Genomic DNA, 461,373 nt, shown 5'->3' with positions numbered 1-461,373 from the left:
AAAAAACGTGGCAAATATACATTATTTACCAAACAATTAAAAAGAGTTTGTCCCTCTAAAAGGGTTATTTGTATAACTAAACAACCCCTAAGTTGGGCACATAACATTTTTTAAACACCTGTTACATGTTTGCAAATAGTGTAAGCCTATTTTGCTTTTTTGTCAGAAAATGTATTCGCAACATCTTGTTCAGAGATATGACGAACCACTTTTCCTTTGACAAAATAGATAACATATTCACAAATATTCTGACACCTATCCCCAATGCGTTCCAACGCACGAGCAGACCAAATGACCGACATGATGGTTGGAATTGAACGAGGATCTTCCATCATATAGGTCATTAACTGACGCATTAGCGCTTCGTATTCACGGTCAATGCGATCATCATTTTGATGAACTTTGAGCGCCGCATCAAAGTCCATTCGAGTGAACGCATCTAAGGTGTTCTGCAACGTGGTCAGTACCAATCGGCCCAAGTTGTCTAGGTTTTTTAAAAAATCTTGTTGTTTAGAGCTAAACTGCTCAAGCGCCACTTTAGAGATTTTTTCCGCCTCATCGGCAATCCTCTCTAAATCGGCAATAGTCTTAATGATGGCCATAACCAGTCGCAAATCACTGGCTGCTGGCTGGCGTTTGGCAATAATGCGCGTACACTCTTCGTCAATGGCAACTTCCATGCGATTGATTTTATAGTCACTGCTTAACACTTTTTGTGCCAGTTCTTCATCGTTGTCGTTAACCGCTTGTAAGGCATCTTTTAACTGCTGCTCAACCAATCCGCCCATATTCATAACATGGTTGCGAACCGCGTCTAGCTCGGCATTGAACTGACCAGAAATATGTCGACCTGTATCAATTGTTTCCATTTCAGGATTCTCCTAATTTAACCGTATCGACCGGTAATATAATCTTCGGTTTTCTTTTTAGTCGGGGTTGTAAATAGGGTATTGGTGTCGTTATATTCAATCAAATCCCCCATATACATAAATGCCGTACGATCGGACACTCGCGCTGCTTGTTGCATATTATGCGTAACAATCACCACCGTATATTTTTCTTTTAACTTTGAAATAAGCTCTTCAATCACTAGCGTTGAAATGGGGTCAAGCGCTGATGTAGGCTCATCCAGTAACAAAACTTCTGGCTCTATCGCAATGGCTCTGGCAATAACCAAACGTTGCTGTTGACCACCAGAAAGCCCTAATGCTGAGTCGTGAATTCGATCTTTAACTTCATCCCAAAGGGCGGCAGCGCGAAGTGACCTCTCGCAAGCTTCGTCTAAAACTCGGCGATTTTTTTCCCCTATTAAACGCAGGCCATAAATGACATTTTCATAAATCGATTTTGGAAATGGGTTTGGACGTTGAAACACCATTCCTACTTTACGTCTGAGCTGAGCGACATCTACGTCTTTTTTGTAGATGTTTTCACCATGCAGATTAATCGCCCCTTCGATTTTGCAGATATCAACCAGATCGTTCATTCGGTTAATACAACGCAACAGGGTCGATTTCCCACAACCTGATGGGCCAATAAACGCGGTGACCTGCCCCTTAGGTATTTTCATTGAAATGTTATTCAATGCTTTCTTTTCGCCATAATATAAATTTAAGCCATCAATTTCTAAAGCCACTTCACTTGCTGGTAGATCATTGATATCAACCACATTGTGTTCTGGCATGGTGATTTCAGGTTTTATATTAATCATAGTTTTCACGACTCAATATTGAATAAATTTTGGTTTAAATATCGTATTAGTGAGGTTTAGTGCTCAAGTGAACGATACTTTTCTCTTAAACGGTTACGAATAGCAACAGCGGTCATATTCAAGGCAACGATGATGGTAACCAATAAAAATGCGGTAGCATAAACTAAAGGTCTTGCTGCTTCGACATTGGGACTTTGAAAGCCAACGTCATAGATATGAAATCCTAAGTGCATAAATTTACGTTCTAAATGTAAAAATGGGAAATTGCCATCTAACGGTAATGTTGGTGCCATTTTAACCACGCCCACTAACATCAAAGGCGCGACCTCACCTGCCGCTCGGGCAATAGCCAAAATAATACCGGTCATGATTGCCGGACTTGCGATAGGCAAAATAATTCGCCATAAAGTTTCAGCTTTGGTAGCACCTAGTGCCAATGAACCATGGCGCATACTCGATGGAATACGGGCAAGTCCCTCTTCTGTTGATACAATAACCACAGGCAGCGTTAAAATAGCCAATGTAATCGCTGACCATAACACCCCAGGTGAGCCAAACGTTGGACTTGGTAATGACTCTGGATAAAAAAGACTGTCAATAGAGCCACCTACCATGTAGACAAAGAAGCCTAAACCAAATACCCCATAAACAATTGATGGCACTCCGGCTAAGTTAATCACCGCAATACGTAATAGTTTAGTGAATGCATTTTTACCCGCATACTCATGCAAATAAATGGCAGCAACGACGCCAAGCGGTGAGACGATAACCGTCATCAACAAAACCATCAAAACAGTACCGAAAATGGCCGGGAAAACGCCCCCCTCGGTGTTCGCTTCCCTTGGATCCTCGGCAATAAAGCCAACAATTTGCGCGAAGAACATACCCAACTTACTAAACCAGCCCATTTGGTTGTTGAAACTGACGTCAATCACATTTTCAAGTGGTATTGTTACCTTAGTGCCGTCCATCGCTCGCATCACAATACGGTCTCGCTTTACTTGCTCACGAATCACATTCAACTGCTGCTCTAAGGTTAAGTATTGGTCTTTTAAAACTTTTTCTTGAGCATCAAGCTCAGCTTGTAGCTTAAGCGTTAGTGTACCATCTAGCTCCGCTTTTCGAGTTTTTAGACGAATTCTTTCTAGGTCGTAGTTAATCGCACCAATATCAACCTTCTGTAACTCATCAATGTCTTGTTGTAAGTCTTGAACTCGGTCAATAAACATCTCTAGTTGCGCTATATCAACGGCTTTATCATCCATATATACCTGTTCAATAAAACCATAGAAATTGCCATTTTTACGACGTTCAACAACAGCGACATCTGTGGGCAATGAGCGCTCGATAATTTGTGGCTCTAAAATCCATTTAAAGTCCAAGTTGACCAATTCTCGGTTACCAATTTTAATTAAGTAACGGTCAATATTTTCCTGCCCTTTGGTGTCAATTTGAGTATGCGCTAATTGCTTGGCCGGAATCGTTTCTGTGTCGTATATTTCACCAATAACGGTACTTGCCTTACCAAACTCATCAACAATGCTAAATTGATGGATTTGCGAAGGCCAAAAGTAGGTCAGGCCTCGCGACGCAATTAAAAACAGCAAGCCAACAACCGAAACCAAACTGATGGTAACGCCTGCGGCACTAAGCCAAACCCAAGGTGCACCTGATTTAAACCAATCATTCATTATTCTAATTCCTACAGCGAACTATACTTTTCACGTAAGCGCTGACGCACAAATTCAGCTAACGTATTAAAAATAAAGGTAAATACAAACAATACAAAAGCTGCTAAGAATAAAATTCTGTAATGTGAACTGCCCACTTCAGACTCAGGCATTTCAACCGCAATATTGGCAGATAATGTTCGCATACCTTGGAAAATGCTCCAGTCAATAACCGGCGTATTACCTGTTGCCATAAGCACAATCATGGTTTCTCCAACGGCGCGACCAAGCCCCATCATAATCGCCGAAAAGATACCTGGACTTGCGGTTAGTAGCACAACTTTTGCTAACGTTTGCCATTGAGTAGCACCTAAGGCTAAAGAGCCACTGGTTAAGTGTTTAGGTACCGAGAAGATGGCATCTTCTGCCATTGAAAAAATAGTCGGGATCACGGCAAACCCCATCGCAATACCAACCACTAAGGCATTACGTTGGTCAAAATCTATACCTAAGTCGTTGGTAATGAATTGACGCATATCACCACCGAAGACATGAACTTCTAATACCGGAGATAATTCAAACGATAACCATGCCGCCAAAAGAAGAAACGGCAATAAGATAATCGGACTGAGTGACTCTGGTAGTAAAATCTTGATTTTTTTAGGTGTTTTGTACCATGCAAATGCCGTCATAAAAGTGGTTAACGGTAACAGTACCAACAACAAGAAAACCGCAGGTAAGTAGGCTTCGATGATTGGCGCTAACCATAAACCGGCTAAGAAACCCAAAATAACAGTCGGTAGGGCTTCCATCAATTCAATGGTTGGCTTTACGGTTTTTCGCATCGTAGGTGGCATAAAGTAGGCAGTATAAATGGCAGCAGCGATGGCGATTGGTACCGCAAATAGCATTGCATAAGCGGCCGCTTTCATGGTGCCAAATGATATTGGCATTAACGAAAACTTAGCCTCAAAGTCGTCTGAACCCGACGTTGACTGCCAAATATAATCTGGCTCAGGGTAGCCTTCATACCAAACTTCTTGCCATAGAGCTGACCACGTCACTTCTGGGTGTTCATTGCTGACATACAATAATTCAAGATTATCGCTATTGGCTAAAATAAGGCCATTGGCACGCGGTGCAATAACCATGGGCTGTTGCGCGTTGGCTAAAGCCTTACCCCGCCACAAATCAGCGTCACTGGTGGTATAAAATAGCCCTACCTCACCAGATGGCGTAACGGTAAAAAAGCTTTTGCGGTAGGTCTCTGGATAAATCTTACTGATAGCTTCGGTGTTACTGACCGCAAAGCTACGGATTTTTTGAAAGTGACGACCATTATCATCAGCAACTTCAAACCACTGTTGGACTTGACCATCACTGGTACCAATTAATATTGAACTGCTGCCCGATAACAAGGCCAATGACGTTAACTCACTACCACGTTGAGCAACCGGATCCCAAGACGCTTTTAGAGGAACATCCCAACTATCTTCAAGGTCATAGATATTGACTTGATTATTGACGGTAATCACTGCCATGGATAAGTCTGGGGTTATAGCTAATTCATCTAAGCGCCTAAAATCTTCAGCAATAGTTTGATATTCAATAGAAAATTCAGGATCGTAATTAAAATCATCTTCGGCAATTAACGAAGTTTTAATCAATCGTTTGTCCGTCGTATACGCTACAAATACGGCTTGTTCTTCGGTCATTGCAAATGCCAAGGCGTCAACGGCAGATTGGTCTTGAGCAATAAAAAAAGGCGTATCTCCTAAAGGATAATTTACCGCGGGTGTCACCATGCGCAGATCGCCAACGAAGTTCACATTAAAGGCCGGCTGAACAACGTTCACCGCCCCAGAATGCATTAATAATACGTAAAGATGGGTATTGGTAACATAAACAGATTTAAGTTTATCGTTTTCGTTGATTAAACGCTGACTGAGTAATAACTCACCTGCTTGGTGTTTCTTACTGTCGGTTAATTGATAAAAGTTAATGATACCTTGGGCGGTAATATGAAAAGCAATCTCTTGTAACTCATCAACCCCGACAGCCAAGGTGTTTTCGCTATTTTGCACTGCCACAGTTGCTTTAGGCTCAATGGTTGGAGATTCAAAAATCGGCTTTATGACATAAACAAGATATAGAAATATCAGTACTAGAGTAAATAGAACACTCACCCCACCAGCTGAAATAAGCCAACGGGCTATGGAATTTTTGATTTGCCTTGGCTCAAATGTTTTTGCAGAAATTGTCACTTCTTAACCTTAATAATCCGGTTTAATATCAAACGCAGAAAGTATAAGACACTATTATGACAGTTTTGTTACAGCACATTATATTCCCCCCTTTTCGGATAAATTGCGCTGTACCCTCTTATTTATTGTTCATTAAACAGGCAAAAGTCTTAATCACGGGTAAATTTACGCACTAAATATCTTAAAATAGAAAAAGCTTAAACTTAAATCTAACTTGATAAAACATTGATAAGTTAGCATTTTGGTCAATACTAGTAAGTATTTAACAAAGCTAAGCGCCTATTTTTTGTACTCCATCTTAAATACACAAATAATGGCGAAATTAGACACATTTAAAAAGAAGCAAGGGCAATGCACCAAAGCGTTCGCTGACACCAATCCCCAATGCATAGTAAAACGCTTTTTTACTCTAGAATTTTTAAAGGTATTCGATGACGCAGCTAAAAAACGGTCTAACCTTGGTGCTATCCACTTTAATTTTTTTGGTGGCGTTGATTTCTTTAAGTGTTATTTTAGGTTGGTACACCCAAAATGAGTTGCTCATTCGCTTAAACCCGTCTTTAACCCCAATGCAGTTTAATACCGCTGTTTGTTTCTTTCTTGTTGCCGTCGGAGCCCTTTGTACTATTAGGCAAATAACTTGGGGGCAAAAATGGCTCTCATTGCTGTTATTGTTTTTTAGTCTATTAACGCTATCTCAATACCTCTTTCAAGTTGATTTGGGCATCGACCAACTATTGATGGAGCACTACATAAAAACCGACTTAGTCAGTCACCCTGGTCGCATGGCACCCAATACGGCCGTGTGTTTTGCCCTGTCAGGGCTGATGTTATTGCTCGCTCAATCAAGCCTTAATACAGCTATAAAATTACGTTGGTTGTTATCTATTGCGGCTTTAATCTTAGCGCTATCGATTGTCGCATTTTTAGGCTATTTATTCGGTGTTCCCACAGCTTATGGTTGGCATCAATTAACTGCTATGGCGCTAAATACCAGTCTTGGGTTTATTCTCATTGGCATCATTTTTTTTCTTTTTTACAGCCATCATCCAGCCTTCAACAGTCACTTTATCAAATACCCATTACTGATTTTAATCATCACCATCACCGCGGCATTATGGCAAGCTTTGACCGCATTAGTCGAAACAACTCCCCAAGCAAAGATGTCTGCTCAATTCGTCCTTATAACCGGTGGTTTATGCGCTATTACACTCATTTATCTAGGTTTTTCTCAGAAAAAGCAAACAGCACAAAGTTTTGGCAAATACGTTGCTTGGGTAATTTTTTCTGTCGGTACAATCAGCGCAGTAACCCTTTATACCTTATTAGATTATGAGCAAAGAAAAAATGAACTGGAGCGGTTTACAGCTGAAGCTCAAAGCCAAGCGGTAAATTTACAAAGTGATTTCAACTCTTTGTTAGCGATTTTAAATAACATTCAATTGATAACCTTTGACACCCCAGGTAAACGCCTTAAAGATAAATTTATGCTTTTATCCGGTTTGTTTATTAAGTCGCACCCTGATGTAAAAAAAATAATCTGGGCACCAATCATTGATGATAGAGAAAGGTTTGAACAATCGCTCAAACGGGATTTTGAATTTCAAATTGAATTATATGGTATCGAAAGGGGAGAAAAGGTCGCTGTTGCAAATCAACCTCAGTATTTGCCCATTATGTATACCTACCCCCTTGCCCACGCCAAAAAAGAAGTCGGTTTTGATTTGCAGTTCAATAAGCAATTTTATCAACACCTTATACAAACCCCCAATTTAAGCCGTATTCGCCATTATGTTCCCGATAGCTCATTTCCTGGTTATTCACCAGCAACAAAGGGGGTGGTGATCGTTCCTATCCTGAAAAGTCCTTATCAAAAAGCCCATCAAATCACCGATATTCAGGACTTAAATGGCTATTTTATTGTTTATTACGACTTACCTAGCTTAGTGTCGAACGCCATGAAGACCACATCGCAGGGTAATAAACTGCACATGGAAATCGTTGATGAAAATTCCGGTTTTCGTTATTTTCACCAAGCTTCATCGCTTTCAAAATCCAACGTTCAACTTGATGCGCTCAACACCGAAAGAGCATTTCAAAGTAAGGTGACAATTGCAGATAATGATTTTATTCTCACGTTTTGGCCCGCACCTGCTTTTTATCATCAAGATCAAAACCATACCGCTTTAATTGTTTCAATATTAATTTTTATTTCTTGCTTTATCATCGCCATTTATCAATATTTAACCACCATTAGAGAGCAAAGCATTGGTGAAATTAAAGAGTACCAAGCCGCGTTAATTGATGCGATTCCAAGCCCTGTTTTAGTGATGGACCAAGATTTTCAATTTACCGACTTTAACGCTGCGTTTATGCACTTATTTGAACGCCCCATAAAGCTCGACTGTCATCTCGATAGAGCTGCATTATTTGATTCTATTCCAGAGTTAAAAAGGGTCAACCAAGAAGATGCCGAGCTTTTAAAAACCGGTGGAAAAAGAAAAAGTAACATTGAATTTGTTGATCACAAAGGGCTATTAAAATCTTTTATTTACTTAAGAAAAGTCGTTCACATTAAAAATAAGGTGCGATTAATTGGAACCCTGACCGATGTCAGCACCCAAAAACAAATTTCAATTGAACTGAACAATGCCTTGCGCAATTCAAAAGAGATGTTTAATTTCGCACCTGACGCGATGATTATGACCAAAGCCGATGGCGAAATAGTTGAAATAAACGACGCCGCCGAAAAGTTACTTGGCTACACCTCAGCAGAGCTTATCGGTCAGCCCGTAGAAGTGTTGGTACCCAAAGAAATCAGACAGCAACACATCCACTATCGAAACAGTTTTATTAAAGAACACCATTCCCGACCTATGGGTAGCGGTCTTGAGCTTACTGCGGTGGCAAAAGATAATCGTCAGATCCCGGTCGAAGTAAGCCTAAGTCCGATTCAAATGTCATCGGGTAAACAAGTAGTCGCGTCACTGCGCGATGTGTCACAGCGCAAGGCTTATGTCAAAGCCATTTACGAAGCCAAAATAGAGGCTGAGCGTGCCAATCAAATAAAATCCGATTTCTTAGCCAATATGAGCCATGAAATTCGTACGCCAATGAATGCCATCATTGGTTTTTCTCATTTGGTTCTAGAGTCCGAATTAAGTGCTCTTCAGCAGCGCTATATTAGTAAAATAAAAACCTCTGCTCATGCACTGCTTGGGATCATTAATGACATACTCGACTTTTCTAAAATTGAAGCGCAAAAGCTGGAAATTGAACACATTGAATTTAACCTATACCAAGACGTACTAGAGAACATATCCAATATCATTAGTCTTAAAGCCGGAGAAAAAAATATCGAATTAATTTTCGACTTTGACACCAATCTTCCAGAACACCTTCAAGGTGACCCATTGCGCTTAGGGCAAATACTGATTAATTTACTCAATAATGCGGTCAAATTTACTGAAGTTGGTGAGATATCACTGGGTATTCGCGTATTACAGCAAGACAATGATCACATTAACCTTCACTTTGAGGTAAAAGATACCGGTATTGGCATGTCCGACCAACAAATAGCCAGTTTGTTTAAGCCATTTACCCAAGCAGACAGTTCGACCACCCGAAACTATGGTGGCACCGGTTTAGGTTTGTCAATTTGCGCAAAACTGGTGGAATTGATGGACGGCAAAATTGGGGTTGAGTCTGCGGTAGGTCGAGGTTCAACTTTCTGGTTTGAGATTGACTTTCCAATCATTGAACGAGCATCACCACCTCTTGAGTTACCTGATAAAACCCTTAAAGTGCTTATTGTTGACGATAACCCCGCCTCTTTATTAATTATTAAAAGCTATATTGAATCCTTTGGCTATCTGGCTGAAATAAATATTTCAGCCCAAAAGGCGTTATCGACATTATTGGATTATGACGACATTCCATACGATTTGATTATTGTCGACTGGAAAATGCCAGGAATGGATGGGCTAGAGATGACCGCACGTTTACAACAGCATAGCCATAATAATGCCCCCGCCATTATTATGGTCAGTGCCTATGAGCGAGAAAAACTTGTTGAACAATCAAAACAGTTAGATATTGCTGCTATTTTAACCAAACCCTTTACCCCATCTACGTTATTAGACGCTATTGCCAATGCGTTTGGTGTGAAAAGCATTGTTAAACCCACCGATTTAGCCAACGTTAACCCTGAGATTTTTAAGGGCGTTACCATCTTACTGGTTGAAGATAATGAGACCAACCAAGAGTTAGCAACCGCATTACTTGAACGGGTTGGAGCAGAAATACATATTGCCGAAAATGGTCAAATCGCCATAGAGATGATTGCGCAAAATTCGTTTGACTTGGTGCTAATGGACATTCAAATGCCCGTAATGGATGGGCTAACGGCCACCCGAAAAATTCGCAGTAACACCAAGTTCGACCAGCTTCCAATCATTGCAATGACGGCAAATGCCATGGTCGGAGATAAAGAAGCTTCTATCGCTGCGGGGATGAATGATCACATTAATAAACCGATTGACGTCAAAGAGTTGTATGAGGTTATTCAACAGTTTCTACCTGAACATAGACAAGCAAGTACGGTTTCCATCGCCAAAGTAACTCAAATCAATCAAGATAGCTCTGAGTTATTTGTTGCCCTCAAGCAGCTAGGAATTGACATTGAAGGCGCCCTCACGCGATTAAATCGTGATGAAATTCTTTATCGTTCACTGTTGACCAAATTTACCCATCGTCAGCAACATAAAGTGGCCATACTCGTAAAGCTGTTAGCAGATGATGACATTAAAACCCTAGAACGAGAATTGCATTCATTAAAAGGGTTATTAGGAAATTTAGGCGCTAGTGGCTTAGCCGATAAATGTGCGCTTGTAGAGTCCAAGTTACAAGCTGAAAATATTGATAAATCAACCCTACTGCCTTTAGTTGAAACTATCGCACAACAACTTGAACAGTTCGTTGTCTCGTTAACAGAGACCTTGGCCAAAGATAAAGCATCAGAGAGCCAGCACCAAGATGGTGAATTCAATCCCATGGCGAGCATAACAGCGACAGAGTTCGAGCAAAAAATCAACCACATAACCGCATTGTTAGCACAAAACGACACCCAAGCCATCGACGTGTTAACCGAACTATTAGCGTATCGAACCGATTATTTTGCCCAATTGAAACAAGCCCTAGCGTACAGCCAAGAGTATGACTTTGAACAAGCTCTAAGAACATTAAATAATATTAAGTCTGATTAACAAGGTTGATATTTACTATCGCTACAGCCGCAACAGGGTTTAAATAATGTGTTTAGGGCTGCGTGCTTTCGCAGGATGTCTCGCTGTTTGCGCTAAAAAATTGGCTACAAAGAAGATAAGCGAAGCCCAAACAACCGACTCATAACGAAAAAAGCCTTTTCATTGCAAAACGTCCCTTATTATTTGTTACTTGCCCTAAATTAATGGCATCTTACCCCCTATTCGTTTACAAAGTCGCAGTGATAGGATAAAAACGATAGTGAATATTATTTTAAGACCAAAATGGTTATAAAAACGATAAGGAAGATTTATTTAATGAAAGCTTACGCTCTTACCCCAATTGCCTTAGCAATTGCTTTGGCTGGTTGTGGCCCAAAACAAGTAGAAACAACGACAACAGCCGTTACCGAACAAGTACAAACAGTCACAAACAGCAACCCTTTTTATCAAGAGTACGACACGCCGTTTGGCATCGCGCCATTTGAATCAATTAAACTTGAGCATTACAAGCCGGCAATGGACAAAGGCATTGCTGAGCAACGTGCCGAAATTGATGCCATTGTCAATAATCCAGATGCACCTACGTTTGCAAACACCATTGAAGCAATGGAAAAAAGCGGTGAGTTGCTTAATAAAGTAGCAAATGTGTTCTACGGATTGATTGGCTCAATGTCATCACCAGAAATGCAAGCTATTTCAAAAGAGATGGCGCCTAAGTTTTCGGCACTAAGTGATGACATCAACCTAAATGAAGACCTGTTTAAACGAGTTAAAGCCGTTTATGATGCCAAAGACAGTTTAGAGTTAAACACCGAACAAAAAACCTTGCTAGAAAACACCTACAAAGGTTTTGTTCGCGGTGGCGCTAACCTTAGCACAGAGCAAAAGGCAGAATTACGTCAACTTAATGAACAAATCTCTAAATTAAGCATTCAATTTGGCGAAAACTTATTGAATGAAACCAATGATTTTGAGCTCATCATTGAAGATGAAAAAGATCTTGATGGTTTACCTGACAGCATCATTGCAGCCGCTAAAGCAACAGCGAAAGAACGTGGCAAAGAAGGTAAGTGGGTATTTACCACTCATCGTCCTAGCTTTTACCCGTTTTTAACCTACTCGACCAACCGTGAGTTACGTGAAAAACTATTCTATGCCTATACTCACCGTGGCGATAACGACAATGCCAATGACAACAAAGCCATCGCAGCAGAAATTGCTTCTTTACGTTATCAACGTGCACAATTAATGGGGTATAAAACCCACGCCCATTTTGTGTTAGAAAACAACATGGCCAAAACACCAGAAAATGTTTACGGTTTATTAAACAAAGTATGGCCTGCATCTTTAGCTCGGGCGAAACAAGAAGTGGCTGATATGCAAGCATACGCCGATAGCGAAGGTGCAGATTACAAACTGGAAGCTTGGGATTGGTGGTACTTTTCAGAGAAAGTTCGTAAAGCTAAATACGACTTAGACGAAGAAGCAACCAAACCCTATTTTGAGCTTAACAATACCATGCAAGGGGTATTTTACACTGCCAATCAACTTTGGGGTGTTACCTTTAAAGAACGTAACGATTTACCTAAATATCACCCAGATGTGACTACCTATGAAGTAATTGACGGTGATGGCTCGGTCATTGGTGTGTACATGACTGATTTTTATGTTCGACCATCAAAACGTGGTGGTGCCTGGATGAGCTCTTTCCGTAAGCAACATAAAATGTATGGTGAAGAAGTTAAGCCAATCATTTATAACGTATTAAACTACCCTGCACCTGTTGACGGTAAACCCGTCTTATTAACCTTTGATCAAGCCTCTACCTTATTCCATGAATTTGGTCATGCTATTCAAGGCTTATTATCTGATGGTTATTACCGTTCATTAACAGGTACGGCTTTACCACGAGATTACGTTGAATACCCTTCTCAGGTAATGGAAAACTGGATGACAGAACCACAAGTTCTGGCTAACTTTGCTCGACACTACGAAACGGGTGAAGTTATTCCAATGGAAATGGTTGAAAAAATTCAAGCCTCAGGCAAGTTTAACCAAGGTTTTGCTACCACAGAATACATGGCAGCGGCGCTATTGGATTTAAAATGGCACACACTTGAAACGACCCAAGTTCAAGATGCGGATAAGTTTGAAGCCGATGCGTTAGCCGACATGGGGTTAATAAAAGAAATTGCCCCTCGTTATCGCACCACCTACTTCTCACATATTTTTGCCGGTGGGTACTCATCTGGTTATTACGGCTACATCTGGTCAAATATTTTTGATGCTGACACTTGGGAAGTATTTAAAGAGAAAGGTATTTTTGATCCAGCAACGGCCACCAGTTACCGTGAAAATGTACTTGAAAGTGGCGGTACAGAAGACCCTATGGAAATGTACAAACGTTTTCGTGGCAAAGAGCCAAACCCAATTCATTTATTAGAGCGACGTGGATTAGTAGGTAACACTCAATAAGTTATTTAACTTAAGCAGTCGCTTTTAGCCATTAAAAACCCCTTAGAGATCTAAGGGGTTTTTTATTTACAATAACAAAGAAGGTGAGCGCAGGGAGCTAACACTTACAGGGAGAGTCTTAATTCCCCTTCTGACATCGACCTACTAGCCATTTTATTGCGATAAAACCAAGCGCTATCCCCACTAAGTCGGCAGCGATATCGGCAATTGAGAAAAATCTATGGGGGGTAAAAGATTGCATCACTTCAATTAACACCCCATAACCAAGTAACAATGTAAAATAGCGCCAGCCCCGTAGCCAGTTTGATAAATACAACAAGGCCGCTAATACCGAAAACGCGACAAGATGATTTAATTTATCCCACACCTTTATCACGATAGTGCCTTCAAGTGGCATTAAGGCCAAAGCGGTCACACTTAGCACGGTAAATACAAAACAACATCTAAAAAATAACTGCATAATTTTATCACTATAAGAAACGGAACAATCAAGTGACACATTTTTCTGCGCCAACACTTTAAGCGCAGATCATACATACCTGGCTTAGATATAAAAACACTTAAAATCACCTCACTTGCAATACATTAAGTCGCAACTAAAAGTGCTGCCGATTTTGTTATTTCAGTGGTTATATCGGGCGATATTGAGAGTATTCTTTTAACTGCTGTGATAACTCTTCAATTTTCTGTTGTTGCCTTGCCATTTTTTTTGTCAGTTTGGTTTTTACTTTACGTTCTACCGTCATCCGATAAATCGCCAATACGACAAAGACCAATAAAATTGCCCCTATCAGTATGATGTTACGTTGAACGGCAGCTCTTTTTACTTGTAAGTCCTTTAGTTGAGTGTCTTTTTTCAAGTCTTCTAGCTGTTTATTTAAGCGCTCAGTATTAAAGCGAGCTAATTCGGTATTTAAGGTATGGTTACTGATGCGGTTAATGCTGACCTCAAAATCATGTAAGGCATTAACGGCTTCATTATAACGCCCTTGATGGGCATAGATAAGAGCAAATAGGCTGGCATTATTGGCTTGCAAAATTTGATTTTCTTGCTCTTTCGCTAAGGCATCAGAGCGTTCAACATACTCGATGGCATCACTGACTTTGCCTAGGCGAATCAGTCCTTTAGCTAAATCATGAAGACTGCCAGAAAGGGCTGCTCTATTATCTATCTTCATACCATACTCAACCCCTAACAGCCCATATTCTACGGCTTTTTCAGCATCGCCAATTTCATTGTAAAGTCCAGATAAGTTGTTTAAGCTGAGGGCGATATTGTAGTCATCTTTTTCAGCAACGTAGTACTCATATGCTTGTAGGTTATATTTTTCTGCTAAGTCAAACTGATGCGAATATTTATAGGCAATTCCCAAATCAGAGTAAACTAGGGCTAATCTGGCTCTATCTTCAATCTGTTCTCGTTTTCTTGCCACCTCTAATAACTTAGGAATAGCCACATCCATTCGTTTTAGAATCAAATACAAACCGGCAATATTAAAGGCAATGTCGAGAACATCTTGGACACTACCGTATTGTTGATACAAGGGCTCAGCTATTTCAAAGGCGGTTAAGGCATCGCTGTATTTATTCTGCCGACCATAACTCAAGCCTATGTTGTTTAATAGATTTGCCTGTTTTATCGGCTCATCTACGGTTTGAAAATACGACAAAGACTTTTTATATGCGACTAACGACGCATCGATATCACCATTAAAATAGTTAAGCACACCGATAAGCTTGTATGTTTCGGCTTCCTGTTCCGCTAGGCGCTCTTTATTGGCTAATAACCGCGCTTGCTCAGCGATGCTTAGCGCTAGGTTGAGTTGCCCTAACACTTGGTAATTTTTTGCTACTTGATGCAGAACTTCAAGTTCTTGCATAACAGATAATGCCTTTGAATCTCGAAGCGTTAGTAATGACGTAATGGCTTGCTGTTTATCCGTCATAGCGTAGATTTGGGTTAATTGTGTTTTGATATCACGGCTGTAGGACGGGGCACTAAAGAAGTAAAAAAAGCAGGTTGCTGCGATTATAATTTGGGGTAACACTTTGTTCATCTACACTTCCTTGGCGAGCATCAGCACGCATTTTAATCAATAAACCAAAACAGTTCATTTGTTCAAAGCTTTAGCTGATGTTAAAACGTTTACTGTATCTTGTTGGTTTTACGGTTAAAGCCACATCAGGCGAATATATCAGGCCTGACAAACAATCCATTTAGCAATATTTAAGGCCATTTTTTTTGGTTGCAAAAATGTCGCTAAAGAATCGAAATAGTTTGTTTTTAACACCAATATAGTGGCTAATAATCCTTACTAATCAAATCATTATATCGGTCTAAAATGAAAGCTCAATGGATATTTAGCGAACCTAGCAGATCGCTTATATCTTGGCCAAAATAAGGCTGATAAACAGACTGCCCACTAAAAACAATAAGAAAAATAAGGACGTAAAAGAAACAGAGCGTAAATCGCTCTGTTTCTTTTATTAAAGATTAAGGTTTATGGCGTAGATGAATGATCAATGGTTTGCCATTGACCATCTTGATACTTCACTTCATAAAATGGCCAATAATGGTTGTCCACTCGCAAAGCAATCACACTGGTGTTGTTGTTAAAGTCGAGCGTTTTCAGTAACACCGATTCACCATGTTCTTTGCCTTTAACCGCATTCACTAAATCGCGGGTACTTTGAATCGGTTGGCCATCAATTTCAGTGATCCTGCGCATTGCAAAAACACTGTAACGAGTCGCTGGTGAGCCAAAGTTATAACTGGCGACATAGACCCCCTCTTTACTCATACCGCGTCGCTGTGCACCTCGATGTGGGGCATGTAGGTATAAACCTGACCAAAAAAATACTTGTTCGATATCTTGGCCCATTAGTTTCGAGGTTTTCACCTTATTGGTATAAAGCTTACCTTCTCGAGCATAGGTCACCTCAACTTCAGGTATCTGAGTAAGGCGCTCAACTTGCCGAAATGTTGAGACGGCAACGTCGTTGATGGCCAATAAAACATCGCCGCGTTGAAAGATATTGTCACTGTCTGAGTCGGCGAATACATTGTAAATGGCCAACAGTTTTTTATTGCCTGTTGAGGCTTGTTGAACTTTGTCTATCCATGCTTTAGGCACCCCTTGTTGTAGTGCATACACTGGCGGGATTTGAGTAAGACCAACCTCAAGTGAATAGAGCTCGTGTTCGCCTTTGGCTAGGGCTATTAACTCATTTACATATTCACCATGAATGCCGGCTAAAAACGAACTGACGCCCTTACCATTGCTTTCACTTTGTTCAAAACTGGCCCATAATGCCGCTACTTCGTTGTTACTATTGACCAATATGCCATCAATACTGTTATTCGCATTAACCAAATGAATTCCTTCCATATTGGTTTGCAAATATTGAGGAACATTGTAATCTTGTAACCACAACTCTTGAATTGTATCGACGCTGGTTCTGCGATACTCAATTTCACCCTCAAAGTTAATGCCAATTTGCAGTACTTCATCTTCTTTGGTTAAGCGCTTATTAGTAAAGGTCACTTCACTGACTTCAATCTCATTACCTAACTCGTGAACAGGGTATGAAATTAACGCCAAATTATGAATTGGGTGGACATACTCGACTTTGCCGGTGATTTCCAACTGGTTATCAAAAACCAATTTGACGTCACCTAACATACTCACAACGATGGTTTTATCTACAACCACCAGACCTTTCTCGGCGTCAACAATAACACCAGTACCATAACCCATTCGATTGTTGCTTCGCCCTTGAATGGAATATGGCGAGGTATAATTCACCCGCACTAATGCTTTGGTAATTTGGGTAAAAGGATCGTCTATTTGCTTATTAACCACGTTTTGTAGCTTTGCTGTTACTGTCTGCTTTACTGGTTCTGGGCTTGGCAACGGTTGACATGGCCAATAACCTAACTTTTGATTTTGTTGACAAAATTTTTGCACAAACCAATTACGATTAACCTCCATTAAGCCATAGTTAGACTTGGTTGGGTTTTGTAAAGTCACATATCGTACATGTACCTTGGTGCCATCAGGGGTAGCGTTTAGAACCTTAACGTAATCGTTAATATTTTCAATGGCGACGCCATTAATGGAAGTAAGGACATTGTGATTGTTAATGCCAGCTCGTTGTAAAGCCGCGCCAGCAAAAGCGACGTATACCCCTTGCACTGGCTTATTAAAGTGACGAGCTTGTTGATACGATAGAGTATGATAAATACTGCCATCAAATTCTAAATACGCTGCAGGACTTAGCTGTTGTAAATCATTTACCGTTAAACGAACCGTCAACGACTGTCCTGCTCGTAAGATCTCTGCCTCAATGCTTTGATTTACATGGGCATTTAATTGAGTTTCTAGAGCAATAAAGTCCACCACTGATTGTTGGTTAATACTCAATAAAATATCACCTATAGCCAACACATCGGCGGCGCTTGATTGTGGTATTATCGATTCAATAACCAATAAACCTTTAAGATTTTGATATTTATTACGATACTCTGTTTCAAGTTGGTCCGTTAACCCTAAGCGTTTAAGCTCGGCATAAGGGGTAGATTTAAAGGTTGTTTGAATACTTCCACGAGCAATGTCTTTGCTTTGCTGCAGTTTATTGAGTGCTTCTTGGACAAAATGCAAGGGTAAGAAAAACGCATTGGCAGACTTGGTTTGGCTCCCGGCATTTAACGCTACCGCTTCACCTTTGATGTTAATCACGGGGGAGCCCGATGAACCGCCAGTTGATGAAGTCGCGGCCTGAATATAATAGGTATTAAAATCGTTATATTTACCTTTACCATATTCAGGAGCATCGCGGTCTAATCGTGAAATAGTACCGTCTAAAATTGACAATTTTTGGCCTGCATCATTACCAATAATTCGAATATCTTGGCCCACATGGGTACTGGCGGGATTTAATTTAAACTCATGCACATCAAGGTGTTTCACTTGAGAAGGATCGTACGAGAAAAAGCCAAAGTCGTGCACCGGATCAATATATAGAGGGGTTAAGTCGACTTCTTCGTTATTCACCGTGATCGCTTTAGCTGTAATTGGACCTGGCGTTACTACGTGACGATTGGTCAAGATGATCCCGCGTTTCGCATCTACCACAAACCCAGTCGCATAACTGCTGCGATTCCAATTTCCATCAAAACTTACCGGCACATCCGATTGAATGCTGACAATACCACTGGAAACGCGCTTTACGGTTTTATTCCAGCTGCTCTCTTCACTTTTTGCTGTCGTCGTACAGCCCGCGATCAAAAGCATAAGCAAATAACTGCTCAGTATTTGTCTAAACATCTTCAGATCAAGTCTCATTCTTTTTATCCTTAATTGACTGGCTCTATCATCAGCCTAATCCCATTAACGCCCTATAGCAAGTAAACAGTTGTATATATAAAACTTAAAAAAGTTATTTTTTTCATAGACTAAGGATGCAGTTTTGAACCTAAATCGAAGCTCGATAAATTATGGCCAAAAGGAAAAATCCCACTCCGCCTGCACTGCTGATTGACTCATGTGCCATACACTAACTACAATAGCTAGCAATTACTCAATACTAATAAGGATTTAGCATGGCATTGCCTGATAAATTTATTTATTCAATGCACCGCGTCAGTAAAGTGGTGCCACCGAAAAAAACCATTCTTAAAGATATTTCTCTTTCTTTCTTCCCTGGCGCCAAAATTGGTGTTTTAGGTCTAAATGGTGCTGGTAAATCAACCCTGTTGCGTATTATGGCAGGGGTTGATAAAGAATTTGAAGGTGACGCAAAGCTGCTTTCGGGTACCAAGGTAGGCTACTTACCACAAGAGCCACAACTTGATGAGCAAGCAAGTGTGCGGGAAGTAGTTGAAGAAGCCGTAAGCGAAGTGAAAAACGCGCTGGCGCGATTAGACCAAGTGTACATGGAGTACGCCGAAGAAGATGCCGACTTTGACGCCCTAGCGAAAGAGCAAGGCGAGTTGGAAGCGATTATAGCTTCTCAAGATGGTCACAACATTGATAACGTCCTTGAAAGAGCAGCCGATGCCCTGCGCTTACCAGAGTGGGATCAAAAAATAGCCGTACTTTCAGGTGGTGAGCGACGCCGTGTCGCCTTGTGCCGTTTGTTGCTTGAAAAACCAGATATGTTATTGCTTGACGAGCCAACCAACCACTTAGATGCCGAGTCGGTCGCATGGCTAGAGCGTTTCTTACATGACTACCCTGGTACCGTAGTGGCCATTACCCATGACCGTTACTTCCTTGATAACGTTGCGGGTTGGATTTTAGAGCTTGACCGCGGTGAGGGTATTCCTTATGAAGGCAACTACTCTTCTTGGTTAGAACAAAAAGATGCGCGTTTAGCGCAAGAAAAACGCCAAGAGAATGCGCTTGCCAAAACCATTAAACAAGAGCTTGAGTGGGTTCGTCAAAATCCAAAAGGCCGTCAAGCGAAATCAAAAGCTAGGATGGCTCGCTTTGAAGAATTGCAAAGCCAAGAAAACCAAAAACGTAACGAAACCAACGAGCTTTACATCCCTCCGGGACCGCGTCTTGGTGATAAAGTATTGGATGTTAGCCACCTTAAAAAATCTTACAACAACCGTGTGTTAATTGATGATTTAAGCTTTAGCATTCCAAAAGGTGCGATTGTTGGGATCATTGGTCCAAACGGTGCGGGTAAATCAACTTTATTCAAAATGTTATCGGGTGCTGAATCACCAGACTCAGGTGAAGTGAGCTTAGGCGATACGGTTAAACTTGCCAGTGTTGATCAGTTCCGTGACGACATGGTTGATACCAATACGGTTTATCAAGAAATTTCTGAAGGTGCCGATATCATTCGAATTGGCAATTATGAAATCCCGGCGCGAGCGTATGTCAGTCGTTTTAATTTTAAAGGCAATGATCAACAAAAGTTTATTGGCGATTTATCTGGTGGTGAGCGTAACCGGGTACATTTAGCAAAACTGGTAAAAACCGGTGGTAACTTGTTGCTTCTGGATGAGCCGACTAACGACCTAGACGTTGAAACCCTACGTGCACTTGAAGAAGCACTGTTAGAGTTCCCTGGTTGTGCCATGGTTATTTCCCATGACCGTTGGTTCCTTGACCGCATTGCGACCCACATTATTGATTATCGCGACGAAGGTCAGGTCAACTTCTTTGAAGGTAACTTTACCGAATACGAAGAATGGTTGAAGAAAACTCTTGGTCCAGCGGCCGTTGAACCTCACAGAATTAAGTACAAACGCATTACCGCTTAAAGCTTTGCGATAATAAAAAAGGGCCAAAAGGCATGGTCTGATAAAAAACGGGATCTATTTGATCCCGTTTTTTATTTCCATTTTAATTCAACCTATTGTATTTATTGTCTTTTAAATCCTTTCCAGTACGCGAATAACATAGGAAAAGTTAATTAAATCAGGTTAGGGGTTAACAAATTCGGGATCTGAATCGTTGGCGGCCATGACTATATTGTGCCACCCAGAGTCATTAACTAAATCAGAAAAATAAAGCCGTCATCCCATCATGGTTTTAGATGGAATCGCCTTCAGTTTCGATGTGAACTATTCGTCCGAGTTGTGCCATTCTGAATCAGTCACAATATCAGAAAAAGAACATCGTCATTCCATCATGTTTTTAGATGGAACCTCCTTCAGTTTCGATGTGGCTTGAGCTGCCGAAAAGTGCCATTCTGAGTCAGTCACATTTTCAGAAATAGAGCACCGTCATTGCATCATGTTTTTGGATGCAATCTCCTCAAGTTTCGAAGTGACTCGAATGTCGCTTTTGTGCCATTCAAAGTCATTAACTAAATCAAAAAAATTAAGCCGTCATCCCATCATGGTTTTGGATGGGATCTCTTCTAGTTTCGAAGTGACTCGAATATCGCTTTTGTGCCATTCAGAGCCATTCACATAATTAGAAAAATAGCACCAAAGAAGCACGCACACTATCGAAAACAGTGCACGTCATCCCACAATGTTTTTGGGTGGGATCTTTACCAGTTTCGAGGTGAACTGTACGGCCGAGTTGTGCCATCAACAGTCATTGATGAACCAATATTTAACTATCAAACTAAAACCTATTCTTTTGTATATTTTTAGTTCCCTCATTATTCTCTTTTTTGGTAGATGTAAAAACCGACACCACAAAAAACAATCAATATAATCATGAAAAATCCAGGGTCTTCGTCCAAATATATCAATCCGCTATTCGTCGGGAACATGCCGAAAAATAAGGCAAATAAAATAGCCAAAGGCCAAAAAATTAAAACATATTTGCGACTTTCTTTTGCTTCCTTTTCTTTTGTAAGTAATTTTTCAAAATCTTTACCCATCAATCGGTTTCTACATTTTTTAGAAAGATATTGAATAATATAATTAATTTGATAAGCGGAATCACTTTCAGAGATAAAATCAAACTTAAGCGCTTTTTCTAACTCTTCAACACTCCACGACTCAAGAGGTGAATATTGATAATTTTCAGAAGAAAGGGATAAATAAAAGGATTCTATGAATGGGATATGTTCTTTGCTTACATCTCCGTTGTATATGGTTAAGTCTCGATTATTCAACTCGGAAATAAGGGCGATGTAATTATCTAGATACTTCTCTTTATCTATAGTATTGAGAGTTTCATTTAAATCTTTGTAACTATAAAACGTATAATCTTGATGTATATTTTTATTCATTTACATAGCCTAATAAAACTTCTGCTCTTCGCTCATAACGGCCCGTCACGACCATCAAAAACTTGTTTTTAAACAATAACATCATGTATTGTGTATTTACAATTTTTAAAGCTGCCCAACGGCGGCTTTGAGCGATAAGCAGCCGTTAAGGCACTCCTAGTACGTATGGTTAAATAATGAAAAAATTGGCGCTTACTATATTTTTAATGAGCTTTAATGCTCTTTCTTCACCAATCTTTAGTGAATTCGAATGTGGAAAATACGATGAGGGCAAAGCCTTAGAGTTGGACCCTGATAAGTCTTATTTTGACGACCCTATTAGAAGGGGGCCACTTCCTAAAAAAGTTCAAGATTCTGAAATTTATGAATTTCATCAACATTTTGAGTTAAACGAACGACAACTTTTGATTGTGTCGAATCCGGTAATTGCAGCAGATGCTAATGCGCCTTTAGCCTATACAATGACCTTTTATAGAGATAGGTGGAAATATGCCTCGGCACCTGAAGGGCATTTGACTATTCAAGACGTAATTCCTCACGTAATTTATAGGACGCCTTTTGGGGTTTTGGCTGGTGATAATAGAGGAGAGTTTGGTGGAGAGTTGGTTTTCTTTGATCTCGAAAATAAAGTATCAATACTGGCTGACTTAAATGTCGAGGATATTTACAAATTTCCGTTTGGATATGTAATTACTGAGGGAATATCCCACATGTCGAGCGACAGAGGAAACTTATATATAATTACTTTTTCTAAATCTAATCCCGTCATAAATAAATTATATGGATTAATCGGTGCTCCTATAGCCTCTTATAAAACTAAGCCGAATGAGTTGTTAATAAAATCAAAGGGTGGGTACCAGTTGCTGGACGATGCTGGGAAATTAAGTCGTGTAGTTTGTAGCAAGCTATGACCCATACGGCAGAAAATGGTACATTTGCGCCTGTCGGTTAAATAGCGTAAGTATTGATTAATGGTCAGTAGCAAACGGCTGCTGTGAGCGATTTGAAGTCTGATGCGGGTATAGACAAAAAGCGCCGTCATCCCACCATGCTTTTGGGTGGGATCTCCTTCCGCATACAGTGAGTAAGAAAATCGATTTACTATAGTTCCTGATATAAATCTTTCCACTCAGGGTTTACTCTTTTAATAAGTCTTTCTTTCCATGACCTTTGCCACCGTTTCAACCTTTTCTCTCGATAAATAGCACTGTCCATGTCATCAAACAGTTCAAAATAAACTAACTTTTCTAGATTATATCTCTTGCTAAAGCCTTCAGTAAGTTTCTGTTTGTGTTGAAATATTCTTTGAAGTAGATTGCTAGTAACGCCAACATAGATAACATTATTGGATTCGTTTGAAATAATGTATATGGCTGGTTGTTTCATGTTTGAAGTCCTTTTCAAATATATGAACAACTATAGTCGATAATTAAACGGTGAAGTAAAATAGATACTTCGAAACTGGTAAAGATCCCACCCAAACACATGGTGGGATGACGTGCACGGATGCACTAATGCAGGAAGGCTTATGGATGAGCGTATTCTTTCTGTGACGTGCACGGATGCACTAATGCAGGAAGGCTCATGGATGAGCGTATTCTTTCTATGACGAGCACTGTTTTCGATAGTGTGCGTGCTTCTTTGGTGCTCTTTTTCTGAAAATGTGAACAACTCTGATTGGCACTTTTCGGCCGGTCAAGCCACATCGAAACTGAAGGAGGTTCCATCTAAAAACATGATGGAATGACGATGTTCTTTTTCTGATATTGTGACTGACTCTGAATAGTACTAAGCAGCCATAAAAAGAAGGGCTATGAATTAATAATTCATAGCCCTTTCATTAATGTTTAGTTTTATATTTGCACATCAAAATATGCACACGAAAGACAAATGGCTTGGCCAAAAGGCCCTTCTTTATACGAAAAAATATGCCAAATTATGGCCAATCCTTATTCACGAACAAACGGCTATTTATCTTTGCCCATACAGTTAGGCGAGTTTGGCACCATGGTGTCTTGCATGGATTGCCACTGCTCAGGCGTATAGGTATGAATCGCCAGTGCATGTACTGGCCCAGCAAGCTCCGCTGCCAGTGCTTGGTTCACCAACCGATGTCTAGCCAATAAACGCAAACCGTCAAATTGTTCACTAACGACCACTACCTTAAAGTGCGATTCGCTGCCTTTAGGAACATTATGCATGTAACTTTCATTTTGTACCTGCAAATGAACTGGACTAAGTGAATGATTCAGTTTATCAATGATTTGTTGTTCTACAGACATAGGGCTCTCAGCTTTTAATGGGATAACAAATGTTACGAAACGTCAAATTTATCCGCTGTTGCATCGGTTTCGCGGATTTAGGCACACTGTGTTGCCAGTGTTGTTGAAATTGATTTCGCATCAACAGTAAACTGCCTGATTGTAAATCGATTTGTTGCTTTTCACCACTGACTTTATGTCGAATATAAAACTTTCTACATTGACCAAACGACAGTGAAGCGATATTGGGCTGCTCACCCAGTTGTTTTTCATTGTCACTATGCCACCCCATTGAATCTTGTCCATGGCGATATAAATTACACAAAACCGAATTAAACGTCAGGGTTAAGTGATGCTCTAGGTCTTGCTTTATTTGAGCAAGGACATGATGCCATGGTTCAGGCTCAAGCAACAAACCAGAATATTTATAGTGCGCATTGTCATCACCATACCAAGCTTGTAACCTTGGTATCGCGACTTTTTTGCCAAACATACTGATTTCACCTTGTTGCCAGTTAAGGTCAATCAGTAAACGTTCAAAAGTTTGGCTTGCCTGTTGTGCAGGATAAAATTTGGGCCAGTACAGAAGGTCGCCCTGACACAGATGTTGACAGTAATTTCTGGCTTTATGTATCAATGCGTTACCCTCACTGGCGAAATTTTGCAATTTTTGTCATAATGCCCGTCACTTTTGGTCGTTAGGAAATTCCAATCAACATGGTGGGCACAACCATCGTGCTTATACTCGGAGTTTCCATCCACGCATGGATTTAAATTTAACACAATGCAAAGCCCTTTTTTATACAATGGCCGTGCCATCGAATTATCTCGTTTCCCTTTGGCGCAAGTTAATCGCAGTTTACAAGCTTGGGATGCTGCCGATGAGTACCTAATCAACCATCTTGAGCAACAAGACGTGTTGGCCAATGATCCATCCATTGTCATATTTAACGACAGCTTTGGCGCTTTGGCTCTTAATTTATTTGAACATCAACTGACCTTAGTGAATGACTCTTATATTGCCCATGCCGGTATAAAGCAAAATTTTCAAGATAATTTCATTCCGGATGACAACATTACCTACACCCAAAGTGTTGAACCATTGACTCAAAAAGTCGATTTAGTGATTTTGAAATTACCAAAAAGTAATAGTTACTTGGTTCATCAGCTGCAACAAATTCAACAAATTTGCCACAGTGAAACGAAGGTCATTGCGGCGGCAAGAGCGAAAGATATTCACTCAAGCACCCTTAAATTATTTGAAAAGCATCTTGGTGAAACCACAACATCGTTGGCGGTAAAAAAAGCGCGACTTATTTTCGCCGCTGTTGATAGTAATAAACAACAAGCCTTACCAGAACCTAAAGTTTGGTCATTAGACCCTAAGGTAACGAAAACTCAAGAGCTTAGTATTTCGAATCAAGCCAACGTTTTTTCCCGTGACAGCCTCGATATTGGCGCGGCCTTTTTGTTAGCACATCTACCAACTAACCTTGGCGCTCACACCAAGGTGGTTGACTTAGGGTGTGGTAATGGGGTGATTGGGTTAACCTTATTAGCCCAAAATCCGTCTGTGCATGTCGATTTTATCGATGAATCGTACATGGCCATTTCAAGTGCGAAAGCCAACGTCAGCAAGAACTTGCCTGAACAACTCGACCAATGTCAGTTTAAAGTAAACGATTGTTTGACCAATGTAGTTGAGAACTCCTTGGACTTGGTGTTGTGTAATCCTCCTTTTCACCAACAACAAGCGGTCACCGACCATATTGCCTGGCAGATGTTTAAGCAAAGTTATAAATCTTTGAAAGTTGGTGGTGAATTAAGGATAATAGGCAATCGTCAACTTGCTTATCATGTCAAACTAAAGCGCTTATTTGGCCATTGTGAAACCATTGCAAGTAATAAAAAATTTGTTATTTTATCAGCGAAGAAGTCATGAAATTAAAGTTAATCCCTGTTATCAGTATTGCTCTGTTGCTTGCTGCTTGTGCCAGTGAGCCCGAGACCATTACCTTAAAGCCTCAACTGACCAACAAGCCAATGCAGGTTTACAGCACCAAACCGGCATCCTTATCAGTCTATGACAACCGAGCACAATCGCACATTGTTGAAATTATTACCAGCCAAGAAAACAGCTCGGTGATCAACACGGATGTTCCATTAAGTTCGGTACTAGATCAACAATTTAGCCAAGAAATGGCGAATCAAGGATTGGTCTTCAGTCATGAAAACGCCGACTTATCGATTAACTTTCAGGTAAAGCGAGCTCGTACTTACGTCAATCAAGACGTGTTAGATTATCGCGCTAATACCATTATTAAATTAAATGTTATTGTTGAAAATCCGGCTCAAACCTTATCGAAAACATTTACCCTTCGCGCCACAAACCGCGGACCATTAAAAGCCAATGTGGACAAACTGCAAAAGGACTTTAATTTGCAATTATCGAAATTAATCGTCCAAGTTTTAGAAGATGAACAATTACAAAGCTTTATAAAAGGATAATTATGAAAGCCGCTATCTTTGCTTTATTTAGTGTTTTATTTGCTAGCCATTCTTTGGCGGCAGAAAAGAAAATCATTGACCCTAATAATATTTTCCCACAGGTAAAATTAGAAACGTCTATGGGGGTTATGATTGTTGAATTAAATCGAATTAAAGCACCAATCGCTGTTAATAACTTTTTATATCACGTGATCACCAAAGAATATGATAACACTCTATTTCATCGGGTGATTGAAGACTTTGTCGTGCAAGGCGGTGGCTATGATGTGAATTACATCCCTAAAAAAGTGGGCGACAAGCTGATTAATGAGTCTGGTAATGGCCTTAAAAATGAAACGTCAACCATTGCCATGGCTAGGGAGAATGATCCTCACAGTGCCACCAGACAGTTTTATTTTAATGTTTCCGATAATAACAACCTCGATCCAGGTCGCAATTGGGGCTACACCGTCTTTGGCGAAGTGACTTATGGTCAAGACATTATCCAACAAATGGCTCTGGTTGAGACTGGATTTAATGAAGAGCTTGGTTGGAAAGATGTCCCAGTAAAGCCTCTTGTGCTGTTAAAAGCCACCCTAATGCCTGCCGATTATATTCATCAGGCGGATTTAACGCCTTAAATAACTCCCTAATTTTCTTACTAATTAGCGCCTAAATAGGCGTTAATTAGCAAATTTTACATTTCAATTTGGCTGTCTGCTCATTTTTGTGCTTTCTTTAAAGGTGTTGATATAAACGATTGCACTAATAACAAATCAACTTGATATAAAACAATATCAGTAAAAACATTATCCTTAATACTGTTTTAATCCATAAACTAAATAAAACTTACATGTTATTAGGCAATTAGTTCGCATTTTTAATGGCGCAACTCTTTTTTGCCGAAGCATTTTAACGCGAAAATGGTTGAGATTAATAAGAGAAAAAAAACTTTGCACGTTGACAATTTTGTAAATGAGAAAATTTCACAATTGATTTTTTTTCTTACAGCCCTGCTTAGAAACGCAGTTCATCCCACCGAAGTTGAGCTTTTTATTTGGGATACGCTAGAAGAGTGGGCACAACTTAATGTGACCGACGAAATGCCGAGCAGTGCTCGTGAACGGGTGTTTTGGCACTTGATCCACGAACTAAAGTTAGCTTCATTAAACAACATTGATAACGATGCCAATTTAGTCAATGAAATTGAAAATTGCTTATTATTTCTAATTGGTAAGGGACACCATCCTATTCATTGCGTCGGTTGGCGCCCTCTTGCGTAAAACACCCTGCTCTTCTACTTCTTTTTTATCTGTGATTTTGATAGCCTAGAGACTATCAAAATTATTAAAACTTCATTTTTGACGGCGTCTGTCAGAGAAATGGTTGGTGTTTGAATGAATCTTGGCATTAACATTGGCTTAGTTAATTTTCATAACTTTGCTGTCGCTTTTTTGCGAATGAACAATCGAGCTCAAACACTATCATTTTGACGAACCTTGTCTAAGTTAAGTGGTCCACTTAGGTTTGCAATGACATCTTCTCCCACGTTCAAACAAGCGATTTTAAATAAGCACATGCTTATTTGTATTTTTACCGGCTTTTCTTCCGGTTTACCTTTATTCTTTTTATATCAACTGGTTCCTGGTTGGCTCCGCTCTGAGGGGATCAGCTTAGCTGAAATTGGCTTATTCTCACTTATTGGCATCCCTTATGTTTGGAAGTTTGTTTGGTCACCCGCTATGGATAGATTTCAATTTCCATTTTTGGGTCGACGCCGCGGTTGGATGTTAGTCACTCAGTTATTTTTATTGCTGGCAATTGGGCTTTTAGGTTACCTAAACCCCGTAAAGTCAATTTCGGCGATTGCCTATATTGCTGCTGCTATCGCTTTTTTTAGTGCCAGTCAGGACATTGTTCTGGATGCTTATCGGCGAGAATTATTAAAAGAGCACGAGTTAGGCTTAGGTAACTCTATTCATGTACAAGCCTATCGCTTAGCGGGATTAGTCCCCGGCTCTTTAGGGTTTATTCTCGCTGATCACTTACCTTGGCATATGGTGTTTGTTATCGTCGCTTTATTTATGCTCATTGGTATTTTGATGACCTTGTGTATCAAAGAAATGGACTCTGCGGCCAATGCACCGAAAACATTAGAACAAGCCGTCGTTTTGCCTTTTAAAGACTTTATTAACCGTGAAGGAATAAAATCCGCCTTATATATTCTATCGTTTTTATTTTTATACAAATTGGGGGATTCAATGGCGACAGCTCTACAAACCCCATTTTTTATTGATATGGGCTTTAGCAAAACCGAAATTGGGGTGGTTGCAAAATCGGCCTCTTTAATCGCCATGACCATAGGTTTAGCCGTAGGTGGTGTGGTGATGATCAAGCTAAGTATTAACCGAGCATTGTGGCTTTTTGGGGTGGTACAAATTGTTAGTATATTAGGGTTTGCTGCTTTAGCTGAAATTGGCCATAACACCATTGCTTTGGCCTTAGCGATGGGGTTTGAATACTTAGGGGTCGGATTGGGAACCGCTGCCTTTACCGCGTTTATTGCCAGAGCGACCAACCCGGCCTTTGCTGCCACTCAATTTGCCCTATTTACCGCATTAACGGCGTTACCTCGAACATTTGCCAATGCGGCTACCGGCTATATTGTAGAAATTACCGGCTGGACCTCATTCTTTTTCATCTGTACAGCATTGGCCGTTCCAGGTATGCTGATGTTGTTTAAAGTTGCGCCATGGGATCAGCAATCAGATTCAAAGCCTGCACAAAGCTAATTTAAAATTCTGTTCAAACTGAGGTATTATGATCTATCATAAAGAAAATCAACATAAGGACCTAAGTTAATGTTAATTCGCTTTTTTTTCGTACTCCCTATCCTAATGTGTTTAATTTGGTGGTGGTACTTAAAACAGCATAACTATACGTTAAAGCAAGGGCTCAAAGGATTTGGCTATATCTTTGCCTTTAACGCAATTTTAATAGGCTTTTTCGCCTTAATGATTTATATTACCCGCGAATAAACATCACATTGATATTCAACTCATTCTGACTATCGCTCAGAATGCTTCATTGATTGCTATACTAAACACCTGATGTAAAAAACATCAGGTTTAGCTTGCCAATAACCCCCTACATGAGACGACTATATGAGCTTTGACTCTTTAGGCTTAGCAGCCCCTATTTTATCGGCAATAAAAGAACAAGGGTACGACACCCCTTCCCCAATTCAAGCCCAAGCAATTCCTGCTATTTTAGAAGGCAAGGATGTTATGGCCGCCGCCCAAACAGGTACTGGTAAAACCGCTGGTTTTACCTTGCCTTTATTGCATCAACTGGCTGATTCAGGCCAAGTCAAAAGCAATCATATTCGCGCCTTGGTCTTAACGCCAACTCGTGAACTGGCAGCTCAGGTTGGAGAAAGTGTGGCAACGTACGGCAAAAACCTGAATTTGTCGTCTTACATTGTCTATGGTGGGGTTAAAATCAATCCTCAGATGATGGCACTTAGAAAAGGCGTTGATATCTTAGTGGCGACGCCTGGCCGATTATTAGACTTGTATTCGCAAAATGCGATTAAGTTCTCGCAAGTTAACACCTTGGTATTAGATGAAGCCGACAGAATGCTCGATATGGGCTTTATTCGAGACATTAAAAAAATCCTCGAATTACTGCCTAAAAAGCGTCAAAACTTGCTGTTTTCAGCCACCTTTTCAGATGAGATAAGAACGTTGGCGAAAGGCTTGGTAACAGATCCTGTCGAGATTTCGGTATCACCACGAAACACGACTGCCACTACCGTTGAGCAATTGGTATACACCACAGATAAAAATAAAAAACCACGTTTACTGTCTTATTTAATTGGCCATAATAATTGGCAACAAGTATTGGTTTTTACCAAAACCAAACATGGTGCTAATCGCTTAACCCGACACTTAGAAGCGGACGGCATCAAAGCCTTAGCGATTCATGGCAACAAAAGTCAAGGCGCTAGAACCAAGGCACTCGCTCAGTTTAAAGAAGGTGAAATTCGTGTATTAGTGGCTACCGATATCGCCGCGCGCGGTATTGATATCGACCAACTTGAGCAAGTGGTGAATTTTGAATTACCCCATGTTGCTGAAGATTATGTTCATCGAATTGGCCGTACTGGGCGCGCAGGAAGTAGCGGTCATGCCATTTCGTTGGTCTGCGCTGATGAGTTTAAATTACTCGTGGCCATTGAACGACTGACCCAAAAGCTGTTACCAAGAACCGAGGAAGCAGGTTTTGAAGCGGCAAACCCGGTACCAAAGTCGCATGATATTCGCCCGTTCAAAGCTAAAAAACCGAAAAAATCAAAACCGGAAAAGGTTGAACATCAAGATGGGCAACGCAGTGGTGAAGCCAGCAGTGGTCACAAAGTACCAAGTAAAAACAAGCGCCATCGAGTGGGCGATAACCCATATGCAAAAAACACCAGTGGCACCGGACGACGTCGCAAACCCAGTGCAAAGCCTTCAAATAGGCGCATTAAAGGCTAATACCCTGTAAAACGTTCCCCAAGTTTGGTTAACTTTCACTGGGGGAACGTTTTTTCACTGCGCACTATCCCCAAGTTAGCCAGTGAAATAACTGACTAGTACTGCTTATGTTTTATCAGTAATATGTGTTTTTGTCGGGGCGCCATATAATCAATTTTATTGCGAAAGAATATGGCGTTCTCTTCTAACATAAAGGTGATATCTTTTTGCCATTGCTCACTAAACATCGAAACATTAAGCTCGATCGCATAAGCGGTATTGTTGCGAAGTGGCAAATCACCACTGCCCGGAACGCCATATTGTGCATCCCAAAGGCCAATAACAGTCCCCGCTGAATGGCCATAATAACCGATTGGGTGGGAATAAATCTGTGGCCTCAAATTTGCCAGTAAAGCTTGTTCTCGAGTTCTCGATAATATTTCGTTACCGCTGCGCCCAGCCTTAAAATTACCCAACAACATATCTTGCAGTTGGTTAGCCTGTCTTAACCCTTGCGTAATAAAATCAGGCGCTTTGCTTTCACCGGCTTTTAACACATAAGCATGTTGTTGAATGTCTGAATGCAATCCTAAATATTCAAGGCCAAAATCCACATGCAGTAAATCCCCAGGTAAAATAATAACATTTGGGTCGTCACTCACCCCAACGCCTTTTCTTTGTCTTTGCACCCGAACAGAAGGCTGAAACCATGTGCTGAGCCCTAAAGAAGATGCCCTCTCACGAAACCACCAGATCAAATCTTTTATTTGCGTTTTTCGAGGTCGAATAGCGACATTTGACAAACCTTCATTAACAATTGCTTTGGTTAAAGCCACCAAATGTTTATATTGTTCTATCTCTTCTTGGCTTCGTGTTTGCAGCCAATCTATGGCTAAAGGCTGGGCAGAGACCAAACGCTGATGTAACGAAATCGGCAAATAAGCCAACAGTAAGTCTTTATCTGTAGCCACCAAACCATCGGCAAGGGCTATTTTTATTGATTGATTCACCCCAATTCGTTTAGGGTCTAGCTCGGTAATTAACTGACTGAGCGCTTTAAGTTGTTCAGGCTCTTGCTCTGGGTCCCAAGCTTTTTTATAAACCTCTCCGATGTCGTATTTTGCCATCGCAAAGGCTTCAAAACCGCGCGTTGGGTGCAAGCTAAACAACAAAATGGTGCGTCGCCTTGCGTTCATCCAACTCGCTGGCAGTAAGGTTTTTAATATTGGATCTTCGTTATACTCTCGCGACATGATCAACCACATATCGATATTATGTTGTTTCATCATCTCTGGTAGTAACCCTTCTACCCGAGCTTTTAACCAGCTATCTTGGAGCTCTGCTTGTTGCTGCAACGACATCAACTTGTCACCAAGCTCATTGGGTTGAGCAAAAACAACCTGAGATTTATAAAAGAAAACAAAGATTAACGTCAGTACTATTTTAAACCACATGTTTAGCCTCAATACTCCCAAAATTACTCATAACCACCAAATGAGCCCGCAGGCCCTGGAAACACCACTGGCGACTCAAAACCTTGTTTGCTCACACTGCTGACACCAAAAAAATAATTATCAATGACTAGGTTTTCAAGCTCAAACTCATCAACATTACCGACATAACGACTGTGAGTCCATTGTGGTTGCGTCGTTAAGCGCCAATACACTCGATAACCAGCCAAGTCTTCAGCCATTTTTCCGCTTAATTTTTGCCACTTTAAGGTCGTCGATGGTTTTACTGCGCCACTAATCTGAGTATTAGCAGGAGGCGCTACGGACCAACCTAAAGAGGCTAAAGTAACAGCATTTAACGACGTCAACTTAGCGGTAAAATCAAAATCAACACCATCTAAAACATCACCATAATCGATGCCATGTTGCTGCCGTAAATCTTGATGTTGACGAGTATAATCTTCATTGGTTTCCATAATTCTAACGGCAGGAAAACCGACTTGGTTAAAAGGACGGTGATGGCCTCCACGGCCAAATCTGTCAAGGCGATACACCATCATAACATCTAAGTTAGGAATATATTTATCCCCAATTTTATCGATGTAACGAGCCAGGTTTCGTGATGGCGAGTCAACTTCCCCACCGGTAAAACGTCGTAATCGCGCCTCTTCTGCCGTTTCAACAAAGCGAGTGCCCTCTGAAAACACCCGAGCAGTGCTGTTATTAATAACGCCATTTAGGCCTGAAATATTACCAATCATGTCATTATTGAGGACCGCTTCAACCCGCCATTTGTCTTTTATTGCACGTGCCGCCATCATTTTTCCACCGAATAAACCTTGCTCTTCACCTGATAACGCGGCATACACTATGCTGGCATTAAACTGATACTGACTAAGCACTCGTGCGCTTTCAAGTACCCCTGCAACCCCAGTGGCATTATCATTTGCACCTGGTGAGTCACTGGTGTGGTCAAGCGGATCTGATACCCGAGAATCAATATCTCCACTCATAATAATATAACGGTTTGGGTCGGTTACGCCCCGCTGAATGGCAATAATATTTACCACCTCTGTTGGCTTAGGGATCCGTTTTTCGCCACTGAAAGTCTGTCTTTGTTCTCGTATTTCCAAACAGCCACCACATTGGTCTGAGATACGCTGAAATTCAGCTTTAATCCAACGTCGTGCTGCCCCTATACCTCGAGTTTTAGATTCTGTTTCGGACAGCGTATGACGAGTCCCAAAGCTGACCAACTTAGTGACGTCTTGCTTTAACCTTTTTGCGCTCACCTGTTGTTGAATATCGCTTAAAATAAGTTGCTCTGACGGTGGTACCCTGACGAGTTCTTTCGCACTGACCGGTATAAACGTTACCAGCGCCAAAAGTGGTAGGACTTTATACAGGGTAAGCATCTGTTTCATATTTATTTTCCTAGCATGTTTTACCAATCCAATGGTTTATTGATAGCAAGTTGCTACTAAGTTTAAAAGTATTTTTTAATTTGATACCACCGATGCAAACACCTTATAGATATAAAAGTAATATAAAATAGCCAATTAATTCTATATTGTTATGAATAAAGCAGACTATGATTAATTTTATTTTTGCTAAATGATTTTGCTAATGACTGCCTTTTGTAAAATGAATCGCCATACTCAATTACAACCAAGCCAAGTTGCCATTGTCGGCGCAGGTCCTGGTGATCCTGAATTGTTAACCATTAAAGCATATCACTGTATCAGACAAGCAGAGGTACTGGTATACGATCGCCTCGTCAGCGCTGAAATACTGGCCTTGGCGCCAACAGATTGTCGTCGCATTTATGTGGGTAAATCACTAAAAAATCACTGCTTCAGCCAAGATAAAATTAACCAAACATTGGTCAAGTGGGCATTAAAAGGCAAAAAGGTAGTTCGGTTAAAAGGCGGCGATAGCTTTATTTTTGGCCGCGGCTCTGAAGAAGTAAATCATTTGTTAGAACACAAAGTGGCCAGTATTGTGATACCAGGGATCACCGCGGCGTCCGGTTGCACAACTTATGCGGGGATCCCGCTAACGCACCGAGAGTTAGCGCACAGTTGTAGCTTTATAACAGGTCACTTTAGTCACGACAGCCCATTAAAACTGCCTTGGCAACATTACAGTGATAACTTACAAACTCTGGTTTTTTATATGGGCATAAAGAGTGCATCAACCATCAGTGAGCAACTAATAAAACATGGTCGTAAGCCAAATACACCGGTTGCAATTATTTATAAAGGCACCCAAGCACAGCAAAAAGTGTGGCGAACGAGTTTGGTTAATTTAGCCGCTTGCATAGTAAAGCATGAAATCAAAGCACCAAGTTTATTGGTTGTTGGTGATGTTGTTGATGCGATTAATACTCAGAAGTTAACCAATATGGCAAGCTTTGCAAATCAAAGCTTGGTTGCAAATAGCGCATAAAAGCCTTACAAATAGATCAGCCCCAGCTTTTAAAGGGTAAAAAAAACGGATACCTGAGTATCCGTTTTTTATTCAGTATTGCAAGTGCTTGTTACAGACGAATTTCGTCTTGATCAGCGCCTTCTTTTTCAATCACTTCTGGGATCAAGTCTTCTTTAGAAATACCCAAACTTAGCGCCACCGTAGAAGCGATGTAGATTGATGAGTATGTACCAACGACAATACCAAACAGCAATGCGGTGGCAAAACCATGGATCAGCGCCCCACCTTTTAAGAACAAGGCCATTAATACTACAAACGTAGTAAATGAGGTGATCATGGTTCTGCTTAAGGTCTGGCTTAAAGAAATATTAATGATTTCTTCTGCCGTACCCTTGCGTACTTTACGAAAGTTCTCACGAATACGATCCGAGACCACAATGGTGTCATTTAACGAGTAACCAATAACCGCTAAAATCGCCGCCAAGACCGTTAAGTCAAATTCAAGCTGTAAGAATGAGAACAAGCCTAAAGTTAAGATAACATCATGCGTTAAGGCAATAACTGAGCCTAACGCAAAACGCCACTCAAATCGAAACGCAACATAGACCAAAATACAAATCAAGGCCGTCAGCATTGCTAAGCCACCTTGTTCTGTCAGTTCATCACCTACGTTCGCACCAACAAACTCGATACGACGCATGGTAATATCTTGGCCAGTGCCTTGTTTAAGGATCGACAGTACCTCATTGCCAAGCATTTCCGCTTTAACGTTTTCACGTTGACCTAAACGAATAAGAACATCTTCGGCACTACCAAAAAGTTGAACAACGGCGTCATCGTAACCAGCGCCTTCAAGTAGCAAGCGTACCTCTTTCAAGTTTGCAGGCTCTGAAAAGCCCACTTCAATTAAGGTACCACCGGTAAAATCAAGACCCCAGTTCATTTTTTGGGTAAACATTGATGTTAGCGAGGCGATAATAAGCACTATGCTCACTACCATCATAGGCTTGCGTAGTGACATAAATGGCACTGTTTTTTTCAAGTTTAAAAATTCCATACTTGGTTCTGCCTATATTGATAACTTATCTATTTTTTTGCCGCCCCAAATAGCATTAACCACCGTACGAGTACCGATAATAGCGGTAAACATAGAGGTTAAAATACCTATGGATAAAGTCACAGCAAAGCCTTTAATTGGGCCAGTACCAACTGCAAATAAGATAATTGCAGCAATTAAGGTAGTGATGTTGGCATCAATAATGGTTGAAAACGCCGAGTCATAACCGTGATGAATCGCTTGTTGTACACTTCGCCCTTCTTTAATTTCTTCACGAATACGTTCAAAAATCAGGACGTTAGCATCAACTGCCATACCAACGGTTAAAACAATACCTGCCATACCTGGTAGGGTTAACGTTGCGCCAGGAATGAGTGACATCACCCCAACAATCAACAATAAGTTGGCGGCCAAAGCAAGATTTGCCACGATGCCAAATTTACGATAATAAACCATCATGAAGACAAGAACGCCAATAAAGCCCCAGGTAATAGCCTGCAAACCTAGTTCAACGTTTTCAGCACCTAGAGATGGACCAACGGTACGCTCTTCAACAATGGCAATTGGCGCGATTAACGCACCGGCACGTAATAAAAGCGCCAAATTGTGTGCTGCTTGCGGTGTTGGCTGACCGGTAATACGGAAACTGCTGCCTAAACGCGCTTGAATAGTCGCAACCGAAATCACCTCTTGTTTTTGGGTGAAGCGTAAGCTGCCATCAGGATTTTTCTGCCCAGTTGCCTTGCTTTCAATAAATACCGTTGCCATCGGTTTACCGATGTTATCCTTAGTGGCATTAGAGAACAGGCTACCGCCTTTGCTGTCTAAGTCGATATTTACTTGTGGACGTTGAAACTCATCCATTGAAGAAGCGGCGCCAACGATATGCTCACCACGTAACATAATGCGTTTTTTCAGTAGTTGAGGGCGACCATCTTGATCGTAAACTAAAAACGATCCAGGTGGTACTCGGCCTTCAACCGCATCCATCACATCATGCTCTTGGTCAACCATGTGAAATTGCAAGGTGGCGGTCGCACCAAGGATCTCTTTGGCGCGAGCGGTATCTTGAACACCTGGTAATTCAACAACAATATGCTTAGCACCTTGTCGTTGGACTAACGGCTCCGCAACACCTAACTCATTCACTCGATTGCGAATAATGGTGATATTTTGTTGTAGTGCGTATTCCGAAGTTTCTTTGTACTTTTGTTCCGACATCGTCACTTTCAGTGACAAACGCTCTTCATCTTCTTCAAAGATATAACCTTGGTTATTACGCTCAAGTAACTTTTGACCTGCTTCTAAGTCTTCTGCGTTGCGAAAAACGACTTCAACGCCCTCGCCCAACTCTTTAACCGAGCGGTAACGAATTTTATCGCCGCGCAAGTCGGTTCGAAAACTACCGATCATGTTTTCTTGAGCACGCAACATTGCCGTTTTCATATCCACTTCCATTAAGAAGTGAACACCACCACTTAGGTCAAGACCAAGCTTCATTGGCACCCCACCTAAGTTTTCTAACCATTTCGGGGTTGCTGGTGTTAAGTTTAAGGCAACAGAATACTCGTCAGTCAAAGTGTTCAATAGAACGTCACGAGCTTTTTGTTGGTTTTCATAAGATTTAAAACGAACTAAGATTTGACCGTCTTCGAGTACGGCACTTGAATAATCTAGGTTGCTTTGAGCAAGAGAGCTTTTAATTGAGTCCAATACGCTAAGATCGGCGGCAACACCGCGCTTACCGGATATTTGAACGGCGGGATCTTCACCATACATATTAGGCAAGGCATAAAGCCCACCTAAAAATACGATGACGGCCACCATTAAGCTTCTCCATAATGGGTTTTTGTTTAACACAATCGTATCCTTACAGCGACTTCATTGTCCCTTTTGGTAGTACAGCACTAACCGCCGCTTTTTGTACAGTCAGTTCTGTACCTTCAGCAACACTTATCACGATAAAATCTTTTTCCGCTGATACTTTGGTAATTTTACCAACAACACCACCTTGAGTAAGTACTTCATCACCTTTTGATAGTGCTTCCATTAACCCTTTATGCTCTTTTACACGCTTGGCTTGTGGGCGGTAAATCATAAAGTAAAAAACCAAACCGAAGACCAATAACATGATCAACATTTCGAAACCACCACCTTGTTGTGATGCAGATTGTGCGTAGGCTTTGCTAATAAAAAAGTCCATAAATTCCTCTACTACTTATATAAAATTATTTTTAATGATGTTTATTTTGATGCTAACGGCGGCACATCTAACCCACGCGCAGCGTAAAACTGTTCAACAAATTCGTCTAATTTACCTTGCTCAATGGCATCACGCAATCCTTGCATCACCTTTTGGTAAAAGTGCAAGTTATGCAGGGTGTTAAGCTGTGAGCCTAAAATCTCATTACACTTATCAAGGTGGTGTAAATACGCTCTTGAGTAATTTTTACACGTGTAACAATCACATTGTGGGTCTAAAGGACCTGTATCTGTCTTGTGACGAGCGTTACGAATTTTAATAACGCCATCGTGAACGAATAAGTGTCCATTACGAGCGTTGCGAGTAGGCATAACACAATCAAACATATCAATACCACGACGAACCCCTTCAACGAGGTCTTCTGGTTTACCTACTCCCATTAGATATCGGGGCTTATTTTCTGGAATCAAGTCTGGGGTATGATCTAAAATGCGGATCATCTCTTCTTTTGGTTCACCAACTGATAATCCACCAACAGCGTAACCGTCAAACCCTATGTCAATAAGACCTGCCGCTGAGATTTCACGTAAGTCTTCGTACATACCACCTTGCACGATCCCAAATAACGCCGAAGGATTATCGCCATGTTCAGCTTTTGAGCGTTTGGCCCAACGCAATGACAACTCCATTGACTCTTTCGCTTCTTGGTGAGTTGCCGGATAGGGAGTACATTCGTCGAAAATCATCACAATGTCAGAGCCAAGGCTGCGTTGTACCTGCATTGACTTTTCGGGTGTAAGCATGATTTTTTCGCCATTAACTGGTGAGCGAAACTCTACCCCTTTTTCGGTGATTTTACGCATATCACCTAAACTGAACACCTGAAAACCACCAGAGTCGGTTAAAATTGGCTTATCCCAATTAATAAAATCGTGTAAATCACCATGCTGTTCAATGATATCAGTGCCAGGGCGTAGCATTAGGTGAAAGGTATTACCTAGAAGGATTTCTGCGCCGGTCGCCGCGACTTCGTCTGTTTTCATCCCTTTTACCGTACCGTATGTACCTACTGGCATGAAAGCAGGCGTTTCAACCGTGCCACGATTGAAGGTTAAGCGACCACGACGGGCTTTACCGTCTTTATTAATTAATTCAAATTTCATTTTCTATCCTTACCAAATGGCTAAACAGGCCAAAGGTTTCATATGACTTCAACAAACCATGCATTGATCTGCAAAGAGGGTTTATTGAACCTTGGCGATATGGCGGTTAATGCCATCGCCTAGACTATAGACGAAGATGTTTATGACTGCGTCTTACGAGTTAAAAACATGGCATCGCCGTAACTAAAAAAGCGATATTTTTGCTCAATAGCGGTTTTATATGCGTGCATAATGTTGTCATAGCCGGCAAACGCGCTTACCAGCATTAATAAGGTCGACTCCGACAAATGAAAATTAGTGACTAAGGCGTCAATAACTTTAAAGTCATACCCTGGGGTAATAAATATGTCGGTATCACCATAAAATTCAGCAATGCTATCGGTATCGGTCAAATTATTATTGATGGCTTTATTAGCCGCACTTTCGAGTGAACGCATGGATGTAGTACCCACAGCAATGACCCGATGGCCTGCAGCTTTCGTTGCTTTAATTTGCTCGGCCACGTCTTGCGACACCTCAACATACTCAGAGTGCATCACATGATCTTCAATCTTATCGACGCGAACAGGTAAAAATGTACCAGCACCAACATGTAAGGTAACAAACGCTAAGTTCACCCCTTTTGCGGCAATCTCTTCAAGTAATTTAGTTTCAAAGTGCAGACCCGCGGTCGGTGCGGCAACGGCACCTGGCTTTTCATTGTAAACGGTTTGATAACGTTCTCTATCCGATGACTCATCTGGGCGGTCAATATAGGGTGGTAATGGCATATGGCCAATATCTTCAAGCACATCTAGCCAGTTATCGTGTTCAACCAGCTCAAGCTCAAATAAGGCGTCATGGCGCGCGACCATAATGGCTTTAACTTTGCCTTCAAACAAAATTTCATTACCAATTTTTGGCGATTTACTGGCACGTATATGCGCTAACACATGAGTTTGGTCAACGATACGTTCAACCAATACTTCCAATTTACCACCGGTCGCTTTGGTACCAAACATTCTGGCTGGGATCACTCGAGTGTTATTAAACACCAACAAATCACCAGGTACTAGCTTGTCAAGTATCTGATTAAATTTCAGATGTTCTAATTCACCACTGTTACCGTTAAGGGCCATTAGACGACTGGCTGAACGCTCAGGTTGAGGATAACGTGCAATCAAGTCTTCTGGCAGGTCAAAAGAAAAGTCAGATAGGCGCATAGGATCTCATATTTACATGCTTAAAAAAAATCGAGTAAGTTTAGAACCGCCAAGGGATAATAGCAAGAGCAAATATATAATGCTCTTGCTCCAAACTTGTTTATATCAGTTTATTGAGGTTATAAGTAAAGAGGGTAAAACCACCGTAAAATAATAACTATATAACTATAATAAATAGATGGGCGTTATCCTTGCTACCGCCCCCATGTTATATTGTTATTCTCCGATTTAAAGTTCTAAAAGCTTTAAATTACCACTCTTGTGGTCAACTCTTCATTTGTTAAGGTGGACCTAGTGAGTTGGTCGTAACATTTATGCTACCCCTTAAGGTCAAATTTTGCTTTGATGAAACCTTTTTTAGAGCAATCAAGAGATACCTTTAATAGCAAACCTTTTCATTTTTTAATTTAACCGTTGCATTATTGTGTGTTATTTCGCCACCTTGAACACAATAAAACCAAGTCGAACACAAAATAAGCACTTAGAAAAAAATATGCATTTTTTGCTTTACAGTGAGAAAAGCATACGTATAATGCACAGCCATTGCAGGGGTGTAGTTCCAATTGGTAGAACGGCGGTCTCCAAAACCGACGGTTGGGAGTTCGAGTCTCTCCACCCCTGCCATCTTCTTCCTTATCTTGTTTTAAATCTATATTTTCGCTTTTCTATTTCCGTTATTATTCATTCTTTGATTCTATGTTTTGCTTTTCGCTAAGTAAAAATCATATAATTTTAATTCTTGTTTAAGCCTACTTGCGAGCAATAAATGGATAATCACAAAGCATTCGACTATTTAACCGAGATGGGCATACCTTTATGGACACCTAAAGCGGGGATGTTTGCAGGTACGTCGAAGCTTATTGAGCAGCCCTCTTCGGATTTACCTAAACCAGTTGCCAAAAACCAAGCGATTAAACCAAACGACAACCCGCAACAAGACGTTGAGGCAGAAACAGAATCAAAAGTAGCAATAGAAAACCCTCTGCCGAAGTTGCTTGAACAACAATTTTTTAAAGACATCTTGCTGAGTTTAAATCACTCTGAGCAAACCATTGTCTTTGATCAAGGTCGTTTATTATTTGAGAATTTTATTTGGGCTCTCAACGACGATTGCCAAAAATGTAGCCTTGAGCAAATACCAAAGCAACAACCATTGCTCACCACTCCAATGCTTAATACCATTGCCGATTCGCCGTCATTAAAAGCCAGTTTATGGCAAATGTTACAGCAACAGCTAATTTCCTATTAACGAGTAAATAAATGCAAAACCCTGTTATTTCTGACTTTAACACGTCTCATCAAGATGTAATTTACGCCATCGAGACAGCCGCTAATCCATTTCCATGGACATTAAAAACTTTGCTCAGTTGCATTGGTGGTCGTTACATAACCCGCCAAATCAGCATTGACGATAAAGTGGTTGGTTTTTATATCGCTGAGTTGGTGATTGATGAGCTCACGTTAATGGAAATTTGTATCGCGCCAGAACACCAAGGCAAAGGGTTTGGTAAACGATTAATGCAAGACTTTATTAATTTAGCCAAAGAACGCCAATGTGTGCTTTGTCACTTAGAAGTCAGAGCAAAAAATATTTCCGCGCAAATGCTCTACCTTAACCATGGTTTTATTCAAGTGCATCGACGTACGGGCTATTACCCTGCAAAAATAGGCTATGAAGACGCTTTAGTAATGAGTTTAAAACTATAAAGCACCCGCTCGATTAAAAGCTTTGTTTGAGTGTTCAAATGAGCGCTTAAACAATTAAAACAATTGGCCTGCATCTCGACTTTGTTTCATTTTTAGTTATTTTTAAACCCATACCCATAATAAGTCATGCATTAAGTCAGACTTTTGTTACAAAACATCAATTTATTTCATCATTGCATGGGTTAATTGATGCTCAAAGCCTGCAATTTGGTTATAATGTCGCATTTTTTAATGTGTGTATTTAACAAGCAACCCTGTGTCGCCTAATTGACTGGCGAATAATACGAGGGTATGTCTTTTAACACGGTCAATCATCGGGCAATAGCAACCATGACAATTCAACAGCAGGAAGTCGACAAACGCCGAACGTTTGCGATTATTTCTCACCCGGATGCGGGTAAAACCACCATTACCGAAAAAGTTTTACTATTTGGTCAAGCCTTACAAAAAGCCGGTACCGTAAAAGGTAAAAAATCTGGTCAACACGCCAAATCTGACTGGATGGAAATGGAAAAAGACCGTGGTATCTCTATAACTACCTCGGTAATGCAATTTCCATATGCCAATTGTTTGGTGAACTTGCTAGATACCCCTGGTCACGAAGATTTCTCTGAAGACACTTACCGTACTTTGACCGCGGTAGACTCATGTTTAATGGTTATCGATACCGCCAAAGGTGTTGAGGATCGAACCATTAAACTTATGGAAGTTACCCGTTTACGTGACACGCCTATTATTACCTTTATGAACAAAATGGACCGTGACGTACGCGATCCCATTGAAGTCATGGACGAAGTAGAAAGCGTGCTAAAAATTAAGTGCGCACCAATTACTTGGCCGATTGGCATGGGTAAAGAGTTTAAAGGTGTATACAATTTACTTACCGATGAGACCATTTTATACAAAACTGGCCAAGGTCATACGATCCAAGAAAAAGTGGTCGTAAAAGGGTTAGACAACCCAGAGCTTGATAACGCCATTGGTAATTACGCTGAAGATTTGCGTGATGAGCTCGAACTGGTTTTAGGCGCGTGTCATGAATTTGACCTAGAAGAATTTTTATCCGGTAAACTTACCCCTGTTTACTTTGGTACTGCATTGGGCAACTTTGGTGTCGATCACATGCTTGATGGTTTAACGCAATGGGCGCCTAAACCACAACCAAGACAAACCGATACCCGAGAAGTAAAAGCCGAAGAAGAAAAGTTTTCAGGCTTTGTCTTTAAAATTCAGGCTAACATGGATCCAAAGCACCGTGACCGTATCGCCTTTATGCGTATTTGTTCAGGCAAGTACACCAAAGGCATGAAAATGCGACAGGTTCGAATTGGTAAAGATGTAAAAATTGCCGATGCAGTAACCTTTATGGCCGGCGATCGCTCAAATGTTGAAGAAGCTTATGCGGGTGACATTATTGGTTTACATAACCACGGGTCGATTCAAATAGGTGACACCTTCACGGCCGGTGAAGAAATGAAATTTAGTGGTATTCCAAATTTTGCCCCTGAAATGTTTCGTCGTATTCGTTTACGCGATCCATTAAAAGCCAAGCAATTACAAAAAGGTCTGATCCAACTATCTGAAGAAGGGGCGGTTCAGGTATTTCGCCCTCTGGCGAACAATGACATGATTGTTGGCGCCGTTGGTGTTCTACAATTTGAAGTTGTGGTGCACCGATTAAAAACAGAATATAACGTTGATGCTTTATACGAACCTATTGCCGTTGCTACAGCTCGTTGGGTAAGTTGTGATGATGCGCGCAAGCTGAATCAATTTGAAAAGAAAGCATACGACAACTTGGCGCTTGATGGTGGTGATAACCTAACCTATATTGCGCCAACAATGGTGAATTTAAATCTGACTCAAGAGCGTCACCCAGAGATCGTGTTCCACAAAACACGCGAACACTAACAATGTAATGAACTAGATCGGACCAATATGAACATTCGTCAATTATTAAATGAAAAAGTAAAAGCGGCCATGATCGCATCGGGCTTACCCGAAGATACAAACCCTGCGGTTAATGCCTCAAACCGTCCTCAGTTTGGTGATTACCAAGCAAATGGTGTTATGGGTGCTGCGAAAAAGCTTAAAACTAACCCTCGTGAGTTGGCGCAAAAAGTGGTCGACAACTTAGATTTGTCTGACATCGCTGAAAAAGTTGAACTCGCAGGTCCTGGTTTTATTAACATACACCTAGACAAAGCTTGGTTGTCTTCTCAACTTGGCTGTGCAAACACCGATCCATATTTAAATGTTTCGCGTTCAAGCACACCCAAAAATGTGGTTGTAGACTACTCTGCTCCCAACCTTGCCAAAGAAATGCACGTAGGGCACCTTCGCTCAACCATTATTGGTGACGCTGTCGTTCGTGCCTTAGAGTTTCGTGGTGAAAACGTTATTCGCCAAAACCATATGGGTGATTGGGGTACTCAATTTGGTATGTTATTGGCTCATTTAAGTGACAAGTTAGCCAGCAACGAAGTAGCTGAAACGGCGCTGGCCGATTTAGAGAACTTTTATCGTGAAGCGAAAGTTAGATTTGACAATGAAGACGGTTTTGCGGATCGAGCTCGCAACTATGTAGTTAAACTGCAAAGTGGTGATCCTGAGTGTTTGGCTTTATGGCAACAGTTTATTGATATTTCAATTCACCATTCTGAAGAAATATACGAAAAACTAAACGTGACCCTAGCGCGCAAAGACATTATGGGTGAAAGTGCTTACAACCCCGATCTAGGTAATGTTATTGACGATTTAATGGCGCAACATATTGCGGTAGAAGATCAAGGTGCCAAAGTTGTCTTTCTTGATGAAATGGCCAATAAAGATGGTGAGCCATCGGTGTTTATCGTGCAAAAATCTGGGGGTGGTTATTTGTATGCAACCACAGATTTAGCCGCTTGTCGTTACCGTGTTAATGAATTAAATGCTGATCGCATCATTATTTTCACCGATGCCCGTCAGTCATTACACTTTAAACAAGTTGAAATTACCGCTCGCAAAGCAGGCTTCTTACCTGAGCACACCGCCTATGATCATTGTCCATTTGGGATGATGATGGGTGATGATGGAAAGCCATTTAAAACACGTACGGGTGGTACGGTTAAATTAGCCGAGTTACTTGATGAAGCGATTAGCCGAGCAGAACAGCTTATGGCTGAAAAAATCGCCGACTTTTCTGAACAAGAACGTAAAGAAATTGCTCGTAAGGTGGGTATTGGCGCCGTTAAATTTGCCGATTTATCGAAAAACCGCACCAGTGACTACATCTTTAATTGGCAAACGATGTTAAGCTTTGAAGGCGCTACAGCACCTTATTTACAATACGCTTACACGCGAATCCAAAGTATTTTCAAAAAAGCCAACATCGACCTATCCGCTACAGCACAAGCGATTCATATCGATGCTCCTCAAGAGAAAGCGCTTGCGGTTAAGTTATTACAATTTGAAGAAGTATTAAATGCGGTGATCAGTGAGTGTACACCAAACCTTCTGTGTAACTACTTATACGAATTAGCAAGCTTGTACATGAGCTTTTATGAAGCCTGCCCAATTTTAAAAGATGGCATCGACGAGCAAGTAAAACTGTCTCGCCTACAATTGTGTCAGTTAATTGGCAAAACTTTAGCTACGGGCTTAGATTTGCTGGGGATTGAAGTGATGGAGCGCATGTAAGCGCCACCACATTAAATACCGTTAAATAACTCAATTTAACAACCAAAAGCCAATGGACTGCCATTGGCTTTTTTATTGTTAATGGCCGTTTAATTATTGCTGCGAAACTGTTTTGTAACAAATGGAAAATTACTCTTGATTGTTTTATGACCAGCGCGTTAGACTAAGGAGATAATTTAATGATGTCTTGATCTTAAACTCGAACCTTCAAGATATTTTTTAACCAACACAGGTAACACGGATTGTTATATGAAGCAGGGACTTCTGGCTAAAATTCTCTTATTTACTATCATGTTTTTCTTCATCACTATTACTGCCATCTACTATGGTTGGTTTTTTGATGACTTTTCCCATTCGTCGCCAACCCAAGGTATTGCGTTGTTAGTAGCGCTTGTTTTTACCATTTTATTCTTCGCGTTTTATACTCTCGATTTCCTAAAAGACAAAGATTAGCGCCCTCCCCCGCGTTTAACTTCTGCCTTTTAGCAAAAGACTTATAACCCTGTCTTTTGCTACTGCCTTTAACTATGCTAAATTAGACCTATGCAATTTACTGATAGCCATTGCCATTTAGATTTTAAAGAATTCTCACATAATAAAGAGGCCCTTATACAACAGTGTCTCGATGCGGGCATCTCTCGTATTATTATTCCAGGGATCACATCCAAACGTTGGCCTAGAGTTTTGACCTTATGTCAACAATACCACCATCTTTACCCGGCATTAGGCTTACACCCTTGGTGGATAGATAAAGCCACAACCGCTGATTTGCAGATTTTAGAGCAACATATTCAACAAGATAAGCTGATTGCGGTGGGCGAGATTGGGATTGATGGAGCCATTAACGATATAGCCAAGCAAACCTTATTCTTTGAACATCAGCTCGAATTAGCCAAGCAATATCAATTACCGGTTATTGTCCATCATCGCAAAAGCCACCACCTTATTTTACCCATCCTTAAACGCATAAACTCACAACAAGGTGGTATTATTCACGCGTTTTCTGGCAATATGCAACAAGCTAAAGGGTATCTTGATTTAGGCTTTAAATTAGGTATTGGGGGCACGATTACCTACCCCAGAGCAAAAACCACTCGACAAACGGTGGTCAAATTACCCCTAGAATCTTTGGTCTTAGAAACCGATGCGCCTGCTATGCCACTATATGGCTTTCAAGGCAAAGACAATTCACCAATGCAACTGATTAGGGTGTTTGAACAATTAGCCACTTTAAGAGCCGAGCCAAAAGAGCTCATTGCTCGGCAAATTGAAGCCAACTTAAATGGTTTATTTTCGTTTGACGAACCGAGTTCCCTGACGTGATAACCGACTAAAGCCTCGGGTTAACAAAAAGCCTGTGGTAATGGCTGCAATTAAAATAATTCGCATAAGCTCTGATTGTCGGTCGAGTTGTTGATGTAAATCATCCACAAAGTGGTCTCGAGCTAAATTTAATCGCAAATAACCTTGCAATTCTTCGGTGCGGATCTCTTCGATAATGGTAATGTCGTTGGCAGCTCGATTGATACTGCCTTCTTCAATCCCATAAAGCTCTTTTATCACTCTAAAACCTTGTGAGTGGGCAACCACCTGCCCTTGCGCATCATATAAAATGGCTTCTAGCACCGCATCAGACTCCGCCAACGATTGCATAAACTTCGACAATTGTGATTTATCGTCTAGTTCTAAAAACACCTTGCTGCTGTTAACCGCCTGCACAATGATACTTTTACCGATTTTATCAAAATGCTGTTCTATTGTTTTTTCACCAGAGTTGATGTTCATTAAAGATACATTAAGCATCAACAATAACAGAATGACCCCTCCCCCAACTTGAAATAACTTGGTGAGCGGAGATTTAATAAGTTGATAATTTTCTTTTTTAGTCATTTATATAAAAAAATCCTACAAAATCTATATACACTATAGAGGGTTATTTGAGATTATAGAATCACTTTTTTAGACTCTAACTGTTTTGCCGACGCTGAATTCGCGACTTACCTTGCTCTGTTCGTGTCTGTATCAGGTTCGCGCAAAAGGCACTACTCATTTAATAAAGGATGAAAGTTTGTTTCTCTCTTCTATTGCTCTGTCAAATGAAAACCAGCAAGCACCATTAAGTCAATTTTTTAATACAACCTTATCTCAACCTGTGAGCGTGGCCATTGATGCCGATGAATTAATGCTCACCCCTATCACAGATAAGGTAAACGATACGGTTGAATTGGTTGTTTTTAATCATCTGACTTTAAAACAACTCTGTCAGTTGAGTCACTTAATAAATTGCCCCTCAATGATCTTAATGGCGATAAATGAACGTCTTGGAAAAACCAGTTTACGATTTGCCTTACCGACAGTCACCGACAACATAGCAGGGCTTAATAAAGCTGTAAATGAATTAGCGTTGCAATGGCAACACGAAATCGCGTTATTACAAAATGCACCAAGCCTATCAGAGCCCGGCCTTTTGGTTATGGATATGGACTCAACGGCGATTGAGATTGAATGTATAGATGAAATCGCCACCCTAGCAGGTGTCGGCGAACAGGTAAGCGAAGTCACCGAACTCGCCATGCAAGGCAAACTCGACTTTGCCGAAAGTTTAACAGCCAGAGTGAACGCATTAACCGGCGCCTGTGAGTCAATCTTAGCCAAAGTAGGTGATAGCTTGCCATTAATGCCTGGATTGGAAGATATCGTAAAAGCGCTGCACCAAAAACAGTGGAAAGTAGCCGTTGCCTCAGGCGGTTTCACCTACTTTACGCAAATATTAGCGGATAAATTAAACTTGGACGCTACCCAAGCAAACCAGCTTGACATAGTTGACGGTAAGCTGACCGGCAAAGTCATAGGTGATATTACCGACGCGAACGTTAAAGCACAAACCTTAGTCAAATTACAGCAACAATATCAGTTTGATAAACGTCAAACGGTGGCCATGGGCGATGGCGCTAACGATTTGACCATGATGTCGGTCGCTAATTTAGGCGTCGCGTATAAAGCCAAGCCAATTGTCCAACAAAAAGCAACGAGTGCCATTAATTTTAGTGGTTTAGATGTCTTATTACACTGGTTAAAGTAACTTTTAAAGGCACTTATCAAAGTGACTTCACTGTAATTAACCACGATTAGATTTAATATTAAGTATACATATGTCAAAAACAAAAGTAGCTTTCGTCTGCAGTGACTGTGGTGCCGATTATGCCCGCTGGAAAGGGCAATGCGATTGCGGTGCGTGGAACACCTTAGCTGAAATGAAGCTATCCCCTGCAAAAACTAAGCGCACCAATGCAACGTCCACCGCAACCGGTTATGCCGGTGCCGTTGGGGGAGGCTCAAAAAAAATTAATCAAGTAGAAGCCATTGAAGCGGAAAAAAGCCCGACCGGTATTGGCGAGCTTGACCGAGTACTTTGTGGAGGAGTGACCAGAGGCTCCGTCAATATAATCTCGGGCGATCCTGGTGCGGGCAAAACCACGTTGCTCTCTGATCTGATTGCCAGAATGTCAAAACTACGTGCCTCTTTATACTGTACGGCGGAGGAGTCGTTATCGCAGTTTAAAAACCGGGTACAACGATTAAAACTTGATTACGATGAAGATGCCCTGTACTTGCTTTCAGAAACCAGTGTAGAGGCCATTATTGAAGAGCTCGAAACGCATAAAATTAAGTTTGCGGTCATTGACTCGATTCAAGCGGTTGTCACAGATCGCGCCAATGGTAGCCCGGGTTCACCATCACAGGTAAAAAGCGCTGCCCAAGCCTTAACCCAATACTGCAAACAAAACGATGTCACCATGTTCATCATTGCGCATGTTAATAAAAACAATGAAATCGCCGGCCCTCAAACGTTAGTGCATATTGTTGATGCCTTATTGCATATCGACACCAATGACGGTCAGGTTAGAACCTTACGCGCCAATAAAAACCGTTTTGGAGATATCGACACCGTCGGTATTTTTAAAATGACTGAGCGCGGGATGATAAGTGTCGATAACCCCAGTGAAATCTTTTTATCGGGCTCGACCACCGAATCACCCGGTTCTACTATTACCTGTATACGTAAAGGTAACCGCAACCTTTTACTGGAAATTCAGTGTTTAACCACTGAAACCGAAGCCGAGTTTCCACAGCGGGTTTGTGTGGGGTTAAACATGAACCGGATAAAAATGTTAACAGGGATTTTGCGTAAACACACCAAAACCAAAATTTATCATGATACGTTTTTTAATATTGTTGGTGGTTTAAAAATTGATGAGTCTGAAACGTGTATCGATTTGGCTTTGGTATCGGCATTACTGAGTAGCTTAAACGAATTCGTCATTCCTCGGACCGCATGTATCATGGGCGAACTTAGTTTAAATGGTGATGTACGCCCAATAGACAGTGGTGTCCCTAGAGTAAAAGAAGCGGCACAACACGGCTTTGAGCAAATTTTTATTCCGTATAGAAATTATCACAAGTCGATGGAAGGCTTAGGGGCAAAAATCATCCCAGTTAAAACCATCCACGAGCTGATTGAATTTATTCGATAGCATCACAGATCCGTGCGGTAAGTCTATTTACCGCACCCTCTGTTATTTTAAGCCTTGATATTCCATCACAATATCTGCTCGTTGATATACAGGGTGCTGTCCTAACGAGACGGTCTTAAACTGGTTTTTACTATAAAGTGCCATAGCGGACTTGAGCTTGGTATTCGATACAAGGTACAGCCTATTAACTTCAATTTGAGCTAACTTGGCAAGACAAGCATCGATTAACATCTGCCCATACCCCTTGCCCTGATACTCGGGTGACACCGCCATCCGAGCAAGCTCAAACACCCCACTCCCTTGATAAAATAAAGCACACACACCCAGCACTTTATGATCAGATAAAAGGGTAAATATATAACCCCCCTTATCGATTATTTGATCAGGGTTTTTAGCAAGTTCACGATCAATCGCTTCTAATTTAAAGTACTTTGAAATCCACTGTTCGTTTAGGTGGATAAAATCATCAAGATATAGCGGGTTATTTTCTTCAATTCTCACCCTCGCTTGCATTGTTTAACTAGCCTCAAAGCTCACCAAGAGCTGCCGGTGTGGTCTGTAAATAATCGTCACTAACCTCAAGTTGATAGACGACCTTTGATTGCACCAAACATTCCCCCATTTGTTGACGAGCAAGCTCAAAAAGCCGATCACTGACATTGTGATCTTTTGCCCATTGTGCTTCACTTGGCCACTGCGCATACCCCACCATCACATGACTCTTATCTGAGTAATGAAGGCGAGAGCCCAAGCTACCACATTGCTGGTAAATCAATTTAGTGAGGCTAAGCCATGCTTGTCTAAACTTAAGTTCACTACCGGGTTTAATTTCAAATTCGTATATGGCTATAAACATATCGAGACCTAGTTCAATGCTATCTACAAAGTATATCGGCGTTTATTCGCTTTGATATGATTTAATTGCGCTTTACCCATTTTATAGGGCCAATATATAAATAAAAACAAAGATAATAACATCGCCTTATATAAGAAGACCTTAGGGTAAAGAACCGGTAAAAACCAACCTATAAAAAGAACAAAAAAGAAACTTAAAGCACACCAAGAGAAAAGTACGCAGGCAACAACGAAAAATGCTTTAACCACATTTTCTTGAGCAGACACTATATTTTGTTTCTCAACAAAGGTTATAAACCCGATAAAATATGATAAACAAACGATATTTGCGAAAAATAAATCCATCTTAGCACCAACTTTTGAACTGTCGGTTATAACATGCTGCGATTGCAGTATGTCGCCTTTTCAAACTCACTAACATTGATCGCAATATTGGCCATGTTAGGAAACAAAGCCACTAACTTACTGACAATCTGTTTTGACAAGTTTGCTTTTTGCTCAGCAGTCCTTCCCTGCATGATATAGCTAAAAACATGAATAAAATCTTCTCGTTTATTACCAACAGAATATTTTTTAAACGGGTTTAACCTAACCTTAATATCATTTTCACGAAACAACGACGTTGCGGTTGCGACCAAGTGCATTTGCTCAATAATAAAATCTTCATCGTAGTGTTCAAGAACACTGTCGGAGCAATCAATAACAAAATGTGGCATCTATTTTCTAATCCTATTTTTCATCATGTGCTTAACCTAAAAGGCCAAGCTAATTATAATATTGTTACATCAGTACCGTTGCCATTATCATGGTGAGATGCGCAACCATGTGGGCCAATATGGCGCACTCTAAGCCTTTTTTCCAAAACAAAAAGCCTGCAATAAACCCAAAACCCGCATTACCTAAAATAATGTAACTAATCAGAGGAACGGTTATCTCAGAAGATAGCGCAAAGGCCACCGGCAAGTGCGCTATACCAAAGATAAGGGCTGACAGAATAATCGCTAAGACATAGTTATGAGTGCCTATATCAGCGCCTTTTGGTTGCGTAAATCGATACGAAAGCCACACAATAAACGACATTAAACCCCAGCGCAAAAGCAACTCTTCGGTGATCCCGCCATATAATAATTTACTATACCAAGGCAAAACCAACTGCTCTGCAGAGCTTAAAAATTCAGCCGGAAGGTAAGGATGCATCAGAGCATAAAACAATAAAATCAATACGCCTCCTGCTACCCCGCCAATAATTGAGGGCTTAAGTTGAGGCTTTAATGCACTCAGTACGTTTTTAGACTCAACGAAAGCAAAAATAACCGGAGCTTTTAAATCAACCTTTTGGGAAAATATAAAACCAAGCACCAGCATAATGAGCAGTAATACGGACGATTGCACAGTGGAAATCAATTGAATGGCGATAAGTGGCATTGGCAGTGGCTCGGATTGAAGCGAAATTAATTGCGCTATTACAGGCATTAACGAGACAATGCCTAGAACCCCTAAGGTGAACAAAAGTATACCGGGTTTTAAATTTCTTTTTATATCCATAACATTCAAACGTCCTTCGTTATCTGTGGTGCTATTGCTAAGGCGAACAAATTCTTTATATATGATTTATGCTATAGCGTTTTAATTCTGTCTGTAGCCAATTTTGACGATTTACCGGCTGTTGCTTAAGACAGAGGATTTTATCGTGTTTGCCTAATATCTTACTTTTACTAGCGAAAATAAACTCTTCTGCGGTTGTTATTTCATCAAAAAGTATTCGTACTTTTCATAATATGTTGTTTAGCTTCTGCCCCCTTGTGCAATGTGCCATTGTGCTCATAAAGACAATCTATAGTGTTAACGTAGCTAAGAAGATGATTAATTTCATCTTCAAGGGAAGCCAAAACATTAAAGGTCAAAATCAATCATAAGGCGAAACATGTTTTGCTTATCTTGATCAAAATATCCCTATGCCTTTGTTTTAAAGGGCGAACTATATTCCATCAATTCATGGACTATACCGCAAGGGGCTTTAAATGCGGCGTAACGCCCCCATCGGTTTTGATTGGGCGATGAATGAATAAATTCAACGCCATATGATTTCAACTCGTCGATTTTTTCATCCAAATTATCAACAGTAAAAACCAAGGTAGAACAGGCATGATAACCATGCTCATAATCCACTGCTGTCATAGAGCCCTGAAACATCAATAAAACATGCTCTGCAACTTTCAACTTTATACCGTCATCATGCTCTTCTTCTAAGTTTGCGCCTAAAGCCTTAATGTAAAATTCTTTCGACGTTAAAAGATCATCAACGACTAATAATGTTGACGGGTTTTCCATGGTAGTGAGCATCTTATCTTTTACCGTTCTTTTTATAATTCAAGCAATAAGATATCAGACGCCAACAGACCAATAAAGGTTGTATTGGCGGTGATGAATTTAACCAACCAGCGGTCTTTAAGTACTTAACTATTAATACGTACGTCAAATTCTTTAAGTTAAGCCTAACAGTCTCAGTAAACCATTAATAACAATATCTTTTCAATTAAAAAATTACTCATTTTGAAAATAATGAAAACTAAAAAACCAAGGCATGGCCTTGGTTTTAAGGTTAAGGATTTAAGGCTTATAAGCCAGATAACAAAGTTTTAAGCCAACGCTCTTCGTTAATAAAATTCCAACTCCAGTCTTTGTATTTATCGCCTAAGCCCATGGTCAGAATTTGCTCATCGCTTTTGCCATCTTTTCGGCCTTGCTCTACCACAGCAATAGAGTATTCAATCATTTCAATCACCTTTTGCACCCCTTGCATATCGCTTAAGTCGCCATGTCCTGGAATGATTTTAACGTCATTTGGAAAGCGTTTGCTAATGCGTTTAATACTGTCTAAGTAGCCTTTTACTGTGCCACCGCCTTTTAAGTCAATAAACGGAAAACGGCCTTGAAAAAACAAATCGCCCATATGCAACACATTACTTTGTTTAAAGTACACCACGGAATCACCGTCTGTGTGGCTCTTAGGTAAATGCATAATTTGAATTTCTTCATTACCTAAGTAAATGGTCACCCCATCGTCATAGGTAACAACCGGTAAGGCTTGCTCAGATTGTTTGTTATCATTTTTTACCCGCGTGCGTACATTTTTATGCGCAAAAATAGGGGCATGTTTGCCAAAGTGGGCATTGCTGCCTGTGTGATCACCATGATAGTGGGTATTAACAATATATTTTAATGGCACCGACTTGATTGCTTGCATCGCGTTTTCAATTTTTGTTGCAAGGGGGGCAAATTGATCGTCCACTAACAATAAACCCGAATCGGTAGCTAGCACCCCAATATTTCCTCCCGAGCCGGTTAACATATAAACATCGCCAGACACAGCTTGTGCTTTTATTTCAACATTAGCAAATCTATCATCCGCGACCGCTTGAGTACAAAGTGCGAGACAAGCGCTAAGACTTGCCAATATTTTTATCATGCTTTTCATTTTGATCCCTTTTTTAAAATTAACGTTGTTAATATGACGTAAAATATGACAAAAGCCAAAATATGATGCTTAAACCACCCTACCTTGCTAGAGTATGTTTTATCATCAATTTTATTGATAGTAATAATAAGTTAATAAATCGAGGGTTTACCTCTCATCATTCGCTTACCTTCTCGTTTGATACAGTCAAGTAATGGGTTTTCGCTGCTATCGACTCGCCAAATAAACGATAACGTTCGTTCCATCTTTAATTCCGCTACATTTAAGGCAATTAATTGGCCCGCCGCAATGAACTTTTCAACGTCTAAAAAAGGTAAACAGCTTAAGTACAGACCATTAGCGACCATGGTTCGGATCACGGGCACATGATCGTATTCTCGCCAAACATCTAGGTCTGATATAAAAGGACTAATTGAACTATCAAAGATAGAACGGGTGCCTGAGCCAGGTTCACGCAACACCCATTTCGCTTGCTCTAATTGGGCTAAGCTGATTTTTTCTCGTTTAGCGTACGGGTGATGAGTGGCACAAACTACGGTTAGGTGATCTTTACACCAAACTTCTTGAAAAATTCGATTATCGTCACATCGTCCCTCAATAATGCCCATATCGTATTTAAAGTCGAGTAAGCCTTTGATCACATTTTGCGTACTTTGAACTTTGAAACTAATCCGTATTTCTGGAAAATCATTATCAATAATACTAATAAGCTCTGGCAATAAATGTTCTGCTGGTGTTTGGCTCGCACCTAGGGTTAGTTCACCGCTTAATAGGTGCTGTTCAAAAAAGCCCATATCGATTTGTTGGGCATCCTGTAGTAAATTTTTTGCTTTAGGTCTCAACCAATTACCCCAAGTTGTTAAGGCCATTTGCTTGCCTTGACGGACAAATAAAGGTCGTCCCAGTAATTTTTCTAATTGCGACAGCGCCATACTGGTAGCCGATTGGGTTAATGCCAGTTTATCCGCAGCCATACTAACACTGCCACTGTCGGCAACCGCATCAAAAACCGCTAGTTGCTTTAATGTAAATCTCATATGTCATCCAAACCATTTAAAATACTCATTTTATTCTAGTACAGCCTGCGTTTTAGACGCTAAATCTCCCGCAATCAATATCAAATAAACTGATACCTACATTAAAAACTATCAATTTTACTTTTTATTAGTTCATTCCTTATTCTATGCCAGCAGTCGAGAGCTGACTGTATGTCGCTTTAAGAAAGTATTGAATGAAAATGGTAAATATTTGGAAAACAACTGATGAGTAAAGCATTCAATGAGCCGTATATAACACCCGCTCAAATGATGGACAAGGCAGCGCATTATGCGGTAAGTAAAAGTCAAAAGTCGACTAGCACATTACTTGCCTTGTCCATTATGGCTGGGGTTTTTATTGGCCTTGCGTTTATTTTTTATATCACGGTCACAACCGGCAACAATCCGAATAACTGGGGCAGTAACCGCTTGGTTGGCGGTTTAGTGTTTAGCAGTGGTTTGATTTTTGTTGTGCTCTGTGGCGGAGAGCTTTTTACAAGCTCGGTATTGTCGATCATTGCTGTGGCCAATAAACAAATGAGCGTACGAACAATGCTTGGCATTTGGGCTAAGGTTTACTTGGGTAATTTTATTGGGGCAAGTCTGTTACTTATTTTGGTGTCGGGTGCCGCCCTCTATCAATTAGACGGCGGACTTTGGGGGTTAAATACGCTCAATATCGCTCAGCATAAATTGCATCACAGCCCGCTACAGGCATTCAGTTTGGGCGTATTGTGTAATCTAATGGTTTGTTTGGCAATCTGGTTAACCTTTTGTACCAGCAACGCCCTAACCAAAGTGGCTGTGATGATTTTACCAGTGGCACTTTTTGTTAGCACGGGATTTGAACACTGCATTGCAAATATGTTTTTGGTGCCATTAGGTATCATCATTGAGCAATTTGCTCCCAACACATTTTGGGCTCAACTTGGGGTGTCAAAACACCTCTACAGTGACCTCACTCTATTTAATTTTGTTACGGCAAACCTTATCCCCGTAACCCTTGGCAACATTTTTGGTGGTGCAGTTTTGGTTGGCTTATCTAACTGGGCGATATACCTCAAATCAACACCAACAACGATAAACAATTTAATAAAGACTTCTGTGAATTTAGACCCACAGAATAAGGAATATTTAATGAACAATGTAACCCTAGTTAGAGATATCATGCAATCTCAACCTATCGTATTTAGCGCTGAAACACATATTTCTGCAGCCCTAGATACTCTACTTAATGCGAATAGCTCTAGTGCTCCTGTTTGCGACCGAGAACATAATTTAGTTGGATTCCTATCAACTCATGACATTTTGGTTAATCTATGGTGTAAAGACTATCAAGCCGATGCCAACCTAAGAGTAGCCGATTTAATGAACACTGACATTGTGACGGTTAATGCACAAGATACACTCGAACAAGTATTGGAATTTATGTGTATCGACAAAGAGCAGCTTTACCCAACTACAGATTTTGCTATGGCGACACAAATGATTACGTTGCCGTTAGAACAAAGAGCGAAAAAAATCCGCACCAATAAGCCGCATAATTTACCCGTTGTTGACCAAGGTAAGTTGGTTGGGGTTATTTCAAGAGTAGATATTATGAAAGCCTTGCGCCCAGTATTTGGCTATCATATTCAAACACTTAGCAATGATGGACTCACCAAAGAGATTGCCTAAATTTGTTGATATAAAACACCTACAGACCATTTTTGTAGGTGTTTAATTTGGTATTTATTTTATACTTTACATAAAACAGAAGAATGAACATGCCTCAATCATTATTAAAAGCATTATTTGCAAATTTTTTAGGGCAAGCCCCGAGCTGGTACAAGATTACGATCATTAGTTTCTTGCTAATAAACCCAATATTGTTTTTTCTTGTTTCACCTTATGTTGCTGGCTGGGCCTTAATTATTGAGTTTATTTTTACCTTAGCCATGGCGTTAAGGTGCTATCCATTACAGCCAGGTGGCTTATTAGCCATTGAAGCGGTTGCCATTGGCATGACATCGGCTGAGCATGTCTTTCATGAAATTACCGTCAATATTCAAGTGTTGCTACTGTTGATGTTTATGGTTGCCGGTATCTACTTTATGAAAAACTTACTGCTGTTTTTATTTACCAAAATAATCACCAATGTCAGATCTAAAATTGTCGTTTCACTGCTCTTTTGTATGGTCAGTGCCTTTTTATCGGCTTTTTTAGACGCGCTCACGGTTATCGCCGTTATTATCTCGGTTTCAGTCGGGTTTTACAGCGTCTACCATAAGGTGGCTTCTGGTCAACAGGCCAATAGCAACTATGACAATACCAATGATGAAGCGCTTGCGCCACTATCGCGAAATGACTTAGACGAGTTCCGTGGTTTTTTACGCAACCTTCTCATGCACGCTGGGGTCGGTAGTGCGCTAGGTGGCGTGATGACCATAGTTGGAGAGCCACAAAACTTGATTATTGGCCATCAAGCCGGTTGGGATTTTATCGAATTCGCTATTAGGATGTCGCCTGTTACCGTACCGGTTTTATTTTTTGGCCTTCTTACCTGCTACGGGGTGGAGAAATTAAAGCTATTTAGCTATGGCGTAGAACTGCCTGAGAGTGTGCGTGGTATTTTATTGGCCTTTGAGCAAGAGCAATCTCAAAATCGTAGCCTTAATGAAAAAATCAATCTCGTTGTTCAAGGGGTTATCGCTATATGGTTGATTATCGCGTTGGCCTTTCACCTTGCGGAAGTTGGTTTGGTGGGGTTAACGGTTATTATTTTTGCCACCTCGTTTACCGGTATTATTACTGAGCATCAAATTGGTTACGCTTTTAAAGAAGCTTTGCCCTTTACCGCTCTACTGGCGGTGTTTTTCTCGGTGGTTGCTGTGATTATTGACCAAGCCTTGTTCTCACCGGTTATCCAATGGGTTCTAACCTATGATGGTGATTTACAAATGGTGATGTTTTATTTAGCCAATGGGCTATTGTCTATGGTCAGTGACAATGTCTTTGTCGGTACTATATATATCACTGAGGTTAAAAATGCTTTACTCGCAGGTGAGATCAGCAAAGCTCAGTTTGATATGTTGGCTGTTGCTATCAATACAGGTACCAATTTACCCTCTGTCGCCACACCAAATGGGCAAGCGGCCTTTTTGTTTCTCCTAACATCGGCCCTAGCCCCTTTGATCAGATTATCTTATGGTCGCATGGTGTATATGGCTTTGCCTTATACCATTGTACTAACGCTTGTGGGCTTAATCGCTATATCCTCAGGATTTTTACAAGAACAAACAGAGTATTTCTACCAGTCTAAATTAATTAGCCAACCTGCTGACGCTGCGAAATCTGCGCCACTAGGTCATTAAAAACTTGGCAAAAATATTCACTAACCATTGCTTTTAAAGACAAAAACCCCCAGTTATGGCGTTGCCAAAAACTGGGGGCTTTTTCATATAGCTTGTATAGCGTAAGCCATAGCTAGCTCATACAAACAAGCGTTAAAGCTGATTAAAGCGCTTTTACGCCCATGTTGTATAAGGTAAAACTAAAGATATCGGCGTATTGTTCAATGGTCTTAGAAACCGGTGTACCGGCACCGTGACCTGCGTTGGTTTCAATTCGAATAAGCACAGGATTATTACCCGCTTGTTTCGCTTGCAGCTCGGCGGCAAACTTAAAGGAGTGCGCGGGTACAACGCGATCATCATGATCACCTGTGGTTACCATGGTTGCTGGGTACTCGACGCCTTGTTTAACATTATGAACCGGTGAGTAACCAAGCAAGTACTTAAACATTTCTTCACTTTGATCCGCTGTGCCGTAGTCGTACGCCCAACCCGCGCCTGCGGTAAAGGTGTGGTAACGTAACATGTCTAAAACCCCAACCGCTGGTAGCGCAACTTGCATTAAGTCTGGACGTTGGGTCATAACCGCACCCACTAATAAGCCACCGTTTGAGCCACCACGAATAGCTAAGTAGTCACTTGAGGTGTAGTTTTTCTCAATTAAGTACTCTGCTGCTGCGATAAAGTCATCAAAAACGTTTTGTTTTTGTAATTGAGTACCAGCGTCATGCCATGCTTTACCGTATTCACCACCACCACGTAGGTTTGGTACCGCATAAACTCCACCAAGTTCCATCCATACGGCATTCGCCACTGAGAAACGCGGCGTTAAGCTGACATTAAAGCCACCGTAGCCGTATAAAATGGTTGGGTTTTGGCCATTAAGTTCAAGACCTTTTTTATGCGTGATGATCATCGGTACACGGGTACCGTCTTTAGAAGTGTAAAAAACTTGCTTAGATTCGTACTTATTGGCATCAAATTTGGCTTTTGATGGCATATAAACAGACGATTCACCAGATTTCAGATCGTAGCTGTAAATTGTTGACGGGGTACTGTAGTTACTAAATGAATAATACAAAGTGGTTTGTTCATCTTTGCCCGACATCGCACTTGCGGTACCTACACCTGGTAATGTGACCTCGCGTAAGAGTTTACCATCTAAGTTATATTGGAATACTTTAGAAACGGCATCCACCATGTAGTTAGCAAAAATATAACCACCTCCGACAGACGGTGATAATACGTTTTCAGTCGTTGCAATAAAGTCTTGCCAATTATCACTTTGTGGCGCTGATGCATCAACGGTTACCACACGTTGGTTTGGTGCATCAAGGTTCGTCACAATATATAGCTTGCTATCGATGGTATGCAACACATAGCTATCTGAGTCCATATTATCAACTAAGGTGACAAGCTTGCTATTAGGCTTGCTCAAATCAAGCATGTACAAATCATTACCTGAGGTAGAATTCGCCCCTGAAATAAACAAGTAATTAGCATCATCGCTAACATAACCACTAATGTAACGACGTTTTTGCTCGTCCGTACCGCCAAATACTAAAGAATCTTGGCTTTGTGCTTGACCTAGCTTGTGGTAGTAAAGCTTATGTTGATCCGTTTTGGCCGATAATTCACTGCCTTTAGGTTTATCGTAGCTTGAATAGTAAATACCTTCATTTTTGTACCATGACAAACCCGAGAATTTTACATCCACCAGCATGTCATCGAGCTTTTTACCCGTTGCTGTTTCAATGAAGTACACTTTGCGCCAATCACTGCCACCTTCAGAAACAGAATATGCTGCTAATGAGCCATCTTTAGAGAAGCTCAAGCCCCCAAGGGAAGTGGTACCATCTTCACTGAATTTGTTAGGATCTAAAAATACCGTGTCTTCACCGTCTTCATTTTTACGATAAAGAACGTATTGGTTTTGTAAGCCATCGTTTTTGTAGTAATACTCAACCCCACCTTCTTCAAACGGAGCCCCTACCTTCTCAAAGTTCCACATTTGTTCAAGTTTGCTCTTAACCTTGTTGCGATAAGCAATTTGATCAAGATACCCAAAAGTGACTTTATTTTCAGCTTTTACCCACTCGGCGGTCTCAGCACTTAAGTCATCCTCTAACCAACGGTAAGGATCGGCAACCTTTTGCCCAAAGTAGGTATCAACGGTTTCGTCTTTACGGGTAACAGGGTAAATAAGTGATTGTGCTACTTGTTCGGTAGCTTCAACTTGTGGCTTGTTATCAGATGTAGATGCATCATTCATACATGCAGTTAACATCAAAGCCAGCGAAGAAATAAACAGTTTTTTCATTATAATTAACTTCCATTGCTATTTTCGCTAGCTAGGATAAAACGAATTGTAATAAATGTCTAAACCTAAGGCTAATTACTTGTATTGAAAGTGAATAAAAAGTTATCAAGATAAACTAAAAATCTAAACCTAACTGTCTTTGTTGTTGGCAATCGTCCGCTAAACCAATATGGATACCAATTAACCGTACGGGTTTACCATGCCCCCTTGCTACGGCTTCTTTGAGTAAATGTAATATACGTTCAAGATTAATGTCCTGACAGGCTTGTTCTTTGGTCGTTTGCACAAAATCTTGAAATTTTACTTTAACCCCTAGCTTGTTCATTTTTCGGTTTGCCAAATAAGGCAACGCTCGCCTTTCAAGCTCGGGTAATAGCTTTTGTGTTATCACCACTTCCATATCTTTGAGCTCATTTACATTAATTTCAAAGGTGCGCTCAACGCCTACGGACTTTCTCACCCGAGTAACTTCAACATCTCGTTCATCAATACCATGACATCGGTGCCAAAGCACCCGGCCAAATTTGCCAAATTTTTCAACAAGGTAAGCCTCATTTGATTGACGTATATCACCACAGGTGTCAAAGCCAAGCTGTTTCAACTTTTCGGATGTCACTTTACCCACACCAGGAATTTTTCTAAGTGATAAGTTTTCTAAAAACGCAAACACATCCTTTGGGGCTATAGTGCACTGTCCATTAGGCTTATTAAGGTCTGAAGCGACCTTGGCAATAAACTTGAGCGGTGCAATTCCTGCGGAAGCGGTTAAACCGGTGGCCTTATAAATTTCAGCCCTGATCTCTTTTGCAATTAACGTGGCAGAACCATTATGTAAGGGACAGTCGGTTACATCCAAATACGCCTCGTCTAATGACAATGGCTCAATAATGTTGGTGTATCGTTGAAAAATACCACGGATGGTTTGGCTTACTTCTTTATAAACCGCCATTCGACCAGGTACTACAATCAATTCAGGGCACTTTTTTAACGCCATAGAGGTTGGCATGGCTGAGCTCACACCAAATTGTCGTGCTATATAATTACAAGTTGAAAGCACCCCTCGCTGTCGAGACTTACCGCCCACCGCGACAGGTTTATTGGCTAGCTTGGGGTTGTCTCGAATTTCGACCGAAACGTAAAAAGCATCCATATCAACATGTACGATTTTTCTCATCAGGATAGTCTCGCCTTTACCTAGTGAGCTAAACCATGAAAGCGATTAAACTAAACAAAGATTCAACTAACACCATGGCACCTCTTATCATTCTAAAACCAACTCTTTGGTATTATAAATAAACACTGTATATAAAACCAGTTAAAGTATTTTCTTCAGCTAACTCACATTGATACACGCCCAAATAATTCATTAATAGGGAATTAAAGCGTAAGGGGTTGTTTATTAATCGAAAGTGGTTTTTCTTACAGAGAAAAAATAAAAGATTGATTTAAGCCCCTACAGCCCTATGATAGACAAACATGGAATTAATCAGCCTACAGGTGATAAGTGAGCTTGTTGGCAATGGATAAATCAACTTAAATATGCTTTCAATACTGCGTTTACTGACCAAGACGAACCGCCCCGAAAACGCCTCGGCCTTTGAATTTAGGGTTAATCACAAGGGCTTAGAGACTGCACAAATTAATCAATTTAGAACCCTATTTAATTTATCTGAACAGCACTGTTTACCAATAAGCTTCGCTTTTATTGCCGGCTTTAGCGCGATAATTCGCGGATTTGCAGATCGTCGGTTTAGTGTATCGCCTATTGGTTTGGTGCATTTAGAAGCAAGTTTTAGCCAAGCGCAAGCTATCAACTATTGCAAACCTTTCCAATTACACCTTAAATTCACACCTTCAATGAGCATCAAAGGGCTACAATATCAAACAACACTCACCTTTACTCAAAATGGCTGTGTGTGTTTGATTAATGAGAATATATTCTTAAAGCCGGATAAGAACAAATTAAAAAAATCGACAAAAACAAGCCATCATACGTTGTTTAATACAACGCCCAAAATAAGCATTAACCACCAACAAGCCAGGGCTTATGCCAAGGTTAGCAAGGATTTCAATCCTATTCATATCGATGATCGGTTAGCAAAATTGTTTGGCCAGAAGAAGGCAATTATTCATGGCATGTATTTAGTACACAAGTGCCTAATTGATAAAAATATTAACGCGAAGCTTGCGAAATTTTGTTTTAAACGTCCTTGCCACTTACCAACTAAAATTGGTTTGGAACATACAAATGACGATACGTTGGTGTTTTCAGGCCACGATAATCTGCACTTGGTCGCAAAGTTCACATAACTAACCAGCTGTATCTCAGTTTTCAATATTCATAAAACGTTAACAACCATTCGGCCCTTTATATAACTAATACGTATAAATAAAGATAAAATTTAAGCTTATTATTATAACCAATACAGTAACTAGAATTTTGGCTTATGAATTTTCAGTCTTCTTACAAAGTATGGTGTTGGTTACGAATCGTGTTGATGTCAGTAATGTTTTATATATTATTGGGACTGGTCATTAGCACTTTTGTCGGCGCCTTTAAAGAAATTTACCTGCTCTGTTTTGTCTTTCTTGGGGCTTTACATGGGATATATGGCGCAGAAAAAATTAGGCGAGGGATCGGTTTGAAGAAATACTCAAAAAAAGTAGCAAATATTTATACCTCTGAGTAATGGATGTTTTAGGGTTTAACATAAATCCCAACGATAAAAAAAGCTTAATCGACGATTAAGCTTTTTTTTAGATCTACAGGTAAACAATTAGATATTTTTAACATCAATTGAATGTTCGCTAAGTTTAGCCTTGCGCTCTCGCTCTAGGCGTTTTTCGCAAGGGTTATCACAATCACAGGCCTTTTCTATCCCCATACTGCTAAGACCACCACAGCTGCCAGCCAATGTTTTTTGCTGGACCAAATAGCCTATCCCCATAGCGATAAAAACAAGAATAAAAAACGCAAATGTTAAAATAAAAATCGACATCTATAATCTCTTAACTGGCAAGCTCAGTGCTAATTTGCCAAATACTGGTTAAATTGTTCGGTTGCGGCAAAATCAAAACCGTCGTCGGTTTTGCTGATCAAATACACCGCAAAGGCATTCGCTTGTGCAAACGCTAGCCCCTTCTCGGGTCCCATGACCTCGATTGCAGTCGCCAGTCCATCAGCCGTCATAGCCGATGGATGAACAACGGTTACCGATACCAAACGATGATTAATTGGCCATCCGGTTTTGGGATTTATGGTGTGAGAATAACGTACCCCGTTTTCCTCAAAGTAATTTCGATAATCGCCAGATGTTGCCACTGCATTATTGCCCGGTATTATAACCTGTTGCACCCCTCGAACACCAGCAATAGGTTTTTCCACCGCTATGCGCCAATCAGTGCCGTCAGTCTTTTTACCGTTGATTCTTAATTCACCACCAATATCAACAAGATAATCATAAATACCATGTTGTTCTAACAAGTCAGCAACTTTATCTACGGCAAACCCTTTAGCGATTGCAGATAAGTCAATGTAAATCGTTGGCTTACGTTTTGACAAATGACCTTGTGCCAACTCTATTGAATCAATACCAATATTGGCTTTGGTTTGACTTATAAGCTCTGGGGATGGCACTTGCTCTGGTCGTTTTTCTGGCCCGAAGCTCCATAAATTAACCAAAGGCCCTACCGTGACATCAAGCGCCCCTTGCGTTAATTGCCCTAGACGAATCGACTCGGTTAATACCTGATTGAGTTCAAGGGATACCTTGCGACTCTCTAGTCCTTGATACTGATTAAATTTTGACAATTCAGAATTCGGATCATACGTCGACATTTGTGCATTGATTTTTACCAATAAGTCATCGACTTTTTGTGCCAATTGTAACTTTTCGACACGCTCTTTATGCCCAATTAATTTTACCGTATAAACAATTGGCCCCATGGTTAACCCTGAAAGCTCCAATTGTTCTTTATCAGGTATGGCTTGGGGTGCAGGCTCTGAGCAAGCCGTTAACAGCAAGATGGCAGACAATAAAAACGTGCCAATAGAATAAGTGTTTCGCATAGTTATGATGGATTAAGCAAATGTTAAGGTGGATTATAAACTAGATTGACCGTGAAATGGCACGGAATTTGGATTAATTAAAAACAAAAATGCCAGCAAACGCTGGCATTTTTAAGTATTAGACGATCAGTGATTAACCACCAAAGTCATCCAATAAGATGTTTTCGTCTTCAACACCCAAATCTTTAAGCATGCCAATAACGGCAGCGTTCATCATTGGGGGCCCACACATGTAGTATTCACAGTCTTCTGGTGCTTCATGATCTTTAAGGTACTGTTCATAAAGTACATTATGAATAAAACCTGTTAAGCCATCCCAGTTATCTTCTGGTTGTGGATCTGAAAGCGCAACATGCCATTCAAAATTATCGTTTTCAGCCGCTAACATGTTGTAATCATCTTCGTAGAACATTTCACGAAGTGAACGTGCACCGTACCAAAAACTCATCTTACGCTTGGTCTTAAGACGCTTAAGTTGGTCAAAGATATGAGAACGCATTGGTGCCATACCTGCACCACCACCGATAAATACCATTTCATTGTCAGTATCTTTGGCGAAGAACTCACCAAATGGACCTGAAATCGTTACCTTATCGCCTGGCTTAAGGCTGAAGATGTACGAAGACATTTTACCAGCTGGTAAATGTAACTTACCTGGAGGTGGTGTCGCGATACGCACATTCAGCATAATAATGCCTTCTTCTTCTGGGTAGTTAGCCATTGAGTAAGCACGTAATGTGTCTGTATCAACTTTAGACTCAACATCAAAGAAACCAAAACGTTCCCAGTCAGCACGATACTCTGGAGCAATATCAAAGTCAGAGTATTTAACATGGTGCGCAGGCGCTTCAATTTGAATGTAACCACCAGCACGGAAAGGTACAGACTCGCCGTTAGGGATCTTCAATTTAAGTTCTTTAATGAAAGTTGCTTTGTTATCGTTAGAGATAACTTCACATTCCCACTGCTGAACACCGAAGATTTCATCTTCAACTTCAATTTCCATGTCTTGCTTAACAGCAACCTGACACGATAAACGACAGCCTTCTTTAGCTTCACGCTTAGTGATGTGCCCCATTTCTGTTGGTAGAATATCGCCACCACCAGAATGAACATGAACACGACATTGGCCACAAGTACCACCACCGCCACATGCTGATGGGATAAAGATACCTTGGTCTGCTAATGCACCAAGCAGTTTTCCACCAGCTTGAGTCACCACGGTTTTATCTGGGTCGTTATTAATCGCAATTGTAATGTCGCCGTCTGATACTAATTTAGACTTGGCAAATAAAATCACCAATACCAAAACCAGTACAATTAACGTAAACATTGTTACGCCGAGAATTAATTCCATCGACTTTTCCTTTGTACTTCTGAGGCAGAGCTAGGCTCTGCCTGCGTTAACCTTATAACGAGATACCACCGAAAGATAGAAAGCCAAATGCCATCAATCCTGCGGTAATAAACGTAATACCTAAACCTTTCAAGCCATCTGGTATGTCAGAATATTTCATCTTCTCACGAATACCTGCTAGCAACACAAGTGCAAGGGCCCAACCAATACCTGAACCGATACCGTAAACGACACTCTCACCTAGGGTAAGGTTTTTCGCAACCATAAAAGATACGGCACCGAAAATAGCACAGTTTACAGTGATCAATGGTAAGAAAATACCAAGCGCCTGATAAAGGGCTGGGAAGTATTTGTCTAATACCATTTCAAGGATTTGTACTAGAGCTGCAATCACACCAATGAACGTAATAAATGACAAGAAGCTTAAATCAATTGATTCAGCAGGGTCAGTTACGCCCATTAAGCTGTCTAGGGCGCCGGGCGCCAAAATGCTTTGATAAATGATTTGGTTAGCCGGAACAGCAATACCCAAAACCACAACTACCGCAACACCAAGACCAATCGCTGTACTCACTTTCTTCGATACCGCAAGGAAGGTACACATACCTAAAAAGAAACTTAATGCGATGTTCTCGATGAAAATTGTTTTAATAAATAAACTTAAATAATGTTCCATGCGAAATTAGTCCTTCTCAACTTGCTCAGGCTTAAGCTGACGAATGGCCCAAATAATCAAACCAATGATAAAAAATGAGCTAAATGGTAAAACCAACAAGCCATTGGCCTGATACCAACCGTCATTTTGAATTAAAGGTAAAATTTCAAAACCAAATAACGTACCGAAACCAAATAGTTCGCGAACGGTTGCTACCAGCATAAGAATTAAGCCGTAGCCTAAACCGTTACCAATACCATCCATAAAGCTCAATACTGGCTTTTCTTTCATCGCGAATGCTTCTGCGCGGCCCATTACGATACAGTTTGTAATGATCAAACCAACGAAAACCGACAACTCTTTTGATAACTGATACGAAAAGGCTTTTAAAACCTGGTCAACAACAATTACCAATGAGGCAATGATCGCCATTTGCACGATAATACGTACACTGGTCGGAATATGATTACGAATGATTGAAATAAACAAATTAGAAAAAGCGGTTACAGCAACAACGGCAATGGTCATAACCAAAGCGTTTGCCATAGAGCTTGTTACCGCTAGTGCAGAACAAATACCTAGTACTTGTAGAGCAATCGGGTTGTTATCAACAATCGGGTTTGTTAAAACCTTTTTAGCGTTTGCTTCACTCATTAGTTTAAGCCTCCGTTGCGATATTTAGCGATAAACGGACCGTAGCCTTCTTCGCCCATCCAAAAATGGATAGTGTTTTGCACACCAACACTGGTTAAAGTTGCGCCAGAAAGACCATCAACACCATGAATGTTGCCTGGTTTTGCACCACCTTTAACTAATTCAATCGCAATGTTGTTTTGCTCATCAAAAATTTTCTTACCCGGCCATAAAGCTTTCCACTTAGGGTTAAGCACTTCAGCACCTAGGCCCGGAGTTTCTTTGTGATCTGAATAGATAACACTTTTAACTGTATTTAGGTCTGTTTCTAGACCAACAAAGCCAGTCATCAAATCCCAAAGACCCATGCCGATAATTGGTAAGACAACCGTAGAAAGTTCACCATTTTCATCGTTTACTAGGTAAACAACGGCGTGATCTGCACGACGGTTAATACCAGCAATATCATTTTCTGGTTTAGCTGATTTGCTTGGATCACGCGCTTCACGACGTTCATCAAACATATCAGGGTTTCCTTCAACGTACTCACCGGTATCTAAGTCAATCAAACGAGCTGTTACACGTTCATTGTAAGTCGCTACAATATCGTCACCCGCAATTTCAAGAAGCTCAGCGGCTTCCAAAATTTTAGTTTGCTTATCAAGCAACTTGTTTGCCGTTTGCAGAGGCTTTAGTTGAACCGCTGAGAACGATACTAAGGCTGCACAAACTAAACAAACAGCAACAACGAATCCAACCGTTTTGCCAAACGTTTCTTTATTCTTAGACATTGCGTGCAAGTCTCCGTTTAATGTTGGATTGAACCACAAAATAATCAAACAATGGCGCAAATAAGTTTGCAAACAAGATAGCTAACATCATCCCTTCAGGGAAAGCTGGGTTAACCACTCGAATAAGCACGGCCATAACACCGATTAGAGCACCAAACCAATATTTAGCGCTGTTAGTAAACGCTGCCGAAACAGGGTCAGTCGCCATAAACACCATACCAAAAGCAAAGCCACCAACAACAAGGTGCCAGTACCAAGGCATATAAAATAGTGCGTTAGTGTCACTACCAATCGTGTTGAATAGGAACGACGCGGCAACCATACCAACAAACACACCTAAAATGATGCGCCATGATGCCACTTGTTTGTAGACGATAAACGCCCCACCAAGTAACACAGCCAAGGTTGACACTTCACCCATAGAGCCTGGGATCAAACCTAAGAAAGCATTCCACCAATCCGCATTTAAGCTGTAGTCAATTGAACCTGCTTCCGCTAAAGCTCCTGCCGCTAGAGGGGTAGCGCCGGTGTAGCTGTCAACAGCAACCCAAACAGAATCACCAGAGATTTGCGCAGGGTATGCAAAGAATAAAAACGCACGACCAGCTAGAGCTGGGTTTAAGAAGTTTTTACCTGTTCCGCCAAAAATTTCTTTAGCAATAACAACACCAAAGGTAATACCTAAAGCAACTTGCCATAATGGAATTGTTGCCGGAAGGATTAAGGCAAAAAGAATGGAGGTAACGAAGAAACCTTCATTTACTTCATGCTTACGAACGGCCGCAAATAATACTTCCCAGAAACCACCAACAATAAAGGTGACAGCATAAATAGGTATGAAAAACATGGCGCCGTAGAGCATCATGCTAAGTATACCAGCATCGGCACCAAGGCTAGCACCTAACCAAGTAAATAAGTCTACTTGCCATACATCTGGTAGCGCAAAGCCTGCAGAAAGTGCTTCGTTAGCTTGGTAACCAATGTTGTACATACCCCAGAACATTGCTGGGAAAACCGCAAGCCAAACGGTGATCATAACCGCTTTAAGGTCGATACCATCGCGGATGTGTGTTTTACCTTTGGTCACGTAACCAGGTGTGAATAAACCTGTTGCGACGGCTTCGTAAAGGGCAAACCACTTTTCATGTTTACCGCCTTTTTCAAAATGCGGTTCAATCTTTTCAATAAACTTTAACAAGCTCATGACTAACCTTCCTTCTCGATAACGGTGAGGCAATCACGAAGAATTACGCCATAGTCCGTTTTACCTGGGCAAACATAGGTACATAAAGCCAAGTCTTCTTCGTCCAGTTCCAGCGCACCTAATAATTGTGCACTGTCAGTATCGCCTGCACATAAATCACGTAATAGCAGGGTCGGTAGAATATCAAGCGGCATCACGCGCTCAAAGTTTCCAATTGGTACCATGGCTCGAGCACTACCGTTTGTTGTCGTTGTCATCGGGAATAATTTGCCACGCAATAAGTGCGACAAGAATACACGAGTTACAGAGAACTTTTTGGTACTTGGTAACAAGTAACCTAAGAAGTCTTTTTCACGACCTTCTTGCAATGCACACACCTGCACATGGTAACGACCAAGATAAGCATGAACATTTGCTGCAGTGGCACCAAGAAGCGGTGAACCTGAAATTATACGAACTTCACCATCCGTTAGTTCGGTTGCTGTGAGCTGTTCAAGGTTCGCACCTAAAATGGTACGTACTAATCGAGGGTTTTTAACCGCAGGACCAGCTAATGCAACCACTCGGCTTACATCAAGTTTACCTGAAGTAAATAAGTTACCTACCGCAATAACGTCTTGATAACCAATATGCCAAACAACACGATCCATTGACGCTGGTGCAAGGTGGTGAATATGAGTTCCAACCAAGCCTGCAGGATGCACGCCTGAGAATTCGTTTACTTCAGCATTGCCAGCCGGAATGTCCGCACCTGGAGCCTTTGAAACGAAAACCTTACCTTCAGTTAAGTTGGCTAATACTGCAAGACCATCTTCGAAAGCTTGCGCTTGTTCTTTGATGATAATCTCTGGATCGGCGGCTAATGGATTGGTATCCATTGCACTAATGAAGATGTGCGCTGGCGCACTGCCAATAACAGGTGTCTTGCTAAATGGACGGGTGCGAAACGCGGTCCACATACCAGAATTAACTAAGTTCTCTTGCACTTGTTCAGCGCTAAGAGAGGTAAGTTGATCTCGTGAGTAAGATGCAAACGTTTCTTCTTCGTCGCCATCGATTTCGACAACAACAGATTGTAAAACGCGCTTTTCACCACGATTAATTTCAGTAACAACACCGGCGGCAGAAGCTGTGAATTTAACGCCAGGATTCTTTTTATCTTCAAAAAGAACCTGACCTTTTTTAACGCGATCACCTACTTTGACATACATAGTAGGGCGCATACCCACAAACTCTTCACCTAATGCTGCAACCGTTTTGACGGCTAAACCGTCTTGGATTACCTGTTGGGGAGTACCAGTAATTGGAACATCCAAACCTTTTTTTATTGTAATCATAAACACATGCACTACTTTTAGACGGGAGTATTTAAACCAAAGGTCATACCTTTGATCCAGTGTTACTTAGCTTATTCGTTCGATAAATGTCGAACTTACCCAGCTAAGAGATAAATAGAGTAAATTTCCGCGCGAATTTTAACACATAAAAGAGTTCGATTGCCACGGACAGAATAAGATTAACTAACATTTTAGTAAAAAAAATACGCCATTGGTGCGTAAATTTAGCAAACAATGTCAAAAAAACATCAGTCGTTAGCTTATTAACATGAGGAAGGTGGATATATTTAAAAAAAAACGCCACTGAGGTTATTTAGCTTTTTCGTGGCGTTTAAATATTTGTTGAATTTAGGTTGTTAATTACACTAAGTTTTTAATAGTAACCATGGGACTAACATCGGCTTCGTAATCAACGCCATCAACATTAAAACCAAACAAACGTAAAAATTCATTATGATAACCAACATAATCGGTTAATTGATCAATGGTCTCTGTTTGCACCTCATGCCAAAGCTCTTTAACTCGGTCTTGTACGTCGTCTTCGAGCTCTTTTAAATTTTGCATAATACGGTTTTGCTCATCTAAATCACGCGTTTCACTGTATAGATTGTCGCGGAATAAACCTTGTATTTGCTGAATAGGCCCTTCATAGGTGCCATCTTCTTTCATCACTTTAAACAAACCTGAAATGTACAGTGGCATAATTGGAATCGCTGAACTGGCTTGAGTTACAACCGCATTTAACGACGTAACGAATGCTTCACCGTTTAGGTCTGCTGTCGCTTTACGAATTTCACCGGCGGCACGATCTAAGTCTTCTTTTGCACGACCAATGGTCGCTTTACCGTATAATGGCCAAGTCAGCTCTTTCCCTATGTAGGTGTAAGCCACCGTTTTACAATTTTCGGCTAACACGCCAGCATCTTTTAATGCGTTGATCCATAGTTCCCAATCTTCGCCGCCCATCACTTTAATGGTACCAGCAATCTCTTCTTCGCTAGCGGGTTCAACAGCAACCTCTTCAATAACACGTTTCGAAGTGTTTAAGCTTTTGGTGGTAAACCCTTCACCAATAGGCTTAAGAGCAGATGAGTAAACTTCACCGGTATTAGGATCGGTGCGACGCGGCGATGCTAAAGAATAAACAACGAGATCAATTTGACCAAGATCTTCTTTGATCACATCAATCGCTTTTTGTTTAATTTCATGAGAGAAAGCATCGCCATTAATGTTTTTAGCATATAAACCTTCGGCTTCTGCGGCATCGCAAAATGCGGCGGTGTTATACCAACCAGCCGATGCGGTGCGCTTTTCTGTCGGCTCTTTCTCAAAGAATACACCTAAGGTTTTGGCACCGTTACCAAAAGCAGCGGTGATACGTGAGGCTAGGCCGTAACCCGTTGAAGCACCGATCACCAGCACATTTTTTGGCTTGGCATCTGATTGCGGTTGCGATTTAACATAGGCAATTTGCTCTTGAACATGAGCAGCACAACCTGTTGGGTGTGCATTGGTACAAATGAATCCACGAATTTTTGGCTGAATTACCATAATAAAACCTTAATTTTTATGTTTATTTTAATGCTTTTGCCCGCAACGATGACAAGCAAAAGTTAGCATGGGGGCTATTCTACCCAAGATTTTGTCAAAAAGTGATCAGAGCAGATGTATTTTTCGCTATTTTGACCAATAAAAAGCGCCTCATCCCAGTGAAGCGCTTTCACAAAACGGCAAATGAGTACTATCGATTTTCTAAATACGCCTGCTCACTTATCTCATGGTATGAACGGATGGTATCATAAAAGCCTTGATACGATTGCCAAATTTTTGCAACCGTGTTGCTGTTATCATCGATAATCATTTGATTGATCACTTCTTTCGTTATCTGTTTAAACTCACTCATCACCTCAGGAGGGAAATTCTTCACCTGCACATCATACTTTTCGAGCATACGCTTATAATCTTCACTGTTTTTTGCTGCATACACATCTAAAGTATCAGTATGCGCGGCTCGAGCCGCGATTTTAACAATCGCTTGTAAGTCTGCCGGTAACTGGTCAAAAGCTTGTTGGTTAATTAAAAACTCTAAGGTCGCAGAAGGTTCATGCCACCCACTGGCATAGTAATACTTCGCCGCTTGATGAAAACCAAAGGCTAAATCATTGTAAGGTCCAACCCACTCAGCCCCATCAAGAGCGCCACTTTGTAAGGATGAAAAAATCTCACCACCTGGCATATTGACCGGTAATCCACCAGCTTGTTGAAAAACTTCACCACCAATGCCACCAATGCGCATTTTTAAGCCCTGCAAATCAGCTAAAGAATTTACTTCCTTATTAAACCAACCTGCAAACTGCATACCTGTGTTACCACCCGCCAATGGCATAATACCAAAAGGCTTATAAAGTTGTTGCCACAATTCTAAACCGCCACCATAGTGTAACCAAGCATTGGTCTCTTGTGCATTCATACCAAAAGGTACCGCGGTGAAAAATGAGCTCGCTGCCATTTTTCCTTTCCAGTAGTAGGCTGCTGAATGCCCCATTTGAGCACTGCCTGATTGAACTGCGTCAAACACTTCAAAACCGGGTACCAACTCCCCTGCTCCATATACTTTGATGATTAAGCGGCCGTTGCTCATCTCTTTTACATAGTTAGCAAATATCTCAGGCGTTCGACCTAAACCCGGAAAGTTTTTTGGCCATGAGGTTACCAGATTCCACTCAAAGTGTTGTTGCTCACTTGCGGGATTCGTTGTTTGTTTATTATCGCTACAGGCGGATAACAACGAGGCAAAAGCTAAAAATGACATTATTTTTATTGTTTTAATCATATTCGGTTCCAATCTAAGAATTTTTAACGATAAATTGTATGAGGTAACCAAGTCACCAATTGTGGCCAAATAGCCATTGCGCCCATTAACAATAATTGAATAAAGATAAACGGTATTACGCCTTTATAAATTTGCCCAGTACTGACCACTTTATTCGCCACACCTCGTAAATAAAACAAAGCAAAGCCAAAAGGAGGGGTTAAAAACGATGTTTGCAGATTAACCGCAATCATGATCCCAAGCCAAATAGGATCCACGCCCATAACAAACAACACGGGGGCAACAATAGGGACAACGACAAAGGTTATCTCGATAAAATCAAGAATAAAACCTAACAAGAAAATTAAGACCATCACCAATAACATGGCGCCAAAAACACCCCCAGGGATTTGTGAAAAGACATCGAGCATTAGCTCTTCACCACCCAAACCACGAAATACCAAGGAAAACAGACTGGCGGCAATTAAGATAAGAAACACCATAGAGGTTGTTTTAACCGTTTGAGTCATAACCACGTTGAGATTGGTAAGGCTTAACTGACCTTTAAAACTCGCCAATATAAGTGCCCCCATAGCACCTACGCCAGCAGCTTCTGTTGGCGTGGCAAAGCCCGCTAAAATCGAACCTAATACTAAAACAATCAATAACAAAGCCGGTAATAAGGCGGTGATCACTAGGCCCCAATTTAACCGCGTTGGTTGACTTTCGTGCTCTTGAGCCTTGGGCTTTTTTTGCCAAAGTAGGACAATCGAATATAAAGAATATAAAACAACCAGCACCATACCAGGGAGGAACGCACCGGCAAATAAATCGCCTACGGTTAATGTATCTGGATTAAAATTGCCCATATCCAGCTGAGCCTTTTGATACGAATTAGATAATACATCGGCGAGTAATATGAGGGCGATAGAAGGTGGAATAATTTGCCCTAAAGTACCTGTCGCGCAAATTATGCCAGCAGAAAAGTCAGCGCTGTAACCTTTTTTGAGCATACTGGGTAAAGACAATAAGCCCATGGTAACAACCGTTGCGCCAACAATTCCAGTGCTTGCCGCCAATAACATCCCAACAAAAATCACCGACAATGCCAAGCCACCATGAAGACGCCCAAATAACATGGCCATAGTGTTAAGTAAGTTCTCAGCAATCTTCGCTCGTTCTAACACCACCCCCATAAATATAAACAAAGGCACAGCAAGTAAGGTTTGGTTATTTAAGATGCCATACAAACGACTTGGCAAGGCGGATAAGAATGCGGGTTCAAAGACCCCAGAAATCATGCCAATAGCGGCAAAAATAAGCGCAGTTCCAGCCAATGACAAAGCCACAGGATAGCCAAACAATAGGACGACACACACCAGTAGAAACATCAATAAAGCTAAGTATTCCATTACTCGCCCTCTTTACGCTCAATTAAGACCAAAAGATTTCTGCCAATTTCAGCAAGTCCTTGCAAGGTCATGGTGATCACTAAAAGCAAAATCATCGATTTATTTAAATAAACAAATGGTAACCCTCCAGGCTCCTTTGAACCTTCCATGATTTGCCAAGAAACCAGCACATAGTCAAAACTTATCACAAAAATGAACACACATACGGGCAGTAGTAACAACACCGAACCCAATAAATTCACCCAAGCTTTTTGCCGTACAGTGAATTTTTGATAAAAAATATCGACCCGAACATGTTCATCATGTTTTAAGGTAAAAGCAGCTCCCAACATAAAAACTAAAGCATGAAAGTAGAGCACTGACTCTTGCATCGCAATCCAACCGACACTGAAACCATAGCGCAACAAAACAATTAAAAATGTGAGTATCACCACGAATAAAGTAAGCCATGCAATTAATCGCCCGATTAATTCAGTAATCCGATCAATGTGGCTGACTAGCCTAGACAAAAAAGCTTGCAGAATAATGTCCTCTCAATACGCTAACGAATCATGCAAAAGGTAATGGTTAATTTACAGTTGACGTTTTAACTGGCAAAAGCATTATTTTTATAATGAATAGATGACTTTCATTAACCAGTAGATATTGATAACAGATTTAACAAACCATTAAAAGATTGAAAGGATTAAATTTACATATTGAAATAGTCACTGTGTGGCCAAACTTAGCTCGCAAAAGCTAGATAGCTCAGATAGTAATGGGTAAGTATGCCCACAATGGGGTCAGCGAAATCGCGACAGGAGATGAAAAAATGTAAGATAGTAAGTAGCAGAAGGTAATCACTACTTACTATTTGTGGCCAGAGATAACGATTGGCGTTACTTTACGCAGCCATTAAGCCATGTTAAAAATAAGTTATGGTAAAATTGAGTTAGCCAGAGATTTCGGTACTTTTGTCCATCGGGTCAATTTCTAATACAGGTGAAGCATCAATGCCGCTTGCATCCATCATGCTGGCAATTCGTTGCATTGATGATAACAGCAGCGATTGTTCCCACTCTTCTAAACTACAAAATTTTTGAATAAAGCCTTCTTGCAGTAGCTGTGGAGCATTAATTAATAAATTACGCCCCTGTTCGGTTAAAAATAACCCTACACGCCTTTTGTCTTGGGTGCTTCGGATCCGTTCAACTAAACCACGGTTTTCTAATCGGTCAATAATATTGGTAACGGTTGCCGCACTTAAGTTAACTTGCTTAGCAACTTGACTCGCCATAACCCCTTTCACTCTTGCGATCTCTTGCAAAATCAACAACTGTGGGCCTGTTAATCCTGAGGTTTTGTTTAACTGTTTAGAGTGCAAATCAATTGCGCGGATGACTTTTCGAATTGAAATTAAAAGCTCTTCGTATTTTTCCATCGACATTACCAAAGTGAGTTTTTTTCCAGAGGATAACATAAAAGATAGCTTTCGGTGACCAGATAATTTTACAAAATGACCTAAGTCCACATAAAAATATGGGTTGCCGATTAATTTAGGGGCAAAAAAATAGAGATGGCAGTAATCAGTTTAAAAGGAGTTCACTCCAAAAGCACCCAAACTATTCGGCGGCTTGAATGAGTAAACAAGCTTTAAAAACGAAGTCACATGAAGGTGCAGTTGGAGCAAAATTCATTATAAAAGAACACATTAACGATTAATCTTTTATAAAACAGTAAAGCCTAGGGCTTGGGCCTAGCCTTTACTGGATTGAGGCGATTGTTATTGGGCTCTTATGATCTGCAAAAAACTTTTAGCTGAGTGCTTTTTTCTTAACCAGCGAGCACAGCGCAAAAGGAAAGCTCAAACCGATAATTAACCAAAAACATACACAACCTAAAATTTTATTTTTTACACTCATACTATTTGCCTTTTCAAGAATATACTTAGTAGTCTAAACATTAGAGCGCAAATATTCAACCCTAAGATAAAAATACAATCCTTGACTTAGGTCACAATAAACACCAAACCACGCCAAACCTATGAAATAAAAGGATTTAAAATAACACCACAGAGTTAACAAATAACCAAAACGAATTTCAACACTAAGTTTAAATCTAAATCAAATCGATAAACTTCAACAATAAAATTTACAATCGTAATGTTTTTTATATTATTCGGATGAAGAAGAGAGCAAATTTATTGCTAAATGCGGGGGACATACCGTTTGTAATAGCTAAGCCGCTTTAGCCACAAAAATAAAACGATAAAAAACACAAACTTAAATGACACCCACCCCAGAACAGACTTACTTTGAACTAAAACTAAAAAATATACCTAGGTAAATTTATAAGAATAATCACTTAGAACTTAAGGCAAATCCCTTAGCCTAAATGCTTAGAGTTGAAAGTTGCACAGTGAAAGTTGCACAGTGAAAGTTGCAAAGTGAAAGTTGCAAAGTGAAAGCACTGCACAGGTTACGATCTCTTCATTGATGCTTTGGGCTTGAAAACAGCAAAGATAAACGCAAAAACGGTCATATCACAACAGAGATACAACCAAGGCCGTTTGATTGGGGTTAACGCTGCATTACAGTGGTGCTATGCATTACAAGGATACTAAAGGGGGAGACAGAAACGAATGTAACAGCGGTCGAATGATTAAAAAAAGAAGGTCCAATATGACAAACATCAGACCTTTATTAATACGTATTGAATAAGGTAAAAGTATTCTACCTTATTCAATATTGTTTAATCTTGTTTGCGGGTAAATACAGGGACAGTTGCCGTTGATAAATCGGCATTATATTGATACCCGTCTAAGTCAAACTGTTTGAGCTGTTCAACACTTGTCAATTGATTTTGAATAATGTATCTGGCCATTAAACCACGCGCTTTTTTGGCATAGAAACTAATCATTTTATATTGACCGTTTTTCCAGTCTTTAAACGCTGGTGTGATGACATTGGCTTGCAGTTGTTTCTTCTTAACCGATTTAAAATACTCATTGGATGCTAAGTTAACTAGAGCATCATCACCTTGGTTGGCGAGTGCCTGATTTACTTTGTCGGTAATAATACCATCCCAGAATTGGTATAAATTGTCACCTCGTTCGTTGGCCAGTTTTGTGCCCATTTCTAAACGATAGGCTTGCATTAAATCTAAGGGTTTTAATAGACCATACAGACCAGACAAAATGACCAGATGTTGCTGAGCAAAAGCGATATCTTTATCATTAAACGAATAAGCATCTAACCCTGAATAAACGTCACCGTTAAAAGCAAACATTGCAGGTCTGGCATTATCTTTGGTAAAAGGCAATTGCCATTCGCTAAACCTAGCCGCATTTAATCCAGCTAATTTATCGCTGATCCCCATTAAAGATGATAAATCCATTGGGGTTAGGGCCTTACAATGCTTTATCAATTCCTGACTGTGTTCAAGTAATTCAGGTTGGGTATATTTTTCGGTTGGAACAGTGGTTTCAAAATCCAAATTTTTTGCAGGAGATACGATTATAAGCATATCATTTACTTAATTCTTAGAAAGTGAGTTTGCCCAACTATACCATAGAAGATAAAAAAGAAACTAGGGGTGCTGATTTTCCAACCATTTTGTTTTACTGAACGCTAAAAATTTCTATTTAAATGATTTTTTCAGTAAAGTTACATTTTATTTATCTTATAATCGTTATACTATCTTGGCATAAAACTCTGAAAAATTAAGGTGACTCTAATGCCCAATCAACTATCTCAGTTAAAAGCAATGACCACAGTTGTTGCAGATACAGGTGATGTCAATGCGATTGCAAAGTACCAACCCATTGATGCTACAACCAACCCTTCTTTACTACTAAAAGCGGCAGATCTTGAAACCTATCAGCCACTTATTGATCAAGCAGTAGCCTGGGCAAAATCGCAATCCGACAACAAAGAGCAACAAGTTATTGATGCTGGTGACAAATTATCGGTTTTAATTGGTAAGCAAATTTTAACCGTTATCCCTGGTCGCATTTCAACCGAAGTGGATTCTCGTTTGTCGTTTGATACCCAAGCAACTATTGCTAAGGCGCAACGTTTAATCGCGCTTTATGAAGAACAAGGTGTTTCAAAAGATCGAATCTTAATTAAAATCGCCTCAACTTGGGAAGGCATTAAAGCCGCAGAAGTACTCGAGAATCAGGGCATTCATTGTAACCTAACGTTATTATTTAGTTTTGCTCAAGCACAAGCATGTGCCGAAGCGAATGTGTACCTGATCTCGCCATTTGTCGGTCGTATTTTAGACTGGTATAAAAAAAGCACTGGCACAGATAACTACCCTGCCGAAGAAGATCCTGGCGTTATCTCTGTTACTAACATCTACAATTACTACAAAAAGTTTGATTACAAGACCGTAGTGATGGGTGCCAGTTTCCGCAACAAAGAAGAAATACTTGAACTTGCCGGTTGTGACCGACTCACCATAAGCCCGGCGTTATTAGCAGAGCTAGAAGCGTCTGAACAAACGGTAGAACAAAAACTTGTTGCTAAAAGCAGTGACGAAGCTCGTCCTCAACCATTAACAGAAAAAGAGTTTCGTTGGTTAATGAATGAAGATGCGATGGCGACTGAAAAGTTAGCCGAAGGTATTCGTGGCTTTACTGTTGACCAAATTAAGCTTGAGAAAAAATTAGCGGAACTGTTATAACCCCCCCTGACAAAGCCTGTTAACAACTGTATAAAAAAGTCGCGATTAGCGGCTTTTTTTATGCCTTTTGAGCAAATTTGTTATAAAAATGTTTATTTTTTTAAATCGGTGTGATATTTAATTGGTGACATTGTTTAGAATGTAAACATAAGGAGTGTTGACCATGGACCCATTTGATAGTTTAGTCGAGCTAATTGAAGGAAAATCTAAGCCTAAAAATAAAAAAGAAAAGCGTAAATGGCGAGAGATTGAACAGTACAAAGAAAAAAAAGAATTAGAACGAGAGCTTGAATTCTATGACGGCTCACTAGAGCACCTCTTAGAAGATTATTAATCACTTACATACACTCAATTGAAACTTTAAAACCTCGGTTCAGCGAGGTTTTTTATTTGAAAAATGATTAAGGAATGGTCATACTGGTCGTACTTGTAAACTCAGAAAATCAGCAAAATATCTATGTCATCAAGCGTTACAGCCCCATCATCTCAAAGCTACTCTTTGCTTGAGGAAATCATTAATTCGATCAGTCATGCCATCGGTGCGTTATTAAGTGTCGCCGCTTTAACCCTAATGATTGTGGTGGCACAAGATGCCTTCGAACTGACCAGTGCTATCGTTTATGGTACCTCATTAGTCGTGCTATTTTTGGCATCAACTTTGTATCATAGTTTTACTCACGCACCTCTAAAAAAAGTATTTAAGCTGTTAGACCATTGCGCCATCTATTTATTGATTGCGGGCACCTACACCCCATTTATGTTGATCAGTTTAAAAGGTGCTTGGGGGTATAGTATCTTGTCTGTGGTTTGGACTCTGGCCATTTTAGGTATTTACTTTAAATTAGTTTACAAACAACGCTTTCCAAAAATTTCATTGCTAACCTATTTAGCTATGGGGTGGATGGTAGTGATTGCTTTCCCGCAAATGATTGCAAATGTTGCAACCGGTGGATTAATTTTATTGGCCAGTGGCGGCGCTGCTTACAGTCTTGGGGCGGTATTCTACGCCATAAAAAAAATCCCATTTAATCATGCGATTTGGCATGTCTTTGTTTTAGCTGGCAGCATATGCCATTTCCTCGCCATTTATCTTTATGTCATGGAATAACAATATTTATCTTTATTTAGTCTTGTAATTGCATCCTAACGCTATAGAATGAAGCCCCATTAACACAGAATAAGAAACGCTTTATTTTATAGTGAGTCATATCAATTGAAGATTTACCCCGCTTACGTTTCTTCTTTTCGATAGATCTCTATTAGGATGTATATAATGCAATACGCTGAAATTACCGGTTGGGGTAAATATACCCCACCTGCTAGATTAACCAATGATGACTTAGCCACTTTCGTCGATACCTCAGACGAATGGATTTCGACCCGAACAGGCATTAAAGAACGTCGAATTTCTCATTTAAGTACCTCAGAAATGGCGGCACATGCGGCCGAGCACGCGTTAGCAAGTGCTGGTTTGCAAGCCAAAGATATTGACTTAATTGTTGTTGCGACCTGCTCAGGCGACAACCTTATTCCAAACACCGCTTCAAAAGTACAAAACCTTTTAGGTACAAATGGTGCCGCATGTTTTGATTTAAATGCTGCCTGCAGTGGTTTTATCTATGCCCTTCAAGCTGCGACCGCACAAGTTCGTTCAGGTATGGCAAAAAAAGCTTTGGTCATTGGCGCCGAAAGAATGAGTTGGTATGTTAACTGGGCGGCACGAGAAACAGCGGTGTTATTTGGTGACGGTGCTGGGGCTGTGATTCTTGAAGCGAGTGACCAAGAATGTGGTATGTTAGAGTCATACGCAGGTTGTGATTCTTCTGCTCAAGAAATTTTAAGCGTAAGCGGCTTTGGTAGTAATATTGATCGATACAATACCGACTTGAGCCAGTTAACCATCGATTTTGTTGGCCCAGAAATATTTAAACGTGCGGTAAAAGGTATGGGCAAGGCCACCGAAGTTGTTTTACAAAATGCCAACTTATCGGTTGAAGACGTAAACTTATTGATCCCACATCAAGCCAACCTTCGCATCATTGGTACTTTACAAACAAAGTTAAAATTAACCGATGAACAATGCATGGTGAATATTCAAAATTACGGTAATACATCGGCAGCCACCATTCCGATGGCTCTGTGTGAAGCGCTTGAGCAAGGTAAGATTCAACCAGGCAATAATATTATGTCTGCTGCCTTTGGTGCGGGTCTTACGGTTGCCGCAAGTTACATCAAATGGGGTCAGCGCGTTACTCCAATTCAACCGTACCAACCTCAAGGTCAAGACAGTAATCAAAGTGCACTTGAGCTATTAAAAACAGCGATTGAGCACACTAAAAAATAATATCTGTTCGATAAAGTAAAAAGGATCTGTTTACAGATCCTTTTTTGTTTCTTTAAAGGAATAATTCAGCTTACCTATCACCATCCCAACTGAATAATTTAGCACTCAGTAATAAGCACACCAACGTCATCACAACCAACACCCACAGATGGTATTGCAAATCAGCTAACGAAGCCCCTTCAGTAATTATTTGTCGGGCCGCACTAACAATATGGGTTAAAGGAAATATGTCGGCAAATTGTTTAACAATATCGGGGGCGCCTTCCAATGAAAACCATACACCAGAGAGCAACATCATCGGCCAAGTTGCCATGTTTAATAAGCCACCAACAAGCTCTTGCGACTTACTGCGAGTTGAAATTAATACCCCCAAACTTATCAAGCTCATCGCTCCAATAAGCGCGACAATAAATAAATCAAAATAACTGCCAAGCATAATAAAATCGAACAGTAGGTTACATCCCGTGTAAACCACTATTAACATGAACAGGACGATAAAAAGTCTGGATATAAGCTGAGCACTGACAAATTCAAACGCGGTCAATGGGGTGGCTTTAAGGCGTTTTAATACCGAGTTTTTCCGATAGCGAACAATCACATAGCCAACCCCAAATAAGCAACTAAACATCATGTTCATACCAAAGATACCCGGTAAAACCCAATCAATATAACGAATCGCCCTACCGGTGGTGATTTGACGGCCATAACCATCTTGCCAAGACAAAAATATTTTTTCTATTAGGTAACTATTGGCCGATTTTTCATTAACCCAGTATTGGCGACTATCATGGTCGACAATCATATCAATTTGATGGTGCTCTAACTTAAGCATCGCGTCATTTACTTGGGTATAGGACACAAAGTCGATGTATTTTGTTTGCTCAAAATTGTGTTTAATGGATGTATGATTAACAACCCCGACCTTATACACTGAGCGTCCATCACCTGAAAACACCAATGAAAAAATCGCCAACAAGATAACTGGAAACACAATATTCCAAGCCAGAGAGGACTTATCGCGAAAGAATTCGATATTACGAGCTTTTACGACCGCTAAGAAGCGTGAGATTTGAAACACAGCATTACCCTCTAAGTGAATGTCCTGTCAGTTTTAAAAATAAATCATCTAAGTTTGCCGACTTAACCGATAACCCAGTTAAAGAAATATTTAACTCGATTAATTCCCTCAAAGTGGCCTCTACATTATTGGTTAATATCTCCACTTGCTGATTAACCACTTGCCAACCTTTTTGCTTCATTAACTGTGGGTTGATATTCGCCTTTGGGATAAACATAAACACCTCGCTAAAATGTCGCGCAAGCATCGCTTTGGGCGAGCCCTGTTCGATAATGTTGCCTTTGTCCATGATCACTATGTCATCACATAATTGTTGTGCTTCATCCATATAATGGGTGGTTAAAATGATGGTTTTGCCCTTGGCTTTTATGTTTTCAATCAATGCCCAAAAATGACGTCTGGACTGAGGATCAAGACCCGTGGTGGGTTCATCCAAAAATATGATCTGTGGGTCGTTAATTAACGCTAATGCCAACAGTAAGCGTTGGCGCTGACCACCTGAAAGTAGACGGTTATCCCGATTGGCAAATTCCGCTAAATCACAAAGTTCAATAAGCTGGTCAATGGCTATGCTTTGTTGATAAAACGAGGCAAACAAGGTCAACGTTTCTGTAACCGTTAAGTAATCTTGTAATGCGGTATGCTGAAATTGGATGCCAATTAATTGATTTATCTGCTGCTCCCCTTGGGTATGATATATCACTTCACCAAAGGATGGCTTGATAATACCTTCCATGATTTCAATGGTGGTCGTCTTCCCCGCACCGTTAGGCCCTAACAAGCCAAAGCAGTGGCCTTGTTGAACCTCAAACGAAACATTATCTACGGCCTTGACGACTTGCTTTTGAGCACTTTGTTTATCGCGAAAATGCTTTTGTAACTGCCTTACTTCAATGATTGCCATTAGGTGCCCTTTCCTTGCTCATATTGGCTAAAATACAAGCGCTTTATGCTTTGTTTAAGCTGCTGGGTTACGGCCTTTTTACCGGTTAAGTGAAATTCTTGAACTAATTGTTCAACCGAATGTTGTTGAAGCAGCTTTCGTACCAATATATTGATATCACAGTCGTCTTGTTCGAGTGTATTCGTCTGCAGAAAATGAACCAACCAACGCTTTAATTTGGGTGCACAACACGAAAATTGACGATGACCATCAATAAAATCGACTACTGCCTGAGTATCTCTAGCCGGTGTTCGAGCAACGAGTTCCGATGTTGAATATAATAGGGTCACTAAATCAGGGGCTAAAAAAGCAAACTCATCACTGATGTAATAATCTAAGTCTTGATAAAACTGGCCACAAAGCTCTGTCACCACCGTTTGAGCTTTGGTGTGTAACGGCTTTAATACCAACGCGGAGTGCTCACCACTGGCTGCATCTTTTTGAAAACCAAGACGAGCCAATTTAAAATCATTTTTGAGCCAAAAAGAAACTAATGCTCGATTGGCGCCAAAACTGGCACTAACAAAGTCCCCATGTTGAGCACTTGCCCAGTGACTTATATAATGTAAAAACTGACTGCCTAGCTGTTGCTGCTGTAACGTATCTGCAATGGCAATTCGCACAACTCGATAATATTGCTGTTCAAACGCCGATTTATAACCGACATGAGTCAGCAAAGACTGTGGGGTAAAGTGGCCTTTTACTCGACGCTTTCCTTGTTTTATTAAAGTAGCTAATTTCGGCTCGACTCCCCCCTCTTTTAACACCAAGGCAACGCCAACGCAGGTATCATCATTGAGCGCACAATGAATACTTACCATCGGGTCGTCTAGCAACATCTTTAAATCGCTGGGTTTGGTTTGATAGTGGGCAAATACCAATAACGAAAAGACCTCGGATAACCGTTTATCATCGGTTGCTAGTTCACTTGCATCAAGTTCTTTAAATGACAGCTTCGTTAGTGAATGGGTTTCATTGAGCTGCGGCATTTGAGCATTTAGGGCAAAAGCCGTAAAAGTTAATTGCTCGAGTGGATCGTATTCATTCCAGCGCACCGGCTGGTTTATATGGAACTGATTAAAATTGGGGTATTGCTGAGATAATTCTTTAATGAATTTAGTACTAAAGCCCCGCCCAGCGCCTTCATAGCCATGCACGGTTGAGACAAAAACCAAACGATGAAATTGTTTATTTATCGCACGTAGAATCGGTAAAGGAAAACCTGCCGCTTCATCCACCATCAATAAATGGCATGCTTCATGACTTTGCAACAAAGCATCTATTGGCACATAACGAACGCTGCTGGTTCGGTGTTTCACCCTGTTTTTTTCATGTATTGCATCGGGTAAAAGTTGCTTTAAATGAGCAAAAAACACCGACAACGACTGTTGGTGCATACTAGTGATGAGAATGTTTTTATGCTCGATCTTAAGCAAATTAGCAACCGCAAACGCCAAAGCTGTCGACTTTCCTCGACCTCTATCAGCAGTAATAACCAATGGCCTATCACGGTGCCCAGTTACCACTTTAGTAATATGTTCAACCCCAAGCTGTTGTTCTTGGGTGAGCGCAATTGTGGTCGATGCGGGCGTTGAATCTTGCTCTCTTGAAGATAAAATCTGACACCAAGGGATTAACGTGTGGGTTAGGTAATCTTGGCACTCAATCCTTGTTTTTTTAGATCCCTCTTTCCCTTGCTCATGGGTTAACAAGATAACTTCGCCATCCGCTGTGCCAAGACGAATGAGGCGTTGTAAAAAAGCACTCTGTTCAACTTCTAATCGGTCTAAAAACAACCACGCACCACCACCTGCCTTAACGGTTCCGGTTAAGGCTGCAAACGCATCTGGATGAAAACCTTGCTCGCCATGAAACAGTAGAAAATCATATTCACGCCCTAAAAAGTGTCTAAAGTTAACATTATTAGCCAAGTGCACATGGGGGGAAATAGGCTGTTGTGAATTCACTTGCACGATATTTTTAGGCTGGTTTTTCAACGCTTTTTTTTGCGACTCTTGATAGTTCAAAACCTGTATCTTAGGCTGGTTTTGCAAATACCCTAAAATGGCGTCATGGTATTGTTTTAACGCCTCAGATGTGCCAACAAAAATGGTTAGCTTGCGGTGTCGTTGCTCTGTCAGTTGTCGTGCAAAGTGCATAGTTATGGTTATTATTCAAATATTTTATCGATAGTTTATCAAAGAATTGCCTACTTGTATTTGTCTAAGGTTGATCTTTATAAGCTCTGCCTTTAACTACATAGCCCCATTTTTTGACTACGATTTCTGTCGCAATCGCGGTAAATATTAAGCTCTAGCTCGACTTAATAAATTTGCTACTGTGCAATAAGCAAGCATCAAAATTGCATCTATACTTAGTGATAAGCTGATTAACGTGGATGGCATAATGAAAGAAAGTGACGATCTTAAACCGACAAAAAAAGACGAACTTAACATCTTCTTGTTTATCACCATTTTATTAGGCCCTCTCTTATCTGTTGTTATTGTTGGTGGCATTGGATTCACAATATGGATGAGCCAGGTACTATTTTTTGGCCCTCCTACGGGAGGTTAACTGATGTCTTCAACGCCAGAGCCTATTAATCATGGTCGGCGCCGTTTTTTAACAGCCAAAGCCTATAAAAATCACACCATTCACCGCCTGCCATGGGTAGTTAGTGAGCAACGCTTTTTAGATGCGTGTACGCAATGCGGTGATTGTATTTCAGCATGCGAACAAAACATCATTGAACGTGATGCTAAAGGCATGCCCTTTGTTAATTTTAACCAAAACGAATGCACTTTTTGTCAACAATGTGTGGATGTATGCCAACAAGACTTTTTTCGCGAGGTCACTGAAAAGGCATGGTTTAGTCAGCTCAATATCAAAGATAACTGCTTGGCCAAAAGTGATATTTATTGCCAAAGTTGTCGCGATGTCTGCGACAGTGCAGCGATATCATTTACTTTCTCTCAAGGGCCAATCCCTAAACCACAGATTAACCAAGCAGCATGCACCGCCTGTGGTGCTTGCATTAGTACCTGTCCTAATGATTCCACCGAGCTGATCCAGCTTGTTGAGGTAACACCATGAATTCACATCAAGAATACCATGTCGCAAGCTTTATCGCGCAAGTTGATCCAAACCAGTCAGATGCCGTTAAAGCCTGCATTAATGACATTCCCGGTGCCGAAATTCACGCCGAAAGTGCGACTGGCAAAATTGTTTTTACCCTTGAGGGTAGCCACCAACACGAAATTGGCCACAGGGCCGACCAATTAAAATACAAACCCGGCATGCTTACCCTGTGTCCGGTTTATCACCAATATATCGATGAATCATCGGAGTAACTATGAAATTGAACAGACGAGCATTTATTAAGGCTAATGCCGTTGCAATGGCCGCGACCGCCGCCGGTGTTGCTATCCCCGCTGTAGCGTCCAATGTGATCACTAGTTCGGAGTTTACCAATCTAAAATGGGACAAAGCCCCATGCAGATTTTGTGGCACAGGGTGTTCAATCAATGTCGCGACCATGGACAATAAAGTAGTCGCTACCCACGGCGATATAAAATCACCGGTAAATCGTGGCCTTAATTGTGTTAAAGGCTATTTTCTTTCAAAAATAATGTACGGCAAAGACAGGTTAACCCAGCCGTTATTACGAATGTCGAATGGTCAATACGACAAAAATGGTGATTTTACCCCCATAAGCTGGGACCAAGCTTTTGATATTATGGCTGAAAAAGCCAAACAGACGCTCAATGATGTTGGCCCAACAGGTGTCGGTATGTTTGGATCAGGACAGTGGACAGTGCATGAGGGCTATGCCGCCGCTAAGCTATTTAAAGCGGGGCTTCGTTCAAATAATATTGACCCTAATGCCCGCCATTGTATGGCGTCTGCGGTCGTTGGTTTTATGCGCACCTTTGGTATTGATGAACCAATGGGTTGTTACGATGATATTGAAGCAGCCGATGCCTTTGTCTTGTGGGGTTCGAATATGGCTGAAATGCACCCCATTTTATGGACACGTATAACCGATCGCCGCTTAAGTAATCCACATGTGAAAGTCGCGGTGCTGTCAACTTTTGAGCATCGCAGTTTTGAGTTGGCTGACAACCCGATGATCTTTACCCCTCAAACGGACTTGGCCATTCTTAATTATATCGCTCATTACATTATCTCTACTGACCGAGTAAACACCGATTTTGTTAATAAAAATACTAAGTTTCGCCTTGGCAATGACGATATTGGCTATGGCTTACGCCCTGAACACCCGCTTGAGCAAAAGGCCAAAAATAGCGGCAGCACCGCCGGTGGCTCAAGTGCGATGGACTTTAATCAGTTTAAAAAGTTTGTCAGTCGTTACACCGCAAAATACGTTGCTGAACTTTCTGGGGTGCCCGAGCAAAAACTCAAAGCGTTAGCCGAAATGTATGCCGATCCAAATGTTAAAGTAACCTCCTATTGGACCATGGGATTTAACCAGCATACGCGTGGAGTGTGGGCTAACAATCTGGTGTATAATATTCACTTGCTCACCGGTAAAATTTCGACCCCAGGCAACAGCCCGTTCTCTCTAACCGGGCAACCCTCGGCTTGTGGCACCGCTCGTGAAGTTGGTACATTTGCTCACCGCCTCCCGGCAGACATGGTCGTGACCAACCCCAAGCACCGAGAAATGGCGGAAAAAATTTGGAAGCTGCCCTCAGGTACGATTCCACCAAAACCGGGCTATCACGCGGTCTTGCAAAACCGAATGCTAAAAGATGGCAAACTCAATTTTTATTGGGTGCAATGTAATAACAATATGCAAGCGGCGGCCAATATGAATGAAGAAGGGTTGCCAGGTTATCGTAACCCGAAAAACTTTATCGTCGTCTCAGACCCTTACCCAACGGTTACGGCGCAAGCAGCCGATTTGATTTTACCTACCGCGATGTGGGTTGAAAAAGAAGGGGTTTATGGCAATGCGGAACGACGGACTCAAGCTTGGTATCAACAAGTTTCACCACCTGAAGGCGCCCGTTCAGATTTATGGCAATTAGTCGAGTTTTCAAAACGCTTCAACATTGAAGATGTTTGGGATGAAGAGTTACTGGCAAAAATGCCTGAATATCGAGGTAAAACACTCTATCAAGTATTGTATGAAAACGGTCAAGTAAACCAGTTCCCATTATCAGAGATTCCCGACGAACAACTCAACGATGATGCCCGCCATTTTGGTTTTTATCTGCAAAAAGGTTTATTTGAAGAATACGCTATCTTTGGCCGTGATCATGGTCATGATTTAGCACCCTACGACGTTTATCACCAAGTACGCGGGCTACGCTGGCCGGTGGTAAATGGCAAAGAAACCTTATGGCGCTTTAATGGCCAACATGATCCGTACGTTAGAGACGGCAAAGACTTTGATTTTTATGGTCATGAAGATGGTAAAGCGATTATCTTCGCTTTGCCCTATGAACCAGCGGCAGAATCGCCAGATGAAGAATACGATTTATGGTTATCGACAGGGCGTGTTTTAGAACATTGGCATTCGGGCTCTATGACGCAAAGGGTACCAGAGCTTTATAAATCAATGCCTGATGCCTTGGTATATATGCATCCAGATGATGCTCAAGCTCGAAATTTACGTCGAGGCGACTTGGTAAAATTAGTTTCTCGTCGTGGTGAAGTCCAGTCACGTGTCGAAACTCGAGGTCGTAATAAACCACCACAAGGCTTGGTATTTATGCCTTGGTTTGACGCCAGCCGTTTGGTTAATAAAGTGACTCTCGATGCTACCGATCCGCTTTCAAAAGAAACGGACTTTAAAAAGTGTGCCGTTAAAATCGTTAAGGTTTAGGAGATCAGTAATGAATAAATATGTCTTAGGTACACTGTTTAGCAGCAGTCTAATCTTGCTGCTCATGACTATTTCGAGTGCCAATGAAATCGCCACCTTAAGAAAGAATACTGAACTCAGTATTCAGCAAAAACCAGAGCAGATCCCAAAAGTGATTAACGACGACATAAAACAAAAACGCAATTATCCTATGCAACCACCGTTGATCCCTCATCACATTCGCAGCTACGAAGTTGATCTTAAAGTGAATAAATGCATGTCCTGTCATGCCCGAAAACGCACTTCAGATTCCAATGCACCTATGGTCAGTGTGACCCATTATATGGACAGAGATGGCAACTTTTTAGCCGAATTATCACCACGTCGTTACTTTTGCAATCAATGCCATGTTACTCAATCGCAGGTCAATCAGCTTGTCGAAAATACCTTTGAAGATATGGACAACATTTTGCAGAAAAAACTTTCCATTAAAAAAGAGCAGTAGGTAGTAGTATGATGAAAAATTTTTTTATTCGGATTTGGAAAGCCCTCACCCGCCCCAGTGTCCACTTTAGCCTTGGTTTTTTAGTCTTAGGTGGTTTTGTTGCGGGTATTATCTTCTGGGGTGGATTTAATACAGCCCTTGAAATGACCAACACAGAAGAGTTTTGTGCAGATTGTCATTGGGAAAATGTATACCAAGAAACCAAGTCCACAATTCACTTTAGTAACCGCTCAGGGGTTCGAGCAACCTGCCCTGCTTGTCATGTTCCACATAAGTGGACGGATAAAATAGCGCGTAAAGTACAGGCATCAAAAGAAGTCTTTGCCCATATCACCGGCGCCATTGATACGAATGAAAAGTTTTACGCTAAACGTCGTGAATTGGCTGAGCATGAATGGGAGCGAATGAAAGCCAATGACTCTTTAGAATGTCGAAATTGCCATAACTTTGATTATATGGACTATACCGCGCAAAGTAATCGAGCCGCGGAACAACATTCCACTGCTTTAGCAAGTGGTGAAAAAACCTGTATAGATTGTCATAAGGGCATCGCTCACCAACTACCCGACATGGAAGGCGTGGAAGGTTGGTAATGAAAAGTTGAAAACTAAGGCTGAAACTTGCTCGTTGAGGATTGCAAGTTTAACGATAAATAAGAATTATTAGCAGCTTTAAAGTCACAAAATCAAAAGCCTGTGAGCGATACACATAGCGCACAGGCTTTTCAACATATTGAGTTACCAAAGCGTTAACTTGTGCTAGGTTTGATCCTATCATCTAATAAACTTAAACTTTCATCAGCAAAACCAACCCCAGCTTCATGGTATAAGTTAAACACTTTATTGATGCCTAAATCTTCTAGTCTATCTTTTTGATCGTCAAAACGGGCAATCGCCGCAATTTTGCCAGCATAGTTCGCTAAGCGCAGTTGGTTGGTGATATTAATGGTATCTCTAACCGATGGGACGGCAATTAACACCAACTGCAATTTAGAAACATCTAACCCTTCCCAAAAATCACGAGATTCACCATCACCGTAAAAGGCTTGCACCTCCTGAGTTTTTAACCAATCCACTTTCGCCCTTTCGGAGTCTAAACCCCAAACCTTTTTGCCCATTTTCTGTGACAACATGTTGTAAGCACCAATACCAACTCGTCCCATACCAACAACCACAATGGGCGCATCAATAGGCTGGTTAAAAATATCTTCTGGCAGTCGTTTACTGCGCTCAAAATTAAGCAAACTGGGTTTCGTGGCCATAAATAGACGTTCAGAAAAGTTGTAAACTATATTGGTAATAATAAAGGAAATGGCCACTGACATCGCAATAATAACCAACCATTCTTTGGCTAACCAACCTGATTGCACACTTAATGATGCGACAATTAAGCCAAATTCACTAAAGTTAGTTAATACCATTGCGGTTAAAAAGGCTGAACGTACTTTCAGTTTTAGCGCACAAAACAGCGCAAAGAACAGCGCAAACTTAATGGGAAGTAATAAAGTGAATAATAAGGCTATGCTTATCATTTCGATTGTTGGTAACGCGGTAAAACCAATTAACAAGAAAAAGCCTATTAAAAACAGATCTTTAAAGTTTAATAATGATTTATTTATTTCACTGGCTTTAGGGTGGCTCGCTAAGAACATGCCAATTAATAACGCACCTAGGTCACCTTTTACTTGCACTAATTCAAATAACTCGTAAGCCCCCAACGCTAAAAACAATCCCGTAAGAGGGATCAACTCACCGTGTCCGACCAAGCCGATGATGCGAAAAATAATGGGTTTAAAGGCAAATAAAAGCAATAAGGAAAGTGCCCAAATAGACGGGATTTTACCGGTTGCCGCAACTAAAAAGGCCACAGCAATAACATCTTGAAAAACAAGAATACCAATCGCCAATTTTCCGTGCCTGGTTCTTATTTCGCCATGGTCTTCCATCAATTTGACCACACAGACCGTGCTACTAAAACTTAAAGCAAAAATAATGATAAGCGCCGATGTCGTCGCCAGGTCATCAAAAAAATACAGGCCGAGTAAAACAAACAGCTTTAAAATGGCAAAACCTAAAACAAGCCAAAGAGCACTGTGAAAAAGAGCTCCCTGCATCACTTCCGGTTTAATTAAGTCTTTAATATTTAATTTTAAGCCGATGGTAAACAGCATCAATGTGATACCTAAATCAGCCAAAATCTGTAAACTGTCATCAGCAGTGTAACCGAGAAAATTAAGCGCAAAGCCTGCGACTAAGTAGCCAATACTTGGTGGCAACGAAATCATTTTCGCAGCGAGTCCAAATAAAAATGCAACTAAGACCCAAAGAAACTCCATTAAAAAATACCTTTTTTACGACTATTTAACTGTGTCTATTATGTCATGTTTTCGCATAATGTAACTTGCCTTAGATAAAATAATTTCTTTATTTAAGATCCAATAAATTGACTTTTTTTTTGCTAAATTTACTTCGCTTACATAACCTTAACGTAACAATGGATTGAAGTTCGAAAAATAAAACAAGCTGATACCAATGTTCATTGGTACTTTTGTTGTTAAGGATAAGACAACCCGTTTCAACTTAAAGAGAGTCGACGATGAAAACTAAATTTACTACATTGGCGTTTCTGGCGTTATTTTGTGCGCCATCATTTGCAAATCAGTTTATTCAACTTGCAACCCCGTTGGGTAATTTACCTGACGGTAATGTTCAGGGGGTAAGATTTAACCTACTTTATGGCCACACAGATACCGTTAAAGGATTAGACTTTAACCTTATTGGTCTGTCAGATTTAAATAACTTTACCGGTCTTGGTTTGGATGTGTTCGGTGTCCAACGAGTTCGTAATCAATTTAGTGGGGTCTCATTAGGTATTGCTAACTGGCATGATAACTCGGGTAAAGGGGGCGTTTTAGGTTTAATCAACTACACCAAGGGTAATTTTACCGGTGCCCAAATAGGTACTTTTAATTATGCAGGCACCTTAAATGGTTTACAGTTCGGCTTTATTAACGCCACCGGCAGAATCAATCGAGGTGTTCAAATAGGACTGATTAACTACGACGCCTCAGGCACTTGGGTAAGTGATAGCCTTCCCGTGTTTCCTATCATCAACGGTCGATTTTAATTAAAAAAATTATTGTTGTACCCATAAGAGCATTTTAGCGACTATTGCTTGTTGTCAAAATGCTCTTACGTTTTTGGCTTAAAACAACCCGCCATCAAAAGGTAAAACATCCACCCAATCGCCGATGTTAAACTCATCACTGTTTGCAGGTACCTTTATAAAACAATTGGCAATGGCCATACTGGTAAGAACGCCTGAACCTTGATTGTCGGTACGATTAACCACGGCTTGACCTTGCTCATTAGATGATAAAATGGCGCGCATAAATTCCATCCGATACCCTGACTTAGGTATTTTTTTGCCGACCTTAGCTTTAATGAAAGGGGATAAAGTCATACTCTGGCCTTGCATTTTGGCAAGCCCTGGCACCACCAATAACATAAATGTGACCATGGTCGAGACGGGATTACCGGGCAAACCAAAAAATACCGAGTCGGTTAAATGACCAAAAGCGAACGGTTTACCGGGTTTCATCGCTATTTTCCAAAATTCAATATGCCCTAATTTCGCTAAAATATCTTTGGTATAGTCAGCCTCACCGACAGACACACCTCCGGTTGAAATCACCACATCAGCTTGATGAGCAGCCAACTTAAAAGTTTGCTCTAACTCCTGCTTATCATCTTTAATAATGCCAAAGTCAATAACCTGACAATTAAGACGCGAAAGCAAAGCTTTTAAAACCGGCCTATTACTTTCGTAAATTTCACCTTCAGCCAATGCTTGCCCTGGCGGTTTTAGTTCATCGCCGGTTGATAACACCGCCACCTTTACAGGTCTATAAACGTTAACGGTTGGCACCCCTAAAGATGCAAGCAGACCAATATCTACTGGACGAATTTTATCTCCTTGGCGCATTAATACGGTGTTTTGATGGATATCTTCACCTTGTAAACGAATATTGTTACCCACTTTTGGTATTGCATTAACCGTTACCTGATGCTCAACGATTTTGGTATTTTCTTGCATTACCACCGTATCGCAACCTGTCGGAATTTTTGCTCCAGTCATAATACGCACACACTCCCCCGTTTCAACACGGCGAGAAAAAGGCCGACCGGCCATCGCTTTACCAACAAGGGTTAAACTCTGATTGGGGTTATCGCTAAAACTAGACGAATGAAAAGCAAAACCGTCCATTGCGGAATTATCATGCGGGGGCACATTGACCTTGGAAACAACATCTTCAGCTAGAACATGGTCTATACTGTCTTCTAAAGATAGAGTCTTGGTTTCACGGGTACAGTGAACTCCATCGAGTAAAGACGTTAAGGCAATATCAAAAGGCATCAATTTAGGGGCGAAACAAGTATCCGACATAGCGGCTCCTTTAGCGACAGTAGGTGTTCTTTATCCTAATTCAATAAGGGCAAAAGCCAAAGTATTTTGTAAAAATCAGAACCTAAAAACAACAATCAACCAGCTGTTTTTTATATTAATAATGTCAATTCCTAAGACTATAACTAGGACCTAACAGCATCGGGAGAATTGTTATGCTGCATACCAATAAATCGATTTCAATGTCACTTTACGCTTTACCACTTTTATCAATAAGCTCATTATCCGCACAAGCTCACATCGGTGATGATGTAGCCAAAGCCATGACCGAAGCTAAGGTTAACTTGTCTTTTCGATATCGACTTGAATCCGTCGACCAAGACAATCTTGATGAAGATGCTCTTGCCTCAACGTTAAAAAGTCGAGTCAGCGTTACCACAGGTAAAGTCTCTGGTTTCAACGCTTTAGTTGAGGCCGACAACGTTACTTATATTGGCAATGATAGCTTTAATAATACGATAAATGGCAGAGTTGACTACCCCGTTGTCGCCGATCCAAATGGCACTGAAATCAACCAAGCTAATATAAATTACTTAGGGGAAAATTTTACCTTCACCCTGGGCAGACAAAGAATAAACCTTGATGACCAACGTTTTGTCGGTGGGGTCGGTTGGCGTCAAAACGAACAGACATATGACGGATATCGCCTGCAATTTTCGCCTTTTAAAAGCTTTAAATTGGATGCCAGTTATGTGTTTAACGTTAATCGAATTTTTGGTGAAAAGCACCCAACCAATTCTGATTTTCATGGCGATATTGGTTTGTTCAACGCCAAATACAGCATCAACAAAAGTCACAGTTTGGTCTTTTATGATTACTATCTTGATTTAGACAAAGCTATTGCCAATTCAAGCAACACTTATGGCCTAACGTATCAAGGTAACATTGCGTTTAACCGCCTAAATATGATGCTCAAAGCAGGGTTAGCCAGCCAACAAGACACAGGGGATAACCCCAATAATTATGACGCCGATTATTATATTGCCGAAGTCATGTTTAAACTCGCCGGATTCACATTTGGCGCAGGTTATGAAGAGTTGGGTTCAGATAATGGCATCGGCTTTAAAACGCCACTGGCAACACTGCATAAATTTCAGGGCTTTACGGATCAATTTTTAAACACGCCGGCTTCAGGTATTGAAGATTTTTACTTAAAAGCAGCAACCAAGTTTAATAACTTAGATATAGCTCTGGCTTGGCACAATTTTGAAGCCAATAAAGGCAACGCTCAGTACGGTGATGAAATTAACTTTTCTGTGGGTTATAAATTTACTAAGCATGTTTCAACATTATTTAAAGCAGCGCATTATAATGCTGATGACCTTAACAGCGACACCAATAAGCTCTGGTTTATGATCAGTGCAAATTATTAATTAGTCCAACTAACTGAATGCTATTTCACAACATTTTAGATAATTTACTGTAAAAATCGTATTAAGGTGTTAGTCTTAATACAAGAGATTTTTTAATTCGCCGAGCTTTTTTTTCTAAGCAAACACCGTAACCTGTGCTTTGTATGAAAAACTGGCCGCAAGCAAAGTTGCTCTGCACTTACCGCTTGCCAGGGCTAACGGGGAAACCGGTTAGCCTCCCGACTTTGGAAAGGTGACCATGTTAGAAGACGCGTTTGGGCGCAGGTTTTATTACCTGCGCTTGTCGATCACCGATGTTTGCAATTTTCGTTGCACATATTGTTTACCTGAAGGTTATCAATGTGATCATGATCGAAATTTTTTATCCTTAGCTGAAATTGGACGCATTGCTCAAGGCTTTGCTCAACTTGGCACTGAGAAAATTCGGATCACCGGAGGCGAGCCTTCGCTGCGAAAAGATCTGCCACAAATCATCTCCGCTTGTAAACAAACCCAAGGCATAAAAACCGTTGCTCTAACGTCTAATGGTTATAAATTAGCGCAACAGTTTCCAACCTGGCTTGACGCCGGTATCGATGCCATTAACATCAGTATCGACTCTTTAGACTCAAGACAGTTTAACGCCATCACCGGCTCCAATAAGCTCGACAACATTTTATCCGGTATCGATAACGCCTTAACCGCTGGCTTTAAAAAAATTAAGCTTAATACCGTGTTGCTGCGTGAGCATAATGCATACGACCTTAAACCGTTCTTTCACTATGTAAAACATACCCCAATAAGTATTCGGTTTATTGAACTGATGCAAACGGGTGACAACAAAGCATTTTACCAACAACAACATGTCAGTGGACAGCACATCAAAAATCAATTATTGGCCAATGGCTGGCTACCTAACATTAGGACAAAAACAGCAGGCCCTGCACAAGAGTTTTCACACTCAGATTACCAAGGCAGTATTGGTTTAATCATGCCTTATGCAAAAGATTTTTGTAACTCTTGTAATCGCTTAAGAGTCAGCGCCTTAGGAAATGTCCATTTGTGTTTATTCGCCGAACAAGGGCTATCGATTAGAGAACAGTTGCAAGATGATGATACCAGTGCTTTGCAACAAAAATTGGTGGCTTTGCTCGCCGATAAAAAAGCCACACACTTTTTAAAACAAGGTTTTACTGGTGCCACCAAACATTTATCAATGCTTGGAGGTTAGCCATGCGATGTTTAGGTGTTGTACTTGCAGGGGGATTATCTTCTCGAATGGGCCAAAACAAAGCCTTCCTACCCCATAATGGCGCTTCTTTAGAGCATCGTTCGACTCAGTTAACACACCAGACCATGCTCGATTTTAGTACCAACTTATTGGCGCAGTGCCACCTAGATAAAGTCATTGTGAGCGGCGAAAATTGTTTAGGCTTAGCAGATATTGTGCCCCAAGGGGGGCCTCTTTCGGGTATTTATAGTGCAATAAAGCAATATCAGCCTCAGTCCGTGTTAGCGATCCCCGTCGATATGCCTTTTCTTAGCGCAACACTTTTACAAGAACTACGCCTTAAGGGCGAGTTAAGTGGCAAAGCGTGTTACTTCAACCGCTCTTCATTACCCGTTTATTTACCTATTACTGCCGTTGTTGAACAATATTTACAGCAAACATTTAACAGCGCAGAATTTATGAATACTGGCAAAGGCCCGTCTTTTAAAGAAGTATTAAGACGCTCTCAAGGCCAGTCGATACATTTAAAAAATACCAAAGCGCTGATCAACACCAATACGCCTGAACAATGGCGAGCGGCGCAAAAACAAATAATAACAATGTAATTTTGGAAACCTTATGTCTACGACTCAACCATCAAACCATGCGAGCGGTTTTACCCCTTTAAATATTGCGGTATTAACCGTTTCCGATACTCGCACAGACACCACAGATACCTCTGGTCATGCTTTAGCCGAAAGAGCAACGAGCTCGGGTCATCACGTGGTGGCAAAAGAAATTGTCAAAGACGACATATATCAGCTTCGTTATATCATTTCAAAATGGATTTTAGATCCTAATATTCACGCTATTATCAGTACCGGTGGTACCGGCTTTACTCCCCGAGATAATACCCTTGAAGCCATTCAACCTTTATTTGATAAGCGTGTTGAAGGATTTGGCGAATTATTTCGACATATTTCGTTCACTCAAATTGGCACATCGACGGTTCAATCTAGAGCATTTGCCGGTATGGCCAATCAAACCGTTATATTTTGTGTTCCGGGCTCAACTAATGCGTGTAAAACCGCTTGGGATGCGATTATAAAAGAGCAATTAGATGGCGCTCACAAGCCCTGTAACTTTATCCCACATTTGAACCTAGCCGATAATTGTCAACATAGAGGTTAATACGGATGAGTCAGTTTAGTCATTTAAACGCCGCCGGCGAAGCAAATATGGTTGATGTTAGCGCCAAAGATATCAGTACTCGTGTTGCCAAAGCACAAGCACTGATCACTATGAGTGAGCAGGCTTTTCGTTTACTCATAGAAGGTAAACACACAAAAGGCGATGTTTTTGCCGTTGCCCGTATTGCCGGTATTCAAGCAGCCAAGAAATGCAGTGATCTTATTCCCTTGTGCCATCCATTGATGCTCACCAAAGTCGACATAGATTTCGAAACATTGCCGACTGAGCAAACAATTAGAGTGCTTAGTCGATGCAAACTCAGAGGCCAAACAGGGGTTGAAATGGAGGCATTGACGGCGGCATCCGTTGCCGCATTAACCCTTTATGACATGTGCAAAGCCGTCGATAAAACCATGATCATTTCCGATCTTAAAGTATTAGAAAAACAAGGTGGTAAAAGTGGCCATTGGGTGAGTGAATGAAACTAAAAATATTATTTTTTGCAGCCTTTAGAGAACAACTGCAACATGCGAGTTTGGACATCGAATGCCCTCAAGGCGCTACCGTTGCCGATTTGATGACCCAACTAAAAACAAAAGGGGATGTTTGGCAGCAGATTTTTAGCTCTGATGCGATTATGTGCGCGGTTAATCAAAACATGGTCGATGTTGAACAGCCATTATTTGATCAAGATGAAGTCGCTTTTTTTCCTCCGGTAACCGGTGGCTAAGGTCGTTCAAAATGACAAGTTCAAAACCAACTAAGCGACTAACCAAAATCAGTGTGCAACGACAAGGCTTCAATTTTAATGAACAAATGACTGACCTTGAGCAAGGCAATGTCAAAGATGGTGCCACCGTTACTTTTACGGGTCGAGTTAGAGACTTTAACGATGACTCTCACGTCACCCACCTTGAAATTGAACACTACCCAGGGATGACACAAATGTGCTTAAAAAACATCGCTGAACAAGCCAGAAAGCGCTGGTCTTTGGGGCATATTGTTATTATTCACCGATACGGTAAGCTTGCTCTTGGCGATAATATTGTCTTTGTTGGAGTGACAAGTATGCACCGTAAAAGTGCTTTTATGGCGACAGAATTTATAATGGATTACTTAAAAACTAAGGCCCCGTTTTGGAAAAAAGAAGGAACCAAACAAGGCGAGCGTTGGGTTGAAGCCAAACAATCTGATCAGCAGGAAGCGCACAAATGGTAATAAAAAAATTCGCTTTTTTTTATTTTCTTTTGCTCTCACAGCTCCAAGCCGAAACACTTCATGTGGCTGTTGCATCAAATTTTAGCCAGACTTTGCAATATTTACGTGCTGACTTTGAACAAAGCCATCAAGTAAATTTAAAAATATCATCTGCAGCTTCGGGGGTGCTCTATCAGCAAATACAACATGGAGCACCGTTTGATTTGTTTTTATCGGCCGATAAGTTACGCCCTCAATTATTACAGCAAGCCAACCTGACTGTAAACCCGTTACCTACCACCTATGCGATAGGTCAGTTAGCACTGTATTCTGCCCAGTCAAAGAGTCCAATATCGTTAGATCATTTACAGCAATATCAAGGACGTTTAGCTCTAGCCAACCCCGCTCTAGCCCCCTATGGTCAAGCGGCAAAAGAAACGCTCATGAGCTTAGGGCTTTGGCAGCAATATCAACATCGTTTAATCCTTGGCAGTAATATCAATCAAACGCTTTTGCAACTTGACTCTGGTGCCGTTGAATATGGCTTTATTTCTTATAATCAATTACTTGAGACAAAATCAGGGTTTGGTAAACTCATTGATAACAATTACTACCAGCCAATAGAACAACAGATGGTGATTTTGAAATCGAGTTCAGTACCGCAACTGGCACAACAATTTTTAGATTACATGCTAAGCGATAAAAGCCAACAAATTTTGCGCGAACACGGCTATCTAACACCTCATTCGCCAATACTAGTGCCATCACAACACCAGGAAGAAAGCCCTTAACATGGAACTGACTTACGATTGGCTAGCCCTTTATACCACCGTCAAGTTAGCCCTACTGACCACAATCATTTTATTAATACTGGGTACCCCTATGGCCTGGTATTTAAGTAAATTACAGTCCCCGTATAAGGTATTTATTGAGGCCATCGTCGCCCTGCCCTTGGTATTGCCACCAACCGTTCTGGGCTTTTATTTGTTAATTTTATTCTCCCCAAACCACCCTGTAGGTGGCGCCTTTGTGCAACTGACGGGGAGCAATTTAGCATTCAGTTTTAGTGGTATTTTAATTGGCTCAATTATTTACTCCTTACCTTTTGTGGTGCAACCATTACAAAAAGCATTCGAGCAACTTGGTGGCCAATTAACCGAAGCTGCGGCCGTATTAGGGGCCAGTAAAAAAGCGCAATTTTTTTTGGTGGTTTTACCGATGACCCGCGCAAGTTTTTTTACTGCCGCCACCTTAGGCTTTGCTCATACCGTTGGCGAGTTTGGGGTGGTGTTAATGATAGGCGGAAATATCCCAGGTGAGACTCGAGTTTTGTCCATCGCATTATTTGATCATGTTGAGACATTAAATTACGCACAAGCACATCTTCTCGCTTTTAGTTTGCTCATCGGCTCATTTATTTTATTGGCGTTAATTTATCTGTTAAATCACAATCAACGTTCGCCTATTTATCTAGGAGGACGTTAATGAGCCTAGATATCAATGTCGAATTAGATTACCCAAACTTTCACTTGGCTTGCCAACTGAACCTAGACCCTAATGGCATTACCGGAATCCTTGGCCACTCAGGTTCGGGTAAAACCACTTTGCTACGCATACTTGCGGGTTTAAACAGTCACGCTAAAGGTCAGGTGTATTTTAATCAAGAGTGCCTACAAGACACCTATAGCCGCAGCTTTTTACCCACCGAAAAGCGTCATATTGGTATGGTATTTCAAGACGCCCGTTTATTTCCTCATTTATCGGTGATAGAGAATCTACAATTTGCCATAAACAGACAAAAAAGCCCCAAGCTTAAGGTGAATGAAATAATTAAATTAACCGCCATTAACAGCTTATTAGCTCATCATGTCGAACAACTTTCCGCGGGGCAAAAACAACGAGTCGCGTTAGCTCGAGCCTTACTTGCTGAACCGAAATTATTATTATTGGATGAACCTCTAAGCGCCTTAGACACCAAAGCTCGGATAGACTTACTCAACTTACTGCGAAAAATTCACCAACAATTAAAAATACCACTGATTTATGTTAGCCATAACATTAGCGAAATACAGCAATTGGCCGATCACGTATTGGTCATGGAACAAGGCAAAGTAATAAAACAAGGCCATGTCCATCAAGTTATTAATAACCTTGAACAACAGCTTCAAGATGAGTATTCATTACAAACCAGTTTAACCCTTACAGTATGTGAACACTTGCCTCAATATGGTCTAACCCGATTGTCGTTAAGTCCACAATTACCCGAACAAACACAATTGTTTGCCAATTTTTTAGCAACCAATGCAACAAGGGTCCGATGTTTTATTTTAGCCAAAGACATTAATATCAGTCTGCAGCCATTGCAAGGTAGCTCGATGATGAATTCGCTGCCAGGTACCATTAGTACCATAAAAGCGCTTGATGATATCGCCATTTTACTCAAAGTTTCGGTTCAAGCAGTAGAGTTTAATATCACCATTACCCGCTACTCACTTGAACATTTAAAGCTCGCACCGCAACAGAAAATTTATTTGCATTTTAAGGCCAATGCCATTCAAAGTTTTGATAAAGGGAATCCATGTTAACCAGCAAAGAGCAACAGCGATACAGTCGGCAAATGTTATTAAAAGAATTTGGTATCGAGCAGCAATTACAACTAAAAAGGTCACGCGTTTTAATTGTCGGCATCGGCGGATTAGGTAATCCTTGTGCCCTATACTTAGCGGCGGCTGGTGTTGGTAAGTTATTTTTATGTGATGGCGATCACGTTGACATCAGTAATTTACACCGCCAAATCATGTTTCAGCAACAAGATATTGGTGCCGATAAGGTGGATGTTGCGGCCAAAAACCTCAGCAAGCTGAACAATGAAATTGATATTGAAACCATTGATCAAATGATGGATAAAGAGCTATTAGATTATTATTTGCCGGAAGTCGATTTGGTTTTAGATTGCTCTGATAACCTAAACACCCGCTACTTATTGAACGAATTCGCATTAAAGCATCAGACTCCATTAATCAGCGCCAGTGCCATTCGTTTTGAAGGACAACTATTTATCGTCAACCCCAAACAACCGGACTCTGCTTGTTATCAATGTTTTTATCCTAAAACCAAAGGTGAGCCTAATATAAACTGCCAGACTGCGGGGGTTGTCGGACCGGTATTAGGTATTTTAGGTAGCATGCAGGCTTTAGAAGCGATTAAACTGTTAATTGGACTGGCAAATGTGAGCAATCAGGTTAAAGTCTTTGACGGGCTGATTAACCAATGGCAAAGCTTTAACGTTCATAAACGAGAAAATTGTATTTGTGCAGATAAGTCGTAATGTACAGACTTCCCTGATGTTCATTTTAGAATAAACATCAGGGAAATACGAAAGAAGGTAGATTAAAATACTTACTTAAATAAGCCCATGTTTTTATCGGTAACAGCTTCACGCCAACCGCCCAGCCACTGCGACTTTGCATCTAAATTGGTATAGGGACAATTCTCTTTATTCTTACCACTTAATCCAGCTTGATAACCATTAGAATGTGCTCGGTCTAATCGATCGCGTTTTTGTCTTTTCATAAATGAACCCTCTGAACAAAATTGAAGAAATGATGCTGTTGATAACATCAAGTAGAGCTAGGCTCAAACTTATATCTGAGATCTTATGTGTTAAAACGTTTGTTGTTGCTCTGACAGGCCTTAGGGGCCAGTGAATAAATCCATTTTGCGAGCTTTTTATTGCTTTAATTTTGAGCATCACCCTTTAACTATAAGCCTTAGCTCGGCAAAGTTGCAAGATGATAACCTGCAAAAAGTATAGTCGAAGAGCTGATAAGCGCGATCTCAGCAATAAGGAGAAGCTCCGCAGTTGCGCTGTGTTGATTCTGCGTATTTTAAAGGCACATCTTAGATTTATAGTAAACGTAATAAAAACATCATCTTATTTTTATGGGATAATCGACTTCGCACAAAAATAAAAACAGGGAATATATTTTGTTCAATAAATTCGCTTTAAAAAGCAATTTTTCATGAAAGAAAAAATTACTCCAAGAACTAACTTGCCAATGGCCTCAATCTTTTAACAACGGCATTAACATACTTTCTAAACCATTGAGCTTCACTTCGTAGATTAATGCCAACTGCTGTCCTAACGGCCCTTCTGGAAAACCCTTGCCATGAAACCAAACCAAATACGGTTCAGGCAACAATAACAGTTTGCGACCCGAGTACTTACCAAAAGGCATCACTTGATTTACTGCTTTGATCAATTGTTGATGATCCATTTTTCACCTTGTTGCTTATAAAATATAAAGTTGATTGCTATATTGTGTTTGAATTCAAATGATAACATAGGTTTTGCCTTTCTCAGCTAAATCCAACACCAATGTAATCAAACGATTTCAACGACCAAAACCCACATTAACAGGATTTTTTATGTCGCCATCTATTGCTGTACTCGCTGGAGGCTGTTTCTGGTGCCTAGAGGAACCCTTTCGCCGACTTAACGGGGTTATAAACGTTGTTTCTGGCTATATGGGAGGCCAAGTTGAAAACCCAAGTTACCGTCAAATCTGCAGCGGTACCACTGGCCATGCCGAAGTGGTCAAAATCACGTTCGACCCAGCACACATCGACTTTAGAACGTTACTTGAGGTTTTTTTCGAATTACACGACCCTACCACACTAAACCAACAAGGGCATGATATTGGCAGTCAATATCGTTCGGCAATTTTTTACGCCGATGAAAGTCAGCGACAACAAGCTCATGCTTGCATCGCTCAGTTGCAAAATGAAGGGCGTTTTCGCAACACTATCGTCACTCAATTAGCGCCGATACAGACGTTCTACCGAGCAGAAGATCATCATCAAAGTTACTATCAAAAAAATCCTCACCAGCCCTACTGTCAGCTCATGATCCAGCCCAAACTCGTAAAACTTGCTGAAAAACATCGTGATTTATTAAAGCAGGATCAGAGTTGAACCTGCTGGTAAACTTATTGCTTTTGGCAAGGCAACGATTGGCAGCAATCAATGCCGAGCCCCCCCTTTACATTATCACTGAGTAAGCAAAAACGTTGAGCGATGGGTATTGTAGATATAGCCTAGGTTAATACATTAGAGAAAATAGCTTACGACGATATTGGCTGACTAAAGGGTCGCCGTTTGGTAACACCGCCATAATATCAAGCAACAGTTTTTTACTCTCGCCATCGTTTCTATCTTTCAACAACAAGGCGTAAAGCAAAGAAGCCGCTTCTTGATAGCGATTTACGTGATTATATTGCACGGCAAGTTTGCGAATAAGCTCAACATTGTCTGGACTTTGTTGCAGCTGTTGTTCAAGCGCTTGAATTTCTGGTGAGTTAGAAGCTTCTTGCGCTAATTCTAATTTCGCCATCATGGCTTGATAATCACTGTCTTGATCAATCATCTTAATGCTTGCAAGTAAAGACTCGGCTTCTAAGACTTTACCCGATTGCAAATACACATCGGTTAAAGCTAATTTAATGTCTGCTCGTTCTGGAGCAAGTTGGTGGGCTTTTGTTAAGGGTTCAAAAGCATCATTGGCATTGCCTTGCTCAAGTAATTGCTTCCCTTGCAAAAGCAACAGGTCATCTTCTTTAGGTAAGTGCTTGGCTAAGAATTGCTCAATAGTTTCCGCCGTTTGCGGTCCGCTTAAGCCATCCGTTGGTTGACCATTTTGAACTAACACCACCGTAGGTAACGCTTGGATACCAAATTGCTGAGCTATCGCTTGTTGGACCTGACAATCAACGGTTGCAAGAATCATGTGCTCGCCATGAGGCATAACTTTTTGAACGAAAAGGTTTTTAACCTCAACACTTTCTGGAATTTGCTCGGCCCAAAAGGCGACAATAACAGCAGTGTTTTGAGATTCTTCTAATACCACTTGCTGAAAGTTTTCTGGGGTTAGCTCGACAATATTTTGCGACATGATAAACCTATTTACGATTGAGTTTTATTATACTTTCTCTATATGGGCACGGTGACCATTTAACAAGGTGCAGTGGCAATTATTACCAACCTTGGTATACGGATGAGTTCAAATTAGCCTTTGCCGTTTTCATGGTGAATGGCATCAATTACGATCACATAGCTTAAAATCCAAGGCGTATATTGGCTTTGGTAAATATCGACACCATAGGTATCACTGACACTAAACCACTGCTTACTGACTCGAGCAATCACTTCTCTTGAATGATCAGAATGACGAATAAAGAACTCATATTCATGGCTAAAAAAGCTTCCCATCACTTGCAACTCTTTGCCATTTGATTGAATCAAAAATCGGGTTTTAAGTAACGGAAAAAAGGTTTTAATAATGCGCGTTTGTTGCCCTATAACGGCATTGGGGTCATTTTCATCAACTTGGCTAACAACAAACGTAGGGCGAAAACTCAACAGTTTTTGTTGTATTTTAATCTGATGCCCGTTCACTAAATTGGTTAAGGTAAACTGTTTACCTAAACTAAAAAATTTTCCCTGCAATGTATACACGACTTCATTTTGCTCATTGCTTATTTCAAAACACTCGTTTAAAGATAAAAACCTTTGCTTTAATTGATACCTTGCCATGCTCAACTTGCGTAAAAATTAATATATAAACATAACTTTAGAACATATTTAAGGATGTGTGATATACCTATACTAGATGGCTTAGCGACTTTGCCATGCTACAAGGGCAAAAGTTGAACTAATATCAATTGGTGTCACAATAAGGTATTATCGCAGTTGAATTATTAGTAAAGAGAAATTAGATGTCAGACACTCAATTAACACTTACCTCGTTTCGAGACCTTGTCGTAGAAGAAGAGCAACTTTGGGCTCTACAAACGCCTGAGCAAGACTGGGTTATTTGTGAATCAGATCAGCCAGAAATGGATGTGTTCCCATTATTTTCGAGCCAACAAAAAGCAGAAGCATTTTGCACCGACGAGTGGCAAGATTATCAAGCGGTAGCAATAGATCTTGAACAGTTTTTAGAAGAGATTGTTGTTGACCTAGCCGAACAGTCGATTTTATGTGGGGTGGATTGGGAATTAGATCAAGAAGCCATAGAAATGAATGCTATCGACTTTGCAAAAGCACTTGTTGACGCGTAAAAAATAGACCGGTTAAAAAGCTAAAAACACCTATTCTGAGGTTCGCTTTATACTTTAGCTTTTTAACTTTTTTAATAATACTTAACCTAACTTTGCTACCTTAGTCGCGGGTTCTAATCGATCGCCTTGCTTATTTAGAATGTTTACTTCCCCTTCACACACGGCAACGATTGATTTACCTTGCTTAAAGTCTTGCGGGATAATAACTCTGCCACCTTGGTTTTGTTTCAATGTTTTCAATTCAGACTTTAGCTCCAACGTTAACTCATCATAAAAGATAATCGTCACTTGTTGCATTAAAGACTCTTTCTGCTGAAACTCTGACATGCTAACACTCCCTTAAAAGCAATTTAAATTGGCATTTGCTCGACCATCAGCCATATAAGCAAACACCAATTTTGGTTTAATCTATTGTAACACCTTGATTTATTTACTACAACTTAGCAAAGCTGGTGATGTTGGCGTTGTCACTAAAGTGATATCCGCCAGGGTTAGAGTCAGCCCTTCACTGCTGCTTAAGCTAAATGGGGTGTGCACATTCGCCGCATTCAACCCTTGCTGAGTAAAACAACGTAAATCAATGGATAAAGTTTGCCAGCCTTGGCTTGCAATTTGAGCTAACGCCTCACTAACATCCAATTGAATATCACAGTTACCTTTACAGTGCATGCCAACGAATACCGGACCTTGAGGCTGTTGCTCAATATTAACGGCTATCTGCAACTGACTATGGCTTTCGGCATAATCTCTTAAATCGTTAGAAAAGTTACTCGCCAATAAATAAGACGCCTGCTCAGAGCCATCAAATACTAATTTACGCGCATCTCCTTGCACTTTTTTATCCACTGCTTTCACCGTTAATGCACCTAAGGTCATCACGTTTGCAACGATATCTTGGTATTCACCAGCTGAAGCCATGACTTCTTCAAACGGTCTTGAAGCCGAACGTTTAAAAAGAACTAAAGATTGCAGTTGTTGTGAAGCCTGCTCAACAGTCTCATCTAAATTATTTGATAAGGTGGATACTTGGCCATAGTGTAAACCAAAGCCATAAGGCAACAACGGGTTATACTCGCGGTCATGGCGGTTAAGATTGCTTTGGTGCGCTGTTGCAGGCCAAGAAAAGGATAACTTACCAACAAAATCATAATGAATATCGCCATTAGGTTGGCTAAATAATACCTCACTGACGCCACCACCTTCGGTGCCTGGTAACCAAGCGGCAACGAAAGCGTCAGAGGCATTTAGCTCTGGGTTAACCCACAAAGGTCGGCCAGAAATAAACACCGAAACCACTGGGATCCCTTGCGCTTTTAACTTTTTAAGCAAGGCTAAGTCGGTTTTGTTGCCACGCTGATATTCAAGATTAGAAATATCACCATTACCCTCGGCGTATGGCTCTTCACCAAAGACCACTATCGCAACATCTGGCTGTTGCTGAAAATCACCATTTACTGCCAACTCAACTTGACCACCGGCCCTTTGAACCACATCCTCAATGCCTGAGTAAATTGAAGTTCCCCCAGGGAAATCGCTATTTTTATTGCCCGTACCAGACCAAGTTACACTCCAGCCACCACTTTGCTTGCCAATATTATGAGCACCATCTCCAGCCACTAAAATACGTTGTTTGGGGCTAAGTGGCAGAATATTGTTGTTATTTTTTAATAGTACTAAGGATTCACGTACGGCTTGTCGTGCGACATCACGGTGCGCTTGTGCTCCGACTAATTCACCCTTAGCTGATAATGGGCGATTGGCCGGGCTGGGCTTGTCAAATAAACCGGCCCTTAATTTAACCCTTAGTACCCGTGATACAGCATCATCAAGGCGCTGCATTGAAATGATCCCCGATTGCACTTGTTCTATGGTATTTTCTAATAACGGTTTCCAATATTCAGAAGGCACCATAAACACATCTAAACCAGCATTAATCGCTTGCGGACAACTGGTGTTGCTACAGCCGGGGATTTGCCCGTGACCGTTCCAATCGCCCACCACAAAGCCGTCAAAGCCCATTTTATTTTTTAACACATCAGTTAATAAATATTTGTTACCATGGATCTTTTCACCGTGCCATGAATTAAATGATGCCATCACGCTTTGTGAACCGGCGGTGAGCCCTCCCACATAACCTTGGGCATGAATATCAAATAGCTCCTGCTCAGAGGTTGTATTATTACCTTGGTCGATGCCGTTTTCGGTGCCACCATCACCAACAAAATGTTTGACCGTTGAGATCACTCTCTGATCGCTTAAAAAGTCTTTATCTACACGACCTTGTAAGCCATAAACAATGGCTTTTGAATAACTTCGAACAATCTCAGGATCTTCAGAATACCCTTCATATGTACGCCCCCAACGATCATCTCGAACAACGGCCACAGTCGGAGCAAAAACCCAGTCAATACCTGTAACCATGACTTCGGTTGCGGTAATACTGGCGATTTTTTCAATTAAAGCAGGGTTATTAGCTGCGCCCAGGCCAATGTTATGCGGAAACAAGGTCGCGCCAATCACATTATTATGCCCATGTACCGCATCTGTACCCCACATGGTTGGTATAGTTGAACCGTCCAAAGAGTCGTCAATCGATGCTTGATATAACGACTCAGCCAGTTCAACCCACTCTTGAACCGTAGCGTGTTTATTGTTGTTTGGAAAAGAGCCACCACCATTTAAGTATGAACCAAAGCCATATCTACGCATATCTTCAACCGTGATATCTCTAATTTCAGGTTGAATTAACTGCGCGACTTTTTGCTCTACACTCATCCCCTTTAAGATAGACGCTATGCGTTGCTCAATCTGACTGTCTTTTGCAACAGGTAATTCAAGGGTAGGCCAAATATTGATATCTTTAGCAAAATCGCTTTTGGGACGTGTTATTTGTTGCTGTAACACTGAATCATTTTGCTCAGACTGTTGACCACTGTGACAACTTGCAAGTGTGATTGCCAAAGCAACCGATAACACCACTTTACGCACCGAGTTGAAATGATTATGTCTTGTTTTCATTGCTGTTCCTAATCGTCAGGGAAGCTTAATTATGAAGCTTCCCCTGCTCATGATATTGTTGTAAATTGGCCTAGAGTATCAGAAAACAACAAGCTTTTACCTCTCAATAAAGCTGAAGTGCGATTTAAAAACGATAGGTTGTCCCATTGGCCATCAACCCCGAGTTAGATTGTTGAATTGGATCGACTCCTTTTGGCGCTGTTATTGTATGTTGCGCCGAAGCTTTTACGCGCTTATCGATAGCACTTTCGAAATGACGAAATCGCCGAGGTTTTACAGGTAACGCCTCAACAACATAGCGAAGATGGGGTTGGCTACTTTGCTCAAACGGATAGCAAGTCACTAAAATCAGTTTATCTTCGCTATTGCGATATATAGTATCTTTGCGTGTATCGACCACCTTAATGTCAGATACTTGGTAATGAATTACTTTGTTATTTTTTGACCTCAAAATAATCTCTTCTTGAGGATTTAAATATTGTAAAATCGAAAAATGGGTATCGCGATGACCACCAATGATAATATTTCCCGATTGCCCTACTTTTGAACTTAAACCATTAAGCCCGGGGCCAAACGCCAATGCATGACCAGAGTCATTCGACAGTACTATGTGTTCTTGCTTTAAACTGGGAAATTCTATTTTCGCTACCGCCCAAGTGTCGGCCCATGGCCAAGGCTTAGTTAAGTGCCCACTATCATGATGGTGCCAAGAACGCGCTAATAATACCTGCGCAATTGATGCCTTGGCATGAATTGCACCAGCAGAGAATAACAGACCTAGCGCTATGAGCAAAAGCGTCATAAGCCCGTATTTTTGCCATCTGGGCAACGCTTTAGAATACGTCTTGGCTTTTACCTTGTTGCTTTTAAGCTTTATAGTGGCTAAATCTTTTACCGGAATATATTTCATTTTTATCGTTTCCTAAAGGCTTTGGGCGCGGTTTAGTGGTTCAAAATAAACCATGGTAGAGTCACATTAATTTGAGGTATCTTGCTTTTCTGGCTAATCAAAACCCTCAACAATGCCTTTTAAAAAGTTGATATAGAAGGTAATAAAAAGCGATGAAAAATAATAATACAATACCTACTTTTATTTGTTGCCCTGCCTTAGTGGCGGTTTGTGCAAAAACAATGGCTTGTGTTGAACCCAAAGGCATGGCATTAGCGATTATCTGCTTTTTAAGCACGTTACTGGGTTCTCGACTGGCTTGGGTTTCGACGGCAACAAAGCTGGTAAATCGAGACAAAATTTGATGGTTTAAGGCAAGCGTTGTCAGTTGTTGTTCTAACGTTGCAATCTTTTGCGGCTCATTTGTGTGGCGTAATAAAAATTCAACAGAGGTTATTTTGTCACGCGCCCAAAGAGTTCGAATACCCGAGTTTGGCTTGGCTTTATTTAGCCTCAGTCGCTGGTGCCATAACTGACCATTTATTTGTCCTGAAACCTCAACATACTGTTGTTCTTGCTGTGGCCACCGAGCACTTATCATTAACGGTTCACCGGCATATAAGTCTGTTATTTTTAACGGATATGACTCCACGTCATTGGCCGACCAATGAATGCGAATATCGGTTAATAGAGGGCGGTTTATTCGGTCAATGAAAGAGCGCATGGTTTGTTCAACTTCCGCCACCTCGCCAATGTATTGATAAAGCCCTCTGCCCACTTTTGCAGCTTGTTGCATAAAGTAACTGTTCGGCGCACTGCCAATGCCAATAGTATGCAAGCGATTATGGGCAATGGACTGTTCTATAAGAGCAAAAAGCTGTTGCTCATTACCCACACTGCCATCAGTAATAAATACAATCTGATGCAATCGCGCAGCTCCCAAAGGCAAAGATAAGGCCTTGACGATGGCCTCTTCCATTTCAGTACCGCCACCGGCTCTAAGTTCATCCAACCAACTCAAGGCCAAAGTCTTGTTTAGTCGATTGGCTACAACCGCGCGTTGAAATAAAGAGGTAGAGAAGCTATTAAACGAAATAATATTAAATTGGTCAGTTTCTTTTAGTTCCATCACGGCATATTGCAGTGCTCTTTTGGCTTGCCTTATGGCGACTCCCCCCATTGAACCCGACGTATCAATAATGTAGGTCATATGTTTTGGCGTCGGTTTTATGGCTGTTCGCTCTGGCGGATTAAACAAAATCAAACCATAGTCATCGCCATCATAACGTTCTTTAAAAAACGCTGCTTGAGGCTGATCTGAGCGGTTGAATGACCATTGAATAACAAAGTCTCTATCCATAGCGACCGATGACGTTGCTAGGCTGACCTGTTGTTCTTGTCGCTTAATAGGGTGATACAAACTATGAATATTGGTCACTGGCAAGCCCGTATTAAACCGAATATTGATCCCCGCCTGCTGAGCGAAATGCGACGGTAGTTGAGGTGGCGTAATACGACTGGCATCGGGTACTTGCGAACTGACCATGGCCCAACCATGCCCTTGCTCAACCGAGATTGGCCGTAAACCGGCTCGGGTCTTTGAATTCATCCTAGCCAAAGCGCCTGCCCAACCTGGTGTGTCTGAATGTTCTCGCTTTACCCCCTGCATATTAGGGTGATATAAGGTAGAAGCACCTTGGTCTATCGCTTGAGTCTGCTTAGGTATGTATCTAGGGGTTAGCGTTAACGGTAGCCTTAATGAAAATAGTTGCTTGTGATAATCCACTTTTACCAAGTATTGAATGCTTACTTCAATCGCTTCCCCTGGGGGAATGTTGGCGACAGAGCTGGTAAATAAATTTGGTCTTTCTTGCTCAATTAAGGCCGCTTTTTGCCCCTGTTGTTTGGCTTGTTGATATTTTTTTTGCGCTTGTTTTCGTGGTTCAATTTTCCCTTTAATGATGCGTTGGCCAATCACCATTTTCATCGCATTAACAGAGGCACCTTGAGTTAAAGGAAATAGGTAAATTGCTTCAGACCAATAAGGCGATTCGTTGGCAAACGATTGGCTTAAGCGCACTCTCGCAAACATACCGGTGATCTCAACTTGATATTCACTTTTGGTTTTAACGCTTTGAAGATAACCATGCGCGGTTTTTAAAAACAAACTACCACTTTCAACTTGTTGTACGTTTATTTCGGATGCAAGAAGGCTATGCCCTTGAGGTAATTGTGTCGGGGGAACTTCGCTGGCAAATGTGATGCTGGTGAACATCAGCAAGCTAGCAACCACAATATATAAGAGAGATAAGGCGTCGCGAAAAAGGGCTGGTTTAGAGACCGCTTCCCGGCCCTTGATATAATGTGTAGTGGTCATAAATGTTCTCCTTTAATGGCTATCATTAAACAAAAAATTTCTGACCATTTTGGCGCTCAATTCTGACCTAAACACGATAAATAATGACCAATTGTGACAATGGGTCTGCCCAAGGTAACGTCCTCTTTTTCTCGCGTACCTATTGTGGCACTTGTTTTTAACTCCCAGGTCAGCAAGCTATTTCATTGGCAATCGCTAATCACTGGGATAAACTGGCACCTTATGATTAAAATTAGTAAAGGAATTACCATGCAAGTTAAGCAATTACAACGCTTTGGCCTTGGTTTTTTGTTACTGATTGTCAGTGTCTTTTCTCTGGCAGCAGATCAAAAAACAGACCCAAGAGCCGATTATATTCGTGCCAACTACAGTAAGTTTGAATATCAAATCCCAATGCGTGACGGGGTTAAATTATTCACCTCGGTTTATCGACCAAACAATAAATCCCAAAGTTACCCAATCATGATGCAACGCACGCCTTATCGTGTGGCGCCATACGGCAGTGATAAATACAAAACCAGGTTGGGGCCTGATGCCAGCTTTGAACAAGAGGGTTTTATCTTTGTCTTTCAAGACGTTCGAGGCAAATTTATGTCAGAAGGCGAATTTGTTAACATGCGTCCACAAAATGCCCATCAACGTGGTGGTAAATCCGTCGATGACGCCACCGATACCTATGACACCATTGAATGGTTAATTAACAATATTGATAACAATAATGGCAAGGTTGGTATGTGGGGAACGTCCTACCCAGGTTACTACACCTCGGTTGCGGGTATTAACAGTCACCCAGCGTTAAAAGCCTTATCACCTCAGGCCCCTATTGCGGATTGGTTTTTTGATGATTTTCATCGCAATGGTGCTTTTGTCGTGCCTATGGCTTTCTTGTTTTTTGATAGCTTTGATAAAGCGCGCGATGGTACACACGCAGCCTGGCCTGAAAGCATGAAGTCTGTCACCCCAGATGGGTACGACTTTTTCCGTGAGCTAGGGCCTTTATCTAATGTCAATAAAAAGTACTTCCATGGTACGCGTCCATTTTGGAATGAGTTAACTGAGCACCCTAATTATGACGAATACTGGCAAGCTCGTGATTTATTACAACACCTTGATCGGGTGAAGCCTGCGACCTTAATTGTTGGAGGTTGGTACGATACAGAAGACCTATACGGCCCCTTAGCTACCTACCAAACCATGTCAAATGGCAATAAAAAAGAACACATCAAAATGATCATGGGCCCATGGTCGCATGGCCAATGGAATACCGGTAAAGGAGACAGCTTAGGAGAAGCCAATTTTGGCTTTAATACCAGTGCTTGGTTTCAAAGCAATATTTTACTCCCATTTTTCAAGCAACATCTTAAAGACGCAAATGACGCCAATATTGCTAGTGCGACCATGTTTGAAACCGGCAGTAATCGATGGCGTGAATTTGATGTTTGGCCTCCAAAAGCGGCAACAGCCAATACCCTATATTTAACCGCTAATGAAGGCTTATCGGCGCAAAAACCAGCCCGTGGCGAAAGTCAGTACATTAGCGACCCGAATAAACCTGTACCTCATTCGGCTAACATTAGCCGTGGTTGGGACAAACCTTATATGGTTGAAGATCAGCGTTTTGCTGCTCGTCGCCCTGATGTATTAGTGTTTGAAACCGAAGTAATGCAAGAGGATTTGACCATTGCAGGTGCCATTGATTTAAACCTATGGTTTTCTACCACTCAGTCCGCTGCAGATATTGTAGTGAAGCTGATTGATGTATTTCCAGGTAAAGATGTAAATGCCGATAAAGTCGATAAAGCCAATGGGAATCGTCATGAGCTGGTACGATGGGGGGTTATTCGCGGTCGTTTTCGTGACAGCATGAGTGAACCCAAACCGTTTGAGCCAAATAAACCAACAGCGGTAAACTTTGAGCTCTACGATGTGCTCCACACCATTAAACGAGGTCATAAACTGCAAATTCAAATCCAAAGCAGCATGTTCCCGTTTATTGATCGTAACCCACAAAAATACGTCGATAATATTTTTTCAGCCCAACAATCAGATTTTGTTAAAGCCATGCATACCATTTTTCACAATGAAAAATACCCCAGTGCGATTCACTTTAACACCTTGGATTAAGCAATAACAACGCCTAAAAAGCATCATAAAAAAAGGATCTGCTTAGCAGATCCTTTTGCTTAGTCAGAGGGGGAACTTCTGACGGCGGGAGCGAAATAATGGGATTAATGTTCGACTTTAAACGCTAATTGTGAATGCATTGGCGTAACTTTCATGACCACTCGACGGTCAAAATAATTGACTTCAGAATGACTGTTGGCCTCAAGAGGTGCCGTTTCCCCAAATGCGCTTGCAACAATACGTTCTTGCTTTATGCCGTGTTCGAGCAGTAAAGCTTTCACCGTATTCACTCGAGCCAATGAAAGCTGGTAATTATTGTCTTCACTTCCCTGCTTATCGGTATAGCCAGACAAGTCAATGACCAAATCATCGCCATCCTCTAGCAACTTAGCCAACGCCACTACTTGCTCTTTGTAATGTGGCTCTAAGTCACTTGACCCCGTGCGAAATTGCATGCTCATCATAATATTGTGGGCTTGCGCACTGATGCCTTGTTCATATTTCGAGACCAAATTGCTAATCTCTTGCTGATAAGCACTCTCCATGCTTTTTAAGTGTTGATGATGCTGCTTTTTTAGGCTTTTCAATTCAAATTCTGTCGCATTTATATTGTTTTTCAATGTTGTGATCTCGTCGTTATTCACAATACTTTGACCAATAAAATCACCTGCGATTGCGCTAATGAATGCACCTGGAGGCCCCCCTAAAATGCCCCCAATTACCACGCCAAGACTTAGCCCCCAGGCTCTTTCATTTGCCAAGGGCTCTTGTTGCATATCGAATTTAGGCACTGCAGGCTCATTGTTATTAGCTTGAACATTAAGCGTTACCAAGCTTGTGCAAAGCATTAAAGTCGATAGGGTTAGATTCGATTTTTTGTTCATTTGGTTCACCTTTTTAAATCAGTTTGTTAGTGTAGGTTGTTGTTTTGTTGTGTTTATTTAACAACTTAAAAATGACTAAACTGACTTTTAAAAATGAACCTTTAACCATCAATTGTGACCAATTATGACGTTTACCCTATCCTTGTGTTTAATCACTCAATTTTTGATACAGTCAGGTTATAGCAAAACTAAGGACCTTATTTAAATGAGCAAACGTATTGCAATTGTTGAAGATGATGAAGCAATAAGAGAGAACTACGCAGATGCTTTGCGCCAGCAAGGGTTTATTGTCCAAACCTATAAAAACAAACAAAGCGCTTTAAATGCGTTTGAATTGGCTCTACCACACTTAGCCATTTTAGATATAGGCCTGGAAGACGAATTTGATGGCGGATTTGACTTATGTCGTTATCTTAGAGACAAATCCGCTACCTTACCGATTATTTTCTTAACCGCTCGAGATAGTGATGCTGATATCATTAGTGGCTTGCGTCTTGGGGCTAACGACTATGTTAGCAAAACCATGAGTTTTGCTAATTTAAGTGCGCGCATACATGCCATTTTAACCTATTTAAAATGCCTTGAAAAACCGCAGCAAGATGAACAGCAAATTAACCGCGGTGCCCTAACCATTAATATGGACAGGCTGAATATTCATTGGCGCGGCCAGCTTATTAACTCCACCATAACCGAATTTTGGATGGTGCATTCATTAGCCCTAAACCCAGGTCACGTAAAATCAAAGCAACAACTTATGAATGACGCAAAAATATATGTTGATGATAATACCGTGACCGCCCACATCAAACGCATTCGCAAAAAATTCGCCTTAGTTGATAACAACTTTAGTTGTATCGATACGGTCTATGGCATGGGTTATCGTTGGCATGATGAATATTAGAGTTGTCGAGTAAGCAGAAGATGAAAGCATTTCGACTCAGTTTAACCCTAAAGCTGATGTTTGTGGCCAGCTTTTTATTTGCCATTCCATTTATAGGTTATTTTTATATTGGCGCAATGGAGGAGTTATTACGCAAAGGCCAAGAGCAAAACCTGATGGGAAATGCGCGTGGTTTAGCGACTGCGTTGCATGAACGCCCAAATCTTTTTAATAAGCATGCAAGCTATAAGAAAAAATTAGAAACAGGAAAAGATTTTTTCCCTACCCAAATAGACAGCGCCATTGCCCTTGATGGTAACTCAGATGATTGGCAAAATCACATCACTGCAGAAAATACCAATCGCTATAACGCCAACAATCAAGTAAAAAAGCATGACCAAGTCGAGTTTTACTTAGTCCCACCTGAACGTGTGAGCTTGTCTTACACCACCCACATTGGCCGTTATAAAGATCATGTTTATGCTTTTTTTGCGGTGCTTGACGATAGCGTAGTGTATCGCGATAAAAACAAAATATCGGTGTTAAAAAACGACCACCTTGAGCTCGCAACCATTAATAAGCAAAATCAATTGGTTCGTTATATCTTCACCAATTTTGGCCCAGGTTGGACAACCGCCTATGAAATGCCAAGCGATGATAATGGTTATATATTTCCCAGACCTGAAAACCGGATTCAAGGCATGGTTGTTAACAAGGCCAATGGGTATAACATCGAACTTAGGATCCCCAATGAATTGGTCGGCGAAAAGTTTGGCTTTCACATTACCGATGTTGATGATTATGGCTTTGCTCAACCCGCAATTAATATCGGCACTACCAGCACCGAAAAAATCGAGGATTTAGGTACCTTTACCGTGCCTTCCAAACAAATAGAACGAATCATTGAAGCCAGTAAACGTACGCACTCGTCAATTCGAGTGATTGATGTACACCAACGAGAACTGTTGCAAAAAGGCTCGTTAGTCGAAGCGACTGGGGCCTGGATTAATGAAGATCTTACCCGTAATAAACCCAGTTTTTTTAATCAGCTCAAAGATTGGATTTTGGACCCGTTTTATTCACTTTATTTAGTGAAACCTGCAAAAAACTTCATTAGTGAAGACTTTAATCAACGTAAAAACCAAAAGCACATCCTGAATGCTTTAAAAGGTCAACCAGACTCATTTTGGTGGAAATCAAAAGACAATAAAGCGGTGATCCTATCGGCTGCTCACCCGATTTATTTAAACAACAACGTTGAAGGGGTGGTGATTGTTGAAGAAACCACACATGGTATACGCAATATTCGTAACAAAGCCATTGAAGGTATTATCATCACCAGTTTATTGATTGCATTAAGCGTGATTTCACTGTTTATTTACTCGCTATGGACATCGCTGCGTATTCGTAAATTAAGAGATCAAGTAGAACATGCCGTGGATGAGCATGGCCGTATCCAACATCAAATTAAAGCATTTCAAAGTAGCGATGAAATTGGTGAAGTATCGCGCACGTTTGCCAATATGATTCATCAACTAAGCCAATATAACGATTATCTTGAAAATATGTCTTCAAGGTTATCCCATGAGTTAAAAACCCCAATATCCATTGTCAGATCGTCTCTTGAAATGATGGAGCAAAAATCTGGGCATATTGAACAGTCACCTTATATGCAACGAGCAAAAGATGGTATCGAGCGCTTAAATTCGATGTTATTGGCAATGAGCGAGGCAACGCACCTAGAACAAGCGCTACAAACCAGTGATATGTCGTTATTTAATTTATCAGAATTGGTTAAAGGTTGCTCTTTAGGCTACCAGCAAGTGTATCCCGATCAGGCGTTTAATGTTGAAATACTCGACACCGACTTGATGATGATGGGCAGTGATGAACATATTGCCCAGCTTTTTGACAAGATCATCTCAAATGCGGTCGAATTTAGTGCTCATAATGCCCCGATAAACATCCGCTTAAAAGTTGATGGCGGGCATGCGACCCTGGTGGTGAGTAATTTTGGTTCATTATTACCCGCGGGTATGGACCATTCAATCTTTGACCCCATGGTCTCGGTTCGAGACAATACAGCTCGAACAACACCTCATTTAGGCATTGGCTTGTACATCTGCCGAGTGATTGCCCAGTTTCATCATGGTCAGATCAAAGCGAGCAATATGCCCAACCAAAACGGGGTTGATATCACAGTCACTTTACCACTTGCCAAGACCTAATTACCTATTTTTAAATCAAAACTCAATCAAAGATATCGCCTATCTTTACTAAAGCGAGAGGCTAGTTTAACCGCTTATTTAAAATGATTTTCACTTGTTCGTCCTTTTAACCTGTGTACATTTTAAATTTTAATCTTTGATTATTAATCAATTGGTATGGTTTATGCTGAAATATTAATGAGGGTGGTTATCTTAAAGCAAATCGTTAATCGCACAAAATCTGTGCAACCTTGTGCACTCCGATGTCGCAAACTTATAACGTGCACAGATATGGCTCGATATGCAAAGACAAACATCATCTTACTATTTGAGTAATCGACTTTAGAGCAAGCAGTTTTAGGGTATCCAAAGTCATTTGATAAAAATTTACACAACAACAAATTTAGGGACTTTAATCATGCTAACGAAAAAATTCTTTAAAACCAAAGATCAAGCCGAGGTAACCTTTGAATTTAGCCGCGAAGATGTTGAAAAGGTGGCCTTAGTTGGTGAGTTCAGCGACTGGCAACCAATGGCGATGAAATACAACAAAAAAACGAAAGCGTTTCGAACCAAAATCAGATTGGAGAAAAATGCCGCGTTTGAGTTTCGTTACCTGCTAAATGACAGTGAATGGGAAAACGACTATCAGGCTGATGCGTACCAAGCCAATGACTTTGGCTCAGAAAACTCGGTCGTGATGACGTAATTAGTGCAAACAAGGCGCTGTAATTAACATATAAAAAGTTTAAATCTAGACTAAATGTATGAGCTAGCAAAAACTGCCAAACTTTAGTCTAGACTTAAGATAACAATAAAAACTTACCTTTTTTTAGGAGCACTAATGTCGCAACAGTCGAATCGCTTTATTAGTAACTTAACAAAGCAAACTTACGCCTTAATTCTTGCCGGTGGCAAAGGCTCTAGATTACACGAGTTAACGGATTGGCGAGCAAAACCTGCCACTTATTTTGGCGGCAAATACCGAATTATTGACTTTCCTCTTTCAAATTGCATTAACTCGGGTATTCGTAATGTTGGCGTCGCGACCCAGTATAAATCTCATTCTTTGATTCGACATATTAACCGTGCCTGGGGGCACTTTAAAAAAGAGCTTGGTGAGTCTGTTGAAATTCTTCCGGCATCACAACGTTGTGGCGACCAATGGTACTTAGGCACCGCGGATGCAGTTTTTCAAAATATAGACATTATTAAACATGAATTGCCCAAATACGTGATGATCTTATCGGGCGATCATATTTACCAAATGGACTATGGTTTATTGCTTGCAAAACATGTTGCGAACAATGCAGATATGTCAGTTTGTTGCATTGAAGTGCCTGTTGAAGAAGCTGCTGGCGCCTTTGGAGTAATGACCGTTGATGAAAACCACAAAGTGCAACGCTTTGATGAAAAACCCGAGCACCCTTCTGAAGTTCCGGGCAAACCTGGGATTACCCTAGCCTCGATGGGCAACTATGTTTTTAATACCGAGTTTTTATTTGAGCAACTGGAAAAAGCGCATGAGAGTCTCGACTCAAGCTCCGATTTTGGCCATGACATTATTCCCAGTATCATCAAGTCTCATAACGTCTATGCCTATCCATTTATCGACCCAGAAACCGGTGGTCAACCGTATTGGCGAGATGTCGGTACCTTAGACTCATTTTGGGAAGCCAATATGGAATTAGTCGAACCGGTACCACAGCTCAATATGTACGACAGTAACTGGCCTATTTGGACCTTTCAGGAGCAATCGGCGCCGGCAAAATTTGTTTTTGATGAGGAAAATCGCCGTGGTCTGGCGTTAAACTCGATTGTTGCTAACGGCGTGGTCATATCTGGCAGTACGGTTCGAGAGTCATTAATATTTTCTAAGGTGCGAGTAAATTCATTTTGCAGTATCTCTCAGTCGGTAGTTTTACCTGGTGCGGTGATCAATCGTGGTTGTCAAATACACAAAGCCATTATTGATCGAAGTGCGGAGATCCCACCCAACCTTAACATTGGTATTAATCATGATGACGACAGAGCCAATGGTTTTCGGGTGACGAAAAAAGGGGTGGTTTTGGTTACTCGGGATATGATATTTGCATATAATAAAAAACACGCCCAAGACAATTAAATAACCGTCTTCGTTATGAATATGTTTTAGCCTTAACCAAGGGCAAAACAAAGTTTATGGTCAAAAATATCTGCGCAGGTAGTAAACTACCTGCCTTTTTATTTACAGTTTGGTTTTACATAACTGTAAAAATACATCTGTTAGGAAACGTAGTTTGCTTAAAGTATTAATGGTCGCAGCAGAAAACGATGCTCTTCCCAATGGTAAAGTAGGTGGTATTGGTGATGTTATTCGTGATATCCCCAAATTTTTAGCCCAAAAAAATGTGCATGTTGATGTGATTGTACCTGGATATCAATACCAGTCGACAGCAAGTCCATCTGAGCTTTTGCTGCAGTTTGAAGTGCCATTTCGAGAGCAAAAAGAAATTGTATCTTTGTACAAAATCGCCTTAGCAGGGGATAAAAATGTACACCAATATGTGTTAGAACACCCTCTACTGCATGCCGGTAAACCAGGACAAATTTATTTTGATGATGGCGCCGATAAACCTTTTTACTCTGATGCCAACAAGTTTGCCTTTTTCTGTATCAGCGTATGTGAATTAGTCACCAAACATTGGTTTGATCAGGTTGATATTATGCACTTGCACGATTGGCATAGTGCCATGGTCTCGATTCTTCGACAATTTGACCCAACATATAAAAGATTAAAGTCGATTCGCACCGTTTACAGTGTGCATAATTTGGCAATCCAAGGCATTCGTCCACTCGAACATGATGCGTCATCCTTAAAAAGCTGGTTTCCTTGGCTTTGCTATCAGACCAATCTCATTAATGACCCTCGTTATATCCATTGCCTGAACCCGACTCGTGCCGCCATTAACCTTTCAGATGCCGTGCATGTGGTTTCACCAACCTACGCCAATGAAGTACTCAAGCCAAGTGATCCAGAAAATGGCTTTATTGGTGGTGAAGGATTAGAGCTTGATCTTATGAATGCGTTTGAAGAGGGTCGATTATTTGGCATTTTAAACGGCTGTGATTACGATGTAAGGCTACCGAATAAAATATCTGAACTCGAGTTAATCGATCAAATTCAACAGACCATTAGCCAATTTAGCACCAACGATGAAGGTAAATCACAACGTTTAAAGCTCGCAAAAGAGCGTTGTCACAAGTGGGCAAAACAAGCTACGAAAGGCCCTCTGTTGTTAAGTATTGGCCGTCTGACCGAGCAAAAAATTAAACTTTTATTCGCACCATCTCAGCAAGGGTTAGTCATTGACGCTATGATGCAACAACTTGGTGCTTTTGATGCCCGCTTAATTATTTTAGGCTCGGGTGACATAGCGCTGGAGAAAAGCTTAGCTACAGCCATGAAAAAACACACTAACCTATTGTTTATAAATGGTTACTTTGCAAGTTTGTCGGACCAGCTTTATGTTAATGGTGACTTGTTTTTAATGCCGAGCTCGTTCGAACCTTGTGGAATATCGCAAATGCTAGCAATGCGAGCAGGCCAGCCTTGCCTTGCCCATCGTATTGGGGGGTTAGGTGATACTATCGACCACCTGACTAGTGGCTTTCTATTTTCTGGTGCGACAATAAAAGAGCAAACCGACAATATGTTAAGTACCTTAATGATAGCCTTAAAGATGATAACGTCAGCCCCAAGTCAATGGCAAAAAATGCAACATACGGCAAAATCACAACGCTTTTTATGGTCTGATAGTATCAACGATTACATCCAATATTTATACAATCAAAAAATGCACTAGCGATGTTTAAAGTTAAAAATGTGTGGTAGATTTTCGGTAAATCGGCATCAAGTTGAACAGTGGGTGCAAACCCACTTACTCACTGGCTTTGCTTGTGATGACAATCAAGATCTTTGCCCTAGTCAACCAGTAAGCACCTTAGTACTGGGTGATAGTGGTTGGCAACAGCAAGATACACTATGGGGAATAAAGCCGAAATGGGCCAATAAATTAATCATAAATGCTCAGTCTGAGACCGTAGATACGAAAGCCACCTTTAAATCTGCCTTTAATAGGCGCCGTTGTATCGTGCCATTTAGTGCTTGGTACGAATGGCAATCCAATATGACAAAAAAGCAAAAATACCTATTTAGGCCCTTGCACCAAAGACCGCTTTTTATGGCTGGGATATGTTATCAAGCCGCTGACGGTGGTCTCCCTTTACTGGTAACTTTAACGACAGCCCCAACGGTTCAGTGTGAGCAATACCATAAACGGATGCCACTATTGATTGATTCTGAGCAGTTACACCAATGGTTTAAAGTCAAAAACTGTACCATGTTAAGACAAAAACAAGAGACGTTTGACATTCAACTGTCCTGATCGCTTAGTTTAAAACAACACAAAACATCAGACCTTAAGTTTTCAGCTTAAAATACAATCAACGTTGCTCTGACCATACTGCAAACTCATTACCGCTTGGTTCTTTAAAGTGAAAGCGACAACCGCCTGGAAATTCGAATATCTCTTTGACAATCCTGCCACCATTGGCAATCACTTGTTGTAAGCTAGCTTGAAGATTCGAACTATAAAGCACTAAAAGCGCCCCACCATTTTTGGTCGTCGACGCCTTATCTGTTTTATAAAAACCGCCATCTAATCCCTGATTTGAAAATGAGGTATATTCTGCACCGTAATCTACAAAATCCCAGCCAAAGCTCGAAGAAAAAAAGCTTTTAGTCGCATCGATATCTGATGCAGCAAACTCGACATAGTTTAACTTGTTATGTTGTTTCATAAGATTATCTCTATTTTGATTTATAAAGCTAACTGATATTGGCAATGAAAACGCTTGTTCACCCTAAGCGAAACCACAGCGTAGAGTGAACAAAAACAGTAACGCTATTATGGCAAGTTTTACTGGCTAAGGATGCGTTAATCTAGGCCGACTTTAGGCTTGTTCTCATCTCTTTTTCATAATCAGACTCACGGATATTAAAATCCGATGACTGGCGAATATAGGGGTGATCTTCTAAAAAGATTTCAATGGCTCGTTTAACTCGACGGGCAATAAAATCAATTTTATCGTCAAAGAAATTTTTGCGATGATCTTCGCTATCAAAAATACCAATAACTTGGCCATCCGGTGCAAAAATTGGACAGCATAATTCGGATTTCACTTTCGCATCACAACGATAATAAGGCCCGGTGTGACGATCTACATCCGGGATATAATAAGGTTTTCTTTCCATGATCACCCGAGTGTTAATCGACTTTTCTAAATACTCAGCTGAAATTTCAAATTCCGCTTTACTCATTTCGCCGTTATAAACGTATTTCACCAGTTTATCCCCATGGCGAAGATAAATACCAAACCAAAGCACATCGGTTTTGATATGGATCCATTGTACCAGTCGACTTAAACGAGTCAGGAGATCCAACAAATTACGTCGTTGTTGTTCAGACTCGGCATATTGACTTAAATCGTAGGTATTGCCGGGCACTTTAAAAATAGGACAGCTACCATCTTCATTTAATTCAGGCTCAATATAGCTGAGCAAGTGTTGATGGTCGTCAAGAGGGTTAATGGGCTCATATAGTACCCCTAAAATATCAAACAAGCGCATTGGCAATCCTATTTAAATAAAAAACACATAGAAGTTTAGACGTCTAAACACCCATTCATTATACATAACTCATTTGTATTGCCAATAAAAACTATTTCAACAACGAATAAAAATCCGCAGCTATGTTTAAGAACAGATAAAATAAGACTCACCACAACGTTAGAAAAGTTCATCATAAAAAATAGAGAACGAGATGGGCGGGTGAAGCTTAAAGCGTAACGTTGGCATTATGCAAAGCTGATAAAGCTTTAATGATCTAGAGAGAACATGAGGAATAAAAAAGGAGAGTATCATCACTCTCCTTTAAGTTGCCTTTTACTTGGTCGTTATAAGCCTTTGGCTTTATTGGCTGCAGCCTGCATGGCTTTGTCGACAAGGTGTGACAAGCCATCCTGTTGAAAAGACAAAATCGCTTGTTCTGTTGTACCGTTTGGTGAGGTAACCTGCTGTCTTAATTCCGTTAAAGAATGTTCAGATTCCATCGCCATCATCATCGAGCCTAAGCCAGTTTGCAACGCAGCTTGTTTAGCATCTTCTTTGGAAAGCCCTAAGTTCACCCCCGACTCAACCATGCCTTCTAAAAACAAGAAGAAATACGCCGGTGCACTGCCCGCAGTGGCAACAAGTGCCGGCATTTGTGACTCATCATTGAGCCAGACCGCTTTACCTAATAAGCCAAACAACGATTCACAGGTTTCTTTTTCTTGCCCGTCTAATCGACTGCTAGCAACAAGACCGGTGACTCCTCGACCGAGTGCGGTTGGTAAGTTTGGCATTGCGGCGACCACCTTTGCTGGCGGAGCGAGCGCCGTTTCAAGCGCATCAACACCAATACCAGCAGCTACAGAAACCACCAATTTACTCTGCTGTTGATGCTTAATAACATCATTAAGCTCTTTCGACACTTGTACAACAAGGTAAGGCTTCACCGCAATAATGATAACATCCGCAAAGTCAACTGCTTGGCTGTTTTGTTCTGCCACCTTAATATTAAATTCATTGCTCAGTGCCGTTCGAGTCGCCTGCGTAGGCGCACAGACCATAATATTTTGTGGGGCTAAGCCTGATTTTAACAAGCCTTTGAGCATGGCTTTGGCCATATTACCACCACCTATAAATGCAATTTTCATAGGTTAACCTCTTACTTGCCCGGTGCCATTGACTAAGAATTTTTCGGTGGTTAAAGATTCTATCCCCATCGGACCATAAGCATGAAGCTTGGTGGTCGCAATACCAATTTCAGCCCCTAAGCCCAACTCTGAACCATCTGAAAATCTTGATGATGCATTTACCATAACTACCGAGGCATCAACGATTTGTTGAAAACGAGAGGCTGCTTGAGTGTTTTCAGTACAAATCACTTCGGTGTGATTACTACCATATTGACCGATATGATCAATGGCCTGGACGAAGTCATCAACTACTCGCACGGCGATTTCTAAGCTTAAATATTCCTGACCAAACTCAGTGAGCTCTATCGGATTAAATGAGTCAAAATAGGCAGCCAATTCAGCCGGACCATGGATTTTGACCTTCTTTTGTTTAAAAGCGTCCGCCACCATAGGTAAAAAGCGATCGGCGACGTCTTGGTGCACAACCAAGCCTTCTAAGGCATTACACACACCGGTTCGTTGGGTTTTACCATTAAGTAAAATCTCAAGCGCTTTATTAAGGTCGGCATCTTTATCGACATATAAATGACACACCCCTTTGTAATGCTGTATCACCGGAATTTGACTGTTTTTACTGACAAAGTTGATCAGTCCTTCACCGCCTCGTGGGATCACAAGATCGATATGCTCTTTAAGGGTTAATAATTCATTTAGCAGCGCCCGATCTGGGTTCGGAATAACAGAAACAATGTCTTTGGGTAAACCGTATTGTTCGAGTACCTGCTGTAAAACTTGCGCTATCGCCAAGCTACTATTAAGCGCTTCTTTACCACCTCGTAAAATAACCGCATTACCCGATTTAATACAAAGTCCAGCAGCATCGGCTGTCACATTAGGTCGGGCTTCGTAAATCATACAAATAACCCCAAGCGGTACCCGCATTTTCTCAATTTCTAAGCCATTAGGACGGGTACCAAAGTGGCGTTTTGCGCCTACAACATCGGCAAGTGAAGCAACGGTTTCAAGGCCGACGGCCATGTCTTCGATTCGCTCATCGTTAAGGGTTAAGCGATCAATCATTGCGACAGCTAATCCATTAGCGCGTGCATTGGCTAAGTCAATTTCATTTGCTTTGAGAATGTCGCTTTTTGAGTGACGCAATCTTGTCGCCATGTCAGTCAATAAAGAATTTTTTAGTTCAGAAGTTTGAATAGCAAGAATTCGAGCAGCTTTAGCAGCTTGTTCTGCAATAGTTTTTATTTGACTCATTATGACCCCATTAATGTAATATATTGTTTAGAAATAATTGGCTCGGCTTCGTTGTCGAGCTGTTCCGATATGTGTTGATTATCATGAGTAGTCACAAAGTTGAGTAAGCAACTGCTGTAATTTGTTTCTACTCGGGCAAGCTTGTCGCCTCGTTCTTTACGAAGTAACACGACCTCTCCGGCAGAAAAGTCTCCGTTCACTTCCAATAAATCTTGCGGCGTTACCATGACTTCGGAATTCTCAAAGTCAACGGCAAAATCGTCTTTAACCACCAATTCACCTTGTGGGCGAGTGGTATGCTTCATCCAGTGCTTTTGATCTTGCATTGGTGTTTTGTGCGAGTGGAACAGGGTTCCTGGGTTTTTCCCCTGCAATAACGCGTTAAATGTAGCCTCGCTAAAACCATTCACTATATAGGTATTAATCCCATGTGAAACCGCCTTTTCAGCGGCTTGAATTTTTGTTTTCATCCCACCCGTACCGACATCACTGGTTGCTCCACCAGCCATTGCATAAATCTCAGATGATATTTTTGCAACCTCAGGGATAAGCTTTGCATTCTTGTCTACGTGTGGATTCGCGGTGTAAAGACCATTGATGTCTGAACAGATAATTAACGCATCCGCGTGAGCTGCAGTCGCGACCATAGCGGATAGGTTATCGTTATCACCTACTTTAAGTTTGTCTGTGGTCACCGTATCATTTTCGTTAACGATAGGAAGAATATCGTTATTTAATAACGCATCTAAAGTATCTCTAACACTTACAAATCGATTTCTATTTCTAAGATCGGCATGGGTTAGCAAAACTTGTGCGGTATTAAAATCAAATAGCCTATCCCAAGTCGCCATCATTTCTGATTGACCCGCAGCTGCCATCGCTTTTTTTACCGTCATCGCCGACGTATCACCCTGTTTAAATAAATGAGAGCCCGCTGCAACCGATCCCGATGAAACTAATACGACTTGAATACCAGAAGCCTTACAATGAACAATAAAGTTGGCAATACTAAGTAGAAACTGACTACTACAGCCATCTCTGTTTGGGGCGATCAGGGCGCTACCCACTTTAATGACAATCCTCTGCCAGTCATTATTAACTAAATTTTGAATCATGATCAGACCTTATAAATTTTAATGTGAGTAGTAATTTACATTAGGTGTTCGATGAGTAGGTTGTGATTGTTAGCATCAAGCTATTAGCTTTGCTGCACAGTCTTCGTGCACAGTGAACAATCAATAAAAGCGATTAGGTAACGAATTAGGATGGTTTTAACTGAAAAGAATATGCACTGCATAAAAGTGAATTGATAAGCGACATACAACATTTAACTGCTATTTGTGTAGAACAGCGTAAACGTCGGTTTAAAATCATTAGCCTTAAATACAAAGTAAAATTTATTATCTTTATATACAACTCTAAGTAATTTATGACGACTTTGTAGGTTGACATTGAGTTAAAACAACTCTTATACACACCTAGATTTCACTTTAAAATTGGTAAATACACATTATTTACAAGTAATACCAGTCTAAAACATAAAGAACCTAATAGTTTACATTTTACTCAAAACAACACCCTTCAAGAAATTATATTTATAAGACTAACAATTAGTACGCTAACTATCAAGGATAATTTTTAAACGACAAAACAAGCTTAACCCCCTTAAACTAGGCTAAAGCGAAGAATATTTGCCTTCATACTCTTTATCAAGGTGGTTAGAGGTCAAACTATTGCACGTATTTAAAACCATACATTTGAACAAACAACAAGATTTAGGTCATTCAAAAAAATTAAAACGCTGCCTTCATTTACCCCAAAAGAAATACAAAAAACAGCCCTTTAAGAGCAAGACTTTTAAGGCCAGCAGTAAACTTAATCAAAGATCCGGACGTACGATGCTAAGTTGAGTTCACATCCGTATTACGTTAATGTGAATCTAATGTGACATAAACAACCCTGTACAGAGAGATAACCATGACCGCAGTATCGCCAATGCAAAAACAACAAGCCGTGCTTACCATCGAGGATGCCACCATTGACATCATCAACTTACGGCTTAGAACATATATTGGTTTTAACCCTGAAGAGTTGTGTAAACAACAAGACATTGTGATCAATGCCCAAATTACCTACCCTGCAGGTAATGCATGTCATACTGATGAAGAAACTCAAGCTTTAAACTATAAAACCATCACCAAAAAAATGATTGCGCACGTCGAAAATGGGCAATTTAAATTGCTCGAAAAACTCACTTCCGATCTGCTTGAAATTGCAATGGAATCGGAATTGGTTAAATTTGCCAAAGTGACGGTTGAAAAGCCTCATGCCCTGCGCTTTGCCGACTCAGTTTCTTTAACTTTAAAAGCCAAACGTCAATAATGAACAAGTCTCCTATTGTTATAACAGGCGCCGGACAACGACTCGGTTTAGCACTGGCCAAGGAATTAATCCAAGCTGGTGAATCTTTAGTTATCAGCTACCGCACGGAAAAACCATCCATTAAGGCTCTATCCAAACTAGGTGCTCACTGTATCCACGCCGACTTTGCCAGCCAAGATGGTATAAAGGGCTTTATCGATGAAATCATCGGGCATTATCAGTCTATACGTGCAATCGTTCACAATGCGTCTGATTGGCTTGCGGAAAGTGCAGACATCGAACCGCACATTTTAATGTCTAAGATGCTTCAAGTTCATGTCCAGGCCCCTTACCAAATCAACCTTGCGTTAACACCTTTACTAGAGCGTTATTACAACGATACGAAATGCACCAGTGATGTGATCCATTTAACCGATTTTGTGGTAGATAAAGGCAGTAAAAAGCATATTGCATATTGTGCCAGTAAGGCTGCATTAGCAAATTTGACCTTATCTTTTGCTAGCAAACTTGCACCTAAAGTGAAAGTTAATAGCATCGCTCCGGCATTATTGATGTTTAACGAGCATGATGACGAAGCTTATAAACAAAAAGCATTGAAAAAGTCGTTATTGCAAATTGAACCGGGTGAACATGAGGGGGTTAAAGCCGTGCAATACCTTCTAAGCAGTAACTATATTACTGGTCATACCCTACACTTAAATGGTGGACGCAACATTGTTTAAGCAGGTGCAAAACAATATTCGACAAAATATTAGCAAAATGAGAATCCGATGAATACTACCACAAAGCAAAAGTTAGCTGTTTTAACCAAAGATAAAACCATAAGTGACAATGCCACCAAGGTACAAAAAGCACTTGTTAAAGCGGGTCTTGAAACGCCGATGAATCAAAATTCTCATTTATCCGAACAAGAGAAGTACCAACGCATTAAAGTGGCTTTTACCGAAATCAGTGAAGTTTTAGGACTTGATTTAACCGATGACAGTCTGCAAGAGACACCACATCGAATTGCCAAAATGTACGTGCAAGAAGTCTTTTCGGGTCTTGATTACAGTAACTTCCCCAAGATCACTGTGATCGACAACAAAATGGCATGTGATGAAATGGTGATGGTCAAAGACATCGACTTGATCAGTACCTGTGAGCATCATTTTGTTACCATCGACGGTACCGCTAAAGTTGCCTATATTCCAAACAAAAAAATAATCGGTTTGTCGAAAATTAATCGTCTGGTTCGCTTTTTTGGTCAACGACCTCAGGTTCAAGAGCGCTTAACAAAGCAAATTCTAGTGGCGTTAAAAACACTTCTTGATACAGAAGATGTTGCAGTCACCATAAATGCGGTGCATTATTGTGTGAAAGCTCGTGGGGTAATGGACTCTGGTTCTAGCACCACCACCACCGCATTAAGCGGTTGCTTCAAAGAAAACCCTGCGACAAGGGCCGAATTTTTAAGCTGAACAGGCGCTTATGAAAAAAATAAAAAACGAAGCCGCGCTCCTCAAAGCAGCGCTTAGAGTTGGCGAAAAATACGCCATCAACCGAGGCTATAACGCCTTTTCTCAAACCGACGCTGCTAAACAAAAAATAGAAGCTCTCTATCGTTTATTAGTTCACGATAAGCTTATTCACCCTCTGCCCGAAGACCAAGAAGATTTGCTGTCGATGAAGCATAAGTTGGCGCTTTGGATCCAAAAGCAATTGCCCGCAGGGCATGAACTTCTGCAATAATCCACCGGCAAAAAAAAGCGGAGTCATGTGACCATCACTCCGCTGATTTATTCGTTGAGATATTTTGGTAATAGGCTTTATTACTTTCGCGCTAACAGGTGCACCGTACTGGTAGAGCGCTCTAAAAATGCCCCCTCACAATAGCCTAAGTAGTACAACCATAAACGTTTAAATTTTTCATCATAACCAAATTGAGTCAATTCGCTCCATGATGCTAAAAATGCCTCGCGCCAATCGGCAAGAGTGCGAGCGTAATCAAGACCTATATCATCAATACGCTCAACCACAAGTTGACTGTTATCTCTTAGCTGCTCGCACATAAAAGTGATTGACGGTAAAAAGCCACCTGGAAAGATGTAACGCTGAATAAAGTCAACGTTTCTAAGATAATAATCAAACCGTTGGTCAGCAATGGTGATGGCTTGGATCAGTAATTTACCACCTGGTTTTAATCTGTCGTTGCATTGCTTAAAGAAACTCGACATAAACTCGTAACCCACGGCTTCAATCATTTCCACCGAAACCACCTTATCAAACTGCCCTTCAAGCTCTCGATAATCTTTTTTAAGTAAGGTAATTTGTTGCTCAAGCCCTTTTTCTTTCACTCGCTCTTGGGCATAAGCGAACTGCGCGTCTGAGATGGTTGTCGTCGTCACTTTGCAACCGTAGTGCTGAGCTGCAAAAATCGCTAAGCCCCCCCACCCGGTGCCTATCTCGAGTAAATGATCATCAGCCGAGAGCTCAAGTTGGTCACAAATTCGCTTAAGCTTATGCAACTGAGCCTCTGCTAGTGTACTGTTATTATTAGGGTATATGGCAGAAGAGTACATCATTTCAGGGTCAAGAAAACGGGTATATAGTTCATTACCTAGGTCGTAATGGGCAAGAATATTTTTCTTTGAGCCTGTTTCGGTATTTTTGTTGCCGGCATGAAATAACCAATTTTTAACCTTATTGAGCCACGGCATTTTTTGATCTAAAGTATCGGTTGTGCTCTGAGCTCTTGCAAATAACCGAATAAGCACGGTAAGGTCTGGACTTGTCCATTTGTTGGCAATAAACGCTTCGGCTGCACCGATACTGCCCCCCTTAACAAAATCGATATAAGTGGTAGGGTCTTTTATAATAATTTGCGCATGCAATGGCTCAGCCCCTTGCGCGGGATCTGTTCGGCTGCCCAATTGAATGGTGCTACTACCCTCTATAACATCCAGTAAGTCACCCTCAATTTTGGCTAAAACGTTTAAGACTACGTCACGACAACGTTTATTAAACCAAGTCATTTTGTCTATTTGTTGAATATCGGCAATATCTTGCACGGATTTTTCCTTTTCTTTTATCTGCTAAGTGCCAGCACTGGCATTATTTTACTGACCATCGGGTCCTGTTGATTTATCGCGCGCAACTTTACTTTGATAAGAGATGAACGGGATCCCTTTTACAAATAGTTTTGCTGCTTGCCAATAAATGCCCCAAACAATTTTTAGTGTCATTAGTGGTGTCGATAACCAAGTTTTTAGCAAGGCTTGCTCAGTAAAAGCCACTTTTTTTAATGCCAAGGTGGCTTCAAATAACTTTTGTTGCTCAAAGTTACGGTGATTCTCAATATGAACAAGCAAAGAGTCACGATGTGAGCTCGGCGCTTTTACCTGCCATCGATATTTCATGTCTAAGTCCATAAAAGGCGATACATGAAATGCTTTTTCTGTCTCTTTCGGATGTTCTAAGTCCACTAAGTAATAGTGACGCTGATTCCAAGGTGTGTTACTCACTTCCGCTAACATGTAACGACAACCATGTTGCCAATCTTGTTCCGTTTTATTGTTTCCATCGCCGTAGCAAAAATAAAAATTCACTGGGCTAAAATACAAACCAAAACAACGTGTTTGAGCAAGCATCATGACTTTTTCAATCGGCTCTAAACCACCTAACGATTTCACTTTGTTGACAATACGAGCTTTGAGGTTACCTGGTTCACCGATTAAATAATCGGCTTCGTTAAAGCGAATTGGATTCAACCAACGCTTAGAAAAAATGTTGGTTGGCAGTGTTTGTGCCATCACCTCATCGACATCAAAAGCCAACATATAAAGTTGATAGGTAAAATGATGACTTTTAGGCGCGTATCGACGGTGTCGTACCATACCTTTGTATATGGCCGAATTAGGTTGTATTTGAGTATTTTTAGCTAATGGTTTTACTGCTGTCATAGGCGAATGATTACTCATGATGATTAAAGGTGACAGTCGAATCTGGCTGCCACATCCACCGCGCTGCGAACCCCGTCTTCATGAAACCCGTTATACCAATAAGCACCGGCAAAATGCGTATTTTGTTGACCACAAATTTTATTTCTATTGGCTTGCGCTTGCATCGACTCGTTATTAAACACCGGATGGTGATAGGTAAACTCTCTAAGAATTTTGCTTTTATCAATACAGTTCTTTTGGTTTAACGTAACACAAAACGTATGTTTGGAATTAAGCCCTTGTAATATATTCATATTATAGGTCACGCTTGCCGGTTTTGTGCGATCATTGCTAAGTTGATAATTCCAACTCGCCCAGGCTTTTTGCCGCTTTGGTAATAACGATGTATCGGTATGCAAAATAACGTTGTTTGGGCTGTATTTAATTGCACCAAGGACTTGCTGTTCTTGTTTAGACGCATCTTTAAGGAGTGCAAGAGCCTGATCTGAGTGACACGCAATAACGACCTCATCGAACGCTTCACTGTGGTCATCAGCAAAGTCTAAAAACACTTTGCCTTGCTCGCGACGGATCGCGTTTATTTGGCTGTTTAATGTAATTTGTTCTGAAAAGTTTTTGATCAAAGGTTTAATGTATTCTCTTGACCCACCTGGAACAACGTACCACTGTGGCCTGTCACTGATGTTGAGCAGCCCGTGATTATTAAAAAACTGCAAGAAAAATTTCAGTTGGAACTTTTCCATTTGTTGTAATGAACTTGACCAGATTGCAGCCCCCATTGGCAAAATGTAATGCTCGGAAAAAAACTGACTGAATTTATGTTCGCGTAAAAAATCTTTTAAGGTCAAATCTGGTGACATATCCCCCTGTTGCAAGCGATTTTTACAAGCTTTATTAAAACGTAATATTTCTCGTATTAGTCGCCAAAAAGTGGGGTTAAATATATTGCGTCGTTGGGCGAACAAAGTGTTTAAGTTATGACCGTTATATTCCAATCCAGTTTGACAATTGTGCACAGAAAAGCTCATTTCAGAGTCTTGCTTGCCAATGCCAATTTGCTCCATTAAGGCAAGGAATTTAGGGTACGTTTTGTTATTAAAGACAATAAAACCGGTATCAATAACGTGTTTTTCATCATCAATTTCAATATCGACCGTCGCGGTGTGTCCACCAATGTAATCATTAGCTTCAAATACTCTGACCTTGTGTTTTTGAGAAAGTAAGTAAGCACTAGTTAGGCCAGAAATCCCTGTGCCTATAATCGCAATGTTTTTCATTAAACGTTGTTCCTGTTTGTTATTTTTATCCAGAGTTTGATGGGAATATAAGAAAGTGCCCTAAGTAAAAAAGTAAACCGCTTAGGAAACTGAAGGTAATGTTGTCGTTTTTCAATGGCGCGAAAGGTGCGCTTTGCAGCCTCTTCAACGTCCATTAAAAAAGGCATATCAAAGTTATTTTTGTCGGTTAACGGGGTTTTGACAAAACCAGGATGTATTAAACTGACATCAATATCATGTTTTGCCAAGTCCAGTCTTAAACTATTGGCAAGATAGTCCATTCCCGCTTTCGAAGCACCATAAGCTTCGGCACGAGGTAGTGGCAATAATGTAACGCTAGAGCTAATAAAAACTAATTGTCCACCAGGATTAATTTTTTTGATTAGCGCTTCAAGCAAATACCCAACACTGACTAGGTTAGTGTTAACAATATGAGCAAATATGTCACTGTCAAAATGCTTTGCATCATCAATATATAAGCAATCCCCGGCATTGAGAATGACCACGTCTAAAGAGTCGATGTCGCTTAGGGCTGCAAAAACTTGCTCTTTGACGCTCATATCAAACGTCACACTAACACTGTTGCCAGAATACTGCTTCAACTGTTCTAATTTGTCTTGATTCCGGCCACAAGCGTAGACAACACTGTGATTTTGCAAGTAAAGCGTAGCCAATTCTGCACCAAGACCAGATGAGGCGCCTGTGATCAGTACTTTTTTCATTTGCCAGCTCGCTTTTTAACGGCTCGAACTAAGCTTCCTAGAACAGGAATGTGCTCATAAAGCATCGCACCAACATCCAAATAATCTCTGTGGTATATCACTTTCATCCCATCATTTTTAATCATCGATGTCCCCTCTACCGTCACCGGTTTTGCCGAATTAAGTTTAGGGTGAGTAAAGGTCATTCGCCAATAAATAGCGGCACTGTGCTTGGCACAAATAACATCGGTAATGGTAAAAGTACACGATTGAAGGTTTTGGTATAAGTTTGCAAAATATTTCGCCAATGAGTCAAAACCATGGATTTCATGCATCGGGTCAATAAAGTGAATATCTTGGTGGTAAATTTGGCTAAGAAGTTGCAGATTATCAACGCTTAACTGTTGATAAATATCGACAAAATTTTCAACCCACGTTGGGTATTGCTCAGACTCAAGCACCTTATTTTGGTATTCCATGTCCATCGCTCTGGCTTGTTGGTTTAACATACATATCCCATAACATATTAATTTATATTACTTTTATAAAAATCCAAAGCTTTCATTCGCGCTTCTTTGTGGTCCACTATGGCGGGCCAATATGTCGTTATCTGTTGTTGCTTTAGATATTGATGTGGAAAATGTATCTTGGAAGCAGGCACACTTTCCAGCTCTGGCAAATATTTACGAATAAACAAGCCTTTAGGATCAAACCGTTGACTTTGAGTTATGGGATTGAAAATTCGAAAATAGGGTTGTGCATCACAGCCCGTGCCAGCAGCCCACTGCCAACCGCCATTATTTGCGGCTAAGTCACCATCAATCAGGTGTTGCCGAAAAAAGCGCTCGCCAAGTCGCCAATCAACAAGTAAGTGCTTAGTTAAGAAACTGGCGGTGATCATCCTAAGTCGATTATGCATCCAACCAGTTTTAAGCAGCTGTCGCATAGCAGCGTCAACAATTGGGTATCCGGTTCTTCCTTCACACCAGGCTTGAAAATGTATCTTCGAGTTTGGCCAGTTGAGCTGGTCGTATTTCCCATTAAAGTTTCGGTCTTTACTTAACTTTGGAAAGTGATGCATTAAATGACGGTAAAATTCTCGCCAGATGAGCTCGTTCAACCAAACAAAATCTTCACCATCAATGTGGTGTAATATATCTGGGTTGCGCTGTAACAATTGCCTCAGCAAATAACGAGTGCTGATTGCTCCAATGGCAAGATAAGGTGATAATCGAGAGGTACCAGAGCAAGATGGAATATCTCTAAGTTGATGATAATCAGCTAGCTGCTCAGATAAAAAATGTGCTAATTGCTGAGATTCTTGTTCAGGAGCTAAGGGCCAATGAGCTGACAAGGTGTTGTAATGGTTGGCAGTAAAAGACCTTTCGTTATGAGCTTTTGCTAGAGGGGAATTGTTTGGGTCAAAGGCGCTCAGCGCTTGTTTATTAATGTATTCAAAACCATGATCAATAACGTATTGCAACCATGCCCGTTTAAACGGGGTAAACACTTTGTACATTTGGCCGGTTTTATTCAGTACTTTACCTTTGGGGACAATAACATCCGATTCAAAATATTTAAACGTTAAGCCTTGTTGCTGTAAGTTTTTATCACGTTGATTCTCATCCCACTCTAGTTCTTTGTTGGCAATAATCTCAGTGCACTGATGCTGTTGGCAAAAGGATTTTAGAAACTCAACTTGATGATTAAAATCATCAACCTCAGGGGTGATAAGTTCGACATTAAACGATGCAAGCTGTTGCTTTAAAAGCTCGACATGACGCAGCATAAAGTCGATTTTTATGTCTGCCATATGATGATGTTGCCATTGTTGTTTACTGATAAAAAATACCGCAAATTTAACCCTGCACTTTAAAGCATGTAACAAGGCTGGGTTGTCATGTATTCGTAAATCATTGCGAAACCAAAGTAAATGCATGCCCTTATCTCAATGTTATGAACAAAATAAAAAAGGGCAACCGTTTAGACAAGCTTAAAAACAAAACAAAACTTGCTAGGTAACCCTGTTGACTATGGTATGTCTGTGTTAAGTCTAGTGATTAAAAACCATATCGTAATTTTAGACTCTCGGGATGTGGATCCAAGTAATGTTGCTTGGCGAGATATTCTTTTGGAAATTCCAGCAAGTAATGCTTAATCAACGTGAGAGGAACCAACAAAGGCACCAGCCCTTCTCGATAAGCGTTAATGTGCTCGCAAAGTTCATTTTTCTCCTTACCCGTAAGGTGTTTAGAGAAATATCCTTGGATGTGTTGCAAGGTATTGGCGTGATTTTTACGAGTCGCTTTAATTTTAAGGGTCGCCATAAACTCAGCAATGTAGGCATCTGCTTGTTCTTGCAATGCTAAGTCTGCTCGAGCCAGCAAACGTCCCAAACTTTTATAAGACTTCGGGCTATGACTCAATAAGGTATATTTGTAACGACTATGAAAGGTCGTTAACTTATGCTTGGATAAACCTGACTTAACCAAATCTTGCCACGCTTTATAAGCAAACACTCGGGCGACAAAATTTTCTCTAATGATGGCGTCGTTCAAGCGACCGTTTTCTTCGCAGGGCAATAACGGGTTGGCTTTCATGATTTGCTCAGCAAATACCCCCACCCCGTCAGATGTCGAGCCTTTGCCATCTTCGCTGTAAACTTTGACGCGTTCCATACCACAACTTGGGCTTTTAGCACAGAAGATGTAGCCGCTAAAATTTTCTGCAAGTTTGGCGACCCTTTTACCGTATTCGGAAAGGGCATCGGTGACATTACCACTACCATCAGGTCGTGATACTTGAATAACATCATCTTTACGTATTTGCCTTATGGTTGCTCGTGGAATAGGTAGACCTACCGCTACCTCAGGGCAAAATGCCTTGTAATTAACAAATTCTGAGAACTCTTTTTGGCAGAAATGTGATGGTTTGGAGCTTGCATCGAAACGAACGTTTTCACCCAATAAACAAGCACTGATACCTATTGTTATGCTCATAATAAAAATCCCCTCTGTGGCCGTTGATATATTTACGGCAACAATAGGGGATTGGATCAACATAAATTAGATTTAGTAAATCAAACCGCCGATAGGGTTGAGTAATTTATTAACCCCTTTGGTGAAATGCAATGCGTCACTGACCACGGTGTAACACAAACAACCGTTCTCTGACACAGGGTGATGCTCATGTTCTCCATCTAGCATAATAAAATCGCCTGGTCCGTACTAGAGCCTTTCAGTTAACGTGTTGATAAATGTTAGCTGAACAACAAAAAATGTCCTATAATTAATCAGTTACGGTTGTTATAGGGCTTTTTTTATGCTTAAAAAATCTTCAGAGGGGAAAAAAGAGAAAATAATACCTGAAACCTTTGATGGTATTCAGGTGAATTGCTGTAACAATCCTTTGTGTATAAACTACGGTGTTGACCCTCATTACAATAACATAATAAAAAAGAGAAAGTCATCATCTTCTGTATATAAAGTTCAGGCATCGGGTAAAAACTCCCCTGTAATCTTCTGTGATCAATGTCTTTCAAGAGTTCCTATCAAAAGCAACAAGAGTCTTTCAGAAGAGTTTAATAGGATAAATAAATTTAGAGTTGTGGCTAAAACTTGTTGCCCTACAATTGATTGCCCAAATAACAATATCGACATTGCAAATTCTGATTCGTATCGTTTTTACGGCAAAACGGCTGCTGGCTCTCAGCGATACCAATGCCTATCCTGCAAGAAAGTCTTTTCAAAGCCGAATAAAAGAAGAAAGCAAAGAGTAAGCCATAAAAATCGAACTATTTTTAAAGCTATTGTTGCTCAAGTTCCTGTCCAGGGAATTCTTGAAATAGCAGAAATAAATCCAGAAACTTTCTACAACCGAGTCGGATGGATCTATGAAAAGGTTCAAGAGTTTATGGGAGAAAGGGAACTTAAATTTTCGGAAACAGGATGTGACAGGCTTTATTTATCTTGCGATAGGCAAGTTCAAACGGTCAATTGGCCTGAACGAAAAGATAGAAGAATTATTCAGCTTTACGGACTAGCCACTGTTGATAATAGAAGTCGATATGTCTTTGGTTGGGATTTTAATGTTGACCACGATATTTCTCAAGAAGCTATTCTTAATGACCCGATTCTTGAGCTAGAAAAGGATAAAAGACCACAGCATCGAAAATATGCTAGGTTGTGGCTTCCTGATGAATTTAAACAGCAAGAAACTGAATTTTTAGAAAAGGCTTTACACGAGAAAGATCCTAACCCTTTAAAGCTAGATGTAGATAGTCCAGAATACCAAATATGGCTTACGGAATATAAGCATTCTATTCAACTTAACTTAGATGCTATTGATGAGCCAAATGGTGATGTTAGATTGCCAAAACAGGGTATGTTAGTTCATAGCGACTACTCTACATATGCCCACTTTCTTGCCAATAAAGAAATGTTTAAATCAGTTGAAAAGGTTCGATTCTTCGTTGATAGAGAGCCTTCAATACGGAACGCTATTAATATAATTTTTAATGACCGAATTACTGCCAGAACTGCTGATGGTTGGTTTGTTGCCAATGGTAAGAACATCTCTGTAAATCAAAGAACATACATGATTAAACAATTTGAAAGGCAGATGCAGTTAAAAACAGGAATCGCATGGAAAGACTTAGATAACACCTCAAAATATCAACTTATCCAAGAGCTTTACCGTCATGAAATTGAAAACCAAATTCCAATCGAAAATGGTAGCCGAAAAACTTGGGTAAGGTGTCCTATACCAACCATGTACGAACCGCAAAAAATGGTAAGAATGTTTACTGACTTAGGAGATTACAGTGAAGAACATATGATTAATCTTTACCACAAGGCAAGTCTTCATGGTGTTGAGGGTTTCTTTAAGGTGGCTAGAGATAAAATTCGTATGTTTAGCCGAGATTCAACGAGTGCCAGTACAAACAACAAATGGTATGGCTTCAGTCCTTATAGAGTAGATATGATATCAAAGCTATCAGGCATATTTCGCTTTTATCACAACTATATGAAACGAAGAGGTGAGCAACATGAAGTTCCTGCTGTTAAACTTGGTTTAGCCAAAGCACCAATAAAAATTGAATCATTACTATACTGATCAGAACTAAAAAATAAGGCACTGATTAATCAGTGCCTTTTAAAGTTATCTATATTTAACTAGCTTTATCAGTAACTATTTGCTCAACGGAATCATTGCCTGATTGCTTAGGGTGTTGTTTTCCAATATTAGGGGTTACTTTATCTACAACGTTCAAAACTTTATCCCTTAATTCAGGAACATTTTTCATAATGGATTTAAACTGTTCTGAATCAAAAAATTCATGCCAAGGGCTTGAGTGATGATTGTTTTCAAGTAATCTCAATGGTGGCTCTTCTAATCTTGCCAGCGCAGATTCAAACAACCTTGATTCCATTTTTTTATCAATAGTATTAGCTTCCCTTTTATAGCCTTCATAAGCTTTTGACGTTGAGGATTTAAAACCATAATCTTCAGCAAGTTTAAACCTTTGATTTATTTGTTTTGTCGATAACCACGCAAACCACAATGGAGCACCCAAACTAATAAAAGCTAATACAAGATGGATTGCTACCGTACCCCAAGAAAAATTTGGAGCAGCAAGTAAAGTTGTTAGTGCATCTACTCTTGCAGAGCCAATATGCCAAATACCCCACAATGAAAGTAAAAGACCTATTACCCATACCCACATGGCATATGCCATTTTAGTAGCCCTTTGTTCGAATGCACCTGCCAATCCTTTACTGGTGGTAACTCTGTATGCATCTTCACAATTTTCAACCAATTTATCGGACTTAACTTTATTAGAATCTAATGATTCCAATAGCTGTTTTGATTTAGTGTTGGCATCTTCAATTTTTGAAAGGATCACAATGGATTTTTGATTTGCTTTTTCAAGCTCAATACGGGCTTTTTTCAAATCCTCTAAATCAGAAGGTAGAGATTCTGCTGTCTCATGTGCTTCGTTAATTAGCTTGATCTTATTAGTTAAGTCTTCTTCATCGACTTCAATGTTTTGAATTTTTGTGTTTAATGTTTTTAACCTTCTATGAACAGCAGGAGGCATTGCCTTATTATCGTTTTCTACAATCCAAGTTAATTCTGAATCAATAAGCGTTTCAAGCAATTCCAAGGTAATCAAGAAAGAAGATATAGCCGTAGGATAGCTGTTGTGAAATAAGTTAGGTACGCTTCTTGTTTTAAGGCTCTTTATCTTATCTGGAAATTCTTCTAAATATTCTAATGTTGTCTCATCTTCAATGGTTAAATCGGCAATTCTAATCTTTTCTGCTAATGCAGTAGGGATGTACGCTAAGTCATGTCTATTTAAAGCAGGATATGCTGGAGAGTTTTGCATATCATTTATATTTCTGTCGTCATTAGAAATTTTCTCTACCGATAAGGATAAATCGTCTAATGAATCGCATATGTCTTCTAATATCTTTTGCATTTATTACTACCTATTTTTTATTTATGTACTTTTACATAAGAACATATCAATATTCCTTGTCAATAGGAACAATATATACGTAAGATACTGTTATTACATACAAAAAAAGCAAGATGTTGTGGCATCTTGCTTTTTTACTATTTCAACACGTTAACTGAAAGGCTCTGGTCCGTACTCGCCCATTTCATCTTTAAACTGGCCATCGAGTAGAACCGTTACCTCGTAACCTTTGTGGGTATGATGAGGTACTGCCCCACCAGGTTGTATTTGTAACATACTGGTGTGGATGTCCCCTTCATCAAGCTTTAGTCTTGCCCGCGAGAGTTTGCCAACATTTGTCCAACCGCTAAGTTCCATGCTCGCAAGGGCTCTTGGTAATCGGTAGGTTTGATTTTTGACGGTAATATCAACCGGCCCCTTTTCAATCACGGCATCGATATTGGCACTTTCTGTAATTTTGGCGATCATGCTGTCAAAATCAAAGGTTATTTCGCTGTGTTCAACTTGACTGGCACTGCTGGTGTCTGAGCTAAGAGCATTAGGTTGTTCAAAACTTTGCTCTGCACATTGCTCAGTGAGGTTACTCACTTTTTGTTGGCATACGGGACACATTTCGTTATGCATAGCAACCGCCGCCGACATTGATGCAGGTAGCTCCCCTAGCACAAAGGCATTTAATAAATCATGGTTAGGGTGATGTTTAATCATGTTGCTCTCCGAGTTGAAGCTTAAGTTTGTTCAAAGCTAGTCTTAACCGAGACTTGACGGTGCCAAGAGGTAGGTCAAGATGTTGTGCTAATTGCTCTTGCGACATTTCCATAAAATAGAAGCCTTTAACGACTTGTCGCTGATTTTCGGGGAGTTTATCAAGCAAAGATAAGATTTGCTTATTTTGAAGATGGTCTTCAAATTCTTGCTCTTTAACTTCCGCAGCCTCAGCAATAGGCCAAATATCATCACTTAAATTATCTTCTTTTTTAGCTTTGAGTTTACGTAACATATCAAAGGTTACATTACGCATCACGGTATAAACCCAAGTTGTGGGCGCGCCTTTTTCAGGGCTGTATAAGTGAGCCTTTCGCCATACGTTGGTCATGGTTTCTTGCACAATTTCTGCAGCCTGAGCTTCGTTGGTAAATTTACTGGCGGCTATGCGCAAAATTTTGGGAGCGAAAAATTGAAACAGGCCAGTGAAGGCTTGTTTGTCTCGTTTTTCTGCAACAAGTGCTAACCAATTTGCGAGTTGGTTGTGATCTACGGAAGTATTCATACGCTTAGTTGTACCTTTTCCGCGCGTTTGTTGCAACATTGTCGATGAATTTGTTACGTGTAATTGATTCATAGTCGTTCCGTAATCAGATGATTAAATGGTATTACGACAACGCAAAAACATTGGATCACAAAAATTATTAATAAAAAACAAAATACTTAGCACCACAATAAACCACGGCTATTGTAAATACTTGGCCATTTTATTCTCGTCAAGAATTAAGGTCGTGAGAAATTCGACTGCATGGTGAAAACTGCTGTTATCGGCAAAATGTTTTTTATCTTGATATGAAATCGGTAAAAGCTCTAACCACCTAGCACACACCCATTTTGGATCCCAATTAGGGTAGTTAGCATCAGCGTGTTGATACAAAGACGCTAACGACGCGTTGTTGTCCAATAGCTTCTTAAGTTGGCTTTTGAGCTCAGTGATTTGAGTCGATTTATGGTCTAGCCCGTCTGATTGCCAATGCAACTTAGGTTCAACTTCAGCATGAAGCAGTGTGTCTTGGTCTCGCTCAAGACTCACCATGGTCACCAACTGCTTACATTGAACGTCGATGATTAGTACCGAATCTTCTCCCAACTTAAAGTCAATGATATCCACCCAACTCGCCCATTTACCTGGGTAAGTTGTCTCAGACTCATTAGCGTAACAAATGGCAAAACCATCTGTTTTGTTAACGTTTTTCACCATTTTCAAATAACGCTGCTCAAATATCCGAAGCCTAGTGACCCCACCAGGTAAGAGATAAATAGGTAATGGGAAAATAGGGATGTTCATATATGCCTTAAAATGTATTTTGTCACTCTAAATAATTACGTAGCAGAGTGAGTTAATGATCAATGATCGGCCAAATGTTTGTTTAATTGATGAAAGAAACATCCATAAAAAAACGCCCAATCAAGGTGATTGGGCGCAAAGATTACCTTTGACGTATGGCGGCCAAAGGATTTTCGAGTGATCATCTCAGGGTAATGACCACTCTAGGGACAAACTTAGCCCTTATCTAAAAGGTTAAAAGGTTAAAAGGTTAAAAGGTTGATACTTACGACAATACATCAGCTCAAAACTTTGATTTATCATCGTCACGTTACAACACTACAGAGTGTTCAAGTTTTGATATGCAGGGCATTAGCCACTTGCTTATACATACTGGGTTGCTTGATAAAAAGTTCACTTTATACCAAGCAATAAGCTATAGCGTTTAAACAGTCCTTTTACTATTGCGCTAACGTTTCCGTTATCACCGTATCAATAACATGAATCACCCCATTGCTGGTGTATATGTCTTTGGTGATCACGTTGCTGCCTTGGATTTGCAATGACACTTGCGGTAAGTTAACTAGCCACCACTTATCAATAACGCCTTGACCGTTTTGGTCACCGGCTTGGGTATCATTGATAAAGTAGTAAAGTGGGCGTCCTAAATATGCCGCTTGTAATGAACCGTCATCACGGGTAACGACACTCAGGCCCTCAATGTTACTGACATCATTATCGGTCACTAAAACAGGTGGCCAGTTTGTCGCGCAGGCATCATTACAAACACTGCCTGAACTGCCTAAATCGTTGTCAAATACATATAAACTAAATCCGGGTTTCGCTGAGCCTTGACCGCCAACTAAGATTTGTTGTGTTGCATCGTATGCAACTTCATCAGAGCTGGTATTAGAAGCTTTGGTAAAATTGACTAAAGACACGGATACATCGTCATTGGCCGCGGTATTAACCGATGTCCCGTTAGCAGCAAATGCCGTAGTCGATGAAATTTCAGCGCCACTAACCACATGTTGCAATAGTACTTGGCTCAGTGCTGCGGTATCGCCTAACAATGCATTGAGCGTGTCTGTTGGGATTTTGGCAAATGCCGCATTGGTTGGTGCAAATACCGTGAAGGTCTGCTGCTCATCGGCTAAGGTGGTTACCAAATCGGCTGCCGTTAGCGCCGTTACTAACGTCGAGAAGTCTTCGTTGGCGAGAGCGACATCGACAATACTTAAATCCGAAGGTTGTTTTATTTCTGGTGGCAAAATAACTTGGTCAACCACATGAATGACACCATTGTCAGCCATTACATCAGCACCAGATATTAACGACTGGTTGGCGTACAACATTGAGTTATTGAAACTAAGTGCCAAGCTTTGCTGGTTCGCCATGTCGACAAAAGGACTGTCTGATTGAGCAACCCCGACGGCACCATCTGACATGACTTTAGCGCCGCTGACAACGTGATAAAGCAAGATATTCGACAGTGCTTCGGTATCATTTAACAACGCATTAATGGTGTCTTGACCTAGCAAAGCAAAGGCCTCATCGGTTGGCGCAAAAACCGTGTAGTCAGTTTCGAGGTCAGCTAATACCGTATCTAAACCAGTGGCTTGAAGAGCAGCGACCAAAGTGGTGAAATTACCGTTGCCAACAGCCACATCAACAATGCTCATGGCCGGCTCTGGCAATGCCACATCGGCAATTACAACCGCATCAATAACATGGATAATACCATTAGTCGTATTCACATCTTTGGTCACCACATTTGCATCGCCGAAAGTTAACATATCGGTCATCGCATTTACCGCTAACGCAATTTCAGCCTCCGAGGCCGTTGTTGCATTACTCCCGTTTAGCGAATATGCCCTGACCGAATCTACCGCCCCAGGTACAACGTGTTGTAGCAGGATATTTTTAAGCACATCAGGATTGTTGAGCAACAATTGCAAAGTTTCTTGGTCAATCATTGAAAAAGCCGTGTCGGTTGGAGCGAACACTGTATAGGTCATCGATTCATCGGCTAACACCGTATCTAAACCGGTTGCTTGAAGTAAAGACACTAAAGTCGTGAACTGTCCTGCAGATACCGCTGTGTCGACTATATTCATAGTTGGATTGGCTGATAACTGCGGTGGTAATAACACCGCGTCGATAACATGAATCACCCCATTATCTGTTATCACATCGGTTTGAGTAACCGTACTGGTATTAACCAACAGCTCGTTCCCATTTAATGAGAGACCTATGCTGTCGCCGTTAACCGTAGCCACCGTACTGCCGGCACTGGCTATGGCAGCATCAGACAGTACCGTACCCGACAACACATGATAGGTTAAAATATTACTGAGCGTGTCGGGATCGGCAAGAAGTGCATTTATGGTGTCGGTGCCAAGCTTTTCAAAAGCGGCATCCGTTGGAGCAAAGACCGTAAATTCGGCATCAGGATTGCTCAAGGTAGAATCTAAACCTGTAGCTTCGAGTGCCGCGACTAAGATGGTAAAATTGTCATTTGAAGAGGCTACTTCGACAATGGTTTCAGGGGTATCTCTGGAGGAGTCATCGTCGTCATCACAGGCCGTAATCAGAAAAAAGGTCAGTGTAACGAGAAGGAGTTTGGTTAACTTTTCCATTTTTAAATCCTCAGTTGTTCAGTTTTAGCTTGCTCTAACAAGCCACTTTTATTCATTGTTATTAACTACTCATTGACCTACGCGTTTAAAAAATAAACAGATCAATTTTTTTTTGCATCAGTTCACTGTGTAGAAAACAAGATTTTAAACCCAACAAGTGCACCAAAATGTAACGACAATGACGTAGTGAAGAAATGCCCTTAGAGCAAAAATACCCAAAGGAGAATCAAGCAAGGATAAGATGTGGTGATTAAACCAAAAAAATTAAATGGTTACTAAACAAACGGCAACGTAAAGGCTAAGGTTGTTGATGTTTTCGTGATTTTCGTTATCGCCACCGAGATAACGCTTCTATTGGTATTGCGATGGTTAAAACGAGCTTGCTTTGAGGCTAAGTGGATTGAAAACAATGATTGAAGAGATAGGGGTTAAAGTCACCAAAAAGATAAATGCACAGGTAAAGTCAACTGTGTTGTTTAATAAAGTTTATCGAATAAAAATTAAACTCTTTCGGTTTTTCTACGTTACAAACATGCCCGCATTGAGAAATCTCTTGTAACTGGCTTCGTGGGTGAATCGCCACCATCTCTTGTACGGGTCTGATAAACATATAATCATCGGCTCCCATTAAGTACAATGTTGGGGTTGGCATTTCATTCTCACGAAAATACTTCATTAGTGGATTAACATCACCGGCAAGTTTAAACCAGCGTTTAAATTCTTGTTGGCAGAGTTGTTTAGCTTCTCGAATAAATAGGTTACGCGATTCAGCTTGGGTCTTTTTCGGCATCAGAATATAAGCAAATAAGCGGTAAAGCCACATGTAAGGGATGAAGTTTTTACACCTATCACCAATGTTAACCAATATTTGTGAACGAAAATTCAACCGAGTCACCGCACCACCTAAGACCATAGTTCTGACTCGTTGCGGAGCTAACTCAGCCAAGTTTCGAATTAAAATAGTGCCAAGAGATATCCCCACAAAATGAGCACTATGAATTTTTAAATGATCCATTAATTCGATGATATCTAGGGTGACGACTTTAAAGCTGTAAGGGTCTTTAAACACATTCTTTAGTGAAAAACTTTGTGATTTACCATGCCCTCTTAAATCGAGCAATAACAAATTAAAGTGCTTTTTATACTCTTTAATTTGCTTAAACCAAATCGATGAACTGCCCCCAGCACCATGCACAAAGATCACCCATTCTTCACTGGTTGAGTGATGAAAAGTCTTATGAAAAAGAGTTTGGGGTGCTATTGCTGCATTCACTTAAAGATACCACTAGCTATTGTTTGTTAGGCTACATCTTAACAGCTTGTAAACCGTTAAATAAGCACTTTTATTATTTTCTCTGGGTCGAAATATCGTCAAATATTAGTTAAGCCCTTCTTTTTAAATATAAATTAGCTTGAATAAAAAGACGAGTATTTACTTTAACTGCCACCAATTAATTATTGCCTATTTGATTGGGAGTTCAAGAAATTGTCGCAAAACGAAAAAAATAGTTATTAATTGTACAAACTAAAGACAAACACCCAACACCTGATAGAATGACATCCGTAACGTTAATATTTAATTCTTACCGATTTCTTCTGTAATCATGTAAGACAATTCAACTACAGACTTAAGCACGGGATGCTATTACTGTTCATGATGAGCCAGCCTGTACTTAACATAGGTTTGTATTATGGACGCAATAGAATTATTTGGTTTTACCGCATCAGTTGTAGTAGCTATTTCATTAATGATGAAAAATATAGTGCATTTACGTGTCGCGAATATGATTGGTTGCGCCATGTTTAGCGCTTATGGCTTTTCTATTGGGGCCATGCCAGTTGCCCTAATGAATGGTTTTATCATGTTTGTAAATATTTACTATCTATTAAAAATGGTTAAAGAGCATAGCCAAATTAATCAAGCTAAGTCTCTTGCATAATTGCGGTTAAAACAACAGTCAGCTAATAACCTTAGATTTAACATAAAATGGGATCGTATGATCCCATTTTTCGTGGTAGCAATAATGGGCTTGAGTAACGTCTTAGTCGGTTTTAAATACATCTTGTTGAATGTTACTAAACCCCTTAAATTCAAGAGCATTACCTGATGGATCAAGAAAAAATAAAGTTCCTTGTTCACCAGGTTGGCCTTCAAAACGTATATAAGGTTCAATAACAAAAGAATCAATCACCGAGGCTAACCGGTCTGCAAACAAACGCCATTGAGTCATTTCCATCACCACGCCAAAATGGGGAACAGGCACGCCCTTCCCATCAACTTGATTAGAAATATGAGGGACTTTTCCTTCTTTTGAGAGCTGAGAGTTTAAATGCACAACAAATTGATGACCAAACATATTAAAGTCAATCCATTGTGCTGAGCTACGCCCCTCTTCAAAACCTAACTTTTCACCGTAAAATGCTCTGGCTTCTGCGATATCTCGCACTTGAACAGCCAGATGAAAAGGCGTTAATTCCGACATCTATATATCCTATAAAAAAACTGTCATCAATACCTTTATGTTATTGAATAGGTGTACAAAAGTAAAACAGAGATAAGTAAATAAAAACACTAAGTGATAAGCTATAGCCAACTGAATACAGCTCTAGCTTGGTTAACTGTTATTTAACGCGGGTTAATCAAACATATACGTTTTAGAGACATCAATAAGAAAACGTTCGCTCATGGCTTGTCGTCCAAACAACATCATAAATTTCATTTTAGAGCGATTGGTTAAAGTAATTTCAATATGCCAATCCATAGCTGCGAACGAAATTGGTGTTTTAATCACATAGCGCCTCTCTTTAATGCCATTAGAAGAGGTAATATTGCGCGTATCATAAAGTTCACACTGACATTTTATAACCTGATCAATGGGAAAGTATTCTGGTCGTAACTCAAAGCTGACATAGTCTTTGTTATCAACTTTCGTTAATGTCAGTTCATCGACATGAAGGGAGGAGGTTTGTGCCCCAGAGTCGACTTTAACCGGTAAACGAAACAGTCCTAACTCCGGTAAATCAATATGCTCTGCATAGCCTATTAAGGTGTAATTTGTCATAACAATTCATCACTATTTTCAGTTTGTTGCACCAACTCATCTTCAATGCTTTCAATATGATCGGCAATGTCTTCTTCATCTTCAGCAAAATAAGCAATGTGATACATCGCCTCCCCCTCTTGTACCAAAGGAATATTTTGTTTACCAATAATCACCCCACTTTTGTTGGCAATGACTTGACCTAGCACCTCGCCATATGGACTGCCAATATTGGCAACAACCTCACCTTTTTTAACTTGATCACCAAGGTTGAACAAATGACTAACAAAACCACTGGCATTGGCCCGTACCCAACCACTGCTGTTGGCCACAAAAGGCTCTTGAGATGCTTTGGTGCTACGTTTTTTGGGCATCATTTTAAGATGCCTCAGAACATTCACAATGCCTTTGATCCCGGCTCGAATTGAAAATTCATCAAAACGAAGGGCTTCACCGGCTTCGTACAACAACACTCGGGTACCATTTTTAACCGCCGACTCTCGTAATGAGCCATCGCGTATATTGGCATTTAGCACCACGGGAACGGCAAAGACATTAGCCAAAATGCGGGTTTCTTCATCGCTTAAGTCCGCTCTAATTTGCGGTAAATTAGAGCGATGAATTGCGCCAGTATGTAAATCTATTCCATAATCGCACTGGCTGACGATTTCACTCAAGAAAGTATTGGCCAGACGTGCAGCTAATGAACCATTGGCAGAACCAGGAAAACAGCGATTTAAGTCTCTTCTATCGGGTAAATAACGGCTTTGGTTAACCACCCCATACACATTAACCATAGGTACAGCGATTAAAGTACCAGCAGAAATTTTAAAGCCCTTTAAATTGATAAGACGACGGATAATTTCAATGCCGTTTAGCTCATCGCCATGAACGGCCGCACTGATAAACATTGTCGGCCCAGCTCTCTTACCTCGAATAATATATACCGGTAAGTCAATACTCGAGTCGGTATAAAGTTTGGCAACTGGTAAATCAATTTTCTTCTTTTCACCAGGTAAGATAACGTGCTCACCTATTCTAAACTCAGACATAGAATTTCCTTACATATATCAATGGAATGGATCAGCCTTGCCCTTTAGTGCGGTTGGCATGGAATTTGGCATTTTTCTCCAAAAATTCAATTAACTTACTGGCAACATCTAATTTGGTTGCGGTTTCTATACCTTCTAAGCCAGGAGAAGAGTTCACTTCCATCACCATCGGGCCATGGTCTGAGCGCAGTAGGTCTACCCCACAAAAATTAAGTCCCATGACTTGGGCTGCCTTAATTGCGGTCTCACGTTCTTGTTTGGTCAGCTTAACCACTTGAGCACTGCCACCTCGGTGTAGGTTTGATCTAAATTCGCCTTCGGCTCCTTGGCGTTTCATCGCCGCGACCACCTTACCCCCTATGACTAAACAGCGAATATCGGCCCCGCCGGCTTCTTTAATAAACTCCTGCACAAGGATATTGGCATTTAAGCCCATAAAAGCTTCAATAATACTCTCTGCGGCTTTTTCCGTATCGGCTAAAACCACGCCGATGCCCTGAGTACCTTCAAGTAACTTAATGACCAGTGGTGCGCCGCCGACATTGCGAATTAAATCCTTAACATGATCGGCTTGACTTGCAAAGCCCGTTCTGGGCAAACCAACGCCTTTACGTGATAGTAATTGCAATGAACGTAGCTTATCGCGTGAGCGACTGATCGCCACGGATTCATTAACGTTAAACGTGCCCATCATTTCAAATTGTCTCGCAACAGCGGTGCCGTAAAAGGTTATCGACGCCCCAATTCGAGGAATAATGGCGTCGTACACAGGTAAGGCTTTACCATGATAACGTACCGCTGGTTTACTACTGGTTATATCCATATAGCAGTGAAGAGTGTCGATAACATCAACTTCATGGCCACGTTGCTCTGCGGCTTCTTTTATGCGTCGAGTGGAATAGAGGTTTGAGCTTCTCGACAAAATAGCAATTTTCATTCATTAGGCCTTTAATTGTTGGAAAATAAGGGTAAATATTAAATATCTCGCAACGAGATGAACAAAATGAAAGGCGCCTTTCATTAAAACCATAAGTATAGGAAACCTGATGGGTTTTTGATCTTTATTTTTGCAATGTCAAAGTAAAAATACCAAGGAGGCGCTCCCCAAAAACACCCAAAAACCGACCACATCGGTCACTGTTGTTAAAATCACCGAACCGGCAATGGCAGGATCAACGCCAAACTTCTCCAATAACACCGGTATGTATACGCCAGACAACGACGCCACTAGCATATTAATCACAATCGCCAACGCGATAAGAAAAGAAAGCAATGGGTTTTCAAACCAAAAATAACAAATAATAGAAATTAACACAGCCCACAAAAGGCTATTACTAAAGGCAACCAAAAATTCTTTATTTCGCAGTGTTTTCAAGTTACCAGGACTGATTTGGCCGGTTGCTAAACCGCGCACCGTTAAGGTTAAAGACTGGCTACCGGTAATCCCCCCCATACTCGCGACAATCGGCATCAAGACCGCAAGAGCTACGACTTCAACCAATACTTTGTCAAATAAACCTATCACCATAGACGCCAAAAATGCGGTAATTAAATTGATCCCAAGCCATACCGCTCGTCGGCGGCTACTGACCAAAACTGGCGAGAATAAATCTTCGTCACTCACCTTACCCAAATGAGCAAATTGCGCTTCGTAGTATTCTTGAAAAACATCTAGGGCGTCATGAATGGAAAACACGCCAAAAAATTGCCCGTCACCTTTAACCACAGGCAAATAGTTCTTTTGACTGGCTTGAATTAAATTAGAGGCTTCAAGCAAAGATTGTTCAGCATTAATAATGTGTTCATAAACTTGGCACAAGTCCCCTATTTTGGCTTGTTCGTTGGCGTTTAATAGCTCGTTTAATGAAATTTCGCCCAACAATTGCATGTGTTCATCGACCACAATAAAGTTGCTGGTTTCCAAATTGCTTTCACCCGACTTAAGTTCATCAAGAACTGCCGCCACATTTTCTTGCTCATCAATGGTATATACCTGCTGATTGGTGTATCGACCAACTTGCTCTTCATCATAACTTAGCGAGGTTTCGATTTGACTTTTATTGGCCGGCGTAAGCTTTTTAATGATTTTTGACACAGCCTTTTCAGGCAATGACTCAAGAATATCGACCGCCTCGTTATTGGTACCTTGACGAATCGTTTGTTCAATAGAGCCTTGTGGCAGTACCGATAAAAATTGCAGCCGAGCATCTTCGCGCATTTCAGACAAGGTACCACTTTGCAAACGACTGTCGATGTAAGGCCAAAGTGCCAATCTTTGTTCATTGGTTAAGCTTTCAAAAATCCCTGACCATTGAAACGCATTTAACTGCTCATATTGTTCGCCAAGCTCTAATGGCTCGCTTTCCAGTAGTTCAATCAATTCATCTAAATCTACCGCCGAATTAACTGTTTCCACACGTTCCCCCTCTAAGGTAAAATATCAGTCCTGCTCGGCTCAAAGCTTTAAAGCACGCTGCTGTGGCAAAAATGCACTGTAAGTAACGCATTGATGTATTTATAAAATATGCTTAAGTTTAGAATATATCTTTAGATTGAATTTTTTCCTAGGAAAAGCAGAAAAATATCTCAATTAATTATCGCTTATTAATATCACCCTTAAGCCCTTAAGTAGCCCAGAATGCAACGAACTCGTTTAGATAAATTTATCAGCCAAAAACTTGCCATAAGCCGACGAGATGTTCGTTTAATGTTGGCGCAAAAACGGGTCTTAGTTGATGGCCAAGTTGCCGAGAATATTGGTCAAATTGTTGATAAATTCAGTTATATCCGTTTTGATGATAAGATATTAAGCCAACAATGCGCTTATTATTTAATGCTTAGTAAGCCTAAAGGGGTGGTTTGCGCGACCAAAGATGATGAACACACCACGGTGATAGATTTATTAGACAATACGCAATTTCCATTTAAATCACACTTACATATTGTTGGCCGACTCGATAAAAACACCACAGGTTTGGTACTATTAACCAATAACAGTGAGTGGGCAGAAAGCATAACTCAACCAGAACATAAAATTGATAAACATTACTTAGTAACGGTTCAAAACCCTCTTGATGAACACTACATTGATGCGTTTGCCAACGGGATGTATTTTGGCTACGAAAATATAACCACCTTGCCGGCGAAAATGCTGATCACATCGACTTATCAAGCTCAAGTGTGGTTAAAAGAAGGAAAGTATCATCAAATAAAGCGGATGTTCGGTCGATTTCAAAACCCGGTAATTCAATTGCACCGACAAGCCATTGGCGATTTGTCACTTGACAATAATCTTGCTGTTGGCGAGGCGCGCCATTTAACCCAAGCTGAAGTAAACTTATTCGGCTCATCAAACCAGCCATAACAAGATGATTGAAAAATGCGATTAAAAGCTCGCACCTTACCTTAGCTTTTAGTGTAAAATAGAGCTATTGCCTTCAACAAGAGATAGCCATGAGCAAATCCCCTAAATATACCTTTCGCGTCAGTGAAAAACGTAACAATACGTGGACCGCTGAAATTCAACGTCAAGCCACTTCAAGTAAAAAAGTTGTATCAAAAAGACAAACCGGTTTTGCTACTAAAGACGAGGCCAGCGCCTGGGCCGAACAACATTTAGCACAGTTAATAGAAAACTTAGTGAATCGTAATAAAGAGCGTGATCAAAGTCGCCTTCAGCAGTACAGTCAAAAGCAACAACAAAAACAAACAACGGCCACTACAAATAAAGCGTTGAACGAGCCCCACCATGGCAAGGAACAAGACACTGTTGATGGTGATGTTGATGCTGATGAACTCGACAATAACCATAATGAAGTGATGTTTGACTTTGAGCGTGAACTCTTAGAACAAGAAGCACCAACAACGCAAGGCAACAAGAAAAAAACCAAAGTAAAGGCAAGAAAAAGCGCCAAAGAACAGGCTATAGCAGATAAAGACGCGTTAAAGAAAGCGAATGAAACCGTTGATGGTAGCGAAGCTGTTAACGATATTTACCGCCAAAAATAAACTGTACTAAGCGGATATTGCAGCTAAATTTATCTGTCCAATAAGGCAAATAATTTACCGTTGAAATTAACACCTTGACATAAGGGCAAGTAATAATATTGCTCGCCCTTATTACATTATTTACACTAATGAGCGCCTAGCAAACAGTGACAACAACAAAAGCGATGTGCCCTAAGTTGTCAGTGTGAACTGCCGTCTTTATTGGGAATATAGGTACTAACGAGCTAAAACATCAACGCGTTGGCTTGCAACAATATTGTCCAAGCTATTTCCGACATGAACCACAAACTCTCCAGGCTCCGTCACCCAAGCTCCTTGATCTTCACGCCAAAACGCAAACGCTCTAGGGTTAATGTTAATCGTCACTGTTTTTACCTCTCCCGGCTCAAGGTAAACCTTAGTAAAGCCTTTTAATGCTTTTATCGGCATTGGTACGCTGGCGTTAACATCTTGTAAGTAAACCTGAACCACTTCGGCACCAGGGTACTTGCCGACATTAGCCACCCTTACATTGACTTCTAAGTCTTGGTCCGCAAACAAGGTTGTTTTATTTACTCTAAGACGATCAAGCTTAAACTGGGTATACGATAAGCCATGGCCAAAACTAAACATCGGTTTAATGTTTTGCTGTTCAAACCAACGATAACCAATAAAAACGCCTTCTTTGTATAACGATTCTTTGGCATTGTAATCATTTAAAGCGATGGGGGCTGAGTGCTCTAATTTTTCTGGTAATGTGATCGGTAACTTGCCCGATGGATTTACATCACCAAATAGCACATCGGCAAATGCATTGCCCGCTTCCATGCCACCATACCAGCCCCAAACGATGGTGCTGGCCTTTTGATGCCAAGGCATTTCAACAGCCGAGCCCGCCACCATAAAAATAACAGTATTATCATTGACCGCTAAAAGCTTATTAATGACCTCGTCTTGCCCACCAGGTAAACGCATATCTTTTCTATCGATGGCTTCTCTGTCATCACCATGGCTTAAACCACCAAAATAAATCACGGCATCGGCTTCTTGTGCCGCCTTTAAATACACATCTTGTTCAACAAAAGGATTACCAGGGGCATCCCAACCAAGCAGGTATTGCCCAGCGCCTTGTTCAGGACTTTGATAAGTCAGCTCAAAACGGTAAGTTTGGTTGGCATCTAATTCTACCTGTTTTGTGAAAATGTGTGTTTTGTCACTTTCATTATTAAATATTTGCTTGCCGTTAATCTTTAAGCTGGCATTGCCGTTTAACGACAATTTTAACTGGTGTATGCCGGATTTTATCGGTTTTATATCGGCCCCCATTTCAATATAAATACCAGCTTCATTGGCGCTATGGCTATATTCGCCTTGAACTATCCAGTTTTCTTCCAGTTTGACCTGTTTCGTCGCGTCTTGATATTTTGTAAATGTCCAAGCAGGGGTGCCCGTCCAATGCCGACTGACAATATAGTCGGCGGCAATAGGCATTAACTTATCAGCGCGCGCTCGTAAAAAAGTAATATTGGCATTTGGCAAAGCATTTTTGAGCCCCTGTAATGGGGTTATTTCATATAATGCTTTTACCTCAGAGGAACCGCCACCAAGACCATGTACACGGTCAGCATTAGGCCCTAATACCAATATATTGTTAATATCCGCTCCCAATGGCAACACTTGTTGTTCATTTTTAAGAAGAATTACCCCTTCACTGGCAATTTTACGGGCAATTTGTTGATGCTCTATGGTATTACGAGAACCAGGCTTTCGCTCAGGGTCCATCAAGCCAACACGGTGCATTAACCGCAACACGCGTCGCACTTTATCATCTAGTACCGACATGGGCACTTTGCCCGACTCAACCATCGCTTGTAATGGCTTGGCAAAGAAAAAGTCATCGTAGCTCTCAACATTGGTGCCCATTTCTAAATCTAGACCATTCATCGCCGCATCATAGGTATTAATATCGACGTTCCAGTCTGTTAATAACACCCCATCAAAGCCCCATTCGTCTTTCAGTATGTCTTTGACCAATTTACGAGATTGATTGGCATTGGTACCCATATACTGGTTATAAGCCCCCATAATGGAATAAACCCCACCTTCTTTTACCGCGGCCTCGAAAACCGGAAGATAAATTTCTCGTAAAGTTCGGTCATCGGGTTTGGCGTTTACCCCGATGCGATTTAATTCCTGAGTATTTAAAGCATAATGTTTAACATTGGCCGCCACATCTTGCGCTTGAATGGCTTTAACTTCTGGCACGACAAGAGCCGAAGCTAAAAAAGGATCCTCGCCCATGTATTCAAAATTACGGCCATACAAAGGCAAACGAGCAAGGTTTACGCCGGGTCCTAAAATAATGTCTTTACCACGATCGCGTGCTTCAGCGCCAAGTACTGAGCCATGGGCATAAGCCATTTCTATGTTCCAGCTTGCCGCAACCGAGGTTAAATGCGGTAAATAAGTAGCATGATCGTTATCCCAACCGGCGGGTGCCCAGCTGTATTTTTCATGCTGATAACGCACCCCATGTGGTCCATCTGAAAGCCATAACTCGGGTAAGTTTAAGCGCTCAATAGCATCAACGTGAAACTTACCACTGGCATGCACCATTGATATTTTTTCTTCAAGAGTCATTTGTTGCAAAATGGCTTCGACATTGGCATCCACATTCGCTAACCGTTTCGCTTTTGTGCTTATGTAAGCATTATTTTGGCTACTGTTAGTGGCAGGCAATTCTGTGTTTGTACAACCTAAAATCAACACGCTAAGGGATAAGGGGAACAAACAATACTTGATTGCAAAGGGATTCTTTTTCATAGGTAACGTTCTAATGGGTTTGTAGCTGACAATGTTTTTACAGCAGAGATTATTTTAGTTTATACGCAATAAAAACATATTAATAAGACTTTCATCAAGTTTATCAAAGAAACACCGACAAATTAATGCCTCGTACATGATATAAATTGGGCATCACACAAGCGCATCTTCATAAAACATCACTATCAGCTAGCCATATCGAGCTGGTCATATCGTTTGTCATTATAAGAAAGATGAAAAAACGTTTATTTGGCTTTTAATCGTTAACCGTTAACCGTTAACCGTTAACCGTTAACCAAAAATTATCGCCTAATAAACGTTATTTTTTATAAAGGTAATCGTACTACACCAAACAAGGTATATGCTCGCAACTATTCCCGTAGCAAGTGTAAAAAGTGCAAGTGCTTTTGATATTGGTCGACAATATCGTTTATCACCGCTTGCTCCGACCACCCCATGATGTCGTAGTCTTGACCACCTTCGACAAGATGCACTTCGGCGCGATAATATATTTCGGGCTCAACACCTTCGCTGACATTAAATTCTGGATAGCTGTACTTTTTCTTAAAGACACTGTAAACAAAGTCGTATTCATCGCCATGACACACCTTCATTTCAATCCCTGTTTTTTCCATTTTAATGCTGACATCAACGTCATTTAATTCAAACTGCCCTTTCACTTTATAAAACGCTCTTTTAACGGTTCGGCTAATGAACACATTAACGTTACTTTTACTAGGGGTGGAGAGAATGTTGTTCAAATTTTGTTGCCAGTCATCACTGCCACTGTAAATGTTATTAGAGCTTAAATTAAGCTGTAAACTATCACGTTTGGCGGATTCAATACGTAATGCCTTAGCTAAGCCATAACAAGCAAACAAAAGAACAACGGCAAAGGGTAAAGCGCTGGCTATGGTGACGGTTTGCAAGGCCTCTAAACCACCGACCAAGCTCAAAGTCCCCGCTACTGCCCCCATAGAAACGGCCCAAAATAAGCGTTGCCAAACTGGGGTGTCGTTGCGTCCATTTGAACACAACATATCAATCACCATGGCTCCTGAGTCACATGAGGTGACAAAGAAAATGATGATCATAATAATAGAGACAACAATCAAAACATTGGACCAAGGTAATGTGTCTAAGAACACAAACAACGCAATGGACGAATTTTCACTGGCCATTTCTGCTATTTTGGTGACACCTTCATCAACCACGAGTGAAATAGCTGAATTTCCAAAAATCGTCATCCACAGTAAAGTAAAGGCCGTAGGAACAAATAATGCGCCTAAAATAAACTCACGAATGGTTCGTCCTTTAGATATACGGGCAATAAATAAGCCAACAAAGGGTGCCCAAGCTAACCACCAGCCCCAATAAAATATTGTCCAACCACCAATCCAATCTTTTTTCTCGTAAGCAAACAAGTTAAAGGTTTTTGACACGATACTCGACAAGTATTCACCAATATTTTGTAAATATGCTTGTAATAAAAATACCGTTGGCCCCAGAAAGAAAATAAGTAAAAGCAACAAAATAGCTAGTCCCATATTGAGCTCAGATAAAATTTTGATCCCTTTATCTAACCCCGTGGCAACTGAAACCGAAGCAAAAAAGGTAATGATTACAATGATAATCAATTGATTTACTTGGCTAATATCAAATTGAAAAAGGTAATTTAAGCCCGAATTAACTTGTGTTGCACCTATGCCTAAGGTGGTTGCGGTACCAAACACCGTACTAACCACAGCAAAGACGTCTACTAGGTGACCTGGCCAACCATAGATTCTATCGCCAATCAGTGGATGCAACGCTGAGCGCAAGGTCAAAGGAAGGTTTTGTCGATAGGCAAAATAGCCTAAAATTAGAGCAACTAAAGCATATATTGCCCAGGCATGAAATCCCCAATGAAAAAAGGTGATTCGCATTGCTTCTTTTATTGCTTCTAATGAGCCCGGTTCAGCCGTTGGTGGGGCTAAATAATGCATCAAAGGCTCGGCAACGCCAAAAAACATTAAGCCAATGCCCATACCGGCGGCAAACAGCATAGAGATCCACGTACCAACAGAGTAGTCGGGAGTCGAATGATCGGGCCCAAGCTTGATATCACCAAATTTTGACAAGCTTAAAAATACCACTACACCTAAAATAATCGCCACGGTTAAAACATAAAACCAGCTACCGTTTAAAGTAATACTGGCTTGAATGGCGTTAAACTTTTTGGCGGCATATTCAGGCCAAATCAAGGTAAAGGCTAATAAACTCGCGATGACTAAGGTGGCAGGTGCAAAAACTTTCTGATTGAGTTTTGCAGGTACGGATGACAAATAACCTCCCCTTCAAAATAGTTTGAATACAAATCAACTTATGTACTAAGTAAAGTTGAATATTCTCTAAGTTCAATGTTTCTAGTTTGAATTTTATATTAAAAAAATAGCAATGATTGTGCTCCAAACCACTTTTAAAGTTATAAAACAGCCCCTTAGGAAACGAAAAAATGTTTGTTTTTGACTTTTAACTAAAGCTCCGTTTAAAAGCGCCTAGATAATGAAAAAAGCATTCAGGCCAATAAAGCTTCTTGCTCGAACTTTTATCAACTGGTGTAGGAAGTGTTACAGTCAAATGGTATATAACAGCTAAGAAAAGGGAGCAAACGCTAGCCAACGTGTAATTGTCGGCTAAAGCGTATGATAACCGAGCACATGATATGTCATCCATGCTATGCAAAACACCACCACGTTAAATAAATGGGGATTGGGTATTAAAACTAACATCTGTATAAAACGGCAAGTAAAACTAAAAAAATACACTAATCGACTTTCAAAAGGCTCGACACTTTAGTGATGATTGTTGTGATACGTTATTTATCTTTATCACTTTCTGCAATTACTTCAACCACTTTAACAATGGTACCGGCAACAATAATGCCTCCAATAAGATCCCTCTCATTGCGCCATCTGTCGTCTTTGTATTTGTCTTTGCGAATAGCACGACGAATTTCATGACGAGCTTCTCGTTTTTCACGAGCCACTTCGCGGTGCCCCTCGCGTATTTCTCTGGCAGCGCAACGCCGAGTTTTACAACGCAATACCTCAATAGCGGCCTCGCGTTTTTCACGATTAACTTCTCGATACCCTTCTCGAATCTCTTTGCGAACTTCGTATCGACCAGCGTACGCATAACTAGAGACTAAGCTTGCTAGTACCATTGCGATCAAGACAACAATGAAGCTTTTCATCACTTCTCTCCTAAGCCTTGTTTAAAGGCCGCGACTCGTTGCTCATAGGTAGCTAAAATTTCTTTGCACTCTTCTCGATTAAGTTCAATATTAGTGCCATAGCCAAAGCTTGCGGCAAATAGAAAGGCTCTATCAGCCCCCAAAGTTCGGGTAATATCGCCATTGAGATTTAATACTTCGTTCTCTAGCTCAACTTTTTGTGCCTTAGCCACACAACTTAATGCCAAACCAGAAATATAACCAAAATTCTTTAACCCTTGATCGATTTCAGATTCAGCTACCACCTCACCTTTTGCCTGCTCTTTAGCGACATTTGTTAGCTCTTCTTTTGCCATACTGATTGAGCTAGCAAATGACAGCGACACTAAGGCCAGTAACAAGAACAATTTTTGCATTAATCACTCCCTGCTTTTTAGAGCAAGATTCACTATTGTCGGTGCCTTAAATTTAGATGAAGACAAAAGATTACGCAAACCTTTGCTGTTAAAGCTGAAACATTTTGTTGTGGTTGTTGACATAGAAAATATTTAACTTCGCCTTTAAAAAATCCGCCTTAAACCCATGGGAATATTCGTAACGAATGTGTGAATTAGGACAACAACTTTAGTGACTAACTTGAGTGACTGTGAAAAGCGATGTAAATGATAAGCTTAGTTTTCGCCTTTAGTTTTCGTCTTTAGTTATCGCCTACGAACCTGTCTGTCGTTATGAGTTTTTAAATACATCAGCAGACTATAGATCTAAAATGAAATAAACTCCCGTCACGCTCCATTGGTTATAAATAAATCAGCTGTAACCCATTTGTATGGGTGGTGTATTTTCATTGGTTTGAACTCAGTATAATCCCCTCGTTTTAGCCACTACGGCAACCTGTATCAAATGTATTGTCTTGCTCTTTTCACGCGGATGAGCTCCGCTTTTTTCACCTAGAACAAAGCAAGAAAACGAAAAATTTATAAAAAATAGTGTATAAGGAAATGTAATGCTCAAAGCTGTTAACACTTTATTATTAAGTGCAATCTCTATGGCCTCTTTGGCATCTACCGATGTTGAAACAAAATTAAACGATATTGAAAATATTACCGTGGAGGGTAAGGCAACAGCAAACACCCTTCCTGTTGGCACATTTGCCGCCCCGATCTCAAATCTGGAATATGATCCTCGTGTTGACTTGCAATCGCGCAACATGGCAGAAGCTCAGGCAGACGTGAGCATTCGTGGTGGTATTTTTGAAAACACTGGATTTAGAGTGGGCAGCACCACATTATACGACCCACAAACTGGACACTATTTTGCTGAAATCCCTATTGCGCCTGAAATGTTGACACCAGCGTCTATTCTCACCGGTGCAAACAACGCTTTATATGGGGTAAATAGCTCTGTGGGTACTGTGTCATATCAATGGAAACCGATTCAATCGGGTGGTGGCGTATCTGCAGGTGTCGGCAATAACGACTTTAATATCCAACGTATTTATAACGCGTATAAATGGCCTAGCGGTTCAACCAATGGCAGTTGGGGAGTTGAAGGTGAGTACTCTCGTTCAGAAAGTGATGGTACAGTCGAAAACGGCGACCACCAATTTGAGCGCGGTTCTGCTCGTATTCAACACATTGACAACGACTCGCAAACCGACCTGTTTTTTGGTTACCAAGAAAAGTTCTTTGGTTGGCCGAACATGTATACGCCGTGGAATGTAAACGAAACCGAAGACTTAAGAACACGGTTACTGATGTTAAATCATGCGCAAAAATATGCGACTAACAGCCGTTTTGAAGTATCAGCGTATTATCGTAAACACAATGATCATTATGTTTACTCCAGAGAAAAACCTGAAATTTTTCAAGCCTTTCACGAGACTGAAGTCAAGTCTTTGGCTTGGTCGGGCAACCATCAATTAAACAGCGACTTTGCGATTAATTATGCCGGTCAATTGATGACGGATGCGATTTCGTCGACCTCTCTTGAAAATAATTTCACGTCTCGTGATTACTATAAGTTCAGCATTGTGCCACAGTACAACACGCAACTTGCAAGCAATCAAAGCTTAACATTTCGTCTAGGTGGTGCTTTTGACGACAGCAACCGCGATGACTCAAACGTTTCCATTATCAGTGATTTGGCTTTATTCACCGTCAATGCTGATAACACAACCAGCAAGTTTTATTTGTCTTACGCTGAAGCAACACAGGTAGCGGGGTATTCTGCAATTGGCGGGAGTGAAACGGGTGGATTATTTAGAAGTAACCATGATTTGCAACGAGAAAGCAGTCAAAACTTAGAATTGGGGTTATCTTTAGACAAGCTAGATTGGCGTCTAGACTCTGCCATTTTTTACCGTTGGGATAATGAACTGACCGATTGGACATACAGTTTTGATTCAACTTCTGCTCGAATAGCAAACCAAGTTGATATGGAAACCCTAGGGCTAGAGTTTATTGCGATTAAATCTTTCGATACCACCACTTTGGTTGCAAGTTATACTTTCCTAGATAAGTCTGAAGATTACGTGGAAGAAGGCATTGATGCGAGCTTTTACGCATTAAACTACCCACCGCATCGCGTTACTTTAGGTGCAATCTGGGCTCCAAGCGAAATGCTCGAAATTAGAATTGACAACGAATGGCGCAAACAGGAAGACAATGCATTACGAAATGGCGATGACAGTGCTTTATTCACCCATTTAACCCTGACCTACTCTCCGGTTCAATTTGACGCGTTGGACATCGTATTAGCCGTTGATAATTTATGGGCAGAGTCGTTTGAAGAGATCCCCGGCACGCCTGGACGTGGCGATCAATTTTCATTCACGGTTAATTATAACTGGTAATGCTATTTGCTGAGCGAAAGCGAAACCGCAATAATCATTTGGGTAAGAAGCAACTTACAAGACCAACTTGCAACAACAGGTAGTTAAATGCAGTACTTAACAATAACAACTCTAATTTGGGCATTCTCCTTTGGCCTAATTGGCAATACTCTTAAAGGTATTGAACCAATGCAAATTGCTGATATGCGCCTATTACTAGCCGCGATTGTGTTTTTACCGTTTATAAAACTCAATCAAACCAACAATTTAGAAAAAGGACAATTGCTTGCTTTAGGAGCAGTACAATATGGAGTTATGTATACCTGCTATATGTTAGCGTTTCGCTACTTACCCTCGCATTTAGTGGCGCTATTTAGTGTACTTACACCATTATATGTGGTCATTATTTACGACTTAAGCAAACGTAAATTGAGCCCTTGGTACTTATTGGCAGCCTCATTATCTGTACTTGGTGCTGCCATAATAAAGGCGGATAACTTTGCGACTGAAGATATTTGGTTAGGTTTTGGTTTGATGCAAATCGCCAATTTGTCATTCGCTTTTGGTCAGGTGTATTACCGAAACTTTAGAGAATCCAGACCCAAGATTAATGACAGTGCGATTTTCGGTCTGTTGTATCTAGGGGCCGTGCTATTTACAACCTTCATTACCTTGGTTGTTTTTAAACAATCGCCAGTACCAATGGATGCAAGCGCCAAGCAATGGGCGGTGCTTATATACCTTGGCTTAATTGCATCAGGGCTTGGATTCTTCTTTTGGAATAAAGGTGGCACTAAGACAACCGTGGGGACCTTATCAGCCTTTAACAACGCGGTTGTGCCGTTAGCTATGTTTGCATCATTATTTGTTTTTGGCGAAGCTGATGAGGTCTCATCTAAAGACTTAGCAAAGCTTGCCTTTGGCTCTTTGGCCATTGTTGTCGCACTCATGGTTGGTAAACGAGTAAAGGGTCGATAAAACACCTATGCTGGCAGCAAAAACTTTATGAAAAGTGCCCGTTTAGTAGATGATTTTTAAGTACTTAATCAAAAAGCCCCAATGTGATTTCACATTGGGGCTTTTATCATTTTAGCTTCTATTACCTATCTTAGCGTTTATATTTGTGCAGTAAATCAATGGGGATATGACAATAATCTTGGGGGTGGAGCGTCAGCCGGTCTTGATGCTCGTCATCGCTTTTCACATAATTGCGTAACGGCAAAACTTCTACCACAATTTTTTCTCTATCTTGACGCGTCGCAATATAGTGCTTTACTTGCTCAAGATGTTGAGGATATTGACTGTAAACGCCGGTGCGATATTTTTTGCCTACATCATCGCCTTGCCTATTTAGGCTATAAGGGTCAATAATTTCAAAGAAATACTCCATCAGAGCATAAATTGTCACCTCTTTTGGACAAAACTCAACTTTAACGCACTCAGCATAGCCATCATAGGGTGTATTAGTCGATTGCGTTGTGCCATTCGCTCGCCCGGCTTCGGTTTTCAGTACCCCTGGTAAGTGTTTTAAAAACTCTTGCACTCCCCAAAGACATCCGCCCGCCAAATAGATGGTATTAGTATGCACACTAGCATCGGTGTAAGATTCTAAGTTTGCATTCATTGCACAGACATTTGATTTCATACTCAACGTTTATCTTCCATTTTATCTTTCATAATTAGAAGGTAGGTTTATTAAATTGGATGTTTATATGATTGAAAAAAATAAGGAGATACTTCTCTAATCCAATCAAAAAGGACAGCAATATACGCTAAACACCTTTATTAAACCAGCCCCCCGTATTGTACCTGTATCAACGTTCATCAAACTCAATTACCAACAATGTATTTAGGGTTTGATGACACATGAGAAAACTCAAAATATAAGCGAGATGATAACCCCACGGAATTTCCAATACCACGATTAGATAAAACACCAAAAAAACGAGGAATATAAGATACTGTCCGATTTTGTAAAAATCTTTTTTCGATTTCAATACCGAACATAAAAAAAACAACGAGCTCAAAATAAGCAGAAAAGCGATTAAAAGCAAAAAGGGTTCGATCTTTAAGGCTAATAAATACACCCCTAGGATCAAATAAATCAATGATAAAGAAACGGTATAAGGTTTTTCAAACAAAACGTCCATTGTTCCACTTCCCGAAAAAAGGTAGGTAAATAACCTACCTTTTACTACTTAGTCCATTACTTGGTATACATCGTAAGCAATCATGCCTACCCCTATAAATACGCCAATACCACTTCCTATGGCTATACCTCTTAGCAAAGCACCGCCTAACAGTTTAACACCCGCTTTAACTGTGGTACTCGATATGCCACCATTGACGTCGTTAATTTCATTCTTTGTTAACTCTCTCATATTACCTTTCCTTAATCGTCAAATAAGCTGAATATGTTGCTAAAGAACCACTAATGACACCTATTCCCATGCCAAATACTTTAACGGCGAATGTTAGAACAGGTGGTATCAATACAACTATTCCACCACTAATAAGACTTACTTCCTGTTTATTTAGCTCTCTCATAAAGAGGCCTCCTTTTCCATGTCGTCTAAATAACAACGTTAAATAAGCTACAAAATCGAAGCACTGAAATGAATTTATAAGAACACCCAGTAGATAAAGTAGCTTTAATACATCATAGTATTGAGAATATAAACCTACTAACTCTTTTTAATAACAAAATATTCAAACTATATTAAGGGTGATATATCGAAAGTCAGACAAGGGGGAGATGACAGATGCGTTTCATTAACATTTGCCCCAGCTCTTCTTTAAAGTGAAATAAGCTATTAAATTTAGCTTTTAAAAAAGTATTTAAGAGAAATAAAAAATAGGTTTTCGCCAAATAACGCCTTGCGAAAAATTCCTAGAAATGTGTAAGTGATATTTTTGGAACGTCAAAAACAAAAAAACCTAGCAATAGCTAGGTTTTAATCATGGTACCGGAAGCCGGACTTGAACCGGCACGCCCGCAAAGGCAACGGATTTTGAATTTGGCTAAGCCGGCAACCAATGACTCAAAGTATTGACTTTATTAGTAATGACACTGTGTAAACTGTGTCAACAGTTTGTCACTTTGGCAAAACATCGTCTCGCTTCGGTAGCGCGCATCATAGCTCAATATTGCTTAGTACCGAGAATTTTTGAAACGGCATTTTAAAGCCAAGTAGTATGAAGATTATTTTATATAATTATTAACCTTCAAAACAACACGTTACAATACTTTTTTTATTCTAGGTATTCTCATTAGCGCTCGTTAAACTTTAGATTTTGCCCCGTATTTGTCCCTTTTAATATCTACCCCAGATTATTGCCGTAAAATATTCACGCTTTTTTGTTTAATGCGGTCGCTCCTCAAATTTGTGTAAGGATAGCGTTGCACTCTCCAATAGAATCCATAGCCATTTTCGGGCATAGGTAACGCCGCACTATGGATTGAGCAACGCCTCCACCTGACCTAAACCACTGCGCTGTATACATAAAACTCAACTTGAACCAAGAACGCCAAGCGTTGCGAATCTGTCTTAATCGCTTTTATATATTATTGTGAATCGACCAGGCTAACCTAGACAGTTTTTTGGTTCATATCATAGGTTTTGTCATAGTCAATTGCTGTGGATTCACTGTCATATTTAAACTAAACTTGTGAAAATCTAAATACTTTAATCAATTTTTCACACATTTATGCATATATCATTAAATATCTCAGCTAGCAGTTTTGGAGCATATATCGTTCAAATTTGTTAGCCTACCATTTTCTAAATAGTAAACCCGCTCCGCCATATTGATGGTTTCTTGGCGGTGGGCAATTATAATTCGAGTCATTGGTAAATGCTGAATCTGTTCACTGATCTTAATTTCATTATCTTTATCTAAATGGCTTGTTGCTTCATCCATAAACAAGACACAAGGAGATTGGTACAAGGCTCGAGCCACTAATAACCGTTGCACTTGTCCACCTGATAAGTTCGCTCCCATATCACCTACTAATGAGTCATATCTCATTGTTATGTTACTAATATCATCGTGAATAGCCGCTAAATGTTTGCTGACAAGCAAAAGACGGATAACAGCCGACATCCACCGTACTATCTATCGCATAGGTTAGTGTGGATGTCTATCCCCTAAAAAAGCAACAGTTGCGTTCATCTGTTGCAAAGGCTAACTATTCAAACCTATGCAAAGAGGATAGGCTAAATCTAGTCAGGAAGAATTTACAAATCCAAATCTAACTAAAAGGTATCTAGACAACTTAATGTCCATTCAACTCTCACAACGATCGCTCGTTTAACTCCAAAAACTCAAGGTTCGCTCAATTACCCAAAAGGAAGCGAGAGAGCCGATGACATAAGGAGGAACCCTCTGCCAAGCTTTTGAGAGGTTAACGCGGAGTTTTGATGCTAGCCATACCAACGACATATATGAGAAAACAAAAAGTAGCTGACCAATTTCAACACCAACATTAAATAGCACCAGTGCTGATGCCACGGCATTTTGCGGTAAGCCTATTTCGCCAAGAGCGGCAGCAAATCCAAGACCATGCAATAAACCAAAACTAAATGCGACTATCCACGGTTTTCTAAATGTCAGGCTGTTATGACCTTGCTTTACTTTGACAACTTCTAACGCTACAAACAAAATACTCAACGCAATAATGGCTTCAACAGGAGGAATGGGTATATCCACCACACCAAGCGATGCTAACGATAGGGTAATGCTATGGGCAATGGTGAAAAATGTAATCGTATAAATAAGTTTGCGTGTACTATCAATGAGTAATAACAGCGCAAAGACGAACAACAAATGATCAATACCAAACAGAATATGTTCAACGCCCAAAACAAAATAGGTTGTCGCGACATCCAACCAAGTGTCATTTACCGCGACAACATAACTGGGACTGTCAGGCGTTAATCGATGCATTACTTGGGCGCCGTTTTGATAGGCTATTCGTAATAGCACCTCTGTACTGGTTCTCTCCAAATTAGCAATGGTGACCGTTGCACCGTTTAACCCCTCGGAACGTGCAATGGTAAAAAATTGATTATGAGCAGTGCCGTCAAAGCCACCTAAAGGTTCGTTTAGCCGTTCGATTTCTGGATCAAAGACTACCTCCAGCGCTAACCGCATCTCCTCACCCCGAGCAGGCACTCGAAAAAATACATCATAAACACCGGCTTTGGTCTCGGTAAATTGCAAATAGGCTGGACGCAATTCATCTGCCTGTGCATAAGGTGACAATAACAACGCACCGAAAAGACATAGCGATAATAGTTTGTGATAAAACGACACGTTATCTGTCCCCTGTTAAACTGCTTCTTGTGGCGGCGGTCCAGCTAACGATGACATCGTATTCATCCAGCATTTTACGTTCGATATCTGCGCGAAGTATTTGCGTTTTTTGATACATCCAGTCTCGAGTGACCTGTTCCTGTACGTCTTGAAGGGATGGCAAGCCACCTGCTTGTCGTGCAGTCACCTTAACAAAGTGCACGCCTAAGCCAGATGTGAGTGGCTCGCTCCATTCATTTAGCGCCAACGTATCGAGTTTGTGAGAAAAATCCTTACCGAAGGAGCGGTCAACATTGAAGGCGGAGGCTTGATCAACCTTGTTAGGCAATAGTGATGCATCACCTCTTGGCATATAACTCTGTTGTAACGCCTTTTGTATTTGGGTAATTTTTGTTGTAAGTTTAGTATGTGAGCGGTCTGTAGAGATATAAATTTGCTCAAAACTATAACGGTTGTCTGTTCTATACTTGTCGGCATTTTGATGCAGATAAGCTTCAAGCTCTACCGTTTCAGGCTCTACCATGGAGGCTGCCGCCGATGTAAAAAATTCCATTTTTTGCCTAAGGCGCCGGCGGATCATAACATCATTTTTATCAATACCCATTTCTAGTGCTTGACGATAATAAATTTCCTCTAACACATAATCATCGATAATTTTTTTTAGCTCTTGCTCTGACGGTTGACGATTCCAGTTTTTTTCAAACATCGCGCTAAGGTGGTTAATTCGGCCATCATCAACCACGATACGTTTGTCACCACCTTGTTCGGGATTAACCACGGAATATAAAATAAAAAGAGCAACACCAATCAATAAAAAATGAAATAATGGCTCCCTAATAAAATTTTTATACATCGCTTCTCACTACCTAGGTTATTTTTTTAAATACCGGCTATACGGATAACACCTTGTTAACGCAGCGTATTACCGGTAATTTTTTTATGCAGTTAATTGCAAGCTTCAATTTTTGTTGCCAAAAAAGTGCCGTATGTCCTTGTGTTTATCATTTTCATTAACTTTTAGGCGTATACCAAATTGGTGACGTGTACGCGCGCTCTTGTGAGTATGTGGCAACACCTTCTGGTATTTTCACGCCAAACACTTTGGCGTCATACGCGATCCAAGTAGGTGTTGGAATTTCGATGACGCGCACGTAATAAAAAGCGCGTAACTTTGGATCAAACTCAGGATCCTGCCAAAAGGCACTTAGCACAGGATCACCAATCGTATTGTTGTACGATGCCTGTTGCACGTTAACCGTATTGCCGACGGGTTCAGGACTACGACCATCAACGCCGATTGTTCGTTCATCAGAGACCGCTACATCCCATATACGCTCCTGAGGATTGCCCTCGGCATCTAGCCAGCCTTTGATGATTTGCACTCTATCAAGGTTCGCACCATCGGGGTCGCGTAATGCGCGAATAAGAAATGACGGTGCTTTTTTTGCTGGTGCCGACGTTAAATCCCCCCCCATTGGCACACCTGCATCGTAACCATATTTGGCAAAATCAGATCGGAACAGGTCGTCTGCAGTAAACGAATAGCCGCCAAACACCCTCACACGAATGCGAGTACCCGTAGTCGCATATACTTCTTTTCGTTTTAAGGCATCCCATATGGCCTCACGGGTATTCTCTCGTGCCCACACGGCTGCTAAACCCGAGGCCAAGGCATCCATATGCTTTAAATCATCAGATGGGTCGTCTTCAGAAAAGCGACCGGTAATCGCTTCTTCAAATCGAACAGGATCGGCTGTTGGCTCTACCATGGCTACCTTGCCAAAAAAGTTGCTTTCTTGGGCAGTAGACAATGCAGTGTGTGCATCTGTCGATCCGACAACGCCAAACTTAAAGGGATTAACACCGAGTTGCTTTTCATAGGCCAAGCCACGTTTCCACGCCGAACGCGCATATTCCCGAGGTAACATATCAGGCGTTTTTCGTTGTTTGCCAAAACTCCCCTTGTCCCAGGTATAGTAATCAGCAAACTCATCGTTTGGCGACAACAACGGATGAGCTTCGCCATCCCCTTTAATTTGTGTAACCTCGTAAACGGGTTCCCACTTTTGTCTGCGCTCAGCGTAATCTGCATCGAGAGGTTTGCCAGATAAGGTAACATCATCAAACATCAAACCGTTTGAAAGGTTACCGTTGTGAGCAATTGCTAGCAAACTTCCGCCCGTTTTCTTTTCAAAGTCGTTCATCCAACTCCATAATACTTCGGGGTCGTCTGAATCGTAGGCACTTATTGGCACAATTTTATCCGCTAAATCCTTTCCATCACGAAAAATCACATTACGGTGCAAGTTATTGCCATCTGGCCCTGACGTCCATTCAAACCCTATCAACGCGGTAAACGCACCAGGATCATTATGCTCTTCTGCGGCTTTTGTGATCCGTTTCCACATTGTTTCACCAAAGCCGGTTCCCGCCATAGGGTCGCCACCGCCAGGGGTATTCACTGCGCCAAACCATTGAATGTAAGCTTCAAGACGGGCATCTTGAGTACGAGGTTTAAATGTTTGAGCAATAGTGCGCCCCCACTCATTTTCCTTTAATACCGGATTATCTTCTTCCAGAGCAATGGGCAAGCCTAAATTTTCGGCATGGTCGGTAACCACTAACCAATCAAGCGGGCGTTGCAACCTAGCTCGTAAGCCATTAGAGGAAACAACGGTTTCACCTTTGGCAAAACGATAAGCATCATCTGGGGTTGTGGTCGCACCTACTAGCCCCGCATCAGCAGAGAAAGCGGTGTGTAAATGTGTATCGCCAAAAAGCACTTGATTTGGATAATCGTCATCTGGATACGGCGAGTATTCAACTTTTTTTAATGAAGGTGGCGGAGAGTCGGTAACAGCTAAGATTTGTTCTTCCGTGTTTTTAGCATTTGCATGACACGTAACTGTGAGCAAAAGCGTAGCTGTCAAGCCCGCTGATTGTTTAAGGAATTTCATGTGGCACCTATTCGTTTATTTAGCCGTTGACACATATTTACTTTTATAACTTCTAATATAGTTTAGATGTAAAAATAAAGTTCGTCACAACCCTAAACAATTTGAAAGCACTTTAAGATAAGCCCCCTTCCTTAACGTAATGGGGTAATAGGCTATTAGAAGTTTTTCAACTTAATTTCGGTAGTTAAATGCTGAGGACAAAAAAGGGAAAGAAGTCAGAGTGTGGCAAAAAATCGTCTCACTTCGAGGTTGTCACTGAGGACTATGTGATAATTGGGGAACCCCAAAAACTAAAAAACCTGCTTAAAATCAGCAGGTTAATTATGGTACCGGAAGCCGGACTTGAACCGGCACGCCCGCAAAGGCAACGGATTTTGAATCCGTCGTGTCTACCAATTCCACCACTCCGGCAACACGTGCTCAACATTAAGTTGATGAGGGCATTATAGAGAAGATATTATATGGTGCAAGTGTTTTTCTTTTATTTAAATCCGAATGCTGATTTTTCAAACAATATGGTGTTTAACTCGACTAGAAATATAAACGTAGGACGGTTTCTGCGACACAACCTAAGCGTTTGCTGTTTTCAACTTCGATGCTCATTTCGTTTATCACTTCAATGCTTTTTTTCATTGGCACCAGACCAATTAATTTGGTTCTTACCCGCACTCTTGAGCCCGCTTTTACTGGAAATGGAAATCGTACTTGGTTCAAGCCAAAGTTAATCACCATTCGTGCTTCTGGATAGGGATTGTTTTTTGGATTGACGGTATCTGAAAGTTTTGGCAATAAAGACAGCGTTAAAAAACCGTGCGCTATTGTCGATTTAAACGGAGATTCCTTGGCGGCGCGCTCTGGGTTGGTGTGAATCCATTGATCGTCCCCCGTAACTTGGGCAAATTGGCTGATGCATTCCTGATCTATGGTAAACCATTCACCCAGGAAGGTTTCTTGCCCTAGTTGGGCTTTTAATTTTTCGTACATCGCTGCGGCTTCAGGGGTTTGAACCACAGGAGTATCATTTTGTTGTTCGCAAGGCTCTTCGGTCTCATTAATGCCAATTCGACTAAGCCAAGGATTATTTAGGGTATTAAATAAAGGTACGGTGATTTTATCGTTAAATAAATCCGTTAAATTCCGAAATTTCGAATCCAACTTAGCCTTAAATTGCTCATTCTGTTCACGAATAAACTCTACCACATTCATAATAACTTCCTCTTAAAATACTCCAATGGCTTAAAAAATCGAAATCAAACTTCCATGTTGTTGAAAAGTCAGTGTGATCTAATCTTAATCAGCAAAAAACGATGTCATTATTGTAATCCTATATTGTTATTTAACAAAGCCGACAAGTCAGAACCATTAAGCGCAAATGAAGAGGGATTTCAGGATCAAAACAAGAATACTCTATTAGCTGCTTTCTTTTGCTGTAAAAAGCAATTTTTTGACGAACTTATTTGGGCTCTTGTGCTCTCAATGTTACACTAATCGCCAATTTTTTTATGAGTTCAAAAAAATATGTCTGACACGCTTTTTCCTCGTGCCGGCTTTCGTCGTCGCTTGGGTTCTTATATTTACGACTTTTTGTTATCAATTGCTGTATACATGTGTGCAGGTGCTATTTCGTTTGGTGTTTTTGGCTTATTGTTTGCTCAAGGCATCATAGCTCATCAGGGGTTTACTCATGCCAGCGACCTACAGCAAAACTCTCTATTTTATAGCTCTATTATTTACAGTTGGAACCTATTTTGGGTGGCGTTCTTTTTTGTTTATTTTTGGCAAAAAAGCGGTCAAACCATTGGCATGCGAGCTTGGCGCCTGCGTGTTCAAAACCAAGGTGGCGGGTTAATTTCATTTGCCACTGGCTGGAAACGCATTTTATTTACCTGCTTAGGATTAGGTAATTTGTGGGTGCTGTTTGATCGTAAAAATAAACTGGCTTTACAAGATAAGTTTACTCAAACGGAAGTGGTTGTGCTTACACTCGAGGCCAATCGAGCAAGTTTAGGGTAATACAAAGCCAAGCTAGGCTTGGCTTTTTTGTCGCTATAAACTGGTTAGGCTAACTAAAGTGGCTGCTATAGCGCTTCTTCGTTTTCTTCACCGGTGCGAATTCTTATAACACGCTCGACATTGCTGATAAAGATTTTACCATCGCCAATTTTACCGGTTTGTGCCGTATCAGTGATGCATTCAACACATTTTTCAACTTCACTGTCTGCAACCACGATTTCAACTTTAACCTTAGGCAAAAAGTCAACCATATACTCTGCCCCGCGGTACAGTTCAGTATGACCTTTTTGACGACCGAACCCTCTTACTTCAGAGACTGTCATCCCCATAATATTGACTTCGGCTAACGCTTCGCGAACATCATCTAACTTAAATGGTTTAATAATAGCTTCTATTTTTTTCATTTTGTTGCTCTCAAAACATGTTGTTATTGTATTTTGTCACATCATACCCATTTGTCGATATAAATGCATTGATGTTATCAGAAATTGTAAATTAAATTACCGATGTTATCGACGTTCATACTCCAGAATTTGCCTATTCAAAGTAGAGCGCAAAGTAGAGTGCATAGCTCAATAGATACAAATCTGAAAAAAACAGTTAAAACGTACTAAAAATACGACGAACAAGGCGTTTTAATACCACAATTTAGATATTTTCATTTGTGTTCAGCCTTTGCCCTGTTTATCATTGTAAACCAATTATTTAATCATTCTCAAAGGCAGTTAGATGAATCGAGAAGCCATTATCGCCGAAATGAAGGTACTTCCTCAAATAGACCCGAAAACCGAAATTACCCGACGTGTTGATTTTATTAAAGAACAGTTAATTAACTCTGGTTTAAACCATTTAATTCTTGGGATCAGTGGCGGTGTAGATTCTTCAACTTGTGGTCGATTAGCCCAGTTAGCCGTGAACGAGTTAAACCAAGAACATGGTGGTGGTTATAAGTTTATTGCAGTGCGCTTACCATATAACATTCAAGCAGATGAAGACGATGCCCAATTGGCACTGGACTTTATTCAGCCTTCGGTAACGGTTTCAGCCAATATTATGAAAGGTGCTGACGGCATTCACGAAGAGGCGGTAACCGTGCTTGAGGAAGTGGGCTTACTCGATGCCGACGATAAACGCTTAGACTTTTCTAAAGGCAATGTTAAAGCGCGTACTCGTATGGTCATGCAATACCATTTAGCCGGTATTTTAGGTGGTCTGGTTATAGGTACCGATCATAGCGCTGAAAACATTACTGGATTTTATACGAAATGGGGTGATGGGGCCTGTGACATGGTGCCATTATTTGGTTTAAATAAGCGTCAAGTTAGACTTTTAGCCGCAACGTTAGGTGCACCTGAAAAACTAATCACTAAAGCGCCTACTGCTGATCTGGAAGAATTAGAACCAGGTAAAGCAGACGAAAATGCTTTGGGCTTGACCTACAACCAAATTGATGATTTTCTTGAAGGTAGAGATGTACCGGCAGAAGTATCCGCCAAACTGATTGATATTTTTAATAAAACACAACATAAGCGTAAGCCTATTCCAAGCATTTACGATTAATCTCGGTTTTGGAGCATTGTATGCGAGCACATAAAGGATTTTCATTAATCGAATTGATGGTTACCCTAGCGGTTTTTGGCATTATGATGGGGATCGCGGCGCCTAATTTTAATCAGTTTTTAATTAAAATCAGGGTTGACAATCAAATCTCTGAAATGCAAAACATGATCCTAAGTGCTCGTAATACAGCGATAAACTCTGGTCATACGACTATTTTATGTCCCTTGGATATAAATGGTGTTTGCACCGATAATTGGGGCAGAGAGTTGTCGGTTTTTACCGATCTTGACAACAATGGCAAATTTAATGACTCGGATACCTTAATCAAGATTAAAGATGCGATTAACAGTAACGACATTGCCCTTTTTACCGGGAGCATCATCAGTTACTCACCTACCGGTAACAGTAACTTGAGCAATCTCGTTCAGTTTCACTACTGTCCTGAATCGAAGCTACGCCATTCTCGAGGCATTGAAATTTCTCGTACCGGTCGCAGTGTCGCCAGCACGTACATAGAAAGCGCTAAAAAAGAGTTGTTTCGCAGCGGTGATAGCATTCGCTGTAGCTAAAGAGCGAAAGCAAAGCCAGTAAATCTAAGGCTACTGCAATAAATTTAAGACAACTGCCAATAAAAAAGCCCGTATTAAACGGGCTTTTTTGTGCACAGCGTTTTATCTTGGTAACGCTTTATCTAATTCTCGTGCTTGCCGACTAGAAAACTTTTTCGTTTTTTCTACGCATTCAAACACTTTATATACTTCACGAGATCGAGGTGATAGTTGAGTTTCAATTTTTCGTCCCACCAACATGTGTGTTAAAAGCGAAATATTTTTTCGTTTCACATTGGCCATGGCAATGGTGCGATTGCCTCCAAATACTTCAACAAAACATTTGGTATCAACAAACTGTTCGTTTCTATCAGGTAATGGCTGAGCCACCATAGTAAATGGAAACAAAGTTAAGCTTAGCCAGGTCAATGATTTTTTCATCTGTACGACGCCTTTCGTTAGTGGTGCTCTTTAATAAACATGTAAGTGCGCATGGTTTCTAAACTAATGCCTTGAATGGGTTCATTACAACCAAAACCATCACAAAGCGTAATAGTCCCAGTACCGTCACCAATCCCCACCCCAATGAATTTCATCACATTATGGCCATCATCCGAATGCGGTACAACCAAGGTTGGGGTATCTGGTACCCGGTCGCCAATATCCAATTTGCGCCAATTAAAAATATTGGTACCAAATTCCAAATTAAGGGCGTATAACGAGCCCAAACCGGTGCTTAAAGCACAACTGTCAGCGGCAACTTCAACAGATGGTGAAAAGGTCGTGTAATAAGCCACACCAGCAACAACCGTTGGCGCTGCTAACGACTTTTCACCAGTGCCAACAAGGTCAACATACCAGCCTGAAGATGCACTAACGGCTATATCGAGCGCTTCTTTATCGGCAAGGTCGGTAAAGGTTTGACCATAAGGGTTGTCGGTATAATCGTACAAGTCATCCATTACAATAGGGCTTGGTCTATCATCGCCTAAGTAAGACTTAGTGATCACGTTTGGATCTTTAAACATAAATAACCGGTCTTGGTTATCGGTTGCTTGTGGGTTGGTTCTATCGCCAGAGCCAACAAGAATCGACTCAAATGGTTTTTTATAGCGAATAACTTGGGTTTGGGTATTACCTAGGCCATCATCAACAACTAAACTTTCTGTCACGTCCATGTAGGTTCTGGCTAATGCGGGTTCGCTCATAAAGCGTCTATCTTCTAATTGGAGATCGCCACCAACCGAAGCCAATTTATAATAAGTCCAAGGCGTTGTTAAATGAAAAGGATCAGCTCCTGGCATATCGACCCGCCAAAGGTTACCACCAGTATCCGCTAGATAAACTCGATCAACCATGCCATCTGAGTCGCTGTCTAATAATGCAGGCGAAGCAACAATACTATCATCCCCCGTAAATGGGGTATTGGTTCCTGTTTTTAACCCGGGGGTTAAACTCCAGATCAATTTACCGGTTTGTGCATCGAGCATGTACATGCCCATTCCTACGGTATCGCCAATACCAACAATGGCGCTGTCTTTATTGGTATCGTAACCCGCACTAAAAAACACGGTTGGACGGGGAACACCTGACTGAATATTGGCTTTTGAATAGCCTATTTTCATTTTTGACCAAGATTGCCCTAAGAAGCCAAAGCGGGAGTCGTTCGCATCAATTTTCCACATGAACTTTGGATTATCCGGATCGCTAACATCCAAAGCGTAAAAGCTGCTACCTCCTCGACGCAAACCAAAGAACATCCATGCGATATCACCATCTAAATGGTTTATCTCACCATTACCGTTTTTATCTTGCAAATGCACCGTGGCTAAACCATCAATGGCGTAAACTTTTTCGGTTTGGCTGTCGCTCCCTCGTAACAGTCGATAATCTGGGAAAAACTCTTTAGGCATAAACGCCCAGTTTTCTTTTACCGTATCGCCCTCGTCTTCAAACATATGCAGAGCACCAGAGTTGGTCCCGACAACAATGCGCACATCTTGATCGGTTGGGCTCCCACCGTAGTTTATGACTAAAGGTTTAAAGTGCAGAGGATCGCCAAAAATAGTTTCGCGAGACTCTAAAATCACATCGTCAGCGTCTTCATCGTCAATATCAAACCCCATGCCCCAATGAAGTGTATCCTCGATGGCCGCGACATCGGCACCAAGCCCCATATATAAGGCCAATGCGGCTTCACTGCCATATGAACTTACCGCGGCTGACTTGGTAAATGGTACCAAAGCATTATTACCACCTAAGTCACTAAAAATACGTCGATTTGAGGCATTTTGGAGGACTTCGCTAACCCCGCCTTGTTTGACGTCGTTACCGTCGGAGCGATTGCCATTATCAGACCAAAACGTTTTTGCGTTATTAGCAATATTCCCCTGAATGTCTATGGCTAATTTTCCTTCACGGTCAATTTGTTGATCGTTAACCAGCTTCAGTTTTTTTAAGTTTCCACGCCAGCGACTGCCTTTGTCTGGCAAGAACATGGCGTAATAAACCGAGTCAAGTGTTTCGGTTCTGTCGTAGTTATTCGAGGCAATCGATGGTGCGGTAAAACTGGTGTCTAATTGTAGAATCTCCAAAATAGCCGATTGCAATGACGTCAACAACTGAGTGGCATCGGTCGCAGGGTAATACTGCCCGCCACCATTAATGGCCGCACGGTATAACAGTTGTCCGGCTTCATCAATCGCTCGTTGACCAAAGCCTATAGTATAAAAAGTTGAATGTTGATCGCCTGGAATATTCGGATTAATGTCCTTGGTTTTCATCCAATGCGATAATGCCGGTAAATAATTATAAGCGCCATCTATATACATCCGCTTACTGGAGTCAAAACCGGCGAGGTTATTGGCAAACCAACTGTTTAACTCGGTATCTTGGGTAGGCGCACCATCGGTGATCATAATGGTGTATATTTCATTTGAACAATTGGCAAAAGGCGATGTGTAATTACCCGACGTTTGAATACTTGGGGGTTGCTGAGTGCCCCCCTTGGCACCGTAATAAACATTTTTGCCACCAAAATACTGACTGGCTTCAAACAAAGTTTCACAAAGCGGAGTCCAATTTTCCGCTCTTAAACTGTTTAGCTTGGCTAAGAAATCAACTTTATTGGCCCCATCATTGACCGACATATCGGCAATATCGAACACCACTCGACCGCCGGCATCGGTATTAAAAACCATCAAACCATAATCAACACCTGGGGATGATTCGATTAATCGAGTAACCGTCTCTTTAGCAATATCAATACGCGAACGCGATAGGCCAACATTATTATCTTGTAAAAACTGTAAATACTCTTTGGTATATAAGGTGTAGGCTCGTCCTTTGTGAAACAGGTTTTCTATTATTTTACTTTCATTTGTGGTGTAAGGTTTTAATGAGCGATCATTGGTTGGGTAGCCAACGTCATAACCTGATGAGTTGGCATCAATTGAATTAACGATATCGTCTAAACAATCAACGGTGTCAATCGAGGACTCATTGGCATAACCATCGTTGCTTAATTCTTGCCATTTCGTATTACGACCACCCGATGCATACTTTCTCAGTTTACCGGTGTAAGTCCCCTGCTGCTTTAAAATATCACGACTAAAATAACACCCTAGCTTGGACGCTCTAAAACGACGACGAGTTTCCCCAAGTGTTGGCATATCATTGGTTGGGTTATGGGTATAATAAATCCAATCACTGTCATCAAGAGCACTGGTGCCGGTAAAGTCAACCTCATAGGTTTCCATTGTGCTCATACTTCCCGAATTATCAAAAATAATCAGCACTTGGGGTTTGGTTGCCGAGCGTTGTACCTCATTACCGACGTACAATTCGATATCCTCAGCAAACACTGACGATATAACCAACAATAATGTAATAAAGGCTTGAGCCCTGAAAATAATGCGTTTCAAATGACTATCCTAGTCAGTTACCAATTTTTAATAGTTGTTGAGCAATTCCGGATCTGAGCTCTATGGTTTGTGACTTATTACGACCGTAAGTTTTTTTCACATCCAATACCAACATGTTACATTTAAATAAATCTACCGATGACGCCATACTGCTGCGCGGACAATCTACCTCAATAGAGTCAACGTTTGCGATGTCGATATCGACTTTTACATCGTTGCCAATATTTTCTGTTGGTAACGGATAAGCTGCGGTTTCTAGCGAGAAGTCGTTATTACCATCAACTTTATGCACCTCATTAAATACAACTTTTTCGACGGCGCTTAAGGCATCTTGAGTTGCCACCATTTTTTCTTCGCTGGCCCCTGCCATTTTCATATCTGTAGTCGAGTTTTGCATCAATACCGATGCCAGTGTGGTTAAGGCAGCCAAAAATACCAGCGCGACCACTAACACCATGCCCTGTTGCTGTTTTCTTATGGCCATGATTCCTCCCGGCTATTATATAAATTTATTGTTGAACTTAATAAAAGACGGCGGTATTTATCCCCTTTGCCCGTGTTATCAACAAAACTGACATGACGATCGCCAAGCACATAAGTGTTGGTGTTTTCATAGGAGTTATCGGGATATAAATCTCGCACTAGGACGTACATTTTCACGGCTAGGATGCGGTTATAACCGGTATGATCCCAAATATTATCAGTCATTGACGAGGCAGAATAATAGCCATTTACCATACCATCGCCCGTGGTATCGACCCCGTACATAAATCGAATCATTTCAATGCCATCAACAATCGGGGTCATCGTCATTGGGGTGCTGGTATTGGTTAATTGACTTTGCATTAAGACCGGTATGTTTTCACCGTTTACCTGCTCTTGTGAAACATAATAAATGTGATGTTGAAACTCCCAATATCTTGGGTTGGAAATGGTCAAAGTTGGCGCTTGTGTTGCCGTTAAAATTTCTGCCGAGTTAAAGTTTGCATACAAATAGAAACGATCAGATTTTAAATCGGCTTGAGCGATGGGCGCCGCAATGACTCGCTTGATTTGAATAAGATCAGAGTTTATCTTGGCATCGTCAATACATCCCATCGCTGTATTGCTAGTGAGCGTCGCTCCCCATAATGTTCGGTAATGACCAACACTGGTTGGAAACGTCGCATTATTAGCGCCCTCACCTATGCAATCGGATGCCGGTGCAATTGGCGCTGGTGTACTACTGAGGTTGTCGGCATTTAAATCTGAAGGAAAGTCGCCCCAAAATCCAGTGCGCAATAACTCTTCCGTTAAAAGACTTACCGCAAAGCGACCATTTTCCTGCAGTTCACCAAAGCGGGTTGAATCATCTGTGGTGCTTTTCATTCCAACAAATACCGAAAGCACGCCAGCAAGCAAAAACAAAGCGATTGCCAGTGTTATCATAAACTCAATTAAGGTAAAACCAGACTGCGCTCTTGATTTCATCTTCATCGCCTTAATAAATAAAGGTATCGAGCAACACTTGTCGACGACCTGCGTTGGCCGTACCACAATCACTGCCACCGGTATTTGCACCGCCATCGTTAATTTCGGTGCGCGATTGCCAACTTACGACAACCTTAATTTGGTTCTGATTACGACTAATGCACCCTCGACCGTTGATCAAGCCGCCTTTTAGCACAGTGCCTTCGTAAATATCGCTTCCCATCAATTTTTGCTCCCATTCATACACGTCATTGCGTGCAACTTCATTTGAATTACATGAAGACGATGGCGAGTGGCAGCGTTTACTAGGTTGGGTAATTAGGCCTGTTCCATAGGTACCTTGGTAGATGTCTAATGATGATTGTTCTGACTTGTTGGCGCGCATACTTTCTACAATGTCTTGCGCTAAGGCCGACGCGATAGAGCGTTCTTTGGCATCAAAGTTACTTTTTTGCGCGGCAATTTGCATTCCAATAGCACCAAAAATACCGGAGGTTAAAATAAAGACCGCCACCAGTACTTCAATAAAAGTTAAACCCATTTGGTTGGATTTTATACGCATTCTATAACCACATTATTCATTATTATTATTTACTACTGACCCATATTAATGGAAAGAAGTTGATGAAATATTGACCTAAGTTAAGTTTAATTTCCAGCGTTTAAAGGCCGGAGAAACAACTGAGATACAAAAAGCACAAAATGATAATCCATCAGGGAGTAGGTAGTTAGAAATTATCGGCTACGGTAAATTAACGAAAGTCTCAAACGATTGCAATTAATCCCAACAATTTTCGCTGGTTGCCGATTTTTTCCCGGTTTCGGTAACCGTCAGTTGCTTGCATTCGCTATCGTTTACGGCCTGAGCGTTCAATGCTTGGGCTGTAAGGGTAAACTGGGTATGGTTATTGGTGGTCGTAGCACTAATTTGGTAGTAGCCAGATTCTGTTACAACGGCATTTGACGAAAACCCTAATACCGATAAATTTGGCGTATATTTGCGATTATCAGCGAAGTATTGTTCTTGCAAGTTGGCCATTTTAAGCAACTCTCGTTGCCCTTCCGTGCGATTACTTTTAGAAACAAAACTGGTGTATGTAGGCATAGCTATGGTTGCGATAATCCCAACAATAGCAATGGCGACCAATAATTCAATCAGAGAAAAGCCGTTAACGGGTTGGCGTTTATTAAACATCATACTTATGTACCACTAATTTATCATTATTTGATGATTAGTGCGCAGTGTACCACTATAAAAATCAAAACCAAGTATCTTGATTGTAACCTCTCGCCATTTCTTGCCCTTGATCAAACCAATACCACTTTACCCAAGCTTTAATTTAACCCAACGAGAGACTCAACCTGAATTAATAGCCATCAATATTTTGCAAAGCCCCAATTAGTGTCCATAATTAGCCTTGTACTCAATAACAAGGATGTTATGTTTTATGCCAACCAGTTTCCTATCTGGTGAGCTATGCTCATCTAAACCAATGTTTTATCGCATTTATGTACGGTCTTTATGTGCGCTAAAATTAACGCGCTCACCTTCCCCTCCTTGCCAAAAACATTTGTTGTTAAGAGCATCACCTGTATCAGGTTCGGGATTTAGTTTATTGGAAGTGCTAGTGGCGTTATTTATTGTCGGCTTTGCCATGTTGTCGGTGTTAAAACTTAACTTGTCTGGTTTACAGCATATGCATCAAGCCCACCATGAAAATCAGGCCAACTTACTCAGTCAGCAATTACTCCATATGGTCCAAAACAACCTGAGCGCCAAAAACAGTTATGCCTTAACGTATGGTCAAACAATTAACGCGAGTGCAGATTGTGCTCAAACTAGGTGTAGTGAGATTGAACTGGCGCACTATGAGATAAATCGTTGGCAAACTCATTTATTTCACACCATTCCTGGCGCTGTGGCGTTAGTTAAAACCACCGATAAAACGCTGTTCGTAAGTATTTATTGGCAATTAGAAAAGAAGACAAATTCGACGCTTTGCCCAGCCCCTGCTCAAAATTACCAATGTGTCGAATTTGAGTTGCGGTTATGAGCCTCTTCTATAGGCAGCATCCTCAACACGGTTTTAGCTTGGTCGAAGTGATGATTGCACTCACATTGGGGCTATTTATTTTAGCCATTGCCATTGCCCAAATTGTTGCTATCAATCGGCATGTCCTTTATGCCAATCAAGACATTCAATTAGATGAAAATGCACGTTTTGTTCAGCATCTACTGTCCAAGGATATAAAACAAGCTCGACTTTGGCGAGTGCTAAAAGCCTATAGTATTATTTCAGGTAGTGCGAACTTACCCCCTCTATCATATTCTTTGTGCCCTACGGGCAATACCGCATGGGCTCGGCAAATACAACAGGCGGTTTATGCTTTAAATGATACCAGTGATGACTATCAGTGTGTAAAAGGTGATGATTATTTGGCCTCAGATATCCTCACCTTACGGGGCTTGCAAACACCCATTCCGAGCAAAATAGATAAGGATGAATTTTACCTCAGAAGTCGAGGCTTGGAGTATAAATTCTATCGCGGCAGCCAACAACATGCTGCCGTTAATAATTTTATTGGCAGTAGCATCAACAGAGCAATCTTTGCCCATAGTTATTATATTGGCAAGACGAAAAGGCAATGCCGAAAAATAGCAATACCCGCTTTGTATTGGCAAACGCTCACGAACGGGCGCCCCCAGCAACAAGAACTGGTAAGCGGTGTTGAGCAATTACAGTTAATGTTTAGCATTGACAGTGATCAAGACTCAAAACCGGATATGTATGCTCACCCCCACCAAATTAGTCAGTGGCACCAAGTAAAGGGTATTTATATTGAGCTATTACTTCGCTCTGAATGCCCGATCACAGACGTTTCCATCAAGAAGAACTTTCAACTAGGTGATAAAGAATGGCAATTTAACGATAGTTTTCTGCGCCGTAAGTATCAATTCTACTTTCGTATTTAACCCGTTAACTTGGGCATGGAGGCCCAGAATATATGAACATAAAAAGCATCTTTAATTTACAGCGCTCTGGTGGTTTTATTTTAGCCAGTTGCCTGATCATTTTAGCCTTAGTCAGTATTTTAAGCACCCAAGCTTTTGCCAATATATTGGTTCGCCAAAGTATGCAATCGTCAGTGCATCGCCAACACCAACTTGACGATATAACTCGAAAAATCGAAGCAACAGCCAAGGAACAGATAACACAGTTAATAACCCTACAAGCAGACCTTAGCCAGCAACAGCAAGGGTTTTATCCTGCCAGTCTGGTTATTGACCCGATTGATTTTAACTGGGATAGCAAAGCGAATACCTATAGTGCTGAAAATGGCCAATACATTGTTGTTTACCTTGGTGCTCAACATAAACAAAACAAGACCGAACTTAATCATATTTTTAGTGTTTACACCTTCATTAAAAACCAACAATTGGGGTTCTCATTAACCCGCGATCTTGTTGTTATACCAGCTCAATGAGGCGCGATATGAATACCTTTAAACTCCTAGGCTTTACCTTAATCGAGTTATTAGTCAGTATGGCCATTTTTATGCTTTTGCTAAATATTGCCTACCTTGGTTTTAATCAATATCTAATTAAAGTAAGACGCACCGAAGCCACTCACGCCTTACTTGAGTTAGCCATCGCACAACAAAAATATTATCGTCAGCATCATCATTACAGCCCAAAGCTTAGTGGTAAAGACAGTCTTGGACTTGCCAGTGATGTTTCCAAGAAGGGCTATTACCAGCTAAGCAGTCAAATAAAGCGTGTTACCATTGATGGTTATGATGGGTTCATTATTAGCGCTAAAGCGATGGGATCTCAGGCCAATGATAATGATTGTAAGCGTTTCACCTTGGATCACACGTTAAAAAAGCAAGCCTTCAATGCCGCAGATAAGGTTAATAATGACTGCTGGTAGCCTATTTACAGGTGATTTGCTCGCCTTTGGCATCTTCATGATAACCATCACCATCATTATCGCGAGATAGCCTGACCCGGCCTGTTCGGGTCACAATTAATGCGCGATTAAATTCACTAACACCGCTATTAACACATAGCCTTAAAGTCCCATTTTGATGCCAAGTAAAACCATTTTGTTGAAACTGCACATAATTTCGATTTTGAAAAGCTCGCCAACTGAGGTGAAATTTAGCTATTGCGGGGGCAATATGCTGGGTTACTTGCTCGGTATCATCACGTAAATGGTTTCGGTTTTCATCCACAAAGATAATTGCCCCTTGTTGCCAACTTTTGCCACATTGTTTGCCATTTTTCGAAGGACATAAAGTGACGATATGGCCTTGACTGATTGCCGTTTGGCGGGCTAGGTGAAAAGCGCTGAACCACTTTTGACTTTCAGCTTGAACTTGGTGTTGTAAGAAAAGTTGTTGAAATGATGGCACCACAATTTTAAAAATAATGGCAACAATAGCTAAGGTGAGCATAAGCTCTACCAGGGTAAATCCTTTACCTTGTTTCATGTTAGCCTCCTGCTAAACACATGGTTGTACCATAAGCTTACACCAAAGGATAAAAACCCGCGTACAGGATAAGCGGTTTATTTACATTTGCCCTGATCCCATGAAAATGTCTATATGGCTCTTTGCGCCTTTAGGCACAAAAAACCCGGCAGTTACCGGGTTTTATTCTCGACTTTAAACATGAAAGTTTTGAGCAATGGGTATTGAGCAGGATTACCTTAGCTCGACAGGAACAGCAAATACCGTGGTTTCTTCACGGCCAGGGTTTTCAATAACCACTTTGCCTCCCATGCCTTTTAATTTTTCTATCACTCGACTTACTAAAATTTCGGGAGCAGATGCACCTGCTGTTACCCCTACTTTGTCAACGCCGTCAAGCCAAGTAGAATCAATATCTTCGGCCCCATCAATCAAATACGAGCGAGTGCCCATTTTTTCCGCTAACTCACGTAAACGGTTTGAATTCGAGCTATTTTTCGCGCCAACGACCAACAGCAAGTCGGCCTTACCAGCAATTGAACGCACAGCATCTTGACGATTTTGGGTGGCGTAGCAGATATCGTCCTTACGTGGCCCATCAATATTAGGAAACTTAGCGCGAAGAGCATCTACAACTTCAGAAGTATCATCCACCGATAAGGTGGTTTGAGAACAATAAAATAAATTGTCGGCATCTTTCACTTCCAGTTTGTCGACATCAGCAACGGACTCAACCAAGTAGATACCGCCAATCTTAGACTCATATTGGCCCATAGTACCTTCCACTTCAGGATGACCAGCATGACCAATTAAAATACATTCATGATTTTTACGTGATGCACGACTCACTTCCATATGCACTTTGGTCACTAGCGGACACGTTGCATCAAACACCTTCAGACCACGTTCTTTAGCCTGCTGACGAACGGCTTTAGACACACCATGGGCTGAAAAAATGACCGTATTATCATCAGGTACTTCGTCTAGCTCATCAACAAAAATGGCACCACGTTCTTTTAATCCGTTGACCACAAATTTATTGTGTACCACTTCGTGGCGCACATAAATCGGCGCATCGAAAATATCCAAAGCCCTGTCAACAATACTGATTGCTCGGTCGACACCGGCACAAAAGCCACGAGGGTTGGCTAAAATGATTTCCATAATTTTGTTAAAACCTATTTAAATTTCTTGCAGACTCATTTGAGTCGTATTTATCGAGATGGTTCCAGTAGCCGTTAATGGATTTCGACCACATCGACGTTAAATGTTATTGCTTGACCTGCCAATGGATGATTAAAATCGACAGTAACAGACAAATCATTCACTTCCCTAATAACCCCGGGAATTTCACCACCTGGTTGGGTAAACGTTACGATACTGCCAACTTCAGCCGGTGCCTCAGAAGAAAATTTAGTACGGTCAACATAGTGAATATTGTCTGGATTTACCTCACCAAAAGCGTCTTTAGCTTCTAAAGTAAACTCTTTGCTATCACCTTCTTTTAAGCCTACAAGCTGTTGCTCAAAGGCTGGAGAGAGGCTGTTATCACCTAAGTTCACGCGAGCGGGTTTATTATTTACTTTCGTACTGTCGGCAGCAGAGCCGTCAGACAATGTCATGGTGATATGCATCAATAAGGATGAATGAGTGTCTACGACCTTAGTGCTCATACTACTTAACTCCAATTTGGCTACTGTTTTTTTGGTTATCTTGTTTGTCTTGTTTAAAGGCATCGATAATCATCAAAGCGGCACCAATAAATATGGCGCTGTCAGCAATATTAAATGCTGGCCAATGATACGTTCCGACATAAAAGTCGAGAAAATCGATAACATAACCAAATAAAACGCGATCAATTAAATTGCCTAATGCGCCACTTAAAATGAGCGCAAAAGCAAGATTTATTAATGTTTGATGTTTTGGTGTTTTGGCCATCCAAAACACCAATAGCGCACTGATAAAAACGGCTATAGCGGAAAAAAACCAGCGTTGCCAACCGCCTTGGTCGGCAAGAAAACTAAAGGCCGCACCTGGATTATGCACGTATGTAAAGTTAAAAAATGGCAACACTGAAATAGACTCTCTATAGTCCATTAAAGCAACCACAGTGTGCTTACTGACTTGGTCTAATACCAGCATAGCAAGCGCTAACCACCACCAGCGTAACCCGGTTTCATTAAACAATGACTTCATTGACATATTAACGGCCTTGTCTTTCTATTGTTTTATCTTAAGCAAATTGACGTGATTCGCCTTCACCATCGACATTAGTGACACATCGTGAACACAGTTCAGGGTGTTGCTCATCCTGTCCAACATCGTCAGTGTAGTGCCAACAACGCTCACACTTAGTTCCTGTTGAGGCGCTTAGGGTTAACCATAAACCTTCCACTTCAGTATCAATAACATCCACGGGTTTTTCGCTGACGCCAACCACTTTCGCGGCTGAGGTAAGCAACACAAAGCGTAACTCTTCGCCAATCATCTCTAGCTTTTCAGCTAATTCAGGCGTTGCATATAAAGTGACCTCAGCTTGTAATGTAGCCCCCACAACCTCATCGCGACGAGCTTTTTCTAGGGCTTTGTTTACTTCGGTTCTTACGTTTAGCAAGGTATTCCAAAATTCGTTATTAAAGTGACCATCTTGCGCCAGCTTTTCTAGACCTTCAAACCAAACACCTGTGAAAACAAATTCTTCGCGCTCACCCGGTAATGCCGACCAAATTTCTTGTGCGGTGAACGACATAATAGGTGCCATCCAACGAACTAATGCTTCTGCAATCAGGTATAAAGCGGTCTGACATGAGCGACGTGCATTACCGTCGGCTTTCGCCGTATATTGACGGTCTTTAATAATGTCTAAGTAGAAACCACCTAACTCCGAAGTACAGAAATTCATGATCTTTTGTACCACGCTATGGAATTCATACTTGTTGTAGGCATCAATAATTTCGTCTTGAAGTTCCGCAGCACGACTGACAACCCAACGATCTAAAGCGACCATATCATTAAACGCTACGGTATGTTTGGCCGGCTCAAAACCATTGATGTTGGCCAACAAGAAACGTGACGTATTACGGATACGACGATAAGCATCAGCTTGGCGCTTAAAGATCTCATCAGATACGGTAATTTCTTGGGTGTAGTTCACCGATGCAACCCACAAACGTAAAATATCGGCACCCATTTTGTTGGTGATTTCACTCGGGGTAATAACATTACCCAGTGATTTAGACATTTTATGCCCTTTAACATCAACCGTGAAACCATGAGTAAGCACTTCTTTATAAGGTGCTTTACCTGTCATCGCAACAGATGACATCATCGATGACATAAACCAACCTCGGTGCTGGTCACTGCCTTCTAGGTACAAGTCAGCGATGCCGTCAAATTCTTCACGGGCATTAATAACGGAGTAATGGGTTACACCTGAATCAAACCATACGTCCAAAGTATCTGGTACTTTGACATAATCAGCGGCTTCATCACCTAATAATTCTTTTGGCTCCAAATCAAACCATGCTTGAATGCCTTCTTTCTCCACACGCTTTGCGACTTCTTCAATCAACTCAACACTGCGAGGGTGCAATGCGCTGGTATCTTTGTGAATAAATAAGGCAATTGGTACACCCCAAGTACGCTGACGAGAAATACACCAATCAGGGCGCCCCTCGACCATTTTTTCAATACGACTTTGGCCCCAATCAGGGATCCACTTAGTTTTACCAATTTCAGCTAACGAGTCTTGACGTAACCCCTTTTGATCCATGCTGATAAACCATTGCGGTGTTGCACGGAAAATAATTGGGGTTTTATGGCGCCAGCAATGCGGGTAAGAGTGCTCATAAGCATGATGATGCATTAAGGCACTACGCTCTTTTAACACTTCAACGACGCTGTCATTCGCTTTAAATACATGTTGACCGGCAAACAGCTCAGTATCTTCAAGATAAACACCATTAGCGCCAACCGGGTTTGCCACTTCTAAATTGTAGTTGCGACCTACATTAAAGTCATCAACACCATGACCTGGCGCCGTATGTACACAGCCGGTACCTGAATCAGTGGTGACGTGTTCGCCTAAAACAATCGGTACGGTAAAGTCATAAAATGGGTGACTTACACGAATGTTTTCTAATGCAGAACCTTTACAGAAACCAAGGTTATGGAATTTTTCAATACCAAATCTGTCCATACAATCTTGTACAAGATCTGATGCTAAAATAACACGCTGTGGCCCTTGCTCAGTTTCAACTTGCACTAATGCATATTGCAATTCAGGGTGAACAGACACCGCACGGTTAGCCGGTAAAGTCCATGGTGTGGTTGTCCAGATAACAATCGAAATCGGACCATGCCCTGCATGTCCTTCTGGGTGTGAGAAGTAGTTCGCAAGAGAATCATCGGCAGCAAATTTCACATCAATAGCTGGTGACACTTTGTCTTTGTATTCCACTTCAGCTTCAGCCAATGCCGAGCCACAGTCTGTACACCAATGAACAGGTTTAAAACCTTGATGAAGATGACCGTTTTCAGTAATTTTACCCAAGGCGCGGATAATATTTGCTTCGGTGTCAAAGTTCATCGTTAAATATGGGTTTTCCCAATCGGCAAATACGCCCAAACGTTTAAAGTCTTCACGTTGACCGTCAACTTGCTTTTGCGCGTATTCACGACATTTTTGGCGAAATTCTGCTGAGCTTAGCTTTTTACCTGGCTTACCCCATTTTTTTTCTACCACTAACTCAATTGGTAATCCATGACAATCCCAGCCAGGCACATAAGGTGAGTTGAAATCAGATAAGGTTTTAGACTTTACAATGATATCTTTTAAGATTTTATTAACTGAGTGACCTAAATGAATATTGCCGTTGGCGTATGGAGGACCATCGTGCAAAATAAATGATTTTTTGCCCTTTTTGGCGGCGCGAATTTTGCCGTACAGGTCTTTTTCAGCCCATTCTTTTAGCATTTTTGGCTCGCGCTGTGGCAAGTTTCCGCGCATTGGAAACGCGGTATCAGGTAAATTTAAGGTGTGTTTATAGTCACTCATTGAATCATTTATCCGTTAATTTCGGTTAATTAAGGCCTGCACATATTGGCGAGCCTGTTCACTATCTTTCGCAATTTGTTCGGTCAGCGCAGCTAAAGAGTCAAATCGACGCTCTTCACGCAACTTATGCAACAAGGTTACATCAATTTGCTGACCATAAATTTCTTTTTGGAAGTTAAACAAATGCACTTCCAATTGTTGCCTTACCCCATTAATGGTAGGACGAGAGCCAATATTAGCTACGCCATAATACATATTGTTTGCCAGCTTGGCTTGAACAACATAAACCCCTTTTACTGGAGAAACACAACGTTTTAATAATACGTTTGCGGTGGGAAAACCAAGGTTTCGCCCCTGTTTATCACCGTGCACTACTCGACCAGAAATACTATACTGACGCCCCAACATACGCTCGGCTTCAGCGATATGGTCTTGTTGTAGTGCTTTACGAATTTCAGTACTGGAAATTCGACAGTCTTGTACCATGTAGCTAGCGGTATCATTTACCCCAAAGCCCAGACGCTGACCTTCTTTTACTAACATTGAAAAATCACCTTGACGATTTTTTCCAAAATGAAAATCATCACCAATGATCAAATGTTTTATACCTAGCTTTTCAACTAACAAATGCTCAACAAAGTATTCTGCACTTTGACTGGCAAACTTATGGTTGAAATTTACACAGATTAAACGTTTTACGCCTAATTCTTGTAATAAGCGATATTTATCGCGTAAACGGGTTAATCTTGCTGGTGCCATTTGCGGGTTAAACAATTCTTGAGGTTGTGGTTCAAACACCATAACGGCAGGTATCAAGTTTAACCGTGTTGCTTTTTCAACCAACGCAGAAATGACCCGCTGATGCCCTAAATGAACACCATCAAAATTGCCAATTGTTAATACACAACCTCGATGTACATCACGTATATTGTGTATTCCTCGCACTAGTTCCATCAACCTTTATTTATCCCGTAGCTAAGATCCATATCGAAGCGTTTTTATCCTCTGATGTTAAATTTTAACCCTTGATATAAATAAATGGGGTATTTCACCATAAAAACCGACGAATTATATCTTAGTGAGCTCGAATAATCAGCACAATAACGTAAGATCAGTGGTAATTGCTGTTTATTTCACCAACCCCAACAAAATTATGCCTTTAAACCTTATTTTACTGTAAAGTCTTTTACCCTAACGCCAAAGAGCAACACACTGATAAAATAGCCAATTGCACCGATAATAATCAGTTTGCTTAGCATCCATATTTTTTCCATGCTACTAAACAATAACCACTGTGCAAACGGTGGTGAAAAATAATATAGCGCCATCGCCATGATTGCTGATGACAGTATTAATTTAAAGACCGTAATTTTGGTGCTCTTATCTAAGTGATAAACGCCGAGAGATTTTAACCCACGATACAATAATACCGCATTAAGGGTGGCAGATAAGGCTGTTGCCATTGCCAAACCAATGTAGCCTAAAAATGGGGCTAAACAAAGGTTAAACGCCATATTGGCAATCATCGCTTTAACCCCTATAACGACCGGAGTTTTGGTATCTTGGCGGGCATAATAACCAGGTGCTAACACTTTTATGACCATAAAACTTAACAGCCCCGATAAATAAGCAAACAATGCGTATGAAACTTGGGTTACATCAATATGGGTAAACTCACCTCGCATAAACAGCACAATAATAATCGGTTGCGCCAACACCATCAGCCCAGCCATTGCTGGCCAACCTAACAAGCTAATCACCTTTATCGCCCAATTTAATGTGGCAGAAAACTCCACGGCATTTTGCTTGGTGTGCAGCCTTGCCAAACTTGGCAAAATAACCGTAGCAATACCAATACCAAATAAACCTAGTGGGAATTCAAGTAAACGATCGGCGTAATATAACCAACTGATTGAACCTGTCACTAAGAAACTGGCAATTAAAGTGTCTAATAGTAAATTAATTTGGGTCACCGACACGCCAAATAAAGCAGGCAGTAACAATTTGCGGATTTTTTTTACCCCGCTGTGTTGCCATCCCCAACTTGGTTTCACCAACGCCCCAGCCTTAATTAAAAAAGGAATTTGAAATAAAAACTGCGTCAAGCCACCAAAAAACACGCCCCAAGCTAACGCAAAAGCAGGCTGTTCAAACATTGGTGAGGCATAAATAGCGGCACCTATAATGCACACATTTAGCAACACAGGGGTAAACGCCGCCGCCCCAAACTTACCTAAAGTATTTAATATTGCACCGGACAACGCAGTTAAACTAATAAACCACAAATAGGGAAAGGTAATTTTTAATAGTATGGAAGCAAGTTCAAATTTGTCCGAGCTTTGCCCATCATTAAACCAATCTAAAAACCAGCCAAAACCAAATAGAGCAACAAAAACAGGCGAAGCGATCACCCCAATGGCAGTAACTAAACTAACGATAACCCCTAAAGTCCCACTGACTTTCGCTATCAGCTCTTGAGTATGGTGCGTACCATCTTGCGCATCTTTTTCTTGATACTCACTTAAGACAGGAACGAAAGCTTGGGCAAAAGCCCCTTCTGCGAACAATCGACGTAAAAAGTTTGGGATTTTATTTGCGAAGAAAAAAACATCAGCACCGGCATTGGTACCAATTTTGTCAGCTATCACAATATCGCGAACCAATCCGAGGACTCGAGATACCAAAGTCATAAAACTGACGATCATCCCTGATTTAAGCAATTTTCTGCTCAAGACTGAAGCTCCTGTTTAAAAATGCGCTTACGGCTAAGTTATTATAATGCTCTATTGTAAGGGTATTTTTAAATCTGTGTACATCTAATCTGCCATTAATATGAGATTTCCGGCCTATGTTTGTTCATTTCTTTACAAATACATACAGAAAATGTGGATTGATGATGTACCCAAGCCCCTTTTTAATGGTATCATCCCCCCCTGATAACGACGCCTGTTTACAGATAATGTCTGTGGATTTCTCTTGAAGTATCCATCAATCGTATGATTAATCGATAAAGTGTTTGACAAAACATCAAAAAACAGGCATATTTCACCGCCTTAAATTATGGCTATATTTATTAAATTTTTAGGAGTTCACCTTGGCTAACTCTAAGTCTGCTAAGAAGCGCGCTATCCAATCTGAGAAGCGTCGCCAACACAATGCAAGTCGTCGCTCAATGATGCGCACTTACTTGAAAAAAGTTTACGCTGCTCTAGAAGCTGGTAACAAAGAAGCTGCAACACAAGAGTTTGCTGTTGCTGCTCCAATTTTAGACCGTTACGCAAGTAAAGGTTTAATTCACAAAAACAAAGCTGCTCGTGCTAAGAGCCGCTTGAATGCTAAAATCAAAGCTCTTTAATTTTGTTTTGATTCGCATAAAAAAAACCGGCTTAGGCCGGTTTTTTTATATCTTTAGTTTTATCTTCTCAAACTAGATAATGCTCACTGATACTCAATTCGAGTGATATTGTGTCAACTAAAAATTATACATTAATCAAATATACGCTAAATTTGTTATTAGTGAAGACGACAGGAAAAGGAAGTTTGTCGTTATTCTGTTTTTGAGTTAATTTATGTTCCTTATTTAACATTACCAGATAATTAAAGTGATATTTATTTTTTAGCTGTTTAATTCTCTCTTCTGTCATAGAATTAAATCCAGTGGTTGCATCTACACGAGTTTTAACTCCCTTTATTCCAGAAACATCTTCCATCCTTGAATACCATTCAACCACCCCGTTAGGATCTATAGGGGTTGATTTCCAATCGACAATGATAGCTCGTCTCGACCAAAATCTAAATTTGTACATTTGTGGGGGGGTTAGAAAAACGCTATCAATAGAAGTAAGCGAGATCCAATCATACAGTTCAATCTCTTCGGATTGCAGAGGTTTAAGTGAAAACTTAAGAGAATTATTTTTTTCTTTATTTATTGTATTTATACTTGCCACTAAAATAGATAGAACACTACTTAACAATATGAGTTTGCCTTTGTAGCCCCGACTGGCTTTTACCTCAAAAAGGTTATAAACGAATAAAATCGACACTGGCATTATAAAAAGTAACAAAACAAGCACCTTAGCTATGTAAATGTCTTGAAAATATAACATATGCCTAAAATATAAAATGCAACCAAGATAAAAAAGGCCAGCACAATAGAGTAACCTTCTATTGCCTTTGTGTAGTAGGTTTTGGGAAAGTGCTACCTCAAAGAATGCTGATAAGAAAATAATCAGAGAAAGTAATTCCCAAAAGGGTGCTATTCGCCAAAAGAACAATTTAGATATAACAGGTGTAAATACTATTGCCGTAAATATATATGAAAAGAAAAGTGTTAATGTTAGCCCCCAATATAAAGCGAATATTCTCATGTTTATTAAGGACTTTTTGTCAATAATAAGTAAGCCTGAAAAACCTATAGCCCCCCACCCCAATAATTTCAAAAAGTCCATAGAATAATGACTCGGATTATAGTGATGAGGAGAACGAATAAATAAAAATATATCACCAGCTTTATCAGCATACTGAGAATCTATCATGCTCATTAAAAATGGGAGCTTCCAAAGAAAAACCATTAACATTAGGCTGAATTGAAGGATACATCGATTAAAGAAGTTCTCTCTACCTAAAACTAAATGGGCCACTCCTAGGTATACAAAGGCAATGAGTAAAAAATTAATATGAAAGAGCCCCCCAAAAGCAAGGCAAGCCCCCGAATAAAAGTAATTCTGTCTTGTAAAGAAAAAAAGACCTAGGATTGTAAATAAACTGCCAATTGAAGATGGCTGAAAAATACTGGAATATATATAACTATGCCCGACACTTTGGGTTCGATCTATTAATATAACAGTCAAAACAAAAAGAAATACATAGTTTGCGTATCTTGGTGTGAGGCTTCTAATTAACATGTATATTACATAGATAGAAATAATTTTGGTAATAACTTCAAGAACAGCAGTCCCCCAATTAAGTGGGATCTTAGAAAAATTGAATATCAATATAATTAAATGAAATAAGTCGTGATAATGTACAGTTTTGCTAGCAAACCAATCATTTACAAATAAACTTGGATCGATAATTTGTAAAGCGTTAATTAAATATGTATTTTGATTACTCTCGCCATATGTAAAGCCAAAAGATAAAGCTACGAAAAGGGTAAGTATTGCTAGGATTACACCCCACCATGAAAACTTCATCATTTATTGAATATCCAGAATTTGTTGATGGTAAAATTTAGCACAGTGATAAAAGCCATTACGGTAAGCCACAACAAGCTAATATAGGATTGAAAATAAAAGTTTAAAATATGGAGCAATAATGCACTTAAAATCATCAATAGAATTTGGCAAAATATAAAAAGAAACAAAGTCAACCTAATTTTTTTCTGACTTTTAAATGTCCAAGCATTATTCCAAGCATAACTCCAACCAATACCAATGCTGTAAGAAAATAACTGAGAGATGAAAACAGGAAGCCCAAGCAGACTAAAAAAAAATAAAAAGCTAATATAACTAATTAATGTATTACTTAAGCCAACAATAAAGAACTTGGATAATTTATCATCTTTTAAAAGAAAAAAAATCTTAGCTTTCGGTGTCATCTTGGATTAAGTACCTAGGTCTATTTTGTAATGAAATATGTATTCTAGCTATATAAGCCCCAATAATCCCTAGAATAATAAATAAGATACCAAATAGAAAAGAAATTATCCCTACTGTAGAGGCCCAACCAGGAACTACTTCACCTCTAAACGTCTGAATAAGAACATATATAAGTTCGAAAAATGCCAATAAACTGGTTATAACACCTAAACCAATTCCGATAATTAATGGCTTTGTTGAGAATGATATTATCGACCCTTTCGCAAAATTTATCATTTTCATTAGAGTATATTTAGAGTCGCCAGAAAAACGTTTTTCAGCTTTATATGGAATAGTAGTAGACTTATAGCCTAACCACTCTACGGCACCACGAAGAAACAAGTCTACATCTTTTAATTTCAATAATTCGTCTAATACTTTACGATCAAGTAAGCGAAAATCAGATGTTCCATGATTCATTTCAACATCAGTAAAAAACGAAAAAACACGATAAAATAGAGACGAAGTGTAACGTTTGAAAACAGGTGAAACTTCAATATCATCACGTTGAGTATTTACTATTAATGCTCCTTCTTTGTGCTCATGCAAAAGATCTTTTATTAAGCTTGGTGGGTGTTGCAAATCCCCATCCATCGATATGATGGCTTGCCCTTTAGCCATTGACAATCCGGCTAAAAGAGCGTGTTGGTGACCAAAATTTCTAGCAAGTTTAAACCCATTTAAAAACTTATATTCTTTCCCCAGTTTTTTAATTAATCCCCAAGTATCATCAGTACTACCATCGTCCACTAGAATGACTTCAAATGAAACGTTTAAAGATCCGACGTTTTCACTCAAACATCTGAGTAATCTATCAATATTCGAATACTCATTAAAAACAGGGATTACAATTGAAAGAAAAGGGCGACTGTTCATTTAGCTCTCTTTATTATATTGAACATTGGTTAAACTAGAATCTTTACCACGAACAAAATCAATTAAAACTACATCTAATTAACTAATATTTAGATTTTTAGATTAAAGCAAAAGCCTCAGCACATAAAGCTTATTTTTAAGATACTATAAGATATTCAGTATAAATAGTTATTACTTATGGAGATATTGAGTTACGCTGCAGTTGAATTTAGTTCGTAATGTTTTATCGTTTAACCTATTTTTTCTCTTTGCCAGCCTTAAAATATTACGTTACTTGAGTTATATCATAAGTAACAACCGAACTAATTCTTCTTGTTGAAATTGTCGATTAATTCATAAAACTCAGTAAATTCGATGCAACAAACCGTGACATGTTAAATTTTCACATTTATTGGCACCGCAAACTAAAGTGGCGGTAAAACATCTATTATTGGTGCTAGCAAATTAACAAAAACAGGCACTAGCCACCGATAAAAATCAGATGAATGAGCATAGGGCCAGCTAAAAATTTTTGTGGGCTATAATATTGTCTAAACTTAATTAAACTAAACTTAATTAAACTAAACTTAATTAAACTAACTTTGATTCTGAACTTTCACAACCAAGGCAATACTAAAATTCTATTATTTAAAATAAAATAAGACAAATAGAAATCCCAATGGCGATAGTAAGACTTATAGTGAAGAGATAATAATTAGCGTTTTTATTACGTTTCCAGGCTGAATGCCCCTGTTTCCGCCAGTTTTCATGTTTCATAGATAAAATCCTATTAACATCAGGCTCTATAAAGAGCCTGATAAAAATGATTAGTAAGCAAGGCTTTTATATATATAAGTACTGGTTGTTACAATGCTTAATCCGATCATTGTAATTGGAAACCAAGCCGGTGCTGACCCTGCAACAGCAATTGCGACACCAATTCCAACAATGCTTATATTAGTTCCTATAGCCCCTTCTTGAGAAATCCCACCAGTAACAGCTTGTACTTCATCGAGGTTTAATTCTTTCATAAACATAATCTTCGTATATCGATTATGTTTGTTGTGTTCAAATTTGTACACCTTAGCTTAAAAGCTAAGACGTACATTTCTAGTGACTGATTTATATTTATTAAATCCTTTAAATCAGCCAACGTTATTATCTAGATAAGCACTTATACTTTACTAGAGAATTCTTTAATTTCTAAATCTAAGCCATGGTTAAGAATTTATTAAATATTATTTGGATAGCAACTAGTGTGTTGAATAGTTTTAGTAAATAAGGTTATGACTATCATAAGTGCAAAGTGATGAGGTAAAGTTTCCTTACTCAAAATGACATGTCCCTTTTCTATCATTAATAAGTAAATATTAGTAACCGTTTGAGATTTTAACTACGGTTGCTGTTATATCAATTCCCCTGACAAACTCATCTAAAAGAATTAAAGAGTCAATTATTGTCTTTAAAGAATTGATAAATCTTGAGATTTGATTGGTTGCACTAAGTTATAAAAATAACCTAGTGCAAATTTGACAAAGCTATACCGAAAATGGGTATTGAATAGGGTCATGGTGTTCATAACCCACCACTTCAAAGTCATCCATTGTCACCCAAGTTTCGAGATCTTTAAGTGATTTAATTTTTGGATTTATTTTTAATTGTGGTGATGCCAATGGTTCTCGTTTTAATTGAACATCGCGCATAAGCTCAAGTTGATCTTCATAAATATGCGCATTAACAATTTTATGATATGCGGTTCCTGCTTTATGACCGGTAATTTGCGCCATTAAAGCTAAAAAGGTGAAAACTTGAATTTGATTGAAATTTAGCCCTAGCGGCACATCGCATGAACGTTGAAAGCTGGTTAGGTATAACGTATCACCAAGCAATGAAAAGTTGTGGGTGTGCATACAAGGTCTTAGGCACCCCATATGAAACTCACCAGGGTTGTAAAAGGTAATAATTTCACCGCGATCATCAATACCGTTTTTAAGGTTATCGACGACTTTTTTAAGCTGGTCAATGTGGCCGCCATCGGGTTTGTTCCACGAACGCCCTTGTACACCATAAACACGGCCCATATCGTCTTCGCCTTTACGGTATGGGTTATTTAACCAGGCACTGTTCTCATTGGCATTAGCATCCCAAGTTCGGGTACCTAAAGCCCTAAAATCAGCGGCATTATCATAGCCTTTGATATAACCTAATAACTCAGCGATAGCTGCTTTATAAAAACTTTTACGGGTAGTGATCAAAGGAAACTTATTCTCACCAACCTGATATTCCAGATCGGCATTAATAACGGTTAAGCAACGCTTACCTGTACGCTTGTTATCGACCCATACTCCTTGATCAATAATGCGTTGACATAAATCTAAATACTGTCTCATTGTCGTTCTCTATATTCGTTTATAATACGGCTTTTTTAGGCTGTTGTTGCAGACCCCAAATAATCAACCCCACGCCTGCAAGTACCATAGGTAATGATAATATTTGTCCCATAGATAAGAAGGAGAAAATAAATCCTAGATGCGCATCGGGTTCACGGAAAAATTCAATAAACATTCTAAATAGACCATATCCGGCAAGGAACAAGCCTGATGCTACCCCTGGAGCTTTAGTCTTTTTACCAACAAAGTAAATGATAGCAAACAGCACTACACCTTCTAAGAAGAACTCATACAATTGTGAAGGGTGTCTTGGTAGTTGTAATTGGTCGGTTGGGAATACGACAGCCCAAGGGACATCACTTGCTCGGCCCCATAGCTCTGCATTGATAAAATTACCTATTCGCCCTGCGCCAAGCCCAAGAGGTACTAGTGGGGCAACAAAGTCACCTACTTGTAAAAAAGATTTCTTTTCTTTGCGAGCGAAGAGGAAAATAGCGCCAATAACCCCGAGTAAACCACCATGAAATGACATTCCGCCAGTCCAAATCTTAAATAGGTATAAAGGATCAGATAAGAAATAATCAAACTGATAAAACAGCACATAACCGACTCGGCCACCTAAAATAACACCTAGGAATCCATAAAAAAGTAAATCACTTACTTGATCTCGGGACCATAAACCTTGGCTTTTATCGGCGGCCTTATTGGCAATAAACATGGCTAGAATAAAGCCAATCAAATACATCAGGCCATACCATCTTAAAGCGACAGGGCCTATTGAAAAAATAATGGGGTCAATTTGTGGAAATTGAATTGCAGCTAAGGTCATAAGTGATCCATCTTATATCATCATATTTATTGCTACACAGATCAGAAAGGCAGCAAATGCTTTTTTTATTGTTTTTACTGGTAGCTTTGACGCTAGCTTAACTCCAAACTTTGCCGTTAATGTTGAGCTAAATGCTATCCCTATAACCGCGGGAAGGTAGATATAGCCTGCACTAAAGCTGGGCAAAAGCGGATTATTAAGTCCGGCAATCATAAATGCCAGTGTTCCAAAGAGGGCTACAATCATACCACATGATGTAGAAACGCCAATGGCATGACGTAAATTAACTCCGCAATGCGTTAAATAAGGGATCAAAATAGCCCCACCACTAATCCCCATTAAACTGGCAATAATGCCGGTCGACGTTGCCACACTCTTTAACACCATGGTTGATGGTAATTGCCTTTGCGTCGTTATTCGTATAGAAAACAGCATATACAATGCCAGACAAATAACAAAAAATGCAAACAACGACGTTAGTACTTGTGCGGGCAAAATGTCAGCTAAATTTGCCCCCAATACGGCGCCAATAGCCGTAAATAAAACTAAGCTTTTGGTTAAACCCCAAGGAATGTTACCGGCTTTGTAATGACTCAATGTTGCGCTTGCAGACGTCATGACAATGGTGGCTAGTGATGTTGCTAAAGAAACCGGTAAGATGACTTCTAAAGGAAAACCAAGTTGGGGCAATAACCATACCAAAACAGGTACAATAAGCAAACCACCACCAATACCTAACATGCCAGCCAATAAGCCAACTATCGCCCCCAATAACAAACAGGGAATAAATACCGACAAAAATATCACAACAAATACATCACAACTTTGTTTGCAAAAGCTTAAAGGTTTACAAAGACTTTAAGGAAGGCTAATTTAAAATGGCTTACTTACCTGCACGTACAAAACCACCAAGCCCAAGCTCTTCCAGCTCCTGACTCAAATATTGATGCACTTGTTCTGAGGTCGATAAGATCAAACAGTTATCTAAAATCAGCTTGGCTTTTTGATGCTGAATATGGCGAATAACCCATTTAATTTTGGGAATCGCATGAGAGTTCATACTTAACTTATCATAACCCATAGCCAATAAGAGCATTGCCCCTGCAGGGTCACTGGCCAATTCACCACATAAGCTTAATTCTATTAAGGATTTTTGCGATTCTTGAGCGATTTGATTTAACGCTCTTAGCACCGCTGGGTGATACGTATCGTAAATTCCGGCGACTCTTGGATTGTTACGATCAACCGCTAATAAATATTGAGTTAAATCATTACTACCTACGGAGAAAAAATCGACCTTTTCGGCAAATTCAGGCAGTTGGTATAGCATAGAAGGGACTTCAATCATGATCCCTACTTTGGGTTTCGGTACCTTTTGGTCACTCTCAGCACAGACTTCTTGATAGGCCTGCCTGATCAGTCGTGTCGCATCTTCGACTTCGGTCAAACTGGTTATCATCGGCAACATGATCTCTAGGTTGCCACAACCAATATTCGCCTTTAACATCGCCCGTACTTGAACCAAAAAGATTTCAGGATGATCTAGAGTAATGCGAATACCTCGCCAGCCCAAAAATGGATTATCTTCAATGATAGGGAAATAAGGTAAAGCTTTGTCTCCACCCACATCAAGAGTGCGCATAACCACAGGTTGGCGAACGAATGATTTTAAAATCTTTTGGTACCAGCTAATTTGTACTTGTTCAGACGGAAAGCAATTACGTTCCATAAATGGAATTTCAGTGCGGTATAAACCAATACCAATAGCCCCATTTTTTATTGCTATGTCAAACTCAGAGCCCAACCCTGCATTGAGTAATAGTTCAATTGACTTACCGTCTTGGGTAATGGCAGGTAAGTCGATAACCTCTTTTACCACATTTTGAAAATCTTGCTCTTCGCTAACTAATTGTTGGTATTCAGATAGTAAGGTAGCATCAGGTGACAATAAAATTTCGCCAGAATAACCATCAATGATGACCTTTTGGCTATCAAAACGGGATAAAGGCATACTGCCCAAGCCCATAATAGCCGGAATACCAAGCGCTTTAGCCAAAATAACCGCATGCGAGTTAATTGAACCAGTTAACGAGATAATCGCTTTAAGACCTTGATGTTGATATTCAGCGACCATTGATGCGGTGACATCATTGGCAACTAACACCATGTTTTTAGGTGCCTGTTTGCCGATACTGCTGGTCTCTCGTAAGTGTAATAACAAACGATTACCTAAATCGACAATATCGCTTGCTCGCTCTCGAATATAAGGGTCTTCTACAGAGTTAAACTGCACAACTTGGCTGTCAATAACCAATTTCAACGCACTTTCGGCATTCCATCCAGTCGAAATATGGGCATCAATATCACTTTGAAAGCTTTTACTTTGTAAAATATGTTTATAAACGTCAAAAATATCTAGGGTGTCTTGCGCGATCGTCCCTTGCAAGCGCTCACGCATGGTCGCGAAATCTAAGATTGTATTTTCAATGCTTTGCTGCAGCAGTTGAGTTTGCCCTTCGTAGTCAAATACCTTGGTAAGGCTTACATCATCTAATTGTACTTGCGGGTAAACCACATGGCATCGACCAATAGCTAACCCAGGTGAGCCTGGGATGCCTAATAAATTTCTCTTTTGTTGCGCGTTTAGAGCATTCGCCGTTAGTTTTACGTTTGAACTGGCCATTGCCGTCGCTAATTGAGCTGCGAGGGTAACCAAAAAGGCTTCTTCATTTTCATTAAATTGACGGGCTTCTCGTTGCTGGACCGATATGATCCCAAGCACTTTACGCTGATGAATAATCGGCGTCCCTAAAAACGCGTTAAATTCATCTTCTTTAACTTCCGGTGCATGTTTAAAGCGAGGATGTTGCTGGGCGTTGGCAATGTTAATAGGCTCTTCACGTTGACCAACCAAACCAATTAAGCCTTCAGAAAAGCCTATCGCAACCCGACCTAATGATTCTTTAGCTAGACCTTCAGAAGCGGTTAACAAAAAGTGACCTTGACTATAATCCGCAATGTGAACAGAACAACATTCTGCCGACATCGCTTCTTTCACTTGCCCCACCATCTTTTGCAGAGCTAATTCAAGCTCGGGCTCTTGTGAAAAGGCTAAAACAATTCGCCTTAACGTTGTTAACATAAGTCCCCTTAAAATAAAAAGCCGCATAACAAAGGTTATACGGCTTCACTAACTGTCGTTGTAAATCATTACAATTGAGCCATGATTTCGGCCGTTTTCTTCATTTGTTTAATAATGTAAATCATTCACACTGTAATAAAACCATTCGTTATTACAATGATTGCTCTAGAGCAATAAACTTTTGATATTGTTTTATAATTCACGCCCCATATGGGGTTTACATAGTAATTACGAGCCTTGTCGTTTGCGTTGCTCTCGTCGTTGCGAAGGCGTTCGTCGATTTCTAAAGTTACGCTTATTGTTTTCGTTGCTGGTTAAAGAAAGTGCGATTGGCGCAAACTCTTTCATAACTTTTCGATACACATCACGCTTAAATGATACAACCTGCCGAACAGGATACCAATAACTTACCCAACGCCAGTCATCGAATTCTGGATGACCAGAGTGTAATAAATCCACATCTTCTTCGGCGCAAGTAAGCTTTAATAAAAACCACTTTTGTTTTTGACCAATGCAAACAGGTTTACTTTCATGACGAATTAACCGTTTGGGTAAGCGATATTTAACCCAATGCTTGGTGGTTGCCAGTATTTCAACTTGGTGCGGTTTTAACCCCACTTCTTCGTATAATTCCCGGTACAGGGTTTGTTCTACTTTTTCCCCGTCATCAACACCACCTTGCGGGAACTGCCATGAATGCTGCCCTAGGCGTTTGGCCCAAAAAACTTGACCTTTGCCATTTGTAATTACTATGCCGACATTGGCTCGATAGCCTTCGGCATCAATCACATGAACTCCCGTTCAAATTAAAAAATATATAAAATGATTGTTCCATAAACTGCACTTGCTAGCAAATAAACTGACAAAATAATTTTAAAAAAAACTTAAATTTTGCATAATATGAAAAAATACCTAAGAGCTTGATTTGAAGTAATGAATGTAAATAGTAATCGCCCTGAAACGGTTAATGAACTCCTTAAACGAGCACAAACCATAGCGGGTAGCACCTTAGGTGAACTGGCTTTAAATGAAAACATTCAGGTGCCCAAAAATCTAAATAGAGAAAAAGGCTGGATAGGCCTTTTATTAGAAAGAATTTTAGGTGCGAGTGCTGGCTCTTTACCTATTCCTGATTTTCCTGAACTTGGCATTGAGCTCAAAACCTTGCCAATAAACCGACAAGGCAAACCATTAGAAACCACCTTTGTGTGTGTTGCACCACTTACCGGTTTAACCGGTGTTTGCTGGGAGAATAGCCACGTCAAACATAAACTGGCTAAAGTACTTTGGGTACCGGTGATTAGTGAACGCGACATTCCCATAGAGGAGCGCATCGTTTGCACCCCTTTTTTATGGCAACCGAGTGCCGAAGAAGAATCATTATTAGCACAAGACTGGCAAGAGTTAACCGATATGATTGCTCTTGGCGAAGTAGAAAAAATTAATGCTCGGATAGGCCAAGTCATGCAACTTCGTCCAAAGGCGGCAAATTCATCAGCCAAAACCCAAGCTTTTGATAAGCATGGGCGCCCTTTTATGACTTTGCCTAGAGGCTTTTATTTAAAAATTGCTTTTACTCATCAACTGTTGCAAAACCACTTACGCGTAAATCTATAGGATTGAAATACGAATCGTTTGTTCAAAACTATAGGTCTCTTGGGGAAGCACACTAATAGGGGTCAGTTGAGCGGCTTCCAAACAAACATACTCTTGCTCGCCATGCGGGTGCACATCCGCCATTTTATTAGCGAGTTCTTGACCTGGGTTCCAAAGGACCCAATGATTAGAGTTTTTCTTTTGCACGCTTACTACTCGCTCATAGCCACTATCGAGTATATTGATGCTGTCATCAGATACATAGTTCCGGTCAATAGGGCCTACACAATCATTGACATCAACAGGGCTACATTGAATATCATCAGCCCCTTGCTCAGTAAAAACTACCGAATTTAAATCAGGTATTGAAGTTTTCTCTGGGTTGCTTACGTTAAAATAACTATGCAATGCGTAGCTTATCTCAAATGCTTGTTGGTCTAAGTTTCTTACCTCTAATTTTTGGGTAAAATTATCAGCAAAAATTAAGGTTTGAATTAACTGAAATTTATAAGGCCATTCAGGTAATAGCTTCTCACCTTCAAGCTCTAATTTTATAACAACCTGCTCAGGTGTCATATCATAAGTCGTTAATTTCCATAACATGTTCCGAGCGAATCCATGCTGAGGACAGTTTTCCTTAGGACCAAACCAAGGAAAACAAATTGGTATACCACCTCGAATTGCTTTTTGGTTATCATAAACACTGTTTCTCGATAACCATAAAACCGGTTGTTGATTTCTCGGTACGTACGTTAGCACCTGCCCACCATGCAAAGAAATGGTGGCTTGAAACTTTTGATGTTCTATATACAAATGCTCAATATCAGGCTTTATTTGATGCAGGCTGAGTTTACCTACGCCTTGAATAGTCAGTTTATCTCGCTTAGATTGCATTGTTATTTTAAGTCTCATTTAAATAATATCAATGAGGCTAACTATATGTACATTGACCTCAATAGTACAGCGTGATGACAACGAATTTGTTTTTTTCAAGCACAGACTCTTTCGCCAACACTGTCATGCTGATACCCTTTATTAAGGGTATATAAATTTGGCCTTAACATATAATAACAACTCAATTTTAGGGACTTTGTATATGATTCGACTGCTTACTTGGTTTGTTTTTAGCCTTGCGTTGTTTATTACCTGTAGTGGACTCAGCTATCAAAGCAATAAGATGGTCGACTTTGGCTACCCCGTTTGGTACGAGCTTCTTCAAGTCGATCGCCATATCGATAAATATGCACCGCAAAACCAACATCAAAAACAAGATTTTCACCAAACAGACAAAGCGCAACATCTAGATTTATTTGCACAACTTAATAATGCGGTTCATGAACAACCAGAAATATTAGCGCAAATTCAATATCAAACCCCTTCTAACCAAAACCGCTTACTCACAATAAGCGAGGTGATTCACCTTAAAGATGTAAATATTTTAATAAGAAATTTAACCTCGCTTTGGTGGTTTGCCCTTATCGTGGTGGTGGTGTTAACCCCAATTTATTGGCGTGGCTCACTATCATTTCCGCCAACCAAGTGGCAGCTAGCTTTTTTTTCCACCTTATCTGCGGTCACTTTATTAAGTTATTTCACCTTTGGCTTTGACAAACTTTATGCGTTTTTGCATGAGTCTGTATTTCCAGAAAATCATCAATGGTTTTTCTATTATCAAGAATCTTTAATGACAACCTTTTTAAAAGCTCCAGATTTATTTGCCGCCTTTGGAGCCCAAATCAGCCTTATTGCTATGGCCTTGTTCTTATTGGTGTATATGATCCTTGCGAAAAAAATGGGGCAAAGGGTCAAGTCGAGTCGCTTAATGTAGTATGGATGTGAGTGACTTAACATCAACCGTTAGCTTTACCTTTTTAAGCTAAGTATTGAAAAATTTTACTTTCACTGGCATAGCCCGCAATATTCGCTTGTTTGACAAAAGCAAAGCCTAATTTTTTCAGTAGTGCCATAGAGGCTAAATTATCTACCGAGGTCATGGCGAGAATTTTAGGTAAATCAGCTCGCTTGATTTCATAATTAAGCACAGCCAATGCGACTTCATAGCCATAACCACATTGGCAATGTGATTGTAAAAAGGCAAAACCAATATCAGGGCTATCAAAATACTCTCGCTGTAATAAGCCACAAAAACCAATCGTTTGACCAGTATCTTTGATGGTGGCGACAAATAAAGTAAAACCATTACCCTTAGACATAGTTAAAAGGTGTTCTTTGATATAGTTTTTAGCTTGCGCTAAAGTTCGCACACCTCTGTCCGCAATGTGTTCAATAAATGACGGCTCATTCAGTAATGTCAGCATAAATTGATCATCATCTGTGGTGATCGGTCGTAGTATTAAGCGCTTAGTCATCAGCATCGTCATTGATTTTTTGTCACCAAATAGAAACATTTGTTAATAATGTTACCTCAGTCCCATTTCCACGCAAGCTTTGGCTTTGCTTATGTTATAAAAACGCAACCAACTTTAAGCAGTTGAAATACAGACTTTTTGAACACTTATCGAACAAATTTAACCTTAAAATATACGCGAACACATTATTGCTTTTTATTTGAACACCACCCTTCTTGTTTAACATTTTTATAACCAGATACTTAACAAAATAGAACGTTTGAAGCCTTGTTTAGATTTTTATTTTGCGTATCATCAGCGCTCAATTTAAATGCCTAATCCTAGTGCGGAGTTTTCAAAGTTATATGAGAAAGTTGCTCACCTCTCCCGGTAAAATGTCCCTTGGTCAAGCCGAACACCAAATCTATGAATCAGCCTTAAAGTACGTTGCCGATCTGGCTTTAAACTTAATGGCAATTAAAGTAGAGAATCACCCTGAAGATTTTCTTGGTTGGTGTCAAGAATTGCATCGTTTATGCAAACACAAAATGAATATGGACTTATTAGAGCCAGCACAATTAAAGCCATTAAAGAAACTACAAGAAACATTGGAACTGGGCGTTTCTGTATCACAACTAAAGATGATGCGTATTGCTCCATGGCCAATTTTCACTAACGTAGTGGAGCAACAAAAAACCTTACATGCCATTGATGAGCGTATGCGCCTATTGACCTATGTAAAAGGGTTAGAAGAAAAAACACTGGCCGAAATGGTCGATGAAGACAGAATGACATTTTGTGGTAAACATACTGCCCAACATGACATTAGTGTTTACGATTTTGACGTTGAGTGGTTTGCTTCAACTCGTGGAGCTAAAAGCTTTCATACCTTATTGCAAAGCCATCCACAGTTGTTTGATCAGGCATTAGCCCATATCCCATTAACTGGCGATGTTGAATATGTGCATTACCAAGGCTTTGTTAACAGCTTTAAAGCCATTTTTAATGAGCACACAGACAAAGATAAACCATCAATGGTTGCCGCGACGCGTTTGTTAGCAATGCGCCGACCAGATGTCTTTGTTGCTTTAGCAAACAACAAAATTGATCCGATATGCCAAGGCTTAAATGTTACGAAGTTTAATAACCAAGATTTTGATAGCTACTGGCATGAATTGATCATGACTTTGCAAACCTGTCCATGGTACACGAGTCCAGAACCAGAAGAGCAAGCAGAACTTACGTTGTGGCAAGTACGTGCGGCATTAATCGATGTGTTCTTTTTTGCCGATCAATCGCTGGCAGAAAATTCAAACTACATACGAATGCGTGACAAACCAACAAAAACCAAAGTTGGGGTAGCGAAAAGTGTTAAACGCAGTAAAGAGTCGGCGGAGCAAATTGTTGATAAGGCTTTAGCCGCAGATGATGTTCCAGAGTACTTACTGGATATGCGAAATTCACTGGTAAATAGCGTAAAAGATGGCAAACCGGTTGAACAAGCCATTTCATTGATGCGAAGCATCTTTGGCTAAATACACCGCTAAGCTTTAATTTCCTTAAAGCTTACAATCTGGGGTTCCCATAAAACATGACCGCGCCTTGGTTTGATCTGCAAAGATTCAAATTACCAAGGCGTTTTTATTTTGACTATTTACTGCTTACCTGATCACTGCTTGTCATTATCGCGACGGCGAATTTTCTTTCGCATTGGTGAATATAAACTGCTTGGCTGCAATTCAATATTTTCTAATTCAACATTAATTGCATTCGTTGAAATCACCACTTCATATAAAGAAAACAGCAATGACAAGGATAAAAATATCAAACTACTACCAAAAAGAAACTGCCCGATAAGTTGGTACTCAACAAATACCGCAAACATTGAAAAAGTACAAAGTATAAAGCTAAAACAACCAAAGCTTTGCATTAGTTTTATATAAACAATTCGCTTTTTAAGGTTGGTGATTTGACGCAAGATAACTTCTCGCATTTCATCTTTATGAGCACCATTTAGCTGTCGAATAAGTTGAGCCAACACTAAAAATCGATTGGTGTAAGCGAGTAATAATAACGAAATCGCGGGGAACAATAATGCGGGTGTGGTTAGAGTCATAATAGAAAGTGCTTATCCTGATGCCACATCGGAAAAAACATTTAAGTCGATGAGCATAAAAGCCTGGCCATAACAATTAACACGATTAACCAAGCCAGGGTTCATTGGTTAATGGGTAAAATAAAGCAGTTAACGAGCAGGATGTAAAGCAAATACCCAATGGGGTTTGCTCTGTTTTAGCCGTCTAAATAACATTTCTATGCGTTTATTTTGATTTAAACATTATCAAGATGTTACGCTAAATAATGATGATCATTTAGCTCAATAATTTAAACCAATATCCTACAAGGATGAGGATAACATGACTAAGAGAGGAAAATATTGATTATAATTAATAAATCAAGTGCATAATGGTACAAGCAAGAATGCCCGCGATGATATCGTCAACCATAATCCCTAAACCACCACTAATTTTGCGATCTGCCCACGAAATTGGCCAAGGTTTGACAATATCAAATAACCTAAACAGTAAAAACCCCACGACCAAGGTTTCAATGCTAACAGGAATAGCTATCATGGTAATGAAATAACCAACAATTTCATCCCAAACAATCGCGCCGTGGTCATGTACGCCTGCATCATTTGATGCTTTTTCGCAAATCCAGACGCCTAAAATACTCATCGCCAAAGTCAGCACAATAAAGGCGTTAAGCGATAAAAAAGAGCAAAAATAAAACAAAGGTATGGCAACTAAAGTGCCCATCGTGCCAGGGGCTTTAGGGCTTAAACCTGAGCCAAAGCCTAAGGCTAAAAAATGAATTGGGTTTTTAATATCAAACAGCTGTGATGGCGTTTTTTTATTCATTATGTATTGCTCTAATTGACACCAAAGTGTTCAAAACCACGGGCTTGCAGTTCAAAAGGTTGCTCATTAAAGGTGACCACAACATCGCCGGAATTGTTCATTTGACCGATGCAGGTAAAGTCAACATTGGCATGTGCCATCGCCGTTTCCATGCCAACCTTATTGGTCGCAGGTACGGTGAAAATCAATTGATAATCATCACCCGATGTCAAAGCCAGTTTAATTGCATCTTGTTCACTGAGGTTGTTTTTTAATATGGCAGATATAGGAATGTCTTCGCATTTTAAATCTACGCCAAGCTTAGAGGCTGAACAAAGGTGTTTTAAATCTGCGAGTAAGCCATCTGACACATCAATGGCAGAAGTTGCAAATTCACGGATCAATTGAGCTGTCAGCACTTGTGGATTTGGACAGTCTAGTTGTTTTTTTACAACCGCAAAATCATCATTGGATAAAGAAATTTGTTTATTGATAGCCGCTAACGCTAATCCCGCATCACCTAGGGTACCGGTAACAAAGATGTAATCGCCATTTTTAGCGCCATCACGTCTAAGTACTCTATCTTTAGGCACTGTACCTTGTGCGGTAATAGTAATACTTAAAGGACCTTGAGTTGTATCTCCACCAATAAGCTGAACATTATAATATTGTGTCAACTCAAATACGCCAGCAGTAAACTCTTGCAACCAAGTGTGGTCAACTTCGGGTAATGTGATGGCGATGGAAATCCAGCAGGGTTCTGCCCCCATAGCGGCTAAATCACTTAAATTGACCGCAACAGATTTGTGCCCTATCGCTCTTGGCGGGGTATCAACAGGAAAGTGTACACCACTGACCAAAGTGTCAGTGGTCACAGCAATAAGCTTATCATCGGGACCATTGACCAAGGCACAGTCGTCACCAATTCCCTTTATGACGTCTTTACGCTGCACAGGTTGCGCCGTAAAGAACTCTTTTATCAATTCAAATTCTTTCATGAAAACTAGGGGGTGTTATTCAACACGAATATTTTTAACTGCTTTATCCAAAACGCCGTTAACAAACTTGTGGCTGTCATCGGCAGCAAAAGATTTTGCCAGCTCTATCGCTTCGTTTATAACCACCTTGTATGGTACATCCAAACATTCTTTTAGTTCAAAGATTGCCACGCGTAAAATCGCTTTTTCGACATGATCAACTTCGTCAAGAGGACGGTCAACATGGGGGCGAATTGCTGCATCAATGTCTGCAACGTTTGCGGCAACACCACGTAGAAGTTGCGCAAAGTATTCTGTTTCAAAACGACGTTTTGCGTTATCTGCAAGAAAGTTTGCTTCGACATCCGTAATGTCATTGTTAGTCAGTTGCCATGAATACACTGCTTGTACTGCGATTTCACGAGCCTTTCTTCTAGGAGTAGGTTTCACTTAGTTTGCCGCCTATATTTGGTCTAAAACGTTAACCATTTCGATCGCACTTAATGCAGCTTCTGCACCTTTGTTACCCGCTTTGGTGCCCGCACGCTCAATCGCTTGTTCAATTGAATCTGTGGTGATCACACCAAATGCAACAGGTACGTCAAATTCCATCGCCACTTGGGCTAAGCCTTTGTTACATTCACCTGCTACAAAATCAAAATGAGGAGTACCGCCTCGGATTACAGCTCCAATAGCGATAATGGCATCGAAGTTGCCCTTTTTAGCAACGCGCTTAGCTGCTACTGGTAATTCGTATGCGCCAGGTACACGAATAATTGTAATATCATTTTCAGCCACTTGCCCTTGACGTTTAAGAGCGTCAACAGCGCCTTCAAGTAAGCTTTCCACAATAAAACTGTTAAAACGAGAAACTACAATGGCAAATTTTTTGCCTGATGCATTAAAAGAACCTTCGATTACGTTCATTATTTTTAACCTGTATGTAAAATTTTGCGAAATTCTATCAAAATTAGAAAGAATAAGGTACTGGTTCTTCCGAGAAAGTAACAATTTTGACGAATTTGAATAAAGTTTGATTACCAAAGCCGTTTTTTTCGTTATGATCGATAAAATTTTTACCCAATTATATTAGCTTAAAGATCATGAAACTGTATTTTTCTACCAATCAAATAGCTGAGCTCGAGCCTTTTAGTTTTGCCGAAAGACAACAAATTATGGCTATTGCAAGCAGTAAATTAACGCCATTGGCTAAATTAATTTTAAACTTGATCAAATTAGCCATTTTAATTCCACCATTCATGATGTTGGCCTACATCGACTCTTGGTGGTTTGTACTTCCTCTTGTTGGGGTGTTAATCGGTTATATGCTTATTCTAAGACCGGTGTCGTTGCTTTTTTTACATAAACATATACCGTCTGCAATCAAAGTATTTAAGCAACAACAGCAATAAAAAAAGGTGGCAAAGCCACCTTTTAAGAGCAAAATACAAGTGTTATATTTACAACTCTTCCAATAAGTCATCCAACTCTTGTTCTTCTTGTTGATTGATAATCAATGGTGGATTGCCATCATAGACGCGATATCTTATATTTTGAAAATACGCATTTTTCACAAATTCATACGGGTCAAGAGATTCTTTTAATAAAGCTTCTTGTTCACTTAATTCCGCTCGCAACTCTAAACCGACAACCATTTTTATGGCCACATTAGGCCAAAAATCAATGATTGATAAAGGCCAATAGTAATCATCAACAAAATCACCGACTTCATCCCTTACCGATGTTGGCCCAAGAAGTGGCATCATCAAGTAAGGACCTTCGCCGACACCGTAGGTCGCTAACACCTCACCAAACTCTTCTTCTTCACGGGTTAATCCGGCGTGTCTGGCGACATCAAACCAGCCCAATAGTCCTACCGTTGAATTTAACACAAAACGTCCTGTTGTTTTGGCAGCGCGATGAAACTTTAATTGCAATAAATTATTTACGATAGTAAACGGCTCATTTAAGTTAAGAGCGGCATTGTAAACACCAGAACGAATCGGTTTGGGTATATAAGCAACATACGCATCAGACGCTGGCTTGAATACGTATTTATCAGCATAATCCCAGTTAAAAGTCCAAATTGGGCGGTTAATAAATTCAAGAGGATCGCGCTCATCTTTCACTGTTTGTTGATCAGATGATGTTGTTGCACACGCGCTTAATAAAGAAAAGGTCAGCACAATCAGGAGCTGTTTATAAAAAGAAAAAGATAGCATTCATTAAACCTCGGATCTTGCTGAAAAGACAAAAACGCTTTAAGTATAACCTAAAGAAATCAGCTAAGAGTTAATATTTTTATACAAGTTTTCAATTATTTAAGAAAGCAGTACGGATATATATAATTGACGGTTCACTAAAAAAACGCCAACAAAATGGACTCGCATTATATGTTAATGGCCAGCTTCTTTAAAGCGACAACGACGAGAATACTCGCATCTGGTCATGAAACTTTTTTACGACACTTTTTCTGGTAGGTCTATGCCACTTGCGCGCATTTTAGCTAATTTATAACGCAACGTTCGAGCGCTAATGCCTAACCGGGTCGCCACATCTTTACGCGAGCCATGACATGCGTGCAAGGCATCAAGAATAATTTGAAATTCTTGATTCTTGAGCTCATTGCCTAAGCTTTCTTCCTCCGTTTGCTCAGACGTTGAATTAATCACTGCAACAGAGGTGAAATCATCAATTAATAAGTCATCGGCTTCTATTTGATTAGAATTTTTTAGGATCAAAGCGCGTTGAATCACATTATCAAGTTCACGCACATTGCCTGGCCAAGTGTAAGTATTTAACTTTAACTTAGCCGCTTCTGTTAACACGACGTTGAACTCATTATGACTACGAATGATATGCTCAGCTAACGGAATTATGTCTTTAGAGCGTTCACCTAATGGTAACCATTTAAGTGGAAATACATTCAGTCTGTAATACAAATCTTCACGAAATACGCCATCTTCAACCGCCGTTCTTAAATCTCGGTTACTGGTAGCAATAACTCGCACATCGAGCTCTATCACTTTTCGACCAGCCAGTCTTTCCACTTCCTTTTCTTGTATTACCCGTAAAATCTTAGCTTGCAAAGCCAAATCCATTTCGGTAATTTCATCCAATAAAATGGTTCCGCCTTGCGCTTGTTCAAATTTGCCTGGGCAGGCATTAATTGCCCCGGTAAAGGCGCCTTTCTCGTATCCAAACAAGGTTGCTTCTAGCATATTCTCAGGTATCGCCGCGCAGTTGATGGCAACAAAGGGATTGCCTTTTCGCGGAGAATGATGGTGGATATATTTTGCCAATACTTCCTTACCCGAGCCACTTGGCCCTAGTACCATAACAGAGGCATTGGTAGAGGCCACTTTGCGCGCCAATTGCAACAGCTTTATACTGTGTGGATCTTCGGCAATCGGAGCAAAGGTGTCGCTTACCTTGGTCAATGGCATGTATTGCCCGACCATATTAATCAGCACTTCGGGTGAAAAGGGTTTGGCAATATAGTTACAAGCACCGTCTTTCATTGCTTGTACCGCATCATCGATGGTCGCGTAAGCGGTGATAATGAGCATAGGAAGTTCGGGCCATTTTACTTTTACATTTTTAAGTAAAGTCAGACCACTCATATCGCCCATTTGCACATCACTGACCACCATATCAACTGATTGTTGATTTAAAATGACCAATGCCGCTTCCGCGCTGTTGGCTTCAACACACTGATAATTTGATAACACTAACGTGTCAACAATGGCTTCACGTAAGCCAGGATCGTCTTCAACGACAAGTACGACTTTGTTGCTCATGTCTGTCCCTTAATAAGATCTTATCAGTGTGTTGATATTCACCATTAAGAGCCTTTAAACAGTGGTAATTTAAGACAAAAGTCTGCACCAGATTCCGTTCTATTGCTCACACTCACATCGCCATGATGGGCTTTTGCCACCGATTTCACTACCGCTAACCCCAAGCCAGTACCTTGCTCTTTTGAGGTGTAAAACATCTCAAATATTTCATCGCTTTTAGTAAGGTCAACACCACTGCCGTTATCAAGCACATGAACATGTAAAAAGTCATCTTGTTGATAGGCTTTAAGCTCGATGCAAACTTGCTCTGAATTGACCTGAAGAGCATTATGAATAAGGTTTTGAATAGCCCCAACCAAAGCGTTTTTATTGCCGACAACAGGCTGGTTTATGCTTTCTATTGCAACGTTTAAAGTGGCATTGGCTTTTTCCACTTCAGTGTCACAACCGCGAACAGCTTCGGTGATCAAATCTTGCGCGTCAATAACAGCCACCACCTGTTTACCACCACTTTTAGCAAATAAAAGCATGTCGTTCACTTGTTGCTCTAATGTCTGCAGACGATCAGCAAGTTTATCGAGAAAACTACTGCGCTTTTCTTCAGGCAAGTCAGCGTTTCCTAGATTAGAGCAATACAACATGGCTGCCGACAAAGGCGTTCTAATTTGATGCGCGAGGGTAGACACCATCTTACCTAATGCAGATAGTTTTTCCATCTTGCCCAGTTTTTCTTGTAACAAACGGGTTTCGGTTAAGTCGGTGATAAGAATCAACTGACCTGCTTGTGATGCAAATGAGGACACGTCTAGCTTTACTCGGCGACCATCTTTAAGGGACACTTCATGACCATCATCGGCACGAGGTTTAAATGCTTGTTTTATCACATCAATCCAAGCTTGGCCTACCAAGTCCATCGAAAATAGCGATATGGCTGTCTTATTCGCTTTCACTACGACGCCATCACCATCGATAATCACCACACCCGCCGGCATAACATCAAATAATTGATTAAATTGATTTGCTTGCAGACGCAAGGTATCAAGTTCACCACTGTAAGATTCGGTTACCAACAACCCGGTGCCTGATGTTGAAGCAGTTGACGCTGTGGATAGCATGGTCACCCCACCAGTCATGCTCATAGTACTCTCTCCGTTTGTTCTATATTCTTTTGAGCTCTAATCTTTAAGAATAAATTTTTGTCATAATATGCAATTTTTAACATTACAAAAAGGATTTAAATCAAATTCCAACCTGAACGGTCAACCTTTAACCACTTGTAACGGCTTGGTATAGTTAAAATAATTTTAACTTAACTCTATTTCAGATATCGAAGACAGCGACATTGACTGATCGTTTTCAAAGGTTAATTTCATATCATCACTGCTTTCATCTAGTCCCACTTTAATGACTTTATGATGCGTAAAGACTTCTAATTCAATAACCGCCGATGAGCCAATTGCAGATACGATAAATCGATATTCCCCTTCTGGAGCTTCACGACCATTTCGATCAACACCGTTCCAACTGAAAGTTGTTTGCCCTTGTGCTAAATCACCTAAAGGAATAATACGAATGATCTCAAGTTGGGCGTTTTCCACATATACTAAGGCCTGGCTCACAGGCTTAGGGGTGAATATTTTACCTTCAACCGGTCTACTGAGCTCAAAGTGTACTTTTCCACCCTTGATAGCGACATTACGTCCAATCAACGCACTGGCTTGCAATGCTTTATTTGAACTATTTATCGCTTGTTTGGTTTGTAATTTATCCTTAAAGTCCTCAAGCCCTTGGCTAATGGTGGATGCCAATAGCTGAGTTAACGACTGCTCAAAATTTTCTTCTTCGTTTTTTTCAACGGCTATGGGCTCTGGCGTAAGCTGGGCGAAAAAACCTTGTATACCAATGGCTTTATTCTGATTTGGCAAGTTGGTCTCTTCCGTCATATTTTCACTGCTTGCCTTGATGCAAGTATTGTTATTATCTGACACTGTGTATTTCCAATAATTAGTTATTAACCAAAGTCTTAGTCAGCTTATTAAACCCAGCATTTGTTCATGAAAAACGCACTGATTACTTTTTTCTTAGAAGAAAAATTAAGCCAACAATTTTATTTAAGCAAACACAACCAAGCAAACTTAATGCCAACTTAAAAACAAAACATAAAACAAAAGAAAAAACATTAAAAAAAAGCGATAAAAAACGCTCCCTGAACAACCAACAACCACCTTCGCCCCTTACAAAAAGAGGCTAATGAGTATGTCGATAGGATTAAAGGTGTTTATCCGTTACAAAATTTTGTTATACGCATTCACTTAGGAAATTTTAATAGGTTAAAGAGGCAAAACGGCAAACATTTGCCATGTCTTTGCCACCCTAAAGTAAAATTGCCTATATTATTTACCTAGTAACATCTTTTTTATTGTTTGCTCGGGGGTAAAACCGATTCGATGGCTAACGCAGGGGGGATTTTAGGCGCTGAAGAATGTACGATGAAGGTAAAGATTAGATAAAAAAAAAGACTGCCAAGCAGCCTTTAAAAAATATATATTAACTTTATATTTTATAACTTTTTTACGACCAGATGTTTAAGGAAATACTTTGCCAACTAAACTGTGTTTAATGCAAAGCCTCCCATCACTAATACAACGATAAAAACCGTTATAAGATTTACTTCCCGCAAAGACGAGTTTTTCATAACAACACCTACTACCTACTATTTACATGTCTTCGTTTTTGGTAAAGCACAACCAATTTAACTTGTTTGTTTTTCATACACAAGGGTCGAATTGTAACCAGTTAGAAACAAGCGTGAGAAAGACTTGTTTTTGTTAAAAATGTAATTTTCTTTTATTTTTCGACAATATTGATTGCAGTCAGTGTTTGTCTGAGTAAAAATAACCGCAATTATTTTTGATACTTATATTGGAGTTTTTATGCCGTCACGCCAAGATCAGGCTAATGCGATTCGCGCATTAAGTATGGATGCAGTTCAGCAAGCCAACTCAGGTCACCCAGGTGCCCCAATGGGAATGGCCGACATTGCCCAAGCTTTGTGGTGCGATCACCTAAAACACAACCCAAGCAACCCAAAATGGGCTGACCGCGACCGCTTTGTATTGTCAAATGGTCATGGTTCAATGTTGTTATACTCTTTATTGCATTTAAGCGGTTACGATCTTAGCATTGACGATCTTAAAAACTTCCGTCAATTACATTCAAAAACACCTGGCCACCCAGAATATGGTTACGCACCGGGCGTTGAAACTACCACAGGCCCTCTTGGTCAAGGTATCTCTAATGCCGTAGGTATGGCAATTGCTGAAAAAGCCTTAGCAGCTCAGTTTAACCGTGATAACTTTGATATTGTTGATCATTTCACTTATGCCTTTTTAGGCGATGGCTGTTTAATGGAAGGGATTTCACATGAAACCTGTTCATTAGCAGGCACCCTAGGCCTTGGTAAGTTGATTGCTTTTTGGGACGATAATGGCATTTCCATTGATGGTGAAGTTGAAGGTTGGTTCTCTGACGACACCCCTGCTCGTTTTGAAGCTTACGGCTGGCACGTTATTCGCGATATTGACGGTCACAATCCTGAGCAAATCTTAGCGGCGATAGAGCAAGCGAAAAACGAAACTGGCAAGCCGACATTAATCTGTTGTAAAACCATCATCGGTTTTGGCTCGCCAAATAAAAGTGGTAGTCATGACTGTCACGGAGCGCCATTAGGGCATGAAGAAATTGCCGCTGCTCGTGAGTTTTTAAACTGGCCACATGGTCCATTTGAAATCCCTGCAGACATTAAGCAAGCTTGGGATGGTCGCGATAAAGGTCAAGCAGCAGAAGCCGCTTGGAACGAATTGTTTGTGGCGTATGAAAAAGCATATCCAGAGCTTGCAGCCGAATTTACTCGTCGTAACAACGGTGAGTTGCCTGCTAACTGGGAGCAACATACCAACGAATACATTGCTAAATTGCAAGCGAACCCAGAAACGGTAGCAACGCGTAAAGCGTCACAAAACTGTTTAAATGCTTATGGTCCAATTTTACCAGAATTCATGGGTGGCTCAGCTGACTTAGCAAGTTCAAACTTAACACTATGGTCAGGCTCAAAAGGTTTGGCAAGTGACGACGCTGCCGGAAACTATATCTATTACGGTGTACGAGAATTTGGTATGTCGGCGATTATGAACGGTATTGCCCTGCACGGTAGCTTTATTCCATACGGCGCAACCTTCTTAATGTTCGTGGAGTACGCACGTAATGCAGTGCGTATGGCAGCATTAATGAAACAACGCAATATCTTTGTTTACACTCATGACTCAATTGGCTTAGGTGAAGATGGTCCAACCCATCAACCTGTTGAACAATTATCTGGCTTGCGCTTAACACCAAACCTATACAACTGGCGCCCTTGTGACGCGGTAGAATCGGCTGTGGCTTGGAAAATGGCCATTGAGCGTACTGATGGTCCAACAACGTTAACCTTTACACGTCAAGGTTTAGCGCAACAAGAACGAACAGAAGAACAGGTAAGTAACATCGGTCGCGGTGGCTACGTTCTTAAAGATTGTGACGGCACCCCTGATGTTATCTTGATTGCCACGGGCTCTGAAGTAGCGCTTGCGATGAATGCGGCCGAGCAATTATCGAAGGAGCATAATGTACGTGTTGTTTCTATGCCTTGTACGGATGCTTTTGAAGCACAAGATGCCGCTTATCGTGAAGCCGTTTTACCGGCTGCAGTGACCGCTCGTGTTGCCATTGAAGCCGGTATTGAGGACTTCTGGTACAAATACGTTGGTTTAGATGGTCGGGTAATTGGCATGAGCACCTTTGGTGAGTCTGCTCCGGCTGACGAATTATTTGAACTATTTGGTTTTACCGTGGAAAACGTGGTAAATACAGCCAAAGAACTCTTATAATTTGAGCTAAATTGTAAAAGATTAGCACAATACAGTGTCAAGGCAGGCTTTTATAGCCTGCCTTGACGATTTTCAGATAACGATTTGATTGGTTTGTTATCATACAAAGTCGTTATTTGACATACGCTACCCCGTTTAAGGATACAGCAGCCAAAATATGACCATAAAAATTGCAATAAATGGTTTTGGACGCATCGGACGAAGCATACTTCGAGCCCTCTATGAGTCTGGTCGTAACGATGAGTTTCAGATTGTGGCGATCAATGAATTAGCCGAGCCAAACGCTATTGCCCACCTCTTAAAGTACGACACAACCCATGGCCGATTTCCCTTTGCCGTTAGTTTCAATGACGGCATGTTAAACGTTGCGGGTGATGATATTGTTCTGATTCATCAGTCCAATGTTGAGCAATTGCCTTGGGCTGATCTTGCAGTCGATATTGTGCTCGATTGCACTGGCATATATCATTCTAAAGAGGCCGCTTTAAAACACATCAAACAAGGGGCGAAAAAAGTATTGTATTCGCAACCTGCCCACACCGACGTCGATAACACCATTATATTTGGCATAAATCAACAAACACTTACGCCAACTGATGTTATTGTATCTAACGGTTCTTGTACGACAAATTGTATTGTTCCAGTTATAAAAGCACTAGACGATGCATTTGGTATTGAAAGTGGTACTATTACCACCATTCATTCTTCAATGCATGATCAACAAGTCATTGACGCCTACCATAAAGATTTACGTTTATCTCGGGCGGCGAGTCAATCTATTATTCCTGTTGATACAAAACTAGCAATAGGCATTGAGCGAATATTGCCAACACTTAAAGGGCGATTTGAAGCCATTGCGGTGCGAGTACCCACAATAAATGTAACAGCAATGGATTTGAGCGTGACCGTAAACACCGATGTCGATATTGCTTCGGTAAACAACGCAATTATGGAAAAACAGGCTGGAGACTTATCAGGTATTTTAGGTTTTACCACCGAACCCTTGGTCTCAATGGACTTTAACCATGACTTGCATTCAGCCATTGTTGATGGCAACTCTACACGAGTTAGCCACAAGCGATTAGTAAAATTACTAGTATGGTGTGATAACGAATGGGGCTTTGCCAACCGGATGTTAGATACCGCCTACTCAATGCATTATGCTTAATAAAATTAGCACTATAATTAATTTGCAAAATTTCAAAATTTTTATTTTTATTTTTACACTCTAGATTTCAACGGAGACACACTATGTCTGTCATTAAAATGACTGATCTTGAATTAGCCAACAAACGCGTTTTAATTCGTGAAGATTTAAACGTTCCAGTAAAAAACGGTAAAATCACTTCTGATGCTCGCTTAAGAGCCGCTTTACCAACATTGAAGCACGCTTTAGATGCTGGTGCGAAAGTAATGGTAATGTCTCACTTAGGTCGTCCAACCGAAGGTGAATACAACGAAGAATTCTCTTTGAAAGTGGTTGCCGAATATTTAGCAGACGCTCTAAACAAGCCAGTACGCATAGAAAAAGACTATCTTGACGGTGTGGAAGTTGAAGCAGGTGAATTAGTTGTTTTTGAAAACGTTCGTTTTAACGTTGGGGAAAAGAAAAACGACGAAGGCTTATCGAAAAAAATGGCTGCTTTATGTGATATCTACGTAATGGATGCCTTTGGTACAGCTCACCGTGCACAAGCATCAACACACGGCGTTGGTCAATTTGCTCCGATCGCCTGTGCGGGTCCTTTATTGGCCGGTGAATTAGACGCTCTTGGTAAAGCACTACATAACCCTGCTCGTCCATTGGTGGCGATTGTTGGCGGTTCTAAAGTGTCAACCAAACTGACAGTGTTAGATTCTCTTTCGAACATTGTTGACCAGTTAGTTGTTGGTGGTGGCATTGCCAATACCTTTATTGCAGCCCAAGGTCACAATGTAGGTAAGTCTTTATACGAAGCCGACTTAATTGACGAAGCGAATCGTTTAACAGCCAATGCAATTGCAAACAATGGTTCTATTCCAACGCCAACAGATGTAGTTGTCGGTAAAGAATTTTCAGAAACTGCCGAAGCAACACTGAAAAACGTTGCTGATGTGAACGATGATGATATGATCTTTGACATTGGTCCTGATTCAGCCAAAGCCTTGGCTGACATTTTGGAAAATGCTGGCACCATCGTTTGGAATGGTCCAGTAGGTGTCTTTGAGTTTGACCAATTTGGCGAAGGTACAAAAGTTATCGCAAACGCCATTGCAAATTCAAAAGCATTTTCAATCGCCGGTGGTGGCGATACTCTAGCGGCAGTGGACAAATATAACATTGCTGATAAAGTATCATATATCTCAACTGGTGGCGGTGCCTTCCTTGAATTCCTAGAAGGCAAAAAATTACCAGCTGTTGCTATGCTTGAAGCACGCGCTGCAGAATAAAAACTGAAAAGAGTTCCCTTTGGCCGTCGCTTAAGGGGAGTCTTTTGACTAACAAAATTTAAAATTTAAAATTTATAGTGAGTAAAACAATGACTAAAGTATTAGATGTCGTAAAACCTGGTGTTGTAACAGGTGAAGACTTAAACAAAATCTTCGAAATCTGTAAGGCCAAGAAAGCGGCTCTTCCTGCTGTTAACTGTATTGGTACAGACTCTATCAATGGTGTTTTAGAAGCAGCAGCCGCTGTTAACTCACCAGTAATCGTTCAATTCTCTAACGGTGGCGCGGCATTCGTTGCCGGTAAAGGTCTTAAAGCTGAAGGACAAGATGCACAAGTTCTTGGTGCTGTTGCTGGTGCAAAACACGTTCACGAATTAGCAAAAGCTTACGGTGTGCCTGTTATCCTTCACACTGACCACGCGGCGAAGAAATTACTGCCTTGGATTGACGGTCTTTTAGACGCATCAGAGAAGCACTTTGCTGAAACTGGTTCGCCATTATTCTCTTCACACATGATTGACTTATCTGAAGAGTCTTTAGAAGAAAACTTAGAAATTTGTGAAAAATACCTAGCCCGTATGGCGAAAATGGGTATGACTCTAGAAATCGAACTAGGTTGTACTGGTGGTGAAGAAGACGGCGTTGATAACACCGATATGGACGAGTCTAAGCTTTACACTCAACCAGAAGAAGTTAACGAAGCATACGAGCGTTTAAGCAAGATCAGCCCGAACTTCACAATTGCAGCATCTTTTGGTAACGTTCACGGTGTATACAAACCAGGTAACGTTAAGCTAACTCCAACCATCTTACGTGACTCTCAAGCTTACATCCAAGAGAAGCACAACACAGATGCGGCGCCAGTAAACTTCGTATTCCACGGCGGTTCAGGTTCTTCACAAGAAGAAATCACTGAAGCTATCTCTTACGGTGTGATCAAAATGAACATCGATACCGATACTCAGTGGGCATCTTGGGAAGGTATTATGAACTTCTACAAAGAAAAAGAAGCTTACCTACAAGGTCAAATCGGTAACCCTGAAGGTGACGATGCACCAAACAAGAAATACTACGATCCACGTGTTTGGTTACGCAAAGCGCAAGAGTCTTTCGTTGCGCGTATTAAACAAGCATTTGCTGATTTAAACGCGGTTGATCTAAACTAAAAACTTAACCGTTTAATAACGACAAAGGCCGCTTTGTAACCGAAGCGGCCTTTTTTATTACAAAAAGTTATTTTACTGGTTTGCTATAGATTTCTCGATATAATACTCGTTGCAGCCGTTTTATCGCTTTGCTGTCTTCTTGAATATTTAATTTGTCTTATAAAGTTGTACTGATGAAATCAAAACTGTCTCTATTACTACTAACCGCTCTAACTCTCCCCACAGCATTTTCTCAAGAGTCTGCCGACGCGGCGGTGATTAATGCCGTTGTTACTTCGCTTTACGAAGAAGATAAAATTCTTTGCTATCACTTCACTGATGAGGTGCCGCCAGAGGAATATATTAGCTTACCTGAGTGTACTTTAACCCCAGAAAAATTTTCGGGGGCTTTAGAAGTTGGGGCGTTTTTTAACACCGGTGATAATAACTCAGCGCTGGCAAAAACCCGAGCCGACTTAGTCCATGAAATTGGTAAAATGCGAAATAACTACCTCCTCGACTTTTATGCCCGCAAATCAGAGCAAGAAGAGGAAAACGGTGACAAGATCTATGTTACTACCGACCAGAAATGGTCGACCGCATTGCAAAGTAATTACGTACTTGAAGACGGTGGTAAAAACTATGTCTTTGGCTTTTTAGGTTATGAAGATGACCGCTTTAATGGTTTTGATTACCAAAGTTCACTTGCTGCGGGTTGGGGTCGTCGCTGGCTTGAAACCAACACCTCGTATTTTGACGCTGAAATTGGGCCTGGTTTAAAAGTTGATGCGATTAAAGAAACCGATACCATCAGTGCTGAAACCCAAAAGGCGGTGATCATTCGTGCGGCAACTACCTATGAGCAAAACCTATTTGACTCAATACAGTTCAAACAGACCTTTTCAGTAGAAATGGCGCCAAAAAGTGGTGAGAACAGTAAGTTTAAATCGATAAGTTCAGTCACCACCAAATTAATTGAATCGCTGGCTTTAAAGTTTTCTTTTTATGTCGACCATAATACCGAAGTGGAAGGTGACGCCGATAATACCCGCACCGAGACCTCTTTGACCCTTGTTTATAGTATTTAGCAGTCGTATCTTTTTAGTGAGTAAGCCCGCTGATGATGCGGGCTTTTTTGTTTACACCTTTCGGTTAGGCTAGCAACGCTATAATAATTAATGTAATTTATACAAAAATAAAAAACATTAATTTTATGAATATAGCAAATATTGACCTTAATCTTTTAGTTGCCTTTGATGTTTTATTACGTGAAAAAAATGTCACAAGAGCGGCGGCCCAATTGGCGATAACCCAACCGGCGATGAGCAACAGTTTAAAGCGCCTTAGACAGTTGCTAAACGATCCTGTTTTAGTGAGAACCTCTGAGGGTATGGTGCCGACTCAAAGGGCGCGAAGTCTAGCCCCTACCGTACGCAACGTATTAAGAGAAATCAAAGAAGCCTTACAAAAGGTAGAGCAATTTGATCCGAGCAACAGTACTCGGCTATTTCGATTAATGGCCAGTGACTACGCTGCATCAACCATCCTGCCTAAACTTTTACATCAACTCAATGAAATTGCTCCTAACGTTACTCTAGATATTATGACCCCAAGTGATGTGAGTTTTCATGATGTAGAAGATGGTAAAATAGACATGGCAATCAATCGATTTGATAATTTACCGCAATCTTTTCATCAAAAAGTATTGTGGCGAGATAGCTTTCGCTGTGTTACTCGGGCATCCAACCCTGCCATTACCAAGTTTAATTTACAGACGTATTTACAAAGTAAACATGTGTGGGTGAGTAAAACTGGCTTTGGCGTCGGGCTTGGTATGGACCCTAACGATGTGCAAAAACTTGGTTGGGTTGACGAAGCCCTAGCTAAATTGGATGAGAAACGAGATATAAAACTCTTTACCCGTAACTACTATGTCGCTATGCAATTAGCGCTTGATGATGATCTCATCGCCACCGTACCGCACAAAGCTGCTAAATTACATGAAAGTGATCCTAACGGTGTGATTTTACCGGTACCATTTGAGATCCCAGATATTGAACTAAAAATGATTTGGTCACCATTACTTCATCATGAAGCCAGTCATATATGGTTTCGAAATTTAGTCAATGATATCGCTCAAAGTTGTTAATCACCGATTAAATCTAGGCCAAATTGTACTTTAATTTTGCGATAAATAATCGCGTAAAGTCACGCAAAGGCGCCATTCATCTTGAAATTTTGGGAATTCATCGGATCAAATTAGCATATTACAAATTTATAACATATGTTATCATCACCAACGTGGAAAATATTTGCTGGTAGCACGTTACTCTTACCAAAGGTCATTGAGGATTGCAATATGCATCGATTTAATAAACTTACCAATTTAATACTTGGCGTTAGTTTTATCTTGGCGCTTCCTTTTTCGGCATTGGCCATTGAACACATCAAACAAGATTACAGCTTTGAGATGCAAGTGAGTATCACCACAGTGACCAACAGTCATTTTGGCAGCTATGATGCGATTATTAACAAACCCCTTGCACAAATTGTTGAAGTAGCCTCAAGTGAGCCATTAGCCAATAGCCCTGAAAAAAACCATAACCTGTTTGAGCTTGCTATGCATGTACAAGACAAGGTTCAATATTACATGGCCGTTATCGAAGACACTTTTTCAAGCGAGCCTTCATACCAAGGTGGGGAATGTAAGTCCGGTCGCGTTGCAAAAATAGCCAGTCTATTTTCACTCTAGCTTTTTAGACCACATTTAAACTAAAAATTCCTGACTTGATATCAGGATTTTTTTTCGCTTGTGCTTTAGTCTGCGCTATCCGTTTTTGCACGCAAAGGATTTAGCCTGCCACCGGTAACTTTGTCTGCACGCCCTTCTTCTTTGGCTTTTTGCGCTCGACGTTTACGAACTTCTTTTGGATCGGCAATTAACGGACGATAGATTTCAATTCGATCGCCCTCTTCAACAACATGCGATAATTTTACCGACTTGTTCCAAATGCCGACCTTATTTTCGGTTAAGTCAATTTGTGGGTATTTTTGTAAAATCCCCGATACTTCGATGGCTTGCTCTACCGTAGAGCCGGCATCGATATGTAATGCCATTAAAGTTTGTTCATCTGGTAGGGCATACACCAATTCAATGGTAATTTGTTCAGCTAGCATTGGCTGTATACACCTCTTTAGCACGATCAGTAAATGCGTTGATCATATTATTGGTTAAATTTTGGAACACTTTGCCAAACGCCACTTCGATCACCTTGCTTGAAAATTCATAATCAAGTTCTAATGATACTTTACAGGCCGTGTCACTGAGCGGGGTTAATAACCAATGGCCGGTGAGTTTGCGAAACGGTCCATCTTTTAAATTCATAATAATCTTGTGATCTTTGATTAATGTATTCTCTGTGGTGAACCACTTTTGAATGCCACCTTTAGAAACAAGTAAAGAGGCAACCATTTTGTCGTTTAGACTTTCAACAATTTTAGAGTCCAGACAACCTGGTAAAAATTCTGGATAAGACAGAACTTCATTAATTAATTCATACATTTGAGCAGCACTATGCATAACAAGTGCGCTGCGGTTAATAGCTGGCATTTAGATCCCCCAATTAGAATATGGCTATAATATCAAAGCCAGATAAAAAGCTCACCCCTAAATAACATTTTGTAAAGAATACAAAAAAGTTAATTCGCATGTTTGTTTAAGCGGTGAATGCCTTATCAAAGTACATCGGCATCAATGACGGTTAAAGCCTGAGCGTATTGCTGATGATTAACATACGAGGATTTATAACCCTGCGATTAAATTCGCATTTTGCCAACAGTGATGAATAATTAGGATTTACTATACCAATCTGCTGTTTCTTAAGTATAATGGCGCCATTATGGCAAAGAAAAAATCTAAATCGAAACAAAACAGTAATACCATCGCTTTAAACAAAAAAGCGAGGCATGAGTATACCCTTTCAGATAAGTTTGAAGCGGGTATTGAACTGCAAGGCTGGGAAATAAAATCTTTGCGAGTTGGTAAGGTAAACATCTCAGATTGTTACGTGTTTATCAAAAATCGCGAAGCCTACCTTTTAGGGGCTGAAATACAACCGCTAAATTCAGCATCGACCCACGTTGTTTGCGATCCCACTCGTGATCGTAAACTGTTATTAAACCAACGTGAAATCGATAGACTGGCTGGTGCCGTTGACCGCCAGGGTTTTTCATTAATCGCAACAGCGCTTTATTGGAAGCGTAACTGGGTAAAACTTGAGTTTTGCTTAGGTAAAGGTAAAAAAGCACACGACAAACGTGCTGATATCAAAGATCGCGAATGGAAAGTAGACCAAGGTCGACTAATGAAAACGAAAAACTTATAAACCCAAAAACGCCAGCATATGCTGGCGTTTTGTGTTTTAGCCAATAACAATCGTGTTACTATGCCTTTTTCTCAGGTTTTTTACTTACCCAAAGCATGATATGCCCTTGTACGACGACAACGTCATTTTCATCTAAGGCCTTAACCGGCACTTTAAAATCACCTTCAACCCACTCCTGATCGCTTATATCGGCGATACAACGGATATCAGTACCTGCTTTGGCGGTATAATCTAAGCTCATGCCTTTGGGGATCCAGCGAAGATGACTGGGAATGCTCGCTTCGGCAACCGCTCCCATTGCCATTTCAAGGCCATTACAAATAGCTATCACATGCATGGTGCCAATATGGTTTTGCACAATTTTACGTTTTTTAATTAAAACCTGACAGAACCCGGGTCGTAGTTCCTGCACTAAAGGCTTAATGGTTTTAAAGTAAGGCGCCATTTGTGCAAAAAACCATGAGAATAAACGTTTACCAAAAGAAAATTTATTCCATTTATTATATATTTCTAATAATTTGTTTTGCGTCATAGAGTTAGTTGCCTCAATCAATACTGGTCTAATCAGATATAGAAAACATAATACGAGTTTCGGGCACTAAATTGCAACGAAATTGTCTTAATATGTATCGATGATTGGTTGAAAATCAATCGCGTTGTATCTTGCAAAATTTAAAGGTACAATACACTTTCTGAATAGCTATCAGCTTTCAGAAATACCTTTGGGGCGGATTTAGGATTCGACGGGATTCACGAAACCCAAGGTGCATGTCCAGGGGCGGTTGGCCTGGTAAAAAGCCGCAAAACTATAGTTGCAAACGACGAAACGTTCGCACTAGCAGCATAATGCTAGCCATCCTCTCATAGTCTCGCCTATTGACTTGAGATGCGATGGTCATACTAAATGGGCTAGCGAGGGAACCTTGTCTGAGGGTGAACCGCGAAATCGTATCAGGCTCACCAGAAAGAACCCTGTCGTTCGGGGTCCGACTGGTTAAATAAAAGAACGACTAAACATGTAGTACCGAGGATGTAGGTTTTTCGGACGGGGGTTCAACTCCCCCCCGCTCCACCACTTACATAATTAAAGACGTCTCAGGACGTCTTTTTTTATGCCTAAAATCAACGATTTACCACTAAACCCTGTCTATTAACGTCTACTAGCATCTAGCTAAATCTAGCTCTTTGGGTATTCCAATTGGTATTCCAAAACTGATTGACCTATATTTTGGAATACCATAATCTGTTCATTCATCCTATATCGCGTGATAAACCTATTCTACCAGAGCAAACAATCAGGACATCTAGATGGCTAAAGAAACCGTAAAACCTATTACTAGTGACAGGCAGTTAAAAGCCCTACAGACTCTAGATAAAGATTATGTTCGCTCTGCTGCTCCTAACTTACAAATCAGAATAAGAAAGACAGGTTCCAAACTTTGGAATTTTAACTATCGCCACCCTATTACAAAGCGCCGATTAAATATGGGCCTAGGCAGCTATCCTACTATTTCACTTGCTGAAGCCAGAGAGTTAGCAACACAAGCTCGTAAACTTGTGCAATTGGGCATAGATCCCAAAGAGGAAAGAGAAAAAAATAAAAAGCTGCAAATAGCCGAAACTGAACATATCTTTGAAAATGTCATCAAAAACTGGTTTGAAGTGAAGCGTTCTTCAGTATCTGATGATTATGCGACTGATGTATGGCGATCTCTGGAAAACTACATACTGCCTCAGCTAGGCAAGCTAAATGTAAACGATCTAGACGCACCTTCTGTAATTGAAGTACTAAAGCCTATTGAAGCTAAAGGAAGCTTAGAAACAGTAAAACGCCTAAGCCAACGCTTAAACGAGATAATGGAGTTTGCAGCCAATACAGGTATCATCAAGGCGAATCCGATTTCCGGCATAAAGTCGGCTTTTAAAAAGCCGATTAAATCAAATATGCCAACGCTTAAACCTCACGAGCTTCCTGAGCTCTTAGAAGCCATTTCTGAAGCTAATATTAAGAAAGTAACCAGATACCTTATTTTGTGGCAATTGCACACTATGGTGCGACCTAGTGAAGCTGCTGGCGCTAGGTGGGAAGAAGTTGACTGGGAAAATGAACTTTGGGTTATTCCTGCTGAGCGCATGAAGAAAAAGCGTGAACATATCGTTCCCCTAACACCGGAAATTCTGAAAATCTTAGAAAAACTAAAACCACTAAGTGCTCATCGTGAGCACTTATTCCCCGCAGATCGGAATCCAAGAACACACTGTAACACTCAAACAGCAAACGCCGCGATAAAACGCATGGGGTTTGAAGGACGACTCGTCAGCCATGGTCTGAGATCTCTTGCAAGCACAACGCTCAACGAGCAAGGTTTTGCACCGCATGTTATTGAGGCAGCCCTCGCACATGCCAAAGAAAACCAGGTAGAAGCTGCCTATAATCGAGCTCAATACCTTGAACAAAGAAAAGAAATGATGAATTGGTGGAGTAACTCCATCAATAAATTCAGTCCATGAGTGACAAGGTGTAATAGTCAACTTGATACAAACTGACCATCATTTAGGTGACCATATTTGGCTTATCTACACTAGTAGTTCTATTTTATCCCCTTCTTTTAATCATACCGCCTAAGTAAATTATTGAGCCGTTGATAGGCTTGCTCTGTATGTAAATCAGGATCTTGCTCTAAAACTTCATCTAGACAATCTCTTAGCTTGGACGGTGGTCTAAATCTAGGCTCATCAGTGATAAGCATATCAAGAAAATCCAATGATTCTTTCGGGAATAGCCTAATTATTTCACTAGATTTTAATTTATTTACAATGTACTCCGTGTCGTCAATTCTTGTTAAGTAATGTTTTAACAATTTTAAAGTATATACAAAAAACTCTTTAGCATTGATACAAAGTAATGCTAATTGGCTAACTGTCTGTTCGGATGGCGTAATATCTTTTGGCCAAATTTTATTTAAAAATACTTTTACGCGATGTTCCCAGTATTCATTATGTCTATCACCGGAATTTGATAACGCATCATTTAAAGAAGAAACCACATAACGCAAAGATTCAATAGGTAGGTTTCTAAAGGCGTTCGCTAATTCGGTGACTTTAAAATCTTCATATTGTTGGAGAGCAACATATGTCAAAAACCGGGCATATTGCTCTTTGGCTTGACCGAGCTGTTCATAGTAATTTGCAGTGTATAAAAGGTTTGTCTTGATTTTTATCAAAAATGATTCATGTAATCTTGGTGACCATAAGTAACTCCTCCAGACTAAACTTGCTGAGTTTGAATTGCCCCAATCAAATAGAGGTAACACATGTTTTTGGGTCCATCCCGGCGAAACTCTGTATAGTGACAACGCATTTGTTGCAACAATGACCTTAGCTAAAGAATAAACTTCGTTTTCATTAGAAACTAACAGCTCGAATCTTTTCCTATATTTATCATCCAGTCCATCGTTATCGTTAGGTTTATCGGCATACCAATGTCTAAATAAGCTTTCAGCGGTAATACCTATAGGGTGGTTTATCGCTGAGGTAATTACATCATTTGGCTCATTATCAAAGTCATACGGGATAGCTAATAATTTATCTACAAAAGAAAAATACTGCTGTTCTGGCAGAGCTCTGCAAGTAGTATTGGCTTTTAACCATCGTGATAAGTTCCATGCAATATCTTTTAACTTATGCTCGTCCATTTCAAGAAAAACGTTGGATAAAGACCGCCAAGCTTTAATGCTTAACCTCTTTGATTCAGTCCAAATGTTTAAAGCTTCCCTCCAACGTTCAGGTATCCAGATGTTATCTTGTTCAAGAGCTAATAGTGCATTTTTGGCAACCATGAAATCATTTTTACACCTTATTGACCAATCATCTTCATCCCAATGATCATGATCAGGTTTAGATTTCAGCCAGGCTATTAATTCTGTTTCACCAGTGGGGCTAGGCGAAGTTTCCTTATAATAACTTCCTTCGCCCATCCAGAATGGAAACTCCTCTCTTTGGTCGTCCGCTAATTCCCAGTTTGGGTTTTCCTGTTTAATATTTTGATAAACTTGTTCTGCTTTTTTACTAAATATGAGTCCGCCCAGCTTCAACTTCTCTAGTCGTAACCATTTTTCTCTGTTTACTAAATGACCAAACGCCTCATCTGTTAAATCTTCTCTATACCATATTCTGTTTGGACCCGAACAAATATTATTTAATAAACGTTCGGCATTTTTAACATCAAAGTGCCCAGCTAAATGAGGGAGTAGCTGAAGAAGTTCTCTTTGTGAAGATACACTCCACAGCCATTTAGAGTCTTCTTGCTCTAACCAATTATTGATTTCTTCTGGCGAAATGGCGTCCAGCTTGGAAGTTGCAAAAAAGGCTAGCCTTTTAAAAATTGGAAACGGCGTTTCCCACCAAATACGTACGATATTTTTTGCTTTGCTAGCGTTACTATCTAGTAATGAAATCCAAGAATCTCTGACTAGGTCAATCAATACAGTCCAGTTGTTATAATCCTTATTTTGTGGGTGTTCAGAAATTGATGGCTGTTCTACATAGGTATAGTCAGTATGTTCATCGACTCCCCCTAAAACAGCTTTTAATTCCATCACTTCAATCAATAAGGCATTCACGTCAGAAAAGATACGAGATACATCGCTTTTCCAGGTATCAACTCTAGATATATGTTTGATAGCCGAATGTGCAAATGAGGAACTTAAATCTATATCCCAAGAAAGATATTTTCTGATTCCTGCTTTCTCGTCATAAAATGCCAAACCTATTGGCTTTCTAAAAATGACAACAGGACTTAAAGCCTTTCTCAGTCTGCTCTTTAGAGTTGGTGTTATCCCTGTTTTTTGGTATTCATCAGCCCAGCTATACAGGTTATGACGATGTCCAGAATTAATACAATAGCCAGCTAAAACTAAATCCCAAACTGTTAGCATCTCCTCACTTAATACAGCATCTTCACTTATAAGTTTTAATTTCTCAAAGAAGGCGCTATTTACATTTTGTTTCTGCTTTCTTTGTTCAGATATTTTTTGTTCAATTAAACTCTGAAGGTAACTGTTTAATATTCCGCCTCTTTTAAGAACAAATAATACAAGGTCAGGATTATTAAGGTGGCATACTAACCAGTTACCAAGACCTCGCATAATATTATCCCATTGAGTCTCACTGTAGGGTGATTGAGAAAGTGTCATTAGTGGAGCTTTTGAACATTTTGCTGGTCGAGAAAATAAACTAAAAGTCGCATCAGAATTAATGCTAGCATCATAAACACCAAAGCGGCTTAATTCTTGATTTTTAAATTCAATTGAATCTAACACTGACAGCCAACTTAACGGCGGTGATGGGATTAATTTTGAAAATGTATTGGCTGGAATTCCACTTGGATGACTTAAAGCCCAAGCTAATCTCCTTGCATACTCGTTGTAATAGTCAGAGCTAGTAGGTGTAAACGGTGCTGTCGTGGCCACAATTTGTTCTTTGCCACTTAATCCATCTTTGTATGTACTTGACCAATTTATTAACGTTCTATGCAAATAATAGTGATTCTTATGGCTTTTATACAATATGGGTGTAACGTTTTTAGCTTTCCAACGTTTGAACTCATCGTCGAACTTACCTTTACTATATTCTCCAAAAGCAAACATTTCTGGGGGCGACTCCCCCAACAATCTATCAGCTGCTAATGCATCCATCATATAGCGAAGGACTGGATCATTAAGGCTATAACCAACAAAACAGACGGTATAACTTCTAAATAATTCACTTACAAATCGAGCTGCCCAACGTTCTGTTAAATACGCTAATCCAAAGTCACCACTCGAAACAACTAAATGATCTAATTCAGATCCATTTACAGAATCAGGTAAGAGCCCATGTAAATACACTAAACCGTCCCACCTATTTTTGGGCACCGGTAACAACGGTGCTTTAAAAATAGGAAGTTCGAGTTTCTCCTCTTCACTTGCTTTAAAGAAAACACGATCAAAATTGGTAGTGATTAACCTCATTTTCTGATTTTTCGTTAAAGAAAGTTGTAGTAGCGCTCGATGAGTTGAAGTCGCATTAGCTTTTGAAAAATCTGGCTCTAGAAGAGCAGCCATCTTATGACGTACATCACGTCGCCATTCATTAGTTTGTTTGACCGCCTCTAGCAAGGAGACAGCTGTATCAAACTGTCCTGCTTTTAATGCTTGTTGTTGCACTTCATCAGGAGTTATACCCATGAGTTTGTAAAGTTCCCAAACTAAACCTCCGAAACCGGGTAAACCTGCAGGAAAAGATATTCCTGCGCCACAAAAAAAAACCACATTTCCTTCTTCATGGGCTTGAATTAATGCCTCGGGTACATCGGGTCCATTTTTTACAAACTGCATTTAACAATCTCCCTAAAATTAATAATATTCCATGATATACGTGTAAGCCTTGTCAAACATTACTTGGTCTTTATGTAATTTGTATTTAGACAAGGTTTTGCGAAGTGATTTTTGTACTTCTCGTTCACTGCCAAAGGTATTTTTCAAGTTCTTGTTAGGTCATAATGAGGATATTTCCTCTTTCATTAGTTTTGTTTCAAACGCTTTGTAAATGCTTTCGATAAAATTAGCTAATGGCGTTATGTCATTTTGATTTCTATCTAGTTGAGCGAGTTTTTTGAACGGAACGCTGATTGAAATATGATAACCAAAGGCTATGTTGAATAATGTTCTTTTAGAATTAATAATTTTATCTTGCCAATTACACTGAGTTTTCCAGTCAGAATTTATGTGCTGATCTAGCAAGTTTTCTATAACAGACCAGTCTTGTCTGTATATTCTGCCAGTGTGTTTGTTAAAGTTTTGCTTGGTATAAAGCGGCTTACAGAAATCATGTTCGCTTAACCATAAACCAGTTATATATGACTGCCCCATGAACTTAATATGAAATTCTTTGCATGTAACATATGGCTCATCACTGATAATTAATTGGTCTGCAAATCGTGGTTCTTGTTGGAAAATATGCCAGCCCTGGCCTTTAGTGTTCCCTGGATAAATATCAACTACTAAGTCACCAGAGTTATTATCAACTCTAAATAAGAGTTCGTTTGACCAACCCTTTGAAAAATTAGTACCAAGCCTGTCGTTATATGAGAGCTTTTCTACTGTTTCAGAGTTTTTACAAAACTGGTTTATGGCTGATTCTAATCTTCGATATATGGCTTTTGAGCTAATGTTTTTTAAAGAGCCTATTGGAGTTTCAGGCATCCAGCTAAAGTTATGTCCTTTAACAAGTTGAATAAAATCCGTCAGGAATCGATTACTATTGCCGGTTGTTTTTTCAAAACTGGCAACTTTAACGGCAATTGCCATTAATTTCTTCCAGTTCAAATCTATAGGGGTAACAGTTTCTTTATTATTTTCAATACTTTTTCCTTGATGAATAAAAGTATTCAATATTTGATTATATAGCTGAGCAGTACAATCGATATTATCTCGTTTAGCTTCAACGACTATTAAAATATTATTTATTGTAATTACTAAATCACAGATAGGATCATATTCGGAATTGTGAGTTTGTTGCCAAAAATTAAACATTATGGTTTCACTCAAAGAAACTGCAAATACCTGTTCAAACTCTCCAATGTTACTGGTACTTTTTTGTATTTCAATTTGAATACTTGTTTCACCATCTAGGTCTTCAAATAGCTGATTGTACAAGTCAGAATTATTGATGATGGATTTCAATACTTCATGGCAAAATAGTGAATCTTCTTGAAGGCATATTGCTAAAGCTCTTGTTAAATCATTCTCTAACTGATAACTACGATTGCTTTTTGCGTATGTTTTAAAAATATTTAGATGCTTATTCATCTATAGAAATTCCTTTAAAATCCTTTTAAATTTTTCTTCTGCTTCTAAGCATTCATGCCATGCTTATTCAACAGCTGGCAAGTTGTCTTCAATTATTTTTTTCATTGTATAGCGGAATGTTAAGATTAAAGTCGTTTTCTTTGAGGTCATCCATCGAAGTGACTTTAACGTAATTTTTTTCGGTAGTCATATTAAAAATAGCCCGCTTATTCACTGTAACAATAGTGAAGGAACTTCATGTTGAAATTATTATATTGAACTCTATTGTAAAGGGTTAAAGGGCTTACGCAAGCAGATAATAAAAAACCTTGCAATTCATTGACTTAATTAAATCTGTTGACTTAAACCCCAGTTCCAACAAGGCTTCCCAAATTTATGGAACATATTGTTTTTATTTTGTTCAAGATATTCTAACACTTGCTTAGATTTATTCGCGTAAGCTATGAAATAACAATCAACAGGAAAGCCTTCTTCAGGGTGTGGTACCGTTAATAATGGGTTTCCGCCGCTTTCAACCATTCGCTCAAATAAATCAATTTCATTAAGCTCGGCCGCCAGCAATAAAGAGGTAGAACCATCCATTCACGTTTTATGCTTTTATTTGTTCTCTTGGAAACTCTTTCGTAAAAACAGCAGCAGCCGCTCTCTAATTGATATAGCTGACTCAGCCAAATTAACAGTACAAAACCATATCGGGTGGCCTTGAATTGTTACCGTTTCAGCGATTTCTTTATCTACTGTCGGGTGAAGTAACATACCAATGCTTTCAATTGATTTGGGGTCTGATATGTCTTCTTGGCTTCTGAGGTAGGTATACATTTGGTAGATATAACCACTGCGAAGAGTTTCTTCCCTATGCCAACCTTTGGTGGTCACTGAATTGAATTTTGTGTCGATTACCAAACGTTTATCTGATGAGCGATTATCAACAATAATGTCTGTTTTCATGCTGGGAAGGATTTCATCGATCCCTGAACTTTTATCTGATATCTGCCAATCAAATTGTTTGCCAGCCAATACACGCCACTCTCTTTTATCTAGTGCTACGGCATAAAAACCCGCTATAGCTTTTTCAAACAGTTTTCTAAGCCACTCTTTCTGAGAGTCAGGGGATGTTAGATGAAATTGACCGTCAAACTCTGTGGGCAAAGCGAGTGAAAATGCCAAATCGGCTGCAGCAACCATCTTCTGATCACTAATATCATGGCGACCAAATCTTTCTGACTTTCCGCTGTAATTTATTGGCTTTGCCTTGCTCACGCCTAGACGTTCTAAACTCAGCATTAAGACTCGGCATTTATGCGCAAGAGTTGTTTTAATATTCAGCTTTGATAATTGTTCTAATGCAGATCTAACATATCGATTACGATGAGTATCTACAGTTAACTCATCAAAACGACAACATACCTTTCCTTTTTCAAGTAGCCTTTGCCGCTCGGTGGTTAGGGTATCTATTCGTCCACGAACTCGACTGATTACAGCAACTTTTGACTCATACCCATAGCTTAAATTTCGCATCATGCGTTCTTCAACTAGATGGCAGAGGAGCTCGGCAACCAAATCTGCTATTTCTTCAGGATTATCTTCCACGTCGACGTTTTTGGTGCCTAGGTGGCGATAAAGATCTGAAGCATAAAGCATCAACAACCACAGGTTACGAACAGGTATCTTTCCTAATCGTCTCGACGAAGTGACTTGGCCATGTGCTTCAATAACGGCAGCCATTAAATGCCTTCAATCAGAGCGTCTTTGGACTTCATAGCGCGTTCTATATCGTCAAACCAGTATTCTTCAAGAAGCGGCCCAATTTCAGTTTCTACGACACCTTGAAACCATGCTCCAGCATCTTCTATCTTTGCATTTAAAGGTGGCGTTACATAACTGTGGCCGATTTTAAACTGAGGACCCAAGTTTCGATCTTTTGATATCTCGTTATTTAGAGAGACTATGCGCTGCTCAATTAACTGTAAAAAATCGTCATCAATACCAGACTTATTATGAACCCAATTGCGCCATACATCACCCAGCGTAGGCTTAAGATCAAAAAATGCGAAACGGCGACGTAGAGCAAGGTCGACAAGTGCTAATGAGCGGTCGGCAATATTCATAGTACCAATAACATAAAGGTTAGCGGGAATATGGATTCTTTCGCCTTCAGTTCGACGATAACTAAGCTCTAAAGCTTCGCTTGGTGTGCGCTTGTCAGCCTCTAATAAGGTGAGCATTTCGCCAAAAACCTGAGCAGGGTTCCCCCGGTTAATTTCTTCGATAACGACTACGTGTTTGATGCTGGCATCTTTTTTTGCTTCGTTAATCATTTCCAAGAATGGGCCATCAACGAGCGTCAATTTGCCTTCACCAGATGGTCTCCAACCACGCACAAAATCCTCATAAGATAGGTTTGGGTGAAACTGAACGGCACGCAGGGAGTTTTCGTCCTTTTGGCCCATTAACGCATAAGCAAGTTTCTTCGCGAGCCATGTTTTACCAGTTCCCGGAGGACCTTGGAGAATAATATTTTTCTTCTGTCTAAGCTGAGTAATTATTTTAGCGATGCTTTCTCTCTCAAGAAAACAACCATCGGCAATAATGTCGTCAATTGTATACTGCTCAATAGGAGCGGTCTGTTCAGCAACTTCGTTTTCTTCTGCCGATAGCTCCTCATCCTCAAAGTCTGTAGCATTTGGATGTGCGGATGTGTCGATGTCCTTAAACAGCCAAGCCGACAGCGATAGTTCTGGAAAAGAGTGTACGGGGTAGGCGTCCTCTTGAAATCGTGTTTCCAGAACGTCAATCAGGCCGAAGTAATCTTTTGAGCTACAACGGCCTTTTTCACCATTTTTGCCAATTTCTAAACCCAATTTTTTAGTAATATATGTTTGAGACTGGCCATCAAGAGTCAAGTACTTCCATGGTCGAATCCAATAGAGCCCCATCGAAAGGTTCCAGCCGGTTCCCCAGCATTTAGTCGCCGTTTCATAGGCGTCATAAAGTACCTCTGCGGTATCAGTTTCTGAATTATTTGCGTGTTCTATGGCTGCCTCAAAAAGGTTCCATAACGCCTCAATGTCGTGTTCCCCCCTTCGGTATTTGTATCCAAAAAACCAAGAGCGCTGATTATTAACAACGGGGATACCTTCAAAAGAGTTAGGAACTGGCGCTTCAACTTTCAAAAAAGTAGCAAGTTCGTTTGCGATCGCTATTCGATTAGCATCAGTGATGCCTCTATTAAATAGGCCAAATACGGTAAATGGACAAATATCATCTAGTAATTCTTTCGTACCTTCCTCAGGCTGATCTTGAAGGACTGAAATGCTTCCAATTTTGTTTGGTAAGTCGTGAATGGCGGTCATCAACGAAGCACGATTACCTTTGTAAGCTAACAGCTTGTCGGCAAACTCTTCATAGAACTGAGTCCACTTAAAACGCTGTTTATCGACAGGGGTATCACCGAAGCGTTCTTTCCAAAAGGGAGCATTGCGAAAACGATCTATATCCTGTGGCATTTTATTGAAAGTGAAGTCAATAAGCCCCTCTGTCATCCAGTCATCGGGAGAGACGCGCCAAATAGTGCTGCGATTGGTATAGAAATACCATTCATTAACAGGCTCAAAGCGTGGTTGCCACTCAACATCGACAAAGCGACCATCGCCATGGTTACGGGTAATCACACCAATAGCTTTGATCCCCATTACTGAAACAGTCTGGCCTTTATTCTCAAAAGGGAGCTCTCGCTTTCGTGTGTAGGACGATTTAATAGCAATCTTGTCGCCCGGCTGCATACTACGCACGACATCAAGATATTTATCCTCATAGCCGTTTTGCCAAACGGCATCATTGAGGAAGCGCTCAGTTTGGTCCTCACTACCTTTACCGTAGGATGCACCTACAAACCAAAACGAATTCGATTGACTATTCATAACTATTCCATATTTCCATCAAGTACATCCACTGCATCATTAAAGAGCTCATCTGACTCAGCAAAATAAACGGTTTTAGAAACTGAACGATACGAATATTAAGCTTAAAAGGTGGAATGCTTACGCCATCTAATTAATTTTATTAGGTATCATCCTATCACAAATTGTTTTGTAGAAAATACTGAGGCGATAACTTTCTGATCTAGACTTCATTTGTCGCTCAGTACGTAAAAGTAAAGGGTCGCTCTTCATTATCCCGAACACGCCTGGTAACTTTTGTTTTTCTAACCTGCTTTAAGCCACTATGCTTACAGAGTTATTTTTATTGTTAGCATCACGCTCTGCAATTTTATCTAACACCCAATCCGTTACTTCTTGTTCTACCCAGGCAACGGCTCTATCTCCTAATGGTACCGATTTAGGAAACGTGTCATTTGCCATGAACTTATATACCGATGCTCTGCTAAGGCCTGTCAATTCCATTACTTTTTTTAATCTGATTAATCGCATTTTTAAATCCTCTGGTTATGTTCAAAGGATTCGCAAAGCCGGTTATTTTTTAGGGGCATAAAAACGATATAAAAACATTTCAGATATATATCACCCCTGTGCATAGACATGTTTAATCATTAAGGAGAACGTTATGCACAGTTCATTAGCTGAGACATACAAGTCTCATCGCCCGCTGCACGAATTTCGTGTCCTTGAAAAAGCGGCCAAGATCATCGAACGCAGCTACTTAAAAGGTCAGGCGTTTACCAGCTCTGGCGCCACCCAAGATTTTTTGATGTGTAAGCTAGGCACATATAAACAAGAAGTGTTTGCTGTCATGCTGCTCGATAGCCAGCATCACCTGATTGAATACAAAGAATTGTTTTTCGGGACCATTGATGCGGCAACCGTTTACCCTCGCGAAGTCGTTCGAGCGGTATTTGAAGCTAATGCAGCCGCAGTGGTATTTGCCCATAACCACCCTTCTGGCATTTCTGAGCCGTCGATTGCCGATAAAAATATTACTGAGCGCCTGATAAAAGCTCTTGGTCTGATTGATGTTCGGGTATTGGACCACATCATCGTGGCAGAAACCCCGGTGTCGTTTGCAGAGAAAGGATTGCTGTGAGGTATAGCTATGGATATGAAAATAAAGAGAAATACTGAATTATCGTTACCTGATACGTTTTACCAGTTAATCGAAAAAGAGATCATAGAAGCGAGTAAACCAGATGAAGGTGCCAAGCGCATTACCCTGAATTTTTTAGACCCAGGTTATTGTGCTCAAACGGGTGGTTATCACCCTGTGAACGTGGGCCTGGTGAAAGACATGAAAGAGTGGAGATTGATTTCGATATCCGATTACGCCTACCAGGGTTTATCAAATGATTTGGTAAAAGAAATTGATATCTGTTTTACCACCAATAAAGCCTACAGCATGTTTACGGAGTGGCTAGATAGCGGTGATTCACAAGAGCTGCTCTCGATGCTTCTCAACAACTTCGTCGAGTACTACGATATGGGCGTTTATCGCACCGCCGTCTACATCGACTGACCCCAAAACCTCAGGTTCCCATTTTGGCATTTTGGGAACCTGACACCCCAGTAAAAACAAGGCCTTCAGCAATATACCCTCGCTGAAGTTCCCTTTTTAACAACATACAGCAAAAAAGGAACCTGAAATATGGCCGAAGTTCAAGCGATCACGCAATTTGAAAAAGTCCATCTCATAAGCCATCTGCTGTCCATTCGTTGCAGTGAGCAAATGGCAGACATTTGGAATATTGGTTTAAACCTGGCTCTTCGAATATCGGATTTACTGTCGATTAAGTTTTCCGACATACAAGGCGATAGGCTTATCCTAAAAGAAGGCAAGACCGGCAAAGTTGCCAACATCCAACTTAACAACAAAGCGCTGAGTGTTATCAGTAAAATCAAAGAGAAGCACCCTTCTCATATTTACTTGTTTCAATCCTATCGCAGTCAAGGTACGGAAAACCAGGCACCTAAACCATTAAGCCGTCGCGCCGTGTCCGAAGCATTCGCTAAAGTCGGTGAAGAGCTTGGCTTATCACTTGGTACCCACAGCATGCGTAAAACCCGTGGTTATCACTTGTATAAAAACACCAAAGACATCGCCAGAGTGATGAAGATGCTCAGGCACAGCTCTGAGGCCGTCACGCTCAGATACATCGGCATGACCCAAGCCGAAATCGATGCTGACTTTGTTGAACTCGAAATCTAATAAGGAATACTCTATGTTTAAATATTTTTTACTCGGACCAGCGATCAATCTGGTTGAAAGCCTCGTCGATGAATTTCGCGATAGCGTAAACCCTAAGATAGGCAGTGTCGTTTATTGTGACATGTGCTGTGGCTACGCCGATCACAGTGGCATTTATGTGGGTAATAACCAAATCATCCATTTAAATGGCAAGGGGGTTATTGAACGAGTTAATCCTACAGGTTTCACCGACGGTACCACCGCACTAAACATCTACGTATCTTCCAAAGATGAGTATGCCTGTGGTGATGAGTGTGTAGCTGAACGTGCGCTTGATATGCTCGGAACAAAAACGGAATACAACACGCTATCAAATAACTGCCATCAGTTCTCTGCCTATTGCTTAAATGGTGACCTACATAACGCCTGCTCGTTTATGTGGATGTTAAAAGATGAAGCGAAAAGCTACCTTGGTGCCAATACCTGGCGGCATTGGGATAGATAGGAGGTTAAGCCTAGGCATTAGCCTAGGCTTAAAATATAATTAGTCGCCATTATTAGTTAAGCGGCTACTTTCCCTAGGATGGTTTGACCAATCAGCGCCATACTTTTTGTTTTTACCGCCTCAAGCTTTTCCATATCAAAGTTTTCAACAGCAATAGCAATAGCAAAATCACCATTACGCATGTCTAATGCCATAGCGATAGATTGCTCTTCGTCACCGAAGAATAAAGATACTAGGTTTGAGTGTTTAATACTGTCAGGAAGTTCTAGCGAAAATACTCTATCTTTTCCAAGGCCTAACTTATCACCTTTACCGTTCACTAAGTGCACCATCGATGAACCTATTTTAAATAAAGACTGACTAATTTCTGATGCCCCTAAGTAGCCAGCAGACAATGCAAATAAAGCGCTACTAGCAACACCTTGGACAACACCTGATATTAACGTTGTAATCGACTCCGATGTTGTCTTATTAGTCAATAACTCGACATCTGTCACAAATTCAACTTTTTCACGAAAAATGGTTAGCTTCTTAGGCAAGACTAATATCTCACCATAAGTCTTGTGCTCAACAATTACTCCTTGTTGCTCAACGCTCTTGAGTGATACATCGTCACCAAACTTTTGCTCTAAGGCATAGCTGACCATTTTTTTAAATAGCATGTTTCGAATAATAAATTGCTTAGCATCTTTATCTAAATCAATTGCTAAAGATGTAAAAGCGGTCTTTGCAAGTAGAGACCAACCTGATGATATACCTAACATTTAGATTCTCTTTTTATTTTTGCTAATTATGCATTTCTAAAAGAAATGAATAACCTATTTAAAATATTTTTGTGCTAAAAGCCACCTAGTTAATAACGAGTACACTTTCTGATTCAAGCAGATGAATAAAATCATCAGTCGACTTTATTTTTAAATCCAGCTTCATAAAATCGGCAATTTTATCGATCGCTTGATTTGGGTTGTCGTTACTTTCGATTGCTTGATTTAATTCATCAGATAGTAGCTTAAACTTAAGTCTATCTTTTGCTAACTTCTCTATGGTTGCGGCTTCAAAAGCATCAGTATTTTCTTTAATTTGCCTAATTCTTTGCTCAAAAATGTCCTTTACTGCTTTAGTACGCTTTTCTAACTTCACCGAGAAGAAATCCGCCTTATCCAACATATACACAACTATTGTCGATGCAACACCACTTAGCAAAGACAAAATAATGTCTTTTAAGAAATCAATAGGAATGGCAGAAACAATAGTTGATTCAAAATAGAAGACAACAAAAGTCACTACTGTCGCAGAAAAGAGCTTTAAAATTGTATCTGATTTTTCTGCTTTAGACATCTCATCATCTGACTTGGCTAGTATTTTGAAAGCGCCTACCAAGGCTGAAAAACCTTCCGATAATATCTTCATTAAAGACTTAAATAACCCTGTTACCAGGTTCATTATTCCATCAATAAGTACTTTAAAAAAGTTTTGGCAAAAATCACCTAAACTTTTTTTTAAGAGAGGTATTACTTCTTTCTTTAAATAGGCTAGCACCCGATTAAATCTAATTTTTAACCCCTCAGTCACGCTTTTGGCACCAACACCTTTTTCAATGCCAAATTTTATTGCATCATTCAACTCATAAAAAACAGGCTTTATAAGTAAAATAATAGCGTGTCCCAATGCTTGATAACCAGTTTGTTCAGCTGCTTTTATACCAGCTTTCTTAGCCACATGAGCTTTGTTATTCAGCGCATTTTCTCTAGCGACCTTTTGCATTTTTTCGAAGTTTTTCTGCGAGGCTTCATTCTCAAGTTCAATCCCGGCTTCGAGACTTCCTTCAGGAAACTTATCATTGATTTTATCGAGTTCCTTTTGTTCTGAGGCAGTCAAATTTCCTTCTTCTTGCCTCTGAAGTAACGCATCTTTCCTGTCCTTAATATCCTGAAAGGTCCCTGCATTTTTTGATCGGTTTTGAGCCGCTGAAATTGAAGCTAAATTGTCGTCATGATTGGCTATATCCTTTAAATCTTTATCGGATATAAAAGGATTGCCGCCATATTTATCTGAAAAGCTTTTAGCACTTTCTAAATGATCTGTATCCACGCTGTCATTTGAGGATGAGTTACTTTCTCTATTAAGATCACTGCCATCTATTTCATTTTTAATCGAACCATCAGTCTCAGTATTACTTTCTTTATGCTTTTTCAACTTCTGATCTTGAACGATTGTTGATCTTTTGTATTCAGATGGTTCCCTCATCGCCTCCAATTGTTGTTTTGCTGAAAAAACTTCAGCTTTAATCGTTGCTGAAGAATATTCGAATCCTTTAATTTCACTCCATAGCCTCGTAGCTGTTAATCCCGTTCGGTTAAGTTTAAGGCTTTTATGTGTGATGATACTATCTAATACATTGAGGCCAATAGGTGTGATCAATTCATCAACCACATTCTGATTCGTTTTGAAATCTTGATATATGCCATTTAGTATCTCTAATGACTCTTTTTGATCGTGAAGTTCCATATCGATCAGAACTTTACTCGCCTGCAAGGGAGAGGCATTTTCCAACCTTTTCATCACCTCTTCGGCCTCTAAGACTTCTTGTCTATACTTTTCTGCCATAAACATTATCCTTATGCGACATTTTGAAATAGGTTTCTGACGTTGTTACGTAATGCAACAGCTTGCTCGAGATCAGAGCCTGACACTTCCACTTGCTCTTCTTTATCAGATAAATAACCTAAAGATGCCATTTTCTTCAAAACGAGGGACATGTTAAAAAGCGCTTGGAATTCTTGAATGTGCACAATTGGCATTAACCTAAAATCTAACTTGGCAGAAAAAACATTGTCAGATAGCGCCATTTGTTTAAAACGTTGTGTTTGGATCCCATATTCAAAACGTTTTAATAAACTTTCATAGCTGCCTATAAGCTCATCAAAATAGATCGAGACTTCCATAATGGAGTTTTTTACTTGCTCCAATTTTTTTATATGTGAGTTGAGTTTAGCAATTTCAGAGTCAATTCTTTTCTCTTCATCTTCAACATTTGCTAAGCTCTTCTTAGCCTTTTGCTTGGAGCTCCAACCAAAAGTAAAATACATCTGAAGTTTTTCACCTAAAGACATATTGTTAAAGTCTATTTCAAGTAGCTTATGTTTAGCTCTAACCTGTATTGTCTCTTTGTGTTTAAACTCTGAATCATCAAACAATTCATTAAACGGCTGACCTTTTACTGTGACATTGTGAAGCCGGTTAGCTAATTGAAGAAAACGTTTAAAATGCACGTCATGAATTTCCGCTTTGACTCTGTTCAATTTCCCGACTTGATCATTCATTTGTGCTGTTAAAGAGGATACATTTTCAGTAAAATTTTTCTCAGCATCGATTAACTTTTCCTTAGTTTGTTCATAGAGCTGTTCAGCTTTAGCGGCTATGTCTGCTCCGTTCATTGAAGCCCAAGTTTTTTGAACTTTGTTAACGCAATAAGTTACTCCGCCGACTACGACATTACTTAGATAATCGATTCCATCGCTTACCTTTTCGGACAAATAATCGACTCCATCACAGAACCAACTACAAACTTTACCTAACATATGACCTCCTTCTTCAATATTTGATAACCTTCTAATACCAATTCATTCATATTGATGACCCATCGCTTTATTTTTCGAAGTTCATATTCATCAATATCAAAGTGTTTACCGAGTTCTGTCATAAAATTACTTTCATCTTCACAGACGTTTCCATCTGCGAGCATTATCCCAAACAATTCAATTACATATATTTTTCGCGTTCGGCATGAGGCCTTAGAAATTACTTTAATAACATTATCAATCTCATTTTGCTTCTGAGGTTTATATCCCTTTAGTTGACATTCCTGTTCGAATGCACTTAGGACTTGTTGTTCTTCAAATTTATGGGAACCATTTAACCCCATTGTGTAATGCGCTAACTCTAAAAAGTTTTTCTTCTCGCCAATATTTAGTTCACTTAAGTACATTGTTATTACTCCCTTAATATGCTTTTACTTGTTCTGATTTATTGCCATTTTCATCGTAAGTGACATCGGTTCTTTGATGAATTTCGCCGGCATCATCGTATAAATATTCAAATATAATGCGCTCTTGTTTGTCGAACTCTAGCCCTTTTTCTGGCTTACCATCTTCATTAAAAAACATTTGGTATTTGAGAAGATCGCCATCAAAGGTATCACTGCTTCGCTTAATTCCATTTTCGTAAAACACTTCGGTAACTTGCCCTGAATGCTTATCCGTTATTTTTAAAACTTTACAATCACCCAGTTGCTTAGTGAACTCGTCAGTATCAACACTTAACTCTTGATGTTTGGCAAGCTCATTAGTGATCTCTATAAGGTTTTCAATACGAAGAGATGCAATCAGACTAGTCAATTGTTCTAACCCTGAATGCCAATCTTGTTTACGTTCAAATGATAAGGTTTTATTCGACTCTTGAAGTTTTTGGATGGCGTTGTTCGTACTCATGGCGCTCTTTTCAGAAAAGTGTTTAACAGCCATTAAAAGTTCATTCTTCATTCGAGAATGTTCTTGCTTAACCACCTCTAACTCATTTTGAGTAAAGGTCATCTTCTCTGCTATTTCTTGCGAAGAAGAGTCAATTAGTGATGCAATCGAATCCTTTGATAACTGATGTTGTTCAACTGTTTTTTTGATTGACTCTTCCAGTGTCGCTTCCAGGATTAACACTTTTTCATTTAGCTGATTGATATGTTTTTCATTAGAATCTTTTTGCATCTTGCTCTGAGTGTCAAGATGACTCTTCACCCAAAAAATACTGATAATATTCATCAGCCCTAAAATAATCACCGCTGCAGATACGTGTATTAAGTTAATGTCCATATATTCCTCTTTATTCTTTTAAATATTTTTTTAATTCTGATGTCAAAGCACTTCTCATTGAAGCAGGGGATACAATATAAATATTGGGTAGCCAACATTTTATAAGTGATAAAACCTGCTTTTGATTCACTACTTGGGTTGTTATCATTAAACTTCCCTCAGGTAATGCCTCTACTATTTTTTGTTCCGGTAAAATTTTCCTCCTTTTAAAATAATGGCTAATGCTCGAATTGACTTTAAGTTTTACCTCAAATTTTTCTTCGCCTATCCAAATTGTTTCGTCTTGACGTATTTTTTCATCAATTTTCGATGACTTTTCGAAATAGACATTCGAAGTCCATAGCATTTCAATCAAGCCAACTTGAAATGTTTTGATCTTTTGAGAGTCAACTCCAGCCAAATACCAATAACCTTGATAACTAATTAATTTATATGGCTCGATTTTTTTATACTCTTTACCGTTGTAGAAAAAATCGATCTGATATTGTGACTTGATAGCGTTTGCTAACTTTTTGAATTGATGCCGATACGTCGGCATAATAAATTCTTCGTAATTGAGGGGTTTTACTAAGTAAGGAGAGGTAGATTCGTCATCCGTGAGTTCTTTTAAGAAGTGTTCATCCATGGTAGGGAATAATTCTTTAATCCCACAAATATCAGCAAATTTGTTAATAATCCCTTTATTAAGCTTTCCTGCTTTATTTTTTTTGAGACTCCATAACTGCTGACTTTTATCAATATCAAGAAAACTAAGTCTCTGATGTATATCACGCTGGATGGTTCTTTGGGAGACATTAAACCTTTCTGCCAACAACGATGTGTTAATACCCTCACCATTGTTTAACATACCTATAATTTCAGCGAGACGCTCGGCTAATTTAATATCTGTCAAATCCTTTTCTCTCTTCAATTGACATCAGTTAACGTCAGCATAAAGAGGATGGCGGACACGTTTTGTCCGCTCCTTTTTATTATAATATTTAGTAACTTAGCCTACCTATAAAAAAATATCCAACTCAATTATCAAATAATTTACTTTCCAGGTAAGTTAAAATCGAACCTGAATATTGATTTTTCATGATGGATATTTTGTTTATTCATTCTAACGAACTATTGTTAGCACTTATAAAAATGCAATTATTCACAATAAACCTTAGTTAGCATGACGGGTAATTAAGCTTTACATGACCAAAACTGGTTTTAACGGTTGGATTCAATTTTACTTCTGACTGTAACCAAAGCTATTGGTTCTACCATTAAACTCTTTAGTTGCTACCTTTGCAAAGTAACTGGTTCTTTTCATTAACTTTGGAAAGATTTTATCAAAGTCATTTGATTTATCTGATTTATCTGATTTATCTGATTTATCTGATTTATCTGATTTATCTGATTTATCTGATTTATCTGATTTATCTGATTTATCTGATTTATCTGATTTATCTGATTTTTTAATTAGAATATAAAGACAGTTATCTGGAAAGTATACTAATCCGCCAATCTCAGATAAAGCAATCTTAAGTGCACTGGCCCAGGCCCTTTTAATCCTGGCTGCCATATTACCATCGAGAGCATCATATTTTCCTACGCAGTTGTAAGCATCTTTATTCAATAAAATTAATACATGATAATGCGGTTTCGGCACTTCTGCATTCTCGCTAATTTCTCTGGCCCAAACATATCGAAGCTGGCACTTGTGCACTCTATTGTTTGCCTTGCGCTTATTGTTTAAATCTTGCTTTATCAGGTATTTCAATGCCTCAGTAAATCGTGAAATAACAGCACTATCAATATCTGCTAGATAATCAGGTAACTTTAAATCAAAGCGAATAGCACATGAGCGAGGATACTCATCTGTTGCTTTTTTCAGTGTTTTAAAAATGGCTTTTAAACAATTTTTAAGAAGAGGGCCTTGTTGACTAAGTACAGGGTAACCTTTATAGCGTGAGTTAGAGTGAGTTTTATGTTTTGTATTCTTATAGTTCATCTTTTTGACCTTATGTGTTTTTAATACATAAGGTCAGTGAAACCTATAAAAATTTAATGAGATACTTTACGTATATATATTAGTTATAACCTACGCTTTTTTCAGTATTCTCTATTTAAAAACACAAGAAGAACGTGGCCTACAAGAGTCTTCAAAGGTTAAATTACGTTTTGGAAATGACTGTCTTCAACTTTACTCTTTTAGCAATCAAATTGGTCTTGATAAAACAGTTCTAGGAAGTGATTCCCTGTCTATATTTACAATTAAACCATTAGCTTCTCTGATTATTTTGTATTGAGATTCTCTCAGCTCAATAGACTGTACTTTAGCAATATAAGCCGTGGTACTTATTAAAAACATCAGTTCAAAAACCAATTCTTTGTAAATCTCACTTTTGGGCGTGAACCATGTATTTCCTTCTAAAATTTTACTATTCAGTTCATTTTCTAATGGACGGCTAGAAATATAACTAAAGGTCCCTTTTTTATATTGTTCCTTTAGTTTCTTTATATCAATCGAAGTTATGGTTGAACCTAGATAAAACTCAATAGCATCTCCTTCAATTTCCTGCCTTATGTACTGAACAGCATCCTCGCTCCAACTTCGCATGGCTTCACTGGTGTGTTTGTCAACCAACTGAGTTAAAAATAATATGGTCGAGTCACGAGTATTATCATCCAAAAATGAAAAATATTCTTTCAATACTCCGTTCGGAAGATAATCCGATGAAAAGTAGTCAATAGGGTCTAATTCAAAAAAATCGAATCGACGAGAAAACATAAGCGAAATATCATCAGTATGGGTTATAGGACCACCAAAATAACCTGTACAATAAGAAAGTGATTTTCCATGAATATTAGTGGCTATAATTCTCTTCAGATTTAAGTAAATCGACGGTTTAGTGGTTGTTCTATAAAAATCAACTAATCCCCCTTTAAAAACACTAAAGATGTAATCTGATTTTATCAGTCCATCAATATTAGCCAATAAGGCATTTATACTGATTCCTGTATCTCTCGATAATTCATCAAATACAATGTGCTCAATGACTCCCCATTTATCACACTGCATTAGAAGAGTAATTAAGATGGTCTTCTCAATTGGCTTCAATTCATAGTTACTAACCACCTTTTGTACATGATCGCGCATCGACCAAGTTTCGGGAGCTCGTTCAAATAAAATATAACTATTGGAACCTGGTCCTTGCCTAAAAATAGGGTTCCTTTCAACTCTTATAACCTCTTTATCTTTTAGCTCATCAATATACTTATATACCGATGATAAAGATAAGCACGTTTCTTCTGAGATTTGATTACATGTGATGTCATCAAGCCTTGTATTCATTGGCGCTATCTTCAAGGTAAAATAAGTCTGTAAATATCTTGCTCCGTAGCTTAACCCTTTCATTATATTGAATATTCCCTTCATAAAACTTAATACATTTCAGCATTACATATTACACATGTAATACATGTATGACTACTTGTATGAGTAACTATCTTATGTTAAAAAATAAAAAAAAGAATGGGATTGCTCAATTGAAAACAAATGAATTTGACTGGATAGAAAAAAACTCGAAACAGCTTCAATGGCTGTATAATTACCTTAGAAATAAAATTCCATTAAGCGGGCATGTCACTTCACATAATTCAGCTCTCAGGGAGCAAATTATTTACGATATCGAATCAGCGTACCCCGGAATAGAACGTAAAGAGTTTCTCAAAAAAGCTCGAGCTTCATGGAACCAATACAAAAGGCGCAATACTTTAAAAGGTAAATATCGACCTGTTAGTATTGAGATGGATAATGAATTGTATAAACGTGTTAGGTACATTGCTCAAAAGGCGAACTGCCCTATAACCGAAGCTATAGATGCACTATTAAAAGTTGGTTGTGAGGCAGCAGAAGATAAATTACGCATTTACAATATGCACAAGCATTCCCAAAAGTATTCCAAAAACAAGGTAAAAGACAGCTTTAGCCTTTAGATTCAAACACATAAAAACCAAACACAGATGTCCCCCGCTCCACCAAACATCGATCCGAAAGGATACAAAAACAACCCGCAAAGCCTTAAACATAGACTTTAGCGGGTTTTTTTATGTCCGAAGAAATCCGAGGGTGCCGATGACATCTAGAAATTTTAGTGGGACAGTTTAACTTGACCACTACACCTTTTTAATTAAATCAGATCAAACTAGAAAATTGTTTTTACTGATAAATTATAAAACTACACTATTTTTGATATGGAGCTGTAATATGGAAATTCTAATAATATGTTTTTTATTGGTTCTAAGTATTTATTTTTGGCACAAGATAGAGGATATAGCTAATCAACTTTCTATAACTAAAGATTCTGAACAAAATGCAAGGTCTCGAAATGAAAAGCTAAATGCTCAACTGGAAGCAATGAAACGAAAAGTCAATGATACTAAAACTATATTGATTAATTTCGATGAAAAACAGAAGAGACTTGCTACCAAAGAATCACGACTAGTAGAAAGAGAACATCGTCTCAATGAATCATCATCCCTATTAGAGTCTTTGGATCAGTTGTTAAAAAACAATAAAATAGAATTAAAGAAAAAAGAATCTGAATTAGAAGAATACAAAAATAGATTAGTTGAATTTGAGCGAGAATTGATAGACTTTCAAGATACTTTGGAAATCAAGAAAAAGTCATTTGATAAAGAAGTTGAGCACCTAAGAGAAACTCGAGAAACAACAAAAAAATTGAAAGATGAATTGAAAAAAGAATATGACCTTTTAGACGCAAGGAATAAGTGGATAGCTGAAAAAGAAGATTGGCTAATCACCAAAGAAAAATGGTTAAAAAACCTTGCTGAGGCTAAGTTATGAAGACTTTTTTTGTAAATTTATATAAATATTAATTTCTTAATATTAACACATTAGACCAAGTTATAAATAGGCACTGGTTAATGATATAAATGATATTTATTTTTCAAGTTAGAGCGGGCCTAGTTTCCCGTCTACCAATGATTAAGTCAATTTACAGTAAAAAAACTAAAAGCCTCTATAAAACTGCTAGAGCCTTAAAATCATTTTGTGTAACTACCTTTCAACAATGCCCCTGTCTAGGGTTAAGGAAATGTAACCCACCCTAAGGATATAAGTAGTAATAAAAAAAGACCTCAAGACCAGACAACCGAAGAATGGTTAATTGATTGGGATAATTCCTGTTAACATAAATCAAATAGAATAAACCTACTTCAGCGGAAAAATTATAAACTTATGCCACATGACTATGAGAGCAGAATAGCTAATATTATAAGGGACGCTTACAATGCATGTACAAAAATCGATGCTCTAAGTGGAATTGATCATCGTGCAAAGGACGAGCTAGAGATGTGTCACGACTGTATAGATAATATATTAAAAGCTTGGGCGCAAAATGACGATAATATCAGTGAAATATTCGAAACAAATTATCTTCATTGTAAGCTGCTTAACGGTTGCCCCATTGATAATACACCTCGCTTAAACTATTAAACAATTCACGCGTAAAAAGGGTATTTATAGCACCTATAAAAAAGGGGAGGATTTGTGGGTAGAAAAAAGCAATTAGATATAAATAACACCGTGATTAAAGCTACCCTTATAATTATCAGAGAATACATTAATCACCCGCCCACCTATCAGCTCGTATGCGCGTATTTAAATAATAAAGGTTACAAAATACAAGAAACAACGAATGGACGTCGAAGAGGTTATTTAGAATGCTTCAGCGCAATGGTTATAGTGGGCTGTATGGTTTGTATAACAAAATTAACGTCGAATCTTGATGATTAAAAAGCCCCTTCCAAGTAACAAGCTAGTAATCTGAGGCAATGAAGCAGACATATCTATTTGACATCATCCAATGTAATCTGACAGACTCCTATATCAAGAAAGTAGCACTTAAAAATTCAACTTAACAAAAATAAAAAGGATTTTTTCATGAATAAACTTTTACCTTTCATCCTCATTCTTCTTTCAGGCTGTAGCTCCACGTATATGGTAGATTATAAATATTCTCATAAAGTAGATTCTGATCCCATAAGAATAGCGCAAAGCATTCCTTTTATAGTTGTTGATGATTTCAAATATAACCAACATAGAAATTTAACTTCTTATGAGCTGTCAGCTCTAGGTTGTGGACTTTGTGAAGATGATGGCAGTACTTCTTGGGGTCTTGTATTTAAACAACCAATTAGCTCTATTATTCGACAAGAAGTTGAAATGGCGTTAACTGAAATATCGATTGGGGGGCCGAGCCAAGAGTGTATGATAAGTGCAAATATCCACCAAGCAGCTCATGACACTATTAGCACTGATCAATCTTTAGATATTACCTATTCATTACATATTTCAAATGATGTTCAGTTTTCTAAGCGAATAAAATCAAAAACAGATAATAAAATTTTTTCACTACTTCCTATAGAACGATTGTTAGCAAAAGTTACTAGGCAGAGTGTTCAAGATCTTGTATTAGATAGAAACTTTTTAAAAACTATTAGACAAAATTGTAGCTAGTTGGTTATCAAACTTTTTAGCCGAAAATTTGAGGTGCTTGGAAAGTTTTGTATACAGGCTAAGCAGCTTAGATTTAATCAATAGGTTTTATTAATGAAAGAGCTAGCAAAGAACAAATGTAGTACCAAATGTTGTACCAAATGTTGTACCAACATAAGGCACAACAAGTTAAATCATTTATAATCAAAACTTTACAGCAACAACCCAGGTTACCCCCGACCACTTACATAATTAAAGACGCTTTTCAGCGTCTTTTTTTATGCCTGGAATTTGTGTTCCATTGAAGGTTTCAATGCCTTTTTACTGATTGGTTTTTCAGCGCTCTCTTGAATAGTACCATGAACTTCTTGTTTTTTTAGCTCAACTAATTCGCATAGTTTTGTGTACATTAATATACCAAGACTGAGAGCTCCTAGAATGATCCCTCCAACAAGCCAAATTAGGCACATGGTGATTAATGTGTCAGGGGGGAACGGTTCCACAGAATAGATAAATATAGGGAAGGCGATTGTAGCGACAGTAAAAGCCAATAAAATGACATCCCAAAACATTAAAAAAATACGTGTATAAAATTTTGCCATGCCTAAAATCCAAAAAACGAAAGTCAAAGCCGATCTTAGGGTTAAGTATATATTGATATAGGCAAAAAACTTGGGGTTCCAATAATTATTATCGAATCTACGGTCAATAATGACTCTAAGTCATTCTACTTACGTAAAAAAATATTATTGAATATTTTGTAATGCTGGCAACGAAGGTAAGGATTTAGAGCTTAGGTATTTCATTATTATCAGTGACGATATTCTTTTATCAGCATGTGCTAACTACAATATTGGCGCTTTACATGGCTAAGCTTTTGTTCGGTTTGCGATGACCCTAATTTATAGGCTTTTACGACCTTGTTAAAGCTGTCGATATACTGACACTGATTTTTTGGTGGTAGCCACTCAGAGATGTCTTTCGCCCCTTTCTGTCGGTTTAATGACGCTTCCACACTCAAGAGGTTTGCAGGATCATTAGCAAATTCTATTCGTTTATTTAAAGGCCATTCACGGGCACCGTGCTCCCATGCCCAATGCAAAGGCACAATATGGTCGATGTCTATGTCCGATGCGTGGTATATGGTTTTATCGGTAAAAGGTGAAACCCATTTACCATAGGTGACCTGACAACTTTTAGCTGTTTTATAGTGCACACTTGATAAAGAATAGCCAATCAACAACTCCATTCGAGTATTTTGACAATCCGAATCTGAATCCTCCCAACCTTTGCCAAATTGATCGCGAGAATAATTTAGGGCTTTATTGCTCTGCCAAGAAGAGGCTTCATGTGTGGTCTTTAAGGCTGGCTGTATGTTGTTAAAAGATTGAGTATTTTTAGCTAATCTGCCACCAGAATCTAAACAGTCAGAAAGCTTTGGAAAAGCGATGAAATTTTTAGTTTGCTGATAATAAGGACTTTCAACCGTGTGGCAAATACCGCTATTGGATTTTTTAACTATTTGAGTTGCATAGCTCGGCAGGCTAACGCATAAACTCAGCAAACACACTGATGGCTTCAATCTCATAAATTTTTTATTCTTATTATTGTTTTTATTGTTTTTATTATTGTTTGTAGACTTTTAGGTTCTGATCTTAAAGCAAGGCGTAGTTTAAGGTAATTTATAACAAGCGAATGCCAGTGGCAATCATTGTTACATAAAGCAAAAGTTAGCTTACTTTAAGCGACGATTGCACTCGTTTAACCCGTATTTGTGCTATGTAACAGATTGAAATTTAAGGTACAGTAGTTGTCTATAACAATAATTTGCATGAGTTACATCATAAAAGATGTTAAGGGGAATAATATGAGTGACGTAACAACGTCAGTGCAAGTCGATTTAAAAGAAGCGTTTAGGGGGTTAAAGCAGGCGTATAGTCGAAATCCATCACCATCGCTAGATCAGCGTAAAGCACAATTAAAATCGTTAAAAGCGTCACTTTTAAGACATGAGCAAACTCTTTATGAGGCCATGAAGCAAGATTATGGCTATCGCAGTGAATTTGATACCTTATTAGCCGACATCATGCCGACGGTCGCTGGCATTAACTATGCGTTAAAAAATGTAAAAAAATGGATGAAGCCGTCTAAGCGACACTCTGGTTTATTACTGGCTCCCTCTACAGTCACGGTTCATTACCAACCTTTGGGCGTCGTTGGGGTGATAACGCCTTGGAACTTTCCTATTTATCTCGCATTAGGACCAACGGTTCAAGCGTTAGCCGCTGGCAATAAAGTGATGATCAAGCTCAGCGAATTTACTCCAAACACCAACAAAGCACTTATCAAAGTGGTTGAGTGTATAAGCGAGGATGTCTTGTTAATTGAAGGGGAAGCCGATGTTGGCGCTGCTTTCTCAAGCCTACCATTTGATCACCTACTCTTTACCGGCTCAACAGCCGTTGGAAAAGTGGTGGCGAAGGCGGCCGCAGATAACCTAACGCCACTGACATTGGAGTTAGGTGGAAAATCACCAACAATAATTGATCAACACATTAATATGGACATTGTTGTCGATGCCCTTATTGTTGGCAAATCAATTAACTCGGGGCAAATTTGCGTTGCTCCTGATTATGTTTTTGTCCCACAAACACGCCAGCAAGAACTTATAAACACCTTTATCGCAAGGTATAAGACGTATTATGTAGACAGCAAAAACAGCAATACACAAAGCCATATTATCTCCGATAAACAGCATCAACGACTGCTCAGGCTACTAAACGATGTTAGCGAAAAAGGCGGTAAAACCCATCCAATTGAGGCCAATAAAACAGAGCATGGGCGCCGAGTTTATCCGCATTTGGTAACCCAAGTTAGCCAAGATATGGATGTTTTAAAACAAGAAATTTTCGGCTCAATCTTACCGATTATGACCTACCAAAAGATTGAAGAAGTAATCGAATATATTAATCAACGAGAGCGTCCATTGGCACTGTATGTTATGTCAAAGGATCGCACGTTAATTGATCGCATTTTAACCCAAACCCACAGTGGTGGTGTCTGTATTAATGACACGCTTATGCACGTTGCCGCCGATGACGCCCCCTTTGGTGGCATTGGGCACTCTGGTATTGGCCATTATCACGGTTACGAAGGCTTTTTAACCTTTTCAAAAGCCAAAACGGTTTTGCATTCAAGTGCATGGTTGCCCAAAAACCAATTTATTTTAAAACACCGCGACTTTGTATTTAACACCATTCGTCGTTTTTTATTAAAATAAGCCCAAGCTAAATTTTATCGGCACGAGATTAAGCAAACCTTTAGTGCCGATGATAAAAATGTATGACGAAGCTAGCTTGCGAGCTATTTTTACACGCTTTTTCACAACGGCCGTCGCTCGGTTGATGCAAACCTTTACCATTAGTTTTGGCTATTTTATTGAAAACCAATCATTTAGCCCTATATCTAAAGAATGAGTGCACAAAAAACATCCATCTTAACGAGTATTTTAATCACCACCGTTTTTGTCTTGATCCTATGGTGGGTTAAATTATTTGAAACTATTTTGCAGCTAGACCTGCATTTTTTAGGCGTATTTCCCCTTTCTTTGTATGGTTTAATCGGTATCTTAACCGCCCCTTTGGTGCACGGCTCATGGCAGCATGTTATTGGCAATAGTGTTCCCTTATTGCTTATGGGCAGCTTTCTCATTTACGGCTACCCCAAATCACGCTGGTGGACAATTGCTATTATATGGCTGTTATCTGGTTTGGGTGTTTGGTTACTGGGGCGAGAGAATTTTCACATTGGTGCGAGCGGTCTTGCCCATGGTATTTTCTTTTTTTTGTTTCTAAGTGGTATTTTTAGACGTGATAAGCGCTCTAGCGCCATTATGATGATTGCCTTTTACATGTATGGCAGTATGTTGCTAACCATCTTTCCAAGAGAAGAGTGGATCTCTTTTGAGTCACATTTATTTGGTGCTCTAAGTGGGGCTTTTTGTGCCATTTTGTTTCGTCACTGGGATCCTAAACCAAAGCGCAAAGTGTACGACTGGGAAAATGAGTCTGAACCTGAGTTGCCGGTCGATAAATCCCCCAATCAAGAGTAGTACATTGGCATGGCTGGTTTTAGCCCGTATAGTGGGTATTATTAATACCGTTGTTTTTTCAGATAAAGTAGGTCTTTAAATTATGAAATTTTCGCCTTTAGGTAATAGTGGTTTACAAGTATCACGCGTATGTTTGGGCAGTATGACTTGGGGCTTGCAAAATAATCAACAAGAAGCCGATGCGCAAATAGAATATGCGATGGCGCAAGGCGTTAACTTTATCGATACAGCAGAAATGTATGCCATTCCCCCTTCGCCACAAACTTATGGTAAAACCGAAGAGATTATTGGTCATTGGCTCGCTCGAAATCCAAGCCTGCGCAGTCAATTAATACTGGCTACGAAAGTCGCGGGTTCGGGGTTGTCATGGATCAGAAATGGCAGTCCTATCAGTGGAAAGTCTGTTATAGAAGCCGTCGATGGCTCTTTAAAACGGTTACAAACCGACTATATCGATTTATATCAGTTGCACTGGCCAAATAGAACCACACCTCATTTTGGCCGTCACCAACCTAATGCGATTTTGCCGACAAGCATAAATCGCGCTCAAGAAATTGCCCAGTTTCACGATATCTTGGTTGGTCTTGAGCACTGCGTCAAAGCCGGAAAAATTCGTCACTGTGGCTTATCTGACGACACCCCATGGGGGATCAGCCAATACCTAAACTTGGCAAAAGATCATAACCTACCGATGATGGTGTCGATTCAAAATGAATTTAGCTTATTGCATAGCAAAGATTGGCCCTACCTTATTGAGCACTGTGTCCTTGAAAATATCGCCTACTTACCTTGGTCACCACTTGCTGGGGGTTTGCTAAGTGGTAAATACCTCAATGGGGCAAAACCCAAAGGCAGTCGCCTCACCCTTACCCAGCGCCATGGTAACTTTCGCTCAACCGCTGACAGCGAACGTGCCATAGCCAGTTTTTGTGATATTGCTCAACGGCACAAGCTCACCCCTGCTCAATTAGCCTTGGCCTGGTGTGATCAGGTCGACGGGGTCACTGCGACCATAATCGGAGCCACCACGCTGGCCCAATTAAAAGAAAATATTACCAGCTTTGAACTAACATTAAGCGCAGATGTGTTATCTGAAATAAACCAAACTTTGGCTAAATACCCACAGCCTTTTTAGTGAGACAAATGAAACAACTCAGTTTTTATAGTCGTTTTATTGACGACATTTGCCATGGTCGAAAAACCATTACTTTACGAGATAAGGATGAAATCGATTATCAGCCTAACGAGCTTGTCGAGGCCATTAGCAACCCTGAACAGCAAGTCTTTGCACAGTTAAAGATCATCCATGTATTGCCCGTTGCATTTGACCAAATCAACCAAACTCATGCCCACAGTGAGAATATGTCTTTAACCGAGCTAAAGGCATTAATCCGAGAAATTTACCCCAACGAAAATAACTTTTATGAAATTCGTTTTGAATTACATAAACAACAAGACATATAAACGAGCTCTTTAAACAAAAAACGCCTGAATGTACTTTTAATAGAGTATATTCAGGCGTTCACACATAGTAAGCGTTAACTTGGGCTAATGATTTTAGTCCGCTAATTCGTTGCGTTACTTAATTGAATTGACGATAAAATCAAGCACCGGATCACCAGAGCTTCGATAGTGAGTGTCAAACAAAGGTTGAGGCTTGGTTATCATCCCACGCTCAATCATTTCCGAGACAATATCAAAGTCTAATAACCCTGTTTTACCCACCAGTAAATTATCTATCGATTGCTCTCTGGCAACATTTAGAATATCGCGAAAGCCGGTAAGGTATAAATAATCTTTGGTAAAGCCCCCACCACGATAAACTCGCGTCGTTAAGTTAAAAGTAAACTCTTTGTCGAGTTCAAACTCATTCATCAAGGTGTGAAAGGTTTTCACAAAATCGCCATGCTCCAACATGTACTGAACCGCAATAACACGTAGCGCAATATTTTTTAATCTGGCAATGGTTAAACTACCAGAACAATACTCACTGTATAGCGCGATCCCCTCTTGCGTGTGGGTATTGCCGGTTAACCCCAAACTGAAGACTTTAAGCGGATGTTGCTTGGCGTTGATGGTTGTGAGCATGTGAATACCCAGTTCGTGATAGGCAAAAGCATGCACTTCTTTAGCCGTGAACTTGGCATCTTTGTTAATCAACAGCAAAGCTTTCTCGTTGTTGACCATAGCTTTGGCCACAATTTTGGCCGATTTTTCAATTTTACACTTTAAACCCCAATCATGAGCTTGCTGTTTAAAATAATCTATCGCCTGATCGGCGTTTAGATAATCTTGTTGTTGCTCAACATTGTCATCATGTAAATGTAAAATAAAGCGCGCATTGGCAACATCTTTTTGATTTGGTTCGCCATAATACTTAAGCGAATTATAAACAAAATCGTCGGTTCCGATGCTGGTTAATAAGTCAATTTTGTTCGCCAAATTATCAATAACATGGCGGTACAGTTGCTGAATGCTTGCGTCAAAAATATCTTCAACGGGTAATTTGTATAATTGTTCGCGAAATTTATACGGGTTAAGATCCAACTGTTTATAGTTAAAGCTGGGCGCTACATAGCTGTTTTTCTTTAAGAAACGATTCTTTTGAGCAATTAAGTTGATCGGGTTTATAAAGTTTAGGGTTTCGACACTTTTGCACAGCTTGTATAAACGTTTATCAATCTCAATAACTTCAGGGCTGATACTAGAAGATAATATGTCGGCTCTTTGGGTTTTCTTTTTCTTGGTGTAACGACGCATAAAGTATGCGGCCGTTTCACTGATTGCATTTTTAACCCCGGTTTTTAAATCCTCTAAGACCAAAGGATAAACATCCCCACTTACTTCATCCATAAAGACTTTCTTTATTTCTGTCGGCAGCACCAAGGTGTTATCAAAGTGGGCATTAATATGTGAAATTAGGTAACCTCGACCATAAAACACTTCATCAGTTGCGGCTCTAACGTCAATATTTGGAAGGCTTATTTTATTTAATTGGCGTTCAAAGTGGCTAACAACATGGCTCCAACGCTCAACATCTATTTGGCCTGAGCCAATATTAAATGTTGGGGTATCCTTTTCGATGCGTTTGTAATTATACGAATGAATATCAAATACAATGGCATGGCTAAATTGCTTTTCAATAACCGCCACAATGGTCTCAAGCACATTGTAAAAAGCCTGATGTTTAGCATGACTGATGGCACGTTGTTTGGTGGTGAGAGTCTTTTGCCAAACTTGTTTATCCCAAGCCGTTTTAAAATAGGTCGACAGGGTTTTCGCTCGGTTTAAATCATATTCAAAGCGAGAGTCGTTGCCTATTAATTGAATTGGAAAAGAAGATATAATTTCATCGGTATAAGGGTCTTCTTCATAAAATCGTTCTTTTTCTGACAATAAAAATGATTTCGCTAAGTCAGAGCGCAAATGATGACCATTATGGATAGCGGCACAAATTAACGGGGTGTAATCGTCAATTTTAACGATAAACGAACCGCCGTTAACTTCGGCATGAAAGCACTGACGTTTTTTTATCAGTGCGATACACTCTTTCTCAGACAGCGTTAGCATCTTCAATTACCTGTCTGAACTCTGATTTTCGGTTCATTACTAATTCTTTGGCATGAACAACGCTTTCAACAAAATCAATCACTTGAACCTGTAATTTAACTCGGTTGAGCTTATTAATTCGTACAATACCACCTGGGCTTAATACATTAACTTCAATAAGTTTACCGCCAATCACATCAATACCGGTAAAGTACAAACCGTCGCGAACAAGTTTCGGGCCAATGTACTTACATAGCTTCTTTTCTTGTGCCGTAAGTTTATGCTTAACAACTTTACCACCGGCGTGTACATTTGAGCGCACATCATTTGACGCGGGTACGCGTTTCATCGCGCCTATTGGCTCACCGTTGAGCATTAATATGCGCACATCGCCTTGCTCTGCACCTTGCACGTAATCTTGTAAAATAACGTAGTTACTGCCTTTACCGTGTTCATCACCACCAATATAAAAATCAAGTAATGAGCGAAAACTTTGACGAGCACTTTTTTCTAGGACAATCACCCCTCGACCACCGTATCCATCAAGGGGTTTTAAGATCATCCGATTACTTTCTGATTCTTCAAATATGCGCTCTAAATAATCTCGATTTTTAGACACATGAGTGGCAGGAATAAACTCACTTTCGGTATCTTGAAAAGAAGCAGTATAAATTTTATTGTTGGCGATCCTTAACCCATCCAAATCGTTCATGATGAAGGTATCACCACGAACAGAGTCTAAAAAGTTAAGCGCCAAGGTATCTAATGGCGGGTTAGCTCGCATGATCACCGCATCAAAACCGGCCAATGGCAATTGAGCACGTTTAAAATGAGCGGTTTTATAAAAGCTAATAATGTTGTCAGATACCTTGGTGTTTTTGGTAAACACATCACAAAAAGCGCTTGCAACGCTATCTCGGATAGTAAGATTATTTACCGTTGAAAGCGCAACCGTATGGCCACGTTTAACGCACTCGTGGATAAGACGCAAGGTTGAATCTGATTCAGGTTCAACGCGATTCCACGGGTACATAATAAAACAAATTTTCATAGATTTAATCCAAGTAGTAGATACCGATTTTTAGTATTCTTATTTTGGCCGAGAGCTTACAGAAAAGCATTGTCTTTTACGCCTAAAAAATCTTTGTCGTTAGGGTAAAAAATATCTATCTACTGGATCAATTTAAGTTAAAAATCCTCAGTGATTAAATCGTTACTTGGTTGAAATTGATTTCTCGCATTACTTTTAGCAAAACCATGAAAGCATCGGCTTTTGGCAATGGCTCCCAAATATTTTCGCCATAGTTTCACCGCATATAATTCAGAATCTTGCTCAGAGCTAATCGCATCAACAAAGTTTTGCTCTTCTTCATTATCAGGTAATAATTTACCATGACTAAGTTGCTCTAGAGTATACCCGTACAACGCGAGCTCGTCAGATTCACGCTTTGAAAAATATCCGCTACGCGACAACCCTCGAGTAAATATTGGATCACCGTAAAAAATATATTGGCCTTTTCTGATAGAAGTATTCATGTCTCTCTCCCATACCACAGTTTAAATGCTATCAATCAAATACCTAATCAAATTGACTGAACAATATTTCTAGGCGTAAATTTGCACCTACAAAAATCGGCATATCAAATTTATGACAATCGTTATTATTAATAGACAAGAATGTAGGAAAAAGATCTGACGTTGAAAACTAAATAATATTTGTCGTATCGATAACTTTTTTATACATTAACCACAATGAAAAATTTGAGTGGATAACATGGACATACGCGTTTTTAAAACATTTATTGCGGTAGCGGAATACAAGCACTTTGGCCGGGCGGCCGAAACACTATACATTACCCAAGCGGCCGTGAGCGCGAGAATAAAACAACTTGAAGAGTTTTATAACACCCAGCTTATAATTAGGGAAAAAAACAACTTACGCTTAACGCCAGCAGGGGAAGCTTTATTAGGCCATGCCCACTTGATGGTGAGCCAAATGGAGCAGTCAAAGATATCTATCTCTATTTCAAGTCAACAAAAAGCCTCGTTTAATATCGCCACAACACCCAATGTTTGGGATGCGTTTTTTAGTTCTCGTATTTACGATGCAATTGAGTTATTTGATAACCTAGCTCTTGGCAGTGAGCTTTCGGTTCGAGAAGCGATTCAAAGAAAACTAGACGATCGAAGTTTGGATGTTGGACTTTTAACCGATCCCATCAAAAGTGATGAGTTTTCTAATGAGCTGATCGGTCACTTTAATCTGTCGTTAGTGGGCTCAAGAGCAGACTTTGATAAAGATGTGGAAGATTACATTTTGATAGATTGGGGGATCACCTTTCAAAAAGAGCATGCTTTATATCATAAGGTCATTCCCAAATTTAGAACATCCACGGCCATGATTGCACTTGAAGTGATCTTGTCCAAAGGTGGTTTTGCTTACTTACCAACCGAGTTGATCACCGAACACTTAAAAGCAAAAGAGCTTTTTGAAATAAACAGCCCATTGCAAATTAAGCGCCCAATCTTTATGGTCTCACGCAAGAACAAAAGCAACAGCGAACTAATTGAGCAGTTTAAAAATTTGTTTTCAAACAACCATTAAGCTTTTGCTTAGCACGAAAACTTGCGCTGTTGACATCGTTAAATCTATTACCATCACTCGATGTAATCTGGGTGATGGTAATGCCATACTCGTCATGGTATCTGATAAACCCAAAAGTGAACTTCTTACCCCAAAAAAAAGGCTCTATTAGCGTTAATTGTTGTTTAAAGTAACTAGTTTGACTTTCAAACATTTACCTGTAAATTAAACAATAGATATGGCGGGCACCGACATCCGCTTTGAGCGATTTAGAGCCCTTCATGATATTAGAAAAATATATCCGTCATTGCGGCGCAGGCCGCAACCTAGTTTAGTAAAAGTGTGCCTCTTAATTCGTAACATTTATTTCTACAAAGTAAATATCCTCTATAATTGAAGCTCTCTTTTTGAAAAGGACTTCAATTATGAACCAACCCGCTATCTATATTCTTTCTAACACACGAAATACTGTTTTGTATATTGGTGTGACTAGCAATTTAATTCAGCGAGTTTATCAACATAAACAAAAAATAATTAAAGGCTTTAGTGCCAAATACAACCTAACTAAATTAGTTTATTTTGAGATTTATAGTGATATGGAAAACGCTATTGTGAGAGAAAAAAGATTAAAGCAATGGCATAGACCATGGAAAGAGCGGTTGATAGGGGAAGTGAATCCCGATTGGCGAGATTTGTACTTTGATCTTATTTAATTATGCGGTTTATAGAGGCACTGATGAATCAACGGGGTTGCGGCCTTCGCCGCAATGACGGTGCTCTTTTTCTGAAAATGTGAACAACTCTAATTGATACAAAAGCGACATTCGAGTCACTTCGAAACTGGTAAAGATCCCACCCAAAAACATGGTGGGATGACGTGCACGGATGCACTAATGCAGGAAGGCTCATGGATAAGCGTATTCTTTCTGTGACGTGCACGGATGCACTAATGCAGGAAGGCTCATGGATGAGCGTATTCTTTCTGTGACGGTGCACTGTTTTCGATAGTGTGCGTGCTTCTTTGGTGCTATTTTTCTAATTATGTGAACAACTCAAAATGGCAATAGGCACAAGACGGTCATTGGCCGTTCAACAATTAACGCTAATAAAGCCAAAAAAAAAGCATCCGTTATGAAACGGATGCTTTTGATGATGGTACCAAAGAGCAGGTTACTCTCTGGTTAAATCGAGCCCAATTAGAATTGGCGGTTATATTGGAAACCAACCAAAATTGCGTTACCTTCCGATTCAAATGACCAGTTAGTATTACCTAAAAGTGGAGCAACCGCAGGGTTTGCACGAATAGCTGTTTCTAAAATAGCGTCATGCTCAACAACTTCTACTTTTTCGCCATTTACATAAGCCAAACCAAAATCAATAGTACTGCTTGCATCTAATACATATGTTGCACCCGCGCTATACCATAAGCGATCACTATCTGGAATAGAAACTGAACGGTTACCTTGTTGTGCTGCCGACTCGTCAAATGCGATACCAGCGCGTAATGTTAACTTTTCATCAAAGTTATAAGTAACACCCAAAGCGGTACGTAACGTGCTTTCAAAGTTTTCAACTTTGTAAAAGGCAGGTACGTCGCTACCGTCAACAAACGCTGATAATTCTTCAAAGCTATCCCAATCTGTGTGCATAACACTGTAGTGGACAGCCCAATCATTGGTTAGCTGATGAAAACCAGAAAACTCGGCAAACGCTGGCATGTCCATCGCAAGGCTACCGTTAGATTTGTTACCTACAAGATCCGTTAATTCACCTTCAAAAGTGATTTCAACAGCAGAGCGGTAAGTTAAACCAAAACGGTGATTTTCGTTTAGCTCGTAAACAACGCCCACGTTCCAACCAAAACCCGTATCATCACCTTCAATGTGCATTAAGGTAGTATCAGCAGGCATCGCTGGTAAGACACTTGGTAAACCATTTACTAAAATAGCACCGGTGTTACGGTTTAACATTGCATCGGCGTATACTAAGTTAATGCCAGCACCAACACTTAATTGTTCATTAATGCGGTATGAACCACCTAAGTTAATGTTTAATGAAAATAAGTCTGTTTCGCCGGCAATAGAGCCTGCCGCGTAGTCGCTGTCGTACTTAGACGCTAAACCATAGTTCACGTTTAAACCAACACCCCAAGCAAATTTTTCATCTACTGGGTTGATAAAGTATGCTGATGGAATAAGAGCCGCAGGTACAACACCGTTTTGATCCAAAGAAGACACATCAAAATTTGGATTCATTAAAACTAAATCTGGTGCTCCTGTACCTTTTACATCAACGCCTGGGTCAACATACGTTGCACCAACAGATAATGATTTTTTATCAAACAATGCCATTGCTGCTGGGTTACGCGCAAATACAGATGCATCATCTGCAATAACGGCGTCACCGGCAAATGCGCGACCTAAACCAGAAACACTGGTCTCATGTAATTGAAAACCTGCGGCATTAACATTGGCGCAAGCTAAACCTAAAGCTAAGGTAAGAAGAGATTTTTGAAAAGTCATAACTGCTCTTGTTTTGTAAAATCTTGTTTAAAAATATAATTCAAGTGGGCAGAGTATAGAAGTCGAAAAATAAAGCAAATTTATTTTTGTAAACCATCCGTTAAAACATAGTTTAAACAAACAATATCAATAACTTAACAACTACTCCGACCACTTGAGCTGGTATGAGGTCAGACTTCGTTTTAACAATAAATTATCAATTTACTAACGAGTCTCTGGTTACATATTTTAACTTTTTAAAAATATTTGCTCTAACTGGATTTTTTTGCCATTGTTAATAAAACAGGTTAATAAATAACCGAATAGACAATAATAACAATACCTTAATGTTAAATCGAAGCGACTTACTCACAACCAAGTGTTTATATCAACGCCGTTTGTTCACACTTGAACTCTGTAATACACCGTCATCTTTTCGACTAGTGAGGGTTGCTGTTGCCTTTTCTTGGTGGCCTTTTCAGTTAACAAAGGTACTATTTCTTGCTACCCGATTTCTCTTCCATGTAGCCAAGGTAAAACTGTTATTTCTGTCTACAAAAAATTGCCCTAACTCGGCAGAGTTTGTTCGCTAACAACAAACCCTGTGAGTAATGCTCGACAAACCATTCGAGCTTTTGAACGTATGGAAAATAATCAATAAAGAAGGTGTTCCCTTGAAAAAGAAACTATACAGCTTAAAAATTAAAATCGTTTTCTTTTTTGTTTTGCTTCTGCTCATTGTTCAGGGGTTCTCTTTTTACACTACCCAAATATCCAATGAACAAGGGCAGCAAAAAGCGCTCGATTTGGATATATCTCGAGCAAAACTACTATTACAAAATGAGCTAAAAGATCGTGATTATTACCTAAGTGCATTCTCAGAAACCGCAGCAAAAGATCAGCTTTTAAGGCAAGCTCTCAAACAAGACAACCGTCATTTACCGGTAGCATTAAATGAACATCGCAAACGAATTGATGCCGATTTTGCTGTCGCTATTGATGCTAATGGCGTCATTTTAGGGCAATTGGTCATGCGCCAATTAGAAGCTGAAATTAAGCGTGTTACTACTGGTCGTCAAATAGGTCAGCCGTTTAGTCAAAAAGATTGGCTAAAACAAGAAACTCAAATTAATTACTTCGCCCACAACGGTAATATTTATCATATGGTCATATCGCCAATATGGAGTGAAACAAATATTATCGGTCACGTTGGTTTTGGTCATAAAATTAACCAATATTTAGCAAAACAACTTGCCAGTTTAACCGGTTTTAACATAGCGCTGAGTTTAATCAATGGACAACAATGGACTTGGTTAGCCACTAGCGAAGCGAATAGAAATAACTTAGGTGAATCGTTTCAGGTTGACTTTTCTCCGATACAAAATGCACCTCAAATGGCCCCACAATCCAATGCCCAACCAGCGCCTAAATATGTCTTTTCCAATTACCCTTTGAGCAAAATTGGCGACAAAACATTGGTTGCCTCGTTATATAGACTAAGCTCTGAAGCCTTACCAGCACAGCATTCTAATGGTTTTAATTTTTTTAATATGTTGTCATTAATGTTGGTGATCGCGCTTATTGGTTCATATTTTATTGCCTTGAGTATAACCACACCGCTTAAACGCTTAGTTGAATTTAGTAAAGCAATCACCCAAGGTGAATACGATGGCAATGTAAATGTTGGTAAAACCAAGGAGCTAAACCTGCTCGCCACTCAGCTTTCTAAGATGCAAGAGGCTATTCAAGAGCGCGAAAAAGAAGTGTCAGAGCAAGCTTACTTTGACAGCTTAACCAAGCTTCCCAACCGTAACCAATTTTATCTCGATATCAAAAGAGCCACCAAGAGCTTTACCTTATGCCAAATTAATGTGCGTCGATTATCCGACATTAACGATACTTTGGGCCACAATGTTGGTGATGAAGTAATCCAAGAAACAGCACTTCGCTTAAGTCACCTAAAATTTCCAATTTATCAAACCTCTGGCAATGGCTTTTTAGTCAAGTTTGAAGATCAAGAAGAGGTGGATGTGCATGCCTGTATTCGCAAAATCAGTAACTTAATGGAACCTGTTTTTATCTATCAAAACATTGCTTTACATTTACAGGTTAACATTGGTTTAACCCACAGTAATGGTGGAACAGATCCCAGTCAGCTATTAAAAGAAGTCGACTCGGCGATGCAATTGGCTAAACGTCAAAACTCGCTATACCAGATGTATGACAAACAAATCGATTTAAACACCTTAGATCGATTGCAATTGGTTAATAGGATCAAACCCGCGCTAGAGAGCGACGAGTTTATTTTATATTATCAACCCAAGTTAAACTTAAAAACCCAAAGTATTGAAGAAGTCGAAGCCTTAGTCCGATGGCAACACCCTGTGCATGGTTTAATAGCCCCTGATGGTTTTATTCAGTTAACAGAACAAACAGGACAAATGAAAGCCCTAAGTTTGTGGGTTATTAACCAAGCGCTTGAACAGTATTTTATATGGCAGGCAAAAGGTATTGAACTTAGAATTGCGATCAATATTTCTCCGGATAACTTACTCGATGATGACTTTTGTAATTTGCTGATCTCAAAATTGTGTGGTCGTAAAACCCTAAATAAAGCATTAACTTTTGAAATTACAGAAGATGCTTTTATCGATCACAGTTCAAAAGCCGCCGATAACATTAGATTATTAAAGCAAAATGGCATCTATTTATCGCTCGATGATTACGGTACCGGTTACTCATCGTTAGCTCAGCTAAAAAACCTATCGGTACAAGAGTTGAAAATTGATAAATGTTTTATTCAAAACCTAACCTTTGAACCGATTGACAAACTAATTGTTACCTCGACTTTAAACTTATCGCATCAACTGGGCCTGTCTGTGGTGGCCGAAGGTGTAGAAGATAAAGAAACGCTTGATTGGTTAATCAAGCATGACTGTGAAAAGGTTCAAGGTTATTACATTAGTCGCCCGGTGCCCGCAGATGAGCTTTACAGCTGGGTTCAACAAGCTGGCTATCGCACCGTTACCCCTTCGCCAATTATTGAGAAACCGGCAAGTCATAAAAAGACTCAGTCTCAAAGCTCTCTGTCAGAGCGTTCACAAGCCGATTCGACGAAACGGGCAAACAGTGACACAACAGTAACAGAAACAACCACCAGCTTGGTCCTGACAGGTGAGCAAGATAGCGAACATAAATAAATCGTTAAATGCGATAAGAACATAAAGTTGTCCCGATTTTAGCCGTTTTTTTTGTGCTCTAGCGCTTATTACTCGCCTGCTAACTTAGATACATTGCTTAGATTGATTGCTTAGATTGATTACTTAGTTGAGTTGCTGAGCTGAATTGCTTAGATACATTGCTAAGCTGAATTACGTAGATTGATTACTTAGTTGAACAGCTTAGTTTGATTGCTTAGTTGAGTTGCTGAGCGAGTTGTTAACCACTTGCAACGCCCTTAAGCGCCTCTATGGCAACAGCTCATGCTAAAAAAATGCCGCTAATGCGGCATTTTTAATCTCAAATAGCGGGGGTTATAGCTATTTCTCAACGCTTGCAAAGTCACCTGCTTTAAATATATTGAAATCCATTTGACCAATATACTTGTTGAAAGCTTGATTCACATCCTCAAGTGTTAACTGCTGCACATCATTTAATTGCTGTTGATAATAGCTCAGTGGTAGAGCATCCGAACTGGCGTTATTAATAACAGAAGCAATACGCTTATCACTTGCCCAAGCGCGAGTGCGCTGACTGATAAACCCAGTAATTGCGGTATCTAACTCTTCTTGGTTAAAACCTTGGCTTTTTACTTTATCAACCTCTTCTTTAAAAGCCGAAATTACCGCATCCATATTCTCTGGTGCCGCTATGGCGACGGCATAAAACAACCCTTGTTTATCTTTAACACTGACCTGCATACCGGCACCAACAGAATAACTGTATCCCTCTTTTACGCGTATTCGAGCACCGATACGCGAGGTAAATGCATCGCCACCAAAAATGTCATTAGCAATTCTTAAGGCTAAATAATCGGGGTGTTTGACATCCATCATAATCGGATTGATAACATAAAGCTGGGCATTGGCTTTATCCGGCGTTTCGGTACTGATCACCAGACCCGATTTATCTTTTAATGCCATTGGCATGTATTGATAAGCCGTATCTTGGTTATAAGCTTTTAAATTGGCCCTTAATAAGTCTGAAATTTGCTGACTATCAACATCACCGACCACGGTAATATGACCTTGTTTTATTGAAAACTGCTGTTGATACAAAGCACTTAATTGTTCAGAGGTAATGCTTTTCAGATCGTCTATGCGCTGCTCTAAACTTCGATAAGCCTTTGGATGGCCTTTAGGGTAGTCATACAAAGCTTTGCGAAAACTATTCGAAGCGATGGCTCGAGGATCTGCGCGTTGGCTTTCAACATCAGCAATCGCTGAACGTTTTAACACTTCAAGCTCGGTTTCAGGGAATGTAGGATTGGCCAGTAACTCACCTAAAAAGTTAATGGTATCGTTCAAATTTTCTTTATCTGTGGTGATTGAAACGTTGCTCATCCCCAACGATGTAGAAATATTGACTGAAGACTTTAACTGATCAAATTGGGTTGCTATCGCTTCTTTAGAGTACTTTTCATTGCCCAATTTTAGCATGCTACCAACCATCGATATGGCACTTGAGTGCCCTGCTAACTGCTGAGCATTACCTGCAGGGAAATTCATCGTGATCACGACTTCATCACCCCGCAATTTTTTCGGATAAACGTTTAGCTTGGTACCTTCAGGCCAGGTTGTTTGCACCAAACGGTTGTTAATGTTGGCAACTGTATTGTCATAGACTTCGCCTTGCGCTACAACGGCTTGACCTTTATAGTCTTTTAGCAACTCTTGAACATCTGGGGCTTTGGGGATCTCCGCTCTTTGGGGATCGGTGGTTGGGATAAAGCGACCTAGAGTGCGGTTACTTTTGACTAGGTATTTTTCAGCTGCTTGTTGTACTTGTTCAAGCGTGGTTTTGGCGATTAAATCACGAAAGTAAAATGCATAACGGTAATCGCCTTTAGCGATATATTCTGACAACTCCATGCCAATACCAGTCACATCTCGCATCGCTTGTTCTGCTTGCTTAGCGAGTTTAAGTTTTGCTCTATTTAGCTCTTCTGCGGTGATCGGGTTGGCTTTAATTTGTTCAGCGATTTCCAATAGCTTGGCTTCCATCTGAGTGCTATCAACACCTTTTTCACCTTGGACCAGAAAAATAAATTGCGAAGAGTCTTTCAATAAAAAGGTAAAACTACTGGCGCCTGTGGCTAATCCAGGTTCAACCAATTGTTTTTGTAAACGACCACGAGTGTAATCGCCTAAAATTTCTTCGAGTAAGCTAACGGCAGCAGCATCCGGATGCAATCCTGAAGGCACATGATAAGCCAGCCCAACAAAAGGCAATTCTCCTGTTCGGCGCAAATTAACGATACGCTCACCATCTTGGGTTGGCTCTTGCGTGTATAATGGTTGCAGTGGCGCACTTGGTTGACGGATTTTGCCAAACTCTTGTTGAATAAGTTCAAGGGTTTGTTCTTTATCAAAGCGACCTGCCACCATCAAAACCGCGTTATCAGGACGATAATGGTTTTTATAAAATTGACGTAGGCGCTCAAATGGAAAGTTTTCGACATCAGAGCGAGCTCCTATCGTCGAGTTACCATAGTTGTGCCACAAATAAGACAAAGAAAACATTCGACTTAACAGCATGCGAGTAGGTGAATTTTCACCTCGTTCCATTTCATTACGAACCACGGTCATTTCACTGTCGAGTTGCGCTTTAGTGAAAGTTGCGTTAATCATCCTATCCGCTTCCATTCCTAGAGCCCATGCTAGGGTTTCTTCATTGGCATCAAACACTTCAAAGTAGTTGGTGCGATCAAGCCAGGTCGTCGCATTAGTGGCCATCCCACGCTTTTTAAATTCGGTATTAATATCAGGGTAATTTTCTGAGCCCTTAAACAACATATGCTCTAGTAGGTGCGCCATCCCCGTTTCACCATAGTTCTCATGGACCGAGCCCACTCGATAGGTAATGTTTACCAAGGTTTTCGGTTGAGATGCATCTTCAAAAAGCAACACTTTTAGACCATTCCCTAGTTGATGTTCTTCAATGCCTTCGATGGTTCTCACCATGGTATCTGATTTCGTAATGACCTGCGCAGAGGAGATTGCTTCATTCATATTTTGTGAGGTGATTGTGCAACCAGAAATGGCAACAACAACACCGGTAAAGGCGCTGATCATGGCCGGTTTGAAATGTTTCATAAAATAACCTTAACGATGCTTGAGAGTTAATCCCTTTTATTATCAATACCAAACGTCAATACAGTCGGCATTATTGTAAATTTTACTTTATCAGTAATCGCTTAGTTTTGCCCAGAGCGATTTTGCTAAATTGTTAATTTTTATTTCTAGAATGAGCGACTTAAATATAAAATAGGTTTGTTTAACCTATGCCCTGCGAGCGCACACTTGTAATAAACATCGTGCAACGCAAGGTATTCCCAAATGGTATTTGGCATAAAACCAGTACCTTCTGGCAAACTTTTTACTTGCCCTGCTCGTACTAATATTGATTTAACTCAGCATTGTGAAGAGATTTTAAGGTCTCAGATTTCTCTGAAAAACATTTGCTGATACAATGCATTAAAAATATCGGATTGAAACTCACTATGACATTTCTTGAAAAACTGCGTTGTTTACTCACTTTTGGACAGGGCGTAGCATTGCCATTACCAGAGATAAAACCGACCGACTCCCCTTTTGGTTTATTTCAAACCTGGTTTAGCGAGGCTGAAAAGTCAGGGGTACTCTTACCTGAAGCGATGTCGGTTAGCACCTGTAACGAGCAAGGCCAACCATCATCACGCATGGTATTATTAAAGTCTTTCGACCAAAATGGTTTTGTATTTTACACCAACTATAACAGCAGAAAGAGTCATGAAATAAAAGAAAACCAACACGTTGCGTTATTATTTCACTGGGGGGTTTTACAACGTCAAGTGCGAATAGAAGGACGAGTCGAAAAGGTATCAAGTCAAGAATCTGAACAATATTTTCACTCTCGTGACCGTGGTTCTCAAATTGGCGCTTGGGCATCAAAACAAAGCCAAAAACTGTCACACCCTGATGAGCTCAAACAACGTGTTACCCGCTTCACCGAACAGTTTAAAGGTCAACAAGTTCCGTTACCTGAGTTTTGGGGCGGCTATCGAGTCGTGCCACATTACATTGAATTTTGGCAAGGGCGCGCAAGTCGACTACACGATAGAGTCTGTTTTGAAAAGCAGGGTGATAACTGGAATATTTTCCATCTAAATCCGTAGTTTTAGCTTTTCAACACCAGAGGATTAATCGTTTTTCGATTGGTTTGACGAATTATATAGGCTATATAAATAAACAAACTCTTGTTCTTCTTCGGCATTGATGGTGCCGTCAATAAGCTTGTTGGCAAGGATATTTATGCGGTTTAAGTCGGTTGAATTCACTGTTTTTTATTCTTATTTAAACTGGGTTACTAATTTTATAGCTAAATTTTAATGCAATGAAAATGCATAATGTGTCACGACTTTGTAACAGCCTTTCAATCTGCCAAACCTTTTTTGCACCACATTGCTGGTCATTTACGCACAACAGATATGCACAACAGAGGACTCTACCGTCCTCTGCGACGCCTTTGTGCAACCTCGAAATAACCAAGACAACACTCTCTTTATGGCTTTTTCTCTCCCCTGAAATAAAGCTAGCAACTACATATTGGGGTAGTTAGGACCACCAGCACCTTCAGGGGCTACCCATGTGATATTTTGGCTTGGGTCTTTAATATCACAGGTTTTACAGTGAATACAGTTCTGTGCGTTGATGATTAAGCTTGCATCGCCAGCCTCTGACCTAGTGATTTCATAGACCCCGGCCGGGCAGTAGCGCTGAGCAGGCTCATCATATTTAGCTAAATTAACCGTGATCGGGATGTTTTTATCCTTCAATTTTAAATGACATGGTTGCTCTTCTTCATGGTTGGTATTGGATAAAAATACCGAACTTAGTCGATCAAAACTTAAAATCCCATCTGGTTTAGAATAGGCAATTTTATCGGCATCCTTAGCTTCTTTGAGTTGCAGATGATCGGCATGTTCATCCTTAAAATTAAACGGTAGATTGCCGTTAAACAGGTTTTGATCAAGGGTGTTATATACACCTCCTAATAAAGTACCAAGTTGGTGAATCGCTGGGCCAAAGTTACGACTATTATAAAGTTCATGATAAAGCCAAGAATTTTCGAACCGGTCACTAAACTGAGTAAGTTCTTGCCCACCGGGATCCCCTTTAGAAAGCGCTTCATATACTGTTTCAGCGGCTAACAAGCCAGATTTCATTGCCGTATGGTTACCTTTTATTTTGGCGAAATTAACCGTGCCGGCATCACAACCAATTAGTAGCCCACCAGGCATGGTCATCTTAGGTAGCGAATGATAGCCCCCTTTGGTTAACGCTCTGGCCCCATACGATACCCGCTTACCACCGGTTAAGTATTGAGCAATTGCTGGGTGGTGTTTCATTCTTTGAAATTCATCAAACGGACTTAAATGCGGATTGCTGTAATTTAAATCAACAATTAAGCCCACAAATACCTGATTATTTTCGGCATGATAAAGATAACCGCCTCCCGTTGTACCTTGGGTTAATGGCCAACCAGCGGTGTGGACAACCAAACCTGGTTGATGCAGGCTGGGGTCAATATCCCAGATTTCTTTAAAGCCTATGCCATAGTGCTGCACAGACTTGCCTTTATCAAGGTCAAAGTGGCTGATGAGTTCTTTGCCTAGATGGCCACGACAGCCTTCAGCAAACACCGTATATTTAGCTCTTAATTCCATCCCTGGCATATAGGAATCTTTGGCTTGGCCATGTTTGTCTAAGCCCATATCACCGGTAATAATACCAGCCACTTTATTGTCTTCGATGATCACCTCTTGCGCAGCAAAGCCTGGAAATATTTCAACCCCCATGCTTTCAGCTTGTTCGGCTAACCAGCGACAAACATTACCCATCGAGACAATATAATTTCCTTGGTTATGCATGGTTTTGGGCACGCAAAAATTGGGCAAGGTAATGGATTTTTGTGCATTGGTTAAATACACCATCTGATCGGCAGTGACGGGAGTATTAAGAGGGGCGCCACGGTCTTGCCAATCGGGAAATAATTCATCGAGTGCTTTGGGTTCAAGTACAGCCCCAGACAAAATATGAGCGCCAACCTCAGAGCCTTTTTCAACAACACAAACCAACAGTTCCTGTTCATTTTGTTGTGCCAGTTGCATTAATTTGCAGGCGGTGGAAAGTCCAGCAGGACCAGCGCCAACAATCACCACATCAAATTCCATCGATTCTCGTTCCACACCCTTCCCCTATCTTGTTATATTTTAAACGTCACTAAGGAGCAAAAATGGATACTCGCTTAGATGCCGTCACTCGGTCGGCCTTTAGGCTATAAATACCAAACTTAAAATTGTTATTGATTTGTTATTGCGATGTAATTAATCTCTTTCACTAACGAGCGTTAGCCAGCACTCACTTAAAACGAAAGATTTAAACACTTGTTTAACTTTTACTAAAAAAGAACTAAGATGTCAATCTAACGATATATCGATAATTACAATAAAAATAATCAATTAGGGGTTGTTATGAAAATACTTGTTCCGCTCAAACGCGTAATTGACTACAACGTGAAAGCTCGGGTTAAACCCGATCATTCTGATGTTGACTTAACCAATGTAAAAATGGCCATTAATCCATTTTGCGAGATTGCTGTAGAAGAAGCGGTAAGACTGAAAGAAAGTGGCAAAGCCAGCGAAATCGTAGCGGTGTCAATTGGTAGTAAAGCCTGTCAAGAACAACTAAGAACGGCACTTGCTTTGGGTGCTGATCGGGCGATTCATGTTGAAACAGATGCGCAACTGGATTCCATTCATGTCGCCAAATTATTGCAAAAAATCGTCGACCAAGAACAACCAAAACTGGTCATTTTAGGCAAACAGTCGATTGACTCAGATAATAATCAAACGGGACAAATGCTGGCGGCATTAACCCAGATGCCACAAGGCACCTTTGCGTCAAAAGTAGATGTTGTCGACGATAAAGTCGAAGTCACTCGTGAAGTTGACGGTGGCTTACAAACGCTAAGTTTATCCTTACCCGCTATTATCACTACCGATCTGCGCTTAAACGAACCTCGCTACGCATCCTTGCCCAATATTATGAAAGCAAAACGTAAACCATTAACCGTAAGAGCCGCAACAGACTTTGATATAGACCTAACGCCACGTTCAGTATTGCTCAAAGTAACCCCTCCTCCTGAGCGAGAAGCTGGCGTAATTGTTGAGTCCGTAGCCGAACTTGTTGAAAAACTAAAAAATGAAGCGAAGGTGATCTAATGTCTATTTTAGTTATTGCAGAACATGATAATAAAACTTTAAAAGCAGAAACGTTAAAAACCATTACCGCTGCCACTCAAATTGGTCACGAAATTGATTTATTAATCGCAGGAAGTCAGTGTAGCGATGTGGTAGCGCAAGCTAGAAAGGCACATTCCATTAAGCGCGTATTGGTAGCGGATAATCCAAGTTACGAGCACCAACTGGCTGAAAACATTAGCCAGTTGGTTGTTGATTTAGCAGCCGATTATAGTCACATTCTGACCCCTTCGACGACTTGTGGTAAGAATTTCTTACCTCGAGTTGCAGCTCTTTTGGATGTGGCTCAAATATCTGACATTATTGCGGTTGAAAGCGCAGACACCTTTGTTCGCCCTATTTACGCAGGCAATGCCATTGCCACCGTACAGTCGTTAGACAGTAAAAAGGTTATCACCGTCAGAGCGACAGCTTTTGCTGCCGTAGAGCTTGATGGCAATGCCGACATCGTCACCTTGTCACAAAGTCATGACGCGGCGATTTCGAGTTTTGTATCGGCCGAGTTAACCGAGTCCGAAAGACCTGAGCTAAGTGCAGCCCCCGTGGTGATTTCAGGTGGCCGTGGTATGCAAAATGGTGACAACTTTAAACTGCTTGAAGGCATTGCTGACAAACTTGGGGCAGCAATTGGCGCATCTCGTGCCGCCGTTGATGCGGGTTTTGTTTCAAACGACATGCAAGTTGGCCAAACCGGGAAGATTGTTGCCCCAGACCTTTACATTGCGGTCGGCATTTCTGGCGCCATTCAGCACTTAGCTGGAATGAAAGACTCTAAGATCATTGTGGCAATAAATAAAGATCCTGACGCCCCTATTTTTCAGGTCGCCGATTATGGCCTTGTGGCAGATTTATTTGATGCACTACCTGAGCTAAACGCCAGCTTATAATACATTTTTCTATAAAAGCCTAAAACCAGTCCTAGGACTGGTTTTTTTATCGGCTCAACTTCTTTATAATTGATTTTGTTAACCCTAATATCAACCCCATTAATTTTCGTTCAAGCTAATTTAAGGCCGACTATGACAATGCACGATCAACTTTCCAAACTGGTTTTTTCAACAGATCAGGGACGTATCAAAGAGGAAAAACCTGAGCCTGTCATTACCCCATCCGATGGTTTTGCCAAAGTACGTCGTGAAACCAAAGGCCGTAAAGGCAAAGGAGTGGTTACCATTAGTGGCTTAGGTTTAGGCCCTAAAGAGCTAAAAGCTTTGGCCAAAAAGTTAAAGCAAACCTGTGGTACTGGCGGCACAGTTATTGATGAAGTAATTGAAATTCAAGGTGATAAGCGTGAACTTATAAAATCCACCTTGGAAAAAGAAGGCTTTAAAGTGAAATTTATTGGTGGATAATCGGATTGGTGTTAGCAATATAGCAGGCAAGCTTACTGAGCTTGCCAAGTTTTGCTGACTAATTCGGTTTCATTCAAGCGCACGCTGGCAAAAAACACATCTCCTAAGTTGATTTTACCTACCCCTTTGGGAGTACCTGTCATAATGATATCGCCATCTTCAAGGCGAATAAATGATTGTAGTTCTTCAATAATTTGCTCAGGTTGATAAATCATCTGCTTGACTTGCCCATGCTGTCTAAGTTGTCCATTTATCGTTAAGGTCACTGTTAAGTCTTTATCCACCTTATCAAGAGCAACAAACTCACTTAACAGTATTGAACCATCAAACGCTTTGGCTCGCTCCCATGGGAGCCCTTGAGCTTTTAATTTGCTTTGCAATGCTCTTTTGGTCAAATCTAACCCCACCGCAACCGCTGAAATTTTCTGATCCATTATTTTAAAACACAGCTCAGCTTCATAGTGCAAAGGCTCATCAGCATAGGCGGTTAATGTTTCTGTCATGCTGCTAGGCGGCTTAAAAAAGACCACCATATCATCTGGCAGTTCGTTGCCTAATTCTTCTATGTGTTGTCGATAGTTTCGACCAATACAAATAATTTTTCCCACTTGCATAAGACTATGGCCTTTACTTTTATATTAATATTTCAACACTGCGATACAGCATTCTGACACCGACAAGCAATAAAAACAGGGCAAACACCCGGGCTAATTGTTGTTGCGTTAATTGATGTGCTATTTTCACCCCTAAAGGGGCACATACCACCATGAGAGGTGAAATCGCAATGACCCCTAAGACATTGACAAAACCTAGACTTGCCTGAGGTAGGCTTGGGTTCGAATAGCCCATAATAACATAGCCCAATGTTGCCGGCAGGCTAATAAAAAACCCCAACAAAGCGGCTGTACCGACACTGCGATGTACACTATAACCTAAGCGGGTTAGTATCGGCACACTAAACGTTCCGCCACCAATGCCCATCAAGGCCGATAAAGTGCCAATACCAAAAGGAATACCTAAATGCCAACTCCGCTCTGTCTTGATGATTGTTTCAGACCGCTCTTTATGCTTAAAAAACATGTTAATAGCAACCCACAAAGCAACAACCGCAAACACCATAGTAAGGACAACAGCCGACACAAGGCTTGCGATCATCGAGCCAATAAAAGCACCGAGTAGAATAAAACCCGACCACTTTTTAATAATGACAACAATCAAGCTACCTTTTAAATAATGTGCTCTTGCCGAAGACAGCGAACTCAATAAAATGCAAGCCATCGACGTCGCAACGGCGATTTGCATGCGCACACTTTCTTCAACCTGATAATAGCCCAGAGCGAAATCAAGCACAGGTACAATAACAATCCCCCCACCAACACCCAATAATCCGGCTAAAATACCGGCGATTATGCCCGTCGCTATCATCAGACATAGAAAAGGTAAAATATTGATTAGTTCTGTCATTTTATTTTTCTTAAAAAAACTGTGCCGGTTAAATCGGTGTTAAGGCGAAGATGATAAATTAAAACACGATATGATGAGAAAAACCACTTAGCTCATTACACCCGGTTAATATCAATAACCCCAAGTGTCTGCAAGCAACCCAAACGCAAGCTATGGGCATCGTTTTATCTGCAATATGCCCTTTTATTTTGTTTAGTGGCAACAATTACTGACAATATACGCTTGCAATAATCTCTTTTAACTATTTGACCTTTGTTAACATAATGTTAAGTTGATAACTTATATTAACTCTTTGAGCCTAACGGCTACGAGCATTTTATGGAATCTAAATCAAAGCACTCGGTATATGTACCGACAACGTCAAATGAGCAACATCGCTCGGTGGATTTTCATCATGATACAAAGCTAATTCATGCCGGTAAGATACAAGATAAAGCCTATGGTGCATTAACCTCACCTTTATACCAAACATCGACCTTTATTTTTGAAAACGCTGAACAGGGTGCACAACGTTTTGCCGGTGTACAACCGGGGTATATTTATACCCGACTGGGTAACCCAACCACCAGAGAGTTAGAACAAAAAGTGGCAGCCCTTGAAACAATGGAAGATGCGGCTGCAACCGCTACCGGAATGGGAGCGGTTTCCGCGGCCTTAATGGCCAATCTAAGCGCAGGAGATCACCTTATTGCCTCTAAAGCAGTTTATGGTTGCACCTTTTCATTGATTGCTCATCAACTGACTCGCTTTGGGGTTGAGGTATCGTTTGTTGATATGGCCAATCAACAACATATTGAGCAAGCGATTAAGCCCAATACTAAAGTGATATTTCTTGAAACCCCCATCAACCCAACCCTTGAGGTGATTGATTTAACAATGGTGGCCAAAATTGCCAAACAAAATCAGTTGATTTCCATTGTTGACAATACCTTCTTAACGCCTATGTTACAGCGACCGGCAGAATTTGGCATTGATATTGTCTTGCATTCTGCCACCAAATACCTCAACGGTCATGGCGATGTGGTTGCTGGTATTGTTTGTGCTAATAAACCGATGATCGAGCATATTAAAAATACCATCTTAAAAGATGTCGGTGCCACCATCAGTCCCCACGATGCATGGTTAATATCTCGTGGTTTAAAAACTTTAGCCCTGAGGGTGCAACGACACAGTGAGTCGGCATTAAAAGTTGCTAAGTTTTTAGAACAGCATCCATTGGTTCAACAGGTTTTTTACCCAGGACTTGCAAGCCATAATGGCTTTGCATTTATAGGTACGCAAATGAAAGCTGCTGGTGGGGTGATTGGTTTTGAATTGGCTGCCAATCTAGAGCAAAGCTCTGAATTTATTAATAAAATGGAGCTCATTCAAATAGCAGTTAGCTTAGGCGATGCCGAGTCACTGATTCAGCACCCAGCGTCCATGACGCACTCACCTTACAGTCAACAAGAACGACTTGCAGCCGGAATAAGTGATGGCTTGATTCGAATTTCTGTTGGTTTAGAACACCCTAAGGATATTATCGCCGATTTAAAACAAGGTCTTGATCAAATATATCGTTTGGTAAACCAGGAAACGCAAAAATCGGCTTAAAAAGACCGTTAAGCTTTGGCAAAGTCACGCTATTTAGTGAAACCGATTGGGCTTTATATATGAGTTCTAAAGCCCGATCACATTGATTTGCAAAGAGAAGTTTAATAAATAAATTTAATCGATAAGCTCAGGTGTTTACTATGCAGTAACCATATTACCTTGCCTATTTAGCAAATGCATTGGTCTATCATCAATGGGTAGGTGAATCAAAGCGGCAATAAAAGCTAAGACAACCGTTGACCACCAGATGGGCTCATAAGAGCCAAAGTAGTCATATATTAAACCACCCGTCCACGCACCAAGAAAGCTGCCTAGCTGATGGGTAAAAAATACCAAGCCATATAACGTCGACATATACCGCGCACCAAATATTTGTCGCACCAATCCAGACGTTAGAGGAACGGTACCAAGCCAACAAAAACCAATGGCGGCCCCAAATAAAGAAGCACTCGATTCGGTAACGGGCAAGCTAATAAAGCCTAAAATGACCAAAGTACGCGTTAGGTATAACACCGACATAACATGACGCTTGCTAAATTTATCCCCCATTATGCCCCAAAAATAAGAGCCGAAAATATTAAACACACCGACGTAAGCAAGCGCCATGGCTGCGCTCGAAGCGGGTAAATTTAAGTCCGCCAAATAGCTTGGTAAATGGGTCGCAATAAACATAACATGGAACCCACACACAAAAAATCCTGCGTGAATTAACCAATAACCTTTATGCTTAAAAGCTTGTTGCATTGCTTGGGTTAGACTTAATGGCCCCAATGTCTCGGTGTTGTTTTGCTCTGCACTTTCATCAGGTTTTTCGCGCTTCATAAATAGGGCAAACGCCACCATTAAAGAGCAAATTATTGCGAATATTTGCATAGCGCCCTGCCATCCGATACTTGATAATAACGACTGAGCACCTGGGATCACCGCAAACATACCAAATGAGCCGGCGGCCGTGGTTAAACCAAAAGCCTTAGCCGCATGTTGAGCAGGTACAACTTTGGCTACTGCCCCAAGAACAATCACATAACTGGTGGCACTTAAGCCTAAACCAACAAAAACACCTAGTGATACATACAATATCTCTGCACTAGTGGTGAGTGAGGTCATCAATAATCCAAGGGCATAGGCGAAAGCACCAAAGATAATAATACGTTTAGCTCCCCATTTATCGGCAGCCATACCGATAAACGGCTGAAACGCACCAAAAAGTAAGTTTTGCAACGCGATGGCAAAGCTAAATAATTCTCGCCCCGAATTAAAATAATCGGAAATCGGCATCATAAAAATACCAAAGGATTGCCGGATCCCAAGACTAATAATTAAAATACCTATGCCTAACCAAACCATGGCAGGGAAACGAAAAATGCTCATAAATTATGCTCTTGTTAATACTGTATCGGGTTAACCAAATTAATGCTGATGATGAGAATGGTACGGCTCGGACTCATTTATGTGATGCGAGCTTTGTTGATGACAGCCACTGCCAATGGCTTGACTGGCCAATAAGTCTAATAAAGGCTTACAGTTATGCACTGCGATTAAGCTAAGGGCTAATAAACAAAACATACGGATCAGTTGAGCAAACAGCGATTGAGAAAACATAAGCATTTATAGATGAAAAAAAGATTGCTTATTTTATCGCCAACAGCAAAGAGGAACAATCGAATAATATAGCGGATCATTAGGGAAAAATGTAATGAGCTGTAACGGCGATAAGGGCGCAATCAAAGCAGTGATAACAATGCTCAAATAGCCATGTCGTTTGGCTAAATGCTTTCACATGCACAGTAACGACTGGGCATCGTTATAACCTGAGGTGATACGCCTCTGGTAAATGAAACTCCAGAGGTTGCAACGACTTATGGTGCTCATCGCTTTGGCTGTTTTGTTGAGCGATATTAGGTAAACATAAATATACCGATTGCAATTGTAAGTTTAAATCGCTTGCATTGGCATCACCATATAATCTATCACCGACAATAGGAAAGCCGATTGAACTGAGGTGCAGTCTTATTTGATGTTTGCGTCCGGTATCAATTTGCACCGCAACTTTTGTTCGTTGCTGGGCTTCGTCATAAGCCAACACTTTTATGTGACTAAGTGCAGACTTTCCAGCAACAGGCGTGTCCAGAGTTAATAGCGGTTTGCCCTGCAAACAAGGACGAATATCGCCTAGCACAATGGCGTGATAGATCTTTTTCGTTTGGCGCTGCTCAAAACTCTTGGCTAATCGGCTAGCCATGGATTTCGTATGCGCTAGCACCATAAGCCCAGAGGTTGCACGATCTAGACGATGAACCATATAGACAGGTCTTTGCGGTTGAAAATGGGTTTCGACAAACCTTGCAATGGTGGTGTGATCACTCCACTTTGAACCTTGGCAAAGCATACCATAGGGTTTAAACCAAACACTGTAATCATTCCCTTGCGCGATCATTACCGCGGGTTCAACCTGTTGGGATAAGACTTCAGGATTATAGTAAAAATGCAGTTGTTCACCTTGTTTAAAAGATTTCTTAGCTCGGCGTAAACGGGCTGTTGATTGCCCCTTAGTGTGCCAAAGACAGCCTTGTTGAATCGCTTTTTTTATTTGCCCTAAACTTAAACCCGATGCTTGCCCAAGTAAAGGCAATATATTTTGGCTGTCATTTTGTAAGGTTAGGTGCAATTCTTGTTTGGCATTAAGAGTCATTTAATCGACTTATCGGCTGACTGTTTTTGATCAGCCAACTTTACCTTATCTGTTCTTTGAAACCAACGTTGAAATTTATCTTTACGAAACCACAACAACCCAAGCAAAATGGCAATATACAACAAGGGTTGATAAACAGCAGATTTTACCGACCAATAAAAGTGTATACAAACCAGAGCAACCAACAGGTAATTAAAGTTATGTAACCATTGCCAACGTTTACCCATAAGCCTTTTAAGGGGGTTAAGAGAAGTAATTGCAAGTGCCAGCAATAATATAAACGCCAGCATACCAATGCTAATATACGGTCGTTTAATGACTTCGTCGATAAATAACGAAAAATCAAATTGCAACTCAAAAAACAAAAAACTGAGAATATGCAAGCACGCATAAAAAAAGCCGTACAAGCCCAACAAACGTCGCACCTGCATTAGCCAACCTTGGCGAAAGGTTTTAGCGAGCGGGGTCACCGATAGAGTCAGTAATAAAACATTCAAACCACTGATCCCAGTAAAATGAATAATTTGCTCTACAGGGTCGGCTCCAAGTCTATCTAATATAGCTAAGTAATACATTATAACCGCAGGGAGCAAAGCACTAAAATGAATCAATGCTTTTAGCAACAAGACTCTATGCCTAGTGGCCAGCATTAATAAAATTTCCGTAAATCTAAGTGCTTGTACATTTCACCTACTTCTTCTTGGTAGCCATTAAACAATTGGGTTTCAATACGATTTCTGGCAAACAAACCACCTCCGGTGAGTCGACGCTCACTCGCTTGCGACCATCTAGGGTGAGCAACATTGGGGTTAACGTTGGCATAAAAACCATATTCATTGGGGGCGAGCAGGTTCCATGTTGTGGGCGGTTGTTTACTGACCAGCTTGATCCCAACAATTGATTTTATGCTCTTAAAACCATACTTCCATGGCACCACTAACCGAATAGGGGCGCCATTTTGGGGTGGTAATGTTTTGCCATATAAGCCAACCGATAATAAAGTTAAAGGGTGCATCGCTTCATCTAAACGCAAGCCCTCAACATAAGGGTAATCAATGCCACCGCCTAAAAATCGATTGGCTTGCCCAGGCATTTGTTTGGGATCATACAATGTTTCAAAAGCCACATACTTGGCTTTGGATCTTGGCTGAGCTTGTTTAATTAACTTAGCCAGTGGAAATCCTAGCCAAGGTATCACCATAGACCATGCTTCGACACAACGTAAACGATAAATACGTTCTTCTATATCAAAGCGTGTAAACAGTTGTTCGTAGTCTAAGGTAATTGGGTTATCGACTTCCCCTGATATGGATAAAGTCCATGGATTAACCACAAACTTTTGTGCATTTTCTGCTGGTTGGTGTTTTTGCGCACCAAATTCATAGAAGTTATTGTGGCTTATGACCTTATTTTCGGGGGTTAATTTATCTGTATTCGAACTTCGATTGCTACGCACCGCCGTTAGGGCACGGGTTTTAAACGGTTGTTCAGCGGCGCTTGCTGGTAACGTTCCAGTGGCACTTAATAAGGCCGATGTGGCGCCCAAATAGCCAAGACTTTTGAGAATTCGACGACGATCTTGATAAACAGACTCATCGGTGACTAGATTTTCACTGATTTTGCTTTGGTTAGCTTGTTTTATGATCATCTTAGCCTCTATACATTAGCGCTCTATAAAACTATATAGAATAGACAGGTGTTTACCCAATTAAATTTCTATTAAATAAACGCTTTAAGCTTAAGAAAAGTTTGCTCTTAGGTTGAGTAAAATGCAAAAAAGAAGGATGGAGCAGATAGTAAAACACCGAAATAAAACGCATTATTGGCTTAATTTCGGTGTTTTTAAAGCGAAAATAAATTACCCAGCAAGTTTATTTAGGTGATTAATGATATCGTTTGATTCATACATCCATTCGACCCGACCATCTTGATGATCGATACGCAAACAAGGTACTGTACGTTTTCCGCCTTGTGCGATCAAGGTATCTAAATTGTCTTGTTGTTTAATATCGACTAATTTAATGTTTAAATTTTGTCGCTTGATTGCTCGTCGTACTTTAACGCAAAACGGACATGCATTAAGTTGGTACAAACTAAAGTTTTGGGTCATGTGGTCAATACGTTGTTGTGATTGTGGATCTCGTTTGATCGATGTTGGACGAAAAATAAAATTAAATAATAAAATCAATCGACCAAGAATAAAGCGAATTACAGCCATTAGTTTTCCTGTAGTTGTATAAGTAAAAAGAAATCTTAATAAACGGGGTTTAACGAGGGATCACCACATTAAATCATCTGGTATTTGATATTCGGCATATGGGTCGTCTTCGTCTACCTCATCGCCTGTCACGTTATCGTTGTGCAACAAAATAACCGACGGGTCTAAGGTGGCAATTTTTTCGGCGGTTTGCGATGTCACTATGTAGGTAGTGCCCATTAAACCACAAACAGCCAAACGACCATTTACAAGCGCTTGTTGAGTTTGGTTATTAACAAACAGTTTTTTTACTTTGTTTTCATCCGTGTAGTTATACGCTAACTCACCTTCATAATTTTTAACATGGTGGTGTTGCAATATTTGGCTGATTCGGTTTTGTAACTCTTTCGCCGCCAATTGCATTTTCTTTTCTTCATTAAGGGCTTTATCTTTTGCCGCTTTCTCAGCTTGTGCGGCTTCAAGATCTTGTTTGATTTGTTCTTGCAAGCTCACTTCAACGTTTGCACCACTGCGTTTTTGTTTGTTTTTACGACGTTTGTCGGTATTGGCCTGACGAGCTTTTTGTTTGGTGGTAAGCCCGGCTTTCAATAATTGCTCTTGTAATGACGACATTGAAAAATCCTAAACATTAGATCTTAAGTTATTCTCGAACACGCAAGAATATTTAGTATAAATTTCACTTATTTTACCATAGCCTTAATTATCTGTTGACAGTTTTTATTCACCCTCATACATTAATGTTATGAATCAAATTATCTGCGCTTTTAAATTTACTTTCTTTACCGGCTGACGCTGGAGTTTTTTCGTATTTAAAAGTCGCGAAAAACCTCCTGTTACGGAGGTTTTTTTTTCCATTTCGATTGCCAGCAAGGAAAACACAGTGAAAGAGCAATTAGACTTAGAACGGATCCGCGAACAAATAACCGATTTAGATCAGCAATTACTAACGCTGTTTGCCAAACGACGCGCGCTAACATTAAATGTCGCCAAAAGCAAAGCCGAACAAATACGTCCGGTACGAGATCCTCAACGAGAACAAGAGCTGCTCATTAGGTTAATTCAGCAAGGCAAAGAAATTGGCTTAGACCCGCATTATGTCACCAGTGTTTTTCAAACCATTATTGAAGATTCGGTGCTAAATCAACAAGCCTATTTACAACAACTGAAAAACCCTGACCTTGCAGCGCCAACTGTCAGCGTGGCATTTTTAGGTGATAAAGGCTCTTACTCACACCTCGCCAGCCACCGTTATTTTTCCCGTCGAGCAGAGAATATCATTGAATATGGTTGTGACAGTTTTAGCCAAGTTCTGCAACAAGTTGAATCAGGTATTGTCGATTACGGTATGCTCCCGATAGAAAACACCAGCTCGGGCAGCATCAACGAGGTGTATGACTTACTTCAACACACCAACTTAGCGATTGTTGGCGAACTTACCCAACCAATTGATCACTGCTTATTAACCGCTAAAAATACCCGTCTAGAAGATATCAAAGTGATTTACGCCCATGCTCAACCCGTGCAACAATGCAGTAACTTTCTCAATAAGCAAGAGTCAATTCGAATTGAGTATTGTGATAGTTCGGCACAAGCAATGGAAAAGGCCAAAAGTTTGCAACAAACCGATGTCGCGGTTATTGGCAGTGAACAAGGTGGTAAAATGTATGATTTGATGCCATTGAAAAAATCGATTGCCAATCAACAAGAAAACCACAGTCGGTTTATTTTAGTTGCTCGTAAAGCGGTTGATGTTGCGGTCCAAATTCCAGCCAAAACCACCTTAATTTTAGCCACTGGCCAAACCCCTGGTGCGTTGGTCGACTGTTTGGTTATTTTAAAAGATTATGGCATCAATATGACCAAATTAGAGTCTAGACCGATTCAAGGACGTCCTTGGGAAGAGATGTTTTATATTGACCTTGAAGGCAATCTTAAGTCACCGCAAATGCAAGAGTGTTTATCTAAACTTAACGACAACACCCGCTTTATTAAAGTCTTAGGTTGCTATGCCAGCGAACAAATAAAACCGACTCAAGTTCCTGCTCAAAAGCTGCAATAATGCGTAATACCAAAATGGAATGAATGCGAACACGTTTCCCTAAAAACAAAAATGGCCTGCATTTGCAGGCCATTTTTATGTTTACAGCTAAGTCATATCTTAGCTGTATTTATCGATTTGCTTACTGATGTACTCAGGCGATTTAGTGCCTCGGCATAACCAATAATACGCGCCAGGAACAATAAATAAAGTGAACACACTGGCAAGCGATACGCCGGCGAAGATAACGACCCCTAATACCATACGGCTTTCTGAGCCAGGGCCTATCGCGATGACCAAGGGTATCGAACTCATCACCGTGGTAAAGGTGGTCATAACGATGGGACGTAATCGTTGCTGCGCTGCTTTGACAATGGCGTTTTCAAAGGTTTCACCAGCATCGCGTAGCTGGTTTGCAAACTCAACAATCAAGATACCGTTTTTGGCTGCCAAACCAATGAGCATAACAATGCCAATTTGGCTGTAAATATTGATTGTTAAGCCCATTAAATACAAACCAGCCAAACCACCGACCAAGGCTAACGGCACCGTTAACATAATGACCAATGGGTGAATAAAGCTTTCAAATTGAGCGGCCAAAACCAAGAATGTGATCAATAACGCTAGGCCAAAAATCAACAGCATTGAGTTGCTACTTTCTTGTAACTTTTGTGATTGACCAGTGTAATCCACCGAGGCTTCAACCGGTAACTCTTCAAGAACCACTTGATTGAGAAAATCTAACGCTTCTCCTAATGTATAGCCATCAGCTAAATTACCCGATAAGGTGATGCTGCGAAGACGGTTAAAGCGATTTAATTGCGCAGATGTTGCCGATTCTTCGAAACTGACCAGATTTGACAATGGAATAAGTTCGCCGGTGGATTTTGAGCGCACATAAATATTATCAATGCTGCTTGGTGAACGATAGCTTTCTTCATCACCTTCAAGCAAGACATCGTACTCCTCTCCTTTTTCGACGTAAGTGGTTACTCGGCGCTTACCCAACATCGTTTCTAACGTGCGACCGATGTCGCCAACTGAAACACCTAAATCTGACGCTCGTTGACGATCAATTTTCACCATCAATTGCGGGTAGGTTTCACGATAATCACTCTCCAAACCGATAATTTTCGGGTTTTCCTGCGCTTTCGCCAATAAAATATCGCGCCATCGCGCCAACTCTTCATAGCTATTGCCCTGAAGCACAAAACCAATAGGACGACCGCCACCACTGCGACCGCCTAAACCACCTCGCATCATGGCAAAGGCACGAACATCATTGATGCTGGCCAATTCACGGTTAAAGCCATTGATAAAATCAAAGGTTGAAGTTTTCCGCTGATCCCAGTTAGGCATGCCAATAATCGCAATCCCACCACTGCCACCAAAACCAGGTACACGAACAATAACCCTATCTAAAGTGCCGTCCTCGTAGTGTTTAAGCAACTTAGATTCGATTTTTTTCATATTGGCTGCGTTATTTTCAAAACTCGCCCCTTCGGCTCCTCGCATAATTAAGAATGCACCACCTCTATCTTCTTTGGGGGCAAACTCGCTTGGGATCTTGTCAAAAATCACATACAAGCTACTAAACGCAAGAGCCATAACCACCACTATCATTAATGGTTGTTTGATAACAGAAGCAACGACCTGACCATAACGCGTTTCCAACTTGGCAAAGGCCTTATCTAAAATTTGGCCCAAAGAGGAACTGCGCTGACGATGTTTTAATAATTTCGAACACATCATCGGCGTTAAAGATAAGGCGGTGACGCTTGAAAAAATCACCGCGGCGGCAATCGCTAAAGCAAATTCGGTAAATAAACGACCGATATCGCCAGAGATAAAAATTAATGGTACGAATACCGCGACCAATACGAGCGTGGTCGCTACCACCGCAAAAGCCACCTCTCGACCGCCATGGTACGCCGCCATTAACGGTTTTTCGCCATTTTCGATGCGACGATAAATGTTTTCTAACACCACGATAGAGTCATCAACCACCAATCCGATGGCAAGGACTAATGCCAATAGGGTCAATAAGTTAATCGAAAACCCTAAAAGCGATAGCACGATCATCGAGCCAATTAAAGCAATAGGCACGGTCACCGCCGGAATAAAGGTAGCTCGGATATTGCCAAGAAAAATGAAAATCACCAAGATAACCATCACCATGGCAATACCTAAGGTGTTATATACCTCGTCAATCGACTCTTTAATAAAGATACTGGAGTCATAACTTGGTACAATTTCAGTCCCGGCTGGCAAGTTAAGCTGAATAGCCTCCATTTCTTTTTGTGCGGCTTTTACCACATCAATGGTGTTGGCTTGAGACTGCTTGATAATCCCAAGCCCCACCATGTTGCGCCCGTTACCTTTAAACAAGGTCTCATCGGTTCTCGCATCCACTTTAACCACTGCAACATCGCTTAAGCGAATAAGTGAATTGTCTTGACCACGGGCAATAACCATATCGGCAAAATCCACATCGGTCTTATAACTTCGAGCCACTCGCACACTAAAGTTTCGGTCGATGGACTTGATCTCGCCTGCAGGCAGTTCCACGTTTTCGGCCCGTAATGTGCTCTCAATGTCACTGACGGTGATCCCGCGAGCGGCCATCGCTTGGCGATCAAGAATGATTCTCATCGCATAAGTGCGCCCACCGCCAACCATAATTTCGGCAACCCCATTGACCACCGCAAATCGATCGACAATGTAGCGATTGGCGTAATCGGTTAATTCAAGGGTATTAAAAACATCACTTTGCAAGGTAAACCAAGCGATAACATCTTCTCGATCATCAGATTTACGCACTTCCGGGGGATTGGCTTGTTCCGGTAATCGACTTAATTGTGACGATATTTTTTCGCGCACATCATTTGCCGCCCCATCAATATCACGGTCAATGTCAAATTCAATAGAGATATTCGAACGACCATCTCGCGAAGAGGATTGGATCGTTTTAACGCCTTCAATACCACTGATTTTATCTTCTAAAATTTTGGTTATCTTAGTTTCGACAATAGCGGCAGAAGCCCCAGGATATGAGGTTGAGACACTCACAATCGGCTTGTCAGTATCTGGGTATTCTCTTAATGGCAACAATAAAAAAGCTAAAATACCAAAAGTAACAATAAGTAAGTTAAGAACCGTTGCAAATACCGGTCTTTTTACCGACAGATCAGAGAGGATCATAAACCACTCCCTGAAAATTCATTATCTAACTTTACTTGCGCGCCATCACGCAGCTTTAAAGCGCCTTCAATAACCACTTGTTCATCTTGTTCAAGACCCGATAATATTTCAACAACCCCAGGTTTTCTGCGACCGACTTCGATGTACTTACGTTTAGCTACATTGTCCTCAACGACAAAGACAAAATGACGGTCTTCAAATGGGATCACCGCACTTTCTGGAAGTTGCAACACTTGCTCAACATTGCGCACTAAGGAAATGGTCATTAACATACCTGGGCGTAATTTAAGTTCAGGGTTTGGAATTTCTGCTCGAATAACGATGGTACGCGTACTTGGGTCAACACGCGAGGCGATGCTCGTGACTTTGCCTTCAAAGGTTTTATCGTTGTAAGCAATATTACCCGCTTCAATTGATTGACCAATTTTTAACGTTGGCAAAAATCGCTCAGGAATAGCAAAGTCGACTTTAATAGTGTCTAAGTCATCCAAGCTGGTGATCACATCGCCATTACGGACCAATGCCCCCACACTCACTTGTCTAAAGCCAAGTTGTCCATCAAATGGCGCTCGAATGGTTAAACTATCTAAAACCGCCTGAGCACTCGATAATCGGGCGACAATGGCATCCGTTTTGGCTTTTTGATCATCAAGTTCTGATATCGCAGCCACTTTCTTTTGCAACAGTTCTTTATAACGGTTTAACTGTGCCGTCGACTCGGCTAAATTAGCTTCAAGCTCTTTAACCTTTGCTTGCTCTTCAGCTTTGACGAGTTCAACTAAGATATCACCTTTTTTAACTCGATCACCGTCACTAAAGTGAATACTTTCAACAAGGTCCGAGTATTGAGCTGTAATATTGACTTGTTCGTTCGCTTTCGCAGTACCTAAAGCTTCTACTTCATCAACAAATTTGGCTTCTATTACATTGGTGGTTTTTACGGTTACCACCCGGGCTCGGCGCTCAACACTTTGATTAGGTTTAGGCCAATTTAAAAAAATTAATAACACCACCAAAACGGCAGATAAAAGAATTAATGGAAGACGAGAAGAGTTTGCATTGTCCATAAAAAAGCTCTTGTAAAAATTAAACTGACGGCAATATAGCCTAGTTTATGGTACAAAACGATAAGTTTACGCTGAGTTACAATTTTCTCAGGTTAAATTGAGCGTCGTAACAAGCTATAATCACCCCAACACCTGTTAAATTCCCTAATGAAACCAAGGAAATAAAATGAACAAGCTCGCTATCGTTGCCGCCCTTTTACTGGCTTTTTTTGGCGCGATGCTATGGTATCTAGCATCAGCCGACTGGAATGGCTTTGTAAAATCACAAGTAGAACTGCATAGCAGCAACGCCCTTTCTCGTGAGGTTCAGCTCGCAAAGGTTGAAATGAATATGCCTCAAGGTGTGGGAACGCTTTATGGTCTAACGGTGGCAAACAACGAAAATCAAAAACAAGCCAATCTATTAGCCATAGATGAGGTGTTAATTGATATTAATCCAGAAACCTTAACAGCCGCCTTTGTGGTTATCGACTCTGTTCGAATAAACAAGGTGCACGCGTTTGTTGAATTAAGGCAAAACAATCAGAGCAATATTGCCGACATCCTTGCTTTTATCGAACAAACCAATAGCCCAAATGATGCTCAAGAGAAGCCGACCAAGAGTAAGAAAAAAAAGGTTACAAAGATTTCTATTAAATCACTTATAATCAATGATTTAACTATAGAATTTACGGACCAAAGCATTCCCCCTATTCACCCCAGCACAACGCCTATTGCGTTAGAATTTATTGGCGGTGAGCAAGGCGTTGATGCCAATAAACTTGCCAGTGAGATTGCCAAGATATTATTTGAGCAAATCGAAAACGCCACAACTATGGCACTTGAATCGCATTAATTGAACTTACCAGACCAGAGTTTGACTCTGGTCTTGTTCTCAGCTAGATATTGAAAGACATCACAAGCCCTAAAGTGCCTAGCCGATATGAATGCGTCGAAAGTAAGTATACAGCAACAACTCAAAAACCATCTCATCGCCATCATAAGCCTGTTTATAGCCGTTTCGTCGCTGGCTTATAATACTTGGCGTAATGAGGTCACTGAATACAATCGCAACGTTAGAACCTCATCGTTTGAAGTGTTAATGTCGTTAACACAATTACAGTTATTAATTGATTACGCTTTTTACGACGACAACAATACCAAACAAGACCCGATAAAAGGCTGGAGCTATGTCCTCTATATGGAGGACTTAGCACAAACCATTTCGCCACAAACCGAAAGCCAAATAGACGACCTAAAAAGCACTTGGCAACAACACTGGCAACAAGTCGACAACAACAAAGAAAGCGTTGATTTATTAACAAAGGAAATCAGTGAAAGTCGAAAGCTGGTTCTCAAAACGCTAAAACAATTACACTGAGCCAGAATTATAAGATCAATACTAAACCAATAAGGTTTATTGTGATACTTGCCAAAATTCTAATAAATCTTCGGATAAACTCTTATTAGGTACTTCGATAATACGGCCAAGCTCTTTTTCTTTAGCGTACATAATGATGGTAGGGGTGTATTTAACTTGATGCGACTCAGCCAGACCTAAAGGGTCCGATTTGTGTCTATCTAAAGCTATTAAGTTTATTTGATGACCGTGATCATTAAATATTTTTAATAAGCGAGGTACTTCACGCTGACTGTCATGACACCAGGTCGCAAAATACACATCTATGTGCACATCTTGAGGTAAGGTTTTCGCGGCTTTGACTTCATCATCACTTGGTATGTAATTAAAATAGCTGTTAGCAAAATCGTCAAATTGACTATGTAATGCCACTTTAGTGGTTTTACCAACCAGATCAACATCTACCTTATTGGCCGCCATCACAGGCTTAAAAAGACTTAAAAGAACTAACCAGCAACCCCAACTCACGGTTGTTTTAAATCGATTATCTGTGGTTCGAAATAACATCACTTGTCCTTAGCTTTTTCTAATAATGAACGCGACTCACGTAAGAAGCTGTTCGCATCATCGCCAAACCAATTGGCGACCTGCTCGAAGGTGTCGATAAATTCTTGCTTGTTACCTTGCTCTACCGAGGTTAACAAATCTACGAAGCGACTGGCAAATCGCTTCATCATTTCAACATGTGCAGGATTGGCAAAGATGATATCGGCGTATAAATGAGGGTCTTGCGCAAACAAACGCCCAACCATCACTAATTCAAGGCGATATATAGGCGAACTCATTGCCAATAATTTTTCTAAGTCGACATTTTCTGCCACTAAATGGGCGCCATAACACACCGTCGAAAAGTGACGCATGACCTGTACCATGGCCATCGCCTCGTCATGTTCAGCCGAGCTGGTGATAAAGTTATTCGCCCCCCAAACCTGCAGTTGGTCAAGCAGCCATTGGTATTGTTGAGGCATACGACCATGGCATACAATGATCGTTTGCTTGATCATCCCTGTAACATCGGGACCAAACATCGGATGCAAACCAACCACGGGGCCTTGATGTACTTTTAACATCGTATTTAGTGGTGACTGTTTGACACTGGTTAAATCGGCTAAAATGCAATTTTTGGGTAACTGGGTTAATTTTTCAATAATAGCTTGAGTTATGTTGATTGGGACGGCGACGATTACCAAGCCTGCATCTTTTAAAATCGCCTCACTGTGCTGCCAGTCATCTTTATCGAGTATTTTAACTTGATAGCCCGTGCGGGCAAACAAGTCAACAAATACCCCACCGAGTTGCCCATACCCACCGATAATAACAACATCACCCGCACCAGGATTAACACAGCGATAGCCTTTGGCATCTTGCGAAGAATAGGAGTCACGCATGATGCGACGAAAGACATCTTCAATCATATCTTCATTGACTCCAACGCTAGTGGCCTGTGCACGTAACTTAAGTAATAATTGAGCCTCTCGCTCGGGTGCAAAAATAGGCATACCAACTTGGCTTTTTAATTCACCTACTTTACTGGTGACCTGGCGTCGTTTGGCTAATAAGGTGACTAGCTCTTGGTCAATAAGATCAATTTGATCACGACATTGCTGCAAATTTTGTTCGAACGATTCCATAACTTGGCCTGCGCTTAATTGCCTATTCGTTGTGGTAGCACTTTGCCAAGCTTAGCGTGTGCTTTTGCTAATAAATCGGCGGTAGTTTGCCAATCAATGCAGGCATCGGTCACCGATACACCATAGGTTAATTGCTCTTTTGGTAAGTCAGAACTTTGATTACCACCATTAAGATGGCTTTCTAACATAATACCTATAATGGACTTATTACCATCACAAATTTGATTAAATACATTATCCGCGACAAGTGGTTGACGATTGTGATCTTTACTTGAATTGGCATGACTGCAATCCACCACTAAGGCTTTTTCAAGCTTGGCTTGCTCTAGACTTTGTTCGCATAGGGCAACATTAACCGAGTCGTAATTAGGCTGTTTACCACCACGTAAAATCACATGCCCATCTGGGTTACCTGAAGTGCGCAACAATGCCACTTGCCCTTCAAGGTTTATGCCCATAAAACGATGTGGGGATGCCGCTGATTGCATCGCATTAATCGCCACATCCAAGCTACCATTGGTACCATTTTTAAAACCAATTGGCATCGATAAACCACTGGCCATTTCGCGGTGTGTTTGCGACTCGGTAGTACGAGCACCAATAGCCGACCAACTAAAAAGTTCGGCTAAGTATTGTGGCGATATCGGATCTAATGCTTCGGTTGCGAGTGGCAAGCCAAGTTCCGTCAAATAAATCAATAACTCACGAGCGGTTTTTAAGCCCTGTTCAACATCAAAACTGCCGTCCATGTGGGGATCGTTAATTAAGCCTTTCCACCCCACCGTAGTACGTGGTTTTTCAAAATACACTCGCATCACAATGTACAAAGTATCTTTATATTCGTCGTGTAATGCCTTTAATTTACGCCCATATTCTTTTGCTGCTTCAATATCATGTACAGAGCATGGACCTGAGATGACCAATAAGCGAGGATCATTTTTATGAATGATATTGGCAATACTTTGCCTCGCATCGAGAATAAACTCTCGACCTTTATCGGATAAAGGCAAAAGTTGTTTTAATTCATTTGGGGTCATTAATACTTCTTCAGAATTAACGTGAATATCATTCAGTTTTCCATTGTGCATGGCAGTCGGCATAGCGGTTTCCGTATAAAAAGTTGTGGTGAAAAATAAAATGCAGGGTGTAACGAAGTAAGTACAGACTTACCAATAAAGATAGGTATGGCGATAATATCGAAATTTGAATTGTTGGTAGAGGTTATTCATATCTTTGTGCGTTGCAATCAAAATTATTGGTTGGTATTTACAGCCAATGAGCTAGAAGAAGATTGTTCCCCTTGACAGACATCTGCAAAATACCGACTCGTCCGAGTACTTTATTATTAAAACTTTTCCCACTGGCTTGCAAGGAAAAAAACGGTTTTAATCAAAATAAGCCTGAAAACTTTTTCTCAGCCAATACTTATACCAATCCCATTAACCGAAAAAGGCAAAGGTTAAGACACCGAAAGCAACCTAAATTTTATCTAAAAAAAATGCCAGTCAGGTGTCTGACTGGCATTTTCATTGGGTCATAAGTAATGAGATTACTTAGCCAACTTTTCCTTGATACGTGCTTTCTTACCAGAAAGTTCACGTAGGTAGTAAAGCTTAGCTTGACGCACGTCACCACGACGCTTAACATTAATTTCTGCAACTAATGGGCTGTGTGTCTGGAATACACGTTCTACACCTTCACCGCTTGAGATCTTACGAACGGTAAAAGATGAATGCAATCCGCGGTTTTTCTTAGCGATTACCACACCTTCGAAAGCCTGAAGACGCTCTTTGTCACCTTCTTTAACTTTTACTTTAACAACTAAAGTATCACCAGGAGCGAACGCTGGTACGTCAGTTTTCATTTGCTCTTGTTCGAGCATGTCAATGATTTTACTCATAATACACCTTTATTCCTAGAATATACTGCTAATCTTCGCAAGTTTGATGTTGCTGTTTTATCAGCGCTAACATCTGTTCTTGCTCGGCAGTCAGAGCTAGGTTAGCTAGTAAATCTGGACGTCGAATCCAGGTACGTTCTAATGACTGTTGCATGCGCCATTTACGAATGTTTTCATGATTACCGCTCAGTAGCACGCTAGGTACCGATTTGCCATCCAGAACTTCTGGACGGGTATAGTGAGGACAATCAAGTAAACCGTCAGAAAATGAATCCTGTTCAGCTGACTGATTGTGTCCCAATACACCAGGTACAAATCTTACCACTGCATCGATTAAGGTCATCGCAGGCAGTTCGCCTCCCGTTAACACAAAATCGCCGATCGACCACTCTTCGTCTATATCAGATTCAATGAGTCTTTCGTCTATGCCTTCATAACGCCCTGCAATTAATACCAGGGATTTATGTTGCGATAATTCACGTACACCGTTTTGGTCAAGCTTTCGTCCCTGTGGTGATAGGTAGATAACATGCGCATCTTCGCCAGCCTGTTGTTTGGCGGCATTAATGGCATCTCGCAAAGGTTGCACCATCATCAGCATTCCCGGTCCACCGCCGTATGGGCGATCGTCCACGGTTCTGTGCTTATCATGGGTAAATTCCCTTGGGTTTATGGTATTAAAGTCCACCAACCCGTTGCGAATTGCTCTTCCTGTCACCCCAGACTCAGTGATAGCAGTAAACATTTCGGGAAAAAGGCTAATCACCTCTATCCGCATTTTACAGTTATCCATTGAGTTAGAAACCCGGGTCCCAGTCCACGTTAATTTGTTTCATTTCAAGTGATACATTTTTTATCACTTGTTGATCTAAGTAAGGAATTAACCTTTCTTTTTTGCCAAACCCATCATTCGGGTTGGCTTTAACAACCAGTACATCGTTTGAACCTGTTTCCATGATGTCTGTTACTTTGCCAAAGTTATAACCTTGCTCATTAACAACCGTCATGCCAATCAGATCACGCCAGTAAAACTCACCTTCAGGTAAATCTGGTAATAATGAATCGTCTATCGTAATTTCAGCACCCGTTTTAAGTTGGGCATCATTACGATCGTTGACTCCGGCAAATTTAGCGATTAAACCATTATTATGGCGTCTCCACTCACTTACCGTCACTGTTTGTTTTTTTCCGCCTAAATCTAAGATCCAAGGGGAATAATCAAAAATTGCTTCCGGGTTATCTGTAAAAGAATGAACTTTCAACCAACCTTTAATGCCGTAAACAGCACCAATTTTTCCAAGGGTGACATCTTTATTCATAATTTACTTAATCTCCCACAATTTTCTAAGCTAATTAAGCCGCAGATGCGTCTTTTACTAACTTAGCTACACGATCAGATACCGCTGCACCTTGACCAACCCAGTGGTTGATGCGGTCGATGTCTAAACGTAATTTTTCTGCCTGACCTTGGGCAGTTGGGTTGAAGAAACCTACTTTCTCGATGAAACGACCATCGCGAGAGTTACGGCTGTCAGCAACAACCACTTGATAAAATGGGCGCTTTTTTGCGCCGCCACGAGCTAAACGAATGGTAACCATACCGTCCTCTATATTTAAGTTATAAAACGATTTTCCAGACACTTCCCAACCCATAAGGGTTAGAAAAGCTCGCAGATTTTACGCTTTTACAAATAAAAAGCAAGTATTAACCACAAAATAGCCAGAAATAATCGGAAAAAATACGAGCGAAAAAACATGATCACTGATAAAATCGCGCTTTCTCGCCAACCACAAAGACAATTTTAGCAAATTATCTACATAGAGATTGTATTCAATGTCATCAATTACCAATAATAATAGTAAAGGTTTGTTACTCGCCTTAATCACTGCCGTTATGTGGGGGCTTTTACCCTTAGCCTTAGGCAGTGTATTAAAGTTGATGGATGCATATACCATTACCTGGTATCGCTTTATTTTTGCCGCGGTTGCTGTTGGCATATTACTGTTTAAACGACAAAAACTACCTACCCACTTACTGCAAAGTAAAAAGCTGATAAAAACCATGCTGATCACCTCGGTATTTTTATCCTTGAATTATATTCTCTATTTAAGCTCGCTGTATTTTGTTCCCGCTGAAACCGCACAAATGCTGATCCAAATGGCGCCTTTTATGATGTTAGTGGGTAGTGTGCTTATTCTAAAAGAGTCTTTTAGCCGCGGTCAGATGGTAGGCTCATTCGTATTAATCACTGGCTTGTGTTTATTTTTCAACCAACAATTTAGCAACACATCTTCACTAGACCGAGAAGATTTTTTGATTGGGTTCGCGATCATGGTTGGTGCTTCTGTCACTTGGGCAGCGTACGCTATTTTACAAAAGCAAATGCTGAAATCGTTTAGCTCAAACCAAATTATGTGGTGTATTTATCTGCTTAGCAGTTTTTTCTTTTTTCCTCTATCGTCACCATTTCAGGTCGAGGCATTTGATTGGTTAGCCATCGCCTTACTCTTTTTCTGTTGTGCCAACACCCTTATTGCCTATGGCACATTTGCAGAGTCTCTGCAATATTGGCCGGCGTCTAAAGTAAGTGCGGTACTGGCGATTACCCCTTTATTAACCGTAGTGTTCGCAACGATTGCCAGTGCTCTTTGGCCTCATCTATATCAAGCTCAAAAACTCAACTTTTTAGCTTATCTGGGGGCCATATTTGTGGTATTAGGCTCAATGCTAACGGCACTAGGGCATAAAATATTCAGCAGAGAGAGAGTTTCTGCTTTATTGCGAATTAAACAGACAAAGCGCTAGTTTATAAAAGCAAATAATAGACCTAAAAAAACGGCCTAATTAAGGCCGTTTTTTGTTTAGAGTATATGTTGACGATTACCCTACCCGGTAGTTACAAATTAGAACCAAGGTAAGTTAATTGGCCATATCAATATAGTGTGGGCTTGAATTTAACGCTTTTTGTGAGCCTTTTAATGAAAAGTTATAACCGCATAAACTGAATTGGCCTCGAATCGCTAATAAGCGAATGACGGTTTCAGTATCAAGCGGTGAAAAATTAGCGTAATAATTACCAGCATCTTCAATTTCGACTGACAGGGTTCTAACCGAATCACCACGATTAAATTCAATCGCCGCACAGGTATCATCGCCTTTGGCAGTCGTTTGAGACCAAATAACGCCATCATCTAATAAGTCTGCTTTCCAGTGAATGATCAAACCTTGATGCTCACTAAGGAGCAAATAAAAATCATCCGGCATAGCCAATAAGTGTTGTCGAATTTTTGCCTTATCGATAATAACAGGGTTTTCTGCTTCCCTACTGCTGTTTAGCTCTTGCTGTGCAGGTACGGTCAACATTGGCCAAGTCAAACTCACTAACGAAATGAGCATCAGCGTTGCCATTATCAAATGCGTCGCAAGTTTGTACTGCTTATAATACGTTTGCAGTTGTTCAATCCAAATATGGCTAGAAGTTGAGGGGGCATTTATCGACACAGCAGGATCAGTAGCAAACTGCTGTGTTGTTATGCCCGCAAACTCATCATTATCTTGAGGAGGTTGTTGACCAAATAAACTGGGTTCAATACGCTCAGTTCGTCTGTGGTTAGATTCAACAAGCGGTTGCAAAAAAGAAGAAAGATCAACGGGTCCGGCGTAGCCAAGTTGATAATTTACCTCTTCGGCACTTTTTTGCACCGATAGCCAAAAAGTCAAACAATAACAAAAACTGAAGGCAAGAAAGGCTAACCCAGACTCGAGTAACACACTGAGTATGGCTGCAGCCAAAAACAACAGAGCATTAAGCCCCGCGAATAACCTTTTTAACTTGCCATCATGACAACGTCTAAGCGACGATGCATAGGCAACAAAAGTAAATGCGAAAGCAAAAATACATTGAGCAGCAAAACCACTGATGATCGTGCTGCCAAGAAATAAAAATGCGACGCTAAATGAGAATAAAGAGATTAAAAAGCGGCCGCCATGTTCACGGCCTTGTAAACAAATAAATGACTTAAAAAGCTGCACGACTGTTCTCAACCTTAATCAATTGACGGTAACGATGAAAGACAGGATTAACGACGGAAAAACCCGCCTGGTCCACCCATGCCGCCCATACCACCAGGAGGCATCATCCCTTTCATCGAACGCATCATTTTTTGCATTCCGCCTTTACCAGACATTTTTTTCATCATTTTTTGCATTTGAGTAAATTGCTTAAGCAACTTATTAACGTCTTGAATTTGGGTTCCAGAACCGGCGGCAATTCGGCGTTTACGAGAACCTTTGATGATTTCAGGGCGTTCGCGTTCAGCCGGGGTCATAGAATTGATAATGGCTTCCATACGCACGGTAATTTTATCGTCCATTTGACCTTTAATTTGATCGGACATCCCACCCATACCAGGCAGTTTGTCCATAAGGCCCATCATACCGCCCATAGATTTCATTTGAACTAATTGCTCGCGAAAATCTTCTAAATCAAAACCTTTACCACTTTTAACTTTGTTGGCGAGCTTTTGCGCTTTTTCCTTATCAACCTTTTGCTCTACTTCTTCAATTAAAGATAGAACGTCGCCCATCCCTAAAATACGAGACGCAACACGGTCAGGATGGAATGGCTCAAGGGCATCAATTTTTTCACCCGCACCTAAGAACTTAATCGGTTTGCCGGTGATGTGACGAATAGATAAGGCCGCACCGCCACGGGCATCACCGTCGGTTTTTGTTAAGATAACACCGGTTAATGGTAAGGCTTCATTAAAGGCCTTGGCCGTATTGGCGGCATCTTGACCGGTCATTGCATCAACCACAAATAAGGTTTCAACCGGGTTTATTTGACTATGCAGTTGTTGGATTTCATCCATCATCTCGCCATCAACATGCAAACGACCGGCGGTATCAACAAGAACAACATCAATAAATTGTTTCTTCGCCTGAGCGATGGCCGCATTGGCTATATCGACCGGCTTTTGAGAAATGTCACTAGGGAAAAACTCGGCATTGACTTCACTGGCCAGTGTTTCCAACTGTTTTATTGCCGCTGGACGATAAACATCGGCACTAACCACCATGACCTTTTTCTTTTCTCGTTCTTGTAAAAACTTTGCCAGCTTGGCTACGGAGGTCGTTTTACCCGCGCCTTGCAAACCTGCCATAAGCACAACCGCTGGTGGCGCGGCTTTTAAATCAAGGGCTTCGTTAGCAGCCCCCATCGCGGCTTCAAGTTCGGTACGAACAATTTTGACAAAAATTTGACCAGGGGTAAGACTTTTAGATACTTCTTGCCCGACCGCACGTTCTTTTACATTGGCAATAAATTCACGGATAACAGGTAAAGCAACATCAGCTTCGAGTAAAGCCATTCGAACTTCACGTAACGTATCTTTAATATTGTCTTCGGTAAGACGGCCACGGCCACTGATATTTTTCAGCGTTTTAGTCAAACGATCAGATAAATTTTCGAACATAGGAGAGTTTGCCAATTTAATAATTCAATAAAGCGGTATTATACCAATCCATTTAAGAAAATATACTTAATCGCAACCGGTTTATTTTAATTCGACAATAAAAAGTCTCACTGAAACAATTTACGGGTTTTATATTTACTAAACTGGGATACAATAACCTTGATTATTTTTACTGTGGATGTGAGGAATATGGACCTAGTCGTGCTTTGGAGTCAAAACTTATTGCAACTCGCTAACGAAGCAAGTCCTTGGCTCATTTTGGGCTTGATTATAGCGGGGTTGATGAAAACGTGGGTACCAACCCAAATATTAACTCAACATTTAGGAAAAGGTAAAAGAGCGATTGTTAAAGCGGCATTTATTGGTGCCCCCCTACCTTTATGCTCATGTGGGGTTATTCCTGTTGCCAGCCAACTTAGACGTTCTGGCGCATCCCCTTCGGCAACTTCAGCGTTCCTTGTTGCCACACCTGAAACCGGTGTTGACTCGGTATCGGTTTCGTACGCGTTGCTTGGCCCTGTCATGGCAATATATCGTCCATTTGCGGCCATTATGTCGGCGATTATTACTGGCTTTTTAGTGCTTGCTCGCGATCATAACAGCAATGAAAAGTCGCCATCGCTATCGTCTCAACCAAGGTCAAGTAGTGCGTGTTGTAGTAGCGACAAAACACCAGTTGCGAAACCGGTTAAAACGTCCTGTTGTAGCACCAGCGAAGAGCCAAAACAATCAGCTACCAGTTGCCATCCCCAAACAGCTCCAGCACTGCAAAGCATCACACAAGCCACGCCTAGTATATCGGCAACGAGCACAGTAACCCTTGCGCGTAATAGCTCTTGTTGCTCTGCTGCCAAAGTTAAACCACTGAGTTGGGTTGATAAAACCCTGTTAGGGTTTAAATACGCCTTCACCCAACTGCTTGATGACATTGTCGTTTGGCTGTTTATTGGGTTGGTATTTGCCACCACGATTCGTACCTTTTTAGCAACCGATTTCTTGTTACAATATGGCAGTGGGTTAGTCGCGATGTTGGTAATGATATGCTTATCCATACCAATGTATATTTGCGCAACGGCATCAACACCGATTGCTGCCGGTTTTATTATGGCGGGAATATCACCTGGCACTGCCTTAGTCTTTATGATGGCAGGCCCAGCAACTAATATTTCCACTTTAGGGGTGATCAAAAAGGAAATGGGTAGCAGTGTCCTAACTCGCTACTTACTTGGTGTTGCCTTGTCGGCAATCGGTTTTGGCTTATTACTCGATGCTGGCCTTAATTATTTTAATATCAACATCTCGGAACAAATGAGTCACAGCCACGAACTATTACCGGCGTGGTTCGCTTTAACTTGCACCCTGATTTTAATATTTTTTGCGATCAAACCTTTGCGTCGTATGTCATTGAAATAATTAGCTCTTGCTAATTTTGTTTGATGAGATTAATTTGCTAATGTTTAGATTACAATAAGCAAAATGATCGCCAACTCATGACACTAGGTGAATGGGTTGTATCGAATAACCGCGTTAACATTAATAGATTAATAAAAAATTTTAAGGGGTATCCATTGAGCATGGTAAGTATGCTGACTCTATTGGTAATTTCACTTTACCTGTTATCAGCTTTAGCTGTTATTACGAGACTATTTCACCCTGAAGGACCCAAGCCAAACGTTTACTTAACCTTAGGTTGGCTGGCGCTTATTGGTCATGCCTTGTTGTTATCAGGAAGTTGGTTTTTAAATGCTGATTTGAATTTTAGTTTTAATAATATGCTCTCATTGATGAGCTTTGTAATCGCCCTGGTGGTCTCGACCATTGCCGTTAAATATAAAGCCGACCTTATTTTACCCGTGGTGTATTTTGTCACGGCCATTTTGCTAACTCTGGTCGGGCTTTTGCCTTCCCATCAACATATGGTCATAGACCTTAATAAACTTAGTTTAATTGTTCACATTAGCAGCGCATTATTGGCGTTTGCTATTTTAATGATTGCCACTTTGTACGCGTTTCAAGTCAGTTATATTAATTTAAAACTGAAAAACAAAAAGCTTCTATCTTTAAGTCATTTACCACCATTGATGCAAGTAGAGGGGCAGTTTTTTAAAATTTTATTGCTCGGTACCAGCTGTTTGTTTTTATCTTTGCTGATTGGCTTTGTGTTTATTGACGACTTTATCACCAAAGAAAATGCCCATAAAACCGTCTTATCGCTTGTGGCCTTGCTGGTATATTGCAGCATTCTTTGGGGGCACTTTAGCCAAGGCTGGCGAGGTAAAAGGATTTTGACCTTGGTTATTGTGGCAAGTTTTCTCCTGACGCTGTCTTATTTTGGCAGTAAATTTGTGAAAGAATTTTTATTATCATAACAAACACGTTAATATGACGTTAGGCCATAGTGGCTTTTGCTTTTTATTAATTATTAGGATCATTTTTTGGACGGCATATCTACAGGTACTCTCTTTACCCTTCTTGGGGTTTTGATAGTCATCTCTGCGTACTTTTCCAGTTCTGAAACCGGTATGATGTCATTAAATCGATATCGGTTACGTCACTTAGAACAAAACAATCATCGTGGCGCTAAACGAGTTACCAAGTTACTCGATCGCACAGACCGATTAATCGGTTTAATTTTAATCGGTAATAACCTAGTCAATATTGCAGCATCCTCGATAGCGACAATTATCGGTATACGTTTACTCGGGCCAGGCCCAGTTACCATGGTTTACGTGACAGTGACTTTAACCTTAGTCGTATTGATTTTTGCTGAAGTTACCCCTAAAACCTTAGCCGCACTTTATCCAGAAAAAATTGCCTTTCCAAGCTCGGTTATTTTAACCATCTTATTAAAAATCTTTTTGCCTGTGGTGATGATTGTTAACTGGGTTACTAATGGGATTTTAATATTACTGCGGATCAGTCCAGAGAATCGAGAAGAACACAGCTTAAGCTCTGAAGAACTGAGAACGGTGGTCAATGAATCAAGTGCTCTTTTACCTCAAAAGAACCAAGATATGTTAGTGAGCATTCTTGATTTAGAAAAGGTTACGGTTGAAGATATCATGATCCCACGCAGTGAAATCAATGGTATCGATATCAATGATGATTGGAAAAGCATCCAAAAGCAGCTCACCCAAGCAAACCACACCCGCGTCATTTTGTATCGCGACAGCATCGATGATGTGGTTGGATATATACACATGCGAGATGCGGCAAGAATCATTTCAAAACGTCAATTTTCCAAAGCCACCTTATTGCGCGCTGTGAGAGAGTTATACTTTATTCCTGAAGGCACTCAACTCAATGTCCAGTTGCTTAAATTTCAGCACGCCAAAGAACGTTTAGGTTTGGTTGTTGATGAATATGGCGACATTCAAGGTTTGGTTACCTTAGAAGATATTTTAGAAGAGATCGTAGGTGACTTTACCACCACGATGGAACCTGCCCCAAGTGATGAAGTGCATCGCCAACCTGATGGTACCTATTTGGTTGATGGCAGTGCCAACGTCAGAGAAATCAATAAAGAAATGGACTGGCACTTTCCGATTGATGGCCCCAAAACCCTTAATGGCTTGATTTTGGAATACTTAGAAGATATTCCAGAGCCTAACATCAGTATGCGAATAGCCGGTTATCCGATAGAAATTGTTGATGTTACCGATAATATGATTAAAACCGTGCGTATTATGCCAGAGTATTATATCGACGAGTAATCGCCAGATTAAGAGGCAAAATATCAGTAAAAAGGAGCATATTGCTCCTTTTTAACTAGCGCTGACCTGTCCTCATTTTACTTTTAAGATGACAATAAACCCCATCTTAGGTCTAATAAAATAACGCGCGCCATAACCAGCTGCTATCTAATTCATCTTTACAAGTATTAAGTTGTTGACCATATACTTTAGCTCGGCTTTCAACCTTACGAGACACTTTCTTGAGCCAGGGCTTTCTATTGTAAGATTTCTTTCTAAAACCACCCCAGCCTTCATGGTAATTTAGGTATTGATTATAGGGGTCCCATTTTGACACCCCATTGACCTTTTGAGTTTTATAAATAAACCAGCCCATAAAATCGATGGCATCATCAAAATCATCTCGATCTGCACCACCGTTGTCTGTCTCATTAATATAATCTTGCCAAGTTAAAGTTTTAGCCTGTGAAAAACCATAGGCTGTACTTACCCGCCCCCAAGGGATAAAACCAAGCAGGTAATCACGAGGTGGTAAGGCATCAGAGCGAAATGAACTTTCTTGATACATCATACTCATGGGCACATGAATTGGCACCCCCCAACGCTCTTGCATGTCCTTAGCACCTTCGTACCAATCATGTTTCTCACGAAATATTTCACATAAGTTTTCGGTGTTTTTTGGCGGTGCTGTGGCGCAGCCCGATAATAATACGCATAAAGAGATAGAAGAGAGTGATTTTAAAGAGGCCATATTGGTAAAAAGTTGATTCAATGGGGCTTCAGTTTGCCATGTTTAAAAAAAATATAAAATAGTTAGATTATATTTGAACTTTTAAATCGAATTAGGCTCTATACATTTAGTATGTTTATTTTCCCTGACTACTTTAACACTCATCTTTATGGGTGTTTTTTTTTGCCGATAATTTTTTCTGTTTTGCCGCAGATAAAAAACGCTATTATTCCCTCTGTTAAAAACATTTAGTCATTTTATATACAAAACAATAAGATAAAAAAAGAACCTATGTTTACTTTACTTTTTTGATTATTTTTTGAACTTCCAGCTGATTCTTGCATCATACATATGAAAGCTTTTTCTCCCTGGACTGCTTTCATAGATTACGGCGCGTTTATTCTATTAACGCGCTTTTTTTTTGTCCTAAATTTATCTTTAAAGCGAGCGCGTTAGAATCGTTTATGGCTATGCTAACAGCCATCAATAGGGCGATTATTTTCATAAAAAAAACGCATACCAAAGTATGCGTTTAACCAATAGTTAATAATATATTTTAATTCAGATGTTTAACGCTTATATAGAGCTTTACTTGAATTAAAAAGTTCCATTATTTAGCAAAATATTCGACTAAAAACTGATCAAAGCTGACGCTATCAGCGTGTTCTATTTGCTGCTGCTGTTGAATGGATTCTGTCGCGAGTTGCTGTAAATATTGCTCACTAAATTCGCTATATGAATGTTGTTCAAGTTGTGTCTTATACTTGTTTGCCAACTCCAAAGACCAAGAAATAATACTGGTATCTTCTTGCATCAGTTGTTGCACAATTTTAGCTGAAGGCGTTTTTGCAATATCGTTAATTTTTTCTAGCTCTTTAGCTATCACTTCACTGTATTGGGTCGTACCGTAGGCTGTATCTAATAACTTAGCTATCTGGTTAAAGTCACTAAACAGCTCATTGCCCCATGTTTTAATACTTTTTTCCGTGCCTAAATCGTTTAATTTAAGTTCAGGGTTTCTGCCCTGCATCACCACGTCATTGGTATTTTTACTAAATTGACCGTATTGCTCTTTGCTGAACGTGCCACTTTCAGCTAATACACAATACGTTAAAAACACATCCAAAAAGCGCATCTGATCAGCATCTATGCCAGTATTCACAAATGGATTAACATCCATTGCCCTTACTTCAATGTATTCAACACCGCCTTGTTCGAGCGCCTCGGATGGTTTTTGCCCTGACTTTGCAACACGTTTAGGGCGTATTGGAGCATATAATTCATTTTCAATTTGCAATACATTAGAGTTAAGTTGCTGGTACTTACCATCGACTTTAACCCCAATTTTAGCAAATTCTTCTGACGGCAAATTAATGGCATTACGAACACCGTTAATGTAACTTTGCAAACTGTTATAACAGATGCTTAGGCTAGATTGTGCCTTATTGGTATAGCCCAAGTCGCTCATTCGCAAAGACGTTGCATATTCTAAATACAAGCAACCTGAGGGGGTTTTCTTAAATGGAAACGCATGCGGTTTGTTTTGTAAAAATGAGGTACACAGTGCCGGTGAGCTACCAAACAAATACGGAATTAACCAACCATATCGCTTGTAGTTACGAATAAGAGAAAAATAGCGCTCTGAAATAAAATCTTGCAGTTCTTGTGTGTCTTGGCAAAACAGTTGTAGATGTTGCCAAAACTCAGGTGAAAAAGAAAAGTTAAAATGAATTCCAGCAATCACCTGCATTAATGAACCGTATCGATTTTTAAGACCTTGACGATAAACCGTCTTCATTTTGCCAATATTGGACTCTCCGTATTGGGCTAACTGTATATCGTCTTCCTTTGCGACAATGCAAGGCATACTCATAGGCCAAAATTGATCACCTTGAACCCGAGCCATGGTAAATTTTTGAATATCTTTTAGTTGATTGAGTGACTTTTCTATCGACCCCGATGCTGGGGTTATAAATTCTAGTAAGCTTTCTGAATAATCCGTAGTAATTAAACTGTTGGTTAATGCTGAACCAAGTTCCGGGTTATGTGATTGTGGAGATAGTTGACCATCCGGACGGATTCTTAAGGTTTCACGTTCAATTCCTCTTTTTATACCTGATAAAGAAGAAAGGCGCTCAGGTGCGCTAAAATGTTGGATAAATTCTGAAACTGAAATGGTCAAAGTGACTCCCGATAATGCTGTAAAACTCGAAACACAGCATAAGTTATGTATTTTGTTTATATGTGGGGAAATTTATTTAAATTTCAACAATCTTCCCAGTATTTTTTGAAAAATAGTCAATTAATCGTCAAATAACCACTATTTCAACACGATAACTGGTGACAGCAAGAATAGTCTGTTGCGGTACTGTTTTCAATATACTCGCAATACACCATTTCAATACATGGGGCGATACTTTCGCTAGCTTACGCTTTTTCACGAACAAAAATAAGAGAGTAAGTGATAAACCTAAACTCTGATATAATCAAATCTTTAATCGTTAGTTGGTATCGTTTTGACAACACACGCTTTTACCCTCGTTTATGAGAATGATTATTTTATCGTTATCAATAAGTCTACCAATATTAACTTTCATGATGAAGGCGAGATAAATCAAGGGGTTTTTAACCAAGTAAAAGCCTCTTTGGGATATACCAATTTATTTCCGGTACATCGGATCGATAAAATCACCTCAGGCTTATTGATATTTGCCAAAGATATTGCAACCGCCAATCAGTTTGGTCTGTTATTTAAGCAGCACAACATTGATAAGTACTATCTTGCTATTTCAGCCGACAAGCCCCGAAAAAAACAAGGTTGGATAAAAGGCGACATGGTCAAAAGTCGGCGCAGCAGTTATAAATTAATGCGCTCAATGAATAACCCTGCGCTTAGTCAATTTCACAGTTACCCCATAAAGCCCAATTTGCGCTTATTTTTGGTTCGTCCATTAACCGGTAAAACGCATCAAATTCGTGTGGCATTAAAGAGCGTTGGTGCGGCCATTGTTGGCGACCCTATTTATAACCCTCAAAGCTCAGCGGATCGAGGATATTTGCATGCCTATGGGCTGCGTTTTGAGTTAAACCATCAGCAATACGAATTTATCTGTCCGCCGAATCAAGGCGCGATGTTTGAGTTAACACAAACCCAACAAGTGATAGAGTCACTGCCAAAACCATGGCTGATTAACTGGCCTAAAAAGTAACTAAATGTTGCGATTAAATATAAAAAAACCGCGACAGGCGCGTTTTTTTTTATTTTTGCTATGGCTCTTTCTACAAAGAATGAATAAACACCGTTGCGATAGCTACAGGACAAACAAACTTAGTATACCAAGGCCACACTTTCCAGAAAAAAGATGATTCGATGTCTTCATTTCCAGATTTTATTTCGCTCAAAATATCGTTTCGATTCCAAATCCAACCAACAAAAACACAGCAAAGCATTGCGATGATCGGTTGCCCGTATTCAGTCGCTAATGTGGCAATAAAGTCCAACATATACTCTATGTTTAATACGATTAAAATACTGATAAGTAGGATGATGAAACCGATAAACGTTGTTGCTCGAGTTCTTTCTACCCCATGTCTTTCAACAGCATAGGATACTGGCCCTTCCAGCATAGAAATAGAAGATGTTAAGGCGGCTAAACTCATTAAAATAAAAAACGCCATCGACACAAATAAACCGACGCCACCCATGTCTTCAAATAATTTAGGAAGCACATCAAATACCATACCAGGGCCAGAGATTAATGAACCGTTATCGGCAAAGATTTGCACACCTTGCACTTGAGCCACATACATAGCTGGAATAATTAACAGTCCCGCTAGAAACGCAATACTTACATCAATTAAGGTCACCTGTACGCCCAGTTGGACAAGGTTTTCCTTTTTTGAGATATACGAACCATAAATAACCATAACACTGGTACCAAGCGATAAAGAGAAAAAGGCTTGCCCAAGTGCGCTGATCAATAGATCAGGCTCAAATATTCGAGATAAATCGGGTGATAAGTAGGCATTCAAACCATCCGTTGCGCCATCTAAGGTCATAACATATGCAATCAGGATCACCAGTAAAGCAATCATCATTGGCATTAATCGCTTAGACCATTTTTCAATCCCATTTTCGACCCCTTTACGGATAATAAAGACCGTTAAGAACATAAATAGGACGGTAAATAATAAATTTCTCGTAACATCATTGGTAATAACCCAGTTGGCGACATTCTCCATCCCGGCTAATTTGGCAACGGGCTCAACAGCATATGACATCATCCAACCGGCAATAATACCGTAAAAAGATAGGATTAAGGCTGCACAAATAATACCGCCAAAACCTATGATAAAAGCAAAACGCTTTTGCCAAAGGTGCTTAGACATTTTTTGTAAAGAGGTTACCGCATTAGCTTGACCATAGCGACCAATTAACAACTCTGCCATAAATGCTGGATACGCCAAACAAAACGCTAAAACCAAATACACGATAACAAAAGCTGCACCACCATTACTGGCGGTTTGAGTTGGAAAGCCCCAAATATTACCCAAGCCAACGGCGGACCCGGCTGCGGCTAAAATAAACCCTAATCGTGAGCTAAACTCACCTCTTGACGTTGTCATACACTTCCTTCAAGTTATTGACGTTAATTATTTTTAATGATTTGACCTGACTTTTCGTCGTTGACCCATACTGGGTAAAGTTCGTTACTAGCCCAATCATAAATTTTTATCTGATAACATAACACCGTATACTAAAAAGCCACTTTGTATCAATCATATTTTGACAAGGGCAAGTGCGAGCAAAAATTCGTTTACTGCACAGGTAGGTTTATTTAATACAGAAAGTGAATGAATATCGGTAATAGAAGAAGACCATGATGGCCTTCTTCTTAATGGTTTAGTCTTTAAAGTTATTGAACTGGAAGGTTTGTTCTAATTCAGCTTCACGCACAAGCTTCATAACCGCTTGTAGATCGTCACGTTTTTTCCCTGTAACGCGAAGCTTATCACCTTGGATAGACGCTTGAACTTTCAACTTACTATCTTTGATCAGTTTTACCAACTTTTTCGCAACAGCCTGTTCAATGCCTACTTTAAAGCTAACGTCTTGTTTGTAGGTCTTACCTGAATGATCAAATTTTCCTACGGTCATAGCTTTAGCATCAATTTTTCGTTTGGCTAATTGTGCTCTTAGCATATCCAACATTTGCTTAAGTTGAAAATCCCCTTCGGCTTTAACCGTAACATTAGGATTTTTATATTCATATGAAGCTTCAACACCTCGAAAATCAAAACGAGTAGCAAGTTCTCGCTCAGCATTTTCTGTGGCATTTCTAACTTCTTCTAAATCCACTTCAGAAACAATATCTAATGATGGCATAATGATTTTCCCGTTATCTATTTTGAGCTGATATTAGCAAAGCATTTCACGAAGAGCTAGGTCTTGTTTCGCCTTGAGCAATTTTTTAACTTAATTTATTTCTGTTTATAACAATCGGTAAATAATCCAATAATATAGTTAAAAAGATCAGGCAAACTAGTCATTTCTAATACCTTTCATGCTAGACTGTTTGAAATTACGTTTTTAATCAATATCGGCGTGAAACGACAAATACAAATCTTTTTGCTGACCAGTATCGTGCTAACGACCCTGTATTTAAATTACGCTTTTATACTGGGGAAGCTTCATCATTTCCAAATACTGGATAAAACAGGCCACTTTTTAGGTTTCTTATTTTTATTCTGGTTAATCGACAGTGTTTTACGAATAAAACTGCGAGTCACCTTTCTTGGGCTCGTTATCTATGCTGCCTTCACGGAGTTAGGCCAATATTACCTTTCCTATCGAACAGGCCAAGTCTCTGATTTTATTGCTGACGTCATTGGCTGTTGTTGTTACTTTATTATCGTTGGCGCGAACCGCAAGTTAAGGCAACGCAGAGCAAACAACCACGACTTAAAACAACATAGCCAGCATTTATCACATTCTTTAGAGCCTATTTCGACAGAAAATAGCGACCCCCAAAGATGAAAATAACCGTTATTGGCGCAGGCGCTATGGGCTTGTTGTTTTATCAACAGCTAAAGGGTAAAAATCAGGTTAATTTACTCAGCCGTGGTGCAAAGCATCTTGCCAGTACTTTTAGCTTTACCCGCTTAGATAACCTGAGTACCTTAATTAACCTAGTACATGCACAAGAAATCGACCTGCTAAACTCTGAGTGTGTATTATGTTGCGTTAAATCCTATGACTTACCTGCTCTTATTGTTAAAATAAATGCGATAAATCCCAAGCTGCCAATCATCTTGATGCACAATGGTATGGGGGTACTTGAGCAAACATTTAAGACTCATACCATTTATAATCCTATTTACACCTTACTAACGACCCAAGCCAGTAAAAAGAGTGCAGCATGGCACATTCGTCACACTGGCCAAGGCTATAATCATTTAGGCAACGCCTTTAACCCATTAGATGAGCAAGCAAGTCAAAAGTTATTTAATGCCTTTACGACATCACTTGAGCATTGTGAAATCGACGACAATATCAGACAAAAACAATGGCAAAAGCTCGCCATAAATTGCGCTATAAACGCGTTAACAGCGATTGAGAATGTGCAAAATGGGGCCCTAGCACAAACCAAATACCAGCCCACAATAATGGCGGTTATTGATGAATTAGTCTTGTTAGCAAACAAAGAAAATGTTTGCTTTGATAAAGACCAATTAATGACTCAAGTTCATCAAGTCATATCATTGACGGCAAAAAATAGCTCATCGATGCGAGAAGATGTTCTCAAAGGTAGAAAAACCGAAATTGACTATATTAACGGTTACATCAGTCAGTTAGGGCAGAAGCATGATTGCCCTACCCCAATAAATGATTTACTCACCGCTAAAATACGGCACCTAACGAAGCACGCTTAACCAACAAAGCCAGGCTAGTTTGGATTAACAATCACCGCTTCAAGCATCGGTAATAATTTACGTTTTAGTTCGTCTAATTCGGCTTCGGTATAAGGAACAAGAGGTAACTGGCCCCAAATAGGTTTTGGCCAAGCGGGATCATTAGCAAAACGTACTATGTGATGAACATGAAGTTGAGGGGTAACATTTCCCAGCGCCGCAACATTCATCTTTTCGCCTTGAAAACACTGCATAAGAATTTCAGATACCGCGCTGGACTCGTTCAAAAGTTGCTGCTGATCTTGCCACTCAAGTTGATATAAATCTTTAACGCCCTCTCGCCTAGGCACCATAATGAACCAAGGATATTGGCTATCATTACATAGTAGCAATTTACATAATGGTAAGTCTGCTAGCTCAATGCCATCGCGGACAAGATCAGGGTGAAGTTCAAATGTATCTGTCATCGTGTATTCCTTTTTAGCGTTTCTTTTTCTTTGGTTTATTTTTTCGTCCGCGCCCCCGAGCAAGCTTTCTAGCTTCTCTTTCTTGCTCGCGCTGTAATTGTAATTCAGCGAAATAGGTATTTTCTTTTTCAACCATATCAGGGGTTTCAAAGGTGATGTTACCCAAGGTTTTATCACGTATTTCGTTGACTAAAATTTCAGAGGCTTTATGAAAATCAACATGACCTCCACTTTTAACACAACCGCGCTTACGACCAAGCTCTTCTATAAAATCGACCTCTTGTTCGGGTAAATCTTCGATGCTATAACGCGATTTGAGCAGTTCAGGGTAAGCTTGCAATAAATATTCAGCGGCAAAACAAGCAATTTCTTCATGATCAAATGCGGTGTCTTTGATCCCACCGGATACCGCTAGGCGATAACCACTGTTCTCATTGGCAATCTTAGGCCACAGCATGCCAGGGGTATCATACAAATAAACCCCGTCTTCAAGGCGAATGCGTTGTTGCGCTTTGGTTACGGCAGGCTCATTCCCTACTTTCGCTTTGGTTTTGCCTACTAGAGTATTGATCAGAGTCGATTTGCCAACATTAGGTATGCCCATAATCATGGCATTAATCTGTTTACCTTCAGTATTTTTATGTGGTACCAATTTTTTTATCAGTTCTGCAATCATTTTTGCACCACTAGGCTCTTCTGTGGTTAAGGCAATGGCTTTTACATTGTACTGAGAATGAAAATAGTCAAGCCACACTTTGGTTAACTCTGGATCGGCAAGGTCACTCTTATTCAATATTTTAATTAAGGGTTTATCACCGCGAATACTGGTGATCATGGGGTTTTCACTGCTAAATGGTAAGCGAGCATCACACACCTCGATTACCACATCAATTTGATGAATTATTTCTTTTATTTCTTTTTGGGCTTTATGCATATGCCCAGGAAACCAGTTAATCGCCATAGCTATCTAATTTAGTGTTAAGTTATCAACATTTTAGCAAGTTAACCTTGTAGATACAGCACAAGGGGATCAAATAACCGTTATTTTTCTATGATCTTTACTCTACGCCTAAAAACCCGCCCGTTTGATGCTGCCATAATTGGGCATATATTCCGCCACGTTTTAGCAAATCTGCATGCGAGCCTTGCTCTACAATTTTACCTTTATCAATAACGATTAATCTATCTAGGGCAGCAATCGTAGAAAGTCTATGTGCTATTGCTATTACGGTTTTTCCTTGCATTAAAGAATACAAGCTTTCTTGAATTGCCGCTTCAACTTCCGAATCGAGAGCGGAAGTCGCTTCATCAAGTAATAAAATTGGCGCATTTTTAAGTAATACTCGGGCAATAGCAATTCGTTGCCTTTGGCCGCCGGACAATTTTACCCCTCTTTCACCGACTTGCGCATCTAGCCCTGTATGACCATTCGGGTCGTTGAGTTGGTAAATAAAATCTGATGCTTGTGCACGTTCAATGGCTTGACGCAACTCTTCTTCACTTGCATCTGGTTTACCATATAAAATATTTTCTCGAATCGAACGATGCAACAAGGAAGTATCTTGCGTCACCATACCAATTTTTGCTCGAAGAGACTCTTGAGAAACATCGGCAATATTTTGTTTATCAATACTAATTTGGCCTTTTTCTACATCGTAAAAGCGCATAAGTAAATTTACTATGGTCGATTTTCCGGCCCCCGAGCGGCCAACCAGGCCTATTTTCTCACCCGATTTAATAGTAAAGGATAAATCTTCAATAATCCCCGATGCTTTGCCATAATGGAAACAGACATGCTGAAAGTTTATTTTCCCCTTAGTTACGGCTAAGGGTTTCGCGTCTGGTCGGTCTTTCACTGCGATGGGTTTAGAGATGCTACTGATACCATCAGCAACCGTTCCAATGTTTTCAAAAAATGAGCTCACTTCCCACATAATCCATTGAGACATTCCATTTAAGCGTAAAGCTAAGCTCAAAGACACAGCAATAGCCCCTACCGTAATAGCTTGAAAAGCCCATAAGTAAATAGCCATAGCCGTAATAGCAAAGGCCAATGCGTAGTTGATATATTGCACGCTTACATTAATACCTGTGGCCAAACGCATTTGCTGATGAACCGTGGTTAAGAAGCCCCGCATGCTATTTTTAGCGTATTCACTTTCTGTGTCGGTATGGGCAAACAATTTAACGGTAGAAATATTGGTATAGCTATCAACGATTCTGCCAGTCATTAAAGAGCGAGCATCAGCTTGCTCAGTGGATACTTTCTTAAGTTTGGGTAAGTAGTAATACAACACACCGACATACAATAACAACCAGGCCAACATAGGGAGCATTAGTCTAAAATCTGCTGTTCCAACCATAAACAACATACTGGAAAAATAAACCGTAATATAGACAAATACATCCAATAACTTAATAACTGACTCCCTTACGGCAAGAGATGTTTGCATAACTTTCGTGGCAATACGACCGGCAAAGTCGTTTTGATAAAAGCCCACACTTTGCTTAAGCAAATAGCGATGAGTTAACCAGCGGATGGCCATGGGATAATTTCCCATGATCGTTTGATAAACAATTAAAGCATGCAGGGCAACAAGAATGGGAATTACAATCAGCACTAAGATAGACATTAACAACAAGGTATTGCCTTGCTCGGCAAACAGTGTTGATGGCTGGTGTTGATTGAGTAAATCGACCATTTCCCCCATAAAACCAAACAAATAAACTTCAAAAATAGCCAACATAGCCGTCAATAACGACATCAACAACAAGGGAATTTCAAAGCCTTTGGTGTAATGTCGGCAAAAAGTATATAAACCCGCTGGGGGTTGTTCTATCTTTTTATCTGGGAAAGCATCAGTTAAAGATTCGAATCGTTTAAACATTAACAGCACAAATAATAGAGGGTAATACTATAACCTAGTAAAATCGTGTCAGAGCTTCAACTAAAAATGAAATTAAATTTAGTACCAATCCCATTAAGAGAGACACACTTTCTGGGATGGTATGCAAGCCTCATCAATGAGCACCGTCATTGCGGTATGTCGTAGGCCGCAACCTCGTTGAGATTTTAGCAGGCTATAACGCTTAAAGGTTTCAAGGTGAGTGTATTAACACGCACCGTCATCCCATCATGTTTTACGACTGCATGGATGCAGGAGGTAGAGCAACGCAGGAGCAGTTGCCGAGGATGGGACCTCCATCGGGTGCGAGGTGGTGAATGTTTCAATCCCCAAAAAGTAAAAAAGCCCTTAGCGTTAGCTAAGGGCTTTCTTGGAATAGGAGCCTAGCGATAAGCCACATGGATGTGGTGAATATCGAAAATGCAGGGAGGCAATTTTCGATAACTACGTAGTAGGTCGAGCGGCACTTCACTGATTCTGAAATGCAAAAAAGGCTGCCCAGTGGACAGCCTTTCTTTAAATAGGAGCCTAGCGATGACCTACTCTCACATGGGAACTCCCACACTACCATCGGCGCTGTTGCGTTTCACTTCTGAGTTCGGCATGGGATCAGGTGGTTCCACAACGCTATTGTCGCTAGACAAAATTTGTTAAACAATTTGAAATCTAATATTAAACGCTACTCAATTCTTACTTAATGCGTGAAGTACATGGATGTACAAATGTCGATATGCTTCATGGATGAACGCATTATATCGACGATTTTTCATGTCAAACCTACAAAACCTCTTGGGTGTTGTATGGTTAAGCCTCACGGGCAATTAGTATCAGTTAGCTCAAGGCCTCGCAACCCTTACACACCTGACCTATCAACGTCGTAGTCTCCGACGACCCTTTAGGGGACTTAAAGTCCCAGTGAGAACTCATCTCAAAGCCTGCTTCCCGCTTAGATGCTTTCAGCGGTTATCAGTTCCGAACATAGCTACCGGGCAATGCCATTGGCATGACAACCCGAACACCAGCGGTTCGTCCACTCCGGTCCTCTCGTACTAGGAGCAGCCCTCTTCAATTCTCAAACGCCCACGGCAGATAGGGACCGAACTGTCTCACGACGTTCTAAACCCAGCTCGCGTACCACTTTAAATGGCGAACAGCCATACCCTTGGGACCGACTTCAGCCCCAGGATGTGATGAGCCGACATCGAGGTGCCAAACACCGCCGTCGATATGAACTCTTGGGCGGTATCAGCCTGTTATCCCCGGAGTACCTTTTATCCGTTGAGCGATGGCCCTTCCATACAGAACCACCGGATCACTATGACCTACTTTCGTACCTGCTCGACGTGTCTGTCTCGCAGTTAAGCTGGCTTATGCCATTGCACTAACCGTACGATGTCCGACCGTACTTAGCCAACCTTCGTGCTCCTCCGTTACTCTTTGGGAGGAGACCGCCCCAGTCAAACTACCCACCAGACAGTGTCCCCAATCTCGATAAGAGACCTAGGTTAGAACATCACGCATACAAGGGTGGTATTTCAAGATTGGCTCCACAACATCTGGCGACGTTGCTTCAAAGCCTCCCACCTATCCTACACATGTAGGAGCAATGTTCACTGTCAAGCTATAGTAAAGGTTCACGGGGTCTTTCCGTCTAGCCGCGGGTATACGGCATCTTAACCGCAAATTCAATTTCACTGAGTCTCGGGTGGAGACAGTGTGGCCATGATTACGCCATTCGTGCAGGTCGGAACTTACCCGACAAGGAATTTCGCTACCTTAGGACCGTTATAGTTACGGCCGCCGTTTACCGGGGCTTCGATCATGAGCTTCGCTTGCGCTAACCCAATCAATTAACCTTCCGGCACCGGGCAGGCGTCACACCGTATACGTCATCTTTCGATTTTGCACAGTGCTGTGTTTTTAATAAACAGTTCCAGCCACCTGGTTACTTCGACTGACCTCAGCTTAAGGAGCAAGTCCCATCACCAAAGTCAGCGTACCTTCTCCCGAAGTTACGGTACTATTTTGCCTAGTTCCTTCACCCGAGTTCTCTCAAGCGCCTTAGTATTCTCTACCTAACCACCTGTGTCGGTTTGGGGTACGGTTCCTTATAATCTGATGCTTAGAAGCTTTTCCTGGAAGTAGGGCATCAACAACTTCAACTCCGTAGAGTCTCGTCTCGTATCTCAGCCTTAAGAAGTTCCGGATTTACCTAAAACTTCAGCCTACATACTTTCACATGGACAACCAACGCCATGCTTGCCTAGCCTGCTCCGTCCCTCCTTCGCAATTATAAGAAGTACAGAAATATTAATCTGTTTCCCATCGACTACGCGTTTCCGCCTCGCCTTAGGGGCCGACTTACCCTGCCCTGATTAACATGGGACAGGAAACCTTGGTCTTTCGGCGGGGGAGTTTTTCACTCCCCTTATCGTTACTCATGTCAGCATTCGCACTTCTGATACCTCCAGCATGCTTTACAACACACCTTCAACGGCTTACAGAACGCTCCCCTACCACTTGAACCTAAGTTCAAATCCGCAGCTTCGGTGCATAGTTTAGCCCCGTTACATCTTCCGCGCAGACCGACTCGACTAGTGAGCTATTACGCTTTCTTTAAAGGGTGGCTGCTTCTAAGCCAACCTCCTAGCTGTCTATGCCTTTCCACATCGTTTCCCACTTAACTATGACTTTGGGACCTTAGCTGGCGGTCTGGGTTGTTTCCCTTTCCACAACGGACGTTAGCACCCGCAGTGTGTCTCCCGGATAGTACTCATTGGTATTCGGAGTTTGCAAAGGGTTGGTAAGTCGGGATGACCCCCTAGCCTTAACAGTGCTCTACCCCCAATGGTATTCGTCCGAGGCTCTACCTAAATAGATTTCGGGGAGAACCAGCTATCTCCCGGCTTGATTAGCCTTTCACTCCGACCCACAGGTCATCACCGCATTTTTCAACATACGTGTGTTCGGTCCTCCAGTTGATGTTACTCAACCTTCAACCTGCCCATGGGTAGATCGCCGGGTTTCGGGTCTATGCCCTGCAACTAAACGCGCAGTTAACACTCGCTTTCGCTACGGCTCCCCTATTCGGTTAACCTTGCTACAGAACATAAGTCGCTGACCCATTATACAAAAGGTACGCAGTCACCTAACAAGTAGGCTTCCACTGCTTGTACGTATGCGGTTTCAGGTTCTATTTCACTCCCCTCACAGGGGTTCTTTTCGCCTTTCCCTCACGGTACTGGTTCACTATCGGTCAGTTAGGAGTATTTAGCCTTGGAGGATGGTCCCCCCATATTCAGTCAAGATTTCTCGTGTCCCGACCTACTCGATTTCACGGTAAGTTTATTTTCGTGTACGGGGCTATCACCCTGTATCGCTGCCCTTTCCAGAGCATTCCACTAATTTACAAACCGCTTAAGGGCTAATTCCCGTTCGCTCGCCGCTACTAAGGAAATCTCGGTTGATTTCTTTTCCTCGGGGTACTTAGATGTTTCAGTTCTCCCGGTTCGCCTCATTAAGCTATGTATTCACTTAATGATACCTGCCTTACGACAAGTGGGTTTCCCCATTCGGACATCTGTGCCTATAACGCCTTTTATCGGCTTAACACAGCTTTTCGCAGATTAACACGTCCTTCATCGCCTCTAACTGCCAAGGCATCCACCACATACGCTTAGTCACTTAACCATACAACCCCAAACGGTCTTGCTCGTTATTAGTCGTTTCTACGGCATTGTCTTCTGATTCCTCTCGATTACATAACACGTTATGCGCATTTCGAGAAAACATTGACGGCTTTGTAGAAGCGCCTAATTCCGTCGCAATACAGCCAATTAACTGACCGCATTTGCTTGGACTGTTCGGTGACTAAACCGAACTAATTGTATCGCCTGACATTTTCACGCATTCAATAAGAATGACTTGAGTATAAAAAATCAATAATCAAAGATTATTAATTAGTTTGAAAACACTAGGAATGTGTTTTCGTTTTGGTGCTTATATCATTTGATAACATCGTGCGACACGTTGTTATCGATACAAACACCGGGTTTAATATCAGCTTTCCAAATTGTTAAAGAGTACATTTATGCGCACATTCGGCATAAAGTTGGTAAAAAACCAAATTTAAATCATCATCTTGATGCCTTAAATTTGGCTTTTCGTCCTTTTCGACACTTCTATCTTTTTAGATGTTTAACAAGGCATTTTAATGCGACGTTTAGTGTACTAAACGAGCATTGAAATAACACAGTTAAAATTCTAAAGTGGTAGGTCTGAGTAGACTTGAACTACCGACCTCACCCTTATCAGGGGTGCGCTCTAACCAGCTGAGCTACAGACCTACTGTATAGAATTCAGAAATGGTGGAGCTAAGCAGGATCGAACTGCTGACCTCCTGCGTGCAAGGCAGGCGCTCTCCCAGCTGAGCTATAGCCCCACTTCTGAGTATGTCTTTATCTTTCGTTATCAGTGCAATTTGTGTGAACACTCGCAGTACTTTCGTACTCATTAAGTTGTCTACTTAAGGTAAGGAGGTGATCCAACCCCAGGTTCCCCTAGGGTTACCTTGTTACGACTTCACCCCAGTCATGAATCACAAAGTGGTAACCGTCCTCCCGAAGGTTAAACTAGCTACTTCTTTTGCAACCCACTCCCATGGTGTGACGGGCGGTGTGTACAAGGCCCGGGAACGTATTCACCGCGGCATTCTGATCCACGATTACTAGCGATTCCGACTTCATGGAGTCGAGTTGCAGACTCCAATCCGGACTACGACAGACTTTATGGGATTCGCTCCACCTCGCGGTCTTGCTGCCCTTTGTATCTGCCATTGTAGCACGTGTGTAGCCCATCCCGTAAGGGCCATGATGACTTGACGTCGTCCCCACCTTCCTCCGGTTTATCACCGGCAGTCTCCTTAAAGTTCCCACCCGAAGTGCTGGCAAATAAGGATAAGGGTTGCGCTCGTTGCGGGACTTAACCCAACATTTCACAACACGAGCTGACGACAGCCATGCAGCACCTGTCTCAGAGTTCCCGAAGGCACGAAGCTATCTCTAGCGACTTCTCTGGATGTCAAGGGATGGTAAGGTTCTTCGCGTTGCATCGAATTAAACCACATGCTCCACCGCTTGTGCGGGCCCCCGTCAATTCATTTGAGTTTTAACCTTGCGGCCGTACTCCCCAGGCGGTCAACTTATCGCGTTAGCTGCGCTACCCACGTCTTAAAGACACAAACAGCTAGTTGACATCGTTTACGGCGTGGACTACCAGGGTATCTAATCCTGTTTGCTCCCCACGCTTTCGTGCCTCAGCGTCAGTATTTGTCCAGGTGGCCGCCTTCGCCACTGATGTTCCTTCCAATCTCTACGCATTTCACCGCTACACTGGAAATTCCACCACCCTCTACAATACTCTAGACAGCCAGTTCGAAATGCAGTTCCAAGGTTGAGCCCTGGGCTTTCACATCTCGCTTAACAATCCGCCTACGCACGCTTTACGCCCAGTAATTCCGATTAACGCTCGCACCCTCCGTATTACCGCGGCTGCTGGCACGGAGTTAGCCGGTGCTTCTTCTGCGAGTAACGTCACAGCTAGCAGATATTAGCTACTAACCTTTCCTCCTCGCTGAAAGTGCTTTACAACCCGAAGGCCTTCTTCACACACGCGGCATGGCTGCATCAGGGTTTCCCCCATTGTGCAATATTCCCCACTGCTGCCTCCCGTAGGAGTCTGGGCCGTGTCTCAGTCCCAGTGTGGCTGATCATCCTCTCAAACCAGCTAGAGATCGTCGCCATGGTAGGCCTTTACCCCACCATCTAGCTAATCTCACTTGGGCTAATCTAAAGGCGAAAGGTCCGAAGATCCCCTCCTTTGGTCCGTAGACATTATGCGGTATTAGCAGTCGTTTCCAACTGTTGTCCCCCACCTCAAGGCATATTCCCAAGCATTACTCACCCGTCCGCCGCTCGTCATCTTCTAGCAAGCTAGAAATGTTACCGCTCGACTTGCATGTGTTAAGCCTGCCGCCAGCGTTCAATCTGAGCCATGATCAAACTCTTCAATTAAAAAGTTGTTTTTTGATTCCGAAGAATCGACTCAATGAATTTGCTGGTTGTTTTCACTTTAAAAAGTAAAAACAAACTTTACATAAAACATATGTATATATTTTGTGTGTCATCATCATTAAGTTAATGTGCTACCGGTATAAATACTTAGTAGCTTTGTAAATCAATCTTAATGTGAGTGCCCACACAAATTGCATGATAACTAATTGTTAAAGAACTTATATGGAGATAAATCAGTAACTCCATATAAAACAAGCAATCTCATTCGCTGCTTGCGACGCTTCAGACCTTGTCCGAAGCAGGATGCGCATTTTACGACACCCAGATTTATTGTCAACCCTTTTCTTGAAAATAATTTGAATTTCATTTCAACTTTGGAGGTGACGTTCAACCCAATATCTTAGGATAAAACATGTTAAAACACAGCCCTTTTCTCATCGAGCTGACTTAACAATCATTTCCTTAACAATCCTTATAAAGGTTGTCGTCGGAAGAGGATGCGCATTCTATGGATTTTTGCGCAATCGTCAACTATTTTTTCGAATTAAATAAGATTAATTCAAGATTGAACAAAAAACCACCAAACTAATTAATGAATTGTAAAGAATCTAGCAGTTTTTCTATTCTGTGGCCTTCTATTGCCTGATCATCACCGTAATGGCCTTGCAATAAGATGCGGTTATGTACCCCAGCATTCTGCGCTGCTTTTAAATCTGAAACTTTATCGCCAATGAAAATACTTTGCTTTAAATCGATGTGATGTTTTTTCGCAGCTTCTAGTATCATTCCAGGTTCTGGTTTGCGACATTGGCATGCAACTTTATAGTCGCCTTGAGCTTTTGTGGGATGATGCGGGCAAAAGAACACATCTGTAATATGAATGCCTTTCTTATTAAAAGCCTCCATCATCCACTTTGTTAAGTCTAAAAACTGTTGTTCACTATACATACCTCGACCAATCCCAGATTGATTTGTTATGACGATTATTTTCAACCCTTGTTGTTGTGCATGCTGACACAAAGTAAAAATTCCATCGATGAAATCAAATTGCTCTGGTTGAAATACATAACCATGATCGTGGTTAATAATACCGTCACGGTCTAAAAATAAGGCTCTATTCATTGGTGGTTATACTTTGTTAATTAGTGAAAAGAAAAGCGAGTATAAACTCGCTTTTCTTTATATACCATTTTTTGTCAGCTAATGTAGGCCATTCTTGCGAAGAAAAAATACATGTATAGATCGAATCAACTTGGTGACGGTCTTCAATTTAGTCACCACATTAGCGCCAAACTACATCGCTAAGCCACCATCAATTTCAACGACCCGTCCTGTAAAAAAGTCATTTTCAAAAATATAACGCGCAGTGTGGGCGATTTCTTCTGGGGTGCCTAATCGGCCAACGGGTTTCATTTGTTCAAGTCTTAGCCTCATCTCTGGTCGCATGGCATCGGTCATTGGGGTTGCAACCACTCCAGGAGCAATTGCGCCAACTCGAATTCCATGTTTACCAAGCTCTCTTGCCCAGGTAACCGTCATAGCGACTACGCCGGCTTTTGATGCGGCATAGTTTGTTTGGCCAATATTCCCCTGTCTTGCAATAGAAGACATATTAACGATAACACCTTTACGCTGATGTTTAATCATTTGCACACTGGCTTCTCTAGCACACAAAAACACACCGGTTAGGTTTACATCAATAACAGATTGAAATTGTTCTAGTGACATTTTATTGATGATTTCCCCTTCTTTGACCTTAACGAATAAGCCATCCCTTAAGATCCCTGCATTATTTATTAAACCATCAATCCCGCTAAAATCGGAAGCTATTTGACCAAAGGTCTGTTCAACATCACTTTCATTGGTGACATTACAAACATAAGTTTTCGCTTCACTTTTCGCCAAGTGTACTAAAGTTGCCGTTTCGTTGAGTCCCTCAGCCGTAAGATCTATGAGCGCTAACTTGGCGCCTTGTTTAGCGAACTCAACCGCCATAGTCCGCCCTAAGCCTCCCCCCGCTCCGGTGATTACAACGACTTTATCTTGTAAATCCATTTTTATTCCTTTTCAAACATCTTGATAATACTAGAAAAATCCTCTGTTCCATGGCCTTTACCAGCATGTAACGTATATAGGCTACGCGCTAATGTCCCCATGGGCGTAGATGACTTGCTTTGAACCGCTGCAGCCATTGCCAGACCTAAATCTTTGATCATTAAGTCGGTCATAAAACCCGCTTTGTAACCATTTGATGCGGGCACATCTTCAAGCACGCCAGGCACTGGGTTATATAACTCTAAAGTCCAATTACGACCTGAGCTTTTTAGCATGATGTTCGATAAAACCTTAGGATCTAAGCCGTTATCTGTACCCAGCTTTAACGCTTCTGAGGTACCCGACATTAAAATGGCAAGTAACATGTTGTTGCACACTTTTGCCACCTGACCTGCACCGAGGTCGCCAGCATGAAAAATATTTGTCCCCATTTTTTCTAATATTGGCTTCGCGCGAATAAAATCTTCTTCGCTCCCCCCCACCATAAAACTTAATGTACCGGCTTGAGCTCCAGCGACCCCACCAGAGACAGGGGCATCAACAAACGCTATTGAATGTTTGGCCAAAGCATTTGCTACTTTCACCACTGTCGGTTTATCAATGGTCGAAGAATCTATCACTAAGCTGTTGGGTTTTATGTGATTAATTAAGCCTTGTTTGCCTAAAAAAAGCTCTTCTACATGTTTACCGGCAGGCAGCATGGAGATCACAATGTCAGCATCTTGAACACATCTATTGGCTGTATCAAATGATGTTGCGCCCGCTTTTACGATCGATTGCACAGCTTGTGAATTTAGATCAAATGCACAAACTTGCTCACCTGCATTTAATAAATTAAGGGCCATAGGAGCGCCCATGTTTCCTAAACCGATAAAAGTGATCTTGGCCATACAGCCTCCATAATTGTTGTTATTTGCCTAATGTTGCCAAAGGGTGTTCTACATCAGCCCATTGCGGACTAAAAAACCATTCAATATCTTGCTCTGCAACTGCCTCTACCGACGGGTATTTCCAAGATGGCTTATTATCTTTTTCAATTAACAGAGCTCTAACCCCCTCTTTAAATTCCCCAAACTCAGAACACTTGGTCGAAATGCCCAGCTCAAGACGAAAACAATCAGCCAAGGTCATGTCTTTACCTTCTTGTAATTGTCGATAAGTAAGTTGCGCGCTTACCGGGCTACCGTGTGATAATGACTTTTGTGCTTTGTTAAACCATTGATCATCAATTTCTTTAGACTTAATCGCTTCTACAATTTCGCCAAGGGTGTCGGCCGATGTAAGTTCGCTGATCAACGTTTGATGTTTTTTCACGTTGGAACCAGGTATATGAACCATGCACTTTTCTTCTAAATCATGAAGTAAATGACTCACTCTTTGATGATTTAATGCCAGCGACTCACACCAATTAATCATGATCAATTTCATAATAAATTCAGACTTTTTGTCATTGGTAATAAAGTTATCCGCTAAATTCGTATAGATCGCATCAGCAGCGTTCATCGTGGCTCCGGTTAACCCCAAAAACAGGCCGCAATTATCTGGCATCTTGTTTAAAAAATAGGTTGCGCCGACATCAGGATATAAACCAATACTGATTTCCGGCATCGCTATTTTGGTATTTTCGGTAACGATTCGATGGCTGCCTCCAACCATTAAACCCAATCCCCCACCCATAACAATACCGTGTCCCCATACGATAAAAGGCTTTTCAAAGGTATGGATTAAGAAGTCCAACTTATATTCATCGGTAAAGAAAGCCTCAACATCGGGTGCACTGTCGCCTTGTTGATTAGGTAAGTTATGATATAAATGGACAACATCACCACCAGCGCAAAATGCCTTAGAGCCAGTGCCTTGCAGCACAACAGCAACAATGTTGTCATCTTGTTGCCAACTTTTTAGTTTTGGATAAAGTGATTTCACCATGTTATGGCTTAGGGCGTTTAAAGACTTTTCCGAGTTTAATGTGGCAATGCCAATATGCTTACCATTGCTGCACTTTAATAATTCGAATAAGACAACGTCTGACATAGTAATTCCTGTGTAATATTAATTTTTATTAAGTTATTTAACATACTTAACTTTATTGTTTTTGCTAGCTTAAAGATCACAAAATCTCGCCAGCACCTTGATCTAGTAATCGTCGAGATACGATAACGCGCATAATTTCATTGGTGCCTTCTAATATTTGGTGCACGCGCACATCTCTAAAATAACGCTCTAGTGGGTATTCTTTGATATAGCCATAACCACCGTGTATTTGCAGGGCTGCATCACACACTTTAAAACCAATATCGGTCGCAAATTGTTTAGCCATCGCACAGTAGGCGGTTCTTTCAGGATGAGCGGAATCTAATTTATAAGCCGCCATACGCACCATTTGTCTGGCAGCAACCAGTTCAGTTGCCATATCGGCTAATTTAAACTGTAAGCCTTGAAAAGCGGCAATAGGTTTGCCAAATTGTTGGCGTTCAAGCATGTATTCTTTAGCGGTATTTAACGCTTGTTGAGCTGTGCCAATAGAACACGACGCAATATTTATTCGACCACCATCTAACCCTTTCATCGCCATTGCAAAGCCTTGTCCTTCATCACCTAAAAGGTTCGAAATAGGGATACGAACATCCTCAAATGTGATCATTTTGGTGGGTTGGGCATTCCAACCTAGCTTTTCTTCGGCTTTACCATAAATAACACCGTCAGCATCTGCGGGAATTAGCAGCGCAGAAATGCCATTTGGCCCTTGCTCCCCCGTACGAGCCATAACCACCAAAACATCGGTTTCACCGGCTCCAGAGATAAACATTTTAGAACCATTAATAACGTAATGTTCACCATCTTTTTTGGCGGTTGTTCTCAATGATGCGGCGTCAGAACCCGAACCAGGCTCTGTTAAACAGTAAGAAGCCAGTTTTTGACCACTCACTAATTCAGCACACCAAGTTTGTTTAACCTCATCAAGACCCCACGTTGCGATCATCCAAGTCGCCATATTATGAATGGTTAACATCGCGGTTGTTGTGGTGCACCCCATTGCGAGTTGTTCAAAAATAATTGAACAGTCTAATCGCGACAAGCCCAATCCCCCGACGTCTTCAGGACTGTACAAACCACAAAATCCAAGCTCTCCCGCTTTGGCAATCACCTCTTTTGGAAAGATATGTTCCTTATCCCATTTGGCGGCAAAAGGTGCCATTTCTGCCTGGGCAAATTGACGAGCCATATCAGCAAACATTTGCTGATCTTCGGTTAAATCAAAATTCATTGTACTAATCCCTTATCTCGTCGATTAAATCATTTCTATGGCGACAGCCGTTGCCTCACCACCACCAATACACAAGGTTGCCACGCCTTTCTTTAAAGCACGCTGTTTTAAGGCATGAATCAAAGTGACCACTATACGGGCACCACTGGCTCCGATAGGATGACCTAATGCACACGCTCCGCCATGCACATTGACTTTGGCATAGTCTAGGTTCAACTCTTTTATGGCCAGCATGGTTACCATCGCAAACGCTTCGTTAATTTCAAACAAATCAATATCTTGGATTTTCCATTGAGTTTTTTCTAACAACTTATTGACGGCGCCAACAGGAGCAGCAGTAAATTCACTTGGATGTTGAGCATGAGTAGCGTGGGCAACAATTTTACATAATGGGGTTAAACCTAATTTATGCGCTTGAGACAAAGACATTAAGGTTAATGCCGCTGCACCATCAGAAATAGAGCTAGAATTAGCTGCGGTAATGGTACCATCTCGTTTAAATGCCGGTTTTAACGTTGGAATTTTTTCGGGGCGGGCATTGCTTGGTTGCTCATCGGTAGCGATAACATGCTCGCCCTTTCGAGTTGTTATCGTTATCGGTACAATTTCTTCGTTAAATAAACTATTCGCAATAGCGTTGTTGGCTCGCGCTAATGACTCTAAAGCATAATCATCCATTTGCTCTCGAGTAAACGCCATATTATCGGCCGTGTTTTGGGCAAAACAGCCCATAGCCATGCCATCATAGGCATTTTCGAGACCATCAAGCATCATATGATCTTTTACTTCGCCATGACCAAATCGCATACCTGAGCGCATCTTAGGTAGAATATAAGGGGCTTGTGACATGCTTTCCATGCCACCGGCGACAACAATATCAACGCAACCAACTTTAATCGCATCATGCGCACTCATTAATGCTTTCATCCCAGAACCACACACTTTATTTATGGTGGTGCATAGCGTTGAATACGGTAAACCACCACCGAGTGCCGCTTGTCTTGCAGGGGCTTGCTTGACTCCAGCAGACAAAACATTGCCCATGAAAACTTCATCGATTTGCTCAGGTGTTAGCCCACTTTTGGTAACGGCATCGCGAATGGCGACTGCGCCAAGTTCGGTTGCGCTTAAACTCGCAAGACTCCCCATAAAACCACCCATAGGAGTTCTTACAGCAGAAACAATAACAATTGGATCGGAAGATGACATACCTAGCCCTTATTGATTTTTTTTTAACATTCCCCCTAGACTACATCAATTACCAAGGTTACGCCAAGGTTAACTAACAACAAAAATAAAACTTTTTAAAACAAGTTTGTTACATAAAGAACACCCAATACACACTAAATTTAAATTAACACCAAGGTAAACAGGAGCAAAAAACAAGAAAACATTACCTTTACGTAAACTTACATCAAAGATATACTCAACTTTAAATGAGTATTTTTTAAACATATTTAGGCGTATGACGGAACAAAAAGTAACGACTTACAGTATTGGCGATTTGTCTCGAGAGTTTGACATCACCAATAGAAGTATCAGGTTTTATGAAGACCAAGGTCTGTTGTCTCCAATGAGAAAGGGACAAACGAGAATATATAACAGTCGAGATCGGGTTCGATTAAAGCTTATTTTACGTGGTAAACGTTTGGGGTTTAGTTTAGCTGAGACAAGACGTTTGTTTGAGTTGTATGACAACGATAAGTCCAGTCTAGCGCAATTGAATACCCTAAAAGAGTTGATCAACGAAAAGAAAGCGGCTCTTTACCAACAATTAGATGACATTAAAGTTGTGTTGATTGAACTTAGCACACTAGAAAAGCGATGTGAGGAAGCACACATCAATAGCATCGATGTTAAGCCAAACAAAGACCAATCCAATTAAAAATAAAACACATTAGGGCGAGTTCTTATGCATTCAACATTCAACAGTTTAAATTACAACTTAGGTGAAACCGTTAACATGATCCAAACTCAGGTTAATGCCTTCGCTCGGGACGAAATAGCACCAAGAGCTGGCCAAATTGATCAAGATAATACCTTCCCAAATGACTTATGGCGTAAGTTTGGCGACATGGGGTTGCTAGGGATGACCGTTGATGAAGCCTATGGTGGCTCTGGCTTAGGCTATTTAGAGCACGTTGTTGCAATGCAAGAAATAAGTCGGGCTTCAGCTTCTGTAGGTTTAAGTTATGGTGCCTGTTCGAATTTATGTTTAAACCAATTAAACAAAAACGGTACCCCTGTACAAAAACAAAAGTATTTACCCAAGCTTTGTTCTGGCGAACACATTGGCGCATTAGCAATGTCTGAACCCAATGCCGGTTCAGATGTTGTTAGTATGCAGTTAAAAGCTGAAAAGAAAGGCGACAACTACATTTTAAACGGCAATAAAATGTGGATCACAAATGGACCCGATGCGCATGTTTTTATTATTTACGCTAAAACCGATTTAAGTGCGGGTGCCAAGGGGATCACCGCATTTATTGTTGAGGGTGATTCACCGGGTTTTAGTCGACACCAAAAACTCGATAAGTTAGGTATGCGCGGTTCTAATACCTGTGAACTTGTTTTTCAAGACTGTGAAATACCTGCCGAAAATGTATTAGGCGAGGTCGGTCAAGGGGTAAAAGTTTTAATGTCAGGTTTGGACTTTGAACGTGTTGTGCTCTCTGGTGGGCCACTGGGCATTATGGACGCTTGTATGGATTTGGTTGTCCCCTACATTCATGATCGCAAACAATTTGGCCAATCGATAGGTGAATTTCAACTCATCCAAGGCAAAATTGCCGATATGTATACCCAAATGAATGCCGCCAAGTCCTATGTTTATGCCGTAGCACAAGCGTGCGATCGCGGTGAAACCACTCGCAAAGATGCAGCAGGCGCCATTTTATATTCGGCGGAATTAGCAACAAAAATGGCGCTTGATGCCATTCAGTTACTTGGAGGGAATGGCTATATCAATGAGTTTCCAGCAGGTCGCTTGTTGCGTGATGCTAAATTATATGAAATCGGAGCGGGGACATCTGAAATTCGCCGCATGTTAATAGGCCGCGAACTATTTAATGAGTCGGTTTAATAAACAATGGCAAAGGCATCATTTTACGAGGGGTAAACGTGGCTAAAATAATAAGTAAAATCAATACACGCAGTGAAGAATTCTTTGATAACGCCGCTCATATGCAAGCGCTCGTTGACGACTTAGCAGATAAAGTTGCGGTTATAGAGCAAGGTGGTGGTGAAAAAAGTCGCCAACGTCACCTGGACCGAGGTAAGTTACTGCCACGCGATAGGATCTACCATTTATTGGACCCTGGCTCTGCATTTTTAGAATTATCTCAGTTAGCAGCGTATCAAGTTTATTCTGATGATGTGCCAGCAGCAGGCATTATTACAGGGATCGGTCGCGTTGCTGGTCAAGAATGTATCATTGTCGCCAACGATGCCACCGTTAAAGGCGGTACTTATTACCCTTTAACGGTTAAAAAGCATCTTAGAGCGCAAACCATAGCGCAAGAGAATAATCTGCCCTGTATTTATCTTGTTGACTCGGGTGGCGCTAATTTACCAAATCAAGACGATGTATTTCCCGATAAAGAACATTTTGGTCGTATTTTCTTTAATCAAGCCAATATGTCGGCACAAAACATCCCGCAAATAGCGGTTGTGATGGGCTCCTGTACTGCTGGAGGAGCCTATGTTCCTGCGATGGCCGATGAGTCGATCATAGTGAAAGAGCAAGGTACTATTTTTTTGGCGGGTCCACCTTTGGTCAAAGCGGCAACCGGTGAAGTCGTCAGTGCAGAAGAGCTTGGTGGAGCAACAGTGCACTGTAAAACGTCTGGGGTGGCCGATCATTTTGCTCAAAACGATCACCATGCATTAACCATAGCTCGTCAAGCCATTAAAAACTTAAATCGGATAAAACCCATTTCGGTCAAGATATCCGCGGTGCAACCGCCACTTTATGACCCCAAAGAAATCTATGGCGTGATCCCCAAAGATCCAAAACAACCTTTTGATATCCGTGAAGTTATCGCCCGCATTGTCGATGCCAGTCAATTTGACGAATTTAAAGCATTATACGGCACCACATTAGTCTGTGGCTTTGCCAATATTTATGGTTACCCTGTCGGCATAATTGCCAATAATGGTATTTTATTTGGTGAGTCCGCCGAAAAAGGCGCTCACTTTATTGAGCTTTGCGCTCAACGTAAGATCCCATTGGTGTTTTTGCAAAACATCACTGGATTTATGGTGGGTAAGCAGTATGAAAGTGGTGGCATTGCGAAACATGGGGCAAAAATGGTCAATGCAGTCGCCTGCGCGAAAGTCCCCAAGTTCACCTTATTAATTGGCGGTAGCTTTGGTGCAGGTAACTATGGCATGTGTGGCAGAGCTTTCGATCCTCGATTTATGTTCATGTGGCCAAATGCTCGTATTTCTGTGATGGGTGGTGAACAAGCTGCAGGCGTCTTAGCACAAGTAAAACGAGATCAAAAAGACAAAGCCAATATCAAATGGTCAGCAGCTGAAGAAGCGCAATTTAAACAGCCGATCATTGATTTATACGAACAACAAGGCCATCCATATTATGCATCGGCTCGGTTATGGGATGATGGCATCATAGATCCTGCCGATAGTCGAGAAGTGTTAGGGTTGTGTATTTCAGCCTCGCTCAATAAAGAAATTGAATCAACACGTTTTGGCGTATTTAGGATGTAAGGCAGCAAGATGAATACAAAAACAAGCTTAACGAAAAGCAAACAAGAGCAAGAACCCAAGGTACTGTTGCATTTATCAGATAAAGGGGTCGCCACCGTTACCTTAAATATGGCCGAAAAACATAACGCCTTTGATGAACATATTATTGCATTATTAAGCCAAACCTTTGACCAACTAAAAGCAAATAAACAAGTAAAACTGATGGTTTTAGCCGCCCGAGGTAAAAGCTTTTGTGCCGGTGCGGACTTAGCTTGGATGAAAAAGATGGCAACCTATTCTCATCAACAAAACCTTGATGATGCAACGCGATTGGCCCACATGCTAAAAACCCTAAACGAGTTGCCAATACCGACCATCGCTAAAGTACAAGGTGCGGCCTTTGGCGGTGCTGTTGGCTTAGTCAGTTGTTGCGATATTGCAATTGCCAGCGATAAAGCCAAGTTTTCATTGTCGGAAGTAAAATTAGGGCTTATCCCTGCGACCATCAGCCCTTATGTGATCAGGGCCATCGGTGAAAAGGCTTGCCGACGCTACTTTTTAACCGCGGAACCCTTTGATGCCAAACAAGCGCTTAAATTAGGTTTAATTAATGAATTGGTCAGTCACCACGAACTTGACCAAACTGTTGAGCATTTTGGTCAAATGATGTTAGCCAATAGTCCACACGCGTTGGCGCAAGCTAAAAGGCTTATTTTTGAGGTCGCAAATCAGCCAATAAACTCAACGTTGATTGACCAAACAAGCCAACGAATCGCCGACATTCGAGTGTCAAAACAAGGACAAGAGGGCTTAACCGCCTTTTTAGAGAAACGTCGTCCCAACTGGTAGGTAGCCCATGTTTACAAAAATATTAATAGCAAATCGTGGCGAGATAGCCTGTCGCGTGATCAAAACAGCGAAGCACCTTGGTATCGCGACTGTCGCCATATATTCAGATGCAGACAGCGATGCTAAACATGTAAATATGGCCGATGAAGCTGTGTATATTGGCCCTTCGCCATCGCGTGACAGTTATTTGGCAATAGATAAAGTGATCGATGCGGCATTAAAAACCAACGCTCAAGCAATTCACCCAGGTTATGGTTTTCTCTCTGAAAATGCCAACTTTTGCCAAGCCTGCGCCGAGCATAATATTGTCTTTATTGGACCTGGTGTGGAAGCCATCAAAGCCATGGGTTCAAAATCAGCGGCCAAAACCATTATGGAGCAAGCCAATGTCCCCTTGGTGCCTGGCTATCATGGCGACGATCAATCTATATCCACTTTGAAAAAAGTTGCGGACAACATGGGTTACCCAGTGTTATTAAAAGCGTCCGCCGGTGGCGGTGGCAAAGGCATGCGTCAAGTGTGGTCGAGTGATGAGTTTGAACAAGCGCTTGCTGCTGCGAAAAGAGAGTCAATGTCGTCTTTTGGTGATGATCAGATGCTGGTTGAAAAGTATTTAACTCAGCCTCGCCATGTTGAGATCCAAGTGTTTTGCGATCAACACAATAATGCGGTGTACTTGTTTGAACGTGATTGCTCCTTGCAACGGCGTCATCAAAAAGTCATTGAAGAGGCGCCCGCCCCTGGTCTAAGCGAAAAATTACGAGAACGTATGGGGCAAGCGGCGATTCAAGCGGCTAAAGCCATTAATTATTGTGGCGCGGGTACCGTTGAATTTTTGCTCGATGTCGATGATTCATTTTATTTCATGGAAATGAATACTCGATTACAAGTAGAACACCCTGTTACCGAAAAAATAACCGGACAAGATTTGGTGGAATGGCAACTAAAGGTAGCTTTTAATCACCCCTTGCCTTTAACCCAAGAGCAACTGCAAATTAAAGGTCATGCCTTTGAAGCAAGAATTTATGCTGAAGATCCTAACAATGACTTTCTCCCAGCCACTGGCATCTTGAGCTTTCTACAGACGCCGGAACAAAATCAGCATGTTCGAGTCGACTCCGGTGTTCGTCAAGGTGATGAAGTGAGTGTTTATTACGATCCGATGATCGCAAAATTAATTGTTTGGGATCAAAACAGAACCTTAGCTCTACATCGATTGGCGAAGGCACTGCGTACATTTCGCGTGCAAGGGGTCACCACCAACATCGACTTTTTGTATAACTTGGCCACAGCTAAACCATTTATAAATGCCGAGTTAGACACGGGCTTTATTGATAAACACCAAGATTTGATCTTTCATCGCAAAAGCCAAACGCCTGCTAACACCATTGCACAAGCGACAATGTATTTGCTATTAGCGCAAGCTAGCAACACAAAAGTTTTAGCCAATAACAGCTCAGATCCCTTCTCGCCTTGGCATCAACCCAATGGATTTAGACTCAATGGTGCTAATCGACAATGGATTGACCTAACCCTAGATAACACCTCATACCAAGTTGAGGCTGTGTTATTAAAATCACAAGCACCTTGGCGCTATGCGCTCAGTTTTAACGAGCATACTGTTATCTGTGAGGGTGAAATCAAAGGCGATACATTAATTTGTACAATTGACCATCATCGACAAAGCGTCACCGTAGCCCAACATCATTTAGAACAAGATCAATACAGCTTGTTTAATGACGATGGCGTCTGTCACTTTTATCAAACCCCTAAAGTTCTCGGTGATGAAAGTATCGAGAACACAGATGCAAGCTTTACCGCGCCGATGAATGGCACCATGGTAACTCGACTTGTTGATATAGGTGAACGGGTTGAGAAAGAGCAACCGCTGATGGTTATGGAAGCCATGAAAATGGAACATACCATTCGAGCTCCGACTTCAGGCAAGGTCACTGAGTTTTACTATAGCCCAGGTGATTTAGTGGACGGTGGTGCAACCTTACTCAGCTTTGATATAACGGAGCAAACCTAATGAGCTTACCCAATAGCGTCAAAATTGTTGAAGTAGGGCCACGTGATGGTTTGCAAAATGAAGATAAAATCATCAGTGCAGACACCAAAGTCGCCTTTATTGAACAATTGGTCAAAGCGGGCTTGAGTTATATTGAAAGTGGCAGTTTTGTTTCACCTAAATGGGTCCCTCAAATGGCGACATCGACTGAGGTATTTAACCAACTTAACCGGCAATATGGGGTGACCTACGCTGCATTAACCCCAAATATGCAAGGTTTTGATAACGCCCTTGTAGCAGGCATTGAAGAAGTTGCCATTTTTGGTTCAGCATCTGAAACCTTCAGTCAAAACAATATTAATTGCTCAATAGAGCAATCTTTTGAACGTTTTCGCCCTATTATGAAAGCGGCAAAAGAGCATAATATAAAAGTACGTGGTTATGTATCTTGTGTCGTTGGCTGTCCTTATGAAGGCCAGATTGCACCACAACAGGTTGCGAAGGTAGCTAAAGCATTATTTGAAATGGGCTGTTATGAAATTTCTTTAGGCGACACCATTGGTGTTGGCACCATCAGCACTGTTGATGCCATGCTTGGCGCTGTAAATCAGCATGTGCCAATGAAAAATTTAGCGGTTCATTTTCATGATACCTATGGTCAAGCTTTGGTCAATATTCACCATGCCCTACAACAAGGGGTTGGGGTAATCGATGCTGCAACGTCTGGCCTGGGAGGTTGCCCCTATGCAAAAGGCGCGTCGGGAAATGTTGCAACAGAGGATGTGGTTTATATGCTAAATGGGTTGGGCATTGAGCATGGCATAGACTTAACTAAATTGGTAAAAGCCAGTTGGTTTATCAGCCAAGCTTTGGGAAAGTCGCCTAGATCAAAAGTTGCCAATGCCCTTAACGCTTAGTGACATTACCACAACCATCGAAAACAAAAGCACAATAAAACAAAGCCTTACATACACATTATGGTGGTTTCATTGGCGAAAAATTCTGTCGATAAGATATAAGACTTTAGGAAACACTGAATGATTTAGCCTTTACATTTTAGATTTATCAAACATTATTAAAGTAAGGGATAAAAAGAAATTCATCTTCGGGTCTTAAATGACAAAAAATGCCAATGCCCAAATCAAAAATAAAACTAAGCTCACCAAAAAAAGTTACAAAGGCTGTAAAACAGCACTTTTACTTACGGGAGGGGGAGCCAGTGCGGCTTATCAAGTTGGGGTATTAAAAGCTGTCGCCACCTTCATGCCAAGAAACCATGGCATTCCATTTCCTATTATTAGCGGCACCTCTGCTGGGGCTATAAATGCGACCACCATTGCTTGCTACGCTTCGTGTTTTCATTTAGGTATTCGTAAACTTGAATATGTTTGGAATAATTTAAAAACCAACCACGTTTATCATAGTTCTGTGAGCAAAGTATTTGGTCACATCCTTCGAGGTGTCTTTAGTAGCTTTCAAGCTGGGTATGCCCCTAAAACGCCCAATAGTTTGCTAAATAATGCGCCATTAAGACAATTATTAACAAACGTCATCGACTTTAAGCGTATTGATGCCAATATTTTAACGGGCTATTTATCGTCGATTGCGGTTACTGCATCCAGTTATCACTCTGGCGAGTCGATCAGTTTTTACCAAGCCGATAAATCTATTCAACCCTGGGTTAGGAGCAAAAGGCGTGGCATTCAAACTCAGTTAAATACAGAGCACTTAATGGCATCAGCAGCGATTCCAATGATCTTTCCATCGGTACAAATTGGGCAAAATCACTATGGCGATGGCTCTGTCAGTCAATTATCCCCGCTCAGTACGCCCATTCACCTTGGCGCCGAGAAACTGTTTATTGTTGGAACGGAGCAACCGCAAAAACGCCTGCATCATGCGGTTAATTTTAAACAAGCTCCAAGCATTGCCAATATTGCCGGTAAGTTAATGGATACGGTGTTTAGCGAGGCCCTTGCAAGTGATTTAGAACGCATGCACCGAATCAATAAAACGGTAAAGCTAATCGAAAAGAACAAACGCGATTTACAGTCAAATTTACGGGTAGTCGACTCGTTTATAATTAACCCTTCGGCCGATTTTCACGTTATTGCCAATGAGTTTTACGATGAAATGACTTGGTCAATCCGCCTATTGCTGCGCTTTTTTGGCGTCCACCGTAACACCGAAACCACCCTCACGTCTTATATTCTATTTGAACAAGAATACTGTAAAAAACTGATTCAACTGGGTTACCAAGATGCACTTGAACAAGAACAAGCGATCAGAGAGTTTTTAAATATTTAATCCTGCCGGTGATAACGGATAGAAAAAACCTGAAACTTTAAGTGTTTCAGGTTTTAACTTATACCGAACTTATTAAGCTAAAGTGCGCTAAATGTGTTTTTTGATAAACTTGTCTATCGCTTGCAGTGCTTTTAGCCTATTCTTGGCTGAACTTAAATAATGATCGCCTTCTTCGAGTTCTACAAACGTAACCTCTTTATCGGCATCTTCTAGTTCATCAAACATATCTTCAGATTGTTTAAAACGCACCACTTTATCACGCTCACCATGGATTAATAAAATTGGGATTTGAATTTTATTAATATGATTAATTGGCGAAATGTCATCTAAGTCCACTTTATTATAGTCACCTTTAGCAATAGCTTTTTCCCAGTAGGCAACCACCCAACTGTTACTACCATAATTTTTACGACGGGTAACTATCATGGCATTTACATCTGATACACCATTAATCGATATCGCGCACTGGTACATATCAGGGGTAAAAGTGGCACCAGCAAGGGCAGCATAACCACCATAACTGGCACCAACAATACACACCTTAGCTTTATCTACTACGCCTTTAGCCACTAAGTCATTGACCGCATCGGTTAAATCGTCTTGCATTTTACCGCCCCACTCGCCATCCCCAGCCAATAAATGTTCGGGGCCAAAACCTTCTGAGCCACGAAATTGTGGGCGAATAACCACATACCCCTGGCTAGCAAAGTATTGTGTTAAAAAATCAAAGCTCAAAGTATCGTAAGATGCAGGACCACCGTGCGGTAATAAAATGGCCGGTAATTTTTCCGCTTTGTTACCGACAGGTAAGGTCATTAACGACGGAATCGTTAAACCATCACGTGCCTTAAATGAATACACGGTTGTTGGATTAACTAACTGTGGCGCAATATCAGGTCGAGCTGAAGCCAATAAATTAAGGCCACCTTGCTGATACATAATGTAATCACCCGAGCTCATCTCCCCTTCCATGTAAAACACCATATTGTTCCAGTCTTGAGTGTAATCAGTCAGGGTAAAGGTATTATTGGGCATGGCTTTACGAATACCCGCCATACGCGCATTTAATTTCTTATCAAAAAATTCATAACTCGGGGTAAAACCAGAGTATTGCACGCCATGTACCACACGATGAATATCGACTATTACGCGTTCTACATCTTTATCTTCACGACTAAATATGGGTTCTGAAATACTGCCATCCGTTAGCGACATAGTGTAATAAGACCAACGACCATGTTCATCATCTTGCGAAATCATCACCAAGCTTTTTTGGTCTGGGGTAATGCCTTCAAAACCTTTAATACGATATGGGGTTTCCTCTTTAAAAATTTCAACCCAATCACCGTCATCGTTACGTTCAACGATGTGCAGGTTTCTGTCGTTGTTATAACGTTCTCTGGCTAAAACAATCCCGTCTTTGCCGACAAAAAAGTCGACAGTATCAAGCGTGCCGCGTTTAGCAATTCTCGGCTTTGGCCGTTTGCTTAAATTTACCTTAAATAAATCTAATGCCACCTCTTTGTTATACGCCGTCATAAAGGCGTATTTTTTATCCGGTGTGAGCCCAACAATGTGGCCAAGTCCGGTTTGCGCTTGATGTAAAATACCATAACCCGGTAATAACAGTTGCTGAAACTCATTGCGTTTAATGTCAAACGAATAGGCAACACTGACATTGTGCCGATCGCGATAACCGAGAAAACGTGTATTGTCCATGACTCTAAAGATAAGTGTATTATTATCAACAAAGTACACAGCCGTTGGCTTTACATCGGCGACATTAATGGCGGTCACCATTTTCTGCTGTTTTAAGTCAATCACCACCATCATATCTTTACCATCAGAGGTATCGCGATACGCCATACGCTCGGCATTAGGTGATAAGGTCATTAAACTTTTCGCTGGGAGTTTGGCAAATACATCAACGGGGAGTTGTTGCGCTAGTACAGCGCAGGACGAACTTAGAAGTATAACGATTAAGGCAACAAATCGCTTCATGGCTAAAAACCTTTTATTATTATTTTTCAGCACGTTAGCATCAGGTTGCAACACTGTCAATGCACAAGATTTAACCGCATAAAACGTTGTTGATGTGACTTGATTTAAGACAAAAAAATCCCAGGCATTGCCTGGGATTTTAACTATTAGCTTATCGAAAAATTACTTTTTCTTTTTAGTCGCTTTTTTGGGCTCTTCAACCACTTCAGCATCTACCGCTTCAACATAGTCTTTACCGTAGAAAGACGCTGTTAATACCTCTTTAAGCTCACTGATAAGTGGGTAACGAGGGTTCGCTGATGTACATTGGTCATCAAACGCTTCAACTGAAAGCTCGTCTAGTTTTGCCATAAAGTCGTTTTCAGATACACCCGCTAATTGGATAGACTTAGGAATATCTAGGTTGACTTTTAGCTCGTCTAACCAAGCAAGTAGGCGCTCCACTTTGTCACCGGTGCGATCACCTGGTTGAGATAACTCTAAGTGGTCAGCAACTTCAGCGTAACGACGACGTGCTTGTGGACGGTCGTATTGTGAGAACGCTGTTTGCTTAGTTGGGTTATCGGTTGCGTTGTAACGTACCACGTTGCTGATTAATAGCGCGTTAGCTAAACCGTGTGGTAAGTGGAACTCAGCACCGATTTTGTGCGCCATTGAGTGACATACACCTAAGAAAGCGTTAGCAAATGCGATCCCAGCGATGGTTGCTGCATTGTGTACTTTCTCACGAGCGATTGGGTCATTTGCACCGTTTGCATAGCTTGATGGTAAGTACTCTTTAAGCAGTTTAAGCGCTTGTAAAGCTTGACCATCTGAATATTCATTCGCTAGCACAGAAACATAAGCTTCTAAGGCGTGCGTTACCGCATCGTAACCACCAAAAGCGGTTAAAGACTTAGGCATGTTCATTACAAGGTTCGCATCAACGATAGCCATATTTGGTGTTAATTCGTAATCAGCTAGTGGGTATTTAGCGCCTGTAGCATCATCTGTTACAACAGCAAATGGCGTTACTTCTGAACCTGTACCCGATGTTGTTGTGATACATACTAACTCTGCTTTTTTACCCATTTTAGGGAATTTGTAAATACGTTTACGAATGTCCATAAAACGTAATGCTAATTCTTCAAACGCAGTTTCTGGGTGCTCGTACATTACCCACATAATTTTTGCTGCGTCCATTGGAGAACCACCACCTAGAGCGATAATAATGTCTGGTTGGAAGCTCGCCATCGCATCAGCACCACGCTTAACGATAGATAATGTAGGATCCGCTTCTACGTCAGAGAATACGTGGCTGTCAATACCCATATCTTTTAAGATTTTTGAGATTTCAGCCGTGTAACCGTTGTTGTATAAGAACTTGTCGGTCACGATCATCGCACGCTTCTTACCTTCAAGATCGCTTAATGCAATTGGTAAGCTACCACGGCGGAAGTAGATAGATTTTGGAAGTTTATGCCACAACATGTTCTCAGCTCGCTTAGCTACAGTTTTCTTATTAATAAGGTGCTTAGGACCTACGTTTTCAGAAATTGAGTTACCACCCCAAGAACCACAACCTAATGTTAAAGAAGGCGCTACGTTGAAGTTGTAAAGGTCACCAATACCACCATGTGAGGTTGGGATGTTTACTAAGATACGAGCGGTCTTCATGCGATCGCCAAAGTACTTAATGCGATCTTTGTTCTTATCTTGGTTGGTGTAAATTGCTGAAGTATGACCGATACCACCGATATCAACCATAGTACACGCTTGATCAACCGCATTTTCAAAAGAAGATGCGCGGAATAAACCAAGCGTTGGTGATAGTTTCTCGTGGGCAAACTCGTCATCGTAGCTTACTTGTGTACCTTCACCGATAAGGATTTTAGTGCTTGCTGGTACCTTAACACCAGCTAACTCAGCAATTTTAACCGCTGGTTGGCCAACGATTGCAGCATTTAAGTTACCGTCGATAAGAAGCACTTTACGTACTTTATCCGCTTCGGCTTTGCTTAATACATAACCGTTGTGAGAAGCAAAACGCTCTTTAACTTGCTCGTATACTTCGTCCATGACGATAACCGCTTGCTCAGAGGCACAAACCACACCGTTATCGAAAGTTTTTGACATAAGCACTGACGCTACCGCACGCTTGATGTCAGCTGTTTCATCAATCACCACTGGTACGTTACCAGCACCAACACCAATCGCCGGCTTACCTGAAGAGTAAGCAGCTTTAACCATACCTGGACCACCAGTTGCCAAGATTAGGTTAATTTCATCATGCTTCATAAGCGTGTTAGAAAGCTCAACAGATGGTTGGTCAATCCAACCGATGATGTCTTTTGGCGCACCCGCTGCAACAGCAGCATCTAGAACAATTTTAGCCGCGGTGTTGGTTGAATTTTTTGCCCGCGGGTGAGGAGAAAATATAATCGCGTTACGCGTTTTTAATGAGATTAATGATTTAAAAATCGCAGTAGAGGTTGGGTTCGTTGTAGGTACGATACCACAGATGATACCCACAGGCTCTGCAATTTCAATGGTACCAAACTCTTCATTTTCACTTAAAATACCACAGGTTTTTTCATCTTTATATTTGTTGTAAATAAATTCTGAAGCGAAGTGGTTTTTAATAACTTTATCTTCAACAATCCCCATACCAGACTCTTCAGCAGCCATTTGAGCTAAAGGAATGCGAGCATTGTTTGCAGCTAAAGATGCTGCACGGAAAATTTTATCAACTTTTTCTTGTGGAAAGGTAGAGAATTCTTTTTGCGCTGCTTTTACGCGCAAAATCATGTCATTCAATTCATCTAAATTAGTTACCGGCATGAATGCCTCCTCGATATAATGTAAAAAACTATTAGTAACCGTGCTCAACAGGTATCGCTAAAAAGCATAGTAAAAATTATTACAGAGAACTTCGTTTGCAACACTTTTACTAAAAATTTCTTAATTCAAACTGTAGACCAATTTACGCTCTATAAAATTGATTTGAGATAAGGTTTTTTGTTAAATTTTCATTTTTTGATAACTTCTCGCTTAGCTAGATTAAAAAATACCGATTTTGGTGTAATTTTTCATCATAATAAGGGTGGCTTCAAAATTTACACCTAGAAATGTAGTAAAAACAAAAACCTTTTTTTGACTCTGAATGGAGCTTCATACTCCTAATGTTAATACAAGTTAGCGTATACTGCCTGACTCACATAAAATCAGGTAATGGCGTATCATATAAATGCATCAGTCCGATAACAAGTAAAAAAAATCAGTAAAAACATAAGTCTAACCTTAGTAGCAAAGAGTATTTTGGTCTCCTAAGTACCATGTTGTAAAAACCGTTCAGCTCTTTCAACTCTTCGTGGCTTCCCCTGTAAAACGATAGTATCTTGCGCCAAGACTTCAAAGTCAGGTGACAATAAAGTGATTTCAGCATCTAAGCGACGCACAGCCAGTATATCAACACGCCTTAATTCTCCCTGTAATTGCGCAATTGTTTTGCCTGTAGCAAAAGCATCATCGGTTAACAATACCGCATGTACAAACTCTAATCGTTCTATCGCCTCTGCACTCATGTTGGTGTCTACACCAGGATAAAATCCGTGTAATCTATGGTAATGATTTTTACGCTCAGCTTTAACACTATGAACTATCCGACTAAAAGGCACCCCACTTAAGTCTAAAACCTGCGATACCAACATCAAACTGCCCTCAAGCGATTCGGGAACCACTTCATTCGCCCCCGCATCTTTTAGTTGAATTAATGCGTCATCATTACGGGTACGAACTAAAATCCGCACCGAAGAGGATAATGAGCGCACCTTCTTCACGACATCCAAAGATTGGCTAGCCGAACCATAAGAAATCACCACTAATTTAGCGTCATGTAAATTCGCAGCTGACAAAACTTCCACTTGTCGAGCCGAACCAAATAACACATTCTCACCAGCTTCTCGGGCTTCATTTACTCGCACCGGATCAATATCTATAGCGACAAAGTCTATATTTTCCTGTTTTAAGAATCGGCTAACCGTCTGCCCTACTCGGCCAAAGCCACAAATGACGACATGATCTTTTAATTTTGTCTTAACATCTTCATCTTGTTCGTTGGTCGGTTCATTATTGTTATAGGTGATGGCAACAGCCCATTTACGCGCATGTTTGATCATATATGGGGTGATCGCCATTGAAATAATGCCACTGCCCAATAATATGGAGGTGTATTCATTGCTTAACACCCCAACATCGTACGCTAAAGCCAAAAGGACAAAACTAAACTCCCCCATTTGTGCCAACATAAACGCACTGGCCCACGCATCTTTTTTTGACTCGCCCGCATTAACGGCAAGCCAGCGGATCACCAATATCTTTATACCCAACAGACTTATTAATACCAATGCTATTTCTATTGGAGAAGAGAACACCAGCATAGGGTCTAATTTCATTCCAACAGTGACAAAAAAAAGCCCCATGAAAATATCCCTAAATGGCCGAATATCGGCTTCAAGTTGATGCTTATATTGGCTTTCTCCTAGCATCATTCCAGCAAGAAAAGCGCCAAGCGCCATCGATAAACCAAAAAATTGGGTTAAAGCCGCCGCCATTAAGGTCACAGATAAGGTGGTTAAAACAAACAGTTCATCGGTTCGAACCGCGGCGACTTGGGTAAATAATCTCGGTAATAACCATTTGCCAATAGACAAAAGCAAAGCCACCACAAACACCCCTTTTAACAAAGCAAATGCTAATGCCGACAGCATCGATGTTTCACTATTGCCTGATAAAAGCGGAATAATAATCAAAAAAGGGACGACAGCAATATCTTGAAATAATAACACCGCCACCGAAATTTGACCTGACTTGCGTTTTATTGAACCGAGATGGTTAAGCTGACGAATAACAATGGCGGTTGAAGATAGGGTAAGCACAGCGCCAATAACCAGAGCTGCTTGCCATGGTACACTGAATAAGTAGGCTAATAGCGAAAAAATAGCTAATGTTAAAATGACTTGTTTAGAGCCCACACCAATAACTAAATAGCGCATCGCAATCAGTTTGGGTAAAGAGAATTCAAGACCTAAGGTAAACAATAAAAAAACGATACCAAGCTCGGCAAAATGCTCATAATTTAATGCTGTACCGCTTAACGCAAGACCATGTTCTCCGACCAAAGTACCCGCGACTAAATACGCCAAAATGGCCGGTAAATTTAACCGACGAAACAGCCACACGACAAATACAGCAGAAATTAAAATCGATAGTATTTCAAAAAAATGTCCCACTGCGCCCCTTACGACTTAAGCGATTTTATTATTCAGGCCAACAGACCCATTATGGTTGCAATAAACTAGCTCAACAATACCATACCATTTACAAAATTGTCACACTTGTGATCAGCAATTGAACTCGCTAATTAAGCAATCTCAATCCATACTAAACAGGTATGTTTTAGAACACCCAAACAATTATTAACCAATTTATTAATACCTAAATGATTAGACATAGCACTCAGGGGCTTCAAAATTGGTAGACAATAACACCAGTGACTCAAATCCCAACACTACGGATAACAGCCTACCGTTAACCACTTTAGCCAAATTACATAAAGGCTTTGCTTTAGGGGCAGTGATAGTCGAACCGGATCAAGGTGTGGTCATTCGCCAGAACGAACGTTTTCACCTAGCCCCTAAAGCGATGGAAATATTATTGCTAATGGCTTCAGCGGATTGCCAGATATTAAGTCGTGAAGAATTATTGCAATATGGTTGGGGTGATAAGCATGCTTCTGCCACCAATTTAACCCATATCATTAGTGAAATACGTCAGGTATTAAACGACAAAAAGAGTTGCCCTACTTTTATTCAAACCATTCCTCGTAAAGGCTACCGATTGATGCTCCCGACCATTTACAAAAATGCTCAGGGCCAATTTGATATCCCATTGGGAACGAAAGAGATCGATAGTCCGATCAGTAAATGGAGCCTAACGTTATCGGTATTTAAAAGCACGCGACTGTTTAAAGCCAGCGCCGCTTATGTGGTTTTTTCCTGGGTATTATTGCAAGTGGTGGCATTGGTTCTGCCGATTTTTCATGCCCCAGATTGGATATTAAAGTTTATTACTTTGTTATTGATCATAGGTTTCCCTGTGGTCATCTGCTACCAGTGGCTCATCGCGTTAAGGAGTAAGCAATTTAAAGGGCGTAAAAACGCACAGAAAAAAAAGTTTTTCTACCAACAGTTGGCTGTTGACTCATTTTTTGTGTCACTTGTTTTGGCGGTGATCTACTTTTTATCGACCCATTTGATTACCTTTATGGAAGAAGAGAACAACCGACAAAGTCCAACGATAGCCACCATTAGCAATGCCACTTTGGTCGAGAATGCTATTGCTGTGATGGGGTTTAATGCCACCATGGGTGAAGACATACCTGAATATTTATTATCCGGTTTGCAAGAAGAGCTCATTAGTTTTCTGTCCCGAGAACCAAACTTCAAAGTCACGTCGTTACGAGCAACCCTCGCTTTAGAAGAAAGTGCCAGTTTAGAAAAGATTCGTCAGCGCTTAGGTGTTCGTTACATTCTGGAGGGAAAGGCAAAAATGATAAAAGATACCTTGCATATTGACAGTAAATTAATTGATACCTTAACCGGCTTTCAAGTATGGACAACGTCAATATCGGGTAAAAAAGATCAGCTATTAACGGTGTATAACGAACTGTCGCGACGATTACTGAGTTCATTAACCTTGTTGGTAGGGGGACAATATAGCGTTGAACAACAAAACCTACCAACAACCGACTTTGATGCATATGACTCGTACTTGCAAGGGATAGCTAAGCGCCGGTCTAATAGCGACTTAAAGTCACTAAAAACGGCCGAAACATTATTTAAACAAGCGATAGAAAAAGACTCTAGTTTTTCCCTTGCCACCTCGGCGTTATGTCAAACCTATATGGAAATGTATATTCTTGATGATAACCCTGCCACTTATAAAAAAGGCGTTGATGCCTGTGAATTGACCGCGCAAATAGAGCAATTAAGTGCCGAGTCGTTTATCTCTTTAGGCCAGTTATACCGAACCAGTGGCCAATATTCTCAGGCCCTTGAACACTTAAATAAAGCGCTAGAATTGAACCCCAAAAGCCCTCCCATCATTCGCATTTTAGCCGAAGTGTATTATGAGACTGGAAAATACGACAAGGCAAATGAGCTTTACCAGCAAGCGATTAATATTGAGCCTGGCTATTGGGAAAACTACTACCGCTATGGCCTGTTCTTATTTTTCTTAGGCCAATTTGAAGACTCGATGGAACAGTTAAATAAAGTTAACTTATTAAACCCCAAAATCGCCTATGCCTATAATGCCTTAGGCGGAGCATATTTTATGATGATGGATATGGAGCAAGCCAGTATTGCCTGGTCAAAAGCATTAGCCATTAAGCCCAATGCAATGATCTATTCAAACTTAGCAACCAGCTTGTTTTTTTCACACCAGTTTGAAGACGCCGCTAAAATATACCAGCAAGCCGTCGATTTATCCCCTTATGACACACTCCTTTTGGGGAACCTTGGTGATGCTTATAAATACACCGAATCGGGCGCCGACAAATCTCGGCAAGCCTACAAAAAAGCTTTAGAAATGGCTATAGAACGAGAAAAGATAAACCCTAATGCCAATGACTTAAAAGCCCAAATTGGTCGCTATTATTCCGAGCTTAAAGACTGTGTAAGTGCTCTTTCATATAAAGACAGCGTGTTAAAAAAAGACAATTCGGACCCTTATATTTTTTATGAGTTAGCCCTCTTATCACTCAATTGCCAAGAGTTTGGTGAAGCCGAAACATTCCTACAATTGGCCTTAGACAATAATTACCCGAAAAAATTGATATTGGCAGATCCGCAATTTATAGCCTATAAAGATCAACTTAAGCAATTCTATAACGTCTTAATATCTGAATAAATTTTTAACCTCACAATGCCAAAAAATAATAATGGCATTTATAAGGAATCGTTATGCAAATTACACTCAAGGTACACACCATCATCAATACGTTCATTATGCTATTTTGTGCCTATACAATCAGTTATGCTTTTGCTGAGGAAGAAGTCAACAAAGTAAAAAATCAAACTCTAACGGTTATAACAGACGCACAAAATTGTGCCACTGCGGTCAATAATACAAGTCCAGATAACTGTAAGGCGATATACGGTGACGACCGCGGTCCCTGCAAAAACAAAAGCGATTGTGTGTGTTCAAAAAAAGAAAAGGATATTACTTGGGTTGCTGATCGGGGTCAGAAAATTGAAATAGACTTCTTAGCTGGTTCACCATTTAAAAGCAGTTGTGAGTTAAAGTCCCTAGATAATGGCAAGGTTGAATGCAAAGTCAAAAACAAGGGCGACTTTGAATACGAAGTAAAGGTTGAGGGGTGCGAAGACAAGCCTTATGACCCTAGAATTATTGTTCAGTAGCACTTAATGTTGTTAATGCCATACGCTTCTCATTTGGCGTATGGCCAACATACAGTCGACAAAATCGAATGGTTTGAGCAAACTTTTCAGGGCCCAATACCGTCAACACCTTAATAAAGAATGCCTTATCAAGGTCAAAAGTGGCGACGTAAAAGTTTACCGCATGCTCAAGGTTAACATATTCAATGCCATCAAACAGAAACGCTTTACCAGCTTGTGTATTGTGGATTTCCTCTCCATCATAGACTAAAGGCCAGCCTTTAAAATTAACTCTATCTCTGGCAATTTCAAACATCATCCAAGCACTTTTAGCAAAGCCAGCAAAATTTCCGCCCTCAAAGCCACTTGTTGCAAGCTCTTCTTCGCTCCAATTTTTACCTATCGCTAAGTCTTTTTGATAGCGCTGACACAAATAGCTTTTCACCTCTTGGCGGCATTGCCATATCGAAAATGCTTGGCTTTTCTTTAGTCTAGGCCCGCATTCAGCGCATGCAGGGATGTGTAACCTTGGGTGTTCACATAATAGTGCCCACTCAGATTTTGCGGGGAATTCATACACACTCTGTTTAGGTTCGCCACAAAACCAACAGTTGTGACGAAACCTAAACGGAATCTCGATATTTGCTTGTTCCAAAAACAACGACATAAACTAACGTTTTTTAGACGCCTTAGGGGCTCTTGTTTTGGCCGGAGTAGAATTTTTTTTCGCAAGATTTTGATTACGTTTTTGAGTTGCTTGGTAACGATTTAACTTGCCATCTTCTGCTGGCTTTTTGATGCTTTTAGATAGCTCTAATTCGGCAAAAAAATCAAACTCGTAGCCCATTTGCTGAATTTGCTTTATCGGGTGACCAATAACTTTTTCGATGTTGGCTAAAAATTTATGATCTTTAGGCGATAATAAAGATATTGCCGTACCTGATTTACCTGCTCGTCCTGTGCGGCCAATACGGTGAACATAATCCTCCGGTAAAAACGGTAAGTGATAATTCACCACATATGCCAAATCTTCAATATCTAAACCTCGAGCGGCCACATCGGTTGCGACCAAAACTCGCACCTTACCTTCAATAAAGTCTTCAATGGCTTTATTTCGACTGCCCTGAGATTTATCACCATGGCATAAAGCGGCTTTGATGCCATCAAGCTTTAGCTCTTTGGCAATTTGATTGGCGCTGTCTTTTGTACCCGCAAATACCATCACTTTTTGCCAGTTATTTACCCCAATCAATTCCGCTAGCATTTCACTTTTACGAGCTTCTTGCACAGGATAAACGAAATGTCTGACTTTGGCTGCTGTCGCATTTTGTTTCGCCGTTTCGATAACTCTTGGGTTATTAAGAAATGCTCGCGCCATCCCTTTAACTTTATTTGAGAACGTTGCTGAAAATAACAAGGTTTGATGTGAGTGTTTAATTTCTGCCACGATTTGTTCGATGTCAGTTAAAAACCCCATATCAAGCATGCGATCGGCTTCGTCTAACACTAAGTGCTTGACCTGACTTAAGCTGACATTACGAAAACCTAAATGATCGCGTAATCGTCCTGGCGTTGCCACCAAAATATCGACGCCGGCTTTTAATACTTTCTCTTGTTTACTCATACCGACACCACCAAAGACGACGCCGGTTTTTAAGTCAGTGAACTGAGTATATTGAGTGATATTATCAGCCACTTGAATCGCCAATTCGCGCGTAGGCGTTAAAATAAGGGCTTTAACAACTGGCACACTAGATGGCTTTGCTTTGATTAACTTTTCAATAATGGGGATTGAAAATGCCGCCGTTTTCCCCGTACCAGTTTGCGCACTCGCCAAAACATCTTGCCCAAATCGAATCGCAGGTAACGCACGCTGCTGAATCGGGGTCATGGTTTTATAGCCACACGCTTTTATTGCTTGTAATAAATTTTCAGGCAAACCAACAGAGTCAAAACTCATAAAAAATCCTAATCGATATAAATTACGCGAATAATAACAAAAAAAGCGGTAAATCCATAAAACTTACCGCCTTTATCAATCATTTAGATACAAACCTTACTTATCTGACCAAATTCCAGGTCGCAGGCGCATTGATTTAGCCTCTTGTTGGGATACCTTAAAGTTAGGCTCTTCGCCTTCATCAATATGTTTATTATAGTCCTTAGAAACACGAATAAGCGCTTTGGTTAACATTATAATGGCTATCACGTTGACAATAGTCATTAACGCGACCGCAAGATCTGCCATCGCAATCAAGCGCCCTAAACTGGCAAATGAACCAAAGAAGATCATCGCTAAAAACAGGGTTATAAAACAGCCTCGACCAATTTTATTGTCGAGTTTTAAAAATGACAGGCTATTTTCAGCATACGCAAAATTTGCCACCATAGAGGTAAAGGCAAAAAAGAAAATGGCTAATGTAATAAAGTCGCCGCCCCAAAAACCCACCTGGTTTTCAAGCGCTTGTTGGGTTAATTTAATACCAAATTCTTGTCCTAGGGGAATGCCACTTAATAGAATAATTAAGGCGGTACAGGTACACAAAACAATGGTATCCACAAATACCCCTAACATTTGCACATAGCCTTGTGAGGCGGGGTGATTAGGATATGGGGTTGCGGCAGCGGCGGCATTAGGTGCACTGCCCATACCGGCTTCGTTGGAATACAAACCACGTTTAACCCCATTCATAATCGCCGCTCCAACCATACCAGAGCCAGCTTCGCGAAGGCCAAAGGCTGAAGAAACAATGTTCGCCAGTGCCGCCGGTACCTCAGTAATATTAATCGCAATGACTGCCAGCGCCACCAAAACATAGGCAAGCCCCATGAATGGCACCACCAACTCGGCAAAACTGGCGATTTTTTTCAATCCACCTAAGACAATAATGCCGGTTAAAACCGTTAGCACCATACCTGAATATATCGGGTCAATACCATATGAGCCGTTAAAGGCATCGGTGATTGAATTGGCTTGCACTGGTGAAAACACTAGGCCATACCCCAACAACAGACAAATCGAGAACAACACCGCCATCGGTTTATTGTTTAAGCCATATTGCATATAAAAGGCTGGACCACCACGATAGTGACCGTTTTCATCTTCGATTTTATAAAGTTGACCCAGGGTACTCTCAGCATAGGCGGTGGCCATCCCTATAATCGCAATGACCCACATCCAAAAAACCGCCCCTGGCCCTCCTAATGAAATAGCAACCGCTACCCCCATTAGATTACCGGTACCGACTCGAGCAGCAAGCGTTGTACATAACGCTTGAAAAGAGGAGATCCCATGCTTATCGGTTGAACGACTGTGTTTCATCACCGAAAACATATGAGGAAAGTGTCGAAACTGAATAGCGGCTAATTTAAACGTAAACCAAAGGCCACAAAATACCAGCAGGTAAATCAGCACAGAGCCCCATAAAAAACCATTTAACGTATCAACTATTGTTTCAATCACAAATATACCTCTTATTCGCCTAAAGCGCGTCGATACCTTTATGAAGGTTCTGTCGACATTAGCTCAGGTTTGCTAGTTTGACTTAATTTGATCAGGCTTTTGAGTTCCTGAATCTCTGCTTGTAGCTGTTCTATCTGGGCTCGACTTGCCGGCTCTGCACCTTGTACTGATTCGCCATGGGCAATCGCTCGCTCCGTTTCATGTTCTTTGGCCATAACTTCGAGTACCGTACCAACCATCATGTTTAAAAACACGAATGCGGCTAAAAAGATAAACGAAATGTAATAAATCCAACTCAATGGATAAACCGTCATGGTTTCATACATCACATCGGTCCAATCTTCAAATGTTGAGACTCTAAATAACGTCAACAATGAGCGACTTACGTCCCCCCATAAAAAGTCATTAATTTGATGAAATAAAATGCTTCCAACGGCGGCATAAATATAAAAAATAACAAACATTAGTAACGCAATATAGCCCATTCGCGGAATTGATTTAATTAATGCATTAATTAACATTCTTAGCTCAGGTATCATAGAGACTAGACGAAGAACGCGAAAAACCCGTAATAAACGTGCCAGTAAAACGCCGGAACCACCCGCTGGGATAAGACTGCCTATTACGATTAACGTATCAAATACATTCCAACCACTTTTAAAAAATGTTCGAACATTGTTTGTGGCAATAAAGCGAATCACGATTTCAATAGCAAAGAAAATGGTGATGCTAAAATCTAGGGTTTCAAGAATGGTTATGACATTTTCGGGTAACTGGTGGGTCTTAGCCCCAATTAATAGAGCAGATAACACAATAACAGTGATCACAACTGCCTGAAAAATCCGACTTGAGTCTATTTTTTTCAGTACCGCTTGTAGGTTGGCAATGTGCAACTTCATCATTTATATAAATTCCAATCGTTAAACAAACAAAAGTGTTAGGCAAGACGCCCAGTAAACTAAAACTGGGGTATTTTAGCCTAAACAAATGTCTTTTATTGAGCAATATCAAATATTATTTAAATTAAAATGCTCAACTGATTAACCTTTAAGCAAGCTGATGAAATGGCTCTAAGGATTGAGTGCTTGTTAACACGAAATTGAATAGATAAAGAATAAAAAAAGCGAAGCTAAAAGCTTCGCTTATTAAGCAAAAAAATGGTGCCACTTTAGTGTTGATGACCACCAACGCCATGCGCATGCCCATGGGAGATTTCTTCTTGTTCTGCTGCTCGTACACCAACAATATTGATATCAAATGTTAACGTTTGCCCGGCTAATGGATGGTTGGTGTCAACGGTTACCATAAACTTACCTACTTTTAATACGGTCACCTGACGCTGGCCATGTTCAGTATTCACCACAGCAACCATACCTGGCTGCCAACGGCTAGCACCTTGAAGATGTTTCGCTGGGACACGCTGAACGGCATCATCAAGGTATTCACCATAGCCATCTTCTGGTTTAACAGTCACGGTGAATTGATCTCCCGCTTGTTTACCTTCCAAAGCATTTTCGATGCCTTGGATCATATTTTTATGACCAAAAAGTAAAGCAACAGGATCGCCACCGGTTGAATCTTCGATGACATCACCGTTTTCATTTTTCAGTACATAATGAAATTGAACAACGGTATCTTTTGAAATTAGCATAATGTTTCCACATTGAATTAAGGTTTAAGGTAATGAATTTGCAGGCTTGCTGTAAAATCGTTTGATTAAGTATAACTTACATTGTCACAGAGTTAACCTGGATATTTTGCTCCCAAAGGCGGCTGATGATCATCTCTGAGCCAGCTCTGTTGCCGGTACAATAAAAACTGATTTGTCCGAGCATGGTTTTTTCGGTTAACAATTGCTCTTGCTCAAGTCTGCGTTTTAACTGATTTGCTACCGGCTCGGCGGTATCAAAAATCTGGACATGCTCCGGTAATAGCTGCTGCAATAAGGGTTTAATAAAGGGGTAATGAGTACAGCCTAAAACAACCGAATCAACAGGATATTGCTCAAAGGCTTGTAAATATTGTTGCAGCATTTGCCTCGTTTCAGGGCTGTCAACATTGCCTTGTTCAATGACGTTAGCAAGGCCAACACAGGCGACACAATGAAAACTGGCGGCATGACGATGATTATCAAGTAAGTTATTAAAGCTTCGACTGGCTAACGTTGCTGTCGTTGCTAATACCCCAACATGGCCCGTTTTAGTGGACAATGAGGCTGGCTTGATGGCGGGTTCGACACCAATGATAGGCACATCAAATACCTCTCTTAATACTCGTACCACAGACACGGTAGCGGTATTGCAGGCAACAACAATTGCTTTCACACCTTGATGGATAAAAAACTGACAAATAGCAATTGCCCGTTGCTCTATAAAATCCAATGACTTATTCCCATAAGGTGACCATTTAGTGTCGCCGACGTATAAGACATCTTCGTTTGGCAAGATTTGAGTGATGCCTTTTAAAATCGATAAACCGCCAACGCCTGAGTCAAAAACCCCGATTGGTGCCGTTTTGCAAGTCATAATGAAATAGATTGAAATGTGATATTTTGATTATATTCGATAACTTAAAAAAACAAAACCCGTCAATAAGATGACGGGCTTTGTTATTGTCAACGAAGTGCTAAATATGGGCAAATTTGCTCATATTTAGAACTTCCAGCATTAACCTTGAATGGTTACAGAGCCTTTAGGATTTGCTCGACGCTGTCTTTCGCATCACCAAAAAGCATTTGGGTATTATCTTTAAAGAACAATGGGTTTTGTACACCAGCATAGCCGGTATTCATTGAACGCTTAAATACAACCACTTGCTTGGCATGCCAGACTTCACAAACAGGCATCCCAGCAATCGGGCTTGTTGGGTCTTCAGCCGCCGCGGGGTTTACGGTGTCATTAGCACCAATAACCAGTACCACGTCGGTGTTAGCAAAATCATCATTGATTTCTTCCATACCCAAGACAATGTCGTATGGTACTTTTGCTTCGGCCAACAATACATTCATATGCCCAGGCAAACGCCCCGCTACAGGGTGAATAGCAAAACGCACTTCGACCCCTTTTTTCTGTAATGCACGGGTGATTTCATACACTGGGTATTGCGCTTGTGCGACGGCCATGCCATAGCCTGGAGTAATGATCACCGATTTTGCATCGCTTAATAACTCAGCCGTTGCTTCTGCTGAGATTTCTTGATGCTCACCATAGTCAACATCGGCGCCTATTTGCACATCGGTACCAAAGCCACCGGCTATTACGCTAATAAATGAGCGATTCATCGCTTTACACATGATATATGACAAGATAGCCCCTGATGAGCCAACCAAAGCGCCAGTGATAATCAGCAAGTCATTACCAAGCATAAAGCCTGCCGCTGCAGCCGCCCAGCCCGAATAAGAGTTCAGCATGGAAACGACCACGGGCATATCGGCACCACCAATAGACGCAACTAAATGCCAGCCAAAAACTAACGCAATCACGGTCATCGCCATTAATGGCCATAGTTGATGGCCTTGGTCTTGAACAAAAACGACCATCAAAGCAAAGGATACAACCCCTGCCAATAAATTTAGCTTATGACGATGAGGTAACATAAGGGCACTGGTATTTATGATCCCTTTTAATTTACCAAAAGCGACCACCGAGCCGGTAAATGTTACGGCGCCAATAAACACCCCTAAAAACACCTCAACATTGTGAATAGCCAGATCCGCTCCGATCATCACTGTTTCGTGCTCAAGGTGCGAGTTATAACCGACAAGTACGGCGGCTAAACCAACGAAACTGTGCAAAATAGCCACTAATTCTGGCATCTCTGTCATCGCTACTTTTTTGGCTAAGCGCAAGCCAATAAGAGCACCAACAGCCATGCACACAATGATGATCATGACCCCAGATACTTTCGGGTTCATAATGGTTGCAATTAAAGCAATGGTCATCCCGATGATGCCATACCAATTGCCTGCCGCCGCGGTTTCTTGCTTGCTTAACCCTGCCAAGCTCATAATAAAACACAGGGCAGAAATGATATATGCTGCGCTGATAATTCCTTCAGACATGGTGTATTCCTTCCCTATTTTCTAAACATTTTAAGCATGCGTTTGGTAACTAAAAAACCACCCGCAATATTGATGGTGGCAATTAATACGGCAACCCCCGACAAAATTTGCACCCACAAATTATCACTGCCTATTTGCAATAAAGCGCCCACAATAATAATCCCTGAAATAGCGTTGGTAACACTCATTAACGGGGTATGTAAAGCATGAGTAACGTTCCAAACAAGGTGATAGCCAACCACACAAGCAAGGACAAACACCGTAAAATGAGATAAAAACTCAGGTGGTGAAACACTGGCTATCCAAGTGAAGGCCAAAGCGCCAAATGCCATTGCAATGTACTTTTTGCGACTTGGTTTTTGCTCAACAATCGCCTCTTTTTTCGGTTCAGGTTTGATCTTAGCTTGAGCGGGGGCCGCTGAGACTTTAATCGCCGGCGGTGGAAAGGTAACCTCTGCGCCTTTCACCACTGTCATGTTACGAATCACCACATCGTCAAAATCGATGTTAATGTTACCGTCTTTTTGTTTGCTCAATAATTTCATCAAGTTGACAAGGTTGTTAGCATACAATTGACTTGATTGGTTTGGTAAACGTGAAACCAAATCGGTATAACCAATGACCTTAACTTGATTAACTTCGTTTATTTCACCGGCAACGGTTAATTCACAGTTACCGCCACCGGCGGCCGCTAAATCGACAATAATGCTTCCAGGTTTCATCGACTCAACCATACCTTTGGTGATTAATTTGGGTGCGGGTTTACCTGGAATCATTGCCGTAGTGATGATGATGTCGACGTCTTTAGCTTGCTCGGCAAATAACGCCATTTCGGCATCTATAAACGCTTGGCTCATTTCTTTCGCATAGCCATCGCCACTGCCCGCTTCTTCTTCGGCAAAATCCAGCTCAAGAAACTCGGCGCCCATGCTTTCTATTTGTTCTTTTACTTCAGGTCGAGTATCAAATGCTCGAACAATGGCGCCAAGGCTACCGGCGGTACCAATCGCGGCAAGACCTGCTACGCCGGCGCCAATAACCATCACTTTTGCTGGTGGGATCTTGCCTGCGGCGGTAATTTGCCCCGTTAAAAAGCGACCAAAATGATTGGTGGCTTCGACCACCGCACGGTAGCCGGCGATGTTTGCCATCGAACTCAGTGCATCTAACGACTGCGAACGCGTCATGCGAGGTACCATTTCCATCGCTAAGGTGGTCACGCGTTTGGCACTAAGTTGTGTTAATAGTTCAGGTGACTGGGCTGGTGCGATAAAGCTAATAAGGTGAGCGCCGTCTTTAAGCTGTTCAACTTCATCGGCTTGTGGCGCATTAACTTTCATCACGATATCAGCCTGCCAGGCCGTGTTTTTATCGCCAATTTGGGCGCCAGCCTGGTGATAAACATCGTCATTAAAACTGGCATTATCACCAGCACCTGACTCAACAACCACATCAAAACCAAGTTTAATTAAGGCTTCTATTGAAGTGGGCGAAGCTGAAACACGATTTTCATTATCGGCAACTTCTTTAGGTATTCCGATCAGCATAAATGCATACCTTCTCGTTTTTGGGTTAATTAAATTTAGTTCTTAAACTCTAAGAAGCTCAGGAACTGCTTATTTTTTGTTTCTAACCTCAGTCGACTTGTGCTAATACCACGCAGTAAAAGTGCCTTTGTATTAGTCCAATTCGGTATTTCTTTTTATTGTTAACTCAACTATATAAAAAATTTGTCTTACGACAAACCATACCACTAGGGTGTATTACAATATAAAGCTCTTAAAATTAGCGACTTAGTGTGTTTGGTATTAACTTACTCAAATTACTGCCTTTCTCTGTTTTATACTTTAAGTCAGATCAAAAACTCACGATATTCAACCATCACTCAGGTTATCTAATGCGCATGGGGTGTTGAATTTAAAATCAATATTGGCATAAAGACAAAGGAGAGCAACATTCGTTACTCTCCTAAAAGCAAGACATCCTGGGACGCTTAAAATATGCTTCAAGGCTTTGCTTAAGCGGTTCCTTGTTGGTTCAACTTTTCGTCGCCTTTTAGACGCTCTCGAATACTTTGGATCACCACATAAAACACAGGGATTAACAGCGTACCAAGTACTAAGGCAATTAACATACCGCCAAAAACGGTGATACCAAGCGCTTTTTGACTGAACATCCCAGCGCCTGTTGCTAAAACGAGTGGGATAATACCGGCAATAAATGAAACCCCTGTCATACACACGGCTCGAAACCTCAAACTGGCGGCGGTTGTCGCAGCATCGGCAATACTGTGGCCCTCTTCTTCTCTTAAACTGCGGGCAAACTCAACAATTAATATGGCATTTTTTGCCGCTAAGCCAATTAATAAAATCAACCCTACCTGAGCAAACAAATTAAGAGAAAAGCCAACCAAATTTAATGCCAGTAACGCGCCAGCGACGGCAATAGGCACAACCAAAATAATCGATATGGGTACCGACCAACTTTCATATTGGCCAACTAAAAATAAATAGATGAACACAAAGGCTAAAGTAAAAGCATAAACGGCCATATTTCCGGCTTCGATTTCTTGATATGTCATCCCTGTCCATTCAAATTGAAATCCTTCGGGTAATGTCGCACCAGCAACCTCTTCCAGGGCTAATATTCCTTCTCCTGAACTATAACCAGGTGCAGCGGCTGCTCTGATACTCATCGAATTAAACAAGTTATAGCGTTCGCTAATATCTGGCCCATGAATCGCTTCAATATGGACTATGGTGGAGAGCGGGATCATTTTCTGATCGTTGTTGCGCACATAAAGCATGTGTAGATCGTCAATACTTTGTCTAAACCCGGGTTTTGCTTGAATCACTACCTTGTAGGTTTGACCAAACTTATTAAAGTCATTGACGTATAAAGAGCCTAAATTCGATTGTAAGGTATCAAATACTTGCTCAAGGCTGATACCAAGGGTTTTCGCTTTAACTCTATCAACATCAAGCAAATACTGCGGTACATTGGCTCGAAACGTACTGTAGACATTCGTTAAGGCTGGGTGTTGGTTTGCTTCAATAACAAAGGTATTAAGAACTGAGGCGAGTTCAGTACCATCGCGACCAATAGTATCTTGTAATATAAACTCAAGTCCGCCAACGGCCCCCATACCGGGCACGGCTGGTGGCGCAATAGCATACACTTGCGCTTCAGGCACTTGCATAAAAGCTAAATAATTAACCTTTTGGGTGATCGCAAAAACGATGTCTTGACGGTTTTCACGCTGATCCCAATGCTTTAAGACAATAAACATAGAACCTGCATTACTCTGGGCGGCGCCATTTAAAATGCTGTAACCGGTTACCGCTGTAATACTTTCTATTCGTTGGTCTTGTTGTAATTGCTTGGTGAGTTTGTCGATGACCTTTTGCGTTCGTCCTAAAGAGCTGGCATCGGGTAATTGTACACTGACAATAAAAACGCCTTTATCCTCTGGTGGTACAAAACCGGTTGGTGTTTTTATAAAGCCATAAGCGAGCACTACAAACGTAATAACAACGGCCACCATGACCATCACAGATTTTCGAATAGCACCAGCAACCGATTGGCCATAACGTGATTTTAGGCCATTAAATAGCCGGTTAAATTGAGCAAACCACTTAGCTTCTTTCTGCCCACGTTTGAGCAATAAACGGCACAAGGCGGGGCTTAAGGTTAATGCGTTTAGCGAGCTAAATAACACGGCCACACAAATAGTGACAGCAAATTGCCGATACATAATACCGGTTAAGCCTGGCAACATAGCCACAGGAACAAATACCGCTAATAAGACGAGGGTTGTGGCGATTATTGGGCCAGTGACTTCTTCCATGGTTTTAGTAACCGCTTGAGTAGGCGTAAGGTCAGGGCTTTCGGTTAAATGGCGTTCGGTATTTTCAACCACCAGTATGGCGTCATCAACGACTATCCCGATGGCGAGAATTAAACCAAACAAGGTCACGGTATTAATGGTCATTCCCATTAACAGCAAAATAGAGAAGGAGGCAATTAAGGACACCGGGATAGCGACCGTCGGCACTAAAGCTGCGCGCCAATTACCCAAAAAGATAAAGGTAATAATAATGACTAAGGCAATCGCTTGAACCAACGACACCACGACTTTGGCAATGGACGTTCCTACATATCGGGTGGTGTCATAACCAATGGAATAGTCAAGACCTTGGGGAAACTGCTCGGCCATAGTGGCAATAAGATCTTTAACATTGCGACCGGTCTCAAGGGCATTAGCGCCGGGCAATAAATACAGCGCCACCGTACTGGCATCTTTTGAGTCGACCTGAGTAACAATATCATAATCTTCTTGCCCAAGGACGACATCGGCAACGTCTTTTAATTGCACCAAAGAACCATCGGCATTAGCGCGTAAAATGATGTTTTCAAAGTCTTCAACGGTATCGAGTTTACCTTTTGCTTGCAGGGTATATTGAGTTTGGACATCACTAACATAAGGTGGAGCTCCCACTTTACCGGCTGCAACTTGCACATTTTGCTCTTTCAAAGCCGCACTCACATCAGAAGAGGTGATTTTTAAGCTCGCCATTTTTTGAGGGTCAAGCCAGACTCGCATCGAGTAAGCCGCTTCGCCAAGAATGCTGGCTTGAGAAATACCATCAACCCTTTTTAGCGCATTTAACAGGTTGATTTTGACGTAATTTGAAATAAAGAGTCGATCATATTCCTGCTCTTTAGCGAAAAAATTTACTAAAAATAAAATATCGGGCGATTGTTTTCGCACCGTAAGTCCTGACAATCGGATCATTTGCGGTAATTTAGGCTCAGCCATTGAGACCAAATTTTGCACCCGAACCAAAGCAAGATCGGGATCGATCCCGACTTCAAAGGTCACGGTTAAGGTGTATGAGCCATCATTGGCACTTTTTGAGGACATATAGATCATCCCCTCTACTCCATTAACCGCTTCTTCGATGGGTTGCGCAACGGACTCTTTTACCACTTCAGAAGAAGCGCCAGAGTAGTACGCATTCACCACAACTTGAGGCGGGGCTACCGTTGGGTACTCGGCTACGGGTAAACTGAGTGCTGAGATAATACCTGCGATAGTTAACACAATCGCAATCACTAACGCCAATTTTGGCCGCTGGATAAACCTAGAACTAATCATGAATTAACCCTGCGATTGTTGATTGGTTTGCTCGGACAAGGGCTTAGGTGCCATTTCAGCAGACTTTACTTGCACCTTTTGCCCGTCTCTAACGCGCTGCATGCCAACAGTGACAATGGTTTCACCTGGTTCTACCCCTTCGTTTACTATCACCTTAGTGTCAACTCGCCTACCCAGCACCACATTGCGACGTTGCACGTGATTATTGGCATCTAAGATCATCACAAAATCGCCTTGTTGATCGGATTGAACAGAGCTTTGTGGGATCATCGTGGTATCAACCGCTTGCGCAGATTCCACAATAACCTTAACGTATTGACCAGGTTTTAATACCCCTAATGGATTTGGAATGGTGGCGGCAACTTCCAAAGTGCCAGTTTCTGGATCGACCCGATTGGCCACATAACTTATGATCCCTTGCTCAGGATAAAGCTCGTTATTGAGCATCAATTTCACAACAGGCTTGCTATCGCCAAGTTGGGTTTTAGCGATTTGGTTTCGACGCACCATCTGCCAATATAAATTTTCACTCACTTGAAAGGGCACTTCCATGGTATTCACTGCCACAATGGTGGTTAGAGCTCCTGATGATGGCCCAACCAAATCCCCAACACTGTACTCACTTCGCCCTATTCGCCCCCCTATTGGCGCTAAAATTTTGGTATAGGATAAGTTAAGTTTCGCGGTGTCTAATTGTGCTCTTGCCGACTCAAGGGCCGATTTTTGTTGATTTACGTTAGAAACCAATTCATCAATTTGCGAACTGGATATGTAGCCATTAGCCTTTAACTCATTGGCTCGCTTAAGATTTTTCCTTGCGATATCAAGAGCATCTTTCGCCTTATTGAGCTCAGCCTGCATTTGAGCGAGTTTGGCCTTTACTTCATCATCATCTAGGGTGAATAACACCGCACCTTGCTCAATATTTTTCCCTTCTTGAAAATGAATTTCAGCAATTTCGGCGGTTATTCGAGCCGGGATTTGAATATCGCTCCCTGCCGTCAGTCGCCCGACAAAACTATTACTTTCTTTAAAAGGGTGTTGCTTAATGATATCAACCACAACTTGTGGTTCAATATTTGGGCGGGTAGGTTTTTCACAGCCGGTAAGAGCAAGCCAAGTTACTGACAACACGCTAAGTGTGAGTATAATTTTGCTTCGCATAGAGTCATCCAAAATAGAGAGAGTTAAAGTCAGAGCCGTATTTTTGTTACAACCTTGCTTTAAATAATAGTGCAATAAAATTCAGTTACTTATTAAATTACTCGGTTTTATTGCTCACTCTATTTGAAATACCCCAATCTTTTACTTTTTTAAGCATTACTTGCTAAAGGTTATTAGTTTCGTTCTCCCCCTCCCAAGTTATAAAACCAAACCTATTGAAAATAATGAACAAAATACGAAGGTTGCAATAGCGGTGTTTTTAAGTTGATTATTCATTATGGTGGCATCATCGACGTTTTTAAGTCTGTTGGTCGATACAATCAAGACGGGTAAGGCCAATAGGTGTAACCAGGTGGTTATAGGCATATTAGCGAGCAAAATAAAAACGATGATAAACAACTCAGCTAAACCAAGCAGACACCAATGATAGGCTCTGGCGCCTTTATAACCCAAACGTGCCGCTAAGGTGACTTTGCCTGCTGCTAAGTCGGTTTTCATATCACGAATATTATTGATGTTTAATACCGAACAAGAGAGCAAGCCACAACTGCTTGCCGGTAACATTAATAACCCGTAAAACTCACCTTGATATAGGGTGAAGCTGCCAATCACCCCAACCAAACCAAAAAATAAAAATACCGAGATATCGCCTAACCCTCGATAGCCGTAAGGCTTATCGCCCATGGTATAAGTGATAGCGGCAACGATAGCGAGACTGCCCAGTACAATAAACGTGATAATAAGCCAAAGTTGATTGGCAAAGGCCTGCACCAATAAACTGATACCGCTAGCGATGGCTAGCCCAATGGCGATGAATAATGCTTTTTTCATCGCGCTTTCGCTCACTAAGCCAGCATTCATTACCCGTAATGGCCCCACTCGTTGCGCATTATCGGCGCCATGCTTTAGATCACCAAAGTCATTCGCTAGGTTTGAAATAACTTGGAGTAAAATAGCCGTCACTAACGCCAAAATAAAAATCAAAAGGTCGAAGTTGCCTTGATAATAGGCTAGCGCTGTGCCCAAAATAATGGCAGAGCAAGATAATGGTAGTGTTTTTGGGCGAATGGCTAACAACCACACAGAAAAAGGATTAGTCATTGATTGTATTAGGCTTTAAAATAAAACATATTGATTATGTTACAATAAACAGCACCTTTTAAGCAGTTTATTTTTTATAAGTTAGCTAGAGCCTTTAAACCTAAGCAAATAATGACAAACATAGAGCAAATTTATTCAGCCCTTAATAACCTGCGACAACAGCCAATCGACGGCTATCATTGCCTGCGCATCGGTATAAACCAAATCAGTTTGCTTGGTTGGTTAAAAGCACAAACTGGCAATAAAAAATTTTACTGGCGTGATAAAAGTGGTGATTTTACCTTAGCCATGTTGGGTGTTTCTCATCAAATCAGTACCCTAGAAGCTCCAAACCGATTAACACATGCCAACTATTTTGGTGGTGTCAGTTTTAACCCCAAAGATAAACAATGGCCGGGGTTTTCAAGCAGTCAATTTATTGTGCCAAGAATCGAAATTCGCTGTAATCAAGGGCAATATAGTATAGCGTGTCATATTAATGCGCGTGATCATCATCTCAATACTGAAATCGATGCCTGCTTGGCGATACTTGATGAGTTAAAACCGGAGGTCGAAATCCATTCAGCACCTTTGAACTTTTTAATTGAGCAAACCACCCACTCACCTGACTACCCCCTGTGGCAATGCATGGTAAATTCTGTGCTTGCGAACATCAAGCAAGGTTCGTTGCAAAAAGTTGTTTTATCACGACAAACTACGCTCAAGCTTGAGCAAACATCAGATAGTCAAGGCGACAAAAGTATTGAACACAGTTGCTGGGATTTGTTGGGCCAATGGCAACATTTAACCCCAAATTGCTTTCAATTTGCTCTACAATTTGAGCCTGACACAATATTTATTGGGAGCTCACCGGAAAAGTTATTTCGCCGTATAGGCAACACTTTACACACCGAAGCGATGGCTGGCACCACCCCAATAGGCAACACCCAAAAAGAGCATGAACAATTTTACCGGCAATTAATAAACGACAACAAATTAGGGCATGAAAATGAGCTCGTCGCCAACTACATCACTGAAATATTAGAGCAAGTATGTCGCCAATATAGTCAATCCGAACTTAACATTGTCAAACTGGCGCACGTACAACACCTAAATCAAACCTTTAGCGGGCAATTAAAAACACGGGTAACCGACCACCAATTACTGAATTTACTTCACCCTACCCCAGCCGTTGCTGGGGTCAGTAAAGCAGAATCATTAAAAATAATCTCTCAGTTAGAGCCTTATATTCGAGGTTGGTATAGTGGCGCCGTTGGTTATTGCAGTCCTGAACATTGTGTATTTTCAGTAGCAATTCGTAGTGCATTGATTCAAAACAATAATATTAAAGTTTTTGCCGGGGCTGGGATTGTCGAAGGCTCTACTGCTGAACTAGAATGGCATGAATTAAACAATAAAGTAAGTACTATACTGTCTTTATTAGCTTGAGTAATTCAATCGCCATAATAAAAATATATGACACTAAAAACCACCGCAAACATTAACTTAGTGAGTGCTCAATTAATTATCGAAGAATTGTTTCGACATGGTATTCGACATATTTGTATTGCTCCAGGTTCACGCTCTACGCCATTAACCTTGGCCGCGTGCTTGCACCCAAAAATTGAAACCTATGCCCACTTTGATGAAAGAGGCATAGGATTTTATGCTTTGGGAATGATTAAAGCGCTAGCGCAGCCTGTTGCGGTTATTGTAACTTCGGGCACCGCGGTATCTAATTTGCACCCAGCGGTGGATGAAGCTAATAACAGCCAATTACCACTGATATTGTTAACCGCTGATCGCCCTGTTGAATTGCTTGACTGCGGGGCCAATCAAGCAATTACTCAATCAGGTTTATTTGCCAACTCTATTTGCCAACAGCTTGATTTTGATGCCCCAACGCCAGACTTACCGCCTCAATACATCTTAACCAGCATTGATAAAGTTTTATTTCAACAAAGCCAATCCCCTGGGCCGATACATATTAATTGTCGCTATAAAGAGCCTTTATACCCTGGCCCCAAAACGCAAGATTTTAGTCAATACTTACAACCAGTAAAACAATGGCAAGGACAACAAAAGCCTTATAGCCAATATCATCAACCGACACGGCAGGTTACAAACGAGACTCTTGACATTAAAGAGATAGACCACCTTAAAGGGATTATAATTGTTGGCCAACAAGCGATCGGGCAAGATCTTGGCGATAGCATTGAATCTTTGGCAAAGGGACTCGGTTGGCCAGTATTTTATGATGTGATGGCCAATACCCCAAAAGGTGAGCAAACAATTCATTATTACGACCAATTATTGCATCATCAAACGTTTGCTGAGTTATTGCAAGAATGCGAATGTTTTATTCAATTAGGACATCCGCTTATTTCGACACGCCTACAACAGAGTATTAGCACAAGTACCGCTCAATATTGGCTCGTTGCACCAGGTATAAAACGTTTTGATCCATTTCATCGGGTTAACCAACGCTTTGTGTGTTCACCTAAGGTTTGGTTAACCAATGCTCTTACCCAAATCAATACATTAACGACGCCTGCAGTGACCGTCAGTCTGTGGCGACAAAAATTGATTGAATTTGAAAAAAAGGCCAAAAATTACTTTCAACAGTTAGACGCACAACTGAATGTATCCACTGATTTAGAGCCACGTTCAACGCCAAATTCGTCAGCCACATTTAACACGGGCTTTGCAAACTGGGGAGAGTATCAGGTGGTTCGCAACTTAACGCAAATGCTGCCAAAGCAAAGCCATTTATTTATCGGTAATAGCATGCCTATACGGTTAATGGATATGTTTGCTCCTGCAACCTCTAAAAACGTTCATTTTCACAGTAACCGAGGTGCAAGTGGCATTGACGGGCTTGTCGCAACAACCGCAGGCATTGCCAGCCAAGTTAGGGGGCAAGCGGTTACCTTATTGATTGGTGATATATCGCTGCTACATGATTTAAATTCACTGGCGTTGTTATCCAACATGAACTCACCGGTTGTCATTGTTGTGCTAAACAACGACGGCGGTTCTATTTTTAATATGCTGCCCGCGCCCAAAGAGCACAATATTAAATCCACTTTCTATCAAATGCCTCATGGATTTACATTTGCCCAAGCAGCGTCAATGTTTAGGCTTAATTATTATGCGCCAAACTCTCTGTTGGCATTTAAAAATTCGTATCAGGATGCGATAACGCTAAACACGGCGAGCTTAATTGAAGTGGTATGCGAAAACGATCAGAGCAGTCAATTTTGCCAACATATTAAACAGCAGATAAACAATGATTTTATTTGCGCAACATAAAGCCGTTAGAGGTTCAACAAAACCAACGTTGGTCTTATTGCATGGCTTTATGGGCGATCATCAAGACTGGCACTCTATGCGTTTGCACTTAAGTGATGATATCCCCACGCTCGCCATAGATTTACCAGGACATGGCAACTCTGAGGCAATCGAGTTAGATCACAAATTAGGTTTTAAGCAATGCAACAACTATTTAACCAACACCTTAATCAAACACAAGATTAAAGACTATATTCTTTGTGGTTATTCTCTTGGTGGGCGAGTAAGTCTATACCACAGCGCTCACATTTATTTACCACAAAGGCGTCAAGATGGCCTAAGACTATGCGGGCTTATTATTGAGTCAGCCCATGTTGGTCTTGAAAACGAGCAGCAAAAAACCATGCGATGGCAATCAGATCTTACATGGGCCGAAAATTTCGAGCAGAAAACATTGGCTGAGGTTCTAGCACATTGGTATCAACAGCCTATCTTCGCTTCGTTAACGGCAACGCAAAAACAGCAACTGATCAATGCAAGACAACACAACAATGCAGCGGCCTTGGCGCAAACTTTACGGGCTTTGTCATTGGCCAAGCAGCCAATGCTAATTCATGCTTTAGCACAAAGTGAATTTTCAAGCTATTATTTTTATGGTGAAAAAGATTATATATATCAAGGAATTGTACAAAAGATTAAGGCACAATATGACTCTCTAACAGCCGTAAAATTTAACCATGCTGGACATAATATACATCGAGAGTCTGCTGAGGCTTTTGCACACCAGATCAACCAACTTTTCGACAGTGTTTTTTCACTTTCAGGGGACAAAAAGATATGCATAACGAAAACACCCTAGCGACCCCAATCCAATGGCAAGATGTGGGGAATGAATATACTGATATTCGCTATCATAAGGCCGATGGAATCGCCAAAATTACGATCAACCGACCCCAGGTAAGAAATGCATTTCGACCGTTAACGGTGAAAGAAATGATCGATGCGCTTAATGATGCCCGTTATGATGAATCGATTGGTTGCATTATTTTAACCGGAGAAGGTGATTTGGCTTTTTGCTCAGGTGGTGACCAAAGTGTTCGTGGTGACAGCGGCTATCAAGATGAGTCGGGGGTACATCACCTTAATGTCCTTGATTTTCAACGCCAAATTAGAACCTGTCCAAAACCAATCGTTGCGATGGTCGCCGGTTATGCCGTTGGTGGTGGTCATGTTTTACATATGATGTGCGATTTAACCATTGCCGCCGACAACGCAAAATTTGGTCAAACGGGGCCAAAGGTTGGATCTTTTGATGGTGGTTGGGGGGCAAGTTATATGGCCCGGATTGTTGGTCAGAAAAAAGCTCGCGAAATTTGGTTTCTTTGTCGAATGTATGATGCTAACCAAGCCCTGGATATGGGTCTGGTGAATACCGTGGTACCGCTTGCACAACTTGAACGAGAAACGGTGCAGTGGTGTCAAGAAATATTACAGAACTCGCCAATGGCTATTCGCTGCTTAAAAGCGGCACTCAATGCCGACTGCGATGGTCAGGCAGGGTTACAAGAACTGGCCGGGAACGCTACCATGCTGTTTTATATGACAGAAGAAGGTCAAGAGGGGCGAAACGCATTTAATGAAAAGCGGGCACCAGACTTTGGTAAGTTTCAACGCAATCCATAACACCCAAAAGGTAACGGGGGCTCGTTTATATCAATATCGATTGCCTTTTGCTCAGCCACTTTTTTTTAATTCTTTTCGCCTAAAAGCACGTGAGGGCTTTTTTTTACAACTGCAGTTTAACGATCACAGTGTGGGTTGGGGAGAAGCCAGTCCGTTACCGGGTTTTAGCTTGGAAACTATGGCGCAATGCCAACAAGATTTAACCCAGTTTATGAACACCATTGATGGCAGTAAAAGCAAGACTTACTATCGTGCGCAAACGCCGGCGGCGCAATTTGCTATTGATTGCGCCTTAAACCAAATTCCTATTCATCCGTTGTCGCTTGAACCGTCGATGGTGCCATTACTGCAAGGCACCAAGCAACAAGTGATAGAGCAATATAAAACGCTCGGCAAACCGATGCGAATAAAACTGAAAGTCGCTCGTCAGCCAGTTGACGACGACATTGCCTTATTAACCAAACTTGGCCACATTAATCCACGTTTAAAATGTCATCTTGATGCCAACCAAGGCTGGACTAAAAAGCAGGCTTGGTGTTTTTTAGCCAATGTATCAAGGTCGTTGATTGAGGTCGTAGAAGAACCATGCCAAGCGTTTGAGCAGAGCTTAACCTTGGCCCAAAAGTTTCATATTAGGCTGGCCATTGATGAGAGCTTATTCTCTTATCCTTGGCAACACGGCTTGCCAGCAGAGGTTAGCACGGTGATTGTAAAGCCCAGCCTAATAGGTGGTTTTAAGCAGCTCATAAAATTAATAGAAACAGCAAAGAAAGGGCAACAAACTTTGTACTTTAGCAGCAGCTTTGAAAGCCCTTTGGCGCTAAGTCAAATTGTCAGTATTGCTCAAATGTGGGCCGATGATGCATCACTTGGTCTTGATACTCTAAAATACTTTCAACAGCAACACACCTTAAAAAAAGCGAATATTGTTGATTTTATAAATGGTACAGATGTGAATTTGATATGGCAAAAGTAACCTGCCCTTTAGAAAAAAATGCTCTAAACGCCCCTCACGCTATCGCGTTAAGAACACCTGAGCATAACATTAGCTGGGCTTTGTTAAAGCTGGTCGTTGATAGGGTGATATTAGAATTAGAAAACGCCAACATAGACCCAGGTGAGATATTAGCGCTTTCGACTGCCTCGAAGCTAACCACAACCATCTTATTGTTAGCCTGCATAAAACGTGCTGTTATTTTATGCCCTTTAAATCCTGGGCTTAAAACTACGCAGATCAGAGCAATATCAAAAGACATTGGCGTTAACCATCATTTAGGGCCCGATGAAAGCCAATTAAAGGTCATTGAACAAATCATTGTGACAACCTTAAGCAGCAACAGCTTAAATAGCAAAAACCTTAACGACAAAGCAGAGTTACCGATGAATCAGGGACCTGTAACATGGTTAGACTTAGACTCTGCTGCAACCTTGGTGATGACATCAGGTAGCTCTGGTTCGCCAAAAGCCGTATTACATTCTTTAGCCAATCATTATTACAGTGCTTGTGGCAGTGCTAAGTTGATCCCCTTATCTCACACCGATAGCTGGTGGCTAAGTTTACCCCTTTTTCATGTGGGCGGATTAGCCATTATATTTCGTTGCTTGTTTAGTGCCGCCACTATGGTGCTCGATGACAGCAAAGACATCCTTAAAGTGTTGTCACAATATCCCATTACTCATGCTTCTATGGTACCAACCCAAGTTATCCGACTGCTTAAGATGCTGAGTGAAAAACCTCAGGGGTTATCACTTTCAACCATCCTCATCGGCGGTGCAGCCGTGCCTAGCAGTGTGGTCGAAGCGTGTAAAAACCTGCCTTGGCAAGTCTATGACAGTTATGGATTAACGGAGATGAGCTCTCAAGTTGCAACCAAACCGATTTCTGAATCAGGTTTTCGTCAACCATTAGCATATCGTCAGTGGCGCTTGGTGAATGGGGAAATACAGGTAAGAGGCAAAACCTTATGTTTAGGTTACGTAACACAAGGGAAATTAACTCAGCCTTTTCAAGATGGTTGGTTTGCAACCAAGGATTTAGCCCGCACTGAAGATGGAAAAATCCACCTTGTTGGCCGCCTAGATAATATGTTTATTTGCGGTGGCGAAAACTACCAACCTGAGGCCATAGAACAAGAACTTCTTACCCACCCAGATGTCATCCAAGCGATTATTGTACCGATTAAGGATGACACATTCGGGCATATTGCCTGTGCGCTGATCGATTGCAAAAATAACGCCCTTTGGCAGCAAATTAACGATTATTTGCAACAGCGTATTGCTAAAATTTATGTCCCGAAGCACTTTTTACCCTGGCCCGAGAATACCGGTACCGGGATAAAAATAAACCGAAAAGTTTTACAACAATACGCTGAACAAACTTTAATAAATACTCGTCTCTAACCTTCACCCAAACAACGACGAATTAATGACGGTAATGGCATCTTTTTCTTCGTTGCTTTGTTTAGTGTGACTAACGCTATTTTAGCGACAAATACATCTTTTTGCTTACTTGTCCCCTTAATGACGAAATGCATCGAGTGCTCGCCAATACGATCGAGACTGACGTGCATTTTTAACAACTGACCCCAGCTCATTGGCGAAACATAGTCGACCTCTAAATACCTAACCGGCATTAATACACCGTCTTCGGTGAGTGCAATAACACTGCTGTCAGTTAACCAGACATCTAGGGCTTCATGCACTGCCTGTAGCGCAAAATGCCCATAATTAGGTGCATAGACTGAACCGGCTGGATCACAATCGCCAAAAGAAATGTTCCTATCGATGGTAACGGTTTTCATCTTAATTTCATTCCTATAAACACAGGTTATTATAAATAAAAAAGGCCAGCACCAGGGTACTGACCTTTTATTCTATACATGTCAAGTACGTTTAGAACTGAGGTGCATTAGCTGGTAGATTACGAGTAATCTCGGCATCTTTTTTCAGGTTCTCAACATACGATGAGAAGACCGCTTGACTTAGGGCCATCGCTAACTGTTGAGCGTTAACACTTTCATCAACCGTACCTTCATTCACATTAATCACTTCGATTAGATCAATATCACCATTAACGGCCGTGGCGATACCCGCGGAAATTTGACCTTCAACAGGGTGAGGCAATAAGAAAGCTTGTGATGCAATATGACGTGCAACTTCGTTGCTGTTACGGCTAACCGCATCAGAGCGAACAAACGATGCCTGATACGTAGTAAGCTCAGCATCGACATTTTCACCGGCTTTTAATTTTTCAAGTAGCGACTGAGCCACCTCGGTTGCTTGCGTTGCCGCTTTATCATTGATTAATTCGGCTTTAATCGAGTCACGAACGTCTTCTAATGGTTTAGTGTCTGCGGCTTTATGTTGAGCAACGCGAATAACCATAACCAACTTATCGTTTTCAACTTCAATAACATCTGAGTTCAAACCGTCGACGATAAGCTCTGATGAAAATGCAGCATCTACTATGTTAGCGTTATCAAATGGGGCGAAATTGCCCATACGCGCTAACCAAGCAGAGGTTTTGATCTCGCCATTAAAGACGGCAGCAACATCATCAAGCGATTCTGCTGATTCAAATGCAACTTCAGCCATTTGACCTTGAAGTTCATAAAATTGTTCTAACGCTTGATTATTTACCAACTGCGTTTTAATTTCTTGGGCTACTTCAGCAAAAGGCTTAGTATCAATAGGCGCATAGTCGGTTAATTTAATAATATGAAAACCAAAGTCTGATTTAACCACTTCACTAATATTGTCTTCTAAAGTCAAGGCAAATGCAGCGTCTTCAAAAGCCACATCCATAGCGCCACGACCAAACCAGTCAAGATCACCACCATTTTCACCAGAGAATGTATCATCTGAGTATTGTTGTGCTAATGTGGCAAAATCTTCACCGGCTTTAACCTTCACCAAAATCTCTTCGGCTTGCGCTTTTGCCGCATCTTCGTCATCACCAAATTCAACGAGAATATGCGAAGCTCGACGTCTTTCTTCAGACTGAAAAGATGATAAGTTGTTGTCGTAGAAGGCCTTAACCTGCTCGTCAGTCACTTCCACTTCTGCCGCTAAGTCTTCGATATTTAGCGCAACATACTCTAATTGAACTTGCTCTTGAGTCGCAAAACGCGGTTGATTAGACTGATAAAACTGTTCAATTTCAGTGTCAGTGACTTCGATGCCTTCAACAAACTGTTGCGCAGAAATAGTTGCATAACGAATGTCACGTGTTTGATTAGCAAGTTTAGCGGCTAACTCTTGTTGGTAAGGCAGGCTAATTTCAGATGCCATAATAGAGTTCATTAATTGACGACGCGCCATGTCAACACGTAAATAATCACCAAAATCAGACGATTGTCTAAATCCTGCTTGGTTGATCAACATAACATAGCGATCGTAGTCAAATTGGCCATCAACTTGAAACTCAGGCATCGCCGTAATGGCTTCTTTAACTTGCTCATCGCTGATGCTGATTTCTAAATCACGTGCATTTTGCTCAAGCAATGCTTCGTTGATAAGTTGCTCTAACACATCAGAACGCATGTTTTGGATGAATGCATCATTGCTGGCAATTTGTTCAAACATGTCACCAAACTGCTGTTTCATGCGAGCACGTTGATTTTGGTATGCGCGTTCAAATTCTTGTTGCGAAATTTTTACATCATTAACCTTCGCTGCAGATGTATCTACGCTGTTGGTGTAACTTCCAACACCAGCAAAGATGAAGGTTGCAATGACTAAACCTAAGATTATTTTTGCTGCAGGACCGCCCGATCCTTCTCTAATTTTTTCTAACATGTATGTCTCTTTTGCTCAGGACTAAAGCCATTCAGATTTGAAACGACTTACTAATTGTATTTATCCCTCGATTGTAACAAAAGCTTATGCGCGCTTGAAGCATAAATAACAACTAATTTAACAATAAAAAAACTGCTTAAAAACCGAGCAGTAAACTATCGTTAGAGCCGATTCGTGTTGTCATAGAAATCTGCGATTTAATGATTATTTATACGTTGTTTAAAACCACAAAGCCGTGTGTTAGCGTTCGAGTTTGAGGGAAAAAAAAAGCTGGCAATCGCCAGCTTTTTATAATCTTTGTCTAAGAAAAAATCTTAGTTAACGGCATCTTTAAGTGCTTTACCGGCTTTGAAAGCTGGGATTTTAGCAGCAGCGATTTGGATTTCTGCACCTGTTTGAGGGTTACGGCCAGTGCGTGCTGCACGGTCACGTACAGAGAATGTACCAAAACCAACTAGGGCTACTTGCTCACCTGCTTTTAGTTCATCAGACACTGCGTCGATAAAAGAATCTAATGCACGACCTGCCGCCGCTTTAGAGATATCAGCACCAGCTGCAATTTTGTCGATTAGTTGAGACTTATTCACGATGTATTCCTCTTTGTTTGTTATTATATGAAGCTTTTAAGTTATGGTTTAAAACCGCTAAAAAGCTCCATGGTTTACAATTAAGTTATCTAAAAATTCAATTTTAATTATCGCTAATCCTTTGCTTTAACTTGGCTGTAGCGAGGACTTGGCGCTAAATCAACTTCAGACTACCACAGTCATTTCGTTTGAAAACCCCTAAAATCAAATTTTTTGCATTTTTTTGCAAAAACCGGTGTTTTTTTGCTTAAATATCGAACTAACTGGCCACAGACCACTTGTCTGGCGACTCTGCGAGTGCGATTTGCAATACTTCATCAATCCATTTTACTGGGTGGATTGATAAATCAGCTTTGACATTTTCAGGGATTTCTTTCAAATCACGTTCATTGTCTTTGGGGATAATCACCGTTTTTATACCACCACGATGGGCGGCCAGTAGCTTTTCTTTTAAACCACCGATGGCAAGTACTTCACCACGTAATGTGATTTCACCAGTCATTGCAACATCAGCTTTGACCGGATTACCCGTTAAGCTTGAAACTAACGCCGTACACATACCAATACCCGCACTTGGACCATCTTTTGGTGTCGCGCCCTCTGGTACGTGGACATGAATATCGCGTTTTTCATTAAAGTCTTCGTTAATGCGTAATTTTTCGGTGCGACTACGAACCACCGTCATGGCCGCTTGTATCGACTCTTTCATGACATCACCTAAAGAGCCAGTGTATTGCAACTTGCCTTTACCTGGTACCGAAGCCGCTTCGATGGTTAGTAATTCACCACCCACCTCCGTCCATGCCAAACCTGTGACCTGGCCAATGCGATTTTCATCTTCAGCCTTACCATAGTCAAAACGACGCACTCCTAGGTACTCTTCTAGATTGTCGATGTTAATGACGACTTTTTTAACTTTATCGTTTAGTAAGATGTTTTTAACCGCCTTACGACAAAGCTTTGAAATATCTCGCTCTAGGCCACGAACACCGGCTTCGCGGGTGTAGTAGCGAATGATGCCAATAATCGCACTGTCTTCGATAACAATTTCGGAGTCCTTTAGACCATTGCGCTTGATTTGCTTAGTCAGCAAATGATTACGAGCAATGTTAAGTTTCTCATCTTCGGTATAGCCAGACAAACGAATGACTTCCATCCGATCAAGTAATGGACCTGGAATGTTCATACTATTGGATGTCGCAACAAACATCACATCCGAAAGGTCGTAGTCAACTTCCAAATAGTGATCGTTAAAATTGTTGTTTTGTTCAGGATCCAGTACCTCTAACAACGCTGACGCTGGATCACCGCGCATGTCCGATGACATTTTGTCAATCTCATCTAATAAGAACAGTGGGTTCTTAACTTCGGCTTTTGCCATCTTCTGGATTAATTTGCCCGGCATAGAACCAATATAGGTACGACGATGACCGCGAATTTCGGCTTCGTCTCGAACCCCACCAAGGGCCATACGCACATATTTACGACCGGTTGACTTGGCTATCGACTTACCCAAAGACGTTTTACCAACGCCTGGAGGCCCAACAAGACATAAAATAGGTCCTTTAAGTTGGCTCACACGTTGTTGCACCGCTAGGTATTCAATGATCCGCTCTTTCACTTTTTCCAGACCATAATGATCTTGATTCAGCACTTCTTCGGCCAGTTTCAAATTACGTTTTAGTTTTGAACGCTTTTTCCATGGCACACTGATCATCCAATCAATGTAACTGCGAACCACCGTGGCTTCTGCAGACATCGGGGACATCATTTTTAGTTTTTGCAATTCAGCCAAGGTTTTTTCTTTGGCTTCTTTTGGCATTTGTGCTTTTTCAATTTTTTGGCTGATTTGCTCAACTTCATCTGGCACATCGTCCATATCGCCAAGTTCTTTCTGAATGGCTTTCATTTGCTCATTCAGATAATACTCGCGTTGGCTTTTTTCCATTTGTTTTTTGACTCGGCCGCGAATTTTCTTTTCGACCTGCAGCAAATCAATTTCACCTTCCATCAACGCCATCAAATATTCAAGGCGTTCAGAAATATTCGAAATCTCTAAAACATGTTGTTTATCTTGCAATTTTAACGGCATATGTGCCGCCATGGTGTCGGCTAATTGCTCGGCATCGTCAATGCCAGAAACCGAGGTTAATACTTCTGGTGGAATTTTTTTATTCAGTTTGACATAGCCTTCAAACTGAGAAACCGCCGAGCGTACTAATACTTCATTATGTTCTTCCGTGGTCTCTTCTGAACTTAAGTACTCAACATCGGCGATAAAGTATTCTTCGTTTTCAACAAACTGGTTTATTGAAGCGCGTTGACTGCCTTCAACAAGAACTTTCACGGTACCATCAGGCAATTTAAGCATTTGCAAAATAGTGGCGACCGTACCTATCTGATATAAATCTTCCGGTTGTGGATCGTCGACACTGGCATCTTTTTGTGCAACCAAGAACACTTTTTTGTCATGTTCCATGGCTCTGTCTAGACAGCGAATGGATTTCTCTCGACCGACAAACAAAGGGATGACCATCTGCGGGTACACTACAACGTCACGTAATGCTAAAACGGGGATTTCAATATTTCCTGAATGCTCTTTTGTCATGAAAGGTTCTCTTGGAAAGTGGTGTGTCAATTTACAAAACATTGAGTCGTATTGTGTACGCTCACGTTTCACTGTAAATGTCTTGATTATAAATTAGTATATGGGGATTGGCTTGAAGGTTTCAACACCTAGTTGAAAAAATATAAGCTCATTGAGCTGGGTTCAAGGCTTCACTCAAAGATTCACTGAGTTTTGCCAATGGCGAGATCTTAGCCGCGGCCATTTAGCCAATAAAAAAGGCCTTTACAGGCCTTTTTTATTTATTCAGCGTTTGCTTGTTGTTCGTTAGACTCAAACATAATTAAAGGCTTTGACTCACCTTTAATAACGGCCTCATCTACAACAACTTTAGTCGCATTAGATAATGACGGTAACTCATACATGGTATCAAGTAATACGCCCTCAACGATAGAGCGCAAGCCCCTAGCCCCTGTTTTTCTTACCATGGCTTTATTGGCAATGGCTTTTAATGCGTCTTCTCTAAACTCAAGCTCCACACCTTCCATATCAAACAAGGCTGAGAATTGTTTGGTTAAGGCATTTTTAGGTTCTTGTAAGATTTGAATAAGCGCATCTTCATCCAGTTCAGTAAGGGTTGCCACAACGGGTAAACGACCGATAAATTCTGGGATTAAGCCGTATTTTACCAAATCTTCAGGCTCTACTTCTTGAAAACGCTCGGTTAATGATTTTTTGTTATCGCCAGCTTTCACTTCGGCGCCAAAACCAATCCCGGTACCAGTTGCCATACGTTGTTCGATAACTTTATCTAGGCCGGCAAACGCCCCACCACAGATAAAGAGGATCTTTGACGTATCAACTTGCAAAAATTCTTGTTGTGGGTGCTTACGACCGCCTTGCGGTGGTACCGCAGCAATCGTACCTTCAACAAGTTTAAGCAGCGCTTGCTGTACCCCTTCACCCGATACATCACGCGTAATTGACGGGTTTTCCGATTTACGTGAAATTTTGTCAATTTCGTCAATATAGACAATACCACGTTGTGCTTTTTCCACATCGTAGTCGCATTTTTGCAAAAGCTTTTGAATGATGTTTTCAACGTCTTCACCAACATAACCCGCTTCGGTCAATGTGGTCGCATCCGCCATGGTATATGGAACATCAAGCATTCTTGCCAACGTTTCTGCTAATAACGTTTTACCAGAACCCGTAGGGCCAATCAGCAAGATGTTTGACTTACCTAACTCTACACCATTGTGGTTATCACCGTTTTTCAAGCGTTTGTAATGGTTGTATACAGCAACCGACAACACTTTTTTCGCATGAGATTGACCAATGACATAATCATCTAGATGCGCGCGGATTTTTGCTGGTGTTGGTAATTCATCAACCTCAGCCTTTGGCGAAATATCTTTGATTTCTTCACGGATGATGTCGTTACATAGCTCAACACATTCATCACATACGAAAACCGAAGGTCCCGCAATTAACTTTCTAACTTCGTGCTGACTTTTACCACAAAATGAACAATACAATAACTTTTCGTTATCACCGCTACCTTTTATCTCATCGGTCATACGGTATACACCTCAATATAAACTTGCTTTCCCCTAAGGGCTTGAAACAAAACAGACGCTTTGTTTATTAAGTATTTCACATTATACCCAATTCACAACCAGCTCAAAACATCACTGATTATTGTAGTACGGGTTTGCTTACCTGCTGGATTAATCTTTTCTGTGCTTTAAGATGGCATCAACTAAGCCATACTCAACAGCATTTTCAGCGCTTAAAAAGTTATCTCGGTCGGTATCTTTAGCGACTTTTTCGTAATCCTGGCCGGTATGATCGGCCATTAAACGATTTAAGCGCTCTTTAATCGATAAGATTTCTTTGGCGTGGATCTCAAAATCAGACGCTTGTCCTTGAAAGCCACCTAAAGGTTGATGAATCATCACTCGGGCATTAGGTAAACAGTAACGTTTGCCTTTTTCCCCTGCAGATAACAAAAACGCGCCCATGCTCGCAGCCTGTCCCATACATACCGTACTAACATTCGGCTTGATAAATTGCATGGTGTCGTAAATGGCCATACCGGCAGTGACACTACCACCAGGTGAGTTAATGTATAAAAAGATGTCTTTTTCTGGGTTCTCAGATTCCAAAAACAACAGCTGAGCCACAATTAGATTCGCCATATGTTCTTCAACTTGGCCACATAAAAATATGACACGTTCTTTTAACAGGCGAGAATAAATATCATAAGAGCGCTCCCCTTTCGACGTTTGCTCCACAACCATAGGAACTAGTGCGCTTTCGATGGGGTGAGAATTATTATTGGAGTTAAACAAAGAATATATCCTTAAAAAATAAAAATGGCTTATATGAGTTCATATAAGCCATTTAAGCGATTGCACGCGACAAAGTCAATGCATATCAAGAAATATCCGACAGGAATTAACCTTGTGGGTTCATGATATCTTTGAAGTTAGACGCTTTCTCTTCTACGTTTGCTTTTTCAAGAACAAGATCAATGGCTTGCTCTTCAAGTGCAACGTGTTGCATTTGTTGCATCAACTCTTTGTTATTGTTGTAGTATTCAATAACTTCTTGAGGATCTTCGTAAGCTGAAGCTGCTGATTCAATCAAGGCTTTAACTTTAGCTTCGTCAACTTTTAATTCGTTAACTTTGATCACTTCGCCTAATAACAAACCAACTTTTACGCGACGTTGAGCTTGCTCTTCGAACATCTCAGCCGGTAATTGAGGCATGTTTTTAGGGTCCATTTGACCGCCAAAACGTTGCATCGCTTGTTGACGTAATGCATCAATTTCTTGTGCTACTAATGCTTTTGGTACATCAACTTCGTTAGCCGCTACGATACCGTCTAGTACTTGCTCTTTAACTTTTGCTTTAACAGCTTGAGTTAATTCACGTTCCATGTTCTTTTTAACTTCAACACGTAACGCTTCTACGCCACCGTCTTCAACACCGAATAGTTTAGCAAACTCGTCATCGATTTCAGGTAGTACTGGACCTTCAGTTTTGTGAACTTTGATATCAAACTCAGCGTCTTTACCTTTAAGGTTTTCAGCGTGGTAATCTTCAGGGAAAGTTACAGAAATTGTTTTTTCTTCGTTAACTTTCATGCCCGTGATTTCTTTTTCAAAACCAGGGATCATGCGGCCAGAACCTAATTCAAGTACGAAGTTTTCAGCTTTACCGCCTTCAAATTCTTCACCGTCAACACGACCATTGAAGTCTAATGTTAAACGATCACCTTTTTTGGTCTTACGCTTGTTTTCTTTCCAAGTTTTGTGTTGGTTTTGAAGGGTAACAAACATTTCGTCAAGATCGGCATCTGTTACTTCAACAACAGGCTTTTCTACGTTTACCGTGTCTAAACCAGCTAGTTCGATTTCTGGGTAGATTTCAAACGTTGCTTCAAATTCTAATTCTTTACCTTCTTCATTGCTCTTAGCAACAAAGTGAGGACGACCAGCAGGGTTAAGCTTTTCAGCAACGATAGCATCAACAAAGTTGCGCTGCATGATTTCACCAGCAACTTCTTGACGAACAGATTGGCCGTAACGCTTTTGAATAACAGAAACTGGTACTTTACCAGGGCGGAAACCATTGATTCGTTGCGTTCTAGCTAACTGACGCAAACGGTTTTTAACTTCTAAATCTACTGTTTCGGCTGGAACAGAAATAGATAATTTACGTTCTAAGCCTTGTGTAGTCTCAACTGAAACTTGCATTTAAGTACCTCAAATTCTGACGTAATACGCCTATATATGCATCTTAATAAAATAAACGCATCGTAATCGACTTGCTTATTATTGAGATCAGCGTGATCTCAAGATTCGAAAAGTTTCAAAATGACCTTTCGCTAAAAAGATGCTGATTAGCCCTACAGAAGAGCTTGTTTAAAATGTGACGCAGAATTATAGCCATGCAAATACCGTGTGTAAATACTTATCCCGCCTCAATTGGCTAAAAGATGATAAGTTTGATCAGATCAGGCTTTATACAATCCCATTAAGTTTTTGCATTGGTAATAATAGCCCTTAAGGTTAAAAAGAAATCAACCTCAGCTAAAAAAATAAACGTTTTAATTTATTAGCATAAACCAGTTTTTTCGCTGTTTTAAGCCAACAAAACAGGACAAACAAAAAATATAACGGCTAATAACGGCTATATAAGCAATAAGCAAAAATAAATAAACGAGAGATAAATAGAATAAAGTAAGAAAGTAAATATGAAAGTTTGTAACTTGAGGAAGTTGAGGAAGTTGAGAGTAAAAATAGGGAAAGAAGTGGTCGGTGATGCAAGATTCGAACTTGCGACCCCTTGGACCCAAACCAAGTGCGCTACCAAGCTGCGCTAATCACCGACAAAGATGGGGTGGCTAATGGGACTTGAACCCACGACAACCGGAATCACAATCCGGGGCTCTACCAACTGAGCTATAGCCACCACTGTATTCTTTCTGCCATTAAGTAAATGGCACGCCCTAAAGGATTCGAACCTTTGACCCACGCCTTAGAAGGGCGTTGCTCTATCCAGCTGAGCTAAGGGCGCAAATAACTTACCTTAAAGGCTATATTAACTTACAAATAATTGGAAGCTAATATTTTAGAAAAGTGGTCGGTGATGCAAGATTCGAACTTGCGACCCCTTGGACCCAAACCAAGTGCGCTACCAAGCTGCGCTAATCACCGACATGTTTTCTTGCTGACTGAGTGTTCCCTGTCAACGGATGCGCATATTACCTAGGAGACTGGAGCTCGTCAAATCTTTTTTTATAAAAAATTACTGTTCGCTTATTTTTACAGCAGTTCAGAGCAATAAAGCCATTTACCGCCTAATCTATATACAAACAATATACATTACGAAAACATTTATCACTTCGATCTCATAAATTTTTTCAAATTCTTATACCTAGTGCTATAAGAAGAAATACTTTTATGAGAAAATAGCGACAAATAACAACCTTTAGTATTTACCCTATGTCAGCACAATTAATCGATGGCAAACTAATTGCCAGTCAAATCAGAGAAAATGTAAAACACAAAGTCAAACAGCGAGTAGAACTGGGTCTGCGCGCACCAGGTCTGGCTGTTGTTCTTGTTGGTCAAGACCCTGCTTCACAAGTGTATGTTGGTAGCAAACGCAAGGCCTGTGAAGAAGTAGGTTTTGTATCTAAATCTTATGATTTGCCAGCAACCACCACAGAGCATGAACTTGTTACTCTTATCGACCAACTCAATAATGATAACGAAATCGACGGTATCTTAGTTCAGTTACCATTACCTCAAGGGTTGGATGCCAATTTAATTATTGAACGTATTGACCCTAAAAAAGATGTTGATGGCTTCCACCCTCATAACGTTGGTAAACTTGCGTTACGTCAACCAGGCCTTCGCCCCTGTACACCTAAGGGTATTATGACCTTAATTGAGTCTACTGGGGTGAAAACTCATGGTCTGGAAGCGGTTATCGTTGGCGCTTCTAACATTGTTGGTCGCCCAATGACCTTAGAATTGTTACTGGCAGGCTGTACCACCACGACGACCCACAGATTCACCAAAGACCTAGAATCTAAAATACGTCAGGCTGATTTAGTTATTGTCGCGGTTGGTAAAGCAGAATTCATTCCAGGCGAATGGATAAAAGAAGGCGCAATTGTGATTGATGTCGGTATTAACCGCCTCGATAGTGGCAAATTAGTTGGTGATGTTGAATTTGATGTCGCGGCCACAAAAGCATCGTTTATTACCCCAGTGCCAGGAGGCGTTGGTCCAATGACAGTTGCAAGCCTAATTGAGAACACCTTAATCGCATGTGAACAGTTTAATGACTAAATAAGGTTTATTCGCGCAAAAAAAAACTCTGCTTATGCAGAGTTTTTTTTTGCGCGAATAAAAGATTAACCACGGCGCCAAGTTGTTTTACCGGCGCTGTCTTCTAGGATCACGTTAAGCGCTTTCAGTTTGTCTCTGGCATCATCGGCCATCGCCCAATCTTTGTTGGCGCGGGCTGTATTACGTTGCTCAATGAGTTGCTCGATAAGCTGGGTATCTTCGTCATCACCGGCTTGAAAGTATGACTCAGGGTCGGTTTGAGCAATGCCAATAATCGCCCCCAATGACTTAAGGATATACGCTAATTCTCCAGCAAGTTTCGGCTCGTTGGTTTTTAAACGATTAACTTCTTTTGCCAGTTCAAAAATTACTGGTAAGGCTTCAGGTGTATTAAAATCGTCATTCATTGCTTGTTCAAAGCGCTCTACGTATTCGTTTCCTGTCAGCTCTATGTCCACTAATTCTACCCCACGTAAAGCCGTGTAAATACGTTCAAGCGATGCACGAGCTTGAGTTAAATTGTCTTGAGAGTAATTTAATTGACTACGATAATGGCTTGATACTAAGAAGTAGCGCACGGTTTCCGCATCGTACTGACTTAATACATCACGTAGAGTAAAGAAGTTACCCAAAGATTTGGACATTTTTACTTTATCAACTTGCACCATACCACCGTGAAGCCAGTAATTTACATATGGCGTATCAAAGGCACAGCATGATTGTGCAATTTCATTTTCATGGTGTGGAAATTGTAAATCGCTGCCACCGCCATGAATGTCAAAGTGTTTGCCAAGGTGCTTGGAATTCATCGCCGAACATTCAATGTGCCAACCTGGGCGACCTTCGCCCCAAGGTGATTGCCAGCTAGGCTCACCCGGCTTGGCCATTTTCCATAAAACAAAGTCTAATGGATTATTTTTGGCTTCATCGATATCAACGCGAGAACCCGCTTGAAGCATATCTAAGTTTTGCATGCTCAATTTGCCATAATCCGGAAAGGATTTAACATCAAACATCACATCCCCATTCTTGGCAACGTACGCGTGTCCTTTATCAATTAAGCGTTCAACCAAATCGATAATCTCTGGCATATGGGTCGTCACTTTGGGGTCGATGTCAGGGCGGGCAACATTTAACGCATCAAGGTCTGCGTACATGTCAGCGGTCATTCGCTCTGTTAAGCTTTGACAGCTCTCGTTATTTTTTGCTGCGCGTTTAATGATTTTATCATCAACGTCGGTAATATTACGCACATGCGTTAAATCGTAACCTAAATGACGAAAATAACGCGCTATCACATCAAACGCGACGTAGGTACGTGCATGTCCAATATGACAATGATCATAAATGGTAATACCACAAACATACATGCCCACCTTGCCTGGCTCAATAGGTTTAAACTCTTCCTTTTTACGGGTTAATGTATTGTATACTTGTAACATTGTTGCTCTCATTGTCATTTAAGAAAAAAATCTGGCCAATTGTACCCGATGTTCAAGCGATAAACTAGCTTAGCGTTACCCCTTTGACTCTGTTGCTAACCTTCAAATTAGGGGCGATAAAATGCACGAAATCCCAGCCAAAGAACAGACAATTCCCTAAAAAGGTAAAGAGGTTGAAACAAATTCACATTTTTATTTGAATTTTATGACTTTGCCCCCATACAGGTATTTGCGAACTTTGTTGGTGCATATTTTTGTATTCACTGCAGACCGAACGGTAATCTGATTTTTGCTTTACAGTTAACTCTATTAGGTTACAATCAATTCAATATTTCGCTACCACTTTGTCGCGATATTTATTCATAAAAAAGGTAATTCCTATGATCACATTTAAAACCAACTTAGGTGACATTAAAATCGCTTTAGATTTTGATAATGCACCGGTAACCGCAGAAAACTTTAAAAAATACTGCGAAGATGGCTTTTATAATGGCACTATTTTTCACCGTGTTATTAAGGGTTTTATGGCCCAAGGCGGTGGTTTTGAATCGGGTATGACAGAAAAAACAACTCGTGCGAGCATTCAAAACGAAGCCAATAATGGTTTAAGTAATACCCGTGGTACTTTAGCGATGGCTCGTACCCAAGATCCACACTCAGCATCAGCACAATTTTTTATCAACTTAGTTGACAACACATTCCTTGATTTTAAAAGCGAAACATTACAAGGTTGGGGTTACTGTGTGTTTGGTGAAGTGGTTGAAGGCATGGACGTGGTTGACAAAATGACCCTAGTTGATACTGGCCGTCATGGTTATCACGATGACGTACCGTTAGAAAACATTATTATTGAGTCGGTAGAAGTAGCATAAGTGCAAACCACCTATTTTATTGCCGATTTGCATTTAACTCAGGAGCGTCAGGATATTACTGATTGTTTCCTGAGTTTTTTGCGCGAACAAGCACCAAAAGCCGAGAAACTTTACATCCTTGGTGATTTTTTTGAGTATTGGGTCGGTGATGACGACGACAACCCGTTTGTCTTATCGATGGCGAAAGAGCTTAAAGCTTTAGCCGACACCGGAACTGAAATATTTTTTATTCATGGCAATAGAGACTTTCTTCTCGGGGCTAAATACGCCGAAAAATCTGGTATGACTTTATTGCCAGAGTCAACGGTGATTGATCTTTATGGTCAAAAGACGTTAATTATGCACGGTGATACTTTGTGCACAAATGATGTTCAGTACCAAAAATTTCGTAAGAAATCACGTTCGTGGTGGTGGCAACTTATTGTCAAAAACTTACCGCTAAAAGTACGTAAGAACATTGCCAATAATTACCGAATGCAATCTGCAGAGCAAAAATCTAAACTCAAGCTTGAGATCATGGATGTGACTCAATCAGAAGTAGAAAGTGAATTACAAAAAGCAAAGTGTCAGTTGCTTATTCATGGTCACACCCACCGTCCTAATGTCCATCAATTTGAACTTAATGGCAAACAGGCTAAGCGCATTGTGTTAGGTGATTGGTACGAACAAGGCGCTTGGCTAAAAGTCACCCCAGAGAGCATGGAATTACTTAACCAACCTCTTGCATCTTCATAGTGCCAAACTTTTGGCACTATCTTATAAATTTTCTTTTATCCATAAGACAAGTTTACTTAGGTTAGCAAGTTTGAACTTAAAATAGTCATACCATAACAGTTTCTTTAGAAAACACTTTTTTACATAAATAGAATTATTTATTCACACCGTATTGAAATGACAAAAATTTTTAAACACTCTCCCTTAAAAAATATGGTGCTTTATTTTAAATGGACCTGTAAATAATTTTGTTATCTATTACCTTTTTAAAGTTTTTTAACCTTTGAGTTCTTAGGATAACCACTAATAAACCTAAAAGAATAAATAAGAAGTGTATTGCTCCTCCACTTGAACCAGAATCCTTAGTAGGCTGTGGAGCTGGTGAACTAGTCTCTTCTTTCTTTTTCTTGATAGTAACAGTAATTTCTTCTTGAGTAGCTTCCATTCCATCTGAGATATTTAAGTAAAAAGATAAAGTGGTGTCTTTACTTATGGAAAACTCTTGAATAGTAAAGCTATTGCTCTCATTGCTAACAATAGTCACGCTGGCTCCTTCATATTGAACCAACTCATATATTAAAGGATCGTCTTCAGCATCAGTTGCATCGAAAACTAAATCAAATGCATCACCTTCGGTAAACTCAAATACTTTATCTGAATTTAAAACAGGTACGGTATTTTCTCGTTCTTGAGTAAATACCATTAAGGGTAATTCAAATTTATTTGGAAAATTACCTTCCAAGGAATTCACTCTAATTTCAAGAGATTTAATCTCCTCTCCGAATCCACCATCGGATATACCACCATACTTTCGTGTTGGTTCTATCACACTTACTACTCTAAGCTCTATACCGTATTCTTCAAATGCCTGATAATCAGTAAGATCTACCCATCCTTTTGTTGGACTAAAGGCTCTTAGAGAAGAGTTTTCAGGGAATTGATACCCCTCTTTCTTATTTATATACAGGTAAAACTCGTCAAGCTGAATTAAATTTTCAATGGATAAGCCGATCACTTCGGTAAACGGAGTAAAAAATCTATCTTCAGCTATACCATTAGAATAAAACTTTTCTAACTTGTTCATTGATAATAAAAACGTTTTGTCAAAATCAGCCTTAGCATCTGTTATATTTCTAACATTTCTCGAAACTTTAGAAGAGAAAAGTGATAGCTGTTGAGTATTTATTAATGTCAAATTGTTATTAATGTCAAAACCAAAAACTGGTTCAAAAGAGGTAAAAAGCTCTGCAGAGGCACTCTTATAATCGGGTATGCCATCACCATCAGAATCAGTAAGCCCTTCTTTCAAGTCACTTAAGCCATCATTATCATTATCATTTGTGTCCAATAAGTCAGGCAATGTTTCTACAACTTCAAAATAGATGGTTTGAGTAAACAAAACTTGCTTGCTACCGCTTTCAATCTTTTGATTACTATCTATCTGAGCGAGCTCTTTATGATAAATATCAACGACAATTTTATGGAGCCCTAATGCCAAATCACTAATGTCAAATTCAAAAGCTCCAGATCCTATTTCAGTCATCATTATCGAACCCTCAATATCAACTGAGTAATTATCTAAGTTATTTAAAAAACTACTTATTTTTAATACTGGCTTATCCAAACTTGATTTCGCCAAAACAATTGAAGGATTATCAGACTGAGATATTTGTGCTTTAAATCCTGGAACTAAATTTTCTTTTGGAAAAATAGTTTCAATATTCGAATCTTTGACCACATCAGCTAGGTCGATATTAAACGAAAATTCTCCTACATTGATTGGATTTCCAGCACCATTAATTCCATTAAAAGCCTTTACTACTATAGGTAGTCGTTTTTGAATAAACAAAGTCCTAAACTGGTGCGTTACAAAATCAGAGTTCGGAATATCGTATGGAGTGAGTTTTATTTCTGTCACTTCGTAAAAATAATCTAACCAATCTTCGGTAGAATACTTTGAAGTTATAATCAAAGCTCTATCAACGCCACTCCCCGTAAATTCAAAATTAAAAAATTGATGAATGTTGACTCTCTCACAATCATTTCGACTAGAATCTTCACAACTACCAACAGGAGTAGAAATTTCAAATGTATCATTGCTGGTTTCTGAATCATAAGAACTTAACTTGAAATTAATTTCTTGTGTTTGATTGAGAGCAGGAAGAGATACTAGTGTTGTTTCAGGAGTTATTTGTCCTGAATCAATATCATATTCTATTGGACTACCACCTATCCATTCAGCTCCTTTTCTCCTTGCTCCAACATAAGCAGTTCCCATAGGAAGAAGCCTTACTTCATCGTGGTTTTTAAAAATACCATATATACCAATAGCCATTGTTGTTATATCACCAGTGTACCTAGGCACCGTTACTATTGGTTCGGTCACAATTGTTTTGAAATTTCGGGAATTACCATCCTTATCGGGACGTAGTTTATATCTCCCACTTAAATTACTAATTAGGTAGCTTTCAGCGATATCAGCGTCTTCCCACGAAACCACCACCTCTTCTATCGTTGAAGAAATATTCAAATCCGTTGCCCAATAATCTAATGACACAATATCTTTAGAACTGTGATCGAAATACTTCACGTTATTTGCAGGGCTTAATTCCGATTCAGATACGCCGATAGGTATACCGTTATACAAAATTTCAGGGTTTGAAAATAAAGGCAAATTAACGCATTCAATACCTTCATTATCACATTGTGCTGAGTTAGCCATATCAGTGTAAAAAGCATTATTAATGTCAACATAACCAAAATGGATATCGCTTTCGTTTAGGCTGCCTTGTTGATAACGAGATGACGAATATCTATCATGTTCAGCCCCCAAAAAATGCCCTAGCTCATGAGCTAACGCATCTAATTGATCTGCAGTTGAAATAGCATTGGCGGTTGTATGGCATATTCTTATTGGCTGCTTTTTCTCCATATTCATTTTGTAGTCCCTAGGCTGTACTCCAAAAATACAAGCCCCGCCTAAATAACCACCTAAATCAGAAGGATCAACAATATTCATGATGATATCTAGTCCATTAATCACCATCATTTTTTTAAACCAACTTTGCTCAAGAACAATCCTATTTCCAATAGCGTGTAATTCTCGCCAATCATCAGTAACCAAAGTTTCTGTGCTTTTAATTAAGACCCATTCAAATTGAGCAATTGAACCTGAGGATTTTAATTTTGCATTAACAGCGCGTGCAGCTTTATTCAAAGCTGTTACAGTGTCAGTGTTTTTATACTTAAAATAAAGCTCGGTCGCTTCGTCATAAACAAACCCAACTCTAATATTTTCACGGATTTTAGGCTCTTCTGTTGTGTCTTTAGATAGTAACTCTTCTTTTGTAAAACCATTCCATTCGCGGGGTTCTTCTGTAGATTCAGACGCGTTTAGAGATTCTGTAAGGCTAAAAGTTTTATCTATATAAATATCATCATGGGAGTGCTTTTGATAATTTTCGGTAGTGGCAAAGGCGAAGGTAATAAAAGTAAGGGTAATAGAACAAGCCGCTAAACTTTTTATTGGTGTTTTTATCATACTAGCTCCTGAAAACATCAAGTGTCTAGGAACTAATAATTATTTTTATCTGATAGCCCAAAAGTTCCTTTTCGTAAACCTCATATTAAACAGTTGGAAATTTTTTGCAACCAATGAGGCACTTAAATAACTATTCCACTCAAAACGTATTTAAAAGTAGATGAATGTTAGATGTATATAGCCATTGCCCTTTGGATTGAAGCTAAAATCGCTTTACTCTGCGTTAAATATGATGGGTTTAGGAGACTAAACAACATAAATTTTGCCTTGATTAAAACGATGTTCTCTCTCAGTAGAATCATTAAAGAAATGATAAACACGCCCCTGGCAAGTTACCTAATGCTTTTTCAATTTAAAGCGGGTTTTTAACCAGCTTTAACTAGGTAGATATGATTTTAACAGCTGTATGATGGGTTATTTTAAGCTCAGGTTCCGCCGTTTGAGGCACCCCACTATGAAACTTAAAATCATCATATAAAAAGCAAGGTGAAACCAAGTTTTCAAATTAACTCCCATTTTTATAATTAAGTAAACCTTGTTGTTTTTTCTGTTTAATAGCAACCAAAACACACCTATCTGAATGAAAAAAAGCCACTTTTGTCAATAGTCTGTCAACGTCGATTGTGCTTTTGTAAAGTTAAGTAAAGCAGGATTCAGATAAGGAACAGATAAGTTACATTGCACTCCATTAATCACTAATAACCGTTAAAACGAGCGTTTATTAGTAAAAATAATCACAATAAATTTTTGGAGATAAATTATGCGCAATAAATTAATTAGAGTAAAAAAGCGGATTTACGGTGTACTCATTCTTAGTGCATTAATGTCATTACTTACAGCGTGTACTGACAGTAGTAGTGATGGTGAAAGCAATAGTGGTGCTGTAAAGTTTTACAACGCCTCTAGCAATTCACCAGATATGTTTTTTGTTGTCGATGAAGATCTCGATGATGAAGATGAGGATGCCCTTGAATTCATCTATTCTAACATTGGTTACGGTGAGTCTACCGCTAGTAAAAATATTGAGGACACCAACTATTTTATTGAGGTGTCTTGGCAAAGTGAAGACTCAAAAGATAGGGAAGATCTAACTATCGTTCATCAAACGAGCGTTAATATTGAAAAAGAGCAATTAACACTATTCGTCTTAGATGGCGACATTAGTGAGTCTACTTTGCTTCAGTACAATTTACCAATAATCAATGATGAGAATGATTATGAAGAGGAACTGTTTAATTTCTCTATTCTCAACCTTCATAATCAGTATGATTCCTTACAACTACACGTTTCACTAGCTAACGAAACATTCAATGAGGCCGTGGCTATAAGCCAATTTGAATACCAACAACTCACAAGCAACCAAAAGCTGGAACAAGAGGAATATATATTTTATCTAACCTCTCCAGATCAAGAAGAGATACTGTTCCAATCTGAACCAATCAACTTTCCTTATGCTTATCAATATATATTTATGGTCAAACCTAGTAACGGTAGTGGTGATTCTAAATTTAGTGTCGACATTTTGACTTGGGCAAGTTTTATCAATCTAGAGCATCAAGGTGAATCAGGTAAAATTCGCGTTTACAATGGCATTGAAAATCACGAATTATTACCAAATTATACAGGAGAAATAAGCACTGTTCTTGAAACTATTGGCGATACAATTTCCATAGACTCTTTGAATATTGGTGAGTTCAGTGAAGTCCATTCAGCCCAGAGAGGCGATTATCAAATTGCTTTAACGACCAGTGAAACTGAACAGCCTCTTTTAAGGAACCATTTACTGACTCTAAGTGAAAATGTATTTAAGACAGTATTTTTTTATTTAAGTGAAGAGAACGTAGATTATGATGGTGACGGGGATGTAGATGAAGATGGCGACGGCTATGTTGATGAAGTGGAGATAAAAATACAATCTATGGTGGTTGAAAACAACCTCAATGAATCACCATTTCAACATAACCTACAGTTATTAAACCTTGTTAATGACGATGATTATAAGAGCATTCGAGTTTATTTTGTTCGTAGTAATGAACTGATTCAAAGTGCTGTACATTGGCGCACAGTTTGGTTTGCTACACCATCTGACATTAACCTAACGAACAATACCTATGAAATATATGCCGTCGCAGAAGATGACAGTAGCGACATCATTTTAGCATCTAAACTGCTGGTACTAGATGAATCCAGTAACAATCAATTTCTTTTATTAGAAAGAGATCAAAGCAGTGATAGTGGTTATAGAATGACATTAAGCGATCAAAATCCCCAAGGTAATTAAGCAAAGTTTTGCTTTACTAGGCAAATTACCTAATGCTTTTTCAATTTTAAGCGGGTTTTTATTAAAAGAATACCCGCTTTAACTAAAGGTAGATATGATTTTAACAGCTGTATGATGGGTTATTTAAGCTCAAGTTCTGCCGTTTGAGGCACCCCACTATGAAACTTAAAATCATCATCACTTAATAAAATAAGCTCGGCTTCAACCTTACCAAAATAAGCCACACGCTCTGAAATATCACGCCCAGCAATTTTCTCAGCCAAAGTTAAATAGTCTTGATAATGCCTTGCTTCTGAGCGCAGCAGTGAAACATAAAACTTATTTAATTCATCATCTAAAAACGGTGCAAGTTTAGCAAAGCGCTCGCATGAACGTGCTTCAATGTAAGCACCTATGATCAGTTTATCAACCAACGCATCTGGCTCATAAGTTTTAACATGAGTTAATAGCCCCTTAGCATAGCGCCCTGCCCTAATGTTTTGGTATGGGATATTACGATTAACCATAATTTCTAGCACTTGGTAAAAGTGATGCAACTCTTCTTTAATAAGCAGCACCATTTTATCAATTAGCTCTTGGCCATAAGGCGATTCACTCTTAGGTAAAATCGCTTTGGTCAGCTTTTCCGCTTTTGCAAGTGATTGCAAATCGCCTTTCTTTTTATAAACAAACTCTTCAAACGGTTTTAACCACTCTAATAATGCAGTCGCAGAGTCTTTATCCACCGCATATTTACGAATAAGGAACATCGCCGATTGCGCAGCCTTAAGCTCACAAAGCATATGATCGGTTAAGATTAACTGTAAGTTTTCTGTTTTTTTCGCTTCATCAATCCAGCTATCAGGTGTTTTACATTGTAAAAAGCTATGAATGGGTGCGAGTAGTTCAGAATAAGGCATAAGGGGCATAAAACTGGTTTAAATAATGTGGCAAGTTTACCATGTATCATCTGTTGTTTTCAGCTAGTTTTTACTCGCAGACTCGTACCTGTTCCGCGGGTTATATGTTAGGATGACAAATAAATAGTTTACCTACCTCGCACAATGTAAAGTTTAAGATGTAAAGCTAAGCGCAGATGAAATAGCCGATGATTGTGAAATTTGATGAAAATCTTACCAAGCACCCCATTGCTTGCCCCCCTCTGGGCACCACATATTTTTAAGAATAATTTTTATGCCAAAATCAAAACTTCAACAGCAACTAGACACACACCGACAATTAATTCATAGCGAAAACCTTAAGGTCACTTCGCATGTCCAAAGAGAACAAGGAGATTGGATCCTTAACACTTTGATGATTGACAAATATAGTGTGCCCTTTAAATACAAGCGTAAGAAGTTATATCGCATATTAACAGGGCAAAAAGTGAATTTAACCTACTACCCAGAGGTAGAAACTATCGCCGGTTTTCAAATTGAAGTGATGAAAGTTGTGCGGGTTAAAGTCGCGTAACGCCCTTCTCTAGCGAGGTTGAATGCGACATTTATAATCCACGATAAAATAGCCAGTTTTTCATCATTGATCGATCTTCATGATCAATAGCTTTTATCCATAGGTAGGTCTTAACGGTGTTATTTCACCAAGGCTTTCAACAAGGCTGCTACAACGAAAAATAGCCTTACCTTACATCTTGCTCCCCATTCATTGAAAACCTCTTTACACTCCCCTAACCCCGAAATGTTAACGGATGAGTAAAAAACAAGCAAAAAGCAACGTAAAAAGTGATTAATTATTACCCAAGTCTTGACGAATAGCTCCTGTTATTTCATAACTAGGTTAAGCAGTTAAAAAAATGTAAACATAAAAACGAGATAAACGTTAATAACTGCATTAATCGTTCAACCGAAAATACCTTTGAGTTTGGGTTGTTCGCAGGGGAAGCAAAGAGGAAGTTATAAGATGATATTAAATCACATATGGGGTCTATATGCCCATCCTAAAGATGAATGGGACAGTATCGACAAACGCCATGAAAGTTTTTTTTACGCATTATCCCACATCTTGCTGGTCGCATTAATACCTACTATTTGTGGCTATTTTGCAGCTGCACACATAGGTTGGTCTATTGGCGCTGGCGATCCTATCAAAATCACGCCTGAAACAGGTCTTTTATTAGCGGGTTCTATGTATGTTGCCATTATTGTTGGGGTATTCGCACTGGCCTATATGATCCAATGGATGAGTAAGACATTTGATTCCAATCCAAGTTTTACTCAATGTCTTGAACTAGCTGCTTACGCATCAACTCCTGTACTTATGGTGGGGGTTGCGGCCTTGTATCCTGTGCTTTGGTTTGTCGCCGTAGCCGGTATGATTGCTGTCGCCTACTCGGTTTATTTGCTCTATTCTGGTATTCCTATCATGATGCACATACCAGAAGAAAAGGGGTTTATTTATTCAAGTTCAATCGTTACCGTGGCTTTAGTCCTACTGGTATGCATCCTTGCCGCAACGGCAATGATTTGGACATTAGGTTTTGGCCCTGAGTTTTCAAGTTAACCTAACCTGACTAGCTGATAGTAAAATAAGCACAAAAAAGGCGCATTAAATGCGCCTTTTGATTTCGCTAGAATGAAACCTTATTCGGCCCCTTCATTATGCATATCAATAATTGAATCTGCTTCTTTATCGCTTAGTTCTTTGGTGTTGTTATTACGCATAGCATCAAGCTGCACAAGGTAGTCGTTATCGATATCTTGAGTAATGTACTGACCGCTAAATACCGATGTTTCAAATTGCTTGATATCTTTGTTGCCAGTCGATACAGCGCTAATCAAGTCATCTAAGTCTTGATAAATCAACTTATCTGCTCCGATCAACTCACAAATATCTTCTAACTCTCGACCATGGGCAACCAATTCATTGGCGCTTGGCATATCAATTCCATAAACATTTGGAAAACGAACTTCTGGCGCTGCTGATGCAAAGTAGACTTTTTTGGCTCCAGCATTTCTTGCCATCTCAATAATTTGTTCGGATGTGGTACCACGAACGATTGAATCATCGACCAATAAGACGTTCTTACCTTTAAATTCTTGGGTAATTGCATTGAGTTTGCGCTTAACCGACTTCTTACGCTCTGTTTGACCAGGCATAATAAAGGTACGGCCAACGTAGCGGTTCTTAACAAAACCTTGGCGATACGGTAGGTCTAAGATATTAGCGATTTGTAATGCGATATCACACGACGTTTCAGGGATAGGAATGACCACGTCAATATCAAGATCTTCCCATTCTTTGGCGATTTTATTTCCTAATGCCGTGCCCATTTCTACACGAGAAGCATACACAGACATCTTATCCATTGTAGAGTCAGGGCGAGCAAAATATACAAATTCAAAAATACATGGGTTATAACATGGATTTTGGGCACATTGCTTACTAAATAATTGACCGTCTTCGGTAATATAAATCGCTTCACCTGGAGCTACATCACGAATAAATTCAAAGTCACAAGCATCTAATGCAACAGACTCTGAAGCGACCATGTATTCAACGCCTTTTTCGGTTTCTCTTTTACCAAAAACCAGCGGACGAATACCATTTGGATCACGAAAAGCGACAAGACCATGCCCAATCACTAAAGCTACCGTAGCGTAAGCCCCTCTTACCCGACTGTGTACGCGAGATACGGCCGTAAAAATATCTTCAGATGACAATTCAAAGCTTTGGCTTTGCTGTAACTCATGTGCGAAGATATTTAACAACAACTCTGAATCCGAAGTCGTGTTAACGTGGCGCTTCGCTTTTGAATATAACCATTCTTTTAACTCTTGGGCATTGGTTAAATTACCATTATGCGCTAAGGAAATACCGTATGGTGAATTGGCATAAAATGGTTGAGCTTCAGACGAGCTTGAGGTACCAGCGGTTGGGTAACGAACATGACCAATACCAGTATTGCCTTCTAGACGTAACATATGACGCGTATGAAAAACGTCTTTTACCAGGCCATTTGCTTTACGCATTCTGAATTTATTATCACTGATTGTAACAATACCAGCTGCATCTTGACCACGATGCTGAATAACGGTTAAACCATCATACAAAGCTTGACTTACTGGGGAGGTGCCGACGATGCCAACAATACCACACATGAATTTTCTCTCCAAAGATACTGAATTAATTTAAAAAGCTGGAGGTGGACTTGATGTACTCAAAGAACCACTCAATAACAACTTTAAATTCAGGAATTAATACGGCTTGTTGCCACCACAAAGTATCTGGGGCTGGGGTAAAAGCATCCATGAAAAATAGAATTGCACTTACAACGAGGGCGCCACGAAGCGCCCCAAATGCCAGACCCAGCACGCGATCGGTGCCAGACAAACCAGTTTTATTTACAAGTTGGCCTATCAAATAATTGATAATTGCCCCTAAAATTAACGTGATTATAAACAAAATGGCTATGGCTGCAGCATTTCGCAGCATAGGATCTGTGATATTGGTGAGGTACGTCGAAAGCTCCTGATAAAAGGTGCTCGAGACGAAAAATGCGCCTATCCAAATTACCAACGATACTGCTTCTTTGGCAAAGCCACGAACTAAACTGATCAGAGTTGAAATGCCTATTATTATTAAGATGGCATAATCTATCCAAAGCATATTTTTTCCCTCTTGTTTATGCGGCGCATTCTATCAGTTGCGTCTAAAAATTTATAGCTATTTCCCTGAGATTTCTAAAACAATTTAGCCAAAAAAGGTGCTTTGTTAAAGCACCTTTTTAAATACATCGACTTAATTTGTTGCACTATATTGAGCAACTCGCCCTTGAACTCCGGTTAAGGTTTTGAGTTCGGGCAACATCCCTTGTAAACTTTGCCTATCAAATTGGGGACCAATAAACACTTTCGTTAAGGTCCCGGTTGAAGTTTTAATCGGTTTAGTAAACACACTATAGCCGCTCTTTTTCAACTTTAATGTAAGCTTTTCAACATTTTGTTGATGTTTAAAACTTCCCAACTGGATAACATAAGACTTAGACTTATCGATACTGCTGGCAACAGGGTTAATCTGGGTAATGCCATTTTCGCTAAACTGAGGTTTTGGCTTTGCTTTGTTCGCAACGGCTTTAGTTACAACAGTTTTTGTATCTTTTGTGGTGTCTTCGATCTTAGTTGACGTGGTTGATGGCGCCAAAGAAGTATCGTTCACACTGACCGAGTCATCATCAATAAGCGCATCATCATCAGCTTGCTCATCATTAACGGATTGCGGCTCTAATGCTACAAACTGAGATTGGTCTAAAGGCTCTAATGGAATTGCTTTTACCGACTCAGGTGCTTTGGGGATTGGTTCAAACTGAGCTTTATAGGCTTTGCGTTCTCCATCAAAAATATCAGGAAGAAAAATAATGGCCGCAGCAGCGACGATGATAGTACCAACTAAACGATTTTGAAACGGGCTCGACACAATGGATCCTTATTGAGATTTTTTTACTTCAGCCACCGTAAAAAAGGAGCCAAACACTAAAATCATATCATTATTATTTGCATGTTCTAGGGCTATTTTATAGGCCTCGCTAATATTGTCAAAGTGATTACAACTTTTCCCTAAATCGGCCAGTGTTTGAGCCATCACTGTTGAACTTGCTCCCCTTGGCGTCGGTAACGAGCCAACATACCAATGGTCAATGCAATCGAGCATTTCACGCAATACCGATTTAATGTCCTTGTCAACTAACATACCACAAACCGCCAGCACCTTAGCTTTATTTTGACGTTTTACAAAATCATTTAAATAACGCGCGGCATGAGGGTTATGACCAACATCTAACACCACCAATGGTGATTGCTTAATCACTTCGGTACGACCTTCAACCTGAGTTTTAACAATCCACTGATTGACCTTATGAGCACTTAACTCGATGCCGGTGTGAGCTAACACAGCTAAGGCTGTCGCAACATTGTCTCTGGGGATAAATGGATGGGTTAATGCCGATAGCGCTACTGCGCCATAGCGCCAACACCACTGGCTGTTTGTATCTTCGCGGATAGAAAAATCTCGCTCACGTAAACACACCAAGGCGCCAAACTCTTGGCAGTGTTGTAATACCTTCTCAGGTAAATTAGGCTCACCAATAACTACCGGCTTGTTGGCCCTAATAATTCCAGCTTTTTCAAGCCCTATACTGGTTCTGTCATTACCTAAAAATGCCTGATGGTCTAAATCAATACTGGTGATCACCGCAATATCACTATCAATGATATTGGTCGCATCTAATCGCCCCCCTAGACCTACTTCCAAAATAACAACATCCGGTTTAACCGCTTGAATAATAATCAAAGCAGCCAAAGTGGTGTATTCGTAATAGGTTAATGAAATTTCTTTGCGAGCTTGTTCGATGGTTTCAAAAGCGGCAATTAAGGGGGGATCTTGCACCAACTCTTGGTTAATGCGTAAACGTTCATTAAAAACATTTATATGAGGCGAAGAGTAAACCGCAACCGATTTACCTTCAGCCAACAAGGCGTTCTCGATAAAGGCACAGGTTGTGCCCTTACCATTAGTACCTGCAACAGTAATAACCTGACTGGCAGATAAATCGATACCGATTCTTTTGGCTACTTTGGAGATCCGCGCCAAACCCATGTCAATTTCTGTTGCATGGATTGACTCCAAGTAATCAAGCCACTGCGTAACCGTTTGAAAATTATGCATAACAACTCCCGAAGGTAAAATAAGTGGCAATGAATATAATTAAATACTTGGTTCAGGTTGACCCGTAAATTTAGCCAATAGTCGTGCTAGTGTTGAGCGCATTTCACGACGGTCAACAATCATGTCGATGGCGCCATGCTCAAGTAAGAACTCTGAACGTTGAAATCCTTCCGGTAATTTTTCACGTACGGTTTGTTCGATAACCCGTGGCCCGGCAAAGCCAATAAGCGCTTTAGGTTCAGCCACATTAACATCACCTAGCATCGCTAAACTCGCCGAAACACCACCCATCGTAGGGTCGGTTAATACCGAAATAAAGGGTAAACCTTTCTCGCTCATTTTCGCCAATGCGGCACCGGTTTTAGCCATTTGCATCAAAGACATCAATGCCTCTTGCATACGAGCACCACCACTGGCAGAAAAACAAACCAGCGGCAATCCATGCTCTATACACTCTTCAGCGGCTTTAACAAAGCGAGCACCGACAACAGAGGCCATTGAACCACCTAAAAATGAAAATTCAAACGCTGCCACAACCACTGGCATACCCGCTAGTTCACCACGCATAGCAACCAATGCATCTTTCTCACCGGTGCTCTTTTGAGCGGCACTTAAGCGGTCTTTATAACGTTTGGAGTCCTTAAACTTAAGCTTATCTTGAGGCTCTAGATCGGCACCAATCTCGTGTCTTTCACCGGCATCTAAAAACGATTCTATACGCTTTCGAGCTGACAAACGCATATGGTGGTCACACTTTGGACAAACCCCCATTTGGCGTTCAAGTTCGGCAGTGTAAAGCACGGAATTACAGGAAGTACACTTACTCCATAAACCTTCAGGAATGTTTTTCTTATTGGATGTAGAAGTTTTTGCTTTTGGTAGAATTTTTTCAATCCAACTCATCTGTGAGTTACCCTATAAATTAATCTGCGACTTTAGCAACAAAATAGCACTAAACATCTTGGTTAAGCCAAGTGATACCTCGGCTATTGTTATAATCTGAAAAATATCCGTTAATTTAAACACATTTGTGCTTGCAACACGAAGTAAAAACTGGTCTGTTTTCTCATAATAACAAGCATTTCAGTCATTTTCGCCTACTTTTTGCTTGTTTTTCGTTCACTTTCGCTCATTTTGCGTTCAATTTTGCTTCATTGTAGTTGACCGTATTAGCAAATCAACATTAAGGCACTACAGAAACAGTGGCCCTAAAGAAGCTTTTGGTATGTTAAAATGCTCAGGATAATCGACGTCAACAAAATATAAACCACCTGAAGGGGCTGTCATTCCCGCTTTGCATCGGTTTTTCAGATTGAGTACTTGCCCTAACCATTCTACCGTTTCAATTTTCCGACCTACCCTAATCAAGCTGCCCGATATATTGCGAACCATATGATGTAAAAAAGCGTTGGCTTTGATGTCTATGACCACGTAGTCGCCATGTCGAGAAACATTTAAGTGAGAAATCGTCCTAACAGGTGAATTGGCTTGGCAATGCACGGTTCTAAAAGACGTAAAGTCATGTTCCCCGACTAATTGTTGCGCGGCTTGGTGCATTAGCTTTTCATCTAACGGGTAATGGCAATGACTGAGCCCGTGTCGCAAAATGGCTGGGCGTAAAGGCGCATTATAAATAACATAGCGATAACGCCTTGCGGTTGCGCTAAAGCGAGCATGAAAATCATCACTAACGCGAGCACTCCAGCGCACGCAAATATCTTTAGGTAGCTTAGTGTTCATCCCAAGCTCCCAAGCAGCTTGGCCTCGGTCAATAGGCGAATCAAAGTGAACCACTTGATTGGTACCATGCACGCCAGTGTCAGTTCGACCAGCACATACCACTTCTATGGGCTGATTAACAATCGCCGACAGCGCTTTTTCAACTTCCTGTTGAACCGAATTTACGTGATTTTGGCGCTGCCAACCACAATAGTTTGAACCATCGTATTCAATACCTAAAGCAAATCGCATTTTAGTGAAGTATTCCTCTATAACATTAATCGCGACATTATCATCTATTTGCTCAATAATACCAAGCAGAATAACCTCGCAAACCACCGTCCGCTAGATAAACAAAAAGGCGTTTATGAACGCCTTTTTGTTTTGTGCGAGGATTTACCTTCGCGCTTTTTTAATGGGCAAAAAATTTAGGTGATTGCTTCAAGTTGTTTTTTTGCTTGTTGTTGTTGTTTCTCGTTACCTTGCTTTAATACATTGTTCAAAATCACTTTGGCGTTATCCAAATCACCGATTTCAATATAAACTTGGGCTAAATCGAGTTGCGCTCCCACCTCTTGCATATCATCATCAACATCAAAATTTACGTCGTGACTCTTAAATTCAGGAAATTCATCTAAGCCTACGTCAATTTTGTCGCCATCGTAAGCGTCGTCTTCAACTGGGGTAAAACTATCCTCTAATAGCTTTTCAATCGCTATATATTCTTCGCTTTTTTGGGTTGCGCTAACATCGTCTGACTGAGTTTCTGGCGAAAGATTATATTCCGGATCTAGAAACTGCAGTTTTTCAGGTTTTGCTGTTTGCTCTAACGGTGTTTGCTCTGATGCCGTTAGCTCCGCTTTTTCTTGTTCGCCTTTCTGCGCTAACTGTACAATGTTGTTAGGCTTGCCATTTTCTTGAGATTGGGCCGATATTTCAGCTAACAGTTGGTCAAACTCGACTTCATTATAATCTTTGATGTCTTTGTTTGACTCTTCTTTATCCTCTGGCGCTTCGGCTTCGATTTTAACTTGTGCTTTAATTTGCCCAGTTTTCGCTGAATGCAATTGTGCCGGCTCAGCGTCTAACTCGATAGGAGCATCAGCCGTATTATCCTGGCTGACATCACTTTGCTCGTTATCGGCACTTAGCGTCGGCTCTGCCGATAATGGTAAGTCTTGCTCAGACTCAGTAATTTTTTGCTGCTCATTGACCTTTTCAGCTTGATTAAGCTCATTGATAAGATGGCCTTCAGTGGTAGCAAAATCTTGAGTCTGTTGTGTTGTCTCACTAGCATCTGCTGACACCGTCTCAACTTGCTCTTTTTCTTCTTGTTGCGGCTGCTCTTGATAGTCTTGCTCTGGCTCATTTTGAACAAAATCCGTTGTCGGTTGTTGCTCAGAAATATCGTTTAGAGCTGGCTCTGGGGAAAGCGTTTGCTCTACAATCTGTACATTTTGCTCTGTTTCAGGCTCACTCTTAAGGTCTGGTTTAGTGACGAAATTAGAGTCAAAATCAGCGTATAATGCAGCCTCATCAATGATTTCAGCTTTAAAGTCTTTGTTTGCTAAATCGCCTTTTACAACTTCTGTTTTCAGATTATCTTCTTTCTCAGCACCGCTCTGAACACTTAAGTCAGCGCTGGTTACTTGTGCCGACAGCGCATCGTCCTCTGGGGCACTCTGCTCTGTAAGCTCGATATCATCAGGGCTCGCTATTGCAACCGGGGTGTTAGACTCTGGTTCAGTTAAATTTTCTTGGCGAGGCTGCGCGTTTGCTTGTTGCTTAAGTTCTTTGCTTAATTGCACCATACGAACCATAAAGAACAGGGTCAAAAGTGCCAATGACGCCAATGCAAGCCAATAGAATAAAGGAACTTGAAATTGGCCGACAACCGTTGCAGGTTTTGGTTGTTGCGCTGTTTGTAGCTTGTTTGTTGCTGATGCCATCTCACTTTCTAGTTGTGCAATATTTTGTTCAAGCGTTTCAATGTTCTTACCTTGCAAAAAGCCTTTTTGTAAGGCGTTTTGTAAATGAGTTTCAACTTCAACCAGTTGGCTAGAGAGGGTTTTGTTGTCAGCGTCTAATTGCGCAATAATGCTTTCAAGCTTTTCAACTTGCTCGTTTGCGCTTGGAACTTGTTTTAGTTGCGGTATTTGCAGGTATATTTGGTCAGCTTTTTCGCGATCTCTAGGGATTTCTTTAATTTGTTCAAGAGTTGGAATGGTGAGGTATCGACCGGCGACTAAGCCATTGATGTCATACTGTTTGAAAGCTAATGGGTTAGCAACAAAAATCGCCATCATCACTTGGTAGTTTGTTACCTGATTATTAGGGCGATGCGCCTTAGCGATTTTCCACAAGGTGTCTGATGGTTTTATCGGACCGTATTGCTTTGCAACATTTTCTGCGCTTGTGACTTGTTGCTCAGGTTGTGCTGTGGCTTGCTCGGATATTGCGGATTTCGTGTTGGCTTGAACACTCGTACAGCATAGACCTAATAGAAAGAAAAACGATGAAAATAAAGTCGTTTTCTTCGCTAACGACGGTAAAAGATTCATGTAAAAGTTCCTGCATTTTGTTAGCAACACTCACACTAGTGAATAGAAAGCGACACGATTAATGAGCTGCATTTAATTATTGTTTTACAATAATATAAACCAGAAGTTTTACAGTTACTATACCTTATTTAATTCTGCCTTAGATTTATCCAATTTGGGTGAGTAAAGATGCTCACCCAATCGACTATTGCCACATTACATGTATTCGGCAATCAATAATTCTGCGATTTGGATGCTATTGGTAGCAGCACCTTTGCGCACATTATCAGCAACAATCCACATGTTAATGCCATTGATGTGACTAATATCTTCACGAATACGGCCAACAAAGACCTCATCTTTGCCACTTGCATCACTTACCTGGGTTGGAAAGTCTTCATCCGATTCTGCCACCACTATACCAGGGGCTTGCGCTAATAAATTTTTTACCTCTTCCGCCGAAATGGGCTGAGTCGTTTCAATGTGCAAGGCTTCACCATGACCATAAAATGCCGGAACCCGAACCGCTGTTGGGTTAACCAGTACACTTTCATCACCCAATATTTTCTTGGTTTCCCAAACCATTTTCATTTCTTCACGGGTATAGCCATTCTCTTCAAACACATCAATTTGCGGAATGCTATTAAAGGCGATTTGACGACTAAATGCTTCCACTTTTACCGGCTTGCCTGATAATAAGTCCGCACACTGCTTGGCTAACTCTTCAATCGCTTCTTTACCAGCACCAGACACGGATTGATAAGTGCTAACGTTCACCCGTTCAATGCCAACGGCATCATAAATAGGTTTAAGAGCCACCATCATTTGAATCGTTGAACAATTAGGGTTTGCAATGATATTACGGTTACGGTAATCAGCCAACGCATGTGGATTAACTTCAGGAACAACCAAAGGAATATCTGGTTCATAACGAAACTGTGACGTGTTATCTATCACCACACAACCTGCCTCAGCGGCAATAGGCGCATACTTTTGTGACGTTGCCCCACCGGCTGAAAAGAAACCAATTTGAGCTTGGCTAAAGTCAAACGTTTCGGCATCCAGTACTTCAATGCTTTTGCCATTGAATTCAACATATTCACCCGCCGAACGGGCACTGGCTAATGGGTATAAATTATTTACTGGAAACTTACGCTCTTCCAAAATTTCCATCATGTGCTTACCCACTAAACCGGTTGCACCTAATACCACGACATCAAATTTTTGTCCCATATTCCTTTCTCTTTATTAAATATTAAAACCTAAAGCTGCTAACTCTGCTGTTAATGCATTGTGCTCACTCTCAATGGTCATGGCACTGAATTCCCTTCTTACAGGATAATTCTTTCTTAAGTGATCAAACCCTTGCTGTTGCAATTGTTGGCGAAAGATTTGATCATCCCTGCGCACATCATATACCTGCCATACATATTGACTTAAATCTGAAAATTTATCACCCGATTTCGCGGTTACTGGCGCAAACGTCGCGGTTGGTAAAAATTGTGTTAACTGTTTATCTGCTTTTAATTGGCATTGTTTTGATAATGCTTGATAAAGCATTTCGGTACCACGAGATTTTCCTTCTAAGCTATAACCGGCAATGTGGGCGGTCGTGAGCTGACAATAATCAATTAGCGGGGTTAACACATTGGGCTCGTCTTCCCATACATCTAGTACCAAATGAGGCCCTACTTCGCCTTTTTTTAGGGCCAGCAAGGCGTTATTATCGACAACTTCGCCACGGCATGCATTAATCAATATTTGCTGATTGCTAAGTTGGCTTAACCGAGTTTCATCCAATAAATGATAAGTAGGGTGCAAACCATCTCGAGTTAAAGGCACATGCAATGAGATGACATCACAGGTCAACACGTCCTCAAGGCAGGTGAATGGCCTAACATCGCCCGCTTCGGCCAATAATGGATCGCATAAGCAGTATTTAATCCCTACCGCATCAAGCTTTTCGGCTAAGCGCGTTCCGGTATTTCCCGCCCCGACAATACCAACACGAATGTCAGATAAATCCAAATTCGTTCGCTTTGCAACAATCAATAGCGCGCTTAATACATACTCGGCAACCGAAATGGCGTTACAGCCTGGGGCATTAGTAAAATAGACACCGCGTTTAGCAAGATATTCGGTATCCACATGATCGATACCTATGGTGGCGGTACCCACAAATTTTATTCGGCGGTTGTCTTTGAGTAAGCGCTCATTTACCTGGGTAATTGAGCGCACCAATAACACATCGGCATCTTTAACCTGAGAGGCACTAAGCTCACGCCCAGCAAAGGGGATGAGCTTGCCAAAATCACTAAAAAATTCCTCAGCATAAGGAATATTTTCATCATAGAATATGTTCATATTGCACTGCGATAAAAAATCGAATCTTCTGTTAGTTTACAAACAAAAAGGGCCGGGGAATACCCGGCCCTGTAAATATTTCAAAGATTATTGTGTTATTTGTACTTTTTCAACACCAGAGTCGCGTTGGTACCGCCAAAACCAAAGCTATTTGACATCGCTAAGTTAATTTCAGCTTCACGCTTTTCGGTAACAATATCAAGCCCTTGAGCTTGTTCATCAAGTTCTTCAACATTGATTGATGGGGCGACAAAGTTATTTTCCATCATTAACAAGGTGTAAATAGCTTCGTGTACACCAGCGGCGCCTAAGGCATGACCTGTCATCGCTTTCGTTGCCGAAATTGCTGGAGAATTATCACCAAATACTTGCTGAATAGCCCCTAACTCTTTGACATCACCTACCGGTGTTGATGTGCCATGAGTATTTAGGTAGTCAACCTTACCTTCCACTCCGTGCATCGCCTGTTGCATACAACGCACAGCGCCTTCACCACTTGGTGCGACCATATCGTAGCCGTCAGATGTTGCGCCGTAACCAACGATTTCAGCATAAATATGAGCGCCACGAGCTAGGGCATGTTCAAGCTCTTCAACAACGACCATACCGCCACCACCAGAGATTACAAAACCATCGCGGTTTTTGTCGTAAGTACGAGAGGCTTTTTCTGGGGTATCATTATATTTTGAAGATAATGCGCCCATGCCATCAAACATCATAGCTAATGACCAATCAATCTCTTCACCACCACCAGCAAATACCACATCTTGCTTGCCTAATTGAATCAATTCAGCGGCGTGGCCAATACAGTGCGCAGAGGTCGCACAAGCGGAACTGATTGAGTAGTTTACACCTAAAATTTTAAATGGTGTTGCAAGACAAGCAGAGCAAGTACTCGACATCGTTTTAGGTACCGCATATGGGCCGACGCGACGGACACCGCGCTCGCGTAGAGTATCTGCAGAAGCCACAATATTAGCCGAAGATGCCCCACCAGAACCTGCAACAATACCGGTGCGAACATTCGATATTTGTTCGTCGGTTAATTTTGAGTCAGCGATGGCTTGTTCCATGGCAATGTAGGCATACCCTGCAGCATCCCCCATAAAACGCATGACTTTGCGGTCAATATGTTCTTTTACGTCAATCTTTGGAACACCCCAAACCTGACTTCTTAAACCTTTTTCGACAAAGCTTTCAGCACGAGTGATCCCTGAACGACCGTTTTGTAAGGAATCTAAAACTTCTTCTGCATTGTTACCAATACTTGAAACTACACCAATACCTGTGATTACGACACGTTTCATATTTTTACCATCTTAATTATTCTAAATTGAGCGTATGATACTATGTTTTCCTAACAATCTGGTCTATCCAGTGTACACATGTTCACCGTAAAATAAAGTGAATCGACAAGCCATAATTTATCGCCAGCGCCAAGGCCAGTAACAAATAGGCCGTTTCTCTATCGCCTTTTTGATAAAGGCTTAGACATCTCTAGAAAAGATCGGAAGTTACACGTAAAATTACTTTTATCAAATGTTCGATAAAGTAGCTCTTAAATTGTGTCCAATATAAATACTGCAAAAGTAAGCTTTAATCAAGACGGAATCCCCTATAGTGATGAATTTTCAGATATTTATTTTGCTCACGATGACGATTGCTCACAAAGCCAACACATTTTTATCCGCGGTAACCAAATTCCGCAAATTTGGTCTGAAAAAAACCTAAGCCAAGATAAGTTTGTTATTGTCGAAACCGGGTTCGGTACTGGGATGAATTTTTTGCTGACGTTGCAACATTTCATCGCCTATCAGGCCCAATGCCCAACGCCGTTGCCATTAAAATTTATCAGCACCGAAAAGTACCCGATGAGTCATGCTGATTTGAAAAAGGCGCTATCGATTTGGCCAAGCTTAAGCGAGTTTAGTGCACAACTGTTAAACCAATACGATTACAGCGAACGAGTGTCGCAACCTATGAGGTTTGCTAATGGGTTGGTCGAACTGCAAATTTATTTTTGTGACTCAACCGAAGCATTGAGTGAATTACAAGACGAGTCTGTAGATGCCTTTTACCTCGACGGATTTGCCCCCATTAATAACCCAGAAATGTGGCAACAACCGTTATTTGATCAAATCGGCAGAATTGCGAAAAAAAATGCCAGCTTAGCGACTTTCACCGTCGCCGGCGTGGTCAAACGTGGTTTAACCAATGCTGGTTTTCACGTGCAAAAGCACCAACTTGGTGGTTATAAGCTACATACCTTAACCGCGCAGTATCGGGGATTAAGACAATCCGCGTCTTTGCCTGGCTACCAAATTAGACAATACATTGATACGCCAAAACACGTGACCATTGTGGGTGGCGGCTTGGCCAGTGCTTGTCTTGCAGCCCACCTTGTAGATAAAGGCATTGAGGTAGAGTTATTGTGTAAGGATAGCAAGCTTGCGCAAGGGGCTTCAGGAAATGCCATCGGCGCAATTTACCCTCTTTTACACCAACAGCAAGATGAAATCAGTTGTTTTTATCAACAAGCTTTTGACTATGCGTTACATTATTACGCCGAGTTAACAAACCAAGGTTATCACTTTGATCATCGCTTTAATGGCTTAATTGATCTTTGTTATAAGCCACCATTGCAGGCGCGCTGGCAAGTATTCAAACAAAGTAATTGCTGGCCCGATGATTTGATTCATCCTATCGACCAAGAACAAGTGAACAAACAAAGTGGTATCGATATTGATTTACCCGGTTTATTTTACCCAAGAGCAGGTTGGATTTCGCCACCGCAACTTGTTAATGCACTGATTCAAAAAGCCAAAGACACTGGCTTGTTAAGAGTAAAAGGTAAGGTCAAAATCGATTCCATTACCCAAACTAAAGAAAACCTATGGCAAATAGTGAGCAATAAAGGGACAAAACAGGTACAGCATTTAATCTTATGTCCGGGCGCCGATTCTCTAAACTTAGAGGTCATGAACACTTTGCCGTTAACGTCTGTGCGCGGGCAAGTTAGCGTTATGCAAACCAATAACCACATCCAAGGGCTTAAAACGGTATTGTGTCACAAAGGCTACCTGACCCCTGAAAATCAGGGCACACATTGTATCGGCGCGACCTTTGACAAAAACAGCATGGATATCGAGTCGCGTCACGCAGACGATGAATACAACTTAAATATGCTAGAAAAATGTATTGGTAATCCGGCTAAATGGGACTTAGACGATGTTAAGGATAGCCGAGCCAGATTACGCTGCACCACCCCTGATCATATGCCCATTGTTGGCTCTATGCCCGATATTAATGCGCATAAAACCGTATATGCTCATCTTAGCAAAGATAAAAATTGGCGAGTAAAAGATAGAACGCCAAGTCACAAAGGGCTTTTTGTATTAACCGGACTTGGCGCGCGAGGTCTATGTTCGGCCCCACTTTTAGCTAAGATTTTGACCGCTGAATTATGCAATGAACATTTTGACCTAGACGATAAAATGTTGTTTAACTTAGCCCCGAATCGATTTGTTATTCGCGACATTATTCGCCGTAAATTTGACTGATCGTGCGCCACACCCGATTAAATAAAAAGTTTATTTACTTAAAACAAGGCTTTAGCTGCCCCCAAAAATCATTTACCAAGTTGATATCTGAAGGGCTCAGTTCGCCTTGGCTTAGTGTTAATTGCGCACTGACATTGTGGTATAAGTCAGCCGACAAGCGCTGCTGTTCGCCACCAAATTCAAGGGCGGCGACTTCAATAAAGCCTCGCAGATAACTGCTCACAAATAACAAGTCATCATTATCTTGCTCGACTAAGGTATCAAAATATGCCCATAACTGGGCGATGGTGGTCACGTGGGACAAGGTACTAAGACGCATTTAAAAGCTCTCTTTTGTTGATTTAATCGCAGGCTCTATTGTACGCTCTGCCGATATTTGCTGTTCTGTAGGGATGATATCTATACCAGGGCTAGCGACAGGGTATAGCACTTGATCGTGAAAGCCTGTTATGACTTTAATAAAACCAGAGAGCTCAGCATCTAATGCCGGATCGCCACTGTCGACAATCAATGGACGATGGTTCAATGCCTGCAGCTTTGATTTTGTTGCGATCACCAAAATATTATCTTTTCCAATCGCACGAATCACTCGCGGACTCAATTGTTGATTACCGCGACCTAAGATATGGCCTTGCCCGCCAATCACTGTGATCACCAATTTACAGGCATCATGTTGGGTGGATTGTGCCGCCATTATCCGTTGATATAACTGAGCTTCAGTCACATCGCTAGCGACTAATGATTGCTCTTGCACTAAATCTACCCCTAATAAGGTATTGTCTAATGCCAATTCTTCCATCACAAAGGCGACCGTTGAGCCTGAGCCCATAACAAATAATTGTTCGTCCATTTGTTCAATGACATGGGCGGCAATATCTTGCAATACCAGCTCATCACTTTCTTTACCACCGGATTTAACCGACTGAATATACTGCAGTTGACTTGGGATCGACATTTCACCAAAACGGCGAGCTTTAACGATCCCATTGCGAAAGGCCTGTTCATCAATATCCATTACGTCAGCCTCTGTAAAAGATACCAATTGATTGTTTATAAGTTGCTCAACCACTTTACCCGCTGCCGAGGGCGTTAACGCATATACCCCAGAGTGAATTTTACAACCCGCAGGGATCCCAAGCACTGGGAAGGCTTCTTTTACCTGCGCACACACATTACGTGCCGTGCCATCTCCTCCGGCAAAGAGCAGTAAATCAACATCGTGTTTTTGCGCTTCAATCACAAAGGCTTCGGAGTCTCTGGCAACGGACTGCTCACCACTATAGTGATAAATCACTTGTGTGTTAAAGCCCATTTCACTGGCCACATCGTGCCCCATATCTTTATTTGCGGTTAAGATACAAATGCTATCTTTGTAGGGTAGTAACACTTGCAGTGCTAATTTCGCTCTTAAATGCGCTTTTGGGGTTGCGCCTAGTGCCAGTGCGTGTTCAATCACACCATCACTGCCTTTTAATGCGACACTACCGCCTATACCGGCAAAAGGGTTAATTAACAGGGCTAACTTAAATATTTGCATATGGCCTCTCACTGACCTGAGAATAATTGGCTAATGGGTGTGAAAACTCAAACAACGCAGGCTCAAGGGTTAAGCCAGAGCGATAATATTGAATCAATGCATCAATAAATCGCTGTGCTCTTTTAGGGAATCCGTTTTGTAAATAAATCAGAACCTGTTGCTGTACTTTAGACTGAAAGGCAAACCGGTCAACTTCAGCGCCATTTAAATTATCAGCAGAGACATTAAATTCAAAGCCACAAGCAACACAAAATGCCCATTCAAGTGCTTGCGGTTTTATTTCAACTTTTTCAAACTCTGCTTGTTGTGCTTCGTTGCGACCATCCGGTGCATACCAGTAACCAAAGTCTTCCAATAATAAGCGTTTAGGTCCAGCAATACACCAATGCGAGATTTCATGAAGAGCACTGGCAAAAAAGCCATGAGCAAACACAATCCGATGATAAGATACCAGCTCATTCGCCGGCAAATACACAGGTTCATTGTCGCCTTTGACCAAGCGCGTATTTTCTGTTTGTGAAAATTCTGCAGCAAAAATATCAATAAGCTGCTGATAGTGGTGCGTCATGTGTTTATCTAACTAGGGTGATTTGCCGGCATTTTAACGCTTTTAGCCAATTTAACCAAGTTGTTGAACTTTGTTCGCACAATTGAGACACTTAGCTAGCAACTTGGCATGGGTTATAAAGAGAAAATGGATGAAAAAACTTGATGACATCGATCAGCAAATCCTTACTGCGTTATTTAACGATGCTGACATCACCAACAAAGACTTAGCGAAGGATATCGGCATTGCCCCATCAACATGCTTAGAGCGAGTAAAACGCTTAAAAAGCAGTGGGGTGATCAAAGGTTCCTACATTGATGTGAATTACAACACCATTGGCGGGAATATCCAAGCCATGGCCGCGATTGTACTGCAACCCTATTCAGAAGAGATCGTTAACAACCTTAGAGACCAACTATTACCGATGCCAGAAATCATTAGCATGTTCCATATGGGTGGCGCCTTTGATTTTTATATTCATATGTCGGTTAAAGATACAGAGCATTTGCGCCGCTTTGTGTTTGAAGCAATAACCTCTCGAGAAGAAGTGACCAATGTGGAAACCTCTTTGGTATTTGAACACAGTCGCAGTCCTAAAATCCCCAATTTTATTGAGCAATAACTTATTAACCAATAACAAAAAGCGACAACTATGGCCATAGTTGTCGCTTTTCTTGATGCAAAATTTATCGTTTTATCAGCACCTAACTAAATCCTTAGTCAAAGCCTTGATGATTAAGCTAAGCTCTACTTAAGGAACTAGGTATTGTCCTAATGCGATAAAAAATGGAACCCCTAAGAGCACATTAAAGGGAAATGTGATACCAAGAGATGCGGTTATCGACATCCCCGCATTGGCTTCTGGTAGGCTTTCTTTCATCGCTGCTGGTACCGCTATATAAGATGCACTCGCACCTAGAACGCCCAGTAAAGCAACGCCCCCTGCGCTAAAGCCTAAAATAAGCCCCAAACCTGTGCCGGCTAATCCCCCCAACATAGGCATCAGTATCGCAAAGCCAATGAGAAACACGCTGTTATTTTTTAGTGAAGATAATTGAGCGCCAGCGATTAAGCCCATCTTAAGTAGAAACAACGCAAGTATGCCTGAGAACAGCTCGATAAATAATGGCGAGAGCTTGTCCACACTACTGCCGCCAAGGTAACCAATGATAAGACTACCAACCATCAGTAAGATACTTTGATTAGCCACCAGCTCTTTCTTAATAAAGCCAACATCGAGCACTTTGAAATTGCCTTTTGCCAACATCAGGCCGACTACAATGGCGGGCATTTCAAGAAGTACAACAAACAACGGAAAATAGGCTTCATATTGAATGTTATTCGCTTCTAATAAGGCTACTGCTACCGCATAGGTAGCGACGCTCACCGAACCATAGTGAGCAGCAATGGCGCCGGCGTTGATTTTATCAAGTTGACCGAAATAACGTAGAATTGGGTAAGCGACTAAGGGCAGCAAAAAACCAAATATGACCACGGCAATAGACATGTACAATAAGGCAGGGTCAACATGTTTTTGTAATGCAAGCCCGCCCTTAAGACCTATCGCTATCATCAAAAACATGCTTAAAGTTTTGTACAAGCTTTCAGGGAAAGCGACTTTCGCACCCGCTAAGTGACAGACTATACCGAGTACGAAAAAAGCGACAACCGCGTCTATAATCATCTGCTATTTACCTACCTTGATATGCCTTGGTGATAATCGATAAGCACTTCGAGATGCCCGTTTTGAGGAGGTTTTGTATTTAGAAATGATGGTCATTGTTAAAAGCACAGCGGCTAAGGCTAAAAAACCAATAGAAGGTTGACCAATAAGGTGCCCACAAAGGTAAAACATCACCAAACTACTGCAAGTGATCAAGGCTAGAGCGTACTTTCTGTTATCCATGTTCTTCTCCCGTTTTGTGTTTGCGGTATTTTACATAAACACTACAATAGATAAAAATAGATAAAAACTATAAAATAAATAGATAAACATCTATGCGAAATAATATACAACATTAAGGACCACACTATGGCATCTCGTTTACATGCCCACATAGGCACATTTCGCCAACTGGAAATTTTGTTGGCAGTTTATGAAGGGGGAAGTATTAAGGCGGCTTCTGAGGCATTATTCTTGACCCAACCAACGGTTTCAATGCAATTAAAGAAATTATCCGATGCGATCAGTTTGCCTTTATATCAGCAAGTCGGTAGAAAGCTAAAATTTACCGATGCTGGTTTAGCCACCGTGACCACCGCAAGAGAAATCCTAAAAAGCTGTGAAGAGCTTGATATGCACTTATCAAACCTACGAGGGCTAAAGACCGGTACCCTTAGACTTGCCAGTGCAACAACCGCTAAGTACTTTATTCCACACTTATTGGGTCCGTTTTGTGAGCAATACCCTGGCATAGATATCCAATTTACTGTAGCCAATCGTCGCAGTGTCATTGACCGATTAGAGCAAGGGCTTGACGATTTTTATGTTTTTAGTCACTTACCTGAAGGACTTGATTTAGAAGTCAGGGAGTTTATGTCGAACGACTTGGTCGCCATAGCACAAGCCGATCACCCTTTTACCCAAGAAAAGCAAGTATCTCTTGAGACTTTTTGCCAACAAGACTTTTTGATTCGAGAGCCAGGTTCAGGCACCCGATTTGCCACTGAGAAATTCCTAAAAAAACACGGTGTAAAGCCAAATATAAAAATGACCATCGCCAGTAATGAAGCGATTATACATTCGGTATTATCAAAACTTGGGGTATCAATATTATCTGCCCATACCCTTGCTTTTGGTGAAATCTACGATGTGAAGGTTATTAACGTTGAATCGTTGCCAATTAAATCAAAGTGGTCATTTGCTTGGACAAAAAGCAAATCACTGTCGCCAATTGCCCAAGTATTTTTAGACTATGTTGAAACTCAAGGCAGAGACATGATGAAAAAAGCCATCGAAATTTAACCATGTTATAACCTTAATACCGCCTAGCTTTTTGCTCATTAAGGGCAAGGATACGGTTGTTAACATCCATTGCAAATGACTTTTGCCACTGTCGTAATGCTGTGATACCAATGCCATTAAGGTTGATGAAATAGATAAAAAAAATACCAACGATTAGGTTGGTATTTTAGGTAAGCAACAAAATAGGCCATTAATTAAGGGTTGTGACTCCATTCCATCGGTGTAAAGTCATCGGTTCTTGGCGCAATTTTTAAGTACAGTTCATCGGCTCGTTCACGACCACGTTTGATCTGATCTCGGCTCAATTCTTTAGCGTCCAAGGTCATGCTTTTCTCTGCCGGAGCATAACCATTAAAAGCCGCTATTCGATTCCAAACATAAGACATTTCAATGTCTTTACTCACTCCAAGACCATCATAATAAAGCAGAGCTAAATTAAATTGGGCTAAGGCATAATTTTGCATCGCCGAATCGCGATACCAAATCGCCGCCTTTTCATAGCTTTGCGTAGTGTAATCGCCATTTTGGTAGAGCACGCCCATATTAAATTGCGCCGCCGCTAAGCCTTTTTCGGCCGCTCTTCGGGTGTATTCAAAGCCTTTTTGATTATCTTTTTTAACGCCTTTGCCATTAAAGTACATTTGCGCTAAGGCAAACTGGGCTTCAGGGATCCCCCTATCGGCAGCTCGCTTATAAAACTCAAAGGCTTTGTTTAAATCTTTACTTACGCCATAGCCATTGGCATACATATTACCTTGTTGATACAAGGCGATTGGTAAACCAAGCTCCACCAACGGTTTGAGCTCAGCTAAGGCCGCTTCAAAGTCACCGCGGTGAATCATGTCTAAAGCTTCGTTATAATCATTCGCTTTCGCTTGAGCTAAGCAGAACAGAATAGAAAAACAAAACAGCACAAGTTTTTTCATCATCCTCTCCTTTCAATGGCTAAGTAGTATTCTTAAAAATAGCCAAAGTAAGTTGCTAAATTTTTGATATTAATAGTATATATCATGACTTTTAAATAAACGAATCAGCCATTTAACAGACTAAAAAGTTCATTTTTAAGCATTTAAAATGCAATAAAAAAGGCTGCATTTGCAGCCTTTATATGATTTTACAGTTACTTTAAACTGTCAAAAAAGCGCTTTACGCCGTCAAAGAAACCTTGCTCTTTTGGACGATAACGGGCGGCATCTTTACCGGTACCCATGCTTTTATTAAACTGCTCTAGTAAGTCAATTTGTTCGGCGGTTAAGTTTACTGGCGTTTCAATGACCACTTTACACATCAAATCACCCACCATGGCACTGCGTACGGACTTCACACCTTTGCCACGTAAACGGAACATTTTGCCGGTTTGTGTTTCAGCAGGAACCTTTAATTTTACCTTACCTTCTAGAGTAGGTACTTCGATTTCACCACCTAATGCGGCAACGGTAAAGCTGATCGGCACTTCGCAATATAGGTTGTTCTCATCACGAACAAAAATATCGTGATCGCGAACATTAACCTGAACATATAAATCCCCTGCTGGCGCACCAAACTCACCGGCTTCGCCCTCGCCAGACAAACGAATTCTATCGCCCGTATCAACCCCTGCTGGGATTTTAGCCGATAGTGTTTTGGTTTTCTCTACACGACCTTGACCTCTACATGAGGTACATGGATCTTTAATCACTTTACCGCGCCCAGAACAGGTCGGACAGGTTTGCTGTACTGCAAATAAGCCTTGGCGCATTTGCACTTGACCGTGACCATGACATGTTGAACATGTTGCCGCCGACGTGCCCTGTTTCGCTCCCGAACCATTACACGGTTCACAACTGACATAAGTTGGTACTTTTAATTCAACCGTTTTACCTTTTACCGCTTCTTCTAGGGTTAAATCTAAGTTATAGCGTAAGTCACTGCCTCGGCGTGCACGCGATTGCCCGCCACGACCGCCACGGCCTCCGCCAAAAATATCTCCAAACACATCACCGAAGATATCACCAAAGTCAGCGCCACCGCCAAAACCGCCACCACCGTGACCGCCTTGCTCAAACGCGGCATGACCATATTGGTCGTACGCGGCACGCTTTTGCGAATCGTTAAGCACTTCGTAAGCTTCTTTGACTTCTTTAAATTGCTCTTCTTTGCCCTTGTCGCCTTTTGTACGATCAGGGTGGAACTTCATCGCTAAACGTTTATAAGCTTTTTTGATATCACGTTCGCTGGCGTCATTAGCAACCCCAAGAACTTCATAATAATCGCGTTTTGACATATCTTTTTTTACTTCAAACTAATAATTCAAAAATAATAAAGCGCCGGTACAACCCAGCGCTCTATTGATACAGACGTTCTATCTATAAACAGAACCCTGGTTTATTTTTTGTCGTCGTTCACTTCTTCGAACTCAGCATCAACAACATCGTCAGCAGGCTTAGATTGCTTTTGCTCGCCTTGTGGTGCTTCACCACCTTGGGCCGCTTGCGCTTTAGCTTGTGCTAATTCCATTAATTTTGCTGACGCTTCCATTAGAGCTTGTGATTTAGCATCGATGGCGTCTTTGTCTTCGCCTTTGATTGCTTCTTCAAGTTCTTTGATTGCTGCTTCAATCTTCTCTTTATCTTCGGCAGGTAAGTCATCACCAGCTTCAGTCATTTGAGTGCGAGTCGCGTGTACCATGCCATCAGCTTGGTTACGAGCAGTCACAAGCGCTTCGAATTTAGCATCCGCATCGGCGTTGGCTTCTGCATCACGTACCATTGATTCAACTTCATCATCAGAAAGACCCGAAGATGCTTTGATGGTGATCTTTTGCTCTTTGCCAGTGTTCTTATCTTTTGCTGTTACGTGCAAGATACCGTCAGCGTCAATATCAAATGTTACTTCGATTTGTGGCATACCACGTGGCGCCGGATCAATACCTTCAAGGTTAAATTGACCAAGAGACTTGTTTAAAGACGCTTGCTTACGCTCACCTTGTACGACGTGAACCGTTACTGCAGATTGGTTATCTTCTGCGGTAGAGAAGGTTTGCGATTGCTTGGTTGGGATGGTGGTGTTTTTATCGATAACTTTCGTCATCACTCCACCCATGGTTTCGATACCTAATGATAATGGCGTTACGTCTAGAAGAAGAACGTCCGTTACATCACCAGATAAAACACCCGCTTGTACCGCAGCACCAGACGCTACTGCTTCATCAGGGTTTACATCTTTACGAGGCTCTTTACCAAAGAAGTCGCTAACCAACTTTTGTACTAATGGCATACGTGTTTGACCACCAACTAAGATAACGTCTGTTACATCAGATGTTGATAAGTCGGCATCGGCTAGCGCAGTTTTCAATGGTTCAAGAGTTGCTTTAACCATATCTTCAACTAATGACTCTAACTTAGCACGTGTTACTTTGATGTTTAAGTGCTTAGGACCTGAAGCATCAGCGGTGATGTACGGTAAGTTAACATCAGTTTGTTGCGCAGAAGAAAGCTCACATTTAGCTTTTTCAGCCGCTTCTTTAAGACGTTGCATCGCAAGTGAATCAGAGGTTAAGTCCATGCCTGAATCTTTTTTGAACTCAGCAACTAGGTAGTTAATTAGACGGTTATCGAAGTCTTCACCACCTAAGTGAGTATCACCGTTAGTTGCTAGAACTTCAAAGGTGTGCTCGCCTTCTACTTCATCAATTTCGATGATAGAAATATCAAAAGTACCACCACCTAAGTCGTAAACCGCAACGATACGGTCGCCTTCTTGCTTATCCATACCGTACGCAAGAGCGGCTGCTGTTGGCTCGTTGATGATACGTTTAACATCAAGGCCTGCAATACGACCAGCATCTTTGGTTGCTTGACGTTGTGAGTCGTTAAAGTATGCAGGTACAGTGATAACAGCTTCCGTTACTTTTTCACCTAAGAAGTCTTCTGCTGTTTTCTTCATCTTTTTCAATACTTCAGCAGAAACTTGTGGTGGCGCCATTTTCTCGCCTTTTGCTTCAACCCATGCATCGCCATTGTCAGCTTTAACGATACCAAACGGCATGATACCGATGTCACGTTGAACTTCTTTGTCTTCAAAACGACGACCGATCAGACGCTTAATTGCGAATAATGTGTTTTTTGGGTTCGTTACAGATTGACGTTTTGCTGGCTGACCAACTAAAGTTTCACCATCTGCAGTGTAAGCAATGATTGATGGCGTTGTGCGATCGCCTTCAGCGTTTTCAATGACACGAACTTTGTCACCATCAAGAACAGCAACACAAGAGTTTGTTGTCCCTAGGTCAATACCAATAATTTTGCCCATCGTTAGGATCTCCGAAAAAAATACTTAATGTTTTGATAATTCTCTTAGTGGGGGGAGCTTGAATGTTTTTCAATGGAGAAAAGCAAAAAAATTGCGTTTTTTTTAAAAAAAAGGCTTTTTTATGCTTTTGGCGATAAAAAATCGATGATCGGCTGAACATCTCTGCCATTTCTTTCACGACGAGGCGCCAAAGACTTTGTAAATTTACCCCGATAAATGCAAAGAAACACTAATACATTAAAGGCATTTCTACTGAGTGACGTCTTTGCTAAATTTTTTCCTCTAAATTATCCTGATATTTTTCCCTTATGTTTAACATTTGGGGTAAACATTGACGAAACGGTTCAATTAAATCGGGATCAAAATGACGGCCTGCTTGTTGCTCGATATATAAAACAGCGTCATCAACCGACCAGCTTTTTTTGTATGGCCGATTCGAGGTTAACGCATCAAATACGTCCGCAATGCTAACAATACGAGCCGATAACGGAATGTCTTTCCCCCTAAGTTGGTGGGGATAACCACTGCCATCATATTTTTCATGATGATACAAACAAATGTCTTTGGCCATTTGCAGCAAATCCGATTCGGTTTTACCTAATATTTCGACCCCATATTCGACATGACGATTCATTTCTTCTCGCTCTTGGGGGTCAAGCTTACCTGGCTTTAATAAGGTTTTATCGAGAATGCCGATTTTACCAACATCATGCATTGGGGCGGCATGAAACAACAGGTCAACCCAAGCATCATTTATCCCTAATTGCTGGGCAATAAATTTTGCATAATAACTCATTCGAATAACATGAAGCCCAGTTTCGTTGTCTTTGTATTCAGCCGCTCGCCCTAAACATCGAACAATTTCTAGGCGGGTATGTTCAAGTTCTTCGGTACGCTGATGCACCTGACGTTCAAGTTCTCGTTGCATGTCATATAAGGCCAAATGTGTCTTGACTCTGGCCAATACAATCGGAGCACAGATGGGTTTACTGATAAAATCGACTGCGCCTAAAGATAACCCTTTGTGTTCATCTTCGATCTCGGTTTTGGCGGTGATAAAAATAACCGGAATATCGAGTGTCACCGGATCCGCTTTTAACTTACGACACACCTCATAACCATCCATCTTTGGCATCATAATATCAAGCAGAATTAAATCCGGTTTGTGGGCGCTTTGGGCTATTTTTAAAGCTTGCTCGCCACTTAATGCGGCTTTAAGCTGGTAAAATGGTTTTAGCAGTGCGATTAACAAGTCAATATTATCGGGGTTATCATCAACAATAAGTACCGATTGTTTTTGCTCTAAATGCATGCAACCTCGTTAACAGTTGGGGTTAGCCTTAGTCAGTAAAATGAAACGCCTAAAACCAAGGGGTAAGATAAATTTAACAATAGCAAGAGAGCTGACTTATTCAAGTGGGATGGGGATATTGATAACGCTAAAACGACAACCAATACAATCAAAAAAGAGCAGATAAACTGCTCTTTTTAAGGACGATGTGACCGATGACGTTATTTGGCAACCATAACCATGGCTGGACGAATTAAACGGCCATTTAATTCATATCCTTTTTGCATCACCGCGATAACCGTATTCGCTTCGACCCCTGCCACTTCTTGCATGCTCATAGCTTGGTGTAATTCTGGGTTGAAAGGTTGATCTTGAGGCTCAATGGCTTTTACCCCAAACTTATCTAAAGCGGCCAATAAACCCTGTAACGTTAGGTTAACCCCTTCGTAAGTGGTTTTTTGCGCTTCGTCTTCAGAGTCAATTGTCGCTAAGCCACGCTCTAGGTTATCAACGACGGCTAACATTTCACCGGCAAATTTTTCTAAAGCAAATTTTTTCGCTTTATCGACTTCTTGTGCACTACGACGACGCATATTATCAACTTCGGCTTTTGCTCTGATCACCGAATCTTGTTGTTCAGCAACTTTCGCAGTCGCAGCAGCAAGCTTTTGCTCTAACTCAGCGATTTTTTCTTGTTCAGGGCTAAGTGCAGCTTCTTCTGTTTGCGCTTGTGCTACTTGCTCTTCTGTATGCTCTTGTGTTTCAACTTGAGTTTGTTCTACTTCAATCTCAGCGTTTTCTGTAACGGCTTCTTCACTAGGTTTGGTTGACTCAGTTGTCATTGATAACTCCAATATAAATCTCAATGAGGGTAATTATGGGGACATAAATAAAGGATTCAAGCATAATTTTTAACTAATTATAATGCGATCCCTTTACAAACCACAGATAACAGGTAAAACTGCCAGTAAGTGTTTTTAATCCCCGCATGGTAAATGACTAAAATATATAAAAAAATAGGATTAATAGGGAAGCCCGATCACGACGGTGCTTTAGCCACAATATCCATTCTTTTTCAGTACTTACAAAGCCAAGGTTACCCCGTCATCGTGGAAGAAAAAGTGGCTAGACAGTTAGATTTACCAAATCCGGTGCAGATCACCGATATTGGTGAGCAAGCAGATCTGGCGATTGTCGTCGGTGGTGACGGTTATATGCTGGGTGCTGCTCGAGTGTTATCTTGTTATGACATCGGGGTGATTGGCGTGAACCGAGGCAACCTTGGTTTTTTAACCGACTTAGCGCCAGATAACCTTTTACCCCCATTAGAAGAGATTTTACAGGGTAAATCAAAAACCGAACAACGCTTTTTAATTCATGTTGAAGTATATCGCCATGGCATGCTAAAAAGCAGCAACAGTGCGGTTAACGAAGCGGTATTGCACCCTGGTAAAGTGGCAAGCATGATGGAATTTGCGGTGCACATTGATAATATGTTTATGTTTTCTCAGCGCTCTGATGGCATCATAATATCGACACCAACAGGATCCACAGCCTATTCAATGTCGGCAGGAGGGCCAATTATGAGCCCAACATTAAATGCCTTATCTTTAGTCCCCATGTTTCCGCATACCTTAACCAGTCGCCCAATTGTGGTTGATGGTAACAGTGAAATTAAAATCGTAACGGCAACCAATAATCACGAAGAGCTGCAAGTAAGTTGCGATGGACACGTCATTTTAGCGGTGATGCCTGGAGATGAAATCATCATCAAAAAGAGCGAAAATTTATTGCAGCTTATTCATCCCCTTAACTACGATTATTATAATGTATTACGAAGTAAATTGAGTTGGGGCAATAAAATATACTAGCCCATTCAAATTTGCCAAACGCCCCTTGTGTTTGCAACCTTTCAACCATCGTTGCGGACAAAATTTAAGCTTGCATTGATTAAATAACCCTGTAAACTAATTACTGTATAAATAAACAGTAATTAGTTTTTTAATTAGGGTACGGCCATGATTGTAAGTTTGTCGATAAAAAACTTCGCCATTGTTGACTATGTTGAAATAGACTGGCAACGCGGTATGACGGTAATAACCGGTGAAACAGGTGCGGGTAAATCCATCGCCATTGATGCTTTAGGCCTATGTTTAGGCGATAGAGCTTTAGCCAATGCTGTTCGCCCTGGTACTGAAAAAGCCGAGTTAATAGCATGTTTCGATTTAACCAATAGCCCTTCTGCTCGCCAGTGGCTCAATAACCAAGATTTATTAATGGAAGATGAATGTATTATTCGTCGGGTGATAAATAAAGAAGGACGGTCAAAAGCCTATATTAATGGTAGCACCGTGCCCTTAGCCTTATTGCGCCAATTAGGCCCACTATTACTTAATATTCACGGCCAACATGATCACCAATTATTGATGAAAAACAATGAACAACGTCGATTACTGGATGATTATGCCGACCATCAGCGGCTGTTAAATAATTTGCAAGACAGTTATCGTCAATGGCGACAATTGCAACGAGAAATAGACACTCTTGAACAAGCCAAACAACAGCGGGCGGCGCAAAAAGAATTATTACGGTATCAGGTTAAAGAACTGGATGAATTTAATTTACAAGAATTTGAGTTTATCCAGTTAGAGAATGACTATAAGCGAAACAGCAATGCCCAACAACTCATACAGCTATCGAGTCAGTGCATTGAGCAATTATCAGCAAATGAAACCTTTAATGTATTAGCTAACTTACAACGCTGTAATGATGAGCTAAATAAGTTGGCGGAAATAGATATTGATGTAAAAGCCATTGCCGAACTGATAAACAATGCATGTATTATGGTAGAAGAAGCCGATCGAGATCTTAATTATTACCAACAAAGCATTGACATTGATCCGCAATCGTTTGCCCTTATCGAAGAACGCTACTCAAATGCAATTAGCTTGGCGCGAAAACATCAAGTTGCGCCAGAATTGTTGGCACAACATCATAGTGCATTAACGCAACAGCTTGAGCATTTAACCGACGATGACAGTCGCCTTGAACACATCTACGATGAGCTTGAAACTTGCTTGCAAAATTACCAACGAGCCGCAGAGAAGTTAAGCAAAAGCCGCCAAAAATCAGCCAAAGTGTTGGCGCAAAAGATCACCGCAAGTTTGCATCAACTTAATATGCCCAACGCACAATTTAAGGTACTGATAAAGCAAGGAGAAAATCCTCTGCCCAATAGAGACGGTATCGATATAATCGACTTTGTTGTTAGCATGAACCCTGGCCAGCCCCTAGAGTCGATTCATAAAGTCGCATCGGGTGGTGAGTTATCTCGAATTAGCCTAGCGATTCAGGTAATACTGGCTGAGCGCGTTATTACTCCGACCCTAATTTTTGATGAAGTAGACGTTGGTATCAGCGGACCTACGGCTGCGATGGTGGGCAAACAACTGAGGCTTTTAGCCAACAATACCCAAGTTATTTGTGTGACCCATTTACCGCAGGTGGCCAGTAAGGGTCATCAACAGTTATTTGTTGCCAAAATCACCGATGGCAAACAAACCGCGACCAAAGTCAGAGAGTTACAAGCTGAACAACGGACTAGAGAGATCGCACGATTGTTAGCAGGTGACACGATAACAGAGTCAAGTTTGGCCAATGCCAGAGAATTATTAGCGAGTTAACCGTTGCTGATTTGGTTACAAAATAAAATTGAACTATTTAGATAAAAAACTTACTTATTGTTAGAAAAACACCACAAAAGGCTTTCAACTGAAAGCCTGCTTGGTTATTATCTTGTTCAAATAATTATACCTTTAAGAATTAGGTATCAAGGAAGTTTACATGTTATCACGCGCACTTATTGTTTTATTGGCTGTTAATCTACTTTCAGCCTGTGTTTATCGTATCGATATTCCACAAGGTAATTTCTTAGAGCAAAAACAAATCGACAAACTGCAAATAGGAATGAATAAAGAACAAGTTAAATTTGTTCTCGGTAACCCAGTATTACTTGATAGTTTTAATAAAAATACATGGCACTACGTTTATGACTTTAAATCTGGTAAGGATGAAAAATATCATCAACAGAAAAAACTCGTGGTGATATTCAAAGATGAAAAGTTGGCTAGCATTGATGGTGATTTTGACGTACCAGAGTCATTTTACACACCAATTGATCAATAAACTTCTTGTCACATAATCAATTGATGATTAGAAAAATCCCGGTATAGACCGGGATTTTTTTGTTGGGTTAACACCTAAAATTGATAACGTGTGGCTCGCGATAACAAAGTGTCAGCCTTAATATTTTCTAGGGCACATTCTCGAATATCTTTTTTCTTAAACACCATTACCTTATCTTTTATCCCAGTTCGAGTACGAACACCAGAGTTTGTAAAGACGATGGTAACGTGTTCATCTGCTGGTAAGGCTTTTAATCCACCACCGTAATCACACAAAGATTGAGTGACGTTAACCTCAAGTTGTTGCAATAACTCTTGATGCCGTTGGAATTTTTCTTGTTGTTCTGTGCGCAACTGCTTTCGAAGTGCGGCTTTTTTCTCTTTCAACTGTTCTCTGTTTTTTTCTAACGTCGCTTCTCGCAATTCAAGCTTGGCTAAATCTTGTTCGATAACGTCTTTATCTTTATCCTGGCTGTGTAACTTTTGATAATTTAAATCACGCTTTGCCCGTTCTAAATCACGCAGTTCGTAAGATAACTGTCTGTGCTGCTCTCTCAGTTCGCGACTTTGATCGGATTTCAGTCGTAATTGCTCTTTTGCCAACTCAAGTGCTGAGTTCGCTTCTTCTATTGAATGTTCAATGATGACTTCAAAATTATCCCCATAATTTGAGTCAATTATAACGGGGGCGATAGGTGCTGTTGGTGGCACGAGTTCAATCAACGCCTCCTCGGAATGGGCTAACCTAGGACCCGCGCCAGTACGTAAGTTGAACACTGCCCCTTGTCCGGCTAAATAAAACTGATCAACATGATGGATTTTAAGGCTTTTGTCACTTGGGTTTTTATGACTACTGGATTTAATAATGTCGGACATAATGCCCATCTGTTTACCTAGTAGTTCATATTCACTTTGACTATTTGCCCAAAGAGAACAAGATATTAGTATCAAGCCAATAGCGATACCTGATCTATTTAAATTATTCATAGTTACTCCTCAATATTGGATTCTTGATATGTTGGTTGATTGATCTCATCTTGATTTTGCATAACCGTTGCGAAATTTAATGCCTGATTCTGTAATTGATATTCCAATCGTTGGAATCGCAATTTATCGTCAAGAGCATCTTCACTTTGGCGTTGGTTCACGTATTTTAAGAAATCAGCAATGTCTTCCTGGCGTTCACTGCGAGTCGTGGTGATCAAATATTGTGCTAACTGTAAATTATTGGCCTGAATATTTTGATTCATCTGACTAGCAAAGTCAGCAAGTACTAACTCTTGCTCTAAGGCATGGGCTTTTAGCTTGTCGTCAAACGCTTGCATACTTAGACCTTGATCGGTCTGATTTATGTGTTGTGATGAATTTACCCTAACCGTGAATCCTTGATTTTCAAAGCTAACTTGAACGTCAAACACGACGCACACTAGGGCTAAACAAGAAAATATGAATGATAATGGCGCCCAACCTGGCCAGAACCGTGATGAGTGGTTACCGACCTCATATGCATTGCCTCTATCCCAAGCAGGTACCTCCAATTGTTCATAGGCAAATACTTGCTGTTCGATATGTTTGGCTGTAGCCATTCTGTCTTTTGTGAACTCATCAGTGTCTAGAGACTGCTCAAAACGGCGAGATTGATCGGTTGACAGTTTACCCTCAAGCCACCGTTGAAATTGTTTATCGGATTCAGACATAATCTACCTCCAAGGTAATTTTTAATTTGTCTAATGCTGTGTATAAACGAGACTTAACCGTATTAATAGAGACCCCGAGCTGCTCTGATATTTCTTCAAAGGTAAAATGTTGAAAAAACTTTAATTCAACAACCGTACGTTGATTTATCGGTAAGCGCCCCATGGCATCAACTAAATCACTCGATTGTCGGGCTTGAAAGGTGCTGTGTTCGGGACAAGATTGGTGCTTCTGAGCTTCCATTTCAGGTTCGTCATCTAACGATAGAGTCGACTTTTTTCTCCGGTAAAACTCAATACAACGATAGTGAGCAATGCGAAATAGCCAGCTTTTAAATTTACTATCGCCTCGAAACGAAGATAAGTTTCTAAATACTGCAACAAAGATATCTTGCATCAAGTCCAGCGCATCTTCTCGGTTTGACACCATTCTAAAGGCATAATTGTATAAGGGTTTTTCATAGCGTTTAACCAGGCTTATCCAGGCGGATTTACTGCCGTTTAATGCTTTTTTTATTAATGCTTCATCATTGCGCTCAAACACTCTCAATCCTTACGAGCCGAATTAGATTATTTCAATTTAGTTTTATAGTCGGGAGGAACGTGAATAAAGTTCTTTTTTTAATTAAGTTTTTTAAAATAAGTTGATAATAGATTGATTACAAGAGGAATATCAGAATTTAATAGCTTATAAACCCATCGGTTCAAAAGAAGCATCGATTTAAATAAATCGAATTGGTTATATCGAGTCGTGTATTACGCTGTTTTCAATGTTGGGATTCTAATAACAGCTGCTTTGCTCTTTTAACCACCTCCCCCCTTTGTGCTGTCAAGGTTAAAGATTTATGTGAATAGACTTTATACCAATCCCACTAAGTTTTGCTCACTCAGGAAAATATAAAGGTTTTTAGGCAAGTTATTGATTCAGGTAATGGTCATTCCTTTATCAAAATCAATAAGACAGAATAAAGACCTTTAAAACTCGCCCTGAGGGAGTGCATCAAATAGCCATTAATGGCTTTAAATTTTTGAACCATAGAATGACTATGCTAAAAAGATTTAACTTGGTAGTGAACCTTTGATCTCACTCTGTGTTGTGTAAAAAAGCTTAATGGGATTGGTATTATTGATTAAATTAAAAATAACCGTTTAAATGACAGACAAAAAAAAACCAGTCAATGACTGGTTTTTTATATTGGCATTAAGAAAGATTAGATCTTTTTCTTACGCTCTGCGGTATCTTTGATGTAAGAAGCCCAAGCTCTAGCCGCTTTACGCGTTTTAGGGTCTTTCTGTGCTTCTGTAATCGCTACTGTCGCTTTCTTAAACTTGTTTTGATAGAAATATGCTTCTGCCAAAGTCATGTAAACACGGCCTTTGTCATCGATATCTAAATCAAGTGCTTTTTGAAGCGCTTGTGTAGCGGCATCATACTGCTGGGCCTGTTGTAACAACATGCCTTGACGACGATAGTGTTTAGGATCGTTTGAAATTTTTGCTGTTTCACCGAAATACTTTGCTGCAGTTTCAACTTCTTGAGCTGCATGAAAAGCATTTGCCATGGCATACATATTCGTTTCATTACGAGTAACCAAACCACTGTCGATGTACTTTTCTAACAATTTAGCTGAACGATATGGTACATCGTTGCTGGCATAAAGGTTAGCAAGCATTTTGATTTCTGATTCTTTTTCAAGGAAACCTTGCTTGTAAGCCATTTCTAATGTGTATAACGCTTTTTTGTAATCTTCTACTAGGGTGTAGAACATACCTAATTGCGTCCACCAGTTTTTCTTTTCAGGGAAAAGAACCACAACGGTTTCTAACACATCAACAGCTTCACGGTACATCTTGCGTTCATAGTAAGAAGTTAGCTTTAGAATGTATGGATTTTGATTAGGCTTGTCAAAAAGCGCGATCGCTCTATTGGCAGGCTCAATGATTTTATCCAATTGCTTTAGCGCGTAGTGGGCGTTAGCAATTTTAACATACGTGTTAGCATCTTCTTCACCCGTAAACGCCATCCAAGCCGCGTAGTTCTTTAGAGCTTCTTCGAACATTTGCTCTTGCATCTGTAAATCAGCAAGTAATTTGATCGAATCAGAATGCTCTTTATCATTTAGAACTTCGTCTTTAGTCGCACTGATTAAGTACTTTAACGCTTTCTTGGTATCGGCACCGCCTTTGGTCGCGTACATGTTCGCAATAAAGCGATCAACATAGGCGCGATCATATTCTTTCGAGGTTTCGATTTCCAATAACAACACTAAAGCATCGTCAATGCGATCTTCAGAGTAGGCTTCAAAAGCTTTCTGTACTTTTTTACCTACGGCTGGACCAACGATCTTTGTACGTTTCTTCTTTTGCTCTTGCTTAGGAGCATCAGCGGCAAACGATACTGCAGACATTGGTAATGCCGCTGTCGTAACAAATGCAACCATTAGTGAAGACGTAATAAGTTTTTTCATCATTATTGTGCTCCTCCTTCCTGGTTCATTCTAAAGTCTAGCTGTACAGTCATACCTGGCTGTTCAATTGGTTTACCATCAACAACTTTTGGTTTGTATTTCCATTTACGAAGCGCACGTTTGGCTTCCTTATCGAAAATACGTCTTGGTTCAGAAGCAATAACTTCTACATCCTTAACCCCACCTAATGTGTCAATCGTAAAGCTCAGTTGAACCCAACCTTCTTTACCATCACGAGCAGCCTGAATCGGGTACTTAGGTTCGATACGAACGATAGGTGTTGCTTCACCATCGCGACCAAAACCAGCACCAGGAGCATCTAATGATGTTGATGTACCACTCAATTCAACGCCTGGAACGTTGAAAGTCACACCCGAATTGCTGTTATTCATCTCCGGCTCAGGAGTCGAAGGTTTTGGCGGCGTTTTAGGTGGCGGTGGCGGCGGTGGCGGCACACGCTTACGTTGCTGAACATTTGACTTAGGCGGCGTTGACAAAATTTCGATAACAACGCTGTTACCGCCATCGTCATAACGCTTTGCCCCACCTGAAATCAAGAATGCCATTAAGACAAACAACGCAAAGGTTACTGCAACGCCTAATAGTGCTGAAACTATAAAGCGAACCATAATTAACCACCCGTCGCTGCAGCAATTGAAATCTTATCGATCCCTGCGTCCTTGATAGCATCCATTACTTTTACAACAGTACCGTGACGGGCACCCTTGTCAGCTTGAATAATAACGATATCTGTAGGTTGCTCTGCTAGTAATTTTTCAATGTTTGCAGAAACACGCTCTACGTCAACCATACGTTTGTCCATCCAAATTTCACCGTTCTCACGAACCGCGATGAAAATATTTGCAGATGGTTTTGCACTTGCATTAGCCGCTTTCGGCTTTTGCACATCAATACCAGCTTCTTTAACGAATGAAGTGGTTACGATGAAGAAGATAAGCATGATGAACACGATATCTAGCATCGGTGTCATATCAATTACTGCATCTTCTTCTTCACGTCTTGTTTTACGAGCCATTAGAATATCTCTCTAGTGATGAGGTAAGCTATCGATTAGCTTCGCCTTCTCCATTTTTACTTTCGCGTCTAATCTGGAGCTAAAAAATACGCCAGACAGTGCTGCAACCATACCGGACATTGTCGGAATTGTTGCCATCGAGATACCCGCTGCCATTAAGCGCGGGTTACCAGTACCTTGTACCGCCATAATTTCGAATACCGCAATCATACCGGTTACAGTGCCTAAAAGGCCGATAAGGGGACACATAGCGACCAACGTTCTGATGGTGATCATGCGTGCATCCAATATCTCTGCTGCTTCGGAAATCCAATTATCTCTAATTCTGTGAGCATACCAAGAAGTTGTATCTTCACGAGCATCCCAACGTGCAATAATGTCACGTTTCATTTTCGGGAATACTGCGGTTAAAAACCAATACTTCTCGATCATTAAGATCCACATTAAGAAGAGAGCGATGGCAACAAAGTATAAAACAAAGCCACCTGTCGCAATAAATTCCCTGACAGATTCCCAAAGTTCTATCAGGAAAATCATTACTGTTTCTCCTGCTCGGCGATTTCAGCTACGATACCCGCGCTTTGCTCGTCAAGAATATGGAATACCGACTTACCACGACCAGCCACGATTGAGTGAACTAGGATTAGAGGTAGAGCACAGATTAGACCCATTGCCGTTGTAACAAGTGCCATTGAGATGTCACCCGCCATGATCTTAGGATCACCAGTACCGTATAGCGTGATTGATTGGAACGTACCGATCATACCAACAACTGTACCTAGTAGACCTAACAATGGTGCAACAGCAGCGAAGATTTTGATTAGGTTAATACCACGTTCGATCTTCGGCGTTTCACGTAAAATAGCTTCGTCTAACTTAAGCTCAAGCGTTTCAGCATCAGCACCTTTGTTGTCGTGATAAACTTTAATCATACGACCAAGTGGGTTGTTTAAGTTAGGTTGGTTACGGTTTTTAAGCTGCTTCTTGATTTTCGCTTCCATTAGGCCTAGGAAAATCATACGCTCAAGACCAATTAATAAACCAATGATAAGTACTACAGTGATTACGTAACCAACTGTACCACCTTGATGGTAACGGTCTTCAAGTGTTGCTTTTTGAGTTTCTAGGTTAAGGATTTGACCTTTTGCAGGGTCAAGCCATAAAGCTGAGTAACCAGCGTCTTGAGCTAAGTAATCAGGTACTAAACCTAAGATACCGCCGTCAGGTTGCTTACCTAGAGGTTGAATTTGACCAGCATCGTCGTTGAAGTTTAAGTAACCTTGCTCAGAGATCAGGTTGAAAGTACCGATACGAGTTACTTGTTCCATTGACTTAGAACCGTTTAACTGAGTAACTTCTGCTTCAAAAGTAGAGATTTTACCAGACTCAGTCATCTCAGTTTGAAGTGCAAACCAAAGTTCTTCTAGTTCAGAAAGAACTGGAATTTCTTTTGCGTTAGCAAGTTTATCAAGAACCGCTTCACGGCCTGGGTATTGTGCACTAACGATTGAAGTCGCGATACGACCGTATGCGTTACCTGAAGCACGACGAACAACACCGAACATTTCACCTAAGTCACCTTTGGCGTTTTCTAGTTCAGATTCTTTGTTGGTTAAAGTGATTTCGTTTTCAGCGAATTGCTTAGTTAAACGATCGTTGCGATCTTGCTCTGCTTTTAACTCAGCTTTTGCTTTGTTAAGAAGTGCTTGCTTGTCAGCACGCTCAGATAAGAATTCTTGTTCACGTTTCTTGTCGATTTTAGCAACAGAAACACGATCGTTTTTGATTTGTTTTAGCAACTCATCTAATTGATTAGCTGAAGCATTTACAGAAATGCCTGCCGTTAAAGTTAGAGTTGCAAAAATAGCTGCATTTTTAATAAATTTTTTCATTATTGACCAGCCCCCACTGCGTATACTGGTAATTTAATCAAATCAGGAGCAGTTTGTTTACGCGCCATACGGATTGTTTTAGTGATTGGGCTTAAGAATTCATCGCCCAACGCTTTCCAAGTACGATCGCTGTGATCGTAAATCCAAGCGTTTTTCAAGTCTAAAGACTGTGCCACTAGAACAGTACGACCTAGGTGCGCGAAGTCAACAGTGATAGTTTGACCTTCGAAGTCTAGCTCACCTTGGTAAGCAGAGAACATTGAACCGTAGTCGGCTTCAATTTCGTACGCTTCAAGTACTAGACGGAATTGTTCAGCTACTGAGATACCTTGACGAGACATAACATCTTTAAGGCGCTCAAGACGCTCTTCACGGTCTTTAACGTTAACTGGAACGTCTAAGGCAATGAATTGCTCTAATGCATCAATCATTTGGTACATTAAAGGAACAACACCTTTCTTAGTTTCCGCAATCGTGCTGATTTGACGCTCTAATGAATCGATACCTGCTTGTTGGTCGTTAACCAAACGCTGTACGTGGTCATTATAAACTTTAAGGTTTTCAGTTTCGTCAACAACTGTACGGTACTCAGCAAGTAATTCCTGAGATTGTTCATAAAGACTGTTGATTTTCTGTTGTGACTTCACTGAAGCTTTAACGATGGTAGCTTCCGCTTGTTGAAGTTCTTTTAGGCTGCTTGCAGAAGCAATATTGCTGCCTGCCAGAGCTAAGGCGCCAATAATCGACGAAGCGATTAGGCTTTTCTTGCTTATTTTGGACATAGTTCCCAACCAATTGCTATTTAACTTTTTCCAGCAAGTTTCCATTTTTGAAAACTCGTGGTCCTGAATTTATTTAAACATCAAAATAAAAGGCTTAGCTTTAACTTGTTGCTCATAAAAAATTAAATTTACTGTCTTTTAGACTAATTGACTAAAAAGACTGCGAGAATTCGTCATTTTTAATCGATTTTCGTAAAAATACAGCTGTATATAAAACAATAGCTACAGATTAAAGTCAAATATTTTACTAGATATTAGCACATCGAACAAAAACACAGCGATAAACGAGCAGTTTACACGCACCTTTAACAATTAGTTTACATCTAGCCAAAAAAATACCCACATTTAGCCAAGATTTATTTCTGTAAAGATGGCTGATTCAGATCCGCTGTCTATTAAAATATGAAACTCAAATATGTTGTACAAATTAGCTTGTGACATTACCCGCTAATTTACTAGGTTAAACCACCCTCCTTTTGACAATCAATCATCGGCAATGTTCCGCGCTATATAACGGTAAGTGTACGAAACGATTAAAGCACTCTAGTTGATGACCAAAGCGTCATTTAATCGGTGTATTTCGAGCCGGTGAATGCTTTCTTGTAAAACTCTTGGCTAGTTTACTGTAAACGCTAACCATTGACTTGATCCATAGCAAACAGAATCTATGGTTTACAATCCGCTGTACATCCAACATACTGGGGTTGTCTATTATTCAACCAAAGGGAAGAGATTAATGAAACCACTTATAATCATAAGTATAGTCAGTATTATTACTGGCTGTGCCCCAAGTCAGTCAGAGCATGAGAAATATAATGGTATTGCCAAGAATGAAGACATGGTTTGTGAACATATTGCTTCGACCGGTAGTCACATGAAGAAAAAAAGATGCATGACCAAAGAGCTTGCTGCTGAAGTACGCGAAAAAAATCAACAAGCAATGAAAGAGGCCAGCCGCAAAGGCCGAACATCAACAACCAATCAGTAATATAGGGCATGACACTAAGTCCTATTTGTCCTTCTTTTCGCTCACACGTTTTTAGTCAGTTAACCTTCACCTTGTACATGGTGCTAAAAAAAGTGCCATGTTTACCATATTGGGCATGCCTTCTCTTACGCGGTATTTATACCGACTCATTTATCAATGCGCCATCTGAACACAGATAAATTTTTCTATCTTTCTACCTTTCTATATTTCTTTCTGTGTTTCTATGTTTCTATGTTTCTATGTTTCTATGTTTCTATGTTTCTATGTTTCTATGTTTCTATGTTTCTATGTTTCTATGTTTCTTTATAGATTTGAAAGATAGCGCTAAATACACAAATAAAAAAAACCAGCTGCAAGCAGCTGGTTTTTTAGCGTTAGTTAAATTTATTTAAGAGCTAATTCATAGCCTCATTACATTTAAACTAATGGGTTTTTCTACCCTAGAATGATACACCTACAGTAGCGTATACATGACGACCCGTTGTGTTGTATGTACGAGGGTCTGTGTTATCGTTGAAGCCAGTGTTCGCAAACGGTGGATCTTCATCAAACACGTTGTCAAAGCCGACAGTGGTTGTAATGTTATCGAAGTAGTATGTAAAGCGTACGTCGTGGATCCATTGAGAATCAATTGTACGTTTTTCATCTTCATCCGCAAACGGCTCATTTACTTCACCGATGTAACGAACTGCCCAACCTAGAGCCCAATCATCTGCTTGTAAACGCGCATCAAAGTTCGTCTTCCACTCAGGGAAGTTACCGTCACCAGAGTTACGGTAGAACCAACCTGCGTTTTCAATGACAGAGCCGTCAGCTTGGGTAATGTCATACGTATCGTAGTATGTAGAATCCAAGTTTAAGCTTAATTGACCCCATTCGATTTCCGTTGTGTATCTTGCGTTGAAGTCATAACCTGATGATTCTACACCACCAACGTTGGTTGTACGGTCATCGATGTCACTTGAGTTACCGGCAAGAGGACCACTGGTGAAACGAGTGATCTTGTCACAGTACAAACCTGATTGCGCACAGCTATCAAGGATTAACTGCTCACCTAGAGTACTGATAGCGTTATCCACTTCAATATCCCAGTAATCAACGGTAAATGATAAACCTTCTAACCAGCTTGCACTGTACACTAAACCAACGGTAAAGATATCAGCTTCTTCTGGTTGTACATCGTCGCTACCACCACGAGTTGATGATAACTGGTCACCAATTGGCTCAAATCCGCCAGCAGGAACGCCGTCTGCGATACAGAATTGAGTTGGGTTGGTCGCACAAGGGTCAGCAACTTCAGGGCTGTTATCAGATGCACCGGCGAACAAGTCCGATGTTGATGGAGCTCTAAATGCTTCTGAAATAGTACTACGTACGACAAAGCCTTCAAATGGAACCCAACGAATACCAAACTTATGGTTTGTAGTCGAACCAAAGGTATCGTAATCAGAGTAACGAATAGCCGCATCTAACTCTAAAGACTCAGCGCCTGTTACGCCGTTAAGTAATGGTACATTGGTTTCTAAGAACACTTCGTCAACTGAGTAAGAACCAACAGTAGACGTACGTGATGAACCTGAGGTAATACCAAGTGCGATTAATGCGTCAGGGTAATCATCACCTTTTTCTTCACGGTGCTCGATACCAGCAGCAAAACCTACGGTACCTGCTGGTAATTCAAATGCGTCACCAAAGATGCTTGCAGAAAGCACTTGCTGCTCATTTGAACCAAAGTCATGCGCTTCAAAAGTGATGTAATCTAACATATCTTCTTGTACACCCGTATCGGTAAAAGGAATACCGAATACGTTTAGGGATGTACAATCAAGAATTGGGTTCTCTGCAGTACCACAAACAACTTCACCCGTGGTTTCGTCTAAGAAAGATGGGCCTACAGCCATTGACACTTTCTCAAAGTTTACACCACCTGCACCACGTGTTGCAGCATCATTACGACCGAAGATGTATGAAATTTCATAACCCCAACCGTTTGGTAATTCACCATCAATACCAAACATTGCACGAACAGTTTCAACACGGAATGTCGAATCACGACCACCGGTTTCAACCATACGACGGCGCCAATCAGCGATATCAACGGTGTTACCATCTTTATCTTTTGGCCCTAAGATTTGGTTATAGTAGTTATCTTTAGAGTACGTTGCATCAGTCCAACCAAAGAACGCTAATGGCGCTAATGGTAATGGTGCAAGCTTAGTGTCTGAAGTACGACGGTTAAAGCTTAATTCGGTGAACACACGAGCTGCTTCGTTGATTTCGTATGAACCAGAAGCAAATAAACCGTAACGCTCTTGTGGTGTTAAGTGGTAGTTTGCAGGTGCATAGTTGTATGTGTCAACATCCCAATCCCAACACTCATAGCCAGTTGGACTGGTAAAGTCTGTAGGATCAGATTGACCTGGACCACTGCCGGCACCGTGAGTGAAAGAAGAACAACCGTCAGCGCCGTCAATACCATTGTAACGACCCCATGGTGGAGCCGAAGAACCACCTTTTGAAAACTCTAGGGTTTCAGGATCTAAGTCAAACTCAAAAGCAGACCAATCACGATCGCCAGACCATTGTGCTTTTTGTTGTACGTAGTAAGCGTTAACAACAGCATGGCCTTTTTCGTTTGAGAAACCGATGGTTAGATCCATGTTCTTGGTGTCGCCATCCCACTCTTGGGTACCAACATCATAACCAGCGTTAAATTCGAAGCCTTCAAAGTCATCTCGAGTGATGATGTTAACAACACCACCAATCGCATCTGAACCATAAATAGCAGAAGCACCATCTTTTAATACTTCAACGCGTTTTACAATAGCGGTTGGTATTGTACTTAGGTCGACAGAGCTGTTAGCACCTGTACCTGAAGCCACCATACGACGGCCATTTAATAATACCAAGGTACGCGGAGAACCTAGACCACGTAATGATACACGAACGGCACCAGAACCACCGTTGTTAATCGCGGTGTTGGTCGCTGCACCAGCAACGGATGGTATTTCTTGAAGAATATCACCCATGTTGGTGATACCGGTATTTACAAGGTCTTCCCTTGTAATAACCTGAATTGGGTTTGCGCCTTCCATATCCGCACGTTTGATGCGCGAACCGGTTACTTCAATACGTTCTACCTGATCAACCGATGCTTCTTCTTCGGCATACGCTGAAGATGAAAGTGCCGCAGTTGCACTTGCACCGAAGACCATAGCCAAACGAACTGCTTTGGCAAGTCTATTTTTGCTATACATGTTTACTCCCTGGACCACAATACAGTGATTCTTTTGTTAAATATCAAAGCTATGTTGCTTTGTATTAAGTTAAGTTTTAAAACTCTACTTCAGCACAATAATAGAACCAACTTACGTCACAGGTCAACAATAAATATTTAACTTTTTACCAACAAATACATTAACATAAGGTAACATAAACAACACGAATGAATATTAATTCAGTTTTAATGAATAAAAACAAAGAAAAACCGTAAAAAACATAGTAAAACAAACAAAAAAGGGCTGAGAACCGCAACAGTAAATAGTCTCGATGTTTTTTTTATTTTTATAAAAATTGAATAAAAACCGTACACTAGTGCGAGCTAAAGCTCAAAAATTAAAATTTAGGTCCTATTAACTTTTGCGATGTCCAAACCGATATAACAGCTAAAAATAGCTAAAAAAAAAGCCCTGCTATTTAAGCAGGGCTTTAATCAGTTAGTTAACTAAGACGTCAATTAGAATGACTGGTCAACACGTAAGTACATTGAACGACCTGTTAAGTCGTATAGTGACCATGAAACGTCACGGTAGTCACGGAAACCGTCGTACCATGTTGGTGCTTCAGTGTCAGTTACGTTGTTCACACCAAATGTAACTTTTGTCTCTGTTGGGGCAATCCAAGATAATTGAGCATTGTGCTTAACGTATGATGGGATGTCTGCTAAGTAAGTTACGCCCCACTCTTCGTTACCAGAGTCTTGAGCCGCTACATAGAAGGTATTCCAAGAAACGGTGTAATCAGCGTATGTCCAAGTCAATGCAATGTCAGCTTTCATATCTGGGAAGTCTTGTAGACCGGCAGAATCGAATGCTTCTGAGTCGGCATCAACTTTCTCTTCAAACGACATAACGTATGAATAGTTGAATGTAACACCAAAGTCACCAATAGAGGTTTCTTGGCTGTAACGACTCGTTAAATCGATACCATCAGTTGCTAAAGAGGCTTTGTTGATGTAACCAGTAAAGATGCTGTCGATTTGACCATTTGGTAAACGAACGATTGAATCAGGAGTTGAGTTTAAACCACCTTCTTCTTTTTCAATACGTAAAAGCTCATCGACATCTACGCTGTCAATACGATCTTCATAAGAGATATCGTAGTAGGTAGCTTCAACAGATAGGTTATCAAGAATGTTCCAAACGAAACCAAATGTCATTGACTCACCAGACTCTTCACCTAGGTTAGCGTTACCACCAAACCATGTAGCAACTTGCTCACCTTTATCTGAACAGTAGCTGTCGGTGTATTGACCTGGGTTGGCATTACACCAAGTGGTGTCACGTACGTCGTTAAAAGATAACGCGTAAGAAGAGAACATTTCACCCATGTTTGGCGCGCGGAAAGACTCACCCCAAGAACCACGAACTAAAAGCTCATCCATAGGTCTCCAAGTAATACCAACTTTTGGAATAACTTTATCAAAAGTAGACTTAGAAACACCAAGGTTTGTTAAACCTTCTTGTGAGTATTCTTCGTAACGTGCAGCCGCGCTCACGTCGATGTTGTATGGCATAGCAGCCTGTACTTCTACATATGCTGCAGTACGGTCACGAGTAGCATCTACGTCATCGCCACCTGAACCACCAGAGATGAAACCATTAGCCGCTTCAGGATCTGAGATTTGGCTAAATGTAATTTGCTCAAATTCAACACCTGCAACAGCAGCTACTGTAAAACCGTAGTTATCGTATAAAGATGTTGATGCTAATACATCTACTTGCTCACTTTCGTAACGACCTTCATAGTTACCGGTGTGACGCGCTTGTTGGAAAAAGTCCGTCATGTGAGTTTCCCAGTCAGCGTAGCTCATGCCCGAGGTATTGAATAAATCATACTCGCCAGAGTCAATTGTTGCTTGTAGAGCAACGTCGTTCACTAGGTTACGGCCAAATGAATTGGTTTTAGAGATACTGTTTTGGTAGTTAGCTTCCCAATCAATCCCGTCAGCGATGTCTAGTTGACCTTCGAAACCTAGTACGATATCCGTTGTTGTCACTTCGGTTTTGGTATCACGAGCGCCAACAAACTCTGAACGCATACGTACTTGTAAGTCTTCGCCTTCTGGGTTGTATGGGTTGTCTGCATCCATCCAAATTTTAGTCGTTGATACCGGAGTACCAGCGTAACGAGCATCAGTCTCGTTTAAGCTCGCCATCGCACGACCTTTAAAGGTTACAGAATCGGTTAACTCATAGTTAAAGTTAGTAAAGAATGAGTTCTTGTTTGAATCTGGGTAGAATTTTGTCACAGCACCGTAGTTGTAACCACAGTAACCGTTGTCTTCACCGTCAGTAAAATCGATTACATTTGCAGTTTGCGCACAAAGTTCAGAATTAGTCTTATAACTGCCTTTACCATTGATTTTGTAGTTTGGTACTGGGCTAAATGTACTGTACCCACCGTACACATCAGTATCCCATACTGGCCACAATTCACGGTCAAAAATAGCATCAGATTCAGCGTGTTCAAAGGTAAATACAATATTACCTTTCTCTGAAGTAAAACCTGTGCTTAATGAGAAACGAGACGTATCACCGCCTTCTACGCTTGGTTGTTCTGTTTCATACTTAACATTAACACCATCAAAGTCTTTTTTAGTGATAATGTTAATTACGCCAGCTACCGCTGAAGAACCGTAAACAGCTGAAGCGCCATCACGTAATACTTCAATACGCTCGACAATTGACATTGGGATAAGAGATGTATCAGCAGAAGCACCTGATGAAGAGCTATCACCTGGCATACGACGACCATCTAGTAATACTAGAGTAGCATCAGAACCTAGGCCACGAAGGTTAATGCTAGAAGAAGCTGAAGCACCTGAACCGTAACCAGAAACACCTTTCCACGAACCAAATGAGTTTGATGACATGTTATTTAAAACGTCACCAACGGTTGTTAGACCTGACATTTCCATGTCTACAGCTGAAATAACCGTTACAGGGGAACTGTTTTCTAAATCAACTTGCTTGATACGTGAACCAGTTACTTCGATTCGTTCAACTTTAGACACTTTTTCTTCTGCGAACGCAACATTTGATACGCCTGCAGTTGCACCAACTAATAGTGCTAAACGAACTGCATTAGTAAGTTTGTTATTGCTATACATATTTACTCCCAGACCACAAAATTGGAAAGTGGTATTTTTATTTAGTTTTATTTATTCGAGGTGGTTGAGGTTTATTATTTTTATTGACCTAATTCTCGAGTGAACCAGCATATTAAAACGATTTTTTGTTACAGGTCAACAACCCCCGTAACACTCTGTAACGCTTGGTATCACTAGGTTACAAGGTTTTTACACTCACCTTACCCAGGTGCAACACAGTGGCAACATTAGTGTACTTTTAACCATCAAAGGTTAAGCCTGTAAATCTGTTAATAAAAACATCACCAACAGAAAAAAACACGTAAACCACTGTTTTTAAACGACTATTAATTTGCAAAGGGGTAAAAGATGAAAAAACATAAAGAAAAAGAAGACAATTAGTTAAAAAAAATTTAAAAAAAATGTAATTGAAACCTTTTCATCATGAAATGACGATAAAATACTGGCTTTTTAGACGCTCTTAGGTCACCCTTAGCGATCTGTTTAATGCATTAGTAAGAACTGAGTTTATGTTAGATATAGCCTTAGAGCCGGGGTTATTAATTACTTTGGCTTTAGTCGGGTTAATAGCGGGGTTTGTTGATGCCATCGCCGGCGGTGGTGGTTTAATGACGGTACCCGTTTTGCTGGCATCAGGCCTTCCCCCTCATGTGGTTTTAGGCACCAACAAACTCTCTGCTTGCTTTGCTTCTTTTACCGCCTCTTTTACTTTCTTTAGAAAGAAACTATTTAATCCTATGTTTTGGCGATATGCCGCCATAAGCACTCTAATAGGCGCATTCATTGGCACCATGGCGGTAAGCTTACTGAGTGAGGATATATTATATAAAGCGCTCCCTATCATTATTATCATTTGTGGTCTTTATACCCTTTTTTGTCGCTCAAGTTTAAATGAGTCGGCACGTCTTCCTAAAGAAACTCGTGCGCTTTATCTTAAGCAAATTTCACAAGGTGGCATACTTGGATTTTATGACGGTATTGCCGGCCCTGGCACGGGCGCATTTTGGACGGTATCATCATTGGCTTTGTATAAAATGAATATTTTATTTAGTTCGGGCTTGGCCAGAAGTATGAATTTCATTAGTAATTTCACCTCCTTGTTAACCTTTATCTATCTTGGTCAAGTCAATTTTGTTATTGGTTTAACCATGGGCAGCTTTATGTTAATTGGTTCATGGATCGGTGCTCACTCAGCCATTCGATATGGTGGCAAATTTATTCGTCCAATTTTTACTTTAATCGTGTTAATTATGGCAATCAAACTAACCTATACAGCTTGGATACAATAAATGAGCTTACAAGCATTAGAACGACTCGAACAATTACTGCTCCAATTGAACGACGATGCGAAAACCGTTGATCAAGAAAACAAACAAAAAAAGTCGCATTATTATCTGCAACAAGACTCACTTTTCGATCAAAAGTTGTTTCCTATCGTCAGCTCAAATTACGCCGACTATGTTCAATACACGTTAAAACAATTGACTCAACTTAAACGTTTAGAACAAAGCAACAAAACCATATTAGAAAGTTCATTATTAGAAACGCTCGATCAACAAATCAGCAGCTTAATTACGGCGATTAAATCCAACAGTGCGCGTCATCATGATAGCGATTACCGCTTACAGAGACGCTATCGGTTGCAAGCACAAAAACAAGTTCAGCAAAATAAATACCAACACATTGCCAAAGGTTTAATGAAAGGTAGTCATCAGTTACACGCTAAGCTTGCGGAAACTCGCGGCTTTGAAAAACGACTGATGCAAATGCTATTTGATAAAGAAACCGAGTTAAATCAATGCAAAGCAAATCAGCAAAGTGAACTACAACAGCAAGTATTGATTTTGCATCAACGCTTAGGCCGTTGTCGAAAAGCAATCAGCCAATTAGAGCGTGAACTGGAATTGGCTGAAAAGAATGCGTTTTAATTACGGCTTATCAGAGCAAATAAAACAGCAAAGCGCCTGACTTTGAAGCGCCTTAGCATTAGCGTTAGTTAATTCACCCTGTTGGCGAGTTCAAACAAATGAGTTGATTTCTAATTTTCATCTGTCATATAGAAAAACGTAACGGCTAATCTTTTATCACGCTTATCTTGGCCATAATAACTGCTAGCAGAGTGGACGATATTGCCTTTAAATAATATTAAGCGATTAAACTTATTCTCTATTGCCAGTTCTTCGTGCCAACTATCTTTTGGTAATGAAGTCGTATTTAAAGCGTCAACTAAGTTTTCAAATGGCGGTTTCACAATATTCCCACCCAAGCTGCCATCCGCATTTTTTAACCGATAAAATGAGGTACCGGAATGCGCACTAGGGCTTTGGTGTAAATATAAAACCGCACCATATCGACAAAGTCTGCGGTTATCTGCATGCGGTCTTGCACTGCCCTCTTCTGCCCCAACTAAAATCGCAGTATTGCTGTCGACGATAACATCTTCATCGTCAACCACCCAAATGTTATCTTGTTGGATTTTTTCTTTTATCCAAGCTTCAACCTTAGCCAGTTCTTTTTTTCTCAGCGCATTTTTAGCACGCATGCCAGGCCACAATTCATTGGTATAAGGCTTCCCCAGTTTCCATTTACTTTTTAAGTAACATCGATTAGCAATGTCTTTTGCCTCTTTGTTGGTAAAAAAGTCATCGACTATCCAATAGTTCTCACCTAACACGGGTTTTTCATAAGGAAGCGATAATGCTGTTGTTTGAAGTGGCGGTGCCGAGGGGGGGATAAAGTTACGCGTAGAATTTGTCATCAAAGTCTCCCTGACTAGATACATGGCCCTATGTTTTATAATGTAGCCATGCAATGAATGTAAAATATCTATGCTTAACGCTTTAAAGAGCCCATAGCGCCGCAACGAATGGTCGCGAAATAGAGTTTGCTATGGCAAAAACGAAAACACTTTTATAGCTACTTTATGCAAAATTAAACACAAACATTTAGATATTATTATTTTATTTATATCATCAAGGCAAAAGCGATTTTTTTCAATAGTTTGGTGTCGCTATCTAGGCCTTAACGTTAAATAAAAAGCGAGTCGATGATTCAAAGCACGATGTTAAAACAATCCGGCTATTTTTTACTGACGCACATAGGAAGAAAAATAAAAATCAAATCAATCAAACAAGGTAAAGAGTCTGATAAAAGAGTCTGATAAAAGAGATAAAAAGCGGGGAAAATGGGTGAAGCATTATTTGGGTGGTCCCTCCCTCAGCCACATCCCGGCACATGAGTCGTCTGCTGCGGTTGCTTCCTTCCGGACCTGGCCGAGTTCACAGAGTATCATTGCGAGAGGACCAAGAGAGGTACCATAGAGCTAACAGAACTTGCTGTTAGGATGCGCATTATGTCGAATTGTATTGCTTGATGCAAGTGAATTATAAAGCAATAAAGGATTAATTTTTAATATTAAAAATTCTGCGGTATTTTTGCACAATCAGGACTGAACAAGCTTTGCACACTGGCTAATTCTTGCTCTATTTCACCTTCGATGTAGCGCTCAGGATAAAAATGCACATCTTTTTTGGCATAATCAAATTTTACCATCACCACCGGCACTTTAGCCTGTTTGGCAATCTGTAAAAAACCAGTCTTCCACTTGCTTACTTTTGAACGAGTACCCTCTGGTGCTATTACAATAACCAACTCATCTTCTTTATTAAATCGGTCGACAATTTGCCCAACCACCCCGTTAGGCGCAGAACGATCAATGGGGATCCCCCCCAAGTACCTAAGCCAAGACCCTAACAAGCCTTTAAAGAGTGAATCTTTGCCTAAAAAATGAAGGTTTAGATTAAGCGCAAATTTAATTCGAACACCGACCAAAAAATCCCAGTTCGATGTATGTGGCGCGACCGCTACAATAAACTTTTTTTTATCGGGTAAGTTGCCACTTAACGACCAACCAGAGGTGTTGATTAATAACCGGCCAAACCAAGCGGCAAACTGATTATTTGTTCGTGGGACATTGGGTGGCGGTATAGGTAACTTTTGGGTCATTTTTACAGATCTTCAAAGCTAGTTTTTTTGTAAATTTAATTGGTTATTGAGCTCTAGGGCGACGGCTTTCAGTTGCAGTAAGTTTTCTTTACCAATACGGAGCAGGAACTTATCTGCAGGTGACATAGCTTCTAAGTCTGAATCTTTATATTGGTATATAACATTAGGGCGAACTAACTCAACGTCTTCGTTAATAACACGCATATCTAACACGCGGTCAATAGCTTGTTGCAATACATCATCAAAGGTTAAATTAGGATAGCCGAGTTCATTAAAGGCTTTTTCAAATAAAGGCTTAGTTTGGATAAACTGCGCAACCAAGGTTTCTGGTTCAAATGAATTAAGTAAATCAATATAAGGAAGGTACCTTTGTTGATTAACATCCGAGATGGTAAAGACCTCGTTATCTTGCCCTTGAGTATCGGTCAAAAAGCTGCCATCGGGCTCTTTCACTGGTAAATGCGTATAGGCTAAGTCACCGCGAGCAAAATTATCGGTAAATACCACTGCTCGGCGGATCACATCCTCAGTGACAATTAGGTCTAACAATTCTTTGCGCCAACTAATTTCACTGATTTTTGCCAAAATAAACTCATCGCTGGCTTCCAGTTTTGGTAAGGCAATTTTAGGTTTTATCGGCTCTATTGGATCAGGTTCTGTGATTGTTTCAACATTTTGCGGTTCTGCAACAGGGTTCGCGAGCTCAGGCGGTTGTTCTAACTCTTCCGTGGTGATGATCACTTCTGATTCATCAATGATTGTTTGAGGCGATCCAACCTGCTCCTGCTCTTCATCGATAAGTAAATAGACAAAGGTTGCAACAACAACACAGAAAATCAGGATAAAAACGACCGTAGAAGAGCGTCCTTCTTTGTCATCGATTGAATTGTTAGATAATTGCTCTGACACGATAATACCTTATGATTTTGAAACATCTACCGTTATTAGAATAGTCAATTTGTGATCTGAAGTGTAGTCAAAACACCTTTTCAATGACATTCGCACTGTAGCCAATAATAAATACTCGACGTTTGGGCTCTTTCGTTATCAGCGCCAAACTGATTAACCGCCCCTCAGGCCATCTTACAACACCGCATCAGGCTGATTTTCAGGAGCTGCATCAATAAACGCGGTTAATTGATTACAATTATTGTAGACCTTGGTTATGGTTGGATATGATGACATATCTACATCGAATCGCAAGGCATTGTATACTTGCGGGATTAAGCACACATCGACAATTGTAATGTCATCACCAACACTAAAACGTTTGCTGGTCTGAGCCAATCGGTTTTCAAGACTATCAAAGCCGGTTTTAACCCAATGCTGATACCATTGTTTTTTTTGCTCGTTATTAACCCCAAGTTCTGTGCTTAAGTAGTTTAACACCCTTAAATTATTTAACGGGTGTATATCACATGCAATATCATTGGCCAGGGCTTTAGCTAAGAACTTTGCTTCTATATCGATAGGAAACAAAGCGTTATTAGGGTATTTTTGCTCTAGATATTCAATAATGGTTAATGACTGATTTAGGATAAAATCACCATCTTGAAGGGTTGGCACCAATTGATTGGGGTTGAGCTCTTTATAATCTTCTAAATGCTGTTCGCCACCATTTTTAACTAAGTGTACCGACTGAGATTGATACTCTAGGCCTTTTAAATTCAACGCCAATCGTACTCGATAAGCCGCAGACGAGCGCCAATAGCCATATAATTTGATCATAACTGCCCCATTTATATTTTTACGGTTTTTTTATTGATATTGTACTCACGCAATTTGTTCGCGATGGCGGTATGGCTTAAACCCAGTTTTTTTGCCAATTGTCGGGTACTGGGAAAAGCTGGATAGAGTTTTCTCAGTAAATCGGCTTCAAAACCTTTAACCGCTTGTTCTAAAGTTCCAACAAATTGCCCTTCTAAATACCCTTGTTCAGGGCTGTAAACCGGTAAGTTAAGACTTTCAATGGTAAGTACTTCACCTTCTAATAGTGAAACGGCACGTAACATCACGTTTTCTAATTGTCTGACATTACCAGGCCATGGATAAGTTTCGATAAACTCAAGGCATGCCTGCTCAATGATGACATTTTCTCGATGATTAAGCTCAACGGCTTTGTATACAAAGTGCTCTGCTAAAGGAACAATGTCTTTCATTCGTTCTCTTAGTGCAGGTATTTTCAGTTCAAAAGTATTTATCAAGTGCAACAAATCTTGACGAAACTTATCTTCATTGACCAGTTCGTTTAAATCTTGGCTGCTGGCGCTGATAAATCTAATATTAAATTTTCGTGGCTTTTCTTCACCTTCTCGGCGAAAAAAACCGTCTTCTAAACTGCGCAGTAATCTGGACTGCAGTAATGGCGTCATATAAGAAACTTCATCAAGAAAAAGGGTGCCGCCTTCGGCTAATTCCAAAACGCCTTTTTTATACTCTTTGGTTGTAAGGATTTTGCCATAAAGCTCTTCATCGACCGTGGCATCAGGTAAAGAGGCACAGTTGATGGTCATAAAAGGCATTTCGGCGCGCTCACTGGCATTATGACAAGAGCGAGCTAATAATTCTTTACCCGTTCCAACTTCGCCATGAATTAATATGGCAGAGTTTAACAACGAGATTTTTCGCGCTTCTCTGACCACTTTTCGCATTAATGGAGAATGTTGCACAATGCCGGCAAAGTCATTGTCTTTAGGGTGTCGAAAAGCGTGTACCTGCTGGCCAAGACGGGCTTCCGATTTAAGAATAATCAAAGCACCGGTATAGACTTTTTCATCTTCATCTTTATCACTGTCGACAGTAATAGGTAAAATATCGGCAACATAATCTTCTTCTTGAAATTTAATTTTTCGAGTTTGCGCCAAAATATCATCACCTTCCATATAACGATGAAAATGAAAACCTTTAATAAAATGACTTATCGGTTGACCAATAACATCCGCTTCTTGAGCACCGATTCTTTGAAGGGCAATATCACTGGCGCCATATACGTTGGCTCGGGTGTCAATGGAGAACATCGGATCGGGCAGAGTGCGAACAATGGTATCAAGAACATTACGATGTCGTTCAGAAGGCATAAACATGGTAGTTTTAACATCGATAACACCATCTACCATGCGTAATTTAGGCATAAATTGCTGTAAATGGGCAAATTCCAGATCGGGAATATGAACGAATATTTGCCCTGATTCAGGCGTCGCATCAATGCCTTTGATATTTATATCTTGTTCAACTAATATGGCAAAAACCTCATTGGCAATGCCAACTCGGTCTTTGCAAGTGATTTCTAGACGCACAAAAAGTTCCCATATATCACAACCTTAATGTAAACATAATTTTACATACAGACCGCGTTATTTGCTACTATTTTTCTCTCTAAAAACACTTAAAGGCATCGGGAAGACCTAACAAAGCTGCTAAATATCAATCACTTGAATCAAGAAGCGCGTCTGTTTTAGCTGCACAAATAAAATCATTTTTGTGTAAACCACCAATTGCATGGGTCCACCATGTAACGGTAACCTTACCCCATTCTGTAGTAATACTTGGGTGATGAAACTCGGCTTCAGCTAAAGCCCCAACCTTATTGGTAAATGCTAAGGCAAGCTTAAAGTTTTTAAACTCAAACTCTCTTTCGAGCATCATCACACCATCACGGGCATGAGCCACCCAGTCAGGAATGTCTTTGATCAATTGGGCTAATTCTTGTTCTGAAACTTGTGGCGCATCAGCACGACAAGCTTCGCATTTTTGTTGCAGTAAATCTGTAGTCATTGTTGTCTCTTTATGTTGTTAATTTTGTATCTTACGACTGTTAACTTGCTTGGGGTATGTCTTTTGGCTTGAACAAAGGCTGATGCAACCCCAATTTTTTCGCCTGTTGAACTAAACCAACTAAATCCTTTTTACTTAACGCATCAAGATCATGAATGTTATTAAGGATAAAGTATATGGGTTGCAAAATGTCGATCCGATACGGTGTTCGCATCGCATCTAAAGGGTCAAGCGGTTTTCGAATTGCTTTACTATCGGCGAGAGAATATAACGTTTCCTCAGGTGAGGATAAAATCCCACCACCGTATATTTTTAATCCTTGCTCGGTTTGTACTAAACCAAATTCAACGGTAAACCAATATAGTCGAGCTAAGTAAACCCGATCTTCTTTACTGGCCTTTAGCCCGAGTTCGCCATACTTTTGGGTAAAGTTAGCAAAATCTTTATTGGTTAATAACGGGCAGTGACCAAAAATTTCATGGAAAATATCGGGTTCTTGCAAATAATCAAATTCATCTTCACTGCGAATAAAGGTCGCAACGGGAAATTTACGCTCTGAGAGTAATTGAAAAAACTGTTCAAAACCAATTAAAGCCGGCACTTGGTAACACTGCCAGCCGGTATGCTCGAGCAACACTTTACTAACATCTATTAATTGAGGCACCTTATCTTGAGGTAAATTAAGCAAGCTCAAACCTTGGAGAAACTCATCACATGCTTTATTTTTAATACACGCCAATTGTCGCTTATACAAGCGTTGCCAAATACTGTTTTCTTGCTCAGTCCACGCAATAAAGCCGTCTTCATTGGCTTGTTTTGAAACATATTTCGTAGTTTTCGACACATCAGCCTCCTTCACATACAACGCTTAATTTTTTGCATTGTTGTATTTCCCTAAAACTAGGCAGGACATAGGCCTTTAGGGTTTAATTAATTTCAACGTTATTTATGGGTATGCTTTTGGCGCTCATCTCGCGATTAACGAAAGAGTAACAGCGCAAATGCTCACGAGTTGTTCTCATACTAAATAAAGTCGATGCTAAGTTAAAATTCTTCGGCAGATCAGCTCGAACACTTTTGTAAGGAATATTTTACAACTCATTAACCAAATTTTATTTATCTGCGTTGCCAGCATGAGAAGACGTTAGTAACGCTTTTACTTGCGTGATAACTTGTCGCCGAACATGGCTGATACCTGGAGGTTGCTCTATAAAGGGGATCGGGCGACACAATGACATGGTTTGTAGGCCTAATCGAGCAGTGAGCATACCCGCGCCTAGGCCTTGAGCAGCCCGAGTGGATAATCTTCCCAAAGCATCTACTCCGAGTAAATCAACACCAACATCGGCAATGATTTCAGTTGCTCCGGCAAAGATCATATTTCTAAATACGCGTTTAATTAAGCCAATTCGAGCCCAAAAACCAAGGCGAACACCATATAAGCCTGCAACTTTGTCAATGAGCCTAAAGTTTCGCCAAAGTAATATCAGCATATCCACCACGGCTATAGGGCTAATAGCCACCAAGAGCACGACTTCGGTTGAGAGTTTTGAAATTGAGCTTAACGCTTGCTTATCGACGTCGGTTAATACCTGTTGGCTATACAGTTGTAGAATATCTTCTTCACTGTGATGACTTTCAATACTGTTAAGCCAACGCTCTTGATCTTGGTTAATTTGATCTATGGGTAATTGTTTGCTTATTTGCTGACAAAAATCCTTAGCGTCAAAGCTTTGTTGATGCGTTAACAGTGCTTTTGCTTGAGCTTGTTGTTTTTGTTGTCGATTAAATTGGCGCAAGCTCCATAACTCTTTGCTCACGGTGAGTCCTGCAATAACCCCAATACTGGTGGCTAACACCGCATAAACCGAGGTAATAATGGGCGACTTAGCAAAGCCTTCAATAAAAAAGTCGATTAATTCATAAACCACAACCCCTGTAAACGCGAGTCCGGCAATGCGCCACAGCCAACGAGGTTTGCTCTTTGTTATGCTCTCGGGTTGCTCAATAAACTCTTCAACCGGCTGCCAAGCCGTTTCTGGCAACACCACTTGTTGCTCAGGCATCTTGTCGTTTGTCTTTGCATCGGTTGATAGCAAATCATCATCAAATAATATTTGTTGGTTTAACTCTTTATCGACAGGATTCATTTTAATTTGTCTCCAAGTAAATACTGCAAGACTTTATCCATATTTATTTGATCTAAAGCCTGATGTTCAGCTAACGGTTCTAAAGGAGAAAATGCAATAAAGTTATAGGGTTGTTGCTCAAAGTAGGACGGTTCGGGTAATTGACTTGGGACTTTGCCAGGAAAAACCGTGATCACTTGTTGATTATCTAATCGCCGGCCTTTTAAGACATTTATCTTGTGCCCTTGATATTGGGTTTCACCTTCCATCGTACTTCGCACCGACGCCAGCGTTAGTGACTTCATCTTAATCGCATCAAAACTCAAATTTTGCTTTGCTTGCATCAGCAATTGTTCAAGTAATCCGGTTAATGCGGGATGTTGTTCTGCGGTAACATGATCGGCTTTCGTTGCTGCAAATAGCAATTTATCAATTTTGGGCGAAAACAACCGAGTAAACACATTGGATTTACCGTATGCAAAACTTTTCATGATTAAGTTGAGGCCTTTTTGCAGATCCTTAAATGCATGTGTCCCATGATTAAGAGGGGTTAGGCAATCGGCCAGCACGATTTGCCGATCAAAATGAACAAAATGTTGTTTATAAAACTGCCTTACAATGCGTTCGCAATATTGTTTATAGCGCGCTTTAAGCATCCCAATAAAGGTGTCTTGACCTGCTTGTTGATACACATCTTTATTAATGGTGGAGAAATACGGAAATGGAATGAATTGCAAAATGGGTGCGCCTTCATGTTCCCCCGGCAAAATAAAGCGACCGGGTTGAATAACAGAAAGACCCAATTCGTGTCTAAATTGATGCAACAATTGGGTATATTCATCGGCCAACTCAGCCAATTGGTTTTCGCACGCCACCGCAAATGGGTCTATTAAAGCAACTTTATCTAAAAATGGTTGCGCCAAGGCGTTTCGAGGTGGGGTATTAAGCAGTTCTGTCATTTGCTCTGACCATTGCTCAAAGTTTTGTTCTAGCATTGGTAAGTCTAATAGCCACTCCCCTGGATAGTCTGTGATATCAAGGTAAAGGGTCGCCATTTCCGTGGCATATTTTAATAATGAATCTTGCGGGTAATATCGAATCGCCAGTCTTAATTCACTAATCGAACGGGTTGCTTCAGGCCATTGGGGTGGTTGCAATGATAAATTTTCTATCGCCAAGTCATAACTAAAGCGTGGAATATGTAGATTATTTTGCGGCACTCTTTTGGCGGCAATAAAACGCCCTTGTTGCACTACATCGAAAAACGGTAACGGTCGCCCTCGCCCTTCATTAATCAGTTGATTAACGAGCGAGGTAATAAAAGCCGTTTTACCACTTTGACTTAACCCCGTCACCGCTAATTTAACATGTTGATCAAGACTGCGATGAAAGAGCTCTTTAGCAGAGCTTTCAATTTTGTCTTTAAATTTAACCAGCGACTTAGATGAAAATACAGCCATGTAATATCCGATAAAAAAGTGATGTCTCTACTCTAATTCAAACTTCAGTTGAATGAAAGCGGTGTTAAAATCAGCGCCTTGTCGTTAAAAACGTGTTCTAACTTTTGCCCTAAAAAGTCAGCCCTATCAACGATTGGATAAAAAACACTCTGGGGCTGTAAATAAAACCTTAAAAACGACCTAAAAAGATAAATTTTTATTAGACAAAAGAAGACTTTAGCCTATAATCCGGCGGTTTCAATAACCGCAACTGAGGTTTTTCGATTCTGAGACAGCAGTTATTGGTATTTGAACTAGTATATAAGTATAACGTGTTAGCCATGTTTGTTTTTTATGTCATTGAGCAATGCTGTGACTTAACCTCGCTAACCATTCCCACACATATCGTTTAATTTAGTTAAGAGGATTTCAGTTTGAAAGATTCTGTCAATGTGGAAAGTATCCGTGCTGGCTATAATGTCAAACATTGGGGTCAAGGCTTTTATGGCGTAAATGACAATGGTGAAGTATTCGTTTCACCAAATAATTCTGAGCATCAAGTTCCTTTAAGTCAGATCGTGGCTCAATTAGAAGAAAAGAATCTTGGCTTACCGGCCTTGGTTCGATTTCCACAAATCATTCATCAGCGTGTGCACAACATCTGTAATGCATTTAACCAAGCCATTGAAGATTACCAATACCCCAATCACTATTTGTTGGTTTACCCAATTAAAGTGAACCAACAAAGAGAAGTGGTTGATGAAATATTAAACAGCCAAGTCGAACTTGAACAAAAACAACTGGGCTTAGAAGCAGGCAGTAAACCAGAGCTTCTGGCGGTTATGGCATTAGCCCAAAAAGCCAGTTCGGTTATTGTTTGTAATGGTTATAAAGACAGAGAATATGTTCGACTTGCCTTAATTGGTGAAAAAATGGGGCATAAAGTATTTATCGTTCTAGAAAAACTCTCTGAACTTGATTTAGTACTTTCAGAAGCCAAAGATTTAAACGTAACACCAAGGCTTGGTATTCGCATTCGCTTGGCCTCACAAGGTGCCGGTAAGTGGCAAGCCAGTGGCGGAGAAAAGTCTAAATTTGGTTTGTCCGCTCATCAGGTTTTAACGGTATTAGATCGACTAAAACAAGAAGATAAGTTAGATATTCTGCAACTTGTTCACTTTCACCTTGGTTCTCAAATGGCCAATATTCGCGATGTTCGAACTGGCGTTAGTGAAGCCGCGAGATTTTACTGTGAGCTAAGAGATCACGGAGCGAAATTAAAATATTTGGATGTGGGTGGCGGTTTGGCTGTCGACTATGATGGCACTCGCAGCCAATCATCAAACTCTATGAACTATGGGCTAAACGAGTACGCTCGCAATATCGTCTCAACGGTTAGTGATATCTGTGAGTTATATTCCCAACCAAAACCTGTCATTATATCGGAGTCTGGCCGCTCATTAACGGCCCACCATGCAGTGTTAATTGGCAACGTGATTGGCACCGAAAGTTACACTCCCGAAGATATTCTTGCACCCGAAGAAGCCGCCCCTATTTTATTAAAAAATATGTGGGAAAACTTTCAAGAGCTACTACACGGCAAAGATGATAGAGCGCTCATTGAAATTTATAATGATACCCAAAATGACATTGCTGAAGTTCATAATCAGTTTTCAGCGGGTATGGTAAATTTGCAACATCGAGCATGGGCCGAACAAGTATCATTGCGTATAAATTACGAACTCAACCAAAAGATGAGTAGTAAGAATCGCTATCATCGCCCTATTATTGACGAGCTTAGTGAGCGTTTAGCGGATAAGTTTTTTGTTAACTTTTCGCTATTTCAATCGTTACCGGATGCTTGGGGGATTGACCAAGTTTTTCCTATTATGCCATTAACCGACTTAGATAAAGGTACCGATCTGCGCGCAGTGATTCTGGATATTACCTGTGATTCAGATGGTACGGTTGACCAGTACGTAGACGGCCAAGGTATTGAAACAACCCTACCTGTTCCTCCTTGGGATCCGAATAAACCATATCTTATCGGTTTTTTCCTCGTTGGCGCTTACCAAGAAATCTTGGGGGATATGCATAATTTATTTGGCGATACTCACTCCGTCGTGGTCAACTTATCAGATGAAGGCAAAGTTAACCTCGACTTTATCAACGAAGGCGATACGGTTGAAGAAATGATGCAATACGTACACATTGATACCGACAAAATTCGTCAATACTACCGCGCCTTGGTAGAAGCCAAAATACCACAGCAAGAACAACAGGGAATACTACAAGAGCTAGAGCATGGACTGATGGGGTATACTTATTTGGAGGATTTCTAATGGACGATCTGTTTAGTAAAACCGACTACTCTTTATACTCCAATGCGATGACCTATATGCGTCGCCCTTTGGTTGCCGACCCGACTCAACACGATGCCGATGTTGTTGTCCTTGGCATCCCTTTTGACATGGCGACATCAGGACGCGCAGGGGCCAGACATGGCCCCGATGCCATTCGCCGAGCTTCGGTAAATTTAGCCTGGGAAACTCACAAGTTTCCCTGGAATTTCGATCTATTTGAACATACCAAGGTGATTGATGCCGGCGATTTAGTCTTTGATACCGGCGATGCCAAAGACTTAACCGTACGTCTTGAAGCCGCCGCTGACGCTATCTTATCGAGTAAGAAGACCTTACTTTCATTCGGTGGGGATCACTACGTGACCTTGCCATTATTGCGAGCTCATGCAAAGCATTTTGGTGAAATGGCGCTTATTCATTTTGACGCCCACACCGATACCTATAAACACGGCAGCTGTTATGACCATGGCGCGATGTTCTTTCATGCCCCTAACGAAGGCTTAATTTCGCCAAAACATTCGGTGCAAATAGGTATTCGCACCGACTATTCTAAGCATGACCATCAGTTTCATGTGATCGATGCGATGCACGCAAATGATATGTCGGTGAGTGAGTTAATTCGCAAGATAAAAAAAATCGTGGCAAAAAAACCGGTTTATATCACCTTTGATATTGACTGCCTCGACCCAGCCTTTGCTCCAGGGACTGGCACCCCTGTGTGCGGAGGGATGAACTCGGACAAAATCCTCAAACTAATTCGAGCCATGCATGGCATTAATATCGTAGGCATGGATGTTGTTGAAGTGTCGCCAGCTTATGATCAAAGTGAAATCACCGCACTTGCCGGAGCCACAATTGGTCTTGAGATGCTGCATGTTTGGACGGCCAACAAAATAAATGCCAGTGAGTAAAACGAGCAAACAATATTTATCGCACTTGTACCGGTAGGGTGACATAAGCTTGTGTTCCCCAAAGCGGTACGGTCGATAAGCTGTGTTTAAAGCTACCTTCCGTTTCTTTTGTGGTGTATGACAAATACAGCAAAGTCTGATTCTTTGGATCGTAAATTCTTCTTACCTTCATACTTTTAAAAAAGATACTCTTGGACTGCTTAAACACCACTTCACCAGAGGCACTTTTATCTATTTTAGCGATCATTTCAGCGGTTATACTGCCCGTTTGACGGCACGCAATAGAACTATCACTGGGGTCAGAAAAACTCAAATTAGCTTCAATAGACGCAATATGACATGTCACTCCGGTAACGACATCATCTTGTAAGGATAAAATCTTGATATCTTTTAAAGTAAAAAGACCTAAAGATACATCCCCTACTTCGTTATCAGAACACCCTATAACTGCAATAAGCAGTATTAAAGCCATCAGTTGTTTTCGCATATCACCTCCAAGATGATTTTTGTATTAGTAGGTTATGATTTATAGAGTATTGTTGATTTTATAAAGGCGCTGTATGTGCCCCGGCGAACCAACAGATCGTTCAAGAAAAATACGCTTAGGCCCTTATTCGCGGTTAATTTCACTCTTATAATGTTGAATTTACAACTCTTGTTTATTTGGTTATCTAGCCAAATATATTGTAATAGCTAATAAAAAAAGACCCAGAGGAAAAGGTCATCTGGATCTTTTTATTCAACAGTAAAAAGTGTATGTTTTCGCTCTATCAAATGAGCTAAACAGCGTTTAAGAAAAGCCTAAAGACGATTAATTTCTCGAGAAACCGTAAACTCTGGCGAGGTTACATAACGTTCCATGGATCTTAACTCTTGCTCTAAACTATTGAACTTTATACTGATATCTTTAATCGCTTGTTTAGGCGGTTCACCAGCTTGCCAGATCCTCGATTTCACTTTGATTGATTCACTAAACACTTCTTCTTCATGAATTTTGTCTTTAACATTTTTGGCGACTTGCTCTGGCGAAAACTTGCTTGGCTTTTTATCTAAGATAAACCAACCCGCAATATATAAGATGATAAACCAGCCCATCCCTAATAGAACACCTGAAACCACTAAAATTCGAATTAGCCAAGTTTCCCAACCAAAGTACTGGGCGAGGCCAGCACAGACCCCGGCAATTTTTCCCTTTGCTGGGTCTCTAAATAATTCGCCTCGTGATTTTATGCTCATACTTTGTCTCTCCAGTTTGGGCTCTCCGCATCTAAAATAGCTTCTAAAGTGTGAATACGCTCAGACATTTTATCCGCAATTTCCGATAGTTCAGTGAGTTTTCTGTATTCCTCTTCGGTTAAACCCTGGCTAATTTGTCGCTTCGAACGATAATGTAAAATTAACCAAATTGGGGCCACAACCACTAAAAATATAACAATGGGGGCGATAAATATACCAGGATTCATATGACACTCCTTAACTGATTCCGTTTACGCTGTAATTATTTCTTTGACTTTGGTGTTGCTTTTTTAGCAGATTTATCGCCCTGTTGCATCTTTGCTTTTAACGCTGACAATTCATCTTCCACACCGTCTTCGGCTCCTAGCCCATCGATTTCATCTGCAAGTGACTTTTTACCAAGGTCATATGCGTCAACTTGAGACTCCAAATCATCTATTTTACGCTCATAGCGATCAAAACGACTTAAAGCGTCATCAACTTTACCGCTGTCAATTGTGCTTTTAACTTTTAAGCGCGATTTAGCGGTTTTACCCCGCATCACGATGGCTTTTTGACGCGCTTTAGCATCAGCAAGCTTTTCTTGCAGCTGCGCTATTTCATTTTGCAATTTAGCAATATGATCATCAAAAACGTCTAATTCTGATTCCATCGAACTGACCGCTTCTGCTGCTTTGTTTTTTTCAACAAGGGCTGCACGAGCAAGATCTTCTCGATCTTTACTTAACGCTAACTCCGCTTTTTGTTGCCAAGTATCTATGTCGCTTTTTAATCGAACCAGTTGACGGGTCAAATCTTTCTTATCTGCTAAGGTTCTAGCAGAAGTCGAACGAACTTCAACTAGGGTGTCTTCCATTTCCTGAATAATCAGGCGAACCATTTTTTCTGGATCTTCAGCCTTATCAAGTAAGCTGTTGATGTTAGAATTAATGATGTCGGTAAATCTTGAAAATATACCCATAATAACGTCCTCGTTTTTAATTGGTAATCAAAAATGTATTTATTCACATTACATACAGATTTAATGCCAACTTTTTAAAACCACTATAAACCACTGTTTATAAAGAATAAAATAATTTTTAATAATATTACTTCTCACTGTAGCTTTAATGAAATACACTATTTGTTAGTGAAAAAAACCAATAAATAGAATTCATATGGCTCGTTTTAACCAACAAGACAACCTTATCGGTCAGTCGAACAGTTTCTTGGAAGTACTGGAACACATCTCGCAAGTCGCCCCGCTATCAAAGCCGGTGCTCCTAATAGGTGAACGCGGAACAGGTAAAGAGTTAGTAGCGGCTAGGCTGCATTATCTATCTAAGCGTTGGGATCAGAACTACCTAAAGTTAAACTGCGCTGCGCTTAATGAGAACCTACTAGAGAGTGAGTTGTTTGGTCATGAAGGCGGGGCTTTTACAGGGGCAAGTAAACGCCATGAAGGTCGGTTTGAGCGGGCTCATGGTGGTACCTTATTTCTCGATGAGTTGGCCAACACCTCCGGCTTAATTCAGGAAAAATTATTAAGAGTGGTCGAATATGGTGAGTTTGAGCGCGTTGGTGGGTCTAAGACCGTCAAAGCCGATGTGCGCTTAATTGCGGCCACCAATGAAGACTTACCCGAGTTAGCCGAACGAGGTGAATTTCGCGCTGATTTATTAGATCGCCTCGCCTTTGATGTAATAACCCTGCCCCCGCTTAGAGAGCGGGTTGAAGACATTCTATTATTGGCAGAACATTTTGCCATTAACATGGCTAGGGAACTTGAGTTTGAACTCTTTAGTGGTTTTACTGAAAAAGTAAAAAAAACACTTTTAGCCTATCAATGGCCAGGTAACATTCGTGAGCTAAAAAACGTGGTTGAGCGCAGTGTTTATCGCCATAATAACCCTCATATTCCAGTTAGCGAATTGGTCATAGACCCTTTTGAATCACCTTATCGACCAAATAAGCGCGTAAAAACAGCCGATCGACAAAGTTCAAATATCGAGTCTAAGTCTGAGCCAGAACAAAGTGTTAAACCATCCACTGCACTAACATCTTCTGCACCAACAAACTTACAATACCCAGTGTCGTTAAAAACCTTATCACAAGAATTCGAGATATCTTTATTAAAAAGTGCCCTGTCTGAGCATCAGTTTAATCAAAAGAAAACAGCAGAAGCACTAAAATTAACGTACCATCAATTAAGAGGGTATTTAAAAAAATACAATTTATTAGACGGCAATGAATCTGAATAAGCTCAAGCAATACATTGGTCTACCTTGCTTAGCAGGATTAATTTCCCTGTTGCTAGGTTGTGACAATATCCAAAACGATTCGGTTCTTTCCGAAGGGGTGGTCTATTGTTCAGAGGGTGCCCCCACAAGTTTTAATCCGCAATTGATCACATCCGCAACCACGGTAGATGCCACGTCGAATCAAATTTATAATCGCTTGATTGATTTAGACAGTGACCAATTTGAGCAAATACCGGCGTTAGCAAAGTCTTGGCAAGTCAGTGATGATGGCCTTAGCATTACCTTTTATTTACGCCAAGATGTTAGCTTTCATACCACCTCGTATTTTAAACCCACAAGAAAAATGAATGCGGATGATGTGATCTTCAGTTTTGAGCGAATTCTTAACGCCAACAACCCTTTTTACCTGTCGGTTGCTGGCAAGTTCCCATTTTTTAAAAGCGTTAATTTTGAAAGCTTGGTTAAATCCGTAAATAAACTAGACGAACACACAGTGCAATTTACATTAAACCAACCAAACAGTACCTTTTTAGCCAATGTGGCTGCGCCATTTTCGGTCATTTTATCCAAAGAATATGCCGATAGCCTGTTAGCCCAAAACAATAACAAAGTACTTTCACAGTTAGACTCGCTTCCCGTTGGTACAGGTCCTTATATCTTTAAAGAATATAAAGACAAGGCGATTATTCGTTATGTAAAAAATCCAGTGTATTGGCGCCAGGATGTACAAATAGAACAACTGATTTTCAGTATTACTCCGAACAATACCGGTCGATTAACCAAACTTTTAACCCATGAATGCGATGTTATTTCGTATCCTATAGCGACCCAAAAAATTAATTCTAGACCCGATTTAGTGCTAGAAAAAGTAACGTCTTTTAATGTTGCTTTTCTCGCTTTTAATACCCAACAACCGCCGTTTGATAATCCCTTAGTACGTAAAGCCATTGCCCATGCCATTAACAAAGATGTGATCATCAGCTCGGTCTACTTTGATCAAGCCCAAGAGGCCGACTCTTTGTTACCTACAGAGTCTTGGGGCTACAGCGACCAGATTAATAAACTGGCGTATTCAAAAGACATTGCCAAAGACTTATTAGCCGATGCGGGCCTTGAAGACGGGTTTAGTTTCGATATTTGGGCGATGCCAGTGCAACGGGCATACAACCCAAATGCTTTAAAAATGGCCAAGTTAATCAAAGCCGATTTGGCGCAAATAGGGGTTGATGTCAATATCGTGACGTTTGAATGGGCGACTTTTTTACGCAAACTGGCTAAAGGTGAACATCAATCGGTGTTAATTGGTTGGTCAGCAGATCACCCAGATCCAGATAACTTCTTTTCACCATTGCTCAGTTGCTCTTCGCTTGAAACCGGTAGCAACCGAGCATTTTGGTGTAATAAAGAATTTGACAGTTTAATCGAATCTTCTTTGTTAACCAATCACAGAACAAGCCGTAAAGCACTGTATTTAAAAGCACAAAATATCATCTTAGAAGATGTACCTCTTTTGCCCATTGCGCATGCGAAGCGCGCACAAGCGAAAGTAGATTATATTCACGGTAAGATTCTCACCCCTTTTGGTGGGATAAGTTTTGAAGATGTACGCAAGGATAAAAAATAATTATGCTTTCTTACACGCTCCGTCGACTTAATCTGTTATTTTTCACCTTGCTTATGCTCACTATCGTGTCGTTTAGTTTGAGTTATTGGTTCCCTGGAGATGTATTAACAAACCTTAGTGGAATACTCTCACCAACTCCAGAGCAAACGTTAGCATTAACCGAGCTGTACAACTTAGAACAGTCAATTTTTCATCAGTACTTTGCTTATTTAAAGCAGATTCTCTCGGGTAACTTTGGGGTTTCCATTGCGAGCAAAGAACTGATCAGTCAAAAGTTACTCACCTATTTGCCAGCGACTGTTGAACTTTGTTTAATGGCATTAATGATCGCCTTTATATCAGGCACCCCACTAGGCTTTCTCGCTGCCAACTTTCATAACAAGCCCATAGACAGAGCAATTATGGTATTTACCATGCTAGGGTACTCGATTCCAGTATTCTGGCTCGCTTTGATCTTAATTATGGTGTTTTCAATCACCTTGTCATGGCTACCTTCAGCCGGTCAACTCAACTTACTTTATGATATAAAACATATCACGGGCTTTAAAATGGTCGATATTGTCTTAAGCGATACACCAAATAAAACCCAAGCCTTACTCGATGCCACCAAACATATTATTTTACCGGCATTGACGGTGGCCTTAGCCCCAATGACCATATTTATTCGAATGGCTCGAACCTCAATGCTTGAAGTCTTAGACTCAAATTATATCAAAGCAGCCCGAGCCAAAGGCTTGTCACAAATGAGAATTGTATATAATCATGGTATCCGCAATGCGATTATTCCGGTGATCCGACAAATGGGCTTAAATTTTGCCAATTTAGTAACTTTAGCAATGATTGCCGAAGTCATCTTTGACTGGAAAGGGGTTGGCAAGTGGCTTATTAACAGCATTTCTCAAAATGACTATACTGCGATTTCGGGCGGGTTGTTGGGCTTGGCCGCCTTTACTTTTATGATCAATATAATCACTGACCTGCTGTATGCAGCTCTTAATCCGTTAGAGAGGTATAAAAAACATGTCGCGTGAGCATATTTATTTAGAAGAAGAATACCCTTCTCCGATCAAACAGCTGTGGTCAACGTTTAAAAATTCTCCGATAATATTCACCAGCTTTTGTTGC

At 40.6% G+C, this 461,373-nt stretch carries 403 protein-coding genes, 8 tRNA genes, 3 rRNA genes, 2 other RNA genes, 1 pseudogene and 1 riboswitch (1 of these 418 running past the window's edge); of the genes and pseudogenes, 151 read left to right on the top strand and 266 right to left on the bottom strand.

Annotation, left to right across the window (positions count from 1 at the left end):
* Positions 1 to 146 precede the first annotated feature (146 nt).
* The 4 genes from phoU to ACAY00_RS05440 form a co-directional block, all read right to left on the bottom strand.
* Positions 147 to 869 carry a phosphate signaling complex protein PhoU gene (phoU, locus tag ACAY00_RS05455; RefSeq protein WP_371378337.1) on the bottom strand — a complete coding sequence of 241 codons (723 nt, stop codon included), beginning with the start codon at positions 867 to 869 and terminating at the stop codon, positions 147 to 149.
* A 17-nt stretch (positions 870 to 886) separates the two neighbouring features.
* On the bottom strand, positions 887 to 1,684 hold the full coding sequence (gene pstB, locus ACAY00_RS05450) for a phosphate ABC transporter ATP-binding protein PstB (RefSeq protein WP_371379585.1): 798 nt from the start codon (positions 1,682 to 1,684) through the stop codon (positions 887 to 889).
* Between the two features lie 83 nt (positions 1,685 to 1,767).
* Entirely contained in the window at positions 1,768 to 3,405 is a 1,638-nt protein-coding gene (gene pstA, locus ACAY00_RS05445; protein ID WP_371379582.1) for a phosphate ABC transporter permease PstA, read from the bottom strand.
* An 8-nt stretch (positions 3,406 to 3,413) separates the two neighbouring features.
* A complete protein-coding gene (locus ACAY00_RS05440; RefSeq protein ID WP_371378335.1) occupies positions 3,414 to 5,645 on the bottom strand; it encodes an ABC transporter permease subunit in 2,232 nt (743 codons plus the stop codon).
* A gap of 431 nt (positions 5,646 to 6,076) precedes the next feature.
* Between ACAY00_RS05440 and ACAY00_RS05435 the strand changes: the two genes are divergently transcribed.
* Positions 6,077 to 10,909 (top strand): response regulator, encoded by a 4,833-nt coding sequence (locus ACAY00_RS05435; protein WP_371378332.1) that lies wholly within the window; start codon positions 6,077 to 6,079, stop codon positions 10,907 to 10,909.
* Between the two features lie 315 nt (positions 10,910 to 11,224).
* On the top strand, positions 11,225 to 13,384 hold the full coding sequence (locus ACAY00_RS05430) for a M3 family metallopeptidase (protein WP_371378329.1): 2,160 nt from the start codon (positions 11,225 to 11,227) through the stop codon (positions 13,382 to 13,384).
* Positions 13,385 to 13,502: 118 nt separating this feature from the next.
* On the opposite strand, the gene ACAY00_RS05425 is transcribed toward ACAY00_RS05430, so the two are convergent.
* The 3 genes from ACAY00_RS05425 to ACAY00_RS05415 all read right to left on the bottom strand — a co-directional run bounded on the left by ACAY00_RS05425 (position 13,503) and on the right by ACAY00_RS05415 (position 18,729).
* Complete coding sequence (locus ACAY00_RS05425; protein ID WP_371378326.1) at positions 13,503 to 13,844, bottom strand: VanZ family protein; 342 nt, start codon at positions 13,842 to 13,844, stop codon at positions 13,503 to 13,505.
* A gap of 169 nt (positions 13,845 to 14,013) precedes the next feature.
* Positions 14,014 to 15,441, bottom strand: a complete 1,428-nt coding sequence (locus ACAY00_RS05420) for a hypothetical protein (RefSeq protein WP_371378323.1) — start codon at positions 15,439 to 15,441, stop codon at positions 14,014 to 14,016.
* 444 nt (positions 15,442 to 15,885) lie between these two features.
* Positions 15,886 to 18,729, bottom strand: a complete 2,844-nt coding sequence (locus tag ACAY00_RS05415; protein WP_371378319.1) for a trypsin-like peptidase domain-containing protein — start codon at positions 18,727 to 18,729, stop codon at positions 15,886 to 15,888.
* 257 nt (positions 18,730 to 18,986) lie between these two features.
* Between ACAY00_RS05415 and ettA the strand changes: the two genes are divergently transcribed.
* Complete coding sequence (gene ettA, locus ACAY00_RS05410; RefSeq protein ID WP_371378316.1) at positions 18,987 to 20,663, top strand: energy-dependent translational throttle protein EttA; 1,677 nt, start codon at positions 18,987 to 18,989, stop codon at positions 20,661 to 20,663.
* Positions 20,664 to 21,514: 851 nt separating this feature from the next.
* Here ettA and ACAY00_RS05405 read toward each other — a convergent pair.
* The gene (locus tag ACAY00_RS05405) at positions 21,515 to 22,093 is read right to left on the bottom strand and encodes a hypothetical protein (RefSeq protein ID WP_371378313.1); all 579 of its coding nucleotides are present in this window, start codon (positions 22,091 to 22,093) and stop codon (positions 21,515 to 21,517) included.
* Positions 22,094 to 22,269: 176 nt separating this feature from the next.
* On the opposite strand from ACAY00_RS05405, the gene ACAY00_RS05400 reads away from it, so the two are divergent.
* Positions 22,270 to 23,004, top strand: a complete 735-nt coding sequence (locus ACAY00_RS05400) for a hypothetical protein (protein ID WP_371378310.1) — start codon at positions 22,270 to 22,272, stop codon at positions 23,002 to 23,004.
* A 190-nt stretch (positions 23,005 to 23,194) separates the two neighbouring features.
* Here ACAY00_RS05400 and ACAY00_RS05395 read toward each other — a convergent pair whose 3' ends face one another.
* The 3 genes from ACAY00_RS05395 to ACAY00_RS05385 form a co-directional block, all read right to left on the bottom strand.
* A complete protein-coding gene (locus ACAY00_RS05395) occupies positions 23,195 to 23,479 on the bottom strand; it encodes a GIY-YIG nuclease family protein (protein WP_371378308.1) in 285 nt (94 codons plus the stop codon).
* Positions 23,480 to 24,060: 581 nt separating this feature from the next.
* A complete protein-coding gene (locus ACAY00_RS05390; RefSeq protein ID WP_371378305.1) occupies positions 24,061 to 24,375 on the bottom strand; it encodes a BolA family protein in 315 nt (104 codons plus the stop codon).
* Between the two features lie 7 nt (positions 24,376 to 24,382).
* Positions 24,383 to 24,991, bottom strand: coding sequence for an alpha-ketoglutarate-dependent dioxygenase AlkB (locus ACAY00_RS05385; RefSeq protein WP_371378302.1), 609 nt, complete (start codon positions 24,989 to 24,991; stop codon positions 24,383 to 24,385).
* A gap of 147 nt (positions 24,992 to 25,138) precedes the next feature.
* Here ACAY00_RS05385 and ACAY00_RS05380 point away from each other — a divergent pair, with 147 nt between their 5' ends.
* The 6 genes from ACAY00_RS05380 (at position 25,139) to ACAY00_RS05355 (ending at position 31,379) form a co-directional block, all read left to right on the top strand.
* Positions 25,139 to 26,296 carry a methyltransferase gene (locus ACAY00_RS05380; protein WP_371378299.1) on the top strand — a complete coding sequence of 386 codons (1,158 nt, stop codon included), beginning with the start codon at positions 25,139 to 25,141 and terminating at the stop codon, positions 26,294 to 26,296.
* On the top strand, positions 26,293 to 26,862 hold the full coding sequence (locus tag ACAY00_RS05375; protein ID WP_371378295.1) for a YajG family lipoprotein: 570 nt from the start codon (positions 26,293 to 26,295) through the stop codon (positions 26,860 to 26,862). Before ACAY00_RS05380 ends, ACAY00_RS05375 begins: the two co-directional genes overlap by 4 nt.
* Positions 26,863 to 26,864: 2 nt before the next feature.
* Positions 26,865 to 27,482, top strand: a complete 618-nt coding sequence (locus tag ACAY00_RS05370; protein ID WP_371378292.1) for a peptidylprolyl isomerase — start codon at positions 26,865 to 26,867, stop codon at positions 27,480 to 27,482.
* 312 nt (positions 27,483 to 27,794) lie between these two features.
* Positions 27,795 to 28,124 carry a hypothetical protein gene (locus tag ACAY00_RS05365; protein ID WP_371378289.1) on the top strand — a complete coding sequence of 110 codons (330 nt, stop codon included), beginning with the start codon at positions 27,795 to 27,797 and terminating at the stop codon, positions 28,122 to 28,124.
* Positions 28,125 to 28,373: 249 nt separating this feature from the next.
* Positions 28,374 to 29,633 carry an AmpG family muropeptide MFS transporter gene (locus tag ACAY00_RS05360; protein ID WP_371378285.1) on the top strand — a complete coding sequence of 420 codons (1,260 nt, stop codon included), beginning with the start codon at positions 28,374 to 28,376 and terminating at the stop codon, positions 29,631 to 29,633.
* A gap of 372 nt (positions 29,634 to 30,005) precedes the next feature.
* Positions 30,006 to 31,379 carry a DEAD/DEAH box helicase gene (locus ACAY00_RS05355; RefSeq protein WP_371378282.1) on the top strand — a complete coding sequence of 458 codons (1,374 nt, stop codon included), beginning with the start codon at positions 30,006 to 30,008 and terminating at the stop codon, positions 31,377 to 31,379.
* 95 nt (positions 31,380 to 31,474) lie between these two features.
* Here the strand turns inward: ACAY00_RS05355 and ACAY00_RS05350 are convergent, their stop codons facing one another.
* Together ACAY00_RS05350 and ACAY00_RS05345 are read right to left on the bottom strand one after the other, a co-directional pair.
* The gene (locus ACAY00_RS05350) at positions 31,475 to 32,812 is read right to left on the bottom strand and encodes a M24 family metallopeptidase (protein ID WP_371378279.1); all 1,338 of its coding nucleotides are present in this window, start codon (positions 32,810 to 32,812) and stop codon (positions 31,475 to 31,477) included.
* A gap of 23 nt (positions 32,813 to 32,835) precedes the next feature.
* A complete protein-coding gene (locus tag ACAY00_RS05345; protein WP_371378276.1) occupies positions 32,836 to 34,233 on the bottom strand; it encodes a M28 family peptidase in 1,398 nt (465 codons plus the stop codon).
* A gap of 202 nt (positions 34,234 to 34,435) precedes the next feature.
* Here ACAY00_RS05345 and cobA point away from each other — a divergent pair, with 202 nt between their 5' ends.
* The gene (gene cobA, locus ACAY00_RS05340; RefSeq protein ID WP_371378274.1) at positions 34,436 to 35,257 is read left to right on the top strand and encodes a uroporphyrinogen-III C-methyltransferase; all 822 of its coding nucleotides are present in this window, start codon (positions 34,436 to 34,438) and stop codon (positions 35,255 to 35,257) included.
* 91 nt (positions 35,258 to 35,348) lie between these two features.
* On the opposite strand, the gene secF is transcribed toward cobA, so the two are convergent.
* The 5 genes from secF to queA form a co-directional block, all read right to left on the bottom strand.
* The gene (secF, locus tag ACAY00_RS05335; RefSeq protein WP_371378271.1) at positions 35,349 to 36,296 is read right to left on the bottom strand and encodes a protein translocase subunit SecF; all 948 of its coding nucleotides are present in this window, start codon (positions 36,294 to 36,296) and stop codon (positions 35,349 to 35,351) included.
* A 12-nt stretch (positions 36,297 to 36,308) separates the two neighbouring features.
* On the bottom strand, positions 36,309 to 38,156 hold the full coding sequence (secD, locus tag ACAY00_RS05330; protein ID WP_371378268.1) for a protein translocase subunit SecD: 1,848 nt from the start codon (positions 38,154 to 38,156) through the stop codon (positions 36,309 to 36,311).
* Between the two features lie 10 nt (positions 38,157 to 38,166).
* Positions 38,167 to 38,499 carry a preprotein translocase subunit YajC gene (gene yajC / locus ACAY00_RS05325; RefSeq protein WP_371378266.1) on the bottom strand — a complete coding sequence of 111 codons (333 nt, stop codon included), beginning with the start codon at positions 38,497 to 38,499 and terminating at the stop codon, positions 38,167 to 38,169.
* Between the two features lie 41 nt (positions 38,500 to 38,540).
* Complete coding sequence (tgt, locus tag ACAY00_RS05320; protein ID WP_371378263.1) at positions 38,541 to 39,662, bottom strand: tRNA guanosine(34) transglycosylase Tgt; 1,122 nt, start codon at positions 39,660 to 39,662, stop codon at positions 38,541 to 38,543.
* A gap of 140 nt (positions 39,663 to 39,802) precedes the next feature.
* Entirely contained in the window at positions 39,803 to 40,864 is a 1,062-nt protein-coding gene (gene queA / locus ACAY00_RS05315; protein WP_371378260.1) for a tRNA preQ1(34) S-adenosylmethionine ribosyltransferase-isomerase QueA, read from the bottom strand.
* Between the two features lie 547 nt (positions 40,865 to 41,411).
* Here queA and ACAY00_RS05310 point away from each other — a divergent pair.
* From ACAY00_RS05310 to ACAY00_RS05280, 7 genes are all read left to right on the top strand, one after another.
* A tRNA-Trp gene (locus tag ACAY00_RS05310) sits at positions 41,412 to 41,488 on the top strand.
* A 142-nt stretch (positions 41,489 to 41,630) separates the two neighbouring features.
* The gene (locus tag ACAY00_RS05305; RefSeq protein ID WP_371378257.1) at positions 41,631 to 42,113 is read left to right on the top strand and encodes a hypothetical protein; all 483 of its coding nucleotides are present in this window, start codon (positions 41,631 to 41,633) and stop codon (positions 42,111 to 42,113) included.
* A gap of 11 nt (positions 42,114 to 42,124) precedes the next feature.
* Positions 42,125 to 42,571, top strand: a complete 447-nt coding sequence (gene rimI / locus ACAY00_RS05300; protein WP_371378253.1) for a ribosomal protein S18-alanine N-acetyltransferase — start codon at positions 42,125 to 42,127, stop codon at positions 42,569 to 42,571.
* Positions 42,572 to 42,901: 330 nt separating this feature from the next.
* Positions 42,902 to 44,482: a peptide chain release factor 3 gene (gene prfC, locus ACAY00_RS05295; protein WP_371378250.1), complete on the top strand. Its 1,581-nt coding sequence runs from the start codon at positions 42,902 to 42,904 to the stop codon at positions 44,480 to 44,482.
* Between the two features lie 27 nt (positions 44,483 to 44,509).
* Complete coding sequence (argS, locus tag ACAY00_RS05290; RefSeq protein WP_371378246.1) at positions 44,510 to 46,249, top strand: arginine--tRNA ligase; 1,740 nt, start codon at positions 44,510 to 44,512, stop codon at positions 46,247 to 46,249.
* 249 nt (positions 46,250 to 46,498) lie between these two features.
* Complete coding sequence (locus ACAY00_RS05285; RefSeq protein WP_371378243.1) at positions 46,499 to 46,702, top strand: hypothetical protein; 204 nt, start codon at positions 46,499 to 46,501, stop codon at positions 46,700 to 46,702.
* Positions 46,703 to 46,792: 90 nt separating this feature from the next.
* The gene (locus ACAY00_RS05280) at positions 46,793 to 47,572 is read left to right on the top strand and encodes a TatD family hydrolase (RefSeq protein WP_371378240.1); all 780 of its coding nucleotides are present in this window, start codon (positions 46,793 to 46,795) and stop codon (positions 47,570 to 47,572) included.
* Here the strand turns inward: ACAY00_RS05280 and ACAY00_RS05275 are convergent.
* The gene (locus tag ACAY00_RS05275) at positions 47,537 to 48,139 is read right to left on the bottom strand and encodes an AhpA/YtjB family protein (RefSeq protein ID WP_371378237.1); all 603 of its coding nucleotides are present in this window, start codon (positions 48,137 to 48,139) and stop codon (positions 47,537 to 47,539) included. The genes ACAY00_RS05280 and ACAY00_RS05275 overlap by 36 nt on opposite strands.
* 178 nt (positions 48,140 to 48,317) lie before the next feature.
* On the opposite strand from ACAY00_RS05275, the gene serB reads away from it, so the two are divergent.
* Complete coding sequence (serB, locus tag ACAY00_RS05270) at positions 48,318 to 49,331, top strand: phosphoserine phosphatase SerB (RefSeq protein ID WP_371378234.1); 1,014 nt, start codon at positions 48,318 to 48,320, stop codon at positions 49,329 to 49,331.
* A 70-nt stretch (positions 49,332 to 49,401) separates the two neighbouring features.
* Entirely contained in the window at positions 49,402 to 50,784 is a 1,383-nt protein-coding gene (gene radA / locus ACAY00_RS05265; protein WP_371378231.1) for a DNA repair protein RadA, read from the top strand.
* A 42-nt stretch (positions 50,785 to 50,826) separates the two neighbouring features.
* Here radA and ACAY00_RS05260 read toward each other — a convergent pair whose 3' ends face one another.
* From ACAY00_RS05260 to ACAY00_RS05215, 10 genes are all read right to left on the bottom strand, one after another.
* Positions 50,827 to 51,285 (bottom strand): GNAT family N-acetyltransferase, encoded by a 459-nt coding sequence (locus tag ACAY00_RS05260; RefSeq protein ID WP_371378228.1) that lies wholly within the window; start codon positions 51,283 to 51,285, stop codon positions 50,827 to 50,829.
* Positions 51,286 to 51,310: 25 nt separating this feature from the next.
* Positions 51,311 to 51,640 (bottom strand): antibiotic biosynthesis monooxygenase, encoded by a 330-nt coding sequence (locus ACAY00_RS05255; RefSeq protein ID WP_371378225.1) that lies wholly within the window; start codon positions 51,638 to 51,640, stop codon positions 51,311 to 51,313.
* A 23-nt stretch (positions 51,641 to 51,663) separates the two neighbouring features.
* The gene (locus ACAY00_RS05250) at positions 51,664 to 51,984 is read right to left on the bottom strand and encodes a hypothetical protein (protein WP_371378222.1); all 321 of its coding nucleotides are present in this window, start codon (positions 51,982 to 51,984) and stop codon (positions 51,664 to 51,666) included.
* A gap of 26 nt (positions 51,985 to 52,010) precedes the next feature.
* Positions 52,011 to 52,355, bottom strand: a complete 345-nt coding sequence (locus ACAY00_RS05245; RefSeq protein ID WP_371378220.1) for a 5-carboxymethyl-2-hydroxymuconate Delta-isomerase — start codon at positions 52,353 to 52,355, stop codon at positions 52,011 to 52,013.
* Between the two features lie 64 nt (positions 52,356 to 52,419).
* A complete protein-coding gene (locus ACAY00_RS05240) occupies positions 52,420 to 53,184 on the bottom strand; it encodes a CPBP family intramembrane glutamic endopeptidase (protein WP_371378218.1) in 765 nt (254 codons plus the stop codon).
* A 55-nt stretch (positions 53,185 to 53,239) separates the two neighbouring features.
* Positions 53,240 to 53,344: a hypothetical protein gene (locus ACAY00_RS05235; protein ID WP_371379579.1), complete on the bottom strand. Its 105-nt coding sequence runs from the start codon at positions 53,342 to 53,344 to the stop codon at positions 53,240 to 53,242.
* Between the two features lie 46 nt (positions 53,345 to 53,390).
* Positions 53,391 to 53,528: a DUF5329 family protein gene (locus ACAY00_RS05230; protein ID WP_371379577.1), complete on the bottom strand. Its 138-nt coding sequence runs from the start codon at positions 53,526 to 53,528 to the stop codon at positions 53,391 to 53,393.
* Between the two features lie 64 nt (positions 53,529 to 53,592).
* Positions 53,593 to 53,970 carry a VOC family protein gene (locus ACAY00_RS05225; RefSeq protein WP_371378215.1) on the bottom strand — a complete coding sequence of 126 codons (378 nt, stop codon included), beginning with the start codon at positions 53,968 to 53,970 and terminating at the stop codon, positions 53,593 to 53,595.
* 286 nt (positions 53,971 to 54,256) lie between these two features.
* Positions 54,257 to 55,117, bottom strand: a complete 861-nt coding sequence (locus ACAY00_RS05220; protein ID WP_371378212.1) for an MBL fold metallo-hydrolase — start codon at positions 55,115 to 55,117, stop codon at positions 54,257 to 54,259.
* 131 nt (positions 55,118 to 55,248) lie between these two features.
* Positions 55,249 to 56,154 (bottom strand): LysR substrate-binding domain-containing protein, encoded by a 906-nt coding sequence (locus tag ACAY00_RS05215; protein ID WP_371378209.1) that lies wholly within the window; start codon positions 56,152 to 56,154, stop codon positions 55,249 to 55,251.
* A gap of 225 nt (positions 56,155 to 56,379) precedes the next feature.
* Between ACAY00_RS05215 and focA the strand changes: the two genes are divergently transcribed.
* Entirely contained in the window at positions 56,380 to 57,831 is a 1,452-nt protein-coding gene (gene focA, locus ACAY00_RS05210) for a formate transporter FocA (protein WP_371378206.1), read from the top strand.
* An 89-nt stretch (positions 57,832 to 57,920) separates the two neighbouring features.
* Positions 57,921 to 59,507 carry a sodium/proton antiporter NhaB gene (gene nhaB, locus ACAY00_RS05205; RefSeq protein WP_371378203.1) on the top strand — a complete coding sequence of 529 codons (1,587 nt, stop codon included), beginning with the start codon at positions 57,921 to 57,923 and terminating at the stop codon, positions 59,505 to 59,507.
* A gap of 142 nt (positions 59,508 to 59,649) precedes the next feature.
* Here the strand turns inward: nhaB and ACAY00_RS05200 are convergent, their stop codons facing one another.
* Both ACAY00_RS05200 and dinB read right to left on the bottom strand, forming a co-directional pair.
* The gene (locus ACAY00_RS05200) at positions 59,650 to 61,806 is read right to left on the bottom strand and encodes a prolyl oligopeptidase family protein (RefSeq protein WP_371378200.1); all 2,157 of its coding nucleotides are present in this window, start codon (positions 61,804 to 61,806) and stop codon (positions 59,650 to 59,652) included.
* A 115-nt stretch (positions 61,807 to 61,921) separates the two neighbouring features.
* A complete protein-coding gene (gene dinB, locus ACAY00_RS05195) occupies positions 61,922 to 62,980 on the bottom strand; it encodes a DNA polymerase IV (protein ID WP_371378197.1) in 1,059 nt (352 codons plus the stop codon).
* A 365-nt stretch (positions 62,981 to 63,345) separates the two neighbouring features.
* On the opposite strand from dinB, the gene ACAY00_RS05190 reads away from it, so the two are divergent.
* Positions 63,346 to 64,116, top strand: coding sequence for a MaoC/PaaZ C-terminal domain-containing protein (locus ACAY00_RS05190; RefSeq protein ID WP_371378194.1), 771 nt, complete (start codon positions 63,346 to 63,348; stop codon positions 64,114 to 64,116).
* A gap of 467 nt (positions 64,117 to 64,583) precedes the next feature.
* Here ACAY00_RS05190 and nqrM read toward each other — a convergent pair whose 3' ends face one another.
* From nqrM to yaaA, 14 genes are all read right to left on the bottom strand, one after another.
* Positions 64,584 to 64,805, bottom strand: coding sequence for a (Na+)-NQR maturation NqrM (gene nqrM, locus ACAY00_RS05185; protein ID WP_371378191.1), 222 nt, complete (start codon positions 64,803 to 64,805; stop codon positions 64,584 to 64,586).
* A gap of 29 nt (positions 64,806 to 64,834) precedes the next feature.
* On the bottom strand, positions 64,835 to 65,875 hold the full coding sequence (locus ACAY00_RS05180) for an FAD:protein FMN transferase (protein ID WP_371378188.1): 1,041 nt from the start codon (positions 65,873 to 65,875) through the stop codon (positions 64,835 to 64,837).
* A 133-nt stretch (positions 65,876 to 66,008) separates the two neighbouring features.
* On the bottom strand, positions 66,009 to 67,232 hold the full coding sequence (gene nqrF, locus ACAY00_RS05175) for an NADH:ubiquinone reductase (Na(+)-transporting) subunit F (RefSeq protein ID WP_371378184.1): 1,224 nt from the start codon (positions 67,230 to 67,232) through the stop codon (positions 66,009 to 66,011).
* 52 nt (positions 67,233 to 67,284) lie between these two features.
* A complete protein-coding gene (nqrE, locus tag ACAY00_RS05170) occupies positions 67,285 to 67,908 on the bottom strand; it encodes an NADH:ubiquinone reductase (Na(+)-transporting) subunit E (RefSeq protein ID WP_371378181.1) in 624 nt (207 codons plus the stop codon).
* A gap of 6 nt (positions 67,909 to 67,914) precedes the next feature.
* Positions 67,915 to 68,541 (bottom strand): NADH:ubiquinone reductase (Na(+)-transporting) subunit D, encoded by a 627-nt coding sequence (locus tag ACAY00_RS05165; protein ID WP_371378178.1) that lies wholly within the window; start codon positions 68,539 to 68,541, stop codon positions 67,915 to 67,917.
* Complete coding sequence (locus ACAY00_RS05160) at positions 68,541 to 69,311, bottom strand: Na(+)-translocating NADH-quinone reductase subunit C (protein WP_371378176.1); 771 nt, start codon at positions 69,309 to 69,311, stop codon at positions 68,541 to 68,543. The genes ACAY00_RS05165 and ACAY00_RS05160 overlap by 1 nt, the downstream gene beginning before the upstream one ends.
* Complete coding sequence (locus ACAY00_RS05155) at positions 69,304 to 70,515, bottom strand: NADH:ubiquinone reductase (Na(+)-transporting) subunit B (RefSeq protein WP_371378173.1); 1,212 nt, start codon at positions 70,513 to 70,515, stop codon at positions 69,304 to 69,306. Before ACAY00_RS05155 ends, ACAY00_RS05160 begins: the two co-directional genes overlap by 8 nt.
* Positions 70,516 to 70,517: 2 nt before the next feature.
* Positions 70,518 to 71,852 carry a Na(+)-translocating NADH-quinone reductase subunit A gene (locus ACAY00_RS05150; RefSeq protein WP_371378170.1) on the bottom strand — a complete coding sequence of 445 codons (1,335 nt, stop codon included), beginning with the start codon at positions 71,850 to 71,852 and terminating at the stop codon, positions 70,518 to 70,520.
* 360 nt (positions 71,853 to 72,212) lie between these two features.
* The gene (gene fabV / locus ACAY00_RS05145; RefSeq protein WP_371378167.1) at positions 72,213 to 73,403 is read right to left on the bottom strand and encodes an enoyl-ACP reductase FabV; all 1,191 of its coding nucleotides are present in this window, start codon (positions 73,401 to 73,403) and stop codon (positions 72,213 to 72,215) included.
* A gap of 190 nt (positions 73,404 to 73,593) precedes the next feature.
* A complete protein-coding gene (locus tag ACAY00_RS05140; protein WP_371378164.1) occupies positions 73,594 to 74,685 on the bottom strand; it encodes a TRAP transporter substrate-binding protein in 1,092 nt (363 codons plus the stop codon).
* A 23-nt stretch (positions 74,686 to 74,708) separates the two neighbouring features.
* The gene (locus ACAY00_RS05135; RefSeq protein ID WP_371378160.1) at positions 74,709 to 76,076 is read right to left on the bottom strand and encodes a TRAP transporter large permease subunit; all 1,368 of its coding nucleotides are present in this window, start codon (positions 76,074 to 76,076) and stop codon (positions 74,709 to 74,711) included.
* On the bottom strand, positions 76,076 to 76,585 hold the full coding sequence (locus tag ACAY00_RS05130; RefSeq protein WP_371378157.1) for a TRAP transporter small permease subunit: 510 nt from the start codon (positions 76,583 to 76,585) through the stop codon (positions 76,076 to 76,078). Before ACAY00_RS05130 ends, ACAY00_RS05135 begins: the two co-directional genes overlap by 1 nt.
* Positions 76,586 to 77,007: 422 nt before the next feature.
* Positions 77,008 to 77,496: a MarR family winged helix-turn-helix transcriptional regulator gene (locus ACAY00_RS05125; RefSeq protein ID WP_371378154.1), complete on the bottom strand. Its 489-nt coding sequence runs from the start codon at positions 77,494 to 77,496 to the stop codon at positions 77,008 to 77,010.
* A gap of 1,310 nt (positions 77,497 to 78,806) precedes the next feature.
* A complete protein-coding gene (gene yaaA, locus ACAY00_RS05120; protein WP_371378151.1) occupies positions 78,807 to 79,580 on the bottom strand; it encodes a peroxide stress protein YaaA in 774 nt (257 codons plus the stop codon).
* A 210-nt stretch (positions 79,581 to 79,790) separates the two neighbouring features.
* Between yaaA and tal the strand changes: the two genes are divergently transcribed.
* The 4 genes from tal to ACAY00_RS05100 all read left to right on the top strand — a co-directional run bounded on the left by tal (position 79,791) and on the right by ACAY00_RS05100 (position 83,088).
* Positions 79,791 to 80,744: a transaldolase gene (tal, locus tag ACAY00_RS05115; RefSeq protein ID WP_371378148.1), complete on the top strand. Its 954-nt coding sequence runs from the start codon at positions 79,791 to 79,793 to the stop codon at positions 80,742 to 80,744.
* Positions 80,745 to 80,907: 163 nt separating this feature from the next.
* Positions 80,908 to 81,078: a DUF3545 family protein gene (locus ACAY00_RS05110; protein WP_371378145.1), complete on the top strand. Its 171-nt coding sequence runs from the start codon at positions 80,908 to 80,910 to the stop codon at positions 81,076 to 81,078.
* Positions 81,079 to 81,201: 123 nt separating this feature from the next.
* The gene (gene trhA, locus ACAY00_RS05105; RefSeq protein ID WP_371378143.1) at positions 81,202 to 81,852 is read left to right on the top strand and encodes a PAQR family membrane homeostasis protein TrhA; all 651 of its coding nucleotides are present in this window, start codon (positions 81,202 to 81,204) and stop codon (positions 81,850 to 81,852) included.
* Positions 81,853 to 82,017: 165 nt separating this feature from the next.
* Entirely contained in the window at positions 82,018 to 83,088 is a 1,071-nt protein-coding gene (locus tag ACAY00_RS05100) for a ketoacyl-ACP synthase III (RefSeq protein ID WP_371378140.1), read from the top strand.
* A 70-nt stretch (positions 83,089 to 83,158) separates the two neighbouring features.
* Here ACAY00_RS05100 and ACAY00_RS05095 read toward each other — a convergent pair whose 3' ends face one another.
* Genes ACAY00_RS05095 through ACAY00_RS05085 form a run of 3 tightly spaced genes read right to left on the bottom strand, consistent with a single transcriptional unit; the run spans position 83,159 to position 87,268 of the window.
* On the bottom strand, positions 83,159 to 84,166 hold the full coding sequence (locus ACAY00_RS05095; RefSeq protein ID WP_371378137.1) for an ABC transporter permease: 1,008 nt from the start codon (positions 84,164 to 84,166) through the stop codon (positions 83,159 to 83,161).
* 4 nt (positions 84,167 to 84,170) lie between these two features.
* Entirely contained in the window at positions 84,171 to 85,070 is a 900-nt protein-coding gene (locus tag ACAY00_RS05090; protein WP_371378135.1) for an ABC transporter ATP-binding protein, read from the bottom strand.
* Positions 85,070 to 87,268, bottom strand: coding sequence for a GNAT family N-acetyltransferase (locus ACAY00_RS05085; protein WP_371378132.1), 2,199 nt, complete (start codon positions 87,266 to 87,268; stop codon positions 85,070 to 85,072). Before ACAY00_RS05085 ends, ACAY00_RS05090 begins: the two co-directional genes overlap by 1 nt.
* A gap of 247 nt (positions 87,269 to 87,515) precedes the next feature.
* Between ACAY00_RS05085 and ACAY00_RS05080 the strand changes: the two genes are divergently transcribed.
* The 6 genes from ACAY00_RS05080 to ACAY00_RS05055 are packed head-to-tail and all read left to right on the top strand — an operon-like array spanning position 87,516 to position 92,037.
* On the top strand, positions 87,516 to 87,683 hold the full coding sequence (locus ACAY00_RS05080; protein WP_371378129.1) for a periplasmic nitrate reductase, NapE protein: 168 nt from the start codon (positions 87,516 to 87,518) through the stop codon (positions 87,681 to 87,683).
* A gap of 3 nt (positions 87,684 to 87,686) precedes the next feature.
* On the top strand, positions 87,687 to 88,202 hold the full coding sequence (gene napF / locus ACAY00_RS05075) for a ferredoxin-type protein NapF (RefSeq protein ID WP_371378126.1): 516 nt from the start codon (positions 87,687 to 87,689) through the stop codon (positions 88,200 to 88,202).
* On the top strand, positions 88,199 to 88,459 hold the full coding sequence (locus ACAY00_RS05070; protein ID WP_371378123.1) for a chaperone NapD: 261 nt from the start codon (positions 88,199 to 88,201) through the stop codon (positions 88,457 to 88,459). Before napF ends, ACAY00_RS05070 begins: the two co-directional genes overlap by 4 nt.
* A 2-nt stretch (positions 88,460 to 88,461) precedes the next feature.
* On the top strand, positions 88,462 to 90,960 hold the full coding sequence (gene napA / locus ACAY00_RS05065; RefSeq protein WP_371378121.1) for a nitrate reductase catalytic subunit NapA: 2,499 nt from the start codon (positions 88,462 to 88,464) through the stop codon (positions 90,958 to 90,960).
* Positions 90,961 to 90,970: 10 nt separating this feature from the next.
* On the top strand, positions 90,971 to 91,444 hold the full coding sequence (locus tag ACAY00_RS05060; protein WP_371378119.1) for a nitrate reductase cytochrome c-type subunit: 474 nt from the start codon (positions 90,971 to 90,973) through the stop codon (positions 91,442 to 91,444).
* Between the two features lie 11 nt (positions 91,445 to 91,455).
* The gene (locus ACAY00_RS05055) at positions 91,456 to 92,037 is read left to right on the top strand and encodes a NapC/NirT family cytochrome c (RefSeq protein WP_371379574.1); all 582 of its coding nucleotides are present in this window, start codon (positions 91,456 to 91,458) and stop codon (positions 92,035 to 92,037) included.
* A 155-nt stretch (positions 92,038 to 92,192) separates the two neighbouring features.
* Here the strand turns inward: ACAY00_RS05055 and ACAY00_RS05050 are convergent, their stop codons facing one another.
* Positions 92,193 to 93,779: a cation:proton antiporter gene (locus ACAY00_RS05050; RefSeq protein WP_371378117.1), complete on the bottom strand. Its 1,587-nt coding sequence runs from the start codon at positions 93,777 to 93,779 to the stop codon at positions 92,193 to 92,195.
* A 260-nt stretch (positions 93,780 to 94,039) separates the two neighbouring features.
* Here ACAY00_RS05050 and ACAY00_RS05045 point away from each other — a divergent pair, with 260 nt between their 5' ends.
* Positions 94,040 to 94,570: a hypothetical protein gene (locus ACAY00_RS05045; protein WP_371378114.1), complete on the top strand. Its 531-nt coding sequence runs from the start codon at positions 94,040 to 94,042 to the stop codon at positions 94,568 to 94,570.
* A gap of 78 nt (positions 94,571 to 94,648) precedes the next feature.
* Here the strand turns inward: ACAY00_RS05045 and glp are convergent, their stop codons facing one another.
* Complete coding sequence (gene glp, locus ACAY00_RS05040) at positions 94,649 to 95,890, bottom strand: gephyrin-like molybdotransferase Glp (RefSeq protein WP_371378111.1); 1,242 nt, start codon at positions 95,888 to 95,890, stop codon at positions 94,649 to 94,651.
* A gap of 173 nt (positions 95,891 to 96,063) precedes the next feature.
* Here glp and ACAY00_RS05035 point away from each other — a divergent pair, with 173 nt between their 5' ends.
* The 11 genes from ACAY00_RS05035 (at position 96,064) to ACAY00_RS04985 (ending at position 104,186) form a co-directional block, all read left to right on the top strand.
* Positions 96,064 to 97,281, top strand: a complete 1,218-nt coding sequence (locus ACAY00_RS05035; RefSeq protein WP_371378108.1) for an alginate export family protein — start codon at positions 96,064 to 96,066, stop codon at positions 97,279 to 97,281.
* A gap of 86 nt (positions 97,282 to 97,367) precedes the next feature.
* A riboswitch (molybdenum cofactor riboswitch) is annotated at positions 97,368 to 97,532 on the top strand.
* Positions 97,520 to 98,491, top strand: coding sequence for a GTP 3',8-cyclase MoaA (gene moaA, locus ACAY00_RS05030; protein WP_371378106.1), 972 nt, complete (start codon positions 97,520 to 97,522; stop codon positions 98,489 to 98,491). Its footprint overlaps the riboswitch before it by 13 nt.
* Positions 98,492 to 98,493: 2 nt before the next feature.
* Positions 98,494 to 99,096 carry a molybdenum cofactor guanylyltransferase gene (locus ACAY00_RS05025; RefSeq protein WP_371378103.1) on the top strand — a complete coding sequence of 201 codons (603 nt, stop codon included), beginning with the start codon at positions 98,494 to 98,496 and terminating at the stop codon, positions 99,094 to 99,096.
* Positions 99,097 to 99,109: 13 nt separating this feature from the next.
* Positions 99,110 to 99,661 carry a molybdenum cofactor biosynthesis protein B gene (gene moaB / locus ACAY00_RS05020; protein ID WP_371378100.1) on the top strand — a complete coding sequence of 184 codons (552 nt, stop codon included), beginning with the start codon at positions 99,110 to 99,112 and terminating at the stop codon, positions 99,659 to 99,661.
* 5 nt (positions 99,662 to 99,666) lie between these two features.
* A complete protein-coding gene (gene moaC / locus ACAY00_RS05015; RefSeq protein WP_371378097.1) occupies positions 99,667 to 100,143 on the top strand; it encodes a cyclic pyranopterin monophosphate synthase MoaC in 477 nt (158 codons plus the stop codon).
* Positions 100,140 to 100,391: a molybdopterin converting factor subunit 1 gene (gene moaD, locus ACAY00_RS05010; RefSeq protein WP_371378094.1), complete on the top strand. Its 252-nt coding sequence runs from the start codon at positions 100,140 to 100,142 to the stop codon at positions 100,389 to 100,391. Before moaC ends, moaD begins: the two co-directional genes overlap by 4 nt.
* An 11-nt stretch (positions 100,392 to 100,402) precedes the next feature.
* Positions 100,403 to 100,879: a molybdopterin synthase catalytic subunit MoaE gene (gene moaE, locus ACAY00_RS05005; RefSeq protein ID WP_371378091.1), complete on the top strand. Its 477-nt coding sequence runs from the start codon at positions 100,403 to 100,405 to the stop codon at positions 100,877 to 100,879.
* On the top strand, positions 100,873 to 101,649 hold the full coding sequence (gene modA, locus ACAY00_RS05000) for a molybdate ABC transporter substrate-binding protein (protein ID WP_371378088.1): 777 nt from the start codon (positions 100,873 to 100,875) through the stop codon (positions 101,647 to 101,649). The genes moaE and modA overlap by 7 nt, the downstream gene beginning before the upstream one ends.
* A 1-nt stretch (position 101,650) precedes the next feature.
* Positions 101,651 to 102,343, top strand: coding sequence for a molybdate ABC transporter permease subunit (gene modB, locus ACAY00_RS04995; protein WP_371378085.1), 693 nt, complete (start codon positions 101,651 to 101,653; stop codon positions 102,341 to 102,343).
* Positions 102,343 to 103,443 (top strand): molybdenum ABC transporter ATP-binding protein, encoded by a 1,101-nt coding sequence (modC, locus tag ACAY00_RS04990; RefSeq protein ID WP_371378083.1) that lies wholly within the window; start codon positions 102,343 to 102,345, stop codon positions 103,441 to 103,443. The genes modB and modC overlap by 1 nt, the downstream gene beginning before the upstream one ends.
* Positions 103,437 to 104,186, top strand: a complete 750-nt coding sequence (locus ACAY00_RS04985) for a ThiF family adenylyltransferase (RefSeq protein WP_371378080.1) — start codon at positions 103,437 to 103,439, stop codon at positions 104,184 to 104,186. The genes modC and ACAY00_RS04985 overlap by 7 nt, the downstream gene beginning before the upstream one ends.
* Positions 104,187 to 104,257: 71 nt before the next feature.
* On the opposite strand, the gene rmf is transcribed toward ACAY00_RS04985, so the two are convergent.
* Both rmf and ACAY00_RS04975 read right to left on the bottom strand, forming a co-directional pair.
* The gene (rmf, locus tag ACAY00_RS04980) at positions 104,258 to 104,431 is read right to left on the bottom strand and encodes a ribosome modulation factor (RefSeq protein ID WP_371378078.1); all 174 of its coding nucleotides are present in this window, start codon (positions 104,429 to 104,431) and stop codon (positions 104,258 to 104,260) included.
* A gap of 491 nt (positions 104,432 to 104,922) precedes the next feature.
* Complete coding sequence (locus ACAY00_RS04975) at positions 104,923 to 105,135, bottom strand: DUF3820 family protein (RefSeq protein WP_371378075.1); 213 nt, start codon at positions 105,133 to 105,135, stop codon at positions 104,923 to 104,925.
* A 151-nt stretch (positions 105,136 to 105,286) separates the two neighbouring features.
* Here ACAY00_RS04975 and msrA point away from each other — a divergent pair, with 151 nt between their 5' ends.
* Positions 105,287 to 105,832 carry a peptide-methionine (S)-S-oxide reductase MsrA gene (msrA, locus tag ACAY00_RS04970; RefSeq protein ID WP_371378069.1) on the top strand — a complete coding sequence of 182 codons (546 nt, stop codon included), beginning with the start codon at positions 105,287 to 105,289 and terminating at the stop codon, positions 105,830 to 105,832.
* 127 nt (positions 105,833 to 105,959) lie between these two features.
* Here the strand turns inward: msrA and ACAY00_RS04965 are convergent, their stop codons facing one another.
* Both ACAY00_RS04965 and ACAY00_RS04960 read right to left on the bottom strand, forming a co-directional pair.
* Entirely contained in the window at positions 105,960 to 106,808 is an 849-nt protein-coding gene (locus ACAY00_RS04965; RefSeq protein ID WP_371378066.1) for a tetratricopeptide repeat protein, read from the bottom strand.
* 113 nt (positions 106,809 to 106,921) lie between these two features.
* A complete protein-coding gene (locus ACAY00_RS04960) occupies positions 106,922 to 107,449 on the bottom strand; it encodes an LURP-one-related/scramblase family protein (protein ID WP_371378063.1) in 528 nt (175 codons plus the stop codon).
* A gap of 182 nt (positions 107,450 to 107,631) precedes the next feature.
* Here ACAY00_RS04960 and ACAY00_RS04955 point away from each other — a divergent pair, with 182 nt between their 5' ends.
* The gene (locus tag ACAY00_RS04955) at positions 107,632 to 107,976 is read left to right on the top strand and encodes a DUF2750 domain-containing protein (protein WP_371378060.1); all 345 of its coding nucleotides are present in this window, start codon (positions 107,632 to 107,634) and stop codon (positions 107,974 to 107,976) included.
* An 81-nt stretch (positions 107,977 to 108,057) separates the two neighbouring features.
* On the opposite strand, the gene ACAY00_RS04950 is transcribed toward ACAY00_RS04955, so the two are convergent.
* The 4 genes from ACAY00_RS04950 to ACAY00_RS04935 all read right to left on the bottom strand — a co-directional run bounded on the left by ACAY00_RS04950 (position 108,058) and on the right by ACAY00_RS04935 (position 114,260).
* Positions 108,058 to 108,303, bottom strand: coding sequence for a TIGR02922 family protein (locus tag ACAY00_RS04950; protein WP_371378057.1), 246 nt, complete (start codon positions 108,301 to 108,303; stop codon positions 108,058 to 108,060).
* A gap of 99 nt (positions 108,304 to 108,402) precedes the next feature.
* On the bottom strand, positions 108,403 to 110,994 hold the full coding sequence (locus ACAY00_RS04945; RefSeq protein ID WP_371378055.1) for an exo 1,3/1,4-beta-D-glucan glucohydrolase: 2,592 nt from the start codon (positions 110,992 to 110,994) through the stop codon (positions 108,403 to 108,405).
* A 124-nt stretch (positions 110,995 to 111,118) separates the two neighbouring features.
* Positions 111,119 to 111,904: a class GN sortase gene (locus ACAY00_RS04940; RefSeq protein ID WP_371378052.1), complete on the bottom strand. Its 786-nt coding sequence runs from the start codon at positions 111,902 to 111,904 to the stop codon at positions 111,119 to 111,121.
* A gap of 106 nt (positions 111,905 to 112,010) precedes the next feature.
* The gene (locus ACAY00_RS04935; RefSeq protein WP_371378049.1) at positions 112,011 to 114,260 is read right to left on the bottom strand and encodes a marine proteobacterial sortase target protein; all 2,250 of its coding nucleotides are present in this window, start codon (positions 114,258 to 114,260) and stop codon (positions 112,011 to 112,013) included.
* Between the two features lie 249 nt (positions 114,261 to 114,509).
* Here ACAY00_RS04935 and ACAY00_RS04930 point away from each other — a divergent pair, with 249 nt between their 5' ends.
* Positions 114,510 to 116,384, top strand: a complete 1,875-nt coding sequence (locus ACAY00_RS04930) for a CocE/NonD family hydrolase (protein WP_371378046.1) — start codon at positions 114,510 to 114,512, stop codon at positions 116,382 to 116,384.
* Between the two features lie 104 nt (positions 116,385 to 116,488).
* Here ACAY00_RS04930 and pdsO read toward each other — a convergent pair whose 3' ends face one another.
* Positions 116,489 to 117,268, bottom strand: a complete 780-nt coding sequence (gene pdsO, locus ACAY00_RS04925) for a sortase-associated OmpA-like protein PdsO (RefSeq protein ID WP_371378043.1) — start codon at positions 117,266 to 117,268, stop codon at positions 116,489 to 116,491.
* Positions 117,269 to 117,473: 205 nt separating this feature from the next.
* On the opposite strand from pdsO, the gene pdsR reads away from it, so the two are divergent.
* The 6 genes from pdsR to ACAY00_RS04895 all read left to right on the top strand — a co-directional run bounded on the left by pdsR (position 117,474) and on the right by ACAY00_RS04895 (position 124,782).
* Positions 117,474 to 118,169, top strand: a complete 696-nt coding sequence (pdsR, locus tag ACAY00_RS04920) for a proteobacterial dedicated sortase system response regulator (protein ID WP_371378041.1) — start codon at positions 117,474 to 117,476, stop codon at positions 118,167 to 118,169.
* Between the two features lie 20 nt (positions 118,170 to 118,189).
* Entirely contained in the window at positions 118,190 to 120,376 is a 2,187-nt protein-coding gene (pdsS, locus tag ACAY00_RS04915; protein ID WP_371378039.1) for a proteobacterial dedicated sortase system histidine kinase, read from the top strand.
* A 397-nt stretch (positions 120,377 to 120,773) separates the two neighbouring features.
* The gene (locus ACAY00_RS04910) at positions 120,774 to 121,064 is read left to right on the top strand and encodes an isoamylase early set domain-containing protein (protein WP_371378037.1); all 291 of its coding nucleotides are present in this window, start codon (positions 120,774 to 120,776) and stop codon (positions 121,062 to 121,064) included.
* A gap of 135 nt (positions 121,065 to 121,199) precedes the next feature.
* Complete coding sequence (glgC, locus tag ACAY00_RS04905) at positions 121,200 to 122,480, top strand: glucose-1-phosphate adenylyltransferase (RefSeq protein ID WP_371378034.1); 1,281 nt, start codon at positions 121,200 to 121,202, stop codon at positions 122,478 to 122,480.
* Between the two features lie 154 nt (positions 122,481 to 122,634).
* On the top strand, positions 122,635 to 124,200 hold the full coding sequence (locus ACAY00_RS04900; RefSeq protein ID WP_371378031.1) for a glycogen synthase: 1,566 nt from the start codon (positions 122,635 to 122,637) through the stop codon (positions 124,198 to 124,200).
* A gap of 18 nt (positions 124,201 to 124,218) precedes the next feature.
* Positions 124,219 to 124,782 (top strand): SOS response-associated peptidase, encoded by a 564-nt coding sequence (locus tag ACAY00_RS04895; protein ID WP_371378028.1) that lies wholly within the window; start codon positions 124,219 to 124,221, stop codon positions 124,780 to 124,782.
* 58 nt (positions 124,783 to 124,840) lie between these two features.
* On the opposite strand, the gene ACAY00_RS04890 is transcribed toward ACAY00_RS04895, so the two are convergent.
* The 5 genes from ACAY00_RS04890 to proB all read right to left on the bottom strand — a co-directional run bounded on the left by ACAY00_RS04890 (position 124,841) and on the right by proB (position 129,522).
* On the bottom strand, positions 124,841 to 125,197 hold the full coding sequence (locus ACAY00_RS04890) for a VOC family protein (protein WP_371378025.1): 357 nt from the start codon (positions 125,195 to 125,197) through the stop codon (positions 124,841 to 124,843).
* 142 nt (positions 125,198 to 125,339) lie between these two features.
* Positions 125,340 to 126,026, bottom strand: coding sequence for a GAF domain-containing protein (locus ACAY00_RS04885; RefSeq protein WP_371378022.1), 687 nt, complete (start codon positions 126,024 to 126,026; stop codon positions 125,340 to 125,342).
* 326 nt (positions 126,027 to 126,352) lie between these two features.
* Positions 126,353 to 127,156, bottom strand: coding sequence for a pyrroline-5-carboxylate reductase (gene proC, locus ACAY00_RS04880; protein WP_371378019.1), 804 nt, complete (start codon positions 127,154 to 127,156; stop codon positions 126,353 to 126,355).
* A 3-nt stretch (positions 127,157 to 127,159) separates the two neighbouring features.
* The gene (locus tag ACAY00_RS04875) at positions 127,160 to 128,407 is read right to left on the bottom strand and encodes a glutamate-5-semialdehyde dehydrogenase (RefSeq protein ID WP_371378016.1); all 1,248 of its coding nucleotides are present in this window, start codon (positions 128,405 to 128,407) and stop codon (positions 127,160 to 127,162) included.
* A complete protein-coding gene (gene proB, locus ACAY00_RS04870; protein ID WP_371378013.1) occupies positions 128,407 to 129,522 on the bottom strand; it encodes a glutamate 5-kinase in 1,116 nt (371 codons plus the stop codon). The genes ACAY00_RS04875 and proB overlap by 1 nt, the downstream gene beginning before the upstream one ends.
* A 907-nt stretch (positions 129,523 to 130,429) precedes the next feature.
* Between proB and folX the strand changes: the two genes are divergently transcribed.
* From folX to ACAY00_RS04850, 4 genes are read left to right on the top strand one after another with little or no spacing between them, the layout of a single operon-like run.
* Entirely contained in the window at positions 130,430 to 130,789 is a 360-nt protein-coding gene (gene folX / locus ACAY00_RS04865) for a dihydroneopterin triphosphate 2'-epimerase (RefSeq protein WP_371379571.1), read from the top strand.
* A complete protein-coding gene (folM, locus tag ACAY00_RS04860; protein ID WP_371378010.1) occupies positions 130,789 to 131,511 on the top strand; it encodes a dihydromonapterin reductase in 723 nt (240 codons plus the stop codon). The genes folX and folM overlap by 1 nt, the downstream gene beginning before the upstream one ends.
* Positions 131,512 to 131,559: 48 nt before the next feature.
* Positions 131,560 to 132,249 carry a GTP cyclohydrolase I FolE gene (folE, locus tag ACAY00_RS04855; RefSeq protein ID WP_371378008.1) on the top strand — a complete coding sequence of 230 codons (690 nt, stop codon included), beginning with the start codon at positions 131,560 to 131,562 and terminating at the stop codon, positions 132,247 to 132,249.
* Between the two features lie 10 nt (positions 132,250 to 132,259).
* Positions 132,260 to 132,520, top strand: a complete 261-nt coding sequence (locus ACAY00_RS04850) for a DUF5062 family protein (RefSeq protein ID WP_371378005.1) — start codon at positions 132,260 to 132,262, stop codon at positions 132,518 to 132,520.
* An 80-nt stretch (positions 132,521 to 132,600) separates the two neighbouring features.
* On the opposite strand, the gene ACAY00_RS04845 is transcribed toward ACAY00_RS04850, so the two are convergent.
* The 8 genes and pseudogenes from ACAY00_RS04845 to ACAY00_RS04810 all read right to left on the bottom strand — a co-directional run.
* Positions 132,601 to 133,839 (bottom strand): class I SAM-dependent methyltransferase, encoded by a 1,239-nt coding sequence (locus ACAY00_RS04845; protein WP_371378002.1) that lies wholly within the window; start codon positions 133,837 to 133,839, stop codon positions 132,601 to 132,603.
* A 48-nt stretch (positions 133,840 to 133,887) separates the two neighbouring features.
* Positions 133,888 to 134,730 carry a DUF1365 domain-containing protein gene (locus tag ACAY00_RS04840; RefSeq protein ID WP_371377999.1) on the bottom strand — a complete coding sequence of 281 codons (843 nt, stop codon included), beginning with the start codon at positions 134,728 to 134,730 and terminating at the stop codon, positions 133,888 to 133,890.
* A gap of 23 nt (positions 134,731 to 134,753) precedes the next feature.
* A complete protein-coding gene (locus ACAY00_RS04835) occupies positions 134,754 to 136,007 on the bottom strand; it encodes an NAD(P)/FAD-dependent oxidoreductase (protein WP_371377996.1) in 1,254 nt (417 codons plus the stop codon).
* Positions 136,007 to 136,729, bottom strand: a complete 723-nt coding sequence (locus ACAY00_RS04830) for an SDR family NAD(P)-dependent oxidoreductase (protein ID WP_371377993.1) — start codon at positions 136,727 to 136,729, stop codon at positions 136,007 to 136,009. The genes ACAY00_RS04835 and ACAY00_RS04830 overlap by 1 nt, the downstream gene beginning before the upstream one ends.
* Entirely contained in the window at positions 136,726 to 137,217 is a 492-nt protein-coding gene (locus ACAY00_RS04825; RefSeq protein ID WP_371377990.1) for a nuclear transport factor 2 family protein, read from the bottom strand. Before ACAY00_RS04825 ends, ACAY00_RS04830 begins: the two co-directional genes overlap by 4 nt.
* A gap of 17 nt (positions 137,218 to 137,234) precedes the next feature.
* Positions 137,235 to 138,647, bottom strand: coding sequence for a deoxyribodipyrimidine photo-lyase (phrB, locus tag ACAY00_RS04820; protein WP_371377987.1), 1,413 nt, complete (start codon positions 138,645 to 138,647; stop codon positions 137,235 to 137,237).
* A 121-nt stretch (positions 138,648 to 138,768) separates the two neighbouring features.
* Entirely contained in the window at positions 138,769 to 139,707 is a 939-nt protein-coding gene (locus tag ACAY00_RS04815) for a YbgA family protein (RefSeq protein WP_371377985.1), read from the bottom strand.
* Positions 139,708 to 139,779: 72 nt separating this feature from the next.
* Positions 139,780 to 139,935, bottom strand: a pseudogene (locus ACAY00_RS04810) (transcriptional regulator); the annotation flags it as partial.
* Between the two features lie 94 nt (positions 139,936 to 140,029).
* Between ACAY00_RS04810 and ACAY00_RS04805 the strand changes: the two are divergent.
* Positions 140,030 to 141,823: a hypothetical protein gene (locus ACAY00_RS04805; RefSeq protein ID WP_371373468.1), complete on the top strand. Its 1,794-nt coding sequence runs from the start codon at positions 140,030 to 140,032 to the stop codon at positions 141,821 to 141,823.
* A 55-nt stretch (positions 141,824 to 141,878) separates the two neighbouring features.
* Here ACAY00_RS04805 and ACAY00_RS04800 read toward each other — a convergent pair whose 3' ends face one another.
* From ACAY00_RS04800 to ACAY00_RS04775, 6 genes are all read right to left on the bottom strand, one after another.
* Positions 141,879 to 143,192: a hypothetical protein gene (locus ACAY00_RS04800; RefSeq protein WP_371373471.1), complete on the bottom strand. Its 1,314-nt coding sequence runs from the start codon at positions 143,190 to 143,192 to the stop codon at positions 141,879 to 141,881.
* Between the two features lie 150 nt (positions 143,193 to 143,342).
* Positions 143,343 to 143,900 carry a cupin domain-containing protein gene (locus ACAY00_RS04795; protein WP_371377982.1) on the bottom strand — a complete coding sequence of 186 codons (558 nt, stop codon included), beginning with the start codon at positions 143,898 to 143,900 and terminating at the stop codon, positions 143,343 to 143,345.
* The gene (locus ACAY00_RS04790; protein WP_371379568.1) at positions 143,893 to 144,462 is read right to left on the bottom strand and encodes a sigma-70 family RNA polymerase sigma factor; all 570 of its coding nucleotides are present in this window, start codon (positions 144,460 to 144,462) and stop codon (positions 143,893 to 143,895) included. The genes ACAY00_RS04795 and ACAY00_RS04790 overlap by 8 nt, the downstream gene beginning before the upstream one ends.
* Positions 144,463 to 144,642: 180 nt before the next feature.
* The gene (locus ACAY00_RS04785) at positions 144,643 to 145,245 is read right to left on the bottom strand and encodes an LON peptidase substrate-binding domain-containing protein (protein ID WP_371377979.1); all 603 of its coding nucleotides are present in this window, start codon (positions 145,243 to 145,245) and stop codon (positions 144,643 to 144,645) included.
* Positions 145,246 to 145,685: 440 nt separating this feature from the next.
* Positions 145,686 to 147,863 (bottom strand): fasciclin domain-containing protein, encoded by a 2,178-nt coding sequence (locus tag ACAY00_RS04780; protein WP_371377976.1) that lies wholly within the window; start codon positions 147,861 to 147,863, stop codon positions 145,686 to 145,688.
* A gap of 463 nt (positions 147,864 to 148,326) precedes the next feature.
* Positions 148,327 to 149,136: an alpha/beta fold hydrolase gene (locus tag ACAY00_RS04775; protein WP_371377974.1), complete on the bottom strand. Its 810-nt coding sequence runs from the start codon at positions 149,134 to 149,136 to the stop codon at positions 148,327 to 148,329.
* Between the two features lie 418 nt (positions 149,137 to 149,554).
* On the opposite strand from ACAY00_RS04775, the gene ACAY00_RS04770 reads away from it, so the two are divergent.
* On the top strand, positions 149,555 to 149,803 hold the full coding sequence (locus ACAY00_RS04770) for a YgjV family protein (protein ID WP_371377971.1): 249 nt from the start codon (positions 149,555 to 149,557) through the stop codon (positions 149,801 to 149,803).
* A gap of 102 nt (positions 149,804 to 149,905) precedes the next feature.
* Here ACAY00_RS04770 and ACAY00_RS04765 read toward each other — a convergent pair whose 3' ends face one another.
* The 5 genes from ACAY00_RS04765 to ACAY00_RS04745 all read right to left on the bottom strand — a co-directional run bounded on the left by ACAY00_RS04765 (position 149,906) and on the right by ACAY00_RS04745 (position 154,372).
* Positions 149,906 to 150,346: a VOC family protein gene (locus tag ACAY00_RS04765; RefSeq protein WP_371377968.1), complete on the bottom strand. Its 441-nt coding sequence runs from the start codon at positions 150,344 to 150,346 to the stop codon at positions 149,906 to 149,908.
* A 153-nt stretch (positions 150,347 to 150,499) separates the two neighbouring features.
* Positions 150,500 to 150,925, bottom strand: a complete 426-nt coding sequence (locus tag ACAY00_RS04760) for an ATP-dependent zinc protease (RefSeq protein ID WP_371377965.1) — start codon at positions 150,923 to 150,925, stop codon at positions 150,500 to 150,502.
* Positions 150,922 to 151,956 carry a succinylglutamate desuccinylase/aspartoacylase family protein gene (locus tag ACAY00_RS04755; protein ID WP_371377962.1) on the bottom strand — a complete coding sequence of 345 codons (1,035 nt, stop codon included), beginning with the start codon at positions 151,954 to 151,956 and terminating at the stop codon, positions 150,922 to 150,924. The genes ACAY00_RS04760 and ACAY00_RS04755 overlap by 4 nt, the downstream gene beginning before the upstream one ends.
* Positions 151,957 to 151,987: 31 nt before the next feature.
* Positions 151,988 to 152,893 carry a 30S ribosomal protein S6--L-glutamate ligase gene (gene rimK / locus ACAY00_RS04750; RefSeq protein WP_371377960.1) on the bottom strand — a complete coding sequence of 302 codons (906 nt, stop codon included), beginning with the start codon at positions 152,891 to 152,893 and terminating at the stop codon, positions 151,988 to 151,990.
* 138 nt (positions 152,894 to 153,031) lie between these two features.
* A complete protein-coding gene (locus tag ACAY00_RS04745; protein ID WP_371377957.1) occupies positions 153,032 to 154,372 on the bottom strand; it encodes a magnesium transporter in 1,341 nt (446 codons plus the stop codon).
* A 222-nt stretch (positions 154,373 to 154,594) separates the two neighbouring features.
* Between ACAY00_RS04745 and ACAY00_RS04740 the strand changes: the two genes are divergently transcribed.
* Positions 154,595 to 155,320 (top strand): pseudouridine synthase, encoded by a 726-nt coding sequence (locus ACAY00_RS04740; RefSeq protein WP_371377954.1) that lies wholly within the window; start codon positions 154,595 to 154,597, stop codon positions 155,318 to 155,320.
* 89 nt (positions 155,321 to 155,409) lie between these two features.
* Positions 155,410 to 155,964, top strand: coding sequence for a DUF3622 domain-containing protein (locus ACAY00_RS04735; RefSeq protein WP_371377951.1), 555 nt, complete (start codon positions 155,410 to 155,412; stop codon positions 155,962 to 155,964).
* A 216-nt stretch (positions 155,965 to 156,180) separates the two neighbouring features.
* Here the strand turns inward: ACAY00_RS04735 and ACAY00_RS04730 are convergent, their stop codons facing one another.
* The 4 genes from ACAY00_RS04730 to ACAY00_RS04715 all read right to left on the bottom strand — a co-directional run bounded on the left by ACAY00_RS04730 (position 156,181) and on the right by ACAY00_RS04715 (position 162,396).
* A complete protein-coding gene (locus ACAY00_RS04730) occupies positions 156,181 to 158,766 on the bottom strand; it encodes a glycoside hydrolase family 3 C-terminal domain-containing protein (protein WP_371377948.1) in 2,586 nt (861 codons plus the stop codon).
* 371 nt (positions 158,767 to 159,137) lie between these two features.
* Entirely contained in the window at positions 159,138 to 161,090 is a 1,953-nt protein-coding gene (locus ACAY00_RS04725) for a BCCT family transporter (RefSeq protein ID WP_371377945.1), read from the bottom strand.
* A 533-nt stretch (positions 161,091 to 161,623) separates the two neighbouring features.
* A complete protein-coding gene (locus ACAY00_RS04720; protein WP_371377942.1) occupies positions 161,624 to 162,001 on the bottom strand; it encodes a hypothetical protein in 378 nt (125 codons plus the stop codon).
* A complete protein-coding gene (locus tag ACAY00_RS04715; RefSeq protein WP_371377938.1) occupies positions 162,001 to 162,396 on the bottom strand; it encodes a hypothetical protein in 396 nt (131 codons plus the stop codon). The genes ACAY00_RS04720 and ACAY00_RS04715 overlap by 1 nt, the downstream gene beginning before the upstream one ends.
* Before the next feature lie 587 nt (positions 162,397 to 162,983).
* Between ACAY00_RS04715 and ACAY00_RS04710 the strand changes: the two genes are divergently transcribed.
* Positions 162,984 to 164,831 (top strand): TonB-dependent receptor plug domain-containing protein, encoded by a 1,848-nt coding sequence (locus ACAY00_RS04710; protein ID WP_371377935.1) that lies wholly within the window; start codon positions 162,984 to 162,986, stop codon positions 164,829 to 164,831.
* Positions 164,832 to 164,918: 87 nt separating this feature from the next.
* Positions 164,919 to 165,788, top strand: coding sequence for an EamA family transporter (locus ACAY00_RS04705; protein ID WP_371377932.1), 870 nt, complete (start codon positions 164,919 to 164,921; stop codon positions 165,786 to 165,788).
* A 130-nt stretch (positions 165,789 to 165,918) separates the two neighbouring features.
* On the opposite strand, the gene ACAY00_RS04700 is transcribed toward ACAY00_RS04705, so the two are convergent.
* The 8 genes from ACAY00_RS04700 to ACAY00_RS04665 all read right to left on the bottom strand — a co-directional run bounded on the left by ACAY00_RS04700 (position 165,919) and on the right by ACAY00_RS04665 (position 174,289).
* Complete coding sequence (locus ACAY00_RS04700) at positions 165,919 to 166,434, bottom strand: peptide-methionine (S)-S-oxide reductase (RefSeq protein WP_371379564.1); 516 nt, start codon at positions 166,432 to 166,434, stop codon at positions 165,919 to 165,921.
* Between the two features lie 574 nt (positions 166,435 to 167,008).
* A complete protein-coding gene (locus tag ACAY00_RS04695) occupies positions 167,009 to 167,191 on the bottom strand; it encodes a hypothetical protein (protein ID WP_371377929.1) in 183 nt (60 codons plus the stop codon).
* 1,348 nt (positions 167,192 to 168,539) lie between these two features.
* Positions 168,540 to 168,914 carry an ATP-binding cassette domain-containing protein gene (locus tag ACAY00_RS04690; protein ID WP_371377926.1) on the bottom strand — a complete coding sequence of 125 codons (375 nt, stop codon included), beginning with the start codon at positions 168,912 to 168,914 and terminating at the stop codon, positions 168,540 to 168,542.
* A gap of 207 nt (positions 168,915 to 169,121) precedes the next feature.
* On the bottom strand, positions 169,122 to 170,126 hold the full coding sequence (locus ACAY00_RS04685; RefSeq protein ID WP_371377924.1) for a HupE/UreJ family protein: 1,005 nt from the start codon (positions 170,124 to 170,126) through the stop codon (positions 169,122 to 169,124).
* Between the two features lies 1 nt (position 170,127).
* Complete coding sequence (locus ACAY00_RS04680) at positions 170,128 to 170,979, bottom strand: peptidyl-prolyl cis-trans isomerase (RefSeq protein WP_371377921.1); 852 nt, start codon at positions 170,977 to 170,979, stop codon at positions 170,128 to 170,130.
* A gap of 157 nt (positions 170,980 to 171,136) precedes the next feature.
* The gene (locus ACAY00_RS04675) at positions 171,137 to 173,083 is read right to left on the bottom strand and encodes a DUF3604 domain-containing protein (RefSeq protein WP_371377918.1); all 1,947 of its coding nucleotides are present in this window, start codon (positions 173,081 to 173,083) and stop codon (positions 171,137 to 171,139) included.
* A gap of 324 nt (positions 173,084 to 173,407) precedes the next feature.
* Positions 173,408 to 173,494, bottom strand: a tRNA-Leu gene (locus ACAY00_RS04670).
* Positions 173,495 to 173,614: 120 nt separating this feature from the next.
* Positions 173,615 to 174,289 (bottom strand): MaoC family dehydratase, encoded by a 675-nt coding sequence (locus ACAY00_RS04665; RefSeq protein WP_371377916.1) that lies wholly within the window; start codon positions 174,287 to 174,289, stop codon positions 173,615 to 173,617.
* A gap of 312 nt (positions 174,290 to 174,601) precedes the next feature.
* Between ACAY00_RS04665 and ACAY00_RS04660 the strand changes: the two genes are divergently transcribed.
* Entirely contained in the window at positions 174,602 to 175,096 is a 495-nt protein-coding gene (locus tag ACAY00_RS04660; protein WP_371377913.1) for an RDD family protein, read from the top strand.
* A 65-nt stretch (positions 175,097 to 175,161) separates the two neighbouring features.
* Here ACAY00_RS04660 and glnB read toward each other — a convergent pair whose 3' ends face one another.
* Positions 175,162 to 175,500: a nitrogen regulatory protein P-II gene (gene glnB / locus ACAY00_RS04655; RefSeq protein ID WP_371377909.1), complete on the bottom strand. Its 339-nt coding sequence runs from the start codon at positions 175,498 to 175,500 to the stop codon at positions 175,162 to 175,164.
* A gap of 325 nt (positions 175,501 to 175,825) precedes the next feature.
* On the opposite strand from glnB, the gene nadE reads away from it, so the two are divergent.
* Both nadE and ACAY00_RS04645 read left to right on the top strand, forming a co-directional pair.
* On the top strand, positions 175,826 to 176,656 hold the full coding sequence (nadE, locus tag ACAY00_RS04650) for an ammonia-dependent NAD(+) synthetase (RefSeq protein WP_371377906.1): 831 nt from the start codon (positions 175,826 to 175,828) through the stop codon (positions 176,654 to 176,656).
* A 20-nt stretch (positions 176,657 to 176,676) separates the two neighbouring features.
* Positions 176,677 to 177,225, top strand: a complete 549-nt coding sequence (locus tag ACAY00_RS04645) for a GspH/FimT family pseudopilin (protein WP_371377903.1) — start codon at positions 176,677 to 176,679, stop codon at positions 177,223 to 177,225.
* 102 nt (positions 177,226 to 177,327) lie between these two features.
* On the opposite strand, the gene ACAY00_RS04640 is transcribed toward ACAY00_RS04645, so the two are convergent.
* The 6 genes from ACAY00_RS04640 to ACAY00_RS04615 form a co-directional block, all read right to left on the bottom strand.
* Complete coding sequence (locus tag ACAY00_RS04640) at positions 177,328 to 177,645, bottom strand: TapY2 family type IVa secretion system protein (protein WP_371377898.1); 318 nt, start codon at positions 177,643 to 177,645, stop codon at positions 177,328 to 177,330.
* A 17-nt stretch (positions 177,646 to 177,662) separates the two neighbouring features.
* A complete protein-coding gene (locus tag ACAY00_RS04635) occupies positions 177,663 to 181,127 on the bottom strand; it encodes a pilus assembly protein (RefSeq protein ID WP_371377894.1) in 3,465 nt (1,154 codons plus the stop codon).
* A 13-nt stretch (positions 181,128 to 181,140) separates the two neighbouring features.
* The gene (locus ACAY00_RS04630) at positions 181,141 to 181,611 is read right to left on the bottom strand and encodes a PilX N-terminal domain-containing pilus assembly protein (RefSeq protein WP_371377890.1); all 471 of its coding nucleotides are present in this window, start codon (positions 181,609 to 181,611) and stop codon (positions 181,141 to 181,143) included.
* Entirely contained in the window at positions 181,602 to 182,597 is a 996-nt protein-coding gene (locus tag ACAY00_RS04625) for a PilW family protein (protein WP_371377887.1), read from the bottom strand. The genes ACAY00_RS04630 and ACAY00_RS04625 overlap by 10 nt, the downstream gene beginning before the upstream one ends.
* Before the next feature lie 10 nt (positions 182,598 to 182,607).
* On the bottom strand, positions 182,608 to 183,159 hold the full coding sequence (gene pilV, locus ACAY00_RS04620; protein ID WP_371377884.1) for a type IV pilus modification protein PilV: 552 nt from the start codon (positions 183,157 to 183,159) through the stop codon (positions 182,608 to 182,610).
* Positions 183,160 to 183,375: 216 nt separating this feature from the next.
* Positions 183,376 to 183,795, bottom strand: a complete 420-nt coding sequence (locus ACAY00_RS04615) for a type IV pilin protein (protein ID WP_371377880.1) — start codon at positions 183,793 to 183,795, stop codon at positions 183,376 to 183,378.
* A 250-nt stretch (positions 183,796 to 184,045) separates the two neighbouring features.
* Here ACAY00_RS04615 and pilV (ACAY00_RS04610) point away from each other — a divergent pair, with 250 nt between their 5' ends.
* From pilV (ACAY00_RS04610) to ACAY00_RS04595, 4 genes are read left to right on the top strand one after another with little or no spacing between them, the layout of a single operon-like run.
* The gene (gene pilV, locus ACAY00_RS04610; protein ID WP_371377877.1) at positions 184,046 to 184,651 is read left to right on the top strand and encodes a type IV pilus modification protein PilV; all 606 of its coding nucleotides are present in this window, start codon (positions 184,046 to 184,048) and stop codon (positions 184,649 to 184,651) included.
* Positions 184,648 to 185,571: a PilW family protein gene (locus ACAY00_RS04605; protein WP_371377874.1), complete on the top strand. Its 924-nt coding sequence runs from the start codon at positions 184,648 to 184,650 to the stop codon at positions 185,569 to 185,571. Before pilV (ACAY00_RS04610) ends, ACAY00_RS04605 begins: the two co-directional genes overlap by 4 nt.
* A 32-nt stretch (positions 185,572 to 185,603) precedes the next feature.
* Positions 185,604 to 186,083: a hypothetical protein gene (locus ACAY00_RS04600; protein WP_371377870.1), complete on the top strand. Its 480-nt coding sequence runs from the start codon at positions 185,604 to 185,606 to the stop codon at positions 186,081 to 186,083.
* 8 nt (positions 186,084 to 186,091) lie between these two features.
* Complete coding sequence (locus tag ACAY00_RS04595) at positions 186,092 to 186,529, top strand: type IV pilin protein (protein WP_371377867.1); 438 nt, start codon at positions 186,092 to 186,094, stop codon at positions 186,527 to 186,529.
* A gap of 1 nt (position 186,530) precedes the next feature.
* On the opposite strand, the gene ACAY00_RS04590 is transcribed toward ACAY00_RS04595, so the two are convergent.
* The 7 genes from ACAY00_RS04590 to murJ form a co-directional block, all read right to left on the bottom strand.
* On the bottom strand, positions 186,531 to 187,091 hold the full coding sequence (locus tag ACAY00_RS04590; protein ID WP_371377864.1) for a GspH/FimT family pseudopilin: 561 nt from the start codon (positions 187,089 to 187,091) through the stop codon (positions 186,531 to 186,533).
* Positions 187,092 to 187,304: 213 nt separating this feature from the next.
* A complete protein-coding gene (ispH, locus tag ACAY00_RS04585) occupies positions 187,305 to 188,234 on the bottom strand; it encodes a 4-hydroxy-3-methylbut-2-enyl diphosphate reductase (protein ID WP_371377861.1) in 930 nt (309 codons plus the stop codon).
* Positions 188,235 to 188,308: 74 nt separating this feature from the next.
* The gene (fkpB, locus tag ACAY00_RS04580; RefSeq protein WP_371377858.1) at positions 188,309 to 188,743 is read right to left on the bottom strand and encodes an FKBP-type peptidyl-prolyl cis-trans isomerase; all 435 of its coding nucleotides are present in this window, start codon (positions 188,741 to 188,743) and stop codon (positions 188,309 to 188,311) included.
* A gap of 1 nt (position 188,744) precedes the next feature.
* Entirely contained in the window at positions 188,745 to 189,266 is a 522-nt protein-coding gene (gene lspA / locus ACAY00_RS04575; protein ID WP_371379561.1) for a signal peptidase II, read from the bottom strand.
* 37 nt (positions 189,267 to 189,303) lie between these two features.
* Positions 189,304 to 192,126 carry an isoleucine--tRNA ligase gene (gene ileS / locus ACAY00_RS04570; RefSeq protein WP_371377855.1) on the bottom strand — a complete coding sequence of 941 codons (2,823 nt, stop codon included), beginning with the start codon at positions 192,124 to 192,126 and terminating at the stop codon, positions 189,304 to 189,306.
* 15 nt (positions 192,127 to 192,141) lie between these two features.
* Entirely contained in the window at positions 192,142 to 193,080 is a 939-nt protein-coding gene (ribF, locus tag ACAY00_RS04565; RefSeq protein WP_371377852.1) for a bifunctional riboflavin kinase/FAD synthetase, read from the bottom strand.
* Between the two features lie 212 nt (positions 193,081 to 193,292).
* Positions 193,293 to 194,858 carry a murein biosynthesis integral membrane protein MurJ gene (gene murJ, locus ACAY00_RS04560; protein WP_371377849.1) on the bottom strand — a complete coding sequence of 522 codons (1,566 nt, stop codon included), beginning with the start codon at positions 194,856 to 194,858 and terminating at the stop codon, positions 193,293 to 193,295.
* 362 nt (positions 194,859 to 195,220) lie between these two features.
* On the opposite strand from murJ, the gene rpsT reads away from it, so the two are divergent.
* Positions 195,221 to 195,481 (top strand): 30S ribosomal protein S20, encoded by a 261-nt coding sequence (gene rpsT, locus ACAY00_RS04555; RefSeq protein ID WP_371377847.1) that lies wholly within the window; start codon positions 195,221 to 195,223, stop codon positions 195,479 to 195,481.
* Positions 195,482 to 195,605: 124 nt separating this feature from the next.
* Here the strand turns inward: rpsT and ACAY00_RS04550 are convergent, their stop codons facing one another.
* The 9 genes from ACAY00_RS04550 to rppH all read right to left on the bottom strand — a co-directional run bounded on the left by ACAY00_RS04550 (position 195,606) and on the right by rppH (position 205,767).
* The gene (locus ACAY00_RS04550; protein WP_371377844.1) at positions 195,606 to 197,321 is read right to left on the bottom strand and encodes a DUF6798 domain-containing protein; all 1,716 of its coding nucleotides are present in this window, start codon (positions 197,319 to 197,321) and stop codon (positions 195,606 to 195,608) included.
* The gene (locus tag ACAY00_RS04545) at positions 197,318 to 197,722 is read right to left on the bottom strand and encodes a GtrA family protein (RefSeq protein WP_371377841.1); all 405 of its coding nucleotides are present in this window, start codon (positions 197,720 to 197,722) and stop codon (positions 197,318 to 197,320) included. The genes ACAY00_RS04550 and ACAY00_RS04545 overlap by 4 nt, the downstream gene beginning before the upstream one ends.
* Positions 197,706 to 198,638 carry a glycosyltransferase family 2 protein gene (locus ACAY00_RS04540; RefSeq protein ID WP_371377838.1) on the bottom strand — a complete coding sequence of 311 codons (933 nt, stop codon included), beginning with the start codon at positions 198,636 to 198,638 and terminating at the stop codon, positions 197,706 to 197,708. The genes ACAY00_RS04545 and ACAY00_RS04540 overlap by 17 nt, the downstream gene beginning before the upstream one ends.
* An 806-nt stretch (positions 198,639 to 199,444) precedes the next feature.
* Positions 199,445 to 199,648 (bottom strand): hypothetical protein, encoded by a 204-nt coding sequence (locus tag ACAY00_RS04535; RefSeq protein WP_371377835.1) that lies wholly within the window; start codon positions 199,646 to 199,648, stop codon positions 199,445 to 199,447.
* Positions 199,649 to 200,155: 507 nt separating this feature from the next.
* Positions 200,156 to 201,007: a thymidylate synthase gene (locus tag ACAY00_RS04530; RefSeq protein WP_371377832.1), complete on the bottom strand. Its 852-nt coding sequence runs from the start codon at positions 201,005 to 201,007 to the stop codon at positions 200,156 to 200,158.
* Positions 201,008 to 201,026: 19 nt separating this feature from the next.
* Positions 201,027 to 201,836: a prolipoprotein diacylglyceryl transferase gene (gene lgt, locus ACAY00_RS04525; protein ID WP_371377829.1), complete on the bottom strand. Its 810-nt coding sequence runs from the start codon at positions 201,834 to 201,836 to the stop codon at positions 201,027 to 201,029.
* Positions 201,837 to 201,848: 12 nt separating this feature from the next.
* Positions 201,849 to 202,643, bottom strand: coding sequence for a sulfite exporter TauE/SafE family protein (locus tag ACAY00_RS04520; RefSeq protein WP_371377826.1), 795 nt, complete (start codon positions 202,641 to 202,643; stop codon positions 201,849 to 201,851).
* 76 nt (positions 202,644 to 202,719) lie between these two features.
* The gene (ptsP, locus tag ACAY00_RS04515) at positions 202,720 to 204,978 is read right to left on the bottom strand and encodes a phosphoenolpyruvate--protein phosphotransferase (protein ID WP_371377823.1); all 2,259 of its coding nucleotides are present in this window, start codon (positions 204,976 to 204,978) and stop codon (positions 202,720 to 202,722) included.
* A 228-nt stretch (positions 204,979 to 205,206) separates the two neighbouring features.
* The gene (gene rppH, locus ACAY00_RS04510) at positions 205,207 to 205,767 is read right to left on the bottom strand and encodes an RNA pyrophosphohydrolase (RefSeq protein ID WP_371377819.1); all 561 of its coding nucleotides are present in this window, start codon (positions 205,765 to 205,767) and stop codon (positions 205,207 to 205,209) included.
* A gap of 144 nt (positions 205,768 to 205,911) precedes the next feature.
* Between rppH and mutH the strand changes: the two genes are divergently transcribed.
* Positions 205,912 to 206,595: a DNA mismatch repair endonuclease MutH gene (mutH, locus tag ACAY00_RS04505; protein ID WP_371377817.1), complete on the top strand. Its 684-nt coding sequence runs from the start codon at positions 205,912 to 205,914 to the stop codon at positions 206,593 to 206,595.
* On the opposite strand, the gene ACAY00_RS04500 is transcribed toward mutH, so the two are convergent.
* Positions 206,590 to 207,468, bottom strand: coding sequence for a D-hexose-6-phosphate mutarotase (locus ACAY00_RS04500; protein WP_371377814.1), 879 nt, complete (start codon positions 207,466 to 207,468; stop codon positions 206,590 to 206,592). The two genes, mutH and ACAY00_RS04500, sit on opposite strands and share 6 nt — an antisense overlap.
* Positions 207,469 to 207,670: 202 nt before the next feature.
* On the opposite strand from ACAY00_RS04500, the gene ACAY00_RS04495 reads away from it, so the two are divergent.
* Entirely contained in the window at positions 207,671 to 208,402 is a 732-nt protein-coding gene (locus tag ACAY00_RS04495) for a DUF1461 domain-containing protein (RefSeq protein ID WP_371377811.1), read from the top strand.
* A 43-nt stretch (positions 208,403 to 208,445) separates the two neighbouring features.
* Here ACAY00_RS04495 and ACAY00_RS04490 read toward each other — a convergent pair whose 3' ends face one another.
* Complete coding sequence (locus tag ACAY00_RS04490; RefSeq protein ID WP_371377808.1) at positions 208,446 to 208,982, bottom strand: GNAT family N-acetyltransferase; 537 nt, start codon at positions 208,980 to 208,982, stop codon at positions 208,446 to 208,448.
* A 305-nt stretch (positions 208,983 to 209,287) separates the two neighbouring features.
* On the opposite strand from ACAY00_RS04490, the gene ACAY00_RS04485 reads away from it, so the two are divergent.
* A complete protein-coding gene (locus ACAY00_RS04485; RefSeq protein ID WP_371377805.1) occupies positions 209,288 to 210,457 on the top strand; it encodes a hypothetical protein in 1,170 nt (389 codons plus the stop codon).
* Between the two features lie 134 nt (positions 210,458 to 210,591).
* Here ACAY00_RS04485 and ACAY00_RS04480 read toward each other — a convergent pair whose 3' ends face one another.
* From ACAY00_RS04480 to ribE, 5 genes are all read right to left on the bottom strand, one after another.
* Positions 210,592 to 211,038, bottom strand: coding sequence for a DUF2721 domain-containing protein (locus ACAY00_RS04480; protein ID WP_371377802.1), 447 nt, complete (start codon positions 211,036 to 211,038; stop codon positions 210,592 to 210,594).
* Between the two features lie 331 nt (positions 211,039 to 211,369).
* Positions 211,370 to 211,843, bottom strand: coding sequence for a phosphatidylglycerophosphatase A (locus tag ACAY00_RS04475; protein WP_371377799.1), 474 nt, complete (start codon positions 211,841 to 211,843; stop codon positions 211,370 to 211,372).
* Between the two features lie 11 nt (positions 211,844 to 211,854).
* Positions 211,855 to 212,820, bottom strand: a complete 966-nt coding sequence (gene thiL / locus ACAY00_RS04470; RefSeq protein ID WP_371377796.1) for a thiamine-phosphate kinase — start codon at positions 212,818 to 212,820, stop codon at positions 211,855 to 211,857.
* 15 nt (positions 212,821 to 212,835) lie between these two features.
* On the bottom strand, positions 212,836 to 213,249 hold the full coding sequence (gene nusB, locus ACAY00_RS04465) for a transcription antitermination factor NusB (RefSeq protein ID WP_371377793.1): 414 nt from the start codon (positions 213,247 to 213,249) through the stop codon (positions 212,836 to 212,838).
* A 12-nt stretch (positions 213,250 to 213,261) separates the two neighbouring features.
* Entirely contained in the window at positions 213,262 to 213,726 is a 465-nt protein-coding gene (ribE, locus tag ACAY00_RS04460) for a 6,7-dimethyl-8-ribityllumazine synthase (RefSeq protein WP_371377790.1), read from the bottom strand.
* Between the two features lie 176 nt (positions 213,727 to 213,902).
* Here ribE and ACAY00_RS04455 point away from each other — a divergent pair, with 176 nt between their 5' ends.
* Positions 213,903 to 214,211, top strand: coding sequence for a DUF6170 family protein (locus ACAY00_RS04455; RefSeq protein WP_371377787.1), 309 nt, complete (start codon positions 213,903 to 213,905; stop codon positions 214,209 to 214,211).
* A gap of 48 nt (positions 214,212 to 214,259) precedes the next feature.
* Here the strand turns inward: ACAY00_RS04455 and ACAY00_RS04450 are convergent, their stop codons facing one another.
* From ACAY00_RS04450 to ACAY00_RS04435, 4 genes are all read right to left on the bottom strand, one after another.
* The gene (locus ACAY00_RS04450; RefSeq protein WP_371377784.1) at positions 214,260 to 215,021 is read right to left on the bottom strand and encodes a VacJ family lipoprotein; all 762 of its coding nucleotides are present in this window, start codon (positions 215,019 to 215,021) and stop codon (positions 214,260 to 214,262) included.
* A gap of 237 nt (positions 215,022 to 215,258) precedes the next feature.
* Positions 215,259 to 216,599, bottom strand: a complete 1,341-nt coding sequence (locus ACAY00_RS04445) for a sigma-54-dependent transcriptional regulator (protein WP_371377781.1) — start codon at positions 216,597 to 216,599, stop codon at positions 215,259 to 215,261.
* A 44-nt stretch (positions 216,600 to 216,643) separates the two neighbouring features.
* Positions 216,644 to 217,714, bottom strand: coding sequence for a PAS domain-containing sensor histidine kinase (locus tag ACAY00_RS04440; protein ID WP_371379558.1), 1,071 nt, complete (start codon positions 217,712 to 217,714; stop codon positions 216,644 to 216,646).
* A 189-nt stretch (positions 217,715 to 217,903) separates the two neighbouring features.
* The gene (locus ACAY00_RS04435; protein WP_371377778.1) at positions 217,904 to 218,587 is read right to left on the bottom strand and encodes a flagellar hook assembly protein FlgD; all 684 of its coding nucleotides are present in this window, start codon (positions 218,585 to 218,587) and stop codon (positions 217,904 to 217,906) included.
* 945 nt (positions 218,588 to 219,532) lie between these two features.
* On the opposite strand from ACAY00_RS04435, the gene tkt reads away from it, so the two are divergent.
* The 7 genes from tkt to ACAY00_RS04400 all read left to right on the top strand — a co-directional run bounded on the left by tkt (position 219,533) and on the right by ACAY00_RS04400 (position 227,851).
* Positions 219,533 to 221,524 (top strand): transketolase, encoded by a 1,992-nt coding sequence (gene tkt / locus ACAY00_RS04430; RefSeq protein ID WP_371377775.1) that lies wholly within the window; start codon positions 219,533 to 219,535, stop codon positions 221,522 to 221,524.
* A gap of 157 nt (positions 221,525 to 221,681) precedes the next feature.
* Positions 221,682 to 222,692, top strand: a complete 1,011-nt coding sequence (gene epd / locus ACAY00_RS04425) for an erythrose-4-phosphate dehydrogenase (protein ID WP_371377772.1) — start codon at positions 221,682 to 221,684, stop codon at positions 222,690 to 222,692.
* 83 nt (positions 222,693 to 222,775) lie between these two features.
* Complete coding sequence (locus tag ACAY00_RS04420) at positions 222,776 to 223,954, top strand: phosphoglycerate kinase (protein WP_371377769.1); 1,179 nt, start codon at positions 222,776 to 222,778, stop codon at positions 223,952 to 223,954.
* An 89-nt stretch (positions 223,955 to 224,043) separates the two neighbouring features.
* The gene (fbaA, locus tag ACAY00_RS04415) at positions 224,044 to 225,120 is read left to right on the top strand and encodes a class II fructose-bisphosphate aldolase (RefSeq protein WP_371377766.1); all 1,077 of its coding nucleotides are present in this window, start codon (positions 224,044 to 224,046) and stop codon (positions 225,118 to 225,120) included.
* A 173-nt stretch (positions 225,121 to 225,293) separates the two neighbouring features.
* Positions 225,294 to 226,187, top strand: coding sequence for a YdiY family protein (locus ACAY00_RS04410; RefSeq protein WP_371377763.1), 894 nt, complete (start codon positions 225,294 to 225,296; stop codon positions 226,185 to 226,187).
* A 125-nt stretch (positions 226,188 to 226,312) separates the two neighbouring features.
* Positions 226,313 to 227,248, top strand: coding sequence for a LysR family transcriptional regulator (locus ACAY00_RS04405; protein WP_371377760.1), 936 nt, complete (start codon positions 226,313 to 226,315; stop codon positions 227,246 to 227,248).
* Between the two features lie 210 nt (positions 227,249 to 227,458).
* Positions 227,459 to 227,851: a hypothetical protein gene (locus ACAY00_RS04400; protein ID WP_371377757.1), complete on the top strand. Its 393-nt coding sequence runs from the start codon at positions 227,459 to 227,461 to the stop codon at positions 227,849 to 227,851.
* A gap of 65 nt (positions 227,852 to 227,916) precedes the next feature.
* On the opposite strand, the gene ACAY00_RS04395 is transcribed toward ACAY00_RS04400, so the two are convergent.
* Both ACAY00_RS04395 and ACAY00_RS04390 read right to left on the bottom strand, forming a co-directional pair.
* Positions 227,917 to 228,276 (bottom strand): RnfH family protein, encoded by a 360-nt coding sequence (locus ACAY00_RS04395; RefSeq protein WP_371377754.1) that lies wholly within the window; start codon positions 228,274 to 228,276, stop codon positions 227,917 to 227,919.
* Positions 228,266 to 228,709 carry a type II toxin-antitoxin system RatA family toxin gene (locus ACAY00_RS04390; RefSeq protein ID WP_371377751.1) on the bottom strand — a complete coding sequence of 148 codons (444 nt, stop codon included), beginning with the start codon at positions 228,707 to 228,709 and terminating at the stop codon, positions 228,266 to 228,268. The genes ACAY00_RS04395 and ACAY00_RS04390 overlap by 11 nt, the downstream gene beginning before the upstream one ends.
* 289 nt (positions 228,710 to 228,998) lie before the next feature.
* Between ACAY00_RS04390 and smpB the strand changes: the two genes are divergently transcribed.
* Positions 228,999 to 229,484 (top strand): SsrA-binding protein SmpB, encoded by a 486-nt coding sequence (gene smpB, locus ACAY00_RS04385; protein WP_371377748.1) that lies wholly within the window; start codon positions 228,999 to 229,001, stop codon positions 229,482 to 229,484.
* 58 nt (positions 229,485 to 229,542) lie between these two features.
* Here the strand turns inward: smpB and ACAY00_RS04380 are convergent, their stop codons facing one another.
* Positions 229,543 to 230,016, bottom strand: coding sequence for a hotdog fold domain-containing protein (locus ACAY00_RS04380; protein ID WP_371377745.1), 474 nt, complete (start codon positions 230,014 to 230,016; stop codon positions 229,543 to 229,545).
* A gap of 192 nt (positions 230,017 to 230,208) precedes the next feature.
* Between ACAY00_RS04380 and ssrA the strand changes: the two genes are divergently transcribed.
* Positions 230,209 to 230,559: a transfer-messenger RNA gene (gene ssrA, locus ACAY00_RS04375) on the top strand.
* A gap of 233 nt (positions 230,560 to 230,792) precedes the next feature.
* A complete protein-coding gene (locus ACAY00_RS04370; RefSeq protein ID WP_371377742.1) occupies positions 230,793 to 231,995 on the top strand; it encodes an integrase domain-containing protein in 1,203 nt (400 codons plus the stop codon).
* 98 nt (positions 231,996 to 232,093) lie between these two features.
* Here ACAY00_RS04370 and dsr1 read toward each other — a convergent pair whose 3' ends face one another.
* The 6 genes from dsr1 to ACAY00_RS04340 all read right to left on the bottom strand — a co-directional run bounded on the left by dsr1 (position 232,094) and on the right by ACAY00_RS04340 (position 241,764).
* The gene (gene dsr1, locus ACAY00_RS04365; protein ID WP_371377739.1) at positions 232,094 to 235,861 is read right to left on the bottom strand and encodes an anti-phage defense-associated sirtuin Dsr1; all 3,768 of its coding nucleotides are present in this window, start codon (positions 235,859 to 235,861) and stop codon (positions 232,094 to 232,096) included.
* Between the two features lie 159 nt (positions 235,862 to 236,020).
* On the bottom strand, positions 236,021 to 237,334 hold the full coding sequence (locus ACAY00_RS04360) for a hypothetical protein (RefSeq protein ID WP_371377736.1): 1,314 nt from the start codon (positions 237,332 to 237,334) through the stop codon (positions 236,021 to 236,023).
* A 327-nt stretch (positions 237,335 to 237,661) separates the two neighbouring features.
* Positions 237,662 to 237,916, bottom strand: coding sequence for a hypothetical protein (locus tag ACAY00_RS04355; protein ID WP_371377733.1), 255 nt, complete (start codon positions 237,914 to 237,916; stop codon positions 237,662 to 237,664).
* Positions 237,917 to 237,931: 15 nt separating this feature from the next.
* Positions 237,932 to 239,059 carry a 5-methylcytosine-specific restriction endonuclease system specificity protein McrC gene (mcrC, locus tag ACAY00_RS04350; RefSeq protein WP_371377729.1) on the bottom strand — a complete coding sequence of 376 codons (1,128 nt, stop codon included), beginning with the start codon at positions 239,057 to 239,059 and terminating at the stop codon, positions 237,932 to 237,934.
* Positions 239,059 to 241,254, bottom strand: coding sequence for an McrB family protein (locus tag ACAY00_RS04345; RefSeq protein WP_371377726.1), 2,196 nt, complete (start codon positions 241,252 to 241,254; stop codon positions 239,059 to 239,061). The genes mcrC and ACAY00_RS04345 overlap by 1 nt, the downstream gene beginning before the upstream one ends.
* 294 nt (positions 241,255 to 241,548) lie before the next feature.
* Positions 241,549 to 241,764 (bottom strand): AlpA family transcriptional regulator, encoded by a 216-nt coding sequence (locus ACAY00_RS04340; RefSeq protein ID WP_371377723.1) that lies wholly within the window; start codon positions 241,762 to 241,764, stop codon positions 241,549 to 241,551.
* Between the two features lie 133 nt (positions 241,765 to 241,897).
* On the opposite strand from ACAY00_RS04340, the gene ACAY00_RS04335 reads away from it, so the two are divergent.
* From ACAY00_RS04335 to ACAY00_RS04320, 4 genes are all read left to right on the top strand, one after another.
* On the top strand, positions 241,898 to 242,374 hold the full coding sequence (locus tag ACAY00_RS04335; protein WP_371377720.1) for a JAB domain-containing protein: 477 nt from the start codon (positions 241,898 to 241,900) through the stop codon (positions 242,372 to 242,374).
* A 15-nt stretch (positions 242,375 to 242,389) separates the two neighbouring features.
* A complete protein-coding gene (locus ACAY00_RS04330; RefSeq protein WP_371377716.1) occupies positions 242,390 to 242,800 on the top strand; it encodes a DUF2787 family protein in 411 nt (136 codons plus the stop codon).
* Between the two features lie 129 nt (positions 242,801 to 242,929).
* Positions 242,930 to 243,490 carry a tyrosine-type recombinase/integrase gene (locus ACAY00_RS04325; protein WP_371377713.1) on the top strand — a complete coding sequence of 187 codons (561 nt, stop codon included), beginning with the start codon at positions 242,930 to 242,932 and terminating at the stop codon, positions 243,488 to 243,490.
* Positions 243,491 to 243,503: 13 nt separating this feature from the next.
* Positions 243,504 to 243,974 (top strand): lecithin retinol acyltransferase family protein, encoded by a 471-nt coding sequence (locus tag ACAY00_RS04320; RefSeq protein WP_371377710.1) that lies wholly within the window; start codon positions 243,504 to 243,506, stop codon positions 243,972 to 243,974.
* 56 nt (positions 243,975 to 244,030) lie between these two features.
* Here ACAY00_RS04320 and ACAY00_RS04315 read toward each other — a convergent pair whose 3' ends face one another.
* From ACAY00_RS04315 to ACAY00_RS04280, 8 genes are all read right to left on the bottom strand, one after another.
* Positions 244,031 to 244,738, bottom strand: a complete 708-nt coding sequence (locus ACAY00_RS04315) for a hypothetical protein (RefSeq protein ID WP_371377706.1) — start codon at positions 244,736 to 244,738, stop codon at positions 244,031 to 244,033.
* Positions 244,739 to 244,823: 85 nt separating this feature from the next.
* A complete protein-coding gene (locus ACAY00_RS04310) occupies positions 244,824 to 246,581 on the bottom strand; it encodes a hypothetical protein (protein ID WP_371377703.1) in 1,758 nt (585 codons plus the stop codon).
* Between the two features lie 11 nt (positions 246,582 to 246,592).
* Entirely contained in the window at positions 246,593 to 247,555 is a 963-nt protein-coding gene (locus tag ACAY00_RS04305; protein ID WP_371377700.1) for a DNA repair protein, read from the bottom strand.
* On the bottom strand, positions 247,549 to 247,962 hold the full coding sequence (locus ACAY00_RS04300) for a TerB family tellurite resistance protein (RefSeq protein WP_371377697.1): 414 nt from the start codon (positions 247,960 to 247,962) through the stop codon (positions 247,549 to 247,551). Before ACAY00_RS04300 ends, ACAY00_RS04305 begins: the two co-directional genes overlap by 7 nt.
* Positions 247,963 to 247,975: 13 nt before the next feature.
* The gene (locus ACAY00_RS04295; protein ID WP_371377693.1) at positions 247,976 to 248,839 is read right to left on the bottom strand and encodes a hypothetical protein; all 864 of its coding nucleotides are present in this window, start codon (positions 248,837 to 248,839) and stop codon (positions 247,976 to 247,978) included.
* Between the two features lie 10 nt (positions 248,840 to 248,849).
* Positions 248,850 to 249,731, bottom strand: a complete 882-nt coding sequence (locus ACAY00_RS04290) for a WYL domain-containing protein (RefSeq protein ID WP_371377690.1) — start codon at positions 249,729 to 249,731, stop codon at positions 248,850 to 248,852.
* A gap of 327 nt (positions 249,732 to 250,058) precedes the next feature.
* Positions 250,059 to 250,823, bottom strand: a complete 765-nt coding sequence (locus tag ACAY00_RS04285; RefSeq protein WP_371377687.1) for an inovirus Gp2 family protein — start codon at positions 250,821 to 250,823, stop codon at positions 250,059 to 250,061.
* 207 nt (positions 250,824 to 251,030) lie between these two features.
* Positions 251,031 to 252,230, bottom strand: coding sequence for a hypothetical protein (locus ACAY00_RS04280; protein WP_371377685.1), 1,200 nt, complete (start codon positions 252,228 to 252,230; stop codon positions 251,031 to 251,033).
* Positions 252,231 to 252,325: 95 nt separating this feature from the next.
* Here ACAY00_RS04280 and ACAY00_RS04275 point away from each other — a divergent pair, with 95 nt between their 5' ends.
* From ACAY00_RS04275 to ACAY00_RS04265, 3 genes are all read left to right on the top strand, one after another.
* Positions 252,326 to 252,811 (top strand): hypothetical protein, encoded by a 486-nt coding sequence (locus ACAY00_RS04275; protein WP_371377681.1) that lies wholly within the window; start codon positions 252,326 to 252,328, stop codon positions 252,809 to 252,811.
* A 271-nt stretch (positions 252,812 to 253,082) separates the two neighbouring features.
* Positions 253,083 to 253,682, top strand: coding sequence for a coiled-coil domain-containing protein (locus ACAY00_RS04270; RefSeq protein WP_371377679.1), 600 nt, complete (start codon positions 253,083 to 253,085; stop codon positions 253,680 to 253,682).
* 1,098 nt (positions 253,683 to 254,780) lie between these two features.
* Entirely contained in the window at positions 254,781 to 255,356 is a 576-nt protein-coding gene (locus tag ACAY00_RS04265; protein WP_371377675.1) for a hypothetical protein, read from the top strand.
* 257 nt (positions 255,357 to 255,613) lie between these two features.
* Here the strand turns inward: ACAY00_RS04265 and ACAY00_RS04260 are convergent, their stop codons facing one another.
* Together ACAY00_RS04260 and ACAY00_RS04255 are read right to left on the bottom strand one after the other, a co-directional pair.
* A complete protein-coding gene (locus ACAY00_RS04260; protein ID WP_371377672.1) occupies positions 255,614 to 255,937 on the bottom strand; it encodes a hypothetical protein in 324 nt (107 codons plus the stop codon).
* 239 nt (positions 255,938 to 256,176) lie between these two features.
* Complete coding sequence (locus ACAY00_RS04255) at positions 256,177 to 256,923, bottom strand: HNH endonuclease family protein (protein ID WP_371377669.1); 747 nt, start codon at positions 256,921 to 256,923, stop codon at positions 256,177 to 256,179.
* A 279-nt stretch (positions 256,924 to 257,202) separates the two neighbouring features.
* On the opposite strand from ACAY00_RS04255, the gene ACAY00_RS04250 reads away from it, so the two are divergent.
* From ACAY00_RS04250 to yqfB, 4 genes are all read left to right on the top strand, one after another.
* Complete coding sequence (locus tag ACAY00_RS04250; RefSeq protein WP_371377666.1) at positions 257,203 to 258,615, top strand: coniferyl aldehyde dehydrogenase; 1,413 nt, start codon at positions 257,203 to 257,205, stop codon at positions 258,613 to 258,615.
* A 192-nt stretch (positions 258,616 to 258,807) separates the two neighbouring features.
* Complete coding sequence (locus ACAY00_RS04245; RefSeq protein ID WP_371377663.1) at positions 258,808 to 259,446, top strand: rhomboid family intramembrane serine protease; 639 nt, start codon at positions 258,808 to 258,810, stop codon at positions 259,444 to 259,446.
* A gap of 82 nt (positions 259,447 to 259,528) precedes the next feature.
* Complete coding sequence (locus tag ACAY00_RS04240; protein WP_371377661.1) at positions 259,529 to 260,581, top strand: aldo/keto reductase; 1,053 nt, start codon at positions 259,529 to 259,531, stop codon at positions 260,579 to 260,581.
* Positions 260,582 to 260,589: 8 nt separating this feature from the next.
* Positions 260,590 to 260,910 (top strand): N(4)-acetylcytidine aminohydrolase, encoded by a 321-nt coding sequence (yqfB, locus tag ACAY00_RS04235; protein WP_371377658.1) that lies wholly within the window; start codon positions 260,590 to 260,592, stop codon positions 260,908 to 260,910.
* A 114-nt stretch (positions 260,911 to 261,024) separates the two neighbouring features.
* Here the strand turns inward: yqfB and ACAY00_RS04230 are convergent, their stop codons facing one another.
* The 3 genes from ACAY00_RS04230 to maoP form a co-directional block, all read right to left on the bottom strand.
* The gene (locus ACAY00_RS04230; RefSeq protein WP_371377654.1) at positions 261,025 to 263,016 is read right to left on the bottom strand and encodes a flavohemoglobin expression-modulating QEGLA motif protein; all 1,992 of its coding nucleotides are present in this window, start codon (positions 263,014 to 263,016) and stop codon (positions 261,025 to 261,027) included.
* Positions 263,000 to 264,046, bottom strand: coding sequence for a glutathione synthase (gshB, locus tag ACAY00_RS04225; RefSeq protein ID WP_371377651.1), 1,047 nt, complete (start codon positions 264,044 to 264,046; stop codon positions 263,000 to 263,002). The genes ACAY00_RS04230 and gshB overlap by 17 nt, the downstream gene beginning before the upstream one ends.
* A gap of 137 nt (positions 264,047 to 264,183) precedes the next feature.
* Complete coding sequence (gene maoP / locus ACAY00_RS04220) at positions 264,184 to 264,531, bottom strand: DUF413 domain-containing protein (protein WP_371377648.1); 348 nt, start codon at positions 264,529 to 264,531, stop codon at positions 264,184 to 264,186.
* 238 nt (positions 264,532 to 264,769) lie between these two features.
* Here maoP and ACAY00_RS04215 point away from each other — a divergent pair, with 238 nt between their 5' ends.
* Positions 264,770 to 265,600, top strand: coding sequence for a LysR family transcriptional regulator (locus ACAY00_RS04215; RefSeq protein WP_371377645.1), 831 nt, complete (start codon positions 264,770 to 264,772; stop codon positions 265,598 to 265,600).
* A gap of 404 nt (positions 265,601 to 266,004) precedes the next feature.
* The gene (locus ACAY00_RS04210; protein ID WP_371377643.1) at positions 266,005 to 266,292 is read left to right on the top strand and encodes a GIY-YIG nuclease family protein; all 288 of its coding nucleotides are present in this window, start codon (positions 266,005 to 266,007) and stop codon (positions 266,290 to 266,292) included.
* Positions 266,293 to 266,775: 483 nt separating this feature from the next.
* Here the strand turns inward: ACAY00_RS04210 and ACAY00_RS04205 are convergent, their stop codons facing one another.
* Entirely contained in the window at positions 266,776 to 268,101 is a 1,326-nt protein-coding gene (locus tag ACAY00_RS04205; protein ID WP_371377640.1) for an outer membrane protein transport protein, read from the bottom strand.
* Between the two features lie 653 nt (positions 268,102 to 268,754).
* On the opposite strand from ACAY00_RS04205, the gene ACAY00_RS04200 reads away from it, so the two are divergent.
* Positions 268,755 to 271,280, top strand: a complete 2,526-nt coding sequence (locus tag ACAY00_RS04200; protein ID WP_371377637.1) for an EAL domain-containing protein — start codon at positions 268,755 to 268,757, stop codon at positions 271,278 to 271,280.
* A gap of 339 nt (positions 271,281 to 271,619) precedes the next feature.
* Here ACAY00_RS04200 and ACAY00_RS04195 read toward each other — a convergent pair whose 3' ends face one another.
* Entirely contained in the window at positions 271,620 to 274,394 is a 2,775-nt protein-coding gene (locus ACAY00_RS04195) for a M16 family metallopeptidase (RefSeq protein ID WP_371377634.1), read from the bottom strand.
* Between the two features lie 407 nt (positions 274,395 to 274,801).
* Here ACAY00_RS04195 and pdxH point away from each other — a divergent pair, with 407 nt between their 5' ends.
* A complete protein-coding gene (gene pdxH / locus ACAY00_RS04190) occupies positions 274,802 to 275,455 on the top strand; it encodes a pyridoxamine 5'-phosphate oxidase (RefSeq protein WP_371377631.1) in 654 nt (217 codons plus the stop codon).
* Between the two features lie 24 nt (positions 275,456 to 275,479).
* Here the strand turns inward: pdxH and ACAY00_RS04185 are convergent, their stop codons facing one another.
* Both ACAY00_RS04185 and ACAY00_RS04180 read right to left on the bottom strand, forming a co-directional pair.
* Entirely contained in the window at positions 275,480 to 275,617 is a 138-nt protein-coding gene (locus ACAY00_RS04185; protein ID WP_371377628.1) for a hypothetical protein, read from the bottom strand.
* A 261-nt stretch (positions 275,618 to 275,878) separates the two neighbouring features.
* Positions 275,879 to 277,513 carry an electron transfer flavoprotein-ubiquinone oxidoreductase gene (locus ACAY00_RS04180; protein WP_371379555.1) on the bottom strand — a complete coding sequence of 545 codons (1,635 nt, stop codon included), beginning with the start codon at positions 277,511 to 277,513 and terminating at the stop codon, positions 275,879 to 275,881.
* Positions 277,514 to 277,813: 300 nt separating this feature from the next.
* Between ACAY00_RS04180 and ACAY00_RS04175 the strand changes: the two genes are divergently transcribed.
* From ACAY00_RS04175 to ACAY00_RS04165, 3 genes are all read left to right on the top strand, one after another.
* Positions 277,814 to 278,563 carry an electron transfer flavoprotein subunit beta/FixA family protein gene (locus ACAY00_RS04175; RefSeq protein WP_371377625.1) on the top strand — a complete coding sequence of 250 codons (750 nt, stop codon included), beginning with the start codon at positions 277,814 to 277,816 and terminating at the stop codon, positions 278,561 to 278,563.
* On the top strand, positions 278,563 to 279,489 hold the full coding sequence (locus tag ACAY00_RS04170) for an electron transfer flavoprotein subunit alpha/FixB family protein (RefSeq protein WP_371377622.1): 927 nt from the start codon (positions 278,563 to 278,565) through the stop codon (positions 279,487 to 279,489). Before ACAY00_RS04175 ends, ACAY00_RS04170 begins: the two co-directional genes overlap by 1 nt.
* A gap of 138 nt (positions 279,490 to 279,627) precedes the next feature.
* Positions 279,628 to 279,954 carry a stress response translation initiation inhibitor YciH gene (locus tag ACAY00_RS04165; protein WP_371379553.1) on the top strand — a complete coding sequence of 109 codons (327 nt, stop codon included), beginning with the start codon at positions 279,628 to 279,630 and terminating at the stop codon, positions 279,952 to 279,954.
* A 32-nt stretch (positions 279,955 to 279,986) separates the two neighbouring features.
* Here ACAY00_RS04165 and ACAY00_RS04160 read toward each other — a convergent pair whose 3' ends face one another.
* Together ACAY00_RS04160 and ACAY00_RS04155 are read right to left on the bottom strand one after the other, a co-directional pair.
* Positions 279,987 to 280,568, bottom strand: coding sequence for a fumarylacetoacetate hydrolase family protein (locus ACAY00_RS04160; protein WP_371377619.1), 582 nt, complete (start codon positions 280,566 to 280,568; stop codon positions 279,987 to 279,989).
* A 19-nt stretch (positions 280,569 to 280,587) separates the two neighbouring features.
* Positions 280,588 to 281,418 carry a sulfite exporter TauE/SafE family protein gene (locus tag ACAY00_RS04155; protein WP_371377617.1) on the bottom strand — a complete coding sequence of 277 codons (831 nt, stop codon included), beginning with the start codon at positions 281,416 to 281,418 and terminating at the stop codon, positions 280,588 to 280,590.
* Between the two features lie 318 nt (positions 281,419 to 281,736).
* On the opposite strand from ACAY00_RS04155, the gene megL reads away from it, so the two are divergent.
* Entirely contained in the window at positions 281,737 to 283,011 is a 1,275-nt protein-coding gene (gene megL / locus ACAY00_RS04150) for a methionine gamma-lyase (RefSeq protein ID WP_371377613.1), read from the top strand.
* Positions 283,012 to 283,149: 138 nt separating this feature from the next.
* Here the strand turns inward: megL and ACAY00_RS04145 are convergent, their stop codons facing one another.
* The 7 genes from ACAY00_RS04145 to ACAY00_RS04115 all read right to left on the bottom strand — a co-directional run bounded on the left by ACAY00_RS04145 (position 283,150) and on the right by ACAY00_RS04115 (position 288,533).
* Positions 283,150 to 284,382 (bottom strand): MFS transporter, encoded by a 1,233-nt coding sequence (locus ACAY00_RS04145; protein WP_371377609.1) that lies wholly within the window; start codon positions 284,380 to 284,382, stop codon positions 283,150 to 283,152.
* A gap of 39 nt (positions 284,383 to 284,421) precedes the next feature.
* Positions 284,422 to 284,613, bottom strand: coding sequence for a hypothetical protein (locus tag ACAY00_RS04140; RefSeq protein ID WP_371377607.1), 192 nt, complete (start codon positions 284,611 to 284,613; stop codon positions 284,422 to 284,424).
* 202 nt (positions 284,614 to 284,815) lie between these two features.
* On the bottom strand, positions 284,816 to 285,703 hold the full coding sequence (locus ACAY00_RS04135) for a pseudouridine synthase family protein (RefSeq protein ID WP_371377604.1): 888 nt from the start codon (positions 285,701 to 285,703) through the stop codon (positions 284,816 to 284,818).
* On the bottom strand, positions 285,700 to 286,326 hold the full coding sequence (gene msrQ / locus ACAY00_RS04130) for a protein-methionine-sulfoxide reductase heme-binding subunit MsrQ (protein ID WP_371377602.1): 627 nt from the start codon (positions 286,324 to 286,326) through the stop codon (positions 285,700 to 285,702). Before msrQ ends, ACAY00_RS04135 begins: the two co-directional genes overlap by 4 nt.
* 26 nt (positions 286,327 to 286,352) lie before the next feature.
* Entirely contained in the window at positions 286,353 to 287,351 is a 999-nt protein-coding gene (gene msrP, locus ACAY00_RS04125; protein WP_371377600.1) for a protein-methionine-sulfoxide reductase catalytic subunit MsrP, read from the bottom strand.
* Between the two features lie 210 nt (positions 287,352 to 287,561).
* Complete coding sequence (locus ACAY00_RS04120) at positions 287,562 to 287,921, bottom strand: glutaredoxin family protein (RefSeq protein ID WP_371377597.1); 360 nt, start codon at positions 287,919 to 287,921, stop codon at positions 287,562 to 287,564.
* Between the two features lie 60 nt (positions 287,922 to 287,981).
* A complete protein-coding gene (locus ACAY00_RS04115) occupies positions 287,982 to 288,533 on the bottom strand; it encodes a DUF2058 domain-containing protein (RefSeq protein ID WP_371377594.1) in 552 nt (183 codons plus the stop codon).
* Positions 288,534 to 288,801: 268 nt separating this feature from the next.
* Here ACAY00_RS04115 and ACAY00_RS04110 point away from each other — a divergent pair, with 268 nt between their 5' ends.
* Positions 288,802 to 289,980: a chorismate mutase gene (locus ACAY00_RS04110; RefSeq protein WP_371377591.1), complete on the top strand. Its 1,179-nt coding sequence runs from the start codon at positions 288,802 to 288,804 to the stop codon at positions 289,978 to 289,980.
* A gap of 99 nt (positions 289,981 to 290,079) precedes the next feature.
* Here ACAY00_RS04110 and ACAY00_RS04105 read toward each other — a convergent pair whose 3' ends face one another.
* A complete protein-coding gene (locus ACAY00_RS04105; protein ID WP_371377587.1) occupies positions 290,080 to 293,160 on the bottom strand; it encodes an efflux RND transporter permease subunit in 3,081 nt (1,026 codons plus the stop codon).
* Complete coding sequence (locus ACAY00_RS04100; protein WP_371377584.1) at positions 293,157 to 294,227, bottom strand: efflux RND transporter periplasmic adaptor subunit; 1,071 nt, start codon at positions 294,225 to 294,227, stop codon at positions 293,157 to 293,159. Before ACAY00_RS04100 ends, ACAY00_RS04105 begins: the two co-directional genes overlap by 4 nt.
* Positions 294,228 to 294,393: 166 nt before the next feature.
* Between ACAY00_RS04100 and ACAY00_RS04095 the strand changes: the two genes are divergently transcribed.
* Together ACAY00_RS04095 and ACAY00_RS04090 are read left to right on the top strand one after the other, a co-directional pair.
* Complete coding sequence (locus ACAY00_RS04095; protein ID WP_371377581.1) at positions 294,394 to 295,062, top strand: hypothetical protein; 669 nt, start codon at positions 294,394 to 294,396, stop codon at positions 295,060 to 295,062.
* 87 nt (positions 295,063 to 295,149) lie between these two features.
* A complete protein-coding gene (locus ACAY00_RS04090; RefSeq protein ID WP_371377579.1) occupies positions 295,150 to 295,587 on the top strand; it encodes a hypothetical protein in 438 nt (145 codons plus the stop codon).
* 36 nt (positions 295,588 to 295,623) lie between these two features.
* Here the strand turns inward: ACAY00_RS04090 and ACAY00_RS04085 are convergent, their stop codons facing one another.
* The 7 genes from ACAY00_RS04085 to rpsP all read right to left on the bottom strand — a co-directional run bounded on the left by ACAY00_RS04085 (position 295,624) and on the right by rpsP (position 300,756).
* Positions 295,624 to 296,133, bottom strand: a complete 510-nt coding sequence (locus ACAY00_RS04085; protein ID WP_371377577.1) for a thioredoxin family protein — start codon at positions 296,131 to 296,133, stop codon at positions 295,624 to 295,626.
* A complete protein-coding gene (gene tyrA, locus ACAY00_RS04080; protein ID WP_371377575.1) occupies positions 296,133 to 297,257 on the bottom strand; it encodes a bifunctional chorismate mutase/prephenate dehydrogenase in 1,125 nt (374 codons plus the stop codon). The genes ACAY00_RS04085 and tyrA overlap by 1 nt, the downstream gene beginning before the upstream one ends.
* A gap of 14 nt (positions 297,258 to 297,271) precedes the next feature.
* Positions 297,272 to 298,345: a 3-deoxy-7-phosphoheptulonate synthase gene (locus tag ACAY00_RS04075; protein ID WP_371379550.1), complete on the bottom strand. Its 1,074-nt coding sequence runs from the start codon at positions 298,343 to 298,345 to the stop codon at positions 297,272 to 297,274.
* A 461-nt stretch (positions 298,346 to 298,806) separates the two neighbouring features.
* Positions 298,807 to 299,157 (bottom strand): 50S ribosomal protein L19, encoded by a 351-nt coding sequence (gene rplS / locus ACAY00_RS04070; protein WP_371377573.1) that lies wholly within the window; start codon positions 299,155 to 299,157, stop codon positions 298,807 to 298,809.
* Between the two features lie 28 nt (positions 299,158 to 299,185).
* The gene (gene trmD, locus ACAY00_RS04065) at positions 299,186 to 299,950 is read right to left on the bottom strand and encodes a tRNA (guanosine(37)-N1)-methyltransferase TrmD (protein ID WP_371377570.1); all 765 of its coding nucleotides are present in this window, start codon (positions 299,948 to 299,950) and stop codon (positions 299,186 to 299,188) included.
* A 4-nt stretch (positions 299,951 to 299,954) separates the two neighbouring features.
* Positions 299,955 to 300,476 carry a ribosome maturation factor RimM gene (rimM, locus tag ACAY00_RS04060; RefSeq protein ID WP_371377567.1) on the bottom strand — a complete coding sequence of 174 codons (522 nt, stop codon included), beginning with the start codon at positions 300,474 to 300,476 and terminating at the stop codon, positions 299,955 to 299,957.
* A 34-nt stretch (positions 300,477 to 300,510) separates the two neighbouring features.
* A complete protein-coding gene (gene rpsP, locus ACAY00_RS04055) occupies positions 300,511 to 300,756 on the bottom strand; it encodes a 30S ribosomal protein S16 (protein WP_371379547.1) in 246 nt (81 codons plus the stop codon).
* A 235-nt stretch (positions 300,757 to 300,991) separates the two neighbouring features.
* On the opposite strand from rpsP, the gene ACAY00_RS04050 reads away from it, so the two are divergent.
* Positions 300,992 to 301,963, top strand: a complete 972-nt coding sequence (locus tag ACAY00_RS04050) for a DMT family transporter (protein ID WP_371377564.1) — start codon at positions 300,992 to 300,994, stop codon at positions 301,961 to 301,963.
* Positions 301,964 to 302,077: 114 nt separating this feature from the next.
* Here the strand turns inward: ACAY00_RS04050 and ACAY00_RS04045 are convergent, their stop codons facing one another.
* Positions 302,078 to 303,190 carry a hypothetical protein gene (locus ACAY00_RS04045; protein ID WP_371377561.1) on the bottom strand — a complete coding sequence of 371 codons (1,113 nt, stop codon included), beginning with the start codon at positions 303,188 to 303,190 and terminating at the stop codon, positions 302,078 to 302,080.
* Between the two features lie 47 nt (positions 303,191 to 303,237).
* Complete coding sequence (gene ffh / locus ACAY00_RS04040) at positions 303,238 to 304,632, bottom strand: signal recognition particle protein (RefSeq protein WP_371377559.1); 1,395 nt, start codon at positions 304,630 to 304,632, stop codon at positions 303,238 to 303,240.
* A gap of 189 nt (positions 304,633 to 304,821) precedes the next feature.
* On the opposite strand from ffh, the gene ACAY00_RS04035 reads away from it, so the two are divergent.
* From ACAY00_RS04035 to ACAY00_RS04025, 3 genes are all read left to right on the top strand, one after another.
* The gene (locus ACAY00_RS04035) at positions 304,822 to 306,045 is read left to right on the top strand and encodes an SO_0444 family Cu/Zn efflux transporter (RefSeq protein ID WP_371377556.1); all 1,224 of its coding nucleotides are present in this window, start codon (positions 304,822 to 304,824) and stop codon (positions 306,043 to 306,045) included.
* A 161-nt stretch (positions 306,046 to 306,206) separates the two neighbouring features.
* The gene (locus ACAY00_RS04030; protein WP_371379543.1) at positions 306,207 to 307,001 is read left to right on the top strand and encodes an inner membrane protein YpjD; all 795 of its coding nucleotides are present in this window, start codon (positions 306,207 to 306,209) and stop codon (positions 306,999 to 307,001) included.
* 66 nt (positions 307,002 to 307,067) lie between these two features.
* Positions 307,068 to 308,345 (top strand): HlyC/CorC family transporter, encoded by a 1,278-nt coding sequence (locus tag ACAY00_RS04025; RefSeq protein WP_371377554.1) that lies wholly within the window; start codon positions 307,068 to 307,070, stop codon positions 308,343 to 308,345.
* 112 nt (positions 308,346 to 308,457) lie between these two features.
* Here ACAY00_RS04025 and ACAY00_RS04020 read toward each other — a convergent pair whose 3' ends face one another.
* Both ACAY00_RS04020 and gshA read right to left on the bottom strand, forming a co-directional pair.
* Positions 308,458 to 309,096, bottom strand: a complete 639-nt coding sequence (locus ACAY00_RS04020; protein ID WP_371377552.1) for a hypothetical protein — start codon at positions 309,094 to 309,096, stop codon at positions 308,458 to 308,460.
* A 568-nt stretch (positions 309,097 to 309,664) separates the two neighbouring features.
* Complete coding sequence (gshA, locus tag ACAY00_RS04015; RefSeq protein WP_371377549.1) at positions 309,665 to 311,236, bottom strand: glutamate--cysteine ligase; 1,572 nt, start codon at positions 311,234 to 311,236, stop codon at positions 309,665 to 309,667.
* 334 nt (positions 311,237 to 311,570) lie between these two features.
* Between gshA and ACAY00_RS04010 the strand changes: the two genes are divergently transcribed.
* The gene (locus ACAY00_RS04010) at positions 311,571 to 312,263 is read left to right on the top strand and encodes a TIGR01621 family pseudouridine synthase (RefSeq protein ID WP_371377546.1); all 693 of its coding nucleotides are present in this window, start codon (positions 311,571 to 311,573) and stop codon (positions 312,261 to 312,263) included.
* Between the two features lie 70 nt (positions 312,264 to 312,333).
* On the opposite strand, the gene ACAY00_RS04005 is transcribed toward ACAY00_RS04010, so the two are convergent.
* Together ACAY00_RS04005 and ACAY00_RS04000 are read right to left on the bottom strand one after the other, a co-directional pair.
* Positions 312,334 to 313,680: a sodium-dependent transporter gene (locus ACAY00_RS04005; RefSeq protein WP_371377544.1), complete on the bottom strand. Its 1,347-nt coding sequence runs from the start codon at positions 313,678 to 313,680 to the stop codon at positions 312,334 to 312,336.
* Between the two features lie 277 nt (positions 313,681 to 313,957).
* Positions 313,958 to 314,440, bottom strand: coding sequence for a YajQ family cyclic di-GMP-binding protein (locus tag ACAY00_RS04000; RefSeq protein WP_371377542.1), 483 nt, complete (start codon positions 314,438 to 314,440; stop codon positions 313,958 to 313,960).
* A gap of 219 nt (positions 314,441 to 314,659) precedes the next feature.
* On the opposite strand from ACAY00_RS04000, the gene ACAY00_RS03995 reads away from it, so the two are divergent.
* The gene (locus tag ACAY00_RS03995; RefSeq protein WP_371377539.1) at positions 314,660 to 315,091 is read left to right on the top strand and encodes a VanZ family protein; all 432 of its coding nucleotides are present in this window, start codon (positions 314,660 to 314,662) and stop codon (positions 315,089 to 315,091) included.
* Entirely contained in the window at positions 315,088 to 315,987 is a 900-nt protein-coding gene (locus tag ACAY00_RS03990) for a ketopantoate reductase family protein (RefSeq protein WP_371377536.1), read from the top strand. The genes ACAY00_RS03995 and ACAY00_RS03990 overlap by 4 nt, the downstream gene beginning before the upstream one ends.
* Positions 315,988 to 316,001: 14 nt before the next feature.
* Here ACAY00_RS03990 and ACAY00_RS03985 read toward each other — a convergent pair whose 3' ends face one another.
* From ACAY00_RS03985 to ACAY00_RS03920, 14 genes are all read right to left on the bottom strand, one after another.
* Complete coding sequence (locus ACAY00_RS03985; RefSeq protein ID WP_371377533.1) at positions 316,002 to 316,433, bottom strand: HIT domain-containing protein; 432 nt, start codon at positions 316,431 to 316,433, stop codon at positions 316,002 to 316,004.
* A gap of 13 nt (positions 316,434 to 316,446) precedes the next feature.
* Entirely contained in the window at positions 316,447 to 317,394 is a 948-nt protein-coding gene (ylqF, locus tag ACAY00_RS03980) for a ribosome biogenesis GTPase YlqF (RefSeq protein WP_371377530.1), read from the bottom strand.
* A gap of 97 nt (positions 317,395 to 317,491) precedes the next feature.
* Positions 317,492 to 319,321, bottom strand: a complete 1,830-nt coding sequence (locus tag ACAY00_RS03975) for an ABC transporter ATP-binding protein (protein WP_371377527.1) — start codon at positions 319,319 to 319,321, stop codon at positions 317,492 to 317,494.
* Positions 319,322 to 319,865: 544 nt separating this feature from the next.
* Positions 319,866 to 319,980, bottom strand: a 5S ribosomal RNA gene (gene rrf, locus ACAY00_RS03970).
* A 159-nt stretch (positions 319,981 to 320,139) separates the two neighbouring features.
* Positions 320,140 to 323,029, bottom strand: a 23S ribosomal RNA gene (locus ACAY00_RS03965).
* 579 nt (positions 323,030 to 323,608) lie between these two features.
* A tRNA-Ile gene (locus ACAY00_RS03960) sits at positions 323,609 to 323,685 on the bottom strand.
* A gap of 19 nt (positions 323,686 to 323,704) precedes the next feature.
* Positions 323,705 to 323,780 (bottom strand) — tRNA-Ala (locus ACAY00_RS03955).
* Positions 323,781 to 323,870: 90 nt separating this feature from the next.
* Positions 323,871 to 325,410, bottom strand: a 16S ribosomal RNA gene (locus ACAY00_RS03950).
* Together the 16S, 23S and 5S rRNA genes with 2 tRNA genes alongside form the textbook arrangement of a ribosomal RNA operon.
* Before the next feature lie 585 nt (positions 325,411 to 325,995).
* Positions 325,996 to 326,532 carry a D-glycero-beta-D-manno-heptose 1,7-bisphosphate 7-phosphatase gene (gene gmhB / locus ACAY00_RS03945; protein WP_371377524.1) on the bottom strand — a complete coding sequence of 179 codons (537 nt, stop codon included), beginning with the start codon at positions 326,530 to 326,532 and terminating at the stop codon, positions 325,996 to 325,998.
* 171 nt (positions 326,533 to 326,703) lie between these two features.
* Positions 326,704 to 327,465 carry an SDR family oxidoreductase gene (locus ACAY00_RS03940; RefSeq protein WP_371377522.1) on the bottom strand — a complete coding sequence of 254 codons (762 nt, stop codon included), beginning with the start codon at positions 327,463 to 327,465 and terminating at the stop codon, positions 326,704 to 326,706.
* Between the two features lie 2 nt (positions 327,466 to 327,467).
* Positions 327,468 to 328,355 carry a 3-hydroxyisobutyrate dehydrogenase gene (mmsB, locus tag ACAY00_RS03935; protein WP_371377519.1) on the bottom strand — a complete coding sequence of 296 codons (888 nt, stop codon included), beginning with the start codon at positions 328,353 to 328,355 and terminating at the stop codon, positions 327,468 to 327,470.
* A 19-nt stretch (positions 328,356 to 328,374) separates the two neighbouring features.
* Positions 328,375 to 329,499, bottom strand: a complete 1,125-nt coding sequence (locus ACAY00_RS03930) for an enoyl-CoA hydratase/isomerase family protein (RefSeq protein ID WP_371377517.1) — start codon at positions 329,497 to 329,499, stop codon at positions 328,375 to 328,377.
* 76 nt (positions 329,500 to 329,575) lie between these two features.
* On the bottom strand, positions 329,576 to 330,733 hold the full coding sequence (locus tag ACAY00_RS03925; RefSeq protein ID WP_371377515.1) for an acyl-CoA dehydrogenase family protein: 1,158 nt from the start codon (positions 330,731 to 330,733) through the stop codon (positions 329,576 to 329,578).
* Positions 330,734 to 330,757: 24 nt separating this feature from the next.
* Complete coding sequence (locus ACAY00_RS03920; RefSeq protein ID WP_371377512.1) at positions 330,758 to 331,942, bottom strand: acetyl-CoA C-acyltransferase; 1,185 nt, start codon at positions 331,940 to 331,942, stop codon at positions 330,758 to 330,760.
* Between the two features lie 256 nt (positions 331,943 to 332,198).
* Here ACAY00_RS03920 and ACAY00_RS03915 point away from each other — a divergent pair, with 256 nt between their 5' ends.
* From ACAY00_RS03915 to ACAY00_RS03885, 7 genes are all read left to right on the top strand, one after another.
* Positions 332,199 to 332,618, top strand: coding sequence for a MerR family DNA-binding transcriptional regulator (locus ACAY00_RS03915; protein ID WP_371377510.1), 420 nt, complete (start codon positions 332,199 to 332,201; stop codon positions 332,616 to 332,618).
* A gap of 27 nt (positions 332,619 to 332,645) precedes the next feature.
* Entirely contained in the window at positions 332,646 to 333,815 is a 1,170-nt protein-coding gene (locus ACAY00_RS03910; RefSeq protein WP_371377507.1) for an isovaleryl-CoA dehydrogenase, read from the top strand.
* A gap of 38 nt (positions 333,816 to 333,853) precedes the next feature.
* On the top strand, positions 333,854 to 335,461 hold the full coding sequence (locus tag ACAY00_RS03905; RefSeq protein WP_371377504.1) for a carboxyl transferase domain-containing protein: 1,608 nt from the start codon (positions 333,854 to 333,856) through the stop codon (positions 335,459 to 335,461).
* Between the two features lie 9 nt (positions 335,462 to 335,470).
* Entirely contained in the window at positions 335,471 to 336,289 is an 819-nt protein-coding gene (locus ACAY00_RS03900) for an enoyl-CoA hydratase/isomerase family protein (RefSeq protein ID WP_371377501.1), read from the top strand.
* 7 nt (positions 336,290 to 336,296) lie between these two features.
* Positions 336,297 to 338,321: an acetyl-CoA carboxylase biotin carboxylase subunit gene (locus ACAY00_RS03895; protein WP_371377499.1), complete on the top strand. Its 2,025-nt coding sequence runs from the start codon at positions 336,297 to 336,299 to the stop codon at positions 338,319 to 338,321.
* On the top strand, positions 338,321 to 339,217 hold the full coding sequence (locus tag ACAY00_RS03890; RefSeq protein WP_371377497.1) for a hydroxymethylglutaryl-CoA lyase: 897 nt from the start codon (positions 338,321 to 338,323) through the stop codon (positions 339,215 to 339,217). The genes ACAY00_RS03895 and ACAY00_RS03890 overlap by 1 nt, the downstream gene beginning before the upstream one ends.
* Before the next feature lie 199 nt (positions 339,218 to 339,416).
* A complete protein-coding gene (locus ACAY00_RS03885; protein WP_371377494.1) occupies positions 339,417 to 340,607 on the top strand; it encodes a patatin-like phospholipase family protein in 1,191 nt (396 codons plus the stop codon).
* Positions 340,608 to 340,694: 87 nt separating this feature from the next.
* On the opposite strand, the gene ACAY00_RS03880 is transcribed toward ACAY00_RS03885, so the two are convergent.
* The 3 genes from ACAY00_RS03880 to ACAY00_RS03870 all read right to left on the bottom strand — a co-directional run bounded on the left by ACAY00_RS03880 (position 340,695) and on the right by ACAY00_RS03870 (position 347,878).
* Complete coding sequence (locus tag ACAY00_RS03880) at positions 340,695 to 342,608, bottom strand: alpha/beta hydrolase family protein (protein ID WP_371377491.1); 1,914 nt, start codon at positions 342,606 to 342,608, stop codon at positions 340,695 to 340,697.
* A 162-nt stretch (positions 342,609 to 342,770) separates the two neighbouring features.
* Entirely contained in the window at positions 342,771 to 345,428 is a 2,658-nt protein-coding gene (adhE, locus tag ACAY00_RS03875; protein ID WP_371377489.1) for a bifunctional acetaldehyde-CoA/alcohol dehydrogenase, read from the bottom strand.
* A gap of 485 nt (positions 345,429 to 345,913) precedes the next feature.
* A complete protein-coding gene (locus ACAY00_RS03870; protein ID WP_371377487.1) occupies positions 345,914 to 347,878 on the bottom strand; it encodes a cation:proton antiporter in 1,965 nt (654 codons plus the stop codon).
* Between the two features lie 241 nt (positions 347,879 to 348,119).
* Here ACAY00_RS03870 and ACAY00_RS03865 point away from each other — a divergent pair, with 241 nt between their 5' ends.
* Together ACAY00_RS03865 and ACAY00_RS03860 are read left to right on the top strand one after the other, a co-directional pair.
* A complete protein-coding gene (locus tag ACAY00_RS03865) occupies positions 348,120 to 350,558 on the top strand; it encodes a tetratricopeptide repeat protein (RefSeq protein WP_371377484.1) in 2,439 nt (812 codons plus the stop codon).
* A 53-nt stretch (positions 350,559 to 350,611) separates the two neighbouring features.
* Entirely contained in the window at positions 350,612 to 351,070 is a 459-nt protein-coding gene (locus tag ACAY00_RS03860) for a hypothetical protein (protein WP_371377481.1), read from the top strand.
* On the opposite strand, the gene ACAY00_RS03855 is transcribed toward ACAY00_RS03860, so the two are convergent.
* The 11 genes from ACAY00_RS03855 to menA form a co-directional block, all read right to left on the bottom strand.
* Positions 351,057 to 351,716, bottom strand: coding sequence for a hypothetical protein (locus ACAY00_RS03855; protein ID WP_371377478.1), 660 nt, complete (start codon positions 351,714 to 351,716; stop codon positions 351,057 to 351,059). The genes ACAY00_RS03860 and ACAY00_RS03855 overlap by 14 nt on opposite strands.
* Positions 351,717 to 351,719: 3 nt before the next feature.
* Positions 351,720 to 353,009 carry a DEAD/DEAH box helicase gene (locus ACAY00_RS03850; RefSeq protein WP_371377475.1) on the bottom strand — a complete coding sequence of 430 codons (1,290 nt, stop codon included), beginning with the start codon at positions 353,007 to 353,009 and terminating at the stop codon, positions 351,720 to 351,722.
* A gap of 96 nt (positions 353,010 to 353,105) precedes the next feature.
* Positions 353,106 to 354,512: an alanine/glycine:cation symporter family protein gene (locus ACAY00_RS03845; RefSeq protein WP_371377473.1), complete on the bottom strand. Its 1,407-nt coding sequence runs from the start codon at positions 354,510 to 354,512 to the stop codon at positions 353,106 to 353,108.
* A gap of 38 nt (positions 354,513 to 354,550) precedes the next feature.
* The gene (locus ACAY00_RS03840) at positions 354,551 to 355,411 is read right to left on the bottom strand and encodes an ion transporter (protein ID WP_371379540.1); all 861 of its coding nucleotides are present in this window, start codon (positions 355,409 to 355,411) and stop codon (positions 354,551 to 354,553) included.
* A gap of 269 nt (positions 355,412 to 355,680) precedes the next feature.
* Positions 355,681 to 356,163, bottom strand: a complete 483-nt coding sequence (locus tag ACAY00_RS03835) for a peptidylprolyl isomerase (protein ID WP_371377470.1) — start codon at positions 356,161 to 356,163, stop codon at positions 355,681 to 355,683.
* A gap of 76 nt (positions 356,164 to 356,239) precedes the next feature.
* Positions 356,240 to 357,037, bottom strand: a complete 798-nt coding sequence (murI, locus tag ACAY00_RS03830) for a glutamate racemase (protein WP_371377467.1) — start codon at positions 357,035 to 357,037, stop codon at positions 356,240 to 356,242.
* 155 nt (positions 357,038 to 357,192) lie between these two features.
* The gene (gene pntB, locus ACAY00_RS03825; RefSeq protein WP_371377464.1) at positions 357,193 to 358,572 is read right to left on the bottom strand and encodes a Re/Si-specific NAD(P)(+) transhydrogenase subunit beta; all 1,380 of its coding nucleotides are present in this window, start codon (positions 358,570 to 358,572) and stop codon (positions 357,193 to 357,195) included.
* A 14-nt stretch (positions 358,573 to 358,586) separates the two neighbouring features.
* The gene (locus ACAY00_RS03820) at positions 358,587 to 360,119 is read right to left on the bottom strand and encodes a Re/Si-specific NAD(P)(+) transhydrogenase subunit alpha (RefSeq protein ID WP_371377461.1); all 1,533 of its coding nucleotides are present in this window, start codon (positions 360,117 to 360,119) and stop codon (positions 358,587 to 358,589) included.
* A gap of 470 nt (positions 360,120 to 360,589) precedes the next feature.
* Positions 360,590 to 363,730: an efflux RND transporter permease subunit gene (locus ACAY00_RS03815; RefSeq protein ID WP_371377458.1), complete on the bottom strand. Its 3,141-nt coding sequence runs from the start codon at positions 363,728 to 363,730 to the stop codon at positions 360,590 to 360,592.
* A 3-nt stretch (positions 363,731 to 363,733) separates the two neighbouring features.
* Positions 363,734 to 364,894: an efflux RND transporter periplasmic adaptor subunit gene (locus ACAY00_RS03810; RefSeq protein WP_371377456.1), complete on the bottom strand. Its 1,161-nt coding sequence runs from the start codon at positions 364,892 to 364,894 to the stop codon at positions 363,734 to 363,736.
* A 198-nt stretch (positions 364,895 to 365,092) separates the two neighbouring features.
* Positions 365,093 to 365,995 carry a 1,4-dihydroxy-2-naphthoate octaprenyltransferase gene (menA, locus tag ACAY00_RS03805; protein ID WP_371377452.1) on the bottom strand — a complete coding sequence of 301 codons (903 nt, stop codon included), beginning with the start codon at positions 365,993 to 365,995 and terminating at the stop codon, positions 365,093 to 365,095.
* Positions 365,996 to 366,106: 111 nt separating this feature from the next.
* Between menA and ACAY00_RS03800 the strand changes: the two genes are divergently transcribed.
* The 6 genes from ACAY00_RS03800 to menE are packed head-to-tail and all read left to right on the top strand — an operon-like array spanning position 366,107 to position 373,348.
* Positions 366,107 to 367,423, top strand: a complete 1,317-nt coding sequence (locus ACAY00_RS03800; protein WP_371377450.1) for an isochorismate synthase MenF — start codon at positions 366,107 to 366,109, stop codon at positions 367,421 to 367,423.
* A gap of 27 nt (positions 367,424 to 367,450) precedes the next feature.
* Positions 367,451 to 369,286 (top strand): 2-succinyl-5-enolpyruvyl-6-hydroxy-3-cyclohexene-1-carboxylic-acid synthase, encoded by a 1,836-nt coding sequence (gene menD, locus ACAY00_RS03795; RefSeq protein WP_371377448.1) that lies wholly within the window; start codon positions 367,451 to 367,453, stop codon positions 369,284 to 369,286.
* Complete coding sequence (gene menH, locus ACAY00_RS03790; RefSeq protein ID WP_371377445.1) at positions 369,264 to 370,124, top strand: 2-succinyl-6-hydroxy-2,4-cyclohexadiene-1-carboxylate synthase; 861 nt, start codon at positions 369,264 to 369,266, stop codon at positions 370,122 to 370,124. The genes menD and menH overlap by 23 nt, the downstream gene beginning before the upstream one ends.
* Complete coding sequence (gene menB / locus ACAY00_RS03785) at positions 370,103 to 370,948, top strand: 1,4-dihydroxy-2-naphthoyl-CoA synthase (protein WP_371377443.1); 846 nt, start codon at positions 370,103 to 370,105, stop codon at positions 370,946 to 370,948. Before menH ends, menB begins: the two co-directional genes overlap by 22 nt.
* Entirely contained in the window at positions 370,902 to 371,924 is a 1,023-nt protein-coding gene (gene menC / locus ACAY00_RS03780; RefSeq protein ID WP_371377440.1) for an o-succinylbenzoate synthase, read from the top strand. Before menB ends, menC begins: the two co-directional genes overlap by 47 nt.
* A complete protein-coding gene (gene menE / locus ACAY00_RS03775) occupies positions 371,912 to 373,348 on the top strand; it encodes an o-succinylbenzoate--CoA ligase (RefSeq protein ID WP_371377437.1) in 1,437 nt (478 codons plus the stop codon). The genes menC and menE overlap by 13 nt, the downstream gene beginning before the upstream one ends.
* Here menE and ACAY00_RS03770 read toward each other — a convergent pair.
* From ACAY00_RS03770 to ACAY00_RS03720, 11 genes are all read right to left on the bottom strand, one after another.
* Positions 373,345 to 373,749, bottom strand: a complete 405-nt coding sequence (locus ACAY00_RS03770) for an acyl-CoA thioesterase (protein WP_371377434.1) — start codon at positions 373,747 to 373,749, stop codon at positions 373,345 to 373,347. The two genes, menE and ACAY00_RS03770, sit on opposite strands and share 4 nt — an antisense overlap.
* A gap of 91 nt (positions 373,750 to 373,840) precedes the next feature.
* The gene (locus tag ACAY00_RS03765; protein ID WP_371377432.1) at positions 373,841 to 375,745 is read right to left on the bottom strand and encodes a SurA N-terminal domain-containing protein; all 1,905 of its coding nucleotides are present in this window, start codon (positions 375,743 to 375,745) and stop codon (positions 373,841 to 373,843) included.
* A gap of 314 nt (positions 375,746 to 376,059) precedes the next feature.
* On the bottom strand, positions 376,060 to 376,332 hold the full coding sequence (gene hupB / locus ACAY00_RS03760; protein ID WP_371377428.1) for a nucleoid-associated protein HU-beta: 273 nt from the start codon (positions 376,330 to 376,332) through the stop codon (positions 376,060 to 376,062).
* Positions 376,333 to 376,591: 259 nt separating this feature from the next.
* A complete protein-coding gene (gene lon, locus ACAY00_RS03755; protein WP_371377425.1) occupies positions 376,592 to 378,940 on the bottom strand; it encodes an endopeptidase La in 2,349 nt (782 codons plus the stop codon).
* Between the two features lie 260 nt (positions 378,941 to 379,200).
* A complete protein-coding gene (gene clpX, locus ACAY00_RS03750) occupies positions 379,201 to 380,478 on the bottom strand; it encodes an ATP-dependent protease ATP-binding subunit ClpX (RefSeq protein WP_371377422.1) in 1,278 nt (425 codons plus the stop codon).
* A 150-nt stretch (positions 380,479 to 380,628) separates the two neighbouring features.
* Positions 380,629 to 381,201 carry an ATP-dependent Clp endopeptidase proteolytic subunit ClpP gene (clpP, locus tag ACAY00_RS03745; protein WP_371379537.1) on the bottom strand — a complete coding sequence of 191 codons (573 nt, stop codon included), beginning with the start codon at positions 381,199 to 381,201 and terminating at the stop codon, positions 380,629 to 380,631.
* Between the two features lie 157 nt (positions 381,202 to 381,358).
* A complete protein-coding gene (tig, locus tag ACAY00_RS03740; protein WP_371377419.1) occupies positions 381,359 to 382,663 on the bottom strand; it encodes a trigger factor in 1,305 nt (434 codons plus the stop codon).
* A gap of 558 nt (positions 382,664 to 383,221) precedes the next feature.
* A tRNA-Pro gene (locus ACAY00_RS03735) sits at positions 383,222 to 383,298 on the bottom strand.
* Positions 383,299 to 383,305: 7 nt separating this feature from the next.
* Positions 383,306 to 383,381: transfer RNA gene (locus ACAY00_RS03730), tRNA-His, on the bottom strand.
* Between the two features lie 28 nt (positions 383,382 to 383,409).
* Positions 383,410 to 383,486: transfer RNA gene (locus tag ACAY00_RS03725), tRNA-Arg, on the bottom strand.
* Positions 383,487 to 383,549: 63 nt separating this feature from the next.
* A tRNA-Pro gene (locus ACAY00_RS03720) sits at positions 383,550 to 383,626 on the bottom strand.
* 288 nt (positions 383,627 to 383,914) lie between these two features.
* Between ACAY00_RS03720 and folD the strand changes: the two genes are divergently transcribed.
* Positions 383,915 to 384,769, top strand: coding sequence for a bifunctional methylenetetrahydrofolate dehydrogenase/methenyltetrahydrofolate cyclohydrolase FolD (gene folD / locus ACAY00_RS03715; RefSeq protein ID WP_371377416.1), 855 nt, complete (start codon positions 383,915 to 383,917; stop codon positions 384,767 to 384,769).
* A 65-nt stretch (positions 384,770 to 384,834) separates the two neighbouring features.
* Here the strand turns inward: folD and cysS are convergent, their stop codons facing one another.
* A complete protein-coding gene (gene cysS, locus ACAY00_RS03710) occupies positions 384,835 to 386,211 on the bottom strand; it encodes a cysteine--tRNA ligase (RefSeq protein ID WP_371377413.1) in 1,377 nt (458 codons plus the stop codon).
* A 380-nt stretch (positions 386,212 to 386,591) separates the two neighbouring features.
* Between cysS and ACAY00_RS03705 the strand changes: the two genes are divergently transcribed.
* Together ACAY00_RS03705 and ACAY00_RS03700 are read left to right on the top strand one after the other, a co-directional pair.
* On the top strand, positions 386,592 to 387,083 hold the full coding sequence (locus ACAY00_RS03705) for a peptidylprolyl isomerase (RefSeq protein WP_371377410.1): 492 nt from the start codon (positions 386,592 to 386,594) through the stop codon (positions 387,081 to 387,083).
* Positions 387,084 to 387,818: a UDP-2,3-diacylglucosamine diphosphatase gene (locus ACAY00_RS03700; protein ID WP_371377407.1), complete on the top strand. Its 735-nt coding sequence runs from the start codon at positions 387,084 to 387,086 to the stop codon at positions 387,816 to 387,818.
* A 205-nt stretch (positions 387,819 to 388,023) separates the two neighbouring features.
* Here ACAY00_RS03700 and ACAY00_RS03695 read toward each other — a convergent pair whose 3' ends face one another.
* Positions 388,024 to 391,338: a M12 family metallo-peptidase gene (locus ACAY00_RS03695; RefSeq protein ID WP_371377404.1), complete on the bottom strand. Its 3,315-nt coding sequence runs from the start codon at positions 391,336 to 391,338 to the stop codon at positions 388,024 to 388,026.
* Between the two features lie 760 nt (positions 391,339 to 392,098).
* On the opposite strand from ACAY00_RS03695, the gene ACAY00_RS03690 reads away from it, so the two are divergent.
* The gene (locus ACAY00_RS03690; RefSeq protein ID WP_371377401.1) at positions 392,099 to 393,619 is read left to right on the top strand and encodes a hypothetical protein; all 1,521 of its coding nucleotides are present in this window, start codon (positions 392,099 to 392,101) and stop codon (positions 393,617 to 393,619) included.
* A 119-nt stretch (positions 393,620 to 393,738) separates the two neighbouring features.
* On the opposite strand, the gene miaE is transcribed toward ACAY00_RS03690, so the two are convergent.
* The gene (gene miaE, locus ACAY00_RS03685; RefSeq protein WP_371377399.1) at positions 393,739 to 394,518 is read right to left on the bottom strand and encodes a tRNA isopentenyl-2-thiomethyl-A-37 hydroxylase MiaE; all 780 of its coding nucleotides are present in this window, start codon (positions 394,516 to 394,518) and stop codon (positions 393,739 to 393,741) included.
* Positions 394,519 to 394,792: 274 nt separating this feature from the next.
* On the opposite strand from miaE, the gene ACAY00_RS03680 reads away from it, so the two are divergent.
* Together ACAY00_RS03680 and ACAY00_RS03675 are read left to right on the top strand one after the other, a co-directional pair.
* Complete coding sequence (locus tag ACAY00_RS03680) at positions 394,793 to 395,071, top strand: hypothetical protein (RefSeq protein ID WP_371377396.1); 279 nt, start codon at positions 394,793 to 394,795, stop codon at positions 395,069 to 395,071.
* Between the two features lie 447 nt (positions 395,072 to 395,518).
* Positions 395,519 to 396,118: a Yip1 family protein gene (locus ACAY00_RS03675; RefSeq protein WP_371377393.1), complete on the top strand. Its 600-nt coding sequence runs from the start codon at positions 395,519 to 395,521 to the stop codon at positions 396,116 to 396,118.
* 80 nt (positions 396,119 to 396,198) lie between these two features.
* Here ACAY00_RS03675 and purF read toward each other — a convergent pair whose 3' ends face one another.
* The 10 genes from purF to fabB all read right to left on the bottom strand — a co-directional run bounded on the left by purF (position 396,199) and on the right by fabB (position 408,209).
* The gene (purF, locus tag ACAY00_RS03670) at positions 396,199 to 397,716 is read right to left on the bottom strand and encodes an amidophosphoribosyltransferase (RefSeq protein ID WP_371377390.1); all 1,518 of its coding nucleotides are present in this window, start codon (positions 397,714 to 397,716) and stop codon (positions 396,199 to 396,201) included.
* 25 nt (positions 397,717 to 397,741) lie between these two features.
* On the bottom strand, positions 397,742 to 398,224 hold the full coding sequence (locus ACAY00_RS03665) for a CvpA family protein (RefSeq protein ID WP_371377387.1): 483 nt from the start codon (positions 398,222 to 398,224) through the stop codon (positions 397,742 to 397,744).
* A gap of 132 nt (positions 398,225 to 398,356) precedes the next feature.
* The gene (locus tag ACAY00_RS03660) at positions 398,357 to 399,031 is read right to left on the bottom strand and encodes an SPOR domain-containing protein (protein WP_371377385.1); all 675 of its coding nucleotides are present in this window, start codon (positions 399,029 to 399,031) and stop codon (positions 398,357 to 398,359) included.
* A 9-nt stretch (positions 399,032 to 399,040) separates the two neighbouring features.
* On the bottom strand, positions 399,041 to 400,279 hold the full coding sequence (gene folC / locus ACAY00_RS03655; protein WP_371377382.1) for a bifunctional tetrahydrofolate synthase/dihydrofolate synthase: 1,239 nt from the start codon (positions 400,277 to 400,279) through the stop codon (positions 399,041 to 399,043).
* Between the two features lie 39 nt (positions 400,280 to 400,318).
* Positions 400,319 to 401,182: an acetyl-CoA carboxylase, carboxyltransferase subunit beta gene (gene accD, locus ACAY00_RS03650; RefSeq protein WP_371377379.1), complete on the bottom strand. Its 864-nt coding sequence runs from the start codon at positions 401,180 to 401,182 to the stop codon at positions 400,319 to 400,321.
* Positions 401,183 to 401,470: 288 nt separating this feature from the next.
* The gene (truA, locus tag ACAY00_RS03645; RefSeq protein ID WP_371377376.1) at positions 401,471 to 402,250 is read right to left on the bottom strand and encodes a tRNA pseudouridine(38-40) synthase TruA; all 780 of its coding nucleotides are present in this window, start codon (positions 402,248 to 402,250) and stop codon (positions 401,471 to 401,473) included.
* 176 nt (positions 402,251 to 402,426) lie between these two features.
* Entirely contained in the window at positions 402,427 to 404,559 is a 2,133-nt protein-coding gene (locus ACAY00_RS03640; RefSeq protein WP_371377373.1) for a FimV/HubP family polar landmark protein, read from the bottom strand.
* 195 nt (positions 404,560 to 404,754) lie between these two features.
* Positions 404,755 to 405,771: an aspartate-semialdehyde dehydrogenase gene (locus ACAY00_RS03635; protein ID WP_371377370.1), complete on the bottom strand. Its 1,017-nt coding sequence runs from the start codon at positions 405,769 to 405,771 to the stop codon at positions 404,755 to 404,757.
* Between the two features lie 15 nt (positions 405,772 to 405,786).
* On the bottom strand, positions 405,787 to 406,902 hold the full coding sequence (locus ACAY00_RS03630) for a 4-phosphoerythronate dehydrogenase (protein WP_371377367.1): 1,116 nt from the start codon (positions 406,900 to 406,902) through the stop codon (positions 405,787 to 405,789).
* A gap of 95 nt (positions 406,903 to 406,997) precedes the next feature.
* Positions 406,998 to 408,209, bottom strand: coding sequence for a beta-ketoacyl-ACP synthase I (gene fabB, locus ACAY00_RS03625; RefSeq protein WP_371377364.1), 1,212 nt, complete (start codon positions 408,207 to 408,209; stop codon positions 406,998 to 407,000).
* Positions 408,210 to 408,467: 258 nt separating this feature from the next.
* On the opposite strand from fabB, the gene mnmC reads away from it, so the two are divergent.
* Positions 408,468 to 410,462, top strand: a complete 1,995-nt coding sequence (gene mnmC / locus ACAY00_RS03620) for a bifunctional tRNA (5-methylaminomethyl-2-thiouridine)(34)-methyltransferase MnmD/FAD-dependent 5-carboxymethylaminomethyl-2-thiouridine(34) oxidoreductase MnmC (protein WP_371377361.1) — start codon at positions 408,468 to 408,470, stop codon at positions 410,460 to 410,462.
* 34 nt (positions 410,463 to 410,496) lie between these two features.
* On the opposite strand, the gene ACAY00_RS03615 is transcribed toward mnmC, so the two are convergent.
* From ACAY00_RS03615 to ACAY00_RS03605, 3 genes are read right to left on the bottom strand one after another with little or no spacing between them, the layout of a single operon-like run.
* A complete protein-coding gene (locus ACAY00_RS03615) occupies positions 410,497 to 410,781 on the bottom strand; it encodes a YfcL family protein (protein WP_371377358.1) in 285 nt (94 codons plus the stop codon).
* Positions 410,782 to 411,999, bottom strand: a complete 1,218-nt coding sequence (locus ACAY00_RS03610; protein WP_371377355.1) for an ATP-NAD kinase family protein — start codon at positions 411,997 to 411,999, stop codon at positions 410,782 to 410,784.
* The gene (locus ACAY00_RS03605) at positions 411,986 to 412,567 is read right to left on the bottom strand and encodes an elongation factor P hydroxylase (protein WP_371377352.1); all 582 of its coding nucleotides are present in this window, start codon (positions 412,565 to 412,567) and stop codon (positions 411,986 to 411,988) included. Before ACAY00_RS03605 ends, ACAY00_RS03610 begins: the two co-directional genes overlap by 14 nt.
* 130 nt (positions 412,568 to 412,697) lie before the next feature.
* Between ACAY00_RS03605 and ACAY00_RS03600 the strand changes: the two genes are divergently transcribed.
* Positions 412,698 to 413,168 carry an Lrp/AsnC family transcriptional regulator gene (locus ACAY00_RS03600; RefSeq protein ID WP_371377349.1) on the top strand — a complete coding sequence of 157 codons (471 nt, stop codon included), beginning with the start codon at positions 412,698 to 412,700 and terminating at the stop codon, positions 413,166 to 413,168.
* A gap of 129 nt (positions 413,169 to 413,297) precedes the next feature.
* Here the strand turns inward: ACAY00_RS03600 and ACAY00_RS03595 are convergent, their stop codons facing one another.
* Both ACAY00_RS03595 and ACAY00_RS03590 read right to left on the bottom strand, forming a co-directional pair.
* The gene (locus tag ACAY00_RS03595) at positions 413,298 to 414,230 is read right to left on the bottom strand and encodes a sodium-dependent bicarbonate transport family permease (protein ID WP_371377346.1); all 933 of its coding nucleotides are present in this window, start codon (positions 414,228 to 414,230) and stop codon (positions 413,298 to 413,300) included.
* Positions 414,231 to 414,233: 3 nt separating this feature from the next.
* Positions 414,234 to 414,452: a hypothetical protein gene (locus tag ACAY00_RS03590; RefSeq protein ID WP_371377343.1), complete on the bottom strand. Its 219-nt coding sequence runs from the start codon at positions 414,450 to 414,452 to the stop codon at positions 414,234 to 414,236.
* Between the two features lie 126 nt (positions 414,453 to 414,578).
* Here ACAY00_RS03590 and ACAY00_RS03585 point away from each other — a divergent pair, with 126 nt between their 5' ends.
* Positions 414,579 to 415,511, top strand: coding sequence for a LysR family transcriptional regulator (locus ACAY00_RS03585; protein ID WP_371377341.1), 933 nt, complete (start codon positions 414,579 to 414,581; stop codon positions 415,509 to 415,511).
* 194 nt (positions 415,512 to 415,705) lie between these two features.
* On the opposite strand, the gene ACAY00_RS03580 is transcribed toward ACAY00_RS03585, so the two are convergent.
* From ACAY00_RS03580 to grpE, 5 genes are all read right to left on the bottom strand, one after another.
* On the bottom strand, positions 415,706 to 416,440 hold the full coding sequence (locus ACAY00_RS03580; protein WP_371377338.1) for a tetratricopeptide repeat protein: 735 nt from the start codon (positions 416,438 to 416,440) through the stop codon (positions 415,706 to 415,708).
* Between the two features lie 191 nt (positions 416,441 to 416,631).
* Positions 416,632 to 417,774 carry a molecular chaperone DnaJ gene (gene dnaJ / locus ACAY00_RS03575; protein ID WP_371377335.1) on the bottom strand — a complete coding sequence of 381 codons (1,143 nt, stop codon included), beginning with the start codon at positions 417,772 to 417,774 and terminating at the stop codon, positions 416,632 to 416,634.
* A gap of 101 nt (positions 417,775 to 417,875) precedes the next feature.
* On the bottom strand, positions 417,876 to 419,801 hold the full coding sequence (gene dnaK, locus ACAY00_RS03570; protein WP_371377332.1) for a molecular chaperone DnaK: 1,926 nt from the start codon (positions 419,799 to 419,801) through the stop codon (positions 417,876 to 417,878).
* 268 nt (positions 419,802 to 420,069) lie between these two features.
* Positions 420,070 to 421,113, bottom strand: coding sequence for an HD domain-containing phosphohydrolase (locus tag ACAY00_RS03565; protein ID WP_371377329.1), 1,044 nt, complete (start codon positions 421,111 to 421,113; stop codon positions 420,070 to 420,072).
* Positions 421,114 to 421,313: 200 nt separating this feature from the next.
* Positions 421,314 to 421,934, bottom strand: a complete 621-nt coding sequence (grpE, locus tag ACAY00_RS03560) for a nucleotide exchange factor GrpE (protein WP_371377327.1) — start codon at positions 421,932 to 421,934, stop codon at positions 421,314 to 421,316.
* Positions 421,935 to 422,087: 153 nt separating this feature from the next.
* On the opposite strand from grpE, the gene nadK reads away from it, so the two are divergent.
* From nadK to ACAY00_RS03545, 3 genes are all read left to right on the top strand, one after another.
* Positions 422,088 to 422,963 carry an NAD(+) kinase gene (gene nadK, locus ACAY00_RS03555; RefSeq protein ID WP_371377324.1) on the top strand — a complete coding sequence of 292 codons (876 nt, stop codon included), beginning with the start codon at positions 422,088 to 422,090 and terminating at the stop codon, positions 422,961 to 422,963.
* Between the two features lie 147 nt (positions 422,964 to 423,110).
* On the top strand, positions 423,111 to 424,775 hold the full coding sequence (gene recN / locus ACAY00_RS03550) for a DNA repair protein RecN (protein WP_371377321.1): 1,665 nt from the start codon (positions 423,111 to 423,113) through the stop codon (positions 424,773 to 424,775).
* A 160-nt stretch (positions 424,776 to 424,935) separates the two neighbouring features.
* Entirely contained in the window at positions 424,936 to 425,277 is a 342-nt protein-coding gene (locus ACAY00_RS03545) for an outer membrane protein assembly factor BamE (protein ID WP_371377319.1), read from the top strand.
* Between the two features lie 74 nt (positions 425,278 to 425,351).
* Here ACAY00_RS03545 and ACAY00_RS03540 read toward each other — a convergent pair whose 3' ends face one another.
* The 9 genes from ACAY00_RS03540 to ACAY00_RS03500 form a co-directional block, all read right to left on the bottom strand.
* Positions 425,352 to 426,263 (bottom strand): hypothetical protein, encoded by a 912-nt coding sequence (locus ACAY00_RS03540; protein ID WP_371377316.1) that lies wholly within the window; start codon positions 426,261 to 426,263, stop codon positions 425,352 to 425,354.
* Positions 426,264 to 426,265: 2 nt separating this feature from the next.
* A complete protein-coding gene (locus ACAY00_RS03535) occupies positions 426,266 to 426,973 on the bottom strand; it encodes a hypothetical protein (protein WP_371377313.1) in 708 nt (235 codons plus the stop codon).
* Complete coding sequence (locus ACAY00_RS03530) at positions 426,966 to 427,514, bottom strand: RNA polymerase sigma factor (protein ID WP_371377310.1); 549 nt, start codon at positions 427,512 to 427,514, stop codon at positions 426,966 to 426,968. Before ACAY00_RS03530 ends, ACAY00_RS03535 begins: the two co-directional genes overlap by 8 nt.
* Positions 427,515 to 428,181: 667 nt before the next feature.
* Positions 428,182 to 429,441 carry a hypothetical protein gene (locus tag ACAY00_RS03525; RefSeq protein ID WP_371377307.1) on the bottom strand — a complete coding sequence of 420 codons (1,260 nt, stop codon included), beginning with the start codon at positions 429,439 to 429,441 and terminating at the stop codon, positions 428,182 to 428,184.
* On the bottom strand, positions 429,441 to 430,067 hold the full coding sequence (locus ACAY00_RS03520) for an energy transducer TonB (RefSeq protein ID WP_371377304.1): 627 nt from the start codon (positions 430,065 to 430,067) through the stop codon (positions 429,441 to 429,443). Before ACAY00_RS03520 ends, ACAY00_RS03525 begins: the two co-directional genes overlap by 1 nt.
* 2 nt (positions 430,068 to 430,069) lie before the next feature.
* The gene (locus ACAY00_RS03515) at positions 430,070 to 430,474 is read right to left on the bottom strand and encodes an ExbD/TolR family protein (RefSeq protein ID WP_371377301.1); all 405 of its coding nucleotides are present in this window, start codon (positions 430,472 to 430,474) and stop codon (positions 430,070 to 430,072) included.
* A 12-nt stretch (positions 430,475 to 430,486) separates the two neighbouring features.
* The gene (locus ACAY00_RS03510) at positions 430,487 to 431,011 is read right to left on the bottom strand and encodes a MotA/TolQ/ExbB proton channel family protein (protein ID WP_371377298.1); all 525 of its coding nucleotides are present in this window, start codon (positions 431,009 to 431,011) and stop codon (positions 430,487 to 430,489) included.
* Complete coding sequence (locus ACAY00_RS03505) at positions 431,011 to 432,366, bottom strand: MotA/TolQ/ExbB proton channel family protein (protein WP_371377295.1); 1,356 nt, start codon at positions 432,364 to 432,366, stop codon at positions 431,011 to 431,013. The genes ACAY00_RS03510 and ACAY00_RS03505 overlap by 1 nt, the downstream gene beginning before the upstream one ends.
* Positions 432,366 to 433,139, bottom strand: coding sequence for a DUF3450 domain-containing protein (locus ACAY00_RS03500; RefSeq protein WP_371379534.1), 774 nt, complete (start codon positions 433,137 to 433,139; stop codon positions 432,366 to 432,368). Before ACAY00_RS03500 ends, ACAY00_RS03505 begins: the two co-directional genes overlap by 1 nt.
* Positions 433,140 to 433,884: 745 nt before the next feature.
* Here ACAY00_RS03500 and ACAY00_RS03495 point away from each other — a divergent pair.
* Positions 433,885 to 434,136: a hypothetical protein gene (locus ACAY00_RS03495; RefSeq protein WP_371377292.1), complete on the top strand. Its 252-nt coding sequence runs from the start codon at positions 433,885 to 433,887 to the stop codon at positions 434,134 to 434,136.
* A 440-nt stretch (positions 434,137 to 434,576) separates the two neighbouring features.
* Here the strand turns inward: ACAY00_RS03495 and ACAY00_RS03490 are convergent, their stop codons facing one another.
* Together ACAY00_RS03490 and ACAY00_RS03485 are read right to left on the bottom strand one after the other, a co-directional pair.
* Positions 434,577 to 437,393: a TonB-dependent receptor gene (locus tag ACAY00_RS03490; protein WP_371377289.1), complete on the bottom strand. Its 2,817-nt coding sequence runs from the start codon at positions 437,391 to 437,393 to the stop codon at positions 434,577 to 434,579.
* A gap of 479 nt (positions 437,394 to 437,872) precedes the next feature.
* Positions 437,873 to 440,527, bottom strand: a complete 2,655-nt coding sequence (locus ACAY00_RS03485; protein WP_371377286.1) for a TonB-dependent receptor domain-containing protein — start codon at positions 440,525 to 440,527, stop codon at positions 437,873 to 437,875.
* 509 nt (positions 440,528 to 441,036) lie between these two features.
* Here ACAY00_RS03485 and ACAY00_RS03480 point away from each other — a divergent pair.
* Both ACAY00_RS03480 and priC read left to right on the top strand, forming a co-directional pair.
* The gene (locus tag ACAY00_RS03480) at positions 441,037 to 441,816 is read left to right on the top strand and encodes a TSUP family transporter (RefSeq protein WP_371377283.1); all 780 of its coding nucleotides are present in this window, start codon (positions 441,037 to 441,039) and stop codon (positions 441,814 to 441,816) included.
* The gene (gene priC, locus ACAY00_RS03475; protein ID WP_371377280.1) at positions 441,817 to 442,455 is read left to right on the top strand and encodes a primosomal replication protein PriC; all 639 of its coding nucleotides are present in this window, start codon (positions 441,817 to 441,819) and stop codon (positions 442,453 to 442,455) included. It begins immediately after the preceding gene.
* Between the two features lie 110 nt (positions 442,456 to 442,565).
* Here the strand turns inward: priC and ACAY00_RS03470 are convergent, their stop codons facing one another.
* The 10 genes from ACAY00_RS03470 to ACAY00_RS03425 form a co-directional block, all read right to left on the bottom strand.
* Positions 442,566 to 443,285: a DUF6445 family protein gene (locus ACAY00_RS03470; protein ID WP_371377277.1), complete on the bottom strand. Its 720-nt coding sequence runs from the start codon at positions 443,283 to 443,285 to the stop codon at positions 442,566 to 442,568.
* 453 nt (positions 443,286 to 443,738) lie between these two features.
* Positions 443,739 to 443,835: signal recognition particle sRNA small type (ffs, locus tag ACAY00_RS03465), an RNA gene on the bottom strand.
* A 106-nt stretch (positions 443,836 to 443,941) separates the two neighbouring features.
* Entirely contained in the window at positions 443,942 to 444,532 is a 591-nt protein-coding gene (locus tag ACAY00_RS03460) for a lysophospholipid acyltransferase family protein (protein ID WP_371377274.1), read from the bottom strand.
* 18 nt (positions 444,533 to 444,550) lie between these two features.
* On the bottom strand, positions 444,551 to 445,441 hold the full coding sequence (locus tag ACAY00_RS03455) for a DUF3014 domain-containing protein (protein WP_371377271.1): 891 nt from the start codon (positions 445,439 to 445,441) through the stop codon (positions 444,551 to 444,553).
* Positions 445,442 to 445,615: 174 nt separating this feature from the next.
* Positions 445,616 to 446,260 carry a maleylacetoacetate isomerase gene (gene maiA, locus ACAY00_RS03450; protein ID WP_371377268.1) on the bottom strand — a complete coding sequence of 215 codons (645 nt, stop codon included), beginning with the start codon at positions 446,258 to 446,260 and terminating at the stop codon, positions 445,616 to 445,618.
* 11 nt (positions 446,261 to 446,271) lie between these two features.
* Positions 446,272 to 447,828: a sigma 54-interacting transcriptional regulator gene (locus ACAY00_RS03445; protein WP_371377265.1), complete on the bottom strand. Its 1,557-nt coding sequence runs from the start codon at positions 447,826 to 447,828 to the stop codon at positions 446,272 to 446,274.
* A 127-nt stretch (positions 447,829 to 447,955) separates the two neighbouring features.
* Positions 447,956 to 448,306: a 4a-hydroxytetrahydrobiopterin dehydratase gene (locus ACAY00_RS03440; RefSeq protein ID WP_371377262.1), complete on the bottom strand. Its 351-nt coding sequence runs from the start codon at positions 448,304 to 448,306 to the stop codon at positions 447,956 to 447,958.
* 40 nt (positions 448,307 to 448,346) lie between these two features.
* A complete protein-coding gene (phhA, locus tag ACAY00_RS03435; protein ID WP_371377259.1) occupies positions 448,347 to 449,150 on the bottom strand; it encodes a phenylalanine 4-monooxygenase in 804 nt (267 codons plus the stop codon).
* A 268-nt stretch (positions 449,151 to 449,418) separates the two neighbouring features.
* Positions 449,419 to 450,456 carry a YcjF family protein gene (locus tag ACAY00_RS03430; protein WP_371377257.1) on the bottom strand — a complete coding sequence of 346 codons (1,038 nt, stop codon included), beginning with the start codon at positions 450,454 to 450,456 and terminating at the stop codon, positions 449,419 to 449,421.
* On the bottom strand, positions 450,453 to 451,895 hold the full coding sequence (locus tag ACAY00_RS03425) for a YcjX family protein (protein WP_371377255.1): 1,443 nt from the start codon (positions 451,893 to 451,895) through the stop codon (positions 450,453 to 450,455). The genes ACAY00_RS03430 and ACAY00_RS03425 overlap by 4 nt, the downstream gene beginning before the upstream one ends.
* Positions 451,896 to 452,308: 413 nt before the next feature.
* On the opposite strand from ACAY00_RS03425, the gene speA reads away from it, so the two are divergent.
* Together speA and speB are read left to right on the top strand one after the other, a co-directional pair.
* Positions 452,309 to 454,216, top strand: coding sequence for a biosynthetic arginine decarboxylase (speA, locus tag ACAY00_RS03420; protein ID WP_371377252.1), 1,908 nt, complete (start codon positions 452,309 to 452,311; stop codon positions 454,214 to 454,216).
* On the top strand, positions 454,216 to 455,148 hold the full coding sequence (speB, locus tag ACAY00_RS03415; RefSeq protein ID WP_371377249.1) for an agmatinase: 933 nt from the start codon (positions 454,216 to 454,218) through the stop codon (positions 455,146 to 455,148). Before speA ends, speB begins: the two co-directional genes overlap by 1 nt.
* A gap of 16 nt (positions 455,149 to 455,164) precedes the next feature.
* Here speB and ACAY00_RS03410 read toward each other — a convergent pair whose 3' ends face one another.
* The 4 genes from ACAY00_RS03410 to pspA form a co-directional block, all read right to left on the bottom strand.
* Positions 455,165 to 455,635, bottom strand: coding sequence for a CreA family protein (locus ACAY00_RS03410; RefSeq protein WP_371377246.1), 471 nt, complete (start codon positions 455,633 to 455,635; stop codon positions 455,165 to 455,167).
* A gap of 314 nt (positions 455,636 to 455,949) precedes the next feature.
* A complete protein-coding gene (gene pspC, locus ACAY00_RS03405; protein WP_371379530.1) occupies positions 455,950 to 456,378 on the bottom strand; it encodes an envelope stress response membrane protein PspC in 429 nt (142 codons plus the stop codon).
* 2 nt (positions 456,379 to 456,380) lie between these two features.
* Complete coding sequence (gene pspB / locus ACAY00_RS03400; RefSeq protein ID WP_371377243.1) at positions 456,381 to 456,611, bottom strand: envelope stress response membrane protein PspB; 231 nt, start codon at positions 456,609 to 456,611, stop codon at positions 456,381 to 456,383.
* Positions 456,612 to 456,646: 35 nt separating this feature from the next.
* Positions 456,647 to 457,345, bottom strand: coding sequence for a phage shock protein PspA (pspA, locus tag ACAY00_RS03395; protein WP_371377239.1), 699 nt, complete (start codon positions 457,343 to 457,345; stop codon positions 456,647 to 456,649).
* A 196-nt stretch (positions 457,346 to 457,541) separates the two neighbouring features.
* Between pspA and pspF the strand changes: the two genes are divergently transcribed.
* The 4 genes in view from pspF to ACAY00_RS03375 are tightly spaced (at most 2 nt apart) and all read left to right on the top strand, a layout consistent with a single transcriptional unit that may run on beyond the window.
* Entirely contained in the window at positions 457,542 to 458,624 is a 1,083-nt protein-coding gene (pspF, locus tag ACAY00_RS03390; RefSeq protein ID WP_371377236.1) for a phage shock protein operon transcriptional activator, read from the top strand.
* Positions 458,611 to 460,248, top strand: coding sequence for an ABC transporter substrate-binding protein (locus tag ACAY00_RS03385; protein ID WP_371377232.1), 1,638 nt, complete (start codon positions 458,611 to 458,613; stop codon positions 460,246 to 460,248). Before pspF ends, ACAY00_RS03385 begins: the two co-directional genes overlap by 14 nt.
* 2 nt (positions 460,249 to 460,250) lie before the next feature.
* A complete protein-coding gene (locus tag ACAY00_RS03380) occupies positions 460,251 to 461,279 on the top strand; it encodes an ABC transporter permease (RefSeq protein ID WP_371377229.1) in 1,029 nt (342 codons plus the stop codon).
* A protein-coding gene (locus ACAY00_RS03375) for an ABC transporter permease subunit (RefSeq protein ID WP_371377226.1) crosses the window boundary here: on the top strand, positions 461,269 to 461,373 show its 5' end (the start). Its footprint extends 786 nt past the window's final position; 105 of the gene's 891 nt are visible here — the first part of the coding sequence; its start codon is at positions 461,269 to 461,271; its stop codon lies off the right edge, out of view. Before ACAY00_RS03380 ends, ACAY00_RS03375 begins: the two co-directional genes overlap by 11 nt.

Source organism: Thalassotalea sp. 273M-4, from assembly GCF_041410465.1.
Taxonomy (GTDB): domain Bacteria; phylum Pseudomonadota; class Gammaproteobacteria; order Enterobacterales; family Alteromonadaceae; genus Thalassotalea_A; species Thalassotalea_A aquiviva.
The sequence above is the reverse complement of the archived record's forward strand: the minus strand, read 5'-3'. Positions and strand labels throughout refer to the sequence as shown.

Bases quoted from the DNA above. Each gene is read 5' to 3' on its own strand.
- phoU (WP_371378337.1), bottom strand. From the start codon at position 869: ATGGAAACAATTGATACAGGTCGACATATTTCTGGTCAGTTCAATGCC.
- pstB (WP_371379585.1), bottom strand. From the start codon at position 1,684: ATGCCAGAACACAATGTGGTTGATATCAATGATCTACCAGCAAGTGAA.
- ACAY00_RS05435 (WP_371378332.1), top strand. From the start codon at position 6,077: ATGACGCAGCTAAAAAACGGTCTAACCTTGGTGCTATCCACTTTAATT.
- ACAY00_RS05430 (WP_371378329.1), top strand. From the start codon at position 11,225: ATGAAAGCTTACGCTCTTACCCCAATTGCCTTAGCAATTGCTTTGGCT.
- ACAY00_RS05425 (WP_371378326.1), bottom strand. From the start codon at position 13,844: ATGCAGTTATTTTTTAGATGTTGTTTTGTATTTACCGTGCTAAGTGTG.
- ACAY00_RS05420 (WP_371378323.1), bottom strand. From the start codon at position 15,441: ATGAACAAAGTGTTACCCCAAATTATAATCGCAGCAACCTGCTTTTTT.
- ACAY00_RS05415 (WP_371378319.1), bottom strand. From the start codon at position 18,729: ATGAGACTTGATCTGAAGATGTTTAGACAAATACTGAGCAGTTATTTG.
- ettA (WP_371378316.1), top strand. From the start codon at position 18,987: ATGGCATTGCCTGATAAATTTATTTATTCAATGCACCGCGTCAGTAAA.
- ACAY00_RS05405 (WP_371378313.1), bottom strand. From the start codon at position 22,093: ATGAATAAAAATATACATCAAGATTATACGTTTTATAGTTACAAAGAT.
- ACAY00_RS05400 (WP_371378310.1), top strand. From the start codon at position 22,270: ATGAAAAAATTGGCGCTTACTATATTTTTAATGAGCTTTAATGCTCTT.
- ACAY00_RS05395 (WP_371378308.1), bottom strand. From the start codon at position 23,479: ATGAAACAACCAGCCATATACATTATTTCAAACGAATCCAATAATGTT.
- ACAY00_RS05390 (WP_371378305.1), bottom strand. From the start codon at position 24,375: ATGTCTGTAGAACAACAAATCATTGATAAACTGAATCATTCACTTAGT.
- ACAY00_RS05380 (WP_371378299.1), top strand. From the start codon at position 25,139: ATGCAAAGCCCTTTTTTATACAATGGCCGTGCCATCGAATTATCTCGT.
- ACAY00_RS05375 (WP_371378295.1), top strand. From the start codon at position 26,293: ATGAAATTAAAGTTAATCCCTGTTATCAGTATTGCTCTGTTGCTTGCT.
- ACAY00_RS05370 (WP_371378292.1), top strand. From the start codon at position 26,865: ATGAAAGCCGCTATCTTTGCTTTATTTAGTGTTTTATTTGCTAGCCAT.
- ACAY00_RS05360 (WP_371378285.1), top strand. From the start codon at position 28,374: ATGACATCTTCTCCCACGTTCAAACAAGCGATTTTAAATAAGCACATG.
- ACAY00_RS05355 (WP_371378282.1), top strand. From the start codon at position 30,006: ATGAGCTTTGACTCTTTAGGCTTAGCAGCCCCTATTTTATCGGCAATA.
- ACAY00_RS05350 (WP_371378279.1), bottom strand. From the start codon at position 32,812: ATGTGGTTTAAAATAGTACTGACGTTAATCTTTGTTTTCTTTTATAAA.
- ACAY00_RS05345 (WP_371378276.1), bottom strand. From the start codon at position 34,233: ATGAAACAGATGCTTACCCTGTATAAAGTCCTACCACTTTTGGCGCTG.
- cobA (WP_371378274.1), top strand. From the start codon at position 34,436: ATGACTGCCTTTTGTAAAATGAATCGCCATACTCAATTACAACCAAGC.
- secF (WP_371378271.1), bottom strand. From the start codon at position 36,296: ATGGAATTTTTAAACTTGAAAAAAACAGTGCCATTTATGTCACTACGC.
- yajC (WP_371378266.1), bottom strand. From the start codon at position 38,499: ATGGACTTTTTTATTAGCAAAGCCTACGCACAATCTGCATCACAACAA.
- tgt (WP_371378263.1), bottom strand. From the start codon at position 39,662: ATGAAATTTGAATTAATTAATAAAGACGGTAAAGCCCGTCGTGGTCGC.
- queA (WP_371378260.1), bottom strand. From the start codon at position 40,864: ATGCGCCTATCTGACTTTTCTTTTGACCTGCCAGAAGACTTGATTGCA.
- ACAY00_RS05305 (WP_371378257.1), top strand. From the start codon at position 41,631: ATGGATAATCACAAAGCATTCGACTATTTAACCGAGATGGGCATACCT.
- rimI (WP_371378253.1), top strand. From the start codon at position 42,125: ATGCAAAACCCTGTTATTTCTGACTTTAACACGTCTCATCAAGATGTA.
- prfC (WP_371378250.1), top strand. From the start codon at position 42,902: ATGACAATTCAACAGCAGGAAGTCGACAAACGCCGAACGTTTGCGATT.
- argS (WP_371378246.1), top strand. From the start codon at position 44,510: ATGAACATTCGTCAATTATTAAATGAAAAAGTAAAAGCGGCCATGATC.
- ACAY00_RS05285 (WP_371378243.1), top strand. From the start codon at position 46,499: ATGAAGCAGGGACTTCTGGCTAAAATTCTCTTATTTACTATCATGTTT.
- ACAY00_RS05280 (WP_371378240.1), top strand. From the start codon at position 46,793: ATGCAATTTACTGATAGCCATTGCCATTTAGATTTTAAAGAATTCTCA.
- ACAY00_RS05275 (WP_371378237.1), bottom strand. From the start codon at position 48,139: ATGACTAAAAAAGAAAATTATCAACTTATTAAATCTCCGCTCACCAAG.
- radA (WP_371378231.1), top strand. From the start codon at position 49,402: ATGTCAAAAACAAAAGTAGCTTTCGTCTGCAGTGACTGTGGTGCCGAT.
- ACAY00_RS05255 (WP_371378225.1), bottom strand. From the start codon at position 51,640: ATGTTTATAGCCATATACGAATTTGAAATTAAACCCGGTAGTGAACTT.
- ACAY00_RS05250 (WP_371378222.1), bottom strand. From the start codon at position 51,984: ATGGATTTATTTTTCGCAAATATCGTTTGTTTATCATATTTTATCGGG.
- ACAY00_RS05245 (WP_371378220.1), bottom strand. From the start codon at position 52,355: ATGCCACATTTTGTTATTGATTGCTCCGACAGTGTTCTTGAACACTAC.
- ACAY00_RS05240 (WP_371378218.1), bottom strand. From the start codon at position 53,184: ATGGATATAAAAAGAAATTTAAAACCCGGTATACTTTTGTTCACCTTA.
- ACAY00_RS05225 (WP_371378215.1), bottom strand. From the start codon at position 53,970: ATGGAAAACCCGTCAACATTATTAGTCGTTGATGATCTTTTAACGTCG.
- ACAY00_RS05220 (WP_371378212.1), bottom strand. From the start codon at position 55,117: ATGAAAAGCATGATAAAAATATTGGCAAGTCTTAGCGCTTGTCTCGCA.
- ACAY00_RS05215 (WP_371378209.1), bottom strand. From the start codon at position 56,154: ATGAGATTTACATTAAAGCAACTAGCGGTTTTTGATGCGGTTGCCGAC.
- focA (WP_371378206.1), top strand. From the start codon at position 56,380: ATGAGTAAAGCATTCAATGAGCCGTATATAACACCCGCTCAAATGATG.
- nhaB (WP_371378203.1), top strand. From the start codon at position 57,921: ATGCCTCAATCATTATTAAAAGCATTATTTGCAAATTTTTTAGGGCAA.
- ACAY00_RS05200 (WP_371378200.1), bottom strand. From the start codon at position 61,806: ATGAAAAAACTGTTTATTTCTTCGCTGGCTTTGATGTTAACTGCATGT.
- dinB (WP_371378197.1), bottom strand. From the start codon at position 62,980: ATGAGAAAAATCGTACATGTTGATATGGATGCTTTTTACGTTTCGGTC.
- ACAY00_RS05190 (WP_371378194.1), top strand. From the start codon at position 63,346: ATGCTTTCAATACTGCGTTTACTGACCAAGACGAACCGCCCCGAAAAC.
- nqrM (WP_371378191.1), bottom strand. From the start codon at position 64,805: ATGTCGATTTTTATTTTAACATTTGCGTTTTTTATTCTTGTTTTTATC.
- ACAY00_RS05180 (WP_371378188.1), bottom strand. From the start codon at position 65,875: ATGCGAAACACTTATTCTATTGGCACGTTTTTATTGTCTGCCATCTTG.
- nqrF (WP_371378184.1), bottom strand. From the start codon at position 67,232: ATGGAATTAATTCTCGGCGTAACAATGTTTACGTTAATTGTACTGGTT.
- nqrE (WP_371378181.1), bottom strand. From the start codon at position 67,908: ATGGAACATTATTTAAGTTTATTTATTAAAACAATTTTCATCGAGAAC.
- ACAY00_RS05165 (WP_371378178.1), bottom strand. From the start codon at position 68,541: ATGAGTGAAGCAAACGCTAAAAAGGTTTTAACAAACCCGATTGTTGAT.
- ACAY00_RS05160 (WP_371378176.1), bottom strand. From the start codon at position 69,311: ATGTCTAAGAATAAAGAAACGTTTGGCAAAACGGTTGGATTCGTTGTT.
- ACAY00_RS05155 (WP_371378173.1), bottom strand. From the start codon at position 70,515: ATGAGCTTGTTAAAGTTTATTGAAAAGATTGAACCGCATTTTGAAAAA.
- ACAY00_RS05150 (WP_371378170.1), bottom strand. From the start codon at position 71,852: ATGATTACAATAAAAAAAGGTTTGGATGTTCCAATTACTGGTACTCCC.
- fabV (WP_371378167.1), bottom strand. From the start codon at position 73,403: ATGGTAATTCAGCCAAAAATTCGTGGATTCATTTGTACCAATGCACAC.
- ACAY00_RS05140 (WP_371378164.1), bottom strand. From the start codon at position 74,685: ATGATTAAAACAATAAAAATAATGTCATTTTTAGCTTTTGCCTCGTTG.
- ACAY00_RS05135 (WP_371378160.1), bottom strand. From the start codon at position 76,076: ATGGAATACTTAGCTTTATTGATGTTTCTACTGGTGTGTGTCGTCCTA.
- ACAY00_RS05125 (WP_371378154.1), bottom strand. From the start codon at position 77,496: ATGGAAAAATACGAAGAGCTTTTAATTTCAATTCGAAAAGTCATCCGC.
- yaaA (WP_371378151.1), bottom strand. From the start codon at position 79,580: ATGCTTATAATCGTATCTCCTGCAAAAAATTTGGATTTTGAAACCACT.
- tal (WP_371378148.1), top strand. From the start codon at position 79,791: ATGCCCAATCAACTATCTCAGTTAAAAGCAATGACCACAGTTGTTGCA.
- ACAY00_RS05110 (WP_371378145.1), top strand. From the start codon at position 80,908: ATGGACCCATTTGATAGTTTAGTCGAGCTAATTGAAGGAAAATCTAAG.
- trhA (WP_371378143.1), top strand. From the start codon at position 81,202: ATGTCATCAAGCGTTACAGCCCCATCATCTCAAAGCTACTCTTTGCTT.
- ACAY00_RS05100 (WP_371378140.1), top strand. From the start codon at position 82,018: ATGCAATACGCTGAAATTACCGGTTGGGGTAAATATACCCCACCTGCT.
- ACAY00_RS05090 (WP_371378135.1), bottom strand. From the start codon at position 85,070: ATGGCAATCATTGAAGTAAGGCAGTTACAAAAGCATTTTCGCGATAAA.
- ACAY00_RS05085 (WP_371378132.1), bottom strand. From the start codon at position 87,268: ATGCACTTTGCACGACAACTGACAGAGCAACGACACCGCAAGCTAACC.
- ACAY00_RS05080 (WP_371378129.1), top strand. From the start codon at position 87,516: ATGAAAGAAAGTGACGATCTTAAACCGACAAAAAAAGACGAACTTAAC.
- napF (WP_371378126.1), top strand. From the start codon at position 87,687: ATGTCTTCAACGCCAGAGCCTATTAATCATGGTCGGCGCCGTTTTTTA.
- ACAY00_RS05070 (WP_371378123.1), top strand. From the start codon at position 88,199: ATGAATTCACATCAAGAATACCATGTCGCAAGCTTTATCGCGCAAGTT.
- napA (WP_371378121.1), top strand. From the start codon at position 88,462: ATGAAATTGAACAGACGAGCATTTATTAAGGCTAATGCCGTTGCAATG.
- ACAY00_RS05060 (WP_371378119.1), top strand. From the start codon at position 90,971: ATGAATAAATATGTCTTAGGTACACTGTTTAGCAGCAGTCTAATCTTG.
- ACAY00_RS05055 (WP_371379574.1), top strand. From the start codon at position 91,456: ATGAAAAATTTTTTTATTCGGATTTGGAAAGCCCTCACCCGCCCCAGT.
- ACAY00_RS05050 (WP_371378117.1), bottom strand. From the start codon at position 93,779: ATGGAGTTTCTTTGGGTCTTAGTTGCATTTTTATTTGGACTCGCTGCG.
- ACAY00_RS05045 (WP_371378114.1), top strand. From the start codon at position 94,040: ATGAAAACTAAATTTACTACATTGGCGTTTCTGGCGTTATTTTGTGCG.
- glp (WP_371378111.1), bottom strand. From the start codon at position 95,890: ATGTCGGATACTTGTTTCGCCCCTAAATTGATGCCTTTTGATATTGCC.
- ACAY00_RS05035 (WP_371378108.1), top strand. From the start codon at position 96,064: ATGCTGCATACCAATAAATCGATTTCAATGTCACTTTACGCTTTACCA.
- moaA (WP_371378106.1), top strand. From the start codon at position 97,520: ATGTTAGAAGACGCGTTTGGGCGCAGGTTTTATTACCTGCGCTTGTCG.
- ACAY00_RS05025 (WP_371378103.1), top strand. From the start codon at position 98,494: ATGCGATGTTTAGGTGTTGTACTTGCAGGGGGATTATCTTCTCGAATG.
- moaB (WP_371378100.1), top strand. From the start codon at position 99,110: ATGTCTACGACTCAACCATCAAACCATGCGAGCGGTTTTACCCCTTTA.
- moaC (WP_371378097.1), top strand. From the start codon at position 99,667: ATGAGTCAGTTTAGTCATTTAAACGCCGCCGGCGAAGCAAATATGGTT.
- moaD (WP_371378094.1), top strand. From the start codon at position 100,140: ATGAAACTAAAAATATTATTTTTTGCAGCCTTTAGAGAACAACTGCAA.
- moaE (WP_371378091.1), top strand. From the start codon at position 100,403: ATGACAAGTTCAAAACCAACTAAGCGACTAACCAAAATCAGTGTGCAA.
- modA (WP_371378088.1), top strand. From the start codon at position 100,873: ATGGTAATAAAAAAATTCGCTTTTTTTTATTTTCTTTTGCTCTCACAG.
- modB (WP_371378085.1), top strand. From the start codon at position 101,651: ATGGAACTGACTTACGATTGGCTAGCCCTTTATACCACCGTCAAGTTA.
- modC (WP_371378083.1), top strand. From the start codon at position 102,343: ATGAGCCTAGATATCAATGTCGAATTAGATTACCCAAACTTTCACTTG.
- ACAY00_RS04985 (WP_371378080.1), top strand. From the start codon at position 103,437: ATGTTAACCAGCAAAGAGCAACAGCGATACAGTCGGCAAATGTTATTA.
- rmf (WP_371378078.1), bottom strand. From the start codon at position 104,431: ATGAAAAGACAAAAACGCGATCGATTAGACCGAGCACATTCTAATGGT.
- ACAY00_RS04975 (WP_371378075.1), bottom strand. From the start codon at position 105,135: ATGGATCATCAACAATTGATCAAAGCAGTAAATCAAGTGATGCCTTTT.
- msrA (WP_371378069.1), top strand. From the start codon at position 105,287: ATGTCGCCATCTATTGCTGTACTCGCTGGAGGCTGTTTCTGGTGCCTA.
- ACAY00_RS04965 (WP_371378066.1), bottom strand. From the start codon at position 106,808: ATGTCGCAAAATATTGTCGAGCTAACCCCAGAAAACTTTCAGCAAGTG.
- ACAY00_RS04960 (WP_371378063.1), bottom strand. From the start codon at position 107,449: ATGGCAAGGTATCAATTAAAGCAAAGGTTTTTATCTTTAAACGAGTGT.
- ACAY00_RS04955 (WP_371378060.1), top strand. From the start codon at position 107,632: ATGTCAGACACTCAATTAACACTTACCTCGTTTCGAGACCTTGTCGTA.
- ACAY00_RS04950 (WP_371378057.1), bottom strand. From the start codon at position 108,303: ATGTCAGAGTTTCAGCAGAAAGAGTCTTTAATGCAACAAGTGACGATT.
- ACAY00_RS04945 (WP_371378055.1), bottom strand. From the start codon at position 110,994: ATGAAAACAAGACATAATCATTTCAACTCGGTGCGTAAAGTGGTGTTA.
- ACAY00_RS04940 (WP_371378052.1), bottom strand. From the start codon at position 111,904: ATGAAATATATTCCGGTAAAAGATTTAGCCACTATAAAGCTTAAAAGC.
- ACAY00_RS04935 (WP_371378049.1), bottom strand. From the start codon at position 114,260: ATGACCACTACACATTATATCAAGGGCCGGGAAGCGGTCTCTAAACCA.
- ACAY00_RS04930 (WP_371378046.1), top strand. From the start codon at position 114,510: ATGCAAGTTAAGCAATTACAACGCTTTGGCCTTGGTTTTTTGTTACTG.
- pdsO (WP_371378043.1), bottom strand. From the start codon at position 117,268: ATGAACAAAAAATCGAATCTAACCCTATCGACTTTAATGCTTTGCACA.
- pdsR (WP_371378041.1), top strand. From the start codon at position 117,474: ATGAGCAAACGTATTGCAATTGTTGAAGATGATGAAGCAATAAGAGAG.
- pdsS (WP_371378039.1), top strand. From the start codon at position 118,190: ATGAAAGCATTTCGACTCAGTTTAACCCTAAAGCTGATGTTTGTGGCC.
- ACAY00_RS04910 (WP_371378037.1), top strand. From the start codon at position 120,774: ATGCTAACGAAAAAATTCTTTAAAACCAAAGATCAAGCCGAGGTAACC.
- glgC (WP_371378034.1), top strand. From the start codon at position 121,200: ATGTCGCAACAGTCGAATCGCTTTATTAGTAACTTAACAAAGCAAACT.
- ACAY00_RS04895 (WP_371378028.1), top strand. From the start codon at position 124,219: ATGTGTGGTAGATTTTCGGTAAATCGGCATCAAGTTGAACAGTGGGTG.
- ACAY00_RS04890 (WP_371378025.1), bottom strand. From the start codon at position 125,197: ATGAAACAACATAACAAGTTAAACTATGTCGAGTTTGCTGCATCAGAT.
- ACAY00_RS04885 (WP_371378022.1), bottom strand. From the start codon at position 126,026: ATGCGCTTGTTTGATATTTTAGGGGTACTATATGAGCCCATTAACCCT.
- proC (WP_371378019.1), bottom strand. From the start codon at position 127,156: ATGAAAATTGCATTTATAGGTGGTGGTAATATGGCCAAAGCCATGCTC.
- ACAY00_RS04875 (WP_371378016.1), bottom strand. From the start codon at position 128,407: ATGAGTCAAATAAAAACTATTGCAGAACAAGCTGCTAAAGCTGCTCGA.
- proB (WP_371378013.1), bottom strand. From the start codon at position 129,522: ATGATTCAAAATTTAGTTAATAATGACTGGCAGAGGATTGTCATTAAA.
- folM (WP_371378010.1), top strand. From the start codon at position 130,789: ATGAACAAGTCTCCTATTGTTATAACAGGCGCCGGACAACGACTCGGT.
- folE (WP_371378008.1), top strand. From the start codon at position 131,560: ATGAATACTACCACAAAGCAAAAGTTAGCTGTTTTAACCAAAGATAAA.
- ACAY00_RS04850 (WP_371378005.1), top strand. From the start codon at position 132,260: ATGAAAAAAATAAAAAACGAAGCCGCGCTCCTCAAAGCAGCGCTTAGA.
- ACAY00_RS04840 (WP_371377999.1), bottom strand. From the start codon at position 134,730: ATGACAGCAGTAAAACCATTAGCTAAAAATACTCAAATACAACCTAAT.
- ACAY00_RS04835 (WP_371377996.1), bottom strand. From the start codon at position 136,007: ATGAAAAACATTGCGATTATAGGCACAGGGATTTCTGGCCTAACTAGT.
- ACAY00_RS04830 (WP_371377993.1), bottom strand. From the start codon at position 136,729: ATGAAAAAAGTACTGATCACAGGCGCCTCATCTGGTCTTGGTGCAGAA.
- ACAY00_RS04825 (WP_371377990.1), bottom strand. From the start codon at position 137,217: ATGTTAAACCAACAAGCCAGAGCGATGGACATGGAATACCAAAATAAG.
- phrB (WP_371377987.1), bottom strand. From the start codon at position 138,647: ATGCATTTACTTTGGTTTCGCAATGATTTACGAATACATGACAACCCA.
- ACAY00_RS04815 (WP_371377985.1), bottom strand. From the start codon at position 139,707: ATGAGCATAACAATAGGTATCAGTGCTTGTTTATTGGGTGAAAACGTT.
- ACAY00_RS04805 (WP_371373468.1), top strand. From the start codon at position 140,030: ATGCTTAAAAAATCTTCAGAGGGGAAAAAAGAGAAAATAATACCTGAA.
- ACAY00_RS04800 (WP_371373471.1), bottom strand. From the start codon at position 143,192: ATGCAAAAGATATTAGAAGACATATGCGATTCATTAGACGATTTATCC.
- ACAY00_RS04795 (WP_371377982.1), bottom strand. From the start codon at position 143,900: ATGATTAAACATCACCCTAACCATGATTTATTAAATGCCTTTGTGCTA.
- ACAY00_RS04790 (WP_371379568.1), bottom strand. From the start codon at position 144,462: ATGAATACTTCCGTAGATCACAACCAACTCGCAAATTGGTTAGCACTT.
- ACAY00_RS04785 (WP_371377979.1), bottom strand. From the start codon at position 145,245: ATGAACATCCCTATTTTCCCATTACCTATTTATCTCTTACCTGGTGGG.
- ACAY00_RS04780 (WP_371377976.1), bottom strand. From the start codon at position 147,863: ATGGAAAAGTTAACCAAACTCCTTCTCGTTACACTGACCTTTTTTCTG.
- ACAY00_RS04770 (WP_371377971.1), top strand. From the start codon at position 149,555: ATGGACGCAATAGAATTATTTGGTTTTACCGCATCAGTTGTAGTAGCT.
- ACAY00_RS04765 (WP_371377968.1), bottom strand. From the start codon at position 150,346: ATGTCGGAATTAACGCCTTTTCATCTGGCTGTTCAAGTGCGAGATATC.
- ACAY00_RS04760 (WP_371377965.1), bottom strand. From the start codon at position 150,925: ATGACAAATTACACCTTAATAGGCTATGCAGAGCATATTGATTTACCG.
- ACAY00_RS04755 (WP_371377962.1), bottom strand. From the start codon at position 151,956: ATGTCTGAGTTTAGAATAGGTGAGCACGTTATCTTACCTGGTGAAAAG.
- rimK (WP_371377960.1), bottom strand. From the start codon at position 152,893: ATGAAAATTGCTATTTTGTCGAGAAGCTCAAACCTCTATTCCACTCGA.
- ACAY00_RS04740 (WP_371377954.1), top strand. From the start codon at position 154,595: ATGCAACGAACTCGTTTAGATAAATTTATCAGCCAAAAACTTGCCATA.
- ACAY00_RS04735 (WP_371377951.1), top strand. From the start codon at position 155,410: ATGAGCAAATCCCCTAAATATACCTTTCGCGTCAGTGAAAAACGTAAC.
- ACAY00_RS04730 (WP_371377948.1), bottom strand. From the start codon at position 158,766: ATGAAAAAGAATCCCTTTGCAATCAAGTATTGTTTGTTCCCCTTATCC.
- ACAY00_RS04720 (WP_371377942.1), bottom strand. From the start codon at position 162,001: ATGAAAAGCTTCATTGTTGTCTTGATCGCAATGGTACTAGCAAGCTTA.
- ACAY00_RS04715 (WP_371377938.1), bottom strand. From the start codon at position 162,396: ATGCAAAAATTGTTCTTGTTACTGGCCTTAGTGTCGCTGTCATTTGCT.
- ACAY00_RS04710 (WP_371377935.1), top strand. From the start codon at position 162,984: ATGCTCAAAGCTGTTAACACTTTATTATTAAGTGCAATCTCTATGGCC.
- ACAY00_RS04705 (WP_371377932.1), top strand. From the start codon at position 164,919: ATGCAGTACTTAACAATAACAACTCTAATTTGGGCATTCTCCTTTGGC.
- ACAY00_RS04700 (WP_371379564.1), bottom strand. From the start codon at position 166,434: ATGAATGCAAACTTAGAATCTTACACCGATGCTAGTGTGCATACTAAT.
- ACAY00_RS04695 (WP_371377929.1), bottom strand. From the start codon at position 167,191: ATGAGAGAGTTAACAAAGAATGAAATTAACGACGTCAATGGTGGCATA.
- ACAY00_RS04690 (WP_371377926.1), bottom strand. From the start codon at position 168,914: ATGTCGGCTGTTATCCGTCTTTTGCTTGTCAGCAAACATTTAGCGGCT.
- ACAY00_RS04680 (WP_371377921.1), bottom strand. From the start codon at position 170,979: ATGTATAAAAATTTTATTAGGGAGCCATTATTTCATTTTTTATTGATT.
- ACAY00_RS04675 (WP_371377918.1), bottom strand. From the start codon at position 173,083: ATGAAATTCCTTAAACAATCAGCGGGCTTGACAGCTACGCTTTTGCTC.
- ACAY00_RS04665 (WP_371377916.1), bottom strand. From the start codon at position 174,289: ATGAATGTGGTAGAGTTTATTCGTGAACAGAATGAGCAATTTAAGGCT.
- ACAY00_RS04660 (WP_371377913.1), top strand. From the start codon at position 174,602: ATGTCTGACACGCTTTTTCCTCGTGCCGGCTTTCGTCGTCGCTTGGGT.
- glnB (WP_371377909.1), bottom strand. From the start codon at position 175,500: ATGAAAAAAATAGAAGCTATTATTAAACCATTTAAGTTAGATGATGTT.
- nadE (WP_371377906.1), top strand. From the start codon at position 175,826: ATGAATCGAGAAGCCATTATCGCCGAAATGAAGGTACTTCCTCAAATA.
- ACAY00_RS04645 (WP_371377903.1), top strand. From the start codon at position 176,677: ATGCGAGCACATAAAGGATTTTCATTAATCGAATTGATGGTTACCCTA.
- ACAY00_RS04640 (WP_371377898.1), bottom strand. From the start codon at position 177,645: ATGAAAAAATCATTGACCTGGCTAAGCTTAACTTTGTTTCCATTTACT.
- ACAY00_RS04630 (WP_371377890.1), bottom strand. From the start codon at position 181,611: ATGGCCATAAGAAAACAGCAACAGGGCATGGTGTTAGTGGTCGCGCTG.
- ACAY00_RS04625 (WP_371377887.1), bottom strand. From the start codon at position 182,597: ATGAAATCAAGAGCGCAGTCTGGTTTTACCTTAATTGAGTTTATGATA.
- pilV (WP_371377884.1), bottom strand. From the start codon at position 183,159: ATGCGTATAAAATCCAACCAAATGGGTTTAACTTTTATTGAAGTACTG.
- ACAY00_RS04615 (WP_371377880.1), bottom strand. From the start codon at position 183,795: ATGATGTTTAATAAACGCCAACCCGTTAACGGCTTTTCTCTGATTGAA.
- pilV (WP_371377877.1), top strand. From the start codon at position 184,046: ATGCCAACCAGTTTCCTATCTGGTGAGCTATGCTCATCTAAACCAATG.
- ACAY00_RS04605 (WP_371377874.1), top strand. From the start codon at position 184,648: ATGAGCCTCTTCTATAGGCAGCATCCTCAACACGGTTTTAGCTTGGTC.
- ACAY00_RS04600 (WP_371377870.1), top strand. From the start codon at position 185,604: ATGAACATAAAAAGCATCTTTAATTTACAGCGCTCTGGTGGTTTTATT.
- ACAY00_RS04595 (WP_371377867.1), top strand. From the start codon at position 186,092: ATGAATACCTTTAAACTCCTAGGCTTTACCTTAATCGAGTTATTAGTC.
- ACAY00_RS04590 (WP_371377864.1), bottom strand. From the start codon at position 187,091: ATGAAACAAGGTAAAGGATTTACCCTGGTAGAGCTTATGCTCACCTTA.
- ispH (WP_371377861.1), bottom strand. From the start codon at position 188,234: ATGGAAATCATTTTAGCCAACCCTCGTGGCTTTTGTGCCGGTGTCGAC.
- fkpB (WP_371377858.1), bottom strand. From the start codon at position 188,743: ATGAGCACTAAGGTCGTAGACACTCATTCATCCTTATTGATGCATATC.
- lspA (WP_371379561.1), bottom strand. From the start codon at position 189,266: ATGAAGTCATTGTTTAATGAAACCGGGTTACGCTGGTGGTGGTTAGCG.
- ileS (WP_371377855.1), bottom strand. From the start codon at position 192,126: ATGAGTGACTATAAACACACCTTAAATTTACCTGATACCGCGTTTCCA.
- ribF (WP_371377852.1), bottom strand. From the start codon at position 193,080: ATGGAACTAGTGCGAGGAATACACAATATACGTGATGTACATCGAGGT.
- ACAY00_RS04550 (WP_371377844.1), bottom strand. From the start codon at position 197,321: ATGATGAAGTTTTCATGGTGGGGTGTAATCCTAGCAATACTTACCCTT.
- ACAY00_RS04545 (WP_371377841.1), bottom strand. From the start codon at position 197,722: ATGACACCGAAAGCTAAGATTTTTTTTCTTTTAAAAGATGATAAATTA.
- ACAY00_RS04540 (WP_371377838.1), bottom strand. From the start codon at position 198,638: ATGAACAGTCGCCCTTTTCTTTCAATTGTAATCCCTGTTTTTAATGAG.
- ACAY00_RS04535 (WP_371377835.1), bottom strand. From the start codon at position 199,648: ATGAAAGAATTAAACCTCGATGAAGTACAAGCTGTTACTGGTGGGATT.
- ACAY00_RS04530 (WP_371377832.1), bottom strand. From the start codon at position 201,007: ATGAGACAGTATTTAGATTTATGTCAACGCATTATTGATCAAGGAGTA.
- lgt (WP_371377829.1), bottom strand. From the start codon at position 201,836: ATGACCTTAGCTGCAATTCAATTTCCACAAATTGACCCCATTATTTTT.
- ptsP (WP_371377823.1), bottom strand. From the start codon at position 204,978: ATGTTAACAACGTTAAGGCGAATTGTTTTAGCCTTTTCACAAGAGCCC.
- mutH (WP_371377817.1), top strand. From the start codon at position 205,912: ATGAATGTAAATAGTAATCGCCCTGAAACGGTTAATGAACTCCTTAAA.
- ACAY00_RS04500 (WP_371377814.1), bottom strand. From the start codon at position 207,468: ATGCAATCTAAGCGAGATAAACTGACTATTCAAGGCGTAGGTAAACTC.
- ACAY00_RS04495 (WP_371377811.1), top strand. From the start codon at position 207,671: ATGATTCGACTGCTTACTTGGTTTGTTTTTAGCCTTGCGTTGTTTATT.
- ACAY00_RS04490 (WP_371377808.1), bottom strand. From the start codon at position 208,982: ATGTTTCTATTTGGTGACAAAAAATCAATGACGATGCTGATGACTAAG.
- ACAY00_RS04485 (WP_371377805.1), top strand. From the start codon at position 209,288: ATGAGAAAGTTGCTCACCTCTCCCGGTAAAATGTCCCTTGGTCAAGCC.
- ACAY00_RS04480 (WP_371377802.1), bottom strand. From the start codon at position 211,038: ATGACTCTAACCACACCCGCATTATTGTTCCCCGCGATTTCGTTATTA.
- ACAY00_RS04475 (WP_371377799.1), bottom strand. From the start codon at position 211,843: ATGAATAAAAAAACGCCATCACAGCTGTTTGATATTAAAAACCCAATT.
- thiL (WP_371377796.1), bottom strand. From the start codon at position 212,820: ATGAAAGAATTTGAATTGATAAAAGAGTTCTTTACGGCGCAACCTGTG.
- ribE (WP_371377790.1), bottom strand. From the start codon at position 213,726: ATGAACGTAATCGAAGGTTCTTTTAATGCATCAGGCAAAAAATTTGCC.
- ACAY00_RS04455 (WP_371377787.1), top strand. From the start codon at position 213,903: ATGAAACTGTATTTTTCTACCAATCAAATAGCTGAGCTCGAGCCTTTT.
- ACAY00_RS04450 (WP_371377784.1), bottom strand. From the start codon at position 215,021: ATGCTATCTTTTTCTTTTTATAAACAGCTCCTGATTGTGCTGACCTTT.
- ACAY00_RS04445 (WP_371377781.1), bottom strand. From the start codon at position 216,599: ATGAGCAACAAAGTCGTACTTGTCGTTGAAGACGATCCTGGCTTACGT.
- ACAY00_RS04440 (WP_371379558.1), bottom strand. From the start codon at position 217,714: ATGCTATCCACAGCGTCAACTGCTTCAACATCAGGCACCGGGTTGTTG.
- tkt (WP_371377775.1), top strand. From the start codon at position 219,533: ATGCCGTCACGCCAAGATCAGGCTAATGCGATTCGCGCATTAAGTATG.
- epd (WP_371377772.1), top strand. From the start codon at position 221,682: ATGACCATAAAAATTGCAATAAATGGTTTTGGACGCATCGGACGAAGC.
- ACAY00_RS04420 (WP_371377769.1), top strand. From the start codon at position 222,776: ATGTCTGTCATTAAAATGACTGATCTTGAATTAGCCAACAAACGCGTT.
- fbaA (WP_371377766.1), top strand. From the start codon at position 224,044: ATGACTAAAGTATTAGATGTCGTAAAACCTGGTGTTGTAACAGGTGAA.
- ACAY00_RS04410 (WP_371377763.1), top strand. From the start codon at position 225,294: ATGAAATCAAAACTGTCTCTATTACTACTAACCGCTCTAACTCTCCCC.
- ACAY00_RS04405 (WP_371377760.1), top strand. From the start codon at position 226,313: ATGAATATAGCAAATATTGACCTTAATCTTTTAGTTGCCTTTGATGTT.
- ACAY00_RS04400 (WP_371377757.1), top strand. From the start codon at position 227,459: ATGCATCGATTTAATAAACTTACCAATTTAATACTTGGCGTTAGTTTT.
- ACAY00_RS04395 (WP_371377754.1), bottom strand. From the start codon at position 228,276: ATGCTAGCTGAACAAATTACCATTGAATTGGTGTATGCCCTACCAGAT.
- ACAY00_RS04390 (WP_371377751.1), bottom strand. From the start codon at position 228,709: ATGCCAGCTATTAACCGCAGCGCACTTGTTATGCATAGTGCTGCTCAA.
- smpB (WP_371377748.1), top strand. From the start codon at position 228,999: ATGGCAAAGAAAAAATCTAAATCGAAACAAAACAGTAATACCATCGCT.
- ACAY00_RS04380 (WP_371377745.1), bottom strand. From the start codon at position 230,016: ATGACGCAAAACAAATTATTAGAAATATATAATAAATGGAATAAATTT.
- ACAY00_RS04370 (WP_371377742.1), top strand. From the start codon at position 230,793: ATGGCTAAAGAAACCGTAAAACCTATTACTAGTGACAGGCAGTTAAAA.
- dsr1 (WP_371377739.1), bottom strand. From the start codon at position 235,861: ATGCAGTTTGTAAAAAATGGACCCGATGTACCCGAGGCATTAATTCAA.
- ACAY00_RS04360 (WP_371377736.1), bottom strand. From the start codon at position 237,334: ATGAATAAGCATCTAAATATTTTTAAAACATACGCAAAAAGCAATCGT.
- ACAY00_RS04355 (WP_371377733.1), bottom strand. From the start codon at position 237,916: ATGGATGGTTCTACCTCTTTATTGCTGGCGGCCGAGCTTAATGAAATT.
- mcrC (WP_371377729.1), bottom strand. From the start codon at position 239,059: ATGGCTGCCGTTATTGAAGCACATGGCCAAGTCACTTCGTCGAGACGA.
- ACAY00_RS04345 (WP_371377726.1), bottom strand. From the start codon at position 241,254: ATGAATAGTCAATCGAATTCGTTTTGGTTTGTAGGTGCATCCTACGGT.
- ACAY00_RS04340 (WP_371377723.1), bottom strand. From the start codon at position 241,764: ATGCGATTAATCAGATTAAAAAAAGTAATGGAATTGACAGGCCTTAGC.
- ACAY00_RS04335 (WP_371377720.1), top strand. From the start codon at position 241,898: ATGCACAGTTCATTAGCTGAGACATACAAGTCTCATCGCCCGCTGCAC.
- ACAY00_RS04330 (WP_371377716.1), top strand. From the start codon at position 242,390: ATGAAAATAAAGAGAAATACTGAATTATCGTTACCTGATACGTTTTAC.
- ACAY00_RS04325 (WP_371377713.1), top strand. From the start codon at position 242,930: ATGGCCGAAGTTCAAGCGATCACGCAATTTGAAAAAGTCCATCTCATA.
- ACAY00_RS04320 (WP_371377710.1), top strand. From the start codon at position 243,504: ATGTTTAAATATTTTTTACTCGGACCAGCGATCAATCTGGTTGAAAGC.
- ACAY00_RS04315 (WP_371377706.1), bottom strand. From the start codon at position 244,738: ATGTTAGGTATATCATCAGGTTGGTCTCTACTTGCAAAGACCGCTTTT.
- ACAY00_RS04310 (WP_371377703.1), bottom strand. From the start codon at position 246,581: ATGGCAGAAAAGTATAGACAAGAAGTCTTAGAGGCCGAAGAGGTGATG.
- ACAY00_RS04305 (WP_371377700.1), bottom strand. From the start codon at position 247,555: ATGTTAGGTAAAGTTTGTAGTTGGTTCTGTGATGGAGTCGATTATTTG.
- ACAY00_RS04300 (WP_371377697.1), bottom strand. From the start codon at position 247,962: ATGTACTTAAGTGAACTAAATATTGGCGAGAAGAAAAACTTTTTAGAG.
- ACAY00_RS04295 (WP_371377693.1), bottom strand. From the start codon at position 248,839: ATGGACATTAACTTAATACACGTATCTGCAGCGGTGATTATTTTAGGG.
- ACAY00_RS04285 (WP_371377687.1), bottom strand. From the start codon at position 250,823: ATGAACTATAAGAATACAAAACATAAAACTCACTCTAACTCACGCTAT.
- ACAY00_RS04280 (WP_371377685.1), bottom strand. From the start codon at position 252,230: ATGAAAGGGTTAAGCTACGGAGCAAGATATTTACAGACTTATTTTACC.
- ACAY00_RS04275 (WP_371377681.1), top strand. From the start codon at position 252,326: ATGTTAAAAAATAAAAAAAAGAATGGGATTGCTCAATTGAAAACAAAT.
- ACAY00_RS04270 (WP_371377679.1), top strand. From the start codon at position 253,083: ATGGAAATTCTAATAATATGTTTTTTATTGGTTCTAAGTATTTATTTT.
- ACAY00_RS04265 (WP_371377675.1), top strand. From the start codon at position 254,781: ATGAATAAACTTTTACCTTTCATCCTCATTCTTCTTTCAGGCTGTAGC.
- ACAY00_RS04260 (WP_371377672.1), bottom strand. From the start codon at position 255,937: ATGGCAAAATTTTATACACGTATTTTTTTAATGTTTTGGGATGTCATT.
- ACAY00_RS04255 (WP_371377669.1), bottom strand. From the start codon at position 256,923: ATGAGATTGAAGCCATCAGTGTGTTTGCTGAGTTTATGCGTTAGCCTG.
- ACAY00_RS04250 (WP_371377666.1), top strand. From the start codon at position 257,203: ATGAGTGACGTAACAACGTCAGTGCAAGTCGATTTAAAAGAAGCGTTT.
- ACAY00_RS04245 (WP_371377663.1), top strand. From the start codon at position 258,808: ATGAGTGCACAAAAAACATCCATCTTAACGAGTATTTTAATCACCACC.
- ACAY00_RS04240 (WP_371377661.1), top strand. From the start codon at position 259,529: ATGAAATTTTCGCCTTTAGGTAATAGTGGTTTACAAGTATCACGCGTA.
- yqfB (WP_371377658.1), top strand. From the start codon at position 260,590: ATGAAACAACTCAGTTTTTATAGTCGTTTTATTGACGACATTTGCCAT.
- ACAY00_RS04230 (WP_371377654.1), bottom strand. From the start codon at position 263,016: ATGCTAACGCTGTCTGAGAAAGAGTGTATCGCACTGATAAAAAAACGT.
- gshB (WP_371377651.1), bottom strand. From the start codon at position 264,046: ATGAAAATTTGTTTTATTATGTACCCGTGGAATCGCGTTGAACCTGAA.
- maoP (WP_371377648.1), bottom strand. From the start codon at position 264,531: ATGAATACTTCTATCAGAAAAGGCCAATATATTTTTTACGGTGATCCA.
- ACAY00_RS04215 (WP_371377645.1), top strand. From the start codon at position 264,770: ATGGACATACGCGTTTTTAAAACATTTATTGCGGTAGCGGAATACAAG.
- ACAY00_RS04210 (WP_371377643.1), top strand. From the start codon at position 266,005: ATGAACCAACCCGCTATCTATATTCTTTCTAACACACGAAATACTGTT.
- ACAY00_RS04205 (WP_371377640.1), bottom strand. From the start codon at position 268,101: ATGACTTTTCAAAAATCTCTTCTTACCTTAGCTTTAGGTTTAGCTTGC.
- ACAY00_RS04195 (WP_371377634.1), bottom strand. From the start codon at position 274,394: ATGAAACATTTCAAACCGGCCATGATCAGCGCCTTTACCGGTGTTGTT.
- pdxH (WP_371377631.1), top strand. From the start codon at position 274,802: ATGACATTTCTTGAAAAACTGCGTTGTTTACTCACTTTTGGACAGGGC.
- ACAY00_RS04180 (WP_371379555.1), bottom strand. From the start codon at position 277,513: ATGGAATTTGATGTGGTGATTGTTGGCGCTGGTCCTGCTGGACTTTCC.
- ACAY00_RS04175 (WP_371377625.1), top strand. From the start codon at position 277,814: ATGAAAATACTTGTTCCGCTCAAACGCGTAATTGACTACAACGTGAAA.
- ACAY00_RS04170 (WP_371377622.1), top strand. From the start codon at position 278,563: ATGTCTATTTTAGTTATTGCAGAACATGATAATAAAACTTTAAAAGCA.
- ACAY00_RS04165 (WP_371379553.1), top strand. From the start codon at position 279,628: ATGCACGATCAACTTTCCAAACTGGTTTTTTCAACAGATCAGGGACGT.
- ACAY00_RS04160 (WP_371377619.1), bottom strand. From the start codon at position 280,568: ATGCAAGTGGGAAAAATTATTTGTATTGGTCGAAACTATCGACAACAC.
- ACAY00_RS04155 (WP_371377617.1), bottom strand. From the start codon at position 281,418: ATGACAGAACTAATCAATATTTTACCTTTTCTATGTCTGATGATAGCG.
- megL (WP_371377613.1), top strand. From the start codon at position 281,737: ATGGAATCTAAATCAAAGCACTCGGTATATGTACCGACAACGTCAAAT.
- ACAY00_RS04145 (WP_371377609.1), bottom strand. From the start codon at position 284,382: ATGAGCATTTTTCGTTTCCCTGCCATGGTTTGGTTAGGCATAGGTATT.
- ACAY00_RS04140 (WP_371377607.1), bottom strand. From the start codon at position 284,613: ATGTTTTCTCAATCGCTGTTTGCTCAACTGATCCGTATGTTTTGTTTA.
- ACAY00_RS04135 (WP_371377604.1), bottom strand. From the start codon at position 285,703: ATGACTCTTAATGCCAAACAAGAATTGCACCTAACCTTACAAAATGAC.
- msrP (WP_371377600.1), bottom strand. From the start codon at position 287,351: ATGATCATAAAACAAGCTAACCAAAGCAAAATCAGTGAAAATCTAGTC.
- ACAY00_RS04120 (WP_371377597.1), bottom strand. From the start codon at position 287,921: ATGGCTGTAATTCGCTTTATTCTTGGTCGATTGATTTTATTATTTAAT.
- ACAY00_RS04115 (WP_371377594.1), bottom strand. From the start codon at position 288,533: ATGTCGTCATTACAAGAGCAATTATTGAAAGCCGGGCTTACCACCAAA.
- ACAY00_RS04105 (WP_371377587.1), bottom strand. From the start codon at position 293,160: ATGATCCTCTCTGATCTGTCGGTAAAAAGACCGGTATTTGCAACGGTT.
- ACAY00_RS04100 (WP_371377584.1), bottom strand. From the start codon at position 294,227: ATGGACAATGCAAACTCTTCTCGTCTTCCATTAATTCTTTTATCTGCC.
- ACAY00_RS04095 (WP_371377581.1), top strand. From the start codon at position 294,394: ATGAACAAGCTCGCTATCGTTGCCGCCCTTTTACTGGCTTTTTTTGGC.
- ACAY00_RS04090 (WP_371377579.1), top strand. From the start codon at position 295,150: ATGAATGCGTCGAAAGTAAGTATACAGCAACAACTCAAAAACCATCTC.
- ACAY00_RS04085 (WP_371377577.1), bottom strand. From the start codon at position 296,133: ATGTTATTTCGAACCACAGATAATCGATTTAAAACAACCGTGAGTTGG.
- tyrA (WP_371377575.1), bottom strand. From the start codon at position 297,257: ATGGAATCGTTCGAACAAAATTTGCAGCAATGTCGTGATCAAATTGAT.
- ACAY00_RS04075 (WP_371379550.1), bottom strand. From the start codon at position 298,345: ATGCACAATGGAAAACTGAATGATATTCACGTTAATTCTGAAGAAGTA.
- rplS (WP_371377573.1), bottom strand. From the start codon at position 299,157: ATGAGTAAAATCATTGACATGCTCGAACAAGAGCAAATGAAAACTGAC.
- trmD (WP_371377570.1), bottom strand. From the start codon at position 299,950: ATGGATAACTGTAAAATGCGGATAGAGGTGATTAGCCTTTTTCCCGAA.
- rimM (WP_371377567.1), bottom strand. From the start codon at position 300,476: ATGAATAAAGATGTCACCCTTGGAAAAATTGGTGCTGTTTACGGCATT.
- rpsP (WP_371379547.1), bottom strand. From the start codon at position 300,756: ATGGTTACCATTCGTTTAGCTCGTGGCGGCGCAAAAAAGCGCCCATTT.
- ACAY00_RS04050 (WP_371377564.1), top strand. From the start codon at position 300,992: ATGTCATCAATTACCAATAATAATAGTAAAGGTTTGTTACTCGCCTTA.
- ffh (WP_371377559.1), bottom strand. From the start codon at position 304,632: ATGTTCGAAAATTTATCTGATCGTTTGACTAAAACGCTGAAAAATATC.
- ACAY00_RS04035 (WP_371377556.1), top strand. From the start codon at position 304,822: ATGGACCTAGTCGTGCTTTGGAGTCAAAACTTATTGCAACTCGCTAAC.
- ACAY00_RS04030 (WP_371379543.1), top strand. From the start codon at position 306,207: ATGGTAAGTATGCTGACTCTATTGGTAATTTCACTTTACCTGTTATCA.
- ACAY00_RS04005 (WP_371377544.1), bottom strand. From the start codon at position 313,680: ATGACAACGTCAAGAGGTGAGTTTAGCTCACGATTAGGGTTTATTTTA.
- ACAY00_RS04000 (WP_371377542.1), bottom strand. From the start codon at position 314,440: ATGCCATCATTAGATATTGTTTCTGAAGTGGATTTAGAAGAAGTTAGA.
- ACAY00_RS03990 (WP_371377536.1), top strand. From the start codon at position 315,088: ATGAAAATAACCGTTATTGGCGCAGGCGCTATGGGCTTGTTGTTTTAT.
- ACAY00_RS03985 (WP_371377533.1), bottom strand. From the start codon at position 316,433: ATGACAGATACATTTGAACTTCACCCTGATCTTGTCCGCGATGGCATT.
- ylqF (WP_371377530.1), bottom strand. From the start codon at position 317,394: ATGGCGATTAACTGGTTTCCTGGGCATATGCATAAAGCCCAAAAAGAA.
- ACAY00_RS03975 (WP_371377527.1), bottom strand. From the start codon at position 319,321: ATGTTTAAACGATTCGAATCTTTAACTGATGCTTTCCCAGATAAAAAG.
- gmhB (WP_371377524.1), bottom strand. From the start codon at position 326,532: ATGAATAGAGCCTTATTTTTAGACCGTGACGGTATTATTAACCACGAT.
- ACAY00_RS03940 (WP_371377522.1), bottom strand. From the start codon at position 327,465: ATGGATTTACAAGATAAAGTCGTTGTAATCACCGGAGCGGGGGGAGGC.
- mmsB (WP_371377519.1), bottom strand. From the start codon at position 328,355: ATGGCCAAGATCACTTTTATCGGTTTAGGAAACATGGGCGCTCCTATG.
- ACAY00_RS03930 (WP_371377517.1), bottom strand. From the start codon at position 329,499: ATGTCAGACGTTGTCTTATTCGAATTATTAAAGTGCAGCAATGGTAAG.
- ACAY00_RS03925 (WP_371377515.1), bottom strand. From the start codon at position 330,733: ATGAATTTTGATTTAACCGAAGATCAGCAAATGTTTGCTGATATGGCT.
- ACAY00_RS03920 (WP_371377512.1), bottom strand. From the start codon at position 331,942: ATGTCATCTTCCGATCCAATTGTTATTGTTTCTGCTGTAAGAACTCCT.
- ACAY00_RS03915 (WP_371377510.1), top strand. From the start codon at position 332,199: ATGACGGAACAAAAAGTAACGACTTACAGTATTGGCGATTTGTCTCGA.
- ACAY00_RS03910 (WP_371377507.1), top strand. From the start codon at position 332,646: ATGCATTCAACATTCAACAGTTTAAATTACAACTTAGGTGAAACCGTT.
- ACAY00_RS03900 (WP_371377501.1), top strand. From the start codon at position 335,471: ATGAATACAAAAACAAGCTTAACGAAAAGCAAACAAGAGCAAGAACCC.
- ACAY00_RS03895 (WP_371377499.1), top strand. From the start codon at position 336,297: ATGTTTACAAAAATATTAATAGCAAATCGTGGCGAGATAGCCTGTCGC.
- ACAY00_RS03890 (WP_371377497.1), top strand. From the start codon at position 338,321: ATGAGCTTACCCAATAGCGTCAAAATTGTTGAAGTAGGGCCACGTGAT.
- ACAY00_RS03885 (WP_371377494.1), top strand. From the start codon at position 339,417: ATGACAAAAAATGCCAATGCCCAAATCAAAAATAAAACTAAGCTCACC.
- ACAY00_RS03880 (WP_371377491.1), bottom strand. From the start codon at position 342,608: ATGAAGCGATTTGTTGCCTTAATCGTTATACTTCTAAGTTCGTCCTGC.
- adhE (WP_371377489.1), bottom strand. From the start codon at position 345,428: ATGCCGGTAACTAATTTAGATGAATTGAATGACATGATTTTGCGCGTA.
- ACAY00_RS03860 (WP_371377481.1), top strand. From the start codon at position 350,612: ATGCAAATTACACTCAAGGTACACACCATCATCAATACGTTCATTATG.
- ACAY00_RS03855 (WP_371377478.1), bottom strand. From the start codon at position 351,716: ATGTCGTTGTTTTTGGAACAAGCAAATATCGAGATTCCGTTTAGGTTT.
- ACAY00_RS03850 (WP_371377475.1), bottom strand. From the start codon at position 353,009: ATGAGTTTTGACTCTGTTGGTTTGCCTGAAAATTTATTACAAGCAATA.
- ACAY00_RS03840 (WP_371379540.1), bottom strand. From the start codon at position 355,411: ATGAAGTTGCACATTGCCAACCTACAAGCGGTACTGAAAAAAATAGAC.
- ACAY00_RS03835 (WP_371377470.1), bottom strand. From the start codon at position 356,163: ATGCTAATTTCAAAAGATACCGTTGTTCAATTTCATTATGTACTGAAA.
- murI (WP_371377467.1), bottom strand. From the start codon at position 357,037: ATGACTTGCAAAACGGCACCAATCGGGGTTTTTGACTCAGGCGTTGGC.
- pntB (WP_371377464.1), bottom strand. From the start codon at position 358,572: ATGTCTGAAGGAATTATCAGCGCAGCATATATCATTTCTGCCCTGTGT.
- ACAY00_RS03820 (WP_371377461.1), bottom strand. From the start codon at position 360,119: ATGCTGATCGGAATACCTAAAGAAGTTGCCGATAATGAAAATCGTGTT.
- ACAY00_RS03815 (WP_371377458.1), bottom strand. From the start codon at position 363,730: ATGATTAGTTCTAGGTTTATCCAGCGGCCAAAATTGGCGTTAGTGATT.
- ACAY00_RS03810 (WP_371377456.1), bottom strand. From the start codon at position 364,894: ATGCGAAGCAAAATTATACTCACACTTAGCGTGTTGTCAGTAACTTGG.
- menA (WP_371377452.1), bottom strand. From the start codon at position 365,995: ATGACTAATCCTTTTTCTGTGTGGTTGTTAGCCATTCGCCCAAAAACA.
- ACAY00_RS03800 (WP_371377450.1), top strand. From the start codon at position 366,107: ATGACAAACATAGAGCAAATTTATTCAGCCCTTAATAACCTGCGACAA.
- menD (WP_371377448.1), top strand. From the start codon at position 367,451: ATGACACTAAAAACCACCGCAAACATTAACTTAGTGAGTGCTCAATTA.
- menH (WP_371377445.1), top strand. From the start codon at position 369,264: ATGATTTTATTTGCGCAACATAAAGCCGTTAGAGGTTCAACAAAACCA.
- menB (WP_371377443.1), top strand. From the start codon at position 370,103: ATGCATAACGAAAACACCCTAGCGACCCCAATCCAATGGCAAGATGTG.
- menC (WP_371377440.1), top strand. From the start codon at position 370,902: ATGAAAAGCGGGCACCAGACTTTGGTAAGTTTCAACGCAATCCATAAC.
- menE (WP_371377437.1), top strand. From the start codon at position 371,912: ATGGCAAAAGTAACCTGCCCTTTAGAAAAAAATGCTCTAAACGCCCCT.
- ACAY00_RS03770 (WP_371377434.1), bottom strand. From the start codon at position 373,749: ATGAAAACCGTTACCATCGATAGGAACATTTCTTTTGGCGATTGTGAT.
- ACAY00_RS03765 (WP_371377432.1), bottom strand. From the start codon at position 375,745: ATGTTAGAAAAAATTAGAGAAGGATCGGGCGGTCCTGCAGCAAAAATA.
- lon (WP_371377425.1), bottom strand. From the start codon at position 378,940: ATGACAAAAGAGCATTCAGGAAATATTGAAATCCCCGTTTTAGCATTA.
- clpX (WP_371377422.1), bottom strand. From the start codon at position 380,478: ATGACCGATGAGATAAAAGGTAGCGGTGATAACGAAAAGTTATTGTAT.
- clpP (WP_371379537.1), bottom strand. From the start codon at position 381,201: ATGGTTGTGGAGCAAACGTCGAAAGGGGAGCGCTCTTATGATATTTAT.
- tig (WP_371377419.1), bottom strand. From the start codon at position 382,663: ATGCAAGTTTCAGTTGAGACTACACAAGGCTTAGAACGTAAATTATCT.
- folD (WP_371377416.1), top strand. From the start codon at position 383,915: ATGTCAGCACAATTAATCGATGGCAAACTAATTGCCAGTCAAATCAGA.
- cysS (WP_371377413.1), bottom strand. From the start codon at position 386,211: ATGTTACAAGTATACAATACATTAACCCGTAAAAAGGAAGAGTTTAAA.
- ACAY00_RS03705 (WP_371377410.1), top strand. From the start codon at position 386,592: ATGATCACATTTAAAACCAACTTAGGTGACATTAAAATCGCTTTAGAT.
- ACAY00_RS03695 (WP_371377404.1), bottom strand. From the start codon at position 391,338: ATGATAAAAACACCAATAAAAAGTTTAGCGGCTTGTTCTATTACCCTT.
- ACAY00_RS03690 (WP_371377401.1), top strand. From the start codon at position 392,099: ATGCGCAATAAATTAATTAGAGTAAAAAAGCGGATTTACGGTGTACTC.
- miaE (WP_371377399.1), bottom strand. From the start codon at position 394,518: ATGCCTTATTCTGAACTACTCGCACCCATTCATAGCTTTTTACAATGT.
- ACAY00_RS03680 (WP_371377396.1), top strand. From the start codon at position 394,793: ATGCCAAAATCAAAACTTCAACAGCAACTAGACACACACCGACAATTA.
- ACAY00_RS03675 (WP_371377393.1), top strand. From the start codon at position 395,519: ATGATATTAAATCACATATGGGGTCTATATGCCCATCCTAAAGATGAA.
- purF (WP_371377390.1), bottom strand. From the start codon at position 397,716: ATGTGTGGTATTGTTGGCATCGTCGGCACCTCCCCAGTAAGTCAAGCT.
- ACAY00_RS03665 (WP_371377387.1), bottom strand. From the start codon at position 398,224: ATGCTTTGGATAGATTATGCCATCTTAATAATAATAGGCATTTCAACT.
- folC (WP_371377382.1), bottom strand. From the start codon at position 400,279: ATGCATAATTTTCAAACGGTTACGCAGTGGCTTGATTACTTGGAGTCA.
- accD (WP_371377379.1), bottom strand. From the start codon at position 401,182: ATGAGTTGGATTGAAAAAATTCTACCAAAAGCAAAAACTTCTACATCC.
- truA (WP_371377376.1), bottom strand. From the start codon at position 402,250: ATGCGATTTGCTTTAGGTATTGAATACGATGGTTCAAACTATTGTGGT.
- ACAY00_RS03640 (WP_371377373.1), bottom strand. From the start codon at position 404,559: ATGAATCTTTTACCGTCGTTAGCGAAGAAAACGACTTTATTTTCATCG.
- ACAY00_RS03635 (WP_371377370.1), bottom strand. From the start codon at position 405,771: ATGGGACAAAAATTTGATGTCGTGGTATTAGGTGCAACCGGTTTAGTG.
- ACAY00_RS03630 (WP_371377367.1), bottom strand. From the start codon at position 406,902: ATGAACATATTCTATGATGAAAATATTCCTTATGCTGAGGAATTTTTT.
- fabB (WP_371377364.1), bottom strand. From the start codon at position 408,209: ATGAAACGTGTCGTAATCACAGGTATTGGTGTAGTTTCAAGTATTGGT.
- ACAY00_RS03615 (WP_371377358.1), bottom strand. From the start codon at position 410,781: ATGCGTCTTAGTACCTTGTCCCACGTGACCACCATCGCCCAGTTATGG.
- ACAY00_RS03610 (WP_371377355.1), bottom strand. From the start codon at position 411,999: ATGCAAATATTTAAGTTAGCCCTGTTAATTAACCCTTTTGCCGGTATA.
- ACAY00_RS03605 (WP_371377352.1), bottom strand. From the start codon at position 412,567: ATGACGCACCACTATCAGCAGCTTATTGATATTTTTGCTGCAGAATTT.
- ACAY00_RS03600 (WP_371377349.1), top strand. From the start codon at position 412,698: ATGAAAAAACTTGATGACATCGATCAGCAAATCCTTACTGCGTTATTT.
- ACAY00_RS03595 (WP_371377346.1), bottom strand. From the start codon at position 414,230: ATGATTATAGACGCGGTTGTCGCTTTTTTCGTACTCGGTATAGTCTGT.
- ACAY00_RS03590 (WP_371377343.1), bottom strand. From the start codon at position 414,452: ATGGATAACAGAAAGTACGCTCTAGCCTTGATCACTTGCAGTAGTTTG.
- ACAY00_RS03585 (WP_371377341.1), top strand. From the start codon at position 414,579: ATGGCATCTCGTTTACATGCCCACATAGGCACATTTCGCCAACTGGAA.
- ACAY00_RS03580 (WP_371377338.1), bottom strand. From the start codon at position 416,440: ATGATGAAAAAACTTGTGCTGTTTTGTTTTTCTATTCTGTTCTGCTTA.
- dnaJ (WP_371377335.1), bottom strand. From the start codon at position 417,774: ATGTCAAAACGCGATTATTATGAAGTTCTTGGGGTTGCTAATGACGCC.
- dnaK (WP_371377332.1), bottom strand. From the start codon at position 419,801: ATGGGCAAAATTATTGGTATTGACCTAGGGACAACAAACTCTTGTGTT.
- ACAY00_RS03565 (WP_371377329.1), bottom strand. From the start codon at position 421,113: ATGCATTTAGAGCAAAAACAATCGGTACTTATTGTTGATGATAACCCC.
- grpE (WP_371377327.1), bottom strand. From the start codon at position 421,934: ATGACAACTGAGTCAACCAAACCTAGTGAAGAAGCCGTTACAGAAAAC.
- nadK (WP_371377324.1), top strand. From the start codon at position 422,088: ATGACTAAAATATATAAAAAAATAGGATTAATAGGGAAGCCCGATCAC.
- recN (WP_371377321.1), top strand. From the start codon at position 423,111: ATGATTGTAAGTTTGTCGATAAAAAACTTCGCCATTGTTGACTATGTT.
- ACAY00_RS03545 (WP_371377319.1), top strand. From the start codon at position 424,936: ATGTTATCACGCGCACTTATTGTTTTATTGGCTGTTAATCTACTTTCA.
- ACAY00_RS03540 (WP_371377316.1), bottom strand. From the start codon at position 426,263: ATGAATAATTTAAATAGATCAGGTATCGCTATTGGCTTGATACTAATA.
- ACAY00_RS03535 (WP_371377313.1), bottom strand. From the start codon at position 426,973: ATGTCTGAATCCGATAAACAATTTCAACGGTGGCTTGAGGGTAAACTG.
- ACAY00_RS03525 (WP_371377307.1), bottom strand. From the start codon at position 429,441: ATGATGAAAAAACTTATTACGTCTTCACTAATGGTTGCATTTGTTACG.
- ACAY00_RS03520 (WP_371377304.1), bottom strand. From the start codon at position 430,067: ATGGTTCGCTTTATAGTTTCAGCACTATTAGGCGTTGCAGTAACCTTT.
- ACAY00_RS03515 (WP_371377301.1), bottom strand. From the start codon at position 430,474: ATGGCTCGTAAAACAAGACGTGAAGAAGAAGATGCAGTAATTGATATG.
- ACAY00_RS03510 (WP_371377298.1), bottom strand. From the start codon at position 431,011: ATGATTTTCCTGATAGAACTTTGGGAATCTGTCAGGGAATTTATTGCG.
- ACAY00_RS03505 (WP_371377295.1), bottom strand. From the start codon at position 432,366: ATGAAAAAATTTATTAAAAATGCAGCTATTTTTGCAACTCTAACTTTA.
- ACAY00_RS03495 (WP_371377292.1), top strand. From the start codon at position 433,885: ATGAAACCACTTATAATCATAAGTATAGTCAGTATTATTACTGGCTGT.
- ACAY00_RS03490 (WP_371377289.1), bottom strand. From the start codon at position 437,393: ATGTATAGCAAAAATAGACTTGCCAAAGCAGTTCGTTTGGCTATGGTC.
- ACAY00_RS03485 (WP_371377286.1), bottom strand. From the start codon at position 440,527: ATGTATAGCAATAACAAACTTACTAATGCAGTTCGTTTAGCACTATTA.
- ACAY00_RS03480 (WP_371377283.1), top strand. From the start codon at position 441,037: ATGTTAGATATAGCCTTAGAGCCGGGGTTATTAATTACTTTGGCTTTA.
- priC (WP_371377280.1), top strand. From the start codon at position 441,817: ATGAGCTTACAAGCATTAGAACGACTCGAACAATTACTGCTCCAATTG.
- ACAY00_RS03470 (WP_371377277.1), bottom strand. From the start codon at position 443,285: ATGACAAATTCTACGCGTAACTTTATCCCCCCCTCGGCACCGCCACTT.
- ACAY00_RS03460 (WP_371377274.1), bottom strand. From the start codon at position 444,532: ATGACCCAAAAGTTACCTATACCGCCACCCAATGTCCCACGAACAAAT.
- maiA (WP_371377268.1), bottom strand. From the start codon at position 446,260: ATGATCAAATTATATGGCTATTGGCGCTCGTCTGCGGCTTATCGAGTA.
- ACAY00_RS03440 (WP_371377262.1), bottom strand. From the start codon at position 448,306: ATGACTACAGATTTACTGCAACAAAAATGCGAAGCTTGTCGTGCTGAT.
- ACAY00_RS03430 (WP_371377257.1), bottom strand. From the start codon at position 450,456: ATGAATCCTGTCGATAAAGAGTTAAACCAACAAATATTATTTGATGAT.
- ACAY00_RS03425 (WP_371377255.1), bottom strand. From the start codon at position 451,895: ATGGCTGTATTTTCATCTAAGTCGCTGGTTAAATTTAAAGACAAAATT.
- speB (WP_371377249.1), top strand. From the start codon at position 454,216: ATGGACGATCTGTTTAGTAAAACCGACTACTCTTTATACTCCAATGCG.
- ACAY00_RS03410 (WP_371377246.1), bottom strand. From the start codon at position 455,635: ATGCGAAAACAACTGATGGCTTTAATACTGCTTATTGCAGTTATAGGG.
- pspB (WP_371377243.1), bottom strand. From the start codon at position 456,611: ATGAATCCTGGTATATTTATCGCCCCCATTGTTATATTTTTAGTGGTT.
- pspA (WP_371377239.1), bottom strand. From the start codon at position 457,345: ATGGGTATATTTTCAAGATTTACCGACATCATTAATTCTAACATCAAC.
- pspF (WP_371377236.1), top strand. From the start codon at position 457,542: ATGGCTCGTTTTAACCAACAAGACAACCTTATCGGTCAGTCGAACAGT.
- ACAY00_RS03385 (WP_371377232.1), top strand. From the start codon at position 458,611: ATGAATCTGAATAAGCTCAAGCAATACATTGGTCTACCTTGCTTAGCA.
- ACAY00_RS03380 (WP_371377229.1), top strand. From the start codon at position 460,251: ATGCTTTCTTACACGCTCCGTCGACTTAATCTGTTATTTTTCACCTTG.